Genomic DNA, 458,184 nt, shown 5'->3' with positions numbered 1-458,184 from the left:
AGGCAAAGGCATTCCTTTTACGCTGTCCACCGTCTCTGTGTGCCCGATTGAAGAGGTTGCACCGCAGATCAATCGTCCCATGTGGTTCCAGCTCTATGTGCTGCGGGACAGAGGCTTCATGCGTAATGCCCTGGAGCGGGCCAAAGCGGCGGGCTGCTCTACGCTGGTGTTTACCGTGGACATGCCGACGCCGGGCGCGCGTTATCGCGATGCGCACTCGGGCATGAGCGGTGAAAATGCCGCACTGCGGCGATACTGGCAGGCCATTACCCATCCAAAGTGGGCACTGGATGTAGGGTTACAGGGCAGGCCGCACGATCTGGGGAATATCTCCACCTATCTCGGCAAGCCAACCGGCCTGGAGGACTATATTGGCTGGCTGGCGAAGAACTTTGATCCTTCCATTTCCTGGCAGGATCTGGAATGGATTCGTGATTTCTGGGATGGCCCGATGGTGATCAAGGGCATTCTGGACCCTGAGGATGCCCGTGACGCGGTGCGCTTTGGGGCTGACGGTATCGTGGTTTCTAACCATGGCGGACGCCAGCTGGACGGCGTGCTGTCCTCGGCCCGTGCCTTACCTGCGATTGCGGATGCGGTCAAAGGCGATATCACGATCCTTGCCGACAGCGGCATTCGAAACGGGCTGGATGTGGTGCGTATGATTGCGTTGGGCGCAGACAGCGTCCTGCTGGGGCGCGCCTTTATCTATGCGCTGGCGACACAGGGACAGCGCGGCGTTGAGCATTTACTGACGCTGATTGAAAAAGAGATGAAAGTCGCGATGACTTTAACCGGCGCGAAGCGCATTGCCGATATCACCCAGGCGTCGCTGGTGCAGGCAAATGCGTTCCTGCAGGAAGCCAATCTGCGTCCGGCATAGTCGCCCGCAGCGAAATCAGATGCGTTGTCTATACTTACCTTCTTTACCAACAGGAGGAATGACATGACCATTCATAAGAAAGGTTCGGCGCATTGGGAAGGCGATATTAAAGGCAAAGGCACAGTCAGCACCGAGAGCGGCGTGCTGAACCAACAGCCCTACGGCTTTAACACCCGCTTTGAAGGACAAAAAGGCACTAACCCAGAAGAGCTGATTGGTGCGGCACATGCGGCCTGTTTCTCTATGGCGCTGTCGTTGATGTTGGGTAATGCAGGCCATAAGCCTGAAAGCATCGATACCACTGCAGACGTGTCGCTGGATAAAAAAGGTGAAGGCTTCGCGATCACCAAAATTGCCTTAACCAGCACCGTTTCTCTGCCGGGCATTGATAATGACACTTTTGATGAAATCATCAACAAAGCCAAAGCAGGCTGTCCGGTTTCTCAGGTGCTGAATGCAGAAATCACGCTCGACTACACCCTGAACAACTGACGACGATCCTGCGTCACTTTTCGTGATGCATGCGGTCGTAATGTTATCGGTGATCGTGCCGAATCCAGATGCGCCTGCGGGCGCATCTTCGTGTGACGCATCCAATCTTTGCAGAGGCAGGCGGTTCTGCAAAACACGGGGAAAGGCGGTTCGTCTTGCCAGTAATACGTGACGTACTGTTGTCGAGTGAGGGGACAGCGATAATATGCGCATGAAATCGTGGCTTTCTCGCCACAAGCTTGGCGTGCTGCTAATGGTGGTACTGCTGCTGGAGTTACTCTACTTTCTGCTTACCGCATCCTGGTTTCCCTGGAACGCCACCTGACACGTCAGGCATACATCTCTTCTCCACGCTTAATCCGCACGTCGCTGCGCGCAATACGGTAAGCCTTGCCGGGATCGCCCGCCACAAATTCAAATGTTGGCGAATAGTAGAACGGAAGCCAGCCGCCATAGGCGCTTTCCCATTCCCAGCGTACCGGGCAGGGCCACAGAATGCCTTCATACAAAATGTAATAAACCCAACGCCCAGTTGGACGGCGGGGACGACTACTTTTCATGGGATTCACGACTGTGTTGGTGTAAAACAGCTTATATTTTGAACGCTAAACGGCGTCCTTGCAATGTTGTCTGCCTGTTTTTGTGTCCTTGCGCCTGTTCAGTTATCTGAACGATGCACTTCACCACAAAGCAGCACCACATTTGGGCGGACTTTATGAATGCGGTTTGCCATGACTTCACAGGCGGCTTTCGTTGGATAAATGCGCTCCGACACCGGCAACGCTTCACAGGCATCATGTCCACAGGCGCTCACCAACAATACAAAACCAATCAACATAACCGACTCCTTCTCCCGGTTCGCACATCACGAAACGGATGAGTGTTCCTTTTTTATAAAACCAGTATAGCTAATTGCCGTCGGGGCACGCATCACGCTGGACGGTATCGGATTGCTCTGACGCATTATAAGACCTGCGCGCCTGAACAGCAGTGAAATCTTATTGTTAACAGCACGCGCAGCCACGTCGTCGCGTTAATTTCTGACGCCGCAACCCCATCGATTATTATCTCTGCCGTGATGATGTTCAGGGCCAGAAAATGATCGCGCCTGTTGAGGATTTTATTGCTCAACAGCAATGCCGGTACGTTTTGATATTTCTCACACTTCTGACATGCAAATCTGAAACCGGTTGCAGAAAATCTTTACCCTGTGTATTCGTTAATCATTCATCACAAGGAGAAATTAACAATGCCAAAGATTTTGCTGTGCTGCGCCGCAGGAATGTCCACCAGTATGGTGGTACAGAAAATGGAAAAAGCCGCTAAAGAACAAGGCATAGCGGTAGAGATAAAAGCTGTGGGAATTGAAGAGTTTAATGAGCTTGTTGCCGACTATGACTGCTGCCTGCTGGGGCCGCAAATTAAATATAAGCTGGCGGATTTTGAGCCTGTCGCCCAACAACACAGCAAACCCATCGCAGTGATTAACAGCATGGATTACGGAATGATGAAGGGTGAAAAGATATTAAGTGATGCACTTAAGCTTATTCATCCCTGATGAATGAGAAACTGAAAAATATATCGCAGGTCTGTGTTTGCCTGTGCAGCGTTATTCTCGTTTTCCTGAGCAGGAGTTGAGGGATGAGTCGCTTAAGCGAATCGTTATTCGGCGTTATCGAAAACCGCATCAGTCCGCTGGCGGGGCGCCTCTCCAGCCAGCGCCACGTCATCGCCATCCGCGATGGATTTATTGCCTCAATGCCGTTTTTGATTGTGGGTTCCTTCATGCTGCTGTTTGCGCATCCTCCTTTTTCAGCAGACAGCAGTTGGGCCTTCGCACAGTGGTGGCTTGGCATGGTCAAGGCACATGAAGAACAAATCATGATGCCGTACAACATGACGATGGGCATTATGGCGCTCTATATCGCCAGTGCTATCGCCTACAACCTGGCAAACAGCTATAAGATGAACGGCTTTATGGCGGCCAGCCTGTCGCTGATGGCGTTTCTGGTCGTGGCCGCACCGCAAACGGGCAAAATGCTGCCGGTAGGATCGCTGGGCGGGGAGGGGATTTTTACCGCCATTCTGGTCGCGCTTTTTGCCACGGAGCTGATGCACTTTTTGCAGAAACACAACATCGGCTTTAAATTACCCGAACAGGTGCCGCCAAAAATTCGTCAGTCCTTTGACCTGCTCATTCCCATCATTACCATCTTTATTACCTTATTTCCGCTTAGCCTGTGGGTACAGGCACAGTTTGGCATGCTGCTGCCGCAGGCCATCATGGCGATCTTCTCTCCGATCATCTCCGCCTCGGATTCACTGCCCGCCGTGCTGGTCGCCGTCTTGCTGTGCCACCTGTTGTGGTTCGCAGGCATTCACGGTGCCGTGATTGTCGGCGGGATTTTGCAGGCCTTCTGGCTGACCAATCTCGGCCTGAACCAGCAGGCACTGAATGCGGGTGAGCCTGTCAGCCATGTGTTTATCGAACCCTTTTGGCAGTTTTTTATCGTGATTGGCGGTTCCGGTTCCACCATGGGGCTGGTATTACTTTATTTGCGAAGCCAGTCTGCCCATCTGCGATCCATTGGCAAACTCAGCATCGTGCCCAGTATGTTCAACATCAACGAGCCGGTTATTTTTGGCTCACCTGTCGTGATGAACCCCATTCTGTTTATTCCCTTCGTGCTTGCTCCCCTGGTTAATGCCGTCATTGCCTGGATCGCCACTAAAACCAGTCTGATTAACCACGTCATTTCGCTGGCGCCGTGGACCACGCCCGCCCCAATTGGTGCGGCCTGGTCTACCGGCTGGGACTGGCGCGTCATCGTGCTGATTGCCGTGCTGGTGACGATTGCCACGTTGATTTACTACCCGTTTTTTAAAATGTACGAGCGTCAACTGCTGCAGCAGGAACTGAGCGCAGCACAACCGGTAAAGGAGTAATGCATGGAAATCGATGAAAGCACGGTAATCGAACTGATTATCCAGGCGGGCGAAGCGCGCTCCTGCGCAATGGAAGCCTTGCGTGCGGCTCGCCAGCAGAACTGGGAACGCGCAGACAGCATGCTGACCGCCGCGACGGCGGCGGCAAAGGCGGCGCATCAGATACAGACCCGGCTCATCGGTGCTGATGAGGGCAGCGGAAAAATCCCGGTCAACCTGATTATGGTTCACGCCCAGGATCACCTGATGAACGCGATGCTTTGCCGCGAGCTGGCAGAAGAAATTATTCAACTGCGTCGGGAGCTTGCCGCACGTTAAAAAAGGAGATTTTATGCAACATTCGACACTGACCGCATTTCCGGACGGTTTTCTTTGGGGCGCCTCGACCTCGGCATATCAGGTGGAGGGCGGATGGGATGCAGAGGGTAAAGGGCCGTCGGTTATCGACAAAGCCACGTTCAGCCAGGCAATTACGGATTTTACCGTTTGCAGTGACCACTACCACCGCTTTAAAGAGGATATCGCCCTGCTGGCGGAAATGGGACTAAAAACCTACCGTTTCTCCATCGCCTGGAGCCGTCTTTACCCGGAAGGCGACGGCGCGTTAAACGAGGCGGGCGTGGCCTTTTACCAGCAGTTAATTGATGAGATTTGCCGGCACGGCATTATACCGCTGGTCACGCTTTATCACTTCGATCTCCCCTGGGCCCTGCAGCAGGACGGAGGCTGGTCTTCTCGCCGCACGATAGCGGCATTTGAACGTTTTGCCATTACCTGTTTTGAGCAGTTTGGCAGCCAGGTCAAATACTGGCTGACCATCAACGAACAGAACATGATGATCCTGAAAGGCGACGTGATCGGGACGTTACCGCCTGGCACCGCCGATCCACAGAAAACTCTGTATCAGCAAAATCACCACATGATGCTGGCGCAGGCAAAGGCGATGATTGCCTGCCACGAACGCTTGCCGGACGCTAAAATTGGCCCGGCACCGAATATTTCCTGCGTCTATGCGGCAAGCTCCCGGCCAGAGGATGTGCTGGCGGCGGACAATTTCTCTGCAATTCGTAACTGGCTCTATCTGGATTTAGCCGTTCACGGGCGCTACAACCCCGTGGTATGGGCGTTCTTAAAACAGCGCGGCTGGCTTCCGACGATCGAGGATGAGGATATGGCCATCATCGCCGCCGGTCAGCCCGATTTTATCGCCTTTAACTATTATGCTTCGGCCACCGTCGGGGCAGAGGGCGAACATCATGATCCCGACAGTCGGCCCCATGCCGATCAGCAAATGGCCGGCATCGATCGCTCCGTTTACGTGGGCTGTAATAATCCGCATCTGCAGCAAAATCAGTTTGGCTGGTATATCGATCCAGTAGGCTTTCGCATCACCGCGCGCCAGATTTATGCACGCTATGCCTTGCCGCTCATCGTTACCGAAAATGGCTTAGGGGCGTTTGATACCCTGGCGGCCGACAACAAGGTGCATGATGATTACCGAATCGACTATCTGCGTGAGCATATCGCTCAGCTGCAGTTGGCGATTGCCGATGGCGTCGAGCTGTTCGGTTATTGCCCGTGGTCTGCTATTGATCTGGTGAGTACCCATCAGGGCATCAGCAAACGTTACGGATTTATTTACGTGAACCGCGATGAAAAAGCGTTAAAGGACCTGGCACGCTACCGCAAAAAAAGCTTCTTTTGGTATCAAAAGTTGATTCGCAGTAACGGCGCAACGCTGAACGCGTCGGTAGACTACTGAGACCGCGCGGCAGGGATGCCGCGACTTAGCGCTTATGAGGCCCGTCCGCAACCGAGGCGCGCTCAATCAGATGGCCACTAAAGGGCGGCAAGGCATCCACCTCCTGACCTTCCAGCATGGCGACCAGCTGCGCCAGCGTGTGCTGAATCATTTCTGCGACCGGCACATGCACGGTGGTCAGCGGCGGCAGGAAAAACTCGGCCATACGGATATCATCAAATCCCAGCAGAGAAACATCCTGTGGCAGCCGTTTTCCCGCAGCATGAAGCGCCAGCGCGGCCCCAATTGCCATGTCATCGTTACTCGCCATCAGGGCGCTGAATGTCACGCCCGCGTCCAGCAGCTGCTTTGCCGCCGCCATCCCACTGGCCGGCGTCCACGCGCCCTGCACGATGCAGGCCCTGTCCGCAAGCCCCTGCTCAGCCAGAGCCTGCTCATAACCTGCCAGGCGAGCGGCAGCGGTAGGGGAGCCCGTCATACCACGAATAAAGGCAATGTCGTGATGCCCGCGCGCGATCAGATAACGCGTCGCCTGAAAGGTATTGTGCTGATGTGTAGCCCAGACGCAGTGGGCCGGATGACGCGGCAGCTGGCGATTCACCACCATAATTGGGATATCGTGCTGCTCAATAATGGCATCCAGGGCCTCGGTGTCCAGAAAGCGGGGATAGATAATGATCGCGTCACAGCGCAGGTCGAGCAGAAACTCAATAGCGGCGCGCTCGTCGTCAGCGCAGGTTTTGCCATCAGCCAGAATTAACTGGCGACCGTAGTTATTGGTCAGAGTGGCAGCCTGAAACAGCAGCTCGCTGAAGTAGGGGCCGTTAAAAAGCGAGTGGGTAACAATTAAGCCAATATTTTGGGACTTTTGCGTGGCCAGGCTGCGCGCCAGCAGATTGGGGCGATAACCGGTTTCGGCAATGGCCTGATAGACCTTTTGCTGCGTACTTTTACTGACGTAACGATTTCCCGCCAGCACGCGCGAGACGGTGGCTTTAGAAACTCCGGCCTTGCGGGCCACATCCAGCATGGTAATCATTGGCTTACAGACCATCCATCCCTGCGGTTAAAAAAGGATACTAACTGATTTTTCGCAGCTTATTGACGGGCGGGCAATAAAAAAATGAAGCCTGTCAGGCGAAATACCAGGCGGGCAGGATAGCAATCAGGTTGTTCAGCGTATGCAGAAAGACCGGCAAGGCCAGCGAATTGCTGCGCAGGCGGGCATAGCAAAGCAGCAGAGAGAAGAGCGTCAGCGCGACCACGGTTTCCCAGTGAACATACTGTGTATGCATCAGCGCAAAGAGCAGGGAGGTCAGTAACATGCAGGCGAAACGGCTGTTGGGTGCCCAGAGCAGAAAACCCTGCAACAAAAAGCCGCGAAACAGCACTTCTTCAAATACCGGGGCCAGCAAGACGGCGGTGAGCAACAGGATAAGCATTGAGCTACGTCCCTGCTGGGTTTGCGCGACCAGCCAGCCTTCAGGCTGTAAGTACTGAGTTTGCGCCGCCATTAAAATAAACAGGGCGCCAATAAAAAGTAACGTCTGACCTGAGCGTAAAAAACCCAATGGAATATCCGTACGACGCTGGCAGTAGAACCGATACAGCGGATAGATGACCGCAAACTCGAACAGGCAGAGTACAGGCACCAGCAAACCGTCATTACGCAGAATACCGTAATTCGGAAACAGGGTAATCAGCATGGTAACGAGGTAATAGACAACAAAGCTGCCGACATAAAACAGTGTCAGCGTCACTCTGTCGGAATTGGTGTTCATAGGCGATCCAGCCAGCGATGATAAACGCATAGTAGCAACGCGTTGGATCGCTGTCGAGAGAGCCTGGGATACAATATTTTTTGTGCAACGCCGTCAGGGCGTTATGCCGGTTTGATGTGCATGGATTGAGGGGGCACATCCACTGTCAGACAGGGTGGCAACAGGCAGCCGGGCGCTTGCGCCGCAGCCTGAGAACAAGACGTGCAGCAACAAGGGCAGGATGACTGGCTAGCGGATGCTGACCGCAATCAGGGTCAACAAGAGAGCAATGCTAATAAAAAGGATCAGTTCCACTCGCGCCTCCTCAATAACTCATCGTGTCATGGGTGAGTCCGCAAATACTATCAGAGGCTTCTCGCGGTAATTTTAGCCAGCAAGTGCGATTCATCTGTTAATAACCGCATTTACCAGCATGTAATCCCTGGTATTGTGCGGTAAGTTTGATTTTACCGGTTCATACCTGCTGACAGGCTTGTTACTCTTCGAAGTCAGGTTTTACACGTCCATAAGGAGAAAACACGTGAATCACTATGGAAAAGCGCTGGTGGCCGCCGGTTTTGTACTGCTGACGGGCTGCCAGTCGGCCACACAAGCCGACAAGACCGCCGTGCCGCTCGATGCGCAGGCGGACAGCTGTGGCGCATCTCAGTATCAACACTTTGTGGGCAAGCGGTTGTCTGCCATCGATAATCAGCGTTTCACGCAAAAAGTGCGCGCCATCCCGTGGAATTCAGCGGTAACGATGGACTTTAATTTCACCCGTCTGAACTTTATGGCCGACAAAAGCGGTAATATCAGCCGTGTCTATTGCGGTTAAGTGGCAAATAAACAGCGCATTGTCATAGAGTTGTCATGGCGTCAGGCGAAGATAACGCCTGTACCCTGGGGATAGGCGATAACCGTTCGATCGGTTCAATCAACAGGGTAAGGATTTCCTCGTTACATCAATATGCAATGCTCGTCTTGTTTATTCCCGCTCAGGCGGGAATTTTTTTCTGGTTCAGCCCGAGGAAGAAGCAACGCATGGAATATTTCCAGAGGATTTCAGTCTCATTTTTGCTGCTGGTCAGCCCGGTTGCCCTGGCTTCAAGCCCGGAGGCATGGCAGAAAAGCCAGCAGGTGATGCGGCAGGCGTGCATCAACGCCAGCACCTTAAGCAAGGTAAAAGTACTGGGTCAGGTTGTCGAGTACGATGACAGCGTAGGCTACAGCGCGTTACTGCTTGAAGGGCTCTATCCGCAGAAGCACATGAAAAACCGCCGGGGACGAGAGCTTTGCCTGTTTCAGCGCAGCAGCGGTCGGGCCAGCGTAAGCGAGGCCAACCAGTACCGGCTGGCGAAATAGGTTATCAGCGGCTCACTCATGGGGCCGCGCCTCCATCAGCCGGGCTAACAGGGCACGGTAGCGTTGCAGGCGTTGCTCATCCCCTTCAAATTCCAGCTTGTTGATCACGCGTGCGATAACGGCTTTATTGGTCGTGGGCTGCCCGGCTTCCATAAGCTCCCGCATAATAACGGCCAGCAGATCCGACTCTGGCGGGACATTCCAGTCCGGGCTGTTGAAATAATCGGTGATAGCACGGCTGGCGCTGTTAGATTGCACTCTCATTCTCCATCTCCGCAAACAGACAGCCCGCCCGGTACGCGAGTGCGCAGCAGGCAGAGTCAGGTGAGTAAGTGGCGCCCGACAGGCACGGCAAAGGTTTAATCGGGCGCATTACGTCGATCAGAACGACCCACGTCCCGCACGAATCTGGCGGTTTTTTAAACATAGGTCTGCCGTTGCGTCTTGTCAGTAACAACCTGAAATATTTTTCAATTGTGATGAGTGATTTTCAAATAATGCCGACAGGTTACGACAGGGTTTTAGCACGTAGTTAACTGATTAATAAGTTTATTATTACCGCCGATAACACCCTGGGCGGAGGCAAAAAAATCGTGCTTACCTCGGGAAACGTCGCCCGACACACGCTGGTATGAAGAGGAAATCTGCAGGGTTCGTGGCAGGGTACAGCGGGAGCTGACCTTTCGAAAGGCGGTGACGCTGAAAGATTTCCTGCCATGTCTTTTCGTGGCCAGAGAAGCGTCAGATACGCGTTGCCCGTTAAGTGCAGAACGAACTGGCAGCAAAACAGGGCATTTATCGACGCTCACCATGATGAAAAAAGGGTTACGCCTCGCGTGTCAGAGGAATAAAAACGTTTCGCTCACAACAAATGAAATAAGATAACACCGCACCCGCGCTTTTATTTTAATGTGCTGATAAACAGAATAAAAAATTCCTTTTTTTTTATTCTGGCCGGTGATATTTTTTTCTTCACCCTGCTGAAGAGGCACCGGCATGAAAAATCTGATTGCTGAGCTATTAATTACGCTGGCAGAAAAAGAAGAAGCGGTTAAAGGGCAGGTCGCGCAGATCGAAGCGCTGGAACTCGTGGTCACCGCAATGCTGCGCATGATGCCGCCTGAGCAGCATCAGTCCCTCGTTAACAGCATTGATACGGCCATGATTCATGCCGGAGTGGATCACAAGGATCACAATGCCGCGTTATTAAAAAACGCTGTCACCCAATTACTTCATCGGCCCCACAACTGACATCACGCTGATCACCAGAATAAAATTGCGATCTCTGTATTATTCCAACGCAAAAGTCGTCTGATTCTTTTCTGGCATGCCAGAATAAATACTGTCTTTATCACAACGGAGTGAAAACAATGAAAGGCAATATCCTGATAGTAGTCCTGGCAGGAATAATGATGAGCAGCCACGCTAGCGCGGCAGATAAAACGCCGCAGCAGCAAAAAATGGCGATGTGTAATGAACATGCCAGCAGCCAATCATTAAAAGGCGATGTGCGTAAGCAATTTATGAGCGATTGCCTGAAGAAAGACAGCAAAGTCGCGGACATGTCGCCGCAACAAATAAAAATGAAAACCTGTAATCTCCAGGCCGGAGATAAAAAGCTGACCGGTGACGCACGTAAAACCTTTATGAGTCAGTGCCTCAAAAAAAGCTAAGACTCAGCCGGCCATTTCGGTGGCCGCCTCCTCTCATCGCCTGCCATCAGTCCGCTGCAGCACACTTTTAATTTCTTAATAAACAGATGATTAGCGAAAAAAATCGCCATTGAGGCGTAAGCTTTTCCAATCCTTTGCCACACTTACTGTTTATAAGGGATTGCGCCGCGCGCGTTCGGGCGCGCCGCTTTTACCCGTGACGGTTGGAAAAGGAGCCATGTCGTGAACTATCAATTTGTTATTGCTCTCAAGGATTTACCGCAACGTCAGCCGGTTAAAAAAAAGCTGGGTGAAACAGAGTTGTTACTCATCCGTGAGGCTGACAGCGTCCAGGCTTTCCAGGCGAAATGTCCTCATGCAGGCGCGCCGCTTGAGCAGGGCGCTATCTGCGGCGACAGGCTCATCTGTCCCTGGCATAAAGCGGCGTTTGAACTGAGCAGCGGTAAAATGTGCGAGCCGCTGGCGCTGGCCGACCTGAAACAGTATCCCGTTCGCATCGAAAATGGCCAGATTCTGGTTAACCCTGAAGCAATGTCGCCTGCTGCGCCAGTGGGCAGCGGTGACAGCGCCCCGGTCTTTGTGGTACTGGGCGGGGGCGCGGCCGGGAGTGCGGCACTGTGGCGATTACGCCACGACGGCTTTAAGGGCCGCCTGGTGCTGGTAGAGAGTGAGCCTGAAGCCCCTTACGACCGCACGGCGCTGACGAAATTTGTTCCCTCAGGCAAAATGAATATCGATGATGTGCCGTCGCTGCTTGGCAGTGACATACTCGATCACGTCGAGCGCATTCAAAAGCGCGTTGAGCGAGTGGATAATGAGGCGCACCGTCTGGTGTTTGCCGACGATAGCACGTTGCAGTTCGATAAATTATTAATTGCAACGGGCGCAGAGCCTGTCAAGCCGTCGCTTGCCGGCGCTGATTTAGCGGGCGTACATATTCTGCGCAACAAGCAGCATACAGCGTCCCTGCTGGCGGCCGTCGATCAAAGCCAGCAGATTGTGATTATCGGTAACAGCTTTATTGGCATGGAGCTGGCCTCGTCGCTGCGTAACCGTGACGTTGAGGTGACCGTCATTGCCCGTCACGCGCTGCCGTTTGCGGCGCAGTTCGGTGAGCCTATTGGCCGTTATTTCCATCAACTGCATCAGGCCAACGGCGTGACATTTGTGGAAGGTGAGATTGCGTCGCTGCAGGGCGAAAACCACGTGACGGGCGTGCGGTTAAAAAACGGTCAGCAGATCGCTGCCGATGTGGTGCTGTTCGCCACCGGCGTTAAACCGGCCACCTCGTTTATTCACGATCTGCCGCGGGTTGAAGATGGCAGCCTGCAAACGGATGAGCAGCTACGCGTGGCAGAAAACGTCTGGGTAGCCGGTGATATTGCAACCTATCCTTCCGCCCAGGGGCCGTTGCGCATCGAGCATTTTCGCGTGGCAGAGCAGCAGGGCCAGACCGCAGCACTGAACATGCTGGGGAATATTCATCACTATGACCGCGTGCCGTTTTTCTGGACCGCGCATTATGGTACCCGCTATGAATATATTGGTCATGCCAAAGACTGGGACGACTACCAGCAGGTGGGATCGCTGGAAGAGAAAACGTTTATGGCCTTTTACGGCAAGGAAGGGCGGCTGGCTGCGGTTTTCTCGTGTGGACTCTACACGCTGACCGCCGCGCTGGTCGAAAAGATGCAGGAGTCCATGACGATGGAACAGGCACTGGCATGGTATCAGGCCCACCATTCTGCACAATAATGGGCCCGCAAACCGTCTGGCAAACGGCTTGTTTGCCAGATATGTTGGTTAACTGCGGCTCAGCTTGTCCGACTTCGCCATGCACTGCTGCATGGCTTCGATCACGGCTGAACGAAAGCCTTTTTCTTCCAGTACTTTCACCGCTTCAATGGTGGTGCCGCCGGGCGAGCAGACCATATCTTTCAACTCACCGGGATGTTTACCCGTTTCCAGCACCATCTGTGCGGAGCCTTTCACGGCCTGAGCCGCAAACCGGTAAGCCTGCGCGCGCGGCATGCCGCCCGCCACGGCTGCATCGGCCATGGCTTCAATAAACATAAACACGTAAGCCGGCGCTGAACCACTGACGCCAACCACCGAGTGGATCAGGTATTCATCGACGACTGCCGCCTGACCAAAGCTCTCAAATATCGCGACCACTTCATCGGTCTCGCTCTGTTCAACCAGCACGTTGGGCGTAACGGAAGTCATGCCTTCACCGACCAGGGAAGGGGTGTTTGGCATTGCGCGAATGATCTTACGATCGTGCCCCAGCACGGACGCCAGGTTATCCAGCGTCACGCCCGCGGCAATTGAAACGACCACTGCCTCTTTTTTCAGACTGTTAGCCAGTTCTTTCAGCACTTTGAGGATCACATTGGGTTTGACCGCACCAAACAGAATATCCACGTGCTGTGCCAGCGCTTCCGCACTCTCCGCGGCGTTAATACCGTACTGTTCGGCCATTTGCTGATTGGTGCTCGGTTTGCGGTCGTAAATCCAGATAGCTGACGGTGTTATTTGCCCGCTGTTTATCAGCCCGCCAATGATGGCTTTTGCCATGTTGCCACCGCCAATAAATCCAATTTTCTTTTCCAGCATCACCGTCTCCTTTCCTGTTTTCACCGTTATCAACGCTGTAGCTTACTGCAGACAGGATTAATAACAAGTTAGCGGTAACGCAGGGCGGCCGGGGAATTTTACTTAACCCCGTTTTGCAAAACAGGTTAACATCGTCGCTATTTTCAGAATAAGGAACACCAATGTCTATCTGGGTCGATGCGGACGCCTGCCCAAACGTCATAAAAGACGTGCTGTACCGGGCGGCAGACAGAACGCAAACCATGGTCACCTTTGTTGCGAATCAATTTTTACGCGTACCGCCATCGCCCTGGTTGCGCACGCTACAGGTGCCGGCTGGGTTTGATGTTGCCGATAATGAAATCGTGAAGCGTGTGCAGGCTGGCGATTTGGTGATTACGGCAGATATTCCGCTGGCCGCAGAGGTGATTGAAAAAGGGGCGTCGGCGCTGAATCCGCGCGGGGAACGGTATTCACCTGCCACCATACGCGAGCGGTTGACGATGCGTGATTTTATGGACACGATGCGCGCCAGCGGCGTACAGACGGGCGGTCCCGCCGCCATGAGCCCGCGGGACCGCCAGCAGTTTGCTAATGAACTAGACAGCTGGCTCAGACAACGACAACGTTAAATCAAACAAAACTGTCGTCGTCATCGTAATCATTGCCGCCGAAGTCATTCAGATCGCCGTTGTCGGCATAGGTGTCGCTCCAGCCGTTGCTTTGATCCAGGAAGGACTGATTGTCGGCACCTGTTCCCTGGTCGAGAAACGACTGATCGTTCCCGCCATTAAAGGTATTCAGGCTGTCATCGACCTGAGGCAGTGACTGGGGTTCGTTAATGATGTTAACGATCTCTTCCGGCTGAGAGTGGTGGAACATGCTGGTCAGCATATCGGCCATGACCACACCGCCTGCTACGCCAACGGCGGTTTGCAGGGCGCCGCCCAGAAATCCGCTGCCACGGGGCGCAGGTGCGCTGGCATAGGGCTGCTGCGGCGGCTGTTGCGGTGCACTGTTCCACTGGGGCGATGGCTGAGCCGGTTGGGCTTGCTGACTGCCGCCGCCAAACAGACTGGATAAAAAACCGCCACTACTTTTTGGCTGTTGCTGTTGCTGAGCCTGTTGCTGGGCCAGATGATTTTCCAGCTCCTGAACCCGCTCATTCAGTTTTTTAAGTGCCGCTTCCTGAATCAGAATGGCCTGAGCCATATAGTAGGGCGCGCCCGGTTGCGCCTGCAGGTGTTGTTTGATCAGTTGTTCGGCAGCAGCATCGCGTGCCGCAGTCTGGCTTTCAGCTTGTTTCAAACGGCTAAACAGATTTTCAATCAGTTGTTGTTCTTCGCGTTGCATAATGACTCTCCCGTTGCGACTGTTAACAGTATATGGGGGCGACGTGCAGCAATGTAAATTCGTGGCGGTAAGCAAATGTTGCTGACGTAAACTTTTTTACCCAATGCACAAAATGTGCATCGTTAACATTCTGTATTTATTTGTTTTTTTTGAATGTTGGGTGCAATCATGCGTAAAATACGCTCAATGGGTAGAGGACGAAATAAATTCCCGCTATGATGCGTCCTATTATTGAGCCTAACCTGCAGCTGTGATGGGCTGCGCGGCGGAGGAACTGCCCTGATGTCCTTGTCCATTTTTTTGATCGGTGCGCGCGGATGCGGAAAAACCACTATCGGTGAAGCCCTGTCTCATGCGCTGGGTTATGCGTTTCGCGATACCGATCATCACCTGCAATTCACGATGCAGCGTACCGTCGCGGAAATTGTGGCTGCAGAAGGATGGGAGAGCTTTCGTGCGCGTGAAACCGACTCGCTCAAAGCCGTAACCGCTCCGTCAACCATTATCGCCACCGGTGGCGGAATGGTGCTGGCGGAAGGTAATCGCCGTTATATGCGTGAGCACGGTCAGGTGATCTGGTTAAGTGCACCGCCTGACATCCTGGCCCGACGTCTGGAAAGCCAGCCGGAAAATGCTCAGCGACCCACGTTAACCGGACGCCCTATCGCTGAAGAAATGGGTGAAGTGCTCCGCGCCCGTGCGCACCTGTACCGTTCTGCTGCGCATCACGAGGTGAACGCCATGCAGTCACCTGAACGCGTCGTGGAACAGATCCTGCAGTCGTTATCTCTGGCGCGTGCCAGTTAACCCTCAGATTTATCCCGCTTTCGCCGTCCTTTCCACCGTATTGACTATACTTATCCCATGGCAGGCAATCGCCTGTCGTGTGGAATGTCATTTAGCGAAGAGGGACACATTATGCCGACAAGACCTCCTTACCCCCGAGAAGCGCGCGTTGTCACTGTGGAAAAAGGCCCCGAAGGCAAAAAAGTGACGTCATGGCAACTGCGGGCCGACCATCCCAAGCCAGATTCGTTAATTAGCGAGCACGAATCAGAGCAGGAAGCGCATGATGCAAAAGATCGTTATGAAGATGTAGAAAAAGAGTAAGCCTCTGCTCTGGCAAGGAAGCCATTGATTTCCCCAGTTTCCTGCGGCAGCCATTGCTGCGCGGCGATCACAATCACTCACTATTTCGCGTGACAGATCAGCAAGTTCCCTTCTACACTGCCAGTCACCCTAATGTGCTGTGAGGAAGGTTTATGCTCAATGTAAGTGAGTATTTTGACGGAAAAGTTAAATCCATCGGTTTTGACAGTGCGAGCACCGGCCGTGCCAGCGTCGGTGTTATGGCAGAAGGTGAATACACGTTTGGCACCGCCCAACCGGAAGAGATGACCGTGGTAAGCGGCTCAATGAAAGTGTTGCTGCCGGGTGAGACAGAGTGGAAATGGTTTGAAGCGGGATCGGTGTTTAACGTACCGGGCCACAGCGAGTTTCATCTGCAGGTAGGCGAGCCGAGCGCATATCTTTGCCGCTATCTGAAAGACTAAGAAGAACGGCCGCAGGTAATCTGCGGCCAGTTGCATCAACGCTGAGCTTCGCCGCCTAACGCTTCAACCAGATTGCTGGTCAGGGCCGCCAGTTCACTGGTCATCAGAATAAAGTCTGCATCAAAACGCTGCGCAAAATCTTCCCGATCGATATCATCATTCTGGTCACGCAGCGTATCGCTAAACTTCAGGCGTTTCACCGAGCCGTCGTCGGATAATACGAACTGAATACGCTCCTGCCAGTCCAGTGCCAGCTTGGTCACCAGCTTACCGGCTTCGATATGGTTGGCAATTTCATCGCACACCAGATCCTGTTTCTTGCAGCGAATCACGCCGCCATCTTCCAGGATGGCCTTGAGCTCGGCTTCGTCCATGAGGGCAAAACCGGCCGGTACATCCCCGGAACGCACCCATTCGGTCAGGGTAAGTTCAATCGGACTTTCCAGCGTCAGGGGCACAACCGGCAGCGAACCCAGGCTTTTACGCAGCAGAGCCAGCGTGTCTTCGGCTTTTTTAGCACTGGCGCAGTCCACCATGATCAGGTTGTTCACGGTGTCGATCCACATATAGGTCTGACTAAAACGGCTGAACGCGCGCGGTAAAAGGCTGTGCAGCACCTCATCTTTTAGCGAATCTTTTTCCGTCTTTTTTAGCTTGCGGCTCTGCTCTGCCTCAAGCTTGTCGATTTTGGCCTCCAGCGCCTGCTTCACGACCGGAGAGGGCAGGATTTTTTCTTCTTTGCGCGCGCAAATGACAATCTGACCGTTGTTCACGTGGGTCAGGGCATCGCTGCGATTGCCCATTGGTGCCACCCACCCGGTCTTGCTCATGTCCTGACTGCCGCAGGGTGAGAAGGTGAAAGCCTCCAGCTGTTTTTCCATGTCGTCTGCGGACAACGGAATGTCACGATTCAGACGATAAACCATCATATTTTTAAACCACAACATCGGGATTCCTTACCGTGGCGCGATCGGGCGCACAAATCTGACTAAGTGTGCGCATGATAGCGAAACATCGGAGCGGTTTCATTGCCTTTCAGGCATTCGCCTTTTAGTGTAGAAAACACCCTAACGAATAATGAGGAATAAACCGTGCGCATAGGCATTGATTTGGGCGGCACCAAAACAGAAGTGATTGCGCTGTCCGGCGAGGGAAAAGAGCTGTTTCGCCATCGGATTTCCACGCCCCGTGACGACTACCGGGCAACCGTGCAGGCCATCGTTGATTTAGTCCGCCTCGCCGAAGAGAAAACCGGCCAAACCGGGACGGTAGGCTTGGGTATTCCGGGCACGATTTCGCCCTATACGCAGCGGGTGAAAAACGCGAACTCCACCTGGCTAAACGGTCAGCCGCTGGATAAAGATTTGGCGCAGGCGCTGAATCGTGACATCCGCATAGCCAATGACGCGAATTGTCTGGCCGTGTCCGAAGCGGTGGATGGCGCAGGCGCTGGGCATGCACTGGTGTTTGGGGTCATCATCGGCACCGGTTCGGGCGCAGGGGTAGCGATAAACGGCGCGTCACGCATTGGCGGCAACGGCAATGCGGGCGAATGGGGTCATAATCCTTTACCGTGGATGGATGAAGACGAGTTGCGTTACCGCGCGGAAGTCCCCTGTTATTGTGGCCAGCAGGGCTGCATTGAAACCTTTGTTTCCGGTACCGGCTTTGCTATCGACTATCAGCGGTTAAGCGGTGTGGCGCGCAAAGGCGCTGAGATTGTCAAACTGCTGGAGCAGCAGGATCCGGTTGCTGCCCTGGCAATGAGCCGCTATGAAATCCGTCTGGCAAAATCCCTGGCTCAGGTTGTCAACCTGATCGATCCCGACGTGATTGTGCTGGGTGGCGGCATGAGCAACGTGGACCGCCTGTACCAGACGGTGCCCACGCTGATGAAGAAATGGGTTTTTGGCGGCGAGTGTGAAACGCCGGTGCTGAAAGCGATGCACGGGGATTCAAGCGGGGTGCGCGGTGCGGCCTGGCTGTGGCCGGAATAAACGCCGCCGTGGCCTGCGGCCCTGTGCAACATACTGAAGGATGCACAGGGCTGGCTCAGCGAACCGGCGCGAAGGCAAAGACGAGCTGCTGTGGGGCGCGCGGTGGCGGCAAAGGCATATCCCGCGCGCTGCTGACGCTCTGCCAGGCCTTCAGGCACAGCGACTCATTTCCTTCCGTTCGCATCACGTTATAGCGCCCATCCGGGCGACGCTGTGCCGTCACCAGGCAACGCTGGCCCACATAGTTTTTCGCATTGTGAAAATTGCGCATGACGGACGCATTGACCTCGCGAATATAGCGCTTCACGTCCTGGCACTGCGCCTGAGGCAGGCCTGACGCGCATTGCGCTTCGGAAGCCTCAGGATGGTGACTGCATCCTGCCAGCAGCAGCATCGTGGCCGCCATCATTCCTGTACATCTCAACATAATTAACCTCTTACGTACCCGGCAATTCAAGTTTGCTGTAACCCAGGCCATTCATCTTGCGGACCTTAATTTGCACCGGAATGCGCTCTTTCATCGCCTCGACGTGACTGATCACGCCAATGGTTTTTCCACTGGCATTGAGTGCATCCAGCGCATCCAGTGCGGTATCCAGTGTCTCTGCGTCCAGCGTGCCGAAACCCTCATCAAGAAATAACGACTCGATGCGCGTTTTGTGGCTGACCAGATCGGACAGCGCCAGCGCCAGCGCAAGGCTCACCAGAAAACTTTCTCCACCTGACAGGGTGCGGGTATCGCGTGCGCTGTCCGCCTGCCAGGTATCCACCACGTCCAGTTCCAGCGCATCGATGGCGCGGCGCTGTAAAAGGTAGCGACCATGCAGACGATCCAGCTGGCGGTTAGCCAGCGCCACCAGGTGATCGAGCGTGAGTCCCTGGGCAAAGCGCCGGAATTTATCCCCGGTCGCCGAGCCGATCAGATCGTTAAGCAACGCCCACTGCGCCAGCGTGGTTTCTTCCTGCGCTATCTGTGCCAGCAACGTTTGCTGCTGGGTCCGCAGGCTGGCGTCGCTTTGCAACTGCTGCTGCAGTTGTCCCTGCTGACTGGCGTTCTCCCTCAGGGAATGCCGCAACGCTTCCAGCTGTCTGGTCAGTGCATCGGCGGACTCAGGCATCTCATCGGGTTTAGCCTGCTCATGGGTTGCCCGCCGTTGCTGCAGCTCTGCCAGGCGGGATTGTTGATGGAGCAGATGCTGATCGATCTGCTGCAGCCGCTGGCGAAGCTGTTGCGCTTCATGCTCGTCAAGCAACGCGGCCCGCAGGCTCGCCTCGTCCGGGAATGCCGCCGCAGCCAGCGCGGCGTTGAAGTGCTGCTCAGCGTCCGTCAGGCGAGTGCCCAACCTGTGTAGCTGGCTCTCCAGCAACGTCAGTTGGCCGTGGAGGCGGCTGGCTTCAGCCTGAGACTGCTGCAGCCGTTCACGCTGCTGCGTCAGCTGCGCCTCATGATGCTCGACGCTCTCCTGCATCTGCCGACGGGCCTGAATGACATCCCGATCGCCAAACAACGTCTCACGCTGCTGACGTTTTTCGCGGTATTGCTGGTCCAGTGCGGCGAGCTGCTGTTGCTGCTGATTCAGGCGCTGCTGCTCAAGCTGCAGCTGTTGGCGCAGGGCGTCAGCCTGGCTTTCCGCACGCGCCAACTGAGGCTGCAAGTTAGCAAGCAACCGCTCACTTTCCTGCCACTGCTGCCAGCGCTGTTGCTGTTCAGCCAGCCAGCTGTCGCGCTGTGCGCTGTCAGGCAGCGTCAGACCGAAGCCTGCAAATTGTTGCGCCAGGCCCTCCTGGAGCGGCTGAGCATTCGCCTGAGCCTGTTGGTGATGGCGCTGTAAAGTCAGTAACGCCTGGTGTTCGTTCTCCAGCTGCTGCTGCGTCAACTGCAGCGTTTGCTGGTGTTGCTGCTGTGTCTGCTGCTGCTGCAGATGCTGTTCTTTTGCCGCCTGATACGTTCGCTCGGCGTGTTCCAGCGTCTCTGCCTGCGTCGTTAATGCCTGTTCCTGACGGCTCTGCGCCTGTAGCCAGTGGTCCAGTTCGTCGGTGTCGTTCAGAGTGAAGGTAAGCGCAAGCTCACCACTCAGTGCCTGCCAACGCTGGGTCAATGCATCCAACTGCTGCATTACACTGGCGAGCTCGTCGCGCAGAGACTGCTGCTGGCCCTTCAGGTGTTTTATGTGCTCATTTTTGGCCGTGCCGGTTTCGCTCAGCGCTTCCACCTGTTTTTGCAGCACGGCTTTGCGCTGTTGGTTGGCGCTGACTTCGAGCGTGCGGTAGGTTTCAACTGCGGGATGTTCGCAGGCGCCGCACAACGGGCAGGGTTGCCCGGCCTCCAGCCGCGCCCGGTGTTCCTCCAGATCGGCAATATGGCTTTCAAGCTGGCAAATCTTCTCAACGTCGGTGAGTTGCTGTTTCTCCCGCTTCCATGTTTCCCGTAGCGTCAGTAATTCAGCCTCAGCCTGCTGGCAGGCTTTTTCCAGATCCTGCAACCGTTTTTCATACTGACCGCGCTGCTGATGTAGCGGCTGCCACTGGGCTGCAAGTAACGTCAGCGTCTGACGAGCGTCACGCTGTTGCGTTAACAGCTTTAAGGCCTGACGCAAGGCTTCGGGAGGATGCGCCTTGTGAAGCGATGTTAGTGCTTGCTCAGCGTCAGACAAGATCTGCTGCGTGAGCTGCCCGGCCTGCTTCAATGGCGCAAGCTGTTGTTGCAGCTGTTCGACCTGCTGCTGGCGCTGATGAAGCTGCAACGCCTGTTGCTGAATCTGCTGCGCCGACGCCGCCTGATCGCTTTCATGGCGGGCCAGTTGAGCAAAGCGGTCCTGCCACAGCGGAAGATTTTCGCCCCAAACCGGCATATCCGCCAGCTGTTGCCGACGCGCCTGCTGCTGTGCCAGCGCCTGCTGGAGATCGCTGACCTTATGTTGCTCGGTTTGCATCGCCTGTTCACGCTGCGTACAGCTCGCCTGCTGCTGTGCGGTTTCATGCTGCAGCTGTTGGATTTGTTGCTGCAGAGCCGAGAGCGCCTGATCGAGTGGAATAACCTGTCCGCTCAGCAGCGTTTCCTGCTGGTGCTGTTGCAAACGTACCTGTTCGCGCGCCGCTTCGGTTTCCTGATAACGCTGCTGCAACTGCTGCTGCTCGTGGGCCGTCGCCTGCATCTGCTGGTTTAACTGCTGCTGACGCTGTTGCAGCTCCGCGCGTTCAGTGTGCAGGTTGTCGCGCTGTTGCAGCGCACCGCGCAGTTTTTCTGCCGGTTCACTTCGTGCCAGACGCTGGCGATCGGCCTCTGCCGCCTGACTCGCCGCGTCGGCGGCCTGACGGGCGGCGTTCACCTGTTCAGCGTCCGCGCTCATCTGCTGTGCCAGCTGCAGCCAGTGCTGCTGTTGCTGAGCGGTGTCAAACTGACGGCTGAGTTGCTGCTCGGCCTCAGTCAGGGCTGCCTGCTGTTGCTGCAGCCCGGCGCGTGTCGCCGCATCAAGCAGTGTCATGCCGCCTGCCCGATTGCGCATCAGCTCCAGCGCATTTTTGGCTTCTTTATGGCGCTCAAACGCGGCCATGGAAACGCGCCCGTAAATTTCCGTTCCGGTCAGCTCTTCCAGCAGCTCTGCGCGCTCATTTGCTTTGGCGTTAAGAAATGCGGCGAACTGGCCCTGTGACAGCATCATTGAACGGGTAAAACGTTCAAAATCCAGGCCGCTAAGCGTTTCGGTAAGCTTGAGCTTGTCGCCCACTTTGTCAGCAACGATCTGATTATCTGCGCAGCGAGCCAGCTCGACGCGGGGAGCCTGCAGTTTGCCGTCGGCCGTGCCTCGTGCGCGGTTCTGGCTCCAGAATGCCCGCCAGGCCTCACCTTTGATTTCAAACTCGACTTCGGCCAGGCACTCGGCGCAGTCCCGCGTCATCAACGGGTTGTGGCCCTGAGAAATCGCACCCAGGCGCGGCGTCTGGTGATAGAGCGCCAGGCAGATAGCGTCCAGTAAGGTGGTTTTACCGGCACCTGTCGCGCCGGTAATGGCAAACAGACCATTACTGGCGAAAGGTTCGGTGCGAAAATCGATAAACCATTCTCCTTTCAGCGCATTAAGGTTTTTGAATCGCAGCGTGAGGATCTTCATGGGTTCGCCTCCAGGTCGGCCAGCGTCTGCTTAAACAGGGTGGTGACCTGGGCGATCTGCTTGTCATCAAGCTCGTCATTAAGCGCCAGGCGTCGGGCAAAAACCTCCTCGACCTTAAGTTCGCTCAGGGTTTCGTTATCCGTTTGCGCCAGGCTGTGCTGGCGCTGTTCGCGACTGCGGCGTAACAGCAGCACTTCCACCGGTAAATCTGCCGTCAGCGCTTCAACCTGGCGCTGCAGATCGCTCAAGTACTCCTGGGTGGTGACTTCTATATCAAGCCAGACCGGCTTCTCTCCGCTGGGAGTGGAAAGGTGGGCGAGTTGCTCACTGATTTGCGCCAGGGAGCCTTTAAGCATCTGCATCGGCTGGAAGGTGGGAACCGGCAGGGGCAGGGTTTCCAGGCCGCGCGGGCTGAAAGTCAGCAGACAGACACTTTTTTCGCTGCCCAGCTCGTCAAAGCTCAGCGGAATAGGGGAGCCGCTATAGCGAATATGGTCGCTGTTCGCGACGCGCTGAGCGCGATGAATATGTCCAAGGGCGATGTAATCGGCCGGCGGAAACGCCGAGGCAGGAAACGCATCCAGCGTGCCGATGTAGATATCGCGCACGGAGTCACTTTTGCTGACGCCAAGGGCGGTAAGGTGGCCGGTCGCCACGATCGGCAGGGACATGTTCAGCGCCTGTGCCGCCGCGAAGCTGCGCTGATAATGGGCGCTGATGGCCTCCAGCAGGCTGAGCTGTTTATCCCGTCCAGACTGACCGGCCTGGCTGCGCATAATGTCGCGCGGACGCAAGTAGGGAATTGCGCACAGCAGCGCGCCGGGTTCACCCTGGCGGGTTGTCAGGATCATGACGTCGTCACTCTCCTGCGGCGTGGCAACGACCCGGGTGTTCAGACAGGCCAGCAGTTCGCGCGATTCATTCAGTGTTGCCACCGAGTCATGATTGCCCGCCAGCACCACCAGTTGACAGCCGCTGGGCTGTAACGCCACCACGAAGCGGTTAAACATTTCGCGCGCATAGCTGGGCGGCGTACCGGTATCAAACAGGTCGCCCGCCACAATCAGCGCATCGACCTGATGCTGTTCGATCTGTATTAACAGCCAGTCAAGAAAGGCCTGGTGCTCGGCGGCGCGGCTCTTGTTGTAGAAGAACTGCCCCAGGTGCCAGTCCGCGGTGTGGATAATGCGCATAAAACTCCCTGCCAAATCGATTTGCCCGGCAATTATACTGGCTCAGTCACTCAAGCCAAAAAACATGTCGTCATGTTGTCATAAATGGTTGTTGCAGGCCGGTTTTTATGGCTAACTTTTTCATAAAAGTGTCACAAAACTGACGCATAATGGCGCCGCAAATATCAGTGAAAGCCGTCCTACCTGCAGGAGTAATAATGGCTAAGCGCATTTTAGTTGTGGAAGATGAAGCTCCAATCCGTGAAATGTTATGTTTCGTACTGGAACAAAACGATTATCAGCCGATTGAGGCAGAAGATTATGACAGCGCCGTCAGCAAGCTGATTGAACCCTGGCCTGACCTGATCCTGCTGGACTGGATGTTACCTGGCGGCAGCGGCATACAATTTATTAAACATCTTAAGCGTGAAGCCATGACGCGTGATATACCGGTCATGATGCTCACCGCGCGCGGCGAGGAAGAAGATCGGGTACGCGGACTGGAAGTCGGTGCCGATGACTACATCACCAAACCCTTTTCCCCGAAAGAGCTGATGGCGCGAATTAAAGCCGTTATGCGTCGTATTTCGCCGATGGCGGTAGAAGAAGTGATCGAAATGCAGGGCCTGAGCCTGGATCCCTCTTCGCATCGCGTGATGTCAGAAACCACACCGCTGGAAATGGGGCCGACAGAATACAAGCTGCTGCATTTCTTTATGACCCATCCTGAACGTGTTTACAGTCGTGAGCAGTTACTCAATCATGTCTGGGGCACTAACGTCTATGTTGAAGATCGTACGGTTGACGTTCATATTCGTCGTTTACGTAAGGCGCTGGAACTGACCGGCCACGATCGCATGGTACAAACCGTACGCGGAACAGGTTACCGTTTCTCTGCCCGCTTTTAAACGGAGCTTTAACCGTGCTGGAACGCCTCTCCTGGAAGAGATTACTGTCCGAACTGGTGCTGGCGTGTTTGCCTGCGCTGGTGCTCGGCCTGCTGTTCGGCTATTTGCCGTGGCTGCTGTTACTGAGCGTAGTCGGTATTTTACTGTGGCATTTTTACAACCTGATGCGCCTCTCTCACTGGTTGTGGCTGGATCGTACGATGACGCCACCGTCCGGACAGGCCAGTTGGGAACCGCTGTTCTACGGGTTGTATCAAATGCAACTGCGCAACCGGCGGCGGCGGCGCGAATTAGGTAATCTGATAAAGCGCTTTCGCAGCGGGGCGGAGTCGCTGCCGGACGCCGTGATACTCACCACCGAAGAGGGGACTATTTTCTGGTGCAACGGCCTGGCACAGCAGCATCTGGGGCTGCGCTGGCCAGAAGATAACGGGCAAAATATCCTTAATCTGCTGCGTTATCCTGAATTTTCTCGCTATCTGCGGCAACGTGATTTCGATAAGCCACTCACCCTGGTGCTGAATAACCAGCACCACATGGAATTCCGTGTGATGCCCTACAGCGAAGGCCAGTGGTTGATGGTGGCTCGCGACGTAACCCAGATGCATCAGCTTGAAGGGGCACGGCGAAACTTCTTTGCCAACGTCAGCCATGAACTGCGCACGCCTTTAACCGTGCTTCAGGGCTATCTGGAGATGATGAATGACTCCGTCATGAATCAGCGCTCACGGGACAAAGCGTTGCACACCATGTCGGAGCAAACCCGGCGGATGGACAGCCTGGTCAAACAGCTCCTGACGCTGTCGCGCATTGAGGCGGCTCCGGCCATTAATCTGAAAGAAAAGGTTGATGTACCGGTTATGCTCAAACTCCTGCAGCATGAAGCTGAAACCCTGAGCGGCGGACGTCACGCCATCCATTTTCATACCGATCCTCACCTGAAAGTGTTTGGCAATGATGAACAACTTCGCAGTGCTATCTCCAACCTGGTCTACAACGCGGTGAACCACACGCCCGAGGGGACGCGCATTGATATCAGCTGGCTGCGCAGCAAGCAGGGCGCGGTATTTACCGTCTGTGATAACGGCCCCGGCATTCCACCTGAGCACATCCCGCGCCTGACAGAGCGGTTTTATCGGGTGGATAAAGCGCGTTCACGTGCGACCGGCGGCAGCGGTCTTGGGCTGGCCATCGTGAAGCATGCGCTCAGCCATCACAATGCGCGGCTGGAGATCACCAGCATCCCGCACCAGGAAACCTGTTTTACCTTTACCCTGGCACCCCGGTTGATTGTGACTAACGGGATGCAGGAGAATGCGGTTCATTAACTGCTGACGGACCGAACGATGCGCCTTCTTTTTTTGCTGTTCTTTTCTCTCTTGCCTGCCTTGGTGCAGGCGCAGCCTGTGATGCTTTCAGGCAATCTCAGCAGCGCAGGCTCGGACACGCTCGGCTATCTGATGACCCTGTGGGGCGATGACTTTAGCCGCCAGTCGCCCGGGGTAAATGTGCAGGTTCAGGCATCGGGTTCCTCAACGGCGCCAACCGCGCTGACGGCCGGCTCCGTCCAGTTAGGGGCAATGAGCCGTCCCATGCAGGCGGATGAGCGTCAGGCGTTTGAGGCGCGATACGGTTATCCTCCGTTGGCCGTGCCGGTGGCGATGGACGCGTTGGTGGTGGTGGTGAACCAGCGCAATCCGTTGTCGTCCATCACTCCCCGCCAGCTTGATGCGTTGTTCTCCGTCACCCGTCTGTGTGGCGCACAGCAGGTGCCCGAACGCTGGGGCGATTTGGGTCTGCATCAGGCTGAGTGGCAGCAGCGATCTATCCAGCGCTATGGCCGCAACTCGGCCTCTGGCACTTGGGGATTCTTCAAGCAGCAGGCGCTGTGTCAGGGCGATTTTCGCAACGACGTGGCGGAGTTTCCCGGCTCGGCGGCGGTGGTACAGGCGGTCGCCGGGGATCCGCGCAGCATCGGTTATGCCAGCTTCGGTTTTCACCTGAGTGGGGTAAAACTGCTGCCGGTTATGACAAAAAGCGGGGAAGCCGTTGCGCCCGATCCTGAATCTATCCGCAGCGGTCGCTATCCCTGGGCACGTCCGCTCTATCTGTACGTTAATAAAGTGCCAGGTAAGCCCTTGCCGCCGTTGTTAGCCGCTTTTCTGGAACAGGTTCTGTCTAATGCAGGGCAGCAGCGCGTCATCGAGGCCGGCTATCTGCCGCTGTCTGAAACGCAAATGAACCTGGCGCGCGCCTCCCTCCGCTAAGTTTCGTCGCTCGCCCACAGCCAAACGGGTTATCGCCCTCGTCAATGTTTTTCCGTTCCTGCCGCGCGGCTGGCGGGGCGCAGTGCCGCATCAGGGGCATAAATCCCCGCTGAATGCCTCGGTGCAAACCTCAAAGAGAGCACAGTCAGAATCCGGCCTCGCAACATGAAATTATTTCATCTCCAGTGAATTTTTTTCGGTTGCACATGCGCACATCGCGTGGGAATCTACATCCAGACGTTTAGCCATCTGGAAGGCTAAAATAACATTGTGTAACTATTCCCGCCCGAAATTATCTGGCCGGTGACCAGGAGTGATCATGCAAAGACAAACCGCCCCGTTTCGCGCCGACACCGTTGGCAGCTTTCTCCGTCCCGCCGCGATTAAGCATGCCCGCGAAAAATTTCATGCAGGTGAGATCGGCGCTGATGAACTGCGCGATATTGAAAACGACGCGATTCGGGACGTGGTCGCGAAGCAGCGTGAAAATGGCCTCAAGGTCGTGACCGATGGCGAATTTCGCCGCGGCTGGTGGCATTTTGACTTTTTCTACGGTCTGAAAGGTGTTGAGCATTTTGAAGCCGAGCAGGGCATTCAGTTTAACGGCGTGCAGACGAAAGCGCACGGCGTAAAAATCACCGGCAAACTGGGTTTTGACGGGCATCCGATGCTGGATCATTTTCGTTTCCTGCAGAGCGTAGCAGGCGATGCGGTAGCCAAAATGACGATTCCCAGCCCAAGCGTGCTGCATTTTCGCGGCGGCCGAAAAGTCATTGACGCTGACGTTTACCCCGATCTTGATGTGTACTTTGACGATCTGGCACAGACCTACAAAGAGGCGATCAAAGCCTTTTACGACGCCGGCTGTCGCTACTTACAGCTGGACGATACTGTCTGGGCCTACCTTTGTTCAGACGATCAAAAGCGGGAGATCCGCGAACGTGGCGACGATCCAGACCAGCTGGCCCGCACCTACGCGCGCGTCCTGAATAAGGCGTTAGAAGGGAAACCGGCCGACCTGACCGTGGGCCTGCATGTGTGCCGTGGCAATTTCCGCTCCACCTGGATCTCTGAAGGTGGCTACGAGCCGGTGGCCGAGATCCTGTTCGGCTCCGTGAATGTGGACGCGTTTTTCCTTGAATACGACAATCATCGCTCTGGCGGATTCGAACCACTGCGGTTCATCAAGCCCGGTCATCAGCAGGCGGTGCTTGGCTTAATTACCACGAAGGTGGGTGAACTGGAAGATGCCGAACAGGTGAAAGCGCGCCTGGAGGAAGCGACCCAGTACATCAGCCTCGATCAGATTTGCCTCAGTCCGCAGTGTGGTTTTGCCTCAACGGAAGAGGGCAACAGCCTGAGCGAAGCAGAGCAGTGGCAGAAGATTCGACTGGTCGTGAACGTCGCGAATCAGGTCTGGTGATAGCGGAATGCGTGCAGCGTGGCGCAATAAATGCGCCACTTGTGCATACAAACCCGCCTTTATGCTGATATTTACCATCGCTTGTTTATTTTTAAAGCACATCATCTGATGCTGTTGCAGCGAATATTGATGTGATCCTCTAATATTGATTCAAATTGCGAAATAACCCTCTGGTTTTCCGATCCCGTATTGCCTTTCTTCGCTATAAACGTTTTACTTACCGCCGTTGTCGATTATCCCTCTGTGAACAGAAAAAAAGCAGCTTAAATCACCTGCGCTAAACCCGACGCTGCGCATAATGCGCTGTCATCATCTGGTCGGTCGTTGTACTAACGCAGCGAGGGGGCAACGCAAACTTATCTTTCATCGCAACATCAGTGACAGGCCGTATGACACATCGTTTAACCGTTAAAGACATTCTCGCGCTGGGCTTCATGACGTTTGCCCTGTTTGTTGGTGCGGGTAACATCATCTTTCCTCCCATGGTAGGTATTCAGTCAGGCGAACATGTCTGGATGGCCGCTATTGGTTTTCTGCTTACCGCAGTCGGTCTGCCCGTTATCACCGTGATCGCCCTGGCGCGCGTCGGCGGCGGGATTGATGCCCTGAGCACGCCCATTGGCAAAGTGGCGGGTGTGGTTCTGGCCACGGTCTGCTACCTGGCGGTAGGGCCGCTTTTTGCCACGCCGCGTACCGCTACGGTCTCGTTTGAGGTGGGCATTGCTCCGCTTACCGGCGATGGTGAACTGCCGCTGTTTATCTACAGCCTGATTTACTTTGTGCTGGTGATGGTGATTTCCCTCTATCCGGGGAAATTGCTGGATACGGTCGGCCATTTTCTGGCACCGCTAAAAATTGCAGCCCTGACGCTGCTGGGCGTCGCGGCTCTGCTGTGGCCGGCGGGAGGAACCATTCCTGCCACGGCGGACTATCAGCGCGCCGCATTTTCCAGTGGTTTTGTTAACGGCTATCTCACCATGGATACGCTGGGCGCGATGGTCTTCGGCATTGTCATTGTCAACGCAGCACGTTCGCGCGGGATTGATAATGCAGCGCTGTTAACTCGTTACACGGTTTTAGCCGGGATTATCGCCGGCATGGGTTTGACCCTGGTTTACCTCAGCCTGTTTAAACTGGGCGCAGGCAGTGGTGCATTAGTGGATCAGAATGCCAACGGTGCGGCAATTCTTCATGCTTACGTTCAGCAGACCTTTGGTAACATGGGCAGCTTCTTCCTTGCCGCCCTGATTTTTATTGCCTGTATGGTGACCGCGGTCGGCCTGACCTGTGCCTGCGCAGAGTTTTTCGCACAGTATTTGCCCTTGTCTTACAAAACGCTGGTCTTTGTACTGGGCCTGTTCTCGATGGTGGTATCGAACCTGGGGCTGAGCCATCTGATTCAGATTTCGATTCCGGTGCTGACGGCTATTTATCCGCCTTGTATCGTGCTTGTCGTGCTGAGTTTTACGCTGAACTGGTGGAATAAAAGCAGCCGTATTATCGCGCCGACTATGCTGGTCAGCCTGCTCTTTGGTATCCTTGACGCCATCAAAACCACCGGGTTTACAGCAGCGTTACCCACATTGAGTCAGCATCTGCCGTTAGCCGACCAGGGCCTTGCCTGGTTGCCGCCATCACTGGTGATGTTGCTGATTGTGGCGCTGGTCGATCGGTTAAAAGGGGCTGAACAGGTGTCGGTTCACTCGTAACGGCTAAGATTGATTCTTCTTTAACCACGGGCTTGCCCGTGGTTTTTTCATTTCACAGGTACAGGTTGTTATGCAAGAAACCAACAAGCTCAAACGCGGACTGAGCACGCGCCACATCCGTTTTATGGCGCTGGGATCGGCGATCGGCACCGGGCTGTTCTACGGCTCGGCGGACGCCATCAAAATGGCGGGCCCCAGCGTACTGCTGGCCTATATTATTGGCGGTGCGGTGGCGTACATCATCATGCGCGCGCTGGGTGAGATGTCGGTCAATAACCCTCAGGCCAGCTCTTTTTCCCGCTATGCACAGGATTATCTCGGGCCAATGGCGGGTTACATCACCGGCTGGACCTACTGCTTTGAAATTCTGATCGTGGCCATCGCCGACGTCACCGCGTTCGGGATCTATATGGGCGTCTGGTTTCCGGAGGTGCCGCACTGGATCTGGGTGCTGAGCGTGGTGCTGATCATCGGCGCGGTCAATCTGATGAGCGTGAAGGTATTTGGTGAGGTAGAGTTCTGGTTCTCTTTCTTTAAGGTCGCGACCATCATTGTGATGATTCTGGCCGGGTTTGGCATGATCGTCTGGGGGATTGGCAACGGCGGCCAACCGACCGGTATCCATAACCTGTGGACCAATGGCGGCTTTTTTGCCCATGGTATCGTTGGGATGTTGCTGTCGCTGCAGATGGTGATGTTTGCCTATGGCGGCATTGAAATCATCGGTATTACGGCGGGTGAAGCCAAAGATCCCGCAACCTCAATCCCACGCGCTATCAACTCGGTTCCGATGCGTATCCTGGTGTTTTACGTGGGCACGCTGTTTGTCATCATGTCCATTTACCCGTGGAATCAGGTCGGCACTAACGGCAGCCCGTTTGTTCTGACGTTCCAGCATCTGGGCATTGCCGCCGCCGCGTCCATCCTGAATTTTGTGGTGCTGACCGCCTCGCTGTCGGCGATAAACAGCGATGTGTTTGGTGTTGGACGTATGCTGCACGGTATGGCCCAGCAGGGTCATGCACCTAAAATGTTCATGAAGGTCTCTAAACGCGGTATTCCCTGGGTGACGGTGGTGGTGATGATGTTCGCCATGTTGATTGCGGTGTATCTCAACTACCTGATGCCAGAAAAAGTCTTTCTGGTTATCGCCTCGCTGGCGACTTTTGCCACCGTTTGGGTCTGGATCATGATTCTGCTGTCGCAGATGGCGTTTCGACGTAAGATCGGCAAAGCGGCCGCCCGGACGTTAACCTTTGCCTTGCCCGGCGGAAGCTGGACGGCAGGCGCAGGCGTGGCGTTTTTATGTTTCATCATTGGCCTGATCGGCTATTTCCCGGATACCCGCGTTTCGCTGTATGTCGGGATGGTATGGATTGTGGTGCTGTTGCTGGGCTATAAGCTGGTGCGCAAATAACCCACGCTTGCTGTCCTGGTCCCAATATGTGCGGGGCTGGGGCAGCCAATAATGACCGGCAACACAAAATAAAATCGGCGAAATGACTCGCCGAAACGGGACAGGGCAAGTGAAACAAACAGAGGGATGATTGACAAAATCATGCTAATGCAAAATGCATCCCCGTTAAATAAGTTGCCGTAAAATAAGACAAATGCCAGCGCGCGCATCAGCGTAAACGCCCGGCCTGTCTGGGTTTATTAGCCCGAAGGCGGCAAGATCATGCTGACCGGCACCATCGCGTCGTTATCCAGGTGTTTACCCAACTGCGTCAGGGCAGCTTGCAACGGGCACAGCGTCCCGACTGCGGTGATTTGACATCCGGGTTGCCGCCACTCCTGACGTAAAAGCGGATGGCTGTCGTTCACGGGTTGTAACTGTCGCAGGCCGTCCAGACTTTGTGCCTGGAAATAGAGGCGCAGGAAGCGCTGATGCGTCTTACTGTCGCGCCAGCGTTCCAGTACCAGACTGCTGCCAGGGGGGATATTGCCCCGCGTATAACCCGGCAGTTGCCATTCAAAGCCCATTAAGCGGCGCACCATCGCAATGTTGGTGTCATGTGCCACCAGAAGCAGCCAGCGCACGTCAGGGTCGTTACCTTTAATGGCCTCAAGCATCTGGGACAGCAGCAGGGAACCGTGACGTTGTGCCATGTAGAGCACGTCATTGCTGAGATCATAATTCGTGGTGAGCAGAGGAAGCAGAGCGGTGATCTGCCGGGCAGAGGTGATGTGTCCCCATGCCAGTTTCGCGAAAGGGAGGTTCTCGCTGTAGCCCAAACGCAACGTCTCGACCATGGCGGCCATGGCGCTAAGGCCCTCAACATAGACGCTTCCGCTTTTCGTCTGTTTCAACGCCCACGGACGATCGAAAAAGGGGCAATCGCTGCCGGACCGGCATACCGACTGTTTAAGCAGCGTGATCGCGGGCTGAAGCTGCTGCTGACGCTGCGCTAAATCCCCGGCCGCGTGACGTTTTGCCTCCCGTTCACGTTGGGGATCGGTATGGGCAAAAGGCAGTTTCTCGGTTTGAAAGAGAGGATCGATATCGCCGGCGACGGTATGAATCGCCACGCCACAGCCGGGAAACGCGCCATCCACCAACGCTTCGGCAGTCGCCCGCGTGCGCTGCAGCGGGCTGGCGCGGACATAGATCGCCTTCGCGTCAGGGCAACCTGCGTTAAGTAAACCCAACTGGCGATAGTGCTCCCCTTCCCAGCGGGCCTTATTGACCACCGCGCTGTAGCCATGGCCCGTCAGTTCGCCGTCCGCCGTGCTCCAGACGTACCACGGCTGCTCGCTTGCCGCTTCAATCTCTGTGCGGTTACCCGGCGTCGGCGGACGTACCCCGTGTCGGCTCAGCTCCACGACTTTCTCAAGTTGGTACTCGGGGGCGGCGTGCAGCGGCCCCGCCATGAGCCAAAAAGTGCAGAGCATAAACCAATGTCGGGGCAGACAGGCAGCCATCATCAATCCTCAATTTCGTGCGTGGCGAGCAGCGCTTTAATTTGCGGATAGATTACCGCATTCGCCAGCAAAACAGGATTGCCCTTTTTCAGGCCGTCGTTGCGCAAATAATCGTTAGTCACTCCTCCGGCCTCGCGCATCAATACGATGCCCGGCAGGCCATCCCACGGATGCATATGCGCTTCGTAATAGCCAATCAAGCGACCTGCAGCGGCCCAGGCACTGGTTAACGCGCCGGAGCCGATGCGAATAAACATCCCGCCTTGCCTGAGCAGGGCTTCGATGAGCTGCGTCACGTGCTCGCCGGGAACCCGACTGGAATTACTGATTCCCAGCAGGCCCTCATTAAGCTGTTGGGCTTTATGCACCTCTAGCCGGGTATCGTTGAGCCAGGCACCACTGCCTTTGCGGGCATGAAACAGTTCGTGATGATTGGGATCGCAAATCACGCCCACGACGGGCTCACCGTCGCAAACAATTGCCAGCGATACGCACCAGTTATGCAACCCGTTCACAAAACAGGCGGTGCCATCGATGGGATCGATCACCCATACGATACGGGCACCCTGAGTGTCACCGCCGCTCTCTTCTCCCAGAACGGCATCATCAGGATAGCGCTCTGAAATCAGTGACTTAATTAATTCTTCAACGTTGCGGTCAGCGTCACTGACCACATCCTGAAGGTCCCTCTTATGTTCCACCACCAGTTTTTGACGCTGTTGATACCATGACCAGGCGCGGCTTGCGGCCGCACGGGCGATTTCGCAGGCGTAATGATAGCGCGCGTCAATCTCAGAATGCAGAGCGGATGACATGTTTCCCTCTTATGATTTTAAAACATATCGGATAAAGGAAGCGCCTGAACAGGCGGTCTGACAGTGAGAGCATCGTGAATCATAGTTAAGCAAGGCTTATTAAGCCGCAGACCGGAACCAATGGCAATATGGCTGTGCTACTGACTGCGCGCTTTTTCAGCGTTACAGGTTTGTGGTGCGATGAAATGCGCTCACAAACCTGACGCCGTCAGGGGAAGATTACAACTGTTGATCGGTGGCCAGCTGCATCAGACGCGGATAAAACTGAAAAAAGCAGGCCTCAAACGCGGAGTAATGCGCCGTAAAATCGTGATAGGAGTCGCGCAGGGCGGCCAGCCTGGGGCGACGGCTCGCCATGCCATTCAGTACCCGTTCGAGACGCTCCGGGTCGGCGTAATGTTCGAGCCAGCGTTCACGCCACATTACGGCATTGAGCGCTTTAAATTCGTCGGGTGTGGCAGCCAGCTGCGGAACAATTTCGCTTTCGGCGTTGGCCGAAAATTGTTGTAGCGAGTGCGCCTGATGGAAGCGATCCCAGTGACGCGCCAGAAAATGGTCCCAAACGACATCCAGGGTAATGGGCGCAACGCGGTAGGTTTCTGCCCGAAAAAGCTGGCGTGCCTCACGCACTTCCGGCAAGGCATCGGTCATGACATCAAGCCGGCGATGCATCAGAATGCCGTCGGCCACCGGTTTGGGCCAGTGTTGATGCGGCGCACCGCGCACAAAATCCGCCATCAGATTGCCGAGGAGTGAGCTGCCTGCAAGATGGGCTAAGTGAAGATGAGCAAGAAAATTCATGCGCTATTATAAGCGCAACTCGCTGTGCGCAGCCAGTTGTTCAGAATTGTGCGATTTTCCGCTAAACTGTGCCGCCTGTTTTTCTGAGTAAGAAGTCTTTCATGCGTGTCGCCGATTTTGCTTTTGAATTGCCCGAATCCCTTATCGCCCATTACCCTCAGGCGCAGCGAAGCGGTTGTCGCTTACTGTCGCTGGACGGCCCGAGCGGGGCGCTGGCCCATGGCGTTTTTACCGATGTACTGGACAAGCTTCAGCCTGGCGATCTGCTGGTGTTTAACAACACGCGGGTGATCCCGGCCCGGGTGTTCGGGCGTAAAGCCAGCGGCGGCAAAATTGAAATGCTGGTAGAGCGCATGCTTGATGACAAGCGCGTGCTGGCACACGTTCGGGCGTCCAAAGCGCCGAAGCCCGGCGCAGAATTACTGCTGGGCGACGATGAGAGCGTGAAAGCCACGATGGTCGCGCGTCACGATGCGCTGTTCGAGATTGCCTTTGAAGACGACCGTGCCGTGCTGGACATTCTTAACAGCGTCGGCCATATGCCGCTGCCGCCGTACATTGACCGCCCGGATGAAGAGGCGGATCGCGAGCTTTACCAGACGGTTTACAGCGCGCGCCCTGGCGCCGTGGCGGCACCGACCGCAGGTCTGCACTTTGATGAGCCGCTGCTTCAGGCGCTGAAAGACAAAGGCGTTGAGATGGCTTTTGTCACCTTGCACGTTGGGGCAGGGACGTTTCAGCCGGTACGCGTAGAGACGATTGAAGAGCACCATATGCACGCCGAATATGCGGAAGTGCCGCAGGAGGTGGTGGATGCGGTGCTGGCCTGCAAAGCGCGCGGCAACAAGGTGGTAGCGGTAGGCACCACCTCGGTACGCTCGCTGGAAAGCGCAGCGAAAGCCAGTCAGGATGCGCTGATTGCGCCATTCTTTGATGACACCCAAATCTTTATCTATCCGGGCTATGAGTATCAGGTAATTGATGCGCTGATCACCAATTTCCACTTGCCCGAATCGACGTTGATCATGCTGGTCTCGGCCTTTGCCGGTTATCAGCACACGATGGCTGCTTATCGTGCGGCGGTGGCGGAAGAATACCGTTTCTTCAGCTACGGCGACGCGATGTTTATCAGCAAAAACCCCCAGGCACCGCTGGAAAAAGTGGGCGCCTGATCTGTTTACTTTGAACATCGGACTGTTTCTCCGATGGAGGTCTTGTGAAATTTGAGCTTGATACCACAGACGGTCGCGCGCGTCGCGGTCGTCTGATTTTCGATCGTGGCGTGGTGGAAACCCCGGCCTTTATGCCCGTGGGCACCTATGGCACCGTAAAAGGCATGACGCCGGAAGAAGTCCAGGATACCGGTGCGCAAATTATTTTGGGCAACACCTTCCACCTCTGGCTACGTCCCGGTCAGGAAATCATGAAGCTGCACGGCGATCTGCATGATTTTATGCAGTGGAAAGGCCCTATTCTGACCGATTCCGGCGGCTTCCAGGTCTTCAGCCTGGGCGATATTCGTAAAATCACCGAAGCGGGCGTTCACTTCCGTAATCCGATCAATGGCGATCAAATCTTCCTCGATCCCGAAAAATCGATGGAAATTCAGTACGATCTGGGCTCAGATATCGTCATGATCTTTGATGAGTGCACGCCGTACCCGGCCGACTGGGACTATGCGAAACGCTCAATGGAGATGTCGTTACGTTGGGCGCAACGCAGCCGTGACCGTTTTGATAGCCTGGGCAACAAGAATGCGCTGTTCGGTATTATTCAGGGCTCGGTTTACGAAGATTTACGTGATGTGTCTGTGAAAGGTCTGGTAGAGATTGGCTTTGATGGGTACGCTGTGGGCGGCCTGGCGGTCGGTGAGCCGAAAGAGGACATGCATCGTATTCTGGAACATGTCTGTCCGCAGATCCCTGAGGATAAACCGCGTTACCTAATGGGCGTGGGCAAACCGGAAGATCTGGTGGAAGGCGTTCGCCGTGGCGTGGATATGTTTGACTGCGTCATGCCAACGCGCAATGCGCGTAACGGTCACTTATTTGTGACTGACGGTGTGGTAAAAATCCGCAATGCGAAGCATAAAGACGATGTGTCGCCGCTGGATGCAGAGTGTGATTGTTACACCTGTCGCAATTACAGCCGCGCCTACTTGCATCATCTTGATCGTTGTAACGAAATACTGGGCGCGCGTCTGAACACAATTCATAACCTGCGCTACTACCAGCGTCTAATGGCGGGTTTACGCCAGGCTATCGAAGAGGGTAAATTAGAGCGCTTTGTTAGCGAGTTCTACCAACGGACGGGCAAAGCGGTTCCGCCTTTAACGTCTGATAATTCATCAATGAGGGAAATTTAATGAGCTTTTTCATTTCTGACGCTGTGGCTGCAGCAGGCGCACCGTCTCAGGGAAGTCCGTATTCTCTGGTGATCATGCTGGTCGTCTTCGGCCTGATCTTTTACTTCATGATCCTGCGCCCGCAGCAGAAGCGTGCAAAAGAGCATAAGAAGCTGATGGATTCTATCTCCAAAGGTGATGAAGTTCTGACGAACGGTGGCCTGGTGGGTCGCGTGACCAAAGTGGCAGAAACCGGCTACATTGCGATTGCGCTGAACGACACTACTGAAGTGGTTATTAAACGTGATTTCGTGGCTGCCGTCCTGCCGAAAGGTTCTATGAAGGCGCTGTAATTTTTACTTCCCTAAGGGAACTGCCGTGTTAAATCGTTATCCTTTGTGGAAGTACATAATGCTGGTCGTGGTGCTTGTCATTGGCCTGGTATATGCACTTCCCAACCTTTATGGTGAGGATCCGGCTGTTCAAATCACTGGCGCGCGCGGAAGCGCCGCCAGTGAGCAAACGTTGGATCAAATTCAGAACGTATTAAAACAAGATAATATTCAGGCGAAGTCTGTTGCGCTGGAAAACGGTGCGATTACGGCGCGTTTTGCTAATACGGATGTGCAGTTGCGCGCCCGTGAAGCGATCATGAAAGCGCTGGGCGAAAACTATGTGGTCGCGCTGAACCTGGCACCGGCAACCCCGCGCTGGCTCGCCCTGCTGGCCGCGCAGCCCATGAAACTTGGCCTCGATCTGCGTGGTGGTGTGCACTTCCTGATGGAAGTGGACATGGACACTGCCCTGAGCAAACTGCAAGAGCAGAATGCCGACAGCCTGCGCAGCGACCTGCGCGAAAAGAATATCCCTTATACCAACGTCAACAAGATTGCTAACTACGGCGTGGAAATTCGTTTCCGTGACGCAGCCAGCCGCGATGCTGCGGTTAAGTGGCTATCCTCGCGTCATCAGGATCTCGTCATTAGCAGCAGTGGCGATGATGCACTGCGCGCCACCATGACGGATGCCCGCCTCAGCGAAGCACGTGAATATGCGGTTCAGCAGAATATTACTATCCTGCGTAATCGCGTAAACCAACTGGGTGTTGCAGAACCGCTGGTACAGCGTCAGGGTTCTGACCGCATCGTGGTTGAACTGCCAGGTATTCAGGACACCGCGCGCGCCAAAGAAATTTTAGGTGCGACAGCGACGCTGGAATTCCGTCTGGTGAACACCAGCGTGGATCCGACTGCCGCTGCAAATGGCCGCGTACCGGGCGATTCTGAAGTCAAAGACATGCGCGATGGACGCCCTGTGGTGCTCTACAAGCGCGTGATCCTGACTGGTGACCACATTACCGATTCCACATCCAGCATGGATGAGTACAACCAGCCTCAGGTGAACATTTCACTTGATGGCGCGGGCGGTAATATCATGTCGAACTTCACTAAGGACAACATCGGTAAGCCGATGGCGACCCTGTTCGTGGAGTATAAAGACAGCGGTAAGAAAGATGCCAATGGCCGCGCCATTCTGGTGAAACAGGAAGAGGTGATTAACGTCGCCAACATCCAGTCGCGCCTCGGCAACAGCTTCCGCATCACCGGTATCAGCAACCCCAACGAAGCACGTCAGCTGTCGCTGCTGCTGCGCGCCGGGGCATTGATTGCGCCTATCCAGATTGTGGAAGAGCGGACGATCGGTCCAACAATGGGTCAGCAGAACATTACTCAGGGCCTGGAAGCCTGCCTGTGGGGCCTGGTTGCCTCCATCTTGTTCATGGTGCTGTACTACAAGAAAGTGGGCCTGATTGCGACCAGTGCGTTGCTGGCGAACCTGGTGCTGATTGTCGGGATTATGTCATTGTTACCGGGTGCCACGCTCACCATGCCGGGTATCGCGGGTATTGTGCTCACGCTGGCGGTGGCAGTCGATGCTAACGTCCTGATAAATGAACGTATCAAAGAAGAACTGCGTAACGGGCGTTCCGTACAGCAGGCAATTCATGAGGGCTATAAAGGCGCCTTCTCCAGTATTGTCGATGCGAACGTAACCACCCTGATCAAAGTTGTCATTCTGTATGCAATTGGTACGGGGTCCATTAAGGGCTTTGCGATTACAACGGCTATCGGTATTGCGACCTCCATGTTCACATCGATCGTCGGAACCCGCGCCATTATCAACCTGATGTACGGTGGCAAGCGCGTCAAGAAGCTGTCTATCTGAGGAGTGCGTTGTGGCACAGGAATATAGCATTGAGCAGTTAAACCACGGCCGCAAAGTCGTCGACTTTATGCGCTGGGATACGCTGGCATTCATCATTTCGGGACTGTTGATTATCATCTCGATTGCCATTGTTGGCGTACGTGGTTTTAACTGGGGTCTCGATTTCACCGGTGGTACGGTGATTGAGATCAACCTGGAAAAACCGGCCGATCTCGACGCCATTCGTGGTGCGTTGATGAAGTCCGGGTTCCAGGAGCCGTTGATCCAGAACTTTGGTAGCAGCCGCGACGTGATGGTGCGCATGCCGCCTGTTACGGGGCCTGCGGGCACTGAGCTGGGCAATAAAGTGGTTACGGTGATTAACCAGACCACCCAGCAAAACGCCACGGTAAAACGTATCGAGTTTGTTGGACCCAGCGTGGGCAGCGACCTGGCGCAGGCCGGAGCGTTGGCTTTGCTGTCGGCACTGATTGCGATCCTGATTTATATCGGTATCCGCTTTGAGTGGCGACTGGCACTCGGTACGGTCTTAGCGCTGGCGCATGACGTCATCATCACCTGTGGGCTGCTGTCGCTGTTCCGGGTTGAAATTGACCTCACCATCGTGGCCTCGCTGATGTCGGTTATCGGTTACTCGCTTAACGATAAAATCGTGGTTTCGGACCGTATTCGTGAGAATTTCCGCAAAATTCGTCGCGGCTCTTCCTACGACATTACCAACGTGTCCCTGACCCAGACGTTGAGCCGTACCTTGATCACCTCGCTGACCACGCTGGCGATGATCCTGATCCTGTTCATCTTTGGTGGTGCGCTGCTGAAAGGCTTCTCGCTGACCATGCTGATCGGTGTCACCATTGGTACGATTTCGTCGATCTACGTCTCTTCAGCCCTGGCGTTGAAGCTGGGCATGAAACGCGAACACATGCTGGTACAGAAAGTGGAGAAAGAGGGCGCAGATCAGCCTTCAATCCTGCCGTAATCGTTGCATGATAAAAAAGCCGCCAGTTCAGACAACTGGCGGCTTTTTTTTGTCTTTATGGTGTGGGCGCAGCCGTTTTAGCCAGTACCTGATGAATCCGCACATAGCCAAGCTGGTCCGGCGTAATACCGCCCAGGCGCAACGGCATAATGACCGAACTGCGTGGCGTCAGCGAGGCGGGAACCCGGATGGTTTGCGTCAGGCTGTCGGCCTCAAGCGGTTTACCGGTCGCGGGATCGAGCTGGCCCCAGACGACGGTAGCTTCCAGCCCCGGCAACGGCGTATTATCCCGCGTCTGTAGGGTCAGGTTAGCGCGTGAGCCGTTGGCTTCTGCCTCAACACGCGATAAAGACAAGCGAAGCGTGCCGGCCTGGGTCTGTAATTCAACGGGCGTGTTGGCCTGAGGCAATAACCAGGCACCCTGCTGCGAATGTCCGTTAAGCTGCCCCTGAATCTCCACCGCGCTTGCCTGGCTGGTCAGCCGCTGCATCTGCTGGTTCAACTGGCTGACTTCCTGATGAAGTTGATTAACCTGGGGCTGCCCGGCCGTTGTGCTGCAACCGCTCAATGCCACCAGTGACAGGGCGACGGGGGCCCAAACCATCCTGATCATCATGTTTTTTTATCCTTTATTCAAATGACGTGATACTGCCCTTTCCGCGGGATGCATCAGCATCCGCTTATGGCGTTGAAGCCTGAACTGAAATCGCGCCGATTACCTTAAGTGTGCTCTTAAATTGCCCTTAGCTGAGCGACAAAATGTCGTAACCGCCTGCGTGTCGGTTTGACCTCGCGTGACGCGTGATGACGCAAGCTGAAACGGTTGGACATCGCCACTTTACCCGCGCGGCGGCACAGGTATCCGATGATGCAGTAAACCGGGTACAAACGCGGCTAATTTCTCCGCTTTTTACCTTGAACGCTTTAAGCGTAGCGGGTTTTACGCTGGCGGGCATTTCCCATCTGGTCTGTGAAGCAGGCAGGGGAAAGCACGGGAATCGATTTTGTTGACCTGCAGTTCGCGCTACACTGTATAACCTATTTATCTCGTGTCAGGAAACGTCATGCATTGCCCATTCTGCTCCGCTGTAGACACTAAAGTGATTGATTCTCGTCTGGTTAGTGAGGGTTCGTCAGTGCGGCGCCGTCGTCAATGTCTGGTGTGCCATGAGCGTTTCACTACGTTTGAAGTGGCCGAGCTGGTGATGCCGCGCGTGGTGAAAAGCAACGACGTGCGTGAGCCTTTCAATGAAGACAAGCTGGCCAGCGGCATGATGAAAGCGCTGGAGAAGCGTCCGGTCAGTGCGGATGCCGTTGAGAGCGCGGTAAGCCATATTAAAACCCAATTGCGGGCGACGGGTGAACGTGAAATTCCCAGCAAGCTGATTGGCAACCTGGTGATGGACGAGTTGAAGAAGCTCGATAAGGTAGCCTATATCCGCTTTGCTTCTGTTTACCGCAGCTTTGAGGACGTGCGTGATTTTGGCGAAGAGATTGCCAGGTTACAGGATTAAATCATGACCGACGAACGCTATATGGCGCGCGCGCTGGAGCTGGCGCGCCGCGGCCGTTTTACCACCACACCCAATCCCAATGTAGGCTGCGTCATTGTGCGTGACGGGCAGATTGTTGGGGAAGGCTGGCATCAGCGCGCCGGGGAACCGCATGCGGAAGTGCACGCGTTACGTATGGCGGGGGATCGCGCGCGTGGCGCAACCGCCTATGTGACGCTGGAACCCTGCAGTCACCACGGCCGCACGCCGCCCTGTTGCGATGCATTAATTGCCGCAGGCGTAAAACGCGTGGTGGCGGCCATGCAGGATCCCAATCCGCAGGTAGCGGGACGGGGATTACACCGCCTGCATCAGGCGGGCATTGAGGTCAGCCACGGGCTGATGATGCAGGAAGCGGAAGCCCTGAATCGGGGTTTTCTGAAGCGCATGCGTACCGGCTTTCCCTGGATACAGTTAAAACTGGGTGCCTCGCTGGACGGCCGCACCGCCATGGCCAGTGGGGAAAGCCAGTGGATCACCTCGTCGGCGGCCCGGCGCGACGTGCAGCGGCTGCGCGCCCAGAGTTCCGCCATCCTCAGCAGCAGTGCAACCGTACTGGCGGATAATCCCTCGTTAACGGTGCGCTGGTCAGAGCTGGACAGCGAAAGTCAGCGCCTGGTGGATGAAGCCGAGCTGCGACAGCCAGTAAGAGTGATCGTCGATAGCCAGAATCGCGTAACGCCGCACCACAAACTTATTGAACAATCAGGCGAAACCTGGCTGATGCGCCAGCAGGTTGACGATCGGCACTGGCCAGAAACGGTGACGCAGATTCCTGTTCCACTGCGCGACAGCCAACTGGATTTAGTGGCGCTGATGATGGTGCTGGGCCAGCGGCAGATCAACAGCGTCTGGGTGGAAGCCGGTGCGACGCTCGCAGGCGCGCTCATTCAGGCCGGGCTTGTGGATGAGCTGATTGTGTATGTTGCGCCGAAATTACTGGGCAATGACGCGCGTGGCCTTTGCCAGCTTGCGGGGTTGACGCAGTTGGTCGATGCGCCCGTCTTTGCGTTTCGCGATATCCGTCAGGTCGGCGATGATGTGCGCCTGACGCTGACGCCGCAATAACAGAGGCGGAAAAGCGAGAGCACGCCGCCGAAGAGTATGTTAGAATCCGCCCCCCTGCGCGGGGCCAAACAAACCCCTGAAAGGATATGTATGAAAGTTATCGAAGCTGCTGTTGCAACGCCAGAGGCAAAAATTGCCATCGTCATCGCGCGTTTTAACAACTTTATCAATGACAGCCTGTTAGACGGCGCGGTTGATGCCCTGAAGCGCATTGGCCAGGTCAGCGATGACAATATCACCGTTGTCTGGGTACCAGGCGCTTATGAACTGCCGCTGGCAGCCCGTGCGCTGACCAAAACCAGCAAGTACGACGCCGTGATCGCGCTGGGTACCGTGATTCGTGGTGGCACTGCTCACTTCGAATATGTCGCAGGTGAAGCCAGCTCCGGTATTGCCAGCGTTGCCATGGACAGTGATATTCCGGTGGCATTCGGCGTACTGACGACTGAAAATATCGAGCAGGCCATTGAGCGTGCTGGAACGAAAGCGGGTAATAAAGGTGCCGAAGCGGCCCTGACCGCGCTTGAAATGATCAACGTATTGAAAGCCATTAAAGCCTGATTTTTGTAAGGGGAATTTTGTGAAACCTGCTGCTCGTCGTCGCGCCCGTGAGTGCGCTGTCCAGGCGCTTTACTCCTGGCAGTTGTCTAACAACGACATTGCCGATGTGGAATACCAGTTTCTGGCGGAACAAGACGTCAAAGACGTCGATATTACCTATTTCCGCGAACTGCTGTCCGGTGTGGCGACCAACAGCGCGTACCTTGATGGCTTGATGAAGCCGTATCTGTCGCGTCAGCTCGAAGAGCTGGGACAGGTTGAAAAAGCCATTCTGCGTGTTTCGCTGTATGAATTGAGCAAGCGTTCTGATGTGCCCTATAAAGTGGCCATCAACGAAGGTATTGAGCTGGCGAAAGTGTTTGGTGCCGAAGACAGCCATAAATTTGTCAACGGCGTACTGGATAAAGCCGGTCCACAAATCAGACCCCAACGCAAATAATCAATAAGGCCGGCTTGCCGGCCTTTTTCATTTATGGTTAAGCGGAACGCAATTATGTCATGTGGTGAATTTGAACTCATCGCACGCTACTTCAATCGCAGAACGCGTAGCCGCCGTGATGTCGAACTCGGCATCGGCGACGATTGCGCGTTGCTTAGCGTGCCCGAAAAACAGACGCTGGCGGTCAGCACCGATACGCTGGTTTCCGGCGTCCATTTTCTGTCTTCCATCCATCCTGCGGATTTAGCGTATAAATCTCTGGCGGTAAACCTGAGCGATTTGGCTGCGATGGGAGCCGATCCTGCCTGGCTGACGCTGGCCATGACCTTACCGGACGTTAATGAAACCTGGCTCAGCAGCTTTAGCGAAAGCCTGTTTGACCTGCTGGAATACTACGACATGCAGCTGGTGGGCGGCGATACCACGCGTGGCCCTCTCAGCCTCACGTTGGGGATCTATGGCTTGATTCCCCACGGCAAGGCGCTAAAACGCTCGGGCGCTAAGCCGGGTGACTGGATCTACGTGACCGGTACGCTGGGCGACAGCGCTGCCGGGCTGGCGCTATTACAGCATCACTGCCGTATTGACGATCCGGCGATACACGAAGCCCTGATCAAGCGCCACCTGCGCCCAATGCCGCGCATTTTACAGGGACAGTCGCTGCGTTCCCTGGCGTCATCCGCCATTGATTTATCGGACGGGCTCATCTCCGATCTTGGTCATGTACTGAAAGCCAGCGGCTGTGGTGCACGGCTGAATCTGGATGCGCTGCCGCTCTCTTCTGCACTGCGTGAAAACTTTGATGCCGAACAGGTGCTGCGCTGGGCGCTCAGCGGCGGAGAAGATTACGAGCTGTGCTTTAGCGTGCCGGAAGTCAATCGTGGCGCGCTGGATGTAGCGCTGGGGCATCTTGGCGTGCCTTATACCTGCATTGGCCAGATGGCACCGGAGTCAGAAGGGCTGTCACTGCTGGAAAACGGTAAACCCACGGAATTCCACCATAAAGGATTCGACCATTTTGACCTCGGATAAATCCCTCGCGAAAAGCCGCCTGCGCCTGCGCAATCCCTGGCATTTACTGGCGACCGGCTTCGGCAGCGGCCTGAGCCCGTTTATGCCCGGTACGGTAGGATCGCTGGCCGCCATTCCGTTTTGGTGGCTCATGACTTTGCTCCCCCATGATCTCTACTCGCTGGTGGTCTTGCTGGGCATTAGTGTGGGCGTTTACCTTTGCCACCGTACCGCCAGGGATATGGGCGTGCATGACCACGGCAGCATTGTCTGGGATGAGTTTATCGGGATGTGGATTACCCTGATGGCGATTCCGGTCAACAGCTGGCAATGGGTGGTGAGTGGTTTTGTTCTGTTCCGCGTGCTTGATATCTGGAAACCCTGGCCGATTCGCTGGTTTGATCGTAACGTGCATGGCGGTATGGGCATCATGGTGGATGATATTATTGCCGGTATTATCGCGGCGGCGATGCTGTACGCGACGGGTGTCTTTTTGGCCGCTTAAGCTTGCCAGACCGGGCCTGTACAGCAAAAAAACCGCCTGTTCTCCCTCATTTCGTCGTGCAGCATGATGGCCGTTCCCTTGCGGGAACGGTCTGCCGCTTTGCCTGTCGGGCAGCGCATAGCGCCGCATGCAAAGCGCTTGATAACCCGCTTACTGATAACCCGTTGCCGGGTGCGGTTGATAGGCCTCTTCCAGATGAGCGATCTCGTCTCCGGTCAGTTCCACGTTGACGGCGTCAACCAGCTCGGCGAACTGCCCGGCGCGCGAAGCACCGATAATCGGGGCGGTGACGGCGGGCTTGCTGAGTAACCATGCCAGCGCCACCTGCGCACGCGTCACGCCTTTGTCCGCCGCAACCTGTGCCAGCCGCTCGGCTATCATCGCGTCGTTCTCCTCGGTGGTGGCATAAAGCGAGGGAATGACGTCATCCGACACGGATCGCGCGGTGGTTTCTCCCCAGGGGCGGGTCAGTTTGCCGCGTGCCAGGGGGCTCCAGGGCAATACCGCAATGTTTTCCCGCAGACACAAAGGGTGCATCTCCCGCTCTTCTTCACGTTGAATAAGGTTGTACTGGTCCTGCATGCTGACAAAGCGTGCCCAGCCCTGTTGGTCCTGCAGGGCTAAGGCCTGAGCAAACTGGTGGCTATGCATCGAGGAGGCGCCGATGTAGCGCGCTTTACCCGACTTCACCACTGCGTCAAGGGCTTCCAGCGTTTCTTCCAGCGGGGTGTCATAGTCCCAGCGGTGAATTTGCAAGAGATCGACATACGCCATATCCAGCCGTCGCAGGCTGTCGTCGATAGATTGCAGAATGTTCTGACGAGATAAGCCCTGCGAGAGATTGCTCATGGGAAAGAAAACTTTGGTGGCAACGACCACCTCATCACGTCGGGCAAAATCTTTGAGCGCCCGGCCCACAATCTCTTCGCTACTGCCGTCAGAATAGCTGTTCGCGGTATCAAAAAAATTGATCCCTGCTTCCAGCGCCTGCTGGATGAGCGGACGGCTGCTCTCTTCCGGGAGTGTCCAGGCGTGCTTGCCGCGATCGGGTTCCCCAAAAGTCATACAACCCAGGCAAAGCCGGGAAACCCTTAACTCAGTGCTGGCTAATTGAATGGTTTTCATGAAGACTCCTGCTATGTCTACCCAGGGGATTAAGCATAGCAGGAATGACGCGCTTCACAGTGCGCGGGCAGGGGACCTACTGCGCCAGCCAGCTGCTGATCTGCTGTTGAATTCCGTCAACGTCCAGCTGGTAGTCGTGGCGCATTTCTTCCTGAGTACCAGGTGGAATAAATTCATCAGGCAGGCCGATATTCAGCACGGGCACGCCCAGGCGTTTAGCCATGATAAACTCGTTCACGCCGCTGCCTGCGCCGCCTTTAATCGCGCCTTCTTCCAGGGTAATCAGGGACCCATGACTGGCCGCCAGTTCGGCGATCAGTGACGTATCCAGCGGTTTCACGAAGCGCATGTCCACAAGCGTTGCGTTCAGCGCTTCCGCCACCTGGCTGGCTTCCGGCAACAGCGTACCGAAGTTGAGGATGGCCAGCTTTTCGCCCTGGCGTTTTACCACGCCTTTACCCAGCGGCAGGCTTTGCAGCGGTGTCAGCGCAGCACCGGTACCGGTACCGCGCGGATAACGTACCGCGGTCGGGCCATCCTGATAGTGATAACCGGTATACAGCATCTGGCGACATTCATTCTCGTCGCTTGGCGTCATAATCACCATGTCCGGCACGCAGCGCAGATAGGCAAGATCGAACGCGCCCTGGTGCGTCTGCCCGTCAGCGCCAACGATGCCGCCGCGATCGATGGCAAACAACACCGGCAGTTTCTGAATCGCCACGTCGTGGATGACCTGATCGTAGGCGCGCTGGAGGAAGGTGGAGTAGATGGCCACCACCGGTTTGTAGCCCCCAATCGCCAGGCCAGCCGCGAAGGTCACCGCGTGCTGTTCGGCAATGGCAACGTCAAAATACTGGTTGGGGTATTTGCGAGAGAAGCCGACCATGCCTGAACCTTCGCGCATGGCAGGCGTAATGGCCATCAGCTTCGGATCGTCAGCGGCCATTTCGCACAGCCAGTTGCCGAAAATTTTGGAATAGCTCGGCAGACCTTCGGCGCTTTTTGGCAACTCACCGCTGGCGACGTCAAATTTCGGCACAGCATGCCAGGTAATAGGATCCTGTTCTGCCGGTGCGTAGCCTTTGCCCTTTTTGGTCATAATATGCAGGAACTGTGGCCCTTTCAGGCTGCGCATATTACTCAGCGTATTGACCAGCGTCAGCACATCATGACCGTCCACCGGGCCGATATAGTTAAAACCCAGCTCTTCAAACAGGGTTCCGGGTACGACCATGCCTTTCAGATGCTCTTCGGTACGCTTCACTAATTCTTTAATCGGCGGCAGGCCGGTCAGAACACGCTTGCCTCCTTCACGCAAACGCGCGTAGGTTTTGCCCGAGAGGATCTGCGCCAGCCGGTTGTTCAGCGCCCCGACGTTTTCTGAAATCGACATTTCATTGTCATTCAGAATCACGAGCATATCGGATTTGATATCGCCCGCATGGTTCATGGCTTCAAACGCCATGCCCGCAGTAATGGCGCCATCACCGATAACGCAGGCCGTGCGGCGGCCTTTGCCTTCACGTTCGGCAGCCGCAGCCATGCCCAGTCCGGCACTGATGGAGGTCGAAGAGTGGCCCACGCTCAGCACATCGTATTCACTCTCACCGCGCCAGGGAAACGGATGCACGCCGTTCTTTTGGCGAATAGAGCCAATGCGATCGCGGCGTCCCGTTAAAATTTTGTGCGGATAAGCCTGATGACCGACGTCCCACACCAGATGATCGAACGGCGTGTTATAGACGTAATGCAGCGCCACGGTCAGCTCGACCACGCCCAGGCCCGACGCAAAATGGCCGCTTGAGCGGCTCACGCTATCTAATAAATACTGGCGCAGCTCGTTGCAGAGCGCAGGCAATTTCTCTTTTGGCAGGGCTCGCAGCGCCTGAACCGTCTCTGCCTGTGCCAGTGTCGGGTATTTTGTAATATCAAAACTCATCAGTGACTCATCATGGAAGTTATTTATCGCGTTCAATTACGAAGCTCGCCAGCGCCTTCAAGGCTGCGGTGTTATAGGATTTGGCAGAGAGCATGTGCAAAGCATCGACGGCTTCCTGATATAAATCCAGTGCCTTAGTGCGGGCATCGTCCAGACCCATCAGTGAAGGATAGGTGCTTTTTCCAAGATCTTGATCGGCACCCTGACGTTTTCCGATTACAGCTGTGTCACCCGTCACATCCAGGATGTCGTCCTGCACCTGGAAAGCCAGACCGATAGCGTCTGCATAGCGATCAAGATACGGGAGCGCCTCGCGACCTTTTTCGCCGGCGGCAAACGCGCCAAGCCGAACGGCCGCGCGGATCAACGCACCGGTTTTATGACGATGAATTTGTTCAAGTTGAGCAAGCCCCACCGACTGACCTTCCGCCGCCAGATCCAGTGCCTGACCGCCGCACATCCCCGCGACGCCGCTGGCTTTTGCCAGTTCTGACAGCATGGCCAGCCGATATTCCGCGCTCACGCCCGGCATAGGCTGGTCGGCAAGGATAGAAAATGCCAGCGTTTGCAGCGCATCGCCTGCAAGGATAGCGGTATCTTCACCATATTTAATATGGCAGGTCGGTTGCCCACGACGCAGAGCGTCATCGTCCATGGCAGGAAGATCGTCATGAATCAGCGAATAGGCATGAATACACTCAACGGCGGCAGCGGGCGCATCCAGACTCGCTTTGTCGGCGTGAAGCATTTCGCCGGTGGCGTAGACCAGAAACGGGCGCAGGCGTTTACCGCCTAATAATGCCCCATACTGCATGGCATTCACCAGAGGAGAACTCTGAAAAGGCAGGGCGTCTAATAAGCCCGTCAACGCACGATTCACCTGCCTGTGATAAGCGTCGAGCAGTTCAGGAAAATCCATTAGTTGTTTTCCGGCGTAAAAGAGGAGAGGTCGGCGTCTTTATCATCGCTGAGTAAAATACGAACGCGCTGCTCGGCCTGTTGCAGCGTCTGTTGGCCATTGCGTGCCAGCTGCACGCCGCGCTCAAATTCATTGAGGGCCTCTTCCAACGGCAGTTCACCACTTTCCAGACGACTGACAATCTGTTCCAGCTGCTGCAATGACGTTTCAAAGCTGGCTGGCTGTTCGGCTTTTTTCGGCATAGTTAGGATCGACTCACGGTTGGAACGTTATCATGCAATCGGTCATGGTAGCTGAGAGAGAATGATTAGCAAAATAATCAATGTGCATGCTGTTGCAGAAGCAGTCACCAGGTAAAGGTGATATACTCTCGCGCCTCGGATGCGGATGCGCCTGGCAGCCCGCAATTTTATGATTTTACCAGCTAAGTGCAGCCTGTTTTAGCACTTATTTGCCCAACGAAGCTGTATCGCCATGAAGTTTATCGTCAAGTTATTTCCCGAAATCACCATCAAGAGTCAGTCGGTGCGCCTGCGCTTTATTAAGATTCTTGCCAGCAATATTCGCAACGTGCTTAAAACCGTCAGCGACGAGATCGCGGTCGTCCGTTACTGGGATCATATTGAAGTGCGCTGCAAAGATGAAGCCATGCGCCCGGTTATTCCGGATGAGCTCATGCGCATCCCCGGCATCCACCATGTCCTTGCGGTGGAAGAGCGTGAATATACCGATATTCATCATATTTTTGAGCAGACGCTGGCGCAGTACCGTGATGCTCTTGAAAACAAGACGTTTTGCGTGCGGGTTAAGCGCCGGGGCAAACACAGCTTTAGTTCTCAGGATGTGGAACGCTACGTCGGCGGTGGCCTGAATCAGCACATCGAAAGCGCCACGGTGCAGCTTAAAAAGCCAGAGGTGACGGTCAATCTCGAAGTGGAAGAGAACCGCTTAACCCTGGTGACCGCGCGCTATGAGGGGCTGGGCGGTTTCCCGATTGGCACGCAGGAAGATGTACTGTCGCTGATCTCGGGCGGCTTTGACTCTGGCGTGTCAAGCTACATGCTGATGCGTCGCGGCTGCCGGGTGCATTACTGCTTCTTTAATCTTGGCGGTGCCGCACACGAAATCGGCGTGCGTCAGGTGGCGCATTATATCTGGAACCGTTTCGGTCGTTCGCATCGGGTCCGTTTTGTCGCGATAAACTTTGAACCGGTCGTGGGCGAAATTTTAGAAAAAGTCGACGATGGCCAAATGGGCGTGGTATTGAAGCGCATGATGGTTCGCGCCGCGTCGATGGTCGCTGAACGCTATGGCGTTCAGGCGCTGGTGACCGGTGAAGCGCTGGGACAGGTTTCCAGTCAGACCCTGACCAACCTGCGTTTGATCGACAATGCATCGGATACGCTGATTCTGCGCCCGCTGATCTCCCATGATAAAGAGCACATCATTAAGGTCGCGCGTGAGATCGGCACCGAAGATTTTGCCAGCACCATGCCGGAATATTGCGGTGTGATTTCCAAAAGCCCAACCGTCAAAGCGGTGAAGGGCAAAATCGAGGCTGAAGAAAGCCATTTCGACTTCTCAATTCTGGAACGCATGGTGGCCGAAGCGACCAACGTGGATATCCGCGAAATTGCCGAGCAAACCCAGGACGAAGTGGTCGAGGTTGAAACGGTCGGCTTGCTGAACGAAAACGACAGCGTACTGGATATCCGTTCGGTGGATGAGCAGGAAGACAAACCGCTTGAGTTGGTGGGAACAGAGGTGAAGTCGATGCCTTTCTACAAACTCAGCACCCAGTTTGGCGACCTCGATCAGAATAAAACCTGGCTGTTGTACTGCGATCGCGGCGTGATGAGTAAACTTCAGGCGCTGTATCTGCATGAGCAGGGCTTTAAGAACGTCAAAGTTTACCGCCCTTAAAACGTACGCTGTGCCCGCGCACCCGACCGGGAAGCGGGCACAGTGCTACCTGTACCGCGTTTCAGATGCCGAATCTTAACTGGCCTGGTAATCGTAAATGCCGGGTGCCATCACCAGTTGCGCGGCAACCTCCCGCGCTTTATCGCTGCCGACTAACAGATCAATTAACTTCAGCGCAAAATCCATTGCGGTGCCCGGCCCCTGACTGGTTAACAGATTGACGCGCGGATCCCACACCACGCGACGCTCCATCCATTTATCATCCGGTATGGTGGATTTCAAACCGGGGAAGCCGGTCATATTTCCCACGGGAAACAGGTTATGCGGCACCAGCACCGTGCCAGGCGCGGCGCAGATGGCGGCAACAATACGTCCGGTCAGATGAAACTGCCGCACGGTTTCCACCAGCAGCGGGCTGTCGCGAAACGTCTCGGCGCCTTTCAATCCGCCGGGCAGTACAATGGCATCGTAGGCGTTATCTGCCACCTCGACCAGCGGGACATCGGCCAGCAGGCGGACGCCGCGCGAGCAGAGGATTTCACGGCTGCCATCGCTTTCCACGCTGGCGGTAACCGTTTTTATCCCGCCACGCACCAGCAGATCCAGCGTGGTGACCGCTTCGATTTCTTCACTGCCATGAGCCAGACAGACCAGTACTGAGGCGTTCGCGCCCATAAAAAGACTCCTTGCGTTTAATCATGTCATACAGGCGCGTGTTTTCTGTCAACACGAGGCCGTGGGTGCGTGCCCGGCGCAGCAGGAAACCAGAGATGTATTCAATTTCCGTCAGCCGCTGTGCGCGAATATCCTGCAGCATCGACGACGTATTCGCCGCCGTCGTTTCAATCACATCGAATACCTGATCTTGCAGACTCTGACTGTCAACGGACTGGCCTTCTCGTTCCATCACCCAACTGATTTCATCGCACAGGGTGTGTATTTCACGGCTGTACTGGCGGAGCGCGCCGTTTTGACAATCGTGCTCCACGCTTAGCGGGTTTATCACGCAGTTAACCGCCAGTTTGCGCCAGCAGGCGGCCCGGATGTTGTCATGCCAGGCGACGTCGGGCAGTGCATCATGTAGAACGTCGGCAATCGCGCTCCAGCCTTCGCTTTTACGGTTGCCGGGACCAATATGCGTGACGCCGCTGGCGACATGTTTAATTACCGTTCCGTCCCGCATGGCGGCGTGCGTGGTAATGCCGCGCAACAGCGGCTGTCGCAGGCCCTTTAATTCCCCCAGCGTCCCCATTCCGTTATGCAGCAGCAGCACAGGGCAGTTTTCCGCCATCACGCTCTCCAGATTTTTAACGGCTGTCGACACCTGAGGGGCTTTCAGCGTGACCAGCAGCAGCTGACTCTGGGCCAGAAACAGCGGATCGTTGGCAATAAAGGTCCGGTTCGACATGCGACCCAGAGGATCAATTACGTTGGCTGAACAGTAGGGCTGGGGGACACGCAGCCATCCCTGTACATCATGTCCAGAATGGGCAAGGGCGGTAAGCCAGACCTGGCCTAGCGCGCCGCATCCTAATACGGTTATTTTCATGCTGCCTCCCGCTCGCGGGCGTATTATTTATGCGCTGTGACAATGGGTTAAGTATAGCGCTGCACAGCGTGATTTTATTTAGTGGCCTAAGACGCGTATTATGCATGCCAGTTTAGCCTCAGGAGAAGAAGAGATGCCATCTTTCGATATTGTTTCAGAAGTCGACATGCAGGAAGTTCGCAATGCGGTAGAGAACGCTAACCGTGAACTGTCCACCCGTTTCGATTTTCGTAACGTCACCGCCAGTTACGAACTCAACGAAAAAAATGAAACCATTAAAGTCATCAGTGAATCTGACTTTCAGGTAAAGCAACTGGTCGATATTCTGCGTGAAAAAATGCTCAAGCGCGGCATTGAAGGCGCGGCTCTGGACGTGCCGGAAGAAATTGAGCACAGCGGCAAGAGCTGGAGCCTGGATGCCAAAATGAAAAAAGGCATTGAAGCCGATGTGGCGAAGAAGCTGGTGAAGCTGATCAAAGACAGTAAGCTGAAAGTGCAGACCCAGATTCAGGGTGAATCTCTGCGCGTCACCGGCAAGTCACGCGACGATCTGCAGGGGGCGATGGCGCTGGTGCGCGGGGGCAATCTGGGCCAGCCATTCCAGTTTAAAAACTTCCGCGATTAAGCTCACTTCTCGCGTGCAGCGCGACGATACAGCGTGCTGCGCGCAACGCCGAGCGCCTGCGCCGTTTTGCTGATGTTGCCGTTAAACTGCTGCAACGTCGCTTTTATCAGACGATCGTCATGCTGCTGGCGCGCGGGTGATGCCGCGGCGTTGCCGCTGCGGTACTCCTCAGGTAAATGCGTGATCTCCACGCTATCGCCATCTTCCGCCAGCGCCAGCAAGACTTTCATCAGACTGCGTAGCTGGCGCACGTTGCCCGGCCAGGAATAGCGCGTTAATGTCGCCAGCACTTCGGAAGACAGGCCGATCTGACGCGCGCCGCCGCCCAGCGCGTGCCAGAGTTGCGTGATAAACGCCGGAAGAGAAGACCACTCACGCAGCGGCGGGATCGTGAAAGAAAATTCCTGCAGCCGGTACAGGAGATCCTCGCGGAAGGCGCCTTGTGCGACACGTTGCGCCAGATCCCGATGTGTCGCGCTGATCACGGCCAGGTTAACTGGCCAGCTCTGACTCGATCCCAGCGGCGCGACCTCTTTTTCCTGTAACACGCGTAAGAGCCGGGTTTGCAGCGCCAGTGGCATATCGCCGATCTCATCCAGAAACAGGAGGCCGCCATCGGCCTCACGGATTTTACCGATGTAGCCATTTTTGCTGGCACCGGTAAATGCCCCCGGCTGGTAGCCAAAGAGTTCTGATTCGATCAAGGATTCCGGAATCGCGGCGCAGTTAATCGCCACAAACTTTCCTTCCCGCCAGCGGCTCTGCTGATGTAACGCGCGGCTGACGTACTCTTTTCCGCTGCCGGTTTCCCCGCGAATGCATAATGAAACGCCGGCATTCAGCAGCCGTACCATTTTATCTCCCTCATGTTGCAGTGAGAAAGGCAGCGGACGCGCAGGGTCTGCTGCTACGCTGAAGCAGGTTCGGGTGGGCGCACGCAGACGAAAATAATAAGACTGGGATCCGATCATCACCGGCGTTGGCAGCGTGGTGGCCCGCAGATCGCCGTGAGGAAACAGCTGCTGAAATGTGATGACGCCAAGCTGTTCGGCGTGCAGGCCAAGCTCACGCAGGGCCAGCCGATTTGCGGCAGTCAGAACGTTGTCTGAAAACACCAGCAGCAGCTCATCCGGGCTGTCTAGCCGGTGCGCGTCGCTGTGCAGGCTCATCAGCCATTGTTGGGGATGCAGGCTCTGCTTAACCCACAGATACTCAATGTGCCGTGCCGCCTGTTTGACCCAGGCAAACGTATGGGCATGGGAAAAATGTGCAGGGCCGGAGACATCCAGCACCCCCGCAATCTGCCCGTTGGGCATTTGCAGCGGCATGGCGGCACAGTAAAGCCCCTGATTGCGGGTCAGGAAGTGTTGATTACCCTCGATTTCACAACCGTCGTCTATTGCCAGCGCCGTACCAATGGCGTTGGTGCCACGGCCACATTCGCTCCAGATGTTGCCAGGGGCAAGGGCGAAACGCTGTGCTTTTTGCATCGCCTGCATCTCGCCAAAGGTGTGCAGCACCCGGCCTGCCGCGTCAGACAGAATGACCACCGACTGCATCTGCGTCACCTTCTGAGCCAGCTTGTGCATGACGGGCTGAGCAAACTGCTGAAGGTCGGTATGACTGGCCACCAGCTCTGTCAGCTCGGCCTGACGTACGCGCGGAAAATCATCGGCCGAACGATCCAGCCCGTAGAGCTGGCTGCGTAGCCAGGAATCACTCAGCAGGGGGTTGTTATCGATAGCGGGCAACAGGGCATCGGAAACCTTGTGCTGCATGAATAACCTCGTGCGCTCGGAAAAGTGTAGCGGGATTGTAGCGCTTTGGTTTTAGCGGTGTTGCGATTTGCAACACAAAGCGGGATCAAAACCGGTTAGTCCACACTGTACGTCTGTGAGATTACCGTTCAGGTGATTGATTATTAACTTTTTTATCTGAACTTTCAGCGCGCAAGGGAAGTTGGCACAGGCCCTGCAAACGTCAGGTAACAGCGCGCTATCCGTTAAAAAATCAACATGCCGCTGCCTGTCTACCCTACAGAAGGAGTTTGCGATGCGTTATGCCCATCCCGGCACGCCTGGTGCGTTAGTGACGTTTAAATCTGCCTACGGCAACTATATCGATGGCAAATTTATCGAGCCACTGAGTGGTGAGTACTTCATGAATACCTCACCCGTCAACGGCAGTGACATTGCCCGTTTTCCTCGTTCCGATGCGCGCGATATTGATTTAGCGCTGGATGCCGCGCACCGGGCTGCAGAAGCCTGGGGAAAAACCTCCGTACAAACCCGATCTAATCTGCTACTCCAGGTGGCTGACCGCATTGACGCCAGTCTCGAAACCCTGGCCGTGGCGGAAAGCTGGGACAACGGCAAACCGATTCGGGAAACGCTCAATGCCGATCTGCCGCTGGCGTCCGACCATTTTCGTTACTTCGCAGGGTGCCTGCGCGCGCAGGAGGGCAGCACTGGCGAGATCGACGAAAAAACCGTGGCCTACCATTTTCATGAACCGCTGGGCGTGGTGGGGCAAATTATTCCCTGGAATTTTCCGTTGCTGATGGCCGCATGGAAGCTGGCGCCGGCCCTGGCTGCCGGTAACTGTGTGGTGCTTAAGCCTGCGGAGCAAACGCCGCTGGGCATTACGCTGCTGATGGAGATGATCGGCGACCTGTTTCCTGCAGGCGTGCTAAATGTGGTACAGGGTTTTGGCCGCGAGGCGGGCGAAGCGTTGGCAACCAGTAAACGCATTGCCAAAATCGCCTTTACCGGTTCTACGCCGGTGGGGCGTCATATCATGGCCTGTGCCGCAGAAAATATTATTCCCTGTACCGTGGAGCTGGGCGGGAAATCGCCAAATATTTATTTCGCCGACATCCTGAATGGCGAGCCGGACTTTATTGACAAGGCGGTGGAAGGACTGGTGCTGGGCTTCTTTAATCAGGGCGAGGTGTGTACCTGTCCGTCCCGTGCGCTAATCCATGAGTCCATTTACGCGCCTTTCATGGAGCGGGTGATGGCCAAAGTCGCCACCATTCGTCGCGGCGATCCGCTCGATACCGACACGATGATTGGCGCCCAGGCTTCGCGTCAGCAGTTCGATAAAATTTTGTCCTATATCGAGATTGCCCGCGACGAAGGGGGCGAGATCCTGACTGGCGGAGAGCGGGCCTTGATATCGTCCGAACTGGATAACGGTTTCTATATTCAGCCCACGCTGATTAAAGGCAGCAACAGCATGCGCTGTTTTCAGGAAGAAATTTTTGGCCCGGTTATCGGCGTCACCACCTTTAAAGATGAGGCTGAAGCCTTGCGCATCGCCAATGAAACCCAGTTTGGCTTGGGGGCGGGCGTCTGGACGCGGGACAGCAATGTCGCCTATCGCATGGGGCGGGCCATCAAAGCCGGGCGCGTCTGGACCAACTGTTATCACATCTATCCGGCCCACGCTGCCTTTGGCGGCTATAAGCAGTCCGGCGTGGGTCGCGAAACACACAAAATGGCGCTCAATCAATACCAGCAGACCAAAAACTTATTAGTCTGCTATGACACGGCCCCGCTGGGGTTGTTTTAAACCTACCTCCATGGAGCGTAAATCATGACAATGCAAATGAAAACGATGATGAAGGCAGCGGTTGTTAAAGCGTTCGGCGAACCCTTGGTGATTGAGCAGGTGCCCGTACCTCAGCCTGGGGCGGGGCAGATTCTGGTAAAAATCGCCGCAACCGGCGTGTGCCATACGGATCTGCATGCCGCAGAGGGGGACTGGCCGGTGAAGCCGGTTCCGCCTTTTATACCGGGCCATGAAGGCGTTGGGCACGTGGTGGCGGTGGGGGATAACGTGCACCACCTGAAGCAAGGCGATCGGGTGGGGATCCCCTGGCTCTATTCGGCCTGTGGCCACTGCGAACATTGCCTGGATAACTGGGAAACGCTGTGTCACAGCCAGCAAAATGCCGGCTATTCAGTTAACGGCAGCTTTGCTGAGTACTGCGTGGCGGACGCCAACTATGTCGGCATTATCCCCGAAAACCTCGCATTTAACGAGGTGGCACCGGTGCTCTGTGCGGGCGTGACGGTCTATAAAGGATTGAAAATGACCGACACTAAACCCGGTGACTGGGTGGTGATTTCCGGGATTGGTGGGTTAGGCCACATGGCCATCCAGTATGCCGTCGCGATGGGGCTGAACGTGGCGGCTGTCGATATCGACGATGATAAGCTGGCCTTTGCCCAGCGCCTGGGCGCCAGCGTGGTGGCGAATGCCAGAAACGTCGATCCGGCCAGAGTGTTTCATGAGCACTTTGGCGGCGCGCACGGGGTGCTGGTCACGGCGGTATCACCGAAAGCCTTTGAACAGGCCATCGGCACCTTACGTCGCGGAGGCACCATGGTGTTAAATGGCTTGCCGCCTGGCAAATTCGATCTGTCTATTTTCAATATGGTGCTGGACGGCATTACGGTGCGGGGTTCTATCGTCGGAACGCGTAAGGATTTACAGGAGGCGCTGGATTTTGCCAGCCGTCATAAAGTGAAAGCCAGCGTGGCGGTGGAACCGCTTAGCAATATTAACGCTATCTTTGCCCGGATGCAGGCGGGGAAAATTGAAGGCCGCATTGTGGTGGATATGTCGTTGTGAGCCACTCAATTACCGGGTGAAAAAAAGGTGCCTGAAGCAGGGCACCTTTTTCACATGGTTTGCGGCGACATGACTGACACCAACTGACTCAACCTTTCTCTACAACCGTGTGCAGTGAAGTGCCGCTCGCGACTAGCAGCTGCCGATCAGCGCTTCCAGCTCAGGCCGGCTGGTGACCTTACTGTCTATCTTGATGTAGGCGCTTTTCTCTTCCGGCACAATCAGTACGGATGAAACGCCGGGCTGTGCTTTCAGGCGTTTTTCCAGCGTGGGCACGGCCAGCGCGGCATCGCTCAGCACCAGACGCAGGCTGCTTACATAAGGCGGCTCCTGCATGGTCATGCTAACAAACAGCCAGGCTGCGGCCACAATCGCCCCGACCATAAACACGGTTTGTGCATCGAAATGACCAAACAGCCAGCCGCCCAGGCTGCCTCCAATGGCGACGCCCAGAAACTGGCTGGTGGAATACAGTCCCATAGCAGTGCCTTTATAGCCAGCGGGTGACTCCTTACTCACCAGCGATGGCAGAATCGCTTCCATCAGGTTGAAGGCCAGGAAAAACAGCTGCACGCCGACAACCAGCGTCCAGAAATGCCCCTGGGCGCCCCATAAAACGATTTCGGCGATGACCATCATGCCTACGCAGCCGACAAAGACCCGCTTCATCTTGCGCTTCACTTCGGCGTAGATGATAAAGGGCACCACACCGGCAAACGCAATCAGCATGGTGATCAGATAGACCTTCCAGTGTTCTGACGGCGGCAGGCCAGCCTGTTCAAACTGGTCGGGCAGGGCGATAAAGCTCGACATCAGCAAGATATGTAAAAAGAAGATGCCCAGGTTCAGTTTGATCAATCGGGGATTGGCCAGCACTTTACTGAAGCTGCCGCGCACCATCCCTGATTCACGATTTAGCACGTGATGAGAAGAGGAGGGGACAACCCACAACGTAATCGCTATGCCCAGCGAAGCAAGCATCGCGATCATCCAGAACAGCGCGTTCAGGCCCAGCTTGTGTGTGACGATCGGGCCTAAGACCATTGCGATGGCAAAGGTCACGCCAAAGCTGATACCGATAAACGCCATCGCTTTAGTGCGGTTTTGTTCACGGGTTAAATCGGACAGCAGCGCCATGACCGCAGCAGCAATTGCACCTGAGCCCTGCAGCGCTCGCCCCAGAATAATGCCCCAGATTGAATCGGTGCTGGCCGCAATAACGCTGCCAAGGACGAAGACCAGCAGGCCGCCGACGATCAGCGGCTTGCGTCCGATACGATCGGACAGCAGGCCAAAGGGGATCTGGAAAATGGCCTGAGCCAGACCGTAGATGCCGATTGCCACGCCAATTAAGGTTTCACTCGCTCCCTGGAGCGCCATGCCATAGGTGGTCAACACCGGCAGGACCATAAACATTCCCAGCATGCGCAGGGAAAAGACCGTGCCAAGGCCCCATGTGGCGCGCAGCTCCACCGGAGTCATTTTGTTATCGTTCATTCCAACCTCTGTTGATGTGCTGCATTTATTTTAGGTAGGGAGAGCGGGCGGGTAAAACAATAGTTCTTAAGCAGTCGTAACAAAAAGAAAGGGCGCGAAAATCGCGCCCGTTTCATGCTGTTGCAGTACACATTAGCGCACGTAGGTCAGCAGGTCTTTCGATGCTGGCGTCATAAAGTCAACCGACATCATGACGCTCAGGGCCGTGATCGCCACAATCGAGAAAACGAACAGCTTACGTGCCCAAACACGATCGTTTGAGGTTTTGTAGCCTGACAGCGCCATTCCCAGCCACCACACGCTAACGGCAGATGCGACGACCAGATATTTGTAGCCTGCGTAGCCACCGAGCGTCAGCATCAGCGTGGCGATCATAAACGCCAGGATATAGAGCGTAATATGATTCTTCGCCACCGAGATACCTTTCACCACCGGTAACACCGGGATGTTGGCGGCCTGGTAATCCTTAAAGCGGAAGATAGCAATCGCATAAGAGTGCGGCATCTGCCACAGGCTAAAAATAGCCAGCAGGATTAAGGCACCGGCATCAAACTCGTTGGTCACGGCGCAGTAGCCAATGACCGGCGGCGCAGCGCCGGACAGGCTGCCAATCAGCGTACCGTAAACGGAATGACGCTTCATATACAGGCTGTAAACGCCAACGTATACCACGAAGCCCATCACCGCCAGCCACATGGCCAGCGGATTAGCACCAAAATACAGCAGTGCAAAGCCAGCAATACCCAGCACAGTGGCGTAAACCAGGCTAACTTTCGCGGAGATAAGGCCTTTAACCAGCACCCGATTTCTGGTTCTCTCCATCTTGATATCGATGTCGCGGTCGATCACGTTGTTGAATACACAACCTGAGGCAACCACCAGTGACACGCCAACCAGCGAGGTGAGAAACAGGGCGTAATCAATGCTGCCCTTAGAGGCCAGCAAAAATCCGCCAATCACAGAAATTAAATTCCCGAAAATAATTCCTGGCTTTGTAACTTGCAGGTATTGCTTAAACATTACACAGACTCTTTAGTGGGGCATCATGTTGTAGTTGAGGTTCCACATGATCCAAAGTGAGCCAACGACAACAATCAGGATAATGATTGCTGAGAAGACAATGGCCACCATGTTCCAGCCACCTTCAGACTTGCTGTCCAGGTGCAGGAAGTAAACCAGATGAACCAGCACCTGAACCACTGCACAGACCAGCACAACGCCGAGGATGGTTCCATGAGAAGCGCTACCATCCATTACCATCCAGAACGGGATTCCCGTCAGGATGATAGAAAGGATGAAGCCGATCATGTAAGACTTCACGCTACCGTGTGATGCACCATGTTCGTTAACAGAATGACTCATTACATGGCTCCCATCAGATAAACAACGGTGAACACGCAGATCCAAACCACGTCCAGGAAGTGCCAGAACAGGCTCAGACACATGATACGGGTACGGTTAGTGGCGTTCAGACCGCGTTTAGCGATCTGGAACATCAGCACGGCCATCCAGATTAAACCAGAGGTCACGTGCAGACCGTGCGTACCGACCAGCGTAAAGAAGCCGGACAGGAAGCCGCTGCGGTCAGGACCGAAACCTTCTGCAATCAGATGATGGAATTCATAGATTTCCATCCCGATAAAGCCCGCACCAAACAGGAAGGTCAACGCCAGCCAGCCGATAACGGCGCCTTTGTTTTCCTTGTTCATGGCAATAACGGCCATGCCGTAGGTGATCGAGCTCAATAACAGCAGGGCGGTTTCAACCAGCACGAACGGCAGTTCAAAGATATCTTTGCCTGCCGGACCACCGGCGGTGCTGTTTACCATCACTGCATAGGTCGCAAACAGGGTTGCGAAGATAATGCAGTCACTCATCAGGTAGATCCAGAAGCCAAAGACTTTATTGGCTCCTGCATCGTGATGCCCATGCTCCGCATGGGCGTCGTGGTGGTGTTTTACAGTTTCAGTTGACATTATTTCAGACCTGCTTTGCTGATTTCGTCAAAGTGCTGCTTTTCAATCTTCTCAACTTCGGCAACCGGAACGTAGTAATCCACGTCTTCGTCGAAGCTTTTCACGATCCAGCTGATGATCATACCGACGAAAGAAACACCCGCCAGCCACCAGATATGCCAGATCATCGCAAAACCGAAGATAGTCGCAAACGCGGCAATCACAATTGCAGCACCGCTGTTTTTCGGCATATGAATTTCTTCATATTTAGCCGGTTGCTTGTACGCTTCGCCTTTCTCTTTCATTTCCCAGAAAGCGTCACGCTCATGCACATGCGGGATAACAGCAAAGTTATAGAACGGCGGTGGTGAAGAGGTTGCCCACTCCAGTGTACGCGCGCCCCATGGGTCACCGGTGAGATCGCGGTTCTGGTCGCGGTCACGCACAGAAACGTAGAACATGATGACCTGACAAAGGATACCGCAGGCGATCAGTGCCGCACCGCAAGCCGCGACCACTAACAGCGAGTGGAACTGCGGGTCGATGTCCTGGCTCAGACGACGGGTCATGCCCATAAAGCCCAGTACGTACAGCGGCATAAAGGCAACGAAGAAACCGATAATCCAGAACCAGAAGGCGCGCTTGCCCCAGGTTTCGTTCAGCGTAAAACCGAACGCTTTCGGGAACCAGTAAGTCACACCGGCCATACAACCGAATACCACACCACCGATAATCACGTTATGGAAGTGAGCAATCAGGAACAGACTGTTGTGCAGGACGAAGTCCGCACCTGGTACCGCCAGCAGAACACCGGTCATACCACCGACAGAGAAGGTGACCAGGAAGCCTACGGTCCACAGCATCGCAGAGTGCATCTGAATGCGGCCCTGGTACATGGTGAACAGCCAGTTAAAGATTTTAACCCCGGTAGGAATGGCGATAATCATCGTCATGATACCGAAGAAAGCGTTGACGTTCGCGCCCGCACCCATGGTGAAGAAGTGGTGCAGCCAAACGATGAACGACAACACGGTGATGGCGATGGTTGCCCATACCAGCGAGGTGTAACCGAACAGACGCTTTTTCGAGAAGGTCGCAGTGACTTCAGAGAAGACACCAAAGACCGGCAGAACAAGAATGTACACCTCTGGATGACCCCAAACCCAGATCAGGTTGACGTACATCATCATGTTACCGCCCATATCATTGGTAAAGAAATGGAAGCCGAGGTAACGATCAAGTGTCAACAGTGCCAGCGTAACGGTCAGAACCGGGAACGCAGCGATGATCAGGACGTTGGTGCACAGTGATGCCCAGGTAAATACGGGCATTTTGAACAGGTCCATGCCCGGTGCACGCATCTTCAGAATGGTAACGAAGAAGTTAATACCGGTCAGCGTGGTACCAATACCGGAAAGCTGGAGACTCCAGATCCAGTAATCAACCCCCACGCCAGGACTGTACTCTGCCCCCGACAGCGGTGGATAGGCCAGCCAGCCTGTTTGTGCGAATTCACCGACACCCAGAGACAGGTTAACCAGGATTACACCAATCGCGGTAAACCAGAAGCTCAGGTTGTTCAGGAAAGGGAAGGCAACGTCACGTGCACCAATTTGCAAAGGTACCGCGATGTTCATCAGGCCCACGACGAACGGCATAGCCACGAAGAAGATCATGATCACGCCGTGCGCGGTGAAGATCTGGTCGTAGTGATGCGGCGGCAGTATGCCTGCTTCCCCGGCCGAAGCCAGAACCTGCTGGGTACGCATCATTACCGCATCGGCAAAGCCGCGCAGCAGCATGACGAAGGCCATAATGATGTACATGATACCCAGTTTTTTGTGGTCGATGGAGGTGAACCATTCTGACCACAGATATTTCCACTTACCGAAATAAGTGATGGCGGCGACAAGCGCCAGACCTGCGATGATGATACCGGCGACCGTGACCATGACAATCGGCTCATGGAACGGTATAGCATCCAGTGTTAATTTTCCGAACATCGTATTATTCCTCGGCTCCCGCGGTAGCGGTGTGACTCATGTCCATGCCTTTATGCTCAGGCATGTCCATCTTCCCGTGGCTATGCATGAACTTGTTGATGACCTGCAAGAACAGTTCAGGATTAGCAGAAGAGAAATATTCCACCGGGTGATTTTCGCTTGGTACCGCTACTTTTTCGAAATCATCCATCGTTGTCAGCGTGTTAGGTGCCGCTTTAACTTTGGCAACCCACTGCTGGAACTCCGCGTCGTCTTTGGTGGCAATGGCTTTAAACTTCATACCAGAGAAACCGCGACCACTGAAGTTGGCGGAAATACCGTCGAAAGTTCCTGGCTCGTTGGCAATCAGATGCAGTTTAGTCTGCATGCCTGCCATCGCGTAGATCTGGCTACCGAGCGTAGGAATAAAGAAGGAGTTCATAACGGAGTTAGAGGTGATTTTGAAGTTAACCGGTGTGTTCGCCGGGAAAGCGATCTGGTTAACGGTCGCAATACCTTGTTCTGGATAAATGAACAGCCATTTCCAGTCCAAAGCAATGACATCAATCTCAACCGGTTTCACGTCTGACACCAGCGGTTTGCTCGGCTCCAGGGCGTGGGTTGATTTCCAGGTCAGCACACCAAGGAAAATAATGATCAGGATTGGAATCGTCCAGACCACGGCTTCCACTTTGTTAGAGTGTGACCAGTTAGGGCTGTATTTGGCATTCGTGTTTGAAGCCCGATATTTCCAGGCAAACAAGATGGCCATCAAGACTGCAGGTATCACGACGATCATCATCAGACCAAAAGCGGTCAGGATCAGCGAACGTTGCTCCAGCGCAATCTGTCCTTTGGGATTTAACAATGCATTATCGCAGCCACTCATTAATAAAGTGCCTGCGATTAATGACAAAATCCCCAAACTTTTATTGTATTTACTGAGTCTCATTTAACGACCTCAATGACAAAGGGCTCTATTGTCGTTTAAGTGTGCGCGCATTTTACGGGAAGGTTTATGCAGTGTAAACCAGCTTAAGGATGTGTCAGAACCATGTTGACACCTTTTGCTAAGGGTGTCACAGATGTTGTTCTCGGTGACAAATTATTAACGTGGACAAGCAGTTGGCGGCAATATAACAAAAAGAGATGGATACGGGGTCAAACAAAAGTGGTAAAGGAATAACCCTGACTTTAATCACCCAATTATTTAACAATGTTGCATCATTTATTCGATTATTTTTAACCAAATTAATTGCGCACCGGTTTTAAATTTCAGGGGGCAATCCCCCCGGTGAGTGAAATAAATTTTTGTAAATTGACACGCAAAGACAAATTAGGCGCGCTTAATCGACTGTACGAAATTGCGGCGAAATCACAAGCCGTTATCGGATAACGGCGGAGTCCTCTGCTGTTCGCAGCGCACGATAATCCAGCACCATACCGAATACTACACCACAAAGCGCCAGCGTCATACCGGCCTCAAACAAGGGAACCAGCACGGCCGACAGGCGAGTCAAGCCCGCAGCGTCCAGCGCTAGCGCCAGCAGCCATAAAGCCAGCAATCCACAGCCGCCGGCAAACAGGCGGTTTGTCCAGCGGTAGCCTGATGCAAAGCGGGTACGCGGCAAAAACTGCCCGGTTTTTTGTGTGAAATCCAGCGTACTGCGACAAAATGCTAACAGCGCCAGGCCGGGTAGGCCAGCCAGTACGGTAAAGGCATAAAAGGTTGGCCAGCCCCACCATTCGACTAAAAAACCCGCCACAGGGCCGACGTAAACGCGACCGACCGCTGACAACGCGGACAGCAGCGCGAACTGCGTGGCGGAAAAGGATTTATTACACAACGTCATCAGTAGCGCGACGAAAGCCGCCGTGCCCATCCCGCCGCACAGGTTTTCGATAAACACCGCGCTCGCCATGCTCCACAGGTGTTTGTCGGTGACCGCCAGCAGCCAGTAGCCAAAATTGGATACCGCCTGCAACAGGCCAAAAATCATCAGAGCGCGAAACAGGCTCAGGCGCTGCATCAGCACGCCACCATAGAGCGCCCCGATAATGGTGGCCAGCAGGCCAAGCGTCTTGTTCACCAGGCCAACATCGCCCGGATTGAAGCCCACGCCACGGATTAAAAACGTAGTGGTGAGCGAGGCGGCAAAGGCGTCGCCCAGTTTATAAAGAATGATCAGGGTAATCAGCAGCCAGGCGTTGTTGCGGTTAAAAAAGTCCCGCAGCGGATCAACCACCGCCTGACGTAATGAGCGGGGCGCGGACTGGCGGTTATCCGGCTCGTCAGCCATAAACGTAGCTATAATGCAAGGCACCAGTAACAGCGCCATCAGCCAGTAAGTGGCTCGCCAGCCGAGGTAGCGATCGGCCAGCCATAACGCCAGCCCTCCCGATATCAGCATGGCCAGCCGATAACCGAGAACCGTAATGGCCGCGCCGCTTCCGCGCTCTTCCGGCGGCAATACGTCCGTCTTCCATGCATCAAATACAATATCCTGTGACGCAGAACAGAACGCGATCAATACCGCCAGCGCCGCCATCAGGGTCAAATCCCGGCTGGGCTGCATGAACCCCATCGTGATGATGCTGGCCACTAGCGCCAGTTGGGTGATCAGCAACCATCCTTTACGGCGACCAAGAAAAGGTGGCGTGTAGCGATCCATCATGGGTGACCAGAGAAACTTAAATACGTAGGCCTGGCCAACCAGCGAAAAAAAACCAATGGTTTTCAGATCGATATTATCTACGGTCATCCACGCCTGTAACGTTCCACCCGTTAAGGCCAGTGGCAACCCGGATGCAAATCCCAGCAGGAGTAAAACAGCGGCATTTTTTTGACGGAAGACGCGGAAGTAGTGATTCATACTGACCTTGAGAAGGGCCCGGCATCATGCCGGGCAGGGGACAAAATTAGCGGGCGTTCTGCTTGATAAATTCGTTGACGCTGGTGTCCTGCGCCATATCCGCAATCACGTCGCTCAGCGTTGAGTTAACCGCATTGGTGATTTTCTGGTTAGTTGCGCTGAATGCACCTTCTACGCTGTAGGTCTGACGGTAGTTTTTGATCTGCTTATTGCCGTTTTTCGCGGTAGCAATAATAGAAATGTCCGCCTTGGTCGTAATGCTATAACGCACGTCGCCCTGGGTGACGTCGGCATACAGATTATTCACAATGATTTGCAGATCCACTGCGCCATTAGGTCCTACCATATAGCCGCGTGCGGTCATCTGCTTTTCCAGCACTTCCTGCAGTAAGAAACGCAGATCGCGTGAAGGGGTCAGACTGACCAGTTGGCCATCACGGTTCACTTTTGCCAGCGCCTGATCGCGGCGCTGGTCTGCGCCGTTAATGCTGACGGTGATGCCCATCAGGCTGGGATCGCGCTGCGGCAGCTGAATCTTGGGTTGAATGGTCAGTGTGTTGCTGCTGGAAGCACAGCCGGCCAGAATAAAGGCAGCCAGCAGTGGGAATAACAGTTTTTTCAACATACGCTTTCTCGTTAGTGTCATGGGTTGGTGTGCAAAAACTGCGGCCATCATAGCAAAGCGGTGCAGTGAATAAAGCCCCCTGCAAGAGGTAAAGTGAGCGCTGCGGTTTTTCGCCCCCGCTTTCTGGCATAAACAGCAGACTGATAAGGCGCGCGATACGCCCAGAGGAATGATAATATTCCGCCCGTCACCGCGAAGAGTGGCGGAAAACCAACTAATATTTAAACAGATGGGGCACAGCGCTCGCCATTGAGGGTAAAACCATGATTCGAGAACAGATAGAAGAGAAGCTGCGCCTGGCTTTTGAGCCGGCTCATCTGGAGGTCCACGATGAAAGCTACCGACACAACGTGCCTGCCGGTTCGGAAAGCCATTTCAAAGTGGTTATCGTGAGTGACGTGTTCACCGGCCAGCGTTTTCTCGCCCGCCATCGCGCGATTTATGGTGAGCTTAGTGCAGAACTGGCCGGCAGCGTTCACGCGCTCGCCCTGCACACCTACACTTTAAAAGAGTGGGAGGGTTTGCAGGATACGGTGCTGGCTTCACCCAACTGTCGCGGGGCTGGCACACTCGCCTGAACGCATCCCCTTTTAAACGGCCCTCGGGCCGTTTTTTGCGTTATAGGGTGGCTAAATGCGATCTGTGGCTCAAAAAAACAGCAAACTCCCTGAAAAGTGGTGACTTAGCATCCTCGACTCATCTCAGCGATGCCGCTATAATGCTGCGTCTATTTTTCCGGAATGTCTTCGGGACGCTTCTGGTAACAGGGATCAGGTTCTCTTCACGGAAGCCGTCCCGGTTGTTGGATACGGCGCATTAACCAATGTGTGGTGTCTGAAGTTGACCGAGCACGTGATTTTTTGAGGTAACAAGATGCAAGTTTCTGTAGAAACCACTCAGGGCCTGGGCCGTCGCATTACGATTACTGTCGCTTCTGACAGCATCGAGAGCGCCGTTAAAAAAGAACTGGTGGATGTGGCGAAGAAAGTCCGTATCGATGGTTTCCGTAAAGGCAAAGTGCCAATGAACATCGTGGCACAGCGCTATGGTGCTTCTGTGCGCCAGGACGTGCTGGGCGATCTGATGACGCGTAACTTTGTCGACGCCATCATTAAAGAGAAAATTAATCCGGCTGGCGCACCGAACTACGTGCCAGGCGAATACGCCGAAGGTCAGGACTTTACCTACGCGGTAGAATTCGAAGTGTATCCAGAAGTTGAGCTGAAAGGCCTGGAAAACATCGAAGTCGAGAAGCCACAGGTTCAGGTGACTGACGCGGATGTCGATACCATGCTGGAAACCCTGCGTAAGCAGCAGGCTAACTGGATTGAAACCGATGCAGCAGCCGGCGCAGAAGACCGCGCGACTATTGATTTCACCGGTTCTGTTGACGGTGAAGAATTCGAAGGCGGCAAAGCCTCTGATTTCGTTCTGGCGATGGGCCAGGGCCGCATGATCCCAGGTTTTGAAGAGGGCGTTGTTGGTCATAAAGCAGGCGAAACGTTCACTATCGACGTGAAATTCCCTGATGACTACCATGCGGAAAACCTGAAAGGGAAAGACGCGAAGTTCGAGATCGTGTTGAAGAAAGTTGAAACGCGTGAACTGCCAGAACTGACTGAAGAATTTATCAAGCGTTTCGGCGTAGAAGAGGGTTCAGTTGATGGTCTGCGTGCCGAAGTGCGCAAGAACATGGAACGTGAGCTGAAAGGCGCTATTCGTAACCGCGTGAAAACCCAGGCTATCGACGGTCTGGTTGATGCAAACCCAATTGACGTGCCAGCTGCGCTGATCGACAGCGAAATCGACGTTCTGCGTCGTCAGGCTGCACAGCGCTTTGGTGGTGACGAGAAGCAGGCGCTGGAACTGCCACGTGAGCTGTTCGAAGAGCAGGCAAAACGTCGCGTTGTTGTTGGTCTGCTGCTGGGCGAAGTGATCCGCACCCATGAGCTGAAAGCTGACGAAGACCGCGTGAAAGTGCTGATCGAAGAGATGGCTTCTGCCTACGAAGATCCGCAGGAAGTGATCGAGTTCTACAGCAAGAATAACGAGCTGATGAACAACATGCGCAACGTTGCGCTGGAAGAGCAGGCGGTTGAAGCCGTGCTGGCGAAAGCGAAGGTTTCTGAGAAAGAAACTAACTTCCAGGAACTGATGAATCAGACCGCTCAGGCCTAATCATCTTTTTAACCGGTTGTGCTAAAGCCCGCGCCTGCAAAGTCGCGGGCTTTTTTCTGTATTACGCTTGCTGCCAGTCGGTTTGTCGCTATTTGGCTAATTTTTAGGCAAATTGTTCGCGCATCGCTTTTTCCTGGTTAGCGATTGATGAAAAGGTTGTTATGCTTGAAACAACTGAGCAGTATCCCAAGATACAGGGAGTATGCAAAAACAGTTCGGCTGACTGATTAACCGTCCTGAAGTTGTCGGTAAGAGGCAGAGCGTAGTTTTTGTCGCTCGTCTTACGTAAAATCGGTACAGAATGTTGCCAACGAAATTTATCCAGGAGACGGTAATGTCATACAGTGGCGATCGTGAGTTTATTGCACCGCATAATGCGTTGGTGCCAATGGTGGTCGAGCAAACCTCGCGCGGCGAGCGTTCATACGACATCTATTCCCGTCTGCTTAAAGAACGCGTAATCTTTCTTACCGGTCAGGTGGAAGATCACATGGCTAACCTGATTGTGGCCCAGATGCTGTTTCTGGAAGCAGAGAATCCGGAAAAAGATATTTACCTTTATATCAACTCACCGGGTGGCGTGATTACTGCCGGCATGTCAATTTATGACACCATGAAGTTCATCAAGCCAGACGTCAGCACCATTTGTATGGGCCAGGCCTGTTCAATGGGGGCTTTCCTGTTGACTGCCGGGACGAAGGGCAAGCGTTTCTGCCTGCCAAACTCACGCGTGATGATTCACCAACCGCTGGGTGGCTATCAGGGACAGGCAACTGACATTGAGATTCACGCGCGCGAAATCCTGAAGGTGAAGCAGCGCATGAACGAACTGATGGCCGAGCACACTGGCAAGTCTTTGGAAGAAATTGAGCGTGACACCGAGCGTGACCGTTTCCTCTCCGCCAGCGAAGCGGTAGAGTATGGATTGGTCGATTCCATCCTGACGCATCGCCAATAAGCCCTAACTTCGCCTTGTCTCTGGTCTATAGTTAACAGGACAAGGCGATAATGGGTTGAATGAACATCGGCCGTGTACCCACGGCCAGTGCTGTACTACTGGTACGGCCTGAGAATAAGAAGAGGTTAACTGATGACAGATAAGCGCAAAGACGGTTCAGGAAAGTTGCTGTACTGCTCTTTTTGCGGCAAAAGCCAGCATGAAGTGCGTAAGCTGATTGCCGGGCCGTCAGTGTATATCTGCGATGAGTGCGTTGATCTGTGTAACGACATTATTCGCGAAGAGATAAAAGAGGTTGCCCCGCATCGCGAACGTAGCGCTCTGCCTACGCCGCATGAGATCCGCCATCACCTCGACGATTACGTTATTGGTCAGGAAAGGGCCAAGAAAGTGCTGGCCGTGGCGGTGTACAACCACTACAAACGTTTACGCAACGGTGATACCAGCAACGGTATCGAGCTGGGTAAAAGTAATATCCTGCTGATTGGTCCTACCGGGAGCGGTAAAACGCTGCTGGCAGAAACCCTTGCCCGTTTACTGGATGTGCCTTTCACCATGGCGGACGCCACCACCCTGACCGAAGCCGGTTATGTGGGGGAAGACGTTGAAAACATCATTCAGAAACTGCTGCAAAAATGTGACTACGATGTGCAAAAAGCGCAACGTGGCATTGTCTACATCGACGAAATTGACAAAATTTCACGTAAGTCAGACAACCCATCAATCACTCGTGACGTCTCAGGTGAGGGCGTGCAGCAGGCGTTGTTGAAACTGATTGAAGGTACGGTGGCTGCGGTTCCTCCGCAGGGCGGCCGTAAGCACCCGCAGCAGGAATTTTTGCAGGTTGATACCTCGAAAATTTTGTTTATCTGTGGCGGTGCGTTTGCCGGGCTGGATAAGGTCATCTCACAACGCGTTGAAACCGGTTCAGGTATTGGCTTTGGCGCCACCGTAAAAGGCAAATCGCAGAAAGCAACAGAAGGCGAGCTGCTGTCACAATGTGAGCCGGAAGATTTGATCAAATTTGGTCTGATCCCGGAATTCATTGGCCGTCTACCTGTCGTCGCGACGCTTAATGAGCTGAGTGAAGAGGCGCTGATTCAGATCCTACGCGAGCCAAAAAATGCGCTTACCAAGCAGTACCAGGCGTTGTTTAACCTGGAAGGCGTTGATCTGGAATTCCGTGATGAAGCCCTGACGGCGATTGCGAAAAAGGCGATGTCACGTAAAACCGGCGCGCGCGGTCTGCGTTCTATCGTGGAAGGTGCACTGCTGGAAACGATGTACGATCTGCCTTCTATGGACGACGTCGAGAAAGTCGTGATTGATGAGTCAGTCATTGAGGGGCAGTCTGAACCCATGCTGATTTATGGCAAGCATGAAGCTCAGGCTTCTGGCGAATAAATAAACAAATCGTCCACATTGTGCCATCTATAAAGGGGAAAATCTTTCCCCTTTTGCATTTCTCACCGTTGTGACATTGAATGTCTGACAATCATCCCCATATACTCAGACACCTGTGGGTTTAACCGCATACCTGCCTGTGCGGTACCCATCACCTGGCGGACACGAAACTAAGAGAGAGCTCTATGAATCCTGAGCGTTCTGAACGCATTGAAATCCCCGTCTTGCCTTTGCGCGACGTGGTAGTTTATCCGCACATGGTAATTCCGTTGTTTGTTGGCCGGGAAAAATCAATTCGGTGCCTCGAAGCCGCAATGGATCATGATAAAAAGATCATGCTGGTCGCACAGAAAGAGGCTTCAACGGATGAACCTGGCATAAACGATCTTTTTTCAGTGGGTACCATCGCCTCCGTTTTGCAGATGCTAAAACTGCCAGACGGTACGGTGAAAGTGCTGGTTGAAGGCTTGCAACGTGCCAACATCACGACGCTTGCCGACAACGGCGATCACTTTGTAGCCCAGGCCGAATATCTGGTTTCACCAGAGATCGAAGAGCGTGAGCAGGAAGTGCTGGTGCGCACGGCGATCAATCAGTTTGAAGGTTACATCAAGCTGAATAAAAAGATCCCGCCTGAGGTCTTAACCTCCCTGAACAATATTGATGATGCGGCGCGCCTGGCGGATACGGTTGCGGCGCATATGCCATTGAAACTCGCAGACAAACAGTCCGTGCTGGAGATGTCAGACGTTAACGAGCGTCTGGAATATCTGATGGCGATGATGGAGTCTGAGATCGATCTGCTGCAGGTTGAAAAACGCATACGCAACCGCGTGAAAAAGCAGATGGAAAAGAGCCAGCGTGAGTACTACCTGAATGAGCAGATGAAGGCCATTCAGAAAGAGTTAGGCGAGATGGATGATACGCCTGATGAGTACGAAGCGTTAAAACGCAAAATCGATGCGGCTAAAATGCCGCAGGAAGCGCGTGATAAAGCCGAAGCTGAACTGCAAAAGCTGAAAATGATGTCGCCTATGTCTGCAGAGGCAACCGTGGTGCGCGGCTACATCGACTGGATGGTGCAGGTTCCGTGGAACGCGCGCAGTAAAGTGAAGAAAGACCTGCGCAAAGCCCAGGAAACGCTGGACACGGACCACTATGGTCTGGAACGCGTGAAAGACCGTATCCTTGAGTACCTCGCGGTGCAAAGTCGCGTCAGCAAAATCAAAGGGCCGATTCTTTGCCTGGTCGGACCGCCGGGTGTGGGTAAAACCTCACTGGGACAGTCCATTGCAAAAGCGACTGGCCGTAAATATATTCGTATGGCGTTGGGCGGCGTGCGCGATGAAGCGGAAATCCGTGGTCACCGCCGCACCTATATTGGCTCAATGCCGGGCAAGTTGATCCAGAAAATGGCGAAAGTGGGGGTGAAAAACCCGCTGTTCCTGTTGGATGAAATCGACAAAATGTCCTCGGATATGCGCGGCGATCCGGCATCCGCACTGCTGGAAGTGCTGGATCCGGAACAGAATATCGCGTTTAACGATCACTATCTGGAAGTGGACTACGATCTTTCCGATGTGATGTTCGTGGCAACGTCAAACTCCATGAATATTCCAGCACCGCTGCTGGATCGTATGGAGGTGATTCGCCTGTCGGGGTATACCGAAGACGAAAAGCTCAACATCGCGAAACAGCATTTGCTGCCGAAGCAGATTGAGCGCAATGCCTTGAAAGCCTCTGAGATCAGCGTTGAAGACAGCGCGATTGTCGGCATCATTCGTTATTACACGCGTGAAGCCGGCGTACGTAGCCTGGAACGTGAACTGTCCAAACTGTGCCGTAAAGCCGTGAAGACGCTGCTGATGGATAAAACCAAAAAGCACATCACCATCAATGGTGAGAACCTCAAGGATTTCCTTGGTGTTCAGCGTTTTGACTATGGTCGTGCGGACAGCGAAAACCGTGTAGGCCAGGTGACCGGTCTTGCCTGGACAGAAGTGGGCGGGGATTTGCTGACAATCGAAACCGCCTGTGTACCGGGTAAAGGGAAACTGACCTATACCGGTTCGCTCGGTGAAGTGATGCAGGAGTCGATTCAGGCCGCCCTGACCGTCGTGCGCGCACGTGCAGAGAAACTGGGTATCAACGGTGATTTTTACGAAAAACGTGATATCCACGTGCACGTACCAGAAGGGGCAACACCGAAAGACGGCCCGAGTGCCGGTATTGCGATGTGTACGGCGCTGGTGTCCTGTCTGACGGGTAACCCGGTGCGGTCGAATGTAGCGATGACCGGCGAGATCACGCTGCGTGGTCAGGTGCTGCCGATCGGTGGACTGAAAGAGAAGCTGCTGGCCGCGCACCGTGGCGGCATTAAAGTGGTCCTGATTCCGGACGAGAACAAGCGCGATCTGGAAGAAATTCCACAGAACGTGATTGCCGATCTGGAAATCCATCCGGTCAAGCGCATCGAAGAAGTATTGAACCTTGCGCTGGAAAACGCGCCTTACGGCATGCAGGTCGCGACCGCAAAATAGTGATTAATGGCATAAACCGTTAAAAAGCAGAGCTGGCAACACCAATTGGTGCTTGCCAGCTTTTTTTTGTGCCGCTAATTTAGGTGGCTGCTGAACCATCGTTATAAGAGGATTACCGTTGTTTCAGCATATAAGGCTTGATATAACTTGCTGCGCGTTCGTACCCGACAGGAAGCGTGGGTACGATGTGAAATAATAAAGAGGGGATGAATAGAGTGAATAAGTCACAACTGATCGATAAAATTGCTGCTGATGCTGACATTTCTAAAGCAGCAGCAGGACGTGTATTAGATGCATTTATGGGCTCTGTTTCTGATGCGCTGAAAGGCGGAGATGAAGTGGCGCTGGTGGGATTCGGCACTTTCTCAGTACGTGAGCGCGCAGCGCGCACAGGCCGTAACCCACAAACCGGTAAAGAGATCACTATCCCGGCAGGTAAAGTACCGGGTTTCCGTGCAGGTAAAGCACTGAAAGACGCTGTCAACTAATGATAACGCCACCACTCATTAACACATTTTCTTGAGTGGATTAGAGGACGGTTAACGCGTTCTCATGTAACATACGGGCACATCGATAAGATGTGCCTTTTTTATATCCAGAGAGGCAGTAAAGGTCGCAAGGCTTGTCTCAACAGGATTATTGCTGCCAGCAAGATTTGCAGCTGAGTAATGCGCCGGGAAGAGGGCGTTATTGCGACAGGGCTTTACATTCACACTACAGCGGAGTGTTGTCATACCATGATGGACAATTTACGCGCGGCGTCGAACCATGTCGTGCTCAAGATTATTTTGGGGTTGATCATTCTCTCCTTTGTGCTGACCGGCGTTGGCAACTATCTGATTGGCGGCAACAATGATTATGCGGCCAAAGTGAATGGTCAGGAGATCAGCCGGGCGCAGTTAGATCAGGCATTTAACAGCGAACGTAACCGCCAGCAGCAAATGCTGGGCGATCAGTTCTCGCAGCTTGCAGGTAACGATGGTTACATGCAGCAGATGCGCCAGCAGGCGCTGTCGCAGCTGATCGATCAGGCCTTACTGGACAGCTATATCAAAGATCTGCACATTGCCATCAGTGACGATCAGGTTAAGCAGGCGATTTTCAATCAGGCTGCTTTCCAGACGAACGGTAAGTTTGATAACGCCAAATATAACGCGATGATCGGCAACATGGGCTTTACTGCCGACCAGTATGCGGAAGCGCTGCGCAAGCAGCTGGCGACACAGCAGCTCATCAACGCCATCGCCAACACCGACTTTATGCTGAAAAATGAAACCAGCAAGCTGGTGGATTTGGTGGCACAGAAGCGCGATATTCAGACCGCAACCCTGGACGTGAATGCACTTGCGGCGAAGCAGACCGTGAACGATGACGAGATCAACCAGTATTATCAGCAGCATAAAAACAGCTTTATGTCGCCTGAACAGTTCCGGGTCAGCTATATCAAACTGGATGCTGCAGCCATGCAGGAAAACGCCAGCGATGCGGATATTCAGGCCTGGTACGATCAGCATAAAGCGGATTACACCCAGCCACAGCGCGATCGCTACAGCGTCATTCAGACCAAAACGGAAGCCGATGCCAACGCCATTCTGGCTCAGCTGAAAAGCGGTGCTGATTTTGCCGAACTGGCGAAAACCAAATCCATTGACCCGATCTCTGCCCGCAAAGGGGGCGATATGGGCTGGCTGGAACCTTCTACCACGCCGGATGAGCTGAAAAATGCCGGGCTGAAAGAGAAAGGCCAGCAGTCAGGCGTTATCAAGTCTTCCGTTGGCTTCCTGATCGCGCGCCTCGACGACATCATCCCTGAGCAGGTCAAGCCGCTGGCCGACGTGCGCAGTGAGGTGGCGGATGAGGTCAAGCAGGAAAAAGCAGTGGATGCCTTCTATAAGCTGCAGCAGAAGGTGAGTGAAGCGGCCAGCAATGACAATGAGTCTCTTGCGGGAGCAGAGCAGGCGTCGGGCATGAAAGCCACAGAAACGGGCTGGTTTAGCCGTGACGACGTGCCGAAAGATCTCGATTTTGACGCGGTGAAACAGGCCATTTTCAACGGCGGGCTTCTGGGACAAAATGGCGCGCCAGGCAATAACTCTGACATTATCAGTGTGGATGGCGATCGTGCCTTCGTGTTGCGTATCAGTGAGCACAAACCTGAAGCGGTTGAACCGCTGGAGAAGGTTAAAGCACAGATTATCGACACGTTGAAACATGACAAAGCGACGCAGCAGGCTAAAGCCCAGGCCGATAAACTGTTAGCCGACCTTAAGGCCGGAAAACAGGATGTGCTTAAAACAGCAGGCCTGACCCTGAGCGCCAGTAAGACGGTTGATCGAAATACGCAGGATCCGGTGGCACAGGCTGCCTTTAACCTGCCACAGCCTGAGGATAACAAACCCTCCTGGGGCGTCAGCGAAGATATGCAGGGCAATGTGGTTCTGGTGGCGGTGGATAAGGTCAGCACCGGTACGATGCCACAGGCTCAGATTAATGAAATGGTCAAAGGCGTCACGCAGAACAACGCGCAGCTTGCCTTTGAAGCATTGCTGCAAAATCTGCGTAAAGAGGCCAAAATCAAATACGGTGCCGCTGCCCAGCAGATGCAGTGATCCTCGCAAATTTCAGATAATGACTGAAACAACCCAAGGCCGCTTATGCGGCCTTTTCCATTTCTAACCTTTGCCGTTTGAGGCCATCTCATTGTCGTGACAACCTGAGCCAGCTGTTTAACACAAGGAGAAACACAGCATGGCTAAACCCAACTTACACGCCTTTTATCTTTCCCTCGCCCTGTGTGGCGCGCTTTATCAAATGCCTCTTTCAGCGGCAGAAACCCCAAGTGAAACCCAGGCCGCGCAGGTTTCCATGCCGCAGCAGGAGCAGGTCAGCATAAACGACGCGACGGCAGAGCAATTATCAAAGGCGATGAACGGGGTGGGCCTTAAGAAGGCGCAGTCTATCGTCAGCTATCGTGAAGAGTACGGGCCGTTTACGGCTATCGATCAGCTGAAAGAGGTGCCCGGCTTTGGCAATGCCCTGGTTGAGAGAAACCTGTCGCGTCTGAAATTGTGAAGTGATGCGCAACTCTGATGCTTAACCTGCTGCTGCGGGCGGACTCTGCTAAAGTGAACAGGTCCAACCAGTTAATTTATAGCAGCAGGAGAACAGGAATGCAGACCACGATAAAAGTGCGCGGCTATCATCTGGATGTCTATCAGCACGTTAACAATGCTCGTTATCTGGAGTTTTTAGAAGAAGCGCGCTGGCAATGGCTGGAAGAAGCGGACGCCTTTAACTGGCTGCTTGAGCAGAAACTGGCCTTTGTGGTGGTAAACATCAACATCAATTATCGTCGCCCGGCGGTGCTGGGCGATGTACTGGAGATCAGCAGCGACATCACGCAGCTCAATGGAAAAAGCGGCATCATTTCTCAGCGGGTTCTTTTAGCGGGTGGTGAAACCGTTGTTGCGGATGCGGCACTGACCTTCGTGTGCATCGATCTGCGTTCCCAGAAAGCCGTCCCGCTGGAAGGCGAACTGCGGCAGCGACTGGAAAGACTGATGTCTTAACTGATGTCATAACGCATGTCATCAAGGCGGCGGCTATCTGTCGCCGCCGCGTTTGAGGTTATTGCAAACCGGTTTTTGCCTTCATGGCTGACATAATAGCGGGGCGATCCTGCAGATAAGCATTCAGGCCCTTTGATCGCAGATGACAGGCGGCACATTCGCCACAGCCGTCACCTTTAATGCCGTTATAACAGGTGAGCGTCTCTTCGCGGATCAACCCAAGCTGCTGCCAGTAATCGGCCAGCGCCCAGGTTTCGGCTTTATTAAGCCACATCAGCGGGGTTTCAAAACGAATATCGCGCGCCATGCCAAGGCTGATCGCGTGGTTTAGCGCTTTGACGAACTCGTCGCGACAGTCGGGGTAACCAGAGAAGTCGGTTTCGCACACGCCGGTGATGACGGCTTCCGCCTCAACCTGATACGCGTAAACCGAGGCCAGGGTCAGAAACAGAATATTGCGGCCCGGTACAAAAGTGCTCGGCAGGCCGCTCGCCTTGGGATCATAAGCGGGAACCGGAATGCTGTCTCGCGTCAGGCTGCTGACGGCCAGTTCATTCAGCATGGTCACATCGAGTACCTTGTGCGCTCGGGCGCCCAGCTTCAGGGAAAGGTCCCGGGCCACGTCAATCTCTTCACGATGACGCTGACCATAGTCGAAGGTCACACAGTGCACTTCATCGTAATGCTGTAAGGCCTGAACCAGGCAGGTGGTGGAGTCTTGTCCACCGCTAAATACGACAACGGCGCGTTTCATGGCACGTCCCAATAATAAAAATTGGTGCTTATGGTAATACCTGAACGCGCGCCTGAACAGCTGCGGGGGGCAATAACTGGCCCGATCCGGCTCTTCTAACCCCGTTAGTCAAGGTCTGATCGCGTGCTAGCCCAGTTCGCGCTGCCAGGGCGTAATATCACCAATGTGCTCGGCAACCCACTCAGGTTGATAGTAAGTATCAGGATAACGTTCTCCGCTGTCGCACAGCAGTGTCACCAGCGAGCCCTGCTCACGATTATCGCGTAAGCGTTTTGCCACCTGCATCATGCCCCAGAAGTTGGTGCCGGTAGACGGGCCCGGTTTGCGTCCCAGCAGCGTTTCCAGCTTCAGCATGGCGGCAATGGATGCGCCATCCGGTACGCGAAGCATTTCGTCAATCACATCGGGCAGAAAGGAAGGCTCGACGCGTGGACGACCAATGCCTTCAATCATACTGCCACGATTGCTGGTCAGGGTGGTGTCACGGTTGTGCCAGTAGTCATAAAAAACGGAATGCTGCGGATCAACGACCAGTAATCGCGTATCGCATCCCTGATAGCGAATATAGCGTCCCAGCGTGGCCGAGGTACCGCCAGTGCCGGCACTCATTATCAGAGTGTGAGGAACGGGAAAGGGTTCGTTTGCCATCTGACGGAAGATGCTTTCAGCAATGTTGTTGTTGCCACGCCAGTCGGTGGCCCGTTCCGCGTAGGTAAACTGATCCATAAAATGGCCGTTCAGTTCCCGGGCGAGGCGCTCGGATTCTGCATAGAGCTGACAGGGATCGCTGACAAAGTGACACTGACCGCCGTAGAAGGTGATCTGCTCAATTTTGCGCTTCGCGGTGCTGGCGGGCATGACGGCAATAAAAGGCAAGCCCAGCAGGCGGGCAAAATAGGCTTCTGACACGGCCGTACTGCCCGAAGAGGCCTCAATAACCGGCGTATCTTGTTTGATCCAACCGTTGGCCAGGGCGTACAGAAACAGGGAGCGCGCCAGACGATGTTTCAGGCTTCCGCTGGGATGCGTGCTTTCATCTTTGAGATAGAACCTGATGCCCGGAAAATCCGGCAAACTGAAGCGAATTAAGTGTGTGTCCGCTGAGCGTTGAAAATCAGCGTTAATTTCGTTAATCGCGTGGCGTACCCAGCATGTTGACATGGCGTTCATTTCCGGTCGGATGAAAGTCACTATTTTAAGGCACGTGCAGGAAAAAGAGCTTGCTGGTTTTGCGTTAAAATGGCGGTAATGGAGAAAAAATTTCTACCGGAGGGCCATATGCCAGATAAAATTGACCTTAAACTGTTGGCTATGCTGCAGCAGGACTGCACCACTTCACTCCAGGTACTGGCAGATGCGGTTAATCTCACCACCACGCCCTGTTGGAAGCGCCTGAAAAAGCTGGAAGAAGACGGCATTATTCGCGGGCGGGTCGCTCTGCTGGATAATGAAAAGCTTGGCCTCTCTCTCACGGCCTTTATGTTTGTCAAAACCACCCAGCACAGCAAAACCTGGTATCAGGAATTCGTCTCGGTGGTGCAGAGCATGCCGGAAGTGATGGGCTTTTACCGTATGGCCGGTGAATACGATTATTTACTGCGTATTCAGGTTGCCGACATGAAAAGTTATGATGCCTTTTATAAGCGTTTAGTTAATGGTGTAACAGGCCTGATCGATGTGACCTCCAGCTTCGCGATGGAAGAGATTAAATACACGACAGCCCTGCCTGTTGGCCCCTGAGTATCTGAGATTGAGAGCAGCCTTGTGCGATTATTCAGCCAGTTAAGTTGGTATTTTATCCGTGAGTGGCGGCGTTATCTGGGCGCCGTCACCTTACTGATCGTTATTGCTGTTCTGCAGTTGCTGCCGCCGTGGATTGTCGGGGTGATTGTGGACGGCGTGACCCACCAAAACATGGATGCCCGACACATCCTGATGTGGATTGGCATTATGCTGCTGACCGCCGTGGTGGTTTATCTGCTGCGCTATGTCTGGCGCGTGCTGCTGTTTGGCGCATCCTACCAACTGGCCGTTGAGCTGCGAGAGGATTTTTATCGTCAGCTCAGCCGTCAGCAGCCGGCGTTTTACCTGCGTCACCGAACCGGCGATCTCATTGCCCGCGCTACCAACGACGTCGATCGGGTGGTTTTTGCTGCCGGTGAAGGCGTGCTGACGCTGGTGGATTCTCTGGTCATGGGATGCGTTGTGTTAATTGCCATGAGTACGCAAATCAGCTGGCAACTGACGCTGATATCGCTAATACCGATGCCATTCATGGCGTTGGTCATTCACCGCTATGGCGAGCAGCTGCATAACCGTTTCAAACTGGCGCAGGCGGCCTTTTCCAGCCTGAACGATCAGACGCAAGAGAGCCTTACCAGCATCCGAATGATTAAGGCATTTGGGCTGGAGCAACATCAGTCGGCGCAGTTCGCCGATATTGCCCGTGATACCGGAGAGAAAAACCTGCGCGTTGCGCGAGTGGATGCGCGTTTTGATCCCACCATTTATATTGCGATTGGCTTTGCCAACCTGCTGGCGATTGGCGGCGGAAGCTGGCTGGTGTGGCATGATCAAATGACGCTGGGGCAGCTCACCAGCTTTGTCATGTACCTGGGATTGATGATCTGGCCGATGCTGGCGCTGGCATGGATGTTTAACATTGTTGAGCGTGGCAGTGCGGCCTGGAGCCGAATTCGTGCGCTGCTTTCTGAGGCACCGGTCGTTGAAGACGGTGATAAAGCCTTGCCTGACAGCGCCGGAACGTTACAGGTCTCGATTCGCGAATTCAGCTATCCCGCCAGTTCAGGTGCGATACTGAGCCAGGTTGAATTTCAACTCAAGCCGGGCGATATGCTGGGCCTGTGCGGCCCGACCGGCAGTGGTAAAACGACCTTGCTGAGTTTGATTCAGCGTCACTTCGATATTCAGCAAGGGGATATCCGCTACCATGCCATCCCTCTGCCACAGCTGCGGCTGGACAGCTGGCGCAGCCGTCTCGCCGTCGTCAGCCAGACGCCGTTTCTGTTTTCCGACAGCGTGGCCAATAACATTGCGCTGGGCAGGCCGGATGCCCGTCAGGAGGATATTGAGCAGGCGGCAAAAATGGCCTGCGTCCACGACGACATCTTACGCCTGCCGCAAGGCTACGAAACTGAAGTCGGGGAGCGCGGAGTTATGCTGTCCGGCGGTCAGAAACAGCGTATTTCAATCGCCCGTGCTCTGCTGCTTGATGCGGAGATCCTGGTTCTGGACGATGCGCTGTCGGCCGTGGACGGACGCACAGAGCACGAAATTTTGCATAATCTGCGCCTGTGGGGCAAAGGCCGCACGTTGATCATCAGTGCCCACCGCCTGTCGGCACTCACGGAAGCCAGCGAGATTCTGGTGCTGCATCAGGGCACCGTGACGCAGCGAGGCGACCACGCTGCCCTGGCCAACGCGGCGGGCTGGTATCGGGATATGTATCGCTATCAGCAACTGGAAGCCGCGCTGGACGATGATCAAACGGAAAAAGGAGTGCCGCATGGCTAAGTCACAACCTATGTGGCCAACACTTAAACGCCTGCTGAGCTACGGTAAACCGTGGCGCAAATCGCTGTCGCTGGCCGTGTTGATGCTCTGGATTGCCGCTGCCGCCGAAGTCACCGGCCCGGTTCTGGTGAGTTATTTCATCGATAATCTGGTGGCGAAGCATCAAATGCCCTGGGGCATCGTGGCAGGACTGGTCGTGAGTTTTATTCTGCTGCAGCTGCTGGCTGCCGCCCTGCATTACGGGCAGGCGTTACTGTTTAACCGGGCCGCGATTGGCGTGGTGCAGCGTTTACGCACCGATGCTATGAACGCGGCGCTGCGTCAGCCGCTCGCTGCGTTTGATACCCAGCCGGTGGGTCAGTTGATTTCCCGGGTCACCAACGACACGGAAGTCGTCCGGGATCTGTATGTGACCGTTGTCGCGACGGTCCTGCGCAGCGCCGCGCTGGTGGGCGCAATGATGGTGGCCATGTTCAGTCTGGACTGGCGCATGGCGCTGGTGGCGATGCTGATTTTCCCCATGGTGCTCATCGTCATGCTGATTTATCAGCGCTTCAGTACACCGATAGCGCGTCGCGTTCGCAGCTATCTGGCCGATATCAACAACGGTTTTAATGAAGTAATCAGCGGGATGAGCGTGATTCAGCAGTTCCGCCAGCAGGCACGTTTTGGCGAACGCATGGGGGAAGCCAGCCGCTCTCACTATCTGGCGCGCATGCAAACCCTGCGGCTCGATGGCTTCCTGTTACGGCCGCTTTTAAGCCTGTTTTCGGCGCTGGTGCTGTGCGGGCTGCTGCTGTTATTCAGTTTCTCCATGCCCGGCGTTTTCGAAGTCGGGGTGCTGTACGCGTTTATCACCTATCTGGGACGGCTTAACGAGCCCCTAATCGAACTCACTACGCAGCAGTCGATGTTGCAGCAGGCGGTTGTTGCGGGCGAGCGTATTTTTGAACTGATGGATGCGCCCCAGCAGCACTATGGTGACAGCGATCGGCCCATGGCGTCCGGACGCATTACGCTGGATAACCTGAGCTTTGCCTATCGCGATGATCGTGACGTGCTAAGCAACATCTCGCTGGATGTGCCTTCACGCGGCTTTGTCGCGCTGGTCGGTCATACCGGTAGCGGCAAGAGTACGCTGGCAAACCTGTTAATGGGCTACTATCCGGTGACGCGCGGTGAAGTCCGTCTGGACGATCGTCCGTTGGGGCAATATTCTCATCAGGCGCTAAGACGCAGCATCGCGATGGTACAGCAGGATCCGGTCGTATTGGCCGACACGTTGCTGGCCAACGTGCGGCTGGGTCGGGATATCAGCGAGGAAGCCGTGTGGACGGCGCTGGAGCAGGTACAGCTGGCGCCGCTGGCCCGGGCATTGCCTGCAGGTATTCATACCCGACTGGGCGAACAGGGAAATAACCTGTCGGTAGGGCAAAAGCAATTGCTGGCGCTGGCACGCGTACTGGTCCAACTGCCGCAGATTCTCATCCTTGATGAAGCCACCGCAAATATCGATTCCGGTACAGAGCAGGCCATTCAGCATACGCTGCGCACCCTGCGTCAGCATACGACGCTGGTGGTTATCGCCCACCGTCTTTCCACCATTACCGAAGCAGACAACATACTGGTGCTGCACCGTGGTCATGTTGTCGAGCAGGGCACGCATCAGCAGCTGCTGGCAGAGGAAGGGCGCTACTGGCAAATGTATCAGTTGCAACAGGTTGGCGATGAACTGGAATCGACATCACCGTTAGTCAGCGCGGGGTGATTGCACCTTTTTTGCGCATCTTTTTCTCCATTGTTCCGTCAGGATGCACGCCTTTGAGCGTAACAGCACCAAAGGAGTGCATCCGCTTCGTTTATCACTCCCCCAGTTTTTTCCAGACCGATATCCAGCATTTCCTGAGCCTGATTCCGTCGCGGCCTGATAACGGATTTCGCACAATACTTACATCTGGCACAGCCTTTGCTTAAGTCTCTGCGTGTCCATGAGACTTACTTATTTCAATTCCTTAAGGAGAGGCTATGAAGCTGGTTACCGTCGTAATTAAGCCGTTCAAGCTGGAAGATGTGCGTGAGGCATTGTCCTCCATTGGTATTCAGGGACTGACCGTCTCCGAAGTGAAAGGTTTTGGACGTCAGAAAGGGCACGCCGAACTGTACCGTGGTGCGGAATACAGCGTGAACTTTCTGCCCAAGGTCAAAATTGATATCGCCATTGCAGACGACCAACTGGACGAAGTGGTGGACGTAATCAGTAAATCGGCTTACACCGGAAAAATTGGCGACGGCAAGATTTTCGTTGCTGAACTGCAGCGCGTGATTCGCATACGTACCGGCGAAACCGACGAAGCCGCACTGTAAACAAGACTCAGTAATGTGATGGGATGGAAAAAAAATGAATAAAATGCTGACCAAGTTGGGCCTCACCAGCCTGGCACTGTTACCGTCGCTGGCAATGGCTGCTGCGCCTGCCGTGGCAGACAAAGCCGATAACGCCTTTATGATGATTTGCACTGCGCTGGTGCTGTTTATGTCAATTCCCGGGATTGCGCTGTTTTACGGCGGCTTGATCCGCGGTAAAAACGTGCTCTCTATGCTCACTCAGGTGGCGGTCACCTTCTCGCTGGTATGTGTGCTGTGGGTGATTTATGGCTACTCACTGGCCTTTAGTGAAGGCAATGCATTCTTTGGCAGCTTCAACTGGGTAATGCTGAAAAACATCGCGCTGACAGCGGTAATGGGCAGCTTTTATCAATATATCCATGTGGCTTTCCAGGCGTCCTTTGCCTGTATTACCGTGGGGCTGATCGTCGGTGCTATTGCGGAACGTATTCGTTTCTCTGCCGTGCTGATTTTCGTGGTGGTATGGCTGACGCTGGCTTATCTGCCTATCGCGCATATGGTCTGGGCAGGCGGCTTACTGGCTCAGGACGGCGCGCTGGACTTTGCTGGCGGCACGGTTGTGCACATTAACGCGGCGGTTGCCGGACTGGTCGGTGCTTACCTGGTGGGCAAACGTGCAGGCTTCGGCAAAGAGGCATTTAAACCTCACAACCTGCCAATGGTCTTTACCGGTACCGCGATTCTGTATGTCGGCTGGTTTGGCTTCAACGCAGGCTCGGCGTCGGCAGCTAACGAAATTGCCGGACTGGCTTTCCTGAATACCGTTGTGGCCACTGCCGCTGCTGTGCTGGCATGGACCTTCGGCGAATGGGCGCTGCGTGGTAAACCTTCTCTGTTAGGTGCCTGTTCTGGTTTTATTGCGGGTCTGGTTGCCATTACGCCAGCTTGTGGTTATGTCGGCGTCGGTGGCGCGTTAATTATCGGTTTAGCCGGTGGCCTGGCGGGCATCTGGGGCGTAACAACGCTGAAAAGATGGCTGCGGGTTGACGATCCTTGTGACGTATTCGGCGTTCACGGCGTCTGTGGCATCATCGGCTGTATTCTGACGGGCGTGTTCGCGTCCTCTTCACTGGGCGGCGTAGGCTATGCACCAGGCGTGACTATGGGGCATCAGGTTGCCATTCAGCTGTTGAGTGTCGGGGTGACTATCGTCTGGTCTGCCGTGGTGGCTTTCATTGGCTTTAAACTGGCGGATATGATTGTAGGGCTGCGCGTGCCGGAAGAGCAGGAGCGCGAAGGCCTGGACGTCAATAGCCATGGCGAGAACGCATACAACCATTAATTTATCTGTAACGACAAGAGAAAAGGGGCGATTTCGCCCCTTTTTGCTATTCGCTGCGCTGGCGCATCACACCTTCCTGAACCGTTGATGCCACCAGTTCTCCTTGCAGGTTGTAAAACTCACCGCGCACAAAGCCTCGCGCGCCCGATGCAGAGGTGCTCTCCACGCTGTAGAGCAGCCAGTCGTTAAAATTCAGCTCACGATGAAACCACATAGAATGGTCAATCGTCGCCACCTGCATATCGGGTTCCAGAAAGCCTTTGCCATGGGGCTGCAGGGCCACGGGCAAAAAGTTAAGGTCGGAAGCGTAGCCCAGTAGATACTGATGGATGCGTAAATCGTCGGGCAGCGTGCCGTTAGCCCGAATCCACACCTGACGTTGCGGTTTATCAACGTGGCCTCGTAACGGGTTGTGGATCTGCACCGGGCGGATTTCCAGCGGACGCTCGGCGATAAATTTCTCGCGCAGCTTCTCTGGCAGCATATGGGCCATTTTTTGCGCCATCTGCTGCTCGTTGGGGAGATTATCAGGCCCTTTTACCTGCGGCATAGGTTTCTGATGTTCAAAACCGCTTTCCGGCGACTGGAAAGAGGCCGTCATATAAAAAATAGGCTGACCATTTTGAATGGCGCTGACCCGGCGGGCGCTAAAACTTTTACCGTCACGCAGGCTTTCCACGTCGTAAATAATCGGTTTCTGGCTGTCGCCGGGGCGGAGAAAATAGCTGTGGAATGAGTGAATGACGCGATCTTCCGGCACGGTCTGTTTGGCCGCAAAAAGTGCCTGTCCCACTACCTGACCGCCAAAGACCTGACGAAGGCCAAGATCTTCGCTCTGGCCGCGAAACAGGCCTTCTTCGATTTTTTCCAGATGGATTAAGTTAAGCAGATTTTCGAGTGCCTGACTCATGACGCTTTCCTGATAATAAGTATTTGCCTAAGTGTGAAAGATCCGACCAGTTTCCGTCAATCAGACTTTCGGTCTTTCAACCGACCAGGCAAACTTTTGATTTTGTGCCAACATTAAAGACATACGGCGAGTGAAACGCTGTAATGAAGATTCACTGCTAAAAATCATTTTGATCAAAAGGAGACGACATCAATGAAATTCTGGCATGTGTTAAGTGGCGTAGCGATGGCGATGGCTCTCGCAGGTTGTGCACACAAAGGCAAACCGGTTCCAACCCCGACTTTAGGGTCAGCGGTTGCAGGACAAACGGCAACGATTGCTCAGCCTAACGTCAGTGGATCCGTCTATATTCGCCAGCGCATTGCGCTGCCGCCCAACGCTGCACTGACCGTGACGCTGTCAGATGCATCGGTTGCGGATGCACCGTCGAAAGTGCTGTCCCAGCGCGTTGTGCGCACGGAAGGGAAGCAGGCGCCATTCCATTTTGTGCTGCCTTTCAACCCGGCCGATATTCAGCCCAATGCGCGTATCCTGTTAAGCGCTGCCATTACGGTTGATGGCAAGATGGCCTTTATTACCGAAGAGGTCAAACCGGTGATCAATCAGGGCGGAACAAAAACCGATCTGGTGTTAGTACCGGTTCCTTCTATGGCGATGCCAACGCAGCCTGGCGCAGCCACGAGCGTACCGCCAACGTCACCGACGCAGGTGACGCCATCTGCCGCAGTACCAGCACCGACGACCATGTAAGGCCCCAAGGCAACCTTATCAGGGCGGCTTTGACGCCGCCCTGACGCCTTAAAATCGCCAGCGATAGTGGTCTAAATCAATCTCACCGGCGTCACTCACCTCAATGCCTTCCGCCTCCAGCGCCTCTCGCTGACGAAATAACCGATCGCCCTGCAGCGAAATAGCACCATGGCGATTAATCACCCGGTGCCAGGGAAGCGTACTGCCCTCGGGCAGGCGACTCAGGACGCCACCGACCTGACGCGCTGCTCTGGGCGAGCCCGCCAGCAGGGCGACGTCACCATAGGTCGTGACGCTGCCGGAAGGAATGGCGGCAACGATTTGCCATATTCGCTGTTTGAAGCTGTCAGAGCTGTCCATAAACTTTCCTGCCCGAGAAAAGGCGATAATTTTATCACATTGAGGGTTAATTATCGGCGATCGTACAAGAAACCAACGGTCATCCCGACCAGGCTTGCAATTGCCGGGGGCATCCCCGATAATGCATGCGCTCTCGAAATGAGGGCTAGTCAATGGGGGCCCTGTTGGTTCTCCCGCAATGCTAGCTTGTGAACTCGGTCAGGTCCGGAAGGAAGCAGCCGCAGCAGGTGACGTGTGTGCCGGGATGTAGCTGGCGGGGCCTCCACCATTTCATCTCCTAAACATTTCTCTTCCCAGATAATAAACAGGCGAATCTCGCCTGGGCCCTTCCATTGCCGGCAGGCGAGTTGTGCAAAAACGGGCTGGTGAAATCAGATCAAACGTAATACAAAATAGGTTAGCGTACAAATTTCCAGACTGACACCGGGACTTTGTCGTAGAGCTTGTTCATCGTCAGTTCAGCCAGGCGGTGATCGGCTGCTGAGTAAAATACTGCTAATTCTTCATCGGATAATTCGTACTTATTTTTTTCAATCACGCGTTCCAGCGTGTCAATAGAACGACAGCGCCTCAGTCGCATCAAATAATCAGTTTTAGTTAGGGTTTTGTTCATAAATAAACCGTTCTCACGTCAGTACTATAATGAATGGCTTGGCTGTTGAAGAAAAGCGCACTCTTCAGTAAACACATTAAATAAACGTTTCGCTGAGCGTTGCCAGCGCTGAAGATCCTGAGTATTTACACTGTAGTTGCTAAACAGCATAAAGGTATCATCAAGATATTCATCGATTTGGGTAATCAGTGCTTCGTCTTCAACGTGCTTAATTTTGTAATTCATGGTGAAAGAGGCAATGTGCTCAATCAAATCGTTTAGCTGTAAATTGCTTTCGGCAGTGGGGTCATTAACCCAGCCGTGATGACTGTCAGTTAATGTCGCCATGCTTTCGTCAAACAGACTCTCACACAAGTATTTAAGCTGGGCAATATCATGCCGTTTCGGTGAGTATTCGTCCATCTTTTTCCCCTCCGTAGCGAGCAAAGTTACCGCAATGCGGCGCGATTAGGTGAAGCGGCCAGGAAGTGGTTATCAGGTTTTTAATTAACGGACTGAGTTAAGAATAGTGTAAAATCATTAGTTCTGCTCACCTCCATTACTAAATATTACAATTCATCGCCAGGTGAGGGGCGCTGATTCTCAATCGGCTCAAATACAAGCGCGGCAGGGCAGATACGGAAGCTGACGTGTTCATTTTGCGTAACGATTTCATTTAAATCCAGACACGGATTAAATAAATTCCACTGAAAATCGTAAAGTAACTTAAATCTGTTCGTCTCTGTCATCTCAACAGCAATAACGCGTAAACTGCCTGGCACTAAGATGGCATTGGCTGAATACCAATGTAAATCGCCAACCAGTGAATCTGTTATTTTGAGAATATTCCGCTCTATAATTGTGGCTAATTTTGCGCAATCCGTTTCATCCTGCGCGACATCGCATTCAATTCTTACTGACATAGTCTGCTCATGAATAACAACTTATAAACCCATCATTGATGTTCTTCTGGCGGTTTGCAAGTAGTCCTCCACACATAATAAGGCCTCGTTAAGGGCAAACTTAAGCAAGTGGTTGATTCGTTGCTGCTTCTCTGTTGCCCTTTTTATGGCAAATCGTGCGCTGGTTTATTTTTTGAAACACATTGCCGTGGTGATAACGCGACAACATCGGATATCATCGTTGTTATGTTATAACATTTTTAGGTGCGGTGATGAATCAAAGTGGACTGTTAATGTCACTCGGAGGACGGTTGGTGGTGGCTCTCCTGTTAATCGCTGTTCTGGCAACAGCGATGTGGTGGGGAATGCAGCCGTGATAGCGTTGAGAAATCTGCAGGTGGGTTATCAGGGACAGTCTGTCTCACCCGTTCTGACCAGCCTGTTACCCCAGGGCAGCATGACCGCGCTGGTTGGTGCGAACGGAAGCGGAAAATCCACACTAATTAAAACTATCGCTGGTTTATTGCCGCCAGTGCAGGGGCAATGTGAACTGCATCTCCCGCGCCGGGAAGTTGGCTGGCTGCCTCAGCGAAGTGAGCTGGAAACACGTTTTCCCTTAACCGTGTACGAGCTGGTTTCAATAGGTTGCTGGCCGCGCTGTGGCTGGTTTGGCGGTATCAACCGGCGCTTGCGTAAAGAAATCAGCGAGGCCCTGGAGGCGGTGCAGATGAGCGACTATGCCGATGCTCAACCTGCCACCTTATCCGGCGGACAGCTGCAGCGTGTGTTGTTTGCCCGGCTGATGCTGCAACGCAGTCGCCTGTGGTTGCTTGATGAGCCTTTTAACGGCATTGACAGCAAGACGGTAACGCTACTGATGTCCATCTTGCAGCAGCAGCAGCAGGCTGGCACCACGCTCATGGTGGTACTTCATGATCGCCCGCTGGTTGAGCGTTATTTTAGCGATGTCCTGTCTATGGATGATGGCGCTCACCGCCGCAGTGTGATCGATACCGCGCCCTTACGGAGCGTGGCGCCGTGACAATTATTCAGCCGTTTATTGAATTCAGCTTCATGCGACGCGCGCTGGTGGCCTGTGTCGCGCTTGCATTTAGCGCCACTCCGCTAGGCGTTTTTCTCTCTCTGCGCCGCATGAGTCTGATTGGGGATGCCTTATCCCATGCCGTCCTGCCCGGTGCCGCTATCGGCTATTTACTCTCGGGTTTGTCCCTGGTTGCGATGGGCGTGGGCGGGCTGATTGCCGGCCTGGCAGTGGCGCTGCTGTCGGGTGCCGTGAGTCGTTACACGCCGCTGAAAGAAGATGCCAGTTTTGCTGGCTTTTACCTGGGTTCGCTGGCGCTGGGCGTCACGCTCGTGTCACTTCGCGGATCCAGCGTTGATCTGCTGCACGTTCTGTTTGGCTCACTGCTGGCGGTGGATAATCCTGCGCTGGCGGTGGTCGGTGGTATCGCCGCGTTTACGCTGCTGATGCTGGCCGTCATCTACCGTCCTCTGGTGATTGATGCATTCGATTCCGACTTTCTGCGCGCCCAGGGCAAATGGAGCGCGCCGCTGGTGCACGGTATTTTTCTGACGCTGGTGGTGCTCAATCTGGTCGCAGGCTTTCAAGTACTGGGAACCTTGATGTCGGTGGGGCTGATGATGTTGCCCGCTGCCAGCGCCCGTTTCTGGAGTCGTCACCTCGTCATCATGCTGGGCTCGGCCATGCTGATGGCCGTGCTGTCGGCGTATGCCGGGCTGGTGCTTTCCTGGCACTTTTCACTGCCGGCAGGACCGGCGGTGGTGTTGAGTGCCGCAATGCTGTTCTTTCTCTCCATCTTAACAGGGCCGTGCGGTGGGATTTTGCGCCGCCATTAATCAGAGGTAGCTATGAAGATATTACCCATTAGTCTGGCAGTCGGTGCGTTAGTCATCAGTCCCTTCTCTATGGCAAAAACGGTCGATGCGGTAGCGAGTTTTACCGTACTGGCCGATATTGTGAAGCAAATTGGTGGCGATCACGTCCACGTGAAGAGTCTTGTCGGGCCGAATGGCGACCCGCACACGTTTGAGCCGACACCACAAGACAGCGAAGCGCTGGCCAAAGCGGATGTGGTCTTCGTCAGCGGGCTGGGGCTGGAAGGCTGGATGAACCGCCTGATAAGTGCCTCGGGCTATAAAGGTCAACCCGTAGTGGCGTCAACCGGCATCGAAACGCGGACGATGGAAGAAGATGGCAAAACCATCACCGATCCTCATGCGTGGAACAGCATGTATAACGGCACGATTTATGCCAAAAACGTGATGGATGCGCTGATCAAGGCCGATCCGCATGATGCCGATGATTTCCGTAAGCGCGGCGAAAAGTATATTCAGCAGTTACAGAAGCTGGACAGTTGGGCCAAAACGTCTTTTGCGGCTATCCCGCAGCAAAAACGCAAAGTACTGACCAGCCACGATGCCTTTGGCTATTTTGGGCAACGTTATGGCGTCTCGTTCCTGGCGCCTGTCGGTTTCTCAACGGAAGCGGAAGCCAGCGCCAGCGATGTAGCCAGCCTGATCACACAGCTTAAGCAGCAGCATATTAAAACGTACTTTATGGAAAACCAGACCGATCCTCGTCTGGTGAAGCAAATTGCCAGCGCCACGGGCGCGAAGCCGGGGGGAGAGCTTTATCCTGAAGCGCTGTCAACGGCTTCCGGCCCTGCACCAACCTATGAGGCCGCTTTTAAACATAACGTAGAGGCGATGCTGAACAGCATGCGCTGAGCATAAAAAAAGCCGGAATGGCGGGTGAGCGACATTCCGGCTAAGGTTCACGACACACATCAACGTTTTTTCTTTCTTCCCTGTACGGCTTTAAAGCGCGGATTCGTTTTGCAGATGATATAGATGCGGCCTTTACGACGCACAACCTTACAATCCCGATGACGATTCTTCGCCGAGCGCAGTGAACTTAACACCTGCATTATGTCCTCTCTTATCGGCGACCCAGAAAGCGGCCAAAGCGCTGGTTGAAGCGGGCGGTGCTGCCTTCTTTCGCAAAGTCTTTCTGCTTACCGGTGTAAAACACATGCGAGGCCGACGAGACGTCGAGCGTAACGTAAGGCAGGGTTTCGCCTTCAAACTCAACAGTACGATCGGTTTTGATGGTGGAACCGATTTTGAAATACACGTCAGCAGAGGTGTCGTGGAACACCACGGCGCGATAGGTAGGATGAATATTCGCTTTCATGATTCTCACTAATGTAATGTTATACTATAACAATATTATGCGCCGCAGTTGATTCGATTGCAACCCTCCAAAAAGCAGGGAAAACAGGGGCAGTAACAATACAGCCCGGTGGCGAAGCGTGTGAGACAGGCGGAAAAGAAATCCATAGCTGAGAGGGCGAGGTTCAGTCAGCGTTGAGCGGGCATGGGGCCCATTGGCATGGCAGACAGAGAATGTGAGCAGTCAGGTATGAGAAGGCACGATGAGGACATAAAAAAGGCCGCTGATGCGGCCTTTTTATTTACAGATTAATGCGAGTGGTCGACAGGATGACCCTTTTCGATATCGGCTTTGTTCTTGCCGAAGCGACGACGCACCACCACAAAGAATACCGGTACGAAGAAGATGGCCAGCGCGGTCGCGGTCACCATCCCGCCCATTACGCCTGTTCCGACCGCATTCTGGGCACCTGAGCCTGCGCCGGTACTGATGGCCAGCGGCAGTACACCCAGAATAAAGGCCAGTGAGGTCATCAGGATAGGACGCAGACGCATACGACAGGCTTCAAGCGTGGCTTCCACCAGCCCTTTACCTTCCTTCTCCATCAGGTCCTTCGCGAATTCCACGATCAGGATGGCGTTCTTCGCTGAGAGGCCAATGGTTGTCAGTAACCCCACGACAAAGTAGACGTCATTGCTCAGGCCACGCAAGGTCGTGAAGATCAATGCGCCGACCACGCCCAGCGGTACCACCAGCATGACCGAGAACGGAATGGACCAGCTCTCGTAAAGCGCCGCGAGACACAGGAACACCACGATCAGTGAAATGGCATACAACGCCGGAGCCTGGTTACCTGACAGACGTTCCTGATAGGACATCCCCGTCCAGTCAAAGCCAATGCCCGACGGCAGCTTGCCGGCCAGCTCTTCCATCAGGTTCATCGCATCACCGGAGCTCTTGCCCGGTGCAGCCTGGCCCAGGATTTCCATTGAAGGTAAGCCGTTGTAACGTTCCAGACGCGGTGAACCATACTGCCAGCGTGCTGACGAGAAGGCGGAGAAAGGCACCATTTCGCCATTGCTGTTTCGGACGTACCATTTGTTGATGTCGTCCGGCAGCATACGGGCATCCGCTTTACCCATCACATAGACTTTCTTCACGCGACCACGGTCAATGAAGTCATTGACGTAAGAGCCACCCCATGAGGCACCGAGTGTGGTATTGATATCGCTCAGTGAAACACCCAGAGCCTGCGCTTTCTCCTGATCGATATCCAGTTTGAACTGCGGCGTATCTTCCAGACCGTTAGGACGTACACCGACCAGCGTATCCGGATGTTGCGCAATCATGCCAAACAGCTGGTTACGCGCCTGCGTCAGCTTTTCGTGCCCCAGGTTACCCTGGTCGAGCAGTTCAAAGTCAAAACCGGTTGCGTTACCTAACTCGATAATCGCAGGCAGGTTAAACGCAAAGACCATACCGTCTTTGATTTGCCCCAGTGCTCGCATTGCACGTCCCTGAATAGCAGGCACTTTCATGTCGCTACTGGTACGTTCATCCCAGGGTTTGAGGCTGACGAAGGCAATACCGGTGTTCTGTCCGCGTCCGGCAAAGCCAAAGCCTGCCACGGTAAAGACAGATTTCACCGAGTCTTTTTCTTTCGTCAGGAAGTAATCAGAAACTTGATCCAGCACTTTCTGTGTACGTTCCTGCGTGGCCCCTGCAGGGAGCTGAGCCTGAGCCAGTAACAGGCCCTGATCTTCTTCCGGCAGGAAGGAAGAGGGCAGACGTAAGAACAGAAACGCCATGCCCAGCACAATCAGCAGATAGAGCACCAGATAGCGACCGGTACCGCGTACGATATGGCCCACGCTGTCGACATAGTGATGCGTACTCTTATCAAACAGACGGTTAAACCAGCCAAAGAAACCGGTGGTTTTGCCATGATCGCCTTTTTTCACCGGCTTGAGCATGGTGGCACAGAGGGCGGGCGTCAGAATCAACGCAACCAGCACCGACAGCGCCATAGCAGACACAATGGTGATCGAAAACTGACGATAAATAACACCCGTTGACCCGCCGAAGAAAGCCATAGGGATAAAGACCGCGGACAACACCAGGGCAATACCGACCAGTGCGCCCTGAATCTGTTCCATTGACCGCTTGGTTGCTTCTTTCGGAGGCAGGCCTTCTTCCACCATCACGCGCTCGACGTTCTCGACCACCACGATGGCGTCATCCACCAGCAAGCCGATGGCCAGCACCATCCCAAACATCGTCAGGGTGTTTATCGAGTAGCCAAAGGCACTGATGATCGCAAAGGTTCCCAGCAACACCACCGGTACAGCAATGGTAGGAATCAGGGTGGCGCGGAAGTTTTGCAGGAACAAATACATGACCAGGAACACCAACAGAATCGCTTCCATCAGCGTTTTCACCACTTCGAAAATAGAAATTTTGACGAACGGTGTGGTGTCGTAAGGGTAAACCACCTTCATACCCGCCGGGAAAGTCGGCTGCAGTTTGGCCAGCTCGGCTTTAACGGCTTCGGCGGTGTTCAGGGCGTTAGCGCCGGTCGCCAGTTTGATACCAATACCGGACGCAGGCTTACCGTTATAGCGAGCGATGATCTCGTAGTTTTCCCCGCCCAGCTCAATCTGTGCCACATCGCGCAGACGAACCTGAGAGCCATCGTTATTCACCTTCAGCAGGATGTTGCCAAACTCTTTGGTTGAGGTCAGACGGGTTTGCGCAATAATCGAGGCGTTCAGCTGCTGACCCGGCACCGGCGGTGTCCCACCTAACTGACCGGCAGCCACCTGGGAGTTTTGGGTTTTCAGCGCATTGATAACATCAACCGGCGTCAGCTGGTAGTTATTCAGCTTGCTGGGATCCATCCAGATACGCATCGCGTACTGCGCACCAAAGACCTGAGTATCACCCACGCCAGGCGTACGGCTGATCGGATCTTTGATGTTGGAGGCAACGTAGTCAGAAATATCGTTCTGATTCATGCTGCCGTCATCGCTGATGAAACCCGCTACCATCAGGAAGCTACTGGACGATTTTTTAACCTGAATCCCCTGTTGTTGCACTTCCTGAGGCAGCAGTGGCATCGCCAACTGCAGTTTGTTCTGCACCTGAACCTGAGCGATATCCGCATCGGTGCCTGACTGGAACGATATTGTCAGCGTCAGCGCACCCGAGGAATCACTGCTTGATGACATATACATCAGGCCATCAATGCCGTTCATGTTTTGTTCGATGACCTGAGTCACCGAGTCTTGCAGCGTTTTGGCATCAGCACCAGGGTAGCTGGCCTGAATCTCAATAGCCGGTGGCGCAACATTGGGATATTGCTCGATCGGTAATTTGATAATCGATAACGCGCCCGCCAGCATGATGATGATAGCAAGCACCCACGCGAAGATTGGGCGATCGATAAAGAACTTAGCCATGTATCAACGGCTCCTGTTAGGACGATGTTTTAGCAGATTGGGTTTGAGAAGGATCACCCTTTGCGGCTTGAGCATCGTCTGTGACTTCTTTAGGCGTAACTTGTGCACCCGGTTTAGCGCGCTGCAGACCCGTAAAGATCACGCGCTCGCCCGCTTTCAGACCGTCCGTCACCAGCCATTTATCGCCAATGGCCTGGGCCGCTTTGATCTTACGTGCTTCGACTTTATTGTCCGCGCCCACCACCATCACAGAGGCATCACCGGTTGGTGTACGCGTGACCGCCTGCTGAGGAACGAGCAGTGCGTTGGGATTGGTCCCCTCATCCAGACGCGCGCGGACAAACATGCCCGGCAGCAGGGCTTTATCAGGGTTAGGGAAAATCGCGCGCAGGGTGATCGAACCCGTGGTTTGGTCGACGGTCACATCGGAGAACTCCAGCGTGCCGGGCTGTGCATAATTTTTACCATTTTGCATCAGTAGAGTGACGTTGGCCTTGCCATCGTTTTGCTTCAACTGACCGGACTCCAGCTCTGAACGCAGACGCAGAAAGTCTTCACTCGACTGGGTGACATCGACATACATCGGATCTAACTGCTGCACCGTTGCCAGCGCCGTGGTTTGTCCGCTTTGTACCAGCGCACCTTCTGTTACCGATGACTTACCAATACGGCCGCTGATCGGCGAAGAGACTTTGGTGTACGCCAGGTTAATGCGTGCCGTTTCTACGTTAGCCTTCGCGGACTGAACGGCCGCATTATTTTGTGCGGCGGTAGCGACGGCATTGTCATAGTCCTGCTGACTGATGTATTTGGTGCCAAGCAGGGGCTTATAGCGATTCACAGTAAGCTGGGCAATGCGTGCGTTAGCTTCCGCCTTTGCTAAATCGGCTTTGGCACTGTCGTAGGACGCCTGATAGGTCGCCGGATCGATCTGATACAGCGATTCCCCTGCTTTGATCTCACCGCCTTCAATAAAGTTACGCTTCAGGATGATACCGGAAACCTGCGGGCGAACTTCAGCAATACGAAAAGCCAAAGTGCGGCCGGGTAGTTCGGTCGAAATTTTAAGGGGTTCACTTTTAACCGTAACAACACCCACTTCAGGTGGCTGCTGCTGCTGGGCGGCCTGGTCGGATTTATTTCCGTCACATCCTGTTAACACGAAGCTGCCTGATAGCATCAGGACGGCCGCCAGAGGCGTTAACCCTCTGAATTTAGTCATAAATAAACCTCTAGAGTCCGATATCAAATGATCAATGGATCACAAAGCAGGCACCCATTGCTGCGTAAGAGTGTAGGTCGTGCTATGGTACATACATTCACAAATGTATGTAAACTTACCTCATTGTAAAAAAAGTCCCCTATGGCACGAAAAACCAAAGCGCAAGCTCTTGAAACCCGGCATCAAATTCTTGACGCCGCACTTGCCCTTTTTTCTAAAGAGGGGGTTTCAGCCACTTCCCTGGCGGATGTCGCATCCGCAGCCAGCGTAACACGGGGGGCAATCTACTGGCATTTCAAAAACAAAGCCGACTTGCTAAACGAAATATGGCTTCGCAGTGATGCAGGGCTGGATGATGTGAAACTTGAGTATCAGACAAAATACCCCGGTGATCCACTCTCCATTCTGCGAGCAATGCTGGTGTATATTTTTCAGGCGACAGCCAGAGATCCTCAGCGCCGCGCGCTAATGGAAATTATCTTCCACAAATGCGAGTTTGTGGGTGAAATGGCGGCGGTAAAAAGCATTCAGCAAAGCCTGTTGCTGGAGCGTTATAACGAAATAGAAGACGTACTGCGCCAGTGCATTGATGCCGGGCAGCTCCCGGAAACTTTCCAGACGCGTCAGGCCGCGCTGATTATGCGCGGCTACGTGAACGGCATGATGGAAAGCTGGCTGTTTACACCCGATAAGTTTGATCTGGTTACCGATGCGCCTGTGCTGGTTGATGCGCTGATTGATATGCTGCGCTTCAGCCCAACGCTGGCTAAAAAGGCCTAATCTTTACGCTGCGTGTCGCGTTTTCTTTCATAGTCGCGTTGAACAATGGCCAGAGCAGACAGCACGGTTTCTACCGCGATTTGGTTCTCTTCAAGAAGCTGAATGAGATCGACGGCCAGTTTGACCTCTTCAGGCGCCGTTTCCAGGGACATCTTTCCTCCTGAGCAGTTGTATCATGGGCCAGATAAGCGTGCTATCCGGGAATACCCTCCAGCCCGGATAGCGCATTAAGTGTTAAAGGCGCTGTTTGCCAGCGACATTGCCCATTCCACCGAACGGATAGCCTGTCGACAGCGTGCCATACGACCTTCGAGCACCTCCAGGTCTTTCTTCAACTGCTGCTGCACGACCAGGGTTTCCGCCAGCGCCATTCGCTGTTCACGCTGGTCGATCATCGCCTGCAGTCGTCGTTCATACTCGCGGTATTCCTGATATTTTCGCTGCCGGGAAGAGGGCTGAGCGCGCTCCTGTGGGCTACGTAACTCTTGAGTGCGGGCTTCACGTTGCAGAGCCGCAATCTGATCGACCAGATGGCTGGCCAGCCACTGGCTGCGGGCCACGTCACCATTGGGCTGGCACAAACGCTGATAATTGTGTTCAATCTCTTGCAAATAATCCGCCAGCCGGGTGCCTTTGGTGGTAAAAAGCTGGCTGTCAAAGCGGGGGGTACGGCAGTGTCCATCAGGATGGCTGGCAATATCCTGCCGTAAGTCAAGCATGCAGTTAAGCAGGCGCTGGTGTGCTGAGACGTAACTCATCGCCCGAGACTCAGGTATGCTAAGGTTACGGAACCGGAAAGGCGCTGAGCGATCGTTATGCAACGCATTGTATTATTGACCCTTGGCTGGCTGGCGATTGTGCTTGGCATACTGGGTATTGTATTACCTTTATTACCTACCACGCCATTTATGCTGCTGGCGGCCTGGTGTTTTGCCCGTTCTTCGCCCCGATTCCACGACTGGCTGCTCTGGAGATCGCCTTTTGGCCGTTATATCCGCCACTGGCAGCAGCACCGTGGCATGCCTCCCGGTGCAAAAAGCCGGGCGATGATCGTGATTGTGATAACCTTTGCGGTGTCTCTGTGGCTGGTTCCGCTGTGGTGGGTACGCGTCATGTTACTTATTATGCTGGCTGTGCTGCTGCTGTTTATCGGGCGCATGCCGGTGGTGGCAGAAACAGCGGATGAACGTTTACCGCCGCGATAAAGTTGCAATTAGCCGGCCATTTGCTTAGATTTGGGCCTCTTCGTGTGTAGCTTCCCATTATTCATGCCTCTTCGCTGAGCCTTTAACCCGGTGTTGGCGCTATTGAAGCTGCGCAAAACAGAACAGAATTTTTTTACCAGGCTTAAGATTATGACCGACACTGCGCAGCAGCTTGAACTGATTAAAAACAGTATCAAAAGTATTCCTGATTACCCGAAGCCGGGTATTCTTTTCCGTGACGTCACCAGCCTGTTGGAAGACCCAAAAGCCTATGCCGCGTCAATCTCATTGCTGGTAGAGCGTTATCGCAACAAAGGCATCACCAAAGTCGTGGGCACGGAAGCGCGGGGGTTCCTCTTTGGTGCGCCGGTTGCGCTGGGGTTGGGGCTGGGGTTTGTTCCCGTGCGCAAACCGGGCAAACTGCCACGTGAAACTTACAGCGAAACGTACGAACTGGAATACGGCACTGACCAACTGGAATTGCACAAAGATGCAATCCAGCCTGGCGACGTCGTACTGGTGGTGGACGATCTGCTGGCGACTGGCGGAACGCTTGAGGCCACGATCAAACTGATCCGTCGTGCAGGTGGTGAAGTGAAAGATGCCGCTTTTATCATTAACCTGTTCGATCTGGCAGGTGAAGCTCGCCTCAAGGCGCTGGGCGTTGACAGCTACAGCCTGGTCAATTTTCCCGGCCACTAAGCCTCGCTTCTGGCCTCGCGCAAGCTGGAGGCCATTGCGCTTTGCCTCTTCAAGATAACGAGTGATAGGTGCAAGCGTAGCTGTTAGACTACTGCAATCATATACAGGGGTTGCAGTGCGTCTGCGCTCATATTTCCATCCATATTCGTCGAAACCACATGAGCTATCAGGTACTTGCCCGAAAATGGCGTCCACAGGCGTTTGCTGATGTTGTCGGTCAGGAACATGTTCTGACGGCGCTGGCGAATGGATTGTCTCTGGGACGCATCCATCATGCTTATCTCTTCTCCGGCACGCGGGGCGTAGGGAAAACGACCATTGCCCGTTTGCTGGCAAAAGGCCTTAACTGTGAAACCGGCATCACCGCCACGCCATGTGGTCAGTGCGATAACTGCCGTGAGATTGAGCAGGGCCGCTTTGTCGATCTCATTGAAATTGATGCCGCTTCGCGCACCAAAGTGGAAGATACACGCGATCTGCTTGATAACGTGCAGTACGCCCCCGCGCGCGGCCGTTTCAAAGTTTATCTTATTGACGAAGTGCACATGCTGTCGCGTCACAGCTTTAATGCGCTCCTGAAAACGCTGGAAGAACCGCCTTCGCATGTGAAATTCTTGCTGGCCACGACCGATCCGCAGAAGCTGCCAGTGACGATTCTGTCGCGCTGCCTGCAGTTTCATCTAAAAGCGCTTGAGGTCGATCAGATCCGCCAGCAGTTGGATCATGTCTTAGAGCAGGAACAGATCGCGCGTGAGCCACGCGCCCTGCAACTGCTGGCGCGTGCCGCCGATGGCAGCATGCGTGACGCGTTAAGCCTTACCGATCAGGCTATTGCGATGGGTGAGGGCAGCGTGACCAGCGCCACCGTTGGGGCGATGCTGGGAACACTTGACGATGAGCAACCGCTTGGCCTGCTCGAAGCCGTGGTTGAGGGGAATGGCGAACAGATGATGGCGCTGTTAGCCCAGGCGGCTTCACGCGGCGTTGAGTGGGAAGCCCTGCTGGTTGAGATGCTGCGTCTGCTGCACCGGATTGCCATGGTGCAGCTCCTGCCCACGTCGCTCAATGACGATGAAGAGAGCAATGCGTTACGCCTGCGTGAGCTGGCGCGCGCGGTGCCACCGGCCGATCTCCAGCTGTACTACCAAACCCTGCTCATGGGGCGTAAAGATTTACCGCTTGCGCCCGATCGCCGCATGGGGATTGAAATGACATTGCTGCGCGCCCTGGCGTTCCATCCCAAGGCAGCCATTGCCGAACCGATCGCGCGGCCAACGCTGACGGCCCAGTCAGCTCCGGCGCCGGTTCAGAATGTCGCTGCCCAGCCCGCTGAGAGGGCGCCCGCGGCGCAGCCGCAAATGGCCGCGCCGGAACCGGCTGTCAGTCAGCAGGCCGTGCCGCCGGCTTCGCCCGATCCGTCCCTCTCCAGCTCCACCAGCCAGCTCCTGCAGGCGCGCACGCAGTTGCTGCGCCAGGGAGCAAACAAAGCAAAAAAGAGTGAGCCGGCAGCGCCAGGTGCGCGGCCGGCCAACTCTGCGCTGGAACGACTGGCCTCTGTTACCGAACGCAGCCAGCAGCGAGTCCGAGACAGCGCGCCTGCGGCACCGGTAAAAAAAGAGGCTTACCGCTGGAAAGCACAAACGCCAGTGACAGAGGTCGCTGAGCCGGTCGCGACGCCAAAAGCCTTGCGTTCTGCGCTGGAGCATGAGAAAAATCCTGAGCTGGCCGCGCGACTGGCGGAAGAAGCCCAGCAGCGCGATGCATGGGCGGCCGAGGTCGCAGGCTTACCGCTGCCTAAACTGGTTCAGCAACTGGCCCTGAATGCATGGAAAGAAACCACGGATGACGGCATTTGCCTGCATTTACGTTCCAGCCAGCGCCACCTGAATTCCGCGTCGGCGCAGCAGGCACTGAGCGCCGCATTAAGTCAGGCAGCAGGCCACCAGGTTGAACTGTCGGTTATTGAAGACGATAATTCTTCGGTATTGACGCCACTGGAGTGGCGTCAGGCCATTTATGAAGAGAAGCTGGCGCAGGCGCGTCAGTCAATCTTGAGTGACACCCACATTCAAACCCTTCGTCGCTTTTTTGATGCCGATTTGGATGAGGAAAGCATTCGACCCGTTTGAACACGCTGCAACGGTCTGAATAAACCGCGTTGTAGCCTCAGCAGAGAGAGAAAACTATGTTTGGTAAAGGCGGATTGGGTAACCTGATGAAGCAGGCCCAGCAGATGCAAGACAAAATGGCCCAGGTTCAGGAAGAAATTGCCGCCCTGGAAGTCACGGGTGAATCAGGTGCAGGCATGGTCAAGGTCACGATCAACGGTGCTCACAACTGCCGCCGGGTAGAAGTCGATCCGAGCCTGCTTGAGGACGACAAAGACATGCTGGAAGATCTGATTGCCGCCGCATTCAACGATGCCGCTCGTCGCATTGACGAAGTGCAGAAAGAAAAAATGGCTTCTGTCTCTTCAGGCATGCAGCTGCCACCAGGCTTCAAGATGCCGTTCTGATGCAAACCAGCCCCCTGCTAGAGTCTTTAATGGAGTCGCTGCGCTGTTTGCCGGGCGTTGGGCCTAAATCGGCCCAGCGTATGGCGTTTCAACTGTTACAGCGCGATCGGAGTGGCGGAATGCGTCTGGCGCAGGCCCTGACCCGGGCGATGTCGGAAATCGGCCACTGTGCTGATTGCCGCACCTTCACCGAGCAGGAAATTTGCACCATTTGCGCCAATCCCCGGCGTCAGCAAAATGGTCAAATCTGCGTGGTTGAGAGCCCGGCAGACATCCATGCTATTGAGCAAACCGGGCAATTTGCCGGCCGCTATTTCGTGTTAATGGGGCATCTTTCGCCGCTGGACGGCATTGGTCCAGCCGATATTGGTCTTGATCGACTGGAACAACGGCTGGAGAAAGAAACGCTTCACGAAGTGATCCTGGCGACCAATCCCACGGTTGAAGGCGAAGCTACCGCGAACTACATCGCTGAATTGTGCGGACAGTATGGCGTCGACGCGAGCCGTATTGCGCATGGGGTTCCGATGGGCGGTGAACTGGAAATGGTTGATGGCACCACGCTGTCCCACTCCCTGGCCGGTCGTCAAAAGATTAAATTTTAAACGCTTGCCGGTGTTGTGAAAGACACCGGCTTGAAAACCTCTCATTTATCCCCACATCCTCCTCAACGTTCGTTAAATCTGATTCTGTTGAGGTAGCAATGACCATGAAAGGACAAGAGACTCGTGGCTTTCAGTCAGAGGTAAAACAACTTCTGCACCTGATGATCCATTCTCTCTATTCAAACAAAGAGATTTTCCTGCGTGAGCTGATTTCCAATGCTTCGGATGCGGCAGATAAACTGCGCTTCCGCGCGCTGTCTGATGCCAGCCTGTATGAAGGCGATGGCGACCTGCGCGTGCGTCTCTCTGTGGATAAGGACAACCGTACCATTACGCTGAGCGATAACGGTATCGGCATGCGTCGTGATGAAGTGATTGAAAACCTGGGCACCATTGCTAAATCAGGCACCAAATCCTTCCTGGCGTCTCTGGGCTCAGACCAGGCGAAAGACAGCCAGCTGATCGGTCAGTTTGGCGTGGGCTTCTATTCGGCGTTTATCGTGGCCGACAAGGTCTCTGTGCGCACCCGTGCAGCGGGCGCGGCAGAAGACGAAGCGGTTTTCTGGGAATCCGCGGGTGAAGGGGATTACACCATCGCGGATATCAGCAAAGCCGAACGCGGTACCGAAATCACCCTGCACCTGCGCGAGGGCGAAGAGGAGTTCCTCGACAGCTGGCGCGTACGCAACATCATCAGTAAGTACTCCGATCACATTGCCCTGCCGGTAGAAATCGAAAGCAAAGACGAAGAAAGCGGCACGACCACCTGGGAGAAAATCAACAAGGCCCAGGCGCTGTGGACGCGTAACAAAGCTGACATCAGCGATGAAGAGTACAACGAGTTTTACAAACACATCGCCCACGATTTCAGCGATCCGGCAATCTGGAGCCACAACCGTGTGGAAGGTAAACAGGAGTACACCAGCCTGCTTTACATCCCGGCGCGGGCGCCGTTCGACATGTGGAATCGCGATCATAAACATGGCCTGAAACTGTACGTACAGCGCGTGTTTATCATGGATGATGCCGAGCAGTTCATGCCGAATTACCTGCGCTTCGTGCGTGGCCTGATTGATTCAAACGATCTGCCGCTTAACGTATCGCGTGAAATCCTGCAGGACAGCCGGGTAACCCAGAGCCTGCGTGGCGCGCTGACCAAGCGTGTGCTGCAGATGCTGGAGAAACTGGCAAAAGACGACAGCGAAAAATACCAGACCTTCTGGAAAGAGTTCGGTCTGGTACTCAAAGAAGGCCCGGCGGAAGATCACGCGAATAAAGAAGCGATTGCTAAACTGTTGCGTTTTGCCAGTACCCAAAGCGAAGGCGCGGCGCAAACCGTTTCGCTGGAAGAGTACGTCAGCCGCATGGTAGAAGGTCAGGAGAAAATCTACTACATCACGGCCGACAGCTATGCCGCCGCCAACAGCAGCCCGCATCTGGAGCTGTTCCGTAAGAAAGGCATCGAAGTGCTGCTGTTGTCCGATCGCATTGATGAATGGATGATGAGCTACCTGACCGAATTCGACGGTAAAGTCTTCCAGTCTGTCAGCAAAGCCGATGACGCACTGGATAAGCTGGCCGACGAAGAGACAGAAGAGCAGAAAGAAGCTGAAAAAGCGCTGGAGCCGTTTGTTGAGCGCGTGAAAACGCTGCTGGGCGAGCGCGTAAAAGAAGTGCGTCTGACGCACCGCCTGACCGATACGCCGGCGATTGTGACCACGGATGCGAACGAGATGACCACGCAAATGGCCAAACTGTTTGCTGCGGCAGGTCAGGATGTGCCGGAAGTGAAATACATCTTTCAAATCAACCCCGATCATCAACTGGTGAAACGCGTGGCGGATACCCAGGATGAAACCCGCTTCGGTGAGTGGATAGAGCTGTTACTGGATCAGGCGCTGCTGGCCGAGCGCGGCACGCTGGACGATCCTAACCAGTTTATCCGCCGTATGAATCAGTTACTGACGGCGTAAGCCAATCAAAACCGGTGGCAAGGTCCACCGGTTTTTTTTTGCTTAAGTGCATCGCCTGATTTCAGCAAGCCGTTTTGTTGCGCAAACGCCATGAAATGCATTCAGCCTAAGCCGTCAGTCCGAAAATGCCCTTTCGCTGACCTGACGCACTGCTATCACGCGCTAAAGCCAGTACACTAAACTTTCCTGACCCGCCGCTTCCTTGTGGTGGGCGGGTCATAATGGTATGTTCTTCCGCTTCTCAGATTCATCAATGCGATTCGCAAGGGGATTTACGCAATGCGTATTATTCTGCTCGGAGCTCCGGGCGCAGGTAAGGGGACTCAAGCCCAATTCATCATGGAGAAATACGGCATTCCGCAGATCTCCACTGGCGACATGCTGCGTGCAGCGGTTAAAGCTGGCACCGAACTTGGCAACCAGGCGAAAGCCATTATGGATGCCGGTAAGTTGGTTACTGATGAGCTGGTCATTGCGCTGGTCAAAGAGCGCATCACCCAGGAAGATTGCAAAAACGGTTTCCTGCTTGATGGTTTCCCACGCACCATTCCTCAGGCTGACGCAATGAAAGAAGCCGGTATTAAAGTGGATTACGTGCTGGAGTTCGCCGTACCGGACGAGCTGATTGTTGAGCGTATCGTCGGCCGCCGTGTTCACGCGCCATCAGGCCGCGTCTACCACGTCAAATTCAATCCACCGAAGGTGGAAGGCAAGGATGACGTGACCGGTGAAGAGTTGACCACGCGTAAAGACGATCAGGAAGAAACGGTGCGCAAACGTCTGGTGGAATACCATCAGTTAACGGCACCGCTGATTGCCTACTACAGCAAAGAAGCTGAAGCGGGTAACACTGAGTACCACAAGATCGAAGGTACGCGCAACGTGTCCGACGTGAGCGCAGAGCTGGCTAAGATTCTCGGCTAAGCGGATTGGGGCTGGTCAGGCTGGCCCCTTTTGCCCTCTTCGCGTTGACCTCCTCCTGTGTCTGTTTCTCTCCTCTTCCTGCAAGCCGCTGAACAGAAGGCTGAGGGTCGCCCGGTGCGAACTGCAAGGGCAGAAGATACTGAGATGAGTATGCTGTGGGTTTACTTGCAAGAGTCTTGCAACAGTAAAGTCACGACACAGAATGTGATATGCTTCTCTGCCTGTTTTTCCTCACGGCAGTTACCATGAAATTTCCCGGCAAACGTAAATCCAAACATTACTTCCCCGTTAGCGCCCGCGATCCGCTGTTACAGTCCTCCCAATTTGACAGTGAAGACGGCAGTTGGGTGGTCGGCATCGATCAGACGCTGGTCGATATCGAAGCCAAAGTCGATGACGCCTTTCTTGTTCGCTACGGTCTGAGCGCGGGTCATTCGCTGGTTATCGACGATACCGTTGCGGAAGCGCTGTATGCGGAACTGATGCGTGACGAACTGGTGACCCACCAGTTTGCGGGCGGCACGATTGGTAATACGCTGCATAATTTCTCGGTGCTGGCGGACGATCGTTCCGTACTGCTGGGGGTAATGTGCAACAATATCCAGATTGGTGGTTATGCCTACCGCTATCTGTGTAATACCTCCAGCCGAATGGACCTGAACTATCTGCAGGGCGTTGACGGTGCGATTGGCCGTTGCTTTACGCTGATTGGTGACCAGGGCGACCGCACCTTTGCTATCAGCCCGGGGCAAATGAATCAGCTCAGGGCGGAAAACGTCCCTGAAGACGTTATTGCGGGCGCCTCTGCGCTGGTGCTGACCTCCTATCTGATCCGCTGCGAGGCGGGCGAACCCATGCCTGAGGCAACGTTAAAGGCCATTGAATACGCCAAACGACACAACGTGCCCGTGGTCCTGACGCTGGGCACCAAACACGTCATCGGCGACAACCCGCAGTTCTGGCGCGATTTTCTGCGCGATCACGTTTCAATTGTGGCAATGAACGAAGAAGAAGCCCTGGCGCTGACCGGCGAAGCCGATCCGCTGCTGGCATCGGATATGGCGCTGGAATGGGTAGACCTGGTGTTGTGTACCGCAGGGCCGACCGGATTGTATATGGCGGGTTACACGGAAGAGGCGTTCAAGCGCAAAACCAATCATCCGCTGCTGCCTGGCGCGATTGCGGAGTTTAACCTGTACGAATTTAGCCGGGCGATGCGTAAACAGGACTGCCAGCAGCCGCTACGCATTTTCTCTCACATCGCCCCTTATATGGGCGGCCCGGAAAAGATCATGAATACCAACGGGGCAGGGGACGGCGCACTGGCCGCAGTGCTGCACGATATTACGGCAAACAATTATCATCGCCGCAACGTGCCTAATTCCAGTAAGCACGCACGCGCTTATCTGACCTATTCGTCCCTGGCGCAGGTTTGCAAATATGCAAACCGGGTAAGCTATCAGGTGCTGAACCAGCATTCTCCCCGACTGACGCGCGGCCTGCCCGAGCGGGAAGACAGCCTGGAAGAGTCCTACTGGGATCGTTAAGCCGGAAAGAGAAACTGCCCCTCAGCAACGCTGCCGCTGCTGAAGGGCAGGTCATTAGCTGTTGCCTTCACTGGCGAGCCTGGGCTGCTCCTGCTCAAGGTTTTCCTGCAGTTTCTGAATAATGCTGGCGGCAATCTCGCGTTCGCCCATTACGACATGGTTTGCGCCACGTTCCAGAATGTACTCCACCTCATCATCATAATGGGCATGCACAATGATGTTGATGTCCGCTTTTTTCTGGCGGGCGGCGGTAACGATTTCCCCCACCTCATATCCGTTGGGAATAGTAATGAGCAGCCAGGCTGCACAATCCACACGGGCTAACTCCAGCGTATTTGCGCGGGCAGCGTTGGCCAGCACGGCCCGAATGCCCTGATCGCGAAGTGCTTTGACGCGAGGAATCGAACTCTCGACCACCACCACCGGAATATCGAGCGCCATCAGTTGCTCACACAGCAGGTTACCGACGCGACCATAGCCAACGATGACCGCGTGATGGCAGATATCCACCGGAATCTGTTGTTCTTCTTCCAGCGCTTCTTCGAGCGTCTGCTGTTCCATCGTTTCATTCTTAGACAGATAGCGCCCAAGTAGGGTAAACAGCACCGGGTTGAGCATGATAGAGAGAATGGCGGCAGCCAGCACCAGATTACGGCCCTCTTCATCCAGCAGCCCCAGGGAGATCCCCAGCCCGGCAAGAATAAAGGCAAATTCGCCGATTTGCGCCAGGCTGACCGAAATGGTCATCGCGGTGCGGCGTGAATGACCCAGCAGCGAGACCAGCAGCCACGCCGCGGCAGATTTTCCTATCACGACGATAACCAGCGCTCCCAGCACCGCCAGCGGTTCTTTCACCAGGATCATCGGGTCGAACAGCATCCCGACAGACACAAAGAACAGCACCGCAAAGGCATCACGCAGCGGCAGCGTGTCGCGGGCGGCGCGCTGGCTTAACTCGGACTCGTTCAGCACCATACCGGCAAAGAAGGCCCCGAGAGCAAAAGAGACGTCAAAGAACTCGACGGCGCCAAACGCAATGCCCAGCGCCAGGGCTAATACGGCCAGCGTAAACAGCTCACGTGAACCCGTTGCAGCACTTTTCGCGAGGATCCAGGGCACGGCACGACGACCGACGACCATCATTAACACCATAAAGGCGGCGACTTTACCGATGGTCCAGAGCAGGTCCCATATCACCAGGCTGGCGCTGGCGTTACCCTGTTCCATCATGCCGGCAATCGCGGGCAGCAGGACCAGCGTAAGCACCATGACCAAATCTTCAACAATCAACCAGCCAATAGCAATCTGGCCGCGCTGGCTTTCAATAAGCTGACGCTCTTCTAATGCGCGCAGCAACACCACGGTACTGGCGGTTGAAAGACACAAACCGAACACTAAGCCTGTCATCCAGGACCAGCCCATCGCCCACGACATCAGCATTCCCAGTAAGGTCGCCACAGCGATCTGTGCGATAGCGCCGGGAATAGCTATCCGCTTTACCGACATCAGATCTTTCAGTGAGAAGTGCAGGCCGACGCCGAACATCAGCAGAATAACGCCCAGCTCTGCGAGTTCCGGTGCCAGATTGGTATCCGCCACAAACCCCGGCGTAAAAGGGCCAGCCAGTACGCCCGCGACTAAATAACCCACTAACGGGGAAATGCGTAACCGATTTGCCAGCATTCCAAGGAGAAAAGCCAGGACCAGAGCCCCGACGATAGTCGTAATCAACGGTGTGGTGTGATGCATGCCAGTCTCCATGGGGATAAATGTGTCCGCTTGTAACAAATGAGTCTAATGCATATCGGAAAGGATCGCTGAATAATTTGTGGGATTAACAGAAAAAAATATGCAAATATGAGAAAAATGCAATCGGAAGGCTGTTTTTATCACTTATCCCTGTCATCGTCTGGTTCAGCGCTCCATCAGGAACGGAACGAAATAAGTTTACGCCCGTTAAATGACACAGACGTGACGCCAATAATGCGCGAATGCGCTATAAACTGTCACCAACTGGAACCAGTGTGGGATTTGCTGAGGCCAGTCAGCGTCGCAAGCGTAACAACGGTTTTTTCAGATGGGCGCCGTGGTGCCATCGCCGTGCGGGATATTGGTCAAAAATAGCGTAAAAACAGGCTATTGTGCCGAAGCTTCAGCGCAGCCCCTACAGTATTCATGAAAAAAGTCGGGCTATTGGGTTGAGATGAAAACAGCAGTCATGTCGAAAAAAGCGCTAAGGCCCACTGTGTCGGGTTGATGTTGCAGCGGTTAACAATGTTGTGGGTTTAATGAACAACACCTTCATATCCCTTCAACATAAAGCCTTTAACGGCGCGTCAGAGAGAAGAGAGTGGGTAAATCGGACGGTGGATGTTTCCTGTCAGGTCGCCTGGCCTGCCATAATGGCCAGACGGCGCCGTATTCATCTTGAGTTGCGGTCGTTTCTGTGCGACACAGAAGGACGCCGATGGCCGAGTGGTGAAACGGATAACAATTAAAGGAGAAGGGCTGTGTTGATATTTCGAGGGGCGGGAGCAAGTCTGGCACTGCTCGTGATGTTATCGTCGCTGTTTACCCATGCTGCAGTGCCTGACCGCAGTTACCGCTTCAGCATTCTGCATACCAACGATCAACATGGGCATTTTTGGACGAATGATCAGGGTGAATACGGGCTGGCGGCGCAAAAAACGCTGATGGATACGCAGCGTTACGATATTCAGGCCAAAGGCGGTGGGGCATTAATCTTGTCTGCTGGCGATGTTAACAGCGGCGTGCCTGAGTCGGATGAGCTGGATGCGGAACCCGACATCCGCGGCATGAACCTGATTGGCTACGACGCCATGACGCTGGGCAATCACGAGTTCGATAAACCGCTCGCCGTCCTGCGCAAGCAGGAAAAATGGGCCAAATTTCCGTTTCTGGCCGCCAACGTCTATCAAAAAAGCAGTGGTAAGCGCCTGTTTAAGCCCTGGGCTGTATTTCAGCGCATGGGGTTAAAAATCGCCGTGCTCGGATTGATCACCCCCGATACCGCCCGGCTGACGAACCCTGCGCAATCAGGCGATATCGAATTCCGCGATCCCATTGCCGAGGCCGAAAAAGCCGTCGCCGAACTGCGTGCTACTGAGAAGCCCGACGTTATCGTCGCGTTAACCCATCTTGGCCATTATGACGATGGTCAACACGGCAGTAACGGTGTTGATGACGTGACGCTGGCCCGCAGTCTGCCAAAGGGAACCCTCAATATGATCGTCGGAGGGCATTCTCACGATGCGGTATGTATGGAAAAAGAGAATGTCAGTCGTAAAGACTATCAGCCAGGCCAACCCTGTGAGCCCGATCGGCAGAACGGTGTCTGGATCATGCAGGCGGAAAAATGGGGTAAATACGTAGGGCGCGGCGATTTTACTTACCGCAATGGCGAGGTCACGCTGGAGGCCTATCAGATGATACCGGTCAACCTCAAACACAAAATCAAAAATCTTGATGGCAGTGAATCCTTACTGACCTGGCAGGAAGCCATCCCGGCTAACACCGCAATGATGAAACTGCTGACGCCTTTTCAAAAGCGCGCAGACGCGAAGCTAAGGGTCAACGTGGGAAGCATTAAAGGGGATTTCCCCGGCGAAAAAGAAACCGTGCGGTTTAAACAAAGCGCCATTGGGCAGTTAATACTGCGTGCGCAGATGGCCGCAACGCAGGCTGACTTCGCGGTGATGAGCGGGGGCGGGATCCGTACTTCGCTGACATCCGGCCCGGTTGCCTGGCGCGATCTGTTACAGGTACAGCCCTTCGGTAATCAGGTTGTTTCCGTCACGCTGACCGGCGCGGAAATCAAACGCTATCTGGCAGTTGTGGCAAACATCAAACCTGATTCAGGCGGTTTTGCCCAGTTGGCCAACGTCAGCCTGATCGCCAACGGCAGCAGCGTCAGCCAGGTCAGGATCAACGGACAGCCGCTGGCAGATGAAAAAACCTATCGTATGGCGACAAACAGTTTTAATGCCGCAGGCGGGGATGGCTATCCGCGCATCGACACGCATCCGGGTTATGTGAACAGCGGCAAAGTGGATGCGCAGGTGCTGCGGGACTGGCTAAGCGCCCATTCTCCGCTAAACGCCAGCGATTACCAGCCACGTGAAGCGGTTATTTATCAGGCTGAGCAGGCAGCACCACCAAAGGATGAAGCGAAAGACGCGACGCCGTTGCGGCGCTATCCCAAAATGGTGCTGACGTGGATCCGGCACTGGAATGGAGAGAGTGCAACGCTGCATTAAGCCCAGGCAGGGAGAACGCCTCCCTGCTTTTTTTCAGGCGCGGCAGGATTTGCGGCCGAACCAGTGTGGACGCAGTTTGTCCCACACCAGGTTGTAGACGAAGGTATAGGGCAGAAAGAACAGAAAAAACGCGACTTCAATTAAAAATGCCTGCCACAGTGAAATCTCCAGCATCCAGGCTGCCAGCGGCAGGCCTATCAGGATAAAACCGCCCTCAAAGCCCAATGCATGCAGCGCTCGAAGCAGGGCGCGACGTTTCTGCCCTGGCGGATAAAACCGATCAAACACGCTGTTGTAAATCATATTCCACAGCATCGCCACCGTGGACAGCATGATCGCCAGCGCGCCCATCTGAAACAGGGGTTTATTCATCAACCATGCTGCCAGCGGAGCAATCGTCACGATGGCCAGGCCTTCAAACAGGGTGGCATGGACGACGCGTTCTGTGAGTGAACGGGTTTGCATTTCAATCTCCTTTATTCAGGCTGCGCATTTTCCCACGACAAAATGCTAAGATAAAATGATTATCTATCGATAAAAGCGATGGTTCTCATGCGTTACTCACCCGAATCTCTTGAAGCATTTGTACAAACTGTGGCGAGTGGTTCCTTTTCAGCCGCTGCGCGCGCTTTAAAAAAAAGCCAGTCTACCGTCAGCGTGGCCGTTGTTAATCTGGAAGCCGATCTCGGTTTTGCCCTGTTTGACCGGCGCGGCCGCCAGCCACAGCTCACCGAGCAGGGGCGACGCGTGCTGCCTCAGGTGCAGCAAATCCTTGCCGCCAGTGAGCGACTGGATGCGTTGGCGACGCGCTTGTCAGAGGGAACGGAGCCGCGGCTCAGCGTCGCAGTCTCAGACTTTTGGCAAACGCATTACCATCAGCGACTGCTTAAGCAATTTGATCAGCATTATCCTGATGTCGAGCTGGAAGGCATTGCGGCGGAAGATGATGATGTCGTTGAACTGTTACAAACCGGGCGTGCGCATATTGGCGTGATTCGTGCTCAGCCTACGCTGCCAGCTGACATTGCGGTCGCGCGCCTGCAGGTTGATGCTGAATTAGGGGTTTATCTGCATCGTGATCATCCTCTGGCGCAGGAAACCACGGTCAGCGAAAGTCAGCTCGAACCTCTTCGTCACCTGCGCCTCAATACCTGGACCGATCGTCGTGCACCGACTTTCCAGGGGAGAGTCTGGTCTGCTCAAACCTATTATGTGCTGCTGGAGATGGCGGAACAGGGTTTTGGCTGGGGTATTTTACCCCGTTGGCTGGTGAAACAGTTTGGACATGGTGTTTTAAAGGAGTTGTCCTTGCCAGGATGGCCGCAGCGCATCGCGGTTGACGTCATCTGGTCGCGCCGCAATCCACCCGGTCCTGCCGGGCGCTGGATGATCGATGAACTCTGCGCACTGCGACCGGCTTAGTCGCGTCGGGCAATATCCGCTAAGGGTGCATCCAGCAGCCGTGACAGATCCTGTGGGCGTAATTCGATATCCAGCCCGCGCTTACCACCGGAAATAAACAGGGTCGCAAAGGCGTTTGCCGAGCTGTCGATCACTGTAGGCAGGCGCTTTTTTTGGCCCAGCGGGCTAATACCGCCCACCAGATAACCGGTGATGCGCTGGGCCAGCATGGGATCGGCCATCTCGGCTTTTTTGGCATTGAACGCTTTTGCCACTTTCTTGAGGTCGAGCTGAGTGGCGACGGGCGTAACGGCCACGGCAAGGTGTTTCGCCTCCCCGTTCAACGCCACCAGCAGGGTTTTATACACCTGCCGGGCGTCCAGGTTGAGCTTACGAACCGCTTCGTCGCCAAAACTGGTTTCGTTACTGTCATGCTCATAAGGATGCAGTGTGAAGCTGACCTTTTGTTTTTCCAGTAGTTTTACCGCGGGCGTCATTGTTGCCTCATATTCAGAAAAATCTTATTACGTATTAATGAATAATAAATGTGGCGAAATAATGTGCTTTAGGCGAGAATTGCCACGCGCCAGCAATCCTGTTGCTGGCGACAACTAAAATCATTAACACATTCCTCTTTGAAGAGCCGATATGACTGTCGGCTCTCTTTTTTTGCTGTGAGTTATCCGACGCGCATTATTCCCGGCAGGTTATTCTCGCCATATAAATGCAGCGCGCCCACCGCGACCACGTATCGGCCCGAAGGCAGGCGACGTAAATGATCAGACCACTGGCTGTTACGCTGGCTAATCAGCGTGTCGTTCAGGGTCTGACTGAATGTCGCTGGCAACGCAATCTGGGGATCGTGCGGCGGGCTTTCCAGCCACCAGCTCACCATCGTTTGCAGCATGCGTGCGTTGGTATGCCAGTGGGTCAGCGTATCGGCCAGCAGCGCCATGCCATCGTCGGGCAAGGATTTCAGCAGGGTGATTTGCGCCTGCGCACCTTCCAGTTCAATCACGGGTTTATCCATCGCCCGCGCGGCCTGTAGCAGCTGATAATCAATACCGAAATCAGGTCGTAACCCCAGCCGCTGGGCCTGCTGGGCCTGTAGCATCAGCGCAATCTGCCAGGCCGGTAACGTATCAAACCGGCTCAGGGACAGACCGGTTTCGTTGCACAGTGTTTCAAGCTGCGCCAGCGCCTCATCATCCATTCTGGCGATCAGTGGCGGACGCTCTTCCGTGTTGTCAAATGGCGATCCTCCCTGGGTAATATCCGCTTCAACCACCAACGCATCGGCTTTTTGCAACTGCTGCAGCAGCCGGACCGGCAGGGGCTGCATGTCACGGGTACCCATATGAATGCTACCTACCAGATGAAACCGGCATTCGCCCGACTGAATATCCACGGCGGGCCAACGATAGCTGGCTGGAAAAAGCGGATTAATCCAGTTACGTAAACGTTGCAAAAGGCGCGCTGTCATTCCCTGTCCTTCACTGTTTGAAAGCCACCATGCTAGCGGGATCCCGTTGCGAAAGACAGAGCAGGGCAGTTATTGCTAAACGCGTGGCTTATAGCGCAACAGGCGGTTAGCATTGCTCACCACGGTTATTGACGACAGCGCCATGGCGGCACCAGCAAAAACCGGGCTAAGCAACAGGCCGGTAAAAGGAAAGAGTACGCCTGCTGCCAGCGGAATACCGATAACGTTGTAAATAAACGCGCCAAACAGATTCTGCCGGATATTGCCCAGGGTGGCGGAGGCAATCTTTAAGGCATCCACCACGCCATGCAGATCGGCCCGCATGAGCGTAATCGCTGCGGTTTCTACCGCCACATCGCTGCCGCCGCCCATCGCAATACCGACATCAGCCTGCGCCAGTGCCGGAGCATCGTTGATACCATCGCCCACCATGGCAACCTGCCTTCCTTGCTGCTGGAGTTGGCTTATCGCATCGGCTTTACCTTCGGGCAGTACGCCTGCAATCACCTCGTCAATGCCCACTTCATGCGCAATAGCCCGGGCCGTATTTTCGTGATCCCCGGTCAGCATAACCAGTCGGTAACCCGCTGCATGCAACCGCTGCAGTGCTGCTTTCGCTTCGGGGCGCAGCGTATCCCGCAAGCCGATCAGACCGGTAAGCTGTCCATCCTGTGCCAGCAACACCGGGGTTGCCCCTTGCCGGGTGAGCCTGTAAATTTCAGCCCGCGCCGCCTGGCAATCCACGCCGTGATCCTGCAACAGACTGACATTACCCAGTAACAGCTGCTTGCCATTGAGTATGCCGCTTACCCCTTTGCCGCGTATTGTACGAAATTGCGCAATCGCGGGCGTTGCTGTGGTACCCGCTTCCGCCAGGATCGCCTTCGCCAGGGGGTGACCCGATGTCTGTTCCAGCGCCGCCGCCGCAGACAGGACCGAATCGCGCGTGCTGCCGTTCCAGCTCATCACCTCGGTCACCTGCGGTGTGCCCCTTGTCAGCGTGCCGGTTTTATCAAACACCAGCGTATCGATACGGCTGGCGCGCTGCAGTGCATCGGCATCGCGTACCAGCACGCCGTATTCGGCGGCGCGGCCGGTTCCGGCGATAATCGACATGGGCGTGGCCAGGCCCAGCGCGCAGGGGCAGGCAATAATCAGCACAGTGGTAGCTACCACCAGCGCGTAGGCAATCTGTGGCACCGGACCGGCGATATACCAGACTGCGGCGCTTATCAGGGCGATAAGCACCACCACCGGCACAAACACGGCAGAAATACGATCGGCCAGGCGGCCCACATCTGGCTTACTGCTCTGGGCTTTACGGACTAACTGAATAATGCGCGCCAGCGTCGTATTGCCACCGGTCGCGCGGGCAATGAAGCGTACTGTTCCGTCCTGTACCAGGGTGCCGGCAAACAGACGATCGCCCTGCGTTTTGCTCTGCGGCACTGCCTCACCGGTCAGCATGGCCTCATCGCACCAGGCTTCGCCGTCCTGGACTTCGCCATCGACCGGCACGCGATCGCCCGCGACCAGCCGCAGGAGCATGCCAGGCTGTACCGCGCTAACAGGCATTGAGGTTTCACCCTGTTCCGTTACGACTCTTGCCTGTTCCGGCGTCAGATCGAGCAGGTGTTCCAGGGCTCGCGAGGAACGCTGGCGCGCGCGTTGTTCAAGCGCATGGCCCAGATTGATCAGGCCGAGAATCATTACGCTGGCTTCGAAGTAGAGATGACGCGCCTGCAGCGGGAAGAACGCCGGCCAAACCACCACACTAAAGGAGTAGATCCAGGCGGCGGCGGTACCCAGCGCGACCAAGGTATCCATTGTCGCACTGCGGTTGAGCAGGCTGCGCCAGGCACTGCGGTAGAAGTGACCGCCCGTGGCGACCATCACCAACAGCGTAACCGTGCCCAACATCAGCCAGGTGGTATGATTTTCCTCGGTGAGCATCATGTTGTTGCCCAGCATGCCCCAGATCATTAACGGCACGCCAAACAGCAGTGCAAGTCCCGCCTGCCAGCTAAAACGTTGCATGGCGCGTCGGGCGCTGCGCTGCTGCTTTTCACGGCGTTGCTGTTCATCTTCGACCACTTCCGCTCCATAGCCGGCCGCATCCACGGCGGCGACCAGCAGATGGGGTGCCACATTGCCCATCACCAGCGCGCTGCGTTCGGCCAGATTCACGCGGGCCTGTTGCACACCACTTACCTGCTCAAGGGCTTTCTCAACCCGACTGACGCAGCTGGCGCAGCTCATCCCGTCGATTAACAGCACCTGAGCGGGCTGATTTTCAGTTGCCGGAAGAGGAGAAGACTCCGTTGTCAGCGCCTCCGGCGGCGGCTCTGCTGCTGTCAACGGCTCAGACTTTGGGCGGGAACCCGCAGCTTTTAAGGTTGCATGATAGCCCGCCTGTTCAACGGTCGCGATTAGCGCTGCCGCCTCGGCGTGGCCTGACACGCTGGCTTCCTGTTGAGTAACCTCAGCCTGCTCGACATCGTCGCGCTGTTCGAGCGCATCTTTGACGCGTTTAACGCAGTGGCCGCAGGACAATCCGTCCAGCGCCAGAACAATCGTGTTTGACATGGTTGACTCCTTTGTCAGTGTTGCGTGGTTATGCATTCAAAAGTGACTGTGGTTAAGGATAAACCTTCCATCAAGGGGAAGGTCAAACGTTGAACGGTCAGATGGCAGGAATTCTTTAAACGGCGGCAACACCGCGTCCGTATAAAGGCGTAAGCGGGCAGGTGATAATGGAAAAATGAGCGGGGCTTTAGTCGGTATGGGTTAAGTACAGGCACCGCGTTTCACGAAAAATCGTGCGCGACTTTTAGAGGAAGTAAGGATGCAGCCTGCCACGTAAATCTGACACCGCCGGGTGCCAGGTGATATCGCCGCAGATTAACCTGCTGTCCGCTTACATCAATCTGAGGTTTTGATATTCAGCAGAAGGACGAGCGCAAACGTCCATAACTGAAAGATTGCGCTGACGACAGGCTGTATTGCTTATGCTTTCGGTCTGGTGAAGAGAACCAGCATGCCGAGAATGATGTCGCCAATCACCCAAATGCCACCAATAGCCATCACACCTAAACCTGCACCAATGGCAGCGCCGGCTCTTTCTGCATCGGAAGTCGCGTTATTGACCACTTCGCCACTTCCACCTAATCCCGCAATAAGGCAATAGATCATGAAAATGTTAAACAGGATAAAAGCCCACTTGATCACTTTGCCAAAAAAAGAACGGCGCGGCTTTCTAATCTGCTTATCACAAGAGGGACAGCGTAATGCTGAATCACTCACTTCCTTATGACATTCCGGACAGCTCACTAAAGCCATAATCATATCCTTTATTTATATAGTTTCATTTATTGTTGGTAACAAACTTGCGGGATTTTATAGGATTTTTACGCATTGACAAGATTTATATTGCTGTTTTTTATGATTTTAGTTTTTGGGCGGCGTGATAATGAAAAATCAGCCTGATGACAGGGGGTTCTCCCGGCAACATTAGCAATACAAATGGATTGCTGAATGAAAGCGCGGCATTTGGGGCCGGGTTATGTCAACGTCAGGCCTCACATCGTCAAGATGATGTACGCTATAGTTCTCAGGAAAGGTCAGTTTTACGTCCCTGCAATCCCGGCGAAGCAAGGATACTGGGGCAGGCACTAAACAGGTAAAATGCGGATTAAGCCCGGAGCTTACGATTGGTGTTTTGCGCATCCCATTATCAAGAGGAAGGTCAGGGAACCCATTATGAACATTAGTGCAGTGGCAAAAAAGACCGGACTGACCAGGAAGGCTATCCGTTTTTATGAGGAAAAGGGCGTAGTCACGCCCCCGCTGCGCGGCGATAACGGCTACCGGCATTACAACTCACACCATCTTGATGAGCTGAATTTATTACGCCAGGCACGGCAGGTGGGTTTTACCCTTGATGAGTGTCGCGAGCTGGTCGGGCTGTTTAACGACCCTGAACGCCACAGCGCGGACGTTAAGGCGCGTACGCTGCAAAAAGCTGACGAAATTGCTGCGCATATTGAAGAACTGCACGCCATGCGCGCACGCCTGCTGGCGCTGGCGGCGGCCTGCCCGGGTAATGACAGCGCGGACTGCCCAATCATTAATAACCTGGCAGGCTGCTGCAGTCAGGTTGGCGGCAAGCGTGACTGAATACGTAAAGTAATACCTTCCACTGCCACCACTTCAACCAACGTACCGGCAGGAAGATCCTGGCCTGCCTGAACGCGCCAGCTGCTGTCGCCAACGCGGACGTGACCAATACCGTTTTGCAACGCACTGTCCAGGGTCAGCTGCAGGCCGATCATCTGGTTGCCGCGCTGATTAAGTGAATTTGGCTGCTGGTTGCGCTCGCGATAGCGCATTACGCGATGCCAGATAAATACGCTCGCCAGCGTCAATGCGGCAAACAAGCAGCCCTGGGCGGTCCAACTGAGCGGCAAAGCCCACTCTGTGACACCGACCAGCATGGCTGCGAGCCCGCTCCAGAGCAGGTAGCCATTCGTGCCGAGCATCTCAGCCGCCAGTAGCAGCCCGCCCAGCGTCAGCCAGAACCAGTGCGGATGGGCGACAATCTCACTCACCATCAGCGTTTCGACTCGCTGCGGGTTTCTTTTAACAGCTCACCAATTCCGCCGATCGCACCCAACAGGCTGCTGGCTTCCAGCGGCATCATCACCACTTTACTGTTACTGGACTCACCAATTTTTTGCAGCGCATCCGTGTATTTCTGCGCCACAAAGTAATTTACGGCCTGAATATCGCCGGCGGCTATCGCTTCCGACACCATTTTCGTGGCGCGGGCTTCCGCTTCCGCCTGACGCTCACGGGCTTCGGCCTGCAGGAAAGCCGACGTTCGTTCCCCTTCCGCTTTCAAAATCTGCGCCTGTTTTTCCCCTTCGGCCCGCAGAATTTCCGCCTGGCGCACACCTTCTGCCGCCAGAATATCGGCTCGTTTAGTACGCTCCGCTTTCATCTGGGCGTTCATGGCGCCAATCAGCTCCTGTGGCGGGCGAACGTCACGAATTTCAATACGGGTGATTTTTACGCCCCATGGATTAGTGGCTTCGTCAACGATATGCAGTAAGCGGGTATTAATGCTGTCACGCTGAGACAACATCTCATCCAGTTCCATGCTGCCCAAGACGGTGCGCATATTGGTCATAGTGAGATTAAGGATTGCCAGCTCCAGATTGCTGACTTCATAGGCGGCTCGCGCCGGATCTATCGCCTGGACAAAACAGACCGCATCAATCGTGACGTTGGCGTTATCTTTGGAGATGATCTCCTGAGAGGGAATATCCAGCACCCGTTCCATCATATTGATCTTATGACCGATACGATCCATAAAGGGAACAACCAGGCTCAGACCGGGCTGAAGCGTGCGGGTGTAGCGGCCAAAGCGTTCGACCGTCCATTGATAGCCTTGCGGAACGATTTTCACACCGGACCACACGGTGACCAGGGCGACCAGGATGAGAACAGGAATCACGGTGAGCATATAACCTCCAGGTTGTCAGATGAACGGGCCAAATCGTTCGGCCCGTTTTCTGCTTACATCAGTAAAGCAGGGAATAGAGCTGACGGCGATAGCGTGCGGCAAGCGCATCGCCGGTGCCTAATGCCGCCAGGATTTCCTGCAACATTTTACGTGCCTGGCCGTCTGCGGCGTTAAGATCGCGTTTAATGACGTTAAACAGCAGTTCCAGCGCTTCTTCATTACGCCCGACCTGATGCATCTGCAGTGACAGTTTGGTCGCCAGTTCAGCGTTATCCGGGTCGCTTTCCAGCTGTGATTGCAACTGCTGAATTTCAGGCGTATCGGCCGCCTGTTTCAGCAAATCGATCTGGGCGATCAGGCTTTGATAACGGGTGTCCTGATCCTGCAACGGCACGGCGTTGAGTACCGTTTCTGCTTCATCGCTACGGTTCAGGGTAATCAGCACTTCCGCCAGCAGAAAACCAATTTCGCTGTCTTTATTACTGAGCTGCCATGCCTCTTTGAGCAGCGGTAATGCGTCCAGCGGTTTGCCTTCCTGCATCAGCGCCATCGCCTGCTGGGCTTTTAACTCCTCCTCACGCGGCAGCACTTTTTCCAGCAGGGCGCGCACGGCGTCCTCCGGCTGTGGCCCCTGGAAACCGTCAACAGGCTGGCCGTTCTGGAACAGGTAGACAGTCGGAATGGAGCGTAACCCAAATTGCGATGCCACCCTTTGCTCTTTGTCACAATCCAGTTTGGCAAGAATAAACTGGCCTGCGTATTCCTGAGCCAGTCGCTCCAGCAGCGGCGTCAGTTCCTGGCAATGTTGGCTGCGATCCGACCAAAAGTAGAACAGCACCGGTATCTGCATTGACTGCTCAAGGGTCTGTTGCAGGTTGGATTCGTTAATGTCGATAATCGAAGCGTGTGGTGACATGACTAAGTCTCTTTGCAGAAAATGTTTAAACAATATGGGGCCGACTGGCCCTGCTTCAAGCTGTATTCGCGCAATACCTTTACTGACTGCGAATGATGCGATCCAGTATCCAGCCTGGCAGCAGGCGTTTCAACAGGCCCATCGCGTGTGCGACCAGCGTCACCGGATAACGCAAACGCGGATGTTTGCTTTCGAGCGCATGGCGCAGCTTGGGTAAAATGGCCTCAGGCGGCAGCGTGAACCGCGCGGCCAGACCGGGATTCAGCACCGGATTATCCTGCTCGCCCTGCGTCACATTATCGGTGAACCGGGTCTGGATTGGCCCCGGTTCAATGAGGCTGACGCGCACGCCGCTTGCGTGCAGCTCCATGCGTAACGCATCGCTCCAGGCTTCCAGCGCGTATTTACTGGCGGCATAAACGCCCCGACCCGGCGTGGAAATCAGGCCTAACACCGAACTGGTATTCACGATACGGGCATTGCCAAAAGCCTTCAACGCCGGAAGCAGCCGCATAGTGAGTTGGTGGGTGCCAAACACATTGCTGGAGAATTGCTGTTCAAATTGCTGACGCGTGAGGGTGTTTAACGGACCATAGGTGCCGAAGCCAGCGTTATTAAACAGGGCAAACAGCCGGTTACCGGTCAGCGCCAACACCTCATCGGCAGCGCGGTCAACGCTCTCTGCGTCGTCCAGATCCAGCATCAGCCCCGTAAAGCCAAGACTTTGCATGCGCGCCACGTCGTCGGCTTTTCGACAGGCTGCAATAACGTGATAGCCGCGAGCCAGCAGGTCATTGGCTGCAACCAGGCCAATACCGCTCGAACAGCCCGTGATCAAAATGGTTTTTTGCATGTGTTACCTTTTTTGCACAACTACTGCTTAACTAATGGGGCCAGTTCTTTCGCCATCAGTTCAGCGATAAAGGGTTGGGCGTCAGGATTGGGATGAATACCATCCTGCTGCATCCATTCGGGTTTTAAATAAACCTGCTCCATAAAAAAGGGCAGTAAGGGAATATCGTGCTGTTTCGCCAACTGCGGATAAATCGCGCGGAACGCATCCGTATAACGGCGGCCGTAGTTGGCGGGTAAACGTACCTGCATCAGGATCGGTTTAGCCCTGGCGGTTTTTACCTGCTCGATGATGGTGCTTAACGTTTGCTCAATATCCTTTGGCGGAAAGCCACGTAAGCCGTCGTTACCGCCCAATTCGATTAACACCCACTGCGGTTGGTGCTGTTTTAATAGGGCAGGTAAGCGCGCCAGTCCTTGTGCGGCGGTATCGCCGCTAATACTGGCATTAATTACTCTGGGCTGCTGCTGCCAGTTTTTATCGAGCAGGCTGGGCCAGGCTTTACTTGCCGACATTTGATAGCCTGCACTCAGGCTGTCGCCCAGCACCAGCAATGTATCGGCCGCAGCAAGACGGGACACCAACAGACAGCACAATAACAGGAAAGGATAATGCCAGCGGAAAACATTCTTGAAGTTCATCATCTTACTAAGTCCGTGGGTCAGGGAGAGCATCAGTTAACCATCCTTACCGGAGTTGAGTTAGTTGTCAAACCAGCTGAAACAATCGCCCTGATTGGCGAGTCAGGATCGGGCAAATCCACGCTGTTGGGGATTCTGGCCGGTCTGGATGATGGCAGCCAGGGCGAGGTGCATTTGCTGGGCCAGCCGTTGCATCAGATGAATGAAGAGCAGCGGGCGGCCTTACGTGCGCAGCATGTAGGATTCGTGTTCCAGTCTTTTATGCTGGTGCCAACGTTAAATGCGCTGGAAAATGTCCAGTTGCCTGCACTGCTGCGCGGTGAGAGCGACCGTCAGAGCCGCGACCAGGCACGGGAGCTGCTCACGCAGTTAGGCCTGGGTGAGCGTTTGCTGCATCTGCCCGCGCAGTTATCCGGTGGTGAGCAGCAACGCGTCGCGCTTGCCCGGGCCTTCAGCGGTCGTCCGGGCCTGCTGTTTGCCGATGAGCCCACGGGGAATCTGGATCGTAAAACGGGCGAACGTATTGTCGATCTGCTGTTTTCCCTCAACCGCGATTATGCCACAACCTTAATTCTGGTTACCCATGACGAGCAGCTGGCGGCGCGCTGTAACCGACGCTTGCGTCTGCGTGACGGCAAGCTGTGGGAGGAGCAATGATCTGGCGCTGGTTCTGGCGTGAGTGGCGTTCGCCCTCACTGTTAATCGTCTGGCTGGCACTCACTCTGGCGGTGGCCTGCGTGCTGGCGCTGGGATCAATCAGCGACCGGATGGAAAAAGGCCTGAGTCAGCAGAGTCGCGACTTTATGGCGGGCGATCGTACCCTGCGCACCAGCACGGCGGCACCGCCCGACTGGCTGGCGAAAGCGCAGCAAGCGGGATTATCGGTTAGCCGTCAGCTGAGCTTTATGACCATGACCTTTGCGGGCCAGACGCCGCAGCTGGCGTCGGTCAAAGCCGTCGATAACCACTACCCGATGTTTGGCGAGCTGCAAACCCGCCCGCCGGGCCTGAAACCTCAGCCCGGCACGGCACTGGCCGCTCCGCGCTTAATGGCGTTGCTTAACCTCCACGTGGGCGATGAACTCGATGTGGGAGATACCACGCTGCGTATTGCCGGAGAGGTGATACAGGAGCCGGATGGCGGTTTCAATCCGTTCGAAATGGCGCCGCGTTTACTGATTAATCTGGCCGATGCCGATAAGACCGGCGCGATCCAGCCCGGCAGTCGCATCACCTGGCGCTACAAGTTTGCCGGCAACCCTCAGCAGTTGGAAAACTATGACCGCTGGATAACGCCGCAAATAAAAACCGGTCAACGCTGGATAAGTATTGCGAACACCGAAGATGCACTGGGCCGTTCAATGCAGCGCGCGCAGCAGTTTTTGCTGTTATCGGCGTTATTAACGCTGATGCTGGCGATCGCTGCCGTGGCCGTGGCAATGCGCCATTATTGCCGAAGTCGTTACGACCTGGTGGCGGTGCTGAAAACGCTGGGTGCTGCGCGCGGCGCGCTGCAAAAGCTGATTATTGGACAGTGGCTGGCGGTATTGCTGCTGGCGGCTGTAGCGGGCGGGGCAGTAGGGCTGAGCATCGAAGCCCTGTTGATGAGAATGCTTAAACCCGTTCTGCCCGCATCCCTGCCTGATGCGAGCCTGTGGCCGTGGGTATGGGCCACGGGGGCGCTGTTTGTCATTTCCCTGCTGGTGGGATTGCGTCCTTATCGCCTGCTGCTGGCGACGCAGCCTTTGCGCGTATTACGGCGCGATGCCGTCGCCACCGTCTGGCCGCTGAAAATCTACCTGCCGGCGATGGCTGTCGTGGTGGTGGGGCTGCTGGCGGCGCTGGTGGGCGGCAGTAAAATGCTGTGGGCGCTGCTGGCGGGCGTGGTGGTGCTGGCGGGACTACTGGCACTGCTTGGCTGGGGCACGTTACTGCTTCTGCGCCGTCTGACAGTGCGAAATCTGGCGCTACGTCTGGCGATTAACCGGCTACTGCGACAGCCCGCGACGACGCTGAGCCAGCTTGCCGCGTTCTCACTGTCGTTTATGTTGCTGGCCTTGCTGCTGGTGATGCGGGGCGATCTGCTGGATCGCTGGCAGCAGCAGTTACCCGCCGACAGCCCGAACTTTTTCCTGCTCAACATGACGGCCGATCAGGTGCCGCAGGTGCGTGATTTCCTGCAGACGCATCAGATTAAACCAGAAACCTTTTATCCTATCGCACGGATGCGGCTGAGTGAGTTGAACGGTCACGCCGCCGATCCTGAACGGGATAATGCCCTTAACCGTGAGCTCAACCTGACTTCGCTGGCGGCCCTCCCTGCACATAATCCGCTGGTGGCGGGCAACTGGCCACCTGCCGCAGGGGAAGTGTCCATGGAGGCCGAGCTGGCGGAGCGGCTAGGGGTGAAACTGGGAGACAGCTTAACCTTTGAGGGGGATACGCAACAGCTCAGTGCCAAAATTACCAGTCTGCGCAAGGTTGACTGGGAAAGCCTGAAGCCAAACTTCTTCTTTATCTTTCCACCTGGTGCGCTCGACAGCCAGCCGCTGACCTGGCTCACCAGCTTCCGGCTGGACAATAACCCCACACGACTGGCGCAACTAAACCGCGCATTCCCGACACTGAGCCTGCTGGATATTGGCAGCATCATGCGTCAGATCGGACAGGTACTGACCCAGGTCAGCCAGGCCCTGGAGATTATGGTCGTGCTGGTGACCGCCTGTGGCATATTGCTGCTGATGGCCCAGATTCAGGTGGGCATGCGTCAGCGCCGTCAGGAACTGGTGGTGTACCGCACGTTGGGTGCAGGCAAGCGACTGCTGCGGACGACCTTGTGGTGCGAGTTTGCGCTGATTGGCGTGGTGTCCGGCGTTGCGGCTGCAGTAGGGGCTGAAGCGGCGCTCTGGGCGCTACAGCGTAAAATCTTTGATTTCCCGTGGCAGCCCGACTGGGCCTTGTGGCTGGCGTTACCCTTATGTGGCGCGTTGTTGTTGTCATTGTGCGGAGGCTGGCTGGGCGTGCGTTTGCTCAAGGGCAAAGCGCTGTTCAGGACGTTCGACGGCGCATAAAAAACGCCGTGCGCGGCAAGGCTGCGTACGGCGTCAGTCCGTCTTAAAGCTTGTCTGTGGCCCAGCGAATACCGCTGGCATATTCAGCCGGCAGCAGGGGCAGCAGCGCATGCAGTGCAGCTTTGAGTCGGGGCTGATTGCTGTCGGTCAGGTTCAGATGGCCGACCTTGCGACCCTGGCGAACCGCTTTGTCATACCAGTGCAGATGGACAAGCGGCTGCTGTAGCCAGTCTGGATTCACATCGGTGCCAATCAGGTTGATCATGACTGAGGGCGCAATGACGATCGGCTGGGGCAGCGCCAGCCCCAAAATCGCGCGCAGATGGAGTTCAAACTGGCTAATCGAGGCACCGTTCTGCGTCCAGTGTCCGCTGTTATGCACTCGTGGCGCCAGCTCATTGATTAACAGACCCTGTGGCGTCACAAAACATTCCATCGCCATCACGCCAACGTAGTCAAGCGCGTCAAGGATCGCGCCCAGCATCTTTTCGGCCTGTTGCTGCTGTTCCACATCTGCCTGGGGAAACGCGACGCTGGTTCGCAGAATGCCTTCTTCATGCAGATTATGTGTCAGAGGATAAAACACGGTGCTGCCGTCGTGGCCGCGCGCGCCCACCAGCGACACTTCACCGGAGAAATTAATGCCTTGTTCGACGATGCACTCACCGTAGCAGTCGTCGGGCAACGTGTCCGTTTCGCTGGCCCGTAAACGCCACTGACCGCGACCGTCGTAACCTCCGGTGCGGCGTTTAACAATCGCCAGTTCACCCAGTCGAGAGAAAACCGCAGGCCACTCGCTGTTATCCGCCAGCAACTGCCAAGGCGCAGTCGCCAGATTAAGCTGGTCCAGCAGTTGCTTTTGCGTCAGGCGATCGGCCAGACGGGGAAAAATATCTCGGTTCACAAAGGCCGGATGGCGCGCCAGCTCGCGCGTCAGCGCGGTTTCGGGCCAACGCTCGATTTCGGCGGTAATCACGCTTTCGGCGATAGGCAGGGCGGCGGGATCGGCATCCAGCCCCACAGGATGAACGGCAATGCCCATCGGCTCGCCCGCCTGACGCAACATGCGGCCAAGCTGACCGTTACCCAGTACGCAAACCGGCTTCATGCGTCCTCCCGCGGATCCGGATTATCCAGCACCTCATCGGTCTGCGCCTGACGCCAGGCGGCCAGACGAGATGACAGCGCGCTGTCGTGAATCGCCAGAATCTGCGCGGCCAGCAATGCCGCATTGGCGGCACCGGCTTTACCGATTGCCAGCGTGCCTACCGGAATACCGCGCGGCATTTGCACAATAGAGTAGAGGCTGTCGACGCCGCTCAGCGCCGCGCTCTGCACCGGCACGCCCAGCACCGGCAGCAGGGTTTTTGCCGCCAGCATGCCAGGCAGGTGCGCCGCGCCACCGGCACCGGCAATGATGACCTGAAAGCCGTTATCTGCAGCCGTTTCGGCAAAGCTAAACAGCTTGTCCGGGGTACGGTGCGCTGAGACCACTTCCACATGGAAGGGCACGTCCAGGCTGGTGAGGATTTCCGCAGCGAACTGCATGGTGGACCAGTCACTTTTGGAACCCATAACAACAGCGATGCGGGCCGGGGCGGCATTCGACGACATGCGGTCAACTCCTGTGAATGAAAACACACCTGACCAGGCGGACAGGTTTTGAAGGGCAAAGAGAATAGCATGAGAAGGGCGCAAGGAAAACGGTTGCGTCGGGATTACAGGTCGTGATGGCAGGGTTTTATCGCCATTCTGTTGTCTGACATTGACGCGCGAGAAACGCTGAACTTTATTTAACGGAGTTGCAAGGTGACTGACATGATGAGCCGCGCTGCACCCGGTTGGTAAGGGATGCCATTAACTGACAGAAAGAGGAACAGGATGATTTCACGCTGGCAGCTGATTTTCAGACAAGCAGGCAGAAAACTGTGGTTCAGGGCAGCCTTATTTGCCCTTGCTGCGGTTATCAGCGCCCTGGCCTCCATTGTCTTTAAATCTGCAATTCCCCCCTCGGTTTCGGTAAAAGTCGGTGCTGACGCAGTGGACAATATCCTGAATATTCTGGCGTCCAGCATGCTGGCGGTCACCACGTTTTCCCTGAGTACGATGGTAACGGCGTTTGGTTCAGCAACTACCCATGTTACGCCGCGCGCCACGAAACTGGTCGTTGAAGACAGTACAACACAAAATGTTCTCGCGACCTTTATTGGCTCTTTCCTGTTTAGTCTGGTCGGCATCATCGCACTGAATATGGGGGCTTATGGTGAACAGGGGCGAGTGATCCTGTTTGCGGTCACGCTGGTGGTCATTGCATTAATTCTGGTGACGCTTCTGCGCTGGATTCACCATCTCACTTCGCTTGGCAGCGTAGATGAAACCACCTCACGTGTGGAACGCGTGGCGCTTGATGTTTTTAGCGCGCGTGCTCAATCTCCTTGTTTCGGCGCCAGGCCCTGGCGGGAAAGCGATCGTCAACCTGCGGGCACGTTTGCTGTTTATTCGGACGCTATTGGCTATGTTCAGCATATTGATATGGACAGGCTGCATAAGGCGATGACAGACAGTCCTGTGCATATCTACCTGGTCGCGCAACCCGGATTTTTTGTTCATCCCGCCCGCCCGGTCATGTATGCCACCCACGCCCTGTCTGCGGAGCAACGCAAACTGATGTTGTCTGCCCTGACAATAGCCGCGTCTCGCACTTTTGCCCAGGATCCACGTTTTTGCCTGTGTGTGATGGCAGAAATCGCCTCGCGTGCGCTGTCGCCTGCGACTAATGACCCGGGCACCGCCATTGATGTGATCGGGCGAGCCGTCAGAATACTCTCCTGCTTTGCACGCGAATGTGCGACGCCAACGGTAATCTATCCCGCCATTCACGTCGCGCCCTTGTCAACAGACGCACTATTCGATGATTTTTTCTCACCTGTCGCGCGAGACGGCGCGGCGATAAAAGAAGTGCAGTTACGGTTACTTAAGGCGCTGGGTATGTTGTCTGTCGCCTGGCCGGATGCGTACCAGGCTGCCGCGTTGCGTCATGCGCATGAAGCCATGGCATACCTGGCGCGGGAAGCGATCATCCAGACGGACAGAGCGCGAATTGAGCGCACATGGCGTGAACAATTTGGCGCAGACTATCCCCATCCCTTCCTGGATGAGAACCTAACCAATTCGCCCTGTCAGAAGTCGAAATCGATCAGCTGAATGCCGCTGGCATCGAGTTGAATCATGGAACCCTGACTGTGCCAGGCACCCAATACCGCGCGCTGTGCAGGAGCGCCATTCAGCGACAGATCGTGTATCGCGGGACGGTGCGTGTGCCCATGAATCAGCAGTGGGGCCTTATACTTAAGCATGGCATCAATCACGGCCTGTTGATTCACATCCATAATCTCCAGCGACTTATGCTGATTGGCCTGTTTACTGTTGGCGCGCATACGTTCTGCAATGCGTTTGCGAATAAAAAGTGGCAACGCCAGGAACAGACGTTGAATCCAGGGATTGTGGACTTTAGCGCGGAACTGCAGGTAACCCACATCGTCGGTACACAGCGTATCGCCGTGCATAATCAACACGCGATGGCCGTAAAGCGTCAGCACGCGCGTTTCAGGCAACAGCGTCATGCCGCTGGCGCGGGCGAAACCTTGACCGATTAAGAAATCGCGATTGCCATGAATAAAGTACACCGGAACAGGCACGGCTCGCAGGGCATCAGCAACCTGTTGATGCAGGGGATTGGGATCGTCATCGCCGATCCAGGCTTCAAACAGATCGCCAAGAATATAGAGCGCGTCGCAGTCAGGGGCTTCGCGCTGTAAAAAATGCAGAAAACCGGCGGTGATCGCCGGTTCTTCCTGACACAGATGAAGATCTGCGATAAACAGCGTGCGCGGCATTACTCGCTGACGGTCACTTTCTGGATCACGACGTCGTCTTTCGGCACGTCCTGATGCATACCGCTGCGGCCGGTTGAAACGGCTTTGATTTTCTCAACCACATCCATACCTTCAACCACTTCTGCAAACACACAGTAGCCCCAGCCCTGCAGGCTTTCGTCACGGAAGTTCAGGAAGTCGTTGTCAGCCACGTTAATGAAAAACTGTGCGGTCGCAGAGTGCGGGGCAGAAGTCCGCGCCATCGCCAGCGTGCCTTTGGTGTTTTTCAGACCGTTGTTGGCTTCGTTACGGATCTCTTCTTTGGTGGCTTTCTGCTTCATGCCAGGCTCAAAACCGCCGCCCTGAATCATAAAGCCGTTAATCACACGGTGAAAAATGGTGTTGTCGTAGAAACCTTCACGGCAATAATCCAGGAAGTTCTTTACGGTTGCGGGCGCTTTGTCATCGAAGGTCTTGATCACGATATCGCCATGGTTAGTCTGGAAAGTTACCATTTTTTTCGTCCTGTAAAGGTTGTCGTCAGTAGCATAGGGTGCGCGGTTAGGGTGCACACGCCTTTTTCTCGAACGTTCTTATATCATAATTTCCGATAATACGTCAGCCAGGCTGCGCAGTTGGCTTGCTTTGCATCGCGTCACAGATAAAAATACGGCACAATACCAGGATACTTAAAACGGTGCGTTACGCACGCTTACTACGGAAACCCCAATGCTGAAGATTTATAACACCCTGAGTCGACAAAAAGAGGAATTCACCCCTATTCATGCTGGCAAAATCGGCATGTATGTCTGCGGCATCACGGTGTATGACCTCTGTCACATTGGGCACGGGCGCACGTTTGTGGCGTTTGATGTGGTATCGCGCTATCTGCGTTACGTCGGTTTTGACGTGAATTACGTGCGCAACATTACCGATATCGATGACAAAATTATCAAACGTGCCAACGAGAACGGCGAGAGCATCGAAACCCTGACCAACCGCATGATTGCCGAGATGCACAGCGACTTCGATGCGCTGGGCATTTTACCGCCGGATTTGGAGCCACGCGCCACGCGTCATATTCCAGAAATTATTGAGCTGGTGGAAAAGCTGATTGCGCGCGGCCATGCCTACGTGGCGGATAACGGTGATGTGATGTTTGATGTCCTGAGCGACGTCGACTACGGCGCACTGTCGCGTCAGGATCTGGAACAGCTCCAGGCGGGCGCCCGCGTTGAAGTGGCGGATGTGAAGCGTAATCCCATGGATTTCGTGCTGTGGAAGATGTCTAAAACGGACGAACCCTCATGGCCATCCCCGTGGGGCCAGGGGCGCCCGGGCTGGCATATTGAGTGTTCAGCCATGAACTGCAAACAGCTTGGCGCGCATTTCGACATCCACGGCGGCGGATCTGACCTGATGTTCCCACATCACGAAAACGAAATCGCCCAGTCGACCTGCGCCCATGATGGTCCCTATGTGAACTACTGGATGCATTCCGGCATGGTGATGATCGATCGTGAGAAGATGTCGAAGTCGCTGAATAACTTTTTTACCGTGCGTGACGTACTGCAGCATTATGATGCCGAAACCGTGCGCTATTTCCTGATGTCCGGCCACTATCGTAGCCAGCTTAACTATGGCGAAGATAACTTGAACCAGGCACGTGCGGCGCTGGAACGCCTTTATACCGCGCTGCGCCATACCGATCGCAACGCGGTGGCCCACGGCGGTGAAGCCTTCGAGGCCCGTTTCCGCGAGGCGATGGACGATGATTTCAATACGCCAGAAGCCTATTCTGTGCTGTTCGACATGGCGCGTGACGTGAACCGTCTCAAAGGCGAAGACATGACGGCAGCCAATGCGCTGGCCGCAAAGTTACGTGAAATTGCCAACGTGCTGGGCATTCTGCAGCAGGAACCAGAAGTGTTTCTGCAAAGCAGCGCGCAGGGCAACGATGAAGAAGTGGCAGAAATCGAACGCTGGGTGAAAGCCCGTGCCGACGCACGCGCGGCAAAAGACTGGGCGCAGGCTGATGTCGCCCGCGACAAGCTGAACGCGCTTGGCGTGATTGTCGAAGATGGCCCTCAGGGTTCCAGCTGGCGACGTAAATAACGGGCAACACAGGAGAGGGCGAGCCATCGCCCTTTTTTGTTTATGACGATAAAACAGATTCACCTTCGCGGCTTCCGCTCGGTACGCGATCTGACCCTGCCGCTTCAGCAACTGAACGTGGTAAGCGGGCCTAATGGCTGTGGTAAATCCAACCTGTATAAGGCCGTGCGCCTGCTGCACGAGGCGGCCAATGGTCGCCTGGCGTTAGCGCTGGCAGAAGAGGGCGGTATTCAAAAAGTCATGTGGGCAGGGGGATTACGCCGTGGCGATCGTCGTCAAGATGCTAAACGTCTTATCCTTGCTGTTGTAATGAACGATATGGATTACCAGCTTGAATTGGGGTTTCCAGAACCGCTTGCGACCAGCCTGTTTAACCTCGATCCGCTGGTCAAAGAAGAACGTATCTGGCTGAGTGGTCAGCAGCGGCGTCCCTCTTCCTGCATCATGCAGCGCACGAACCAGACCGCCTTTTTGCATAATGTAGAAGGGGAGCGCGTAAGCTATCCCGCCGTACTGCACCCGGAAGAGTCTCTGTTTGGTCAGCTCGGCGAGCCACACCGCTATCCTGAGCTTTCTCAGATGCGTGAACGTCTGCGCCAGTGGCGCTTTTATCACGAGTTTGCCGTCTGGCCCGGATCACCGATTCGTGCGCCGCAGATTGGCGTGCGCGCGCCCATTCTGGCGCACGATGGCGCTAACCTCGCGGCGGCATGGGCAACCATTGTTGAGCGGGGTCATCATGAGCTGCTCTACAAGGTGACAGCGAAAGCATTTCCAGATACCGAATTTCAGGTGGATGTCCAGAACGGCCGTTTTCAGATGGTGATGCGGCGACAGGGCATTATGCGCCCGCTGGAAAGCGCCGAGTTCTCTGACGGGACGCTGCGCTTTCTGTGCCTCGTGGTCGCACTGCTCAGCCCCCGCCCGCCTGCCTTTATGGCGCTCAACGAACCTGAGAACAGCCTGCATGAGGATTTGCTCCCCGCGCTGGCGGCGCTGATTGCTGAAGCCAGCCAGTTTAGTCAGCTGTGGATCACCAGTCACTCACCGAAGCTGGCCGCACTCATCGCGCAGCATGCAGAAGTCAATCACATTGAGCTGGAGCAGATTAGCGGGGAAACGCGGATAGTCGGGGAAGAAAGGATTTAAAGAGCCCCTGGCACGGGGCTCCTGACGATCAGGCAACGACAGTGATGCGCTGTCCGGCAAACTCCACCGTTTGCCCCTGAACGATTTTGCAGCGCTTACGGGTTTCAACTTCCCCATCCACCCGCACTTCACCTTCACTAATCACGACTTTGGCCTGCGCGCCGCTTTCCACCCAACCTTCCAGTTTCAGCAGGTCGCAGAGATCAACGTGTGGGAATTTACCTAAAGAAAACGTCGCCATTATGCCTGCTCTCCATCGTGAAACTCTTCACATGCCTGTAAGGTATTTTCAATTAAGGTTGCGACCGTCATCGGCCCAACGCCGCCAGGAACGGGCGTAATATAAGCGGCACGCTCAGCGGCCGTATCAAAATCCACATCACCGACGACTTTGCCGCTTTCCAGACGGTTAATCCCGACGTCGATGACAATAGCGCCCGGCTTAATCCAGTCACCTGGAATAAAGTTCGGTTTGCCTACCGCGACGATCAGCAGATCGGCGTGCTCAACGTGATGGCGCAGATCGCGGGTAAAGCGGTGCGTTACGGTCGTGGTGCAGCCCGCTAACAGCAGCTCCATACTCATTGGGCGACCCACAATATTCGAGGCGCCCACCACGACGGCATTCAGGCCGTAGGCATCAATGTTGTAGCGCTCCAGCAGCGTGACGATGCCGCGTGGTGTACAAGGGCGCAGCTTAGGTGCGCGCTGGCACAGGCGACCGACGTTATAGGGATGGAAGCCGTCTACGTCTTTATCGGGCGTAATGCGCTCCAGAATTTTGACGTTATCAATGCCTGCCGGCAGCGGCAGCTGCACAAGAATGCCGTCAATCTCGTTGTCGCTGTTAAGTTTATCGATCAGCTGCAGCAACTCGGCTTCGCTGGTGGTGGCGGGCAGATCGTAAGAGCGGGAGATAAAGCCCACTTCTTCACAGGCACGACGCTTACTGCCGACGTAGATCTGCGATGCAGGGTTTTCACCCACCAGAACGACTGCCAGACCCGGAGCACGTTTACCGGCTGCCAGACGTTGCTTCACTTTTTCTGCAACCTCAAGCCGTACCTGCTGCGCAATCGTTTTACCGTCAATAATTTTTGCTGCCATCAGAGCGTAAATCCACTGTGTTGAGTTTAAGTCGGGGATGGCGCCTATTTTGTCAGAAGCACGTCCGGCTGTCAGGTAGAGATTCTTGCAGCAGGATGGTTTACGACATTTCGCCGTGACGAAAGTGTGGGTTAACGCTTATGATGCCAGACAGAGAACTTACTGGATGACGTGATGATTTGGTTAATGCTTGCCACTCTGGCTGTTGTATTTTTTGTAGGATTTCAGTTGCTGACTGCCGGTTCACGCCATGCCGCACAGGCACTCAGCAAGCGTCTGCAACTGCCGCCGGTCCATATTGAATCGATGCTGTCGCAGATGGGTAAAGAGGCGGCGAAAGAGTTTACAGATTACATCGCGGGTGATAACGAAGCGCACTTAAACAACGGCGCGGCGGTTTTGCTGATTTGGCAGGTGCTGATTGTGGATGGCAGCGATGAAAATACCTGGCGCTGGCACAGCGTGCTAACCCGGGCAGGTTTCTCTGCCACGCTTACCCGACAGCAACTGTTGCTGGCACTGGGCTTTTTGCGCCAGTTAGAGCCCGACAGCCAAGAGCTGAATGCGCTTCGCGAGCAATACAACGCGCGCGTCACGCAGCAGGGTGTTGAGCTGGAAGGGGAAACGGCAGAGGTAAGCAATCTGGTCTCGCTCAGCGCCTGGCGCGACCGTCATTAGCGCAAATTGGTTATTACCTGGGCACTCGCCGCGCCTCAGCGGCAAAAACGTTGACGTAACAGCGTTCAACCGTATAATTCGACCCAACCTCTCCGCGCCCTTAGCTCAGCTGGATAGAGCACCGGCCTTCTAAGCCGTAGGTCACAGGTTCGAATCCTGTAGGGCGCGCCACTATATTTCAATGACTTAAGCAAGTTTTAAGCCTACCTGATTCCCTCCTTGTGTCGTATTTGTGTCGTTGTCACCCAAAAGTGAGTCAATTTTGCGCGCATGTTCGGTCAGGTGGTTGGGTGCTAGGTGTGCATACCTGCGTACCATTTCGATGCTTTCCCATCCGCCCATTTCCTGCAATGCCGAAAGTGGAACACCTGCCTGAATCAGCCAGCTTGCCCAGGTATGCCGTAAGTCGTGAAAACGGAAATCCTCAATGCCTGCCCGCTTGAGTCCTATCCGCCACGCCGTGTTATCATCACAGCGCATTTTCCTGACTGATGGCGTCTTGGTGCCGTCTGGTCTGGTTGCCTCTTTGGTATGAACGAACACCCATCGTGAATGCTTCCCAATCTGCTCCTTCAACACCCGGCATGCGGTATCATTCAGCGCCACGCCAATAGCCTTGCCCGCTTTGGCGTTCTCCGGATTTATCCATGCCACCTTCCTTTGCATATCAACCTGAGTCCACTCCAGATCCAGAATGTTTGAACGGCGTAAACCGGTGGACAGCGCAAACACAACCACTGGTCTGATGCTGTCTGGCATGCAGTCGATGAGCCTGTTTGCTTCCTCTCTGGTCAGCCAGCGAATCCTTTTGCTTACAGGCTTCTTGGTCTTGATAACCGGCGCTGTCTTTATCCATCCCCATTCGTTAGCCGCGGCACGAAGAAGTGAGCGCATAAAAGAAAGGTAATGGCTTTTGGTCCCTGCGCTGACAGGACGCTCTTTGTGTTCAGGCTCGGGTTTGCTGTCCCTTATGGCCGCATCGCGCTGAATCTCCCATTTCCGGCGGTGGTTGCGGTTGATCATCCTTCCGACAATCTTCTGCACCTCCTCGCCGGTAATAGAGGAAATATCTCGTCCTGAGAAATGTCCAAGAAAGAACTCAATCTTTACCTTGTCATCATCTAAGCTTCGCTTGTGCTCTTTCTCGTCCAGCCAGCGCATGCAGGCCTCTTCGAAAGACCTCACAGGCAGGTCGCCTAACTCCTCAACCCGCCACGCTTCAGCCTTCAACCGGTCGTGCAGCTCCTGCGCTTGCTTTTTGTCCGCTGTGTTAAGCGATCGCCTAACTCTTTTGCCATTCGGGGTAAAGAAATGACAGTGCCATACCCCGCCTCTGAGGGTGATTGACATGATGGACCTCCGTTTGTGCCATCACCCATGCTCGCCGGGCGATTCTGTGATGGATTGCGAACATAATCAATACAGGCGGACCGAAGCACCAGGTACTTTCCGCTATCCCCACCTGTTCTGCGCGCCGGCAACTCACCGCGGCGAATCAGGTTGCTTACCGTCCTTGTTGAAACTTTCAGGTAAAGCGCGGCCTCGGCAAGCGTCAATGGCTCGTCGTTTTCCATATCTACTCCTCAGGTGGCTTGCTGCGTTTGAATGCGTAAATGAGAGCGATGAGAAGGGCGAGAGTGAGAATATCGCCCGGGTCGGCGGTGATGGTGATGTTCACAACTACTTCACTTCTTTGTGTCCGTTTGACCAACCCTCGTCATAATCGGTTTCCCCATCGCTAATCAGTCGCGCGTGTTCTACTACATCGCTCCAGTTCATATTGTTGGCGGCCCAATCCTCAATCTCGTATGGGTCGGCATCAAAGAACGGAAATGTATCTTCAAGCAGGCTCTTGGTTATATCTCCACCGTATTCATGGGCATAATGAGAGGCCCTGTTATGAGCAATGATGGCAACAGGTACGGCCCAAACACTATTGTCAGGCATGGTTACGAATAAGTTTTTTGACATAACAACTCCTCACGCAGAGCACGATAAAGGTTAATGGGGTGGGGTTATTTATTCAGGTGAGAAATGATGCGCTTGCCAATCCAGGCCATTACCGGAACTGCCATTGAGTTACCGATCGCCTTTATCCGTTTTGATGGTGTTGAATTAGCTATGGCTGTATGTCCAACTGGAAAACCCTGGAGAATCTCATATTCTTCTGGAGCAAGACCACGGACTCTTCCGCATCGGGTTACTACCAGGTCGCGGGCGTCTTTGTAGTCTCGGGCCGTGAGAGTGCTTGATACCGTGTCTTTTACGTAGGAGTCTGTTCTCTTGAAACGGTAGAGAGTGCCTCCATCAAGCGGGATGGGCAATCCGCCGCGCCTTTCAACAAACGATTCAATCTCCCCGCGCACGCTTTTGAGCTCAGGTAACACGACGGCGGGATTGATATCGGTTCTGGCTGTAGCGATGAGAATAAGGCGCCTGCGCTGCTGCTGGAGCCCGAAGTGCTGAGCGTCGTAAATTCTCCACGCGATGGTTCTTTTTGGTCCAGACAAATAACCAGCGTTCGACCATTTTTTCCTTGGTGGTTCCAGCTCACAGTTTTCGCCGGCAAGGAGGCCAAGAAGCGCGCCGAAGGCGTTATCTTTGGACGAGAGGACGCCTGGCACGTTTTCCCAGACGATAATTGATGGTTGCTTTCCTTCGCTGATTCGCTGCTCATCGATTGCATCTGCTAATTCTCCGTAGGAAATTGTTAACTGGCCTCGATCATCTTTAAGGCCCTTACGTGCTCCAGCTACAGAAAATGCCTGGCACGGCGTACCGCCAACAAGGATGTCTGGCGCCTCCACATCACCAGACCTCACCATTTCTGCGAGCTTTGTCATATCGCCAAGATTGGAAACGTGCGGCCAGTGATGAGCGAGAACGGCAGAGGGGAAGTCAGGCCCTTTTTTATAGTTGTGCTCTGGGTCAAACTGAGAGAACCATGCAGGAGTAAGTCCGAGCGGCCCCCAGGCTACACTGGCGGCTTCTATTCCGCTGCAAACAGATCCGTATTTCACTGGCATATCTCCCTGTCTACCTGCCGCACGAAATAGCTAAGCCACAGCTTTGCTGTGAAGGTATTTGGGCAGGGCGGTGATTGATTTGGTGTGTTTATCGAGGATGGCGGTGGTTATGGCGTCGTGGTCTGCTTTGGGCTTGCCGTCAGTGGCTTTGATGATTTCCTGTCTGCACTTTCGGGCTACGGCGCGTATGGCGTTTTCTACTTCAGCATTCACGCTACCCTCCGGTGCTGCTTAGCGCGCTCAACCTTCTCATAGTCCTGACAGCACTCTGGCGAACAAAAGAATCCTGTCGATACCTTCTCTTCGCAGTAATGGCAAGTACCGGTGAATTGCATGGTTGGGTGAGGGCGGTTGGCTAACGCTAGGTCAATCATGTGCTGCGTGTGTTCGGCAGCTTCGTCGAGAATATCTGCGCACATATCACACCTCCGCCGCTTCAGCTTTGAATGCCAACTCACACTGATCGCCTACTGACTTAATCAGCGCATCCATTTCCGAAAGGCTGCTGATATCAGACTGGCGGACTTCAAGCTGAATCAGGGTCGTCACAAGCTGGCTGATTCGGGTGAAATACCCGACATTTTGCATGTATTCACTTCCAACATTCTTGCCTTCTTTGGCAACTTCTTCTCCTGAAGGATGTAATTATACTGGTCTGCTGTGACCAGATATTTGTCACCAATCTCGATACGCATAGTGGTTACTCCTGAATTTGGGCGTAAAAAAACCGCCTAATTGGGCTGACCTGCTCCCCGTTGATTAATACACCACGATGTTAGTAATGTCTTCATAAGCCACATGAGGACATCCCCATGAAGAAGCGTTTTTCCGACGAACAGATCATCAGTATCCTCCGCGAGGCTGAAGCCGGGGTTTCTGCCCGTGAGCTCTGCCGTAAGCACGCCATTTCCGACGCCACCTTTTACACCTGGCGTAAGAAGTATGGCGGTATGGAGGTGCCCGAGGTTAAGCGGCTGAAGTCGCTTGAGGAAGAGAACGCCAGGCTCAAGAAGCTGCTTGCCGAAGCCATGCTGGATAAGGAGGCGCTTCAGGTGGCTCTGGGGCGAAAGTACTGACGACAGACCAGAAGCGGCAAGCCGTGATGTTGATGTGTGATGTGACCGGTCTGTCGCAACGTCGTGCCTGCAGGCTTACAGGTTTGTCCCTGTCGACCTGCCGTTATGATGCTCAGCGTCCGGCTGCTGATGCTCATTTATCAGGGCGTATTACTGAGCTGGCGCTTGAACGCAGACGTTTTGGTTACCGGCGTATCTGGCAGTTGCTGCGTAGGGAGGGCCTTCACGTCAATCACATGCTGTAATCTTAAAACGATCCCGATCCGTGATATTTGAGGTGACAGCCATGAAAACCTTCGTTGGGCTTGATGTTTCTCAAAAGAAAACAAGCATCTGCGTTATAGACCATAACGGCAATAAAATTCGTATGGCTAACGTCGATACGCATCCCGGTGTTATCGCCAATTATCTCTTTTCTGAAGGATTTGATAACTCGAAAGTGGGTCTGGAAACAGGGCCACTTTGCGTCTGGCTTTACCATTCACTCAAGAGCTTTGGCCTGGACATTGATTGTATCCATGCCCGCCATGTTCATGCAGCATTGTCGATGCAGTTGAATAAAACTGATCAAAATGACGCTTTTGGTATTGCCCGGCTGGTCCTTTCCGGATGGTACAAACCAGTACATGTCAAAAGCCTTGAATGCCATCAGCAAAGACTCATTCTGACCAGCCGGGAAAAACTGGTTCAGCTCAGGGTTGCCGTAACTAATCAGATCCGAGGGCTCCTGAAAACATTCGGTGTTGTTCTTCCCCCCGGGAAAAACAGTGTGTTTGAGCGTTCTGTACTTGAGTCATCACCTTCGCTGGAAACCGTTAAACCCGCAGTGATTATGTTGCTAAATACGTGGGAACATCTTTCTGACCAGATAAAAAAATTTAACTCCATGCTGGAAAAGCTTGCCCGAAAAGATCCAGTTTGTCAGATATTACGATCTATTCCGGGTGTGGGTGTTCTGACAGCATTAAGCTTTAAAACATCAATTGATGATCCTTCGCGTTTCAGACGAGTAAGTGATGTCGGCGCTTTCCTCGGATTAACGCCCAAAAAGTACCAATCCGGTGAGGTAGACAGGAATGGGGGAATTTCAAAACAGGGCAACAGAATGACGCGCACACTTCTCTACGAAGCAGCATCCTGTCTGTTGACGCGTTATGGCACTGATACAAGCCTGGCCATATGGGCAAATGGACTCCGGCACAGAATGGGCTACAAGAAAGTTATTGTTGCCCTTGCGAGAAAACTGACAACACTGATGCTAAGTATGTGGAAATCAGAGACTACTTATAATGAACGGCTTAACGCTATAAATTAAGAAGTGGGAAGTCACAATCAAATCAGACTGAGACCGTCTTAAACTTCAATTCCGGGACTCGCTTTGCAGGGTGAAAGCCTTGCGGGAATCACATAGGAATGAAGACGACGTCTTGCAACATGTTGTAGCATTGAAAAAATGACTACGAAGACGACAAAGACTCCATCTGATCCTGATATTGACTGATTAGACGACAAGCGGGTATACCGTATTTACCACCTTAATGGACTGAGCGTAAAACGCAGACGATGCCGTAAAGGGCTGGCGACCGAACGGTTTCCGCTTCTTCGCCCGGATGCGCCGAACCTTACATGGTCGATGGATTTCGTTATGGACGCACTGGCCAACGGTCGCAGGATCAAGTGCCTGACCTGTGTGGATGATTTCACGAAGGAGTGTCTGACGATCACCGCTGCTTTCGGTATTTCCGGCGTTCAGGTCACGCGTATTCTGGACAGCATCGCGCTGTTTGGCGGCTATCCGGCTACGATAAGAACTGACCAGGGGCGGAGTTTACCTGTAGAGCACTTGACCAGTGGGCCTTTGAGCATTGTGTGGAGCTGCGACTTATTCAGCCCGGTAAACCGACACAGAACGGATTTATTGAGAGTTTTAACGAACGCTTTCGCGATGAATGCCTGAATGAACACTGGTTTAGCGACATCAGCCATGCCAGGAAAACCATCAGTGAATGGCGTCAGGATTATAACGAATGTCGCCCGCACTCCACGCTTAATTATCAGACGCCGTCTGAATTTGCAGCGGGCTGGAGAAAGGGTAATTCTGAGAGTGAAGGATCTGACATTACTAACTGAGCCTTGTATCTGATACAGGGGGCAGGTCACCAGCATATAGCATGCGCTGGCGGCCCATAGCATCAGCAAGGGCATTAACGAGGAATGTGACCTCGTTGCTTTGTTCACTCACTGATGAGCTCCTTAGAAGAAGATTGCGCCGGTCTGTTTGTGCTTGATGTAGCCATCAAGGCCATAACGTGCCGCATCCCAGCAGTGGTTATGCTTATCCTCAATGACCGGAAGCACTTCACCAGTGACACGGTCTATTTTGTAGGAATAAAGACGAGCCTCTTTGGCTGTTTCTTTGCAGCGAGAATGGATAACTATTTTCTTGAAGCCACGCAGGCAAGTAATGCCGTCCTCAACACTTCCCTGCCACTTTTGCGGCGCTGAGATGTTGAAGCCCTGATTTTTGATATGGCTAATCGTTTCTGGTCGAGAGTTATCAGCCTTAATGGGCCATTTGCGAGACTGAGGGACACCGGGATATTTTGCATCATCCGTAACCTTCCACTCTTCAAGCTGCTTTGGCTTGGCCTCATCTTTGCCAGCGTAAAACTTCCACATGTCATCAAGCTCTACGCCAGTTCCGTAGGCCTCATGCTCTATGTAGAGACAATTATCGAGGATGAACATGCGCAGCAGCGTGCTTGGGTCTTTAGCAAAGCCGAAGTCAGCGCCGAACAGCAGCCTTTCAGCCTTTTGCCACAAGTCTGATGCGAAGTCCTGCACCACATAGCGGTTGGCAAGCACCTGCTTGTCGGAGTTCTCAAGGTAAGCGCCCTCCCAGATCCACGCGTAATCGGCGTAATCGAGGTTAGCTAAATCTTCAAGGCGCTCTTCTTCAAGAACATCAGGGAACCATGGGTTATCGCCATAATTCATCTCAACAATCATTGAGCTTTTTGGCGGGTTCTTCCTGAACATCTTGTCGGTTGCGCTGCCGTCCTTCTCCGGGTTCCATGTAACCCAGATTTCAGAGCCTTTTTCGCGCACCGTTGGGCGAAGTTTCTTCCAGGCGGTAGATGATACGGATTCGGCCTCATCAACCCAGGCAACTAAAATGCGCGCTTTGGATTTTATGCTGTCGAGATTATGGCGCAGACCACAGAATACGTAACTTACTCGGCGATTTTTGGTTCGGATATACTTCTCGCCGATTTCGAAATAGTCATCCAGCCATGGCACGGAGCGTATCGCCTGCTTAACCTCCTCCATTGAGGATTCTTCGAGCGAGTTCATGTACTCTCGCCCGCAGAGGATGACACCACTCCTTCCGCTCTCGGCAGCTTCGTATGCTTTAACTGCACTCATCAGGGCAAAAGTTCTGGTCTTTGCAGAACCGCGACCACCATGTGCGCCGCGATAGCGGATGTCGGGTGTTGCAAATACAGGAACTAGCTTGGCGGGGATAGGGAGATCAACCTGATTTTCCATTAGTTGGCTCTACTCCTACCAATCTTATTGTCGTTGGCTTGTTCGTCATGCTGCCATCGGAAGACTTGTGGTCGATTTCCTGACTGACTTTGTCGCCGTACTTCTTTGGGTTCATCCGTGCTAATGCCCACTTGCGAGTGTCGATGCGCAGTCGTGCTTTACCTACTGCTGCGGCCTCTTCTGCAACGCTGTCGGCTATGTCGAACATCTCTTCGAAAATTGCATCTGCGCGAATCTCAGTGGCTTTCGCGTACTGGTCGCGAAACTCATCGTGTTTAGCCAGCCATCTAAACACGGTCGCCTTATCAGGCATTCCCGGACGCTCACAAACCTTGCGAAGGCTTTCACCATCGGCAAGCAGTGAACAGATGTCAGCAGCCACCTCTGGTAAATAATCAGAAGGACGGCCATTTTTAATTTTGGTCGCCATATTAAACCTTTAATGTTTTTTCTAAAAAAGCCGATAAGTCATCAAGAATTTTTATAAAAAGGATATATACATAATGGGCCTATTTTTTGCTCCGACCCTCGTTGAATTGGCAATTAAGTCAATTTATGACCTTTATAAAAACAGCTCTGGCGGCTCAATAGTTACCCCGGAAGAGAAGGCAGAAACAGTTGATGCGGCGAATTCAATCGTTGACATTCAGGCGAAAGCTCAACAGGAACTCGCTATAGCAAGAAGAATTCTTATTGCTGAATCAGTAGAGATAACTGAAATTTATGAGGCTTCTGGTCAAGGTAACGCGGGCATACGTAAAGACGATACTGCCTTACAGGTTGGCGCTCATGGGGAAGGACGTAAAATGACGCAAAGAACCATTAAGTTTGCTGGTTTTAATCATAAAATAGAGGATGTTATCGCTCTTCTCGATGAGAGTTATAGCCAAGCCAGCAACTCTGAGGATGCCTCAGTAGTAGTCAGTCCGGATGAATCGGAACATACTCCATCTTAAGCACGTCATCAGGAGCTAGATATACCCATCGCCATCTTCTTTTTCTACACCAATGAAGCCGTTGACGATTTAAGGCTGTGACCTGTTCATCAGGCCTTCATGCGTTTCACCGGATTTAGTGGTTACTGTGATGCGGTAGATGTCGGACATTGAGAGCCTCTTTATCCGCATGTGTGGATCTTGCCATTACGATGAGACTGCACATGGTGATGGCAATACTATGTTAACTTTGGCAAAACCAAGGAGGTGGTATGTTTTCCTTTCTCAACACGTTCAAGCGGCTCATAAGCAAGCAGCAGACGGCGCTGACCGCTGAGCCAGAGTATTCAAATGAACAGCTTTTGCAGTGGGCCACCGGTTGCATGTTAGAAGGTTTGCCAGATGAATTTTATGAGGCGAGAATTTCTTGCTTCCGTAACATCGATAGTGAAGGACGCATAGCAATTGCAGCTATACATGACTTCAAGTTAACCAGCGAAAGTGAATATATGTCTTTCACTCCACCAGATGACCTTTACGCCACACACTGCATAGAGAAAATTCTTAACGAAGAAAACTGGCGTGAAGCCACTATAATCTTTACCACACAAACGACACGATTCATGTGGCAATAAAAAACCGCCCGGAGGCGGCTTATTTCTACATTCTTGTGAACCAATGAGGGCATTTATTATCACGCCGAAGATTTTCTAGCATGTAAAAGCAGAAATCATGAATGGCATCCTCTGCTGACATTTTCTCAGGAATTCTTTCGCTAGCATAAATGGCGTCCTGCACAATGCTGTAGATTCCTGTCGCGCTATAAATATGCGCTTTCTTGCCTTCGGGATCACTCCTCATTACATTGCCGTTGTTGCTCAACACCATTGTCTGAACACCCCATAAAAACAATTCTTGTTTAGTCATGATATTCCCTCAATGAAGTGAAATGTCATACTAACCCAGCTTCGCAACGCTTCACAGCGTGGCTAACCGTTATCCCTTGTCGGAGAGATTTATTTAATGCACTTCATAGCATTTTTAACTTCAGTGATTATTTGCTGCTGGAGTCGGCTTAATTCATTACGGTGCCTGCTTTCCTGGCGTGACCAGAACCATATTCCTATCCAAGTCATAATTAGCGCGCCGATGCAAACGCCGGAAAGGATGTTGTAAATCGAGTAACCACTCATTTAGCGTCCTGCTGACAGTTAGCTTTCCATGTCTTGTTGTGGGTCAGGATGGCCTGCTTTGTAGCATCATCCAGGGCCAGCACGTCAGCCCTTTTCAGAATAATTGGCTTCACCCAGTTACAGGCCGTATCAACTACTTCAGTCCTTGCGGGTCCATTCACGGAGCAGCTCGTCGTCAACAGCGCTGCCAGGCATGCGGGATACAGTTTCCTGTACATCGGCTGCTCCTTTGATGGTTTCATTTTGGCGCTGTGTGGCCGCCTTCATGGATTCGATATTGGTTTGAGTTTCCCGCTCGGTAGCTGCCTGCTCTGCTTTGGACTTTCCTTTGGAATGACCAACGCCGAATGCTGTCATAATGGCAGCTACGATGACGCCAATGATGCCGAGGATGTATTCAATGCTCATGGTTTAGCTCCGGGATCAATTCCTGCATCCAGCTTCTGCTCATTTAGGTTTTTGTCTGATGCAATCTTTTTCGCACCTATGTAACCGGCAGTAGCAAAGCCAAAGAACAGACCGAAGGTGACATCTGAAAGCGTGCCTTTGTATGCCTGCCAACCAACTACTCCACAGCAAACGATAAACGCCACGGCAGCCTGTGTTCGGCTGAGAGATATAGTGCCTGATGAACCGCGAAGCATACTGAATACGTCCATCAGATGAGGCCCTTGTAGATGTCATATGTGCCAGTGCGCATTACCTCTGCATGCCGGTTAGCGCGCTTTGGTGTTTGTCTGGCCCACAGGCTGTTAAGCATTCCACTGGCTGCGCCTGCGAAATTATCCGCAGCGACCATTGCCAGAGTATTTTTGAAGCCAGCAAGCCCATCTGTGCCGAGCTGGTAAGCCATGCTGATAAGCACATCCCTTCTCGCTGGATTGCACTTATTGAGCGCTGCCAGAATTGCCGGCTTAGCATTCATTTGCTGAATTCGGTTATCTACAAGCTCCTGCAGCCAGACGTCTGAAACCTGCTTTGAGAGGAAGAAGGTGTAATTGCTTAATGCCGCACCTTTTGGCCCAATCAGAAATCCTGTGCCTACTGTGGGGTAACCTTCAGTGTCAATGTAGGGTTTAGGGCGAAAACCTTCTTCAAAGTTAAGGATGGCGATGATCTGACTCATTTGGCTTCATCCTCTTTAACGACCTGGTTAACTTTGTCGGCGGTTTTGTTGGCTGTTTGGTCCGGTATCTGGCTTAGCTGCTTCTGCATCTGCTCAACCTGTTTTGCAAGCTGGCTTACTTTCTTATCCCGGCGTTCTGCAACTTTCTGATAGTCGGCCCTGATGCCGTCAATTCTCTCGTTAGCCTGATTGCTGACGTAGACAAAGATGATTGTCATGATGATACAGATGACGCTCATCAGAAGCAGAAGCGAGCCAATGATGACATTGCGCTTATGCCCCGCTTTATTTGTTGTTTGCATCGCTGTCGTCCTCCAGTGTGGCGATCAGCCTGTTTACTTCACTTCTGAATCTTTCGTTACCCGTAGAATTTGTCGCCTCAGACATAGCCAGAAGGATGCCGAGCGCGTTCTTGATAAGGCGGAGGTCAGTTTCAAGAGTGGATATGCGGCGGAGGTTACGATCATGCCGGTCGCGCAGTTCATCATTCTCTTCCCTGAGTAGCGCATTGCTCTCCTTGAGTAGCTGAACCTGCTCTTTGTAACCAGTTATAATGTCTCCGCTTGCGCGGTTATTGGTGACGATTGAGGTAATGCCAGCTATCAGCGGCTTCCAGAAAAGTGCTACTGCACCGCCACCAAGCAGCAATGCGCCAATGCTGGTAAATAAACTTTCATTCATGCCTGACCTCGCAAGCCAGGGTGTTGCGTGCTGTTCATAGCCGTCTCCGGCAACGCCAGAGGTTTCCGGCCTGAGCTGTAAAAGAATGCCCGCTTGCCACGAAGGGAAATCCGTGAGGTCGCGTTGATTGGCAAGGGGCGAAAACGAAAAAACCAGCTCTGTGGCTGGTCTTTGTAATTAGATGCTCTGACGCGAACGCGATTAATTGCCTGGCATATCTGCCCAGAGCTGATTTTTGCACAAACAAAAACGCCCTCGCAGTTGGTGACACCGCTGGGCGATTTGACTATCACAACTGATTTCTGCCTGGAAACAACCAGACGGAACTTCAATTGTTAGAAAGCATATCCCCAAGTTCGGGAAAAGTAAATAGCCCACGATAAAATAATGAGCTATTTCATATTGCACAACATAAACCCGCAAAAGCGCGTTAGGAGTTCTTGCGGGATTCTGTGACAAAGGTGACTATCTGTGAAGATAAACTCTCACGAACTCTGGAAGTTGTCTGGTCTCTAATTTTTGAAATAGCTTCTTTTTGTTGTGCACTTAAACCAGACCACTGATCTTTATCAGGGCCTATTGAGTCATGGTATTCAGAGATCTCAGCACTACATTTATCAAAAGATTCATTAGAGATGGCCCCAGCCGATTTGGTGGATCTGATTTGACTGTCTGCATAATGGGTTACGCAGTCGCTGAGATTTTTTGCAGCACTCTGTGTATCAGAGTGCGCCGCGGAGCACACCACCAATCCCATCACAGCTAAAGCTAATTTCATGCCCATATTCCCATAAGTAACAGAGCGCAAATCGTAGCATGGAGTGGGTGAGAGGTGGTTAAAATGTTTATTTTCTCTAAAGCATTACAGGAGTTTGCCGATATCATATGCCAAACATATCAGGGAGAAGCAAAGATGGAAAACACAAACCCTCTAGCAGCAATGACATTCATAATTTGGTTCTTCATGTTCATCCCATGCTTGCGCATGGCTCAGAAGGCCGGATTCGGATGGAAAATGGCACTACTGCTGTCTTTTCCCGGATTGCACTTTTTTACTCTTTATCTCTTCGCTTACAAGAAGTGGCCCAGCCTTCCCAATACTTGAGAACTGACAGAAAAAAGCCCACCTGAGTGGGCACGCACATTCTCCGCCCCAACGGGGGATTCATTTTTATCATATAAAGGGAATTACTATGGTTAATACCTTGTCAGAAATTCAGAACCGCACTATACCAATTGATGATATATCTACATCAAGAGGTGGAATATCTCTTTCAATCAGGCTATTTTCACCTGGAAATACCGGGATGATCGTAGACCTATGCCATCGTAACAGAGCCATTACAGCTAATGATATGGCTGGTGTTGCGTCTTTAGGAAATCAATATGCCGTAAGCAGCATTGTGATCATCACTAATGCAAGATTTAACTTTTCGCCTGATCTAGTTTTTCCTAAAGCCTGGGTTTGCTGGCTCCCTACCACCACGTATTTGATCGAGGATGGTACTAGGTTTGCCTTAGGGTACGATTATTTTGATCCGAACTATGGTGAATCTAGACCGTTCTATGAACTGGCACGTCGTTGCGGGTATCAGGATGGAGGGGATTTCTATTCATATGAATAAATGTACTTTCATCATGACCAAAAGCCCGCGAATGTGGGCTAACTTTTACCCTGACCTGCCCCCAGGATTAGATACAACCGTCAGTTAGTAATGTCGGTTTGTTTACCTCCACATTTTCCATTTCGCCACCGTGCTGCAAACTCTGATGGCGTCAGATAATTCAGTGCCGAATGTGGACGACACTCGTTATAATCCTGCCTCCAGTCGTTAATGGTTTTCCTGGCGTGAACGATATCGCTGAACCAGTGTTCGTTCAGACACTCATCGCGAAAGCGTCCGTTAAAACTCTCAATAAATCCGTTCTGCGTTGGCTTACCTGGCTGGATAAGCCGTAGTTCCACACCATGCTCAAAGGCCCATTGATCGAGCGCGCGGCAGGTAAATTCCGGGCCCCGATCGGTTCTTATTGTCGCCGGATAGCCCCGAAACAACGCGATGCTGTCCAGAATACGCGTGACCTGAACGCCGGAAATACCGAAAGCAGCGGTGATCGTCAGACACTCCTTCGTGAAATCATCCACACAGGTCAGGCACTTGATCCTGCGACCGTTGGCCAGTGCGTCCATAACGAAATCCATCGACCATGTAAGGTTCGGCGCATCCGGGCGAAGAAGCGGAAACCGTTCGGTCGCCAGCCCTTTACGGCATCGTCTGCGTTTTACGCTCAGTCCATTAAGGTGGTAAATACGGTATACCCGCTTGTCGTCTAATCAGTCAATATCAGGATCAGATGGAGTCTTTGTCGTCTTCGTAGTCATTTTTTCAATGCTACAACATGTTGCAAGACGTCGTCTTCATTCCTATGTGATTCCCGCAAGGCTTTCACCCTGCAAAGCGAGTCCCGGAATTGAAGTTTAAGACGGTCTCAGTCTGATTTGATTGTGACTTCCCACTTCTTAATTTATAGCGTTAAGCCGTTCATTATAAGTAGTCTCTGATTTCCACATACTTAGCATCAGTGTTGTCAGTTTTCTCGCAAGGGCAACAATAACTTTCTTGTAGCCCATTCTGTGCCGGAGTCCATTTGCCCATATGGCCAGGCTTGTATCAGTGCCATAACGCGTCAACAGACAGGATGCTGCTTCGTAGAGAAGTGTGCGCGTCATTCTGTTGCCCTGTTTTGAAATTCCCCCATTCCTGTCTACCTCACCGGATTGGTACTTTTTGGGCGTTAATCCGAGGAAAGCGCCGACATCACTTACTCGTCTGAAACGCGAAGGATCATCAATTGATGTTTTAAAGCTTAATGCTGTCAGAACACCCACACCCGGAATAGATCGTAATATCTGACAAACTGGATCTTTTCGGGCAAGCTTTTCCAGCATGGAGTTAAATTTTTTTATCTGGTCAGAAAGATGTTCCCACGTATTTAGCAACATAATCACTGCGGGTTTAACGGTTTCCAGCGAAGGTGATGACTCAAGTACAGAACGCTCAAACACACTGTTTTTCCCGGGGGGAAGAACAACACCGAATGTTTTCAGGAGCCCTCGGATCTGATTAGTTACGGCAACCCTGAGCTGAACCAGTTTTTCCCGGCTGGTCAGAATGAGTCTTTGCTGATGGCATTCAAGGCTTTTGACATGTACTGGTTTGTACCATCCGGAAAGGACCAGCCGGGCAATACCAAAAGCGTCATTTTGATCAGTTTTATTCAACTGCATCGACAATGCTGCATGAACATGGCGGGCATGGATACAATCAATGTCCAGGCCAAAGCTCTTGAGTGAATGGTAAAGCCAGACGCAAAGTGGCCCTGTTTCCAGACCCACTTTCGAGTTATCAAATCCTTCAGAAAAGAGATAATTGGCGATAACACCGGGATGCGTATCGACGTTAGCCATACGAATTTTATTGCCGTTATGGTCTATAACGCAGATGCTTGTTTTCTTTTGAGAAACATCAAGCCCAACGAAGGTTTTCATGGCTGTCACCTCAAATATCACGGATCGGGATCGTTTTAAGATTACAGCATGTGGTTGACGTGAAGGCCCTCGCGACGCAATAACTGCCAGATCCGCCGGTAACCGAAGCGACGGCGTTCAGGCGCCAGCTCTGTGATGCGTAAAGACAGCTGTGCGTCAGCAGCCGGACGCTGAGCTGAATAACGGCAGGTTGAAAGAGACAGACCTGCCAGCCTGCTGGCACGACGTTGCGACAGACCGGCGACCTCACACATGACTTCCACGGCTTCCCGCTTCTGGTCTGTCGTCAGAACCTTCGACCCAGAGCCACCTGAAGCGCCTCCTTATCCAGCATGGCTTCGGCGAGCAGCTTCTTAAGCCGCGCGTTCTCCTCTTCAAGTGACTTAAGCCGCTTTACCTCAGGGACTTCCATGCCGCCAAACTTCTTGCGCCAGGTGTAGAAAGTAGCGTCAGAAATAGCATGCTTCCGGCAGAGTTCCCGGGCAGAAACCCCGGCTTAAGCCTCGCGGAGAATACTGATGATCTGTTCGTCGGAAAAACGCTTCTTCATGGGGATGTCCTCATGTGGCTTATGAAGACATTACTAACATCGCGGTGTGTTAATCAACGGGGGGCTGGTCAATATAAAAAAAGAGTAGAAACTGGATTATTAATGCTCCAGTTTTTACTCTTTGGCTTGAAGATTTTACGGGACATATAGTTTTTATTTTTTAATAAAACTGTTAGCAGAAAAAGCGGAAGCGCTTTCTTTTGTCATCTTTTCTGCTTCAGAGTTTATTCGTCGTTCAAATATTTCTTTATCGATAATAAAATCTTTTTCATCGATGACCAGTGTGTAATTGGGTATATGCTCAGATCTGTACTGAATGTATGTCGTTACATGCAACTTAAAGGGTAAGTTAGAGGACAACGTGCTTGCTTTCATTGCCTTGTCCCCGGAAAGGCCTTGCTGCTCGTTAACTCTGTTTGCGATGTTAGTTAAAGCATTATGAATATCGTCTGAGAAATTTTTTGGATCCAGGTTTGTGAGGTTGATTTCTTTCGGGGCGTTATCGGATGCAGGTGCTAAGGTAATATCCATCCCACGCCTTTCGCTATAAACTTCGCCGAGATTTACGCTACCGGCTGCGGTCGTAATGATATGTTTTTCTTCAAGAATGAGTCCTTTATTAACCATCGCGGCACAAAATACAGCACCACCCAGAATCAAAGACGATACGAGTAATGCAGCGCCATACTGTTTTGGAACCATGAGACTAAGTCCTTTTTATTAATATTACTTACCTGATTATTTTACACCGAGATGACAAGCGCTAACCTCAAAAAAGCACACTTTATTTTGCTTTATTAATGCGTTAGGACATTCGTAAAATGTGACTGGTGTTACTGGATGCCGGGGTAGTGAGACTGAAAAAAGGAGTGCGCCCCTGTTTTGATGTTTTTTTGCACCAGGGCAGTTGAAGAAAACGTCACAGATGCAGGTTTTTTACTCAAAATAAATGCTTTACTCAACAAACAGCCCCACATCATTCTTATCCTAAACCTCTGCATAAAGCACAGAATGTTTATACCTCGTTTAGTTCGTATTCTTTATCTTATGCAATATCAGTAAGCGTTAATGCTTCCCTTTTCGTGGTGAATTCACCCATGTATAAGCAAAATTGAAAAGTTCATTGCATTAACTCTATACGTTATGTCTGAAATGAATCGGGTTAACGGGTATTCCAAAGATAGCTTTCGCATGGACATAACGACTGAGTCAGCATCGACAAGGTTAAGTTTAAACCAGCCCATTAACGTAAAAAACAGGCAGGGCAGGCCAGTAAATGGTGAATACAAAAAATTGCCAAAGCGTCTTTCCAGTTACGCGGGCAACAGGTCCGGAACGCTTTTTACTTCGAAAGTTCGCCAGTAAAAGTACCACTCACGCTAACGCGACTCTGCCCTTTTTACCTGCTTCCCAGCAAATCTCACTCGTATTGTGCGTGCTTGTCTTTATCTGCTGGTTACTACCGGGACTGTCAGGACATGAACCGTGGAAACCGGATGAAGCCTATACGTTCGGGCTGATCCGTCATATTGCCCAGACTGGCGACTGGGTCGTACCTACATTGGCAGGCGAACCCTTCATGGAGAAGCCGCCACTGTATTTTGTTGTGGCCTCTTTTTTTCTCCGCCTCTTCAGTCCGTTGTTAGGCGAGCCTGATGCCGCGCGTATGGCAACCGGCTTTTTTATCGTGATTGCCTGCTATGCCATTGCGCTCTCGGCCAGAGAGTTGTTCGGTAAAGGTGCTGGGCGCTGGGCCGTACTTATCCTGTTTGCCTGCATCGGCTTTCCTGTCAGAGCACACCAAATGATTACCGATACCGCGTTGTTTGCGGGCGGCGCTATAGGTATTTATGGTTTCATTTTGGGGATTCGCCGCCATGTGTTAGGTGGCGCGATACTGGGCATTGGCGCAGCGGTGATGTTTCTCTCTAAAGGGCTTCTCGGCCCCGGCATATTGGGACTGACAGCGCTGACGTTACCCTTAATGAACACAGCGTTTCGTAGCAGACGCTATATCGTGTTTTGTGCTATCGCGTTTCTGGTGTTTTGCCCGCTGGTTGTGCCGTGGCTGTATGCGCTCTGGATGCGTTCTGAAAAGCTGTTTTCAACCTGGCTACTGGTCAATAATTTTGGCCGTTTTGACGGTACCGCTAAGCTCGGGCCTAAAGCGAAACACTTTTTTTACTTTAAACTGCTTCCCTGGTATGCCTTTCCTGCATTGCCGATGGCTGCGTGGTGGCTCTGGCGCAGTTGGAAAACCGGCATCAGCGCATCCGCAATGGTGTTGGTAACGTTTTTTTTAGCCGGTTTTGTCACGTTGTCGAGTGCATCTGACGCGCGGGAGCTTTACGCCATGCCGCTGCTTCTGCCGTTGGTCATACTGGCAGCAGGTGCCTGTCAGCAGAAAACCCTCTGGACGATAAAGTTGCGGCCATGGGCACTCGGCTTATTCTGCCTGCTTCCAACGGTGATGTGGGGAGCGGGCATCATCCTGATGACCGGCTGGCCTGCGCCACTGTGGAATAAATGGGTGGCACAGGGGGCGCCCGGATTTACGCCTCAGATCTCATCAGTGATGTTTGCAGCAGCATTACTGGCTACTTTATTGCTGAGCGGGCTGGTGTTTTTGAATCGCACCTGCCGGGAAAGTCCCTTATCAATTTTTACCAGTTGCATCACGCTGTGCTGGGTGTTGGCCATGACGCTGGGCATGCCTTATCTGGATTACACCAAGCGTTATTCTGATGTTTTTCTCCCGCTGCGGGCATGGTTGCCAAAGGATGAATGTGTCGCGAGTCGGCATCTTGGCGAACCACAACGGGCTTTACTGGAATATTACGATGGGCTGATAACGCTGCGAGAAGGGAAGCACAGAGGCGCCTACCGCTGTAACTGGCTGCTCGTGCAACATGATAAAAGGCATCCTGAGGAATTTGTCGACGGGACGTTGGTCTGGCAAGGGGAGCGGCCTGCGGATAACGAAGAGAATTACCAACTTTATCGACTGAACAGATAAGCCAGTATTTTTCATGCTTAACTCGCCTGAGGTCATTTTGCAGGCGAGTGAGGATTCGTTACATCGGCTATTTCAGTGAAAACTGCACTCAGGGAAGCGACAGATGAACTTCATTTTCTTTTGGTGCCCAGTCTCTGTCAGAGAACTCATCTACAGAATAGGAGACATTGCGCAGCCCTTGGGTGCCAAGAAAGTTTTTTACGCCTTCCTGAAGATTACCGTCACGAAACAGTTCAGCAATAACAAACAGGGCATCGGAAAGCGAAAGCGTTCTGATTTGCGCGGGTAGCCAGTTTGTACGCGTGAAGATCAGATGATAAAGCGCTTCATCTCCCGATAAGGGAAAATAGCGCGTCCCAAATTGTTTGCGATGCTTGTCCAGAATGATTTCAAGGATGAAAATCTGTGCTGTACGTTGCCTGATTTGATTCACAAAAACATTTTCGGAATTGCCCATATCCAGCGTCGTGGCATCGTTGTTCTGCTTAACGCGTGTCTCGATAGCATTCCAGAGGTTGTCATACTGATTCATAGCTCGCCTTGTCTGAAATTGTCGTTTTCATAACAACGTTAGCAGAAGGAACTCGTGCGGCAAAGGTCGCGAGTATAATCAGGCGCTTTTGGCCGCAAAAAAACAGTATTGGTTTTACTGCTTCAGTGCCGCTGCGTAGTGCCCTGCAAACACGGGCTGTGCAGTATGACGTTTTTATGAAGCGGAGAAAGAAAATAGCAGAAGTTATGTTTGATGCAGTGAAAAAAAAATGGCCACAAAGGGCCATGTCGAGAAATTCAGACGCGATTAATGCAACACACCGGCAGTGGTTAAACAAAGTGTGCAAAACGCAACGCTGAATGCAGAGAAACCCACCAGACCAAGAACGACGAAACCGAAATTTCTCATATCGACCTCCACCGTGTCCGGGTGACACAGCCAAATCATAGGGCTGGCGGGTAAAAAAGTACATACTGTTAATAAAGACATAGAAAATACTGCTGTGACATTCATTAAATGGCTATTGTCGTTGTTAACGCTATTTGATCTCCGGCATCTGCCAGTAATGGTTTAGCGCCGCCGGAAAGTCTTTTAGCAAGGCGCTGACCTTTTACAGTTAAAGCTTGTGACGCTAAGGCCCTCAATGCAGCCACACAGCTCGCGCATGCTCTGCGGGGTTGCTTGACAGGAGCTATGCCTCATACAAATAGACGAGGCGTAATTCATTTATGATTTCCTGAAAATATACTATTTTTCATATTTAAGGCATTTGATGGGGGCACTCACTAATCTGAAGTTAATTGAACTTTTTCAATAATCGGGTTAAATTAATGATTGGCTTAGATTTTATGAGAATATGCTATTTTTAAATCTCTTAATTATCAATAGAAAGAATTATTAATAACAGAGACGGACTTACATGCGCCGCTTAGTTTAATAAACATGCGCATCTGATTGAGCAGTTACCCAATTAACTTTAGGTTTACAGGATTATGGAGATCTATTTGTATTTTTAGACCAGCGGTCGACTCGACCAGTATTGTATTTTCTTCATGCTCGAATACGCTGACAAAAGGATTTTAGTTTTCAGAATACAAAATCCATATTGGATTTTTATCTTTATCAAGATAAGCAATGAAACCCTCGGAGCCGTAGCTTCCTTCTCCTACATAACAATAACATTCATTGAGTAACCTGACTTCTTTTATTACATCAATGGATGTGACTTCTTCATTATTGTTACGATAAAAATCTATAAAATCAAAATCCGCACCCACTTCAATTTTTGGTGTGGGAAAGGATGTAATTTTACAGGATGTAGCTCTTCCATCGAAAAAAAACAGCATCCTTTATTGGCAATAACTCTTCTTTCTATAATTTTGATATGATGCTTTGCATTATTTTATCCACATTTCTTGGGCCGTGTGTTTAATCCTTTGTCGGGAACAACACCACCTGCTTTAATATTACGGCGATCTTTAAATCGCTGCTGAAATTTCTGCCACCATGTTTTCCCTGTTGATGATTCAGGGTGAGGGGCTAAAGGATTGACTTTATTGACCTTTACTTATCCAATCCTGATTCATAAGCTGCATCCAAGCTTCTGTTGTCATAAGTGACTAGTTGCCCGTCAACATCTACTACATTCAATGGAGACCTGTTCCAGTCCCACTGACCATTTTTCATAATTTCAGCATAATCATTCGCCGAAATTGTCCTCTGAGAAAAATTGATATCCTTGGGATTAACCCATTCCCCACTCAACCCCAGCGGATCCACCCCAGCTCAGCGGGTTTGGTGCATACTGATACAGGTTCCAGCCGCCTTTCAGCCCTATCGGGTCATCGGGACGATCCCGGTGCGGCCATACTTTTCAGGTCACTTAACATACTGATGTACATTGACTTTATAACGCCAGCTCTGCCGATTACTGCCCGGTTTTGCCATATACCCCGACGCGCACTTTTGGCCCGCACGCTACTGCCTAGCCGTGACTATCTCTGTCTGCACCAAGAAGTGGCCCGCTATGTGCAGCAGAAGCGGGATGCCAGGCAGACCCGGCAACAGATCGAGACGTTGCTGACTCGGGTCAGCGGCTGACGGTAAAAAGCCGGAAGGATCGTTAAGATCGCCTCCGGCTATTATTATTCGTAGACTTTTGCAGCCATTAAAATATCTGCAAAAACTTTCCAGTTCGTATCCTTTGGCAACGGCTGGTTAGTGTTTTCATAATACCCATCCATATCCTCAATCCATGAAGCTATAGCTTCAAGATAAGAGCTGAGATCTTTATTTTCCCATTCATCAGGGTTGTCTTTAAGATCTTTCGCCAGAGCTTCTATAAGTTTAACAAGCCCATCTTTACTGCTAACCGGTAATAAATCATCTAACATTTTAGCCACCTATAACTCTCTTAATACCATCACCCATTTTAAGAATGATACTTTTTCCATCTGTTTTTGTAGTCATTTTCCACATTTGGCCAGCAATTTCTTTCTCCGTAGCCCACTGCACCGGTATTTCTTTCAGCCCTGACAGTTTGAATGCAGCCAGTCTCCTGTGGTCCAGAGTCCATAATTTTCCGCTTGAGTCTTGCCAAATTTTAATTGCGGGTAAATCAGTGGGCTTGAGAGTACCGTTTTTAAGAGCAGCTGCGTTATTGAGAACGGTATGCTCGCCCGTTTGATTCTTAATTGAACTTTGCATGAAATGGATATCGTCAGGATTCTTTGTAAAGCTCCCACACTTATTCAACCCCAACGGGTCGATCCAACTCAGCGGGTTCGGCGCATACTGATACAGGTTCCAGCCGCCTTCCAGCCCTATCGGGTCCTGAACCGTGAACCGTCCCACCTGTGGATCGTAGTAACGGAACAGATTGTAGTGTAGACCGGTTTGGCTGTCCGCATACTGGCCCGCATAGCGCAGGGGCTGATGGGGCAGGGCAGACTGTTTTGCCAGCCGGGTAAAGCCCTCCGTCTGTCGGCGCACCTCGCCAAAGCTGCCGTACTGGCCGCTCCAGCGGATATCGCCCCGTTCATCGGTCACCTCCAGCGGCGCACCGTTGAGATCGGTATTGAACTACAACACATCGCCCCGGACGCCATATGGTCGATGCGCGCCAGCGGGCTCCAGGCCTCGTTCGGAGCGTGCACCAGGGCCGTGTCCACATTACGCGGGTAGAATAACTTGCCCCTTCCAGACCTATCGGGTCATCGGGACGATTCCGGTGCGGTCGTACTTTTCAGTCTACTTAACCTGCTGATGTAGCGTGACTTTCTGACGACAGACTTGCCTGCTGTGGTCCATTTTTTTCCCAATGCCCCGATGCGCACTTTTGGCCCGCAAGCTACTGCCTCGCCGGGTTGTGACTCACCCACCGCACCGTTGCTCAACCACCAGGGATGGCGACACCCGCGCTCACCGGCGGTGGCGTAAGACATAACGTATAATACCGTTCCGTTATGTTGAACGGACGCCTGACCGACAACGGCTCGCCTGCCGCCGGACCGGTGGCCGTTTACCCTCGCACGCGCCGGTGGCCGGGGGCAGTCAGTGCGCAGGGATGTACCGCTGTCTGCCCTGCACCTTATTCACGGCCTTACAGCCTGCGCCGGCTAACGTTGTACACTGTCCGGCGACACGGCCGGGCTTTCCTTCTGCGCCGCCGCTCTGCCGGATGCGTCTTTTCATGCACCCGCTGCAGCGGCGCTATCCGGTAACGGTGAAGATCGCTTCCGGCTTATTTTAATCATAGTTAATTTGGATTAGGCTCTTAACTTATAAATATCTTTAGCTTCTTCATCCATATCCAGACTTCCAAGAGCACCCAGATCTAAGCTATAGACCAGTTCACTATTGTCTTTCACATTTATAAAATAACCAAGGTCACCATCCTGACCTATTAATAAATAATCTGGCTCAACATCTTGTATAGTGTATGTTTCGTTTCGTTCTACAAGGTCTTTATAATTATAAAGGTATACAGTATCTCCCTGAGGGGTATGGATCTCATAAGTGTCCGTATCTTTTATTTCCTCAGATGAGAACTGTTTGTATTTATTTGGAAGTTTAATATTGAGAGTGCTCTCAGCAACCTTAAGACCATCTAAAATTTCATCTTTATTCATAACAATTCACCTATTTTTTCCAAGCGGCAGCATATTAAATATCAAAAAATGGATTGCTCATATTACCTTCTCTAAGTCCGTCAAAATATTTAAATGCATCACTGAGAGATTTACGGGCCTGGTTAGTGGGCACGCCAGCATCTAACATTTCTTTATAGCTAATATTAAATTCTTGCCTCAGGGTTGTATCCCAGCCACCCGTCGTAGCTCTTCGGGCGCGCTGCGCAGCACTGATAGCAGCATGCGGGCTACCAGATGATGATTTTAATAAAGTTGCAGGCGCAGAATTTCTTTGATAACCACTAATCCTTTTCTTGGCCCAGGCATCTTGAACAGGATGATGACTTTGTACAAAACCATCAGCTTTACTATTTGTATGCCCTGCTGAGCGATTGATTCCCGGAGATAATTTTCCGTGAGGATCGACATCGCCAGTTTTGTAGCCATTAGGAGCGCTACACTTATTCAACCCAGCGGATTCACCCAACTCAGCGGGTTCGGTGCATACTGATACAGGTTCCAGCCGCCTTCCAGCCCTATCGGATCCTGAACCGTAAACCGTCCCACCTGGGGATCGTAGTAACGGAACAGATTGTAGTGTAGACCGGTTTCGCTGTCCGCATACTGGCCCGCATAGCGCAGGGGCTGATGGGGCAGGGCAGACTGTTTTGCCAGCCGGGTAAAGCCCTCCGTCTGTCGGCGCACCTCGCCAAAGCTGCCGTACTGGCCGCTCCAGCGGATATCGCCGCGTTCATCGGTTACCTCTAGCGGTGCCCCGTTGAGATCGGTATTGAACCACAACACATCGCCCCGGTCGCCGTCTGCCATATGGTCGATGCGCGCCAGCGGGCTCCAGGCCTCGTTGGGAGCGTGCACATAGGGTCTGGCACTGGCCCTTATCCTGCTGTTCCTGTAACAGGCGATAGCCTTGCCAGAGGAAACTGATTTCTTTAATATTTTTGTTATTAGTTTAACTCAGCAATGGTGTGTCAATTTTGACCGATGATTGTATTTTAATAACAAAATGTTCGTTTGAAAAAGTAAGCCAGCAACCTTGCTGGCTTACTTTTTTAGTCCCATCTTTCATCTATATATGGTGTGATGCTTTCAATTGTTAAGAACTTTGATTTGCAATAAAAATCGAGCTCGTTATTTTTTATTTTTATTTCTGAATAATTTTCAAAGGAATTTATTTCCGGGGAGCAAGAGAAGCCGATTCTAGAACCAGTGGCATTTAAATGGATAACATCTCCAAAGTTAATGACCAGGCTAAGTGCATTGAATCCATCCTTCTTCCATTTTTCAGGATGCTTTTTCGGTATTTCCTTACAAAAGAAATGAATTTTTAAGTCTGAAAAACGCTCCAATGAAAAACTTGAAATCTCGATATTTTGAATGTTTAATTCATTATCAAACATGAATTGAATTTTTTCTTTACCTATCGCATTTTTAAACCACATAGAAATACCTTATGGGAAATTATAGTGACCATGAGTACCAGGAACTGAACCGGTATTCAAGTTGTCAAGAGGCCTAAGATTAAAATGAGGTTCAGCTCCATGACCAGAAGTAGCCTTGGTATGTCCTAAACTATGTTCTTGTAGAAAGACGGACTGACCTCTTTTGTCAACAAATTCGTATTGCCTAGTTTTTATTGGCTGCCCAGTACTATCTAATATTTTTTTACCACTCCCATCTAGTAAGTCGGGTCTTGTGATAGAGCTAGGATGTTGATTCATTGGTATTCCAGCATCCCTTTTAGCTTGCCTAAACGCATCTCTGCGACTGATACCTTCATAAGATGTCTTTTTGTTTGGAGCACCGCAATTACTCAACCCCAGCGGATCCACCCAACTCAGCGGGTTCGGTGCATACTGATAAAGGTTCCAGCCGCCTTCCAGCCCTATCGGGTCCTGAACCGTAAACCGTCCCACCTGGGGATCGTAATAACGGAACAGATTGTAGTGTAGACCGGTTTCGCTGTCCGCATACTGGCCCGCATAGCGCAGCGGCTAATGGGGCAGGGCAGACTGTTTTGCCAGCCGGGTAAAGCCCTCCGTCTGTCGGCGCACCTCGCCAAAGCTGCCGTACTGGCCGCTCCAGCGGATGTCGCCGCGTTCATCGGTTACCTCCAGCGGCGCACCGTTGAGATCGGTATTGAACCACAACACATCGCCCCGGTCGCCGTCTGCCATATGGTCAATGCGCGCCAGCGGGCTCCAGGCCTCGTTGGGATAGTACGCGTAGGTCTGGCACTGGCCGTTATCATGCTGCTCCTGCAACAGGCGATAGCCCTGCCACAGAAAACGGACTTCTTTACGATCGTGCTGGGTGCTGACCACTTTGCGGGTGCGCCTGCCCAGCGCATCATAATGATAGTGCGCGGTAAACCCGCCGTCCGGGCCATTGCCTTTAGCGGTGATGAGCCGGTTTCGGCGTCATAGGTAAAATGCTGCTCATGCAGGCCGCTGCGTCGACTGACCAGGTTGCCCCAGCCATCATATTTCATAAACAGGTTTTGCCAGTGATGCAGTCGATTGTCGGTAACCGGCAACGCGTGCAGTGCATCGTCGTTGGCGGCCAGGTTGTCCGCATTATCATAAGCAAAATGCGACGTGCTGTGGCCCTGTCTGGCTTCGTAGTGCTTCAGCAGGCGGCCTTCATCATCGTAACCATAGATAATGTCGCCGCGTAGCGTATCGCTGACGGATTCCAGCTCACTGCGTGCCGAATAGCGGAAAGCGCGTTCCAGAATGGCTTTTTCCGGCAGCACCACCTCGCTATGCAATTCACTGCGCTGCATCGTGCGCCTGCCAAGGCTGTCGTACTGGCGCGCCTGCTCTCTTGCGCCCTGACTGCGGCGAATTTCGCGGTGCAGGCGGTCGCGGGTAAATTCACTGACCAGTTGCTGATTGAAGCGGATGGCGCTGACGTGGCCAGAGCCATAGTGCAACCAGGCAAGTTGCTGTTCACCCGGCAGGGTCAGATGGGTGAGGTTGCCCAGTTCATCCCATTCGTAATCCAGTTTCCCGTTTATACCGGCTTCTGTTAACAGCTGACCTGCGGCGTCATAGGTAAAGGCGATTTCATCGTCTTCGATACCAAGCGCCATTCCGTCGCTGGTCGGCGTGCGAACCAGGCTGGCAAGTTGACCGCTACGATGACGCCGGTAGTGGTATTCTGCATGCTGCGTTGTGCGCTGGGTAATCAAACCGCTGTCGTCGTAGCTAAAGCGCTGCCAGCGTCGGGCTATGCCACCGTCATTAGCGGGCTGGCCATTTTCCTGCAAACCGCTGAGAAAACCCTGTACGTTCCATTCCATATTGCGTGAGGTCTTATCGGGCCGGATCTCACTCAATGGACGGCCGAGCGGATCGCAGGTAAAGCGATAGTCACCGCCGTTGCCGTTTTCCAGCCGCAGCAGATTACCACGGGCATCGTAATGCCAGCGACGCGTGCGACCAATGCGGTCCGTCAGGCTCACCGGTAATCCGAGTGCGTTATAGGTCCAGCGGACTTCGGTTTCCAGCGGATCGCGCCACGCACTGAGCTGCCCCTGGGTGTTCCAGTGCAGGGTTTCCCGGCTGCCGTCTGGATGGATAATGGCGCAGAGTTGTCCCTTGTCATTCCACTCGCGCTGGGTGACATGACCTTCAGCATCCACGCTGCGAACAAGCTGGCCAAATCGGTCGTAGCTGAACGTCGTGACGCTGCCAGAGCAGTCGGTGCGCTGCGTCAGCAGCCCTTGTTGGTTCCATTCCAGCTTCACCACGCCGCCCGTTGCATCGGTGATGCTGTCTGGCAGCAGTTCTGTGTCATCAGGGTAGTGATAGGTGGTGACGTTATTGAGCGCATCGGTTTCAGTCAGCAGGCGAACATTAAGATCGTAAGCCGCCTGAGTCGCGCTCAGATCGGGATAGTCCGTACGGATCACGCGGTCGGTCATGCGGAACCAGTGATAAGTGGTTCGACGTCCGACCGGATCGATTTCCTGCGTCATGCGACCATAGCGGTCCCAGTTGCTACAGCGCATGGCACCGCCGGGCATAATCACATCGCACAACTCGCCTGCGCGGTAAACCAGCATGGTCTGGCGGCCGTCGAAGTCGGTGAAGCGGGCGACATGATCGTCATCGTCAATGAGCCAGTGAGCTTCAACGCCGTCATCACGTCGCGCGCGTCGGATACCGTTGTCAAAATCGTACTCAAAATCCAGCTGCTCGCCGCCGCTGTGACGGAAGGCCACCACTCTTGGAAGGCCATCGATTTCCTGCCAGCGATACTCACTGAGCAGGCCATTCATATCTTCATGGGCGACCATCAGGCCATCGCGCCACTGGAAGCGTCGGCGCACGCTACCGCCCCGGCCCGTTACCCTAACGAGTTGGCCGATAGCATCATAAGCGTAACTGACCAGACAACTATCGTCATCCAGCCAGGCACCTGCAAGCCTGTTATTCGCATAGCGGCAGGTGACGCGCTGACCGGCGCTGTCTGTCAGCGCGGCCAATGTGTGATCGGGGTTCCAGTCGAACTGAATCTCGTTGCCGCAGGGCTCGGTCAGGCAGAGGGGAAGAGAAGGGGCATCATCGCGCAAGGGCATAAAATGCCAGCGCTCACCGCTGATGTCATACAATGACCAACTGTCGTCCCGATGATGTTCCAGCCAGCGTTTCTCCGCTTCGCAGTAGGTACGCTGGCCTTTGGGCACCAGAGGAAAAGAGACGTAATCGCCGGAGGGCGCACGCCAGACCAGCCCATCCTGGTAGCGTTCCAGACGGGTTTCCCAGAACAGGTTCCAGCCACGGCCTAATACGCTGTCGCCGGGATTACCGCTGCGCCAGTAGCGCTGCCAGCGTAGCGGCAGCCGGGAGGGCAGCACAAAATCCAGTTCATCATCGCCGCTAAGAAACTTCTGGCCGCTTACGATATCAACGGGACGGGCAAGAATACCTGCAGCCGCCACACCGGTCATCAAGGCACCAGCACGGCAGGCCACCCGGGCGATTTTATTGATGCCGGGAATCTTGCTCAGTAATTTACCCAGCGCGCCGACCTTGCCAGCCGCACCGCCCACGCCACCGGCCAGCCCGGCAAACAGCAGGGTAAGATCGGAGGCTTTATAAACCCATTCGGGCACTTCAGGTTGGACAGGCAGCGTTTGTTCAGGCTCGCCGCCGATATAGACGTTGTCAGAACCGGTCATCACTTTGGCATCGCAGGTGGTGCGATCGTCGAGGCGTGACGCAGGCAGGCCATTGATGTACACCCGAGAGGAGCCTTCCGCCATCTGCTGCGGACCATCGTCCTTGCAGGCCACTATGCTGTTGGTGGCCATGGCGGCGGGTTTACTGTTAATAAAGACATTGGGTGAACCGGTGGTAATCTTGCCCTTTGGGGTCATGCTGGCCGCCCCAGCATCCGCTATTCCGTCTCGCGCGGCGGTGGCCAGTTCGCCAGTAAGGTAACCCACGCCGATACTGAGTCCAACCAGCAATACGCCCACGCCAAGGCAGGAGGCGCCTATCCCGGCAATCATCAATGCACCCGCAGCAATACCGCCCGCCGCAGCGATCAGTCCACCGACAATAGTGCCTGCAATCATGCCCGCCAGGGCATGAGAGTGACCGATATCATCGCCGAGGCGTGCAGCTTCAAACATGATAATTGCCCTTGTCGTTAAGCATTAAAGCGAAAACTTTTAAGCAGTGCCTGAAACTGTTCGCTGTCCGCGTCACCAATGGCGGACGTAGAGGTCATGGTAAAGACCAGTACTTTGTGACCATCGGGCGTGAAGACCGACTGCTGTTGCCAGATGCGTTTGCCGTCACGCAGAAAACTGGCGTGTACGCATTCACCCTGTAGCAGCGCGTCACCCAATACCGCAGCGCTGCGTTCGGTTTGTTTCCATCCCTTTATGTGTTTTTGCATTAGCGTGAGCTGACGGTCGATGTACGCAGGCAGCGTTTCACCCTCGTTAAGCGTATCGCGTGAAATAGTAAAAGCGGGAGCAGAGGCACCAGAGGCGGTGAAAGCGTTAACCGTGCGGTCCTGATAATCATCAGGCAGTGTGATTTGGCCTTCCGTAAACAGACAAGCGATGTTTGAGCCTGACATCGTGCAGATTCCCTATCCTTAAGATGTGCTCAAGTTTGTCATGAAAAGCGGCGAATCTCCAGCAAAGGCATGCGCAGAGAGAGGGCGTATATATAATGTCAGAATAATCCTGATCGCGATGCAAAAAATGGCCTCATGGTGAGGCCAGAATGTGTTACCTGTGTGGACCGCCGCCAGGGCCACCGCCCCCGCCAGGGCCCATATGTCCCGGGCCGTCGCCTCCGGGGCCCCAGAATGGCCAGACGCATCCCGACAGGGCAGAAACACTTGCTAACGCGATAACGAACAGAATCACTTTTTTCATACAGGCTCCTGATTAACAGGAATGACTATATCAAGCTCTGCTTGTACAAATGTGTAGCGGATGAAAAAGACCCGGCAGGATAGCGTAAAAGTTCCGTTAATCGGGGCGTTCAGCAGCGAAAAGCGGTCGCAGCCCCACGTTCTGGCCTTGTCGCGTGCGTTTAATCCTGAGAACACCCTTCCGAATATTCCCGCTTCCCCGATAAACGAACCACGACAGTTATTCGTGCAGGCAACATCGTTATCTCTGATAGCTGAAAATGAACATCTGCAGATTACAGCGGCGCTGTTTTTGAGCGGACACGCCGGCCCCTTGCATCAGAACTGTGCAATACAACGCGGTTTTAGTCTCAGATCGGGTGCAGGCTGGCGTGGCGCTTACCCTGATCTCTGGCCTGTTAATTGCAGTGAAGAGGGGGTGAAGTCACCTTAAAACAATGCGAAAGGAGTGGAACGAATGTCGGCAAGCCGTTTATATGTTGCGCGTATAGGGTTGTCTGTAATTATCGCGGGGTTATCGTGCTCAACGGCGGCCTTTGGCGCAAATGTCCCAGCTGGGGTGGCGCTGGCACCCGTGCAGGAGATCGTGCGGGGCAACGGTGACGAGCCTGCAACCCTGGACGTTGACAAAGCTGAAACCAACGATGCCTTTTCTGTTATTAACGACCTGTTTGAAGGGCTGGTGCGGACTGATCCAGAGGGCAAAGTCATACCGGGACTCGCTGCTTCGTGGGAAACGGCCGACAACAAAGTCTGGACCTTTCATCTTCGTCCTGACCTGACATGGTCAGACGGATCGCCGCTGACAGCTGAAGATGTTGTCTTCAGCTGGCGTCGTCTGACCGATCCCAAAACGGCATCGCCTTATGCATCCTTTGCTAACTATGCGCATATCCTTAACGCTGATGCGGTGACGGGGGGGAAAAGCCCGCCTGACAGTCTGGGCGTAAAAGCCCTGGATGCGCACACCGTGCAGGTCACTCTGGATCAGCCTGTGTCCTATTTTTTGCAGTTTGTTGCCCATCCTTCCCTGTTTCCGGTCAGCGAAAATAATGTTAAAAAATTTGGCGAAGACTGGACCCGACCGGGCAACATGGTCAGCAGCGGTGCCTATAAACTGGACCAGTGGGTGGTAAATGAAAAAATTACGCTAACCCGCAACGACCGTTACTGGGATAACGCGCATACCCTCATCAACCGCGTAACCTTTTTACCGATCCACGATGTTTCTGCCGAGCTTAACCGCTACCTGGCCGGCGGTATTACGATTACGGAGAGCATTCCCGCCATTGATTTTACCCGGATGAAAAAAGAGCGGCCCAAAGAAGTGCACAGCACCTCTATTTATAGCGTGTTCTATTTCCAGATAAATACGCATAAACCGCCCTTTACCGATGTCCGCGTGCGTCAGGCGCTGGACCTGGCGCTGGATAAAGGCATCATCGCCGATAAGGTTATCGGCATGGGACAGAAACCAGCTTATACCGTTGTGCCATTATCAATGGGGGACGTCAAACTGTCTCCGCCTGACTGGGCGGGCTGGACGCAGGCACAGCGTATCAAAAAAGCTCAGGCGTTACTCAGCGAAGCCGGTTTTTCAGCCAGCCACCCTCTGAGTTTTACTCTGCTCTACAACACCAATCAGGATAACCAACGTATCGCGATTGCCGCTGCTTCCATGTGGGGTAAAACGTTAGGTGCGAAGGTCACGCTGCAAAATCAGGAATGGAAAACCATGCTGGATACCATGCATCAGAGGCAATATGATCTGGTGCGCTACACCTGGATTGGTGACTACAGTGAGCCCTCTACTTTTTTAAATACCTTTCGCAGTGGCGACAGCCAGAATAGCTCAGGTTATGCCAGCACAGCGTTTGATGCGGCAGTAAAAGCCGCGGGAATGGATACCGATCCAAACGCCGTAACCCAGGATTACCAGAAAGCCAGCGACATTATTGCAAAAGATGCGCCGGTTATTCCGGTTTTCTATGGTGCGCTCAACAAGATGGTCAGTCCAAAGGTCGGCGGCTATGCCCCATCGCATCTGGGTTTCTACTACACCAAGGACCTTTATCTTGTTAAATAAAATGCGCGCCGGTACGTTTCTGACGTAACCGATTTGCTGAGTGCTCTTTACTCGCTGGGGCCAGCTTTGGGCCCAGCGAGCCTGGTGACATCCCCCGCCTTTTCTGTCAGCGCTGTAAAACCTCCCTTCACAGGCAGTCAACGCTGTTCTCTGACACAGCAAATCCGAAAGATTGAAACTCGCTTGCAAAAGGTAACGACTGGAAATGTTCTTCTGTTTTAAAACGGCACAAGGAAATGGGATGTTAAGCGCAGAGGGGAATCCGTTACCCGATTTGCCTTGAATTAGCCGCACTCACAAAACATCTGTTACATGGCGCCTTGCCCGGTAATATCCATACGTCATTATTGAAGGTATAAAAATGGAAAACCCATTTTTTAAGAAACAGATCGTTGAATCATCCGGCGCTGAGTGCGGTGAAACCCTGTCCCCGTTGGCACTGTTGCTTCGCCGGAATCTGGTTTCTCTCGTTGTTGGGACAATAACCGTCATTTATTTCGTTCAAAGCCATCCGCTTCACGTGCGCCCGTCAGCCACCAGGCAGGCCGCGCAGCCACAACCTTTAACCTTCAATGCGCCTGCAGGTGGCACGGTTAACCAGGGGCAGAACAGCCAGGGCCAGCCTGCGCTGACCGCCGCTTCACTTGAACTTGCCTCTGCCCAGACCCGGTTAGCCGCTGAAAAAATTCGACTTGTCAGTGCGCAGTTGAAGCTTGAGCAGAGCAGTCTGCTGCAGGACATCGATCACACCCAGCAGCTTGCTCTGCAACAGGTCAGCGACAGCCGCTTCCAGCAGGCCATGCTGAATGGTCAACTTGAGCAACTGGCGGACCAGATTAAAATTGAATCGGCGCAAATAGGTATGGCTCAGAAGCTGGTCAACACCTGGCGACCGCTGTTAGCAAAAGGATACATCTCCACGCTTCAGTTTGAGCAGGAGCAATCGACGGTATGGGGCTATGAAAGCCAGTACCGTGCGCTGTTGCAGCAACAGTATGGTGCCCGCCAGCAGTTGAACGTTTTGAGCGACCAACAGCTTCAAATACCGCTAGCCACATCTGTAAAGCTTAACGTCCTGCGTCGTCAGCTGGCGCAGGTGGATGAGAACCTGTCACAAAATGAAACTACCCTGCAGCAGGCGCTCTATATGCCTTCTGAGGGTTCAGTGAAGTCTGTTATCGCGAAGGCTGACAACAGGGTAGCAGGGGAGCAATCGAGTCAGGCTGGTGAAGCCAGCAGTCAGCAAACCGTGACCACCAGACTGATACCCGACAAGCCAGTAGCCGGCATGCACAGAGACGACCCTGGCGGCGCGCATTTTCAGACCATCAATGCTCAGCAAGGTAATACCTTCAACAGTGGGCATCATTCGGTATCCGCGCATAATGTATAACCCGTCAGGCTGCTGGCTGAAGCGTAAGAGGTGAGCGGTATTTACAACATCAACCGCAGCAGGATACAGTCATTTCTCCTCTTCTTTTCGGCGACGCGCAAAATGCCAGATTACTGTTTCTATCAAAAAGGTCAGCACACCGTCGTGCTGGAAAGACATGATGCGGACGGCGGTTCTCAGTTAGAAGATAAGGGCTATATAAAGCAATTTGAAGAGGTGAGTGCAACGGACAAGCATCGGGCACTTAACCGTTTTGCTGATATTCGCCGAAGCAATCAAAAAGATCATCACGACTTCTTCTCAGGCGCGATCGCCATGCCACTGATGGGCATGCTTACCGCCATCGCTGTTTTTCTGTTACGAAAAAAATAGCCCGCTTGCGGATATCCACAGGCGGCGGGCCACAATGCCTGGCTGAAAAAGGCCAGGCTCAAACCCGACAGCAGTAGGCACCCCCTGTTAATAATCTGCTTTGTGCTCATGACGGCTTCATAAAACGTATTTGAATGTCTTTTTGGCCTCTTCTGCATTAAAGCCAGCCCGCTGTGCTGATTTTCCATCGCTCCTGCTGCCTGATAACAGTCACAATCATGCTTTATGCTGTGGTTCGGCAGTCACAAAGAGCGTTCCTGAAGCACGTCATCATATCGCCTGGTTATGCCGGCTTAGAGAATAAACGTCTCAGGAAAGTCATCTCGAGCGCGCGCGGGAGCCTGAATCATGTCAGAAGTGCTGGAGCAGGAAGGGTGGATAGAAAATGCCATCGGTGAAAAATTTAACGCCAAAGGTGAGGTACTGCCATTCAGAGGTAACACGCTGATTTGTCATCTCGAACAGGACAGTGAAATCGTCCGTGTGACTGGCGAAATGGTTGATGCAATGAAAGCCGCAGGGCTGGGGCGTTGTTACGCGTTTCTGCCGCGGTCAAGCTACCATATGACGGTGTTTAACGGGGCGAATGACCGGGCACGGCACTATCCGGCCTGGCCACAAGACCTGAATCTTGATGCGTCGATGGAAGAGTGCGACCGGCTGTTCGCGGCGAAGCTGGCAAATTTCAGGCTCATGCCCTCGTTACCTTTGCAGATGCGCATTGGGGCCATTGCCTTAAAACGTGGTGTCTCGCTGTCGCTGGCACCGTTGGACAGGGCGGAAGACCGCAAAATACGCTCGCTCAGAGATGCGCTCAGCCGCACGCTTAACTGCAAACGAAATAATCATGATGTCTACGAATTTCACGTCAGTATCTCTTATCTCATCAATAAACCGAACGATGAGGAGTTGCGCCTGCTGCAGATATTAAGAGCCGGCTATCTGGAAAAGCTGATTCAGGTTGCGCCGGTGATGACGCTAGGTGCACCTGAATTTTGTACCTTCAGGGATATGTCTCGGTATACGCCGTTGTTAAGGCTGGAATAGCCAAAAGTTCTGTTGCTTATTAAGGGGCACGCCTAAGTGCCTCGTATTAACACGGAAACTAGAAAATGATAAATAATAATTTTTAACAGGAGTAATTAAAAAGAATGTTTAAAAATAATGCCGCGAACCGCTCTGGCAAGACGGTCCGCGGGATGCGTTAATTTGAAACTTTATCCGCTTGTATGGTCGCACTACCTGTATTATCAACGCAGTTGTCATCGGTCACAAATGCCATAAACGTGGCGGTTGTAGGGACGTTGACGGTAACAGGTGCACTACCAACAGTGGTCCCCCAGCGAGCATTGCCTAAACCGCCCTGTAAATAGACTGAACTAATTTGGCAGCCGTCGCTTAGCGAACCATTTGCACAACTCATGCTATTCGAAAGCAGAGACACAGTATAGGTGCCGGGTTGCAACTGAAACTGTAAAGCAGTACCCGCCTGTACCCTGACGTTACTTAATGGTGGATAGATGCAATGATCTTTTGCATTGATTGTGAATGAAGCAGCCTGACTACCAAAAGTAAATAGTGATAATAATAATAGGGTGTTAATTTGGGTTTTCATTCAGAGTATCCTTGTTTCATATTCAGATAAATTTATGGAATCAGTGCTGTTTTCCATTCTCGGGAATGACTGTTGCTGAACTTTCTTTAAGGTAAACATTTCTGCTACTCCCCACCGGTCGTCAGGGGGTAAGCGTTACTGTAAGGATGTCTGACTGAAAATGTGAGTCACCATTGCTTACTCATCTTTCACCAGGATGAATACCTGATGTGACTTAACGTTGTTGCGATTGATGCACAAGAGTGAGGCGGTAGCACAGCGAAAACAGGAATAACGAAACGGGTAAAAGGGATGTCGTTCAACATCCAGGCCCCTTGAAATTTCTGTAACAGTTAAACAGGCTCAATAGCCTGTGTACCAAACCGCCTTGATTTAACATCAACCTTATTGGCAATGAAAATGCGTCCCAACCTGCAAATAGCGGGTAAAGGCTTCATGCAAAGCCTCTGCGCAGGATGCGTGGTTGAAGGCTACGTGATGCTCGAAGCCGTTACGGCAAATCCACGCCAGCAAGCGTTCCAACTGCGGCACTTGAATGACCGCACGACAGCCGACGGTATCAAGCGGATCGTTCACGGCGACGCCCTCAGCCACATAGGCTTTGATTTCCCCCCTCAGATCGTCGGAGCTCAGTCGGAAGAAGGTGATGTTGCCCGTTTTACTTCTGCCATGAACGGCACCACAGGTATTTTCGTTGCCGACGCGCTGACCAATAATATTGGCGGTGCCCATTGTGGCGTCCTCCAGAGAGGCTGTGGCAAAGTTGCCACAGTGAAACAGCACACATTTATCTGGATCGTCGCCGTAGTTATTATTCCAGTCGGCAATGGAGGCCGGACTCAGGCTGCAACTGGCAAGGGCATACATGGATAATGCGCCCATCACATCGACTTCACAGGCGCTGGGCAGTAACTGACCGGACATCACGCTCATCACAGAGCACGCGTTAATACCGAGCGTTTCCTGCAATGAGGTCCAGCACTGAATGGCGGTGGCATCAATGTCTTCAGCTATGACCCATTCAGCGATGACCACGAACAACTTTGCCATAAGGGTGATTTTATCTGAAGCCATCGTGCTGACATGCGCATTATCCAGCAGCAGGCGGCGCTTCTCATCGACACGAATATCTCTTTCGCTTAACCGTTTCATTCTGCTGAACACCTCTGATAAATCCAGGGTTTCCACGGCGATGCCCAGCCTTTCAAGTAATTTTTCACTGTAGCGAACGGTATTAAAACCAGCAGGACGCGCACCAATTGCGCCCACTCGCGCGCCGCGCATGCTGCTGACCACCCGGCAAACCTGCTTAAACCGGCTTATATCCCGGGCAAAAGATTCACCCGCTAAGTCACTCACGTGCTGGGTGGTTAAGGTGAAGGGAATGTCATATTGACGCAGGTTATTACACAGGGAGATTTTGCCGCAAAAACTGTCGCGCCGACTGGCGAGATGCATCTTGTCCAGGCGGTCTGGCTGGGCCTGAATTAACACAGGAACATTAAGTCCGGAAAGACGTAATGCTTCTGAAACGGCTTTTTCATCGCCAAAATTGGGGAGCAATACCACCACGCCATGAATATCGTCACGACGAGCGCGTAACCATGCTGCACATATTTTGGCTTCTGCACGTGTTTCAACGCCACCGTAGCGGGTCTGGGTTTCATCGAGCATTACCGGATTGATATTGTGCTGAATAAACACCTCAATAATCTGCTCGCGCGCCTCATTGACTACGTATCCGGGGAAGAACCCCCTGTTAGCGATGATAACGGCCATGGTTAATTGATGCGGTATTCTTGACATGATTTTTCTCCGGGATGCATAGTTTTATTACGAGTGTTTTAATGTCTTAAAATTTCATCATTGTTAATGATGTTATTTATTTTGTTCTGGTTTTTACAGGTGGTGTGATCTGTGCAAACCACTTAAGTGGACGCTTTTCTTATCGGGTGAGTTTGATTTTATTAATTCATTCTCATATTATTCGTGATGCCTGTTTTTGTCTATTTTTGTTTTTTTTAAATGGAGTGTATGCCGAAAATAAGGCGTGGTTTTTGGCAGTTGCTAGCATCTTTAATAGGTTTTTGGTTGTTGATGGTTAGAAGTGTGAAGAGATGTTTTATCGAGATGCGTTAATTAATCAACTTAAATATTGATGTATTTTTGAAGGTGTGGTTTGTTTTTTATTGAACTAAGTTCACAAAAGAAACTTAATGCAGTTTGTTTCTGTTTACTGTTTTTATATGGTTGGCGTCCTTTATTAATGCGGGAGGATGCTGGAATGGAATTACATAAACCATTAAAAGTGAGTTTTCGCGAAAAATTTTGTTACGGGCTTGGGGATACCTCAGCGAATATCTTCATGGGCATGACCATGATGTTTTTGTCGATATATTACACCGATGTATTCAAGCTCAGCCCTGCAGTAATGGGAACCTTATTCCTGATTACGCGCTTAATTGATGCGATAAGCGATCCATTAATCGGCGTGGTGGCCGATCGCACGCGTTCCCGACATGGTCGTTACCGCCCTTGGCTATTATGGTTCGCGGTGCCTTATGGGCTTAGCTGCGCAGCCGTTTTCCTTTCCCCCGAGTTGGGTGAAACCGGCCGGATCATTTATGCCTACACCACCTATATCATGCTGGTTATGGCGTTCAGCCTGGTGGCGGTGCCTTATGTCTCTCTGCTGGGCGCCATTTCAGCAGACAGTGACGAGAGGATACAGATAAACACGATTCGCTTTCCGTTAGCCAAGGTCTCTTACTTAATTTGTTCTTTACTGGTCCCGATGTTAATTGCGCTTTTTGATAATGAGGTGATGGGTTATCGGGTTGTGATGTGCGGTATTGGCCTGCTCTCAACGCTATTGGTTTTAATTTGCTATTACAATACTCAGGAACGCGTTTCAGCAGGGGATGTACAGACGCTCAGCGTCGGCAACCAGATACGGCTGATGTTGAAAAACGATCAGGCTTTAATCATTTTTGCTGCACAGCTGGTGGTGATGATTATGAATACGCTTAAGTTTGGTGCGGCGGCGTATTTTGTAAAATATGTGCTTAACTTGCCTGTTTCATTTCTGAGTGTTTTGCTTACCGCGGGTTCAATTGCCGGCATTATTGCCCCCTTGATTACCGGATATGTCCTTAAAACCGGACGGGTAAAACGGATTCCATTACTGATCTGGAGTCAGATCGCGGGGGGACTTATTACGTTAATCATTGGTTTTACCTCTGCCGAAGCCGTCTGGGTACATGCGGGGCTGTTTGTCACGGCGACACTGGTTGTTGAACTTATCGCCGTAATTATTTGGGCAACCGTCGCGGATGTGGCTGACTACGGCTTTTATAAATATGGCGTCCGAATAAACGGCATGATTGGCGGCGGCATGTTGTTTGCCACAAAAGCCGGAATGGCGATCGGTGGGGCAATTATTGGTTATGTCTTAGCATGGTACGGATATAACCCCGATTTCATGACCACGGCTTCAGAAAATCAACTTTCTGCGTTTAACCTCCTTTATGTCTGGCTCCCCGCATCCTGCATGTTTATCACCGCCGGAATATTTTCACGTTACAAACTGGATGAAAAAATCTGCCAGTCATTTATCAATGAAAAAGCGTTCTGATATCAGGAGTGGTAGATGAAAAAATTAACGGTTCGTGACAGAAGTTTTTATCAGGAGGATCGCCCCTTTTTCTATACGGCCTGTACTGCCTGGGAGCTGTTTCACAAACTGACGCTGACAGAGGCAGAAGCGTATTTAACAAATCGGGCAAAAAAAGGCTTTAATGTGATTCAGGCCGTTGCCCTGTGTGAGCTTGACGGTTTACAGACGCCGACTTACGAAGGCGGACATCTGCCCTTTAAGGATTTAACGTCTTTAATCCCCAATGAAGCCTATTTTGATCATCTGAGGCGAGTCACCGACATCGCCAACTCGCGAGATCTCTATATCGCCCTGGTGCCGATGTGGGGGTCACACTGGAGTGTGAACAACAGTTGGGGAGCGGCCAAAACGCCCTTATTTAACGCAGAAAACGTTCAGGCATTCTGTCGGTATCTCAGTGACAAGCTGCAAGGCACGGGCATCATATGGATGATCGGCGGTGATCGTGCAGTGCAAACCCCGGAACAACGCCAGCTGATGGAGAATATGGCCCAAGGGTTGCGACAGGGTGGCAGTGGCGATGCGCTGTTGACCGTGCACTCGCAGGGCGGGCGAAGCACGCTGGACATGTTGGGCGATCGGCCCTGGCATGATTTTATCGTCTGGCAATCGGGACACATGGGTGAGGCTTATCCGTCGTGGCGCGCCATTGAAATGGATTATCAGCGTCAGAGCAAGCCGGTTCTCGATGCTGAACCCTGCTATGAAGCCCATCCGGTCATGTGTCAGCATCAGTTCCGACGTGCACAGGAGGCCAGCCGCTTTACCGATCGTGAGGTGCGCCGCAGCAGCTACTGGTCAGTCTTTGCGGGGGGCGCGGGCATTACCTATGGTTGCTACAGTCTCTGGCAGATGCGCCGACCGGAAGATGACGCCATGGCGATACCTGAAAGCGCAGCGAGTACTTATCAGGGCGATACTATTCCGTACTGGTTTGATGCGCTTGACTATCCCGGCGCCTTTGCCATTGGCATCCTGCGACGGTTTATTGAATCCCTGCCTGACTGGCATCTACGGGTTCCCGATCGGTCTTTGCTTATCAATCCTAATCCCAGCGATCAACGCCACTGTGGTTTGATGCGCGATCACCAGCAGCGCTGGATAGCGGTATATATTCCGCAACAGCAAAATATCACCTTGGATATCAGCGCCTTTGCCGCAACGGGATTCGAAACAGGATGGTTTGATCCCCGCTATGGCATCATGAACTGGCTGAGCAATGATATGTCGGAGACCTTCTTCCTTAACATCGACCCACCCGCCAGCGGAAATGACTGGATACTCGTGTTGAGAGCAAATTCCTGATAAGGCGAACTGTGTTACTGTCCGCTCAGAAGCGCAGAGCGGGCAGGGGGCGTGAATGGATTACAAGAAGCAGATATTGAATATTCTGCACAGCGAATGCGAGTCACGGGCAGAGATGACGCGCCGCCTGGGTGTGACGAAGGCCTACGTGACAAAATTGACGTCGCAGCTGCTGGAAGAGCGGGTCATTGAGGAGCGGGACGTAAAGGACAGTGCGTTTGGCCGACCTCAACAGTTGCTGGCTGCAACGCCGGGCCAGTTTTTCAGCGTCAATATTACGCTTCGCAAAGGCCAGCTCCAGGCGATGCTAAACGACTTCAATACGCAAGTGCCCGCGCTGGCGCACCACAGGATCTCGTTGCCTGCCCTGCTAACGCCACAACGCCTGGTTGCCTTTATCGCCACCAGCGTTGCGGCGTTATGCCTGTCAGGCAATGTCCATCAGCAGCAGGTCAACGTAATAAGCGTGGCGTTGCAGGGCGGCATCGAGCATTTCACCGGCGTCGTACGTTATTGCCCGTTGTTCAGTGAGACGAACGTGGCGCTTAAAAAACGCATTGAAGACGCGATGTGTATCAGCACACAGATTTTTAATATTGCGTTCTGCACCACCTTTCAGTTGGCTCAGCGTTTACCTTACTCATCGTGGGTGGCGTTTATGCCTGGGTTTGGCAGCCTGGGCTATGGGCAATGTATTCACGGCGAGCCGGTACTGGGTGAGAACGGATTTTATCCGGAGATAGTGCATTTACCTTATGAGGGCGGTATTGAGCAGGCGTTTGCTGTCGATCCGGATAACCAGCCCGCAACGGTACTGGCCACCGCCAGAGCGCTCTGTTTTGCTATCTGCTGCACCGCACCGATTCACAATATCAGACACGTGATTGTCACCGGTGAGCTGTTTGAAGACTATGGCAACGAGGTGCTGCCACTGGCGCAGGCGATACTCGCAGCCAATGCAGACACTCATATCAGCGGCATCCGCATCACGCATGAAAAAACGGGGTACCACTTCGGCGTTAAAGGGCTGGTGCAGTTGAGTGCCAGTACCATCACTGAACATATACTGGCATAGCTCTGGGCCAATCCGGGTTTGATATCAGAGCAGGGCAACGAGATGCGCTTTAACTCAGACGATGAAGCGTCAATTTGGTCGCCGCGTCTTATCCCCCGAGCTCTCGTCATGCCAAATACGCCAGCCGCTTTCGGGGGCGTAAAGACGATTCAACAAGGGTACTGGCGATGGCGGCACCGATATCGGCACACACCGTGAGTCCCTGAACAAATGGCTGGTCATGCATCAAATAGGGCAGTGCGCCAAAGGCGATGCGTCCCAGGGCAGATTCAGGAGACAGTAAGGTATAATCGTCACCCAGTTCGGGAATCTCATCTCCACTGCTCTGGATCTGCTGGCGTAATCGGGGAAAGGGCAGGTCTTTGGTCTTAAGCGCTTTCTGTCCACGCGCATCAATAAACACGTCAAACGCCAGATTTTTCACCTTCGTCTCAATCAGCGTTTTGGCTGCTGACGGTGCAGCGTGTAATCCTCACCGAGTGCAAGAATGCTGATAATCCCGGCCTTGTGTAAGGCCAGCAGCCGACGAATCGATTACGAGGGGATTGCCGCGTAGTTATCAATAAACACTTTGGCGAGGCCGTCTGAAAAGCGCTTAGCGTCGCTTTCGTCAAGATAAAGAACGATGTCCTCGATCACTTCATGCAACCGCAGAATCGTATAGCGCCACGGCACGGTGCGCCTGTCACGTTTGTTGCGTTCGACTTCATTCAGATTGGCGTTGGCCCAGTGGAAAGGGTTCTGCTTGTGCCGATTGGCAAACCAGGCTTCCGGAAAACTGTCGGCATCAAGTGCGTTGAGCTCAATCGATGTGCTCCATTCAGCCGCCTCTTTCAGCTCTTTCACCATGAGCTTGAACACCCGATCGAGTAATCCGTCGGCACCCGCAGCAATCACATCGTCCACGGCGCTTTTAGTCACCACGTTCAGTGGCTCATAGGGAATCGGGCAGTAGAAATCGGCTTCTGGCAGAATGCCCGATCGTGACATTAATACGATCTTCAGCGCTTCGTGGCCGTTGTCCAGTGTGAAGGCGATCGCGTCGTCGTCGCTTTCCTGAAAGTCACCATGCTGGATCGCCACGGCCATTGCGGCGTCAATGCCGCTGAGCGAGGTGCCCATAATACCCACGTGACATGCCGGTATTTTTGCCGACATCAAGCCTGACCGGGTACTGGAAAAATAAGTACGGGTTGCCGCAGGGCAGGCAACGCGTCGTAACCAGTTTTTCTACCCGGCCGATATGATCAAGTTTGCTCGACTACTGCGCAACTGCGCGGGGGACCAGAGCGCTAACAGGTCACGACAGCGTAAGAGAGGCGGTTATGGTTGGGTTTCGCGCTGGAGTGAAACGCCATGTCGGCCTGAACAGGTTTATTCAGGCCGATGTTTGTCATGGCATCAACAGGTAAAGACTGGAAGCCTGATGTTAAACAGTCAATATCAAGCGACGTAACAGGCTGATGTTGCGGATTATGCGAAGAGCTAGAACGCGTATTTCACCCCCAGCGTGCCCTGGGTATCGCTAAAGCCATTATCGCCCAGTTGCTGAGCAACGTTGCCCCACAGCTGCAGGCGAGCGTTGATCTGACCTTCGACGCCAAGTTTCAGTTCACCTACGTTGCGCGCGCCACTAATCGTATTGCTGATTCCATTCATCATGACACTGTCGTTATGGGTGTTATGAATCCAGTTGGCTTCCACAAATGGCTGGAAAGTGCGATCTTTGCCCTCATCATTGATGTGATTTCCCTGCTGATAAAACTTCATGCCCAAACGCGTCTGAAGATTTCCGTTGGTGTTGTTAACAACCTGTGTGCCGTTATTTTCGATGTGATCGTCAGCCTGCACGTCCATCCAGGTGAGCTGAAACTTAGGCTGTAGCCAGTAACGCGTGCGGCCATCGCGGCTCTCTCCTGTCTGAAAGGTGTAGCCGGTTTCAAGGGACGCGGTGATCCCATCAGCATGGTATTTTTCCGTCGCCAGATTTTGCCCGGTAACCTGATTATCAAACCAGTTGTACAGCATCCATGCATCGACATAGGCCCCGGTTTTCTCTTTCTGGTTAGCGTACCAGGTGCCATACAGGCCCACGCTGTAACCGTTAATGTCTCCACGTGAGGTATAGCCATTCGCTTTAGAATGCGTGCGACTCTGGTTATTGGCGTAACCGGTCATCAGGCCAAGATGCCAGCGATCCAGTCCATTGCGGCTCCCCTGTGCGATATCGCCGCCGAGCTGCATCACGTAACGATTACTTTGGGTATGAAGCTTGCCGGAAGCATCTCTGAAGCGGTTATGCCCACCGATATGGCGCACCCACAGGCTCGTGACTTTTTGTTCACCCGTTAACCTGTCGATGTAGTGTGTTTCACCCAGGCGGTCGTGGAGGCGGGTATGGAAAAGCGTGTTGGCCGCCCGGGCATTTGCCAGATAGCTGCCAAATTCGGGACGGTACGCTTTTTCGCTGGCAAGAAACCAGTTGCTGTCTTTTTTAACCACATCGTAATCATAGGCCCCGGCGACGATTCGGCCTGATTTCGCGAAGGTGCCGGCGGAATCACCTTTAACCGTGACAATCTCAATGCCCTTATCGGTTAGTGCTCCCTGTCCACCCAGATTATTGATACTGACCCAGGTATGGCCGGTCGTATCGCCATTGACGATCAGTCGGTCAGCAGTGCCATTGTCACCTTCAAGAACGCTATTCAGGACCAGGCTGCCGTTATCCCCTGAGTAATCACCCTCAATGGTTAAGCTGTTGCCACTGTCTCGGTCATTGCTTAGATCGAGAGAGCCTGCGTTATTTACCTTACCCGCAATCGTGACATCCCGGACCGCAGAAGAAATGTTAACTCTTCCCCCTGATGCGATAGCGATTTGATCTGCATTGAGATCGCCGGAAAGGGTTAACGTCGCATTGCGGGTGTGCGCTGCATTGCCGACATTAATGATATTCCAGTTCAGAATGGCGACATCGCCTGCCTCCCCATATGTGAATGAAGAGCCGGTCAGTGATTGATTAATATTTAGAGTGTTAATATTTTCCTCAGTGTCGTCGTCAACGTCTCCATTGATGACGGTCAGGGCGCTAAGGTCTGAACCCTGATTGAGATTCAGGGTGTTGTTCCCATTTCCCAACAGAATCTGTCCGGAAACTTTGGCACCGTTATTCAGGTTTACCGTTGCATCAGAATGAGTAGACCTGATTGCAATACCTGATGCGGCTGAAATATCCGCACCCTGGTTCAGGTTGATGGTAGTTTTCCCGTCATTACCTCTAAAATCTGTATTGATACCGGCGACGCTGCCGCCAATAACCTCACCCGATATATTCACAGTCGTCGAGCCCGTTTCGCGGTTTAAGATATCAATGCCCGACAAAGCCCCCACAATTTTGCCCTGAATCTGGGTGAAGGCGATATTGCCGCCGCCCATGGTCGAGACGCTGACACCGGAGCCATTTTCACCCACGATTTCACCGCGGGTGGTAACGGAAGTATTGCCGTGACCGTGATTGTTCGCGTAGATACCATGCTCACCGCCGGTTATTTTGCCGCCAGATTGCACAATGGACAGATTGTTTGCGCTCTCAGCATTGTCGACGTAAATGCCTGAATTGTTGGTGCCTGAGACGTTACCCGCGGTCAGGATGATGGTATCACCGATTCCGTGATTGGAGGCATAGATACCGTAATGGCCCCCGGTGATGCTGCCATCTGACTGCATCACCAGGATGTCTTGTGCCGAAGCATGATTATCGACAAAAACGCCCGCGTATTCACCTGAGACAGCACTGGTTGTGATGATGGACGTGTTTCCGGTACCTTGGTTAGATGCCTGAATACCGTTAAATCTGCCGGTTATTTTTCCGCCAGACTGCATGATGGAGAGGTTTTTTGCCGTGCTGCCATTCAGGGCATTAATACCGTTATTCGATTCTCCCTTCACCTCGCCGGATACCGCGATAAACGTATCGGCCGTTCCCATATACTGCGTTTGAATGCCATTCTGTTCCCCCGATATTGTGCCTGCTTCCTGAATAAGGGTGATTGCGCCTGCCTCGTAGGACGTAATGATTTTAATACCATCGGCTCTTTTCGCCACCACAGTGCCGGAAATGTTAAGCGTGGTGTCGCCCGTACCGGTATTTTCAATATGTATCCCTGAACCATCGGCTACGATAATGCCGCCTTCCTGTTGCGTAATGGTCAGGGATGAACCGGTGACGGATAAGCCATATCCGTCACTGGTATTAATGTAAGACGTCCCGTCCAGCACGACGTCGAGGACATCGCCTGTCAGGCTTTGTGTGTCATGATCGGCGCCACTACAGGTGTATTTGTTCCCTTCTCGGCTACAGACCGCCTCTGCGGGGGCATTCATTAATCCAAACGTACTCATCACCGTAGCAATAACTAACTTACGCGTTGTTCTGCTCATTGTTATTTATCCATCCATTTATTTAATTGATTTTTTCTTGGCGTAACTGGGTTGTTAAATGATTAGAAAATCGCTTTTCACCAAACAGGGGTGTTAATTTTAAGCGCCCCGTTAAAATAATTATTTTTAATGTGGTGTTTTAAATAACGCATCAGTTAGCTTGTGAACTAACATTAAGGATTAAAGGTTTATTCTTAATAGTAATGATTATTAAACAAATGTGACATCATTTTTATAGCTTGATGGTGTGGCTGACAGAATGTTTTAATCTGCTATAAATTGGGTTGATTAAATGTATAGAAATATCTCTTAATCCTGAGCGGAGCGTGAAGGTTATTTTGCAGAGATGCTGACCATTTAAAAATAGTTAATATCGAACTGTACTGTGTTCCTGATAGGCCGAGACTATTACACATAATTTATTGATCGATACGTTCTGTTTATTTGTAAGAGAAGCTCACGTTTGATTATAAGGCGATAGAGAAGAGACAGCAGGTATCTTCTGTTGGTGTCGACAGAAATGAAGGAACTAAGTTTGTGGTGTTTTACGGATTTTAATCTGCTGCTTAATTATTCAGATTCTCAGTAAATGCAATGATAATATTTTCGTCGGGGTAATTTTTGTTAAGAACGTGAAGATAGACTCCATTAATGAGAGGTGGATCACGAATATCTGGGATGACAGACGCGTCATTTGTTGTGGTCGATGAAATATTTTTCAGTCTGGGCAAGAAAAATCTTAAATCTGCTCCCTTAACATTGAGCGTAAAATGTTAATATAATAATTAAATTAAGAACAGTACTGAAACACCACCAGGCGAGCCTTTTGCTGGCAGGCAGATGAATAACGGCGGGTGTCCTGTGGATAATAATCGTGCTTAACGGCTGTCATTTGCCAGTACCGTACAGTCATTTTAGGCGTCTGGTGAAAAGTTAAATCAGGCTTACGTAAACGCGAAGTCAAAAAAACCGGCTCAGAGCCGGATTTTTATTTAAGCCTGTGGCTGGCCTACAGGGCCTTTACCTAACGGGCCGCCTGGAACAGATTGCCCGCTTGGCGCATGTGGACGACCATCATTGCCTACAGCACCGCTGTCCTGCTGGCAACCCGACATCATTAAAAGGCTGGAAACAATCAATAAACCGCTCAGAATGCTTTTCATATTTTTCCCTCGTGATAAATACAACGTAAAACAGCTCGCCTGATAAGCCTGGTCGGTATTTCCGCTAAGTCAATGTTGATGAAATAAAGTTTTATAAATCATAGAGTTTGTAGATTCCCATTGGGGCTGAGTAATTTAACGACGGCAAACCGCTGTGCTTACCTTTGGTTAATGCGCCGGGCTTGATGCTCAGCACGCTAACCCAGGAGGCCAATATGACAGACAAACCTGTAGAAGGTGATCATCCTGATTATCGACCCGAGAAAAAAAACCATCACAGGGCAACACTGACGGCGCAAAAGATGATGAGACTCACGCGCCTGAGTCGGGTGATAAACATCCGGACTAAGCTTATTGGCCCACCCGTCTGCTTACAGGTTGGGCCTGCATTTCTAATCTGTAGAAAGTGCAGCATTCCTCTGCGCATCTGGCTATGCTAGCGACAGATCATTTAGTGAGATATCAGGAGAGAAGGTGAGGACGGCCGCCTGTTTTGACGCACTCTATGCCCAGCGCAATAGTGATACGCTGCAATCATGGCAGCGTGAAACCGTGGGGGCGCAACAGCAAACTGAAAAGTTTTTCTATCCTGCCGGACTGAAAGCCCTGACCAGTGGCATTCAGCCTGTCCTGAATCCGCAAATTCTGTCACTCCTTGCCGATCTTCGTGGCTTAACTCAGGGGGATCCGCTGGCAGATGTGATGCAGCCAAATCATTTCCATCTGACCTTCCTGCCTGTTACCCCAGCGCGCTACGACAGCCTGCAGCAGCTTCCCGCTTTATCACAGCTGACTGGCGCGTTTCGCCAAAGCGTCACTGACTTCTCGCTCAGGGTTGAGGTATTACGGCTGGTGGCGCTTCCCGATCAACTGTTACTGGCAGGTATTCCTGAAGGCCACGCCGTAGAGCAAAGAGCAGCATGCTGGAATGCACTGATGTCGTTAGAAGCGTGGCGTGACTTACTTCTGCAAAGACACGGTGGAAAAACAACGCCACCGGAATACTGGCATACCACGTTGCTACGTTATCGTTCAACAAGCCTGCCCGACATGCTCAAATCGTATTTTATCGACAATATGCACCGAAAATATGGGGCCATTTCGGGCGACATCAGGCTGGTATTTGCGGTTTATAACTGGGCTGATCCAGAAACGATAAAAGTTTAACCCGGAAGGAACCCATGATGAACAGGAATTCCCGAGCGTCGCCAAACGGCGCGAGAATGTAGCCGTTATTAATCGTAGTCACCGTTCTCGTAATGGGGCGAATAGCGGTCATCGAGCATTTCCTGGATAGCCATTAAACCCAGGAAAACAATCAAATTAAGAAAAAACAGTAATAATAAAATGGTGCTGGTCATTGCCTGTTTCCTGTCGTCACTTTTCCTTGAGGGTGAACGCGCCAAACACGGCACACAGGGAAAGTGACTGTTAAATAATGATGTGAAAGGACAGGGCGCGCATTGGGTACAACAAGAACGTGTAAAAAACGGCATTTCGTTGTTGTCACCGTCAGGTAATAACCTGATGCGCTTTGCTGTGCAGTATTGTATTGCCTGAATAAGCAGCAAGAAGCATCGGTAACCAGAAAAGTAAATTACGATATTTCATCGCGTGTGCGGAGAGTATGGTTAACAAGAGGGCGGTTACATAGCGGCTATTTATTCTTAAACGATGCATCATATCGCCAGCGCGCCACCGTGACGGCCAGGTCCTCTGGCGACGCTTCATGCAAAACTGCGGCGATGATGGCTCAGGCAAATTACCCGCCGGTTTTGGAAGGTTCCACAGGTCAGTGGTCACCATCTGGCTTTTTACACATTATCGTCAAAAAAAACGTGTTGAAATATCAGGTCATAAAACGATAAATGCGCCTTCCCTTATTCAGTGAGATCTGCATCACACTTAAAGGGGGGACAGTAAAATCGTCCATATCCTGACCTTATTTGCCCTCATCGCCCGCTATCGCTGCTTTATATGCTGCAAGGACACGACATGCAGTATGAGCGGAGCTTAATGATGTCTCATGTAAATACTTTCACTATGCACCACGAACATAAACAAAAAGTTCGTCGTATGAACCTGTTCATCTCAATTTCAGCCGCGCTAGCCGGGCTGTTGTTTGGACTGGATATTGGCGTGATTTCGGGTGCGCTACCTTTTCTGACGCATCATTTTAGCCTGAGCAGCCATGAGCAGGAGTGGGTGGTCAGCATCATGATGCTGGGTGCCGCGCTTGGAGCACTGTGTAATGGCTGGGTATCACACCGTCTGGGTCGCAAATACAGCCTGATGGCGGGCGCCGTGTTATTTGCTATCGGATCGCTCGGTTCCGCGGGTGCAACCAGCGTTGAAATGTTGTTGATGTTTCGTCTGCTGCTGGGCCTGGCCGTTGGTGTGGCCTCCTATACTGCGCCGCTTTATTTATCTGAAATGGCCACTGAAAACGTACGAGGCAAAATGATAAGCCTGTATCAGCTGATGATTACCCTGGGCATCGTAATGGCCTTTATATCGGATACTGCTTTTAGCTACAGCGGTAACTGGCGGGCCATGCTGGGGATTCTGGCCATTCCCGCCGTCATACTTTTTATTATGGTCATTTTTCTGCCGAACAGCCCACGCTGGCTGGCGGCTAAGGGAATGCATATTGAGGCAGAGGAAGTGCTGCGTATGCTGCGCGATACGTCGGAAAAAGCTCGCCAGGAACTCAATGAGATTCGGGAAAGTCTGCGCATGAAGCAGGGCGGTTTTTCGCTTTTCAAAAGCAATAAAAATGTCAGGCGTGCGGTCTTTATGGGCATGTTATTGCAGGGCATGCAGCAATTTACCGGGATGAATATCATCATGTATTACGCCCCGCAGATTTTTAAAATGGCGGGCTTTAAAAGCACTCAGGAGCAGATGATCGCCACCGTTATCGTTGGCCTGACCTTTATGTTTGCCACTTTTATTGCCGTTTTTACCGTAGACAAAGCGGGCAGAAAACCCATCCTGAAAATTGGCTTCTCGGTGATGGCATTTGCTACTCTGATATTAGGTTACTGCCTGATGAAAGCAGGGCATGGCCATATCAGCAGCGGGCTGTCCTGGGTTTCTGTCGGCATGACCATGTTATGCATTGGTGGATACGCGATGAGTGCAGCGCCCGTCGTCTGGATTCTGTGTTCTGAAATCCAGCCGCTAAAATGCCGCGACTTTGGTATTACCTGTTCCACCACCACTAACTGGGTGGCGAACATGATTATCGGTGCGACTTTCCTGTCACTCCTCGGCAGCATCGGCGCAGCCGGAACCTTCTGGCTCTATACCGGGTTTAACCTGGTGTTTATTGTTATTACTGTTTACCTGGTGCCGGAAACCAAGAATGTGACGCTGGAACGGATTGAGAGGAATTTGATGTCGGGTGAGAAGTTGCGGGATTTGGGGCGATAATTACTTTCATTACTGCATCCAACTATGCATCTCAATAATAAATTCATGACAGGTAATGGCCGCAAGTATTAGTCTACTGCCTGTCAAAACGCTGCACAGCACGAGCATTTATATTATTTCCAGAAAGTTGTCAGAAATGCATTGTTGAGTGGTAAGTCATTTCGTTCACACAGAATTTTCATCTGGTACAGGCGTAGATGATACAACGTACCAAATTCTTAACCTATCGCGAAAATCAAATAATAATGTCCAGTATGCACAAGGTTTCTTTTCTCATCTAAAAAAACGATGAAGCGCGTCTCGTGTCATTGTTCGGACTTAATATAGTCATTGAATCACGTGTAATGTTGCTATTGTTAATGAACACGCTTCCTCTACGTATAACTAATTATGTAAGTTTTATTTAGACTAATAAACTATAAATAAAATAAATAATTCAATAATTATCTGTTAAATTTTAATTATGCGATATTTTATCCTGTTTTTTGTGTTTATATTGGTTTTTTGTAATGATTTGTATTTTTTGGGGGGAGGGGCCATAAACTAATATCTCGTTATTATGCGTTCCATTAAGTTTGGTGACAATTACATTGGCTACAGAATTATTATTCTCCCCGTTCAGAAGTATGTTGTCATTCTTCTGCAACCAAGCTTCTTGATAAAGCGTTTGAGTAACGAATGCGAATTACGCATTGTAAAAATAAAGTTTAAGGGATTGTTGTAATGAAATTGAATAAAGCGGTTAAATCATTCGGACTGTGTGCAATGATGGTTGCATTTGGCGCTACTGCAGCTGACCAGGGCCATGGCGAAATCAACTTCAAAGGTTCAATTGTTGATGCACCTTGTTCAATCACTGCTGAGTCTGCAAACCAGACTGTTGATTTAGGTGAAGTGACCAATGCTGCGCTAAAAAACGGCGGCAAATCGGCACCTAAAGCTTTCACAGTAAAACTGGAACAGTGCGATACCGCAACCTCTAACAGCGTAACTGCAACCTTTACCGGTGCAGCTTCTGCTGGCAACAAAGATCTGCTGGGTATTACTGGTACTGCAAGTGGTGCATCCATTGCTATCACCAACGGTGCAGGCCAAATCATTAAATTGGGCGAAGCATCACCTGCTCAAAATATTCAGGATGGCACTAACTCACTGGCATTCTCTGCATACCTGCAAGGAGATGGGGCTTCAGCGACTATCGTTCCAGGTGATTTCACCTCTGTAGCGAACTTTACTCTGGCTTATAAATAAGGGAATAAGTGAGGGTTGATGATTTACATTAACCTTCGCATGCATGAGCAGAGTTATCTGCTCATGCCGTTCTTTGAAAGGATTTCTTTTCATGAAAATAAAGCCGCAGACTATTTTCTGGATGCTGCCTTTCATACTGACATTTTGTGCACCTGAATATGGATTTTGTTATTCCTTGGATCACGGGCATGGCGTTGTCGGTATGCAAGGCAGCATCCTGGATGCACCTTGTGCAATTGAAGTTAATGACAGAGATCAACTTATCGATATTCCAGCATTAACGACAGGAGAACTTATTCATGACGGGGCTGGCTTTACCAGGGATTTTTCTATTCATCTTATCAACTGTTCACTTTCTAATACTAACACGCCAGGTGGGGACAAAACGCATTTTATCGTCACCTTCGACGGAATACCTGACGGGAAATTATTCGGAGTAAGTGGTGCGAGCGGCATTGGAATTGAAATCCAGGACAAAGTGGGAAATATTGCTGTTCCCGGTCAGCCCATGCCAGCAGGACAGTTAGCGAAAGGTAGGCAAACTCTCAATTACCAAATGAGAATTGTCAGTGATATGCATCATATGCATTCTGGTAAATTTCGTGCCGTGGTGCGTTTTAAAGTTGACTATTACTGAGCTTTTTCTTGATGCTTAATATTATGAAAAAAAAGAATTATAAAAATCGCTCGTTAAAATTATCAATTTGCCCGATCGCACTGGCCGTCTTGTCCGCATTATTTATGCCTGGTTATGTAATCGCAGCTGATGATGATATTGAATTTAACATAGACGTCCTGGATGTGAAGGAACGTGGTGAGGTTGATATTGTTCGTTTTTCCCGTGTGGGTTATTTGATGCCGGGGAAATATGTTTTCAATGTCGTTGTAAATAAGTCTGAATATCCAGACGAAAAAATTGACTATATATTCCCTAAAGACAATCCGGATGACTCTTTAGCCTGTTTATCTCCCGAGTTGGTCAGCCGGTTCGGTTTTAAAGAATATGAATTAAAAAAAGCAAATTGGTGGAATGACGGTCAATGCCTTGATGTGAATTCTTTTGCAGGGATGACAGTCAGACCTGATCTCGGTTCTGGTGTATTACAAATAAATATCCCTCAGGCTTTGATGGAATACACGTCTGAAAATTGGGATCCGCCTTCTCGCTGGGATGATGGCATACCGGGTTTCATTTTTGATTACTACCTAAACGCCAGACATACCCAGTCAAGAGCCAATGCCGATGCGCAGACTTTAAGTGGTAATGGGGTAGCGGGACTTAATATGGGTCCATGGCGCATGCGCGCAACCTGGCAGGGTGATTACGATCGTGAGTCTGGAGCAAATGGCACTACAAAAAAAAACATAAAGTGGGATAGGTTCTATATTTTTCGCGCAATAAAATCGCTTAAATCCGAACTCATGCTGGGTGAGGCTTATTTGCCATCAACGCTGTTTGACTCGTTTCGTTTTACCGGTGCCAGCCTAACGTCTGATGATGCACAACTGGCTCCAAACTTACGTGGTTATGCACCTGAAGTGGTCGGCGTGGCAAAGACTAATGCCAAGATAACTGTGAGCCAGCAGGGAAGCGTAATTTATGAAACCACGGTAGCGTCAGGGCCTTTCCGCATTCAGGATCTGAACAACGCGGTGATGGGAAAACTGGATGTCACCATCCAGGAGCAGGACGGTACTAAACGAACTTTCCAGGTTGATACAGCAACAATACCTTATCTGACACGCCCCGGCAGCCTGCGTTACAAGTTGGCATTAGGTAAGCCGTCAGATTATGAGCACAATACGCAAGATATCAATTTTGCCACCGGCGAAGTCTCGTGGGGTATTTCAAACGGTTGGTCTGTTTATGGCGGTGGGCTATTTGCCAGCGACTACACGAGTATGGCGGTGGGTATGGGACGAGATTTGCTGGCTTTCGGGGCAGTTTCGCTGGATGCTACCACTGCGAGGGCGAAATTAAACGAAAGCGTTACCCGTAAAGGTAATTCTTATCGTTTAAATTATTCCAAACGCTTTGATGATTACGATAGCCAGATTACCTTTGCGGGTTATCGCTTTTCTGATCGCAATTATATGACGATGTCACAGTTTTTAAGTGCTAAAACGTCGAGTTACAGTAATCCCGGTAACGGTAAAGAGTTATATACTATCACGCTGGCAAAACAGCTGAGAAAACTTAATGCAGGAATCTACCTGAGTTATAACCACCAGACATACTGGGAGCGATCGGCGAGTGATACTTGGAATCTCTCACTTTCTAGCAGCTTCGACATTGGCCGGTTTAAAAATGTCAGTATGAGCCTTACCGGATACAGAACGCAATACGATAACACGCAAGACGATGGTGTTTATCTGAGCTTGTCACTGCCGTTTGGCGAAGGGACATTGTCTTACAGCGGTCAAACCTCCGGTGGGACACAAAGCCAAAGCATAGGGTGGCGTGACAATCTCGGTGAGAGAGGCAGTTACGATATTGATGTCGGTACATCATCGGATGGGGAACATTCAATTAGCGGTTATTACGATTATACCGGTAGCCTGGCAGAGATTACGGCTTCAGCCGGATTAGAAAATAATGGATATCGTTCTTTGGGCCTGTCGCTTGAAGGTGGGATGACGGCAACAGCTCAGGGTGCAGCACTGCACCGCTCATCTGGAGCAGACGGAACCCGCCTGATGGTTGATACCGCTGGGATTGCGGGAGTTGCCGTATCCGGTGGCGGTGACAATGTGAAAACAAACTATTTTGGTAAAGCCGTTGTTACTGACGTAAACAGTTATTATCGCAGCAACATAAATATTGACCTTGATGAACTTCCAGATGATGTTGAATCGACGCGTTCAGTAGTTGAAGATACGTTAACCAAAGGCGCAATTGGCTACCGAAAATTTGGTATTTTAGCCGGGCAAAAAGGAATGGCCGTTGTAAAACTTAAGGATGGATCAGTACCGCCTTTTGGTGCCATGGTCAGAAATGAGGACAAAATCCAGACGGGTATTATCGCCGATGATGGAAAAGTCTGGCTATCTGGAATGAAAACCGGTGGAAAAATGGATGTCAGCTGGAACGGCAGGGAACAGTGTACCTTTACCTTGCCAGAGAGACTTGTTGAACATGCCGGGAATTTATTACTCCCATGTATTGAAAAGTAAATTTAAAAATTGGTGGTCAACATCGTTAAGCCTTAACGGATTTTAGAATTTTTGTCCTGAGGTTACCACTCATTTTATTATCTTTAGGAATTAATTGAGGTTGATATGTTTAAAATATCCAAAACGTCTTTCCTGAGTTTAATAACTCTGGTAGTAACAACGGCTATTCCTGTGGCCAATGCGGCAGTAGGACTTGATCGCACTCGTCTGATAATCAATGGTGATCAAAAATCAGAAACAGTAACAGTTACCAATCATAATAAAGAAGCACCTTATCTTGCTCAGTCATGGGTTGAAGATGAATCAGGTAAGAAACTTGAAAATGAATTTATTGCATTACCGCCTTTACAACGTATTGAACCTAAATCCAAAGGTCAGATAAAAGTACAGGCGATGGGGGCAAGCACCAATGCACAGGATAGAGAGTCGTTATATTATTTTAACGTGCGCGAAATTCCGCCCAAAAGTAAAAAACCTAACACCCTGCAAATCGCATTACAGACACGTATAAAAATGTTTTATCGCCCGGCAAGCCTTAAGTTAGCCAGTGGCGATGTCCCCCAGGCAGCGCTTACATTAACACGTGAAGGTGACCGTTATCGTATTAATAATCCAACTGGTTATTATGTCACCGTGGTTGGTATGGGGTCGACCACTCAGGCCAGCAATAATGAATTTAAGTCAGTGATGGTCGCGCCAAAAAGCAGCGAGATTGCTGAAGCTAGCGCCGCGAAACTAGGGACAAAGCCGGTACTGACGTATATCAATGACTGGGGTGGCCGTCCTAAATTAATTTTTAGCTGCTCAGGCAATACATGTAAGGTCACTGATAAACAAGTAGGATAAATATTTTGCATAACGTTCTCCTGAAACACTTCACTAGTAAAACGATATTGCCTTACTATGTTGTTTGTCTGACCGGCATTTCAGTTGTGGGCAATGCCACACCCTCAATGCACGATAACTGGCAGGTGGAGGGAGAACATGGCCAGATTATGGTGGTAGGATTACTGAGCGAAGGTGCTTGTCATCTAGAACTTGGTTCAGCTTTACAGCAAATCGATCTGGGAACACTCAGTAAAACAGAGCTTAGCCAGCCGGGGGATGAAACCTCTCCTGTATCATTTAGCATCAGGCTGACAGACTGTTATCGTTCTTATAAAGATCAATCTATTATGCCGGGTAGTAATGAACTTTTTTCCTATATTGAACCTTTAGTGACCCTGTCATTCTCGGGCGTGTCAGATCATGATTTCCCGTCATTACTGAAAGTGAATGGTGTGAGTGGCATTGCGTTAAGAATTAGTGATAAAGACAGACAAACTGTTGCATTAAATCAGTCCGGCAGAAAATATTTTATCTCCCAGAAAAGTGAGGAATTTAATTACTTTGTTTCTGTAGTAAGATCTTCTGCTTCTGTACATTACGGTGATTTCTGGGCAGTGACTAATTTCAGGGTGAACTATGAATAAAAAAAACATGCTTACTATCGTCGCATTTTTGGGGATGATTCAGTGCAGCATGATGTTTTTCTCATCCACGTTGGCCAGAGCTGAGACAGGAAAATTTGACGAGATTGATAATATTAGCGTTGAAGGGCTTCTCGTTATCTCCACCTGCGATGTCTTAACCGGAGATGAAAATTACATCGTCGATTTTTCTGATGTCAACGTTAATGATATTTATTCAAAAAAACAGAATTTAACAAAAGATTTTACTGTAATCGCAAAAAACTGTGAGCCTGGAGCTAATTTACGCATTGCATTCACTGGTACAGAGAATGACAATCTTCCAGGTTTTATAAAAGTTAATGGTGAGGCGAAAGGTATAGCTATTGGATTTAGTATTAATGGAGTCCCCGTTAAAATAAATAATCATTCTAAATATTCAGGTGAAATTAATGGTGATGAAGTCTTGTTTAAGAATGAGGCTTATATCCAGGGTGAACCTAACGCAATAAAAGAAAAGAACATTGTAGCAGGGGGTTTTACAGCCACGGCGAATTTCACATTGAGTTATGAATAATGAAAAGAATATTTGGATATTTATTTACAATTCTAATGATGATGATCTGTGTTTTTTTTATTAGTTTTCACAGCATACCCAATGAATCTTTTCGTGCAAATGTTTACTTTGACGGTAATATTGTTGAAGATCCAGGTGCTTGCTCATTTGACGTCGAAGGTTTAAAGCCAGGCGCTGGCGATGGGTTGGCGGGCATTGTTGATGATGACGAAGCAATTTATAATTACAATTTTGGCGAAGTTATATTTCGTTCTTATAACGGAAGATACGTATTAGATAAAAAATATCGCAAAACTTTTAACATAGAATTTATGTGCACAGGTGAGCTCGCACTTGAAAGCCATATGTTAGTTCACATTGTACCGACATTTGGTACTGTATCTGGGCAGAAGAACAGTGTGATGCAGCTTCGTTCATACCCAAATTTGACATTAATAAAATCAGTGGGTTTACAGTTGCTGGTCAATGGTAACCCTATAACGACACAGCGTGGACACTGGCTCCGGACCAATCAGAAAACAGGAATGGCATTTCAGCTAATTCAGTTAGATTCATCAGGTGAAGACCTTACGGACGATGCAACTTTGTTTACAATTGTTAGTGTCATTGTAGAACCTAATTAGCGGTTAAATATGAAAAAAAAATCACTTATTAAAATAATTTTTCTTATTATATCTTTACAGTTTAGCTCAACTTCTTATGCTACCTCGACGTATCAAGATAGCGTAAATGATGGTTGTGAATATAATGAAGGCGATGATGGCGATATCTCTGGTTCATGCGGTTTTTCCTCTGTCGTTTTATTAAAAACCAAACTTGAAGTGGGGCCATGGTGTATACTCAATAATAATGATTTTTTGAACGCGGTTTTCGATTCAGTTGATCCCAATAAAATCTCGTCTTTGCGTTACGTTAAAGAGCTCAATTATGATTTCGCATGTTCAGACAGCACGTTAGGTTATAATGTTTTCTTTAATCTAGATGGGGTGAGTGCAAATGGGTTTAATGATAATAAGACGATTGCGACAACAGTTGATGGATTGGGTATGCAAATTCTGATGGACGGTACACCAATGTCTCTCCGCCAGAGTAAGGCAATTAATATGGCTTCTCCGCCTAAGTTAGAAGTTCTTTTAGTTAAGCTGGACAATAAAATCCTTGAAGGCGACAAGTTTTCAGGAACGGCCAATATGACGGTGTTATATGATTAAGTATTTTAATGCAAAAATTGTGCTGACAATATTGCTGTATTTGTCAGGCACATTGTTTACGTCTTCTCAAGCCAGTGTTAAAGGTATTCCATTACCCAAAAGCTGCCCTAAGGGTTCGATTAATATGACGGATGGCATACTGGGATTCGGTGACTGTCATCCTACAAGCGAAGGCCTTGAATCAGGTTTTTTAATTGGCGAAGGATGGACCATGCCAACAGGCACAAATCACGTCACTGAATTAGACGGCTATAAGGTTTATCCACAATATAGTGGCAATTACAGCGCGGTTCTTTTTTTTTGCCAAAGCACTACGGCAGTTAAATGTAAAATTTCTACGGCAAATTTTCAGATGCCCACGCGTAAGGTAAACGAGCTTAATACCACTAAAACAATATCCAAATCAAAGCCCAATTTTGGTGGCGCATCCAGCGCATTAGAGAAACAGCCTGCCGCCTCTTTTTGTGTGGCACTTCAGAATACCAATGGAACTGATTCAGGTTACTATGTCGATCCTAGTGAGCCATACTCATGCATGGATGGTAGCCCGTTACCCGTTGAACCCGCGACCTGTTATATTAATCGTGGAAATGATATTCATGTACATTTTGGTGACATAAAACGAACAGATTTAACCGAAAGCCCAAAGTCTCCTCAGGCGATTTATAAAGAGATTAACATTCCAATAACTTGCACACGAGATGCAGGCATATCGATGAAGATGGCTATTCTTTATACGGCTATTGTTGGTTCTCAGTACACCATTGCAACAACATCCAATGGCGTGCACATAGTCCCATATTATGATGATCACTTTGTTCAAGCCAACGATGATAAACAAGGTAAAAGCGTAGTATACGAATACGGTATTCATGAGAAAAATGTAAAGTTCTATATATTTAGAGATCCCGATGTTAAAGTCAAAAAAGTCCCTCTCGGTGCATTCACTGCCAGTTCAGTTTTGGTTTTGACGGAAGACTGATATAATTATTTTTTGGTGATTAACAAGGGTAATTTATCATTTTATATAGTGTAATCGTGATAGATGAAGATGGTCTGACAATGCCTGCGCTATTTCTTCAGCGTCGGCGTATGCCTCTAATATACAAATATTTTTGTCCTCTTCAAAAGAGTTTAACAGACAAGGCGTGAGCACAGACTTCGTTTAAAGAAGCAGTAAGGAGGGTGTTTTAGCTATTTTTATATGAATTTATCGAAATTAAAAGATACCACTTAGTCATTCTTGATTTCATAGCAGACATAACAAATTTCGTTTTCCGGGTATGCGCTTTGCACATTGTTATTGTAATGTAATTTAAAGAAAAAATTTGGTTAATAGAATATTAACCTATTAAAATTTTTCGAGGTTTGTTATGTAATTTATAATTTGTTGTTATCTCTGTCCCTGTTAATGATGATCATTTCTCGTATATCAATATCAAGGTGTTGAGAAGTAAGGCTGTTACGTGTCAAAAAAGCATTATGTTTTATATTTATTATCTTAGAAGTATTGATTTGAAGTTATTTTAGCAATTTCCAAGCCAGTGCTGTAATGATTCAAATTGGCGAGCAATTACAAAAAATTATCGGGTTAATATGCCTGTAGCCAAATTTCTCTGTCGTTGATATTATGATGAATACATATACCCATAAAGTTAGTGCTCAGAAAAAAAACAGAGGCATTCTTGCAGCTCTTTCTTTCTGGTTATGCGGAGGCCTGCTTTATGTCTTACCCAATAGTGGTGGCAGCGGCCTGTCTCTACCACAAAATCTCTTAACATGGGCGGTCATTTCGCTCATTTTGACGATCTCCATTCTTTCAAAAGATTTTACTATTAAGGCGTTCTCCCGATTTTCGAGCGGCGAACAGGCGATCATTATTGGTGTGTTAGCCTGGAGTTTTCCGCTTTTCCTGACAAGGGATCTTGACTGGTTTCAAAATGCATTTCCCCGTGTTACCGCCTTGATATTATTGACACTTTTATATTTTATATTGAGTCGTGCCATGGGGGGGCGATTAAAAAACCGTTATTGTCTGTTAAATATCATCATTATTGCCTGCGTTTTACAAGGAGGTTATGCGATTGTGCAGCTTATAAAATCACCAGCAGATCGTCCTTATGGCAGTTTTCAACAGGTAAATGTCCTTTCCTCTTTTCTTGCAACAGGTTTGAACTGCCTGCTATTTATTTTCTTAAGAAAAAAAACACACCATCGAGCGCTACTGCTGTACTGGTATGCTTTAGGGATTCTACTGTTAACCAGTGTAATCGTCGTGCTTCAGTCACGTGCTGCCTTTATTGGATTTGGCTGCGGAGTCATAATACTACTGATTTCAGGTTTAATAACTAAACGTAACAGGTTTTTGCCTGCGTTTTTTTTACTGCTCTCGGGGATAGGGATTGGCCTCTTTGTTTTATATATTTTCCCAATGTTTTTCCCGGATGCTGCTGTACCTGTGATCATTAAAGCAGAATCTACAAGCTCACGTCTTTACATGACACAGTTGACAATCGAACTGATTATGCAGTCGCCAATTGTTGGGCATGGATACGGGGGGTTTGAAGCGGTATTTGGTCAACTGGCTGCAACTAACCTCCCCGGTCTGGAAGCTGCTACTTTAACGCATCCACATAATGAAATTTTATATGCATGGGTAGAAGGTGGACTTATTTCGCTGGTCGGTTTGTTGCTAATGATCGCGGGAGTGCTAATGAAGTTGTGGGAGCGGGGAGCGCTGAAGAGGTACGGTATCGCACTATTACTACCTCTTGCCGCGCATATGAATCTGGAATATCCACTTTATCAGTCAGTTACACACGGCCTGATGCTGGTGCTATTACTGGTCATTGCAGGTTCAATACCCTCGCAGTGTAAAACAAAGGAAGCGCAGAACGGATATGGAAAAAAAAATTCTTTCCAGATTATAAGATGTTTTCTATTTTTAATATCAATTTTTATGATTTATTTTTCACTGACCGGTTTAATTACTCAGCAGCGATTGACCCAAATCGAAAAAAAAGGCTTGCAGGAGTTCACCGTCGAGCCTGAAAAAAAAATTAATGATTTACCTAATTATTACAGTCAACGAACGCGTATTGACTTTGATTACCATGTTGCCATGTTGTTGACTTTTAATAAAACACGAAATCCGGCTCTGTTGTCTGATTTCCAACAATGGGGATGGCGTTTTCTGAAAACCCATAATGATCCTAATATTTATGACAGTATGATGAAAATTTCTCAGTTTCAACAGACTACACAGTACCACTATCTTTGCGCAGAGGCGCATGGACGTTGGCCTAAGGACAAAAGATTTATTTGTTAAATCCCAGAATGAAACGAGTAAACAGATTTACTATAAGCAGAACATTATAATAAGAGTAATTGGGACATTAAATTTTCTCAGGGTGCGTTTTTATGATTTCAAATCAACTTAATTACGGGTAGCGGTATTAATATGCTTAGAAAAGTTGAGGGGTTTAGGCTACAACCACTTGTTGATCTTAATAGTGGAGAGGTCATTGCACATGAAATTTTATCAAGTGTGATCAATAAAGATCCCGAACAGTGGTTTTCTTCATTATCTAAAGAAACGGTTTTTTCACTATTTCTGTGGCAAGCCGAATATGCATTAACCCTTTCTGGTATATACTGGCTTAATCTACCCGTCAATGTTTTCAGCGACATCAATAAAGTTAATGAAATCCTAAAGATTAAGCATGAAAACCGTTTGGTGCTGGAAATTCAGGATCCGGATATGTTACTGAATTGTTCGTGTAAAGATATCTACGCTTTTGAAAACGGGATTTATCTACTGAGGAAGGCAGAGTGGATGATTTGGCTGGATGATATTACTTCATCTCTTATTAATCTGGTAGAAAAAATGTCATTGAATGTTGACGGCATTAAAATCGATCGTCAGGAAATCAGGTATCCGAAAGGAATCAATACCCTTATATCACGGGCTTTTTCTATCTCACCGCATGTGTTGGTTGAAGGGATAGAAACCGTAGGCGATAAACAACAAATGATGCTGACTAAGGCTACTTATGGCCAAGGTTTTTTATGGCCAGAAAAAAAAGTGCATATGGCTGTCCCACCCCGATTTAGATAATCATAAAATATTTTCACCAATTATTTCAGGCGAAGTCTTATCATTTTTATTGTGCAGGACGATTTTCGTTTACGGCGTGAGTGTGTCCTGAGCTTTGAACTGTGCTGTTGATAAAGCATACAGGCTGATGCCTTACAATAAATAGTTCTTCCATAAAACATCACAAAAACTTACCATTGCGAAGAACTTTTTTAGGATAAAGACGATATGAAAAAAGCAGTGGCAGTCATTTTATTAGCTTTCGCGTTAACAGGCTGTGGCGAGCCAAAGATCGATGGCTCATCGGAAGAAGCCTTTCAAACCTCTATGCAAAAAGTCCGTGAGTCTCTTGCCGAAGATAAACGTGCCGCCTTTAACGATGCCATTCAAGTCGTTGCGTTCAGCCAGGTCAGTATGAAAGAGCTGATGCAGGCGGGCAGCGGTGATGAAGGTGGACGCGCACTGATCGATAAAAAGATTAAAGGCGCGCTGGCCGGCAAGACTGGTGAAGAAGTCATTGATTACGCGCACAAGATTAAGCAAGAGCGTGCGGCTAACCAGTAGCATCACTTCTGAATCCTGGCCCAGCCGGGTCAGGATGTTGCAGGTAATGGTTGCCTGTTGGATGAAGCCCATTTTATGGGCTTTTTTTATGCACCGCGTTAAGGCTGTAACTGACCGACAAACGCCTGTTTTCAGGCCATTACACTCTAAAAGCACGCCTGGTCTTTTACGGACGGAGAAGGCGCTTTGTGATAAACCAGCGTTGCGTGATCCCACCATGGATTAACATTCACCCTGTGATCAACCAGCATAAAGCCCGCGTCTGCAATCTCAACGGTCAGTTCTTCAAGCGGCTTAAGGGTACGCCAGGGATGCCCGTTAACCATTAAAACCCTGCTGCGGGCATCGTAGCGGTCAAGGTCCGCTTTCTGTTTAGGCGCACCACACATACTGCTAATGATGAGCGTTCCATCGGCAGCCAGCACCTGAGACAATGCCCTGAGGCATGCTGTTCGCTGGGGACCGATCAGGCAGTGAAAGCAACTGCCGTCAAAGACGACATCAAACATTGCATCCGGATAATGTGCCAGGTCACAGACATCACCCTGATCAAAACAGCCGCTTAAGCCTGACTGTTCGAATCGCGATCTGGCCCAGTCCACGGCGACCCCTGAAATATCCATCCCAAAAACGCGAAAGCCTTTTTCGGCAAAACAATGTGAGGCCATGGCACCGTTGCCGCAGCCCAACTCAAGGAACGTTCCGCCAGGTGGGATGAACTGCGCAGCACCCAGCCAGCTAATGGTGGCGTTAAGTTGCTGATGCGCCCGTTGATAACCGCTGCCGGTCCAGGCTTCATGGCCTTCCCTCTGAAGGCGACGATAAATAGCGTCATAGCTTTCCACGTCAGGCTCACCTTTTATTCAAAGAGCGTCATGACAGATTATGTGATTTTTAGCGGCTTTTACCACAGGGCATCAGCAGGTAACAAACCGGGCGTATCAGGCATCAGCGCAATAAAAAGATGATGACCTGAAGCACGGCAAGCAGTAAGAATTTAACATTTTGACCACTCCTGGCGCTGCTACCGTGATTCTGCTTTACCTGCAAAGAAGGACTTGCGTATTGTGAGGCCCTGTTTCCTTATCGCCTTTTCACTATGACGAATCTGAATGTGACGATGTGCCGCAGCGCCTCTATTCTGTGCGCAGTTTTGAGCGTATTGATGAGTTTTACGGCTCTGGCTGGCGATCGAAGGACGTTAACACAGCCTGTCTCGCCGCCCGTTTGCCAGCGGATTTATGCGAGCCATCAAACTAATGCCGCCCCGATCATTCAGCAGGCGCTGAACAACTGCCCATCTGGCAGGATGGTACTGCTAGTGCCATCGCCCACGGTAAAGACGTTGATGAGCGGCCCCCTGTCTCTGCCCTCCGGCGTCAGCCTGGGGATAGATAAGGGTGCGGTGCTGAGCGCCATCCCCGATCCACGCTTATACGATAACGGCCGCGGGAGTTGTGGGAAGCTGGATAACCAGGGCAATGGTTGCCGGGCGTTTATCACGCTTAATCACGTCCACGGCAGCGGGATTTACGGACAAGGCGTGATTGACGGGCAGGGCGCTGCCAGCATGGCAGGTGAGGCGCAAACCTGGTGGCAACTGGCAGCCAGCGCCAAAAATGATGAGGCGAAGCAAAATGCCCCGCGACTGATCCAGATTGATCATGCCACTGATATTACGCTGTACCAGATCACCCTGAAGAATGCGCCAAATTTTCATGTAGTCATCAATGAAAGTCAGGGCATTACGTTGTGGGGCATCACCATCGACACGCCCGCCACGGCGCGAAACACCGATGGCGTGGACCCGATGGGTTCTTCCGATGTCACGTTAATTAACAGTCGCATCAGCACCGGCGATGACAATGTGGCGATTAAAGCGGGCAATGCACCTGCCTCCCATATCTCCATCCTGAATAACCAGTTTGGCTTTGGGCACGGTATGTCAATTGGCAGTGAAATCAACCGTGGCGTCAGTGATGTGTTGGTGGACGGGCTGACGCTAACCGGCACGACGAACGGTTTACGAATTAAAAGTGACCGTTCGCGGGGCGGGCTGGTGAGCGCTGTTCGCTATCAAAACGTCTGCATGGTCAATGTTGAAAATCCGATACTACTGGATACACATTACGATCCGCGTATTAAAGGTTCCTCGATTCCTGTCTATCGTGATATTACGTTTGATCACGTCAACGCGGGTAACGGAAAAATTACCCTGCAGGGTTACAGTGATGCTTTTCCGCTGGAGATCACCTTGCAAAAGGTGTTTATCGGTGAACAGGCGGTAATAAAGCAGGAGAATGCCCTTATCCACGGTATATTTACTCGTACCACCCGTGGGGAATGTCCGTAAAGCGGCGGGATGGATGCAGGCTGCCAACAGTCATAGCAGCCTGTGCCTCTAGCACTCAGCCTCTCGGCTTTACGGTTTTTGTGGTTTTAGCATTTTTTTCAGCCGCTACATTCTCAGAAGCAGCGTGAGCATCAGTGGGGGGTTCGCCGTACAAATGGTTGGCTTTATCATTCGGCCAGGCTTCTGGCGCAGAACAGCTATAGGTAAAGTTACCTAAAGCAAGTTTATATCCCAGCGTGTTTTTATCGTCTAAGGCCGCTCCCCAGATAACATCAAGTTCATCATCGTGGGTCGCAATAAAGGTTTTAGACAGTTGATCGAACTTTACCGGAATGAACCTGGCATAGGTATCTGAAACGGTAAAAGGCAGGCTGGACATAAACAGATCCATCTCGTTACTCTGCTTGTTTTTTATACCCAGAATCATCATCTCGTCAGAGGTTTTAACCAGTTGTAGCCTGATTGTCTTACCGCAAAGTTGATGTCCGCTGGCAGGCAAATTACCCAGCAAGGGCACACCCTGAGCAAGGGCGCTGTTTGAGACCAAAGTTGTTAATATAATGGGAAGTAAAGCAGTCATCGCGCGTTTCATAGGGCCCTGTATCAAATATAAAATCATCAGATTGCAGAGCCTGCATGTTTTAACGCTTCGCCATCTTGATCTGTTACATGAAAAGCGCAACAGATTGTCATCTGCGGGATTGACCGGTTACGCCATGTGTTTTATCGCACCGGGGTGAGTAGGCGCGATAAAATATGCCGGACAGACAGCATTGATGAGACCATGTCGATTAAACCGCATGGCGGCTTAAGGTGGAGCGCTATAGCATCTGCTTAATCTGCTGCTCCAGCGTGATTTGATCCCTGGCGAATAGCCGTATACCTTCGGCCAGTTTCTCTACTGCCATGGCATCCTGATGATGCTGCCAGAGAAACTCAGATTGTGTCATCGGGCTAGGGCGAGTTTCAGTGACACAACGGGGATGTAACTGGCGGATAAGTGGCTGGTGGTTGGCCGCCAGTTCGTCCAGCAATGAGGGAGACAGGGTAAGTCGGTCGCATCCTGCCAGGGCCTGGACTTGTTCAATACGGCGAAAGCTCGCTCCCATCACTATGGTTGGGTAGCCGTGCGTTTTATAATACTGGTAGATCTGCTGTACGGATTCAACACCAGGATCGTTCGCAGGCAGATAATCCGGCTGGGGCTGATGCTTCTGATACCAGTCGTAAATACGTCCAACAAAAGGAGAAATTAAGTACACGCCAGCTTCTGCGCAGGCTCGCGCTTGGGCAAAAGAAAAAAGTAGCGTCAGGTTGCAATTAATCCCGTTCTGTTCCAGTTCCTCTGCTGCACGGATCCCCTCCCATGTGGCGGCCAGCTTGATCAGTATGCGACCGGGCTCAATACCGTTTTTGCCATACAGTTGAATCAGCTTACGCGCTTTTGATACGCACATACCTCGGTCCCAGGCAAATCGAGCATCGACTTCAGTGGAAATGCGTCCCGGTACGTAGCGAAGCACTTCTGTACCGATATCCACTGCAACCTGATCGCAGGCATTAATCAATTGAGTTTCGGCACTCCCACCCTGGCGGCGCGCCTTGCCAATCGCATCCGCTATTAATGGCTGATACTGAGGCAGTTGTGCCGCTTTCAATATCAAAGAGGGGTTAGTCGTGGCATCATGCGGTGCGAATTTTTTTATAGACTCTATATCACCGGTGTCAGCTACGACGACGGTAAGGGCTTTCAAAGCATCCAACTGATTCATAATGTGTTCCTTGTCGTGTTTCAGTCCTGTACATGCTGATGTTCGTAATAGTCTATTCGTTCTACTTTTACTGCGGAGCTACCGCCTTCATATTCCGCGGCCAACCAGGCTTGAATAATTTTTTTGCCTAGTTCGGCACCAATCACCCGCGCGCCCAGAGCGATAATCTGGGCATTGTTACTCTTTCTCGCCCGCTCGGCGGAAAAGGTATCGTGACACTGTGCGGCGCGCACGCCGGGGACTTTGTTAGCTACGATGCTCATACCAATACCCGTGCCACAAATTAAAATGCCGCGTTCGAATTGACCCTGACGGATCGCTATAGCCACAGCATGGGCGACATCAGGATAAAGTGTGCAGTCATCATGTTTATCGCTACTGAAATCCACTACCTTTATTCCCCGCTCATTCAAGTCATTCACGAGTGCATCTCGAAATTCATAAGCGGCATCATCCGCGCCAATAGCAATTGTTTTCATGAGGTAATTCCTTTAATCATTAAGTATTCTAACTTCTGAATTAATAAAAATGATGTTATCGCCAGCTGCTATTACTGTCGGTGTCGGGCCACGTAAATGTACGGTGCCAGGAAGTTCTGCTGAATCTGCATTGTCAAAACTCAGAGTAATATGCCCTAATTGTTTAAAGTTTTGCGTGGCGACGTCTCCTACAGCAGTAACAACATACGCTGTGTCGTTAATTTCAATTGTTTGCCCTGGTGCCAGTTCTTTTTGACAGGGCGTTGATTCATGAATCGCACAATAATGGGCAAGTTCGGTTGGTGCGGTATTCGAAAACAGGATGAGCTTGTTTTCCTGCAAAGATTCTGCGACAAAATCACCCACTGCCGTAATGTGCAATGAACAAAAAGGCTGCATACTATTTCGTCCCCTCGTTTTCATTTATGGGCAAGGGGGCATCTTCACTGGCTGGAATCTGAGGCAAATCTGTTTCGGGATAGCGTTTTTTTAACCGCTTATCAAAAAAGGCCACCAGAACTGGCGCGGTAATCATGGTAATGATACTCGCCGTTGCCAGTTGAGCGGTAGCAGCGTCGACATAAACAAGCAGAGAGGGATCGGCTTGTGCAACCATTGCTGGCGTGAGTGCCGAGCTTGCTGCGGTCGTGCCCAGCGCGGCACCAAGTGCCGTTTTATTCTTCAAAAACAGGTTGTAAAGAAAATAGAAGATAAAGGCGGTCAGCGCGGAAATCATACCCAGCAGGATCCCCGACAGACCAGCAGTAAATACGGTGTTCAGGCTGGAGTTGGCACCAATAGCAAAGGACATAATGATGATTACCAGAGGCTGCGCTGAGGCGCACAACTGTTTGAATCGCGCATCGATATTGCCCCAGAGCATGCCGATGATGAGCGGAATTAGCATTGAAAGCAGGGCGGCAAACGGGATATTGGCCAATCCGCTGACGCCCAGCACCATCATCGTAACGAAAGGCCCGTCTTTAATACAAAACACCGAAATAGCCCCGGCATCGCTGGAATCACCGTAGTTACTGCACAGCGCGATATACAATGAACTATTGGAGCTGGTTAAACAGGCGATCAGCGCCAGAGTTGAGATGCCCAGAAATCCAGATGGCCCGAACAACGTGCCAGCAAACCATACAGCCAGCGCGCCAGCCAGACATTTTAAGAACAGCAGTACACTCCCTTTGTAAAGTGGTAAGCCGGCCTGACGAATATTTATTGATGTTCCGCAAATTAACAAAAATATGCCCATCATCGCGCTGGAACCCACTTTAAATAATGCAGTGGTAGGTCCGCCGATATTTAATGCCTGAGGTGCAATTGTGTTAAGTAGAATGGCTAAAATTAACGGTATGATAATTAAGCCTCCGGGGGCTTTGTTCATTTTGTCCAGAATATTAATATTCATAAATGACTCGCAGTATTGAGTGGCGTTAAATGAATTAACAACGTAATACCATCCGGACGACAATTACGTAGTTTCGATTTTTATTAATGAGATTCTTTATAGATGCGGTCAACGATAGTGTTGATAATATCCTCCGGCCCGGTGAGGCCGCCCTTACCCACACAGATTAGACCGGCGTAATCACCGCCAATAATTTTAACCATATCAGTTTGTGGAATAACGTAATCGATCATTTCGATACCGGTAGCGCCGAGTTCTTTCAGGACGCTGACCATCGTATCGCCGCCGGTCATGTAAATTCCTTTAATTGCCTCTGGCGCCCGATTTAGCACTTCCCGGACAATGCTGCCGAGTCCATGATTAATATTCTGTGCCGCCTGGCCATGATCCAGACCAAAGCGCAGCTCTTCTTGTTGCAGATCCAGTAATCGACCGGTTAAGGCCGATTCAAAAACAAACAGGGCATTGTGTTGTTCTGCCATGCAGTTGCAGGCGAATTCCACTACACGGTTAACTTCAATGTCGGCGGAATTGTTTCGGTCCACTAACAGTTCTGCATCAACAGGAATATGACAAACCTGCGCATGATTATCGATCAAATGCTGAAGCTGCTTTTTCGTTACGGGCGTTGCACTACCGGCGACAATCAGTACCGATCCGCGGGGTTGTTCAACGACCACAGGGGAAGCGATACTGGCGGGGGCTTCTCGCATTAAAGCGCGATGCAGCGCAAGCCTTTCAGTAAATGGGCCAGGATCGACAGCCAGCACATTCCAGTTAAGCGCAACCACCGCATCGGCAATCGCATCAACATCCTCCAGCGTAATAGCGTCAACGACGATAACCCTTACGCCACGTTGTTGTTGTTCACGTAAGTCCTGCTTAAGTTGATTCGTCCCCTTCATCACGGACGTCAGGGCAACATGGCCGACCTGATGATGCGTTTGTGATGCCAGCAGACCCGGAACCCAGGATTCAGTAACCGGCGTGCGCACATCGTGGGCAACGTCAGTACGCGACAGCGCTACGGAGTCAATGACGGAATACCCGCCCACCAGGATACGACGCGACTGCGGCATCGCGGGTACGACTACCGCTACTGTTTCATCAGGCAACTGCTCCAGCATGGCATCAATTTCAAAGCCGATGCCGCCACGCAACGTAGTGTCAATACGTTTGGTGAAGTAGTGAGCTCCACGGGCCTGCAGTAGTTTGACTGCAGTACTGACCTGCCACTGCGCTTCGGCTTTGGGCAGAGGTCGGCTGTCGCTGCTGACCACCATGGCCGGATAGTCGACTTCGTTGCGGGCAAAAGAGTCGGTATCGAAAAAAGCCGCAGTTTTTAATCCGCTGCGTGCCAACAGTACCCCTACTGTGGTTGCGCCGGTGAGATCGTCCGCGACAATTCCCAGCTTGCCGCCTTCGCCTTGCGGCCAGACTATTTCGATACAGGCTGGTGTCACGCCAGAGACATAAATGTCTTCATGGATAAATTCGGCCAGCGGCCCACTTTTGCCTGTGGGATGTAAATTGATAGTTGGAATGCCTCGTTTAGGATAAAGCCCGCAACGTAAAGTTCCACCGCAGTCAATAACCATTAGGCCAATTTCGTCTTCAGGCGGCTCACCGTTTTTAAAGACATCCACGGCTGGCCAACCCGTGAGTTCGCTCAGTCTTTCCACCAGAGGGGGGCACATGCCACCCGTGATGTAAGCAATTTTTTTTGCAGGGCCTGGCGTGATTTTTAACGGCCCGCCCCAGCCTTTGCTGCCTTTTCCGATTAACAGATATTTTTCCATTTCTCTGTCCTCACCATTCGTCTGTCGCCAGCGTTTATTGGTTTTTCATTTTCCAGTAGCGCGCTGCAACTAACGTGGACTCCAGCATGCTGACGGTGCCGGCTTTACCGGTGCCTGCTATGTCAAATGCTGTACCGTGGTCCACGGAGCTGCGCATAAACGGCAGACCAAACGTGATGGTAATGGACCGTTCAAAGTCGAGGGTTTTACAGGCGATGTGCCCCTGATCGTGATACAGGGAAAGAATGGCGTCGTAACGGCCTTGTTTACCCAAATGAAATACCGAATCTGCCGGTACAGGCCCTATAGCATTAATGCCAAGTGCCTGGGCTGCCTCTACTGCCGGGATTAAGTTGTCCGCTTCTTCGTGACCAAACAGGCCATTATCGGACGCATGGGGATTGAGGGCGGCGACCGCAATGCGTGGGTTCTGAATACTGAGTGCCGTAAATTCATGGTGGATCTGTTGGACGCAGGCCAGAACCCGTTCCTTATTCGCGTAATCACAGGCCTCTTTCAACGGCATATGGCGGCTGACAAAAAAGACGCGCAGATTATGAACGTGGAACATGGTTAACCCGTAATCTGACCGGGTTTCAACCTGATAAATTTCGGTGTGCCCCGGCAGTTTACATCCTGCCAGCTTGATCGCCTCCTTATGAATCGGCGCTGTAGAGACCACATCAATCTTGCCCGCCATCCCCAGCTCAATGGATTTCATGACATAGTCCAGCGACATCTGGCCAGCCAGTAACTGCACCTTGCCCCACTCAATGCTGTCGCAATCATAATCACCGGTTTCAAGCACATCCAGCGTTCCCCATTGAAACAGGGCCTCCTCCGGGCTGGAGATGGGATGAAGGGTGAAGTCGCATCCCATTATTTTCATCGCTCGGGTTACAATCGGTACGGAACCAATTAAAAACGGTTTGCACTCTTCGTAGACACCTTTTTCCATCATGGTGGCGACAGTAATTTCTGGACCTATCCCTGCAGGGTCGCCAAGCGTAATGGCTACAACGGGTTTTTTCTCTTGCGGCATTTATCACCTCTCATAATGGAATATGGTTATGTTCATATGATCATGTATAAATCATATGAACAGGAATCTACTCGATGAGAAAACAATTATTGGTGATTTACATCACATTTAGACGGGTTTGAGTTAATTTGATCAAATTTTGTGATCTAGCATATGATCAGTTAATGAGAAAAAGAACAGTATTGCAAAAAGCTAAATTTCACTCGCAAACTGATGGAGAACACAGATGAACCCTGTTTGGTTAGGAACCAGTTGGAAAATGAACAAGTCGTTATCGCAAGCTATATCGTGGTGTGAAACGCTTGCGGCGCAGCTCCCGTTGGTCACACATCCTGCGATACAGTCGTTTGTTATTCCGCCCTATACCACGCTGCAGGCGGTGAGTGATTTTATGCATCAGCATCGGTTGCCTTGTCTGACCGGCGCGCAGAACATGCATGAAGCAGAAGATGGCGCATGGACGGGTGAGATTTCTGCAGCGATGTTGACTGAGGCGGGGGCTTCCCTGGTTGAACTGGGGCATTCTGAACGCCGCGCTGCGTTTAATGAAACGGATGGGGCCATTAATCTAAAGGTCCAGCGCGCCATACAACATGGACTGCGGCCGCTTATTTGTATTGGCGATTCTGCAGATGAAAAGCGCTGGCAGGTTTCACGCGAAACGGTTGTACGCCAGATGAAAATTGCGCTGCACAATCTGACACCAGAGCAGGCGCTGCAAACGTTGATAGCCTATGAGCCAGTATGGGCGATAGGTGAGCATGGCACACCGGCAAGTCCGCAGCAGGCAGGCGAAATTCATGAGTTATTGCGACTGACATTGTGTGAGTCTTTTGGCCATGAGGTCGGGCAACGTATTCCCCTGTTATACGGTGGCAGTGTTAATCTGGACAACGCGGTGGCGTTATTGCAGCAGCCAGAAATAGAGGGGCTTTTCATTGGTCGGGCGGCCTGGGAGGCGAGTGGATATTGCGGCATTGTTAAGCGCGTTGCAGAGGAATTTATCGTGAACTCAAAGTAATATTACAGTCCAATAAGAAATGGATATAGCCCGTGATGACTGAACAAGACTCAGACTATGCAATGCTGACCGAAATAGCGATTGCCTATTACGATCAGGAACTGACACAGGAAGAGATCGCCCGGAAGTTTGGCATCTCCAGAGTAAAAGTGGGCCGCTTACTTAAAAAAGCCCGCCTGGAAGGAATTGTTGAAATAAATGTAAAGTACCATCCTGTATTCAGTTCTCAAATAGAACAGCAGCTTATCTCACATTTTGCTGTAAAACGCGCGTTGGTTGCTCTGGATCATCATGACGAAGATGAGCAGCGGCAGCAGGTTGCGGCGCTGGTGAGTAACTACCTGGCAGGTGTGCTGAAAAATGACATGACAGTGACTGTTGGGCAAGGCCGGAATGTCGCTGCCGTGGCGAATCATGTGGGTATCTTTCCTGAACGCCATTGCCGTTTTATTTGTGGCATAGGCGGCACCAAGCGTGACAATCAACTTATCGACGCTGACCATATCAGCCGAAACCTGGCGCGAAAATTCAACGGCTTCAGTGAAACCCTTTATGCGCCAGCCTATGTGGAAAACCCTGCGTTGCGAACGGCTTTTATGCAGAACCGCTTGATTAAGGCCACACTGGAGCAGGCAAGCAAAGCGGATGTGGCCTTAATTGGTTTGGGTGACATGAATGAAAACAGTTTTATGGTGCAACTGGGCTGGTTTTCTCCGCAGGAAATTGCCAGTGCGCGCCAGCAGCAAGGTGTAGTGGGCGATCTGGCGGGTTACAGTTTCTTTAATATCCAGGGAAAACCGGTTGATACGGTAATGAATGATCGGGTAATTGGTCTGAGTCTCGAACAGTTGCGTGCTATTCCCTGTGTCATCGCTATCGCCTCAGAGAGTACCAAAGCAACCGCAATCCTGGGGGCATTACGTACCGGTGTTATTGATGTGCTGGCGACCAGCGCATCCAATGCCCGATCGGTAATTAACATGCTAAAAACGGTATAGTTGACTGCCAGCTTGCAGGTAGAGGAATTTCCTTTCCCTGCCTTGAGATACAGACAGCGCTGCTTTAACGGAAAGCGTCATCGGTTTCAGCATGGAGAGTTTTAGGACAACATTTGAGGGGCGCAATGCCAACAATTAATGATGTTGCCCGGCTGGCCGGTGTGTCCACCGCCACGGTATCCAGGGTTATCAACCAGACGGCCTGGGTCGAACCTGCTACGCGTGAACGTGTGGAAAAAGCAATGCGTGAACTTAACTACCGTCGCAATGCCGCAGCGCTTGCCCTGGCCCGACGCAGTGGCAATATGCTGGGGCTATTAACTGGAAATTTGGCAGATCCTTTTTTTGCGCATCTTGCTAAAGGTGTTGAGGCCGTTGCGCGCAAGCATGATTACAAATTATTGGTTTGCAGCGGCGGCCACGATGCTCAAAAAGAAAAAACCGGTCTGGACTTTTTAATCAATCAGGGTTGTGAGGCGATGGTGGTGCATGCCAGTCAGCTAAGCGACGCAGAATTGATTCGTTACAGCGCGCATTTTCCCGCACTCATTGTGCTTAATCGCTATATTGCTGAGTTTTCACATCGCTGTGTCTGGTTTGAAAATTATCAGGCTGCATTGACTGCGACTCAATATCTTCTCGACAAGGGGCATCGCATTATCGCATGCGTGACCAGTGATATTCCTATTGCGGATCGCCAGGAAAGGCTAAATGGTTATATTGACGCCATGAACAGGCAAGGCATCACCCCTGAAAAAGAGTGGATTATTAGCGCGCCTTTTACAGAAAGAGGTGGGGAGCAGGCTGGGTATCAATTACTGAACAGCCAGGTCCCTTTCTCTGCAGTATTTACTTTTAACGATGTGATGGCTGCCGGTATTTTACGTATATTGCATCAGGAAGGTATATCGCTGCCGCGCCAGATGTCGGTGATGGGTTTTGACGATGTAGCGCTTGCCCGATACCTATATCCCGCGCTGACAACAATGCATTATCCAGTTGAATCGATGGCGCGTCGTGCGGCGTTGCTGGCTATTCGTTACTGCCAGCAGCTTACGGTCAAACCTGCTAATAATGCTTTTTCCGCCAGGCTGGTGTGCCGCCAGTCTGTTTGTGAAGTACCCGTGAATCAAGCGTAAATATGTGATTCGTGTCGAAATTATACCTCTCATGTAAGCGCTTACATAGAGCCCTCGCTGCTGTCCCGGTGACGTCGACTTTACCGCTTTAATCTTAAGTCTCCTTTGTTAACCGGAGCATTAATATGAACGTCACTCAACCCAGGAAAACGCTTACCTTTGGACTGGCTCTCATTCCGATAATATCAATGCTCGCATTACTCATTATCGGTTATGGCGTCATGGAATTAAGGATCGAACCTTTACTTCTTTTTTCAGCTGCAATTGCTGCTGCTATAGCCCGATGGCAAGGCTATGGATGGGAAGAGATTATTAATTCTGTGGTTGATAAGCTGGCTAAGGCGATGCCGGTTATTCTGATTTTGATATGTGTAGGTGGATTAATTGGTACCTGGATGTTTAGCGGGACAATTCCCTATATGGTCTATTGGGGCCTGAAACTTATCAGCCCGCAATATATCCTTATTGCCGCATTTTTTCTGACAAGCCTGGTGTCAGTTTGCACCGGGACCTCATGGGGCTCTGCCGGAACAGTGGGCGTAGCGCTTATGGGGGTTGCGGCTGGTCTGGATGTGTCATTAGGCGCTGCCGCTGGCGCTGTGGTTTCAGGCGCGTATTTTGGCGATAAAATCTCACCCTTATCTGATTCAACTAATTTTGCTGCCATTGTGGCGGAAACGACCTTATTTGAGCATATTCAACATCTGCTGTGGACGACTGTTCCAGCTTTTGTTCTGGCGGCCGTTGTTTATCTCATCGCTGGGCACAGTGGCGTCACCGGTGATATTGCGACTCCGCAGCGCGTGGCAGAGATCATTAATACATTGGAACGTTATTATCATTTCAACCTGTTGTTAGTCATCCCTCCAATAGTGGTTTTATGGGGAGCCATCCGCAAGATGCCAGTGATTCCATTGATGCTGAGTGCCTGTTTGCTGGCCGTGCTACTTGGTCTGATATTTCAGGGGGTCAGTATTAAACAGGGACTGGATGCCTTCATTGACGGTTTTGCGATGAACATGTTTTCAACTGAACATCATGCCATCGCGGTTGACGTTCCTCGATTACTTGAGCGCGGCGGTATGTTGTCAATGATGCCGACTATCCTTCTGGTTTTTTGTGCCTTCTCTTTTGCGGGGACGCTGACTTTAACGGGAGCGTTAACCGTCATCATCACGCGCTTGCTGACTGTGATTCACACCGTTGGCCATTTGATTGCTGCCACCATTGCGACCACCATTTTGGTTACCGGCGCCACAAGTGACGGCAAGCTGGCACTCCTGGTACCCGCTGAACTGTTCAAAGATGCTTACCGTAAAATGTCACTGGATACGAAAAACCTGTCCAGAACCATTGAGGATGCTGGCACCGTCATTGAGCCGCTACTGCCCTGGACATCGGCCGGTGTTTACATGGCGACGACGTTAGGCGTCAGCACGCTTGATCTCCTGCCGTGGGCTGTTCAGTGTTACTCCGCTCTCTTTTTCGCGCTGTTCTATGGCGTTACCGGAATAGGCATTGCCAGGCTGCCAGCGCCAGCTACGCGTCGTCCTGCTGCAGAAAAGGGAGAGTAGCTATGCCATTTGACCAGATAATTAACCGACGAAATACGGATTCAGTAAAGTGGGATTTTGATGCGAAACATCTTGGGCAAGGCGCTGAACAGTTACTGCCTATGTGGGTTTCTGATATGGATTTTGCCGCGCCGCCGCAGGTTATTGATGCGCTGATGCAACGTTGCCAGCATGGCGTGTTTGGTTACAGCGACCGGGGTCAGACTTACTTTGACGCGATGCTCACCTGGTATGCTACCCGACACCATCTCTACCTGAAACAGGAATGGATATGCACGACGGAAGGCGTGATACCGGGTTTATCTCTACTGGTGCAGCTGCTCAGCAATGAAAAGGACGGAGTCGTGGTTCAGGGCCCCTATTATGGTTCGTTCGAAAAAATTATCAGCCTGAATCATCGTCAATTGTTGAATAGCCCGTTAACAGAGACGAGCGAATCAGAATATCTCATGGATTTCGAGAACCTTGAGTCGCTGTTTAAAAAATATCGGCCACCTTTAATGATTCTGTGTAATCCGCACAACCCCACAGGACGCTGCTGGCGCAAAGCAGAGTTATGCCAGTTACTGACGCTGTGTGAAGCTTACAACGTCATCGTATTATCAGATGAAATCTGGGCAGATCTGGTGTTACCGGGACACCAATTTACGTCCGTTTTACATCTGGACCCGAGCTGGCATAACAGCGTTATCTCTGCCACCTCTTCAAGTAAAACGTTTGGCCTTTCATCGTTACGGGTCTCAAACTTTGTTATTCCCGATGCGCAGATACGTGACAGGTTTGCTGAACGTCTTAATGCCCACGGTCTTGATGTTTTTAATGTCCTGTCATTATCCGCTTCAACGGTGGCCTGGCAGTCAGGTGCAGGCTGGCTCGATCAATTGCTTGATTATATTACAGTAAATCGTCAATGGTTTACCGAACAGGTTGCAGAGCATGTGCCCTGGGCACGCGTTATACCTGCAGAAGCAACCTATCTTCTATGGATTGACTGCAATAAAGCCGGACTGAACGATCAGCAACTCAAAGCAGTCATCATGCATACCGCAGACATTACCCCCTCCATGGGTTATCAATTTGGGCCGCAAGGTAAAGGATTCATTCGGCTAAATCTGGCCTGTCCGCGAGATTATCTGCGGCTGGCCCTGGAAGGATTAAAGAGAATTCGGCTTTGACTGACTGACGGGCCAGCGATCATCGTAATCCGCTGGCCTCTACGTTGCAGGCCTCACTCTGACCGCTTTAAAAATTATTCCGGCGTTTCTTCACGACAACAGGCGGCTGGCGTAAAATCGGCCAACCTGAGTGGGTTGTCTTGCAGAGTGGACCTTATGCTTATCAGCACAGAAACAGAACGGACGCATATCGCTGATAGCCGTCTTGCCTGTACCCTTGCCGCCGTGGCGGGCGCCTTAAATACCGCCGCGTTTGAGATTGTAGGATTCTTTTCCGCCAATATGACCGGTAACGTCTCTTCGCTGTCCGATTTTCTGGCCAAGGCAAAGTTTCACAACGGTCTGTTTTTCCTGTTTATCGTCTGCATGTTTATTGTGGGCGCGCTTTTTTCCACATTAATTATTAATGCCGGGCGTCGACGCAAAATTCGCACTATTTATGCGGTGAATATCTTTATAGAAGGTATTGCGCTGGTGGCGCTGGGCGTGATTGAAGCCCGCTATCCCATTGCTGCATCCGGTGTGGTGCTGATCCTGAGCCTGAGCTTTTTAATGGGGCTGCAGAATGCGGTGGTCACGCGTATTTCTAACGCGCGCGTCAGAACGACCCACGTGTCCGGCACGTCCACAGACATTGGCATCGAACTGGCCATGCTGTTTGATGTCCTCCGGCGAAAAGAATCGCCCAAAGATGCGCCGCTCTATCTGGAGCGCCTGCGACTGCATACCTACACGATTCTTGCTTTTCTGGTGGGCGGCGTGGCCGGTATCTGGCTGTGGCATTTGCTGAACTACTATTTTCTGGTGCTTATCGGGCTGGGGCTGATGGGCATGGCGCTGGTCGCCATGCTAAAAACTCAGCCTGCTGGTGTTGCCCGTTAAGTGTGGCGCTTTTCAGGGGCCAGCACCTTGAGCGCATCATTAATCAGGCAAAACTGCGCAGGCGTTTGCCCAATAATTTCGCCGTCGGCGTTAATGTAGTGCGGGCGGCGCGTATGCAGCGTGAGTGCCGTGGTGCTGAAGGTGCGAACGTTACGCCAGCGGCCGTGGGTGCCGCGCCGCAAATAAGGAAACAGCGCCAACAACTGCCAGCTTCTTTTCAGCTCCAGGCTGTAGACGTCCAGCAGCCCATCGTCCGGGGCCGCACTTTGCTCTACGGTCATGCCACCGCCGTAAAAACGTCCGTTACCGACCGAAACCTGTACGGTTTTGATCGCAATAGCCTCTCCCTCATGATGTAACGTCGCACTAAAGGGGCGACTTTGTCGCAAGATGCGCAGTGCTGCAAAGGCATAACCCAGCACGCCCCAGCGTTTTTTGGCCTGAGCCGTAAGGTTACGCGCCAGCTCCGCCGAAAAACCGATGCTGGATACGTTCAGGAACAAATGACCATTTACCTCACCCAAATCCACAAAGCGTACGTGTCCCTGGCAAATGATGCTGACAGCCTGCTCCAGCTGAGGCGGAATTCCGAGCGTACGGGCAAAATCGTTGGCGGTGCCAAGCGGCAAAATGCCTAAGGGTAAGCCGGTCTGCATCAGGCCCGCCGCTGCCGCATTTAACGTGCCGTCGCCCCCGCCGACAATCACCAGATCCACCTGGCTGGCATACGCGGTAATGAGCTCAGCGTAAGGACGGCTGTCGTCGTAGGCGGGTTCTAGCAGAATCAAACCGGATTGCAGCAGCAGCTGCGTGGCGCGCGCGGCATCAATGCGACCTTTACGTGAGTGCTGGTTGATTAAAAGTAATGCCGTCTTTACCCTTTGCTGCATGCTTCGTCCATTTTTAATGAAATGTTAGTGATGAAGTAACCAGAAAGTACACATGCGGGAGTATCTCTCACAACCTTGCTTGCGCTACTTTACGTAAGCCCTGGACGAGGGATGGCCCTGACAAACTGCGCCAGGATTGTCTACACTGCCAGAAAATGGCACGACTCACGGGAGCACAAATGACAGAACAGCAATTTCGAACCCTTCTGGCAGAAAAAGGGTTTGCAGAGCCGGTGATTGTGGAGCGGGGCGCAAACAGCGAGCTGGATCATCATGAACATCCCTTTGAGGCGATGGCTCTGATCCTGAGTGGCGATATTACTTTGTACACCGAAAATCAGGCGACCACCTATCGCGAAGGCGATATTTTTCATCTTCATGCAGGGCAGCCACACCGCGAAACGTTTGGCGACAGAGGCGTTCGCTATCTGTCGGGCAGGAAAAGTTAATCCGGTGATGTGCCAGTGATGAACACCTTTGACGCGCTGTTTCAGCGCTTAGCCCAATCGCCTTTTCGTCAGCGTTTCCGTCTGGGGCGGTCGGAATATGACTACTGTCTGACGAAGGGAGAGGCCGATGTGGCAGCCCATGCGGCCACCTTTATTCAGCAGCGGCTGGCTGCCAGCGCTCCGCCTAATGACGGTAAACAAACGCCGATGCGCGGCCATCCGGTTTTCATCGCGCAGCACGCCACCGCGACCTGCTGTCGTGGCTGTCTGGCGAAATGGCATGGGATTGCTCAGCATCAGGTGCTGGATGATAAAGATCAGGCTTATGTGGTCGCGGTGATTATGCACTGGATCCATCAGGCGATGACGCAACCCGCGCCTGCGCCCCGTGAGCGCAAGGGCCGCACCGCGACTCAGACCTCTGCACCAGACAGCGGGCAACTTGACCTGTGGTAGAAAAGATTATCCGGCTGATGGACTTTTAACCAGTCAGGTTCGCCATATTTCATTTCAGGTCTATTCTTAAATCGTTCTTTGGTCTCCTGTGCCAGGATAATCACGCAAGACGACAAATTTCACACAAGAGGGAATTACGATGAAGAAAGCAATTATTGCACTGTCTGCTGTTTTACTGGCCTCGCCAGTTTTCGCTGCTACCACAACGGATGAAACTGTCGCTGAAGCGCATAAAGGCGCAGATACCGCTAAAGAAAAACTGCATCAGACCGAGCATAAAGGCGAAGAGCTGAAGCTGAAGTCTGAGCATGCCGCAGAAGGCAAGAGCAACTCGACCTCCAGCAAAATTTCTGAAAGCACGCAGAAAGGCTGGCACAAAACTAAAGAAGGCGCCGAGAAGGGCTGGGATAAAACCAAGCAGGGTGCTGAAGATCTGAAAAATAAAGCGACTAACTAAGCCGCTTTAGTGTGAAAAAACCCACCGCTGGTGGGTTTTTTTTGGCTTATTTTCGAGAAGGCTCGGCCGGAACCGTTTTCGCCTCTAAGGCCTCTGCCTTTGCGGCCTCTGCTTCTGCCGCATCCTGTTGTGCGGTATCAGACTGTTTTTTTCCTTCTTCAATAAACTCTTCATCGATCTCTTCGATGTTTTCACGGTTATCGCGCCCGGACAGCAGATTCCAGCAGGCAATGAACAGCGCGGCGATCACCGGGCCAATCACGAAGCCGTTAATGCCATAGATTTCCATCCCACCCAACGTCGTAATCAGAATCAGGTAGTCAGGCATTTTGGTGTCTTTGCCCACCAGTAGCGGGCGCAGAATGTTATCAACCAGGCCGACAACCACGACAAAGAAGCCAACGAGGAACAACCCTTTCCACAGCGCACCGGTGGCAAAGAAGAAAATGGTCGCCGGAACCCAGATAATAGCGGAACCCACTGCAGGAACCAGTGACAGGAAGCCCATCAATGCGCCCCAAAGCAGGCTGCCATCGATGCCGGTAAACCAGAAAGCCAGCCCGCCCAGAATCCCCTGCACGACGCCAACGACGACCGTGCCTTTCACCGTTGCGCGTGACACCGCGGCAAACTTCATAAACAGATGGTGTTTAACGTAGGTAGACAGCGGAAGCGCTTCCAGAATGAGATGCACCAGATAGGAACCATCTTTCAGCAGGAAGAACAGCAGGTAAAGCATGATGCCAAAGCCAACGGTAAAACTGAACGTACCTTTACCGATGATAAAGGCGCTGCCTGCCAGATACTGACCGCCTTTAAGGGCAAATGCCGACAGCTTCTGCTGGATCTGCGTGGCATTGTCCAGATTATTTTCAGCCAGATAGTGTTTGGCCCAGTTCGGTAGGTGTTGTAACAAATCGGCGAAGACCACCGGAAACTGGGCGGAGTTGGTTTGCAGCTTGTGATAAACCGTGTTCACCTCCACCACCATGGATGAGGCGATGATCGCTAACGGGGTGAAAACGATCAGGCAGATGCAAACCAGCGTCAGCAGTGAGGCAAGACCGTTACGATCGCCCAGTTTGCCGCGCAGATACCTTTTGAGCGGATGGAAGATGACGGCCAGCACCGCAGCCCACAAAATGGCCGAAAAGTAGGGCGCTAATACTTCAAAAAAGGCAATGGTGGCCATTGCTAAAATCAGAAGGAAAAACCCGACAGTAAGTCCTTTAAAGCGCATTGGATAACCTCATGTAAACATCCCTTAATAAGCACGCACGCCGATGCGGCCATTCGCAACCCGAGAGTGTATGAATGTGGCAACGGTAATCAACGATCAATTCTGTTTTTTAATCAATGTCAGACGGCATTCGTGCGCTAACGCCCTCACAACGTCGTAAAGAGGGGGCAGGGCGTAGTCTTAACATCGCCATTGGGCAAGACCTGTTATCTGTTAATAACGCCGGTCAATCCTACATTAGCGTAGCGGGTTCAGCCGTTTTTGCTGCCCGTTCGCGGTGGTTTATTCAGCGCGCAACGCGCTTTCGGGGTAAACCGCTGGCATAACAGCTGAAATAAAAATGTCATGGGGCAATGCTAGCGTGACAACCGGCAAGGTCAGAGATTATCCGACATCAAAGGAATAATAATGAAAATGAAATTCACCCTGATTGCGGCGGTACTGCTGGTAGCGCAGCAGGCACAGGCAATCTCGTTGTCCGAAGCCGGCATGCTGGCAAACAACACCTCGCAGGGATCGTCCAGCCCGGCGTTTAACGCACTTGAATTACAGGCGCTGGGGGCAGAGCGGGCGGCGATACAACATGGCGCGCCTGCGCTCAGCCGTGACCAGCTCAAGCAGGCGAAGCAGAGTGATAAACTCGCTGACTACCCGTGGCTGAAAGCCAGTGGTTATGATTTCCAGAGCAAAGCGTTGCAAAAGGCAGGTATTGCCTTGTTATCAGGGTTCAGCACGCTGCCGAAAGCGGTACTGGACGCCAATCGTGCCACGGTGACATCAATTAACCTCAATGCCACTCAGGGCGAGCGCCATCAGGCGCTGGCGGACGCAGAGGGGATCAGCTATCTCTATTTTCTCGCCGATGCCCTTGGGCCGCGTTTAGGTAAAGCCTTCCTGGCCGCCTATGACAAAGGCGAAATCAATAAGGCGGCAGCCCTGATCAAAGCCAGTGAAGTCAGTACCGGTGAAGCAAAAAAACATTTTAACTATCCGCGTCCTTTCCTGCACAAAGGGAATACGATTCATCTGGTGCCGGATGATACGGTGATCAAAGACAATCATCCCTACACGGCCGATGGCGGTTCGTTCCCCAGCGGGCACACCAACACGGGCTATACCGATGCGCTGCTGCTGGCCGAGATGGTGCCGGAGCGGTTTGAAGCCTTACTGCAACGCGGCGCACGTTACGGCTATTCTCGGCTGATTCTGGGCGTGCACTATCCGCTCGACGTGATGGGCTCGCGTATGGTGGCGCAATACAACGTTGCCCATTATCTGAACGATGCCGCTTATCGGACGTTATTCAACGATGCCCGTCAACAACTGCGGAGCGCGCTGGAAAAAGAGTGTGGAACAACCCTGACGGCGTGTGCCAAACCTGCCGGTAGCGACGATCCTTACGGCAATGGCAGCATGAAGCCGTTTTATCGCTTTACGATGAGCTATAACCTGCCCAAAGTCGCCGGGAACACGGCCAAACTGCAGGTACCGGACGGGGCCGAGGTGCTGCTGGAAACGGCCTTACCACAGCTGTCTGCACAACAGCGCCGCGAACTGATGGTGAAAAGTGCCTTATCCGCTGGTTATCCACTGGGTGGACCTGGCGCCGATCAGGCATTCTGGCAGCGGCTGGATCTGGACGCCGCTTACGCACAGGCCAAATCCCACAGATAAAAAACAGGGGCGGGAATCTCCCGCTCCTGTTTTTACAGCGTGGCCTGGGTTGGCATCATGCCAGGCACCAGAATAACCTTGCGGCACGCTTCTTCACGCTTTTCAAAAATCTCATAACCGCGAGCGGCATCTTCCAGCGGCATATGATGCGTCACGATTTCTTCCGGTGTTAAATGCCCTTTTTCAATCAGATTCAACAGATCGGGCAGGTAAGCATGCACATGCGTCTGGCCCATTTTAAAGGTCAGGCCCTTGTCAAACGCATCGCCAAACAGGAAGCCATGAATAAATCCCGCATACACGCCAGGCACGCTGACAATGCCGCCACGGCGAACCGCAGCGATACATTGACGTAACGCCTTGCCACTGCTGCCTTCCAGCTTCAGGTTGGTTAGCACTGTTTCGGTCATGCTGCCTTTGGCTTCAAAACCCACCGCGTCAATCACGGCGTCCACACCGCGGTGTCCCGCGCTGTGCTCAATAATCCAGGCCGCGGGATCGTCGTTGTTATCAAAGTTGATGGGAATGACGCCGTAGCGCTCTCTGGCAAAATTCAGCCGGTAGTCGTTGTGATCGATCATGAAGATCTGCTCTGCACCTTCCAGTCGGGCACAGGCGGCACTGAGCAGGCCCACAGGACCTGCGCCAAAAATAGCGACGCTCGAACCCTGCTTAATCTCCGCATTTTTCACCGCCTGCCAGGCCGTAGGTAAAATGTCGGACAGGAACAGAACTTTTTCGTCCGAAAGGGTGTTCGGCACTTTAAAAGGGCCAGCGTTGGCCTTAGGCACGCGCACGTATTCTGCCTGACCACCTGGCACTCCGCCATAGAGTTTGCTGTAGCCAAACAGGGCCGCCGGCGGCGTAATGCTTTTACGGTTTAGCGCCGCGCCTTTGCCGCTGTTGGTGTTTTCGCACGCGGCATACTGATGCAGATGACAAAAAAAGCAGTCACCGCAGGCGATAACAAACGGGATCACCACGCGGTCGCCTTTTGCCACAGCCGTTACCGCACGGCCGGCTTCCACCACTTCACCCATAAACTCGTGGCCGAAAATATCGCCATGATCGGTGCCGGGAATTTTCCCTCGATAAAGATGCAGGTCAGAGCCACAGATCGCCGTGGCCGTGACGCGCAGGATAATATCATCGGCGGCTTCCAGTCCGGGATCGGCAACGTTATCAACGCTGACTTTATGAGGGCCGTGATAGGTTAACGCTTTCATAGAGTCGACTCCTGTAAATCACTGGACGGCAACCGCCGATCGGGCGGCGACTGCATCAACAGCGCGGTTGAGCGCACTGTCCTGTCCAAAACGTTAAGGGTGTTTAAAGTGTAGTGAGGAAAAAATGGGTAAGCAGAGCGGTATCCGTAAACCCATGCCGGACGGGTTAGGCCGTAACGCCGTCATCACACGTTTTCCCCTGTTTTTTCCGGAAAGACGCACGATCTGACGCTTAACTTGAATGTTTGCCGTCAGATGGTGTAAAAAATGGGGCGCAATCGATTTCGTCCTGACGGGGCGGGCTGAATCTGGCAGGTTGCACTCATGCGTTGATGGCGAAAAACGCCCACCCTTTACCCGCTGCAAGCCTTAATTCAGGCTGATGCATACTCTGGAAGAGCTGATGAAAACCTCGCAAACCCGCACGCTGGAAACACCTCACGTCAATGATGAAACAGGCTGGCGAAAAACGGATACCGTCTGGATGCTGGGGTTATATGGCACCGCCATCGGTGCGGGCGTGTTGTTTCTGCCGATCAATGCGGGAATGGGGGGACTGTTACCCTTGATCGTTATGGCGGTGCTGGCGTTTCCCTTGACCTTCTTTGCCCATCGGGCCTTAACGCGTTTTGTCCTCTCAGGCAGCAATCCGGCAGGGGATATCACCGACGTGGTTGAAGAGCATTTTGGCGCAGGAGCGGGAAAACTGATTACGCTGCTCTATTTTTTTGCCATTTACCCTATTTTGCTGATGTACAGCGTAGCCATTACTAATACGGTTGAAAGCCTGATGGTGAACCAGCTGGGCCTGGTGCCGCCGCCGCGTGTGCTGCTGTCGTTGATATTGATTATTGGCATGATGACGGTGGTGCGCTTTGGCAAAAGCATGATTGTTAAGGCAATGAGCGTCCTGGTTTATCCCTTTGTCGCCGTGTTGATGCTGATGGCGTGTTGTCTGATTCCTTACTGGCACGGGGCCGCACTGGAAACCCTCAATGTGGGCAGCGGGCGCAACCTGTGGATGACGCTGTGGCTTGCCCTGCCGGTCATGGTATTCTCGTTTAATCACTCGCCGATCATCTCCTCGTTCGCCCTGGCGAAACGGCAGGAGTACGGCGAGCAGGCCGAGCGAAAATGCTCCCGGATTCTGGCCTGCGCGCACCTTTTGATGGTGCTTACCGTGATGTTCTTTGTCTTCAGCTGCGTACTCAGCCTCTCGCCACAAGACTTACAGTCCGCTAAAGCGCAAAACATTTCGATCTTGTCCTACCTTGCCAACCATTTTAATGCGCCGCTTATCGCCTGGGTTGGGCCGTTGATAGCCGTGGTGGCGATCACCAAGTCATTCCTCGGCCACTATCTGGGCGCACGTGAAGGGTTCAACGGCATGGTGAATAAAGCGCTCCGTAGCCGGGGCAAAGCGATGGCCCCTGACAGGCTGAATCGTCTGACGGCCGTGTTCATGCTGCTGACAACCTGGCTGGTGGCAACGCTCGATCCCAATATCCTCAATATGATTGAAACGCTGGGCGGCCCGATCATTGCCGTGATTCTGTTTTTGATGCCGATGTACGCTATCCAGCGGGTGCCCGCCATGCGTCAATACAGTGGAAAACTCAGTAATCTGTTCGTGCTGCTCGCCGGTCTGATCGCCATTTCGGCCATTTTTTATTCGCTGCTTAAGGCGTAAACCTCGTCGATATCGAGGCGCCGCCCGGTCCTTATGCCGGGATGGCGCTCACCTGAGACAGCGTTCAGACGTATTCATTAAACAAAGGTTTATATTTGTTACGAATTAGCATGGTAAAGTTAACGAGAATAATTCTTATTTCTCAACAGGGTTAATAAACATGAAATTCGGTATTTTTGCAGCCACGTTGCTGGCCTCAACGGTCTGCTCGGCCGCCACCTATCCTCTGACCGTTACGGATGTGGATGGACAGACGATTACGCTGCAGAAAGAACCTCAGCACGTCATTCTCCAGGACGGGCGAGACATCATGACGCTGGCGCTGCTGGATCGGGATAACCCTTTTAAACGGGTGGTGGCATGGAATAACCTGCCAAAGAAACAGGATACGCAAACCTGGGCGCTGCTGAAGAAAACCTGGCCGCAGGCTGAGAAGATAGTGGATATGGGCTTCAACGATCAGGGGCAGGTGAACCTCGAAAGCGTATTGGCAAAGAAACCGGATATCATGATTGCGCAGTTGCGTGCCAAACCTGCGCTGATGCAGTCGGGAGTGCTGACCACGCTCAGAAGCCTGAATATCCCGGTCGTGTTTGTTGACTATGAACTGCATCCTAAAGAAAACACCGTACCGGGTATTACGCTGCTGGGTAAAGTGCTGAACCGCGAAGCCGAGGCGAAGGCCTACACCGATTTTTATCAGCAGCACTGGCAGAATCTGCAGAAGGGCATTGACCAGGTTAAAACTAAACCCACCGTCTTTATCGAACCGATAGCCGGCAACAGTGACAGTTGCTGTTTTACTCACAGCCACAGCGGCTGGGGTGGACTGGTGGAAGCGGTCGGCGGCAAAAATATCGGATCGACTTTGCTGCCGGGTAACGCAGGTTTCGTTTCCCTTGAGAAAATCATTGCCATGAAGCCGGACGTATACATCATGACGGGGTCAAAACGTTCCAACAGTAATGTGCTGCCGTTTGGTTACGGAGCGGACAGGAAAGCGGTGGCGGCAACCTTTACGACGTTGTTGAAGCGTACAGGATTAGCGCAGATTGAGCCGGTAAAACAGGGGCGCACCTACGGGATCTATCACCACTTCTACAACCATCCTTACAACATTATCGGGATGGAGATTCTGGCAAAAGACTTGTATCCAAAGCAGTTTAGCCAGCTCGATCCGGTGGCGGATTACCATCAAATCATCCGCAGGTTTACAAAATTACCGGATGCGCCAGTGCTGCTGAGTTACCCCTGATGGTCATCCGCTCAGGCGCACAGCGCGCCTGAACGGATAGCACCGAACACCCGTTTTCAGGTTTGCGATGTGCGGCGGTGTGTTTCTTATGAGATCAAACCGGCATGTAAAATATATCCGGGCCGTTTTTCATCCAACTGTCATTAACCAGAGTTTAGTATTTCATCCCGACACTTGGGATGTGGTCTTGTCTGCTTTGCTTCTCCCTTTTTCTCTTAAGGGACATTTCCCAGTTTACTGGCTTTGACGATAACTTCCCGATCTCAGGATCGGGGTTTTATTTTTATGCCTCGCCAGGTTTGAGTTTCCAAACGATTTTCCGCACGGTATCGGTGTTTCACGCCTGATGAAGCGTGCCTGACGAGAGAGCGAAGCCGTCCGCGCCTGTTTAGCACGCTGACTTTTAAGAGTTTTGGTCATTCTTATTTCTTCCGGTTGCGACAATAGTAATGGCAACGGCGCTGAGTCGCCGTTACCACTGGAGGCAGTACCATGAAAAAAATAAAATCAGGTTTGATTATCGCCCTTTTAGCATACAGCACGATGTACAGCAGCCCTGGGCTGGCACAGGGGCCAGGCGGCCCAGAGGGGCCGTGGCATCATCCTGGGCGCGGTCCCGACGGCGATGGCCCGCCAGGCCTGGATCGTGATGGACCTCCTGGCCACCGGCCTGGTCCGCCACCACCGGATGTGCGGCGCGATTATCATCACGATCGCTTTGCCTGGCGCGGTCATGAATTTCGCCGGGGTGGCCCTGTACCGCGAGAGTACTGTGGTGAAGATTACCGGGTTGATGACTGGCGTGAGCGTGGTCTGAGAGAACCGCCGCCGGGGCAGCACTGGGCCGATATCGACGGTAACTATGTTTTGATTGCCGCCGCCACCGGCATTATTACCTCGCTGATCCTGAATAACGCGTTTCAATAGCGACACAGGGATGGCCGATGCCATCCCTTTTTTATGCACCGAACGCCCGTTACCAGGCTATTCTGACAGTTAATCCTGAACGTTTACCGGCTAAGGAGTTCTGATGACCACGGTTAAGATGGTTGCTGTTGATATGGATGGCACCTTTCTGGATGACAAAAAGCAGTACAACCGCGCGCGTTTCCTCGCCTGTTACCACCAGCTCACTCAGCGACATATCAAATTTGTCGTGGCCAGCGGCAATCAATACCATCAACTCCGCTCATTTTTCCCTGAGATCGCCAGTGAGATTGCGTTTGTCGCTGAAAATGGCGCGTTAATTATCGATCGTGATGAAGAACTGTTCTGCGGTGCTTTTAGCCGTAATGACATCGATGCGGTACTCGATACGCTTGACAATGGCCACTATCCTGATCTGCGCTATCTGCTTTGCGGACGTGAGAGCGCCTACTACTTCGAAGGGATGGATGAGACGTGGCTGGTCAAGATGCGGCATTATTGCCACCGGCTCAGGCCCATTCGTTCTCTTGATGAGGTTGCCGACGACAGGATACTGAAGTTTGCCCTTAATCTGTCAGACGCGTATGTCGAGCCTTTAATGGCGGATATTCAGCGCCTGCACGCAGGTTCGGCAGCGGCGACGTCAAGCGGGCACGGTTCGGTAGACTTAATCGTTCCTGGTCAGCATAAAGCTAACGGCCTGAACCTGCTGGCGCAGCGCTGGGGCATTTCTCACGATCGGGTACTGGCCTTTGGCGATGGGGGCAACGATCTCGAGATGCTGCAGCAGTCGGGTTTCAGTTTCGCGATGAGCAATGCCCCGCAGCGGGTTAAAGACGCCGCGCGCTTCCTGGCACCCGCGAATAATAATGAAGGTGTGCTACAGGTGATTGAGCACATGCTTGCAGGTGAAACGCCCTTCAGCGGGGCGGAACAGGGGGAATGTGCGGGCTAAAACACCGCCCGCACGACGCTTACGCGCTGACCGGCCAGGCGCGTGTTATCATGTCGCGCATCTCATCTTTGCTGTAGTTGACGAGGCTGTTTTTACTGTTGGCCCGGGCCAGGATCCAGTCTATATCCGACGGGCTTAACGTTGGCCCCTCCTGCCAGAACGTCATAATGGCTGAGCGTTGTAGCCAGGCTTTGAGATAGCGCGCGGGTGAATCGGTCTCCTCGTCAAAAAGCTGCGCATGCATGTCATCCATGAGCTGACGCTGGCGCGCATGCTGGCTGTCTGCAAGATGATCCAGAAACGTGAACAGCAGCCTGCCGCACACTTCACCATGATGAAAGGGTTTAATCGCGCCCAGCTCTCCGGCGATGCCGTGAATGACGCCCAGCCCCGCGCTGCTCAGGCTGACACCGCCCAGCCAGGACGCCATCATCATCGCCTCTCGGGCGCGATCGCCGGTTTCGTCTTGCTGGTTTTGCCGAGGCCAGCCCTGAATAAACTGACGCAGTCCGGTAAGGGCTAACTGGCGCGTAAAGAGGTTGCCCTTGCTGGAAAGATAGGCTTCAAATAAATGGGTAAACGCGTCGATTCCACAGGTGGCCAGCACCTTATCGGGGGCGCCCTTAAGCAAGTCGGGATCGAGAATCGCGACCTGTGGCACGAACACCGGATGGCGCAACGATGCTTTTATCTGGATATCCCGCTGGTCAGTCACGACGGCGTTCTGCGTGACCTCACTGCCGGTGCCCGCCGTGGTGGGAATCGCGATGAGCGGCAGGGTCACGGCGCTGACTGCCGTGTCTCCAACTTTTTCCAGGTAGCGGGCGGTGGGAAGCGGGTGCTGAATCATGGCGCTGAAGGCCTTGGCGGCATCCAGAACGCTGCCGCCTCCTACGGCGATAACCCGATCGACATGGCCGCGCCAGCGTGCCACCCAGCCATCAATATCGGCAGGCGAGGCTTCGTTGCTCACAATTTCATAACCCACAATGTGATCGTTCAGCGTGGTTTTAATTCGGGCATAGGCCTCGCCCTGTAGGAAGGAACGACCGCAAAAGAGCAGGGTAGCCTGGGGTTGGGCGGCCAACAGGGGAATCAGTTTGTTAAGGCTGCCCTGGCCCAAAAGGGTTTGTTGATTGCTGTACAGCTCACTCAGATTGTCACTCACCAGCGCATCCTTTTATTGCTTCGCTAAAATCTGAGTGTAACGAAAAGCGCGCGATCGGCCCCGGGAAACTTTCTTATAGCGAGGGGAGCAAAAGTTGATCGTCTTCGCAAAACGCAAATTCAACGACGTGGAGTGATGCTTTAACACGGATGTTACCCTTAACATGTTATCGGTAACAGGGGTTGTCAAAATGTTATGACCATGACAGCGCCCCAATTTTGCGCGTTCTCCGGGACGACGATAACAAAGCGGCACTGAAATTATTCAGAGCATCAGGTGGAGAAAAATTATGCCATTACTCTATGTGGCGATTGGCGTGGCATTACTGTTACTGCTGATGATTCGCTTTAAACTCAACGGCTTTATCGCACTGATTTTGGTCGCCCTGGCGGTAGGGATCATGCAGGGGATGCCGGTCAACAAAGTCATTCTTTCGATTAAAAACGGCGTCGGCGGGACGCTGGGCGGACTGGCGCTGATCATGGGATTTGGTGCCATGCTCGGTAAATTACTGGCCGACTGTGGTGGTGCACAACGTATCGCCACCACGTTGATCGATAAATTTGGCACAAGGCACATCCAGTGGGCGCTGGTGCTGACCGGTTTTATCGTCGGTTTTGCCTTGTTCTATGAAGTGGGCTTTGTGCTGATGCTGCCGCTGGTGTTTAGCGTTGCGGCTTCTGCTCGGGTACCGCTGTTGTTTGTTGGCGTGCCTATGGCGGCGGCCCTGTCTGTCACCCATGGGTTTTTACCGCCTCATCCAGGCCCCACGGCAATAGCGACGTTGTTTAACGCCGATATGGGGAAAACCCTGCTTTTTGGTACCTTACTGGGCATTCCGACCGTTATCCTGGCGGGACCGGTTTACGCGCGTTTCCTTAAAGGCATTGATAAGCCTATCCCTGAAGGGCTCTACAACCCTAAAACCTTTAGTGAAGCCGAAATGCCAGGCTTTGGCGTCAGCGTCTGGACATCGCTCGTTCCGGTCATCCTGATGGCACTGCGTGCGGTAGCCGAGATGGTGCTGCCCAAGGGGCACGCGCTGTTGCCGTATGCCGAGTTCTTTGGCGATCCTGTTATGGCGACGCTCATTGCCGTGCTGATTGCGATCTTCACTTTTGGTCTGAACCGCGGGCGCAGCATGGAACAGGTGATGGACACGTTAAGCGATTCCATCAAAATTATTGCCATGATGCTGCTGATTATCGGCGGCGGCGGGGCCTTTAAGCAGGTTCTGGTGGACAGCGGCGTGGATAAATACATTGCCAACATGATGCATGCCACCAATTTGTCGCCGTTGTTTATGGCCTGGTCTATTGCTGCTGTGCTGCGTATCGCGCTTGGCTCGGCAACCGTGGCGGCGATTACCGCCGGAGGCATTGTCGCGCCGTTGATTGTAACCAGCGGTGCCAGTCCTGAGTTAATGGTGATAGCCGTGGGGTCGGGCAGTGTGATTTTTTCACACGTTAACGATCCAGGATTCTGGCTGTTTAAAGAGTATTTCAACCTGACGATAGGCGAAACCATCCGTTCCTGGTCAGCACTGGAGACGATTATTTCGGTGTGTGGTTTAGTGGGATGCTTGCTACTTTCTTACGTGGTGTAAGGGCGCCTGCTCGTGACAAAAGGGCCGCGCAAACATGGCGGCCCCTGCTGTTAATCTGACGCTTCAAAGCCCGCTTTTACCATTTGTTCTCGCAGTGCGCGGGCGATCTCCCGGTTGCCTCCGGTAACCGGATAAATCACGTTATTCACCACATCATCAAGGTAATGCTCCGCAAATTCCTGTCGGGTAAGTTGCGTGCCGCCTTCATCATTAATAGCGAAAAAACCTTTGATTTGTTTACCGCTGTCTTTTGCCTTGAGGCTGTAGCGGCCCATGCTGGTATTAATGCTACTCATAAGGTCTCTCTCCCTGCTTTGCATTTTTCGTGTCAAAACCGTCGAGCTGTCCTGTCCGCCTAAATTTTAGCCAGGGAAGATTCTCAAAACGAAGCGACACGGGCGACAAAAAGGCTGCTATGCGATGCTTCTCACATAAAATGACAATTAAAGCTGAATGTTGCTTTCATAGTTGAGAACGCAACCAGCAAAAAGCACATCGCTGAATTTCGCCTATACTGTTAAGGGAATGTTTTTTAATGGTAAGGGAGATGAAATGAAAATAATTTTGTGGATTATCGCCATTATTTTTGTCGTGGGACTGTTGACCCTGACAGGGGTATTCAAACTGATTTTCTGATTCGACGGGCATCTCAACGGGTGCCCGCAGCCCAACCAGTGAGCGTTGCTCTTGACACCGCAAGCCGGTAAGGTCTTCATCCTGCTACCTGCTACCTGCTACCTGCTACCTGCTACCTGCTACCTGCTACCTGCTACCTGCTACCTGCTACCTGCTACCTGCTACCTGCTACCTGCTACCTGCTACCTGCTACCTGCTACCTGCTACCTGCTACCTGCTACCTGCTACCTGCTACCTGCTACCTGCTACCTGCTACCTGCTACCTGCTACCTGGATAAGCGAGCGCATTTGGACTGGCATTGCCCTAACTCTTAATCATTCTTTATGTGGTTTACCTGAGCGGGTCTGACGGCAAAAGACTCTGTTTGTCGCTACTTGCCCCGTACGGCGCCTGTATGAGATGCGACGTGATGTTGCATAAGCGTTGAGTTTGATTGTGAGAACAACAGAACTTAGTGGAAATGTTGAAAGTTCTTGCTGTTTGGCCTTGGTTCATCTTTTTTGCGCTAAAATTGCTCGTGCTTTTTTACGTCAATGATAATTACATGCTGAATATGCTGAGCATTTTTTAAATTTCGGGGCAGGCGGGTTTTCCCGTTGCTGATTTTCAGCATGGATACTGCGTTCAATCAACAAGAGACAGGTAATACCGAAGTGAACAGGTACCTTTTAACAACGTTATCAGCTCCATTACTGGCGCTGTTTTTTTCTTTTTCCCTCCAGGCCGCTATGCTCTCACAAGAGATTAAATCAGGCTGGAATACGTTTACCGGCAACGTACAGCAAACCTGGCAACAGCCTGATGCAATTGATGTTTATGTGCCCGCCATCACGTGGCATAACCGCTGGACGTATGATGAAGAGCATATTCACAGATATAACGAACGCCCCTGGGGCGCCGGTGGTGGCGTTTCGCGTTACGACGAGAAAGGGAACTGGCACGGCCTTTACCTGATGGCGTTCAAAGATTCTTTCAACAAGTGGGAACCGTTTGGCGGTTACGGCTGGGAGGCCACCTGGCGACCTTTGCAGGATCAAAATTTTCACTATGGTCTGGGCTATACCGCAGGGGTAACGGCACGGCATAACTGGGGATACGTTCCCGTTCCGGCCATATTACCGTTGGCGTCAATAGGTTATGGCTCGTTTAACTTTCAAATGACTTATATTCCAGGCACTTACAACAACGGTAACGTATATTTTGCCTGGCTTCGCTGGCAGTTTTAAGCTTTGGAGCCAGTGAAAAAGTAACCAAAGGGTAAATAATAGCGATATTTATCACTTTTTCATCAAATCAGGCTGGACAAAACCCTCAGCAATTGCTGTACTAGATGGCGACACAGTTTAGTGTCCATTTTTCATGTAAAGGTAATATAGATGTCTAAGATTAAAGGTAACGTTAAGTGGTTTAATGAATCTAAAGGATTCGGTTTCATTACTCCTGAAGATGGCAGCAAAGATGTATTCGTACACTTCTCTGCGATCCAGAGCAATGGCTTCAAAACTCTGGCTGAAGGTCAGCGTGTAGAGTTTGAAATCACTGACGGCGCAAAAGGCCCATCTGCTGCTAACGTTATCAGTCTGTAAGTTAACAGTCAGAATTCTAAAAACCCGCCTTATGGCGGGTTTTTTTATGCCGGTACCCGCCACATTTCTGGCTAAAGGATGAAACGGCTTTAAGGCGCAATTGCAGTGCTGTCTTGTCCCCGAATCATTTCCTGCACATCACGCCCTCAGGCACTCCCGCGCTTTTCGATATCACGCGGGCACACTGCGCCAGACAGACCACTGCAACACGATAACCGGCTGTAAACTGCGGCGCGAGTCACAGATAATCCTTGTAACATAATCATAACAACTCGCCGGGCGAGCATTTTAGCGCGTCTCAGGTTATAACTGACTCTCCGCATAACAGATAAAGAGGTGCCAGGATGGATATTCGTCCGGCTCATGCGAAGGACAGCTTCGTACTGAGCGCGTTGTTAAGTGAACTCGGTTATGGCGGGACAGAGCATTTTATTGAACAACGTCTGGCCCAGCTTATGACGGATCCCAATGAAAAGCTGCTGATCGCAGAACAGGGTAATCATGTTCTGGGATTTCTTTCCCTGCATTTTATTCCTCAGTTGGCGCTGGCAGGGGATTTTGCCCGTATCAGCTATTTCTGCATCGCGGACGGTGAGCGCAGCAAAGGTGTGGGCCAAAAACTGCTCCAGCATGCAGAAGCCCTGGCGGCGCAGCACGGCTGCGACCGCATGGAAGTTCACTGTCATGCTTCACGTCTTAAAGCTAATCAGTTTTATGGCCGTGAAGGCTATGTTGAATCACCACGCTACCATGTGAAAGCCCTACAGCCTTTGTAAAAGCATAGAAAGGACACCAAAGGGCCTGTATCACGGCAGCACTGCTCTCAGGGAGAACCCACGATGAAAGTCGCATTAGGGCAATTTGCGGTTCAGCGTGACTGGCAGGAAAACGCCCTAACCTGCCAGGACATGATGGACGAGGCCAGCCGTGCCGGGGCCGACCTGCTGGTTCTGCCAGAAGCAGTGCTGGCCACGGATATCACTAATCCCGATTTGATACTGGAAGCCGCTCAGCCGCCTGACGGGCCGTTTCTGTCGCAACTGCTTAGCGCCAGCAAGGGCCATGGGCTGACGACCGTGCTGGGAATGCATATGCCGGGCAGTGAGCGCAAAGTGTTTAACGTGCTGGTGGTCATTCGCGATGGCAAGATCGTGGCAGAATACCGCAAGCTGCATCTGTACGATGCGTTCGCGATGCAGGAATCAAAGCGGGTTGAAGCCGGACAAGCGATTCCGCCGCTGGTGGAGGTGGCGGGCATGAAAGTCGGGCTAATGACCTGCTACGATGTGCGTTTTCCCGAGCTGTCGCGGCGTCTTGCGCTGGAAGGGGCCGAGGTGTTGGTCTTACCCTCCGCATGGGTCAAGGGGCCGCTAAAAGAGATGCATTGGGATTTGCTGACCCGCACGCGCGCGCTGGAAAATACCTGTTATGTGGTGGCTGTAGGCGAGTGCGGTATGCGTAATATTGGCAATAGCATGGTGGTCGATCCCCTTGGCGTAGCGATAAGCCGGGCGGCCGAGTCCCGGGCACTTATTTTTGCCGAGCTCGATCCACAAAGAATCGCAACCGCACGCGCAATGCTGCCGGTGCTGGATAACCGCCGTTTTAGCCGGCCCGAACTGGATGGAACGCGCTAACCGGAGGGCAGGGATCATGGCTACCCGACTGGGCCTGAAACCTGACGGCGCCGCTGCGCGATCGTAATCTGTTACAGATTACGCTTGAGGTTAGCGCTAAACTGCGCCTAAATAAGCGTTACCGTTATTCGCCAGATTATAAAGGTTATATATGGAAGGTATCAGTATTGCCAAGCTGCTGATCATCGGTGCGCTTATCGTACTGCTTTTCGGCACCAACAAGTTACGTTCTCTGGGTGGCGATCTGGGCTCCGCAATCAAAGGCTTTAAAAAGGCCATGAAAGACGAAGACACCAGTGCAGCGCGCACCCCGGCAGAAGAAACCCCTGCGGAACGCGTTTCTCATAAAGACTAACGCGGCGTCAGTTTTAGAAAAGTGTTAATTTTTATTTCTGACAGCCATAAAAAAACCAGATTGCGGGCAATCTGGTTTTTTGTTTTTTAAGGCAGCCAGCAGGTGAACGGTTATTTCACTTCCAGGCCTTTTGCCTGCATGTCGGCATGATAAGACGAACGGACAAAAGGACCGCAGGCAGCATGGGTAAAGCCCATCGCCAGTGCCTCTTCTTTCATTTCATCAAATTCCGCCGGGCTGACATAGCGCTGAACAGGCAAATGGTGACGGCTGGGCTGCAGATACTGACCCAGGGTTAACATTGTCACGCCATGACGACGCAGGTCACGCATGACCTCGACGATTTCAGCGTTAGTCTCTCCCAGGCCGACCATTAAACCGGATTTTGTCGGTACCTCAGGATGGGCTTCTTTAAAGCGTTCCAGCAGCTTCAGCGACCATTCATAGTTTGCGCCCGGCCGCACCTGACGATATACGCGTGGCACGTTCTCAAGGTTGTGGTTAAACACATCCGGCGGTGTGGCAGTCAGAATTTCAAGCGCACGATCCATGCGGCCACGGAAGTCTGGCACCAGCGTTTCAATTTTGATGCTGGGGCTTTTTTCGCGGATAGCCGTAATACAGTCGGCAAAGTGCTGAGCGCCACCGTCACGTAAATCGTCGCGATCCACCGAGGTAATAACCACATAACGCAGTGCCATGTCGGCGATGGTCTGGGCGAGTTTACCCGGTTCGTTTGCATCGGGTGCGTTAGGACGACCGTGGGCCACGTCGCAGAACGGGCAACGGCGGGTACAGATCGCGCCCAGGATCATAAAGGTCGCCGTGCCGTGATTAAAACATTCAGCCAGGTTAGGGCAGGAGGCTTCCTCACAAACGGAGTGGAGCCCGTTTTTACGCATTGCGGCTTTAATGCCCTGAATACGACTGGAGTCCGCCGGCAGTTTGATCTTCATCCACTCCGGCTTGCGTAGAATCTCTTGCCGGTCGACGGCCACGGTTTTCACCGGGATCAGCGCCATTTTGTCTGCGTCACGGTACTTGACGCCGCGTTCCATCTGAATTGGTTTACTCATAAATCAGCAGGTTCCGGTCGGATTGCGATTTGAAAGCTGTCTCACTTAATCAGAGAAGGCGGCTTTCAACTTTATTTGAAAAAAGTGCAAAAATTATATCATCTCAATGGCCAGGAAGCAGCCAAAGACACCACCGATAAGTTACATATTTGTAAATACGCATTCACCGTTAACTCAGCGTGGGTTTTCATCCTGATGCCATTCAACCTGCTGATAACCTAACTGGCGGGCAAAGGTTTCAGCCAGCAACGGCTGAACATCGGCTAATGTGACGGCAGGCCGAAAGTGTTGCAGCTGCGTCATGTGCATTCCGGCATAGCCGCACGGGTTAATCCGTAAAAATGGCGACAGGTCCATCGCCACATTTAATGCCAGCCCGTGAAACGAGCAGCCTTTACGAATGCGCAGCCCCAGCGAGCAAATTTTTTCATCCCCAACATAGACGCCTGGCGCATCGGGTCGGGCCCGCGCCGCCACGCCGAAGTGGTCCAGTACGGCAATGACCGTTTCTTCTAAAGCGGTCACCAGCTGACGCACGCCGGTTTTACGGCGTTTCACATCAATCAGAACATACATGATCTGTTGTCCTGGCCCGTGATAGGTCACCTGCCCCCCACGATCGCTTTGTACCACAGGAATATCGCCGGGCATCAGCAGGTGCTCGGCTTTTCCCGCCTGGCCCTGGGTAAAGACCGGATAATGTTCCACCAGCCAGACTTCATCCCGGCTTTCGCTATTGCGCTGATCGGTATAGTGGTGCATGGCGTCTGAGGTCGATTGCCAGTCACATAACCCAAACTGGCGAATAAGAAGCGTGTCTGCAGACAAAACGAGTATCCGTTAAAGAGGGGAGACGCTGAGTATAACGCTGGCGGCGATGAAGTTAAACGCCTTCGGGATGAGAGGATGAGTACAGAGCGGCTGGGTCACCAGGGCAGAAAATACGGGTCAGCGCGTTATCTGCGCAGCCTGACCCGCTGACCGGTGTTGACAGCGTTACAGCACCATCCGCACGATTTCAATTTTGCCCAGCTCTTCGTACAGGGTTTCGACCTGCTCGATGTGGGTAGCATTGATCGTGACGTTTACCGAGTGATAGTTACCTTTGCTGCTGGGTTTCACTTCTGGGCTGTAATCGCCGGGTGCATGGCGTTGCACGACCTCAAGCACCAAATCAACCAGCTCCGGCTGTGCCAGCCCCATTACTTTGTAGGTAAATGGGGTAGGGAATTCGAGCAGTTCATTCAGTTTGGTTTTCATAATCACTCCGGTACATAAAAAAACAGGCTCCCGCCGAAGCGGGAGCATCATATTAACCTGTAATGGGGGCAGAGTGGCGGTTTTTCAACCGCCAGGCACCTTTAACCAAACCAGTGGTGGAACATCAGTTTGATATAGTCAACGATACGACTAAAGAAACCGCCTTCAGAGACTTCATTTAACACCACCAGAGGACGCTGATCGATAGTTTTGCCATCGAGCTGGAAATTGATACTGCCAACCACCTGGTTTTTCTTCAGTGGCGCATGCAGCTCGGTATTGGTGAGGACATAGCTGGCTTTCAGATCTTTCATCCGGCCGCGTGGAATGGTCAGATAAGCATCTTTTTCAACGCCCAGTTGGACGCGATCGCTGTTACCAAACCACACGGGCTCAGAGGCAAACTCTTTCCCGGCTTTGAGCGGTGCAACGGTCTCAAAGAAGCGGAAACCCCAGGTCAGCAGCTTTTTACTTTCCGTTTCGCGGCCTTTAAAGGTATGACCGCCCATCACGGCAGAGATCAAACGCATCTGTCCTTCTGTCGCAGAGGCCACCAGGTTATAACCTGCTGACGCAGTGTGACCGGTTTTGATGCCGTCAACGGTCAGGCTGGTATCCCATAACAGACCATTACGGTTCATCTGACGAATATTGTTAAAGGTGAACTCTTTCTCTTTGTAAACCGCGTACTCTTCAGGAACATCACGGATCAGCGCCTGGCCAATCAGCGCCATGTCGCGTGCTGAGCTGTATTGACCTTCCGCATCCAGGCCATGAACGGTCTGGAAATGGGTGTTTTGCAGACCCAGCGCTTTCACGTAGTTGTTCATCAGGCCAACAAAGGCATCCTGGCTGCCGGCGACATAATCGGCCATCGCCACACAGGCATCATTACCGGACTGCAGAACGATACCGCGCGTTAACTGGGAAACCGGAACGCGATCGCCAGGCTTCAGGAACATCAACGATGAACCTTTGAATACCGGATTACCGGTCGCCCACGCATCCTGCCCCACGGTAACGATATCGTCCTGGTGGATTTTTCCTGCTTTAACTGCCTGACCGATGACGTAGCTGGTCATCATCTTCGTCAGGCTCGCCGGGTCGCGGCGTGCGTCCGCGTTTTTCTCTGCCAGCACTTTGCCTGAGTTGTAGTCGATGAGGACATAAGCTTCGGCATCAATGTCCGGTACGCCGGGAATCATGGTCTTGAGATTAACATCATCAGCGATGGCAGCATGGCTGAGGGAGAAAGCGATCAGTGATCCCACTGTCAGGCGTTTTAACAAACGAGAAGGTTTCAGCGTGTTCATGTGTGGGACGACAACATCCATGGGTTTAAGGTTTAAAAAAGTCACTCATCATAACAAATGCCTGATTTTCAGACATCCGGCTTAGTGAATGAGTTGTTAGCAGAGGTTACCTGTCACGGTAACCATTGTCGATTAACGACCTGCGGTGGTGACGAAGGCCGCACTCTGGCCTTCGCGGCTCAGCCGTTGCTGTAAGGCCACGGCTTCAGCACGGGTTTTATAACCACCGAGCTGCACGCGGTACACATTGCCTGCGTTTTCCACCGCGCCAGGCACGCCAAAGCGCTGGCGTAAACTGTTAACTAACTGACGGGCACGCGCTGCATCATTAATGGCACTCACCTGAACGACATAGCCTGAAAGGGATGAGCCACTCTGGCTGGCGGCGGGCTGGCGGGTTGATGCGGCGGCACTGGCCGCAACCGGCGCAGCGGCAACGGGCGCGGCTGCGACAGGCGTGCTGGCGGCGGGCTCACTGCTTTCCAGCACGCCGCTGGGTAACGGCTGTGGGGCGCCCAGGAAGCCGCTACTTTGTACCGGTGCGCCCAGCGCGTTATTGCTTTGCAGCGTCGTATTACTGACGGGTGAAACATCCTGAGCCTCGGGCTCAGCCGCCGGGGCGGTCTGCGGCTGGCTGCTACCGTTCATGATGGGTTGACTGCCATCGCTCATGCCTTGTGGGCTGCTCATGACCGGACCGTTCAGGTCGGGACGTGCGGGCAGGGCATAGCTCTGTTTCGCGACCACGGTGCCGATGGTGCCGGGGCCGGAAAGCGTGCCATCCGGTGCGACACTGATGTAGTCAACCCGTACGCGGGAATTGTTGGAGATATTCAGGCGGTCACCTGCCGCACGGGACAAATCGATAATGCGTCCCGGCGTATACGGGCCGCGATCGTTAACCCGCACCACAATCTGGCGGCCGTTTGCCAGGTTTGTCACGCGAACGTAGCTGGGCAGGGGCAGCGTGGGATGAGCAGCGGTGAGGGCATCGGGATCAAAAGTCTCGCCCGTCGCAGTACGATTACCCTGGGCTTCCTCACCGTACCAGGCGGCCAGCCCGACTTCACTGTAGTTGGCCGGATTTTTGATGATACGGTAGTTTTTACCGTTAACGCTGTAGTCCTGATTGGTCGACGGATTGACCGGCTCATAACGAGGCTCAACGCCAGGAATCTCGACCACCGGGCCGTTATAGGCAGGCTGGGGCGGCGCACTTTGTTGTTGCGGTTCCTGGGTAGAACATGCAGCTAAAACCATTGAAGCCAATACAACGCCAAGCCAGTCCTTACGCATCTGCGACCTCTTAAACACTTTTAGATAACATTTTTCGGTGTGTGTGGATCGACATTACGATGCCAAATCCCGCCATAAGCACAATAAGCGCCGAGCCGCCGTAACTGACCAGCGGCAACGGAACGCCAACCACCGGTAAGATACCACTAACCATGCCAATGTTAACGAAAACATAGACGAATAAAATCAACATTAAACCCCCGGCCATGACGCGGCCAAAGGTAGTTTGCGCACGGGCAGCCACAATCAGTCCGCGCATAATTAACAGGAGATACAGCGTCAGAAGCAGCAGCACGCCGACCAGGCCCAGCTCTTCAGCCAGTACGGCAAAAATAAAGTCCGTATGACGCTCTGGTAAGAACTCCAGCTGTGATTGCGTACCGTGCAGCCAGCCTTTACCGCGTAAGCCGCCGGAACCAATCGCGATCTTGGACTGAATGATGTGATAGCCTGCGCCCAATGGGTCACTCTCCGGATCAAGCAACATCATCACGCGGTCTCGCTGATAGTCATGCATCAGGAAGAACCACAATATGGGGATAAAGGCCGCAACCAACAGGACGGCGATACCAATCAGCTTCCAGCTCATGCCGGAGAGGAACAGCACAAATAATCCCGAGGCCGCGACCAGAATCGAGGTTCCGAGGTCAGGCTGTGCGGCCACTAACAGCGTAGGAAGGAAAATCAGCACCAGAGCGATGGCGGTGTTTTTCAGGGTCGGTGGGCACACGTCGCGGTTGATGAAACGCGCGACCATTAAAGGAACGGCGATTTTAGCGATCTCAGAGGGCTGGAAGCGGATAAAACCCAGGTCCAGCCAACGCTGCGCTCCTTTACTGATTTGACCAAAGGCATCCACGGCGACGAGCAGGATGACACTGACAATATACAGGTAAGGCGCCCAGCCTTCGTATACCCGGGGCGGGACCTGGGCCAGCACCAGCATAATGATCAGCCCCATGGCGATCTGGCCGAGCTTACGCTCCATCATGCCGGGATCCTGACCGCTGGCGCTCCAGATAACAATGGCGCTAAAGCTCAGCAGCGCGAGGATAATCAGCATAAATAGCGGATCAATATGCATGCGCATCCATATTGATCGCTTCTGCGGGCTGTCATTCATCGACATGATTATTCACCTTCGTAGCCTGGCGGTGTGGGGGCCGCATCCGGCAGGACAGTATTATTGTCACCTAACATGATGTGATCCAGTATCTGACGCATTACCGTGCCCACGGCGGGTCCGGCTCCGCCGTTTTCCAGAATCATGGTCACGGCGACACGCGGTTTATCGTAGGGGGCAAACGCGGTCATCAGCTTGTGGTCACGCAGGCGTTCTGCAATTTTGTGTGCGTTATAGGTTTCGTTCTCTTTCAGACCGAAAACCTGAGCCGTACCCGATTTCGCGGCAATTTTGTATGGCGCATCGGCAAAGCTCTTGTGAGCCGTACCATTGGGGCGATTGGCCACGCCATACATCCCGTCTTTGGCAATTTCCCAGTAGCCCGAGTGGATATCGCCTATTGGCTGGGAAGGGGGTTGACGGTAAGGCACCAGGGTGCGGCCTTCGCGCGTGGCGCGCAGCATATGCGGCACTTTGATAACCCCGTCGTTGATGAGAATCATCATCGCTTTGTTCATCTGCAATGGTGTTGCCGTCCAGTAGCCCTGACCGATACCAACAGGAATGGTGTCCCCCTGATACCAGGGCTTTTTAAAGCGGCGCATTTTCCAGTCACGCGTCGGCATGTTACCCGCGCTCTCCTGGGGTAAATCAATGCCCGTACGTTCACCGTAGCCGAATTTGGTCATCCACTCCGACAGGCGATCGATGCCCATGTCATAGGCGACCTGATAAAAGAAGGTGTCCGCAGACTCTTCCAGCGACCTGGTGACGTTCAGACGACCGTGGCCCCATTTTTTCCAGTCGCGATAGCGTTTTTCAGAGCCGGGCAGTTGCCACCAGCCGGGGTCGAACAGGCTGGTATTTCGGTTGATCACGCCTGCGCTGAGGGCGGAAACCGCGACATAGGGTTTGACCGTTGAGGCTGGCGGATAGGCGGCCTGGATAGCGCGGTTATACAGTGGACGATTTTCATCGCTCAGTAATCCGCGATAGTCTTTGCTGGAAATTCCGTCAACAAACAGGTTCGGATCGTAACTGGGCGTGGACACCATGGCCAGAATTTCTCCGGTACGGGGATCGCTTACCACCACTGCGGCACGACTGCCGGCCAACAACGTTTCGATGTACTGCTGCAGTTTCAGATCAATGGTCAGGTAGATATCGCGCCCGGCCTGCGGGGATTGCTCGTGCAACTGACGAATAACCCGGCCACGGTTGTTTACCTCAACCTCTTCATAACCGGTTTTACCGTGAAGCAGGTCCTCGTAATAGGCTTCGATACCGAGTTTACCGATATCGTGTGTAGCTGCATAGTTGGGCCATTTACCTTCTTTGTCCAGACGCGCCACATCCCGATCGTTGATTTTCGATACGTAGCCCACAACGTGGGTCAGGGTTTGTCCAAAGGGATAGTAGCGGCGCTGGTAGCCTTTGACTTCCACGCCGGGAAAGCGGTACTGGTTCACGGCAAAGCGTGCAACCTGCACCTCATTAAGGCCGGTTTTTACCGGGATAGAGGTAAAGCGACGTGAGCGCTTACGCTCTTTTTCAAACGCCTCAATATCGTCATCGGTAAGTTCGAGCACCGGGCGTAAGTTTTGCAGCGTTTGTTTTAAATCGTCGACCTTTTCCGGCACCAGTTCTGCCTGATAAATCGTACGGTTCAGGGCCAGCGGCGTGCCGGTACGGTCATAAATAATGCCGCGGCTGGGCGCGACCGGCACCAGCTTAATGCGGTTTTCATTTGACCGGGTACTGTAGTCGTCGAAACGTAAAATCTGCAGGTGATAGAGATTAACCACCAGCACGGAGGAGAGCAGTAAGATGCCGACAAAAGCGATAAAAGCCCTGCGGACAAAGACTTTTTGTTCGGCGCTGTAATCGCGAAAGGCGTTGCTTTGTAATTTCATCCGCTACTTGTAATGTCTGGAGTGAGCTTATCGGTTATTCACGATGATAAGGATGATTTGTCGTAATGCTCCATGCACGATAGAGGCTCTCTGCAACCAGCACGCGCACCAGCGGATGAGGCAACGTTAACGTTGAGAGAGACCAGCTTTGTTCCGCCGCCGCTTTACAGGCCGGGGCTAATCCTTCAGGCCCGCCAATCAACAGGCTGACGTCACGGCCATCCTGCTTCCAGCGTTCCAGCTGCTGCGCCAGCTGTGGGGTTTCCCAGGGTTGTCCGGGGATATCCAGTGTCACAATGCGGTTGCCTTTACCTGTCGCTGCCAGCATCGCTTCGCCTTCCTTTTCCAGAATGCGTTTGATGTCGGCATTTTTCCCCCGTTTCCCCGCAGGGACTTCCGTTAACTCAAACGGCATGTCTTTGGGAAACCGACGCAGGTATTCCATAAAACCGGTCTGAACCCAGTCAGGCATTTTGGTGCCGACGGCAACAAGCTGCAATTTCACCGCTTAACCCCAGAGCTTTTCCAGTTCATACAACTGACGGCTCTCTTCCTGCATGACGTGCACGATCACTTCGCCCAAATCCACAACGACCCAGTCAGCGGCGGCTTTACCTTCCACGCCCAGCGGCATCAGGCCGGCGGCACGGGATTCCTGCTCGACGTGTTCTGCGATAGAGGTCACGTGGCGCGTTGAGGTACCGGTACAAATGATCATGAAATCAGTGATGCTCGATTTGCCCTGAACGTCGAGAGTCACGATGTTCTGGCCTTTCAAATCATCAATCTTATCAACAACGAACTCTTGGAGTGCTTTACCTTGCAAAAGGTTCCCCTTCAAAACTGGTGATAGCGGGCTGGCTGAAACCCGGAAGACAGCCAAAAAATTTAGCGGCGCAGTATATCACGCCCATATCAGTCGCGATATAAGCCGGCGCGGTCGATGTAGGTTATCACAGAGGCGGGCAATAAATCGTCGCAGGCGAGGTGCTGATGGCGGCGCTGTCTGATCTCGGTGGCCGATATCGCATAAAGCGGGGTTTCCGCCAGCCAGATCGCCCCGGCAGGACGTTGGTGAAGCTGCTGAGGGTCTTGTGTTACATGGCTGTCCAGCCAGCGCTGCATTGCTGGAGATGCCATCTCCGTCGGATAGCCCGGTCGCTTGCAAACCAAAAGATGGCACAGGCCAAGCAGCTCCTGCCAGCGATGCCATTTTTCCAGCGACAGCAGAGAGTCCTGACCAATAATAAAACCCAGAGGTTGTTCACCCCGTTCGGCACGCAGCGCTTCTAAGGTATCGACCGTCCACGAGGGCGTATCACGTTGTAATTCCCGCGTGTCGATGTCAAAAAGCGGCAAATCGCGAATAGCGCACTCGAGCATGTCAACCCGCTGCTGCGGACTGGCCTCTGGTTGGGGCCGGTGCGGCGGCACATTATTGGGTAGCAGTGTAATCCTCGACAGGCCAATCTGCCCGGCCAGCGTTTCCACCGGGCGCAGATGACCAAAATGCACAGGATCGAAGGTACCGCCAAACAGCGCGTGTAAATCAGACATGGGCGAGGCCTGCAGGGAAAGCCCGATTGGCAATTAACATCGACAGCGTCTGCAACTGCGGCCAGACCGACTGACCGTAATCCTGCTTTAGAGTAAGTTCAATTTGCATCAACAGATGAATGGCCTGCTGAAGCCTGGAGGCGTCCAGGCGCTGAAGTGCTTCCGTAAACAGGTTGCGACGGTTTTGCCAGATACGCTGCTGATCCATTAGCGTGCGCAGCGGCTGTTGCGACTGATGCCGTTGCAGATGCAGCAGGGTCATCAAATCGCGCTGCAGGGTGCGCAGCAATATCGCCACTTCGCTCTCTTCTCTTTCTAACTGCTGCAGGATGTGCAAGGCGCGGCGACTTTTGCCGCCGAGTAGCGCATCCACCCAGTGATAGGGCGTGAAGTGAGCGGCATCGCTGACGGCGGCTTCGACGCGCGGCAGGGTCAGTTTGCCATCGGGCCATTGCAGTGACAGCCGTTCAAGCGCCTGGGCCAGAGCCAGCAGATTACCTTCATAGCAGTAACACAACAGCTGGACGGCCGCATCATCGATATCGAGCTTAAGGATTTTTGCCCGGCTGATAACCCAGCGGGGGAGCTGAGCCTGTTCGGGTGTCTGGCAGGGGACCAGCACGGCATGAGCGGAAAGCGCTTTGAACCAGGCACTGTTTTCCTGGGCTTTACTGAGCTTCGCCATTCGGCAAATCAGCAAAATATCGGCGTGAAGCAGCGGGGCCAGCTTGATCAACTGCTCGGCAATCGCCGCGTTAGGGCCATTTTCCGGGAACTGCAACGTTAACGTTTGACGCTGGGCAAACAGGCTCAGCGACTGGCAGCTCATAAACAGGCTGTCCCAGTCGGTCTGCGCATCCAGTGTAAAACTCAGATGTTCTTCAAAGCCCTGTGCCAGGGCACTGGCCCGAATCGCATCTGCACTTTCCTGCAACAGCAAGGGTTCATTACCGGTTAATAAATAACAGGCGCGCAGCCCCTCACGGAGCTGCGCGCTGAGTTGTTCCGGATAAATCCTGATCATTTCGACATGGATGCCGCAGAGGAAGAGACCCCGGCAGCAGGCTGAACCGCTTTTGAAACCGTCGATGTAGAGGGCATCTGCTGGTTTTCCAACTGCGCGGCGTGCACGGTAAGCAGCTTACGAACCAGCTGTTCGCCAGCGCGCTGACGCATCTCCTGCACAATCATGTCCTGCTCAGCATCTTTCGCCAGCGCCGCGTTCGGGTTATCAAAGAACGAGCGGTAGACGGTTGCGCTGATCGGATAGATCCCTTTATTTGGGATCAGCACCTGAGCAGAAACCGACATCGTCAACTGGTACTCCGCTGTGGTACCGCTGATAAATACGGATGCGGTACTGCGGCTTTGTACTTCTCCACCAAGACGCATCGTCGGGACGGTCAGGCTGTTTTTCTGCGTTGCCTCAACAATATTGACGTTGTTAATCCGCAGCTGCTGGCGCACGGTACGCGTCAGCGGGCCATAAGGGTCACCACTGTCTAAAATCAGCGTTCTCAGTTCGGTTGGCACCTGAGTGGTGCCGCGTGGATGAAAACCACAGCCGGCGGTGATCACCACCGCCAGCATGACAAACAACCTGATAATCGGATGTCGCACAGTTCCTCCTGAACTTAACCCACAACCAGGTTAAGCAGTTTGCCCGGTACATAAATGACTTTACGAATGCTAACACCATCAAGGTATTTCGCCACTAATGGTTCCTCAGCCGCACGAGCCTGAACCTGTTCCTGGGTAGCATCGGCTGCCACGGTAATTTTACCACGGACTTTACCGTTAACCTGCACGACTACCAATAAGGCATCCTCAACCATCGCGGCGTCATCGGCGACCGGCCATTCTGCGTTGTCGATGGTGCCCTGGCCGCCCAGCGTTTGCCACAGTACGAAGCAGGCATGAGGAGTGAACGGATACAGTAAACGCGTCACGGCGAGTAATGCTTCCTGCATCAGTGCACGATCCTGTTCGCTGTCCTGGGGGGCACGCGTTAGCTTGTTCATCAGTTCCATGACGGCGGCAATCGCGGTGTTAAAGGTCTGACGGCGGCCGATATCGTCGGATACTTTGGCAATCGTTTTATGCAAATCGCGACGTAAGCTTTTCTGATCATCGTTCAGGCTGGCAACGTCCAGAGCGACAGTCGCGCCTTTCTGTGAATGATCATAGGCCAGTTTCCAGACGCGCTTGAGGAAGCGGTTCGCGCCTTCAACACCGGATTCCTGCCACTCCAGCGTCATGTCGGCCGGTGAGGCAAACATCATAAACAGACGTACGGTATCGGCGCCGTAGCGCTCAACCATCAACTGTGGATCAATGCCGTTGTTTTTCGACTTCGACATTTTGCTCATGCCTGCGTAGATCACTTCACGGCCCTGCGTGTCCACGGCTTTGGTAATACGGCCTTTCTCATCGCGCTCAACGGTGACGTCCACCGGGGAAACCCAGTTACGTTCGCCGTTAACGCCCAGATAGTAGAATGCATCCGCCAATACCATGCCCTGACACAGCAGACGTTTGGCAGGCTCATTCGAGTTAACCAGACCGGCATCGCGCAGCAGTTTGTGGAAGAAACGGAAATACATCAGGTGCATGATGGCGTGTTCAATACCGCCCACATACTGATCCACCGGCAGCCAGTAGTTCGCTGCAGCCGGGTCCAGCATGCCGTCTTTATAGTCCGCACAGGTGTAGCGCGCGTAATACCATGAAGACTCCATGAAGGTGTCAAAAGTATCGGTTTCGCGCAGGGCCGGCTGACCGTTTACGGTGGTCTTTGCCCACTCGGGATCGGCCTTAATCGGGCTGGTAATGCCGTCCATGACCACATCCTCAGGCAGGATAACCGGAAGCTGATCTTCTGGCGTGGGCATCACGGTGCCATCTTCCAGCGTCACCATTGGAATGGGCGCGCCCCAGTAGCGCTGACGAGAAACGCCCCAGTCGCGTAAGCGATAATTGACTTTACGTACGCCAACGCCTTTCGCTGCCAGCGCATCCGCAATGGCGTTGAAACCGGCGCTGTGATCCAGACCGCTGCACTCGGCGGAGTTAAACAGCGTGCCTTTATCAGTCATCGCAGCAGTGCTTACGTCCGGCTCGCTCCCGTCCAGGTTCAGGATCACTGGCTTGATCGGCAGATCATATTTTATGGCAAATTCCCAGTCACGCTGGTCATGTGCAGGCACCGCCATCACGGCTCCCGTGCCGTATTCCATCAGAACAAAGTTCGCGACCCAGACAGGAACAGCCTCACCTGTTAACGGGTGAACCGCAGACAGGCCAGTGGCCATGCCTTTCTTTTCCATGGTTGCCATATCGGCTTCGGCAACTTTGGTATTGCGGCACTCGGTAATAAAGTCAGCGAGTGCAGGATTGCTGGCAGCCGCCTGCAGCGCCAGCGGATGGCCGGCGGCCACGGCGACATAGGTTGCGCCGTAGAAGGTATCTGGACGCGTGGTATAAACCGTGACTTTCTCAAGGCTGTCCGCGACGTCAAAGGTGATTTCCACCCCTTCAGAGCGGCCGATCCAGTTACGCTGCATGGTTTTAACCTGTTCAGGCCACTCTTCCAGCGTATCCAGATCGTTTAACAACTCTTCGGCGTAATCGGTGATTTTGATAAACCACTGTGGGATCTCTTTACGCTCAACTTTGGTGTCACAGCGCCAGCAGCAGCCGTCAATAACCTGCTCGTTGGCCAGTACCGTCTGGTCGTTCGGACACCAGTTCACTGCCGAGGTTTTTTTGTAAACCAGGCCTTTCTCATAGAGTTTGGTAAAGAACCACTGTTCCCAGCGGTAATACTCTGGCTGACAGGTCGCCAGTTCGCGGCTCCAGTCATAGCCAAAGCCCAGCAGTTTAAGCTGGTTTTTCATATACGCGATGTTGTCATAAGTCCAGGGGCGGGGGCGGTGTTGTTTTTTACCGCCGCGCCTTCCGCAGGCAGACCGAACGCATCCCATCCGATAGGCTGCAGCACGTTTTTGCCGAGCATGCGCTGATAGCGCGCGATGACGTCGCCGATGGTGTAGTTACGAACGTGGCCCATATGAAGGCGGCCAGAAGGATAGGGCAACATGGACAGGCAATAATATTTCTCTTTGCCTTCCTGCTCAGTCACTTTAAACGTTTCGTTTTCATCCCACTGCTGCTGAACGCGGGATTCAATCTCTTCCGGGCGGTATTGCTCTTGCATGGCTGCCTGTGGTCCTTAATAAATGACACTTTGCTGACTTTACGATCCGCATAGCATACCCATAAGGCCGCGCATCAACAACACTTCCCACTTTTGCAGAGGCGATTTATCGTCAAAGCGTCAGTGCTTTCACTCTTTTACCATTCCTTACCATGGGAACCGGGCAAATGTGACAAAGTAGCTAAACTTAGTACAGGTACCGAGCGCAAAAAGGAGAATAAAATGAATAAAGTGGCACAGGAGTATCATGAGTCGTTGGCGGTATTAACCGAACGTCTTCGCCACGGCGATCGCGATCTGGATACGCTGGTAGAAGGCAGACGCCGTCATTTACGTGCGCACTCCGATCTGACGCCGGACGAAATCGATCGGGCGCTGGCATCGGTGCGCCGCGATTTGGCGGAGTTTGGTCGTAATTATGCCGAAGCAGAAGAACCGGTGGCGGACTCGGTCTTTATGCGCGTGATCCGGGAAAGTATCTGGAAAGAACTGGCGGACATCACTGATAAAAGCCAGCTGGAATGGCGGGAAGTCTTTCAGGATTTGCAACACCACGGTGTCTACCAAAGTGGTGAGGTGGTGGGCCTGGGCAACCTGGTCTGCGAAAAATGCCACTTTACCCGCGCGATTTATACGCCGGAAACCCTGTCTCGCTGTCCGGAATGTCACCACGATCAGTTTTATCGTCAGCCTTTTGAGCCTTGAAAGAAGCAGGCGGGCAGGGTGCCCGCCTGTTTTTTAGTGCAGAATTTTTGCCAGGAAATCCTTCGCCCGCTCTGACTGCGGATTATTAAAGAAGTCGTCTTTATTCGTGTCTTCGATAATTTTACCTTCATCCATAAAGATGACCCGGTTGGCTACCTTACGGGCAAAGCCCATTTCATGCGTAACAACCATCATGGTCATGCCTTCCTGCGCCAGTTCCACCATCACGTCCAGAACTTCGTTGATCATTTCAGGATCCAGCGCCGATGTGGGTTCATCGAACAACATGGCAATGGGATCCATGCACAGCGCACGCGCGATGGCGACACGCTGCTGCTGACCGCCAGAGAGCTGACCGGGAAACTTTTCCGCATGGGCAGACAGACCGACGCGAGTCAGAAGCTTGAGGCCTTTATCACGGGCGGCGGTTTTATCACGCTTCAGCACTTTGACCTGCGCCAGTACCAGATTGTCGATAATGCTCAGGTGAGGAAACAGTTCGAAATGCTGAAACACCATGCCGACTTTGCTGCGCAGCGTAGCCAGATTGGTTTTTTTATTGTTTACCTCTGTGCCGTTTACCGTAATGCTGCCCTGCTGAATCGGCTCCAGACCATTGACGGTTTTAATCAGGGTTGATTTGCCGGAACCTGACGGTCCACATACCACCACCACTTCACCGGTCTGAACCTCGGTAGAGCAGTCGGTCAGCACCTGAAATTGACCATACCACTTGGAAACGTTTTTCAGGTTAATCATTTAAACCGTCCTTTTTCTTTTTAGATAGCTGACCAACAGCGACGCGCTCAGGCTGATCACAAAGTAGATCAGACCAGCAAACAAAATCATTTCTACCTGGGTGCCATCACGCTCGCCAATGGTGGAAGCGGTACGGAAGAAGTCAGCCAGACTCAATACATAAACCAGCGAGGTATCCTGAAACAGGACGATGCCCTGCGTCAGTAACAGTGGCACCATGGCGCGAAACGCCTGAGGCAGAATAACCAGCCTCATCGACTGCCACTGCGTCATCCCCAGCGCCAGCGCAGCGCTGGACTGCCCACGCGCGATACTGATAATCCCGGCACGAATGATTTCAGAATAGTAGGCGGCTTCAAACAGGGAAAAGGCCACCATTGCTGAGATCAGGCGGATGTCGGTCTTGGGCGATATCCCCAGTACCTGCTGTAAAAAGCTGGGAACGACCAGATAAAACCACAGCAGCACCATCACCAGCGGCACTGAGCGGAACAGGTTGACATACAGTTTGGCAAACCAACTGACAGGTTTAAAAGTGGACAGGCGCATCACCGCCAGCAGGGTGCCCCACAGGATGCCAAACACAACGGCCGTGAGTGTGATCTTAAAGGTGATCATCAGGCCATTGAACAGATAAGGCAGGCTGGGAGGAATCGAACTCCAGTCAAATGCGTACATTATTTGCCTCCCACGTTGCCAGGCAGACGCACTTTGCGTTCGACCAGGCCCATCAGCACCATAATCACCAGGTTAATTCCCACGTAAGCCAGGGTAATCGCCGTAAAGGATTCGTAGGCGTGCGCGGAATAGTCCAGCAGTTTGCCGGCCTGAGCCGCCATATCCACCAGGCCGATCGTTGAGGCGATAGCCGAGTTTTTCACCAGGTTAAGCATTTCTGACGTCATTGGCGGCACGATCACCCGGTAAGCATTGGGCAACAGCACATAGCGATAGGTTTGGGGCAACGTCAGCCCCATGGCCAGCCCGGCATTCTTTTGTCCACGCGGTAAAGACTGAATGGCTGCACGCACCTGCTCGCATACACGGGCAGCGGTGAACAGTCCCAGACAGACAACAGAGGAGATAAAGAATTGCAGATTGGGATCCAGCTCCGACTTAAACCACATTCCCAGGTCCTGTCCTACCAACTCTGGCGCAACCAGATACCAGAAGAAGAACTGAACAATCAGGGGAATATTACGAAACAGTTCGACATAGCAGGTTCCTATCGTTGATAACAGGCGATTAGGCACAGTACGCAGAATGCCGAAAAATGAACCCACACAGAAAGCAATAATCCAGGCACAACAGGAGACGGCAATCGTCACCTGAAAACCGGACCATAGCCAGCCGAGATAGGTGGTATTACCGAACGGGGCCTGTTCGAGAAATATGCCCCAGTTCCAATCGATACCCATAACGAGCTCCGGTAAAAAAGGGTAGCAGAGCTACCCTGAAGATTGATGAGCGGCTAATTTCGCCTGATTCGGGGGAACGACCCGTTCAGGCTGTCTGTCCACGCCGCGGTTTCAGCAATCGAGAGGGCGACGAAGCCGCCCTTGTTATCGTTGTTAATTCAGTGCCTTGTCATTCGGCGTTTTGAACAGCGTTTTCATGTCGTCAGACAGTTCAAAGTTCATGTTCAGGTTTTTTGGCGGAATAGGCTGTTTAAACCAGGTGTCGAACCATTTCTCTGCCTGACCGGAGGTCTGAGCTTTGGCAATAGTGTCATCGACCAGGGCTTTGAACTGCGGATCCTCTTTACGCAGCATACAGCCATAGGCTTCTTTAGACTGTGGTGTCCCGATGATGACCCAGTCGTCCGGTTTTTTCGCTTTGGCGCGTTCGCCTGCCAGCAGGGCATCATCCATCATAAAGGCCACGGCGCGACCGGTTTCCAGCGTGCGGAATGAATCACCATGGTCTTTGGCGCTGATGATGCGCATATCCATCTTTTTCTCGTCATTCAGTTTGTGCAGCAGCACTTCTGACGTGGTACCCGAGGTCACGACAACGGTTTTACCTTTCAAATCGTCAAAGTCTTTGATTGGGCTGCCTTTCTTAACCAGCAAACGGGTGCCGATAACAAAAATGGTATCGGAGAACGCCGCCTGTTTCTGGCGCTCAAGGTTGTTAGTGGTCGAGCCACACTCGTAATCGTATGTGCCGTTTTGCAGCAGGGGAATACGGTTTTGCGAGGTGATCGGGATCATTTTGATTTGCAGATTGGGCTTATTTAACTTGGCTTTAATGGCTTCGGCGATAGCGTTTGAATACGCCTGAGAATAGCCAACCACTTTTTGCTGGTTATCGTAATAAGAAAAGGGAACTGATGATTCACGGTGCCCGATGACAATGACGCCATTGTCATTGATTTTTTTCAGGGTACCGCTCAGATCTTCCGCCTGGGCCGCTCCCGCTGCTGCGCCTAACAGCAGAAGAGATAATGCCACTTTGCGTAATTGCATGTTCCAACTCCTTAATGTGGAAAGTGCACAGGATCTACCCTGTACTGATTGTGTGATGTTGTGTGTATTTTGCACTGCTTTTTTTGTTATCCCTTCGCGCAACTGCGCTAAGAATATTCACTAACATAGCGGATTGTTAACTCAATGAAACAAAAAAGTTTCTTTTTTGCGATGTCATTCGCACCAAAAAAAGGCAAATAATCGCCATTGCACGTAAAAGGTGCGCATCTGGAATCTTTTTGGTGCGTCTTGTCCGTTAACGGGCCCGAATGTCGATGAATGCAGAAACATTTTGCAATCATCGTGCCAAAACAAAATGACAATGGGGTGAAATAGCCATTTTTACTGCAGAGGTAGAGGTAGAGGTAGAGGTAGAGGTAGAGGTAGAGGTAGAGGTAGAGGTAGAGGTAGAGGTAGAGGTAGAGGTAGAGGTAGAGGTAGAGGTAGAGGTAGAGGTAGAGGTAGAAGCAGAGGCAGAGGGAGAGGCAGAGGCAGACAGAAGAAGAGGCGGCGAAACAGCGCTTCGCCGCAGAGTTTTAGCGGTTACGCCTGATAAAGGCAATAGCGCCGCTCAGTAGCGCGGCTAACCACACCGGCCAGATGCCGGCTTTAGAATAGGGTGTTTCACCCCGGGTAGGCGTCACATTATCCACTAATACATCCCGGGTGAACTGGGGTAGCACTTTCTCCACATCGCCATCGGCATTCACCACGGCCGTTACGCCGTTATTCGTGCCGCGCAGCAGTGGCCTGCCCAGTTCCAGCGCTCGCATACGCGCCATCTGGAAATGCTGCCAGGGGCCAATCGAGTGACCAAACCAAGCGTCGTTAGAAACGGTTAACAGGAAGTTGGTGTCCGGGCGGAAGTTGGCGCGCACCTGTTCACCCAACACAATCTCATAGCAAATGGCCGTGGTCAGATGATAATTGGCCACATTAAGCTGAGGTTGCAGATAAGCACCGCGGCTAAAGGCGGACATCGGTAAATCAAAGAAAGGGGCCAGTGGACGCAGCAGATCGGCCATAGGCACAAATTCACCGAACGGCACGAGATGATTTTTCTGGTAGCGGTTGGTGCTGAAGTAGTTATAGGGCTTCGGTCCGCCCAGCACGATCACGGTATTGTAATCATGATAACGATTCTGCTCTAAACGTGAATCCACGATGCCGGTGACCAGCGAGCTTCCGCGCGCGCGCAGTTCATTATCCAGCGAACGCAGGAAAGGCTGCTGATTGCTTTCCAGATCGGTAATCGCCGATTCAGGCCAGATAATGATGGGGGCTTTGCCCATCAGCGGCTGACTCAAATCGCTGTAGATGCGCAGGGTATTAAGCAGCTGCTGCGGATCCCACTTCATTGACTGGGGAATATCACCCTGTACCAGCGCTACGTTGACCGCCTGCTTCGGCAGCGCCTGATACCAGTGCAGATAGCGCAACGGCCAGCACACGGCCAGTAACGCCAACGCGCCCAGCAGGCTTTTAAGATGGCGTTGCTGAACGGCGTAAACCAGCAAGCCTGCAACGATCATCAGCAGGAAGGTGATGCTTTCCACTCCGGCCAGAGGCGCAATACCTTTTAATGGGCCGTCAATCTGGCTGTAGCCAAACTGCAACCATGGAAAGCCGGTTAATATCCAGCCGCGCAGAAATTCCGTGATCTGCCACAGTGCCGGGGCGGCCAGTGCCAGTCGCCACAGGGTGGTTCGCGGCCAAATACGGTTGAGCAGTCCGGCAAACAGCGCCGGATAAACGGCCAGATAGGCGGCGAGCAAAACGACCAGGAATACGTTAACCGGGCCTGGCATTCCGCCAAAGGTCGCGATACTGACATAGACCCAGTTAATCCCGCTGCCAAACAGGCCAAACCCCCAGGTGAAACCAATGGCGCTGGCCTGCGGGCTGGTGCGGTTTAACGTAAGGATTTGCAACCCACACAGCGAGACAAGGGCGGCAGGCCAGAAATCATAAGGGGAAAAGGCCAGCGTGCCGCAAGCGCCGCTGAGTAAAGCCAGCAGCAGACGGACCCGCTGCTGCTGGTAAAAGGAGGCTAATGCCATAGATTTATTCGTCATCCAGTTGAGGTTGCGCCGAATTTTCCGGAATTTTTACGTGAACCTGGATGATACGACGGCTGTCAGCCATGGCAACTTTGAACTGGTAACCATCAATGTCGATGCTTTCGCCGCGCGCCGGCAGGTGACCAAAGCCCTGCATCACCAGTCCACCGATGGTATCCACTTCGTCATCGCTGAACTGGGTGCCAAATACCTCGTTGAAATCTTCAATCGGGGTAAGTGCGCGAACGGTATAAGTCTGACGGTTGAGCTGGCGGATATCACGATCTTCTTCATCGTCATATTCGTCTTCAATTTCGCCCACGATCAGTTCCAGAATATCTTCAATCGTGACCAGTCCGGACACGCCACCAAACTCATCGATCACAATCGCCATATGATAGCGTTGGGAGCGAAACTCTTTCAGCATGCGGTCAACGCGCTTGCTCTCAGGAACCACGACAGCCGGACGCAGAACCTTTTCCACACTGAAAGGCTCAGATTCGCTGCTCATAAACGGCAGCAGATCTTTTGCCATCAGGATCCCTTCAACGTGGTCTTTGTCTTCGCTGATGACCGGAAAGCGGGAGTGTGCTGAATCGATAATCACGCTGAGGCACTCTTCCAGGTTCTGATTACGTCTCAGCGTAATCATCTGGGAGCGGGGGATCATGATGTCACGCACGCGCTGTTCTGCAATATCCAGCACGCCCTCGAGCATGTCCCGGGTATCCTGATCAATCAGATCTTTTTGATTGGAGTCACGGATCAGGCCCAGTAGCTCGTCACGGTTTTTAGGTTCACCGTGGAACAGTTGGTTGATGAGAAGGGAAAAAAATCCCTTTTTACTACTGGGTGCATCGCTGTTTTGAGAATGGTCGTCGCTCATGGCGGTTTTTAAAGATCTCTCTGGTAAGGAAATTACGCTGCCGGCCTGTTTACCAGCAGCAGGGTGGCCTGAATCGGATACTCAGGTGTTTTCTTTCTCCGAAATGTACGGATCAGGATAACCAAGAGCAAGCATTATCTCTGTCTCAATACCTTCCATCTCTTCGGCTTCACTGTCTTCAATGTGATCATAACCCAACAGATGCAGCGTGCCATGGATCACCATGTGCGCCCAGTGAGCTTCTGGGGTTTTTCCCTGCTCCAGCGCTTCCTGCTCAACGACCTGACGACAAATGATCAGATCGCCTAACAGCGGTAATTCAATGCCGGGCGGGGCTTCAAAGGGAAATGACAGCACATTGGTCGGTTTATCTTTGCCCCGATAGGTCAGATTAAGTTCATGACTTTCAGATTCATCCACCAGACGAATGGTCACTTCACTTTCTGGCTGGAAGGGCGTTACCGCCGCTTCCAGCCAGCGTTGAAACTGGCTTTCAGTCGGTAAATTATCAGTCTGCTCGCAGGCCAGCTGCAGATCGAGGATCACGTCGCTCATGAATTCTCCTGGGCGCTGTGCTGAGCCGCAAGGGCATCACGTTTACGCTCTTCCGCTTGCTGATCGCGGCGTTTTTGATCGGCTTCTTCCCAGGCTTCATAAGCGGTCACAATACGTGCCACTACGGGATGACGCACAACGTCTTCGCTGTGGAAGAAGTTGAAGCTGATCTCTTCCACTTCAGACAGCACCTCAATGGCATGACGTAACCCGGATTTCGTGTGGCGCGGCAGGTCAATCTGCGTCACGTCACCGGTGATGACCGCTTTAGAGTTAAAGCCAATACGGGTCAGAAACATCTTCATCTGCTCGATAGTGGTGTTCTGACTTTCATCAAGAATAATGAAGGCGTCATTGAGCGTACGGCCGCGCATGTAGGCCAGCGGGGCCACTTCAATGACATTGCGCTCCATGAGTTTCTCGACTTTTTCGAATCCCAACATCTCAAACAGGGCGTCATAAAGTGGGCGCAGATACGGGTCCACTTTCTGACTCAGGTCGCCCGGCAGAAAGCCCAGTTTTTCCCCCGCTTCGACCGCGGGACGCGTCAGCAGAATACGTCGAATCTCCTGACGCTCCAGCGCATCGACCGCTGCGGCCACGGCCAGATAGGTTTTACCCGTACCGGCCGGACCCACGCCAAAGGTGATGTCATGGTCGAGAACATTTGCAATGTACTGTGCCTGATTCGGCGTACGTGGCTTAATGACGCCACGTTTGGTCTTAATGTTGACCGCCTTGCCATAGTCCGGCACGCTTTCCGCCGTTTGTTCCAGCACCCGGCTTTCTTTAATCGCCAGGTGAATCTGTTCTGGCTCAATATCCGGGATTTCCCCGCGCACTGGGGCAGTATCGACATAGAGCGTTTTCAGGATATCAACCGCGGCATTCACACACAGCACCCGACCTACCAGCTTAAACTGGTTATCACGGCGATTAATCTCAATGCCCAGACGACGTTCCAGCTGTTTCACATTATCGTCAAACGGACCACACAGGCTCATCAGACGGCGGTTATCAGCCGGTTCAAGGGCGATTTCACGGGTTTCAATATTCAAACGAATCCTTTGGGTCACTCAGGGCCAGTTGAAAGAGTTTGCTGCTGCATCAGACGCGTTAAGCGGATGCATCGTAACGAAATTATTTATGCGGTAGCGCCGGGGCGCAAGCTTGTGAAGTGATATTTGGGCGGCACTGGCATAAACCAAGTGCAAAACAGCAGAATGTGCGGCGGCAAATGCCGGGCCGCCGCACAAAACAAAGCATCAGGGCTGGAATACGCCAACGCCGATGTCGTTTTCCTTGCGGGTACGGGCGATAACGGACGCCGGGCTTTCTGCCACACGCAGGCCCAGTTCCTCTTCTGTACGAACCAGCTTGCCGCGCAGTGAGTTGGTATAAACGTCCACGATTTCCACGTCGGCAAATTTACCAATCATCTCCACGGGCCCTTCAAAGTTGACCACACGGTTGTTTTCAGTGCGGCCAGTCAGCTCCATCACGTTTTTACGTGAGATGCCCTCGACCAGGATGCGCTGCACGCTGCCCATCATACGACGGCTGATGGCCATCGCCTGCTGATTGATACGTTCCTGCAGAATATAGAGACGCTGTTTCTTCTCGTCTTCGCTGACGTCGTCAGGCAGGTCTGCCGCCGGTGTACCGGGACGCGCGGAGTAGATAAAGCTGTAGCTCATATCGAAGTTGATATCGCCAATCAGCTTCATGGTCTGTTCAAAGTCCTGCTGGGTTTCCCCAGGGAAGCCAATGATAAAGTCAGAGCTGATTTCAATATCCGGACGCGCCGCACGCAGTTTGCGAATGATGGCCTTGTATTCCAGCGCGGTATGCGCACGCTTCATCAGCGTCAGGATACGGTCGGCACCGCTCTGTACGGGCAGATGCAGGAAGCTCACCAACTCTGGCGTATCGCGGTAGACCTCAATGATGTCATCAGTGAATTCAATCGGGTGGCTGGTGGTGAAACGAATGCGGTCAATGCCGTCGATGGCCGCGACCAGACGCAACAGCTCAGCAAACGTGCAAACGTCACCGTCGAAGGTCGCGCCGCGATAGGCGTTGACGTTCTGACCCAGCAGGTTGACCTCACGAACCCCCTGTGCAGCCAGTTGGGCGATCTCCAGCAGAATATCATCTGAGGGACGGCTGACTTCCTCGCCGCGGGTATAAGGCACCACGCAGAACGTACAGTATTTGTTGCAGCCTTCCATGATGGAGACAAACGCGGTTGGGCCTTCGGCACGAGGTTCAGGCAGTCGGTCAAACTTTTCGATTTCCGGGAAGCTGATATCCACAACCGGACTTTTGCTGCCGCGCACGGTGTTGATCATTTCGGGCAGACGGTGCAGGGTTTGCGGACCAAAGACGATGTCCACGCATGGCGCACGCTGGCGAATATGATCGCCTTCCTGTGACGCGACGCAGCCGCCAACACCGATAATCAAATCCGGGTTGCGCTCTTTAAGTTTTTTCCAGCGCCCCAACTGGTGGAAGACCTTCTCCTGCGCTTTCTCGCGGATAGAGCAGGTGTTGAGCAGCAGAATATCCGCCTCTTCGGCTTCCTCTGTCAGGGTATAGCCGTGCGTGCTGTTCAGTAGGTCAGACATCTTAGATGAATCGTACTCATTCATCTGACATCCCCAGGTTTTGATATGCAGTTTTTTTGTCATCGAGCTAGCCATTAAATCAGTGCAGTGAAGTGCTGGGGGCGTATTGTAATGCTTTGCTGCGGATGTGACCAGCCTGAGGGCTTTTCTGATCGTGCCTCATTTTTCCGGTACACTTTGCAGGAATACCACCGCACTGAAAAGTGGCGGTCAAAGAGAGGGATAAAAGTGATGCAGGATAACCGGTTTGATGTGGTGATAGTGGGCGGTGGCATGGTCGGCGCCGCGCTGGCATGTGGTCTGACGCAGCACCAGTTTCGTGTGGCGGTTGTTGAGCGGGCAACGCCACCGCCTTTTGACCCACACAGCCTGCCCGATGTGCGTATTTCCGCGGTCGGATCCTCTTCCGTGGCACTCCTGAAACAGCTCAACGTCTGGCAACGTGTTGAGGCGATGCGCTGTGCGCCTTATCGCAAACTTGAAACCTGGGAGTGGCAAACGGCGCAGGTCAATTTCGACGCCGAATCGCTGGGGCTGCCGGAACTCGGTTACATGGTTGAAAATAATGTGTTGCAACGTGCCCTATGGGAGGAGATGGAACAGCGCGGCATCACCCTGCTGTGCCCGGCGACGATGGACGATCTCCAGCCCTGCAATGGCGGCTGGACGCTGTCGTTAAGCAACGGCACTGCCGTCACCGCAACACTCGTCGTGGGTGCAGACGGCGCGAATTCACAGGTACGCCAGATGGCGGGGATTGGCATTCATGGCTGGCACTATGCGCAATCCTGTTTGTTGATCAGCGTTACCTGTGAACATCCCGCTGGCGATGCCACCTGGCAGCATTTTACGCCGCAGGGGCCACGTGCGTTTCTGCCGCTGTTTGGCAACCATGCCTCTCTGGTGTGGTACGACTCCGCAGCACGCATTCGTCAGCTGCAGGCCATGCCGATGCCGCAGCTGGAAAAAGAGATTGCCCGGCATTTCCCGGCACGGCTGGGGCGTTTTCATGCTCATGCGGCAGGGGGATTCCCATTGGTCCGCCGTCATGCCTCGCGCTATGTTATGCCAGGGCTGGCGCTGGTGGGGGATGCCGCGCACACCATTAATCCTCTGGCGGGGCAGGGTGTCAATCTGGGCTATCGGGACATCGACGCACTGATGGACGTATTAATTGAGGCGCGCGATAAAGCAGAAGACTGGTCATCGGAACGCATACTGCTGCGCTATCAACGCCAGCGCCGTAACGATAACCTGCTGATGCAGAGTGGCATGGATCTGTTCTATTTTACCTTTAGCAACCGGGTTGGGCCGCTAAAGCTGATACGTAATCTGGGGTTGATTGCCGCCGAACGTTCGGGCGTGCTGAAGCGTCAGGTACTGCGCTATGCATTAGGATTATAAGCCTCAGCCACGCGTTGCACTGACGTGATGCGTGGCCTGTCGCCGGAAGGCAAAAACAACAAAGCCCGCAGAAGCGGGCTTTGTTGCTTAATTTGGCTGGGGTGCAGGGATTCGAACCCCGGAATGCTGGTATCAGAAACCAGTGCCTTACCGCTTGGCGACACCCCAATGGTGTCAAATCAAATTGTCTAAAAATGGCTGGGGTGCAGGGATTCGAACCCCGGAATGCTGGTATCAGAAACCAGTGCCTTACCGCTTGGCGACACCCCAAGAAAATGGTGGCTACGACGGGAATCGAACCTGTGACCCCAGCATTATGAGTGCTGTGCTCTAACCAGCTGAGCTACGTAGCCAAATTGTATTGCCTTTCGATGATGGCTGGGATACCTGGATTCGAACCAGGGAATGCCGGTATCAAAAACCGGTGCCTTACCGCTTGGCGATATCCCATTCGTCCACTCGCAGCCGCGAGATACATCGAAATTGGCTGGGGTACCTGGATTCGAACCAGGGAATGCCGGTATCAAAAACCGGTGCCTTACCGCTTGGCGATACCCCATCCATGCTGCCGAATCATGAAATGGTGCGGGAGGCGAGACTTGAACTCGCACACCTTGCGGCGCCAGAACCTAAATCTGGTGCGTCTACCAATTTCGCCACTCCCGCAGAAAAAAGATGGTGGCTACGACGGGAATCGAACCTGTGACCCCAGCATTATGAGTGCTGTGCTCTAACCAGCTGAGCTACGTAGCCATCTTTTTTTCGCGCAACCTTCATCGGCGTTGCGGGGCGCATTATGCGGAGTTGACTACACAGCGTCAACAAGTTTTTTGCCGTTTTTTGCCTTCAAACGCCTGTTTGTCTGGCTTATAACCAGGGTGATGCTTTATTCGGCAATTTTTCAGTGAATACAACGGCAATAACAAAAAAGATGGGCCGTATACGGCCCATATTGTCACTCAGTATAGCACTTATTTGTAGGCAGACTGGTGAACGCCTACGGCACGTCCTGACGGGTCATCCATGTTTTTGAAGGCTTCGTCCCACTCGATGGCTTTTGCCGATGAACAGGCAACAGACGGCCCGCCGGGTACGCACTCGGCAGCACTCGGCAGTGGGAAGAGTTCTTCAAAGATTTCACGGTACAGGTACGCTTCTTTCGAACCCGGCGTGTTATACGGGAAACGGAAGTGCGCCGTCGCCAGTTGCTGATCGCTGATTTGTTTGGCCGCGACCTCTTTCAGTGTGTCAATCCAGCTGTAGCCCACGCCGTCAGAGAACTGCTCTTTCTGGCGCCAGGCCACGCTTTCAGGCAGGTAAGAGGAGAAGCATTCACGCAGAATGTGTTTTTCCATTTTACCGTTGCTGCCGCACATCTTGTCTTTTGGGTTGATACGCATGGCGACATCCAGGAATTTCTTATCCAGGAACGGCACGCGCGCTTCAACGCCCCAGGCAGACATCGCTTTGTTGGCGCGTGCGCAGTCAAACATGTGCAGGGCCAGCAGTTTGCGAACGTTTTCCTCATGAAATTCTTTCGCGTTCGGTGCCTTATGGAAATACAGATAACCACCAAAGACTTCGTCAGCCCCTTCGCCCGACAGCACCATTTTGATGCCCATGGCTTTAATCTTACGCGACATCAGGTACATCGGCGTAGAGGCGCGAATCGTGGTCACATCATAGGTTTCAATGTGGTAGATCACGTCACGAATCGCATCCAGGCCTTCCTGCACCGTGAAGTGAATTTCGTGGTGCACCGTACCCAGATGCTCTGCCACCAGTTTGGCCGCTTTCAGATCCGGTGATCCTTCCAGACCGACCGCGAACGAGTGCAGCTGTGGCCACCAGGCGTCACTTTTATCCTGATCTTCCACGCGTTTGGCCGCGAAACGTTTGGTTATTGCTGAAATAATTGACGAGTCCAGACCACCAGACAGCAGCACGCCATAGGGAACATCGGACATCAGGTGGCTTTTTACTGACTCTTCCAGCGCATGTTTCAGTTCTGTAGCGTCGGTCACGTTGTTCTCAACGTTCTGGTATTCCATCCAGTCACGCTGCCAGTAACGACGAATTTCACCGTCGGTGCTGGAAAGGTAGCTTCCCGGCGGGAATTCTTTGATTGAACGGCATACCGGCACCAGCGCTTTCATTTCTGAAGCAACAAACAGGTTACCGTGCTCATCGTTGCCCATATACAGCGGGATGATACCGATATGGTCACGGCCAATCAGGTAGGTGCCTTTAACGCTGTCATAGAGGATGAAGGCAAACATGCCTTCCAGTTCGTCAAGAAAATCGACACCTTTCTCCTGGTACAGCGCCAGAATGACTTCGCAGTCAGAACCGGTCTGAAACGCGTAGCGATCGCTTAATTTTGCGCGCAGGGCCTGATGGTTGTAGATCTCACCATTGACGGCCAGTACGTGGGTGTGGTCAGCGTTATACAGCGGCTGTGCACCGTTGTTCACGTCGACAATTGAGAGGCGCTCATGAGCAAGAATGGCGTGGTCATCGGCGTAAACGCCTGACCAGTCCGGCCCACGGTGACGCATCAGACGTGAGCTTTCCAATGCTTTTTTACGTAACTCAACGGGATCGCTTTTCAGATCCAGCACACCAAAAATAGAACACATATCTGACTCCTGAACTCACCTGCGGCGATGTAATTTTACGTTTGTCCGGCAGCCTGTTGCTGCGTGATGTATAAGAAAATGCGTTATTTACGGTCCCCAATGCAAGAGGAATCGTATTTTGCTGATGAAAATGTTGTTGTGTGGCGAGATATATTGAATTTTATCTAACAGAATTGGGTTTTTATTGTTGAATCGGCAATGAAATGAAAATACAGCACGCTTTTTGAACGAGGATAACGAGCACAGAGAGCCATAAAGGTGAGACGCACCACAGAATCTGGCAGTGCGTCATAAGAAAAATGAATCAAAAGAGGTCGATATCGGCAACAGACGGGAAAATCCAGTCAGGACGGAAAGGCATCGCATCAATGTCGGTAAGCGTGGATACGCCAGAAAGCACCAGAATCGTTTCCAGACCGGCCTGAAAACCGGCGAGGATATCAGTACGAAGATTATCGCCTACGATAACCGTTTCCTCTGAATGGGCCTGCATCTTGTTCAGCGCGGCGCGCATGATGTAGGGGCTGGGCTTGCCAACGTAAAATGGCCTGCGACCTGAAATCTTTTCAATACCGGCACAGAGTGCGCCACAGGCGGGCACAAAGCCCCGGGCATGCGTATCAGGATTGGTGGCAATGAACCGCGCGCCGTTTGCCACAAAGAATGCGGCCTTGTGCATCATGTCCCAGTTGAATGAGCGGGTTTCCCCGACGATAACGAAATCCGGGTTAACGTCAGTGATGGTAAAACCGGCTTTATACAATTCGTGTACCAGCGCACCTTCGCCAATGACATAGGCTTTTTTGCCTTCCTGGCGGCGTAAAAAGTCCGCGGTGGCCATGGCTGAGGTGTAAAACACCGAATCCGGTATGTCGATTCCCGCCGAGGAAAAACGGTTTGCCAAATCACGCGCCGTTTGTGAAGGATAATTGGTCAGCACCACCAATGGCATGTCTTTCGCCAGGATGCGCTGCAAAAATTCTTTCGCGCCGGGCACTGCGGTATTGTCGTGCATCAGCACGCCATCGATATCACAAATTACATTTTTAATCGTCATAAAGGGGTTCCGATACGCGCCGCGCTGAATAAGGCCGCGCTTAGTCTTCCAAAAGATGTTGCAGCAGAATGCCGTTTAACATCGCCCGTTTTGCCAGGGCAAAGGCCCCAATCGCGGAGCGGTGATCAAGTTGTGAACGCACCACCGGCAGATGTTTACGGAAGGCCGCCAGCGCCTGGGTATTAATGCAACTTTCTATGGCCGGGAGCAACACGCGTTCAGCTTCCGTAATTTCGCCGGCCAACACAATTTTTTGCGGATTAAACAGGTTAATGGCGATAGCAATGGCTTTACCCAGATAGCGACCCACGTATTCGACAACTTCACTTGCCAGCGCATCGCCCTGGTTCGCCGCCTGACAGATGTGTGGCATCTGGCAGGCATCCTGAGTCAATATGCTGGGGTAGCCTTTATTCAACAGCTCTCTGACGCGCTGTTCAATGGCGCCATTCGCCGCGATGGTTTCAAGGCAGCCAAAGTTACCGCAATGGCAGCGTTCCCCGAGCGGATCGACCTGAATATGGCCGATTTCACCCACATTGCCATTACTGCCCAGGAATATTTGTCCGTTGGCAATAATCCCCGCGCCCGTTCCCCGATGCAGGCGCACTAATATCGAATCGGCACAATCACGGGTTGCGCCAAAATAGTGCTCTGCCAGCGCCAGACTGCGAATGTCATGCCCCACAAAGCTGGTCACCTTAAAGCGTTTTTTCAGATTGGCCACCAGAGGCCACTGGTCCACCGTAATGTGCGGCATATAACGGATAACGCCATTATGCGGATCGACCAGGCCAGGCAGGATCACCGAAATGGCTATCAGCTCACGAATTTTCGCTTCGCTTTGCTGAATAAAATGCGCAACGGCATCGAACAGCGCCTGCTCCAGCGTGTCCTGCGTGGTTTGCGGCAGGGGATAATCCTGTTGAGCCAGCGATTTACCGCTTAAATCGAACAGCGTTAAGGTCGCATCGTTGCGGCCGAGGCGCACGCCGATAGTGTGAAAATGACGGGTTTCAGTGACGATGGAGATGGCGCGGCGACCGCCGGTGGACGCCTGCTGGTCCACCTCTTTGATCAGGCCGCGCTCAATAAGCTGGCGGGTAATTTTGGTCACACTGGCGGGCGCGAGTTGGCTCAGATCCGCAATCTGAATGCGCGAAATCGGTCCCTGTTGGTCGATTAACCGGTAGACGGCTGCGCTGTTCAGTTGTTTGACAAGATCGACATTTCCAATTTGTGTCTGGCCGCCAGTAGTCATTCAGTGCTTACTCGCTCAGGACGTTATCTCCATTGACTAACGTCTTAATAATTTTAAAGTCGCGTGTAAATACGGTCAGATTGGCCAGTTTTCCTGCCTGGATAGTGCCTGACTGTTTTTCTACGCCCATTGCCCGTGCCGGATACAGTGATGCCATGCGCAGCGCTTCATCCAGTGGAATGCCTGCATGTTCAACGCTGTTTTGCACGGCTTTGATCATCGTCAGTGCTGAACCGCTCAGCGTGCCATGTTCATCAACACAGAGTCCATCACGATAATATATTGTTTTACCAGCAAAAATAAACTTATCGATTGTGGCACCTGCGGGCGCAGTGGCATCGGTAACCAGGACCAGCTTGTCACCCTTAATGCGTTTGGCATTACGAACGTTAGCGTAATGAACATGTAAACCATCCGCAATGATGCCGCAGTATACATCAGGCGCATCAAACAGCGCACCGATCAGGCCCGGCTCACGCCCAGCAAAGGCCGGCATGGCATTATAAAGGTGCGTCGCAAAGGTGATGCCGGCGGCAAAACCCGCTTTGGCTTCTTCGAAGGTGGCATTGGAGTGACCCGCAGACACCACAATACCGGCGTCCCTGAGTTGGCGAATCACGGCGCTGCCGACCCTTTCTGGCGCCAGTGTGACCTTGCTAATCACATCCGCATTCTCACACAGGAAATCGACCATCTTCGGATCAGGCTGGCGAATAAGGGCAGGGTTATGGGTGCCTTTTTTGGCGACATTCAGCCACGGACCTTCCAGATGTAATCCCAGCAGAAAGTGAGGATACTTCTGTAAAAAGGCGCGCATGGTTTCGACGGCGCGTACCATGAGTTCGTCACTGCTGGTAATCAGCGTTGGCAGAAAACTGGTGCAGCCGGATTTAACATTGGCGCGGTGCATGATTTCCAGCGTTTCCACGCTGATGGCATTGATATCGTCATTAAACTGCACGCCTCCACAGCCGTTAAGCTGCAAGTCAATAAAGCCGGGTGCGATAATTGCGCCCCCAACATCCTGCTGTTCTGTTTCTGGCGGCAAGGCTGCCAGAGAGCAAACCCGCTCAATTTTGCCGTCAGCGATGACGACAGCATGATTATCAAAAATGTCATCGCCGCTGTAGATACGGCCGTTTACTAATGCGTACATCTTGTTCTCCCGGCTTGCCTGCCGTTAATGCGTCTAACCGCAGGTGACGAAATGATTGTATTAAACGCCCTGCATATTTTCCGCTTCCATTTCACGGAAGTATTTTACCGTTTTTACTTTTAGCTCCATGGTGGCAGGTTCATCACAGACCACCACGGATTTAGGATGAAGCTGCAGACAGCTAATCGTCCACATATGGTTCACGTTACCTTCAACAGCAGCCTGCAACGCCTGGGCTTTTACGTGCCCGGTAACCAGGATCATGACTTCTTCGGCATCCAGAAGCGTACCCACACCAACGGTCAGCGCATACTTAGGCACCTGGTCAACATCACCGTTAAAAAAGCGTGAATTCGCCACGCGCGTGTCGTGGGTCAGCGTTTTAATGCGGGTGCGTGAAGATAATGAGGATGCCGGTTCGTTAAAGGCGATATGACCATCATTACCGACGCCGCCCATAAACAAATGGATTTTACCGAGGGCGCGAATTTTATCTTCATAACGGCGACATTCTGCGTCAATATCTGGCGCATTACCATTCAGCAAATTAATGTTTTCAGGTTGAATATCAACGTGGTCAAAGAAATTACGGTACATAAAGCTGTGATAGCTTTCCGGATGATCTTTCGGCAAGCCCACGTATTCGTCCATGTTAAAAGTCACGACATGTTTAAAGCTGACCTGGCCCGCTTTGTGCATGTCAATCAGATGCTTATAGGCTTCCAGCGGAGTCCCGCCCGTGGGCAGTCCCAGGATGAAAGGCTTGTCAGCACGAGGATTGAACGCATTGATGCGATTGACGATATGGCGCGCCGCCCATTTGCCGACCTGAGTGGGGGTGGATAAAGGAATCAGTCTCATAGTGCACCTCGAATGTGAGTTAACGGTCAGACGTGCAGCTAATACGTCGGTCAGGCCTGAAGTGACAGGCGCAAAAGGTGTAAGAAAGCGCACATCTTGATATTTCGCATCATAAAATAAGTTAGCCTTTATAGCCAGCGTGAGTGACATCAAAAATCGATTTATGGTGATAATTGTCACAGATAGTAGCTATTAATTTGTGAAGCGAATTAAATTGTTATTACACTCCACAGCATTGAGTGTAATGCCGTAAGAGGCTTGCTGCTGACATAACAACATTAAGCGGCAGCATAGCTACAGAGTCAGTTCATAGGGGGAAGGGTCAATGTTAAGTTATTTACAACGCGTGGGACGGGCGCTGATGGTGCCGGTCGCCACTTTGCCTGCTGCAGCAATACTGATGGGGATCGGCTACTGGATCGATCCGGACAGCTGGGGGGCGGGCAATGCCTTTGCCGCCCTGCTGATTAAATCCGGCGGCGCGATCATTGAAAACATGTCGGTGCTGTTCGCGATTGGCGTGGCGTACGGTATGTCAAAAGACAAAGACGGCGCGGCGGCGTTGACCGGCTTTGTGGGTTTCCTGGTCGTGACGACGCTGTGTTCGCCCGCCGCCGTGGCGATGATTCAGAAAATACCGGTAGCTGAGGTTCCTGCGGCCTTTGGGAAGATCAGCAATCAGTTTGTCGGTATTCTGGTTGGGGTTCTGTCAGCCGAAGTCTACAACCGCTTTAGCCATGTTGAACTGCCCAAAGCGTTCTCTTTCTTCAGCGGCCGTCGTCTGGTCCCGATCCTGGTCTCGTTCCTGATGATTTTGGTCGCGTTCATCCTGATGTATATCTGGCCAGTTATCTTTAATGGCCTGGTGAGCTTTGGTGAGCATATCCAGAAGCTGGGATCGGTAGGGGCTGGCGTCTATGCCTTCTTCAACCGACTGCTTATTCCGGTGGGCTTACATCATGCGCTGAACTCCGTGTTCTGGTTCGACGTCGCGGGCATCAACGATATTCCTAAATTCCTCGGCGGTGCGCAGTCGCTGGCGAATGGCACCGCTATTCCGGGCATCACGGGCCGTTATCAGGCGGGCTTTTTCCCTATCATGATGTTTGGTTTACCCGGCGCAGCGCTGGCGATTTACCATTGCGCTCGTCCTGAAAATCGGGCGAAGGTCGGCGGGATCATGTTGGCGGCGGCTTTTGCAGCCTTCTTTACCGGCATTACCGAACCGCTGGAATTTTCCTTTATGTTCGTGGCCCCGGTACTGTATGTCATCCATGCTGTGTTGACCGGTCTGTCTGTGTTTATTGCTGCCAGCATGCATTGGATTGCCGGCTTTGGTTTCAGCGCGGGGCTGGTGGACATGGTGCTCTCATCCCGCAATCCCCTGGCGACGCACTGGTACATGTTGATTCCGCAAGGGCTGGTGTTCTTCGTTATCTACTATGTTGTGTTCCGTTTCACTATCAAAAAATTCAACCTGATGACGCCGGGCCGTGAGCTGGCGGTTGCTGGCGATGAAACCGATGGTTATGAAGTGAATGTGGATACGACCGACAACGGTGAGAGCGCGACCGAATCTCTGGCGCGTCGTTACATTGGCGCGGTGGGCGGTTCAGACAACTTAACCGCGATCGATGCCTGCATTACGCGTCTGCGTCTGAATGTGAAGGATGCCGGGCAGGTTAATGAAGGCGTGGCGAAACGCCTGGGTGCCTCAGGTGTGATTCGCCTCAACAAGCAGAGCGTTCAGATTATCGTCGGCACACAGGCTGAAAGTATCGCCATGGCCATGAAAAAAGTGTTGGTGAAAGGCCCGGTTGCAGCCGCAACCGCCAGCACCGCCAGCGCACCCGCTGTGGCCAGCGACGTGAAACCTCAGGCTGTGTTAAACAGTGAAAAACGCGTTATCGCGACCTTAGTGGCGCCCGTAAGCGGTGAAATTGTGCCGCTGGATGCCGTACCGGATGAGGCTTTTGCCAGTAAAGCGGTCGGCGACGGTGTGGCAATCAAGCCCAGCGACACGCGCGTGGTGGCCCCCATTGCGGGCACCGTGGTGAAAATCTTTAACACTAACCATGCGTTCTGCCTGGAAAGTGAAAACGGGGTGGAGATCGTGGTGCACATGGGGCTGGATACCGTGGCGCTGGGCGGTCAGGGCTTTACCCGTTTAGTGGAAGAGGGCGCTCAGGTTACGGCAGGTCAGCCGGTGCTGGAGATGGATCTTGACTATCTCAACGCCCATGCCCGCTCGATGATAAGTCCGGTGGTGGTCAGCAATATAGAAGACTTCGCAGGATTAACGCTGTTGACGCAGGGCCAGGTGATCGCGGGTGAAACCCCGCTGTATGAAATTAAAGGCTAATTCGCTGTATCAACAACAAAAGGCAGGAAGCGATTCCTGCTTTTTTATTTTAAACGCCCAACAAACGGTTGTTTCTCTGCAACGCTTTGTGGATCATACCCGGATATTACGTGGTATAAACCACCCTTTCTACGCGTTGAGGATTTTGAGATGAGTGAGGCTGAAGCCCGCCCAACTAACTTTATTCGTCAGATTATTGACGAGGATTTGGCGAGCGGGAAGCACAGCAGTGTGCATACCCGTTTCCCGCCAGAGCCAAATGGTTATCTGCACATCGGTCATGCTAAATCAATCTGCCTGAATTTTGGTATTGCACAAGACTATCAGGGCGAGTGCAATCTGCGTTTTGACGATACCAATCCGGTTAAAGAGGATATGGAATTCGTTGAATCCATCAAGCGTGATGTGCAGTGGTTGGGTTTTTCGTGGAGTGGCGACGTTCGTTATTCATCTGACTATTTTGATCAGCTTTACCAGTATGCGGTTGAACTGATCGGAAAGGGACTGGCCTATGTTGATGAACTGACCCCTGAAGAAATTCGTGAATACCGGGGAACGTTAACCGCGCCGGGTAAAAACAGCCCATACCGCGATCGCAGCGTGGAAGAGAACCTTGCCCTGTTTGAAAAAATGCGCAACGGTGAATTTGCAGAAGGTAAAGCCTGTCTGCGTGCAAAAATTGATATGGCTTCCAGCTTTATCGTTATGCGCGACCCGGTGCTGTACCGCATTAAGTTTGCTGAGCATCATCAAACCGGCAACAAATGGTGCATCTACCCGATGTACGATTTTACCCACTGCATTTCCGATGCGCTGGAAGGCATTACGCATTCACTCTGTACACTGGAGTTCCAGGATAACCGCCGTCTGTATGACTGGGTGCTGGACAACATCACGATTCCGGTTCATCCACGTCAGTACGAATTTTCGCGCCTGAATCTTGAGTATGCGGTGATGTCAAAACGCAAACTCACGCAGCTGGTCAGCGAGAAGCATGTGGAAGGCTGGGACGATCCCCGTATGTTAACCGTGTCCGGCCTGCGTCGTCGTGGTTATACCGCGGCCTCAATCCGTGAGTTTTGCCGGCGTATTGGTATCACCAAGCAGGACAACATTGTTGAAATGGCCTCGCTGGAGTCTTGTATCCGCGACGATCTCAACGAAAATGCGCCACGCGCGATGGCGGTGTTGGATCCGGTGAAGCTGGTGCTGGAAAACCTGCCCGCAGGCCATAACGAAGTGCTTAGCATGCCGAACCATCCTAACAAACCAGAGATGGGGACGCGCGACGTGCCGTTCAGCCGCGAAATCTGGATCGATCGGGCCGATTTCCGTGAAGAAGCTAACAAGCAGTATAAACGCCTGGTGCTGGGTAAAGAGGTGCGACTGCGTAATGCGTACGTGATCCGGGCCGAGCGCATCGCGAAAGATGAAGAAGGCAATATCACCTGCATCTACTGCACCTGTGATGTGGATACGCTGAGCAAAGATCCTGCTGACGGCCGTAAAGTCAAAGGCGTGATTCACTGGGTGTCTGCTGAACATGCGCTGCCCGCTGAGTTCCGTCTTTACGATCGCCTGTTTAGCGTACCCAATCCTGGCGCGGCAGACGATTTTCTGACCACGATTAATCCTGACTCGCTGGAAGTCAAACAGGGCTTTGTTGAACCCGGCCTGCGTGATGCGGTGGCCAGCGCGCCCTACCAGTTTGAGCGCGAAGGCTACTTCTGTGCCGACAGCGTTTATTCAACCCCTTCACAGTTAGTGTTTAACCGCACGGTAGGTTTACGCGATACCTGGGCGAAAATCGGCGAATAATGTCTCTGTGATGTTGACCGCAGGGTAATCGAAAGGGCGACTTATCGCCCTTTTTTATTGCGGCGATTTTTTTTAGTACCGACGTTTCTCCTGAGCAGAATCCGCGTATTAATTTTATTTTTGTGGAACCGCTCTCAGTTTAATTTTTTTAATAAATTTCCCAGTGTTAATTCTTTTTTTTCAGGTAGGCTAACCCTCTGAAGTATCAGTCTGTGGGTTTAAAAGGAAAAAATGACACTTTTTGCACAGGAAGCCAAACATAGCGTTGTCGTGTTACATCAGCTTATTGAACATATTTTTAATCATGGTCGGGATGGTGGAGACAGTTTTCATCTGCTGCTCTCGCACTTTCATCCCGATTTTAAGATGGTCACGCCGCAGGGAAAACAGCTGAACCTGGATCAGGTTGAAGATCTTTTTCGACGACTGCAGGGGGCAAGGGAAGGGATGCGCATTGCGACCAGTGAGCACGTGATTCTTTCTGAGCATGCGAACGAAGTGACGATTCAGTACCGTGAACTGCAGATGATGAATGGTGAAAATAAAAGCCGTATTTCGCTGGCGATTCTGGACTGCACCACCTCTGTTCCGCGCTGGCGCTACCTGCAGGAAACGCTCGTGACCTGAGCGACAGCAATAAAAAAGCCGATGTAAACATCGGCTTTTTTACTTTATACCCCAAAGCGCTTATTTGTCGTGCAGCGTTTCGTCTTCACGGCAGTCGCCCAGTGCACAGTGACCGTAAAGGTACAGGCTGTGGTTGGTGAGCTTAATACCATGACGGGTTGCGATTTCACGTTGACGCGTCTCAATGGATTCGTCACTAAATTCAATCACTTTACCGCAATCCAGACAGATCAGGTGGTCGTGATGGTGCTGCTGCGTCAGCTCAAACACCGATTTACCGCCTTCAAAGTTGTGGCGGGTCACGATGCCTGCATCATCGAACTGGTTAAGCACACGGTAGACCGTGGCCAGTCCAATCTCTTCGCCCATGTCGATCAGGCGTTTATACAGATCTTCCGCGCTGACGTGATGGCATGCAGGTTCCTGAAGCACTTCCAGAATTTTGAGTCTGGGCAATGTGACTTTCAGGCCAGCCTTCTTTAATGCGGTATTGTTGTCAGTCATGCGGATATTGTCCTGTTACTTTAGTCACTCTTGTGGCACGTAGCCTGTATGTCGATCGACCGCCATTCTCATTTGCGTCTCATTATAGAACTGATGCGCTGAAATGAAAACCGATGTCCTTGCGATGCGCCAGCGGCGATGTTGGCTGCGCATGGCATGGAAAGCGGACGAGTCGCATTTCGCGTTTTGTCATCTCAGTTCCAGGGAAATAAGCAGATGATCGATGCGGGTATTCTACAGATTAAATGGGGAAAGTTACAAAAATGTAGCTATTAATTTTATAGGAAAAGTCATTCGCCCAGTGTGAACCTGCGTCCACACTGAGCTCAGCGCGATCAGGCTTCAATGATTTCTTTGAGCTGCAGCTCATCAAAAATTTGCTTAACCCAATTATCAACGCGTTCGTTGGTCAGCTCTGGCTGGCGATCTTCATCAATAGCCAGACCCAGGAAGTGGTTGTCATCAGCCAACCCTTTTGACGCTTCGAAATGGTAACCCTCGGTCGGCCAGTGGCCCACGATGATGGCGCCGTGAGGTTCAATGATGTCGCGAATGGTTCCCATGGCATCACAGAAGTACTCTGCGTAGTCTTCCTGATCACCACAGCCAAACAGCGCAACCAGCTTGCCGTTAAAGTCGATCTCTTCCAGCGTCGGGAAGAAGTCATCCCAGTCGCACTGGGCTTCACCGTAATACCAGGTGGGGATGCCCAGCAGCAGAATGTCAAAGGCTTCTAAGTCTTCTTTAGTGCTTTTCGCGATGTCGTGAACTTCTGCAACGTCTTTACCCAGTTGTTTCTGGATCATTTTTGCAATGTTTTCGGTGTTACCGGTATCGCTGCCAAAGAAGATGCCTACGATTGCCATGGGTAAAATAACCTCTTAAATCCTGATGATAGAATGAATGTCGGAGCCTGTTCAGCAAATGATAGCAGACCGCGCAAAAGGGCGGAATGTGTAAAGCCGCGACATTTGTTTCTGTGTGCGGTTTACCCGCGTGAGTCCAGTTTGAGTTGTGCCAGCAGCATTTGTTCAATTAATTCGCTGCGGCTGAGATTGCGCTGCTCAGCCAGCATATTCAGCGCTTCAACGGCTTCACTGTTCATTTTGAGTTCAACACGACGAAGTCCGCGCCCTTTGTCACGTTTCAGTTGATTGCGTTTGTTGATACGCAGTTGTTCATCACGCGTAAGCGGACTGGTTTTTGGGCGACCAGGTCGACGCTCGTTAGCGAATAGATCGAGCGTCGTACGGTCAGTGTGTTCTTTTGCCATGACTTAGTACAACTGAGTGGGCGCGAACGAGACGTTTCCGCTGCGCAGATTAAAGTATTGACTCTTCCCGCGGGCAACAGCGCCCACGGCAAAAATTTAGCGCGCCATCATACTCCAGGCTAACCGCGGACGCCAATCTTAAACTTTTACAGCCAGTTAAGATGTTTTAAAGCGCAAAAAAGCGTCGAATACTGCGTAAAACGGCATCAGGTTTTTCAGCATGTACCCAGTGACCAGCACCACCGATTACATGTGCATGCGCGGCCGGGAACTGCCTGAGTAACGCGTCACGATACTGATTATCCAGATAAGGTGAGTCGCCACCGCGAATAAACAGCGCGGGATGTGGCCAGGCAGGCACCTCCTGCCAGCCGGAGATCAGCGCGTAGTTGTCCCACAACACCGGGACATTAAAGCGCCATTCGCCCTGACTGAATGATTTCAGTATGAACTGAATGACGCCGTCCTCATCAATGTGGTTGCGCATGATCTCTGCGGCTTCAGTGCGCAAGGTGACGCCAGCGGCCGTGACGGCCCGGATAGCGGCGAAAATCTCGTCATGCCGACGTGTCTGATAGTCAACGGGCGCGATGTCGATCATCACCATCTGTTCGATACGTTCTGGTGCCAGCGCGCTCATTGTCATAGCGATCTTACCGCCCATGGAATGACCAATGACCGCGATCCGTTCAATCCCCTGAGCATCCAGCGTATCCAGCATGTCCTGAGCCATCACCCTGTAATTCATCTCGTCTGCGCGCGGCGATAGCCCGTGGTTGCGCACATCAACCTGAATAAGCGGTCGATCGTCTTTAAGCCCTCGGGCCAGAATGCCAAGGTTATCAAGACTGCCAAACAGACCATGAATCAGCAGGACAGGCGTGGAATCAGAAGAAGATTGTTCAGTTTGCAGGCGCGCATTCAAAATCATAGCAAAGTTCTTAAGTGTGAGACCTGAGCTTAGGTTATCATGGTTTTACCTTTTCAGGCGCGCTGCTTCCGGCGGCATTAGGACATATTCTGACTTTTGCCCATAAACCGTTTGAATGCTATCAGCCTGTCTGAATTTAACTTTATAATCTTCATGTTAGAACCTGCCTCCTTTTGAAATGCCTGTCAGCACTTCGGGGTATTCAGAAAATTGCGGGTTCTGTCGTGAGTAAAAAAACCGTACGGAATAAGATGAAAACGATCGAAGTTGACGAAGAGCTCTACCGTTATATTGCCAGCCACACGCAACACATTGGCGAAAGTGCATCCGATATTCTGCGCCGTATGCTGAAGTTTACTGCCGGTCAGTCAGCGGCGGTCAATGACACGCAGGCCGTCTCTGCACCGGCCCCGTCTAAAGCGGCACCGTCGGCAGGTAATGAATCGCGTCCTCAGGATCGTGTTCGCGCAGTGCGTGAGCTACTGCTGTCGGATGAATATGCGGAGCAGAAGCGGGCGGTTAACCGCTTTATGCTAATCTTGTCAACGCTCTATCGTCTGGATACCGCAGCGTTTGCCGAGGCGACCATGTCGCTGCAGGGCCGCACGCGCATCTATTTCGCGGGCGATGAACATACGTTGCTGCAAAGCGGTACCCATACCAAGCCGAAGCACGTTCCCGGCACGCCGTACTGGGTTATTACCAATACCAATACCGGTCGCAAACGCAGCATGGTTGAACACATTATGCTGTCGATGCAGTTCCCGTCGGAACTGGCAGAGAAAGTTTGCGGCACCATTTAAACTGAAGCGTCAGGGAGAAGCGCCAATGGCCAATCACCCCCGTGCCGGGCAGCCTGCCCAGCAGAGCGATTTGATTAACGTTGCACAATTAACTTCACAATATTATGTCCTGCAGCCCGATGTGGCTAACCCGGAACATGCGGTGAAATTTGGCACATCAGGCCATCGCGGTAGCGCAGGACGCCACAGCTTTAACGAAAAGCACATCCTGGCGATAGCTCAGGCGATTGCCGAAGAGCGTAAAAAGAACGGAATTACCGGTCCGTGCTACGTGGGTAAAGATACGCATGCGCTTTCTGAACCTGCGCTGTTGTCCGTGCTGGAAGTGCTGGCCGCAAACGGCGTAGACGTGATTGTTCAACAGGATAATGGCTATACGCCAACGCCGGCGATTTCAAACGCCATTCTTGAGCACAATAAATCGGGCGATCAGCTGGCGGATGGCATCGTTATTACGCCTTCGCACAACCCACCTGAAGATGGCGGGATTAAATACAATCCGCCGAACGGTGGCCCTGCAGATACCAACGTCACCAAAGTGGTTGAAGATCGCGCGAATCAGCTGTTGAAAGAGGGCCTGAAAGGCGTGAAGCGTCTGCCACTGGACCAGGCCTGGGCCAGCGGTCACGTGGTTGAGAAAGATTTGATCCAGCCTTATGTTGAAGGCCTTTCACAGATCATCGATTTCCCGGCGATTCAAAAAGCGGGCCTGAAGATCGGTGTTGATCCGCTTGGCGGTTCCGGCATCGCTTACTGGCAGCGCATTGCTGAGCACTACAAGCTCGATCTGACCCTGGTGAATGACGCCGTTGATCAGACGTTCCGCTTTATGCATCTGGATAAAGACGGCGTGGTGCGCATGGACTGCTCGTCCGAATCTGCCATGGCGGGCCTGCTGGCCTACAAGGACAAATTTGACCTGGCGTTTGGCAACGATCCCGATTACGACCGCCACGGTATCGTCACGCCTGCCGGCCTGATGAACCCGAACCACTATCTGGCCGTTGCGATCAACTATCTGTTCCAGCATCGTCCACAGTGGGGCAAAGACGTTGCCGTGGGGAAAACCCTGGTGTCCAGTGCCATGATCGACCGCGTCGTTAACGACATCGGCCGCAAGCTGGTGGAAGTGCCGGTTGGCTTTAAGTGGTTCGTGGATGGCCTGTTCGACGGCAGCTTTGGCTTCGGTGGGGAAGAGAGTGCGGGCGCTTCATTCCTGCGCTTTGACGGTACGCCCTGGTCCACCGATAAAGACGGGATCATCATGTGTCTGCTGGCAGCCGAGATTACCGCGGTCACCGGCAAGAACCCGCAGGAGCACTATGATGAGCTGGCCGCGCGTTTCGGTGCACCCAGCTACAATCGCCTGCAGGCGTCAGCCAGTTCAGCACAGAAAGCGGCGCTGTCTAAGCTGTCACCTGAAATGGTGAGTGCTGACACCCTGGCGGGCGATCCGATCACCGCGCGTCTGACCGCTGCGCCGGGCAATGGCGCGTCTATCGGCGGCCTGAAAGTGATGACGGAAAACGGCTGGTTTGCTGCCCGTCCTTCCGGCACCGAAGATGCATACAAAATCTATTGTGAAAGTTTCTTAGGCGCAGAACACCGCGCGCAAATTGAAAAAGAAGCGGTAGAGATTGTCAGCGAAGTGCTGAAAAACGCCTGATTTGCCTGTTAAATGAAAAAGCGCCCAGGTGGCGCTTTTTTTATGGCATAAACCGGTAGCCGATGCCGGTTTCCGTGAGCAGATGTACCGGTTGGGTGGGATTCGCCTCCAGCTTTTGCCGCAGGTGCCCCATATAGATCCGCAGATAGTGGCTGTGCTCAACGGCGTTTGGTCCCCACACCTGACTCAACAGCTGCCGCTGGGTCAGCACTTTGCCCGCGTTGTTCAGCAGCGTCGTCAGCAAACGAAACTCTATCGGCGTAAGGTGTACTTCCTCGCCAGCGCGCAGCACTCTGCGTGCCGCAATATCCACGGTAACGTCGGCGAAGCTGACCTTGGGATCGCTATGTTGTCCGGCATGACGGCGCAAGGCGACACGAACGCGTGCCAGCAGTTCACCAATACCGAAGGGTTTCGTCAGGTAATCGTCGGCCCCTGCATCCAGCGCGTCAATTTTATCCTGTTCGTCGATTCGGGCCGACAGCACAATCACGGGCAGCGCGCTCCACTGACGCAGCTCGCCAATAAAGGTTTTGCCATCGCCATCGGGCAGGCCGAGATCGAGAATGACCAGATCGGGTTTTCGCGTCGCCGCCTCAATCAACCCACGTTGTAGCGTTTCGGCATCGAAAACCTTCAGGCCTTCGCTTTCCAACGCGATGCGCACGAAGCGGCGAATTTCTTTCTCATCTTCAATGATTAAAACCGTGGTCACGCCTGTCCTGCCATTGCCTGAAAAGGGAAAACACACTGTATCAACTTTTCAGCCTTTCGTCCGTGTTGCCATCGAATCGCGCCAAAGATCATCGTCAAAACCATTATTTAACCAAAATGTAACTAATTTTCAGATTGTCATTAACAGTACAAAAAAGAGTCAAATTTAGTGGTCAGATGAGTAGTAAAATTACACAATCAGGCGTAATATTAGATGCAGATCACATTTAACCAACTTTTCGTCAGGAGGAATCCATGTACCGGACTTATTCTCGTCAAAAAATCATTTTGCGCCGTACGCTGGTTATCCTGTTGGGCCTGCTGGCTCTGCCGGTCATGCTGTTTCGCAAGGATCGTGCCCGCTTTTACAGCTATCTGCATCGTATGTGGTGCAAAACCAGCGCCAAGCCGGTCTGGCTGGCACAGTCTGAAGCCGCTGCCGGTGTCTTTTGGTAATCAAACCGCATTAAACCGCCTCAGCGACTGAATTTCTGGCCCGCTCCCTGGATTTTATGACGGGGAACGGGTTTTTTTTGATCATTACCGTCATCTGCAAAGCCCCACAGGCTGATTTCCCCACCATTTTGCGCTACACTTAAACCTCTACAAGTTTTCGGAGGTTGTACAAGTATGAGTGAGAAAATTCCGGTTGGAATCAGCGCTTGTCTGCTTGGTGAGAGCGTCAGATTCGATGGCGGCCATAAGCGACTGGCTTTCGCTACTGAGCAACTCACCCCTTTTGTACGTTTTGAACCTGTCTGCCCCGAAATGGCGATTGGCCTTCCTACGCCTCGCCCGGCCTTACGCCTCGTTAAAATGGGCAATGATGACGCTCTGCACCTGTGCTTCAGCAAAGAGGGCGGAGAGGACATCACTGATAAAATGCGCGACTGGTCCGAAAACCGCGTTAAATCTCTTCATCATCTTTGTGGCTACATCCTGTGCGCAAAATCACCCAGCTGCGGCATGGAACGGGTCAGAATTTATGAACCCGCCACCAACAATAACCGCAAAGCAGGCACCGGCATTTTTACCGCCTTTTTGCAGCGCGAAATGCCCTGGCTACCGCTTGAAGAAGATGGTCGCCTTAACGATCCCACCCTGCGCGAAAATTTTATTGGCCGGATTTGTGCCCTGCATGAGTTTAATCAGATGTTGAAACAGGGCCTGACTCGCCACAACCTGATTGCTTTTCACAGTCGTTACAAGCTGCTGCTGTTGGCGCATTCCCAGAAGAAATACCGTGAGCTCGGGCCGTTTATTGCCTCAATGAACCAGTGGGAATCGCTGGAGGCTTTTGCCTTTGAATACCGCAGCCGCCTGATGGATTTGATGTCACAGCCAGCGTCCCGCACGAATCACACTAACGTTTTGATGCACGTTCAGGGTTATTTCCGTAGTCAGTTAAGTTCTCCTCAGCGCAAAGAACTGACGTCGCTGATTGACTGCTACCGGCAGGGAACGCAACCGCTGTTAGCACCCATTACGATTCTTAAGCACTATATGGCGGAATATCCGCACCCCTGGCTGACGCAGCAGCGTTACTTTGATCCTTACCCCGAAGCTCTGCGTCTGCGATACGGACAATGATTCAGGAGTACTATGACCACGCATTTAGTCTGGCTGCGAAACGACCTGCGTATTAACGATAATCTGGCGCTGCACGCGGCCTGCACCCAACCTGATGCCAGGGTGATTGCGCTGTTTATCGCAACGCCCGGGCAGTGGCAGCAACATGAGATGGCGGCCCGCCAGGTCGCGTTTATTCATCAGAGTCTGGATATGCTGCAGTCCTCCCTCGCGGAGCGGGGCATTCCGCTTCATTTTCATCAGTGTGATGATTTCGCGGCCAGCGTCGATTTTCTGGTCGGCTTCTGCCAGAAGCAGCAGGTCGACAAGCTTTTCTACAATTACCAGTATGAAGTGAATGAGCGTGAACGGGATGCCAGTGCAGAAAAACGCCTGCATGAGGCGAACGTCGTCTGCCAGGGCTTTGATGACAGTCTGCTGCTGCCACCGGGCAGTATTCAAACCGGTGATGGTGAGATGTATAAAGTGTTTACGCCGTTCAGCAAGGCCTTCTTACGGCGGCTACAACAGGGTTTACCCGAGTGTGTGCCAGCCCCCAAAGCCCGTGAAGGTGCGCCGCTTAAGGCGCCAAAAAGCCTTCCGCCTTTCGATTATCCACAAGCAGATATCGACACGGCGCTGTTTCCGCCTGGTGAACAGGCGGCCGTTAAGCGGTTACGTGAGTTTGCCAAACAGGCGGTGCTCGATTATGCAAAGCAGCGCGATTTGCCCGCGCTGGACAGCACCAGTCGTTTATCGGTCTATCTCTCTACCGGCGTGCTCTCGCCGCGGCAATGTCTGCATCGAATCCTGCATGAACAACCCAAAGCGCTGGATAGCAGCCCGGCTGCCGTGTGGATCAACGAACTGATATGGCGTGAATTTTACCGTCACCTCATCGTGGCGCATCCGCGCTTGTGCAAACATCAGCCTTTTGTTCACTGGACACGCAACGTGGCGTGGCAACGTAACAGCGCGCACTTCGACGCCTGGAAGGCGGGGAAAACCGGTTATCCCATTGTGGATGCCGCCATGCGTCAGATGCAGACCATTGGCTGGATGCACAACCGACTTCGCATGATTACCGCCAGCTTTCTGGTGAAAGACCTGCTTATCGACTGGCGAGAAGGCGAGCGGTACTTCATGCAGCAGTTGATCGATGGCGACCTGGCTGCCAACAATGGCGGCTGGCAATGGGCGGCGTCAACCGGCACCGATGCGGCGCCTTATTTCCGCATCTTCAACCCGACCAACCAGGGCGAGCGCTTCGATAAAGAGGGGGAGTTTATTCGCCGCTATCTGCCAGAGTTGAAAGAGGTGCCCGACAGCGATATCCATCAGCCTCACCAATGGGCGCAGAAAAATAACAAGAAACTCGATTATCCGGCGCCAATCGTGGAACATAAGGACGCACGTAAAAAGACACTCGACGCCTTTGAGCGCGCGAAAAACGCGGCCTGAGGCGGCAAGGAGCAGAAATGAATCACTACGAGTTAGAAAAAATCGTCAACCAGCAGCTCAATACCGCTGCCTTTAGCGACTATGCGCCAAACGGCCTTCAGGTTGAAGGCCGCACCAGGGTAAAAACGGTGATTACGGGCGTGACCGCCTGCCAGGCATTACTGGATGAAGCGGTGGCCCGCCGGGCCGATGCCGTGCTGGTCCATCACGGTTATTTCTGGAAAAGCGAGCCTGCGGTCATTAAAGGGATGAAGCGCCAACGACTGCGCACCCTGTTGGCTAACGATATCAACCTCTATGGCTGGCACCTGCCGCTCGATGCGCACCCGCAGTTAGGGAATAACGCGCAACTGGCCAGGCTGCTGGGGATCGATGTGGCAGGTGAGATCATGCCGCTGGTGCCATGGGGCGAGTTCGCACAGCCCATGACCGGTGTGCAGCTGGCACAGCGTATTACCGAGGTATTAGGGCGTCAACCGCTGCACTGCGGTGATAATGCACCTGCTGCCATTCGTCGGGTAGCCTGGTGCAGCGGCGGTGGGCAAGGATTTATCGACGCTGCGGCTGGCTTTGGGGTAGACGCTTTTATTACTGGCGAAGTGTCAGAGCAGACTATTCACAGCGCACGTGAGCAGGGGCTGCACTTTTTTGCCGCGGGCCATCATGCCACCGAACGCTGCGGCATTCAGGCGCTGGGCGAGTGGCTGGCAGCAGAGCATGGCCTTGACGTGACCTTTATTGATATCCCCAATCCTGCCTGATCTTCCGGGTTCTGTATCACGCGGCAGAACCCAAATCTATTGACACATCTCTGTCACTTTCGGATAACTACCTTCCTAAGGCCGCAACATCAGTGCCTGCTTTTGGACGCCAGCATACTGCCTGAGCGCAACCATTTTTTTGACCGGGAGGTACGCGTTGCAAGAAACACGATGCTACATGCTGGGCGAACGCGCGGTGGTGCTGGAGCTGGCTCCGCCGGTTTCCCTCACCAGCCAGCAGCGAATTTGGCATTTGAGCGAGCGCTTACAGTCACATGGCGCGATACGGGACGTGATTCCCGGCATGAATAACCTCACGTTGTTGCTGGAGGAGGCGCCCTCCGACGCGCAGCAGGCCACAGCGCAGCTTCAGCAGTGGTGGCTGGAAAGCGAAGCGCAGACCACCGGGTCTCGTCTGGTAAACGTGCCGGTTATCTACGGCGGTGAAGCTGGCCCCGATCTGCTTCAGGTAGCGGATCATGCTGGCCTGTCAGCAAAGCAGGTGGTCGAGTTACACAGCAGTCGCGAGTACGACGTCTTTTTTATTGGTTTTCAACCGGGATTCCCCTATCTGGCCGGGCTTGATCCCCGCCTGCACATGCCGCGCCGCGCGGAACCCCGCGTAGCCGTACCGGCGGGTTCAGTAGGGATAGGCGGGAGCCAGACGGGCGTGTATCCGCTGGCTTCTCCGGGCGGCTGGCAGTTGATTGGTCAAACCCCGGTTGCGCTTTTCACTCCGCAACAGCAGCCACCGACGTTGCTGCAACCCGGCGACAAAGTCCGGTTTGTGCCGCAAAAGGAAGGTATATGTTAACAATTCTTCGGGCGGGGCTGGCTACCAGTATTCAGGATCTGGGCCGCAACCGCTGGCGTCAGTTCGGTATCGGCGTCAGTGGCGTTCTGGATCAGCCTGCCATGATCACAGCAAATTTACTGGTCGGTAATCCGCCGGGCAGCGCCGTTCTGGAAATAGTGCTGGGCCAGTTTAAAGCCGAGTTCAGCCGCGATGGCTGGTTCGCCCTGACGGGCGCCGGCTGTCAGGCCGAACTGGACGGGAAACCCGTCTGGACGGGCTGGCGACTGCCGGTTAAAAAAGGCCAGGTGCTGTTGTTAAAGAAACCGCTCCACGGTATGCGCAGTTATCTGGCAATACAGGGAGGATTCGATGTCCCAGAGGTACTGGGCTCATGCAGCACAGATATCAAAGCCGGGTTTGGCGGCTTCCAGGGGCGCACGTTGCAGGATGGCGATCGTATTCCTCTGGGCAAACCAGGGCAGCCCTTTACGCAGAAGAAAGGGGTGAAGCAGTTGCTGTGGGGCAATCGCATTCGGGCGCTGCCGGGGCCGGAATATCATGAGTTCAGTGAAGAGGCGCAGCAAAGACTGTGGCGAGCGGCCTGGACGCTGAATCCGCAAAGCAACCGCATGGGCTACCGTTTGCAGGGGCCAACCTTGCAGCGTGATACCTCCCGCGAGCTACTATCTCATGGACTGGTACCCGGCGTTATTCAGGTGCCGGGAAACGGACAACCCATTGTATTGCTGGCGGATGCACAAACCACCGGGGGCTATCCGCGCATCGCCTGCGTGATAGAGAGCGATCTCTATCATCTTGCGCAGGTCCGTCTGGGAGAGCCCCTCCATTTCGTTCTCTGCACGGCTCAGGAAGCGCAGACGGCAAAGCGGCAGCAACAGCACGCACTGGATCAAATGGCATGGGGACTGGCTAATGAAAATTGATTTAAACGCCGATTTGGGCGAGGGCGGCAGTAGCGATCGTGCGCTATTGCAACTGGTAAGCTCCGCCAATATCGCCTGCGGGTTTCACGCGGGCGATGCAGAAATGATGCTGCAGTCCGTTCGCTGGGCCAAAGCGTTCGGTGTGGCGATTGGTGCGCATCCCAGCTTCCCTGATCGGGAGAATTTTGGTCGCAGCGCCATGCAACTGCCGCCAGAAACCCTTTACGCACAAATCATCTATCAGGTCGGCGCATTGAAAAGCCTGGCGGAGAGCGAAGGGCAATCGTTAGTTCATGTGAAACCGCATGGGATGTTGTATAACCAGGCTGCCGCCGACGCAGGCCTGGCGGATACCATTGCGCGTGCTGTTAAGGCCGTCGATGCCGGACTGATCGTCGTGGGGCTGGCGAACAGCGAATCGATTCGTGCGGCAACGCACCATGGCCTGAAAACCCGCGAGGAAGTTTTTGCCGATCGCGGTTATCTCAGCAGCGGTGCACTGGTCCCTCGCGGTCAACCCGGCGCACTAATTGAAGAGGACGCTCAGGCAATCGATCAGACGTTGATGATGGTCCAGCAGGGGCGGGTAAAAAGCGTAAGTGGTGAGTGGGTAGCGGTTAACGCGCAGACCGTCTGCGTGCATGGTGACGGCGCGCACGCGCTGCAGTTCGCTCAACGATTGCGTGCCAGCTTCGCGAATAACAATATTGCTGTAACCAGTCAATAAAACAGCACCGCCGGGCTGATAAGCTCAGGCTTTTTTGGTCTATCACAAGGGGAAAATATGGACAGCGTAGTGAATCTCTGGCCACTACTGGGCATTGCGGCCATCGTAGTAGGCTTCGTTTTACGCTTTAATCCAGTACTGGTGGTGATCGTCGCGGGCTTCGTCACCGGGATTGCCGCCATGATGCCGCTGGGCGATATTCTGCAAAAACTGGGCGAGGGCTTCCTGAATACCCGCAATCTGCCGCTTATTTTGCTGTTGCCGCTGGCGGTCATTGGGCTGCTGGAGCGCCATGGTCTGAAACAGCGCGCCCAGACGTGGATCGCCCAGATTAAAACGGCGACGGCAGGGCGACTGCTCATCGTCTACCTGTTTGTACGCGAGATCACTGCGGCGCTGGGGCTGACCAGCCTGGGTGGTCACCCGCAAATGGTACGGCCGCTGCTGGCACCGATGGCCGAAGGGGCCAGCGAAAGCCGTTACGGTGAACTGGCGCCTGAGATTCGCCATCGCCTGCGAGCCATGTCCGCTGCGACGGATAACGTCGGCCTGTTCTTCGGCGAAGATATCTTTGTCGCCTTTGGCGCCATCATCTTTATGCACAACTTTATGCAGGAGTCCGCCGGTATTCAGACCGAGCCGCTGCATATCGCGCTGTGGGGCATTCCGACGGCCGTTGCGGCTTTTCTGATTCACTCCGCACGCCTGATAAGGCTGGACCGTCAGCTCGCGCGTGAGCTGAGCGCCATCAACAGCCAGGCCATCAACGCCAGAGGAGATCGCTAATGTTCCAGCAACAATATTTGATGTGGCTGGCTGGCGTGATTCTGCTTGTCGTGGCTTTCTTATCCTGGCGTGACAGCGGGAACCCACGTCGCTTTACCACCGGCCTGTTTTGGGGCTTATACGGTCTGATTTTTTTGGTGGGGGACTGGACAACGCAGCTGATGTCACAGCTGATGGGATCAACACAGAGCGGCACGCGCACCCTGCATATTACCGTGGGTGTGGCAGTTGTGCTGATGGGCTTAATTGCCGGCTGTGGTGGCGTAAAGCTGGGTCGCTACCATCAACGCAGCGAAGAGGAAAAAGAGGCCAGCGCACAACGCCTTAAAAATAAACTCTTTCTGCCTGCGTTAGCGATTCCTGTGGTAACGGTGATCGGCGTTCTGGCCTTTAATAATATTCCCGGTTTGCAGAACGGGGTATTTGGACCCGGCAATCATGCCACTCTGGTCACGCTGTTTTCCATGACGGTGGGCTGCCTGCTGGGCTGGCTAATCGCCATGAAACTGACGCATGAGAAGCCGGTTCAGTCGATGCAGGAAACCCGGCGTCTGCTGGATTGTGTGGGCTGGGCCTTCCTGCTACCGCAAATTCTGGCCACGCTGGGGCTGTTGTTCACCGCTGCGGGCGTAGGCGGCGCCATCTCGCATCTGACCGAACATTATCTGGCGGTCGATAACCGCTTTATTGCGGTGACCGTTTACGCTGTTGGCATGGCGCTGTTGACTATGGTCATGGGCAACGCCTTTGCCGCTTTCCCGATTATTACTGCCGGTGTGGGGATTCCCATTCTGGTGCTACAACATGGTGGTAATCCGGCTGTCATGGCGGCCATCGGCATGTTTTCCGGCTACTGCGGCACGTTAATGACACCCATGGCCGCGAACTTTAATATCGTGCCCGCCGCGCTGCTGGAGTTGCCGGACCGTAACGCGGTCATCAAAGCTCAGGTCCCAACCGGTGTGCTACTGTTAATTGTTAACGTTTTTTTACTCTATTTTCTGATGTTTCTGTGAGGCAGCATGAAAACGGTATTGATGACGGCGTTTGAGCCCTTTGGTGGCGAATCCATTAATCCCTCCTGGCAGGCGGTCAGCGCGCTTGAAGGCCAGCAGATTGGCGGGGCACGTATCGTGACGCGCCAACTGCCGGTGGTCTTTAGCGAGGTGCTGGACGTGCTGTATCAGGCGCTGGAAGAGAGTAAGCCGGATGCCATTATTGCCGTAGGGCAAGCGGGCGGGCGCAGTGATATCACCGTCGAGCGCATCGGCATTAACGTCGATGACGCCCGCATTCCCGATAACGCGGGCCATCAACCCGTGGACGAGCCGATTGCGCAGGATGGCCCGGCCGCCTACTTTTCACGCCTGCCGATCAAAGCCATTGTGGCCGCCGTGCGCAAAGCCGGTATTCCGGCATCGGTGTCGCAAACCGCCGGCACTTTTACCTGTAACCGGGTGATGTATGGTCTGCTGCACTGGCTGCATCAACATGACAGCGCGGCGCGTGGCGGATTTATTCATATTCCCTACCTGCCTGAACAGGCGGTGCATCACCCAGGTGCACCCAGTATGCCCGCCGCAACCGTGATCGAGGCACTGAAAATCGCGGTGCAGGCCACGCTGGAAACCGCCGACGATCTCAAGGAAGCGGGTGGCGCAACCCATTAAGAGGACGAGTGATGCCAGAAGGACCGGAGATTCGCCGTGTGGCGGATCAGCTCGAAATGGCCATTGTCGGGCAGCCTTTGGCCGACGTCTGGTTTGCTTTCCCTGCATTAAAAACTTACGAGCCCACATTAGTGGGAGAAAAGGTAGAGTCGATCGAAACGCGCGGCAAAGCGTTGCTGACACATTTCAGCAATGGTCTGACGCTCTATTCGCATAATCAACTTTACGGCGTCTGGCGCATCGTGTCGCCAGACGTGCAGCCCGAGACGAAACGGCAGCTGCGTGTGCGCCTGGCAACGGCAGATCAGGCCATACTGCTGTACAGCGCGTCGGATATTGAACTGCTGAATGCGGAAACCCTGGCCAGTCATCCGTTCCTGAATCGCATTGGGCCTGATGTGTTAAGCCACGCGCTGACGCCGGAGGAGGTAAAGCAGCGCCTGCTCTCAGCGCGCTTCCGCCGTCGCCAGTTCAGCGGTTTATTACTGGACCAGGCGTTTCTGGCCGGATTAGGCAACTATCTGCGCGTGGAGATCCTCTGGCTGGCACAGCTGCTTCCACACCATAACGCGCAGTCGCTAAGCGAGTCACAGCTTGATGCCTTCAGTGACGCGCTGCTGTCCGTACCGCGTCATGCCTACCGCATGCGTGGCACAATGAAAAAGTATCACAGCGAAGCCGCCTTTCGTTTTGAAGTCTTTCATCGTCAGGGCAAGACCTGTCGGCGCTGCGGCACGGTGATTGAGAAGGGCGTGTTATCCTCCAGGCCATTTTACTGGTGTCCGGGCTGCCAGGTATAAAAGACAGGCGGGCCTGACAGGCAGGCTCCGTTAATCATTCCGTTTTCTGTTGCAGGGCGATCATCATGACGCCTGAAATTCTGACCGAAAGGCTGATTTTAAAACCGCTCACCCTGCAGGACGCGGGTGCGATTCAGGTGGTGTTTCCTCAATGGGAAATTGTCCGCTATCTGATCGATTCGGTGCCCTGGCCCTATCCGGACGGCGCCGCCAGAGACTTTGTTGCGAACGGCATTACCTGCTGTAGAGGCGGGAAAAGGCTGGTTCTGGACGATACGGCGCAGGGACGCGGCGACGATGCTGATTGGGGTCATCAGCCTGAAGGACACGCCGGACAACCATCGCGGCTTCTGGCTGGTACCGGAATGGCAGGGGCAGGGTTACATGACGGAGGCCAGTAATGCCGTTACCGATTACGGGTTCAATGTGCTGAATAAACCGGTATTAGAACGCCCAAAGCCGCAGCAAACGTGCGTTCGGTCGCGATCTCGGTCAAAAGCGGCATGCGCCTCGTCCGGACCGAAACGCAACGCTATGTCTCAGGCGAACATGACGCCGAACTCTGGGAGGTGACGCGGGATGAGTGGCGCAAATTCAGAGCGGCTCAGGCTGGCGAAACAGCCGCGAAAAAGTAACATGTTGCCGTGATCCGATAGCATCTTTAGCGATAAGGTCAAACCTGTCCGATCTCAACGGAACCTGCATCCTTCGGGCACAAAAAAACGGCTATGCCTTGTCAGCATAGCCGTTGTGTCGTCAAGGGCCCGGTGCGCTATTCGCCCAGGCGACAGTCTTATTTGTCCAGCTGTGACGTAAAGTCGCGCTCGGTATAACCGGTATACAGCTGACGCGGACGGGCGATTTTCATGCCTTCGTCGTGCATCTCTTTCCAGTGGGCGATCCAGCCAACGGTTCGTGCCATGGCAAAAATCACAGTAAACATGGAAGACGGAATGCCCATGGCTTTCAGGATAATACCGGAGTAGAAGTCCACGTTTGGATAGAGTTTACGCTCGATGAAGTACGGGTCGTTCAGCGCAATGTGTTCCAGCTCAAGCGCCACTTCCAGCAGGTCATCTTTCATGCCCAGCTCGTTCAGCACTTCATGACAGGTCTCACGCATAACGGTCGCGCGTGGGTCATAGTTTTTGTAAACACGGTGACCGAAGCCCATCAGGCGGAAGGAGTCATTCTTGTCTTTAGCACGGCGCACGAATTCAGGAATGTGTTCAACGGTGCTGATCTCTTCCAGCATGCGCAGACAGGCTTCGTTAGCCCCGCCGTGCGCCGGTCCCCACAGGGACGCGATACCGGCCGCGATACAGGCAAACGGGTTAGCGCCGGATGAACCTGCCGTGCGGACGGTCGAGGTTGAGGCGTTCTGCTCGTGATCGGCATGCAGAATCAGAATGCGATCCATGGCGCGTTCAAGCACAGGGTTAACCTTGTATTCTTCACAAGGCGTTGCAAACATCATGTGCAGGAAGTTACCGGCATAGGAAAGGTCGTTACGTGGATAAACGAACGGCTGACCGATGGAATATTTGTAACACATTGCTGCCATGGTAGGCATTTTAGACAGCAGGCGGAAAGCGGCGATTTCACGATGGCGCTCAATGTTCACATCCAGCGAATCGTGGTAAAACGCAGCCAGTGCGCCGGTCACGCCACACATTACCGCCATTGGGTGTGAATCGCGACGAAAACCGTGGAACAGACGGGTAATCTGCTCATGAATCATGGTGTGGCGGGTAACGGTGACTTTGAACTCTTCAAACTGTTTCTGAGTCGGGGCTTCGCCATTCAGCAGGATATAGCACACTTCCAGGTAGTTAGAGTGGGTAGCTAACTGATCGATGGGAAAACCACGGTGAAGCAGGATACCTTCATCGCCATCAATAAAGGTGATTTTTGACTCGCAGGACGCGGTAGACGTGAAACCAGGATCGAAGGTAAACAGGCCGTTAGAACCCAGTTCGCGGACATCGACGACATCCTGGCCCAGCGTGCCTTGCAGCACTTTCAGTTCAACAGGCTTTTCGTCGGGTAGGGTTAGCGTCACTTTTTTATCTGTCATTTTCGTCTCCATAGCGCCTTGGGCAGGTAAGGATCTTTCGACACCTGAAACGCGCGCATGTTGCATTTAGGCAGTACTTCACGATGTCACTCTGCATTATAAGCAGTGAAGGGTACAGAGTGAGAGGCGCGTTCCACAGGAAAAGTAAAGCCGTGACATGTGCATATCGCGGTTGTTAAAGATCCGGTCAGGACATAACTTCTTTGTAACCAATAACCTGATGGTTTTAAAAGCTGTTAGTGGCAATGTTACATAACTTGAGCTTAGGAGAAAGTGTATCCCCATAACTTTTGTGCATCATAGAATTTTATCGGGATAGTTTGTAACTGAATTGTTGAACTATTGTCAAATCAGATAATTAAATTTGTATGAATTGTGAAAAACGTGAGAATGATCACTGTTCCACCCAAAATTCTCCAAAGAGTTTGTAGGGGAATTGTAATCAGAATGTGATCGTCCTATACTTCCGGCCAGGTCTCCGGAATACCCTGACACCAGGAGCCACCCAGCGTTTGTAACATGTCATTTAACACTGGATGTTGCTATTTTGGTGACGGATAAAGTCTGAACACGTTTAGGATTCAGGTCTTATGTCCGGAGGAAGCAAAATAAAAAAGAGCTGTGTGGGCAAAACCGTGAAAAAACAAAGACCTGTCAACTTGGATCTCTCGACGATCCGGTTTCCCGTTACTGCAATATCGTCCATTCTTCACCGCGTCTCCGGCGTCATCACCCTGGTTGCTCTCGGCATCCTGTTATGGCTTCTCGGTCTTTCCCTCTCTTCTCCTGAAGGTTTCCAGCACGCTGCCTCTGTCATGAATGGCTTCTTTGCGAAGTTCATCATGTGGGGCATTTTGACTGCGCTGGCCTATCATGCAGTGGGCGGGATACGTCATATGTTAATGGATTTTGGTTATCTGGCCGAAACGCTCGAAGCAGGTAAGCGTTCTGCGCAGGTGACGTTTGGTATTACTGTCGTGCTTTCAATTTTAGCAGGAGTCCTCGTATGGTAAGCAATGCATCCGCGTTGGGTCGCAATGGCATTCAGGACTGGCTGCTGCTGCGCGCGACGGCAATCCTCATCACGCTTTACATCATCTATCTCCTCGGTTTCGTGGTGATGACAGACACGCTGACGTATGACATCTGGCGTGGCTTCTTCGCTTCTGCATTTACAAAAGTGTTCACGCTCCTGACGCTGTTTTCCATTCTGATTCACGGCTGGATCGGTATGTGGCAGGTCTTAACGGACTACGTTAAACCGCTGGCAACGCGTCTGCTGTTGCAGTTGGTCATCGTAGTGGCGCTGTTGTCCTATGCAATTTATGGATTTGTTGTGGTGTGGGGTGTGTAAATGAGTTTACCAGTAAGAGAATTTGATGCCGTGGTGATCGGCGCAGGCGGCGCGGGTATGCGCGCGGCGTTGCAAATCTCCCAGTCGGGCCAGACCTGTGCCCTGTTGTCCAAAGTCTTTCCGACCCGTTCCCATACGGTCTCCGCGCAGGGCGGAATCACCGTTGCGCTGGGTAACACCCATGACGATAACTGGGAATGGCATATGTATGACACCGTCAAAGGTTCCGACTACATCGGTGACCAGGACGCGATAGAATACATGTGTCACGTCGGTCCGGAAGCGATTCTGGAACTGGAGCACATGGGTTTGCCCTTCTCCCGTCTTGATGACGGCCGCGTTTATCAGCGTCCGTTTGGTGGTCAGTCGAAAAACTTCGGCGGTGAGCAGGCGGCGCGTACTGCCGCAGCGGCCGACCGTACCGGCCACGCACTGCTGCATACGCTGTATCAGCAGAACCTGAAAAATGAAACCACTATCTTCTCCGAATGGTATGCACTGGATCTGGTCAAAAATGACGACGGTGCCATCGTAGGCTGTACGGCAATCTGCATGGAAACCGGCGAAACCGTGTATTTCAAAGCCAAGGCGACCATTCTGGCGACGGGCGGTGCTGGACGTATTTATCAGTCCACGACGAACGCCCACATCAATACCGGCGACGGTGTTGGCATGGCGCTGCGCGCGGGCGTGCCGGTGCAGGATATGGAAATGTGGCAGTTCCACCCAACCGGTATCGCCGGTGCTGGCGTACTGGTCACCGAAGGCTGTCGTGGTGAAGGCGGTTATCTGCTGAACAAACACGGTGAGCGTTTCATGGAGCGCTATGCGCCTAACGCCAAAGACCTTGCCGGTCGTGACGTGGTGGCCCGTTCCATGATGGTGGAAATCCGTGAAGGTCGTGGTTGCGACGGTCCATGGGGCCCGCACATCAAGCTGAAACTCGATCACCTGGGTGCGGAAGTGCTGGAATCGCGTTTGCCGGGCATCCTTGAGCTGTCCCGTACCTTTGCTCACGTTGACCCGATTAAAGAGCCAATTCCGGTTATCCCAACCTGTCACTACATGATGGGCGGCGTGCCAACAAAAGTCACCGGTCAGGCGCTGCGTGTGAATGAGCAGGGCGAAGACGAAGTGATTCCAGGCCTGTTTGCAGTGGGTGAAATCGCCTGCGTATCGGTACACGGGGCGAACCGTCTGGGTGGCAACTCGCTGCTGGACCTGGTGGTCTTCGGTCGTGCGGCTGGCGTGCATCTGCTTGAATGTCTGGAAGAGCAGGGTGAGCTGCGTGAAGCCAGCCAGGAAAACATTGATGCGGCGATGGCGCGTTTCAACCGCTGGGAAAATAACACCACGGGTGAAGATCCGGTTGAAATTCGCAAGGCGTTGCAACGCTGCATGCAGAACAACTTCTCGGTATTCCGTGAAGGCGATGCGATGCGTGAGGGGCTTGCTGAACTGAAAGAGATCCGTGAGCGTCTGAAGTCCGCGCGCCTGGATGACCGCTCACCTGACTTCAATACACAGCGTATTGAGTGCCTTGAGCTGGATAACCTGATGGAAACCGCTTATGCCACCGCAGTAGCGGCCAACTTCCGCACTGAGAGCCGTGGCGCACACAGCCGCTTCGACTATCCGGAACGTGATGATGCCAACTGGCTGTGCCATAGCCTCTATGTTCCGCAAACGGAAAGCATGACGCGCCGTGAGGTGAACATGCAACCGAAACTGCGTGCGGCCTTCCCGCCGAAAGCGCGTACCTACTAATTGCGGAGATCATCATGAGACTTGAATTTTCGATCTATCGTTACAACCCGGACGTCGATGACAAACCGCGCATGCAGGACTATACCCTGGAAGCGGAAGACGGCCGTGACATGATGCTGCTGGATGCGCTGATCCGTCTGAAAGAGAAGGATCCTACCCTGGCGTTTCGTCGCTCATGCCGTGAAGGCGTGTGCGGTTCAGACGGCCTGAACATGAACGGGAAAAACGGCCTGGCCTGTATCACGCCGGTCTCGGCGTTGGGCAACGGCAAGCAGAAAATCGTTATCCGTCCTCTACCGGGCCTGCCGGTCGTGCGCGACCTGGTGGTGGACATGGGCCAGTTTTATGCCCAGTATGAGAAAATTAAGCCTTTCTTATTGAATAACGGTGAAAACCCGCCAGCGCGTGAGCATCTGCAGTCGCCGGGCGAGCGTGAGCATCTGGACGGATTGTATGAGTGTATTCTCTGCGCCTGTTGCTCAACCTCTTGCCCGTCGTTCTGGTGGAACCCGGACAAGTTTATTGGTCCTGCAGGCCTGCTGGCCGCTTACCGCTTCCTGATTGACAGCCGTGATACGGAAACGGATGCGCGTCTGGATAATCTGAGCGATGCATTCAGCGTTTTCCGCTGTCACAGCATCATGAACTGTGTAAGTGTTTGTCCTAAAGGGCTAAACCCGACGCGCGCTATCGGCCACATTAAGTCGATGCTGCTGCAACGCAGCGCGTAGTGGTACCACCGGGAACCCTGGGTTCCCGGTATTTTACGGAAGCCTCTGTAAACGCGGTCCCGACCACGTTTACAAAGGTTCCCTTACGGGCCGGGCGCGCGCTGCGCACAGTGCTCGTATCGCTGAACTCACTACGGCAAACCGCGAAAGCGGCAACAAATGAAACCTCAAAAAAGCATAACATTGCTTAAGGGATCACAATGCAGAACAGCGCGATGAAGCCCTGGCTGGACTCCTCCTGGCTGGCCGGCGCGAATCAGTCTTACATAGAGCAACTCTATGAGGATTTCCTGACCGATCCTGACTCTGTGGATGCAGTGTGGCGCTCGATGTTCCAACAGTTACCAGGCACGGGAGTGAAACCTGAGCAGTTCCACTCCGCAACTCGCGAATATTTCCGTCGCCTGGCGAAAGACGCATCTCGTTACACCTCCTCAGTTACCGATCCGGCAACCAACTCCAAACAAGTGAAAGTGCTGCAGCTGATCAACGCGTTTCGTTTCCGCGGACATCAGGAAGCAAATCTCGATCCGCTTGGCCTGTGGAAACAGGACCGCGTTGCCGATCTCGACCCGGCTTTTCACGATCTGACCGACGCCGATTTTCAGGAAAGCTTTAACGTAGGTTCGTTTGCCATTGGCAAAGAAACCATGAAGCTGGCCGATCTGTTCGAGGCGCTGAAGCAGACCTACTGTGGCTCGATTGGTGCAGAGTACATGCACATCAACAACACCGAAGAGAAACGCTGGATTCAGCAGCGTATCGAATCCGGTGCGAGCCAGACGTCATTCAGTGGCGAAGAGAAAAAAGGTTTCCTGAAAGAGCTGACCGCGGCAGAAGGGCTGGAAAAATATCTGGGCGCTAAATTCCCGGGTGCAAAACGCTTCTCGCTGGAAGGCGGTGATGCGCTGGTGCCGATGCTGCGCGAGATGATTCGCCATGCGGGCAAAAGCGGCACACGTGAAGTGGTGCTGGGGATGGCGCACCGTGGCCGTCTTAACGTACTGATTAACGTTCTGGGTAAAAAGCCACAGGATCTGTTCGACGAATTCTCCGGCAAACACAAAGAGCATCTGGGCACCGGTGATGTGAAGTATCACATGGGCTTCTCTTCGGATATCGAAACCGAAGGGGGGCTGGTGCATCTGGCGCTGGCGTTTAACCCGTCTCATCTGGAAATTGTCAGCCCGGTGGTCATGGGATCGGTCCGTGCACGTCTCGATCGTCTGGCCGAACCGGTCAGCAATAAAGTGTTGCCTATCACCATTCACGGTGATGCGGCGGTGATTGGTCAGGGCGTGGTTCAGGAAACCCTGAACATGTCTCAGGCGCGCGGCTATGAAGTGGGTGGTACGGTACGTATCGTCATTAACAACCAGGTGGGTTTTACCACTTCCAACCCGAAAGATGCGCGTTCAACGCCGTACTGTACTGACATCGGTAAAATGGTGCTGGCACCGATTTTCCACGTCAACGCGGATGACCCGGAAGCGGTGGCCTTTGTGACCCGCCTGGCACTGGACTATCGCAACACCTTCAAACGCGATGTGTTTATCGATCTGGTGTGCTATCGCCGTCATGGTCACAACGAGGCGGATGAGCCAAGTGCTACCCAGCCGTTGATGTACCAGAAAATCAAAAAGCATCCGACGCCGCGTAAAATTTACGCCGATCGTCTGGAAGGCGAAGGTGTCGCGTCGCAGGAAGATGCTACCGAGATGGTGAACCTGTACCGCGATGCGCTCGATGCGGGCGACTGCGTGGTACCGGAATGGCGTCCGATGAGCCTGCACTCCTTCACGTGGTCGCCTTATCTGAACCACGAATGGGACGAGCCTTACCCGGCACAGGTTGACATGAAGCGCCTCAAGGAACTGGCATTACGTATCAGCCAGGTTCCTGAGCAGATTGAAGTGCAGTCGCGCGTGGCCAAGATCTATAACGATCGCAAGCTGATGGCCGAAGGCGAGAAAGCCTTCGACTGGGGCGGCGCAGAAACTCTGGCCTATGCGACACTGGTTGATGAAGGCATTCCGGTACGTTTGTCAGGTGAAGACTCTGGCCGTGGCACCTTCTTCCACCGTCATGCCGTTATTCACAATCAGGCCAACGGTTCAACCTACACGCCACTGCACCATATTCATAACAGCCAGGGTGAGTTCAAAGTCTGGGACTCCGTTCTGTCTGAAGAAGCCGTACTGGCCTTCGAATACGGTTATGCCACCGCAGAGCCACGCGTCCTGACCATCTGGGAAGCGCAGTTTGGTGACTTTGCTAACGGTGCACAGGTGGTGATTGACCAGTTCATTAGTTCTGGCGAGCAAAAATGGGGCCGTATGTGTGGCCTGGTCATGCTGTTGCCGCACGGTTATGAAGGTCAGGGGCCTGAGCACTCCTCAGCCCGTCTGGAACGTTATCTGCAACTCTGCGCTGAGCAGAACATGCAGGTCTGCGTTCCGTCCACACCGGCTCAGGTTTATCACATGCTGCGCCGTCAGGCGCTGCGCGGGATGCGCCGTCCGCTGGTAGTGATGTCACCGAAGTCGCTGTTGCGCCATCCGCTGGCGATTTCATCGCTGGATGAGCTGGCAAACGGCAGCTTCCAGCCAGCGATTGGCGAAATCGATGACCTGGATCCGCAAGGTATCAAGCGCGTCGTACTGTGCTCCGGTAAGGTTTACTACGATCTGCTGGAACAGCGCCGTAAGGACGAGAAAACCGACGTCTCCATCGTGCGTATCGAACAGCTTTACCCGTTCCCGCATCAGGCGGTACAGGAAGCATTAAAAGCGTATTCCCACGTACAGGATTTTGTCTGGTGCCAGGAAGAGCCACTGAACCAGGGTGCCTGGTACTGTAGCCAGCACCATTTCCGTGATGTGGTGCCGTTTGGTGCAACACTGCGCTATGCAGGTCGCCCGGCATCGGCTTCACCGGCCGTGGGTTATATGTCCGTACACCAACAACAGCAGCAAGACCTGGTTAATGACGCACTGAACGTCAATTAATTAAAAGGAAAGATAATGAGTAGCGTAGATATTCTCGTTCCCGACCTGCCTGAATCGGTTGCCGATGCCACAGTAGCAACCTGGCACAAGAAACCAGGCGATGCAGTCAGTCGCGATGAAGTCATCGTCGAAATTGAAACCGACAAAGTCGTTCTGGAAGTGCCAGCGTCTGCGGACGGCGTACTGGAAGCCGTGCTGGAAGAGGAAGGGGCAACCGTCACCTCTCGCCAGATTCTCGGTCGCCTGAAAGAAGGCAACAGTGCGGGCAAAGAAAGCAGCGCAAAAGTGGAAAACAACGAATCCACCCCCGCTCAGCGTCAAACCGCGTCGCTGGAAGAAGAGAGCAACGATGCACTGAGTCCGGCGATTCGTCGTCTGATTGCTGAGCACAACCTTGATGCCTCACAGATCAAAGGCACGGGTGTAGGTGGTCGCTTAACGCGTGAAGATGTTGAAAAACATCTGGCGAACAAACCGCAGGCTGACAAAGCCGCCGCGCCTGCATCTGACGCACAGACTGCCCAGCAGCCAGTGGCTAACCGCAGCGAAAAACGCGTGCCGATGACGCGCCTGCGTAAGCGTGTTGCGGAGCGTCTGCTGGAAGCCAAGAACAGCACCGCCATGTTGACGACCTTCAACGAAATCAACATGAAGCCGATTATGGATCTGCGTAAGCAGTACGGCGATGCGTTCGAGAAGCGTCACGGTGTGCGTCTGGGCTTTATGTCCTTCTACATCAAGGCCGTGGTTGAAGCGCTGAAGCGTTATCCAGAAGTCAACGCCTCTATCGATGGCGAAGACGTGGTTTACCACAACTACTTTGATGTCAGCATCGCCGTTTCTACCCCACGCGGACTGGTTACCCCTGTCCTGCGTGACGTGGATGCGCTGAGCATGGCTGACATCGAGAAGAAGATTAAAGAACTGGCAGTGAAAGGCCGTGACGGCAAGCTGACGGTTGACGATCTGACGGGCGGTAACTTTACCATCACCAACGGTGGTGTGTTCGGTTCGCTGATGTCTACGCCAATCATCAACCCGCCACAGAGCGCGATTCTGGGCATGCACGCCATTAAAGATCGTCCTATGGCGGTCAATGGTCAGGTTGTGATCCTGCCAATGATGTACCTGGCTCTCTCCTACGATCACCGTTTAATCGATGGTCGTGAATCTGTCGGCTATCTGGTCGCGGTGAAAGAGATGCTGGAAGATCCGGCGCGTCTGCTGCTGGATGTCTGATTCATCACTGGGCACGCGTTGCGTGCCCAATCTCAATACTCTTTTCAGATCTGAATGGATAGAACATCATGAACTTACACGAATACCAGGCTAAACAGCTGTTTGCACGGTATGGCATGCCAGCACCGACCGGCTACGCCTGTACTACACCACGTGAAGCAGAAGAAGCGGCATCGAAAATCGGTGCAGGCCCGTGGGTAGTTAAATGTCAGGTTCATGCCGGTGGCCGCGGTAAAGCGGGCGGTGTGAAAGTGGTTAACAGCAAAGAAGACATCCGTGCTTTCGCTGAAAACTGGCTGGGCAAACGTCTGGTGACCTACCAAACTGACGCCAATGGTCAGCCGGTAAACCAGATTCTGGTAGAAGCGGCAACCGATATCGATCAGGAGCTGTACCTGGGTGCCGTGGTTGACCGTGCAACCCGTCGCGTCATCTTTATGGCATCGACCGAAGGCGGCGTGGAAATCGAGAAAGTGGCAGAAGAAACGCCACACCTGATCCACAAAATGGCGCTTGATCCGCTGGCCGGTCCACAGCCTTATCAGGGCCGTGAGTTAGCCTTTAAACTGGGCCTGACCGGTAAGCAAGTCAGCCAGTTCACTAAAATTTTCATGGGTCTGGCCACCATGTTCCTGGAGCGCGATCTGGCGATGGTTGAGATCAACCCGCTGGTGATCACCAAGCAGGGCGACCTGATCTGTCTGGATGGCAAACTGGGTGCCGATGGCAATGCCCTGTTCCGTCAGCCAGAGCTGCGTGAAATGCGCGATCCAAGCCAGGAAGATCCTCGTGAAGCGCACGCGACACAGTGGGAACTGAACTATGTTGCGCTGGAAGGCAACATCGGTTGTATGGTTAACGGCGCAGGCCTCGCGATGGGTACGATGGACATCGTTAAGCACCACGGTGGCCAGCCAGCGAACTTCCTGGATGTGGGCGGCGGCGCGACCAAAGAGCGCGTAACCGAAGCCTTTAAAATCATCCTGTCTGACGACGCGGTGAAAGCGGTATTCGTTAACATCTTCGGCGGCATCGTGCGTTGCGACCTGATCGCAGACGGCATTATCGGTGCAGTAGCAGAGGTGGGTGTTAACGTGCCGGTCGTGGTACGTCTCGAAGGGAACAACGCTGAACTGGGCGCTAAGAAACTGGCGGACAGTGGTCTGAACATCATTGCAGCAACCAGTCTGACAGACGCGGCACAGCGTGTTGTTGCTGCTGCGGAGGGTAAATAATGTCCATTTTGATCGACAAAAACACCAAAGTCATTTGCCAGGGATTCACTGGCGGACAGGGAACTTTCCACTCTGAGCAGGCGCTGGCATACGGCACGCAGCTGGTTGGCGGCGTAACACCGGGCAAAGGCGGCACCACCCATCTGGGCCTGCCGGTGTTCAACACCGTGCGTGAAGCCGTTGAAGCCACAGGCGCGACCGCAACCGTCATCTACGTGCCAGCGCCGTTCTGCAAAGACGGTATCCTGGAAGCTATCGATGCCGGTATCAAGCTGATCATCACCATCACCGAAGGCATCCCAACGCTGGATATGCTGACCGTGAAGATGAAGCTGGATGAAGCAGGCGTGCGCATGATCGGGCCAAACTGCCCGGGTGTGATCACTCCTGGCGAATGTAAGATCGGCATCATGCCGGGCCACATTCACCAGCCTGGCCGTGTCGGTATCGTGTCGCGTTCCGGTACCCTGACCTATGAAGCCGTTAAGCAAACCACCGATATCGGTTACGGTCAGTCTACCTGTGTTGGCATCGGCGGTGACCCGATCCCAGGCTCTAACTTCATCGACATCCTGAAAATGTTCCAGGACGATCCACAGACTGAAGCGATTGTCATGATCGGTGAAATCGGTGGTAGCGCGGAAGAAGAAGCGGCTGCGTTCATCAAAGATCACGTGACCAAGCCGGTTGTTGGCTACATCGCAGGTGTGACGGCGCCAAAAGGCAAACGTATGGGCCACGCTGGCGCCATCATTGCCGGTGGTAAAGGAACGGCAGACGAGAAGTTTGCTGCGCTGGAAGCCGCAGGTGTGAAAACCGTGCGCAGCCTGGCCGACATCGGCGATGCCGTGAAAGCGGTTCTGCCAGCCAAATAAGCGGTCTGAGCGGAATGCATTAAGCCACCTTCGGGTGGCTTTTTTTATCGCTTAAACCTGAGTACGCCCTTTTGCCGCATGACTGATTGGCGTTATGCTGTAAATAACATAAAATAATCTTAAGTATTTCCGGGGTATTTGCTATGCTTTGTCTGACCTGTTTTTTAAGGCGCTAAAAGAATGGACGTTATTAAATACGCTATAAAGTTAAATATTTTTATAAAATCAAAATGTCCGGTGACACATTTTTAACAAAGCTTCCGTTTAAACATATTTACCACTTTATTTCCTTATTCCAAATCAATTTCCCGCCATATATAACAAACTTTACTGCTAGCAAAGGGCGCGCTTAAGCGCTTAAATTGCGCTGCATCAATCCAGCCTTTTAAAAAAATAATCAAACGTTTGTTCAAATACGGGAAAGCATCAATTTTTAATTTATGTCCCGTTAAACGTCTGAACCACGCGGCTGCATTGGTGTTTCACAGGTTACCGTTAACGGTTACGCCCTCATCCCAGGCCGCACACAGAACTGTCCTGTCGATGACAAAACTGGAATCAATAATCAGTCGTTCCTGACGCTTATTCTGTCTGTACGGATACAGAGTTAAGGTGAGGAGCAAGGAGTCATTATGCTAGATATTGTCGAGCTGTCGCGTTTACAGTTTGCCTTAACAGCCATGTACCATTTCCTTTTCGTGCCATTAACGCTCGGTATGGCGTTTTTGCTGGCGATAATGGAAACGGTCTACGTGCTGAGCGGCAAACAAGTTTATAAGGATATGACAAAATTCTGGGGCAAGTTATTTGGTATTAACTTTGCGCTGGGCGTGGCGACCGGACTGACCATGGAGTTTCAGTTCGGCACCAACTGGTCTTACTATTCTCATTATGTCGGCGATATTTTTGGCGCGCCGTTAGCTATTGAAGGATTAATGGCTTTCTTTCTTGAGTCCACCTTTGTTGGCCTGTTCTTTTTCGGTTGGGATCGCCTGGGCAAAGTCCAGCATCTGGCCGTGACCTGGCTGGTGGCGCTGGGATCCAATATGTCGGCGTTGTGGATTCTGGTGGCAAACGGCTGGATGCAAAACCCCATTGCCTCTGAGTTTAATTTTGAAACCATGCGCATGGAGATGCTGAGCTTCTCTGAGCTGGTCTTAAATCCGGTCGCCCAGGTGAAATTTGTTCACACCGTCGCGGCAGGGTACACCACCGGTGCCATGTTTATTTTGGGCATCAGCGCCTGGTATTTACTGAAAGGCCGCGATATGGCGTTCGCGAAACGCTCTTTTGCTATTGCCGCCAGCTTCGGTATGGCAGCCGTATTGTCAGTCATCGTGTTGGGCGACGAGTCCGGTTATGAAATGGGCGATGTGCAGAAAACCAAGCTGGCGGCCATTGAAGCAGAATGGGAAACCCAGCCTGCACCGGCTGCCTTTACGCTGTTCGGTCTACCCGATCAGGCATCACAGCAAAATAAATACGCCATTCAAATCCCCTATCTACTGGGGTTAATTGCCACCCGATCAACAGATACGCCGGTGACGGGTTTGAAAGAACTGCTGGCCCAGCATGAGGTGCGCATCCGTAATGGCATGAAAGCCTATGCACTGTTAAATGAACTGCGCAGCGGGAATACCGATCCAGCCGTACGTGATGCCTTTAATCACAGCAAAAAAGATCTGGGTTATGGTCTGTTGTTGAAGCGCTATACGCCAGACGTCTCAGATGCCAGCGAGGCGCAAATCAGGCAGGCAACACAGGATTCCATTCCACGCGTGGCGCCGCTGTATTTTGCCTTCCGCATCATGGTGCTCTGCGGCGTGCTGTTACTCGGCATTATCACATTGTCGTTCTGGAGCGTTATTCGTAATCGTATCGGCAAACATCGCTGGTTACTCAAGGCCGCGCTGTATGGCATTCCGCTGCCGTGGATTGCGGTTGAAGCAGGCTGGTTTGTGGCGGAGTACGGCCGTCAACCCTGGGCGATAGGTGAAGTGCTGCCTACGGCCGTGGCGAACTCGTCGCTCACCGTTGGAGACATCCTGTTCTCCATGGGGCTGATCTGCGGTCTCTATACCCTGTTCCTGATCGCTGAGATGTTCCTGATGTTTAAATTTGCCCGGTTGGGTCCCAGCAGCCTGAAAACAGGGCGTTATCACCATGAGCAGATGGGGAAAAACGTTCAGCCGGTACGTGGATAAGGAGAACCGCCATGTTTGATTATGAAGTTCTACGCTTTGTCTGGTGGCTGCTGATCGGCATTTTGCTGGTGGGCTTTGCCGTCACGGATGGCTTTGACATGGGCGTTGGCATGCTGACGCGTGTTTTAGGGCGAACCGATACCGAGCGGCGAGTGATGATTAATACCATTGCGCCGCACTGGGACGGTAACCAGGTGTGGTTGATTACCGCAGGCGGTGCGCTGTTTGCCGCCTGGCCGATGGTTTATGCCGCCGCGTTTTCAGGATTTTATGTGGCAATGATTCTGGTGCTGGCGTCGCTGTTCTTTCGTCCAGTGGGCTTTGATTACCGCTCTAAGATTGAAGACAAGCGCTGGCGCGGCGCCTGGGACTGGGGCATTTTTATCGGCAGCTTCGTGCCTCCTTTGGTGATTGGCGTGGCCTTTGGCAACCTGCTCCAGGGCGTGCCGTTTTATGCTGATGAGTATATGCGCCTGTATTACACCGGTAACTTCTTCCAGTTGCTCAACCCGTTTGGACTGCTGGCAGGGGTGGTCAGCGTTGCCATGATACTGGCGCAGGGCGCAACCTACCTGCAGATGCGTACGAACGGCGAACTTTACCAGCGCGCACGCGCCACGACCCAGATTTCCACGCTGGTGATGATGGTGTGCTTCGCACTGGCGGGCGTGTGGGTGAAGTTCGGCATTGACGGTTATGTGGTGACCAGTACGCTTGATCACTATGCGGCATCGAATCCGCTGGGTAAAACCGTGGTGCGCGAAGCCGGTGCCTGGATGGTGAATTTCCAGCAGCATCCCGTGCTGTGGGTGTTCCCACTGCTGGGCGTTGTGCTGCCTCTGCTGACGGTGTTGTGCTCACGTATGCACAAAAGCGCATGGGCGTTTGTGTTCTCTTCACTGACGCTTGCCTGCGTCATTATGACGGCCGGTATTGCCATGTTTCCGTTTATTATGCCTTCCAGCACGGTACCGGGCACCAGTCTGACCATGTGGGATGCAACCTCCAGTCTGCTGACGCTGAAAACCATGACCTTTGCCGCGATGATTTTTGTGCCCATCATCCTGCTTTACACCAGCTGGTGTTACTGGAAGATGTTTGGCCGTATCACCAAAGAGCATGTTGAGAGCAACAGCAACTCATTGTACTGATAAGGAGTCAACACATGTGGTATTTTGCCTGGATTCTTGGCACCTTGCTGGCCTGCGCCTTTGGTATCATCACGGCGCTGGCCATAGAGCACATCGAAGACAGCGCCGCCTCGGATCGACAATCCTGATGAGCGGATGGCTACAGACGACCTGTCGTCTGATGGATAAGGGCCCGTTGCGGGCCCTTTCACTGGTGCTGGCGCTCTGGCTGGCGGGATGTCTCCTGTGGAATCCCGCACGTTATGCCAGCGGTGCAGGCGGCATTGTGCTGTGGCAGGGCGTGTTGCTCATCTGGGCGGTATGCACCGGCGTGATTTACGGTGTTGGGTTTCGTCCGCGACGGTTTCGCTGGCGTGCTCTGTTTACCCCTTTACCCGCATTAGTGATACTCTTGTGGGGCGTAAGCCGGTTTTATCTCTGACAGCCCGTCAGCATTTTGCGCTGAAGCGTGAGTTTACTTCAGCGTCTGGTCAAGAAACCTCCACTAAAGCCTTCCGGTTGTAACCAACTGATAATTATTTTCTCCTGGCCCTGGCAGCCCATTCCCAACCCCAATTGTCTTGCGTATAGTAGCAACGTTTAAAACGAGGCCGGGATGTAGAGTGAGTACAACGCTGTTTCGCTGGCCGGTTCGGGTCTACTATGAAGATACCGATGCCGGTGGTGTGGTTTATCACGCCAGCTATATCGCTTTTTATGAACGAGCACGTACCGAGATGTTGCGTCAGCATCATTTCAATCAGCAGACGCTGTTAGAACAGCAGATTGCTTTTGTGGTGCGGCGCATGACGGTGGACTATCTTTCGGCGGCGCGTCTTGACGATCTTCTGGAAATTCAGAGTGAAGTGACATCAATGACCCGGGCGACGATGACATTTACCCAGCGTATCGTGAATGCAGAAGGCAAAGTGCTCAATGAGGCAGAAGTCCTGATTGCCTGCATCAACCCACACCTAATGAAGCCGATTGCGCTTCCCAAGTCTATTGTCGCGGAGTTCAAGCAGTGACTGACATGAACGTTCTTGATTTGTTCCTGAAGGCGAGCCTTCTGGTCAAACTTATCATGTTGATTTTGATCGGCTTTTCGATTGCTTCATGGGCAATCATTATCCAGCGCACGCGTATTCTGAATGCGGCGGGAAGGGAAGCTGATGCCTTTGAAGACAAGTTCTGGTCCGGCGTTGAGCTTTCTCGCCTGTATCAGGAAAGTCAGGCGCGTCGCGAAGAGCTGGCAGGCTCGGAGCAAATCTTTTACGCTGGCTTCAAAGAGTTTGCCCGTTTACATCGCGCGAATAATCATGCGCCTGAAGCGGCTGTTGAAGGCGCGAGCAGGGCCATGCGCATTTCCATGAATCGCGAACTCGAAGCGCTGGAAACCCACATTCCTTTCCTGGGCACAGTTGGATCAATCAGTCCTTATATCGGTCTGTTTGGTACGGTCTGGGGGATTATGCATGCCTTTATTGCTCTGGGAGCCGTAAAGCAGGCCACGCTACAGATGGTTGCGCCGGGTATCGCAGAAGCGTTGATCGCGACCGCTATCGGTTTATTCGCGGCAATTCCTGCGGTAATGGCTTATAACCGTCTGAACCAGCGCGTCAATAAACTGGAACAGGGCTATGACAACTTTATGGAAGAGTTCACGGCTATCCTGCATCGTCAGGCTTTTTCCAGCGACAGCGCTAAGTAAACAGAGGTAAATGATGGCCCGAGTGCGTGGTCGCGGTCGCCGCGAACTAAAGTCGGAAATCAACATTGTTCCACTGCTGGACGTCTTGCTGGTGCTGTTGCTGATTTTTATGGCGACGGCCCCGATCATTACCCAGAGCGTGGAAGTGGATTTGCCGGATGCGACGGATTCGAAGACGGTTTCCAGTGATGATAACCCACCCGTGATTGTTGAAGTGTCCGGCGTGGGACAATACAGCATGGTCGTCGATCACGATCGTTTGCCGCAGTTGCCGCCAGAACAGGTGATTAGCGAAGCGCAACGTCGTCTGGAAGCCAATCCGAAAACCGTCTTTTTGATCGGTGGTGCCAAAGAGGTACCTTATGATGAAATCATCAAGGCGCTGAACCTGCTGCATCAGGCAGGGGTTAAATCTGTCGGTTTGATGACGCAGCCGATTTAAAGTCGAACCGTTTTTGGGAACCGAGTGTGTCGAAGGCAACCGAGCAAAACGAAAAATTAAAGCGCGCGATAATCATTTCGGTGATTCTGCATATCGTGCTGATTGCGCTGCTGATATGGAGCTCATTTAATGAGCACATTGAAGCCAGTGGCGGCGGCGGCGGGAGCGATATTGAGGCAGTTATGGTCGATCCCGGTGCGGTGGTTGAGCAATATAATCGTCAGCAGAATCAGCAAAGCGACAGTCAGCGTGCCGAACAACAGCGTCAGAAACAGGCACAACAGCAGGCCGAAGAGCTCCAGCAGAAGCAGGCGGCTGAACAACAGCGGCTGAAGGAGCTGGAAAAAGAACGCCTGCAGGCCCAGGAAGACGCGAAGCAGCAGGCGAAAGCCCAGGCTGAACAGCAGAAAGCAGCCGAAGCGGCGGCGAAACAGGCTGAATCTCAGCAGAAAGCGGCCGAGGCGGCCGCCGCGAAAGCCAAAGCGGATGCGAAAGCAGAAGCTGATGCCCAGGCCAAAGCCGCCGCCGACGCAAAGATGAAGGCGCAGGAAGAGGCGAAGAAGGCCGCAGCAGAGGCGAAGAAGCAGGCTGAGCAAGAGGCGAAAGCCGTAGCCGCAGAAGCGAAGAAGCAGGCTGAACAACAGGCGAAAGCTGAGGCTGCCGAAGCCGCGAAACAGGCCAAGGCTGAAGCCGCGAAGCAGGCTAAAGCGGAAGCCGCGAAAGAAGCGAAAGCGGCTGAAGCCAAAGCCGCAGCGGAAGCGAAAGCCGCGGCCGCGCAGGAAGCTAAAGAGAAAGCGGCTGCTGAAGCCAAAGAGAAAGCCGCGAAAGAAAAAGCCGAAGCCGCAGCAAAAGCCAAGGCCGATGCTGCCGCGAAAGCCAAAGCAGACGCGAAGGCAAAAGCCGAAGCAAAAGCGAAAGCGGCGGCTGAGGCAGCGAACGACAGCGACGTCGACGATCTGCTGGGCGGCTTAGCGTCCGGTAAGAATGCACCGAAAAGCGGTGCCTCTGGTGGTGCTGCAGGGCAGGGGAATCAGAAGAAAGCGGGGGCCTCTGGCGCAGATGTCAACGCGTACCTTGGCCAGATTACCAGTGCTATCCAGAGCCGTTTTTACGATGCGGACCTGTATAGCGGCAAAAGCTGTGACTTACGTATTAAACTTGCTCCTGACGGTATGCTGATTGATGTGAAATCAGAAGGGGGCGATCCGGCGCTCTGTCAGGCTGCCATCGCGGCAGCGAAGCAGGCACGTATTCCGAAACCGCCTTCACAAGCGGTGTACGAAGTGTTTAAAAACGCGCCGATGCGTTTCAGACCGCAATAATGCAGTAACCGGCGGCAGGTTGATCTATGGTTAGCTTGCCGTACTCTAGTTGTACTCGTGGTTTTCAGGAACAGTGCCAATTATCGCGGACTCAGGTTCAGATAAGGGAGATAAAATGAAGCAAGCTCTTCGCGTAACGTTAGGCTTTTTTATCCTGTTGTGGGCAGCAGTGCTGCACGCAGAGGTTCGCATTGAAATCACCCAGGGCGTCAACAGCGCGCGTCCCATTGGTGTGGTTCCGTTCAAGTGGGCAGGCCCTGGCGCGGCACCGGAAGATATCGGTGGCATAGTCGCGGCTGACCTGCGTAACAGCGGTAAGTTTAATCCGCTCGATCGTTCTCGCCTGCCACAGCAGCCGACCAGCGCGCAGGAAGTACAGCCTGCGGCATGGAGCGCACTGGGCATTGATGCTGTCGTTGTAGGACAGATTCAGCCTAACGCCGACGGCAGCTATCAGGTATCTTACCAGCTGGTCGATACGGCAGGTGCTCCGGGTACCGTGCTGGCACAGAACTCTTATAAAATCACGAAACAGTGGCTGCGTTACGCGGCGCATACCGTGAGTGATGAAGCGTTCCAGAAACTGACGGGCATCAAAGGGGCATTCCGTACCCGTATCGCCTATGTGGTGCAGACCAACGGCGGTCAGTTCCCTTACGAACTGCGCGTGGCGGACTACGACGGCTATAACCAGTTCGTCGTGCATCGTTCACCACAGCCGCTGATGTCGCCGGCCTGGTCGCCAGACGGCAGCAAAGTCGCCTATGTGACCTTTGAAAGCGGCAAGTCGGCGCTGGTTATTCAGACGCTCTCGAACGGTGCGGTGCGTCAGGTGGCTTCATTCCCACGTCATAACGGTGCACCGGCGTTCTCGCCTGACGGCACCAAACTGGCGTTCGCCTTATCGAAAACCGGTAGCCTGAATCTGTACGTAATGGACCTGGGTTCTGGTCAGATTCGTCAGATCACCGACGGCCGTTATAACAGTACTGAACCGACCTGGTTCCCGGACAGCCAGACGCTGGCTTACACCTCTGACCAGGCTGGCGCACCACAAATTTATAAGATTGGTATCAATGGTGGTTCAGCACAGCGTATTACCTGGGAAGGGGCTCAGAACCAGGATGCTGATGTGGCCAGCGATGGTAAATCAATGGTGATGATTAGCACCAGTGGCGGTGCTCAACACGTCGCCAAACAGGATCTGGTAACGGGAGCCGTTCAAACGTTAACGGACACGTTCCTGGATGAAACACCGAGCCTGGCACCAAACGGCACTATGGTGATCTACAGCTCTACTCAGGGCATGGGTTCCGTGTTGCAGTTGGTCTCGACTGACGGTCGTTTCAAAGCGCGTCTTCCGGCAACTGATGGACAGGTCAAATTTCCTGCCTGGTCGCCGTACCTGTAATGTTTGAGCTTTCTGACATTACAAAAAAATAAACAATAATGGGAATTTTCAAATGCAACTGAACAAAGTACTGAAGGGTTTAATGCTGGCTCTGCCAATCATGGCAGTTGCGGCGTGTAGCTCACACAAAAATAACAACAATGACCAGTCTGGCGCAGGTGCTGATGGCGCTTACGGTGCTAACTCTGGCATGAACGGCAACGGTAACATGTCTTCTGATGAGCAGGCGCGTCTGCAGATGCAACAGCTGCAACAGAACAACATCGTTTACTTCGGTCTGGACAAATATGACGTTCAGTCTGACTACGCTCAGATGCTGGATCAGCACGCTAACTTCCTGCGTAGCAACCCATCATATAAAGTGACCATCGAAGGTCATGCGGATGAGCGCGGTACGCCAGAATATAACATCGCCCTGGGCGAGCGTCGTGCTAACGCCGTTAAGATGTATCTGCAAGGTAAAGGCGTGTCAGCCGACCAGATGTCTATCGTATCTTACGGTAAAGAGAAACCAGCCGTACTGGGCCACGACGAAGCGGCATATGCCAAAAACCGTCGTGCCGTACTGGTCTACTAAGAGAATCACATGGTTAGTAACTTCAGACATCACCTGTTGAGTCTGTCGTTACTGATTGGCGTAGCGGCCCCCTGGGCCGCTCATGCCCAAGCGTCAATCAGTAGCGTTGGCTCCGGCTCGGTCGAAGACCGCGTCACCAGTCTCGAAAGAATCTCAAACGCCCAGGCACAGCTGATGCAGCAACTGCAGCAGCAGATGAGTGATAACCAACGAGATATCGACTCATTGCGTGGGGAAATCCAGCAAAATACCTATCAGCTTAACCAGGTTGTTGAGCGCCAGAAGCAGATCTATCAGCAGATCGACAGTCTGAGCAGCAATAACAGCAACGCCAGCCAGTCAGCGGCAGGTGCCGGTGATAACGCCGGTGCGAGCGCGGCACCAGCCTCTGGCACGGATTCCGGTGCAGCAGCAGCCGGCGTCAGTGCGCCGGTACAGAGTGGCGATGCCAACAGCGATTACAACGCTGCTGTCGCGCTCATTCTGGAGAAAAAACAGTATGACCAGGCCATCACTGCGCTACAGGCGTGGGTGAAGCGTTATCCGGACTCAACGTACCAGCCCAATGCCAATTACTGGCTGGGGCAACTGTTTTATAACAAAGGTAAAAAAGACGACGCCGCGTATTATTACGCCACAGTGGTGAAGCAGTATCCAAAATCTCCCAAGGCGGCTGAAGCGTTGTTAAAGGTTGGCGTGATCATGCAGGAGAAAAACGACACGGCGAAAGCCAAGGCCGTTTATCAGCAGGTGATCAAACTTTATCCTGATACCGAATCTGCTAAGCAGGCGCAAAAACGGTTGTCTGGTATGTAATTTGTGCAGGTTTGACCGGATATCGAGTGATTTCTGGTCTTGCCGCATGAAAGGTAGGCAATTGAACCTTTTAACAGAAAATAAGGGTTGCGCTACCTCGGTAAATCAGTAATATATGCCGCCGTTGCCGGGACACATTGAAGATGTGTCTGGCAAGCCTGAAGATGGGTCGTTAGCTCAGTTGGTAGAGCAGTTGACTTTTAATCAATTGGTCGCAGGTTCGAATCCTGCACGACCCACCATCTCCCGCAGGACGTTGTTCCCCAAGAGAACCTTCAGTATTGCTTCACAACCTTAAGATGGGTCGTTAGCTCAGTTGGTAGAGCAGTTGACTTTTAATCAATTGGTCGCAGGTTCGAATCCTGCACGACCCACCATCTTAACCTCAGGCATTATTGGTGAATGTGTTTGAGCGGTTGTCAGCCCCGAGCGGGTCGTTAGCTCAGTTGGTAGAGCAGTTGACTTTTAATCAATTGGTCGCAGGTTCGAATCCTGCACGACCCACCAATTCAGAAAAGAGCGCCCTCAGGGCGCTCTTTTCGTTTGTCGCGCCGCGTAGTTAAACGTGCGGGATGAGAACCTGCAGCAGGTTCGACTGAATCGCGAAGCGATTCAGGCTGATGCGCCAGCATCACCCGGAGGGCGAGGCCCGCCGGGCCGAGGCAATCCTGCACGACCCACCAATTCAGAAAAGCGCGCCCTCCGGGCGCTCTTTTCGTTTGTCACGCCGCGTAGTTAAACGTGCGGGATGAGAACCTGCAGCAGGTTCGACTGAATCGCGGAGCGATTCAGGCTGATGCGCCAGCATCACCCGGCGGGCGAGGCCTACAGGGCCGAGGCAATCCTGCACGACCCACCAATGTTGAAAGGCGCCCTAAAGGCGCCTTTTTGCTATGCGTAAAACGTGCGGGATGAGAACCTGCAGCAGGTCAGCATCACCCGGCGGGCGAGGCCCGCCGGGCCGAGGCAATCCTGCACGACCCACCAATTCAGAAAAGCGCGCCCACCGGGTATATCGTCAGGCGTGCAGTGCGGTTAAACGCGCGACAGGCGCCAACCACAGGCCGACTGAATCATCCGCCTCCGCCAGCCATCTGCCATAAAAAAAGCGCCCTATGGGCGCTTGTGTGGCGTGAGACGTCAGCAGGATTAGCGTGCGGCAGTCTGACCCGGTTCGAGATTGAACTGTTTCAGTAGCGTTTCGAGCCGCAGCGCCTGATCTTCCAGGGCATTGGCGGACAGGGCAGAGGCGGAGACCAGCGAGGCGTTTTGCTGCGTGGTGCTGTCCAGCTCCGATACCGCCCGGGCGATCTGCTCAATACCGCGGCTTTGCTCGTCAGAAGCTGAAGAGATCTCACCGACAATATGATTGACGCGGGAAATGGCATTCACCACCTGTCCCATTCTCTCGCCCGCACGCGCAACGCGGTTATTGCCTTCGGCAATCTGACCCACGGAAGCACTGATGAGCTGCTCAATGTCTTTCGCCGCCTGAGCGCTGCGCTGAGACAGATTACGCACTTCGCTGGCGACCACCGCAAATCCGCGCCCCTGTTCGCCCGCCCGCGCCGCTTCAACTGCCGCATTCAGTGCCAGGATATTGGTCTGAAACGCGATGCTGTTAATGACGGCAGTAATCTCGGCAATTTTCTTCGAACTGGCAGAGATGTCGCCCATGGTTTGCACCACTTCACTCACCGCAGCACCGCCTTGCTCAGCCTGCAAAGAGGCTTCCGCCGCTATCTGGCTGGCATGGCGGGCGTTGTCGGCGTTATGCTTAACGGTAACAGTCAACTGCTCCATACTGGCAGCAGTCTGCACGACAGCCGCTGCCTGTTGCTCAGTCCGTGAGGAAAGGTTGTGGTTGTCGCTATTGATACTGCTCGCTGCCTGGGAGACGGTGAAGACGCTGTCGCGGACTTCCTGAATCATCGTCCGCAGGCGGTGATTCATTGCGCCCATTGCACCGGCCAGCTTGCCAAGCTCATCTCGGCCACCCGGTTTGATATCGGCACTTAAATCACCGCTGGCGATGCGCTCGGCCAGCAGCAGGTTGTTTCGGACAGGATAGGTTATCTGACGGCTGATCAGCCAGGCGATAAGAATACCCAGCAGAACGGCAATGCTCACCGTCAGCAGCGTCAGATTAATTGAACCGTGGGTCAGGTTGCTGTTTTCCTCTTTCATCTGCTGCAGAAGCATTTTAATGATGGCACTGCTTTTATCACCGTCCGTTTTAACGGCGCTTTCCGCAACGCTAAGTTCGCGGAAGCCTGACGCGTAACGCTCACTGAGTTGTTTCACGTCAAGCGTTGCGTTCCACAGTGCATTCAACTGTGTCTGTGCCTCCGGGGGCAACTGCGGCAATAAGGCGGAGAGGCTGGACTGAATCGTCCTGGCTTGCTGTTCAAGCTGCACCTGAAGCGTAGCGGCATTAACCGGGTCGTAGCGCAGTAACTGAAGCTGATCGCGTAGCTGGCTGATGGCGAGAAGCTGCTGGAACAGTACGCTGGCATCAGTCATCTGCGTTTTAATTAACGCTTCGTACAGGGTTGACTGGCTTTGCATGTTGCGCTGATCGAGCTGTTTACCCGTGGCGGCCAACGTCTGGACAGCCTGGGTCATGGTGGTGATGCTGCTTTGAAAGTGACTGAGTTGACTGGCGATAGCCTGAAGTTCAGCCTGCTGTTCAGGCTGCCATGTGAACTGCTGAGCATCCTGAGTGAGCTGTGAGGCGTGGGCAATGTAATCTGCCATCACTTTGCCGGCTTTTTCATCCCCATACAGCAGTTTGAGCCGGTTGACTTTGGCCTGAAAGACATCAATGTTGATATCGTAAATCAGGGTGCTTTGATCATAAACATCACGAATATTTTTAAAGCGTAATACGCTGATACTGCCCGAGCCCACCACTAATAATAAAACGAGTCCAAAACCTAAACTGAGTTTGTGCGCAATTTTTGTATTTTCTAACCGCAACCCCATGACTTCTGCCTCCTGCCCGTGTCAACGATGTTAAGCCAAATTGGTTATCGGTTGCACAGGGCAGGAGTTTAGTCAGAACGCGGTTATTTTTTGATAATGCAAGAATGATGCGCGCGCCGCGTAAGGCTTACAGGCTTTTCCAGATATGCATCACGGCATAGCTGCGCCACGGGCGCCACTGCTGCGAACGAACTTCTGCGGCCCCAGGCGTCAGGCCTCCCAGCTTATTGCGTACGGCAATATCCTCTTTGGGAAAAGCATCAGGCCAGCGCAGTGCGCGCATGGCGATGTAATGCGCGGTCCAGGGGCCAATGCCCGGCAGCGCAACCAGCCGCGTCATGATTTCATCAGGCGTGAGCGTAGCGTTAAAACGCAGGCTGCCTTCAAGACAGGCACCCGCAAACGCCAGAATCGCTCTGGCTCGCGCGCTGACAATCCCAAGGCTGGCAATCTCATCGACCGTTGCCTGTGCGATGCGCTGTGGCTGGACAGTATAGCGGGACAGGTCCGGGAATGGCGTCGAGCAGGGGGCACCAAACGCCTGGGCAAAACGGCTGCTGAGGGTGGTCGCCGCTTTCACGGTGACCTGCTGACCCAGAATGGCACGGACGCCCATTTCAACGCTGTCAAACGCGCCAGGCACGCGCAGACCGGGAGCGTCATGAAGGCTTTGTGCCAGCAGAGGGTCCTGCTGCAGGTGAGCCGCAATTCGCTGCGGCTGCGCGTTCAGGTCGAACAGATCGCGCAGCCGGCGCAGGAGTGCAGGTAATACCGGCGTCAGGGACAGCGTGAACTCAACGCAGAGCGCATGCCTGGCCGGGAGCGGTGAAACGCTGACCCAGCCGCGATACTGACCCAGCGCCACGGTTCTGCGGTAGGTCTGGCCCTCAACGGCTTCAATCTCTTTCATCAACCGCAACTGCAGAAAATCCAGCATTGCCTGCCAGTCGTAGGGCGGGCGATAGCTGAGCTGCAGTTGCATGGTATCGCCTGGCTGCTGTGTAGGTTGCGGCGCGGTTTTTCGCAAGGCGCCGGGTGTCATGCGATAGCGGGCCTGAAAAACGTCATTAAAGCGCCGTAAACTGCCGAAGCCGCTGGCGTAAGCAACATCGGTCACCGGGAGCGTGGTTTCGGTCAGTAGCTGCTTGGCCAGCAACATGCGCCGTGTCTGTTTCAGCTCCAGCGGGGTGACGCCTAACTCCTGCTGCACAATCCGCCGCAGCTGACGGGCACTCATGCCAAACTCGGTGGCGATGTCGTCCAGCCCGGCGTGCTCTTCCAGCAACCCCTCTTCAATGCGCTGCACCAGACGGTCGGCCACTCTGTGGGCATTGTCGACGGGCGCATTACCGGGTGCCAGTTCAGGACGACAGCGCAGGCAGGGGCGAAAACGTGCTTTTTCCGCGGCTTCAGCACTATTAAAGAACACGCAGTTTTTTTGCATCGGCGGCTTAACCGGACATATCGGACGACAATAAATGCCGGTTGAGGTCACACCAACAAAAAACACGCCGTCAAAACGCGTATCACGCGACGTTAACGCCTGGTAAGCCGTATCTGGATCAAACATGGTTGCTCTCCGGCAAATAGCGACAGCGTAGCGCTGGCGGATGAGATTGACTGGCTGTTTTCGGACAGCACATCAGTTTATTGTAATGACCGAAAACAGCCAGTTTGACGCTTAAAAAGTGCGATAATGCCCGACAGAATGATGATGGGAGGAACAGCATGTATTACTGCAAACCTGTGACAACCCCGGTCGGTGAGCTCACGCTTATCGCCAGCGATCGCGGTCTGGCGGCCATTTTATGGCAGGACGAAGTGCGCAGACATCCCCGCTTATCGCCGGTAGAACGCGACGATAACCATCCGGTGCTGCGCGAAACTGAAACCCAGCTGCACGAGTATTTCGCGGGGACGCGCCAGCGTTTTACCTTACCGCTGGATTTCGCCGGAACCGACTTTCAGATAAAAGTGTGGCAGGCGCTTCTCGCCATTCCCTTTGGCGAAACGCGCAGTTATCGGCAGATTGCCGAGGCGATTGGTCATCCTGCCGCGGTGCGCGCGGTGGGCGCGGCGAATGGCCGAAATCCGCTGTCGATTGTGGCGCCCTGTCATCGGGTGATTGGGACGAACGGCAAACTGACCGGCTTTGCGGGCGGGCTGGCGGTCAAAGCATTCTTACTCCAGCTGGAAGCGCCCCAGCAGGGGCTTGGCGGCCTCTCTTCATCGTAGCGAACAAATAAAACACGACACTCTGCCGCTTTTCCGCTATCGTGTTTAGCATATAAAACACGATGGCGATATTTACGTCCTGTTAAGCCATAACTGACGATTTTCGTTAATTTTACAGAACGAGAGCGGTGTCATGAGCACAATCTTTGATCCAGAAAATGCTGTATATCCTTTTCCGCCGAAGCCTGCCCGGATGAACGACGAGCAAAAAACCTTTTATCGGGAAAAAATTAAAGCGCTGCTTAAGGCTCGCAACGCCGTGATGGTGGCGCATTACTACACCGATCCTGAGATTCAGGCCCTGGCGGAAGAAACCGGTGGCTGCGTCTCGGACTCGCTCGAAATGGCGCGCTTCGGCAGCCAGCATGCGGCCGGTACGCTGCTGGTGGCCGGCGTCCGGTTTATGGGGGAAACGGCCAAAATCCTCAGCCCGGAAAAAACCGTCCTGATGCCCACGCTTGAAGCCGAATGCTCGCTGGATCTGGGCTGTCCGATTGAGGAATTTAGCGCCTTTTGCGATGCCCATCCCGATCGTACAGTCGTGGTTTACGCGAATACCTCGGCGGCAGTGAAAGCGCGCGCCGACTGGGTGGTCACCTCCAGCATCGCGGTGGAATTAATCGAGCATCTGGATAGCCTGGGTGAAAAGATTATCTGGGCACCCGATCGGCATCTGGGGCGCTACGTCACTCAAAAAAGCGGGGCCGATGTGTTGTGCTGGCAGGGCGCCTGTATCGTCCATGATGAGTTCAAAACCCAGGCACTGCAGCGGATGAAGGCGCTTTATCCGGATGCGGCGGTGCTGGTTCATCCCGAATCGCCCCAGGCGATTGTGGATCTGGCCGATGCGGTAGGCTCGACCAGCCAGCTGATTCAGGCTGCCAAAAGCCTGCCGCATCCGCAGATGATCGTGGCGACCGATCGCGGCATCTTTTACAAGATGCAGCAGGCGGTGCCCGACAAAATATTGCTGGCAGCGCCGACGGCAGGCGAAGGTGCGACCTGCCGAAGCTGTGCGCACTGCCCCTGGATGGCCATGAACGGACTGCAAGCCATTGCCGAGGCGCTGGAGTCAGGTGGACAGGCCCATGAAATTCACGTGGACGCGGCGCTGCGTGAAGCCGCACTGGTACCGCTGAACCGTATGCTATCCTTTGCTGCAAATCTCAAACATAACGTGAAAGGAAACGCGTAACGCGCGTCTTTGACAGGTGGCTGATATGGATTTTTTTAGCACACAAAATATTCTCGTGCACATCCCCCTGGGGGCCACGGGCTACGATCTCTCATGGATTGAAGCCATTGGGACACTGGCGGGCCTGCTGTGTATCTGGCTGGCCAGTCTGGAAAAGATCGTCAACTATGCGTTTGGTCTGCTAAACGTCACGTTGTTTGCGGTGATCTTTTTTCAAATTCAGCTTTATGCCAGCCTGCTGTTACAGCTGTTCTTTTTCGCGGCAAACGTTTATGGCTGGTACGCCTGGAGTCGGCAAACCTCTGATCAACAGGCCGAGTTAACCATACGCTGGTTACCACGCACAAAAGCCATTGGCTGGGCGGCTGGCTGCGTGATCGCGATTGCGTTAATGACGGTGTATATCGATCCGGTCTTTGCCTTTCTCACCCAAATGGCGGTAAGCCTGATGAATGCGGCGGGCTTTGCCGTGGCGATGCCGACGCTGCAGCCGGATGCGTTTCCCTTCTGGGACGCCTGCCTGATGATACTGTCGATAGTGGCCATGGTGCTGATGACGCGTAAGTACGTCGAGAACTGGCTGCTTTGGGTGATTATCAACGTCATCAGCGTGATGATATTTGCCCGTCAGGGGGTTTACGCAATGGCGCTGGAGTACGCTATTTTGACGTTGATTGCGCTCAATGGCTCAAGGATGTGGATAATCAGCGCACGAAAACAGGGTTCTCGTGCGCTGTCTGCTCAGTGAGGATGTGCGTGCTCACCGTGCTCGTGATGGTGGTGAGCACCCTCAATCACCGGCGTGTTAAGCGCGCAGTCCGGACCCACACAGGGCTGAAACTCCATCTGCACCGTCGCGTGTTCAATTTGATAATGGTCGTGCAGATAGGTGTGAATGCGGCGCAGCAAACCATCATGATCGCGTGGCGGGATCACCTGAACGTGCAGCGTTAAAATCGGCTTCTCGCCCACCTGCCAGACATGCACATGATGAACATCGCGCACCTCTGCAATATTACGCTTCAGATCGCGTCTGAGCTTATTCACATCCAGCGAATCAGGCGCGCCTTCCAGTAGTTCATGAAAACTCTCCCGCAGCAGCGCCCAGGCGTTACGCAGTATCAGCAGTGACACCAGAATCGACAAAACAGGGTCAGCAGGCGTCCAGTTCGTCAACAGAATGATGATCGCCGCGACGATGGCGCCTACCGACCCCAGCAGGTCGCCCATCACATGCAAGGCGGCCGCCCGCACGTTGAGGTTCTTCTCTTCACTGCCGTGGTGCAGCAGCCAGAATGAAAGAATATTCGCCAGCAGCCCACCAATAGCAATGCCCAGCATCAGGCCGCCGGTGATGGGCTGCGGATGGGAAAAGCGTTCAATGGCTTCCCAGACAATCAGAAAGGTAATCAGGATCAGGGCAATAGCGTTAACGAAGGCGGCCAGCGTGGTAAGCCGCAGCAGACCAAAGGTATGACGATCGTTGGGTTTACGTTTGGCAAACTGTACGGCCAGTAATGCCATCAGCAGCGCGGCTGCGTCGGTCAGCATATGACCGGCATCCGCCAGCAGGGCCAGTGAGCCTGAAATCCAGCCGCCAATCACTTCCGCGACCATAAAGAGCGCCGTCACGACAAAGGCCGCCATCAGGCGCTTGCGGTTCGTGTCCTGACCGCTATGAGAGTGGGTGTGTGCCATAAGTATCCAGTTTGAGTAATAACCTGTCGGTCAATGATATCAGCAATTGCCATTCTGCTGAGCTGTCCTGCTGGTGCTTCACCTTATCAGACAGCGCCTGACAGAGCCTTGCCCCTTCTTCAATGCCCATCAACAGCCAGCTTCCTTTCATACGGTGTGCTGACTCGGCCAGCTGCGTCGCGTCACCGGCCTGGTGCGCGGCATACAGCTGTGCCCGATCGTTCTCCAGGGTATCACGTAATGTTTTACCCAGTCGGTTAAGATATTTCTCGTTTTGCTGTGCCAGCTGCCACAGATTGTCCTCTACTGACGCCAGCGGATCGTCGTGGAAGTCTGCCAGCACGTCGCCGATATCCTGTAGCTGAACCGGTTTGATCAGCACGCGCTCGTTCGCAGCCAGCTGCACGTTAAGTAACTGCGCGTCGGCGGAACACAGTACCCGTCGCTGCCTGCCACCACGCTGTCGTTGCCGACGGCGTAGCAGGCGCAGCAGCAGGGTGCCATCAGGACGCGGCATCATCTGATCGATAAACAGCAGGTCGTAAGGGCAGCGCGCATCGGCCAGCAGCAGATCGCGGCCGTGCTCAAAACAGTCAGCCTGAACAGCAAAGCGGGCAAGCTGCTGCTCCATGACGATCAGGTTGGTGGGATGATCGTCAACCACCGCCACGCGCAGCCCCGGAAAGCCCGGCAGGGCAGTCGGGTCGCTGTCAGGAACGGGGTCGCAGGGGAGCAGTGGCAGCACGATCGTGACATCCGTACCTTTGCCGGGTACGGAATGGAGTGCAATATCGCCGCCCATCCGCTGCACCATCTCCCGACAGATAAACAACCCCAGTCCGCTGCCCTGTACCGATAGCGCTTTACCCGAAGGGGCCTGGTACCAGGGATCGAACAGTTTACGCTGCTCCTCTGCCGGGATGCCGCTGCCGTTGTCGCTCACGGTTAACTGCAACTTGTCCGTGGCCGACAGCGTCAGGCGAATCAGGCCCTGTCGGGTAAATTTAAACGCGTTGGTGATGAGATTATTCACAACCTGCTGCAGGCGATCGGCATCCATCATGATCGCGTCAGGCAGCGGGGTCAGGGCTTCAACCTGCAGCCGCGGACCCTCCGGGCGCATCAACGGATGGTAGAAATGGCGCTGCTGCGCCAGCCAGGGGGCCAGCGCCAGCGGACGGGGCGACAGGGCAAAACTGTTATTTTCAATTCGCGCATGATCCTGCAGATCGTTAAGCAGCGTCATCAGGGACTGTGCGCTACGGTGCAGCAGTTGCAGGTTGTCACTGGAACGCTGCTGTTTTTCCAGCTCCAGCAACCCCAGTATCGCCTGCATGGGCGTGCGCAGTTCGTGACTGACCGTCGCTAAAAACTGGCTTTTCATCGCGTTGGCGCGCTCGGCCTGCTCACGCTGTTGACGGTCACGTCGCTGTTGCCAGTAACGTCGGGCAAGCAGCACCAGCAAAATCACGATGGCGACGCCGCCGGTCAACAATACGGCCACCGGCAAGACGCGCATCGCCGCAACACTGCCAGGTTGCGGTGGCATCGACCAGCGATCGCGCATCTGGTTTTGCGTATCGGCGGGGATCTGCTGCAGTGCGCGATCCAGAAGGGATCGCAGCTCGGGCCGATCGGGCGCGATGCCCACCGCGAGGGGCCACGCAATATCGCTGGCGGCAAAAGCCAGATGAATTTGCGAATCGTTCCGGCTGGCAATCCGCCAGCGCGCGGACAACACGTTATCCACTAAGGCGTCAATCTGCCCGGTTGCCAGCGCATCGTACAGGCTGTTTCGGTCGCTGTAGCGTTGAACCTGCGCGTTGTCAGGAATAAGGCGTTGCGCCAGGTCATCCTGCAGAATACCGATGCGCTTGCCTGCCAGATCGCGCCAGTGCGACCAGTCAGCTGGCTGGCGGATATAAATGCCCCACAGCGCGCGCCAGACCGGCAGGCTGGTACTTTGCGTTTCGCCGTTAAGCGGCTGCATCAGCTGTAACATCACCTGGTGCTGAGCGATCAGACTGGCGGCCTGCTGAGGGTTACTGACCCAGCGCGGGGTAAAACGTAATCCTGTGCTTTGGGCCACCGCGTTGAGCAGATCAATACCGTAGCCCCGTGCGGTGCCGTTGCTGTCACGGTAACTCCAGGGATAGTTATCCGCTTCAGCCGCGTAGGCCACCACCGGGTGGGCCGTTATCCACTCGCGCTCGCTGGCGCTAAGCATCAGCGTCTGCGTGTCCTGATAGCGGGGAAGGCTGCTGCTCCAGCGTGCCTGCAGGGTACTCATCAGCTCGGCGGGTAGCTGGCGAAGACTCTCGTTCAGCCACGCGATAAGCGCCGGATCGCGAGCCACGGCGCGCAGGCTGAGCTGGCCGGCATCGATGCCGGAAGCGATTTGGTAGATTTGTCCCTGTTGCAACTGACTCAACAGAAAACCCGCGCTGGTTTCATCCGCCACAACGTAATCGTTCTGCTGATTCAACAACGTATAGAGTGCCTGAAGATCGCTGCCGTAGGTTCGCCACTGATGACGGGCCGCCAGGGCCGGGGGAAGCTGAGCCAGCGTGAGATGACTGATAGCCAACTGAGCATTATGACTATTGAACATCACGGCACGCTGGTTCTGCTGATTGCGATAAATACGCAACGGACTACTAAACCAGCTGTCGCTGGCGACCGTATTGGCTGGCAGGGGCGGGGCAATCATCCCCAAAGCAAAATCAATCCGGCCGTCCGTTAGTGCGGCTGATAAGTCAGCCTGAGTGGCATACAGACTGAGCGCGAACTGCGCCCCGGTTAACTGGTGCAACGCGGACAGGTAATCGGCGTCAATACCGTAGAGATCGTTACCCACCCGCATTGTCCAGGGGGCGTTGTTTTCCGCCAGCAGGCCAACCTGCAAGACTTTCCCCTGCATCAACCCGGCGCCTTTGACCGGCATCATCATGGGCAGGTTGATGCTGCTGACCGGGCGCACATCGGCCTGCGCTAACGTGGTAAATACCAGCAGGAACAGGAGCAGCCAGCGTCTCACTGCTGTGCTTTCCATAAATCAGCCAGCTCAACGACGGAGCGGGTGCCGGTTTTTTCCAGGATGTTTTTTTTGTGGGTGCTGACGGTTTTGTTACTGATATGCAGCCGCTCGGCAATTTGCAGATTGGATAAGCCACTGGCCAGCAAAGCCAGTATCTGGCGCTCTTTACTGGTCAACGGCAGTTCCGGCTCGTCAGGACAGTCGGGGAAGGCGGCGTGCCCACCGAGTACCGCCAGAATCGCACTGAGTAACTGCTCCATGCGTTGGCTCTTCACCACATAGCCGGCCGCGCCCAGGGCCTGAGCCCGCCTGACGTAGTGACGGGTTTGCTGGGCAGAATAAATCAGCACCGGGCAGTCGGGTAAATGGATTTTCAGGCGACGCAGAATCTCCAGCCCATCACCATCGGGCAAGCCGATGTCCAGCACGACGATATCGGGCGGAAGCGAGAGAAAAGCGCGGGCGGACTGTTCGCTGCAGGCAGAATAAAGTTTAAGAGGGATGGGGGATTTAGCCAACGCAGCTTCGAGTGCTACTTCAACCAGTGGATGATCGTCTATCAGAAGCAGTGAGGCCATGAACATTTCCCTGTCAGGTTAACAGGCTCAGCATAGCGGAAGTTGCGGCGGGATAAAATAAAGGAGAGCGAGGCTCTCCTTATTAGCTCAACAGTCAGTGATTACTGCGTGGTGCCGTCAGTTTTGGTATTAACGTGACCGCCACCTTTTTTAGTGTGCACTTTTTTGTTCATGTCAGGGCATTTGCCATCTTTACACTGCGTGTTCTTATCAATTTCATCGGCAGTCATGTTTTTGCTGCTGGAGGTGCTGTCCCGGGTTGGAGAAGACATCTCAGTGCCGGTGTTATTAATTTTGCTGTTATCCACTTTGTTCGGTGGCAGATTCTCATTCGCGCCGCCGGCGACGGCACCTGCTGCTGCGGCCTGGTTAGAGTTTCCGTTGGCAGCCATTGCTGCGCCGCTGCCCAGAGTCATTGCTGCCGTCAGAAAAATTATTGCAAACTTATTCATCATTATGCTCCCGTTAATAAATGATATTTGCTGTCTCTAACCGCTGCCAGATAAGGTTCAGAGAAAAAGCGCCCTGAGCGAAATAAAATTTCGCTGGTTAGCTTAAAGACAGGTGTTAATAAAAGTAAGCCACCGTTCCTCAGTGATTACCTTTAAAAGTCTAGACGCATAACCCATTTATGCAAATTTCACGCATACATTATGCGCTCATCAGGAATTTACACCCTGTGCGCTTCGGGCTACATTGGCTGGGTTGTGTCCGGCGGGCGCCGGGCCAGAAATTATATGGAATGAGTATGAATTACCAGAACGATGACTTACGCATCAAAGAGATTAAAGAGCTCCTGCCCCCCGTAGCCTTACTGGAAAAATTTCCTGCCACCGAACGTGCAGCGCAGACCGTGTCTCAGGCTCGCCAGGCCATTCACCAGATTCTGACCGGCCAGGACGATCGCCTGCTGGTGGTCATTGGGCCTTGCTCAATTCACGATACGGAAGCCGCACAAGAGTACGCGGCGCGCCTGTTAACCCTGCGTGAGCAGCTTAAAGGCGAGCTTGAAGTGGTCATGCGCGTTTATTTTGAAAAACCGCGTACTACCGTTGGCTGGAAAGGGCTGATCAACGACCCTTACATGGATGGCTCCTTCCAGCTAAACGACGGCCTGCGCCTGGCGCGTAAGCTGCTGCTGGAGATCAACGATTCCGGCCTGCCTGCCGCTGGCGAATTCCTGGATATGATTACGCCGCAGTACGTGGCGGATTTAATGAGCTGGGGGGCCATCGGTGCCCGTACCACCGAGTCACAGGTTCACCGCGAGCTGGCTTCCGGCCTTTCCTGCCCGGTAGGGTTTAAAAACGGTACGGACGGCACTATTAAAGTGGCGATTGATGCCATCAACGCAGCTGGTTCACCGCACTGTTTCCTGTCGGTGACCAAATACGGTCACTCTGCGATTGTGGAAACCCGCGGTAACGGCGACTGCCATATCATCCTGCGCGGCGGTAAAGAGCCGAACTACAGCGCCAGTCATGTCAGCGCGGTGAAAGCCGGTCTGGAAAAAGCCGGCTTGCCTCAGCAGGTAATGATCGACTTCAGCCATGCTAACAGCAGCAAGCAGTTTCAGAAGCAGATGCAGGTGGCGGACGATGTGGCACAGCAGATGATCAACGGCGAGCGCGGTATTATCGGCGTGATGATTGAAAGCCATCTGGTTGAAGGGAATCAGAGCCTGGAAAGCGGCGAGCCGCTGGTTTACGGCAAGAGCGTTACGGATGCCTGTATTGGCTGGGGCGATACCGAAAAGGTGCTGCATCAGCTGGCCGAGGCGGTTAAACAGCGTCGCCGGTAAGCAGGGCGAAATAAAAAAGGGCCAGACATTGTCTGGCCCTTTTTGCACGGAAGCAAAATTACTTTGCTTTACCCTGATTGGCAACGGCCGCGGCTTTCGCTGCGATCTCGTCAGCATCACCCAGGTAATAATGTTTGATCGGTTTGAAGTTTTCATCGAACTCGTACACCAGCGGAACGCCGGTTGGGATATTCAGTTCAAGAATCTCTTCTTCGCTCATGTTGTCCAGGTATTTCACCAGCGCACGCAGTGAGTTGCCGTGTGCGGCGATAATCACTTTCTCACCACTTTTAATGCGTGGCAGGATGGATTCGTTCCAGTAAGGAATCACGCGTTCGATGGTCAGCGCCAGGCTTTCGGTGGTGGGCAGCTGCTCAGGCTTCAGTGAAGCATAACGCGGGTCGTGTCCGGGAAAACGCTCATCGCTGCGGTCCAGCTCTGGCGGGGTCACCGCGAAGCCACGACGCCACTGTTTAACCTGCTCGTCGCCGTATTTTGCGGCGGTTTCAGCTTTGTCCAGGCCCTGCAGCGCGCCATAGTGACGTTCGTTCAGACGCCAGGATTTCTCAACGGGCAGCCAGGCCTGATCCAGCTCATCCAGCACATTCCACAGGGTGTGAATGGCGCGTTTCAGCACAGAGGTGTAGGCGAAATCAAACACGAAACCTTCTTTCTTCAGCAGCTGTCCGGCTGCTTTAGCTTCGGTACGGCCCTTGTCAGAAAGGTCTACATCATACCATCCGGTGAAGCGGTTTTCGTTGTTCCACTGGCTTTCGCCGTGTCGCACCAGAACCAGCTTAGTTACAGCCATAGCTTAACTCCTTAATACTTGATGTTTCTGAGATAATGGAAACCTGCTGTCGCCAGCCCGTTGGCTGACCAATTGCGTTCTACCATAGCGGAAAACGGCGCACTGCGTAAGTCTGTCTGTGACGCACTGCGCGTTTTTCACTCGGTGGCTCAGCGTGGTGTAAAGCGATAGCGCGTGACGGATTCCCAACGATCTCCCGGCTGCAGCCAGCAATCATCCTGTGGCCACTCGGGATGATTAGGCGAATCCGGTAAAAATTCACTCTCCAGCGCGATCCCCTGAAAAGCAGTATAGCTTTCCTGCTCCCGGGCGCGCGTGCCGGCCAGATAGTTACCGCTGTAGAACTGTAGCGCGGGCGCTGACGTGGTCACGCTCAACTGCAGCTTGCCGTCCTCTGACCAGAGTTCAGCGGCAGGCTGGCTGCTATCGCCTGCACTGTTCAGCAGGAAGGCATGGTCATAGCCTTTAACTGCCTTCTGATCGTCATCGGCAAGAAAATCCTGCTCAATGCGTTTGGCCTGACGGAAATCGAAGCTGGTGCCGTCCACGGCCTTGAGCGGGCCGTTGGGAATCCCCTCGCTATCCACGGGCAGGTAACGATCGGCGTGCAGTTGTAACCGATGCTGGCGCGCATCACCATGATGCGCGTCAAGATTAAAGTAAGCATGGTTGGTGAGACCGACCGGGCAGGGCTGGTCGCACTGCGCCTGATAGTGAATGGACAGGCAGTTATCGTCATCCAGCGCATAGCGTAAATCAGCAATGAGGTTGCCCGGGTAGCCCTGATCGCCATCGGGCGAATCAAGACGATAATGCACTTCCGTTTCTGACTGACTGACAATTTGCCAGCGGCGTTTATCAAACCCTTCTGGGCCGCCGTGTAACTGATGTTCGCCCTGATTGGCGTTCAACTGGCGGCTGATTTTATTCAGTTTTGCGCCGGCAATACGGTTTGCATAACGGCCGACCGTGGCACCCAGATAGGCATCCTGATGCAGATAGTCAGAAGGGGTTGCACAGCCCAGCAGGGCTTCACGCACGTGACCGTCCTGCAGGGGGACCCGCGCCGACAGCCAGGTTGCGCCCCAGTCCATAAAGGTGGCAATCATGCCATTGGCATTACGCAATACGGTGATGCGCCACGGCTGACCGTCCGGCGCATGCGAGTTCACATCGTTTAGCATTGGCCCGCTCCTTCTGATGCTTTGCACACGTAGAAGGTCTCCTTGATGCCCGTTTTGGCTTCATACTGGCTGGCGACGGCGGCCTGAACCCGATCCACCTGATCAAGCGGCATCAGGGCGACAATACAGCCACCGAAGCCACCGCCGGTCATGCGAACACCGCCACGATCGCCGATCTCGGCTTTAACAATCTCGACCAGGGTATCCACCGGCGGCACGGTAATTTCGAAGTCATCACGCATTGAGGCGTGAGATTCCGCCATCAGTTCGCCCATGCGGGCTAAATCGCCGCGAGACAGCGCCTCGGCGGCCTCCAGCGTACGGGCGTTTTCAGTGATGACGTGACGTACGCGTTTGGCAACCTGCGGATCTAACTGAGACTCAGCCGCGTTGAACTCGGCCAGGCCGACATCACGCAGCGCCTTTTTGTTAAAGAAGCGTGCGCCGGTTTCACACTGCTCACGGCGGACGTTGTATTCGCTTCCTACCAGGCTACGACGGAAGTTGGAATTGATGATGACCACGGCAATATCGTCCGGCATCGAAACCGGTGTCGTGCCCAGCGTCCGGCAGTCCAGCAGCATGGCATGATCTTTCTGGCCCAGCGCGGAAATCAGCTGATCCATAATGCCGCAGTTACAGCCCACGAACTGATTTTCGGCTTCCTGACCGTTGACCGCGATGGCGGCGCCGTCCAGTGCCAGGTTAAACAGCTGCTGGAAAACCGTTCCGACCGCCACTTCCAGCGAGGCGGAAGAGCTAAGGCCCGCGCCCTGCGGCACGTTGCCGCTAATCACCATATCGACGCCGCCAAAATCCGGTGCGCGTTGCTGAAGGTGCTTAACGACGCCGCGCACATAGTTCGCCCACATGGGTTCTTTTACGCTGGTAATCGGGGCATCCAGTGAAAAGATGTCCTGTGCCCGATCGTAATCCACGGCAACCACGCGTACCTGCCGATCGTCGCGTTTTGCACAGGCGATAACCGTTTGATAATCAATCGCGCAAGGCAGCACGAAACCGTCGTTGTAATCGGTGTGCTCGCCAATCAAATTGACGCGGCCTGGGGCCTGAATCGCGTGGGTTGGCGCATAGCCAAAGGTGTCAGTAAACACCTGCTGCGTGATGGTTTTTAAGCTCATTGTTGTGCCTCACGGAAATGAATATCGCTCACGGAACGCAGGCGTTCGGCTGCCTGTTCTGCGGTTAAATCGCGTTGGGTTTCGGCCAGCATTTCGTAGCCGACCATAAATTTGCGCACCGTTGCGGAACGCAGCAGCGGCGGATAAAAGTGGGCGTGCAATTGCCAGTGTTCATTGTCGTCACCGTTGAACGGCGCACCGTGCCAGCCCATGGAGTAGGGGAAAGAGCACTGAAACAGGTTGTCGTAACGGCTGGTCAGGCGCTTGATGGCACAAGCCAGATCGTCACGCTGCGCATCGGTCAAATCGGTCAGGCGCTTAACATGGGTTTTTGGCAGCAGCAGGGTTTCAAACGGCCACGCCGCCCACCACGGCACCACGGCCAGCCAGTGTTCGGTTTCAACAACGGTGCGGCTGCCATCCTGCTGTTCACGCGCAAGGTAATCCACCAGCATCGGCGAACCCTGTTTGGCAAAATAGCGGCGCTGCAGATCGTCTTCGCGCTGGGCTTCGTTGGGCAGAAAGCTGTTGGCCCACACTTGTCCATGGGGATGAGGATTAGAACAGCCCATGGCGGCGCCTTTGTTCTCAAAGACCTGCACCCAGGGATAGTGCTGACCCAGTTCAGCCGTCTGTTCTTGCCAGGTGCGGACGACTTCCTGTAACGCGCTCAGTGACATTTCGGGCAGGGTTTTACTGTGATCGGGCGAAAAGCAGATGACGCGACTGGTACCGCGCGCGCTTTCGCAACGCATCAACATGTCGTCGCTTTCTGGCGCGTCGGGCGTATCCGTCATTAACGCGGCAAAATCATTCGTAAAAACGTAGGTGCCTTGATAATCAGGATTCACATCGCCGGTGATGCGCGTGTTGCCTGCGCACAGGAAACAGTCAGGATCGTGTGACGGCAGCGTGTTTACTGCGGGCGTTTCCTGAGCCCCCTGCCAGGGACGTTTGGCACGATGAGGAGAAACCAAAATCCACTGATCGGTCAGGGGATTGTAACGGCGATGAGGATGATCGGCCGGGTTAAATTTTTCCATGTTGCATCCTGGTAAGCATCAAAATTAAAAAGTCATCAAGAAAAAATAGCACATTGGGTGAGTCAAAAACGTGATCCAGTCTGGATAAGTGGTATCGTTTACACAAGCTGAATATTCTTATTTAAAGGCGAATTTGCAGGACGCATCGCTAAAAAACAGGTTTAAATGGTAGCGTTTACATTTAGTGATAAACAACGCCGCTGTCACGGCGCCAGGGCACTCAAATTCTGTCCTGTTGGTAGCGATAGCCGCCGTCAGGCTGGGCCACAAAATGCAGACGGTGGGTAATACACTGGGGCGCGTCCTCAGCATGATGTGAAACGAACAGCAGTTGAGTACGGCCTTCACCAATCAAAATATCGATGAAACGTCTTACCAACTGGCGGTTGAGTGGATCAAGCCCCTGCAAGGGTTCATCCAGTATCAACAGCGTAGGATGCTTAACCAGCGCCCGGGCGATCAACACCAGCCGTTGCTGGCCCCAGGATAAACCGTGAAAGGGCATATCCCCCATTCTGCTATCCATGCCCAGCAGCGCCAGCCACTGACGCGCCAGCGCCATTTGGCGATCGGAGACGGCCTGATAAAGACCAATCGAGTCAAAAAAGCCGGAGAGGATCACGGTCCGGACGTTGACGCTTACGCGGTAATCAAGATGCAGGCTGCTGCTGACATAGCCAATATGCTGTTTGATATCCCAGATCGTTTCGCCGCTGCCACGGCGTCGGCCAAACAGGGTTAAATCGTTGCTGTAGCCCTGGGGATGGTCACCCGTGACCAGGCTAAGTAATGTGGATTTGCCCGCGCCGTTTGGCCCAAGAATATGCCAGTGCTCCCCGGTATTAACCTGCCAGTCGAGGCCGTCGATAATACGCTGGTCGTTATAGGATACGATGCCGTTACGCAGAAGCACTCGCGGCGCGTCATCTGCCAGCGGCGGTAGCGCGTCCGGGACGTCCGCCTCCGGCAGCGCCATGCCTGCCAGTTGCTCACTGCGCGCCAGCTGCGCCACCAGCGCCTGCGCCAGAATCTCCTCACGGGGGCCGACATGCGTCAGGCTGCATTCAGCCAGCACGCCAACCCGGTCAACGTAGTCCGGAATATCATCGAAGCGGTTCAGCACCAGCACCAGGGTAAAATCCGCCTGCGGCAACGGGTACAGTGTGGCGGTCAGATTCGCGCGCGATTCGACATCCAGGCCGTCGAAAGGCTCATCCAGAATCAGCAGGTCGGGCTGCTTCATCAGCGCCTGGCACAGTAATGTTTTGCGCGTTTCACCGGTAGAGAGATATTTAAAACGGCGGTTAAGCAGGCCGGTAATACCAAACTGCGTGGCCAGCTGCTCGCAGCGCACGCTGTCTTTAACCTCATCCTGAATGATTTCAGCCGTCGTGCGGCCGGTGTCATCCTCACCTTCACTCAGCAGGTCGGTGTTATTTCGTTGCCACTCATCGGCGACCAGCTTCTGCAACTGCTCCAGTGACAGGCGGCTGGGACGTTGAAAATCACAGGTTACCTGACCTGACAGCGGTGCCAGTTCCCCCGAGAGGGCGCGCGCCAGTGAGGATTTACCACTGCCGTTGGCACCGACAAACGCCCAGCGCTCACCGGGCTGAAGGTGTACATCGGTCAGCGACAACACTCGCGCATCATTAAGATGAAATATGCCTTGCGAAATATGCAATGAAGCCATGATTCGTTCCATTTTTTGCAGCGTTAACCGTTGTTTTAGCCACTGCTTCGAACGAAGTCAAACCCGAATAATAAATCAACGCAAAGCGGCGACGATGGCGTGGCTGCCGCTAAAGCTGGCGATCACCGCGTGACCCGGTTGCCACTGCCGACGCGCAATTTCCGCGTTTTCCAGCGTGGCACACAGCGTTTCACCGCCCGGCAGGTGCATCAGGACTTCACTGACCTGCTCACCAGTTTCGATAGCGCTTATCGTGGCGGCAAGCTGATTATCTGCCCCGGTTGCATGGGTATGAAGGCTGATCCACGGAGCTTTAATCAAGACCAGCACCTCTTTGCCAGCCTTGAGATGCAGGCGTTCTGCGCTGCGCGCGGTCAGGGCGACGTTGAGCCGGGTTACGCCATCCGAGAGCAGAATGGTCAGGTGCTGTTGGATAGGCTGCGCATCGTTATTCACCACGGTGCCGAACAGTTGATTACGCGCGCTGGTTTGCAATGAAGAGCGGGCGATGGCGGCCAGCAGGCTGTCCAATGGCAGCGTGTCCTGTTGCAGAGCATCGAAGGCGTGCTGTTGAATCTTTTCCATCAGGCCAAACAGCTGTACCAGACGCTCGCCATAGCGGGTTAACTGCGCGCCACCGCCGCCTTTGCCACCGGTGGCCCGCGTCACCATCTCCTGTTCAGCCAGCTGGTTCATCTCGTTGATGGCATCCCAGGCGCTTTTGTAACTGATGCCCGCCAGCTTCGCGCCCTGGCTAATCGAACCGGTTTGCTGCACGCGCTTTAACAGTTCGATGCGGCGTGGATCGGCAAACAGCTTTTGCTGCAGGCGGATGTGAAGGGTGAGTTCGGCTTGCATGGTGGCTCCTGCAAAGAATGAATCGCATAATCAGGCAGATGATAACGAGCTTTCAGCCTCAAAGTAAAAGCACGAAAAGGTCTGCGCAAAGTTTTACTAAGCCGTTACAATCTCTTTTTTTACACGCAAAGTGGGACTCTTCATGCTGGAACTCATCAAAAGCCTCGCCGTGGCAGTGATCATGGTACCTGTGGTAATGGCGGTTATGTTGGGCCTGATCTACGGCCTGGGTGAAGTGTTTAACCTCATCTCTAAAACGGGTCGCCGCGACAACAACAACGCTCGCTCACAGAACTAATCCCCACACTACGTCCGCCTCAGTGCGGACGTTGTCCTCGTCCTGAACACCTCTTTTTGCTTTTTTGCTAATTAGACGCTGCTGTCAGATAATGCGTTGTATTATTCAATATATAACGATCACTGGAGAAAAATCATGCGTTTACCTTTTCGTCGTCTGAGCATTGCGCTGGTAATGAGCGTTTCACTGGCAGGCCAGGCGCTGGCGGCCGATAAGGTCACCGTGTTTGCGGCGGCGTCACTCACTAACGCGCTGGAAGAGATTGCAGCGCAGTACAAAAAAACGCACGGCACTGACGTTGTTTCATCCTTTGCGTCGTCCTCGGTACTGGCGCGTCAGATTGAGCAGGGCGCACCTGCCGATCTGTTTATCTCAGCCGATCAACAGTGGATGGACGATGCTGTTGCGAAAAAAAGTATGATCGACAGCACCCGCTATACGTTGTTGGGCAATGACCTGGTGCTGATTGCACCGCGCAGCGACAGCGCCAAACCGGTGACGATAAACGATCAAACCAACTGGAAAAGCCTGTTGAAGGGCGAACGTCTGGCCGTGGGCGATCCCGATCATGTACCGGCGGGCATCTATGCTAAAGAAGCGCTGCAAAAGCTGGGAGCCTGGTCTTCTGTGTCCCCGGCGCTGGCGCGTGCCAGTAATGTGCGCGCCGCCCTGGCGCTGGTGGAACGTAATGAAGCGCCTTATGGCATTGTGTACGGCTCAGATGCTGTAGCCAGTAAAAAAGTTCAGGTAGTGGGCACCTTTCCGGAAGACAGCCACAAGCCGGTCGAATATCCTGTTGCCATCGTTAACGATCGCGACAACGCTGCCGTTAAGGCTTTCTATAACTACCTGAAAGGGCCTGAAGCGGCCGCAGTGTTCAAACAATACGGATTCTCGCCTAAAAAATGATACTCAGTGATGTTGAATGGCAGGCGGTCCTGCTCAGCCTGCAGGTGTCAGGCATTGCCGTACTGTGCAGTCTGCCCTTCGGTATCCTGATGGCATGGGTGCTGGTACGTTGCCGTTTACCCGGTAAAGCTATCCTTGACAGTGTGATCCACTTGCCTCTGGTACTGCCGCCGGTGGTGGTGGGTTACCTGTTGCTGATTGGCCTGGGTCGGCGCGGCGTGATCGGTGAAAAACTGTATGAATGGTTTGGCTTCAGCTTCGCCTTTAGCTGGCGCGGCGCGGCGCTGGCCTCTGCGGTTATCGCCTTTCCCCTGATGGTGCGGGCCATTCGTCTGGCGCTGGAGGCGGTGGATAGCCGACTGGAGCAGGCTGCGCGGACTTTAGGTGCCGGACGCTGGCGGGTCTTTTTCACCATTACGCTGCCGTTAACGCTGCCCGGTATTATTGTCGGCACCGTACTGGCCTTTGCCCGCTCCCTTGGCGAGTTCGGTGCCACTATTACCTTCGTTTCCAACATTCCCGGCGAAACCCGCACCATTCCTCTGGCGATGTATACGTTGATTGAAACGCCCGGGGCGGAAGGGGCCGCCGCACGTTTGTGCGTTATCGCGATCGTGCTGGCGCTGGCTTCCTTACTGGCGTCTGAGTGGCTGGCGCAGTGGGGACGGAAACGGATGGGGGCTTCATGCTGACGTTGAACATGGCTCAACGCCTGGGCGAGCATCAGCTTGAGGTTGATGTGACAATCCCCGCCAGCGGTATTACCGCGATATTCGGCGTGTCGGGCGCGGGCAAAACCTCACTGATTAACGCGATTGGCGGCTTAACTCAACCTCAGCGCGGACGCATTCAGCTGAATGAGCGAATACTGTTTGATGCCGATCAGCAGATCGCCTTGCCGCCGGAAAAGCGCCGCATCGGCTATGTGTTCCAGGACGCACGGCTGTTTCCTCACTACCGGGTTCGGGGGAATTTACGGTACGGTCTTTCGGCCAGCATGAAGGGCCAGTTTGATTCGCTGGTGGCGTTACTGGGCCTTGAGTCGCTGCTGGATCGCTTTCCGCTGTCGCTGTCGGGCGGAGAAAAGCAACGTGTTGCTATTGGCCGCGCCTTGCTCAGTGCACCCGATATTCTGTTGATGGATGAGCCGCTGGCGTCGCTGGATCTGCCGCGCAAGCGTGAGCTGATGCCTTATCTGCAGAAGCTGGCGAAGCAGGTTGATATTCCCGTGTTGTACGTCTCCCATAGCCTGGAGGAGATTCTGCAACTGGCGGATAACGTGCTGGTGCTGGATCAGGGTAAGGTTAAAGCCTTTGGCCCGCTGGAGCGCGTCTGGAGCAGCAGTGCGATGCGGCCGTGGCTACCCGCCAGCGATCTGACCAGCGTGCTGCGTGTGCAGGTGCTGGAGCACCATCCGGACTATCCTATGTCGGCGCTGTCTCTGGGCGATCAACATATTTGGGTCAGTCGGGTGCATTTGCCCGTCAAATCGGCATTGCGCATCCGGATTGCCTCAGCGGACGTCTCCCTGACGCTGCAACCGGCTCAGCACAGCTCTATCCGCAATATCCTGCCTGCGCAGGTCGTCGAACTCATTGAGGTGGGCGATCAGGTTGAGGTCAGGTTGCGCATTGGCGCAAGCGAACTGTGGGCGCGCATTTCGCCCTGGGCGCGCGACGAACTTAACATCCGCCCGTCACAATGGCTGTATGCCCAGATTAAAAGCGTGTCGGTGACGGCCTGAACCCGGCAGGCGTGCCTTGCCGGGTTGGGCAGGATTACAGGACGTACTGGTAAAGCGTGTCGGCGATACTGGTTTCCAGGTTGGTGCCAGTGACCATTTTTGCCCGGGATTTAATCACGTCATCCGCATTCCCCATTGCCACGCCCAGCCCCACCGTTTCCAGCATGCTCAGGTCGTTATAGTTGTCACCAAAGGCAATGACGTCCTGCAGGCTCAGCCCCACGGATTCTACCCACTGCGCCAGGCGCTTGCCTTTGCTGTTGCCGCCGCGGGCGACATCGACCTGATCGTGCCATGACCATTCACAGGCCAGCCCGAGTTCGGTTTCCGCGCGCTGCGCAAACTGCTGCAGTTCGGTGGTGTTCTCATGAGACAGGGCAAACTTCCAGATCGACCCGGCCTCTCTGGCCGCCTGCGCCAGGCTGTCCACCTGCTTAAACACAGGGCGCTGGTGCGGCGGAAGCGACTCACTCCACTTCAGTGTGCGAATCACATGGCCGGTTGGCGTTTGATACAGCATCGCATCGTCAACATACAGCAGGCCGTGAATCTGATGTTCATCCAGCATCTCAATGACGCGCACCGCGCTGCCGACGTCCAGCGGATCAGCGGCCAGCACTTTTTTGGCCGGATAGTCATACAAATAGGTACCGTTACAGCAGATTGCAGGCGTATCCAGGGCTAACGTCTGGTAGAAAGGATGGATAGCGCAGTGATGACGGCCGGTCACGATAATCACCTTGACGCCAGCCTGACGCGCTTGAGTAATCGCTTCCACGGATTGGGGCAGAATGGTTTTCGTTGGGGTTAACAGCGTGCCGTCAAGGTCGAGGGCGATTACACGATAGCTCATTAATCCTCTCATCGGGATGGGTTAGCAGAACAGTAAGTCTACACCTGACCGTGGTACAGAAACAAAAATCAGGGCACAAATCATTCCAGCGAGACAGAAAAAAACGCGCTACAGTGACCCTCAGAACAACATGAGTCAGCGAAAAAGGAGAATACATGAAGCAGGTTGTCTACACCGCCAGTCCCGAGAGTCAACAAATCCATGTCTGGCAGTTGAAAGAAGATGGCACCTTGACGCTCCTGCAGGTTACGGACGTCGCCGGTCAGGTTCAGCCTATGGTGGTGAGTCCAAAAAAAGATTTCTTGTATGTAGGCGTGCGCCCCGACTTCCGTGTACTGGCGTTTCGCATCGCCTCAGACGGCACCTTGACCGAAGCCGGACAGGCGCCTCTGCCGGGCAGCCCGACCCATATTTCCACCGATCATGCCGGCCGTTTCCTGTTTTGCGGCTCTTACAACGATGCGTGCGTCAGTATCAGCCCGATAGGGGATGACGGCGTGCCACAGGCACCAAGTCAGGTCATTAGCGGCCTGGCGGGATGCCACTCCGCCAATATCGACAATGCCGATCGGACGCTGTACGTGCCTGCCCTGAAGCAGGATCGCATCTGCCTGTTTACCCTCGGCGCAGACGGTCAGTTAACCCCGCATTCGCAGGAGCAGGTTACCACGGCGGAAGGCGCCGGGCCTCGCCACATGGCGTTTCACGCCAACGGGCAGTACGCCTATAGCGTCAATGAGTTGAACAGCACGGTCGAGGTCTGGGCGCTGAACAATGCGCAGGGCAAGGTCGAGTCAGTACAGACGCTGGATATGATGCCGCCTGATTTTACCGGTACCCGCTGGGCTGCCGATATTCATCTGACGCCAGACGGACGTTTCCTGTACGCCTGCGATCGCACCAGTAGCACCTTAACGGTCTTTAGCGTCAGCGAAGACGGTGCCGTGCTGACAGTCGAAGGGTTTCAGCCGACCGAAACGCAGCCGCGCGGATTCAATATCGATCACGCGGGCCAGTTCCTGGTGGCGGCGGGGCAGAAGTCACACCACATCGAAGTCTACACTATCACTCAGCCACAGGGCTTACTGAAGCCGGTGGGCCGTTACGCCGTTGGACAGGGTCCGATGTGGGTAGTGGTACATCAGCTGGCAGGATAACCTGCAAATTGCCGCTTCCGGAATCCTTCGACAGGCCAGAAGCGGCATTTTTATGCGGCGATCAGACGTAATGAACGGTCAGCGATGCGCTGGCTAGCACGTGAAAATGCACGTTAAACCCGACCATGGCGCCGCTGGCACCCTCATCGACGTCGATGTTGTCCACATCCAGCGCATGAACGCTGAAAATATAACGGTGGGTTTCACCGGCAGGCGGTGCTGCGCCGCCGTATCCGGCCTGACCGAAATCCGTGCGTGTTTGTAGCGCCCCGGCGGGCAGTGCGGCTTTACCCGAACCGGCACCCTGCGGCAGCGATGTGGTCTCGGCTGGAATGTTCGCCACCACCCAGTGCCACCAGCCCGAACCGGTAGGCGCATCCGGATCGAAGCAGGTGATGACAAAACTTTTGGTGCCTTCTGGCGCATCTTCCCAGGCAAGGTGAGGGGACAGATTATCGCCCTGATAGCCCATTCCGTTAAAAACATGTTTCTCCGGCATCTTCTCGCCGTCGTGTAAATCCTGGCTGTAAACTCGCATTACATCTCCTTGCGTTAATGGTCACTGCCTTTTCATCTTAACCAAAAGCCGGTTGACGTCCAGCCGTTGCAACATTAAGAAAGAAAGTGAGCGGGCTGCTCCAGTGCCGCGCCAATCGCATTGACCAGCTTATCCAGCGCCTCAGGGGAGATGATATAAGGCGGCATCAGATAAATCAGGCGGCCAAAAGGGCGAATCCAGACGCCCTGGCTGACAAAGAACTGTTGCAGCGCCGCCATATTGACCGGTTGATGCGTTTCCACGACGCCAATGGCTCCCAGCACGCGCACGTCAGCCACCGCGGGCGCGTGACGCAGGGGCAGCAGCGCGCTACGTAGCTGACGCTCGATTGCCGCAACCTGATGACGCCAGTCACCTTCCTGCACCATCGCCAGGCTTTCTGTCGCCACCGCGCACGCCAGCGGATTTCCCATAAAGGTGGGACCGTGCATAAAGCAGCCTGCCGGACTGAGGCTGATGGTATCGGCCACGTCACGGGTGGTGAGGGTAGCAGCGAGGCTCATCGTGCCGCCGGTCAGGGCTTTGCCTACGCACATAATGTCCGGTGAAATCGCCGCATGTTCGCAGGCGAACAGCGTACCCGTGCGGCCAAAGCCGGTTGCGATCTCATCGGCGATCAGCAGAATGCCGTAGCGATCACAGGCTTCACGTACACACTGCAAATAGTGCGGATGATAGAAACGCATTCCCCCGGCACCCTGAACGATGGGTTCCAGAATCACCGCGGCCAGCTGACGCCGATGCTGCTGGATCAGCCGGATAAAATCCTCTGCATCACGCGCATCCCACTCGTCATCAAAACCGCACTGCGGCGCCGCGGCGAAATGGTGTTCCGGCAGGTAGCCGCGCCACAGGCTGTGCATGGAATTATCCGGATCGCATACCGACATCGCGGCAAAGGTATCGCCGTGGTAACCGCGTTTAAGCGTCAAAAATTGCTGACGCGTCTCGCCGCGCCCAAGCCAGTATTGCAGCGCCATTTTCATCGCGACTTCAACGGCGACCGAGCCGGAATCGGCCAGAAACACACATTCCAGCGCGTCTGGCGTCATCGAGACCAGCTGACGACACAATGCCACCGCAGCAGGATGGGTAATGCCGCCAAACATTACGTGGGACATCTGCGCCATCTGCTGTTGCAGGGCGCGATTCAGGCGCGGATGGTTATAGCCATGTATCGCCGCCCACCAGGACGACATTCCATCCACCAGGGTACGACCATCTGCCAGCTGCAGATGATAATCCTGTGCCGCAACAACCGGATAGCAGGGCAGCGGCTGCTGCATTGAGGTGTAAGGATGCCAGATATGCTGGCGATCGAATTCAGCGTCCTGAGAAGTAAACATCGGAGTTGTAAACCAAAATAAAAAGATTTAGTTTACAAGTATAACCACGTTAACTGTCGGGATGACACCTTTTTTGGAGTAAGTAATGTCACAACGTTGGACTCTGGCTCAGGCCCAGGCGCTGTTTGAACGGCCATTTCTTGAACTGATGTTTGAAGCGCAACAGGTGCACCGTCAGCACTTCGATCCACGTCAGGTGCAGGTCAGCACACTGCTGTCGATTAAAACCGGTGCCTGCCCGGAAGACTGCAAATATTGCCCGCAAAGCGCCCGCTACAAGACGGGCCTGGAATCTGAGCGACTGATGGAAGTGGATGAGGTACTGCGTTCCGCGCAAAAAGCTAAAGCCGCGGGCTCCAGCCGCTTCTGCATGGGGGCGGCATGGAAAAACCCCAGCGATCGCGATATGCCTTACTTGGAAAAAATGGTCGAAGGCGTCAAAGCGATGGGCATGGAAACCTGTATGACGCTTGGCACGTTGAGCGACAGTCAGGCGCAGCGTTTAGGCAGTGCCGGACTGGATTTCTACAATCATAATCTGGACACCTCGCCGGAGTTTTACGGCAATATCATCACCACGCGCAGCTATCAGGAACGACTGGATACGCTGGGGAAAGTGCGTGACGCCGGCATCAAGGTCTGTTCGGGTGGGATTGTGGGCCTGGGTGAAACCGTAAACGACCGTGCCGGACTGTTGGTACAGCTGGCTAACCTGCCGACGCCGCCTGAAAGCGTACCCATCAACATGCTGGTTAAGGTGAAAGGCACGCCGCTGGCAGACAATGATGACGTTGAACCGTTCGACTTTATCCGCACCATCGCCGTGGCGCGCATCATGATGCCCACCTCGCATGTTCGCCTGTCCGCAGGCCGTGAGCAGATGAACGAGCAAACCCAGGCGATGTGCTTTATGGCCGGGGCAAACTCCATTTTTTACGGTTGCAAGCTGCTGACGACGCCGAACCCGGAAGAAGACAAAGATATGTTGCTGTTCCGTAAGCTGGGGCTGAATCCTGAGCATACGCAGACCGCAAACGGCGACAATGCCCAGCAGCAGCAGTTAAGTGAGCAACTGCTTCATGCCGATACAGAAACATTTTATAACGCGGCGCCGTAATGAGCTGGCAGCAACGCATCCAGCAGGCGCTGATACAGCGCCGTGCTGAAGATGGCTGGCGCGAACGGCGCGTGATTGAAGAGAATCAGACGCGCCTGATCCGCCATGCCGGTCAGACCTTTCGTCATTTTTCCAGTAACGATTATCTTGGGCTGAGCCAGCATCCCGCCGTCATGGCGGGCTGGCAACAAGGCGTGGACGAGGCCGGTGCCGGTGCGGGTGCATCGGGCCATGTAACCGGTTTTCATCGTTTGCATGCCGAGCTGGAAGCACAGCTGGCAGACTGGCTGGGCTATTCGCGCGCGCTGCTGTTTATTTCCGGTTTTGCGGCGAATCAGGCGGTGATTCACCTGCTGGCAGAGAAAAATGACCGCATTCTGGCCGACAAACTGACGCATGCTTCGCTGCTGGAGGCCGCCAGCCACAGCCCTGCTCAACTGCGTCGCTTTACCCATAACGATCCTCTTAGTCTGGCTAAGCGGCTGGATGCACCCTGCGAAGGGCAAACGCTGGTGGTGACCGAAGGGGTTTTCAGTATGGACGGCGACAGCGCGCCCCTTCAGGCGATCGCCGACCGGGTGAAACATGCCGGTGCCTGTTTGCTGGTCGATGATGCGCACGGCATAGGGTTGACGGGCGAGCAGGGACGTGGCAGCTGTTGGGCACAGGGCATGAAACCCGACCTGCTGGTGGTGACCTTTGGCAAAGCCTTTGGCGTCAGCGGGGCCGCACTGTTGTGTGATGAGGCGACCGCCGATTACTTTGTGCAATTTTCCCGTCATCTGATTTACTCCACCGCTATGCCGCCAGCCCAGGCCAGTGCGCTGTTAGCGTCGCTGAAACAGGTGCAGGCGGGTGATGACCGCCGCCAACGCCTCGCGCGTAATATCGCCCATTTCCGGCACGGCGCGGCCTCGTTGCCCTGGCAACTTATGGCGTCGTCCAGTGCCATTCAGCCATTAATCGTCGGGGATAACGGCCAGGCGCTGGCGCTGTCTGCACACCTGGCCAGGGCGGGCTGCTGGGTCAGTGCGATCCGGCCGCCAACCGTGCCGCCGGGCACGGCCCGTCTGCGTATCACGCTTACCGCCGTCCATGAGCCAGAGGATATTGATGCTCTGCTGGAGGCGCTGTATGACGCTGCAGGTTGATAAAGGCGCGGTTGCAAGGGCATTTGGCCGCGCCGCATCTCAGTATGATCACTACGCTGAACTCCAGCGGCTGAGCGGGGACGCGCTGCTGGCGCAGGTGCCAGCGCACAGCGGTTTGCAACTGCTGGATGCCGGATGCGGAACCGGCTGGTACAGCCGGATATGGCGCGATCGGGGTAAAGAGGTCACGGCGCTGGATCTCTCCCCGCAGATGCTGCAACAGGCCCGGCAAAACGGGGCCGCGCATCACTATCTGGCCGGCGATATTGATGCTCTGCCACTGGCAGACCAGTCTGTTGACCTCGTATGGAGCAATCTGGTGGTGCAGTGGAGCGAGAATCTTCAGGCGGCGCTGATGCAGTTTAACCGGGTACTCAGGCCCGGCGGCTGTCTGCTGTTTTCCACCCTGAGCGCGGGCTCCCTGCACGAAGTGCATCAGGCCTGGTCACAGGTGGATGGCCGTCTCCATGCGAACCGCTTTTTGCCTGCGCAGGAGATTGCCGCCGCCTGTGAAACACAGCGTCTGCGCTGCCATGCGCAAACCCTTACCCTGCATTTTCCCGATGCGCTGAGTGCAATGCGCTCCCTGAAGGGCATCGGGGCAACGCATCTGCATACCGGACGGTCTGACTGCGTGTTAACGCGCCAGCGTCTTGCTCAGCTCGAAGCCCACTGGCCGCGCGATGAGCAGGGTTTCCGCCTCAGTTACCATCTCATGTTTGGAGTGACACAATGTTAAATCGCTGGTTTGTTACCGGCACCGACACCGAAGTCGGTAAAACGGTTGCCAGTGCGGCGCTGCTGCAGGCTGCCACCGCCGCAGGCTACCGCAGCGCGGGCTATAAACCTGTGGCCTCAGGCTGCGAGCTCACCGCTGCAGGCGTGCGCAACAGCGATGCGCTGACCTTACAGCGTTACAGCAACGTCCCGCTGCGCTACGAACAGGTCAATCCACTGGCGTTTATGGAGCCGACTTCACCTCATATCGCCAGCGCGGATGAGGGCAGACCGATTGAGTTTGCCACGCTGTCGGCGGGGCTGCGGGAACTTGAGCCGCTGGCAGAATGGATTTTGGTAGAAGGTGCGGGCGGCTGGTACACGCCGCTTTCTGAGACGCAAACTTATGCAGACTGGGTTGAGGAGGAGCAGCTGCCGGTCATTTTGGTGGTGGGCGTCAAGCTGGGATGTATTAATCATGCCATGCTGACTGCCGATGCGATTCGCGCACGCGGCCTGCACCTGGCGGGCTGGATCGCCAATACGGTACAGCCACCCGGCCAGCGCTATCAGGCCTACCTGGCCGCCTTAACGCAGCGGCTTCCTGCACCTTGCCTGGGCGTGATCCCCTGGCTAACCCAGGAAGACCAGCAGGCACACTGTGGACATTATCTGACGCTGCCGGATCGATCAGGCCACCGTTAACCACTTCTCCAGGGTCGCGTCATCCAGCTGGGCGACGTTGCCCTGTGCCACATTGCGCCCGCGATGCAGCAGGAGAAAGTTGTCAGCCACGCGGCGAATCAGCGAAACGCGCTGTTCAAGCAGCAGAATCGTCAGGCCGAAGTCACGATTAAGGCGACGAATCAGATTCCCCATCTCTTCTTCCAGCCAGGGCGCCATGCCGTCGGCGGGCTCATCCAGAATTAACAGGCGAGGCTGCAGCACCAGCGCACGGGCCAGCGCCAGCTGCTGCTGCTGATAGACCGGCAGGTCGCCGCTGCGCTGCTGACGCAGCGAATAGAGCGCGGGTAACAGATCAAAGATCATTTCCGGGATCGCCCGATAACCGTCATTCGCCTGTGCGCCTGCCAGTAAGGCAATGAGTAAATTATCCTCAACGCTCATCTGAGTAAAAATGTGCCGCCCCTGCGGAACAAACCCGATCCCCTGTCGGGCCCGCAGCTCAGCAGGCTGCGAGAGCAGGTCTTCCGGCGGCGAGCCATCCTGCTGCCAGCTGATCGTCCCGCTGTTAATCGGTAGCTTGCCCATAATGCAGTTCACCAGCGTGGTTTTTCCCATACCGGGGCGTCCCAGTATGCCGGTGCAGGTGCCGGGAGGCAGATCAAGATCCACATTCCAGAGAATATGATTTTTACCGTAAAACTGATTCACCGACCGTAAACTTAGCATCTGACGCGCTCCTTCCAGATAATTAACCTGAATGCTTTCGCCGTTGATTTCTGGTAAATCGCTCTAATGAGATAGCGGCGCATTTCACGCGGCTACTGCCTGTAACACTCCGATGAAAGAGCATGCAATTACCAGGCCAGAGTCTCACCGGCGAAGCTAGTCGGGGCTAACCAGTGAAAATCACCCTGTTTAAAGATAAATAAAAGTTAACAATTCCACGTCAGGACGCTTACGCGGTACGGCGTTGGTGCAGGTTAGTGAAACCGGGAAGTGCACCTGCTCGTTAATGGGGCAATGTAAAAAAGGAAAGTGAGACGCACTTGTCGCCGATCAAGGCACGGATTGCGCTGATAGCTAAATCACGACCCGTTAGCGTCAGAAAATAAGCGAAAAAAAATATTTTTTTATCCCCCGCAGGGGAGTGAAAAAAATTATACACAGCCGATGTGCAAAGGGCTGACATTAGTTATCCACTATTCCTGTGGATAACCTTGTGCATTAGGTAATGAAAACAGGTTGGAAGCGAGGAAATACGGGGCCTGGTAACCCGATGATGAGAATCTGGGCTTTTTAAAGTAACTACATTAATTCAGTGACTTAGCAAAAAACAAGCCTGCCGGATTGGGGCCGATTCATCAAACTGCAATTTTATGACACATGCTTGACAAATGTTAAATCAATATTGGGCTTGGGGATAACCTTGCGCAACAGAATCCGGTTACCACGCGCGATAATGCTAAAGAGTCAAGCGTAAAGTGGTTGCCGCTACTGTGCATCAATACTGTTATTATATCCAGTATTTTTTTCTGGCAAAATCGCCATAGCAGAGTAAAATAATGGGCTGCCCGCCGTCTTTCATCTGCAGGAACCGCATTCATGAGTAAAGATTTCAAACTGAACTCCGCTTTCAAGCCTTCCGGCGATCAGCCAGAGGCGATCCGTCGTCTTGAAGCCGGACTGGAAGATGGCCTGGCGCACCAGACGCTTTTAGGTGTTACCGGCTCGGGTAAAACCTTTACCGTGGCTAACGTGATCGCCGATCTTAACCGGCCCACCATGGTGCTGGCACCGAACAAAACGCTGGCGGCCCAGCTGTATGGTGAGATGAAGGAGTTTTTCCCGGACAACGCGGTGGAGTTTTTTGTCTCCTATTACGATTACTACCAGCCTGAAGCCTATGTCCCAAGCTCTGACACCTTTATCGAAAAAGACGCCTCGGTTAACGAACACATCGAGCAGATGCGTCTTTCCGCCACTAAAGCATTACTGGAGCGGCGTGATGTTATCGTCGTTGCCTCAGTGTCGGCCATTTACGGTCTGGGCGATCCCGATCTTTATCTGAAAATGATGCTGCACCTGACGCGCGGTATGATCATCGACCAGCGCAGTATCCTGCGTCGCTTGTCAGAGCTGCAGTACACGCGCAACGACCAGGCGTTTCAGCGCGGCACCTTCCGGGTGCGTGGCGAGGTCATCGATATTTTTCCGGCAGAGTCCGATGATATGGCACTGCGGGTGGAGTTATTTGACGAAGAGGTCGAGCGCCTGTCCCTGTTTGATCCGCTCACCGGGCAGGTTGAATCGGTTGTACCGCGTTTTACCATCTATCCGAAAACGCACTACGTTACGCCGCGTGAGCGCATTCTGCAGGCGATGGAAGACATCAAGGTTGAGCTGGCTGACCGGCGTAAAACCCTGCTGGAAAATAACAAACTGCTGGAAGAGCAGCGCATCACTCAGCGCACCCAGTTTGATCTGGAGATGATGGGCGAGCTGGGCTACTGCTCCGGCATCGAAAACTACTCGCGTTACCTGTCGGGCCGTGGGCCGGGAGAGGCGCCGCCTACGCTGTTTGACTATCTCCCCGCAGATGGCCTGCTGGTGGTGGATGAGTCCCACGTCACGATTCCCCAAATTGGCGGCATGTACCGTGGCGACCGTGCACGTAAAGAGACGTTGGTAGAGTATGGTTTCCGACTGCCTTCGGCGCTCGATAACCGTCCGATGAAGTTCGAAGAGTTTGAAGCGCTGGCCCCCCAGACGATCTATGTGTCGGCAACGCCGGGCAAATATGAGCTGGAAAAATCCGGCGACGAGGTCATCGATCAGGTGGTGCGTCCAACCGGCCTGCTGGATCCGATTCTTGAGGTTCGCCCCGTGGCGACGCAGGTTGATGATCTCCTGTCTGAGATCCGCCAGCGCGTGACGATCAACGAGCGCGTCCTGGTGACCGTCCTGACTAAACGCATGGCGGAAGATCTGACAGAGTACCTGGAAGAGCACGGTGAAAAGGTGCGCTATCTGCACTCGGATATCGACACGGTGGAAAGGATGGAAATCATTCGTGACCTGCGTCTGGGCAAATTTGACGTACTGGTTGGGATCAACCTGTTGCGAGAGGGGCTGGACATGCCTGAGGTTTCGCTGGTGGCGATTCTGGATGCGGACAAAGAAGGCTTCCTGCGTTCGGAGCGTTCGCTGATTCAGACCATTGGCCGTGCGGCACGTAACATTAACGGTAAAGCGATTCTGTATGGCGACAAGATCACGCCTTCAATGGCCAGAGCGATTGAAGAAACGGAACGCCGCCGTGAGAAGCAGCAGCGGCATAACGAAGAAAACGGCATTGTCCCTCAGGGCCTGAACAAGAAAATCACCGATATTCTGGAACTGGGCAATAACGTGGTGAAAACGCGTGGTAAAGCCAAACCCGCTAAGCGCAATGCCGCTGAGGCAGACGCCGATTACCTGGCGTTGTCCCCCCAGGCGTTGCAGAAAAAGATCCACGAGCTGGAAGGGCAGATGCAGCAACATGCGCAAAACCTGGAGTTCGAACAGGCGGCTGGCCTGCGCGATCAGCTGCAGGAATTGCGCACATTGTTTATTGCGGTGTCCTGATTCAGTTAAAACCCTGAACGGCGTGCTCCAGCGCGGCGCGCAGCAGTTGGCGGTCGTGGCGGTACTTGATATCGGCGGCCTCCAGGGGTTCACGAATAATCAGGCGGTTTTCCACCCGACTGACGTCCGTGGACGGGCCAACGACGATCGCGTCGATCACCCGCTTGCCAATATAGTGCTCCATCATCGCCAGTTTGTCGGCCACGGTAAGCGAAGCCGCCGCAGGACTCAACTCGCGGCCCAGGTTGCCGATAAACACCATGTTAGCGGGCGTCCGGCGTAATGCCTGCGCCATCTCTTTCATGAGCAGAATGGGCATCAGGCTGGTGTAAAAGCTGCCCGGTCCAATCAGAATCAGATCGGCTTCTGCCACGGCATCGAGCGCCTCGCGGGTGGGCTGCACGGCGGGATGCAGCATCAGTTCCTGCGGTGGAAGCTGCATGGCGTCGATAGCGGTTTCCCCATACACCGCGTTGCCCTCGCTATCGGTTGCAACTAAATCAACCGGATGCTCTGACATGGGGATTAAAAAGGCGTCAACTTTCAACAGGTTTCTGATGATGTTGACCACTTCCAGCGGCCGTACGCTAAGGTGATCCAGCGCTTTCAGTATCAGGTTACCCAGATTGTGTCCGGCCAGTTCACCGTTGCCGGTAAAGCGATACTCGAACATGGCGGACGCCACGCTCGGCTCCGTGATTAGCTGGTTAATACAGTTACGCAGGTCGCCCCAGGCGATGCCACCTTCTGCGCGACGAATGCGGCCCGTGGAGCCACCGTTGTCTGTCGTGGTCACAATGCCTGTAAGGCGTGAACCCAGAGGGGACAGGGCCGACATCACGCGTCCTAATCCGTGTCCGCCACCTAAGGCCACCACGCGATCCAGGTCCGCCAGTGTTCGATTCATACTTCTCCTTTTCACGTCTGCGCCGGCCAGAGGGCCGGTTGAGGCAGACGGGGGGGTAATTTACGTCAATGCTTACCGGGTATTTTAACTTATCCTGTGAGCGAAATACGGTGAAAATTAACGTTATGAAGCACACAGAGTAAAAGCTGTGGATGGCGCATCACCACTAATCGCGCTACCATCTGTATACCGCGTTGACCAGCCGGTTAACGTACACTCAAGCCTGAATGCCTACGTCGGTGGATAGGGGATTCAGGCCGTAGCCTACGCGCTGCCAGGGTGCAGGAAGAAATGACTGCATCTCCCGAATTGGAAAGGTGTTCTGGTGTCACAATTTACTGATGCATTTGCGCGCAAATTTTACTATTTGCGCCTGTCGGTCACGGATGTCTGCAACTTCCGTTGTACCTATTGCCTGCCCGATGGCTATCAGCCAAACGGTATCCGCAATAAAAGTTTTCTCTCGCTGGATGAAATTCGTCGGGTCACCCGCGCCTTCGCGGCGGCGGGCACGGAGAAAGTGCGCCTGACCGGCGGTGAACCTTCATTACGTCGCGACTTTACCGACATCATTGCGGCGGTCGGAGAAAACGCGGCTATCCGCCACATCGCCGTCACCACCAATGGTTACCGGTTGGCGCGTGACGTTAAGCAGTGGCGCGATGCCGGACTCACCGCCCTGAACGTTAGCGTGGACAGCCTTGATGCACGCCAGTTTCACGCCATTACCGGCCAGGATAAATTCCATCAGGTGATGGCCGGGATTGATGCCGCCTTTGAGGCCGGCTTCAGCCAGGTCAAAGTGAACAGCGTGCTGATGCGCGACGTTAACAGCCATCATCTCACGACCTTTCTTGACTGGATCCGCACGCGCCCCATTCAACTGCGTTTTATTGAACTGATGGAAACCGGTGAGGGCGGTGCGCTGTTTCGCGAGCAGCACGTGTCGGGCGAGGTGATCCGCGATCGGCTTCTCGCGCAGGGCTGGCAGCGCCGTATCAGCGGCCGTAGCGATGGTCCGGCGCAGGTGTTTTATCACCCTGATTACGTGGGTGAAATCGGGCTAATCATGCCGTATTCCAAAGATTTTTGCGCCAGCTGTAACCGCCTGCGGGTTTCCGCTCAGGGTAACCTGCACCTGTGTCTGTTTGGCGATGGCGGCATTCCGCTGCGTGATTTACTGGCGTCCGACGATCAGCAAGATGAATTGCAGGCGCGCATTGCCAGCAGCCTGGGCCAGAAAAAACAGACGCATTTCCTGTTGCAGGGGAATACCGGTATCACACAGAATCTTTCTTACATTGGCGGTTAATTGCAGGAGCAAATATGGGTAAACCAGCCAGCGCGTTTCAACCGTTACAGCTTGCCACGCTGACGGTCTCAGACAGCCGTGATGCCAGTAATGATACCTCCGGGGATTATCTGCGTGAGGCCGCGGCCGAAGCCGGACACAGCGTCATCGACCACGCCATCGTGCCCGACAATCTTTACCGCATTCGTGCCATTGTCTCACGCTGGATTGCCAGCGAGGATGTGCAGGTGGTCATCGTCAACGGTGGAACAGGCTTTAACCTGAAAAACAGCACCCCTGAGGCGCTCCTGCCGCTGTTTGATCGGGAAATCGAAGGCTTTGGTGAGCTGTTTCGCATGATTTCCTATGAAGACATTGGCGGTTCGACGTTACAGTCCCGCGCGGTCGCCGGTCTGGCAAACCAGACAGTGATTTTCGCGGTTCCCGGCTCGACATCGGCCTGTACCAGCGCCTGGGAGCGCATTATCGCTGACCAGTTGGATGCGCGTACGCGTCCCTGCAATTTTGTCACGCATTTAAAGAAGCTTTAAGCATGTCACAACTTACCCATATCAACGCCGCCGGCGAAGCCCACATGGTGGATGTTTCCGCTAAAAACGACACCGTACGCGAAGCGCAGGCTGAAGTGCTGGTGCTGATGAAGCCAGAAACCTTACAGATGATCATTGAGGGCAGTCACCACAAAGGTGACGTGTTTGCCACGGCGCGCATCGCCGGTATCCAGGCGGCAAAACGCACCTGGGAGCTTATTCCGCTCTGCCATCCACTGATGCTGAGCAAAGTGGAACTCACCCTGGTGGCCGAACCCGAGTGGAACCGGGTACGCATTACGTCGCTGTGTCGGCTGACAGGAAAAACCGGGGTGGAGATGGAAGCCCTGACGGCGGCTTCTGTGGCCGCGCTAACGATCTATGACATGTGCAAAGCTGTCCAGAAAGATATTGTCATCGATAACCTGCGCCTGCTGCACAAGAGCGGCGGAAAAAGTGGTGACTTCCAGGCGGTGACCCATGATTAAGGTGCTGTTTTTTGCGCAGGTTCGTGAGCTGGTGGGCACCGATGCCCTGACGCTGGCTGCCGATTATCCCGACGTGGCTGCGCTGCGCGCTGCGCTGTCTTTGCAGGGCGAACGCTGGGCGTTGGCACTCGACAGCGAACGGTTGCTGGCGGCAGTCAATCAGACGCTGCGACCCATGACGTACCCGTTACAGGACGGCGACGAAGTGGCCTTTTTCCCGCCTGTTACTGGAGGATAAATGGACACGCACATTCGGGTCGGTCCGGCGCCCTTCGAGATGGCGCAGGAATACCAGTGGTTGGCGAGCTGCAACGAAGACGGCGCGGTCGTCACGTTTACGGGCAAAGTGCGCAATCACAATCTGGGGGATGATGTGGCGGCCCTGACGCTGGAACATTATCCCGGCATGACCGAGAAGGCGCTGCAGGAAATTATTGACGAGGCGCGCCAGCGCTGGCCGCTTCAGCGCGTCTCTGTCATTCACCGCATTGGTGAACTGTTTCCCGGCGATGAGATTGTCTTTGTCGGCGTCACCAGTGCACACCGCAGCAGCGCCTTTGCCGCTGCGGAATTCATCATGGATTACCTGAAAACCCGCGCCCCGTTCTGGAAACGGGAAACCACCGATCAGGGCGATCGCTGGGTCGATGCACGCAGCAGCGATCACGAGGCTGCGCAGCGCTGGGATTAGGGGTGAGCGTTGCGCTGCGGGGGCAAACCGGTTCTTTCCCTACGTGTGCTCGCCGCCGCCCTCGTCGCGTTGCAACGGCATCACGTCACCGTCCAGCGCGTTGATATCACAGATCCCTTTTCCGCCAGTTGCGCGAAAAGCGATAACCTGAGTTCAGATAATCACATCTGCCCTGCGAAGCGGGGCAGTGCTAAGCTACTCTTTTTTCCTCAGAGGACAGGTATGTCATTCACTTCTTTACCCAAACGCCTGACGCTGCTTGCCGTGCTGATCCTGGCGGGCTGTACCAGTAAAAAAACGCCGGAAGCGCCTGTAAAGCAGCCTGAGGATGTCAAAGCGCAGATCCAACGCCTGCTGCCTGCCAACGTCAGTAACAAATCAGGCTGGGCAGATGATATCTATACCTCATTCCGCACCCAGGGGCTTGAGGCCAGCGGCAGCAACCTGTGCGCGGTCATTGCCGTAGCGGGACAGGAGTCGGGTTTTGACGCCAGCGGTAACGTACCCGGTATGGCAAAAATCGCCTGGGACGAGATCGACCGCCGCGCGGCGAAGGTTCACGTGCCGGCGTTTTTAGTGCGCACAGCGCTGCTCATCAAATCCAGCAACGGCGAAAGCTATGCCGCGCGGCTGGATAAAGCCAAAAGTGAAAAAGACCTGAGCGAGATTTTCGACGACTTTATCGAGATGGTGCCCATGGGGCAGACATTGTTTGGCAACCTTAACCCTGTGCATACCGGCGGGCCGATGCAGGTGAGTATCGCGTTTGCCGAAGCCCATGCCAAAGGCTACCCATGGCCGGTTGACGGCTCCATCCGCCGTGAGGTCTTCACCCGCCATGGCGGCGTCTATTTTGGCACGATGCACCTGCTCGGCTATCCCACCGATTACAGCAAGCCACTTTACCGCTTTGCGGACTATAATGCGGGCTGGTACGCCAGCCGCAATGCCGCTTTCCAGGCGGCTGTCTCTCGTGCGACAGGCATGAAACTGGCGCTGGATGGCGATCTCATTCAGTACGGCTCAGACAAGGCGGGATCGACGGAGCTGGCGGTGCGCACCCTGGCGAAACGCCTGGATATGAGCAACAGCGAAATTCGCGACGATCTTGAGCAGGGCGAAAAGGCGGAATTCAGCAACAGCGACGTGTGGAAGCAGGTTTTTGCGCTGGCAGATAAAATGGCCGGACGGCGCCTGCCCCGTGAAATGTTGCCGGGCATTAAGCTTGAAAGTCCTAAAATCACCCGCAATTTAACGACGGCGTGGTTTGCGCAACGCGTCGACAGCCGTTATCAGCAGTGCATGTCACGTCAATAAGCACGGCGTTGTGGCGCAGTTGAACAGAGCTGTGCCACACTTAACCAGGTTCCCCTTTCAGGGGAATAACCCATTTGTTCAACAAGAGGTGCATCATGGACCGATATCCACAGAATGATTCAATAGTTCAGCCTGCATCTCGCGGGTTGCAGGCTTACATGGCACAGGTTTATGGCTGGATGACCTGTGGTTTATTACTCACCGCCTTTGTCTCCTGGTTTGCCGCCCGCACGCCAGCGGTGATGGAGCTGGTGTTTGCCAACCGCATGACCTTCTTCGGCCTGATTATTGTGCAACTGGCGCTGGTGTTCTTCCTCTCTGGCATGGTCCATCGCCTGAGCGGTGCCGTAGCGACCGGGTTGTTTATGCTCTACTCGGCCCTGACCGGGTTAACCATGGCCAGCATTTTCCTGGTTTACACCTATTCCTCCATTGCCAGTACGTTCTTTGTCACGGCGGGGATGTTTGGTGCCATGAGCTTCTATGGCTACACCACCAGGCGTGATCTGAGCCGCCTGGGCAGCCTGCTGTTTATGGCGCTGATCGGTATTCTGCTGGCATCGCTGGTGAACTTCTGGCTGAAAAGCCCGGCGTTGATGTGGGCGATTACCTACATTGGCGTGGTGGTGTTTGTCGGCCTGACGGCCTATGACACGCAGAAACTGAAAAACATTGGCGAGCAAATTGATGCGCGCGACACGGAAAACCTGCGTCGCTACTCGATCATGGGTGCGCTGACGCTCTACCTTGACTTCATCAACCTGTTCCTGATGCTGCTGCGTATTTTCGGCAATCGCCGCTAAAACACGGGCTGCTCTGGTTTGCCAGAGCAGCCGCTTCCCGGTTACGACTTCTGCAGTTTCTGTTCGTTTTTATGCCGCATATGCTTAGCGCGACTCTCCAGCCCCAGGTACAGCACCAACGCCAGCAGCAGGGGCAAAATAAAATAGAGCACCCGGTAGGCCAGCAGGGCGGCAATAATGGTACCGTGAGAGAGATCTTCGCCGCTCAACAGCGCTAAAAACACCGCCTCAAGCACGCCAATCCCCGCCGGAATATGAATAATCACGCCAGCGATACTGCTGATCAATAAAACCCCCAGCACCATTGGATAGCCCACATCCCGGCCCAGTAGCAGCCAGATAATGGTGCCCATCACCATCCAGTTGGCACAGGAAACGGCAAACTGAAACAGCGCCATGCGTAAAGAAGGCAGCTGTAACGTCTGGCCTTTGACCGTCCAGCGGCGACGTTTAGAAAACGCACAGGCCCAGAGATAAATCGCTACTAACACCAGTAACGCAGCCCCGATAAGCCGTAGCGTGGTTTCGCCGATAAACCAGCCACGGGGGATGGAAACCATTCCTGCACTGAAGATCACGCCCGCCAGTAAGATATAACCCAGCCAGTTGGTGGCAATGCTGAGTGAGAAAATGCGCGTAATGGTCCCGCTGTCCAGGCCAAGGCGTGAGTACAGCCGATAGCGCATGGCCACGCCGCCAACCCAGGTACTGAGGGTCAGGTTAAAGGCGTAGCAGATAAACGACACCAGCATCACCTGACGTTTGGCCAGTTTATGACCGCAGTAGGCGCGACCGATCAGGTCGTAACAGCCATACACGAGGTAGCTGACGATCACCAGGCCTGCGGCGGTCAGCACCACGAAGCGGTTATAGTTGACGATAACTTTATAGACGTCATCCCAGTTCACCTTGCGTGCATAGATGACCAGCAGCACAATGACGGCCACGAAGAACAGGCCAGTGAGTATTTTTTTTGCCAGTTTCCAGCGCGGATGCGTGTTTGCCATCAGGATTTCGCTCCTTCATTGTTGGCTTCGACGCGATCTTGCGTCTCCATTTCAGGCTGCACGGGCGGGTCAACCTGGGCCAGTTTTGGCGTGTGTGCCGGCAGCCAGCCGGCGATTGCAGGAAAGTGGCGCAGGAAGTGGAACACCACGATGCTTTTAGACAACTGCCACCAGTTACGCGGCGGCAGTTTATCCTCCTGAACGCGCTGGCAATCTTCTGCCAGTAAGTGCTCAAGATTGTCGCGTAATGTCTCATTAAAGTGGCGATCGTGAATGATCAGGTTCGCTTCGAGGTTTAGCGACAAACTTAAAGGATCGAGGTTGCTGGAGCCGACCGTCGCCCACTGCTGATCTTTCACCGCCACTTTACCGTGCAGCGGACGACGGCAGTATTCGTAGACCTCCACGCCAGCATCTACCAGATAGTTATAGAGCAGCTCTGCGCCGACTTTCACAATCGGCATATCGGGCTCGCCCTGCACAATCAAACGCACCCGAACACCACGCTGTGCCGCATTACGCATTTCCCGCAACAGTCGGTAGCCGGGGAAAAAATAGGCATTCGCAATAATCACGTCCTGTTTGGCACTGCGCAGCATATCCAGATAATGCTGTTCAATATCGTCCCGGTGTTGATCATTATCGCGATACACGAAGAGCACCTGCGCGTCGCCGGGCAGGGCGTTCTTGGCCGGACGATGTGAGCGCTGACCCCACCAGCGGCGGGTGGTGGCCTGACTGCCGATTGCCTCTTGCAGATAGCGGGTAATATCCGCCACTACCGGTCCTTTTACCTCAACGGTGTAATCCTGTTTGGCTTCAGGGCCATAGTCGGTGTAGTGCTCGGCGGAGAAATTAATCCCACCGACAAAGGCGATAACCCCGTCAACCACCACGGTTTTGCGATGCAGGCGGCGAAAGACGTTGGTGCGCATGCCCATCACCAGCGGACGCGGATCGTAGTAAATAAAACGGACGCCCGCCTGGGTAAGGCTGTTCACAAAGTCGTCTGACAGCTCGGACGATCCGTAACCATCCACCATCATTTCAACTTTGACGCCGCGCTGTGCTGCGGCCAGCAACTCGCGGTGTAAAGCGTTACCGACATCGTCTTCAAACAGGATAAAGGTTTCCAACAGCACACTGCGCTCGGCACGCTGAAGGGCGCCAAAAACCCGGGGGAAAAACGTATCCCCGTTTTCCAGCAGGCGCAGTTTATTGCCGTTTTGCCAGTCAAAATTCATAGATGGATCTCCACCGCCAGCGGCGCGTGATCGGAAAGGTGTGACCAGGGCTTACGCGGCAGCGCCCAGGGATGACTCACCGTGGCGTTGCGAACATAAATGCGATCCAGTCTCAGAAGAGGAAAGCGGGCCGGGAAGGTGCGTGCTGGTCGACCATGTTTGATGCTGAAAACCTCTTTTAGCCCGGCTCCTTTTTGCAGGATTTTATTGGCGCGTCCCTGCCAGTCGTTAAAATCGCCAGCCACCACCACGGGCGCATCCGGCGGCAGAGCCAGCACCATCTCGTTCAGCATCGCTATCTGGGCGCGACGGTGGGCCGCTTTCAGACCAAGGTGAACGCAGATAACGTGCAGCGTACCGTAGGGCGCGGGGAGCGTAATCTGGCAGTGCAGCATCCCCCGGTTTTCGCTACCGGCCACCGAGACATCGCGGTTCTGATATTCGGCAATGGGAAAGCGCGACAGCACGGCATTGCCGTGGTGTCCTTCCGGATAGACTGCGTTACGCCCATAGGCAAAATCATTCCACATGGTGTCAGCCAGAAACTCGTAATGTGAGGTATTGGGCCAGTTTTCATGTTGCAGAGGATGGATGTCATGTGTTCCCATCACCTCCTGCAACAAGACGATATCTGCCGAGGTTGCGCGTACGGCTTCGCGCAATTCTGGCAAGATGAAGCGCCGGTTAAAGGGGGCAAAACCTTTATGGGTATTGATCGTCAGGACTTTAAATGAAAATCCTTGCTGGATTTGTGGCATACTCGCGACGCGCTCCTTTTCATCTTCATCAACCACAAAGTGTAGTCTTTGTCACAAATGGAGGGTGAAGAAGAGGAATAAATAGGGCGTTATCTGATATTTGCTTTACATTGATGAAACCGTCCCTGGCCGGATACGGTTGCATTCAGGCAACCCGCCAGGTCTGCAGGAGAAAAAATGAAATTGTCTAATCGCTTTCAAATTATTACCGGTCAAACCTGGGCCCACATCGCTATGCACCTGCTGGTGATTGCCGCGCTGGTATGGGGCTGGAGACACAAAGCACTGGTCGAAGTGTGCAGTACCCTGGTGGTGACGTATGCAGGGGTGTTTATCGCCATGCTGATCACGCAGCGTAGTGCCCGTTTGCGTACCCTCGGTGATTACCTCGAAGAGGCGACGACCACCTACTACTTCGGCGCTGCGATGATGACGCTGTTCCTGATCTCTCGCATTTTCCACAACAATCTGCTGCTGGCCAGCCTGGGCATGGTTATGCTACTGGGCCCGGCACTGGTTTCTCTGTTGGCCAAAGAGCCTGCACGACGCATTGAGAAAAAACGCAGTTAACGGCGCTGCCCGACAACCCAAGCCACCGCAAGGTGGCTTTGTTGTTTAGACCGTTTGTAAGCAATTGTGAGCTATCTCGCACAGGAACGTTAAAGCTGTTACACTCCGCCGCTTATGCATCGTAGTTTGCACCCTTTTCACGCGTCAGCGTCAGCTGGCGTCACTATCCCTCTGAAAACTACACCGTGAAACACGGTCAGAGTGGACCGGAGTAATACTCGTCATGTCTTTTGACTCTCTCGGCCTGAGTGCCGATATTTTGCGTGCGGTTGCTGAGCAAGGCTATAGCGAACCGACACCTATTCAGCGCCAGGCGATTCCTGTGGTGCTGTCCGGCCGCGATCTGCTGGCAAGTGCGCAGACCGGCACCGGCAAAACTGCCGGATTCACGCTGCCTTTACTACAGAAGTTGTCGGCAAATACCGGCGCAGTACGTGGATGTCGTCCGGTGCGTGCGCTGATCCTCACGCCTACCCGTGAACTGGCGGCTCAGGTCGGTGAAAACGTCAGCGATTACAGCAAATATCTCCCGCTGCGTTCTTTGGTGGTATTTGGTGGCGTCAGCATTAACCCACAGATGATGAAGCTGCGCGGCGGCGTCGATATTCTGGTCGCTACGCCAGGCCGTTTACTGGATCTGGCTCATCAGAACGCGGTTGACCTCTCTCAGGTGGAAGTGCTGGTTCTGGATGAGGCCGATCGTATGCTCGATATGGGCTTTATCCACGATATTCGCCGTGTGCTGGCAAAACTGCCTGCCAAACGTCAGAACCTGCTGTTCTCGGCGACGTTCTCTGACGAGATTAAAACCCTGGCAGAAAAACTGCTGCATAACCCGGAGCAGGTGGAAGTGGCACGCCGCAACACCGCTTCGGAGCAGGTTTCTCAACAGGTGCATTTTGTTGATAAGAAACGCAAACGGGAACTGCTGTCGCAGCTGATCGGTGAAGGTAACTGGCAGCAGGTGCTGGTGTTTACCCGAACCAAGCATGGGGCTAACCACCTTGCAGAACAGTTGGGTAAAGACGGTATTACCGCTGCGGCGATTCATGGCAACAAGAGTCAGGGTGCACGTACGCGCGCACTGGCTGATTTTAAATCCGGCGCAATTCGCGTGCTGGTGGCCACCGATATCGCGGCCCGTGGCCTGGATATTGAAGAACTCCCACATGTCGTGAACTATGAGCTGCCAAACGTAGCGGAAGACTATGTGCATCGTATTGGTCGTACCGGCCGTGCGGCGGCAACCGGGGCCGCACTGTCACTGGTGTGCGTGGATGAACACAAACTGCTGCGCGATATTGAACGTCTGCTCAAGCGTGAAATTCCGCGTCTGGCCGTACCGGGCTATGAGCCGGATCCCAGCATCAAAGCGGAACCTATCGTGAATGGCCGTCAGTCACAGCAGCCACGCGGCCGTGGTCGCAGCCCGGGCGGACAGAGTGCAGGCGCTGCGCGTCCACAAGGGGACAAGCGTTCACAGCCCCGTCGTCAGGGACCGGCAGCGGGCCCGTCTGACAAGCCAGCTGCGCGTCCACGTCGCCCAGCGCCTAAGCGTAGCGGAAACGCCTGACAATGCGGGTTTTACTGGCACCGATGGAAGGCGTACTGGATTCTCTGGTGCGCCAGCTGTTAACGGAGGTCAACGACTACGATCTGTGCATTACAGAATTTTTGCGCGTCGTGGATCAACTCTTGCCGGTAAAATCCTTTTATCGACTCTGTCCTGAACTGCACCATGCCAGTCGTACGCCCTCGGGCACGCTGGTCCGGCTACAACTGCTGGGGCAGCATCCGGACTGGCTGGCGGAAAATGCCGCACGAGCGGTTACTCTGGGCTCCTGGGGCGTTGATCTCAACTGTGGTTGTCCGTCAAAGCTGGTCAACGGCAGCGGCGGTGGTGCCACGCTGTTAAAAGATCCCGATTTAATCTATCGCGCGGCAAAAGCCATGCGGGCAGCGGTACCGGCTTCGTTGCCCGTCACGGTGAAGGTGCGGCTGGGATGGGATTCCAGCGCGCGCAGTATGGAAATTGCGGATGCAGTACAGCAGGCCGGCGCCAGCGAGCTGGTGGTGCATGGTCGAACCAAAGAAGACGGTTATCGTGCCGAGGCGATCAACTGGCAAGCCATCGGCGACATCCGTCAGCGCCTGCGTATTCCGGTTATCGCGAACGGCGAGATCTGGGACTGGCAAACGGCCCAGGACTGTCTGCGGACCACCGGCTGTGATGCCGTGATGATTGGCCGAGGCGCGCTTAACGTGCCTAACCTGAGTCGGGTCATCAAATACAATGACGCGCCCATGTCCTGGCCGGAGGTGGTGGCGCTGTTACAGAAATATACCCGGCTGGAAAAACAGGGCGATACCGGCATGTACCATGTCGCACGTATCAAACAGTGGCTCGGGTATTTACGTAAAGCCTACGTTGAAGCCGGTGAGCTGTTCGGTGAGATTCGCGCGTTAAAATCGTCTCAGGATATCGCCACGGCCATTGACCGTTATGCCGGTTGCAAGAGCAGTCCAGCTCTGACGCCTTCAGTGTGGTAAAAATCGGTTAGCGCAGCGTCCTGCCGCGCTTGCCATTAATACTTTTCAGGCACGATCATCGTGTCCGGCACGTCATTACGGCGGTAATCCTGCGACCGTTCACGCGGTGGCAAAATAATTTCATCATGCGTAGCGTCTTCATAAGGCACCTGCTGCAAGAGGTGGCTGATGCAGTTCAGTCGCGCACGCTTTTTATCCACGCCCTGAACGACCCACCAGGGGGCCTCCGGGATATGGGTCCGGCTCAGCATCTCTTCTTTCGCTTCGGTATAATCTTCCCAGCGGCGGCGACTTTCCAGGTCCATCGGGCTGAGTTTCCACTGCTTCAGTGGATCGTGAATACGGCTCAGAAAGCGCAGTTCCTGCTCCTCGTCCGTAATGGAAAACCAGTATTTGATGATTTGAATACCGCTGCGAGTCAGCATTTTTTCAAATTCCGGCACGCTGCGATAGAACTCCTCGACGTCAGCCTCACTGCAAAAGCCCATCACCCGTTCCACGCCCGCCCGGTTGTACCAGCTCCGGTCGAACAGCACCATTTCCCCGGCGGCGGGCAGGTGCGCAATGTAACGCTGGAAGTACCACTGGGTTTTTTCGCGATCGTTAGGCGCTGGCAGGGCGGCAACCCGGCAGGTGCGCGGGTTAAGGCGCTGCGTGATGCGTTTGATAACACCGCCTTTACCGGCGGCGTCGCGGCCTTCGAACAGAATGACCAGCCGGTGGCCGGTGCGCATCACCCAGTCCTGAAGCTTAACCAGTTCGCCCTGCAGGTGCAGCAGTTCGCGAAAATAGCGACGACGCCAGGCCTTCTCATCATTCCCGTCAGGCGTGGTCTCGCCAAAACGCAGGTCGTCAAGTTCCATCTCCAGCTCTTCATCGTAGCTGTCGTAGAACTCCTGTAACAGACGCTGATTAAACGTGTCCCGGTTAAAGCTGTTATCGTGTGTTGCCATGACGAATCACCTGGTCAGATGTGGATAAACAGCCCGTAGAGCAGGGCAGAAAGTAAGACTGAAACCGGCAGCGTCAGTATCCAGGCCACTGCCAGATTCCGCAGCGTGGACATTTGCAGGCCTGATCGGTTCGCCGCCATGGTGCCTGCCACGCCGGAGGAGAGAACGTGCGTGGTGGACACGGGCAAACCGAATGCGTCGGCCGCGCCGATGGTCACCATCGCCACCAGTTCGGCGCTGGCACCCTGCGCATAGGTCAGATGGGTTTTACCGATGCGTTCCCCTACGGTGACCACAATGCGACGCCAGCCCACCATGGTGCCCAGCCCCAGTGCAATCGCCACGACCACCTTCACCCAGACAGGAATAAAGCGCGTAGCGCTGTCCAGTTCGGTTTTCACGGCGGTTAAATTGCGTTCAGTATCGTCCGGCAGGGCAACGTGGGCGCTTTGCAAATGTTTGATGGACTCCGACGCGAGGTACATTTGATTGCGCGTGTTGCTCACGGATTGCGCCGGGATATTGTCCATCGAGCCGTAGCGGCGGATCTGTTCGCCCACGTCGTGCAGCGTCATCGCCAGGGCCGGCAACACGTTGGCATTCATTTGTTCGCTGCTGACAAATGCGGTTAACACGTCCCGTGGGGCCGGTGCGGGCGTGGTGGCAGGCTGAATGTGCAGGAGCTGGCGCGCCGTGACGTCGGTCAGGGCGGCCACGCGGGGGATCTGATCGGGCGGCAGGGAACGGTTCAGGGCATAGGCGATCGGCATGGTGCCAACCAGGATCAGCATGATGAGCCCCATGCCTTTTTGTCCGTCATTCGATCCATGGGCAAAAGAGACGCCGGTACAGGTCAGAATCAGCAGTCCACGGATCCAGACGGGCGGCGGCTCGTTGCTCTGCGGGGCCTGATAAAGCTGACGGTTACGAATAAACAGCTTCATCGTCCACAGCAGCAGGGCGGCGCAGACAAATCCCACCACCGGCGACAGCAGGAGTGCGTATCCGACTTTCAGCGCCTGCTCCCAGTCCACACCGCTCAGCCCGCTGCGGCCGTGCAGCATGGCATTGGCAACGCCCACGCCGATGATTGAGCCAATCAAGGTATGCGAGGAGGAGGAGGGCAGGCCAAGATACCAGGTGCCCAGATTCCAGATAATGGCCGAGAAGAGCAGGGCATAAATCATGGCAAAACCGTTGCCGCTGCTGGCCTGCAAAATCAGTTCGACGGGCAGCAACGAAATAATCCCAAACGCCACCACACCGCTGGAGAGCATCACGCCCAGGAAATTACAGACTCCTGACCAGACCACGGCAATACCGGGAGTCAGAGAGTGGGTATAGATGACTGTCGCGACCGCATTTGCGGTATCGTGAAAACCGTTTACGAACTCAAAGCCCAGCGCAATCAGCAGCGCGAGGCCTAATAAAAAGAAGGGTAAGTAACTGGTGACCGGCGTGTTGGTTTTTTCTACATCATGAAACAAGTTAAATCCGGCAAAGGCCAGACCGGCGATCAGCAGAAGAAAGAAAATCGCTTTTGTGAAGCGGCTCCCTTTGCCATTGAAATCGGGTCGTCCATGAGTCGGGCCTGAAGAGGGTAAACTGTTTTCGCTCATGCAAAACCTCATAGCGGATGCAGATGCGGATTTACATCTGTTTCACGCTGTGTGATACCCGCTTTTTGTGACAAAAAAATGATCTGCGCCGTGAGAGGTCATTTTGCTGTAACAAAACTTCAGCAGGCTGAACTTCTTTATTAATAATGCTGACAGGATAGCCATGGCGACAGACGTTGTTCTTACCCCACAAAAACGTGATTTTGATGATGATGTGGCAGGACTCATTCATGGTTATCTCTTTTCTCCCGATGCCCTTCCTGTTCGCCTGAATGCCCGTGAAGCAGTTAAACTCGGTGAGCATCTTCCTGATGACGGCTTTCTCTGGCTGCATATCAATCTGAATCATGCCCGCGCGCAGCACTGGGTGCAGAGTCATTTTCAGGTGGATGATGACTTCTTCGACGAAATTCACTCGGCCTCGCCGCGAACCCGGCTGGCGGAGCAAAATAGCGCGTTGCTGGCGGTACTCAACGACGTCACGCTTAGTCAGGAGAACCGCAGTACGCAAAATGCAACGCTGTGGATATGGTGCCGGCGTAACCTGGTGGTCAGCGCACGTTATCGCCCGTCAGTGATGATTGAAATGATGCAGCAGAGGTTAGCCCGGCATAGCTTTCCCAGCGCAGAGGCTTTGTTGCTTTATTTGCTTGGTGAGCAAGAGTCCCAACTGGAACAGGTCGTGCGGCGCATCAGTCAGGTGGTCGATAACATTGAAGAGCGCCTCTTAAGTCCCGCCATTAAAGCTAATCGCAGCGAGCTGGGGCACTACCGGCGCATGCTGTTGCGGATTCAGCGCCTTCTGGCACCTGAACCGGCGGCGCTGTTTCGCTTGCTCAACCGACCTCCGGCCTGGCTCAACCACGACACGCTCCGCGAGCTGCGGGCGTTTACCGAAGAGTTCAGCGTGGTGCTCAACGATCTCGCCAGTCTGATGGAGCGCATCCGGCTGCTGCAGGAAGAGATTGCAGCACGTCTGATGGAACAGAGTAACCGCACGCTCTACCTGTTAACCGTGATAACCGTTCTGGCACTGCCAATTAATATTGTGGCGGGATTTTTTGGCATGAATGTAGGCGGTATTCCGCTGGCGGCGAATCCACACGGGTTTTTACTGCTGGTGCTGATCGTGCTCGCGTTCACCCTGCTGGCGGGCTGGCTGGCCTTGCGACGGCCCAGCGTGTAGAGGCAGCGGCCGGTGACAGAGCCTGTGCAGGGCATAAAAAAAGCCAGCCCGGTTAACCGGCGCTGGCTTTTTACCCCGTTAAGGGTCAGACCTTACAGATTACCGTTGCTTGCTGGCGCAGGCTGTGACGGCTGCACAGGCTGTGAAGGCTGAACCTGCGGCTGCTGTTCTGCCGGTTGCGACGGCTGAGACTCCGGCTGTACAGCGACCGGATTCGTTGGCTGTGACATCACCGGCGTCATCGGCTCTTCTTTTGGCTCCGCATCTTCGCCTTCGGTTACCTGAACAGGCGCGGGCACCACGTTGTTTTCTGGCGCGTTAACCTGAACCGGCATACCGGAGCGGTTCTGAATCGCTTTATCAACCTGAGACTGGTTCACGCTGCCGTCTACCAGGACTTTGCCAACGGCCTGGGTCAGCGTAATGGGCACCAGCTCACGAGAGTTAAACTGTTCTTCCGTGGTCGAGAGCGGATTGTGCACTTCCATCCAGCGTGAACCGTCTGGCTCAACCGAGGCTTTCACCGGCTGGTTGATAAACTGCACGCGCGTGCCAACCGGCACATGATCGAACAGCCATTTGATGTCGTCGGCACGTAAGCGCACGCAACCGTGACTGACCCGCAGGCCAATACCGAAGTTAGCGTTGGTGCCGTGAATAGCATACAGACGACCGATATAGAGCGCATACAACCCCATCGGGTTATCCGGACCGGCCGGGAACACGGCAGGCAGGTTTTCACCACGTGACGCGTATTCTGCATGCATCGCTTTCGTTGGCGTCCACGTCGGGCCATCTTTTTTACGCTGAACGGTGGTGGTCCAGTTCAGCGGCGTGTCTTTACCCAGTTCACCGATACCGATAGGCAGTACAACCACCGTTTTGGTGCCTTTCGGATAGTAGTAAAGACGCATTTCAGCACTGTTGATCACAATGCCTTCACGCGGCGCGTCAGGCAACAGTAACTGCTGTGGGATAATCAGTTTGCTGCCAGCTTTCGGCAGATAAACGTCAACGCCCGGGTTGGCTTCCAGCATATTGCTGAGGCCCATTTGGAACTGAGCTGCAAAAGCTTCCAGAGGTAATTTGCTGTCCTCGGGAATGGTAATTTCAATATTTTGCCCGGTCAGACGGCTGTTTGCCGGCGGTAACGGGTAAACAACAGCAAGGGCTGACTGACTGAATGCCGCCAAAGCCAATGCAAGTGAAGCGAACGCGCGAATGCTTTTTTTCATATTTTACAAGTCTTTATCGCCATGTTTCAGGCTTGTCAATGTATCGAACCCATGCTGGTCACTATGACCTGCTGCGCATTATATGTTCATTAAACTGATGTTGTGAATCAGGATTTTAACCGCTTTAAAATACTTTACCTGACTCGCCTGCGTTATCTGCCTTTGTTCTTTACCAATTTGGGCGAAAAACAGCCCATCATGGCTGCCAAAGCGTGACGTCCCCGTTTAGCTTGCGGTTCAGGAAAAACGCGGCGCTGATCAACGCAAGATGCGTCAACGCCTGAGGCGTATTTCCCAGGGCCTGCCCATGACTGTCAAACTCTTCCGCATACAAACCCAACGGATTAGCGTAGCTCAGTAATTTCTCGAACTCAAAATGTGCTTCGCGAATGCGTCCGGCACGCGCCAGACATTCCACATACCAGAACGAGCAGGCACCAAAAGAGCCCTCTGCGCCGGTTAGCCCATCAGCTGGCGTTTCGTGAATGTTATAACGACGTACCATGCCGTCGCTCACCAGGTTCACCTGGATGGCATCCAGCGTTGCGATCCAGTCCGGATCGGTGGCGCCCACAAAACGCACCAGCGGCATCAGCAGCATGGAAGCATCAAGGTGTTCACCGTGGCGGGTCGAAACAAAATGTCCGCGTTCACTGTTCCAGAAATTCTTCCAGATATCATCGCGGATCTCGCGACGGGTTTTGTCCCAGCGATCGTAAGGCATCGGCAGTGAACGCTTCATTGCCAGCCGCAGGCCCCGATCCAGAGCGACCCAGCACATTAAACGTGAGTGAAGGAAGTGCTCCGGCTCGCCGCGCATTTCCCAGATGCCGGCATCGGGCTGATGCCAGTTATCGCAAAGCCAGTCCAGCATGTCTGACACATGATTCCAGCCCCGCTGAGAAATGGCCTCGCCGTATTTGTTGGACAGGTAAATGGCATCCATCAGTTCGCCATAAATATCTAACTGTTTTTGCCGCCAGGCATCGTTACCAATGCGCACCGGGCTGGAGTTGGCATAGCCGGACAGGTTAAGCAGCGACATCTCCTGAAGATCCGTACTGCTGTCCAGGCGGTACATCACCTGCAGCCGCATTTCATCATGGTGGCTGTTCTCCACACAGCGGCCAACCCATTCTGTAAAGTGCCTGGCTTCGTCCACGTAACCCAGCCGCATCAGGGCGTACATGCTGAATGAGGCATCGCGTATCCAGGAGGCGCGGTAATCCCAGTTGCGTTCGCCGCCCAGTTCCTCGGGCAGGCCAAAGGTGGCAGCCGCGGCGATGGAGCCGTGTTGCCAGGAGGTCAGCAGCTTAAGAACCAGCGCAGAGCGTTGAACCATCTCCTGCCAGCGACCGTGATAGGTGCTGCGGCTGCTCCATTCCCGCCAGTAGCTCAGCGTTTCTTCAAAGCAGTTAGCGGTGGCCAGCTTTTCGATATGGGCATCCTGTACGCTGCCAAATTCGAATTCGGCATGTTCACCGGCGTTAAGCTCAAAACTGGCGGTGGCGTGATTGCCTTCCAGCGTCATCACCACCGTTGCCGCCAGGCGCAGCGAGGGCTGATCGGTGGCGTGAAAATCGATGCAGCCACGTTGTACCTCAGCGCGCGTGTCCGCCCGGGCGTAATCATGGCGCGGGGAGCACACCATATTAAAGCGGGCCCGGCCCCGAACCATCTTTACCCGTCGGATGATACGCGGCAGTTTATCCTGCCGGTCGCAGATCGGCATGTAGTCGGTGATCTCGGCAACGCCTTCTTCGGCCAGCCAGCGGGTCTGCAGAATATTGGTATCAGGCAGGTAAATTTGCTGGCGTCGGGCATTTTGCCAGTCGGGTGCCAGAGAAAACAGGCCGGCCTCGTCGCTGTCCAGCAGGGCGGAAAACACCGATGGGCTGTCCAGTTCCGGCCAGCAGAGATAATCGATAGTGCCATCGTTTGCGACCAGGGCGCAGGTGCGTAAATCGCCTATTACGCCATGGTCGTCAATCTTACGTTTAACCTTGCTCATCGGTTTCTCCCTGTCGTGTCAGCCTTAACTATAGCCAGGTACATTCATCGCGCTGCGTTCTGACACAGATCGTTAATTCGGGCGCCGGGCTGTCCACAAAAAGCACAATCTTCATTGCGGTATATACTTTTCATACACTTCCAGAGGAGACCGTTATGACTACACCACAACGAAAAGTTGCAATCGTCACCGCGTCGGATTCAGGCATTGGCAGTCGTTGTGCTGAAATGCTGGCAGAGCAGGGGTTTGATATTGGCATCACCTGGCGGTCTGACGAGGAAGGCGCACAGCGCACGGCAAAACGGGTCGCAGAGATTGGGCAGCGAGCGGAGACGATCCAGCTCGACCTGGCCGATCCGCCCGCAGGGGGCAAGGTGCTGCAGCAGCTTATAGACAAGCTGGGCCGCATTGATGTTCTGGTCAACAATGCCGGAGCGAATTTCAAAGCGGACTTTATGGACGTGACCTGGGAAGACTGGCGTAAAACATTTAGCGTAGATGTGGATGGCGTGTTTATCTGCGGCCAGGTTGCGGCACGCAACATGATCAAACAGGGGCAGGGCGGACGTATCATCAACATCACCTCCGTGCATGAGCACACTCCGCTGCCGGGTTCCGTTGCCTACACCGCTGCTAAACATGCGGCAGGCGGGCTGACTAAATCGATGGCCTTGAGTTTGCTGCCCCATAATATTTTGGTAAATGCCGTGGCACCAGGCGCGATCGCCACGCCAATGAACAAAATGACCGATGACGATGCGCACAAGGTCAAAATGCCTGAGATTCCTGCAGGTCGTCCAGGAGATACGCACGAAATTGCCAGCATGGTGGCCTGGCTGAGTTCTGAATGGGCCACCTATACCACCGGCCAGTCATTTATCATTGATGGCGGCTTTATGCTGGCAAATCCCCAGTTCAAGGGTTACTGATCGTCGGCCCGGCGATTATTCCAGTGGCGAATGGCCCAGCGAACCCCAAAGGCAACGAGCACGGCGGCAGCCAGCCACAGCAGATGTTTAAAGTGCTGATCAATCTTGTGCAGCCAGGGGGCAATGATTCCGCCGGCAAAATAGCCGAGTGTCACAAACAGCAGTGACCAAATTGCCGCCCCAATGATGTTAAGCGCCAGAAACTTCAGCGGATTGAGGCGGCTTGCCCCAATGATAATGGGACCGATCAGGCGAAAGCCGTACATAAAGCGCGCGCCGATCACGAACAGGCTCGGACGCCGCTTAATCAGGCGGTTAGCTTTGACAATTTTGTCCTGATGTTTTTTAAACCGCCGCAGGATACCTGTACCAAAGCGCCTGCCAATCCAGAAGAGCAGCTGGTCGCCCAGAATGCCGCCTGCCATCGCCGCCAGTACTACACCCGTGTAATGCAGTAACCCTTCATGCGCGGCTACGCCGCCCAGCAACAGAAATGTTTCCCCTTCGGCAATACAGCCGATAAACAGCGCAAGATAGCCGTACTGCGTAATTAATGCGTTGATATCCAAATGCAAGATGCACTTCCTGTGTAAAGAAATTTCTTTCAGTTTATACCTGATTCGATAAGCCATACGTCTAAGCGTTAATCAGCGATCTTTTTCGCTGTTTTTTTGCGCAAGCCTCACAGAAGTTGCCTTGCCGTTTATACTGTAAGCAATGCTGCCCTTACGTGGATGCTGCATCAAAACGGGGTAGCCCAACGGCATCAGAGGAGTAAGCGTATGAACCATGTCTGGGGTTTGTTAGCGCATCCTAATCAGGAAATGCGCAATATCAAGCAAGAGAACGAAACGGTTTCGCACCATTACACTCATCACGTTCTGCTGATGGCAGCCATTCCGGTTATTTCCGCCATAATCGGCACCACGAACTCAGGCTGGAATCTGGGTGAAGGGCAGTATGTACAATTGAATTTCCCGACAGCACTGGGCCTGGGTATTCTGTTTTATCTGTTGATTCTGGGCGGCGTGGCGGTGATGGGACGCGTTATTCACTGGATGGCGCGTGACTACCCGCAGCGCCCTGGTGTTGAACGTTGTACGGTATTTGCGGGCTATGTGGCTACGCCGCTGTTTTTAAGCGGACTGGTGGCACTTTATCCGCTGGTATGGCTGTGCGTATTAGCGGGTGCGCTGGCGCTGCTGTATACCGGCTATCTGCTGTACGTGGGCATCCCGCTGTTTCTGAACATTGATCGGGATGAAAGCCTGCGTTTTTCAAGCTCCACTCTGGCCATCGGCGTGCTGGTATTTGAAGTATTGCTGGCCTTAACCGTAGTTCTGTGGGGCTATGGCCCGCACCTGTTTTAACCTGCCGTTGCCGCCTGCCGGGCGGCAACATCTTTTTAACGCTCAGAAACAATCTCACAAGGATAATTTTACCGCTTCAGCGTATGATGCTGCGGCCAGCCCACGCTCTGCCTGCTCAGTCGTCGGCGGCCTGTGTTTACACAGCGCACAATCTTAACCGGGTCTTTTTTTCACGATGCCTGCAAAAATTCGCTTTTCACTGTTAACGCTGGCGCTGCTCGTTTCCGGGCAGGTTGTTTCCCTTCCAGCACAGGCGACCACGACGCTGTCGCAAATGGCGCCCATTGCTCAGCCGCAAATTGCCTCAGGCAGCGCCCTGATCGTCGATCTGACGAGCGGGAAAACGTTATTTTCCAGTCACCCTGACCGGGTGCGGCCGATTGCCTCGATCACCAAGCTGATGACGGCAATGGTGGTACTGGATGCGCATCAGCCGATGAACGAGATGGTCGCGGTTGATATCAGTCAGACGCCAGAGATGCGCGGCGTGTTTTCACGCGTGAAGCTTAACAGCCAGATAAGCCGCCGGAGCATGCTGATGCTGGCGCTGATGTCATCTGAAAATCGCGCGGCGGCCAGCCTGGCCCATGCGTATCCCGGCGGATATAACGCCTTTATTAAGGCGATGAATGCTAAGGCGCGTGCGCTGGGCATGAACCATACCCATTACGTTGAACCTACCGGTCTCTCCATTCATAACGTCTCCAGCGCTGAAGATCTGGTGAAGCTGTTAAAAGCCACGCGCGAATATCCCCTGTTGGGCGAGCTGAGCACGACCAAAGAAGAAACCGCCGTATTTACCCATCCCAGCTACGCGCTGCCGTTCCGCAACACCAATCATTTGGTGTATAAGAATGGCTGGCACATTCAGTTGACCAAAACGGGCTATACCGATGAAGCGGGACATTGCCTGGTCATGCGCACCATGATTAAAAACCGCCCGGTGGCACTGGTGGTGCTGGATGCATTTGGTAAATATACCCATTTTGCCGATGCTAACCGTCTGCGCGACTGGCTGGAAACGGGCAAAGCGGCCCCGGTTCCAGCGGCCGCGCTGGCCTATAAAAAACAGAAAGCAGGTCAGGTTGCCAGCAATGCTGCCAGCGGTTCTGAAGTAGAGTAATATCCGGCCGGGCCGCCGCGGGCGGCCCGGCCAATATTGATCGGTATTCCTATAGTTTCACGCCAGGCGAAAACCTAAACTACCCGCAAATGGCGAGGGTGATTCGCCTGATTACTGTGCCGGAATCTCATTCATATGCTCACGTTACGTTCCTTTATTGTTCTGATTTTTTTAGCATTGTTCACCGCTGTTCCTACCCTGAGCGTCGCCGCAGACGATCCGGCTCAGGCCACCACTACTCAGCAGCCTGACGACAAGCCGAAAGTGAACGCCTCGGTCGAGCTGCCCAAGATGCAGAAAATCCTCGACAAAATTAAAAGTCAGGTTTCCGTTGAAAGCGATGAAAACAAGCTGAGTCGGCTGAATGAAATGGCGCTGGAGCTGTCAGGCAATACGGATACGCTGGCCCAGGCATTGCAGCCTGATCGTCAGCAGCTTGAGGCCCAGCTGGCCGTGCTTGGCCCAGCCCCCAAACCGGAAAGCGGCGTCAAAGAGACGGCAGACGTCACGCGTAAACGTAGCGCGCTGGAAAGTCAGAAAAGTAAGCTCGACGATCAGATTAAGCAGGCGGAGGGCATTAAAAACAGCGCCCTGATGCTGTCATCGCAAATCGTCAATCTGCGCCGCGATCAGTTGAAAAACAAACTGGCGCTTAACTCTGGCAGCATTTTAGGGCCACGTTTCTGGTCGCCGGTATTCAGCAGCCAGGATCTTGACGATGAGAAGATTGGCGATTTCTTAAACGAGCTGAAAGATACCGCTGCGCTGTCCTGGGAGCCAGGCTGGCGTCTCGGTACGCTAGGCTGGTTACTGGCCGCCGTGCTGGTGATGACGTTGGGACGCCGCTATGGCGAAGAATTTTTAGCCTGGGTCAGCATAAATAAACTGCCGGAAGGACGCCTGCGCCGCAGCTTTTTGGCGACGGCCGTGGCCCTGACCAGCCTGGTGGCGGTGGTGTTGACCTTTGCCTTTATTTCCCAGGCCTTTACCCGCCGCGATGAAGTTTCCAGCGATGTGCAGGACTTTATTTATCGTCTGGTCGAATTAAGCGTTTATTGTGGATTGATTGCCGGGCTCGGGCGAGCATTTTTGTCCACGCGTCGGCCAAGCTGGCGTTTACCCACCATCTCGAACGAGGTGGCGCTGGCCCTGAAGCCTTTCCCACCTATCACCGCCTTGCTGGTGTTTATTTTCCAGACGGTAGAGTCCTTTAACTACACCGCCGGGACCAGCCTGAATACCAGTATCTTTGCTAACGGCCTGACAGCATTGCTGATCGGCAGCACGGCGCTGGCAATCAGCATGCGCACCAAGCGCGTTCGTCGACGTCTGGCGCAGGAAGGCACGCCGCCGGAAGCGCGCTCGACGCTGGTCGGGCTGATTCAGATGGCCTTGACGCTGACGTCGCTGACGATTCTGGCTTCGCTGGTGATTGGTTACGTCACTCTGGCGCGTTTTTTAAGCTACGAGCTGGTGTGGTGTGGGATTTTGTTTGGTTCGTTTTACATACTCAGCCATCTGGTGAATGACGGCTGTGAGAGTTTGTTCTCGGTCAACAACACGACGGGTAAACGTATCCAGGGGTCACTGAACATCGACGAACGTCACCTGCAGCAGGTGGCGACCATTTTGGCCGCGATTGGCAAGACGTTCCTGGTGTTATTCGTGGCGCTGGCGCTGCTCAACGGTACCTTTGCCTCGTCGACGCCCATTGAGTTGTTGCAGAAAGCCATCGAATTCTGGGGTGGCAAAGGGCTGGAGTCGCTGAATATCGTTCCGGCGCACCTGGTTAACGCGTTGTTGTGCCTGATTGTCGGCATTTACGTGCTGCGTTCGGTTCGACGTTGGCTGGACAACGATTTCCTGCCTAAAACCACCATGGACAGCGGGATGCGTGTTTCGCTCGTGACGCTGTTTAGTAACGTGGGCTATGTGCTGATTATCCTGCTCACCTTATCGATAATGGGTCTGCAGTGGAACAAGCTGGCCTGGATCGTCAGTGCGTTATCCGTCGGTATTGGTTTTGGCTTACAAGAGATCGTGAAGAACTTTATTTCTGGTCTGATCCTGCTGACGGAACGGCCGGTTAAAGTGGGCGATTTGGTGACGATTAGCGGCGTAGAAGGAGACATTCGTCGTATTAATGTCCGCGCCACGGAAATTCAGTTGGGTGACAAATCCACCGTGATCGTGCCTAACTCTCAGTTCATCTCTCAGAACGTACGTAATGCGACAATGGGCAATGCGCAGGGCGTGGTGACCATTAGCCTGACGTTCCCGCTGGATATCGATCCGGTACAGGTGCGGGAGATTTTGCTGAAGGTCTATGAGGAAAACGAGCGTATTCTGGAGAACCCGGAACCCTCGGTATCCTTTAAAGATCTTACCGCTCAGGGCATCGTGCTGAGCGTGACCGGCAACGTTGCCAGTCAGCGCCAGATCGCGGGTGCGAAGAGCGATCTGCTGTTCGATATTCTGACCCGCTTGCGTAAAGAGGGCATTGTGCTGTCCACGCCGCAGACCATGATTATTGAGCGCCGTCAGCTGGTTTCTTCTGATGCGGTAACCGAAGAACCTCCTCGCTAACTACATGGGCGGTCATTTTCGCTGACCGCCCATTTTACTCTGTTCAGGTGCGATGTGCCCGGTCAGGGCTGTTTTACCGCCCAGCCTTTTAGCTTGCTGGTTTTACCGATGCCCGGATTAAAGCTGTTGGTGGGGTCGAGCTTGCGGTAAAACGCGGTGAGCTGTGGCTGGGCCTGATACAGATGCCCGACATTATGCTCTGCCGGATATTCCGCCCCGCGAGTATGCAAAATCGCCAGCATCTTTTCTTTCAGCGCATGAACATCCACCCCTTTTTTCACAATGTAATCCTGATGGAAGACATGGCAGAAGAAGTGCCCGTAATAAAGGCGATGGCTTATCGACTGAGTAATCTCATCAGGCAGACTCTCAAACCACGCTTTATCATTGCGACGCAACGCAATATCCAGCGCCAGAATTTCTTCTACCTGATCCGCATGCACGGCGTGATAGCGCACCGCCGCGCCCGCGGCCGCAAAGCGATGTAGAAAGGCATGCGCACCTTCTTTTCCTTCGCATTCAAAAAACTCGCCGCCACCCTCACGAAAAAACTCACGCAGATAGTCACGCGCTTCCGCAATGCCATCACCCGACATTTTCAGCATTAAATGGTGTTGGTATTTATCACGATACTGTTTCATGCGCCTGGGCAGATGGGCGGGGAAAAGGCGACTGACGCGCTGCAGCAGCCGGTCGCTCAGATGCGGTTTGATAAACGACAGTTTGTTTAACCAGCCATCGACCCGGCCCTTAAGACTGAAAAACAGCGGCATCTTGTCGGTGCCAAGCTTGTCGATCATCAGGAAGGTGTCTTTGCCATAGACTTCGGCGATGTCGTAGATATCCCGATGCATATATTCCGCGGCCACGGGCAGATTGTTGAAATTTGCCAGCATATGGCAGCGCAGGTCAGCCAGTACCGAGGCATCATTGGTGCCGATATAAAACACCTGCTGTTGCGGTTCGCGCGCAAACGTATCCAGGCGCACCGCAAATACCGCCAGTTTGCCTGCGCAGCCCGACGCTTCAAACAGGCGGCGGGCATCGGCGTTAAAACGGGCGGGCGTATCCGCATCAACATCACGCACCCGTTCGGCGTAGTCGTGATCGGAGGCATGACGGCCGTCATGCAGCACATCCCCGGGCTGCCAGCGATCATCATCCAGCCGTCCCAAAATCTCTTCCGGCGAGGTGCCAAGCTCAATACCAAGGTGGTTGACTAACTTCAGCCGCCCTTGAGCGTCAATCTGGGCAAACAATGCCATCTCACTGTAGGCCGGGCCACGTTTAATCAGTGAACCGCCGGAGTTGTTGCAGATGCCACCCAGCACCGACGCGCCAATGCAGGATGATCCAATAACGGAATGCGGCTCGCGGCCCAGCGGCGCGAGGATTTTTTCCAGCTGATACAGCGTACTCCCCGGAAAAGCCAGCACCTGTTTGCCGTTGTCGATCAGCTGTAGCTTATCCAGTCTCAGGGTACTGACAATGACCAGCGGGCGATCGTAGTCGTTACCCTGCGGCGTTGAGCCTTCAGTGAGGCCGGTGTTCGCCGCCTGCATCAGAATAATGGCATCGGCAGTCACCAGCGTTTGCAGGACGCGCCACAGTTCCAGCAGCGTCGCAGGAAAGACGACCGCCAGCGCGTCTCCCTCACCGGAACGGAAGCCTTTACGATAGCGGGCGGTATGGGCGGCCTTTGTCAGTACGTTACCAGCGCCGACCTGGCGGCGGAGATCGGCGATCAGGGCAGAAGGTGTCATCATGGGCAATTCCCTTGTCTTATGCATGCGTCATTACTGTAGCACGTGAGTTGCGTCGGACGCAGTGTGATAGCCGCAGGTGGCATGCTATGCTCTGAAGATGGCATCCTGCATTTAGTCGATATTGCGCAGTTACTTAAGAGAACCCAACCTGATGAAATGGATTTGCTCTGTTAGCCTCGCTGTTTCCCTTGCTCTGCAACCTGCATTTGCCGGGGATCCAACCGTTCACCATCCCATGACCGAACAGGCGCGAGATGCCTACGTGAACAACCTGCTGAAAAAAATGACGCTGGACGAGAAAATCGGCCAGTTACGTTTAATCAGCGTGGGCCCGGATACGCCAAAAGAAGCCGTACGTGAGATGATCCACAAAGGTCAGGTTGGCGCCATTTTTAATACCGTGACGCGTCAGGATATTCGCGCGATGCAGGACCAGGTGATGCAGCTAAGCCGCCTGAAAATTCCGCTGTTTTTTGCCTATGACGTGGTACACGGGCAGCGAACGATTTTCCCGATTCCCCTGGCGCTGGCATCCAGCTGGGATCTCGACGCCGTCAATGAAGTGGGGCGCATTTCTGCCTATGAAGCGGCGGACGATGGGTTAAATATGACCTGGGCACCGATGGTCGACGTCAGCCGCGAACCGCGCTGGGGCCGCGTGTCTGAAGGGTTCGGCGAGGACACCTATTTAACCTCTGCCATGGGACGCACCATGGTGCAGGCGATGCAGGGCAAAAGCCCCGCAGACCGCTACAACATTATGACCAGCGTGAAACACTTTGCGCTCTATGGCGCGGTGGAAGGCGGACGCGATTACAACACCGTGGACATGAGTCCACAGCGCATGTTCCAGGACTACCTGCCGCCCTATAAAGCCTCGCTGGATGCCGGCAGCGGCGGCGTAATGGTCGCGCTGAATTCCATTAATGGCGTGCCCGCGACGGCCGACAGCTGGCTGCTGAAAGATCTGCTGCGTCATGAATGGAAATTCAAAGGAATAACCATCAGCGACCACGGGGCGATTAAAGAGCTGATCAAGCACGGTGTGGCGAGCGATCCCCAGGATGCCGTACGTATTGCCATTAAGTCTGGCGTAGATATGAGTATGAGCGATGAATACTACAGCCAGTATTTACCCGACCTGGTGAAGCGCGGCATCGTCAGCAAAGCCGAAATCGATGATGCGGCCCGGCACGTGCTCAATGTGAAATACGATATGGGGTTGTTTAACGATCCCTACAGTCATCTTGGTCCGAAAGAGAGCGATCCGCAGGATACTAACGCAGAAAGCCGCTTACATCGCCCGGAAGCCCGCGATGTGGCCCGCAAGAGTATGGTGCTGCTGAAAAACCGCCTTGATACCTTACCGCTGAAGAAATCTGGCACCATTGCCTTGATTGGACCGCTTGCCGACAGCCAGCGTGACGTCATGGGCAGCTGGTCGGCGGCGGGCGTCGCCAAACAGTCGGTTTCCCTGCTGCAGGGCATGAAAAATGCCACCGAAGGCAAAGCCACGCTGCTGTACGCTAAAGGCGCGAATGTGTCAGACAACAAAGGCATTCAGGACTTCCTCAACATGTATGAACCGGCCGTGGTGGTCGATCCGCGTTCGCCGCAGGCAATGATTGATGAGGCGGTCGAGAAAGCGAAGCAGGCCGATGTCATCGTGGCGGCGGTAGGGGAAGCGCAGGGCATGGCGCACGAGGCGTCCAGCCGCAGTAATCTGATGATCCCGCCTTCGCAACAGAAGCTGTTAGCCGCGCTGAAAGCGACAGGCAAGCCGCTGGTGATTGTGCTGATGAATGGCCGCCCATTGACGCTGGTTGATGAAGACAGAATGGCCGATGCCATGCTGGAAACCTGGTTCAGCGGAACAGAAGGGGGCAATGCTATCGCGGATGTGCTGTTTGGCGATTACAACCCATCGGGTAAACTGCCGATGTCTTTCCCCCGTTCTGTGGGTCAGATTCCCATTTATTACAACCATTTACCGACCGGCCGCCCGTACAATTTTGCCAAGCCTAATAAGTACACATCCCACTACTACGATGCGGAAAACGGCCCGCTTTACCCGTTTGGCTATGGCCTGAGCTACACCACGTTCACCGTGTCGCCAGTCACGCTTTCATCAGAAACGATGGCGCACAACGGCAGTATCGAAGCCAGCGTAACCGTAACGAACAGCGGCAAAGTGGACGGTGCCACGGTAGTACAGCTCTATCTTAACGATCCGGTTGCCAGCATCAGCCGTCCGGTAAAAGAGTTGCACGGCTTTAAGCGCATCATGCTCAAAGCCGGTGAATCTCAGCAGGTGACCTTTAAGATTGATGTTGATGCGCTGAAGTTCTGGAACCAGCAGATGAAGCACGTTGCCGAGCCAGGTAAATTTAACGTTATGATTGGTCTGGACTCTGTCCGCACGCAAAACGCTCAGTTCACCTATCAGTAAACTTCAGCCGGAACTGCTTGCAGGTTCCTGCCGGTGTTACCGCTTCCCCGTCCGGGGAGGCGGTTTTATCCTGCCTTCTGCCTTCTTCATTTCACTTTGAGAGTTTTACCCTTGCCTGTCGTGGCAGCAGACGTGATCCTGCTCTATCCTCGGGGAAAATGAATTCCTCAAGCACTGTCGAGGCGCTATGACGTATCAATCACTGATTGCTGAAGTCCACAATCAGCAGCGCACCCTGACGGCAATTGTCGAACAGGATGCGCGAACTGCTTATTTCTATATCTGGCCAACCGATCTGTTTCGCAGCCAGTTTGCGGTGCGTGGCTGCTGGTTACGAAACCTGCTCCCTGCGCCGGTTCAGGAAGATCACCAGGCGATGGAACAGGGCATTGCCCCCCTGCTGAGTGCAGAATACTGCCGTAATCTGGAAGCTGAACCGCCGCTGGATCCCGCAGGTCTGCAAATTCTCTGGGAACCCGGCGATGCGGGAGCGGCACTGTGGTACTACGGACAACTTCTTGCCGTCATTCCTGGCTGGAGCCTTTACCAGGATAAACAGGTCAGTTTCTCCGCCGGTTGTATCAAAAAAAACCGTCTGACCGCGCCGCTCGGTTCAGCCTCGACCAATCATTACTATGCCCTCGCCGAACAGCAGCGCCAGTTCTGGCGTGAATGGCATGACGGCAGCCAATGGGACAAGGTGCAACAGGACTTGCTGGCCTGTTATCAGGCGCAGTTTGGCGAGTCGGTCAAATACTACGCGATCGATCAGGGCAACTGGCCGCCCATGGCGCTCTCTCAGCACTACCATAACGGCATCTGGTACTTTCTGACCCTGGGCATGAGCATTCGGCCCATGCCGCAGGTTGATTTTCTGTTCGATGAGCTGGCCCCGCAGTACCGCCGGGCAGAGCTGGCGATGGCGGTCGATGGTGAAGTCATGACAGAAAGCAATGCGGTCCAGATGGCCAGCGCGCTGGCTGAATTTGTCCATTTGCCGTGGGCGCGGCTGACCTGGCTGGGGGAAGGCCATACGCTGGCCTCAGAGGTGGCACCGGTGGGATTCGAAAGCTACCTGTTAGCCAACGAGCTGGCCCCGGAACAGGCCCAGTTCCCGTTGCCAAGACAGGATGGCGACAGACCCACGCTGCTGTGGGCCACGCCGGTAACCGAAGCGGAACGGCAATTTGCCCAGAGCGAAGCCCAGGGTGGGCAACAGCTGCGTGAACGGCTCACCGCTGGGGGAAATACGCACATATTTCGACCGCGTGAACAGGTTGTGAACACAGAATAAACACCGGAGAAAGGGCGGTTTTGCCGCCTGGTGGAAAAAGTTACTGACCTGGCGTAACTAAATACCTTTATTGTTAAAAGACTTGTTAAATTTGTGATCTGGTCTACTCAAGTTCCCCCTTGCCGTGCCGTTAATCCCGATCAGGCAATAGCGCCACAAAAGGTCTAGAGGAACAATGATGTTAAAGACCACGCAATCCCGCTTCACAGCAACGCTTATCGGTTTTTTTGTTGCGCTAGTATTGGTCACTATTTGGGTGATCAACCAGTTTGTCGCGCCTCAGTTGGTAGACAATGAAAGCCGCCTGATTCGCTATCAGGTGGATTCGCTGGCAACCGGCATCGTGGAGCAAATGAACCGTGTGCAGGCACAGCAACGTGCCATTACCGAGGCCGCCTCGGTCATCGACAGCGCCGCAATCGACACTTTGTTACCTGCACTGGTTAACCAGTATCAGGACAGTAACGTTTTCGGTGGCGGTATCTGGCCTTTACCCCATCGTCGCGAAGCTGATAAAGAGAAAGACAGCAGCTTTTTTGCTCGTGACGCCAGCAACAAGCTTCAGGTCAACACCTACTGGAACTCTGAAGCTGCGGACAAATACTGGGAGCAGCCCTGGTATAAAGACGGCATGGCCGCGCCGAAAGGGCAGTGCGCCTGGGCTAAAGCTTATCAGGATGCCGCCAGCCCACAGCCACGTACCAACTGTGCCATGGCAATCTACCGCGACGGGACAGTCTGGGGCGTTTCCACCATCGACGTTACGCTGGGTTTCTTCAACCAACTGGCTAAAAAGATGGGCGAGGCGATTCATGGAGACGTCCTGATCGTTGAGTCCGACGGCAAGGTCGTGGGTAATGCGGCGCTGGTTAACGGCACGCCGAAACTCGAAAACCTGAGCGATCTGCAAAATCCTATGGCTGCGCCGCTGAAAGCGATGCTTGCCAGTGCGGGAACAAAGTCCGCAGAGTCAACCTATAGCAGCAACGATGGTGAACAAACGCTGTTTCTGCAGGCTATTCCGGGCAGCCCGTGGTATCTGGCCAGTAGCGTACCGTCCAGCCTGCTGAAAGCCCAGTCCCACAATATGCTGACGCGCCTGGGTTTGGTGCAGATCCCTCTGGCCATTATTCTGTTGCTGGTCATGCTGGGTTTCATGCGCGCCATGATGAAGCGTTTGAGCATGCTCAACCAAAATATCGAAGCGCTGTCGACAGGGGGCGCGGATCTTACGCAGCGTCTGCCAGCCAGTAACAGCCCGGAATTTAACGCCGTTGCCCAGAGCTTTAACCACTTTATCAGCTATCTGCAGGGGTTAATGCAGCAGGTTGGCAGCAGCGCCCTGGCCATCTCTGCGGCGTCGCGTGAAATTGCCAGCGGCAATACCAACCTCTCCTCACGCACGGAAGAGCAGGCCAGCTCGATTGTTGAAACGGCGGCTTCTATGGAGCAACTGACCGGCACCGTGCGCCAGAACGCTGACAACGCAACGCATGCGAACCAGCTGGCAGGTGAGGCTTCTAAAGTGGCGTCGCGCGGAACGGAAGTGGTTCGTCAGGTGGTGAGCACGATGGGCGAAATTCATCACTCTTCGCGTAAAGTCGTCGATATCATCAGCGTGATCGACAGCATTGCCTTCCAGACCAACATCCTGGCACTCAACGCCGCCGTTGAAGCCGCGCGTGCGGGCGAGCAGGGGCGTGGTTTTGCCGTGGTCGCCTCGGAGGTGCGTAATCTGGCGCAGCGTTCGGCCAACTCCGCACGTGAAATCAAAAAACTGATTGAAGAGTCGGTCGCGAATATCGATGCAGGCAGTCAGCTGGTTGAACAGGCAGGACAAACCATGGACGAGCTGGTTCAGGGCGTGAGCAGCGTCACTACGCTAATGAGCGAGATCATGGCCGCCAGTCGTGAGCAGAGCATGGGCATCGAACAGGTTAACGTTGCCATTACCCAGCTTGACGGCACCACCCAGCAGAACGCCGTCTTAGTGGAAGAGGTCTCCTCTGCCGCGCAGGCGATGGAAGCCCAGAGTCTGCAACTGGAACAGGTTGTACAAAGCTTTAAACTGTAATTCACAGTCAGGCCAGCGCCCGCTGGCCTGACGTTTTCGACGATCGCCATTGCCGTCTGACAGATTTGTGCATAAACAGCACAATTTTATCCCCTCAATCTCCCCAATCTTGTGCCAGAATAATGAGGAATACACTCAAGGAATCCTCATGTCTGCTATTGAAGTTATCCTCGTCGACCATCTTGATCGTCCCACCGGCAAAATGGAAAAGTTGGAAGTACATGAAAAAGGATTACTGCACCGCGCTGTCACGGTGTACGTTTTTAACACCCGGCAGGAGCTGCTGCTCCAGCGTCGCGCCAGTGACAAATATCACTGTGGCGGATTATGGAGCAATACCTGCTGCGGTCATCCTTATCCTCATGAATCGACTAAAGAGGCGGCCGAACGCCGTCTGCGCGAAGAAATGGGCATGATCCTGTCGCTGACGCCTGTTTTCGAACTGAGCTATAACCTGCCGCTCAGTAATGGCCTGACAGAGCACGAGTACGGCCATGTCTTTTTTGCCGTGAGCGACGCGCTGCCCGTGCTTAACCCGCAGGAGGCGGATGCATTTGATTACCGCTCGATGCAGGACATTGCCCTGCAAATGCAGCAGCAGCCCCAGCAGTTTACGCCCTGGTTCATTCATACCTTTCCCCGTATTCCTGCCTGTCTCGACAGTTTCACTTTCCCGGCTTAATCACCAAACCCTGGCCAATGTGGTCAGGGTTAGCCGCATCTGATTTCAGGACAAAACAGATCGCGGAATGCGATTGCCAGGCTACGCTTTTATTGCAACCTCTAAAACGGTGGGCGTGCCAGTCAGGTTATCCCTACGGCCAACCGTACTTCCAGATAAATACATTAATAAGGAAAGCATCATGGCAAACATTCGCGGTTTGGCCGGCATCAGCCTTTTACTGCTGAGTCTGGGAATGGCGCACGCGGCCGATCCGGTGCGTGTGGGTTCCAAGATAGATACTGAAGGCTCACTGCTGGGCAATGTCATCCTGCTGGTGCTGGAAAAGCACGGCGTCAAGACCGTTAACAAAATCCAGCTGGGGGTAACTCAGGTGGTGCGGGGCGCCATCACCGCGGGCGAACTGGACATCTACCCGGAATACACCGGCAACGGAGCCTTCTTTTTTAATGACGAAAAAGACAGTGCCTGGAAGCATGCCCGCGAAGGCTATGAAAAAGTGAAAAAACTGGATGCCGAAAAAAATCACCTCGTGTGGCTGACACCCGCGCCAGCGAACAACACCTGGACCATCGCGGTCCGTAACGACGTCGCGGAGAAAAATCACCTTAACTCCCTTGACGATCTCAGCGCCTATCTGAAAAAAGGGGGCACGTTCAAGCTGGCTGCCTCGGCGGAATTTATCGAACGCAGTGATGCGCTTCCCGCATTCGAAAAAGCCTATGGCTTTACGTTAAAACAGGATCAGCTGTTATCGTTGGCCGGGGGCGATACCGCCGTGACTATCGGCGCAGCCGCGCAGCAAACGTCAGGCGTCAACGCCGCCATGGCTTACGGTACGGATGGCCCGGTTGCCGCGTTGGGCCTGAAAACGCTCAGCGATCCAAAGGGCGTTCAGCCCATTTATGCGCCTGCGCCAGTAGTGCGTGAAGCGGTTCTCCAGGCTTATCCGCAAATGGCTGCATGGCTTAAACCTGTTTTCAGTGCGCTGGATGAAAAGACATTGCAGCAGCTCAACGCCAAAATTGCCGTTGAAGGACAGGACGCCAGCAGCGTGGCGAAAGCGTGGTTAGAACAGAAAAAGCTGCTGTAACCGATGTGGCTATCGCGGGAGGCGATATCCCGGCCTCGACAGCAGCCAGTGGCGCTGGTACTGATGGTGTTACTGAGCCTGACGTCAGGTTGCCTGCCGTTTGTCAGCTTTGCGGCCAATCGTCTGGTTGCCGGCCAGCCGGTGATGCTCTGGCAAATGGCGCACGGCATGGCACTTCTGCCCCCGCTGGCGTTGCTGTGGTTACTGCTGTGGGCCAGACCAACGGGATTTCGCTGCGCGTTGCAGTTAATGAGCGCCGGACTGGCGCTGGCGGTCATGATCTGGCTCAGCGGCGACCAGGCCAGGGTGCTGGCCGGGCAGGGCAGCCGGCTGGCGCGAACCAGCTTTGCGAGCGGCATGTGGTGCGCCAGCGCGCTGACACTCCTGTTGATCACCGATACCGCGCGTGCGCTCACCCATCGCAGGCTGTGGCAACTGGTGCTGAATCTGCTGGTATGGATCCTCCCCCTCTGGCTGCTGTTCAGCGGCCAGCTGGACGACCTGTCGTTACTGAAAGAATATGCCAACCGCCAGTCGGTCTTTGATGCGGCTTTATTGCGTCATCTGACGCTACTGGCCGCCACCGTCCTGCCTGCTTTACTGATTGCTTTTCCGCTGGGCATCGTGCTTTACCGGCGATCCGGCTGGCAAAGCAGCGTTTTCAGCGTGCTGAATGTGGTTCAGACGGTGCCCTCCGTGGCGCTGTTTGGCTTACTCATTGCTCCACTGGCGGGGCTGGCAAAACGCTTTCCCTGGGCAGGTGCATGGGGCATCAGCGGCATTGGCATGGCGCCCGCGCTGATCGCGCTGGTGTTATATGCCCTGTTGCCGCTGGTGCGCAGCGTGGTAACCGGACTGCAGCAGGTGCCGCCAGACGTGCGCGAAACTGCGCGCGGCATGGGGCTGAGCGGCAGGCAGCAGTTTTTCGCCGTGGAGGTGCCGTTGGCCTTGCCAGTGTGGTTGTCGGGCATACGGGTTGTGGTGGTGCAGACACTGGGCATGGCCGTGGTGGCGGCGCTGATCGGCGCAGGCGGATTCGGCGCGATTATTTTCCAGGGGCTGCTGAGCAACGCGCTGGACTTAGTGCTGCTAGGCGTGATCCCGGTGATTGCGATGGCGGTGACGTTGGATGCGTTATTCCGCTTGTTGATTTCCCTGCTGGAGAGAAAAGATGATTCAGTTTGATGGCGTCACCCGGTATTTTGCCGGTAAAGCTGCGGTTAAAAACCTGTCGCTGACCATCGCAAAAGGAACCTTTACCGTGCTGCTGGGCACCTCGGGCTCAGGTAAATCGACCACGCTTAAAATGATTAACCGTCTGGTGGAGTACGATGAAGGGGAAATCCGCTTTGCAGGGGAATCCATTCGCCAGATGGATGCCCAGGCGCTGCGCCGCCGTACCGGCTATGCCATTCAGTCGATTGGTCTGTTTCCGCACTGGACAATTGAAAAGAATATAGCCACCGTCCCAGCCTTGCTGGGCTGGTCAAAGGCGCGCAGGCGCGAACGTATTGACGCGTTGATCGCACTGCTGAATTTGGAGCCGGCGTTACTTCGCCGCTACCCGCATCAGCTCTCCGGGGGACAACAGCAGCGCGTTGGCGTTGCGCGGGCGCTGGCGGCGGATCCTGACGTACTGCTGATGGATGAACCCTTTGGCGCACTGGACCCGGTCACGCGCACTGCGCTTCAGCAGGAGATGTTACGCATTCACCGTGCCTCAGGGTGCACCATCGTGCTGGTCACGCACGATATTGATGAAGCCCTGACGCTGGCCGACAATATTGTACTCATGGACAACGGTGAGATCGTTCAGCAGGGTAAACCGCGTGAATTGCTGACCCGGCCAGGCAACGACTTTGTGCGTGATTTTCTGGGGCGCAGCGAGACAGGGCTGCGTCTGCTGGCGCTTGGCCAGGCAGGACGCGCAGTGCGTCGTGGGGAATGGCTGGATGCCGAGCCGCTGGCGGCGACGCTGAGCCTGCGCGAAGCGTTGTCACAGTTTATCAGCCGCGGCACGGATAAACTGCCCGTCGTAGATGCGCATCAGCAACCGCTGGGCGTGCTTTACTTCAGCGATCTTCTTCATCACGCAGAGGCTCAACAATGCGACGGTTAGCCGATCCTCTGCTGTGGCTGGTCCTGTTTTATCTCAGCCTGCTGGCGGCCATGCCCTTCAGCGGCCCCGTGTTTGCCGCCTGGTTTCCCGACCTGGCCCGCCCGCTTTATCAGCAGGACAGTTTCTGGCAGCTCACCCTGGCACATCTTTTTCTGGTGGTAACCGCCAGCCTGATGGCGATTGTTATCGGCGTCGGCAGCGGCGTGCTGGTCACCCGGCCTGCGGGACAGGCTTTTCGACCGCTGTTGGAAACCATCGCCGCCGCTGGTCAGACGATCCCGCCGGTGGCGGTGCTGGCGATAGCCGTGCCTGTCATGGGATTCGGTGCGTGGCCTGCCGTGGTGGCCTTGCTGCTTTATGGGCTGCTGCCGATTTTACAGGGCACACTGGCGGGGCTGGACAGTGTCCCGGCCAGCAGTCGTGAGATTGCCGTGGGTGTCGGCATGAGTGGCTGGCAGCGTTTGTGGCAGGTTGAGCTTGCGCTGGCGGCACCGGTGATCGTTGCCGGGATACGTAACTCCGTCATCATCAATATCGGCACGGCGGCCATCGCCTCTACGGTTGGGGCAAAGAGCCTGGGATCGCCCATCATCATCGGCCTTAGCGGCTTTAATACCGCCTATGTCATACAAGGCGCGTTGCTGGTCGGGCTGTTAGCGATCGTCAGCGATCGCCTGTTTGAACGGCTGCAGCGCCGTCTTAGCGTGAATGAACGATAAGTGAATAGCCGACCAGCATAAGTCCACTGGTGCCGCCGATAGCCATAATGGCAAACAGCGTGGCAAAAAATGTTTTTTTCCAGTTCATAACTAACCTGAGGGTGTTTACGTCAAGGCGGGGATAATAGCGCGCGCAAGGCAGCCGTCATAGTGCCGAGCGTGCGTTTTTATTTCAGTGTGCGTCGTGCAAACGTACAGAGAATCCCTGTTCCTGCCAGTGTGTCAGCTGTTCCTGCTGACGGCGCGTCAGTCTTTTACCGGTAAAAACAAACATATTCAGCCCTGGAAATAATTCGGGCCGGGGAACATCAAGCGGTTCGGCGAGCACGTCGATGCGCCAGCCGTGCTGCGACAGTCGCCAACCTTCCAGCCAGATGCGCGTGCGATCTTCAATGCCCCAGCCAATAATCAGCGCTTCTTTACCCGCTTTTTTGCGACTGCTTGCCAGACAAAACGCCACGTAGTCAATCAGAATGCCATCCAGCAGGCTGCACATTGTCCGTGCTGTATTCTGATCCAGGCTGAGTTTCTGCCTTATGGGCATAAAAACGTGATCGATCAAGGCATCAACCGCATGTTCGCGACCAATTAAAGCGATTTTATTGCGTAGCTTAGCCGGTCTTACATGGCGCAGTATGCTGATGAGTTCGTCCTGCATGGCGGTCCAGCCATCGTTGGAATCAACATCTCCACCTTCCAGTAGTGCTTTGACCTTGCCTACTGGGACTCCACTTTCAATCCAGCGCATGATTTCCTGAATACGCTGAACATCTTCTTCATCGAACTGTCGATGACCGCCTTCGGTACGTTGTGGTTTCAATAATCCATAACGTCGTTGCCAGGCGCGTAAGGTAACCGGATTTATGCCACAGCGTTCGGCGACATCGCCGATACTGTATAAGGTCATATTTACCTCTTTAACTGACCTGAGTTAAAACACCATAGCGAAGCCTGTTAAGTTGTACAACCAATTTTTAGATGTACAACTTGACGGCTGCGCTTAATTGTTGTTCTATCTCAATTATGAGATTTATTTTTCATAAGTGAGATGAAACATGTCTTTTGATCATACGGAGCAACGCTTAGCAGCTCGCCTTGCAGAATTACGGTTGAAGCAGGGTTGGTCACTTGATGAACTCTCAACCGCCACCGGCATTAGCCGGCCCACATTATCGCGTATTGAGCGTGCTGAAACCAGCCCAACGGCTGCCCTGCTTAATCGTTTGTGTGTGGCTTACGGTCTGACCATGTCGCGCCTGCTGAGCGAAGTGGAAGCGGAAAGCGATCTCCTGATCCCTCGCGAACGCCAGCCGATCTGGAACGACGAAGCCAGTGGATTTAGCCGCCGTAATGTCTCACCGCCCGCCCATAATTTCCGCTGTGAGCTGATCGAAGGCACACTGCGGCCTGGCGCGCGCGTCGAATACGACGCGCCACCGCTGCAGGGCATGGAACACCATATCTGGATGCAGCAGGGACAGCTGACGATAACTATGGGCGCGCAGAGCTGGACCTTAGCACCCGGAGACAGCCTGCGTTTTCATCTTAGCGGCGCGTCCTCTTTTCAGGCACATCTTACTGAAGGTGCCCGCTATTTACTGGTGGCCTGCAAATCATGATGACGTATCAACAACTCAGCGCCGCTGAGGCACAACAGGTTTTGCCCGAACTGGCCCAGGTCTTACAGGCCTGTGTGGCTGAGGGTGCCAGCATCGGTTTTATCGATCTTGAAAACATTAGCATGATGACCCTTTTTTGGCACAATCAGCTTGCCGCGCTGGAAAAAGGCCAGAGTGAACTGCTGGTTGCTCGCCAGCATGGCCGGGTGGTGGGCACCGTGATGCTCAATGACAGCGCCATGCCCAATGGAAGCCATCGGGCCGAAGTCAGTAAGCTGCTCGTGCATCCGCAGGCGCGGCGGCAGGGGATAGCGCGCAGGTTAATGCAGCAGGCAGAACAGCGGGCGCATCAGAAGGGAAAACGCCTGCTGGTGCTGGACACCCGAACCGGGGACGTGGCCAGCGAACTTTATCGCGCGCTGCACTGGCAGGTTGCGGGTGAGATTCCCGCCTATGCGCAGTCTGTTGAGGGAAAACTGGACGCGACCACGGTGATGTTTAAGGTGCTGGATTCGCACGGTGGCTGAAGTACAGGCCTTCGGGCCGCCGCCTTATCCCTGCGCAACACGCGACAACGCGCCACGGCGGTGGTGGCCTGCTGTTGACCCGAGAGCACGAGCAGGCCTTTTCTGAAGCCAGCACGAAAAAACAGACCTGAAAGCTGACGTCACTGCGATACTGTGTAAAAATACAGGCCATCGAGTAAAGCGGTAATCTTAACATGGCCCTGACAGCAGCATTAAAAAGCCAGATCGCACAGTGGTATAAAGCGCTGCAGCAACAGGTGCCAGACTTTATTCCTCGTCCTGCTCAGCGGCAGATGATCGCGGAGGTCGCGAAATGTCTGTCGGGTGATGACGGGCGCCACCTGGCTGTAGAAGCGCCGACTGGCGTGGGCAAAACCCTTTCGTATCTTATTCCTGGCATCGCCGTTAGCCGCGCGGAAGAGAAGCGGCTGGTGATCAGCACGGCCAACGTCGCCTTGCAGGATCAGATCTTCAGCAAAGATTTGCCGTTGCTTAAAAAAATCATTCCTGATCTCACCTTTACTGCGGCCTTTGGGCGCGGGCGCTATGTGTGTCCGCGCAATCTGGCTGCGCTGGTCGCAGACGATAATCAGCAGGCCGACCTGCTGTTTTATCTGGATGACGAAGCGGTCAGCAGCACCAAAGAAGAGCAGATCCAGTGCGGACGGCTGCAAAAGTCACTGGATCGCTACCAGTGGGACGGCCTGCGCGATCACAGCGAGGAGAACGTCAGCGACAGCCTGTGGCAGCGTCTGTCTACTGACAAAGCCAGTTGCCTTGGCGTGCATTGCCGCTGGTACCGCGAATGTCCGTTTTTCGTTGCCCGGCGGGAAATCGAGCAGGTCGATGTGGTGGTGGCCAATCACGCGCTGGTGATGGCGGCCATGGAAAACGAATCGGTGCTGCCCCCGGCCAAAAATCTGATGCTGGTGCTGGATGAAGGGCATCACCTGCCTGAAGTGGCGCGGGATGCGCTGGAGATGAGCGCCGATATCACGCCCGGCTGGACCAGCCTGCAGCTCGATCTGTTTGTGAAGCTGGTGGAGGCGATCATGAGCCAGATGCGGCCCAAATCCCCCCCGCCGCTGGCCAATCCCGATCGTCTCAAGGCCCACTGCGATGAACTGCGCGAACGCCTTGCCACCATAAGTGAGGCGTTAAGCCCATTGCTTCCGCCGCACAATCAGCCCGGCGAGTATCGCTTCGTGTTGGGGACCTTACCCGACGAGCTGCTGGCGCTGTGCGCCCGGCTGTTCAAGCTGAGCGACGCGCTACGTGGACTCAGCGAAGGGTTGATTAACGCCTTGAGTGAACAAACCGGCAGCGTCGATCTCGTGCGTCTGCACCGCAATTTATTGCAGCTCAACCGCCACTTTGGCTGGTTTGAATCAGTCAGCAAGCTGTGGCGACTGGCTGCGATGGAAAAAGCCTCTGGTGCGCCCGTTTCAAAATGGATAACCCGTGAACTGCGCGACGGTCAGGCACACCTGTTCTTCCACTGCGCGGGAATTCGCGTCTGCGATCAGCTGGAAAAAATGCTGTGGCGCAAGATTCCTCACGTTGTCGTGACCTCCGCGACCTTGCGCTCATTGAACAGCTTTAGCCGCCTGCAGGAAATGTCGGGGTTGAATGAAAAGGCGGGCGACCGTTTTGTGGCACTGGCGTCGCCGTTCAGCCACGTCGATCAGGGCAAGCTGGTGATCCCGCAGATGCGCTACGAACCGTTGATGGCGAATGAGGCTGAGCATATCGCGGAGATGGCGGCCTTTTTCCGCCAGCAAATGCAGACAGAAAAGCATAAAGGCGTGCTGGTGTTGTTTGCCAGCGGGCGCGCCATGCAACAGTTTGTCGAGGCGCTGCCGGAATTACGACTGATGATGCTGGTACAGGGCGATCAGCCCCGCAGTCGCCTGATCGCCCTGCACCGCAAACGGGTAGAGCAGGGCGATACCAGTATTCTCATCGGCCTGCAGTCGTTTGCGGAAGGGCTGGATTTAAAAGGTGAGCTGCTCAGTCAGGTACATATCCATAAAATTGCTTTTCCGCCCATAGACAGTCCGGTAATTTTAACCGAGGGCGAATGGCTGAAGAGCCTCAGGCGTTATCCGTTTGAGGTACAGAGCTTACCCAGCGCCTCTTTTACGCTGATTCAGCAGGTCGGGCGTTTGATCCGTAGCCATCAGTGTTTTGGCGAGATTGTTATTTACGATCGCCGCCTGTTGAGTAAAGCTTACGGCAGTCGGCTCTTGGCGGCGCTGCCCGTGTTTTCAATTGAGCAGCCGGTCACGCCTGAACCCGAGGCCAGAAACACCAAACCCAATCCCGGCACGCGCAAATCGCGTGCGAAGCGGCGTTAAGTCGTTGCCACTGAGCGGAAATGCGTGATGGAACTGAATAAAATTATCAAAGAAGTCGGGCGTGGTAAGAACCATGCGCGCGACATCGATTTCGACACTGCCCTGGCACTCTACGGCGCAATGCTGGACGGCGAGGTGCCGGATCTTGAAATGGGCAGCATTTTAATCGCCCTGCGAATCAAAGGTGAAGGCGAAGCAGAAATGCGCGGCTTTTATCAGGCGATGCAGTCGCGTGTGATGCGCCTGCAGGCGCCGAGCGGTCGTCCAATGCCTGTGGTCATTCCCAGCTATAACGGGGCGCGGCGTCAGGGAAATTTAACTCCATTACTGGCGCAGGTGCTTAACAGGCTCGGTCTGCCCGTGCTGGTTCACGGCGTCAGTGAGGATGCCACGCGCGTGACCAGCGAAGCGGTCTTTGCCGCGCTGGGGATCGTGCCGGTCACTACTGCCGAACAGGCACAGGCAAAGCTCGACAGGGGTGAGCTGGTCTTTATCACCATCGATCATCTCTGCCCACCCATGGCAAAACAGCTGTCCCTACGCTGGCGCATGGGCGTGCGTAACAGCGCCCACACGCTGGCGAAGCTGGCCACGCCGTTTGGTGAGCGCGAGGCCCTGCGCCTGTCAAGCGTATCCCACCCGGAGTATGTTCCACGGGTGGCGACCTTTTTTGGCGCTATCGATGCCCCCGCGATTCTGCTGAACGGGACCGAAGGTGAGGTTTATGCCAATCCGCAGCGCTGCCCGGCCATCAGCTATGTGGGCGGTGCAGCGCAGCAGGCAGAGGTCTGGGTAGAGAGACAGCCCGAGGTTGCGGTGCCGCTGCCCGCCGACAAGTCGGCCGCTGAAACGGCGCGTTGGACGGAAGAGGTGCTGAATCACCAGCGCCCCCTGCCAGAGGCGCTGCGACTGCAAATTGCCTGCTGCCTGCGCGCAAGCGGTCAGTGCGCCTCGCAGGAAGTCGGCCTTGAGAGACTGGCGGCGGCCGGTTTTTAACGGCGAGCCTGTGGCAGGGCGTGCTCAACCAGGTTTTGCCAGAAGCGGATACCGGTGGGGATAAGCGCATCATTGAAATCGTAATGAGCATTATGTAAGGGGGCGGATGGGGTTGCGCCATCTGCACCGAGCCAGAAATAGGCGCCCGGGCAGGCTTCCAGCATGCAGGCGAAATCTTCAGAGGCCATGGAGGGATTCACCTGCCACCGCACCTGCTCTTCCCCCAGCGTGCTGACGGCAACGTCGTGAACCTGCCGGGCCGGGCCTGCATGGTTGGTTGTCACCGGGTAGCCAGGTAGCCAGCGAATCGCGCCGCAGACGCCAAAGGGTTTCGGCAGCGTAGTGACAAAATCATCAATAAGCGCATGAACCCGTTTGCGCACATCGTCTTGCAGACAGCGCACGGTGCCACGCAGAACGATCTGTTCGGGAATCACGTTAATTGCCTCACCACCCTGAATCTGCGTGACGCTCACCACGGCCGAGGAAAGGGGAGAGAGGCGACGTGAGGGGATCGTTTGCAGTGCCAGAATCAGTTCAGCCGCCACCACCATTGGGTCGGCACCGCTTTCCGGCATGGCTGCGTGGCAGCTTTTACCGCTCAGCGTAATTTCAAACGCATCCAGAGAGGCCATCATCGCACCGGCGTTTACCGCCAGCGATCCCAGCGGCAGGCCGGGCCAGTTGTGCATCGCATAGACAGCATCCATAGGGAAACGGGTAAATAATCCCTCTTCCACCATTTTCCGGGCGCCGCCGAGGTTTTCTTCCGCAGGCTGAAAAATAAAATGCACCGTGCCGCTGAACTGACGCGTGGCGGCAAGCTGTCTGGCGGCCGCCAGTAAAATCGCCGTGTGGCCATCATGGCCGCAGGCGTGCATCACACCAGGTTTACTGGAGCGCCAGGCGGTTTCGCCTTTTTCATTGATGGGCAGCGCGTCCATGTCGGCACGCAGGCCGATGACCGGTCCGCTTCCATTTTTCAGGGTGCCAACCACGCCCGTCCCGGCAAGACCACGAAATACCTGTAGGCCCGCCTGCTCAAGTTCATGCGCAACCTTATCGCTGGTCCGATGTTCCTGATAGCCGAGTTCGGGGTCGCGATGAAACTGGTGGCGCCAGCGCAGCGCATCATCAAGCAGGTCAGAGGAAAGAGTCATGCAATGTCGCGCTCCATATCATTCAGGAAGCTTCACTTTAGAGGCCGGGCAAGAGCGCGTCTATCGCCAGACGCGATAAAATAGCGAATGGTCTAAATCAAAATGGAATAAGTAATAAACAAGCGTGCAACCGTATCGCCTGTTATGCCGACTCACGCTTAATTAAATGGAAGCCGATATCAATAATGCTTTCTGCGCAGGGACGCTGTTCAATCCGATCGGCCAGCAGCGTAGCGGCACGTTGACCGATTGCGACCCGATCGACGCTGACCGTGGTGAGGGCTGGGCGGTTGCTGGCAGCAAAATCCAGATCGCCAAAGCCCATCACCGCAATATCTTCAGGCACGCGCAGGCCACGACGTTCTGCCTCCATAATCGCACCCTGTGCCAGCGTGTCTGAACTGCAGACGATGACGTCATACTCACCCTGATCGAAGAGCTGCGTTAAACCGGCGCGTCCGGATGCCAGAGAGGCGGGGAGCGCCGCGTCTGCCTGCGGAATTGCGTCAATTCCCTGCTGGCTGAAGACGTCACATAATCCCTGTTTACGCTGTCCGGCGCGTTTGTCTGTCGTCCACACGAGGCCGGGCCGACGGAAGCCTTGTTCAAGCAGGTATTCTGCCGTGGCCTGACCAACGCGTTGATGTGAGAATCCCACCAGCATATCGAGCGGCGTTGGCGTCAGATCCCAGATTTCAACGACCGGTATCGCGGCATTCAAAATCACCTTTTTAAGGGCGGCCGAATGATGGATCCCGGTCAGAACAATCCCGTCCGGACGTCGTGACAGCAGCGTTGCCACCAGTTCGGCTTCAGTATCGGCGCGATAGCCCGCCACGCTCAGCAGGATATGATAACCCCGCAAGCCCAGCTCATCACTCAACGACTGAATGGTATCTACGAACATGTTGTTGTTGATTTGCGGCACCACGACAGCAATGAGCTTACTGCGCCTTGACGCCAGGCTCCCCGCCAGCGCATTAGGAATGTATCCCGTCACCCGTACCGCCTCCATGACTCTTTCAGCCGTTTTAGGCCGCACTAACTGCGGGGCATTCAGCGCCCGGCTGACGGTCATCGGTGACAGTCCGGCGTGACGGGCGACATCTTCAAGCGTGGGCGCATGGGTCGGTTTCGAACTTTTCACGGCAATCCATTTCACGGTGACGGCGGTATTCGCACAGGCATTATTCTTCATGTTCCTGAGCATTTCCAGCCGGTGCGTTACCTGTTAAGCAATATGCGCTGACATGACTAAAAACATTCGCGATAGATGTTAACGCAATCATTATGTTGTTTAACGCGAATAAAAAGTCATAAATGCGACCTTGCTGGCAGCATGGCCTCATTTATGCAGGGTAAATGTGATCTGTTGTTCAAAATAACGACAGCGAGGTTTTCTGATTCATGTCGGGGTGTAAAGATAAAAATGTTAGCGCAATCATTTTTAAACCACAGGAGATAACTATGTCCGTAAGCGCAAATTCTCATGCCGTGAGCTATGCCAAAACGGTGAACGCAAAAACGGCGGCCGACGTCGGTGATCGTATTGAATGGGTCAAACTCTCCCTGTCGATTTTACCCCTGGCCACGCCCGTCAGTGATGCCAAGGTGCTGACAGGGCGCCAAAAGCCGTTAACTGAAGTGGCCATTATTATTGCTGAAATTCGTAGCCGCGAGGGTTTTGAAGGGGTGGGATTCAGCTATTCCAAACGCGCTGGCGGGCAGGGCATTTACGCGCATGCTAAGGAGATTGCCGATAATCTGTTGGGGGAAGATCCAAACGATATTGATAAAATTTACACCAAACTGCTGTGGGCGGGCGCATCGGTAGGACGAAGCGGCATGGCGGTGCAGGCTATCTCTCCCATTGATATTGCGCTGTGGGATATGAAAGCGAAACGCGCCGGGCTGCCGTTGGCAAAACTGTTAGGTTCCCATCGTGATTCCGTACAGTGCTACAACACCTCGGGTGGCTTCCTGCATACACCGCTGGAGCAGGTATTAAAGAACGTGGTGATTTCACGTGAAAACGGCATTGGCGGGATCAAGTTGAAAGTGGGGCAGCCAAACTGTGCCGAAGACATTCGTCGCTTAACGGCAGTGCGTGAAGCGCTGGGCGACGATTTCCCGTTGATGGTTGATGCCAACCAACAGTGGGATCGTGAGACCGCTATCCGTATGGGCCGGAAAATGGAGCCGTTCAATCTGATCTGGATTGAAGAACCGCTGGATGCTTACGATGTGGAAGGCCATGCACAACTGGCCGCCGCGCTGGACACGCCCATTGCGACCGGTGAGATGCTCACCAGCTTCCGTGAGCATGAGCAGCTGATTTTAGGCAACGCCAGTGATTTCGTTCAGCCGGATGCGCCGCGCGTGGGCGGCATTTCCCCTTTCCTGAAAATCATGGATCTGGCAGCGAAGCACGGTCGTAAACTCGCCCCCCATTTCGCCATGGAGGTTCACCTGCATCTGGCGGCGGCTTATCCGCTTGAGCCCTGGCTGGAGCATTTCGAATGGCTGAACCCGTTATTTAATGAGCAACTGGAATTACGTGACGGAAGGATGTTTGTTTCAGATCGTCACGGACTTGGTTTTACGCTCAGCGAACAGGCACGAAGCTGGACTCAATTAACCTGCGAGTTCGGCAAACGTCCCTAATCTTTTTGGCGGGAATCTCTCCCGCCACCTCTCCTTTTAAATCTCTCTCAACCCGATATCCAGGAGTGGGTGATTAATACAATAATAAAACGTACCAAGGTACGTTATTCTATTTTGCTATTTCTGTTTCTTGCCACCGTATTTAATTATGCCGATCGTGCGACGTTATCTGTCGTCGCGCCTTTTATGAGTCAGGAGTTGGGCTTTGATCCTGAAGCGATGGGGCTGGCCTTTTCGGCCTTTGGTATCGCCTATGTCATTATGCAATTACCCGGTGGCTGGTTACTGGACCGCTACGGTGCCCGCATGGTATACGGCTGTGCGCTGATTGGCTGGTCGCTGGTGACCATGCTGCAGGGCACGATTTATCTCTACGCCAGTCCGCTTATCGTTCTGGTGATTTTACGTTTATTGATGGGGGCCATTGAAGCGCCAGCGTTTCCGGCAAACAGTCGGTTAAGTGTGCAGTGGTTTCCAAACAAAGAGCGGGGATTGGTGACGTCGATTTATCAGTCAGCACAATATATCTCGCTCGGAATTATTACGCCTTTGATGACAATTATTCTTCATAATTTAAGCTGGCACTATGTTTTTTATTATATCGGCGCGATTGGCGTTATTTTAGGGATCGTCTGGCTGTTTAAAGTCAGAGATCCCTTACAGCATCCCAAAGTAAATCAGGAGGAAATCGAGTATATTCGTGACGGCGGTGGAGAACCCACATTGGGCAGTAAAAAGGCGCAAGAGAAAATTACACTGGCGCAGTTTAAAAGCGTGTGTATTAACCGCATGATGACTGGTGTCTACATTGGCCAGTTCTGCGTTACTTCTATTACCTGGTTCTTCCTGACCTGGTTCCCTACCTATCTCTATCAGGCCAAGGGCATGTCGATTCTGAAAGTGGGATTTATTGCCAGTATACCGGCCATCGCGGGTTTTGTGGGCGGCCTGTTGGGCGGCGTGTTTTCTGATGCGTTACTCAAACGCGGTTACAGCCTGACGGTTGCGCGTAAACTGCCCGTCATCTGTGGGATGCTGCTCTCCTGTGTCATTGTCATCGCCAATTACACCTCCTCGGAAATTGTGGTGGTTGCGGCCATGAGCGTGGCCTTTTTCGCCAAAGGTTTTGGCAATCTGGGCTGGTGCGTGCTGAGCGATACATCGCCGAAAGAGGTGTTGGGCATTGCCGGTGGCGTTTTCAACATGTGCGGCAATATGGCCAGTATCGTTACCCCACTGGTGATCGGGATCATTCTGGCGAATACGCAATCATTTGATTATGCGATTTTATATGTGGGATCGATGGGGCTACTCGGCCTGATTTCCTATCTCTTTATTGTCGGGCCCTTGGAACGGATTACGCTGACGTCCACGAAGCCTGAATAAGCCTGTTGCGAGCATCTCGCGCCGCTGTTCCGGAACCGCACTCCCCGGAACAGCGTTTTTGAACACATGACGCAACTCAACAAAATCGGCGCTGCGGGTTATTGCATCGGTAAGTTCAGACCGTGTTTTGTCGCACACTGCTGTGCCTGTTCGTATCCCGCATCGGCATGACGCATCACGCCGGTAGCTGGATCGTTCCACAGCACGCGGCCCAGACGGGCATCAGCCGCTTCAGTGCCGTCGCACACAATCACCACGCCAGAATGCTGGGAAAAGCCCATGCCCACGCCACCACCATGATGCAGGCTCACCCAGGTCGCGCCGCCCGCCGTATTCAGCAGGGCGTTGAGCAGCGGCCAGTCGGATACCGCATCCGACCCATCTTTCATCGCTTCGGTTTCACGGTTTGGCGAGGCAACAGAGCCGCAGTCGAGGTGATCGCGACCGATCACAATCGGTGCTTTTAGCTCGCCGTTGCGTACCATTTCATTGAACGCGAGGGCCGCGAGATGGCGCTCACCCAATCCCAGCCAGCAGATACGCGCCGGTAAGCCCTGGAAGGCAATGCGTTCCTGCGCCATATCCAGCCAGCGATGCAGCGTTTTATGTTGCGGGAAAAGTTCTTTGAGTTTGGCATCCGTTTTATAGATATCTTCAGGGTCGCCAGACAGGGCAACCCAGCGGAACGGACCTTTACCTTCGCAAAACAGGGGACGGATATAGGCTGGCACAAAACCGGGAAAATCAAAGGCATTACTGACGCCTTCATCCAGTGCGACCTGGCGAATGTTGTTGCCATAATCGACGGTAGGAATGCCCATATGACAGAAGTCGAGCATCGCCTGAACGTGGACGGCCATAGAGGCACGGGCAGCTTTCTCCACGGCTTTAGGATGTGTCTTGCGTGCCTGCTCCCAGCGTGAGACGTCCCAGTCAATGGGCAGATAGCCGTTAAGAGGATCGTGCGCCGAAGTCTGGTCGGTGACGATGTCAGGCTTGGGTCCACCCGCTTTGGCGCGCTTAACCAGCTCGGGCAGGATTTCCGCCGCGTTGCCCAGCAGGCCGACAGAAATGGCTTTCTTCGCTTTGGTCGCCTCATCAATTAGAGCCAGTGCCTCATCCAGCGAGGTGGCTTTGTAATCGACATAACGCGTGCGTAAACGAAAATCGATGCGGGATTCCTGACACTCAATCGCCAGTACGCAGGCGCCTGCCAGCACGCCTGCCAGGGGTTGCGCACCCCCCATCCCCCCTAAACCGGCGGTCAGGATCCAGCGTCCGCTGAGATCGTTGTTATAGTGCTGGCGTCCGGCCTCCACAAACGTCTCGTAGGTGCCCTGAACAATTCCCTGGGCGCCAATGTAAATCCATGAGCCGGCCGTCATCTGGCCATACATCATGAGCCCGGCTTTATCCAGTTCGTGGAAGTGATCCCAGTTAGCCCAGTGAGGAACCAGATTGGAGTTGGCCAGCAGGACGCGGGGGGCATCCGCATGGGTACGAAACACGCCCACGGGTTTGCCCGACTGGATCAGCAGGGTTTCGTCCGGCTGCAGGAGCTGCAGCGATCGTAAAATTTGCTCAAAACATTCCCAGTTGCGCGCGGCTTTACCAATACCGCCGTACACCACCAAATCTTCCGGACGTTCTGCCACGTCGGGGTCCAGGTTGTTCTGAATCATGCGGTAAGCCGCTTCAATTAACCAGTTGGCGCAGTGCAGTTCATTTCCACGCGGCGCACGGATCTCGCGTGCTACCGCTTTAGACAGGGTTTCGCTCATGACGGATTCCTTATTTAATTGAACAGGTGCCCATGCTGGGGAGTAATGCGGTGAGTGCCTCTGGCCAGTCGCAGCGGCTTGCCCACTGACGCATCGCTTCAATGTCGGGTGCCAGCAGGCGGTCTTCTTCCAGGAAGGCGACGCGTTCGCGGATCTGACCAATGGCCTGCTCTATCGGTGCCGAACTTTGCAAGGGACGATGAAACTCAATGCCCTGGGCGGCGGCCATCGCTTCAATGCCCACCACCGCGGCGCTGTTAAAGCACATATCCCCCAGGCGGCGGGCGGCATAGGTGGCCATGGAAACGTGATCTTCCTGGTTAGCCGAGGTCGGTAAGCTGTCTACACTGCCGGGATGGGCCAGCGATTTATTTTCTGATGCCAGCGCCGCCGCAGTGACCTGGGCAATCATAAAGCCGGAGTTCACGCCGCCTTCGTGAACCAGGAAAGGTGGCAGTCCGGACAGGCCGGTATCCAGCAGCAGGGCCAGTCGACGTTCCGAGATAGCGCCCACTTCAGCCACGGCCAGCGCAATAATGTCGGCTGCAAAGGCTACCGGTTCAGCATGGAAGTTGCCGCCGGAGATCACATCGCCGGTTTCGCTGAAAACCAGTGGATTATCAGAGGCGGCGTTGGCTTCAATTTGCAGGACGCGCGCGGCATGAGAGAGGTTATCCAGGCAGGCGCCCATCACCTGGGGTACGCAGCGGATAGAATAGGGATCCTGTACCCGGCCACAGTGGGTATGTGAACCGAGGATTTCGCTTCCTTCAATCAGGCTGGTAATCGCGGCGGCCACGGCAATCTGCCCGTGCTGACCGCGCGCCTGATGGATACGTGCATCGAAGGGTTTTAACGAACCTTTGATCGCTTCTAACGACAGGGCGCCCGCCAGTAAACCTGCGGCAAACAGGTTTTCGGCTTCAAACAGGCCACGCAGCGCCAGCGCCGTGGAAACCTGGGTGCCGTTAAGCAATGCCAGACCTTCTTTCGGGCCCAGAACAAAGGGCGTCAACCCGACTTTAGCCAGGCCTTCTGTCGCCGCAATAAGTTCCCCTTTGAACCTGACCTGACCTTCACCAAGCAGCATCAGCGACATATGCGCCAGCGGCGCCAGATCGCCCGAGGCACCCACCGATCCTTTTTCCGGAATGCACGGCATGATGCCGGCATTAAACAGGGCCAGCAGGGCATCGATCAGTTCGATGCGTACACCCGAATGGCCCCGTGAAAGGCTGATCACTTTGCTGGCGACGACCAGCCGTGTGACGTTATCAGGCAGTAAATTCCCTAACCCGACGCTGTGGGACAGCACCAGATTACGTTGCAGATCCGCCAGACGGCTGGCGGGGATCTGAGTTTGGGCCAGTTTGCCAAAACCGGTGTTAATGCCGTAAACCACGCTGCCGGAGGCGACAATCGCGTCAACGGTGCGTTGTGCTTCGGCGACGGCCTGGCGGGCGCCATCGTCGAGGCTAAGGGTGACGTTGCCCTGATAAATTGCGCGCAACGTCGCGAGATCAACATTACCTGGCACCAGGTGTAATACCTGAGTCGAACCTGACATAACCTGCTCCTGTCTATACAAGGGTGGGGTTGCCGCAGGGCATCTTTATTGACCCTGATCAACTGAATAACGCGAGTGAACCATAAGTGTCTATTCTTGTCTATACAAGTTGCAATCGGCATGCCAAACCGATCACAAAAATGATCGGGCGTCAGGACAGGGGAGAGCGAGTATCGACCGGTATTGCTGCACCTTTATCAGGCAGCAGATGCACGGTTAACGTGCTGAAACCGCGTCTGAATGTATATACATCCAACCCTGCAGGCAGTAAACTCTGTGCATTATCTGCGAAAGGAAAACGTTATGGCCGAGCATACGGCAATTGCACAACTGGCGGCGGCCATGAGCGATGAACCTGCGCCTATTTATCAACGGGTCAAGCAGGCTATCATCAGCCAGATTCGTGAAGGACACTGGAAAGCAAATCAGCGCGTGCCCTCCGAAAGCGAGCTGGTCAATGAACTCGGCGTGAGCCGGATGACCATCAATCGTGCATTACGCGAGCTGACCAGCGAAGGGTTTCTGGTGCGTATGCAGGGCGTGGGGACATTTGTTGCCGAAATGAAAGGCTACACGGCCATGCTCGAAGTGCATAACATCGCCGATGAAATTGCCCAGCGTGGTCACCAGCACAGCTGCAAAATTCTGATGATGGGTCAGAACAAAGCCGATCCCGAGCAGGCTTCGGTTCTGGGGCTGACCACCGGGCAAACGCTGTTTCATTCGCTGATTGTGCATTATGAAAACGAGTTGCCGGTGCAGCTTGAAGACCGACTGGTGAATCCGCAGCTGGCTCCGGACTATCTGACTCAGGATTACCATACGCTCACGCCTTACACCTATCTGATGCGGGCGGCGCCGCTAACGGCAGGCGAGCACATCGTTGAAGCGGTGATGCCGGATGCGCGTCAGCGTAAACATCTGGCGATCGATGAGCATGAGCCCTGTCTGCTTATCCGCCGCCAGACGTGGAGCGACAATAAAATCGTGACCTATGCGCGATTACTCTATCCGGGCTCGCGCTATAAGCTGCTGGGCCGCTTCAAAGGACACGGGTAAGACGCACGAACAGCAGTCTTGCCTCCGGACTGGCTGGCGAGAGCAGGGTGGAGTGATCTACCCACCATGTCCCCTGCTGCGCCTCTAACCGTGCGTCATCCGCTATGCACCACTCTCCGGCTAACACCCACGCCACGCCGTGCTCGCTGCAGACTGCTTGCATAACGACGTCGGCCTGCGCCCGCCATTCGCCACGGCGCGTCATGACGTTAAAATCCTGACTGGCCTCTTTGCCTTCCAGACTGGCTTCAGGCGCCCATTCGCCCGGGAAAGCCCAGGGCATTTCGGGCAGCAAGCGGTGCTCGCCTGCCGGACCGCGCAGCAGCACCGTGCTGCCGTTCAGCAGCGTAATCGTGCGATCTATGCCGTTATACGTCGAAAACGGTCCGTTGCAGGCAAGGGTGGCGATACTGGCTCGCCAGGCGAAATCGGCGGCGTCAGGTGGAAAGCTGACAATCTCGCGTGTTTCGCCTCCGCCGTTGCGCCAGCGGCTGACGGGTAAGTTTTCCAGAGAAAATAACCTTCTCATTGCAGCGCCGCCATTGCCTGGGCGAAGCGCGCCGCGCAGGCGTGTTCTTCGGCATGATGCCCGTCGTTAATGACCCGATTGCCCGCCACATACACGTCGCGAATCTGATCGCGCTGGCCCGCAAACAGCCAACGGTTAAGCAGTGCGTGTTCATTCACGCTGCCCAGCCAGGCCTGATCGCGCAGTACCAGCCAGTCGGCGCGCTGCCCCACGGCCAGTGAACCACTCCTGATCCCACAGGCCTGAGCGCCGCCTGCAGCTGCCTGCTGCCACAGCAGGTCGCCGACGGAAGGCTGGTGAGCCAGGGCGATACGGTTACGGCGGCGGTCGCGCAGACGCTGAGCATATTCCAGCCAGCGTAGCTCTTCCTGAACGCTCAATGAGACATGGCTGTCAGAGCCGATGCCCCAGCGACCGCCCTGAGCGATATAGTCCACCGCCGGAAAAATGCCGTCGCCAAGATTGGCTTCGGTAGTCGGACACAACCCGGCAACCGCACCGCTGGTGGCAAGGCGCGTCACCTCGCTGTCATCAAGATGTGTGGCATGGATCAGGCACCAGCGCGCGTCAACGTCAAAGCGGTTCATCAGCCAGCTCACCGGGCGCTCGCCGCTCCAGGCCAGGCTGTCGTTCACCTCTTTTTCCTGCTCGGCAACGTGGATGTGCACCGGTAAGGCCCGATCGCTGGCGACTAACACTTCGTGCATTTGCACTTCGCTCACCGCACGCAGTGAGTGAAAGCACAGGCCCACGTTGTGCAATGGCTTGTCTTTCACCCACGCCTGTAGTCGAGCCTGCTGTTGCAGATAGCGATCAGTTTGCTGAATAAAGCGTTTCTGCCCCGCCGCAGGCGGCTGCGCGCCAAAACCGCTATAGCTGTAAAGCACCGGAAGCAGGGTCTGACCAATGCCTGCCGTCTCGGCGGCGGCAATAAGCTGCTGCAGCATGGCATCATCCGCATAGGGCAGGCCGTTAACGTCGTGATGAAGGTAGTGAAATTCTGCTACCTGGCAGTAGCCACCTTTTAACATATCGATGTACAGCAACGCGGCAATATCGCCCACCTGCTGGGGCGTCAGGCGCTGAACCATACGATACATTAAGTCGCGCCAGGTCCAGAAGCTGTCCTGCGGATCGCCCGCCACTTCGGCCAGACCGGCCATGGCGCGCTGAAAAGCATGAGAGTGCAGATTCGCGATGGCGGGAATGACCTCGCCGCCTAAGCGAGTTGCGTGGCTGTCATCACTGTTGGGCGTGATATCATCAATCAATCCTGCCGCATCAACGCTAATGCGTACCTGTTTGTGCCAGCCATCAGCCAGCAGTGCGCGGGGCGCAAAAAAAGTTGCCATAGTTGATCCTCAAGGGATGTGGTTGTATATACATATACATACTTTAAAGTGAGCTGTAAACGGCGAGAGCAACGAGAGGCAGGAATGGCAGAAGAACTCCAGGTAGACAGTGTGTGGACCGGTGCTGATGTGGTGACCATGCGCGGTGGTCGCTACGCGATGATTGAGCAGGGGGCGCTGGCGGTGAAGGGCGACAAGCTGGTGTGGGTAGGCGCCGCCGCGGATATGCCTGCCTTTAGCGCACAAAAACATCATCAGTTACCGGGCGGGATCATTACGCCAGGGCTGGTCGATTGTCATACGCATCTGGTTTTTGGTGGGGATCGCAGTCAGGAATTTGAACAGCGTCTCAACGGGGTCAGTTATGCCGACATCGCGGCACAGGGCGGGGGAATTCTCTCTACCGTGCGGGCCACGCGCGCGGCCAGTGAAGAGGAACTGGTGGCATCGGCCCGCTGGCGACTGAATCGTTTGCTGGCTGAAGGGGTGACGGCTGTCGAGATCAAATCCGGTTACGGGCTGGACGAAGAGAGCGAATTACGTATGCTGCGCGCCATCCGCCAACTGAGTAAAGAGGTGGCTGCGGATGTGCAGGCAACCTGCCTTGCTGCGCATGCTTTTCCGCCAGAATTTAAACAGGATCCCGAGGGCTGGATAGCGATTATCTGCGAACGCCTGCTGCCTCAGGTTAAAGCCGAAGGGCTGGCTGATGCGGTCGATGCTTTCTGTGAACATCTGGCCTTTTCTCCTCAGCAGGTGGCCCGGGTGTTTGAGCGGGCAAAGGCGCTGGGTCTGCCGGTAAAACTTCATGCAGAGCAGTTGTCTGCGCTGGGTGGCGCGGCGCTGGCAGCACGCCATGACGCGCTCTCAGCCGATCACCTGGAATATGCCACTGAGCAAGATGTCCAGGCGATGGCCGGGCACGGCACGGTCGCGGTACTGCTGCCCGGCGCATTTTACCTGTTACGGGAAACGCAGCGCCCACCTGTGGCGCTGTTTCGCCGCTATGGCGTGCACATGGCGCTGGCGAGTGATGCCAACCCTGGTACCTCTCCGGCCCTGTCACTGCGGTTAATGCTCAATATGGGCTGCACGCTGTTTGGCATGACGCCGGAAGAGGCGCTGGCCGGCGTCACCCTGTGGGGCGCGAAGGCGCTAGGGCTGGAAGCCAGCCACGGCTCGCTTGAGGCTGGCAAAGTTGCCAGTTTTGTCCACTGGCCGCTGGCTCGCCCGGCGGAACTGGTTTACTGGCTGGGCGGTGAACTGCCCTGTACGGTCATCTATCGCGGAGAAGCACAATGACACCTTTTGATTTTACCCAAGGTAATATTCCCCTACTGGTCAGTATCCCTCATGCCGGTACGCTGTTGACGCCGGAAGTGGAGGACGGACTCAGCGAGGCCGCCCGCAACTTACCTGATACCGACTGGCACCTACCACAACTTTATGATTTTCTGCGTGATATGGGGGCGAGCATTATCATCGGTCGCTACTCACGATTTGTTATCGATCTGAATCGCCCGTCGGATAATCAACCGCTCTATGCCACGGCCACGACCGGCCTGTTCCCCGAAACCCTGTTTGACGGCACGCCGACTTTTAACGAGGGCAAAACGCCCACGGATGCGCAGCGCCAGGGCTACATTAACGCTATCTGGCAGCCTTACCATCAGCAGATTCAGCAGACGCTGGCGCAAATGAAAGCGGAGTTTGGTTACGCCTTACTGTTTGATGCGCACTCTATTGCCAGTGAAATTCCTCGTCTGTTTGAGGGGCGGTTGCCGGATCTCAACATTGGGACCAACGATGGGGCGAGCTGCAGCAGCGCCGTGATTAACGGACTCACCTCGGTGTGCCGCGCGCAGGATCGCTATAGCTGGGTGGTGAATGGCCGTTTCAAAGGCGGCTATATCACGCGTGCTTACGGGCAGCCGCAGCAGCAGGTTCAGGCTGTGCAGCTGGAGCTGTCGCAAATTAATTATATGGATGAAACGCCGCCGTTTACCTGGCATGAAGCGCGGGCTGCGCAGTTGAAGAAGGTGTTAAAGCCGCTGCTGCATAGCTTTCTCGAACAGGGAAAAACGGGCTGAGGCGTAACCCAGTTACCGCGGACCGGGTGGCTGTTTTGGCCGGCGCAGAATAACGGACCTGATGGGCTTCGGCCACGTAGTGCCCGTTGGCACAATTGCACACAGCCGGGCGCCACGCTGGGTTCCGGCTGCCTCCTTCTACCGCACACCGCACGACTTTCTCCCACGACTCTCAGCCTCTTTTCGCCTGTTCAGGCCAGGCATTTACTGGGCGATAGCCCGCTATTGAAGATAAGCAGCAGCATCCGGACCCAGGATGCATTGAGCCTGGGAACCGGTGCGGCATTAAAATTGCTGAAAACCGTGAGTAACGTCTATCACATTCTCGCCATTGAATACCTGCTGGCGGCCCAGGCGCTGGCGTTCCACGGTGAGGCGCAACTGGCAAGTGGAACCCTTCGCGCCTGGCGACGTCTGCGTCAGATTGTACCCTGCTGGCAAGAGGATCGCTGGCTGGCGCCGGAGATTGCCCACGCGGCGCAGGTCCTTCGAATCCAGATGCCGGAGGTACTCTGAGATTTATCCCCGCCGCGCATCCGGACGCACCAGGTCAAACCGCTGCGCCTCAGTGATCCCGTAATAGGCACTGGGGCCGCCCGCGCGCAGAATCGGTTCGGCTTTTGCCGTCTGATAAATCCCGTTTTCCAGCAGCCTTTCGTCAATGTGGATAGCGACGGCTTCGCCTAACACCAGCCAGCTGTTGATGGCTTTTCCCTGCGCATCCTGCAACTGAATCAGCTGCGTGAGTTTACATTCAAAATTCACCGGACTTTCCTGCACCAGACTGGCGTTAACCTGAGAGGCGGCCAGGGGCGTTAAACCGGCAAGGGCAAACTCGTCCTGATCGGCGGGCGCAGAAATCGAACTTTCATTCATGGCCTCAGCCAGCGGACGGGTCGCCAGATTCCAGACAAATTCTTTAGTTTCAGCAATATTCTGCACACTGTCTTTCCAGCCGCTACTGGCAAAACCAATGATCGGCGGCAGGTAATTGAAACAGTTAAAAAAGCTGTAAGGGGCAAGATTACGTATGCCTTTGGCGCTGGTGGAGCTTATCCAGCCGATGGGGCGCGGGCCAATAATCGCATTGAGTGGATCGTGCGGCAGGCCGTGTCCGGCGCGTGGCTGGTATGAATAACGTTTGTTCATGGTTGTCTCCCTGTAAAAGCTGATTCAAGCGTAGTGGGTAAATGGCTGTTGCTGGGGCAAACCTGTAAAAAAGGTCTTGATCGGGTAGCGGATTATTCCTGAATAATAACAGCCGTTACTTTCTGTGCTAAAGGATTATTTTTCATTTATTTCAATTACTTAATTGTTATTTTCCGATTTTTCTGCTGAAAGCAGATGGTGCAAAAGTAAACAAAAAGTAAACGAGTGCATTTTATACATTTTGTGCTAACAAAGTTTCGTATTTGTTTAACGAATCAGGCGCACTATACAACCTCATCAATTGTTCTCGTGGTCGATATGAAAAAAATTCTTGTTACAGGATCTTCTGGATTCGTTGGTGGTGCAGTTGTGGCAGAATTGCTGATGCGCCAGGATGTTGAGTTGCTGCTGCTTGTCAGAGCCAGCGATGCTAACCAGGGACTGGAGAGGGTTAAAGAAAATTTAACCAAGTTTTCATGTTCGGCACAGGCTATTCAACGCCTGACCGCAGATCATATTCTGGTCGGCGACCTCCTGGCACCAGAACGTTTTCTGGATGATGCGCGTATCGATCAGGTTAGCCACGTTATCAACTGCGCAGCGATTGCGTCATTTGGTGAAAATAACGATATCTGGCGCGTCAATGTCGAAGGCACCTTTAAGCTGGCTGCCAGAATGGCTGGGCTGCCAGAATTCGTAAAATTTGTTCACGTGGGCACGGCAATGTCTTCCGCGCCGGATCACGGTGAAGTCGTCAAAGAGGACCTGGTGCTGTCGTCACGTGAAGATCACATTGTCGATTACACCTATTCCAAATCTTATATCGAAAACAAGATCAAGCAGGAGTTACCGCACCTGCCGCTGGTCATTGCCCGTCCGTCCATCGTTGTTGGCCACTCTCAGGAAGGTTGTACGCCGTCAGGCAGTATTTTCTGGGTATTTAAAATGGTGATGAAGCTGGAGAAATTCCTCTGCTCGCTTGATGACCGTGTCGATGTTATCCCGGTGGACTATTGTGCTAAATCCCTGGTATTCCTGATGGACCACGGCTGCACCAAAGAGATGGTCTACCATATTTCTGCCGGTGAGCGCAGCAGCAACACCTTCTCTGAAATCGATTCGGCCTTTGCCACCGCAGAAAAAAGTACACCGCTGGCACCTAACTATCTGCAAGTTGATTTCAGCGAAATCGTTAAAGAGCGTAAGAACTTTAAAAAGATTTACGGGCCTTGCAACGAACGCCTGATGCTGCGCGCGATGCGTCTGTACGGCGAGTTTGCCCGTCTGAATGTCGTGTTCTCAAATGATAAGTTGCTGCGTCTGGGAATGAGTTCGCCTCCGGGCTTTACCAGCTATATCGATCGTTGTGTAGAAACGACGAAAGGGATGCCCATTCAGGATTTAATGCGCGTCGATTTTAAATAATCCCGCATTCGTGAGTCGCGCCGCCAGCATGATGACCGGCGGCGCGCATTTTGCTTTCCGCTCATGCTTTTCCCTTCGTCTGCCTTTTACTCGCTTAGCAAAACCCCCATAACAGCGATTCGCCTGCATAACGTCACCTGGGCTGCCCGCCATAAAGTCGGCTTTCAGCCGAGAATGCTGTTTATTTTCTGCCAGTCACAGCGTATTGTACGCGCGCCTGAAAACATGAGAGAAAGTATGAAAAAGTCTGCCAGCCCGTCGCTCTTCCACGCCCGAAATCGCCATCAGGGTGAATATGATTTTGCTGCCCTCACGGCGGCGCATCCACCGCTGGCAGCAAAGGTCCGGCCCAATGGTTATGGCGTCATGTCGGTTGATTTTGCCGATCCCGAGGCCGTGATGTTGCTTAATCAGGCGCTGCTTAAACTTTTCTACGGACTCGACTGGCAGCTGGCGCCGGGATCGCTGTGTCCGCCCGTGCCGGGGCGCGCCGACTACCTGCATTATCTGGCGGATCTCCTGGCGCTGGATAATCAGGGCAGGGTTCCCTCGGCCGACGTGCTGGATATTGGCTGCGGGGCAAACTGCATTTATCCCCTGATTGGGGCCGCAGAATACGGCTGGCGTTTCACCGGAACCGAAATCAACGACGCTGCCCTGAAAGCCGCAGGTAAAATTGTCGCCGCCAACCCCGGTATGGCGCGTCTGATCCGCTTACGTCGGCAAAAAAATCCTCAGGCGGTGCTGAACGGCGTTGTGAGTAAAAATGCGTTTTTCCATGCGGTCATCTGCAATCCGCCCTTTCATGCGTCGGCTGCAGAAGCGGCGGCGGGTTCACAGCGTAAATCTCGGAATCTGGGCTTGCAGCCGTCGGCGCCGCTCAACTTTGGCGGTCAGCATAATGAGCTCTGGTGCGAAGGCGGTGAAAAAGCGTTTGTGGGGAAAATGATTGCGGAAAGCGTCGGCCTGGCAAGCCAGGTGGTGTGGTTTACCTCACTGGTATCGCGAAAAGAGCATTTGCCTGCGCTGGAAAAACAGTTACAGGCACTGGATACCGCGGTGGTCAGGGTCGTCAATATGGCGCAGGGGCAGAAGCAGAGCCGTTTTCTGGCGTGGAGCTTTATGTCCGCCGCCCAACGCGCACAGCGTCTGTCACGATGAGACAGCAGCCCGTTATGGGCTGCTGTGTTAATCATTCAGGAAACGTGCTGTAAAAATTCGCGCAGACGTTCACTTGGCGGATGGCTGATCAGCGTGTCAGGATCGCCGTCCTCAGCAATGCGACCTTTATCGATAAAGATCAGCCGCGATGCGACTTTCTGTGCAAAGCCGACTTCATGGGTGACGATGACCATCGTCATGCCTTCTTCAGCCAGATCCTGCATCACCTTCAAGACTTCATGACGGAGCTCTGGGTCCAGCGCAGAGGTCGGCTCATCGAAAAGCATCATCTTGGGCTTAACCGCCAGCGCGCGGGCAATCGCGACACGCTGCTGCTGGCCGCCGGACAGCTCAGAGGGAAAGTGACCGGCGCGTTCGGCCAGGCCCACTTTAGCCAGCAGGCTTTGCGCCAGCTGACGAGCCTCTTCTTTGCTGGCACCCCGTACCCGAATCGGACCAAAAGCCACGTTGTCCAGGGCGCTCATCTGCGGGAAAAGATGAAACTGCTGGAACACCATGCCCGCTTCCTGACGAATCAGGCGATCGTCGACTTTCGGATCGTTAACTTTTAATCCATCGACAATCAGCTCACCGCTGGTGATCTCTTCCAGCTTGTTAATACAGCGCAGCAGTGTGGATTTACCGGAGCCGGATGGGCCAATAATCACCACCACTTCTCCCTGCTTAATTTTCAGGTCGATATTGTGTAGCACCTGGGTTTTGCCAAAATGCTTTGAGACGTCTTTAAATTCAATCACAGGATTTTCACCCTTTTCTCAATGCGGCGCAGCACAAAGCTCAACACCAACGTAATCACAAGATAGATAATCGCTACCGCACTCCAGATTTCCAGCGCGCGAAAGTTACCGGCAATAATTTCCTGGCCCTGACGCGTCAGTTCGGCCACACCAATCACGATAAACAGAGAGGTATCTTTAATACTGACGATCCACTGGTTACCAAGCGGAGGGAGCATACGGCGCAGCGCTAACGGCATAATCACATAGCGCAGGGTTTCACGGCTCGACAGGCCCAGCGCCAGGCCGGCTTCGCGAAAACCTTTATTAATTGACAGCACGGCGCCGCGTGTGATTTCCGCAATATAAGCGCCCGAGTTAATCATGATGGTCACCACGGCAGCGGTGAAAGGATCAATACGTAAATCCGGGAAAGCCATTGGCAGGGCGAAATAGATGAACATGACCTGCACAACGATAGGCGTGCCACGAATGATTTCAATAAAAACCAGGGCAATATGATTGCTTATCCAGCCGCCGTAAGCGCGCGCAAAACCCGCGACCAGCCCGATGATCAAACCGCCCACCAGGCCGATAATGGAAATAATTAAGGTCATTTTTGCGCCTTCGAGCAGCGCGGGCATGGCTGGCCAAATGACGCTCCAGTCAAACTCCATGGTGAAACTCCAGTTGTTGCGATGGAAAAAAGCAGGGAAATTTTCCCTGCTGAAAAAGGTAATCCGTTTAAGTTTTTATTTAGGCTCGGTGCCGAACCATTTTTTGTAGAGCTGGTTATAGGTACCGTTCTCTTTAAGCGTTTTCAGCGCGCCATTTACTTTTTCACGCAGGTCGTCACTGCCTTTCGGGAAGGCAATACCGTACTGTTGTGCTTCAATGGAATCACCGACTGCCTTAAAGCGGCCTTTGCCCGCAGTATTAATAAAGTAGAGGATGTTTGGCGTATCGTGCAGCACGGCGTCAGCACGGTTGGTGCCCAGTTCCATATAGGCGTTGTCGATGTTAGGGAACTGACGCAGATCTTTGGTTTTAATGTGGCTCTTGGCGTAATCCACCGAGCCGGTTCCGCTCTTCACCGCGACCACTTTGCCGTTCAGGTCATTGATGCTTTTGATGTCGTTTTCGTTATTACGCACCATCACCAGCAGACCACTTTTGTAGTAGCCATCAGAAAATTCGATCGCTTTTTTACGTTCATCCGTAATGGTGATACCGGCTAAGGCCAGGTCAACGTTGCGCGTTTGCAGTGCAGGGATGATGCCACTGAAATCCATTGGCTTCAGGGTGTAATCCAGTTTTAATTCTTTGGCGATGGCGTCCCACAAATCCACATCAAAGCCAACGTATTTATCACCCTGTTTAAATTCAAACGGGACAAAGGCGGTATCAGTGGCGACAATCAGTTTCTTTTCGGCTGCGGTAGCGGAGAGAGAGAAGGCCAGCGCCAGGGCGGCCACAGAGACGTTAAACAGCGATTTCATTATTTTTCCTTTTTACGACCAGGCTCAAAGCCAGGTTTGCGAGCTATCGTTTGCGGGCTATCATATGAAAAAATTATGCCAACTTTGCAAAAACCGCAGAACTTACCGCCTGTGACACAATCGCTGACACGATTCTGCAGAGGTCAAGCGGTGCGCACTGTTTTGGTGCTCTGTGTTGGTGCAACGTGCTGCGGTGGTGCAGAGGTAGTGTGCATCAGACGGGAAAAACAGGAAGGGCAGGAAGTAAGAACTGTTAACAAAGTCATAAAATTATAATGACACAGACGTAAAAAAGGCAGGTTTCCCCGCCTGTTGACACGTCAGTGTCTGACATTATTCGATATTGGATTCGATAAACCACAGGAATTTATCAAGGTCGCGCGAGGCGGCAGTGAAAATATCAGCAGTATCTTCGTCTTTAACTTCCGAAATCGCTTTACGTGTATCGTTAGCGACAACGGCGTAACGATCGGCCAGCGCTTTCAGATGATCCTGTACGCTGTGAATATTTAACGGATAGCTTTTCAACGGCGTTTTGTCGTTAACGACTTGGGTGGTACCCAGTGCCACACCGCCTAACTGCACAACACGCTCAGCGATAGTATCCTGGTGGTCGGTAATCGCGGTGCGGAAACCATCCAGCATCTCGTGTACGCCGATGAAGTTGGCACCACGCATGTTCCAGTGGGCTTGTTTGGTGATCAACGACAGATCAATGAACTCCACTACCAGGCGGTTGAGCACCTCAATGGTGGCTCTCTTTTCGTCATCTGCCACATCATTACGGGTGTAAAGTAGATCAGAAGATTTTGTTTTAACCAGTTTAGCGGTACTCATTGTTTCGGTCCTCTCATTCAATGGTTGTCCTAATCAAGTACCAACTCAGTATAGCAGCGATTCCGGAGTTTGCAGGATTGGCCTTATCAATGGCTGAAATAGCATCTGCCTTAGCTCTGACGATGTGAATACCGAAATGGTTAATAACATGTTAAATTTAACAGTGCTTTAAAGGTTTTATAAATCAGGTGGTTAAGCTGTATTTCTGATGAGATGTTCTGTATGTTTCAAAATATTAATTTTCAATGACATTTTCGATGAAATAATTATCAAGATGATTTTTATTGTTATTTAGCCCGTTTTTCAACAGGCTAAAGCGGATTATTTTTTTGCGTTGTCGGTCAATTCAACTTCATTTAACTGACTTTTTCTTGGTCGCATCGTCAGGGTGGCGCCTGCGGAAGCCAGGATGATGGCCAGCAACGCCAGACATTGCTTTCCCGACAGGCTTTCATGCAGATAGATCATCCCCGACAGGGCTGCCACTGCAGGCTCAAGGCTCATCAATGTGCCAAAGATGCGCGCCGGCAAGCGCGTTAATGCCACCATCTCCAGCGAGTAGGGGAGTGCTGTAGAAAGCAACGCCACCAGAATCGCGACGGGAACCACGCTCCACTGCCAGATACCACTGGCGGCAAACGTCAGACCCACCGGAACAAAAACCAGCGAGGCAATAAGCGATCCGATGGCCACGGTCGCAGCACCATGTTCTGCCCCTGCGCGCTGGCCCGATAAGATATATATCGCCCAACAGGCGCCAGCACCCAGCGCGAACAGCGCGCCGACCGGATCCACCGAGGCAATGCCGGTGCTAAACGGCAGCAGGAACCACAGCCCTGCCACGGCAAGCATGACCCAGACAAAATCCAGTGCGCGGCGCGAACCGAGCAGCGCCAGCGTCAGCGGACCGACAAACTCCAGGCCCACCGCAATGCCTAAGGGCACGGTACGGATGGAGAGGTAGAACAAGAAGTTCATCGCGCCCAGTGACAAACCATAAATCAGCAGCGGCGTACGTTGTTCCCGGCTAAAACGCAGTCGCCAGGGTTTGAAAATAATGCACAGGATCAGGGTGCCAAATCCCAGACGCAGCGCAGTGATGCCGGTTGCGCCCACGGTAGGAAACAGGGTTTTCGCCAGCGAGGCACCGCCCTGAAGTGACAGCATTGAGACAAGCAGAATAATAACGGGAATAAAAACGGGTGTAATGGATTTTAACGAGGTGGCTGACATCCTGTAGGCACTTCCCAAACATGAGCTAAAGGTGACCAGTGTAATGGAAGTGGCGGTCAAAAAGAGGACGTAAAGCGATTTTAATTTTGTCTGTTTGCCTGGATTTTAAGCAGATTTGCGACTGCAAAAGTAAATTAATGTCAGGATTTTTTAGGAATTAACTTAAAGCATGAAAATTTATTAAGCAGATTTGTTGCAGTTATATGACGTATTTTATAAGAAAAAAGAATGACATACGAAACTTCATTAACTTCCTGTTACACCAAACTCTGTGTTAGACAACAAAATCCGGGCAGAGTTTCTCGCTATTTTTTGTTATATTTTTAGCGTTGTCAGGAGAGAAGTACTTTCACATTTGAGGTGGTTATGAAAAAAATTGCATGTCTTTCAGCATTAGCCTGTGTGTTAGCAGTCGCGACAGGTTCCGCCATGGCACAAAGCACTGTAACCGGCGGCTACGCACAGAGCGACTACCAGGGCGTTGCTAACAAAGCAAACGGCTTCAACCTGAAATATCGTTATGAAGACGGTTCTAACCCACTGGGTTGGATCGGCTCATTTACCTACACCGAGAAAGACCGTACCGAAGATGGAATTTACAATAAAGGCCAGTACTACGGCATCACCGGTGGTCCAGCATTCCGTCTGAATGACTGGGCAAGCATCTATGGTGTAGTCGGTGTTGGCTACGGTAAATACCAGCAGAACGACACTGCTTCACGCGGCAAAACTGATACCAGCGATTACGGTTTCTCTTACGGCGCAGGTATGCAGTTCAACCCAATGGAAAACGTTGCACTGGACGTGGGCTATGAGCAGAGCCGCATCCGTAGCGTTGACGTTGGCACCTGGATCGCTGGCGTAGGTTACAGCTTCTAAGTGATCTTAGTCGAGTTAAAAAAAACGGCCCTGTTAAGGGCCGTTTTTATTGGTAACAAAAAACAGCCCGCCAGAGAGCGTCAGTCTGGCCTTCACGTCTCTCCAATATCGTCCAGTACCCTGAAGTCTTACCGGATATGGCGCCGCACTCTTTCTCCCTCTGAGCTTACCGGCTTGCTCGTGCTGAAAACCACGGTTGCACAATGAGAAAAGCGGTCCGCCAGACGATGCCGGAGACAGCCACAGGGTTATGGGTTGCAAAATAGACGTGGGAGTGCCACTGACAGGGTGATGCAAAAGTGAGAAGCGCTGGACGCCGAAAGATGCACCTTCAGGCTCGCAGCCCGAAGGCGGTATCAACGATTAGCCGCGCCAGATCAGTTTCTGGCAGTGGCGTTCTTCGGGTTCGTGACCCAGGAGTTTGTTGATCAACATCAGGCGCAGCGTAAAAGGGGAACGCGTCAGCAGGCACCACCAGGCTTTCATACCTGATGTAGATTTTTCTGCCTGAAAGCATTTGCCGCAGTCGATGCAGCTTTTCAGGGTGCTCATAACATCACCTCCCAATTAATTTAACGCAACGGTAAGCAGACTGGCCTAATCGTGCTTTAATGCACCACTCTGTTTACATTATCAACAAATATAGCATTGGCTATATCGTTTAGCCAAGGCTAACGACGAAAAATTTGAGCTTATTTGCGCCTGGTTTACAATGAGCGCAGCTAAATCCATACGGCAGGGCTGGTGTGGAAAAAAATAAAGAGGAAGCTGAATGAGTCGTCGTGCCAAAAGCGTGGTTTCTGCCCCGCAAGGACCACTAAAAGATATTGAAGAGCATGTCGAAGGGTTTCGGCAGGTGCGCGAGGCGCATCGCCGTGAGCTGATTGATGATTATGTTGAGCTAATCTCTGATTTGATTGGTGAATTTGGTGAAGCTCGCCAGGTCGATATGGCGGCGCGCCTGGGGGTTTCGCAACCCACCGTCGCAAAAATGTTAAAGCGATTAGGTACTGCCGGGCTGGTAGAGCAGGTCCCTTATCGTGGTGTCTTTCTGACACGTGAAGGCGAAAAGCTGGCCGAAGAGAGCCGCGCCCGCCATCATATCGTTGAAACCTTTCTGTTAGCGCTTGGCATCAGTCCTGAGACGGCAAGGCGCGATTCAGAAGGCATTGAACATCACGTGAGTGATGAAACCCTGGCTGTATTCCAGAAATTTTACGAAAACAATTAACCCTCAGGTAAGGCGCCGGACATCATGCCCATTGTGCTTCGCTCATTTTTGCATGACCATATATTGCACTTGTTAGTCGTTATTGGGGTTGTTCTGCTGTTTCTTGCTGACTATCGCTGGCCGGATCTTCCCGCCGCGGTGGACTGGCATACCATCATTACCCTGAGTGGATTACTTATCCTCACAAAAGGGTTAGAAACCAGCGGGTATTTTGATGTTCTCGGGGCCAGGTTAATTGCGCGCTTCAAACACGAACGCACGCTGGCACTGTTTATGGTGCTGGCGGCGGCGCTGCTGTCGACCTTCTTAACTAACGATGTGGCGCTGTTTATTTTGGTGCCGCTTACGTTGACGTTGCGCAAATTTTCGCATTTACCTATCTCGCGCCTGATTATCTTTGAAGCGCTGGCGGTCAATGCCGGTTCGCTACTCACCCCGGTGGGCAATCCACAAAATATTTTGCTGTGGAGCCATGGCTCTTTGAGCGTGGGCGGTTTTATCTTGCAAATGACGCCGCTGGCCGCCTGGCTGCTGCTGAGCCTGATGGTGGTGACCTGGTTCAGCTTTGCCAAACGCACGATTGACAAGCACGAAACCAGCGAAGAGCACAGCTGGCAGAAACCCCTTTTTGCCGTCAGTGTCGTGCTGTATCTGCTTTTTATTGCCGCGCTGGAATGGCATGTGACCGGTTGGGCCCTGCTGCTGATTATGGTGTGTTTCCTGATTATGGCGCGTCAGGTCTTGCTCAATATCGACTGGAGCCTGCTGGTGGTCTTCATCGTGATGTTCCTGGATGTCTTCTTGCTGACGCGTTTACCGGTCGTTCAGGCGCATTTCGATGCCATTATGCATCTGGGTAAAGGCGAGCTTTATCTTCTGGCCATCGGTCTGTCCCAGGTCATCAGTAATGTGCCGGCAACCATCCTGCTCCTGCAAAAAGTGCAGCCGACAGAAGTGCTTGCCTGGGCGGTAAACATTGGTGGCTTTGGTTTGCTTCCCGGTTCGCTCGCTAACCTTATTGCGCTGCGAATGGCCAAAGATCGCGCCATCTGGTGGCGTTTCCATCTCTTCTCCGTGCCCTTACTCGCCTGGTCAATGCTCACGGGTTGGCTGTTGCTGAAACTGGTCGCCTGACTCAGACACATCCTGCCGCGGTGCAGGATGTGCTGCCTTTCTCAAGTTACGTAAAGTTGTACTGGATTTTGTTAGTTTTCGATCTAATGTTTAGTGGACTTTCTACGCCCAGGACAGAGGGCCTTAGCCAGCGACGGACACTATGAGCGAGAACAACAACCGCGATTCACATCAGGAAGACGCAGAAAACGCGCCAGATAAAAACAGCCAGCCCCATGACAATCAGGATCATGACGACGAAAAGCCACGCAAACGTCCCGGCAAAAAGCCGTTAATCATCCTGGCCGTTGTCGTGGTGGTCATGCTGATTGTGGCCTTTTTCTTCTGGTTTACGACCCGTAACGAAGAAACCACTGACGACGCCTTTACCGAAGGCAATGCGGTCACCATCGCCGCAAAAGCATCCGGCTATGTTGTTAAACTGCTGGTTACCGATAACCAACGCGTCAGGAAGGGCGATCTCTTGGTTGAAATCGACCCGAGTGACAATGAGGCCCAGCGTGCTCAGGCTAAAGCCCAGTTGGGTCTGGCCACGGCACAGCTGCATCAGGCGCAGGCGCAGTTAGCGCTCTCTCGTGTTCAGTATCCGGCCCAGCGCGATCAGGCGCTGGCCGATCAGGCGAAAGCCGAAGCCAACTATATGAACGCCCAGGCGGACTACCGCCGCCAGCGGGGCGTCGATCCGCGCGCCACCAGCCAGCGAAACATCGACTCGGCTTCAGCACAGCTCCGTTCTGCGCAGGCACAGCTGCAAAGTGCAAAAGCCCAGGTGGAAGTGGCCTCGCAGGTTGCCCTGCAAATCCGTCAGCAGGAAACCAATGTTGAAGCGCGTCAGGAGCAGGTAGAGCAGGCTAAAGCGCAGCTCAACGTGGCTGAGCTGAACCTCTCTTACACTCAGGTTCGTGCGCCTTACGATGGCTTTGTGACAAAACGCAATGTCCAGATGGGCACGCTGGTACAGGCGGGAAGTGCTCTGTTCTCGCTGGTTTCTCCGGACATCTGGATCACCGCAAACTTTAAAGAGTCTCAGCTTGAGCGCATGAATCCCGGCGACAAAGTGGCAATCAGCGTAGATGCCTGGCCAGACATGAAGCTGGAAGGGCATGTCGACAGTATTCAGATGGGAACAGGATCGCGTTTCTCCACTTTCCCGTCTGAGAATGCCACGGGTAACTACGTGAAAATTGTCCAGCGTGTTCCGGTGAAAATCGTGATAGATAAAGGGCTGGATCCAAACCGACCGCTGCCACTGGGATTATCGGTTGAACCGAAGGTAACCGTGGAATGAGCGAATCGCAGAGCTGGAAACCCGCCAGTAACCCCTGGCTAGTGGCCATTACGGTCACGCTGGCGGTATTTATGGAAATCCTGGATACCACCATCGTTAACGTGGCCCTGCCGCACATCGCGGGTTCACTCTCTTCCAGTTATGATGAATCAACCTGGGTATTGACGTCGTATCTGGTCGCGAACGGTATCGTGCTGCCCATCTCTGCCTTTTTCAGCCGTCTGTTTGGCCGCAAACAGTTTTTTTTAATCTGCATTGTGATGTTTACCATCTGCTCCTTCCTGTGCGGTATTGCCACGGAACTCTGGCAAATTATTCTGTTTCGCGTCCTGCAGGGTTTTTTTGGCGGCGGGCTGCAGCCGGTACAACAGTCGGTGCTGCTCGACTACTTCAAACCCGAAGATCGGGGCAAAGCGTTTGGCCTTTCTTCCATCGCGATTATCGTTGCGCCGGTTATTGGCCCGACGCTGGGTGGCTGGATCACCGATAATTACAGCTGGCGCTGGGTATTCTTTATTAATATCCCGGTGGGCGTGCTGACCATCATGGCCATTTTACCCTTGCTGGAAGATCCGCCGTGGGAGCGTAAATGGGCCAAGGGCAAACTCAAGATCGATTATATCGGCATCAGCCTGATTACGCTCGGCCTGGGATGTTTGCAGGTCATGCTGGATCGTGGCGAAGATGAAGACTGGTTCGCCTCGCACTTTATCGTCCTGTTTGCTGTGCTGGCGCTGGTTGGGATCGTGGGTGCCATTTACTGGCTGATGTATGCCCGTAAACCGGTCGTTGACATTCTGGTCATGAAAGATCGCAATTTCTGGGTCGCCGGTTTATTAATGGCCGGCATGGCGATGATACTTTACGGCAGCTCGGTGGTTCTGCCCCAGCTGGCGCAGCAGGATCTCGGCTACACGGCGACCTGGTCGGGACTGGTGCTGTCTCCCGGCGCGGTGTTGATTGTCTTGACCATTCCGCTGGTCTTGAAACTGATGCCGGTGGTGCAGACCCGCTACATTATTGCCTTTGGTTTTAGCTGCCTGGCGCTGGCCTTCTTCTATTCGGCGTCCTTAACGCCTAATGTCGATTTTACTACGCTGGTTATGATGCGCAGTGCGCAGTCAATTGGCCTGGGCTTCCTGTTCGTACCGTTAACTACCATTGCCTTTATTACGATTCCCCAGCGCCTGAATGCGGACGCCTCAGCCCTGTTCACCATGTTCCGTAACGTAGCGGGTTCGATTGGTATCTCGTTGTCCACCGCGGCGATTACTGAACGGGAGCAGGCGCGTTCGGCCCATATGGTGCACAACATGACGCCGCTGAACGAACAGTTCAACATCACCGTTCAGCACTGGGCTCAGGCAATTCGCGACTTCACTTCTGCGGTGGGCGATCCTGTTACGTTGGCAACGGGTCAGCTTTACAAAGAGATGATTGTCCAGTCCCGCATTCTGGCTTATATCGACGTCTTTTCAGGCTTGAGTATCGTTGCCCTGATTTTGATCCCATTTTGTTGGCTGCTGTCGCCTGTCAAGAGCGAAGGCAGTGCAGGAGCACACTGACATGAAAGTTATGACTACGCATCGCCTGAATCCACTCAACCTGATGCTGTTATTCGCCCTGGCGGGCTGCAGCGTTGGCCCGGACTACCAGGCGCCAAAGCCCCAACTTCCGGGCAGCTATCACGCCCTGGATTCACAGGAAACCTCAAGGCCGCAAACGTCAGCGGTGGATTCGCGCTGGTGGCGCAATTTCGGGGATCCTCAGCTCGATAGCCTGATTGCGCGCGCCATCGAAGGTAACCTCTCATTACAACAGGCAGTATTGCGCATTGCCGGGGCGCGTGAGCAGTTATCTCAGGCGCAGGGCGGGTTGTTTCCCAGCCTTAACGGTTCAGCCAAAGTCACCCGCCAGCAGCTTGGCCTGGAAGGGCTACTGAAAGCCAACGGTGCCGACCAGCTCGACAGTAATGTCGCCAGCCAGCTGAACGGCCTGACACAGCCGGTCACGCTGTATCAGGGCAGTTTCGATGCCAGTTGGGAACTGGATCTGTGGGGCAAGGTGCGCCGCCAGATCGAGTCAGCAAATGCCCAACAGCAGGCGGCGATTGAGCAGCGCAACGACGCGCTGGTGTCGCTTGAGGCGGAAGTGGTGCGCGCGTGGTTACAGCTGCGAGGCGCGCAGGCAACGGTAAAAACGTTACAACAACAGATTGCGGTGGCGGATCAGACCTGGCAACTGACAGAAAGCCAACAGCGCAACGGCTTAGCGCCAGTCACGAATGTTGAAAATGCCCGCGCGCAGTTAAGCAGTCTGCAGGCGCAGCTGCCGCAGTATCAGGCACAAACGCGTCAGGCGATGAACGGGCTGGCCGTGCTGTTGGGCAAAACGCCGGGCGCGCTGGATGCCGAGTTAAGCGAGCCGAAAGCACTGCCTGCACTGCCTGCGTTTGTTTCTGTGGGCATTCCTTCCACGCTGGCGCGACGTCGTCCGGATATTCGTCAGGCAGAAGCCACACTGCATGCACAGACCGCCGAGATTGGCGTGTCTGTTGCGCAGCTGTTCCCCAGCCTGTCGCTGACCGGTCAGTTGGGCGTGCGTAACACTGACGTCAGCTATCTTGATAACTGGAGCAGTCATTTCTACAGCGTGGGACCGTCGTTATCTATTCCCATCTTCCAGGGCGGAAGGCTGGTTTCCAGCGTCAGGCTGGCGCGGGCGCAACAGGCCAGCGCGGCCCTGAACTACCGTCAGACGGTGCTCACTGCCCTGCAGGATGTGGAAAATGCCCTGGTCAGTTACCGTGCCGATCAGCAACGGGTAACGGCGCTGGATGAAACGACTGGCGCGCTGCAGCGTACCTTCGATCTGGCCAGTGACAGTTATCGTCAGGGATTATCCACTTTCCTCGAGGTGCTGGATGCACAGCGTCAGCTGGCGCAGGCGCAGGAACAGGCGACCCAGGCACGTATGCAAAGCGGGCTGGATCTCGTCGCCCTGTATAAAGCCTTAGGGGGCGGCTGGGAGACCTACCAGAACGTGCAGTTGCCGCAGTACGATGTATTTGGTCCCGCCACGCAGGTGAACTAACCGTTGAGGCCGCACCCTTGTTAAAAGGGCGCGGCCTGACAAGCCGCTCTACTGATACCCATGATTTATTATTTATGCGTTTTATCGTCAAATAAAAATCATCAAACGCCTCATGTCACGCTGTCGAACTCGCCGCCCAACAACGCGCCGCTATTTATCTTTTACGCCCGACGTTAAGGAAAGGAATCACGTCCTCGCCGACGTCGCACTCACCGGGTCTGTTAACGCGCGGCGTATTTTTTTACGTCAGAGAAACGCGGGAATGCGCGATACAAACGCCGGAATGATAAAAAAGCATCCCGATATTGTCCCGGGTAACCGGACAACTTTGCCGTTATATGCAGGTTAATTTTGTGAGTGGATAGCGGCCGTGGTGAGAAAAACAGACGGGAAGGCAGCGAATTTAATGCAAATTTTTTAAAGACGATAAAATAATCGACCGGAGCGTTATAAAGTTTTGGCGTGGATTCATGCAGCATGCGTAATCAATGAAATCGTTTACATTGTGCAAGGATAGCAGGTGTTTAGTGTTAATTAGTGGTTAATAATCTCTCCACATAAGGATTCTGAATACTTCACGGCCATTTAAAAAACACTCGGAATTATCTGGAGTAATAAATTAATTTATTTTTTTATTTGAATTAGGTAGTCTTGTCGCTACAGTTTAATTAAACCCCCTTAATCAAGGATATTGTGATGAGTGACGCATTTAAAGTTCTAAACAACATTCGCACATTACGTGCCCAGGCTCGTGAACTGCCACTGAGCGATCTGGAAGAGATTCTTGAGAAATTGACCGTCGTTGTGACTGAACGCCGTGAAGAAGCTCACGCTGAAGAGCAGCAGAATCGTGAAAAAGAAGAGAAGTTATCTAAATATCGCGAAATGTTGCTGGCTGACGGCATCGATCCTAATGAATTATTAGGTGCCCTGGAGCAGGGTAAAAAACGCACTAAGCGTGCGCCGCGTCCGGCTAAATATTCTTACACCGACGAAAACGGCGAGAAAAAATCATGGACCGGCCAGGGCCGCACCCCAGCAGCGATTAAAAAAGCGCTGGATGAAGGTAAAAGCCTGGACAGTTTCCTGATCGATTAATCGACACAATCCTTGTAAGCGGTAGCCGGGTGCATTTATGTCCCCGGCTTTTTTTATTTAAAAAAACCTGCATGCCGTTTTCCCTGTTTACTATCTCCACCCGTTAATTAATCCCGTCGTGCGTGACGGCAGCGGCTTTGGCATGCGCGGCAACCCGATGAGACCTGCGCGCCAGCAGCAGGAAACCGTGCAGGACGATAATTAAAAGTTGCGCGTTTTCAAGGCACACTCAGGCAATCCTTGCCGGAGACTGGCGTGCGCTACGTCACATCTGGCATAATAGCCGCCGTTTTTCCATCCACTCTCTTCACTAAGGTCAACGCCGTGTTAGTTAGCAGCAATATCACCATGCAGTTTGGCAGCAAGCCACTGTTCGAAAATATCTCCGTAAAATTTGGCGGCGGTAATCGTTACGGTTTAATCGGTGCGAACGGCAGCGGAAAATCCACCTTCATGAAGATTTTGGGTGGCGATTTGGTGCCATCAGGCGGCAACGTCTCTTACGATCCTAATGAACGTATTGGTAAATTACGTCAGGATCAGTTCGCCTTCGAAGAATATAGCGTGTTAGACACGGTCATCATGGGGCACCATGAATTATGGGAAGTGAAGCAGGAACGTGACCGTATTTATTCCTTACCTGAAATGACAGAAGAGGAAGGCTACAAAGTGGCCGACCTTGAAGTGCTGTATGGTGAAATGGATGGCTACAGCGCTGAACCGCGCGCCGGTGAATTATTACTGGGCGTCGGTATTCCGGTAGAGCAGCATTATGGCCCAATGAGCGAAATTGCCCCGGGTTTTAAATTACGTGTTCTTCTGGCTCAGGCATTGTTTTCCAACCCGGATATTTTGCTGCTGGACGAACCGACCAACAACCTGGATATCGATACTATTCGCTGGCTGGAGCAGGTACTCAACGAACGCGACAGCACCATGATTATCATTTCGCACGACCGTCACTTCCTCAATATGGTCTGTACCCACATGGCTGATTTGGACTACGGCGAACTGCGTGTTTATTCTGGTAATTATGATGAATATATGACCGCTGCCACCCAGGCGCGTGAGCGACTGTTATCGGATAACGCCAAGAAAAAAGCACAAATTGCCGATCTGCAATCCTTTGTCAGCCGTTTTAGTGCTAATGCCTCTAAATCACGTCAGGCGACATCGCGTGCGAAACAGATGGACAAAATAAAGCTGGAAGAGGTAAAAGCCTCCAGTCGTCAGAACCCGTATATTCGATTCGAACAGGATAAAAAACTGTTCCGTAATGCGCTGGAAGTCGAAGCGTTGACGAAAGGGTTTGATAACGGTCCGCTGTTTAAAAATTTAAATCTGTTGCTGGAAGTGGGCGAAAAACTGGCGATCCTCGGCGCTAACGGTATTGGTAAATCCACGCTGTTAAAAACGCTGGTGGGAGAACTGACGCCGGAAAGCGGCAGCGTTAAATGGTCTGAAAACGCGAAGATTGGTTATTATGCCCAGGATCATGCTGACGATTTTGCTAACGACCTGACGGTATTCGACTGGATGAGCCAGTGGAAACAGCAGGGCGATGATGAACAGGCCGTGCGTGGCATTCTTGGTCGCCTCCTGTTTTCACAGGACGATATTAAAAAACCGGCTAAGGTGCTGTCGGGTGGGGAAAAAGGTCGGATGCTGTTTGGCAAGCTGATGATGGAAAAGCCCAACATCCTGATTATGGATGAGCCGACAAACCACCTTGATATGGAATCCATTGAGTCATTAAACATGGCGCTGGAAATGTATGAAGGTACGCTGATTTTTGTCTCTCATGACCGTGAGTTCGTTAGTTCACTGGCGACGCGAGTGATGGAAATCAAAGCCGATCGCATTGTGGACTTCACCGGTAATTACGAAGATTACCTGCGTAGCCAGGGCATCGTCTAAAAACAACGGGGTAGCGATGGCTACCCCGTTATCGTTTGGGTCTGTGCGTCAGGGTGGATTGTCTGCGACGATCCGGCTTAAAATCCTTTCTTTACCTGACCACACATGAATCCTGTCAATTAACGCCTCAATCATGATGACCGCAGACTTCACAATGGGGATCCTGCGCGACCTTCAGGGTACGGAACTCCGCGCTCAGCGCATCGTACATCAGCAAACGCGAGCGCGCCGGTGAGCCGAAGTGCGTCAGCAGCTTGAGAGTTTCCATCGCCTGCATGGCGCCGACGACGCCCACCAGCGGCGCCATTACGCCGGCCTCCACACAGCTCAGAACCTGGGCGGCAAACAGCCGGCTGATGCAGCGATAACAAGGCGTATCGGGTTGCCAGTCAAATACGCTGAGCTGGCCCTCCATACGAATCGCCGCGCCTGAGACCAGCGGCACTTTCAACTGGTAGCATAACCGGTTAATTTGCTCGCGCACCGCCACATTGTCCGTGCAGTCCACCACCACCTGCTGCCGGGCAATCAGGGCGTTGAGCGCCTCATCGTCCAGTTGACCCTGCACAGCCTGTAACCGGCAGTGAGGATTAATGGCGGCCAGCGTTTCGCGCGCGGATTCCACCTTGGCGCGGCCAATATCGGCATCGTAATGCAAAATCTGTCGCTGCAGATTAGAAAGTGAGACCGTATCAAAGTCCACCAGCGTAAGATTGCCGACGCCCGCTGCCGCCAGATAGGGCGAGGCCGCACAGCCTAAACCGCCCAGCCCGACAACCAGCACATGACTGGCTTTCAATGTTTCCTGACCGTCAAAGTCAAAACCACGCAATACAATCTGTCGGTTGTAGCGCAGCATCTCTTCGTGGCTCAGTTCGGGCAGCATTTACCCCTCCAGCAGCGTATTAAAGGGTTCGACATCCACCCACTCACCTGCTTTAACAGGGCCGCGATCGCGTTCCAGCACAATGAAGCAGTTGGCCTGAGAAAAAGAGCTGTAGACATGGGAGCCCTGTGCGCCGGTGCTGACAACCTCGGGTTCACCCTGGCTGTTTTGCCGCAGAACGCCACGCTGGAAATCCAGCCGGCCAGGCGATTTTTTCAACGCGGTTGCCGTGCGTACGCGCTGGCGGGGCGGCAGCGCGGCAGCCGTTTGTCCCGTCAGGGTGGACAGCAGCGGCTGCACCAGTTGATAGAAGGTCACTACGGCAGAAACCGGATTTCCGGGTAAGCCGCAGAACCAGCTGTTCGCCAGACGACCAAAAGCAAAAGGTTTACCGGGTTTCATCGCCAGCTTCCAGAAGCGAATCACGCCGAGTTCTTCCAGCATCGTTTTGGTGAAATCGGCTTCGCCCACCGAAACGCCGCCGGTACTGATGACTACATCAGCCTGGCGATCGGCTTCGGTAAAGGCCGCACGCAGTGCAGCAGGATCGTCTTTGATAATGCCCAGATCGATAACCTCGCATCCCAGCTTGTGCAGCATCAGCGAAATCGCAAAACGGTTGGTATCATAGATTTGCCCCGCCGCTAACGGCTGGCCCACAGGCTGAAGTTCGTCGCCGGTGGAAAAAATCGCGACGCGCAGTTTACGCAGCACCCGCACGGTCGCGATCCCCAGCGAGGCCAGCAAGGGCAGTTCGGCAGCACCCAGACGCACGCCCGCCGCCAGCACCTGATGGCCGGCCCGAATATCGTCGCCCGTCAGCCGGATATTTTGTCCGGCGTTGACCGGGGCGGTGATAATCACCTTCTCATCCTGCAGACGGGTTTCCTCCTGCATAACGACCGCGTCACAACCGGCAGGTACAGGTGCGCCCGTCATTATTCTGATCACGCTACCCGCCGGCCATTCACCGCTAAACGGGGCCCCGGCAAAGGCTTTACCCGCAACCGGCAGAGGCTGGTTACTCACAATATCAGCCAGCCTGACGGCGTAACCATCCATCGCCGAGTTGTTGAAAGGGGGAACATCGATCGGTGAAGTGACCGCGCAGGCAGTAATGCGCCCGGCCGCCTCTGGCAGGCTCAGCTCAAGCGAGTCTGTGATGGGCGTTAGCGACGCCAGCATCTTTTGTTGCGCGTCCTCAAGGGAAATCAGTCCGGCAGTAAAGCTTTCCATTCTATTCTCAGCCTGTCTGTTGCAAGGGCTGTCTATTATGGTGACTTTTCCCTTCAGAGTCACATCGGCATAAGCCACAACGAAAGGTTATTAGCACATTGTCAGTTTCCGCTTTACAACCCATAGCGGGCTTTCTATATTCAAAAATGGTCTAAACCGACTTAAAACCATTCAAAATCAGTGTTTTTCCTTCTGATGCAACCACAGGGTAACGCAGTATGGCTAAAGCAGCGATTGCCATTCATGGCGGTGCGGGGGCAATTACCCGCGCCGCCATGAGCGCGGAAAAAGAGCAGGCATACCGACAGGCGCTTTACGACATTGTGACGCACGGGCAGAGCATGCTGGCTCAGGGGGCTTCTGCGCTGGATACGGTGACTGAGGCGGTGCGCAGGCTTGAGGAGTGCCCGTTATTCAATGCAGGTAAAGGCGCGGTGTTTACGCGGCAGGGCACCCATGAACTGGATGCCTGCATCATGGATGGCCGGACATTACAGGCTGGCGCAGTGGCGGGCGTATCGCGTATACGCAATCCGGTGCTGGCGGCCCGCGCGCTGTTGGAAAACAGCCCGCACGTGTTGTTAGCGGGCGAGGGCGCTGAAGCGTTTGCCCTGGCACAAGGCCTTGAGCAGGTTGAACCTGAATTCTTTTCTACGCCTGAACGTTGGGAGCAACTGCAGCGCGCGCTCGGCAGCGATACCGCGCTGTTAGACCATGATGGTGCGGCCCAGGGCGGCGATCCCCTTGATCCGGACCGTAAGTTCGGCACGGTGGGCGCGGTTGCGCTGGACAACGCCGGCAATCTCGCCGCCGCCACCTCTACCGGCGGAATGACCAATAAACAGGTTGGCCGCATTGGCGACTCGCCTCTACCCGGTGCAGGTTGCTATGCCAGCAACGACAGCGTTGCGGTGTCCTGTACCGGCACCGGAGAAGTGTTTATCCGCACGCTGGCCGCTTACGATGTGGCGGCGCAGATGCGCTACGGTGGACGTACCTTACAACAGGCCAGCGTGAATGTTATTCACGATAGCGTGCTGGAGTTAGGCGGCAGCGGCGGGCTGATTGCGGTTGATCGTGAGGGCAACGTCGCACTGCCTTTCAACAGCGAAGGCATGTACCGGGCTTATGCCCGCACAGATGAGGCCGCAGAGGTGGCAATTTACCGTGAAAGCTAATCGTGAGGCCCTCCACAGCAGCCTGTCTGGCACAACAGTATTGACCGACGAGCAGGTGCTGGCCGTACGCGATCTTAACGTGCGTTTTGAAAACGATGGCGTCGTCACCCAGGCTGTGCGCCATCTTTCCCTTGACGTCTACCGGGGTAAAACCCTGGCCCTGGTGGGCGAGTCTGGTTCGGGCAAGTCAGTGACCTCGCTGGCGTTGATGCGCCTGATTGAGCAGGCCGGCGGAGACGTCAGCGGCGAGATCCTGTTGCGCGGTCGTAACGGCGAGGTACGGGATCTGATGCGCATGCCGCGCGGTCAGATGCGGCAGGTGCGCGGGGCCGATGTAGCGATGATCTTCCAGGAACCCATGACGTCGCTCAATCCGGTGTTCTCTGTTGGTGAGCAGATTGCCGAATCCATTCGTCTTCATCAAGGCCAATCCCACGCCGGGGCGCTGGCAGAAGCGCGTCGAATGCTCGACAGGGTACGTATTCCCGATGCGCAAAAGATCCTGCGCCGCTTCCCCCACCAGCTCTCGGGCGGTATGCGTCAGCGCGTAATGATTGCCATGGCGCTGTCATGTCAACCTGCGCTGTTGATTGCAGATGAACCCACCACCGCGCTTGACGTGACGATTCAGGCGCAGATTCTGCAACTGATTCGCGAGCTGCAAAAAGAAATGCAGATGGGGGTGATATTTATCACTCACGATATGGGCGTGGTGGCTGAAATGGCTGATCGGGTACAGGTGATGTACCGTGGCGAAGTGGTGGAAAATGCCGAAACGGCTCAGCTGTTCAGTGCGCCACGTCAGGCTTACACGCGCGCCTTACTGGCCGCCGTACCGGCGCTGGGTGCCATGCAGGGCCAGCCGCTGCCCGCCAGGTTCCCGCTAATTGACCGCGATGACGAACCGGCAATACCACAGAATACCGTACGCCACGATCGGCCACCGATTTTACAGGTACGCAATCTGGTCACACGGTTTGATATCCGCTCAGGGTTATTTAACCGGGTGAAAAGTCGGGTACACGCGGTCGAGAATGTCAGTTTTGATCTCTACGCAGGTGAAACGCTGGCGCTGGTGGGGGAGTCCGGATGCGGAAAATCCACCACCGGGCGTTCGCTGCTAAAGCTGGTCGCCAGCCAGGGCGGCAGCATCACCTTTAACGGTCAGCGCATAAACGATCTCTCCGGTCCTGCCCTGGCCCATCTGCGGCGCGATATTCAGTTTATTTTTCAGGATCCCTATGCGTCGCTGGATCCTCGCCTGACCGTCGGCTTCTCTGTTATGGAGCCACTGCTGATCCACAAGGTGATGCCGCGCCATGAAGCAGAGCAGCGCGTCGCGTGGTTGCTGGAAAAGGTCGGGTTATTGCCGGAGCATGCAAGGCGCTATCCCCATGAGTTCTCCGGCGGCCAGCGGCAGCGCATTTGCATTGCGCGGGCGCTGGCGCTGAACCCGAAAGTGGTGATTGCCGATGAGTCGGTTTCGGCGCTGGATGTGTCCATTCAGGCACAGATTATTAACCTGATGCTGGATTTACAGCGCGAGTTTGGCATCGCATTTTTGTTTATTTCCCATGACATGGCGGTCGTTGAGCGCATCAGCCATCGTGTTGCGGTGATGTATCTTGGACAAATCGTCGAGATGGGGCCGCGTCAGGCGGTGTTTGAACGCCCGCAGCATCCTTACACCAAAAAGCTTATGGCCGCCGTGCCGATTGCCGATCCGTCGCAGCGGCAGCGCGAGCGCAGTTTGTTGGTCGATGAGATCCCCAGCCCAATTCGTTCACTGGGCGACGAACCCGAAACGGTTTCGCTGATGGAAGTCGCGCCCGGCCATTTCGTGGCACGTCACGCCAGCGCGCGACCTGAATAACTCAGCCGTCGCTACGGCGACAAATCAGACAGGGATAACAAGGAGAAGACAATGCAGATAACGATGCGAAAAGGCTTACTGGCAGCGGGCGTACTCAGCAGTGCAATGGCGTTACCTGCCTGGGCCGCACAGGATGCGGTCATTGCCGTGGCCTCTAATTTCACTACCCTCGATCCCTACGACGCTAACGATACGCTGTCGCAGGCGGTCGCAAAGTCGTTCTATCAGGGGCTGTTCGGCTTTGATAAAGACATGAAGCGCATCAACGTGCTGGCCGACAGCTACCAGGTGAGCGAGGATGGTCTGACCTATACGATTAAACTGCACGCCGGCGTGAAGTTTCAGGATGGCACCGACTTTAATGCCGAGGCGGTAAAAGCCAACCTCGACCGCGCCAGTAATCCCGATAATCATCTGAAACGCTATAACCTGTTCAAATATATCGCCAGCACGGAAGCCGTCGATCCTGTGACGGTGAAAATCACGCTCAAACAGCCTTTCTCGGCCTTTATCAACATCCTGGCGCACCCGGCCGCCGCGATGATCTCGCCCGCTGCGTTGAAAAAATATGGTAAGGAGATCGGGTTCCATCCGGTGGGAACCGGGCCGTTTGAATTCGTTACCTGGAACCAGACCGACTTCGTTAAGGTAAAAAAATGGGATGGCTACTGGAAGAAGGGCTATCCAAAACTCGACAGTATTACGTGGCGTCCGGTGGTGGATAACAACACCCGTGCGGCCATGCTGCAAACGGGCGAGGCGAACTTTGCTTTCCCGGTGCCCTACGAACAGGCCAAACTGCTGGAGAAAAACAGCAAGCTTGACGTGGTGGTCTCGCCTTCGATCATGCAGCGCTATATCAGCCTGAACGTGACACAAAAGCCTTTCGATAATCCAAAGGTGCGTGAGGCGCTGGAATACGCGATTAATCGTCAGGCCCTGGTCAAAGTCGCGTTTGCCGGTTATGCCACACCGGCTACGGGTATTGTGCCGCCATCGATTGAGTACGCTCAAACCTATCCGCCCATTCCCTATGATCCTGCCAAAGCAAAAGCGTTGCTGAAAGAAGCCGGCTATCCAAACGGGTTTGAAACCACGCTCTGGTCCTCTCACAACCACAGTACGGCACAGAAAGTTCTGCAGTTTGTGCAGCAGCAGCTGGCACAGGTGGGCGTTAAGGTGAAGGTTACCGCCATGGATGCGGGACAGCGCGCGGCGGAAGTGGAAGGCAAAGGTCAGAAAGAGAGCGGCGTACGCATGTTTTATACCGGCTGGTCTGCGTCCACCGGGGAAGCTGACTGGGCATTAACGCCGCTGTTTGCCACGACCGCCTGGCCGCCAGCGATCTTTAATACTGCCTTCTACAGCAATCCGAAAGTCGATAAGGATCTGGCCTATGCATTGAAAACCACCGACAGCAAGCAAAAAGCCGAACTCTACAAAGATGCGCAGGATACTATCTGGAACGATCATCCCTGGATTCCACTGGTGGTGGAGCAGTTGGTTTCAGCCCACAGCAAAAACCTGAGCGGCTTTTATATGATGCCGGATACCTCATTCAGTTTTGACGATGCCGAGCTGAAGTAACCCGGCGGACCCGTTCAGGTTGACGCGAGGGGGCACGGCCCACAGCGAAACCTGATCGGGCCGTGTAATGCCCGCTTTTACAGTGTGAGCTGAAGCGGGCGGGCAGGCCAGCCGCGACGGCTGGCGGCTGTGTAGGATCTGACATGTTTAACTATTTTCTGAAACGACTGCTGGGCCTGATTCCCACGCTGTTTATCGTGGCGGTGCTGGTGTTTATGTTTGTGCACTTACTGCCAGGGGATCCCGCACGCCTGATTGCCGGCCAGGAAGCCGATGCCTCCGTCGTCGCGCTGGTACGCCAGGAGTTGGGGCTGGATCAACCGCTGCCATTGCAGTTCTGGCACTTTGTCGTCAACGCCCTACAGGGGGATTTTGGCCAGTCGCTGGTGTCGAGGCGGCCGGTTTCACAGGAAATCGCCACCCGCTTTATGCCAACTTTATGGCTGACCTTAGTCAGTATGGTATGGGCGGTGATCCTGGGAATGGCGGTTGGCATTGTTTCTGCGGTGTGGCGCAATCGCTGGCCGGACCGCCTGGGCATGACGCTGGCGGTTTCGGGCATTTCCTTTCCGGCGTTTGCCCTTGGCATGCTGCTGATGCAGGTGTTTTCTGTCCAGTTGGGTTGGCTCCCCACGGTGGGAGCCGATAGCTGGCAGCACTACATTTTGCCTTCCGTTACCCTGGGGGCGGCCGTCGCCGCCGTCATGGCGCGTTTTACCCGGGCCTCTTTTGTTGAGGTGATGCAGGAAGATTACATGCGCACCGCGCGCGCGAAAGGCGTGCGTGAATCCGGCGTGGTGATTAAACACGGATTACGGAATGCCATGATTCCGGTAGTGACCATGATGGGCCTGCAGTTTGGTTTCCTGCTGGGCGGGTCGATTGTGGTGGAGGTGGTGTTCAACTGGCCAGGACTGGGGCGCCTGCTGGTGGATTCAGTGCAGATGCGTGACTATCCGGTCATTCAGGCGGAGGTGCTGCTGTTTTCGCTGGAGTTTATCCTGATTAACCTGTTTGTCGATATGTTATATGCCGTCATTAACCCGGCGATTCGCTTTAAGGACACCTGATGAAAAACTGGCGACGGGAAGCGGCATTAAAAAGTATGCCGCTGTTAAACGGCAACCGGGTGAGAACACCGTGGCGTGAGTTCTGGCGGCGCTTTCGCCATCAGCCCGTGGCGTTGCTGGCCGGTCTCTTCGTGCTGATGCTGATTGTGTTGGCATTCACGGCACCGGCCATTGCGCCGTTCGACGCTGAAAATTATTTTGACTATGACCGCCTGAACGACGGGCCGTCCCTGATGCACTGGTTTGGCGTGGACTCACTGGGCCGCGATATTTTCAGCCGCGTACTCGTGGGCACCCGAATTTCGCTGATTGCCGGTTTTGTCTCCGTGGCAATTGGCGCGTGTATCGGCACCCTGGCGGGCCTGCTGGCGGGCTACTACGAAGGCTGGTGGGACAGGATAACCATGCGCGTTTGTGACGTCCTGTTTGCCTTTCCCGGTATTCTGCTCGCCATTGCCGTGGTGGCCATTATGGGCACCGGTATCAGCAACGTGATTATCGCTGTGGCGATCTTCAGCATTCCGGCGTTTGCCCGTCTGGTGCGCGGCAATACGCTGGTGCTGAAACATCAAACCTATATTGAGTCTGCACGCAGCATCGGGGCATCCGACTGGACGATTATCCTGCGCCACCTGTTGCCAGGGACGGTATCGTCTATTGTGGTGTACTTTACTATGCGCATCGGTACCTCGATTATCACGGCGGCAAGCCTGTCATTTTTGGGACTGGGCGCGCAGCCGCCCACGCCGGAGTGGGGTGCCATGCTCAACGAAGCGCGGGCGGATATGGTCATTGCGCCGCATGTGGCGATTTTTCCGGCGCTGGCCATTTTTTTTACGGTTTTAGCCTTTAATTTGCTTGGCGACGGGCTACGTGACGCACTTGATCCTAAACTTAAGACATGAAACCTTTTGATTATGACCAGGACTTCAGCACCATCGATTTTCGCAAGCAGCCTGAGCGTTATCAGGTGGGGCGCGGAGAGCAGGGCGTGCTCATGGTTCAGCCTTATAAGGGCGAGATCTTACCGCACTGGCGTTTTCGTACCGTTGAGGTTGCCAAAGCTTCAGCAGAAGAAATCATGGCGTTGTTCGAAGCCTATCGTCAGCAGGATGATTTTGTCGGCATGGACATGGCACGCAAATTTATCCAGATGGGTTATACCCGCGCGCGTCGCTACAGCAACCACAAGGGCGGACGGAAATACGATGCCCAGGGCAAGGAATTGCCCTGGGGCAGGGATGAAGAAAAGGCCGCTGCTGCGGCCATTTTCAAAGCATATTGGGACAAGTTACGTGCTGATGATGACTACCTGGCGCGCAAAAAAGCGCACCAGCAGAAGTACGGTTAAGCGCGGCTGGCCCACAAATCGTATTCGTCTGCGTGTTCCACCTTCACGCGCAGGACATCACCCGGCTTAACGTTGCTCTCGCCGTTCAGGTAAACGGCGCCGTCGATTTCCGGCGCATCAGCCATGCTACGACCAATCGCACCTTCTTCATCGACCTCATCAATGATGACCATAATCTCGCGTCCCACTTTTTCCTGCAGGCGTTCAGCAGAGATCTGCTGCTGTAACTGCATAAAGCGGTCGTAACGCTCTTGCTTAACGGCTTCATCAACCGGATCGGGCAACTGGTTCGCCGTCGCCCCTTCGACCGGGCTGTACTGGAAACAGCCTACGCGATCCAGACGGGCTTCTTTAATGAAGTCCAGCAGCATCTGGAAGTCCTCTTCGGTTTCACCGGGGAAGCCAACGATAAAGGTCGAGCGCAGGGTTAACTCAGGGCAGATTTCACGCCAGCGCTTAATGCGCTCCAGCGTCCGTTCTACTGCGCCAGGACGTTTCATCAGTTTAAGAATGCGTGGGCTGGCATGCTGTAACGGGATATCCAGATACGGCAGAATTTTGCCTTCAGCCATCAGCGGAATAACGTCATCAACGTGGGGATACGGATAGACGTAATGCAGGCGGACCCACACGCCGAGTTTGGCTAGCTGCTCACACAGGCTGACCATGCTGGTTTTTACCGGCGCACCGTTCCAGAAGCCCGTCCGGTGCTTGACGTCCACGCCGTAGGCCGAGGTATCCTGCGAAATCACCAGCAACTCTTTCACGCCGGCTTCAACCAGACGTTTCGCTTCATCCAGTACTTCACCAATGGCACGGCTGTCGAGATCGCCACGCATTGAAGGAATAATGCAGAAGGTGCAGCGATGGTTACAGCCTTCAGAAATCTTCAGGTAGGCGTAATGGCGCGGCGTCAGCTTCACGCCCTGTTCCGGCACCAGGCTCAGGAACGGGTTGTGCTGCGGCTTAGGCACGTAGCGATGCACATGCGACAGCACCTGTTCGTAGCTGTGTGGGCCCGTAATCTCCAGCACCTTCGGATGCACCTCACGAATCTGATCGACTTTGGCGCCCAGACAGCCGGTCACGATGACCTTGCCGTTTTCGTTCAGGGCTTCACCGATCGCTTCCAGAGATTCCTGGACGGCGCTGTCGATAAATCCGCAGGTGTTAACAATAACGATTTCAGCATCGTCATAGCGTGGTACCACCTCATAACCCTCGGTGCGCAGTTCCGTCAGGATGCGCTCTGAGTCAACAAGGTTTTTTGGACAGCCGAGCGAGACAAATCCGACGCGCGGCGGCAGTGTATTGGTAGTGGACATAAGGTGGTTTCCGGTTCAGCACAGCAATGGCGCGCGATTTTACCTGTGTTGTGATGAAAATTGTAGCGTTATCTGTAAGGGATTAATTAAGCGTAAAGTAACGCAAAAACCCGTAAAGGTCTGCCCCCATCGCCACGGGGTGAACGGCAGAACACGAGGGCAACCGAAAGTCAGTAACTCACCGTTGTATAAAAGAATTTCTAATAAACACCGAATAATCAGGTGGGAAAATATTTCACTTCTTTGACGTTGCGACAGCGATTTTGGTCACATTCAACGTTGATATTTGCTTGTTTTCATTAATAATGAATCGCTTAACCAGTACTGAAGGCGTCGTTTCTTCAGATCATGATGTGGACAATGTGAGAGCAAAATAATGAAAGAGATCATCAACGGGTTTCTGAGTTTTCAGCAGACAGTCTTTCCCGAAAGAAAGGCGCTTTTTAAAAGTCTGGCATCCAATCAGAATCCAAAAGCGCTGTTTATCTCTTGCTCAGACAGCCGTCTGGTGCCGGAACTCGTTACTCAGCAGGAACCCGGACAGCTGTTCGTCATCCGTAATGCGGGCAACATTGTGCCCTCTTTTGGTCCGGAACCGGGCGGCGTGTCAGCGACAATTGAGTATGCCGTAATGGCGCTAGGGGTTTCTGACATCATTATCTGTGGTCACTCAAACTGTGGTGCGATGAACGCCATCGCCTCCTGTGCCTGCATGGATTCGATGCCAGCCGTCGAGCACTGGCTGCGTTATGCCGATGCGGCAAAAGCGGTGGTTGAGCAGCGTGAATACGATTCGCCTGAGAAGAAGCTCAACGAAATGGTGCAGGAAAACGTGATTGCCCAGTTGAACAACATGAAAACCCACCCGTCAGTCTCGGTCGGGTTACGTCAGGGCAAGCTGCGCCTGCACGGCTGGGTGTACGATATTGAAAGTGGTACGATTCTGGCGCTGACCCCAGGCGGTAAAGAGTTTATTTCCCTGGCGGAAAATCCCGATACCTTTTTCGAATAACCGCTTCCGCCCGCTATCTTACTGCGGGCGGTCTCTTCTCTCCACGATCACTTTTCGGGCGGTCTCTTTTTATCTCTTCACGATCCCTTTTCGGTCGGTTTTCCCAGCGCATGCTATTGCCCATCCTGCTGCCAACGCCTTGTTCAATCTTTTGTAAATCCTTTACTGCATTCCAGACGGTCTGACTACGCTTAACAGCACTGCACGCTGTCAGGAGAAGACTATGGTTCGTATTCCGACCCCGTTGTTATTGAGTGGCGCATTACTCTTTTCCAGCCCGCTGTGGGCGAGTGACCTCAAGGTTGAGGTGCTTCAGGATAAGCTGGATCATCCCTGGTCTGTGGCGTTTTTGCCCGACAATCAGACGTTGCTGATTACTGAACGATCCGGCCAACTGCGCAGCTGGCGGCCTGACAGCGGCTTGTCCGAACCGATTCAGGGCGTGCCAAAGGTCTGGGCGCAGCGTCAAAGCGGACTGCTGGACGTGGTGTTGGCCCCTGATTTTGCCCAGAGCCGCCGCGTCTGGCTCAGCTATACCGAAGCGGACAGCAACGGCAAGGCCGGCGCCGTGGTGGGCTACGGCAAACTCAGCCCTGATAACCGCCAGTTAACCGATTTTCATGAAGTGATTCAGCAAACGCCGCGCCTCTCAAGCGGTAACAACATCGGGACCCGGCTGGCCTTTGATCGCCAGGGCTTTTTATGGATTGCCTTTGGCGACAACTTTGTCAGCAGTGCCGCACAGGACCTCGATAAACTTCAGGGTAAACTGCTGCGCCTGAACGCGGACGGCAGTGTGCCAAACGATAACCCCTTCGTCAATAAACCCGGCGCGCGCCCCGAAATCTGGGCCTATGGTTTACGCAATCCTCAGGGGCTGGCACTGAATCCCTGGACTCAGATGATGTGGGAAAGTGAGCATGGTCCCCGCGGCGGCGATGAGGTAAATATTATTCAGAAGGGCAAAAATTACGGCTGGCCGCTGGCAACCTACGGCATTGATTACAATGGCAGTAAGGTGCCGGAATCTAAAGGCACGCATGTGACAGGCACGGAACAGCCGGCGTTTTACTGGAAAGTCTCGCCAGCGATCAGCGGTATGGCGTTTTATAACAGCGCACGTTTTCCACAGTGGAAAAATTCGTTGTTTATTGGTGCGCTGAAAGAGAAGAACCTGATTCGGTTGCATATCAACGGCGAGAAGGTCGTCGAAGAACAACGGTTGCTGGACGGGCGCAATGAGCGCATCCGCGATGTTCGACAGGGGCCCGATGGCTATCTCTATTTACTGACGGATGAGGCTAACGGTAAATTGCTCAGGGTTGGATTGACGCAGGACGCCAGCGCGTCCCGCGGTTAAATCAGCGAGCCCAGCGGCAGATCTGCCAGCCACGCTTTTCGGCTTCCTGTAACAGCGGTTCCGCCGGATTAATTACGTGTGCATAGTCGGCCTGCGCCAGCATGGGCAGGTCGTTCATGGAATCACTGTAAGCCCAGGTGTGCGCGTAGGTTTCGCCAGGGCGCGCGGCTTTCCATTCTTCTACCCGCTTCACTTTGCCATGCTGAAACGTCAGGGTGCCGTAGGTGTTGCCGCTGTAACGCTCGTCCACCACTTCGACACCAATGGCCAGGGCACCGCAGGCGCCGAGCTGGCTGGCGATAGGATTCACCAGATGTTCGCCGCTGGCGGAGATCACGATAATTCTGTCACCGCGCGCCTGATGCCAGTCAAGCCGCGCCCGGGCTTCCGGGTAAACGCGCGGCATGATATCACGGTGGATAAAGCGTCGAATCCATCCTTCCACTGTCATCGTCGCCATGCCAGTCAGCGGGGAAAGGGTTTTATGCATGTACTCATCAATCGACAGCGTCCCGGCGTAATATTGACGCATTAATTCCTGTTCTTCATCAATCAGGTCACTGGAGGCAAAGCCTTGTGAGACCAGCCAGCGTAGCCACAGGCCGGTGCTGTCCTCACTAATCAGCGTTTCGTCCAGATCAAACAGGGCTAGATCCATAGGGGTTCTCCTCAATTGAATAAAGTCAGGGTAACCCAGTTTTGTGACGGCCTTAACTTTCTGATTAAAAAATCAGAATTTAGCGCATTTTTTTGTGCGACATTCGTGCGGGAAAATGGCACGCGCGCGGCCCTTTTACCAGGGTTAATCTACTAAAATCTATAAAACTTTACGATTAAGCGGTTTTTTTCATTGACGCCAGCGGGTAGCGTTTTCACAGAAGGTTTTAAGCCTTTGACTCTCGTTTTACTAAGGACAATCCGGCCAAGCCCATGACAAATACTTGCTTTTCATCTCACCTGCGGCGTATTGCTGCAACCTCTTTGCTACTCGTTGCGCCGATGGCTGTTTTCGCGGAACAGGCACCGGCCGCCCCTCAAATTGACGCCAAAGCCTGGATTTTAATTGACTACGCCAGCGGCAAAGTGCTGACCGAATCCAATGCCGATCAGCGACTCGATCCCGCCAGCCTGACAAAAATGATGACCAGCTATGTGGTTGGCCAGGCGATCAAATCCGGCAAAATTAAACCTGACGATAGGGTAACGGTGGGGCAGGATGCCTGGGCTACCGGCAATCCTAAACTGCGGGGCTCTTCGCTGATGTTTCTGAAGCCTGGCGATCGTATCCCGGTGCATGAGCTGAACAAAGGGATTGTGATCCAGTCCGGGAACGATGCCTGCATCGCGCTGGCAGACTATGTTGCCGGCAGTCAGGATTCTTTTATCGGTCTGATGAATAACTATGTGAAAGCGCTTGGCCTGAAAAACACCCACTTTATGACGGTGCATGGTCTGGATGCCGACGGACAGTACAGCACCGCGCGGGACATGGCGCTGATTGGTCAGGCGCTGATTCGGGATGTGCCGGAAGAGTACGCCCTGAACAAGGAAAAAGAGTTTACCTTTAACAATATTCGTCAGATGAATCGCAACCGTCTGCTCTGGAGCAGCAATCTGAAGGTAGATGGGATTAAAACCGGCCACACCTCAGGCGCAGGGAATAATCTGGTCGCTTCAGCCACCGAAGGCGATATGCGACTGATCTCGGTTGTGCTGGGCACTGCCAGCGACGCCATTCGCTTCCGGGAAAGTGAAAAATTACTGACGTGGGGCTTCCGCTTCTTTGAAACCGTGACTCCAATTAAGGCGGGTGCGCCTTTTGCTCAGCAGCGCGTCTGGTTTGGCGAACAGAATCAGGTCAACCTGGGGGTGAAAAACGATGCGGCGCTGACCATTCCCAAAGGGCAGATGAAAAACCTCAAAGCCAGCTACAGCCTGACATCGCCGCAGCTTGAGGCCCCGTTAAAGAAAAATCAGGTCGTGGGCACCATTGATTTTCAGCTGGACGGTAAAACGATCGAACAGCGTCCGCTGGTGGTGCTGCAGGATGTGCCGGAAGGCGGCTTCTTCAGCCGCATCATAGACTTCGTCATGATGAAATTTAATGGCTGGTTCGGAAAGTGGTTCAGCTAAAAACAGGGGACGCCGCGGCGTCCCTTTTTTTTAACCTTGTGTCCAGCCTTTACGAATCGGTAACGCGAACAGCGCCCGATAGAGCGGATTAATGATATTCAGCAGGCGTTCGCCATACAGTTGCCAGGCAAGGTGTGACGCCAGGCAACCCAGCATTCCCACCAGAAAACCGCCCAGCATATCCATTGGCCAGTGAACCCCAAGGTAAACACGGGACCAGGCGATTGCTGTCGCGACCACCATGAGAATGATGCCCGACCAGAGCCGATGCCAGAACAGGAAAGCCAGCGCAAAGGTGAAAATCGTGGTGCCGTGATCGCTGGGATAGGAATCATCGGCCGCGTGCGCAAGAAACTGATGACCAAAATTGATCGCGAAAGGGCGCGGATGCGGTAACAGCTGCCCAACGCACCAGGAGATGGCGAGCGCGTACAGCAGCGCAATGCCGGTTTTTAATACCAGCACACGTTGTGAGTCAACCCGATCGCGCGGTCCCCACAGCCACAGTGCCACAATCAGCAGCGGAACGATGGCGATTAAGTCTCTGGCGATGAAGATGGCAAGCTGTAATAACCAGTGAGGCGAGTCCGGTGTTGCGTTAATTGCCATAAACAGGGTGCGGTTCAATTCTTCCATTACGGGGTCGGTTCCTCTTACTGATGTTCAGATTCTCTCAATCCGGAAAAAAGGGTTTTAGCCAACGGGCGAAACCGGATTGAGTCTGTCGCATCTGCTAGCACATACTGCTAACAAAATAAGCTGCCTATCCTGCGTGCAGACGGTCAGAGAGTCCATCACAAGGTTCTTAATCTGCGTTAAGGTTGCAAAACGGTTTAAGTTTAATGATGTTTTAGTGTCCAGGCGGGGCGGGCAGGAGAAAGGCATAAAAAAACCCGCTGGGAAAAAGACCAGCGGGCTCCACAATTTGGGGATTTCAAAGAAAAGCAGTGGCACTTATTCAGACTGTGGTCGGGAAAAAAAGTTCTGGACGTCAGTAAAAAAATTTTATAAGGGCAGTAACGGCCAGATAATAACGATTAATGTTCCCGCCAGCGTCAGTAAAACGTTCGCGATAGCATAGGTTCCGGCGTAGCCGAGTGCCGGGATATTACTGCGAGCCGTATCGCTGATTATCTCCATGGCTGGCGCGCAGGTGCGTGCACCCATAATGGCGCCAAACAGCAGCGCGCGGTTCATGCGCAGAACATAGGCGCCAAACAGGTAGCAAATCACCACCGGCAAAAGGCTGACCAGCAGGCCGCACAGGAGCATCAGTGCGCCGTTACCCGATATTCCGTGGTCGATACCGCTGCCGGCGCTCAGCCCGACGCCCGCCATGAACACCATCAGCCCGAACTCTTTCACCATCGTCAGCGCCCCCTGCGGAATATAGCCAAATGTAGGATGGTTAGCGCGCAGGAAGCCCAGCATAATACCGGCAAACAACAACCCTGCGGCGTTACCGATGCCAAAGCTAAAGTTGCTGAACTGGAACGTAATTAACCCGACCATCAGACCGATGATAAAAAAAGCACAGAATGCCAGCAGGTCGGTCATCTGACTGTGAATCGCGACAAAGCCGATGCGATCCGCTACGCTCTTCACCCGTCGCGCCTCGCCGCTGACCTGCAACACATCACCTTTGTTCAGCATGATGTTGTCGTCGATGGGCATCTCGATCTGGCTGCGAATCACGCGGTTGAGAAAGCAGCCGTGATCGGTGAGGTTAAGTTTGCTTAGCCGTTTGTTGACGGCATTGTGGTTTTTCACCACGATCTCTTCCGTCACAATCCGCATATCCAGCAGATCGCGGTCAAAAACTTCTTTGCCGTTACGGAAGCTGGCATCCAGGCGCGCGTGGGCATCCGGATAGCCCACCAGGGAAATATCATCCCCCAGTTGCAGCACTGCATCACCATCCGGGCTGGCAAGGATGCCATTGCGGCGGATGCGTTCAATATAGCAGCCCGTCTGCCGGTAAATACCGAGTTCGCGCAAGTTTTTGCCGCCGCTCCACGCCACCAGTTCCGGGCCGACGCGGTACGCGCGAATCACCGGCAAAAACACTTTGCGCTGGCTGTCAGCGTCAAGACCGCGTTCGCGCGCAATCTGCTGGGCGCAGGTGGGTAAGTCCTGATGTTGTAAACGGGGCAGATAGCGTGCGCCGAAAATCAGGCTGACTAACCCGACAAGATAGGTTACGGCATAACCCAGGCTGAGTTGATCCTGCATGATGCCCAGCTGTCTGGGATCGCCGATGCTCTGGCGCAGCGTATCACCCGCGCCCACCAGAACCGGCGTGGACGTCATGGAGCCGGCCAGTACGCCTGCGGTCAGGCCGATGTCCCAGCCAAAGAGCTTGCCGAATCCCAGGGCCAGCAGCAGAGCGCTCACCACCATCACAATGGCGAGCATGAAATAATTTTTGCCATCCCGAAAGAAAATAGAAAAAAAGTTGGGGCCTGCTTCAATGCCGACGCAGAAAATAAACAACATGAAACCCAGGCTCAGGGCATCCGTATTCATCGAGAAGTGTTGCTGACCTAATAATAATGAAACCACTAATACGCCAATGGAATTTCCGAGTTGTATCGAGCCGAAACGTAATTTTCCCAGGCAAAGTCCCAGTGCCAGTACGAAAAATAATAACAGAATGTCATTACCTCTTAACAATTCTGCGATGTTAACATTCAACATTTTAACTTCTTGTTTACTTGTAACCTATTGAAGAGAGACCTGTTTTTCGCTATCTTGAGCAGGCCGTAAGATTACCTCCAGCTATCACTGATGTCTGAAAAGGTAACGCGGACAATATTCTAATCAGAAAAATCATTCTCAGCCATTGGCGACTTTCATTCGTTCTCAAAACGACTGTTTCTTTTTATTTCCACCAGGCTCGGCAAGGTCAAAGGCGAAGTTTTGGCATGTTTTTAATGAGTGGGGAGTTATGCCGCAGCGTTATTATTTCTGGGCAACCTGCGTATCAGGTGGCGTGTTTTATTGTGTCGTGTTTATGCTTACCCAGGATTTCCGGCTGTCAGGCACGCAGAGGCTACACAGCCAGCCTGAATTGCTACTTTTTTTACTGCCGGGCGCCGTCATGGCGCTCATGCAGCGGGAGGCGCCGCTAAAAAGCACGCTGGTGATGGCGTTTACCGGAACGGTGCTGGCTGCGCTGCTGCTTCATAGCGTGTTTGCCGGGAGTGCCAGCTGGAATTATATTGCTGTCTGGAGCCTGAGCGGTATGTTCTGGGCGGGATGCGGGGCACTGCTGGTACGGTTGCTGCAACTGATCGCGGCGTCAAGGCGTTAGGCGACTGTGTTGCGCTGCCCCCTGCTTGTTGCGTTAACGCCCCCGGGCTGGCTTAACCGATCATCAAGGCGCGGCTGGCATTACGCCAGCGCGCACTTTTCAGGACATCCGTTCTGACACATCCGTTGCTCAGGCAACAAATCCCAGATTCTCTTTTGTCCAGGCGGCGAATTCGGTGTAGCCACCAATATGCTGCTCATCCAGGAAGATCTGCGGTACGGTGCTGACAGGTTTACCTGCACTGGCTTCCAGATCGGCTTTGGTGATGCCTTCCGCCTGAATATCAACATACTGGTAATTGAAATCGTCACGCCCGGCCTGCAGCTTATCCGCCAGTTCTTTCGCCCGAACACAGTAAGGGCAGCCGGGACGACCAAAAATAACAGCAATCATTGAGAACTCCTTGCGAGGTCAGTGTGTGATGACGATCACACGACAAAGTCTGGAAAGCCGATAATGATGCCCGCTCGTCGTGCTTAAAGAAAGCAGGATTTACCTGTTAGTCTGATGCCCACATCCTATGACGTCGCAAAGCCGGGCCCGGTGCTCTGCAATGGCACTCTCCGAAACCGCTGATGGGCAATTTGTGGGATGTTATCCATAATTGAGACTCAGTCAGCCCTGAGGCGGGAGGAAACCATGCGGAATGTCGCAAAATTGCCCAAGACCATACTGGCAATGGAGGCGCTGGGCGGCGTACTTATCGCGAGCGCGCTGCTGGTCGTTAATCAGTGGTTACCCGCGCTGCCGGCCGGTGACGGGAGCACGCGCCTGGCGACCGCGCTGTTTATTATTGGCATTCTGCTAATGTTACCCGCCGCCTGGCTGTTGATGTGGCGCTGTGCCAAAGCACTTGCGCCGCAGTTGTTCAACCTTTCTGAAAAAAAAGATAATTAGCTGGAGATTTTATGACACCGACTATCGATTTATTATGCAGCCACCGTTCCATCCGTTCTTTTACGGATCAAAAGGTGAGTGCTGAACAGCGTGAGGCGATTATTGCTGCGGCGCAATCGGCGTCCACATCCAGCTTTTTGCAGTGCTCATCCATTGTGCGCATCACCGATCCGGCGTTACGTGACCAACTGGTTACCCTGACGGGCGGTCAGACATGGGTAGCCGAGGCGGCGGAGTTTTGGGTATTTTGCGCTGACTTTAATCGTCATCTGCAAATCTGCCCTGATGCCCAGTTAGGCCGGGCAGAACAGCTGCTGCTGGGCTGTGTGGATACGGCGCTGATGGCGCAAAATGCCATGGTGGCAGCGGAATCCCTGGGGCTGGGCGGCGTCTTTATTGGCGGCATTCGTAATAATATCGCTCAGGTTACCGAACTGCTGGGCCTGCCAAAATTTGTGCTGCCGCTGTTTGGTTTCTGTCTTGGCTATCCTGAATCCATACCGGATGTTAAACCGCGCATCCCGCAGTCGATGCTGGTGCACGAAAATCGTTATCAACCAGTGGACCCTGCGGTGCTGGCTGATTACGATAGCCGCACGGCGATCTACTATGAACAACGCGACAGCAACCAGCGTAGCGAAACCTGGAGCCAGTTGATTCAGCGCCTTATCATCAAAGAGACGCGCCCGTTTATGCTGGATTACCTGCATCAGCAGGGCTGGGCAACACGCTAATTTAACGCAAGGATTTTGATTGATGAAAATGGCCATTCTGTCGCGCGATGGAACGCTCTATTCCTGTCGCCGTTTACGTGACGTCGCCGAACAGCGCGGTCATTTTGTTCAAATCATCGATCCGCTCTCGTGTTACATGAACATTAACCCCGCCTCGCCCGGAATTCACTACCGTGGCGAGCCGCTGGGGCATTTCGATGCCGTTATTCCGCGCATTGGCACCGGGATTACCTTCTACGGCACGGCGGTGCTGCGCCAGTTCGAAATGTGCGGCAGTTACCCTTTAAATGAATCCGCCGCCGTGACCCGCGCGCGTGACAAATTGCGTTCCCTGCAACTGCTGGCGCGGGACGGGATTGATATGCCGGTAACGGGGTTTGCTTCATCTCCTGATGACACGCAGGACCTGATCGCCATGGTAGGCGGCGCGCCGCTGGTGGTGAAACTGGTCGAAGGTACGCAGGGGATCGGCGTGGTGTTGGCAGAAACGCGTCAGGCGGCAGAAAGCGTTATCGATGCCTTTCGTGGGCTGAATGCACACATTTTAGTGCAGGAGTTTATTCAGGAAGCGCGCGGACGCGATGTGCGCTGTCTGGTCATTGGCGATCGGGTCGTGGCGGCCATTGAGCGCCAGGCGAAAGAGGGCGATTTTCGCTCGAATTTACATCGCGGCGGCAAAGCCTGCACGGTTGACATTAGCGAACAGGAGCGCGAGATGGCAGTCAAAGCCGCCGCGGTTCTGGGGCTGGACGTCGCGGGGGTGGATATTCTGCGCTCTGCGCGCGGCCCGCTGGTGATGGAGGTGAATGCGTCACCAGGCCTGGAAGGGATTGAAACCACAAGCGGACTTGACATCGCAGGCATGATGATTGACCACATTGAACGGCATGCTACCCCCGGGCTCCGTCCTAAAACCACGGGTTGACCCGCGCTTTTCAGTGGTTTTCGTGGAATCTCACCACGTTTTTCCGTAAGCTAGGTCGCTTATTTATCACCCCATGGGATTTTACAATGGATTCTCTTGTCGTTCCGGATATCGACCTGCTGCGTCGTTGGCTGGATCAGCAAAATATCACTTGGTTTGAATGCGATGCTTGTCAGGCACTTCATTTGCCGCACATGCAAAACTTCGACGGGGTGTTTGACGCTAAAATCGACCTGGTCGATAACGTCATTCTGTTTTCGGCACTGGCCGAAGTAAAACCGACTGCGCTTATTCCGCTGGTGGGTGACTTATCGCAAATTAACGCCAGTTCGCTCACGGTGAAGGCGTTTATCGATATACAGGATGACAACCTGCCTAAGCTTATTGTTTGTCAGTCAATGATGACCACCGCCGGGTTAACCTTCGGGCAGTTTGCACATTTTATGAAGCAGAGCGAAGAAGAAATTTCCATGGTCATTATGGAAGCCTTTGCCAATAATTTGCTGATGATAGGTGAAGACGAAGAGCACGTCTCAAGCAGCAGCATCCATTCTGTTCTGCACTAAGAACAGGATCTGATTAAGCCGTCACCCGTGACGGCTTTTTTTATTCCCGGCGAATCTCTACTTGCTGATCCGCGCTATTTCCCGCCCCGCCGATGCAGCCGCAACGATCCCTGTCTCCGGCACGCGTAATTCTTAATGTTATCAATTGTGAACGACATAGATTAATTTATAACCGTAATGTTTTATTCTGCATTAAGCCCTTTATTGCCAGATTTATGACGTTCTTTATGCCATAAAAGCCGAACCTCATAGCTTAAACATGCCTAAAATATTGAGTTCAGGCGTTTTTTACGCTGAGGTCTGGTGAACCCTTAACGGGGGGGCTATGCTTGCGGGGCGGCGACAAGCCTTAGATTGCCGCGCAGGTATAGGTTTTTACTATTAAACGTCCACTGAATAATGATTCATTGTGTCACTGAATTTTAATCAGAAAACGCAAAACTGAATCTCTGATGTGCAGCGTTGTTATAACCCGCTCAGGAGGATTAAAAGCATGTTCAACCAACGTCAAAAATGGTTGTCAGGTGTGGTTGCTGGGGTGCTGATGGCTGCTTCAGCCAGTACCATGGCGGAAGATAAGACGCTGCACGTTTATAACTGGTCGGATTATATTTCGCCAGATACTGTGCCTAATTTCGAAAAGCAGACCGGCATTAAAGTCGTCTACGACGTGTTTGATTCCAACGAAGTGCTGGAAGGCAAACTAATGGCCGGCAGTACAGGTTACGATGTCGTGGTGCCTTCTTCCAGTTTCCTGGCGCGTCAGCTTCAGTCCGGCGTGTTTCAGCCGCTGGATAAAAGTAAACTGCCAAACTATAAAAATCTGGATCCCGCGTTAATGGCGAAAGTGGCGCAGCACGATCCGGGCAACAAATATGCGATTCCTTATTTGTGGGGCACCACCGGCATTGGCTATAACGTCGAAAAAGTGAAAGCTGCGCTGGGCGCGGATGCGCCGGTAAACAGTTGGGATCTGGTTTTGAAGCCGGAAAACCTGGAAAAACTGAAAAGCTGTGGCGTGTCTTTCCTGGATGCACCTGAAGAGATCTTCGCAACCGTCCTGAATTATTTGGGCAAAGATCCTAACAGCAGCGATGCGAAAGATTATTCTGGCGCCGCGACGGATCTGCTACTCAAGCTGCGTCCGAATATTCGTTACTTCCACTCTTCGCAATATATTAACGATCTGGCGAACGGCAATATCTGTGTGGCTATTGGCTGGTCAGGCGATATTCTGCAGGCGAAAAACCGTGCGGAGAAAGCAAAGAATGGCGTCAACATTGGTTACAGCGTACCGAAAGAGGGCGCACTGGCCTTCTTCGACATGATGGCGATTCCAAAAGACGCGAAAGATGTGGATGCCGCTTACACCTGGCTGAACTACATCATGGATCCAAAAGTGATTGCTGACATCTCCAATAAAATGAATTACGCCAACGGCAATAAAGCGTCACTGCCGCTGATTAATGCTGATATCCGTAATAACCCGGGTATTTACCCGACGCCGGATGCCATGGCCAAACTGTTTGTGCTGAAGGTTCAGGATCCAAAACTGGATCGTGTGCGTACGCGTGCATGGACTAAGGTTAAAAGCGGTAAGTAATTCGACAGCATATGTTTTGAGACAGCAACAGAGGCGCAGTGCAGGCCTCTGTTGTGCTATTTTTAGCGGCACTGTTTGCCGCGTTGTTCCGCCTGGCTCCGGAGAACTACATTCGTGAACGATGCCATCCCTCGCCCGCAAAATAAAACCGCAAAAGCGTTAACGCCGCTGCTGGAAATTCGCAACCTGACCAAATCGTTTGACGGCCAGCATGCCGTGGATGATGTCAGCCTGACCATTTACAAAGGGGAGATTTTCGCTCTGCTCGGCGCGTCCGGCTGTGGCAAATCGACTCTGTTACGCATGCTGGCGGGTTTTGAACAGCCCACCAGCGGCCAGATTGTGCTGGATGGGCACGATCTCTCCCATGTCGCGCCCTATCAGCGGCCGATCAATATGATGTTTCAGAGCTATGCGCTGTTCCCCCATATGACGGTGGAGCAGAACATCGCCTTTGGCCTAAAGCAGGACAAACTGGCAAAGGGCGAAATCGCCAGCCGTGTTGAAGAAATGCTGTCACTGGTGCACATGCAGGAATTTGCCAAACGTAAGCCGCACCAGCTTTCAGGCGGACAACGGCAGCGCGTGGCGCTGGCGCGCAGCCTGGCAAAGCGGCCTAAACTGCTGCTGCTGGATGAACCCATGGGGGCGCTGGACAAAAAGCTACGCGACCGTATGCAACTGGAAGTGGTCGATATTCTGGAGCGGGTCGGGGCGACCTGCGTGATGGTGACCCACGATCAGGAAGAGGCCATGACGATGGCGGGGCGAATTGCCATCATGAACCGGGGCAAATTCGTGCAAATTGGTGAGCCGGAAGAGATTTACGAGCATCCTACCAGCCGCTACAGCGCCGAGTTTATCGGTTCGGTTAACGTGTTTGAAGGGCTGTTGCGTGAACGTCAGGAAGACGGCCTGGTGATTGACAGTCCGGGCCTCAAGCATCCTCTGAAAGTGGATTCCGATGTGTCGGTCGTCGACAACGTGCCGGTTCACGTTGCCCTGCGCCCGGAAAAGGTGATGCTATGTGAAGCGATCCCTGCCGATGGCTGTAACGTCGCGGACGGTGAGGTGGTACACATCGCGTATCTGGGCGATCTCTCCATTTACCATGTTCGCCTGCACAGCGGTCAGATGCTCAGTGCCCAGCTACAAAATGAACATCGCTACCGCAAAGGTATGCCGACCTGGGGCGACCAGGTGCGCCTGTGCTGGGACAGCGACAGCTGCGTGGTTTTGACAGTTTAAGGAGGCGCGATGAGCCAGATTTTTCAACGCACGAAAGCCCCGGCTAAGCTGCTCGGTACACCGTTGCAGCGCTGGGCAACGCGCATAAAAATGCAGCACGGGCGCAAGCTCGTCATTGCATTGCCTTACCTGTGGCTGATTCTGTTTTTTCTGCTGCCGTTCCTGATTGTTTTAAAAATCAGCTTTGCGGATATTGCCCGTGCCATTCCGCCTTATACCGAGTTGGTCAGCTGGGCTGACGATCAGCTGAGTCTGGTGCTGAATCTGGGCAACTATGTCACGCTCAGTGACGATCCACTCTACATTGATGCCTATCTGCAGTCGTTAAAAGTGGCCGCTATCTCCACTGTCATCTGTCTGCTGATTGGTTATCCGCTGGCCTGGGCCGTGGCGCACAGTAAGCCCTCAATGCGGTCTGTCCTGCTGCTGCTGGTCATATTGCCGTCATGGACGTCGTTCCTGGTGCGGGTTTACGCCTGGATGGGGCTGCTGAACAATAACGGTATTCTTAATCGTTTTCTGATGTGGACAGGCGTGATCGATCATCCACTGGTGATCCTCTACACCAATACGGCGGTCTATATTGGGATTGTGTACTGCTATCTGCCGTTTATGGTCTTGCCTATCTACACCGCGCTGACGCGTATCGATTACTCGCTGGTGGAAGCCTCGCTGGACCTGGGCGCGCGCCCGCTGAAAACCTTCTTCAGCGTGATCGTGCCGCTGACCAAAGGCGGCATCATTGCCGGTTCCATGCTGGTGTTTATCCCGGCGGTCGGCGAGTACGTGATTCCCGAACTGCTGGGCGGTCCGGACAGCATCATGATTGGCCGTATTCTCTGGCAGGAGTTTTTCAACAACCGCGACTGGCCGGTGGCCTCCGCGCTGGCGGTGATCATTTTGCTGATTTTGATTCTGCCGATTATCTGGTTCCATAAACATCAAAACCGAGAAATGGGAGAGAAGGGATGAATAATCTGCCAACGATCCGCTCTCCCTGGCGCACGGCGATTTTGGCCTGCTGCTTTATGTTTCTGTACGCGCCCATGCTGCTGCTGGTGGTTTACTCCTTTAACAGTTCCCAACTGGTTACGGTATGGGAAGGGTTTTCATTTCACTGGTATCGGGTGTTGTTTCAGGACGATGCCATGATCGATGCGGTGCTGCTGAGCCTCACCATTGCCGCGCTTTCCGCCACCATGGCGGTGGTGCTGGGTACCATGGCGGCGGTGATCATCGTGCGGTTTGGGCGTTTTCGCGGCCATAACGGCTTTGCCTTTATGCTCACTGCACCGCTGGTCATGCCCGATGTGATTACCGGCCTGTCGCTGCTGTTGCTGTTTGTCGGGCTTGGCAATGCGCTGGGCTGGCCGACAGAACGCGGGACGCTCACCATCTGGCTGGCGCACGTGACCTTCTGTACCGCTTACGTGGCGGTGGTGATCAATTCGCGTTTGCGCGAGTTGGATCGGTCAATTGAGGAAGCCGCAATGGATCTTGGTGCGACGCCGCTGAAGGTCTTCTTTGTGATCACGGTGCCGATGATTGCGCCAGCCATCGTGACCGGCTGGCTGCTGGCCTTTACCCTGTCACTGGATGACCTGGTGATTGCCAGCTTTGTGACCGGGCCGGGTGCGACCACCTTACCGATGGCGATTTTTGCCACGGTACGACGTGGCGTTAATCCGGAGATCAACGCGCTGGCCTCCCTGATCCTGTTCGTAGTGGGCATTGTGGGCTTTATCGCCTGGCGCGTCATGGCACATGAAGAAAAACAGCGTTTAAGCGATATTCAGAAAGCGAAACGTGGCTGAAATCCCCGACTTTTGCCATTCTATAAAAGGGCTGGTTAATCCAGCCTTTTTATCGTCATGGTGGAGTGAAAGACATGTCGGAAATGCTTAAACACGGCGCTGTTTTACCGGCTGCCCCGGTCCCCGTTACGGTGGCGGGCGTGGCGATTATCGCGACGCGCTGCCTGAGCGTGTTGATGCTGGCGAATGAACTGGGTTATACCGAGCTGGCCAACTTTGTCCATCGCAGTGCGCAGTCATGGGATTCCACGCTGATCTTCATCGCCAGCCAGGTCATTTTCTTATTTGAATTGCGCTGTGCCTTTACGCTGATGCGCGGAAGCAACCGGGGACGCTGGGGATTCGTGGCGGCGCAAATTGTGGTGCTGTTATATATGTTGATGGCCTCCACTGGCGGGATCTATCCGGAAATCTACAGTATTGCAGGTGAAAATAATCTGCAGATTATTCACCGCACGCTGCTGCAAAAACTGCCCGATCTGATGGTGTTATTACTGCTTTTTCTGCCCGCCAGCAGCCGCGCATTTTTCCGCAAGCGGTGATACAATCGCGCTCCGCCAACCTTCCCGACAGTTAATACAGGCTTTACCATGCACTGCGCGCTCTATGACGCTCACCGTTGCCGCTCTTGCCAGTGGCTTGAAAAACCCTATCACCAGCAGCTTGATGATAAAGGGGCCCGGCTGAACCAACTGCTGGCCGCGTTTTCGGTTAAACAGTGGCTGCCGCCGGTAACCTCAGCGCAGCAAGGGTTCCGCAATAAAGCAAAGATGGTGGTAAGCGGCAGCGTTGAGCGTCCGGTTTTCGGCATGGTGCAGCGCAACGGCGAGGCGACAGATCTTTGCGCATGTCCGCTCTATCCCGACAGCTTTTCCCCGGTACTGGCGACCTTAAAACCCTTCATCGCGCGTGCCGGTTTAACGCCGTATAACATTGAACGTCAGCGCGGTGAACTGAAGTATTTGCTGCTTACCGAAAGTACCCAGGGCGGCATGATGCTGCGTTTTGTCCTGCGGTCGCACACCAAACTGACACAGCTGCGTAACGCCCTGCCGTGGCTACAGCAGCAACTCCCACAGCTAAAGGTCATTTCAGCCAACATACAGCCGGTGCATATGGCTATCCTGGAGGGGGACGAGGAGGTCGCCTTGACATCGACTCAGGCGCTGGCGGACGAGTTTAACGGCGTGCCGTTGTGGATTCGGCCACAAAGCTTTTTCCAGACTAATCCTCAGGTCGCCAGTGCGCTGTACGCCACGGCGCGCGACTGGGTACGTCAACTGCCGGTGACCAGCATGTGGGATCTGTTTTGCGGCGTGGGCGGATTTGGCCTGCATTGTGCCTCACCCACGTTAGCGCTTACCGGTATTGAGATCAGTCCCGAAGCCATCCAGTGCGCGCAGCGCTCTGCGCAGATGCTGGGTCTGAACAACGTCCGTTTTGCCGCGCTGGATTCCACCGCGTTTGCCACCGAGCGGGATAGGGTGCCACAGCTGGTGCTGGTGAATCCGCCGCGTCGCGGGATTGGGGAAGCGCTGTGTGAGTATCTCAGCGCGATGGCGCCTGACTATGTGCTCTATTCAAGCTGCAATCCGCAGACCATGGCACAGGATATTGCCCGGCTGAAGGATTACGAGGTGACCCAGGTACAGCTGTTCGATATGTTTCCGCACACGGCGCATTTTGAAGTGCTGACGCTACTGACGCGTCAACGGTCAGGCGGGCCAGCCTGATTCTCTGCTGAACGGAGAAGAGTGCAGAACCGATCAGCAGAAATGCCGCTGGCCCATGAGCGTTATTCAGGGAACCATTTCTGATTGATTTTCTGCCAGCTGCCGTTGGCTTTCAGGGCCGCCAGCGCCTGATTAAATTTATCCCGCAGTGGGGCGTTACCTTTGCGCACCGCAATCCCCAGGCCGGTACCAAAGTACGCCGGGTCCGTAACGTGTTCACCGACGCTGGCCAGATCGTTGTTGGTTTTTAACCACTGATTGACAACTGCGCTGTCGCCAAATACGCCGTCAAGACGTCCGCTTTTCATGTCCAGAATCGCATTCTGATAGCTGTCATACGCGACGACGTTGATTTCCGGATGCTTGTCCTGCAGATATTTCTGGTGCGTTGTACCGTTCTCAACGCCGATACGTTTGCCCTTCAGCGCATCGATAGCACTAAATTTCCCTTTGGGGGCAATCACAATGGCGGAGTTCGCGTAATAGGGCTGAGTGAAGTCAACCTGCTTACTGCGTTCAGCGGTGATATCCATACCGGCAATCACGGCGTCATAGCGGCGGAACTTAAGTGAGGGGATCAGGCTGTCAAAGGCCGTGTTGGTAAACGAGCATTCCGCTTTCATCTGTTCGCACAGCGCTTTCGCCAGATCGATATCGAAACCGACAATCTGATTATCGCTGTTCAGCGATTCGAAAGGTGGGTAGGTGGCAGAGGTTGCGAAGCGAATTTTTTCAGCAGCCTGAGCGCTTACGGCCAGGCTTACCAGTGCAGCGGCAATCATCCATTTTTTCATTACAGGCTCCCGTTAGCCATCAATAACACAGCAAGTGAATGCGCCACACGATGCCAGTAAATGAATTTTTATGCAATAAATATGATTATAAAATTAATCAGGCAGGTTGCCCTGCCTGCGGGTTAATTTCGTCGTTCGAACGCCAGGGCGCGTTTCTCGATCAGGCGCATCATGATGGTGAGCAACCCGTTGACACAGAGGTAAATCAGCCCGGCAGCCGCGTAGACCGTGACGTCATAGGTCCGGCCATACAGCAGTTGACCATGGCCCATGACCTCCATCAGCGTAATGGTAAACGCCAGGGATGTGCCCTTAAACACCAGCACCACTTCGTTGGAGTAAGAAGACAGGGCGCGCTTAAACGCATAAGGCAGCAAAATACGCAGGGTTTGCCGGGGCGTCATGCCCAGGGCTTCACAGGACTGCCACTGACCAGCGGGAATGGCACGAACGGCGCCGTAAAACAGCTGGGTCGTGTAGGCCGCGCTGTTAAGCGACAGGGCCAGCATGGCGCAGAGCCAGGGCTGTGACAACAGATGCCATAACCAGGGCAGCGTTTGCAGGCTGGGAAACTGGCCCGGCCCGTAGTAGATCAGGAAGATCTGCACCAGCAGCGGCGTGCCGGTAAACAGGGTAATAAAGCCTTTTACCAGCGGAGAAAACAGTGGGGTTTTCAAAGCCAGGACGATGGTAAAGAGCAGCGACAGCAGCAGCGCGGCGACGAGCGAGGCTGCGGTCAGGCTCAGGCTGGTGTTAAGTCCTTTAAGCAGTTCGGGTAGATAGCTCAGCATCAGCTGTTCCCCCGCTCAAAACGCGTGGTGCGCAGTTCAATTCGGCGCAGTACGGCCTGACTGAAAAGCGTGATCGCCAGATAAATGGCCGCCGCCACTAAAAACCAGGTGAAAGGCTCCTGGGTGCGGGTCGCGATACTTTTCGTCTGCAACATAAGATCGTTAACGCTAATCAGCGACACCAGCGCCGTATCCTTTAGCAAAACCAGCCACTGGTTTCCCAGGCCTGGCAAGGCATGGCGCCACATTTGCGGCATAATCAGACGGAAAAAAATCGCTGACTTTTTCATGCCGAGCGCCTGGCCGGATTCCCACTGTCCAATCGGCACGGCTTTCAGCGCGCCGCGCAGGGTTTGCGAAGCATAAGCGGCATAAAGCATGGCCAGGGCAACCACACCACAGAGGAACGGGCTAACGTCAAAGTTTTCAATTTGCATCTGAACCGGCAGCCTAAACAGGCCGAAGTTCAGCGTAAAGCCGTCGGATAAGGTCAGCAGCAGCTGTGATGCGCCGAAGTAGATAAACAGCACGACCAGGATTTCCGGCAGGCCGCGAATCAGCGTGACGAGCGTGGTTCCGATCCACGCCAGCGGCTTCAGTCGCAGTGACTCCCAGCCGGCAAAGATCATTGCCAGCACCAGGCCAGCGATGAGGGCACAAACAGCAAGGCCGACGGTCATGCCGGCGGCGCTTGCAAGCGGGATTATTTCATTCATCAGAAATTACTGCTGGAACCATTTGCTGTAGATGGTTTTGTAGGTGCCATCGGCTTTGATTTTGTCCAGTGCCGTGTTGAACTTGCTTTGCAGCTCGGTATTTCCCTGACGCACCGCAATGCCCAGACCGGTACCGAAATACGCTTTATCCGTTACTTTCTCACCCACAGGGGCCAGGTTAGCATTCTGCTTCAGCCACTCATTCACGACGGCGCTGTCACCAAAGACGGCATCAATGCGGCCATTTTTCAGATCCAGTACGGCATTCTGGTAACTGTCGTAAGGCACTACGGTAATATCCGCGTGCTTGTCCGTCAGGTACTTTTGATGCGTGGTGCCATTCTGCACGCCGACGCGCTTGCCTTTCAGCGCCTCAACGCTCGCTACTTTGCCTTTCTGCGCAACAAAGATCGCCGAGTTGTCATAGTAAGGTTTGCTGAACAGAACCTGCTTTTCACGCTCAGGGGTGATGTCCATGCCTGCCATCACCGCATCAAAGCGGCGGAATTTCAGACTGGGGATCAGGCTGTCAAAGGCCTGGTTGGTGAATGTACAGGTCGCATCCATCTCTTTACACAGCGCATTAGCCAGATCGACATCAAAGCCCTGAATTTTGTTATCCGCATCAACAAATTCAAAAGGAGGATAGGACGCCTCAGTAGCAATGCGAATGGTTTCGGCAGCGGAAGCGCTCAGACTTAATCCGGCAAGCAGTGCAGCAAGTACGACTTTTTTCATTTTTAGCATCCTGACTTAGTGCGAAAGATAATGTGCAAACGCCTCGGTTTGCGGCTGTGTAAAGCGGCTGGCATCGCCCTGTTCCACAATATGACCGTTTTCCATGTACACCACACGGCTGGCCGTTTTGCGCGCCACTTCCACTTCATGGGTTACGATCACCTGGGTAATCCGGGTCTGGGCCAGCTCGCGAATGATACTGACAATCTGTGCGGTGATTTCAGGGTCGAGCGCGGCGGTCGGTTCATCAAATAACAGGATCTGCGGCTCCATCATCAGCGCGCGGGCAATCGCAACACGTTGCTGCTGTCCGCCAGAAAGGTGCAGGGGAAAGCGGTCGCTGTAGCGGGTGAGTCGCAGACGATCGAGCAGCTTGTCGGCTCTGGCCCGGGCATCGGCTTTGCTTAAGCCCAGTACACGGCAGGGGGCTTCCATCAGGTTTTGCAGTACCGTCAGATGGGGCCAGAGATTGTACTGCTGAAAAACCATGCCTACGTTTTGGCGCAGCTCGCGTATTGCTGCCGCCGAAGGCGTTTTGCTGAAGTCGAAATCGTGACCTGCAATGTGCAACTGACCAGAGCGCGGGTGCTCAAGCAGATTCAGCACACGCAACAGCGAGCTTTTCCCTGCACCGCTTGGGCCAAGCAGCACCAGGGTTTCGCCTTGCGGACATTCCAGGTTAATGTCAAACAGCGCCTGATGAGCACCGTAGAAACAGTTAATCGCGTTTAGTTGAATACTCATGCGCCAATTTTGAATAGCTATTAGTTTTGCGGATTTTAACGTCACCAAAATAGTTATGCAATTAAGGTGGCTTAAAATTTACGAATAAGCGGTAAACACCCAAAAGATTAGCACAAGATGTTGTGAGGCGAACGGCGGGCGTTTCTGGAAAGGCAGGCGGAATGCCGTCTGAACGCGTGCGGCCGTTAAGCCCGCGCATTCAGACGTGGAGGTAAAGGCTATTTATTTTTTCGCCTTTTCAAGCATCTGGCTCAGAGAACCGCCTGCCGGATGAGGCACGTCTGCAACGTAGCGGACATCGTCCACCACCCAGCAACTGCCCTGATGAATCATCAACACTTCATCCTGCCACTGCTTATCGCCACGGCTCATGTTTACCCGCAGCGGAATATTGCGGGCATCCCGGTTCGGAATGGTCGATGCATCAGCAACATCAGCCTGAGTTGGCCCCTGTGCCAGGCTGGAGAACAGATCGCCGCTGTGCCACTGTGTTGCGTTTTGGCTTTGGCTTGCTTCCTGAAGGGCGTGATAGAGGCCTTCGCTCAGGTAAGGACGATAGTTTGCCAGCGTGGTGGTATCAGGCAGACCGGCGGTGGGATGTTCGATGCGCATATCGTAGAACTTTTGTGCCACGGTGTCCGGGCCGCCCTCAACGCAAGGAGCGAGTCGTGGGCCGTTATCCTTGATTACCGGCTCTACTGTCGTACAGGCACTCAGCAGTAGCGCGGCCGGGAGCAAAAGCGCAAAACCTTTGTTTCTCATCTCGATTTCCTTATTGTTCTCTGGCAAGGTGCCTTTTTAACATAGAGTATAGTTCTGCTTTTAGGTGAAAGAGCCTTTGGCCGGTTTACGTAACAGGAAAAAACGATGAAATTTTCGACGACGCCAACCCTGGAAGGACACAGTATTACGGATTACTGTGGCGTGGTCACCGGGGAAGCCATTCTCAGTGCCAACATCTTCCGCGATTTTTTCGCCGGCATTCGCGATATTGTCGGTGGCCGTTCGGGCGCTTATGAAAAGGAGCTGCGCAAAGCGCGAGAAATTGCCTTTAAAGAGCTGGAAGAGCAGGCCAGCGCGCTGGGTGCCAATGCGGTCGTGGGCATTGATATCGATTACGAAACCGTGGGTAAAGACAGCAGCATGCTAATGGTGAGCGTGACCGGCACGGCGGTTGTGATTCGTTGAAACGTATTCTGCTGCTGTTGGCGCTCTGGGTGCTGGTGGGCTGCCAGTCGGGCATAGAATCACGACCGGGCTATTGGGTCGATCTGCGTCATCCCGCTCAGGGCGCGCGACCGCGCGTAAAAGTGGTGGTGATTCACTATACCGCAGAAGACTTTTCCTCTTCCCTGGCCACGTTGACCGATCGTGACGTCAGCGTCCATTATCTTATTCCTCGCCAGCCGCCGCAGCGCAGGGGGCAGGGCATTATCTGGCAACTGGTGCCGGAGCAGGATCTGGCCTGGCATGCCGGGCCGAGCTTCTGGCGCGGCGCAACCCGTATCAACGATACGTCAGTCGGCATTGAGCTGGTGAACAACGGCTATCGCCGTACCCTGACCGGCCTGGAATGGCAGCCTTTTCCTTCCGAACAAATCCGTGTGCTCGGCGCGCTCATCAAAGATATCGCCCGCCGGTATGGTATCGCGCCGGAAAATATCGTGGGCCATAGCGATATCGCTCCTCAGCGTAAGCAGGACCCCGGCCCGCGGTTTCCGTGGCGGCAGCTGGCTGAGCAGGGCATTGGCGCCTGGCCCGATCCGCAGCGCGTCGCTTTTTACTTAGCCGGGCAGCATCGGGATGCCGCCGTACCGGTTGCCACAGTGCTTGATCGCCTGCAGCGCTACGGCTATGAGGTCACGGAAGGGATGAGCGCGAACCAGCAACAGAATGTGATTGCGGCGTTTCAGATGCATTTCCGTCCAGCGAATTATCAGGGTTTAGCGGATGCTGAAACCCTGGCGATTGCAGAGGCACTGCTGGAAAAATACGGGGAAGCGCAATAACCGGTGGTTACCGCGCTTAAAATCTAGCGACTCGCGTAAGGTGACGCGGCAAGGGAAGATGGCGTAACGGGCGCGCCGGGACGATGCTGTGCCAAAAACGCCCGCCAGTGTGACAGCACCTTTTCCAGCGCCGGGCGCTCAGCATCCAGATGGGTGACGATTCGGGTCACGGGACCCACGCTCATCAGCACATCATGGGATCTCATCCACTGACCCAGCGCGTCAACCTGGTCTGCCGGGACGCGCACAAACAGCATATTCGTCTGCTGCTCCATGACCTCAATGCCGATCTTCTGCAGCGCCTCTCCTAGCCAGGCCGCATTCTCGTGATCGGTCTGTAACCGTGCGACGTTGTGTTGCAACGCATACAGCCCCGCCGCTGCCAGCACCCCCGCCTGACGCATTCCGCCGCCAGTCATCTTGCGCCAGCGACGCGCGCGTTCAATATAATCTGTATCGCCGCAGAGCAGTGAACCCACGGGCGCGCCCAGTCCTTTTGACAAGCAGATGGTTAAGGTATCGCAATAACGGGCAAGGTTTTCCAGCGTGGTTTGCTGCGCCACGACGGCATTAAAAATACGTGCGCCGTCAATATGCAGCGCCAGCTTATGCTCACGGGTAAAATGCCACGCCTGCGCCAGATAGCCCGCGGGCAGGACTTTACCATGATGGGTATTCTCCAGGCTCAGGAGCCGGGTCGGGGCGAAATGAATATCGTCAGGTTTGATGAAGTCGGCCACCACATCCAGCGGCAGGCTGCCGTCGGCCGCAGCCAGAATTGGCTGAGGTTGGATGCTCCCCAGTACCGCCGCGCCGCCCGCTTCGTACTTATAATTATGCGCCTGCTGGCCCACAATGTACTCTTCACCACGCTGACAGTGGCTCAGCAACGCCACCAGATTGGCCTGGGTGCCAGTGGGCAGAAACAGCGCAGCGGCTTTACCACTCAGCCTCGCCGCTTCGGCTTCCAGTGCGTTAACGGTAGGATCGTCCCGATAAACATCATCCCCGGTTTCAGCGGCCATCATCGCCTCTAACATGGCGCGACTGGGACGGGTGACCGTATCACTGCGTAGATCAATCACATTGTGCTCCTGGGCGGCAAAATGCCAGGCGGGCGGAGAACCCGCCTGTAACATTCGTCTGTTTTACCGCAGCCAGTTGGTTTTTGCCAGTTCAAGCACTTCATCACCGCGGCCGTTAATAACGGCGCGCAGCATGTAGAGGCTAAAGCCTTTGGCCTGTTCCAGCTTAATTTCCGGCGGCATCGCCAGTTCTTCTTTTGCGGTAATCACATCGACCAGGACCGGTCCATCATGGGCAAAGGCCTGTTCCAGCGCGCCATTCAGCTCTGAGGCTTTCTCAACGCGAATGCCTTTCACACCGCAGGCCTGAGCAATGGCGGCAAAATCAGGATTGTGCAGGTCGGTGCCGTCGGTGAGATAACCGCCGGCCTTCATCTCCATGGCAACAAAGCCCAGCGAGCTGTTGTTGAAAATCACCAGTTTTACCGGCAGCTTTAACTGGGCGACGGTCAGGAAATCGCCCATCAGCATACTGAATCCGCCGTCGCCGCATAGCGCAATGACCTGACGGTCACGGTTGAGTGATTGCGCGCCCATGGCCTGCGGCATCGCGTTCGCCATTGAACCGTGGTTAAAGGAGCCAAGGAGCCGACGCTGGCCGTTCATTTTCAGGTAGCGAGCCGCCCAGACGGTTGGCGTGCCCACGTCGCAGGTAAAGATCGCATCTTTATCGGCAAGTTGACTGATTTGTTGGGCCACATATTGCGGATGAATCGGCTGGTTGTCATTGGCGGTTGCCAGCGAATCCAGATCTTTACGCGCCTCGGCATAATGCTTCAGTGCGCTGTCCAGGTGACGCTGCTCGGTTTTAACCTGCAGCTTTGGCAGCAGCGCGCGCAGCGTGGTTTTGACATCGCCGATATAAGCCTGATCTACATGGCAGTGCGATCCCAGGCTGCCCGGATTAATGTCGAGTTGAATAATTTTCGCTTTTTCCGGGTAGAAGGCGCGGTAGGGGAATTGGGTGCCCAGCAGGACCAGGGTGTCGGCATTCATCATGGCATGATAGCCCGAGGAAAAACCGATCAGCCCGGTCATGCCCACATCGTATGGGTTATCGTATTCAATGTGCTCTTTGCCGCGCAGGGCATGGACCACCGGCGCTTTCAGCGTCGCCGCCAGCTCTACGACTTCCCGGTGCGCGCCTGCGCAACCGCTGCCGCACATCAGCGTAATATTTTTCGCGTCGTTCAGGGTTTGCGCCAGGGTGGTCAGCTCATCGGCGGACGGCAGCACCAGCGGCAACTGCGGTGGATACCAGTCAGCGCGGGCCGATTCCGGTGCGGCCTGCAGCGCGACATCGCCCGGCAGGACAACCACCGATACGCCACGATTCAGGATGGCTTTACGCATCGCAATGCCCAGCACCTGCGGCAACTGCTCGGGGTTCGATACCAGTTCACAGTAGTGGCTGCATTCGCGGAACAGCTCCTGAGGATGGGTTTCCTGAAAGTAACCACTGCCGATTTCGCTGGAAGGAATATGGGCCGCAATCGCCAGGACTGGCACGCGGTTGCGATGGCAGTCAAAAAGGCCGTTAATCAAGTGCAGGTTACCAGGTCCGCATGAACCCGCACATACTGCCAGTTCCCCACTGACATGCGCTTCTGCACCAGCAGAAAAGGCGGCCACTTCTTCATGGCGGGTGGGCATCCACTCAATGGTGCCCATTCGGTTCAGGCTATCGCTCAGGCCGTTTAATGAGTCACCCGTGACGCCCCAAATACGTTTTACACCGGCGTTTTCCAGCGTTTTGGCCACCAGCGCCGCTACGGTTTGTTTCATCTTCTTCTCCTTGGTCATCCGTCGCCATCCACCGGATAGCAGAATCAAACAGCTCACAAGAAGCGTAGACGACGCTGATTCAACTCAACCGTAAAAAATTGCATCAAAAGTTGAGTTCAGCCATCAGGCAGAGAACAGCGCGATTAAGACTGGCGCAAGCAGGCTCATGACAAAACCGTGCACAATCGCAGCCGGAACGATTTCTGAACCGCCCGCCCGTTGCAATACCGGTAAGGTAAAATCCATCGAGGTGGCGCCGCATAAGCCCAGCGCTGTGCTGCGGTGGCGGGCAATCAGCGCGGGCACCAGCATGATGGCGATAAGCTCTCGCAACAGATCGTTAAAGAATGCCGCGCTGCCGATCACCGGACCAAAGGCTTCCGTCATCAGAATCCCCGAAAGCGAGTACCAGCCGAAGCCGCTGGCTAAGGCCAGGCCGGTTTTCAGCGGCAGTCCCAGTATCAGCGCCGCGATCATTCCGCCCAGCAGCGCGCTCAACAGCACCGCGCCCGCCACCATCATGCCACGGCGGTTTAACACAATCTGCCGCAGCGTCATCCCACTGCCGCGCAGCTGAATCCCCACCAGCAGAAGCAAAAAGAGTAATGCATATTCACTGGCGGCTGACGCATGATGCAGCCAGGGCCACTGGGTCAGGCCCAGCACAAAGCCGGCGATCACGACGCCGCATAACGTCAGCGATTCCAGCGCCATATGCAAACGTGAGGGCAGCTTTTGTTGTTTGTGACTGTGCTGCCAGGGCAGGCGATGTTCCAGCCAGCGTAGCGCCAGCAGGTTACACAGTAGAATGCAGGCCGTTGCCACGGCGGCGGTATAAAACACCGTCACCAGATTGCTGCTGAGATTATCAAGAAAAGCCAGGCTGATGCCCATAAAAAACAGGATGACGTAGACCATCCAACCCAGCAGCCGGTTTACGGCCTTCAGGAACGCAACGTGCCGAAGCGGTAACAGCCAGCCTGCCAGCAGAGGCAGAAGAATAATTAAGAGTCCGGAATACATAATGAAAGGTTCGTCCATGTCGAAAGTCACGACACGCTAGCGAAAAAGCGTAGGGGAGTAAACCTTTGTCATAAAGTCTCTTGACCCACAGATGAAGCCGCTCCATGCTTCGGAAAGCAAAGAGGATAAAAACGCTATGATTCTGGAACATATCGATATCCGGGGATTTCGCGGCATCAATCAACTCTCTTTACCGCTGACGCGCATCAACCTGTTGATTGGTGAAAACGCCTGGGGCAAATCCAGCCTTCTCGACGCGCTCAGCCTGCTGCTCTCTCCCCGCACGCGTGACTATGCGTTCTCCCTTGATGATTTTCATTTCACGCCGGGTGAGGTTAAGGATCGGGTGCATCGGTTGTCGGTTGTTTTCCACTTTGCGGATGACGAAGCGGACACCAGCGAGCTGCTGCAGCCATTCTGGCAACCCGACGAGCAGGGAAAGCGCCGCCTGAGCTATAGCGTGCAGGCCAGACGGCGTGACGATCAGATTACCTCGACACGCCGCTTTATCGACGGGAATGGGCAGGTATTACCGGAAGCGGGAAGCGCGGCGGCGATAGATTACCTGCTGCGCATGAACCCGGTATTACGGCTGCGCGATGCCCGCTTCAGCCGCCGCCTTCGACCGGTTGAGAGCGGCATTGATGCCCGCCTTTCTACCTTAAACCAACTGGCGAAAGAGCTGGATACCCTCACGCGAGATCTGGAGCAGCATCCGCAGCAGATGAGTAATGCCATGCTGCGGCAAGGATTGCAGACAATGCAGCAGCTCGTAGAACACTATTTCCTGATCCAGCATCCTGAGCGAGGCAGCGAGCCGCACCGCGTTGAGCCGCAGTCACGTGAAGGTGCCCGGGGCTGGCATTCGCTGGATCAGCTCAGTCATCTGATTGCCACCACCGACGTTCGCAGCCGTCAGCTTATTTTGTTGCGCATGTTTACCCTGCTGGTGCAGGCACGGGGAAGCGAACCTCTGGCGCCGGGCGCACGGCCGTTGCTGCTGATTGAAGATCCGGAGACTCGCCTGCATCCCATTATGCTGTCCGTAGCGTGGAATCTGCTGACGCTGCTGCCGCTGCAGAAGATCGCGACAACCAATTCCGGAGAGCTGCTTTCTCAGGTTGCGATCGAGCATGTTTGCCGGCTGGTTCGCGAGCCCGCGCGCGTGGCCGCATGGCGCGTCGGTCCGGAAGGGCTGAGTGCTGAAGAGAGCCGGCGAATCGGCTTCCACATTAAAGTTAACCGGCCTTCGGCGCTGTTTGCCCGCTGCTGGCTGCTGGTTGAAGGCGAAACCGAAGTCTGGATCATTAACGAGATGGCGCGACAATGCGGCTTTCACTTTGCCGCGGAAGGCATAAAAGTGATTGAGTTCGCCCAGTCAGGATTAAAACCGCTGTTAAAATTTGCCCGGCGTATGGGCATTGCCTGGCATGTGCTGACTGACGGCGATATGGCAGGGAAAAAATACGCGGCCACGGCGCGCAGTCAGCTCCTGCCGCCTGACGTTGAGAAGCATCACTTAACGGCGCTACCGGCGGCGGATATGGAGCACTTCCTTTATCAGCATGGCTTTAGCGATATTTATCAACAAGCAGCGCACCTGCCGTTAAACGTGCCGATGAAACCCAGGCGTATTATTACCAAAGCGATTCATCGTGCATCTAAACCTGAACTGGCCATTATGGTCGCGATGGCGGCAGCTGAACGCGGCACCGAGGCCATACCGCAACGCCTGCGGGAAATGTTTGTTCGCGTTATCAGACTGGCGCAGGGTAAAGCGGGTTAGCGATTCGCAAGTAAAAATGCCAGCACGGCAGGCTGGCATTTTCAACGGAGCGGTCCAACGTTGGGGGGATCTCAGGCGACAGCCTGTTGCGCTTCAACGGGTACTATCAGACTGGCATGGTTGCCCTTAGGGCCCTGGTGAACGTCAAAATGGACCTGCTGGCCCGCCTTTAGCGTTCTGTAACCATCCATCTGTATCGTTGAGTAGTGCGCGAAGATATCTTCTCCGCCCCCGATTGGACAGATAAAGCCGAAACCTTTGGCGTTATTGAACCATTTAACGGTACCTGTCTCCATGCTTTTACTTCCCTCGCAAGACATTTTATAAGTAGGTGAGGTCACTGAAGCCGTGAGTCGGGTTTGATTAAAACTCAATCAGCTTGTGAAGGTAGAATGTAGAGAAACTGGCATGGTCGTCAAGCAAACCACCGGGCGAGGCGGGGAGAAAATCATCAAAATTTGAGGTGGTTAACGCTATTTGAAATTTTGTGATACAGGTCGCGTGTGGCATTTTTAGCGGAATGATTCATTAGCGACTGTACACTTGACACACGTGTTAAACTCTACAGAGGAACCGGGTTTATGACGATGTACAGAATCACAACGGAACACTATGGCAAACACAAATGACTGGCTAAATTTTGAACAATTAGCTGACGATAAAGTACGCGAAGGGTTAAAGCCGCCTTCCATGTATAAAGTCATTTTGAATAATGACGATTATACACCTATGGAATTTGTTATTGACGTTCTGCAAAAGTTCTTTTCTTATGATATTGAACGTGCAACGCAACTGATGCTGAAAGTTCACTACCACGGTAAAGCAATCTGTGGTGTATTTACCGCAGAGGTCGCTGAGACCAAAGCGGCGCAGGTGAATAATTACGCGCGGGACAATCATCATCCGTTGCTGTGTACGCTTGAAAAAGCCTGAGCCTCTCTCCATACAGGAAGCAGGTCAGAGCGATTAACTGGAGGAGGTGCCTAATGCTCAATCAAGAACTGGAACTCAGTTTAAACATGGCTTTCGCCAGAGCGCGTGAGCACCGTCATGAGTTTATGACCGTCGAGCATTTGTTACTGGCGTTGCTCAGTAACCCGTCGGCCAGAGAGGCACTGGAAGCCTGTACGGTGGACATTGTGGCTCTAAGGCAGGAACTCGAAGCCTTCATTGAACAGACCACGCCTGTGCTGCCAGCCAGCGAAGAAGAGCGTGACACACAACCTACGCTCAGTTTCCAGCGTGTATTGCAGCGTGCGGTTTTCCATGTTCAGTCATCCGGACGCAGCGAAGTCAATGGCGCTAACGTGCTGGTCGCCATCTTCAGCGAGCAAGAGTCGCAGGCAGCGTATCTGCTGCGCAAACACGAAGTCAGCCGCCTTGATGTGGTGAACTTCATCTCTCACGGTACGCGCAAAGACGAACCGGGCCAGGCACCTGGTGCTGAAAATCCGGTTAACGAAGAGCAAGCAGGCGGGGAGGAACGTATGGAAAACTTCACCACCAATCTTAATCAGCTTGCTCGCGTCGGCGGAATTGACCCGCTGATTGGTCGCGACAAAGAGCTGGAACGGACTATTCAGGTCCTGTGTCGTCGTCGCAAAAATAATCCCCTGCTGGTGGGCGAATCCGGCGTCGGTAAAACCGCCATTGCGGAAGGCTTAGCCTGGCGTATTGTGCAGGGTGACGTGCCTGAAGTCATGAAAGACTGCACGATTTACTCTCTCGATATCGGCTCGTTGCTGGCGGGCACCAAATACCGGGGTGACTTTGAGAAACGTTTCAAAGCGCTGTTAAAACAGCTTGAGCAGGATAACAGCAGCATCCTGTTTATTGACGAGATTCATACCATTATCGGTGCGGGTGCGGCATCGGGTGGACAGGTCGATGCGGCAAACCTGATCAAACCCCTGCTCTCCAGCGGTAAGATCCGCGTGATGGGCTCTACCACCTATCAGGAATTCAGCAACATTTTTGAAAAAGATCGTGCCCTGGCGCGTCGCTTCCAGAAAATCGATATCACCGAGCCCTCGGTGGAAGAAACGGTGCAGATTCTTAACGGCCTGAAAACCAAATACGAAGCGCACCATGATGTTCGCTATACAGCCAAAGCCGTGCGTGCGGCCGTCGAGCTGGCGGTGAAATACATTAACGATCGCCATCTGCCGGATAAAGCCATCGACGTGATCGATGAGGCCGGTGCACGCGCGCGTCTGATGCCCGCGAGCAAACGTAAGAAAACTGTTAACGTGGCTGACATCGAAACCGTGGTGGCGCGTATTGCCCGTATTCCAGAGCAGAGCGTCTCAGCAACCGATCGCGATACGCTCAAGAACCTGGGCGACCGTCTGAAAATGCTGGTGTTTGGTCAGGATAACGCCATTGAAGCGCTGACCGAAGCCATTAAGATGAGCCGTGCAGGGCTGGGGCAGGACCGCAAGCCGGTGGGATCGTTCCTGTTTGCGGGTCCAACGGGCGTCGGTAAAACCGAAGTCACCGTTCAGCTGGCGAAAGCGCTGGGAATTGAGCTGCTGCGCTTCGACATGTCTGAGTACATGGAGCGCCATACCGTCAGTCGTTTGATCGGTGCGCCTCCGGGCTATGTGGGTTTCGATCAGGGCGGCCTGCTGACCGATGCGGTAATCAAGCATCCTCACGCCGTTGTGCTGCTGGACGAGATTGAGAAAGCGCACCCGGATGTGTTCAACCTGCTGCTGCAGGTGATGGACAACGGTATGCTGACCGATAACAACGGCCGCAAGGCCGACTTCCGTAACGTGGTGCTGGTGATGACCACCAACGCCGGCGTGCGTGAAACCGAGCGTAAATCCATTGGCCTGATCCATCAGGACAACAGTACGGATGCCATGGAAGAGATTAAGAAAATCTTTACCCCTGAATTCCGTAACCGCCTGGACAACATTATCTGGTTCAGCCACCTGTCAACGGACGTTATTCATCAGGTCGTCGACAAGTTTATTGTTGAACTGCAGGCGCAGCTGGATGCGAAAGGTGTTTCACTGGAGGTCAGTGACGAAGCGCGTGACTGGCTGGCAGAGAAGGGCTATGACAAAGCGATGGGCGCTCGTCCGATGGCGCGTACCGTTCAGGAGAGCCTGAAGAAACCGCTGGCGAACGAACTGCTGTTTGGTTCGCTGGTTGATGGTGGATCGGTCTCTGTAGCGCTGGATAAAGAGAAGGGGCAACTGACCTATCACTTCCTGAGTGCGCAAAAACGTAAAACGGAAGGCACAGTGCACTAGGCGCGGTATGACAGAAAGAGAAAAGGCCGGATAATATCCGGCCTTTTTTTGTTTGCCCGCACACGAGGCGCAGGCAACGGCATCAACGCAACTCAGCGACTACGGAAGACAATGCGGCCTTTGCTCAGGTCGTACGGGGTCAGCTCGACAGTCACTTTGTCGCCCGTCAGGATGCGGATGTAGTTTTTACGCATTTTACCGGAGATATGAGCGGTAACCACGTGTCCGTTCTCAAGTTCTACGCGGAACATGGTGTTAGGTAACGTATCCAGTACGGTACCTTGCATTTCAATATTGTCTTCTTTGGCCATCGAATCCTCTGGGTGTACTACCTTTCAGTTGAACCGGCAAGATAATGCCCAATTCAACAAGTTATGTAAAGAACCGTCGGCAATAAAGCCAACGCATCGCCGTGCTTCGCGTTATAACGCGAGCATGTCGGTTAAATTCGGGTGTTTATGTGACGTCTGCGGGGGATTAGCGGGCTAAGAATCTGAATCAACCGGTAACACGCGCACGATTGAAACAGTTCCGAGAGTGCGATGAGATTCCCAGCCTGGCAATTCCGGCTTGAATATCAAGCGCGGACGACATACCAAACGCCGCTATTATATCACTTAACCGGGTTTATGTGTGCAAAACATCTGCGCGCGGATTAAAAAAGGGTTTGATTCCGCCAACAGCCGCTGTCAACGGGCTGCGAGGACAGGTTTTTTACCGCATCCAGGTAAGCTTCGCGGGGAATATCAACCGCGCCGAGTGAAGCCGTGTGGGGATTCAGTATCTGGCAATCCACCAGGCGTCCTTTGTGCTTAATAAAATGCTGACAGAAAACCCAAAGTGCGGTTTTCGAGGCGTTGGTCTGCAGGCTGAACATGGATTCGCCACAAAATATCTGGCCCAGCGCCAGACCATACATGCCGCCCACCAGGTCTTGCTCGCGCCAGACTTCAATGGAATGGGCATGACCAAGCTCATAAAGCTTCAGCCACGCGCGTTTGACTTCAAAAGTAATCCAT

The 458,184-nt window shown here is 53.7% G+C and carries 432 protein-coding genes, 11 tRNA genes, 3 other RNA genes, 12 pseudogenes, 1 riboswitch and 1 other annotated feature (2 of these 460 only partly in view); of the genes and pseudogenes, 250 read left to right on the top strand and 208 right to left on the bottom strand.

Annotated elements, in window-relative coordinates:
* Positions 1-883, top strand: partial view of an FMN-dependent L-lactate dehydrogenase LldD gene (gene lldD, locus GKC68_RS17325; RefSeq protein WP_047714425.1) — the 3' portion only. It extends 290 nt beyond the left edge of the window; 883 of the gene's 1,173 nt are visible here — the last part of the coding sequence; the start codon falls outside the window, past its left edge; it ends in the stop codon at positions 881-883.
* 63 nt (positions 884-946) lie between these two features.
* Entirely contained in the window at positions 947-1,375 is a 429-nt protein-coding gene (locus tag GKC68_RS17320; RefSeq protein ID WP_014606475.1) for an OsmC family protein, read from the top strand.
* Between the two features lie 329 nt (positions 1,376-1,704).
* On the opposite strand, the gene GKC68_RS17315 is transcribed toward GKC68_RS17320, so the two are convergent.
* Both GKC68_RS17315 and GKC68_RS17310 read right to left on the bottom strand, forming a co-directional pair.
* Positions 1,705-1,935, bottom strand: coding sequence for a hypothetical protein (locus GKC68_RS17315; protein WP_028724043.1), 231 nt, complete (start codon positions 1,933-1,935; stop codon positions 1,705-1,707).
* A gap of 98 nt (positions 1,936-2,033) precedes the next feature.
* On the bottom strand, positions 2,034-2,213 hold the full coding sequence (locus GKC68_RS17310; protein ID WP_013024819.1) for a hypothetical protein: 180 nt from the start codon (positions 2,211-2,213) through the stop codon (positions 2,034-2,036).
* Between the two features lie 411 nt (positions 2,214-2,624).
* On the opposite strand from GKC68_RS17310, the gene GKC68_RS17305 reads away from it, so the two are divergent.
* The 4 genes from GKC68_RS17305 to GKC68_RS17290 all read left to right on the top strand — a co-directional run bounded on the left by GKC68_RS17305 (position 2,625) and on the right by GKC68_RS17290 (position 6,083).
* Positions 2,625-2,933: a PTS sugar transporter subunit IIB gene (locus GKC68_RS17305; RefSeq protein ID WP_028724042.1), complete on the top strand. Its 309-nt coding sequence runs from the start codon at positions 2,625-2,627 to the stop codon at positions 2,931-2,933.
* An 83-nt stretch (positions 2,934-3,016) separates the two neighbouring features.
* On the top strand, positions 3,017-4,321 hold the full coding sequence (locus GKC68_RS17300) for a PTS sugar transporter subunit IIC (protein WP_028724041.1): 1,305 nt from the start codon (positions 3,017-3,019) through the stop codon (positions 4,319-4,321).
* Between the two features lie 3 nt (positions 4,322-4,324).
* Positions 4,325-4,639 carry a PTS lactose/cellobiose transporter subunit IIA gene (locus GKC68_RS17295; RefSeq protein WP_047714426.1) on the top strand — a complete coding sequence of 105 codons (315 nt, stop codon included), beginning with the start codon at positions 4,325-4,327 and terminating at the stop codon, positions 4,637-4,639.
* A 13-nt stretch (positions 4,640-4,652) separates the two neighbouring features.
* Positions 4,653-6,083, top strand: a complete 1,431-nt coding sequence (locus tag GKC68_RS17290) for a glycoside hydrolase family 1 protein (protein WP_342656363.1) — start codon at positions 4,653-4,655, stop codon at positions 6,081-6,083.
* Positions 6,084-6,108: 25 nt separating this feature from the next.
* Here GKC68_RS17290 and GKC68_RS17285 read toward each other — a convergent pair whose 3' ends face one another.
* Together GKC68_RS17285 and GKC68_RS17280 are read right to left on the bottom strand one after the other, a co-directional pair.
* Positions 6,109-7,122, bottom strand: coding sequence for a LacI family DNA-binding transcriptional regulator (locus GKC68_RS17285; protein WP_028724038.1), 1,014 nt, complete (start codon positions 7,120-7,122; stop codon positions 6,109-6,111).
* A gap of 94 nt (positions 7,123-7,216) precedes the next feature.
* Positions 7,217-7,864, bottom strand: coding sequence for a type II CAAX endopeptidase family protein (locus tag GKC68_RS17280; protein ID WP_014606469.1), 648 nt, complete (start codon positions 7,862-7,864; stop codon positions 7,217-7,219).
* Positions 7,865-8,384: 520 nt separating this feature from the next.
* Between GKC68_RS17280 and GKC68_RS17275 the strand changes: the two genes are divergently transcribed.
* Positions 8,385-8,681 carry an I78 family peptidase inhibitor gene (locus tag GKC68_RS17275; protein WP_342656362.1) on the top strand — a complete coding sequence of 99 codons (297 nt, stop codon included), beginning with the start codon at positions 8,385-8,387 and terminating at the stop codon, positions 8,679-8,681.
* 206 nt (positions 8,682-8,887) lie between these two features.
* A complete protein-coding gene (locus GKC68_RS17270) occupies positions 8,888-9,208 on the top strand; it encodes a hypothetical protein (RefSeq protein ID WP_028724036.1) in 321 nt (106 codons plus the stop codon).
* A 12-nt stretch (positions 9,209-9,220) separates the two neighbouring features.
* Here GKC68_RS17270 and GKC68_RS17265 read toward each other — a convergent pair whose 3' ends face one another.
* A complete protein-coding gene (locus GKC68_RS17265; protein WP_014606466.1) occupies positions 9,221-9,472 on the bottom strand; it encodes a biofilm development regulator YmgB/AriR family protein in 252 nt (83 codons plus the stop codon).
* Positions 9,473-10,204: 732 nt separating this feature from the next.
* Between GKC68_RS17265 and iraP the strand changes: the two genes are divergently transcribed.
* The 3 genes from iraP (at position 10,205) to GKC68_RS17250 (ending at position 12,636) form a co-directional block, all read left to right on the top strand.
* Positions 10,205-10,459 (top strand): anti-adapter protein IraP, encoded by a 255-nt coding sequence (gene iraP / locus GKC68_RS17260; protein WP_028724035.1) that lies wholly within the window; start codon positions 10,205-10,207, stop codon positions 10,457-10,459.
* A gap of 119 nt (positions 10,460-10,578) precedes the next feature.
* A complete protein-coding gene (locus tag GKC68_RS17255; RefSeq protein WP_028724034.1) occupies positions 10,579-10,881 on the top strand; it encodes a PsiF family protein in 303 nt (100 codons plus the stop codon).
* A 222-nt stretch (positions 10,882-11,103) separates the two neighbouring features.
* Positions 11,104-12,636 carry an FAD-dependent oxidoreductase gene (locus GKC68_RS17250; protein ID WP_342656361.1) on the top strand — a complete coding sequence of 511 codons (1,533 nt, stop codon included), beginning with the start codon at positions 11,104-11,106 and terminating at the stop codon, positions 12,634-12,636.
* Between the two features lie 48 nt (positions 12,637-12,684).
* On the opposite strand, the gene proC is transcribed toward GKC68_RS17250, so the two are convergent.
* Positions 12,685-13,497, bottom strand: coding sequence for a pyrroline-5-carboxylate reductase (gene proC / locus GKC68_RS17245; protein ID WP_047714432.1), 813 nt, complete (start codon positions 13,495-13,497; stop codon positions 12,685-12,687).
* 161 nt (positions 13,498-13,658) lie between these two features.
* Between proC and GKC68_RS17240 the strand changes: the two genes are divergently transcribed.
* A complete protein-coding gene (locus GKC68_RS17240; RefSeq protein ID WP_014593046.1) occupies positions 13,659-14,108 on the top strand; it encodes a YaiI/YqxD family protein in 450 nt (149 codons plus the stop codon).
* Between the two features lies 1 nt (position 14,109).
* On the opposite strand, the gene GKC68_RS17235 is transcribed toward GKC68_RS17240, so the two are convergent.
* Positions 14,110-14,829 carry a DUF2076 domain-containing protein gene (locus tag GKC68_RS17235; protein ID WP_064365640.1) on the bottom strand — a complete coding sequence of 240 codons (720 nt, stop codon included), beginning with the start codon at positions 14,827-14,829 and terminating at the stop codon, positions 14,110-14,112.
* A 282-nt stretch (positions 14,830-15,111) separates the two neighbouring features.
* On the opposite strand from GKC68_RS17235, the gene aroL reads away from it, so the two are divergent.
* From aroL to ppnP, 3 genes are all read left to right on the top strand, one after another.
* Positions 15,112-15,636 (top strand): shikimate kinase AroL, encoded by a 525-nt coding sequence (aroL, locus tag GKC68_RS17230; protein ID WP_028724030.1) that lies wholly within the window; start codon positions 15,112-15,114, stop codon positions 15,634-15,636.
* A gap of 111 nt (positions 15,637-15,747) precedes the next feature.
* Positions 15,748-15,939: a YaiA family protein gene (locus tag GKC68_RS17225; RefSeq protein WP_014606461.1), complete on the top strand. Its 192-nt coding sequence runs from the start codon at positions 15,748-15,750 to the stop codon at positions 15,937-15,939.
* Between the two features lie 152 nt (positions 15,940-16,091).
* Positions 16,092-16,382, top strand: coding sequence for a pyrimidine/purine nucleoside phosphorylase (ppnP, locus tag GKC68_RS17220; RefSeq protein WP_013024838.1), 291 nt, complete (start codon positions 16,092-16,094; stop codon positions 16,380-16,382).
* A gap of 35 nt (positions 16,383-16,417) precedes the next feature.
* On the opposite strand, the gene rdgC is transcribed toward ppnP, so the two are convergent.
* Positions 16,418-17,329, bottom strand: a complete 912-nt coding sequence (rdgC, locus tag GKC68_RS17215; RefSeq protein ID WP_013024839.1) for a recombination-associated protein RdgC — start codon at positions 17,327-17,329, stop codon at positions 16,418-16,420.
* A 144-nt stretch (positions 17,330-17,473) separates the two neighbouring features.
* Here rdgC and mak point away from each other — a divergent pair, with 144 nt between their 5' ends.
* Positions 17,474-18,379 (top strand): fructokinase, encoded by a 906-nt coding sequence (mak, locus tag GKC68_RS17210; RefSeq protein WP_028724028.1) that lies wholly within the window; start codon positions 17,474-17,476, stop codon positions 18,377-18,379.
* Positions 18,380-18,434: 55 nt separating this feature from the next.
* Here mak and GKC68_RS17205 read toward each other — a convergent pair whose 3' ends face one another.
* Genes GKC68_RS17205 through sbcD form a run of 3 tightly spaced genes read right to left on the bottom strand, consistent with a single transcriptional unit; the run spans position 18,435 to position 23,684 of the window.
* Positions 18,435-18,806 (bottom strand): cell envelope integrity TolA C-terminal domain-containing protein, encoded by a 372-nt coding sequence (locus GKC68_RS17205; RefSeq protein ID WP_058705599.1) that lies wholly within the window; start codon positions 18,804-18,806, stop codon positions 18,435-18,437.
* 10 nt (positions 18,807-18,816) lie between these two features.
* Entirely contained in the window at positions 18,817-22,491 is a 3,675-nt protein-coding gene (locus tag GKC68_RS17200; RefSeq protein ID WP_342656360.1) for an AAA family ATPase, read from the bottom strand.
* On the bottom strand, positions 22,488-23,684 hold the full coding sequence (sbcD, locus tag GKC68_RS17195) for an exonuclease subunit SbcD (RefSeq protein ID WP_342656359.1): 1,197 nt from the start codon (positions 23,682-23,684) through the stop codon (positions 22,488-22,490). The genes GKC68_RS17200 and sbcD overlap by 4 nt, the downstream gene beginning before the upstream one ends.
* A 197-nt stretch (positions 23,685-23,881) precedes the next feature.
* Here sbcD and phoB point away from each other — a divergent pair, with 197 nt between their 5' ends.
* From phoB to proY, 6 genes are all read left to right on the top strand, one after another.
* Positions 23,882-24,571: a phosphate response regulator transcription factor PhoB gene (phoB, locus tag GKC68_RS17190; protein WP_028724024.1), complete on the top strand. Its 690-nt coding sequence runs from the start codon at positions 23,882-23,884 to the stop codon at positions 24,569-24,571.
* A gap of 14 nt (positions 24,572-24,585) precedes the next feature.
* Positions 24,586-25,899, top strand: a complete 1,314-nt coding sequence (gene phoR / locus GKC68_RS17185; RefSeq protein WP_013024845.1) for a phosphate regulon sensor histidine kinase PhoR — start codon at positions 24,586-24,588, stop codon at positions 25,897-25,899.
* A gap of 18 nt (positions 25,900-25,917) precedes the next feature.
* The gene (locus tag GKC68_RS17180; RefSeq protein ID WP_028724023.1) at positions 25,918-26,838 is read left to right on the top strand and encodes a PstS family phosphate ABC transporter substrate-binding protein; all 921 of its coding nucleotides are present in this window, start codon (positions 25,918-25,920) and stop codon (positions 26,836-26,838) included.
* Positions 26,839-27,157: 319 nt separating this feature from the next.
* Positions 27,158-28,261: a cobalamin-independent methionine synthase II family protein gene (locus GKC68_RS17175; RefSeq protein WP_028724022.1), complete on the top strand. Its 1,104-nt coding sequence runs from the start codon at positions 27,158-27,160 to the stop codon at positions 28,259-28,261.
* A 389-nt stretch (positions 28,262-28,650) separates the two neighbouring features.
* Entirely contained in the window at positions 28,651-29,970 is a 1,320-nt protein-coding gene (gene brnQ / locus GKC68_RS17170; RefSeq protein WP_342656358.1) for a branched-chain amino acid transport system II carrier protein, read from the top strand.
* Between the two features lie 70 nt (positions 29,971-30,040).
* Positions 30,041-31,387: a proline-specific permease ProY gene (proY, locus tag GKC68_RS17165; RefSeq protein WP_013024849.1), complete on the top strand. Its 1,347-nt coding sequence runs from the start codon at positions 30,041-30,043 to the stop codon at positions 31,385-31,387.
* A gap of 239 nt (positions 31,388-31,626) precedes the next feature.
* Here proY and GKC68_RS17160 read toward each other — a convergent pair whose 3' ends face one another.
* The 3 genes from GKC68_RS17160 to GKC68_RS17150 form a co-directional block, all read right to left on the bottom strand.
* The gene (locus tag GKC68_RS17160) at positions 31,627-32,895 is read right to left on the bottom strand and encodes a histidine-type phosphatase (RefSeq protein WP_110957234.1); all 1,269 of its coding nucleotides are present in this window, start codon (positions 32,893-32,895) and stop codon (positions 31,627-31,629) included.
* The gene (locus GKC68_RS17155) at positions 32,895-33,707 is read right to left on the bottom strand and encodes an inositol monophosphatase family protein (protein ID WP_028724017.1); all 813 of its coding nucleotides are present in this window, start codon (positions 33,705-33,707) and stop codon (positions 32,895-32,897) included. The genes GKC68_RS17160 and GKC68_RS17155 overlap by 1 nt, the downstream gene beginning before the upstream one ends.
* A gap of 219 nt (positions 33,708-33,926) precedes the next feature.
* Complete coding sequence (locus GKC68_RS17150) at positions 33,927-34,508, bottom strand: ACP phosphodiesterase (protein ID WP_047714439.1); 582 nt, start codon at positions 34,506-34,508, stop codon at positions 33,927-33,929.
* A gap of 101 nt (positions 34,509-34,609) precedes the next feature.
* On the opposite strand from GKC68_RS17150, the gene queA reads away from it, so the two are divergent.
* From queA to secF, 5 genes are read left to right on the top strand one after another with little or no spacing between them, the layout of a single operon-like run.
* Complete coding sequence (gene queA / locus GKC68_RS17145; RefSeq protein WP_028724015.1) at positions 34,610-35,680, top strand: tRNA preQ1(34) S-adenosylmethionine ribosyltransferase-isomerase QueA; 1,071 nt, start codon at positions 34,610-34,612, stop codon at positions 35,678-35,680.
* 44 nt (positions 35,681-35,724) lie between these two features.
* Positions 35,725-36,873, top strand: a complete 1,149-nt coding sequence (tgt, locus tag GKC68_RS17140; protein WP_028724014.1) for a tRNA guanosine(34) transglycosylase Tgt — start codon at positions 35,725-35,727, stop codon at positions 36,871-36,873.
* Positions 36,873-37,205, top strand: a complete 333-nt coding sequence (gene yajC / locus GKC68_RS17135; RefSeq protein ID WP_006117993.1) for a preprotein translocase subunit YajC — start codon at positions 36,873-36,875, stop codon at positions 37,203-37,205. Before tgt ends, yajC begins: the two co-directional genes overlap by 1 nt.
* 25 nt (positions 37,206-37,230) lie before the next feature.
* Complete coding sequence (secD, locus tag GKC68_RS17130) at positions 37,231-39,078, top strand: protein translocase subunit SecD (protein WP_028724013.1); 1,848 nt, start codon at positions 37,231-37,233, stop codon at positions 39,076-39,078.
* Positions 39,079-39,088: 10 nt separating this feature from the next.
* The gene (secF, locus tag GKC68_RS17125) at positions 39,089-40,057 is read left to right on the top strand and encodes a protein translocase subunit SecF (RefSeq protein WP_028724012.1); all 969 of its coding nucleotides are present in this window, start codon (positions 39,089-39,091) and stop codon (positions 40,055-40,057) included.
* A 55-nt stretch (positions 40,058-40,112) separates the two neighbouring features.
* On the opposite strand, the gene GKC68_RS17120 is transcribed toward secF, so the two are convergent.
* Positions 40,113-40,670 (bottom strand): DUF3251 domain-containing protein, encoded by a 558-nt coding sequence (locus GKC68_RS17120; protein WP_342656906.1) that lies wholly within the window; start codon positions 40,668-40,670, stop codon positions 40,113-40,115.
* 451 nt (positions 40,671-41,121) lie between these two features.
* Here GKC68_RS17120 and nrdR point away from each other — a divergent pair, with 451 nt between their 5' ends.
* The 6 genes from nrdR (at position 41,122) to pgpA (ending at position 45,194) form a co-directional block, all read left to right on the top strand.
* Positions 41,122-41,571: a transcriptional regulator NrdR gene (nrdR, locus tag GKC68_RS17115; RefSeq protein WP_006117986.1), complete on the top strand. Its 450-nt coding sequence runs from the start codon at positions 41,122-41,124 to the stop codon at positions 41,569-41,571.
* Between the two features lie 3 nt (positions 41,572-41,574).
* Positions 41,575-42,678: a bifunctional diaminohydroxyphosphoribosylaminopyrimidine deaminase/5-amino-6-(5-phosphoribosylamino)uracil reductase RibD gene (ribD, locus tag GKC68_RS17110; RefSeq protein ID WP_288427509.1), complete on the top strand. Its 1,104-nt coding sequence runs from the start codon at positions 41,575-41,577 to the stop codon at positions 42,676-42,678.
* Positions 42,679-42,768: 90 nt separating this feature from the next.
* Positions 42,769-43,239 (top strand): 6,7-dimethyl-8-ribityllumazine synthase, encoded by a 471-nt coding sequence (gene ribE, locus GKC68_RS17105; protein ID WP_028724009.1) that lies wholly within the window; start codon positions 42,769-42,771, stop codon positions 43,237-43,239.
* Between the two features lie 19 nt (positions 43,240-43,258).
* Entirely contained in the window at positions 43,259-43,678 is a 420-nt protein-coding gene (gene nusB / locus GKC68_RS17100) for a transcription antitermination factor NusB (protein WP_013024861.1), read from the top strand.
* Between the two features lie 54 nt (positions 43,679-43,732).
* Positions 43,733-44,710 (top strand): thiamine-phosphate kinase, encoded by a 978-nt coding sequence (gene thiL / locus GKC68_RS17095; protein WP_028724008.1) that lies wholly within the window; start codon positions 43,733-43,735, stop codon positions 44,708-44,710.
* Positions 44,697-45,194 carry a phosphatidylglycerophosphatase A gene (gene pgpA, locus GKC68_RS17090; RefSeq protein ID WP_028724007.1) on the top strand — a complete coding sequence of 166 codons (498 nt, stop codon included), beginning with the start codon at positions 44,697-44,699 and terminating at the stop codon, positions 45,192-45,194. Before thiL ends, pgpA begins: the two co-directional genes overlap by 14 nt.
* Positions 45,195-45,344: 150 nt before the next feature.
* Here pgpA and GKC68_RS17085 read toward each other — a convergent pair whose 3' ends face one another.
* The 4 genes from GKC68_RS17085 to xseB all read right to left on the bottom strand — a co-directional run bounded on the left by GKC68_RS17085 (position 45,345) and on the right by xseB (position 49,422).
* A complete protein-coding gene (locus GKC68_RS17085; protein WP_047714442.1) occupies positions 45,345-46,319 on the bottom strand; it encodes an aldo/keto reductase in 975 nt (324 codons plus the stop codon).
* Positions 46,320-46,395: 76 nt separating this feature from the next.
* Positions 46,396-48,261 (bottom strand): 1-deoxy-D-xylulose-5-phosphate synthase, encoded by a 1,866-nt coding sequence (dxs, locus tag GKC68_RS17080; protein WP_047714443.1) that lies wholly within the window; start codon positions 48,259-48,261, stop codon positions 46,396-46,398.
* A gap of 19 nt (positions 48,262-48,280) precedes the next feature.
* Positions 48,281-49,180 carry a (2E,6E)-farnesyl diphosphate synthase gene (gene ispA / locus GKC68_RS17075; protein ID WP_028724004.1) on the bottom strand — a complete coding sequence of 300 codons (900 nt, stop codon included), beginning with the start codon at positions 49,178-49,180 and terminating at the stop codon, positions 48,281-48,283.
* Positions 49,180-49,422, bottom strand: a complete 243-nt coding sequence (xseB, locus tag GKC68_RS17070) for an exodeoxyribonuclease VII small subunit (protein WP_013024868.1) — start codon at positions 49,420-49,422, stop codon at positions 49,180-49,182. The genes ispA and xseB overlap by 1 nt, the downstream gene beginning before the upstream one ends.
* A 232-nt stretch (positions 49,423-49,654) precedes the next feature.
* Here xseB and thiI point away from each other — a divergent pair, with 232 nt between their 5' ends.
* On the top strand, positions 49,655-51,103 hold the full coding sequence (gene thiI, locus GKC68_RS17065; RefSeq protein ID WP_058705591.1) for a tRNA uracil 4-sulfurtransferase ThiI: 1,449 nt from the start codon (positions 49,655-49,657) through the stop codon (positions 51,101-51,103).
* A 75-nt stretch (positions 51,104-51,178) separates the two neighbouring features.
* Here thiI and yajL read toward each other — a convergent pair whose 3' ends face one another.
* Together yajL and panE are read right to left on the bottom strand one after the other, a co-directional pair.
* Positions 51,179-51,778 (bottom strand): protein deglycase YajL, encoded by a 600-nt coding sequence (yajL, locus tag GKC68_RS17060; protein WP_013024870.1) that lies wholly within the window; start codon positions 51,776-51,778, stop codon positions 51,179-51,181.
* Positions 51,732-52,652 carry a 2-dehydropantoate 2-reductase gene (gene panE, locus GKC68_RS17055; RefSeq protein WP_264239086.1) on the bottom strand — a complete coding sequence of 307 codons (921 nt, stop codon included), beginning with the start codon at positions 52,650-52,652 and terminating at the stop codon, positions 51,732-51,734. Before panE ends, yajL begins: the two co-directional genes overlap by 47 nt.
* Before the next feature lie 133 nt (positions 52,653-52,785).
* On the opposite strand from panE, the gene GKC68_RS17050 reads away from it, so the two are divergent.
* Positions 52,786-53,277 (top strand): YajQ family cyclic di-GMP-binding protein, encoded by a 492-nt coding sequence (locus tag GKC68_RS17050; RefSeq protein WP_028724001.1) that lies wholly within the window; start codon positions 52,786-52,788, stop codon positions 53,275-53,277.
* Between the two features lie 2 nt (positions 53,278-53,279).
* On the opposite strand, the gene GKC68_RS17045 is transcribed toward GKC68_RS17050, so the two are convergent.
* Positions 53,280-55,055: a sigma-54-dependent Fis family transcriptional regulator gene (locus tag GKC68_RS17045; protein ID WP_342656357.1), complete on the bottom strand. Its 1,776-nt coding sequence runs from the start codon at positions 55,053-55,055 to the stop codon at positions 53,280-53,282.
* 274 nt (positions 55,056-55,329) lie between these two features.
* Between GKC68_RS17045 and GKC68_RS17040 the strand changes: the two genes are divergently transcribed.
* Both GKC68_RS17040 and adhP read left to right on the top strand, forming a co-directional pair.
* Positions 55,330-56,850: an aldehyde dehydrogenase family protein gene (locus GKC68_RS17040; RefSeq protein WP_028723999.1), complete on the top strand. Its 1,521-nt coding sequence runs from the start codon at positions 55,330-55,332 to the stop codon at positions 56,848-56,850.
* Positions 56,851-56,886: 36 nt separating this feature from the next.
* A complete protein-coding gene (gene adhP / locus GKC68_RS17035) occupies positions 56,887-57,915 on the top strand; it encodes an alcohol dehydrogenase AdhP (RefSeq protein ID WP_028723998.1) in 1,029 nt (342 codons plus the stop codon).
* A 132-nt stretch (positions 57,916-58,047) separates the two neighbouring features.
* Here adhP and GKC68_RS17030 read toward each other — a convergent pair whose 3' ends face one another.
* The 8 genes from GKC68_RS17030 to GKC68_RS16995 all read right to left on the bottom strand — a co-directional run bounded on the left by GKC68_RS17030 (position 58,048) and on the right by GKC68_RS16995 (position 66,847).
* Positions 58,048-59,412, bottom strand: a complete 1,365-nt coding sequence (locus tag GKC68_RS17030; protein WP_013024876.1) for an MFS transporter — start codon at positions 59,410-59,412, stop codon at positions 58,048-58,050.
* Between the two features lie 132 nt (positions 59,413-59,544).
* Positions 59,545-60,432 carry a heme o synthase gene (cyoE, locus tag GKC68_RS17025; protein WP_013024877.1) on the bottom strand — a complete coding sequence of 296 codons (888 nt, stop codon included), beginning with the start codon at positions 60,430-60,432 and terminating at the stop codon, positions 59,545-59,547.
* A 12-nt stretch (positions 60,433-60,444) separates the two neighbouring features.
* Positions 60,445-60,774: a cytochrome o ubiquinol oxidase subunit IV gene (locus tag GKC68_RS17020; protein WP_013024878.1), complete on the bottom strand. Its 330-nt coding sequence runs from the start codon at positions 60,772-60,774 to the stop codon at positions 60,445-60,447.
* Positions 60,774-61,388 carry a cytochrome o ubiquinol oxidase subunit III gene (locus tag GKC68_RS17015; protein ID WP_028723997.1) on the bottom strand — a complete coding sequence of 205 codons (615 nt, stop codon included), beginning with the start codon at positions 61,386-61,388 and terminating at the stop codon, positions 60,774-60,776. The genes GKC68_RS17020 and GKC68_RS17015 overlap by 1 nt, the downstream gene beginning before the upstream one ends.
* Positions 61,388-63,370, bottom strand: a complete 1,983-nt coding sequence (gene cyoB / locus GKC68_RS17010) for a cytochrome o ubiquinol oxidase subunit I (RefSeq protein WP_028723996.1) — start codon at positions 63,368-63,370, stop codon at positions 61,388-61,390. The genes GKC68_RS17015 and cyoB overlap by 1 nt, the downstream gene beginning before the upstream one ends.
* 4 nt (positions 63,371-63,374) lie before the next feature.
* Positions 63,375-64,301 (bottom strand): cytochrome o ubiquinol oxidase subunit II, encoded by a 927-nt coding sequence (gene cyoA / locus GKC68_RS17005; protein ID WP_028723995.1) that lies wholly within the window; start codon positions 64,299-64,301, stop codon positions 63,375-63,377.
* A gap of 433 nt (positions 64,302-64,734) precedes the next feature.
* The gene (gene ampG / locus GKC68_RS17000; protein WP_028723994.1) at positions 64,735-66,222 is read right to left on the bottom strand and encodes a muropeptide MFS transporter AmpG; all 1,488 of its coding nucleotides are present in this window, start codon (positions 66,220-66,222) and stop codon (positions 64,735-64,737) included.
* Between the two features lie 46 nt (positions 66,223-66,268).
* Positions 66,269-66,847 carry a lipoprotein gene (locus GKC68_RS16995; protein ID WP_028723993.1) on the bottom strand — a complete coding sequence of 193 codons (579 nt, stop codon included), beginning with the start codon at positions 66,845-66,847 and terminating at the stop codon, positions 66,269-66,271.
* Positions 66,848-67,110: 263 nt separating this feature from the next.
* Between GKC68_RS16995 and bolA the strand changes: the two genes are divergently transcribed.
* From bolA to GKC68_RS16950, 9 genes are all read left to right on the top strand, one after another.
* Positions 67,111-67,425, top strand: a complete 315-nt coding sequence (gene bolA, locus GKC68_RS16990; RefSeq protein ID WP_006117961.1) for a transcriptional regulator BolA — start codon at positions 67,111-67,113, stop codon at positions 67,423-67,425.
* Positions 67,426-67,720: 295 nt separating this feature from the next.
* Positions 67,721-69,025 (top strand): trigger factor, encoded by a 1,305-nt coding sequence (tig, locus tag GKC68_RS16985; RefSeq protein WP_047714448.1) that lies wholly within the window; start codon positions 67,721-67,723, stop codon positions 69,023-69,025.
* Positions 69,026-69,359: 334 nt separating this feature from the next.
* Complete coding sequence (gene clpP / locus GKC68_RS16980; protein ID WP_028723991.1) at positions 69,360-69,983, top strand: ATP-dependent Clp endopeptidase proteolytic subunit ClpP; 624 nt, start codon at positions 69,360-69,362, stop codon at positions 69,981-69,983.
* A 132-nt stretch (positions 69,984-70,115) separates the two neighbouring features.
* Entirely contained in the window at positions 70,116-71,387 is a 1,272-nt protein-coding gene (gene clpX / locus GKC68_RS16975) for an ATP-dependent protease ATP-binding subunit ClpX (RefSeq protein ID WP_013024887.1), read from the top strand.
* A 185-nt stretch (positions 71,388-71,572) separates the two neighbouring features.
* The gene (lon, locus tag GKC68_RS16970; protein WP_028723990.1) at positions 71,573-73,927 is read left to right on the top strand and encodes an endopeptidase La; all 2,355 of its coding nucleotides are present in this window, start codon (positions 71,573-71,575) and stop codon (positions 73,925-73,927) included.
* Positions 73,928-74,142: 215 nt separating this feature from the next.
* Complete coding sequence (gene hupB / locus GKC68_RS16965) at positions 74,143-74,415, top strand: nucleoid-associated protein HU-beta (RefSeq protein WP_014606441.1); 273 nt, start codon at positions 74,143-74,145, stop codon at positions 74,413-74,415.
* 249 nt (positions 74,416-74,664) lie between these two features.
* A complete protein-coding gene (gene ppiD, locus GKC68_RS16960; protein ID WP_342656356.1) occupies positions 74,665-76,536 on the top strand; it encodes a peptidylprolyl isomerase in 1,872 nt (623 codons plus the stop codon).
* 139 nt (positions 76,537-76,675) lie between these two features.
* Positions 76,676-76,999: a helix-hairpin-helix domain-containing protein gene (locus tag GKC68_RS16955; protein ID WP_028723988.1), complete on the top strand. Its 324-nt coding sequence runs from the start codon at positions 76,676-76,678 to the stop codon at positions 76,997-76,999.
* A gap of 98 nt (positions 77,000-77,097) precedes the next feature.
* Positions 77,098-77,496 (top strand): YbgC/FadM family acyl-CoA thioesterase, encoded by a 399-nt coding sequence (locus GKC68_RS16950; RefSeq protein WP_014606439.1) that lies wholly within the window; start codon positions 77,098-77,100, stop codon positions 77,494-77,496.
* Between the two features lie 58 nt (positions 77,497-77,554).
* Here the strand turns inward: GKC68_RS16950 and queC are convergent, their stop codons facing one another.
* Together queC and GKC68_RS16940 are read right to left on the bottom strand one after the other, a co-directional pair.
* Entirely contained in the window at positions 77,555-78,250 is a 696-nt protein-coding gene (gene queC, locus GKC68_RS16945; RefSeq protein WP_028723987.1) for a 7-cyano-7-deazaguanine synthase QueC, read from the bottom strand.
* A 126-nt stretch (positions 78,251-78,376) separates the two neighbouring features.
* Positions 78,377-79,411 (bottom strand): PLP-dependent cysteine synthase family protein, encoded by a 1,035-nt coding sequence (locus tag GKC68_RS16940; protein ID WP_028723986.1) that lies wholly within the window; start codon positions 79,409-79,411, stop codon positions 78,377-78,379.
* A 117-nt stretch (positions 79,412-79,528) separates the two neighbouring features.
* On the opposite strand from GKC68_RS16940, the gene GKC68_RS16935 reads away from it, so the two are divergent.
* From GKC68_RS16935 to amtB, 5 genes are all read left to right on the top strand, one after another.
* The gene (locus GKC68_RS16935; RefSeq protein WP_028723985.1) at positions 79,529-79,990 is read left to right on the top strand and encodes an Lrp/AsnC family transcriptional regulator; all 462 of its coding nucleotides are present in this window, start codon (positions 79,529-79,531) and stop codon (positions 79,988-79,990) included.
* Positions 79,991-80,014: 24 nt separating this feature from the next.
* The gene (locus tag GKC68_RS16930; protein WP_028723984.1) at positions 80,015-81,784 is read left to right on the top strand and encodes a SmdA family multidrug ABC transporter permease/ATP-binding protein; all 1,770 of its coding nucleotides are present in this window, start codon (positions 80,015-80,017) and stop codon (positions 81,782-81,784) included.
* The gene (locus GKC68_RS16925; RefSeq protein ID WP_058705583.1) at positions 81,777-83,552 is read left to right on the top strand and encodes a SmdB family multidrug efflux ABC transporter permease/ATP-binding protein; all 1,776 of its coding nucleotides are present in this window, start codon (positions 81,777-81,779) and stop codon (positions 83,550-83,552) included. Before GKC68_RS16930 ends, GKC68_RS16925 begins: the two co-directional genes overlap by 8 nt.
* A gap of 257 nt (positions 83,553-83,809) precedes the next feature.
* A complete protein-coding gene (gene glnK / locus GKC68_RS16920) occupies positions 83,810-84,148 on the top strand; it encodes a P-II family nitrogen regulator (RefSeq protein ID WP_013024898.1) in 339 nt (112 codons plus the stop codon).
* 34 nt (positions 84,149-84,182) lie between these two features.
* Positions 84,183-85,472, top strand: a complete 1,290-nt coding sequence (gene amtB, locus GKC68_RS16915; RefSeq protein ID WP_028723982.1) for an ammonium transporter AmtB — start codon at positions 84,183-84,185, stop codon at positions 85,470-85,472.
* A gap of 46 nt (positions 85,473-85,518) precedes the next feature.
* On the opposite strand, the gene tesB is transcribed toward amtB, so the two are convergent.
* Positions 85,519-86,382 (bottom strand): acyl-CoA thioesterase II, encoded by an 864-nt coding sequence (tesB, locus tag GKC68_RS16910; protein WP_064365625.1) that lies wholly within the window; start codon positions 86,380-86,382, stop codon positions 85,519-85,521.
* Positions 86,383-86,574: 192 nt separating this feature from the next.
* Between tesB and GKC68_RS16905 the strand changes: the two genes are divergently transcribed.
* Positions 86,575-87,132 (top strand): YbaY family lipoprotein, encoded by a 558-nt coding sequence (locus GKC68_RS16905; RefSeq protein ID WP_013024901.1) that lies wholly within the window; start codon positions 86,575-86,577, stop codon positions 87,130-87,132.
* A 48-nt stretch (positions 87,133-87,180) separates the two neighbouring features.
* On the opposite strand, the gene GKC68_RS16900 is transcribed toward GKC68_RS16905, so the two are convergent.
* Positions 87,181-87,492 (bottom strand): MGMT family protein, encoded by a 312-nt coding sequence (locus GKC68_RS16900; RefSeq protein ID WP_047714452.1) that lies wholly within the window; start codon positions 87,490-87,492, stop codon positions 87,181-87,183.
* A gap of 162 nt (positions 87,493-87,654) precedes the next feature.
* Here GKC68_RS16900 and ffs point away from each other — a divergent pair.
* Positions 87,655-87,751: signal recognition particle sRNA small type (ffs, locus tag GKC68_RS16895), an RNA gene on the top strand.
* A 138-nt stretch (positions 87,752-87,889) separates the two neighbouring features.
* On the opposite strand, the gene GKC68_RS16890 is transcribed toward ffs, so the two are convergent.
* The 3 genes from GKC68_RS16890 to GKC68_RS16880 form a co-directional block, all read right to left on the bottom strand.
* On the bottom strand, positions 87,890-88,105 hold the full coding sequence (locus GKC68_RS16890; RefSeq protein WP_028723979.1) for an HHA domain-containing protein: 216 nt from the start codon (positions 88,103-88,105) through the stop codon (positions 87,890-87,892).
* 24 nt (positions 88,106-88,129) lie between these two features.
* Complete coding sequence (gene tomB / locus GKC68_RS16885; protein ID WP_028723978.1) at positions 88,130-88,507, bottom strand: Hha toxicity modulator TomB; 378 nt, start codon at positions 88,505-88,507, stop codon at positions 88,130-88,132.
* Between the two features lie 146 nt (positions 88,508-88,653).
* On the bottom strand, positions 88,654-89,007 hold the full coding sequence (locus GKC68_RS16880) for a hypothetical protein (RefSeq protein ID WP_028723977.1): 354 nt from the start codon (positions 89,005-89,007) through the stop codon (positions 88,654-88,656).
* 352 nt (positions 89,008-89,359) lie between these two features.
* On the opposite strand from GKC68_RS16880, the gene GKC68_RS16875 reads away from it, so the two are divergent.
* The 3 genes from GKC68_RS16875 to GKC68_RS16865 are packed head-to-tail and all read left to right on the top strand — an operon-like array spanning position 89,360 to position 91,755.
* Positions 89,360-90,028, top strand: coding sequence for an ABC transporter ATP-binding protein (locus tag GKC68_RS16875; protein ID WP_028723976.1), 669 nt, complete (start codon positions 89,360-89,362; stop codon positions 90,026-90,028).
* Complete coding sequence (locus tag GKC68_RS16870) at positions 90,025-90,864, top strand: metal ABC transporter permease (protein WP_047714453.1); 840 nt, start codon at positions 90,025-90,027, stop codon at positions 90,862-90,864. The genes GKC68_RS16875 and GKC68_RS16870 overlap by 4 nt, the downstream gene beginning before the upstream one ends.
* 12 nt (positions 90,865-90,876) lie before the next feature.
* On the top strand, positions 90,877-91,755 hold the full coding sequence (locus GKC68_RS16865) for a metal ABC transporter substrate-binding protein (RefSeq protein WP_342656355.1): 879 nt from the start codon (positions 90,877-90,879) through the stop codon (positions 91,753-91,755).
* 59 nt (positions 91,756-91,814) lie between these two features.
* Here GKC68_RS16865 and ykgO read toward each other — a convergent pair whose 3' ends face one another.
* The 4 genes from ykgO to GKC68_RS16845 form a co-directional block, all read right to left on the bottom strand.
* Positions 91,815-91,955, bottom strand: coding sequence for a type B 50S ribosomal protein L36 (gene ykgO / locus GKC68_RS16860; protein WP_014606428.1), 141 nt, complete (start codon positions 91,953-91,955; stop codon positions 91,815-91,817).
* Between the two features lie 11 nt (positions 91,956-91,966).
* Positions 91,967-92,221 carry a type B 50S ribosomal protein L31 gene (locus GKC68_RS16855; protein WP_014606427.1) on the bottom strand — a complete coding sequence of 85 codons (255 nt, stop codon included), beginning with the start codon at positions 92,219-92,221 and terminating at the stop codon, positions 91,967-91,969.
* A 287-nt stretch (positions 92,222-92,508) separates the two neighbouring features.
* A complete protein-coding gene (locus GKC68_RS16850) occupies positions 92,509-95,658 on the bottom strand; it encodes an efflux RND transporter permease subunit (protein ID WP_342656354.1) in 3,150 nt (1,049 codons plus the stop codon).
* A gap of 16 nt (positions 95,659-95,674) precedes the next feature.
* Positions 95,675-96,880: an efflux RND transporter periplasmic adaptor subunit gene (locus GKC68_RS16845; RefSeq protein WP_110983938.1), complete on the bottom strand. Its 1,206-nt coding sequence runs from the start codon at positions 96,878-96,880 to the stop codon at positions 95,675-95,677.
* A 141-nt stretch (positions 96,881-97,021) separates the two neighbouring features.
* On the opposite strand from GKC68_RS16845, the gene acrR reads away from it, so the two are divergent.
* On the top strand, positions 97,022-97,660 hold the full coding sequence (gene acrR / locus GKC68_RS16840) for a multidrug efflux transporter transcriptional repressor AcrR (RefSeq protein ID WP_014593091.1): 639 nt from the start codon (positions 97,022-97,024) through the stop codon (positions 97,658-97,660).
* Here the strand turns inward: acrR and rsmS are convergent.
* Entirely contained in the window at positions 97,657-97,812 is a 156-nt protein-coding gene (gene rsmS, locus GKC68_RS16835) for a pleiotropic regulatory protein RsmS (RefSeq protein WP_110145963.1), read from the bottom strand. The two genes, acrR and rsmS, sit on opposite strands and share 4 nt — an antisense overlap.
* A 75-nt stretch (positions 97,813-97,887) precedes the next feature.
* On the bottom strand, positions 97,888-98,418 hold the full coding sequence (locus tag GKC68_RS16830) for a primosomal replication protein (protein WP_028723972.1): 531 nt from the start codon (positions 98,416-98,418) through the stop codon (positions 97,888-97,890).
* A 57-nt stretch (positions 98,419-98,475) separates the two neighbouring features.
* Between GKC68_RS16830 and GKC68_RS16825 the strand changes: the two genes are divergently transcribed.
* From GKC68_RS16825 to GKC68_RS16790, 8 genes are all read left to right on the top strand, one after another.
* A complete protein-coding gene (locus GKC68_RS16825) occupies positions 98,476-98,865 on the top strand; it encodes a DUF454 family protein (RefSeq protein WP_028723971.1) in 390 nt (129 codons plus the stop codon).
* A 150-nt stretch (positions 98,866-99,015) separates the two neighbouring features.
* Positions 99,016-99,567, top strand: coding sequence for an adenine phosphoribosyltransferase (gene apt / locus GKC68_RS16820; protein WP_028723970.1), 552 nt, complete (start codon positions 99,016-99,018; stop codon positions 99,565-99,567).
* 158 nt (positions 99,568-99,725) lie between these two features.
* Entirely contained in the window at positions 99,726-101,696 is a 1,971-nt protein-coding gene (gene dnaX / locus GKC68_RS16815; RefSeq protein ID WP_028723969.1) for a DNA polymerase III subunit gamma/tau, read from the top strand.
* Positions 101,038-101,099 (top strand) — a sequence feature (DnaX frameshifting element). It overlaps the preceding gene by 62 nt.
* 56 nt (positions 101,697-101,752) lie before the next feature.
* The gene (locus tag GKC68_RS16810) at positions 101,753-102,082 is read left to right on the top strand and encodes a YbaB/EbfC family nucleoid-associated protein (protein WP_013024920.1); all 330 of its coding nucleotides are present in this window, start codon (positions 101,753-101,755) and stop codon (positions 102,080-102,082) included.
* Complete coding sequence (gene recR, locus GKC68_RS16805; protein ID WP_014606423.1) at positions 102,082-102,687, top strand: recombination mediator RecR; 606 nt, start codon at positions 102,082-102,084, stop codon at positions 102,685-102,687. The genes GKC68_RS16810 and recR overlap by 1 nt, the downstream gene beginning before the upstream one ends.
* 104 nt (positions 102,688-102,791) lie before the next feature.
* A complete protein-coding gene (gene htpG, locus GKC68_RS16800) occupies positions 102,792-104,660 on the top strand; it encodes a molecular chaperone HtpG (protein WP_342656353.1) in 1,869 nt (622 codons plus the stop codon).
* Between the two features lie 279 nt (positions 104,661-104,939).
* Entirely contained in the window at positions 104,940-105,584 is a 645-nt protein-coding gene (gene adk, locus GKC68_RS16795) for an adenylate kinase (RefSeq protein ID WP_342656352.1), read from the top strand.
* Between the two features lie 245 nt (positions 105,585-105,829).
* A complete protein-coding gene (locus GKC68_RS16790; protein ID WP_047714472.1) occupies positions 105,830-107,131 on the top strand; it encodes an inosine/guanosine kinase in 1,302 nt (433 codons plus the stop codon).
* A gap of 54 nt (positions 107,132-107,185) precedes the next feature.
* Here GKC68_RS16790 and ybaL read toward each other — a convergent pair whose 3' ends face one another.
* Complete coding sequence (gene ybaL, locus GKC68_RS16785; RefSeq protein ID WP_058705579.1) at positions 107,186-108,880, bottom strand: YbaL family putative K(+) efflux transporter; 1,695 nt, start codon at positions 108,878-108,880, stop codon at positions 107,186-107,188.
* Between the two features lie 761 nt (positions 108,881-109,641).
* Between ybaL and ushA the strand changes: the two genes are divergently transcribed.
* A complete protein-coding gene (ushA, locus tag GKC68_RS16780; protein WP_028723964.1) occupies positions 109,642-111,408 on the top strand; it encodes a bifunctional UDP-sugar hydrolase/5'-nucleotidase UshA in 1,767 nt (588 codons plus the stop codon).
* 33 nt (positions 111,409-111,441) lie between these two features.
* Here ushA and GKC68_RS16775 read toward each other — a convergent pair whose 3' ends face one another.
* A complete protein-coding gene (locus GKC68_RS16775) occupies positions 111,442-111,873 on the bottom strand; it encodes a multidrug/biocide efflux PACE transporter (RefSeq protein ID WP_028723963.1) in 432 nt (143 codons plus the stop codon).
* Between the two features lie 87 nt (positions 111,874-111,960).
* On the opposite strand from GKC68_RS16775, the gene GKC68_RS16770 reads away from it, so the two are divergent.
* Positions 111,961-112,830, top strand: coding sequence for a LysR family transcriptional regulator (locus GKC68_RS16770; RefSeq protein WP_342656351.1), 870 nt, complete (start codon positions 111,961-111,963; stop codon positions 112,828-112,830).
* Here the strand turns inward: GKC68_RS16770 and ybaK are convergent.
* The 4 genes from ybaK to GKC68_RS16750 form a co-directional block, all read right to left on the bottom strand.
* The gene (ybaK, locus tag GKC68_RS16765; protein ID WP_028723961.1) at positions 112,827-113,306 is read right to left on the bottom strand and encodes a Cys-tRNA(Pro)/Cys-tRNA(Cys) deacylase YbaK; all 480 of its coding nucleotides are present in this window, start codon (positions 113,304-113,306) and stop codon (positions 112,827-112,829) included. The genes GKC68_RS16770 and ybaK overlap by 4 nt on opposite strands.
* A gap of 182 nt (positions 113,307-113,488) precedes the next feature.
* Entirely contained in the window at positions 113,489-114,292 is an 804-nt protein-coding gene (locus GKC68_RS16760) for a TraB/GumN family protein (RefSeq protein WP_342656350.1), read from the bottom strand.
* Between the two features lie 75 nt (positions 114,293-114,367).
* Positions 114,368-116,878 (bottom strand): copper-exporting P-type ATPase CopA, encoded by a 2,511-nt coding sequence (gene copA, locus GKC68_RS16755; RefSeq protein ID WP_342656349.1) that lies wholly within the window; start codon positions 116,876-116,878, stop codon positions 114,368-114,370.
* A 420-nt stretch (positions 116,879-117,298) separates the two neighbouring features.
* Positions 117,299-117,631, bottom strand: coding sequence for a hypothetical protein (locus GKC68_RS16750; protein ID WP_028723958.1), 333 nt, complete (start codon positions 117,629-117,631; stop codon positions 117,299-117,301).
* Positions 117,632-118,051: 420 nt separating this feature from the next.
* Between GKC68_RS16750 and cueR the strand changes: the two genes are divergently transcribed.
* Positions 118,052-118,468: a Cu(I)-responsive transcriptional regulator gene (cueR, locus tag GKC68_RS16745; protein ID WP_058705577.1), complete on the top strand. Its 417-nt coding sequence runs from the start codon at positions 118,052-118,054 to the stop codon at positions 118,466-118,468.
* Here cueR and GKC68_RS16740 read toward each other — a convergent pair.
* The 5 genes from GKC68_RS16740 to tesA form a co-directional block, all read right to left on the bottom strand.
* Positions 118,444-118,902, bottom strand: coding sequence for an NfeD family protein (locus tag GKC68_RS16740; RefSeq protein WP_028723956.1), 459 nt, complete (start codon positions 118,900-118,902; stop codon positions 118,444-118,446). The two genes, cueR and GKC68_RS16740, sit on opposite strands and share 25 nt — an antisense overlap.
* Positions 118,902-119,816: an SPFH domain-containing protein gene (locus GKC68_RS16735; protein WP_028723955.1), complete on the bottom strand. Its 915-nt coding sequence runs from the start codon at positions 119,814-119,816 to the stop codon at positions 118,902-118,904. The genes GKC68_RS16740 and GKC68_RS16735 overlap by 1 nt, the downstream gene beginning before the upstream one ends.
* 58 nt (positions 119,817-119,874) lie before the next feature.
* Entirely contained in the window at positions 119,875-120,732 is an 858-nt protein-coding gene (locus GKC68_RS16730) for a co-chaperone YbbN (protein WP_047714462.1), read from the bottom strand.
* 79 nt (positions 120,733-120,811) lie between these two features.
* Positions 120,812-121,585, bottom strand: a complete 774-nt coding sequence (locus GKC68_RS16725; protein ID WP_028723953.1) for an SDR family oxidoreductase — start codon at positions 121,583-121,585, stop codon at positions 120,812-120,814.
* Positions 121,586-121,605: 20 nt separating this feature from the next.
* Entirely contained in the window at positions 121,606-122,229 is a 624-nt protein-coding gene (tesA, locus tag GKC68_RS16720) for a multifunctional acyl-CoA thioesterase I/protease I/lysophospholipase L1 (RefSeq protein WP_022622644.1), read from the bottom strand.
* Here tesA and ybbA point away from each other — a divergent pair.
* Together ybbA and ybbP are read left to right on the top strand one after the other, a co-directional pair.
* Complete coding sequence (ybbA, locus tag GKC68_RS16715; RefSeq protein ID WP_058705576.1) at positions 122,197-122,883, top strand: putative ABC transporter ATP-binding protein YbbA; 687 nt, start codon at positions 122,197-122,199, stop codon at positions 122,881-122,883. The genes tesA and ybbA overlap by 33 nt on opposite strands.
* Positions 122,880-125,297, top strand: coding sequence for a putative ABC transporter permease subunit YbbP (gene ybbP, locus GKC68_RS16710; RefSeq protein WP_028723950.1), 2,418 nt, complete (start codon positions 122,880-122,882; stop codon positions 125,295-125,297). Before ybbA ends, ybbP begins: the two co-directional genes overlap by 4 nt.
* Positions 125,298-125,340: 43 nt before the next feature.
* Here the strand turns inward: ybbP and purK are convergent, their stop codons facing one another.
* Both purK and purE read right to left on the bottom strand, forming a co-directional pair.
* Positions 125,341-126,405, bottom strand: a complete 1,065-nt coding sequence (gene purK / locus GKC68_RS16705; RefSeq protein WP_089528530.1) for a 5-(carboxyamino)imidazole ribonucleotide synthase — start codon at positions 126,403-126,405, stop codon at positions 125,341-125,343.
* A complete protein-coding gene (gene purE / locus GKC68_RS16700; RefSeq protein ID WP_028723948.1) occupies positions 126,402-126,911 on the bottom strand; it encodes a 5-(carboxyamino)imidazole ribonucleotide mutase in 510 nt (169 codons plus the stop codon). Before purE ends, purK begins: the two co-directional genes overlap by 4 nt.
* 267 nt (positions 126,912-127,178) lie before the next feature.
* Here purE and GKC68_RS16695 point away from each other — a divergent pair, with 267 nt between their 5' ends.
* A complete protein-coding gene (locus tag GKC68_RS16695) occupies positions 127,179-128,501 on the top strand; it encodes a DUF2254 domain-containing protein (RefSeq protein ID WP_342656348.1) in 1,323 nt (440 codons plus the stop codon).
* Here GKC68_RS16695 and lpxH read toward each other — a convergent pair.
* A complete protein-coding gene (gene lpxH / locus GKC68_RS16690; protein ID WP_028723946.1) occupies positions 128,477-129,193 on the bottom strand; it encodes a UDP-2,3-diacylglucosamine diphosphatase in 717 nt (238 codons plus the stop codon). The genes GKC68_RS16695 and lpxH overlap by 25 nt on opposite strands.
* Complete coding sequence (gene ppiB / locus GKC68_RS16685) at positions 129,193-129,687, bottom strand: peptidylprolyl isomerase B (RefSeq protein ID WP_014593110.1); 495 nt, start codon at positions 129,685-129,687, stop codon at positions 129,193-129,195. The genes lpxH and ppiB overlap by 1 nt, the downstream gene beginning before the upstream one ends.
* Before the next feature lie 214 nt (positions 129,688-129,901).
* Here ppiB and cysS point away from each other — a divergent pair, with 214 nt between their 5' ends.
* Both cysS and GKC68_RS16675 read left to right on the top strand, forming a co-directional pair.
* On the top strand, positions 129,902-131,287 hold the full coding sequence (gene cysS, locus GKC68_RS16680; RefSeq protein ID WP_342656347.1) for a cysteine--tRNA ligase: 1,386 nt from the start codon (positions 129,902-129,904) through the stop codon (positions 131,285-131,287).
* Between the two features lie 42 nt (positions 131,288-131,329).
* Entirely contained in the window at positions 131,330-132,436 is a 1,107-nt protein-coding gene (locus tag GKC68_RS16675; protein ID WP_247101414.1) for an AAA family ATPase, read from the top strand.
* A gap of 28 nt (positions 132,437-132,464) precedes the next feature.
* Here the strand turns inward: GKC68_RS16675 and ybcJ are convergent, their stop codons facing one another.
* A complete protein-coding gene (gene ybcJ / locus GKC68_RS16670; RefSeq protein WP_013024949.1) occupies positions 132,465-132,677 on the bottom strand; it encodes a ribosome-associated protein YbcJ in 213 nt (70 codons plus the stop codon).
* Positions 132,677-133,543, bottom strand: coding sequence for a bifunctional methylenetetrahydrofolate dehydrogenase/methenyltetrahydrofolate cyclohydrolase FolD (gene folD / locus GKC68_RS16665; protein ID WP_028723943.1), 867 nt, complete (start codon positions 133,541-133,543; stop codon positions 132,677-132,679). The genes ybcJ and folD overlap by 1 nt, the downstream gene beginning before the upstream one ends.
* Positions 133,544-133,717: 174 nt before the next feature.
* Here folD and GKC68_RS16660 point away from each other — a divergent pair, with 174 nt between their 5' ends.
* Positions 133,718-134,221 (top strand): DUF1198 family protein, encoded by a 504-nt coding sequence (locus tag GKC68_RS16660; protein ID WP_028723942.1) that lies wholly within the window; start codon positions 133,718-133,720, stop codon positions 134,219-134,221.
* A gap of 94 nt (positions 134,222-134,315) precedes the next feature.
* A tRNA-Arg gene (locus GKC68_RS16655) sits at positions 134,316-134,392 on the top strand.
* A gap of 15 nt (positions 134,393-134,407) precedes the next feature.
* Here GKC68_RS16655 and GKC68_RS16650 read toward each other — a convergent pair.
* The 5 genes from GKC68_RS16650 to GKC68_RS16630 all read right to left on the bottom strand — a co-directional run bounded on the left by GKC68_RS16650 (position 134,408) and on the right by GKC68_RS16630 (position 137,835).
* Positions 134,408-135,571 (bottom strand): site-specific integrase, encoded by a 1,164-nt coding sequence (locus GKC68_RS16650; RefSeq protein ID WP_342656346.1) that lies wholly within the window; start codon positions 135,569-135,571, stop codon positions 134,408-134,410.
* A 330-nt stretch (positions 135,572-135,901) separates the two neighbouring features.
* Positions 135,902-136,192 carry a hypothetical protein gene (locus GKC68_RS16645; protein ID WP_058707238.1) on the bottom strand — a complete coding sequence of 97 codons (291 nt, stop codon included), beginning with the start codon at positions 136,190-136,192 and terminating at the stop codon, positions 135,902-135,904.
* A gap of 44 nt (positions 136,193-136,236) precedes the next feature.
* A complete protein-coding gene (locus GKC68_RS16640; protein ID WP_058707237.1) occupies positions 136,237-137,247 on the bottom strand; it encodes a DNA cytosine methyltransferase in 1,011 nt (336 codons plus the stop codon).
* A gap of 30 nt (positions 137,248-137,277) precedes the next feature.
* Positions 137,278-137,460, bottom strand: a complete 183-nt coding sequence (locus tag GKC68_RS16635) for a hypothetical protein (RefSeq protein WP_241492484.1) — start codon at positions 137,458-137,460, stop codon at positions 137,278-137,280.
* Between the two features lie 207 nt (positions 137,461-137,667).
* Positions 137,668-137,835 carry a DUF5405 family protein gene (locus tag GKC68_RS16630; RefSeq protein WP_241492482.1) on the bottom strand — a complete coding sequence of 56 codons (168 nt, stop codon included), beginning with the start codon at positions 137,833-137,835 and terminating at the stop codon, positions 137,668-137,670.
* 224 nt (positions 137,836-138,059) lie between these two features.
* Here GKC68_RS16630 and GKC68_RS16625 point away from each other — a divergent pair.
* The 3 genes and pseudogenes from GKC68_RS16625 to GKC68_RS16615 all read left to right on the top strand — a co-directional run.
* Positions 138,060-138,559: pseudogene (locus GKC68_RS16625) on the top strand (IS3-like element ISRaq1 family transposase); the annotation flags it as partial.
* A 50-nt stretch (positions 138,560-138,609) separates the two neighbouring features.
* Positions 138,610-139,638: an IS110 family transposase gene (locus tag GKC68_RS16620; protein ID WP_110145283.1), complete on the top strand. Its 1,029-nt coding sequence runs from the start codon at positions 138,610-138,612 to the stop codon at positions 139,636-139,638.
* Positions 139,639-139,824: 186 nt separating this feature from the next.
* Positions 139,825-140,453: pseudogene (locus tag GKC68_RS16615) on the top strand (IS3 family transposase); the annotation flags it as partial.
* Between the two features lie 123 nt (positions 140,454-140,576).
* Here GKC68_RS16615 and GKC68_RS16610 read toward each other — a convergent pair.
* Both GKC68_RS16610 and GKC68_RS16605 read right to left on the bottom strand, forming a co-directional pair.
* The gene (locus GKC68_RS16610) at positions 140,577-141,872 is read right to left on the bottom strand and encodes a phage terminase large subunit (protein WP_342656345.1); all 1,296 of its coding nucleotides are present in this window, start codon (positions 141,870-141,872) and stop codon (positions 140,577-140,579) included.
* The gene (locus tag GKC68_RS16605; RefSeq protein ID WP_342656344.1) at positions 141,856-142,302 is read right to left on the bottom strand and encodes a ubiquitin carboxyl-hydrolase; all 447 of its coding nucleotides are present in this window, start codon (positions 142,300-142,302) and stop codon (positions 141,856-141,858) included. Before GKC68_RS16605 ends, GKC68_RS16610 begins: the two co-directional genes overlap by 17 nt.
* A 73-nt stretch (positions 142,303-142,375) precedes the next feature.
* On the opposite strand from GKC68_RS16605, the gene GKC68_RS16600 reads away from it, so the two are divergent.
* Positions 142,376-142,828 carry a hypothetical protein gene (locus GKC68_RS16600; RefSeq protein ID WP_028715196.1) on the top strand — a complete coding sequence of 151 codons (453 nt, stop codon included), beginning with the start codon at positions 142,376-142,378 and terminating at the stop codon, positions 142,826-142,828.
* Here GKC68_RS16600 and GKC68_RS16595 read toward each other — a convergent pair.
* Positions 142,794-142,978, bottom strand: a pseudogene (locus tag GKC68_RS16595) (hypothetical protein). The gene GKC68_RS16600 and the pseudogene GKC68_RS16595 sit on opposite strands and share 35 nt — an antisense overlap.
* A 101-nt stretch (positions 142,979-143,079) precedes the next feature.
* Between GKC68_RS16595 and GKC68_RS16590 the strand changes: the two are divergent.
* Entirely contained in the window at positions 143,080-143,442 is a 363-nt protein-coding gene (locus GKC68_RS16590; protein ID WP_058706842.1) for a hypothetical protein, read from the top strand.
* Positions 143,443-143,467: 25 nt separating this feature from the next.
* Here the strand turns inward: GKC68_RS16590 and GKC68_RS16585 are convergent, their stop codons facing one another.
* From GKC68_RS16585 to GKC68_RS16555, 7 genes are all read right to left on the bottom strand, one after another.
* On the bottom strand, positions 143,468-143,734 hold the full coding sequence (locus GKC68_RS16585) for a hypothetical protein (protein ID WP_028715198.1): 267 nt from the start codon (positions 143,732-143,734) through the stop codon (positions 143,468-143,470).
* Between the two features lie 404 nt (positions 143,735-144,138).
* Positions 144,139-144,408: a hypothetical protein gene (locus GKC68_RS16580; RefSeq protein ID WP_072208379.1), complete on the bottom strand. Its 270-nt coding sequence runs from the start codon at positions 144,406-144,408 to the stop codon at positions 144,139-144,141.
* Positions 144,405-144,659 (bottom strand): hypothetical protein, encoded by a 255-nt coding sequence (locus tag GKC68_RS16575; protein ID WP_058706843.1) that lies wholly within the window; start codon positions 144,657-144,659, stop codon positions 144,405-144,407. The genes GKC68_RS16580 and GKC68_RS16575 overlap by 4 nt, the downstream gene beginning before the upstream one ends.
* Entirely contained in the window at positions 144,659-145,126 is a 468-nt protein-coding gene (locus GKC68_RS16570; RefSeq protein ID WP_058706844.1) for a glycoside hydrolase family protein, read from the bottom strand. Before GKC68_RS16570 ends, GKC68_RS16575 begins: the two co-directional genes overlap by 1 nt.
* A complete protein-coding gene (locus tag GKC68_RS16565; protein ID WP_058706845.1) occupies positions 145,123-145,428 on the bottom strand; it encodes a hypothetical protein in 306 nt (101 codons plus the stop codon). Before GKC68_RS16565 ends, GKC68_RS16570 begins: the two co-directional genes overlap by 4 nt.
* A complete protein-coding gene (locus tag GKC68_RS16560; RefSeq protein WP_058706846.1) occupies positions 145,412-145,807 on the bottom strand; it encodes a hypothetical protein in 396 nt (131 codons plus the stop codon). Before GKC68_RS16560 ends, GKC68_RS16565 begins: the two co-directional genes overlap by 17 nt.
* 430 nt (positions 145,808-146,237) lie before the next feature.
* Positions 146,238-146,585 carry a hypothetical protein gene (locus tag GKC68_RS16555; protein WP_152997009.1) on the bottom strand — a complete coding sequence of 116 codons (348 nt, stop codon included), beginning with the start codon at positions 146,583-146,585 and terminating at the stop codon, positions 146,238-146,240.
* 415 nt (positions 146,586-147,000) lie between these two features.
* Here GKC68_RS16555 and GKC68_RS16550 point away from each other — a divergent pair, with 415 nt between their 5' ends.
* On the top strand, positions 147,001-147,432 hold the full coding sequence (locus tag GKC68_RS16550) for a hypothetical protein (protein ID WP_152997010.1): 432 nt from the start codon (positions 147,001-147,003) through the stop codon (positions 147,430-147,432).
* A gap of 80 nt (positions 147,433-147,512) precedes the next feature.
* Here GKC68_RS16550 and GKC68_RS16545 read toward each other — a convergent pair.
* The 4 genes and pseudogenes from GKC68_RS16545 to GKC68_RS16530 all read right to left on the bottom strand — a co-directional run.
* Positions 147,513-148,142, bottom strand: a pseudogene (locus GKC68_RS16545) (IS3 family transposase); the annotation flags it as partial.
* Positions 148,143-148,328: 186 nt separating this feature from the next.
* Positions 148,329-149,357 carry an IS110 family transposase gene (locus GKC68_RS16540; protein ID WP_110145283.1) on the bottom strand — a complete coding sequence of 343 codons (1,029 nt, stop codon included), beginning with the start codon at positions 149,355-149,357 and terminating at the stop codon, positions 148,329-148,331.
* A gap of 50 nt (positions 149,358-149,407) precedes the next feature.
* Positions 149,408-149,907: pseudogene (locus tag GKC68_RS16535) on the bottom strand (transposase); the annotation flags it as partial.
* Between the two features lie 153 nt (positions 149,908-150,060).
* Positions 150,061-150,609, bottom strand: a complete 549-nt coding sequence (locus GKC68_RS16530; protein ID WP_110957539.1) for a hypothetical protein — start codon at positions 150,607-150,609, stop codon at positions 150,061-150,063.
* A gap of 574 nt (positions 150,610-151,183) precedes the next feature.
* Here GKC68_RS16530 and GKC68_RS16525 point away from each other — a divergent pair.
* Positions 151,184-152,923, top strand: a complete 1,740-nt coding sequence (locus GKC68_RS16525) for a glycosyltransferase family 39 protein (RefSeq protein WP_058707262.1) — start codon at positions 151,184-151,186, stop codon at positions 152,921-152,923.
* A gap of 88 nt (positions 152,924-153,011) precedes the next feature.
* Here GKC68_RS16525 and GKC68_RS16520 read toward each other — a convergent pair whose 3' ends face one another.
* The 9 genes and pseudogenes from GKC68_RS16520 to GKC68_RS16480 form a co-directional block, all read right to left on the bottom strand.
* Entirely contained in the window at positions 153,012-153,455 is a 444-nt protein-coding gene (locus GKC68_RS16520) for a hypothetical protein (protein ID WP_013024960.1), read from the bottom strand.
* Between the two features lie 2,105 nt (positions 153,456-155,560).
* Complete coding sequence (locus GKC68_RS16515; RefSeq protein WP_028723926.1) at positions 155,561-155,809, bottom strand: hypothetical protein; 249 nt, start codon at positions 155,807-155,809, stop codon at positions 155,561-155,563.
* 1 nt (position 155,810) lies between these two features.
* Positions 155,811-156,571: pseudogene (locus GKC68_RS16510) on the bottom strand (RHS repeat-associated core domain-containing protein); the annotation flags it as partial.
* A 612-nt stretch (positions 156,572-157,183) separates the two neighbouring features.
* The gene (locus GKC68_RS16505) at positions 157,184-157,546 is read right to left on the bottom strand and encodes an SMI1/KNR4 family protein (protein ID WP_110957541.1); all 363 of its coding nucleotides are present in this window, start codon (positions 157,544-157,546) and stop codon (positions 157,184-157,186) included.
* A gap of 34 nt (positions 157,547-157,580) precedes the next feature.
* Positions 157,581-158,498, bottom strand: a pseudogene (locus tag GKC68_RS16500) (RHS repeat-associated core domain-containing protein); the annotation flags it as partial.
* Positions 158,499-158,616: 118 nt separating this feature from the next.
* On the bottom strand, positions 158,617-159,006 hold the full coding sequence (locus tag GKC68_RS16495) for an Imm50 family immunity protein (RefSeq protein WP_013024965.1): 390 nt from the start codon (positions 159,004-159,006) through the stop codon (positions 158,617-158,619).
* Between the two features lie 9 nt (positions 159,007-159,015).
* A pseudogene (locus GKC68_RS16490) lies at positions 159,016-163,208 on the bottom strand (HNH/endonuclease VII fold putative polymorphic toxin).
* 17 nt (positions 163,209-163,225) lie between these two features.
* Positions 163,226-163,663, bottom strand: a complete 438-nt coding sequence (locus GKC68_RS16485; RefSeq protein ID WP_247101711.1) for a DUF1795 domain-containing protein — start codon at positions 163,661-163,663, stop codon at positions 163,226-163,228.
* A gap of 154 nt (positions 163,664-163,817) precedes the next feature.
* Positions 163,818-163,967, bottom strand: coding sequence for a hypothetical protein (locus tag GKC68_RS16480; RefSeq protein WP_019105962.1), 150 nt, complete (start codon positions 163,965-163,967; stop codon positions 163,818-163,820).
* 456 nt (positions 163,968-164,423) lie between these two features.
* Between GKC68_RS16480 and GKC68_RS16475 the strand changes: the two genes are divergently transcribed.
* The 4 genes from GKC68_RS16475 (at position 164,424) to GKC68_RS16460 (ending at position 168,864) form a co-directional block, all read left to right on the top strand.
* Positions 164,424-166,052 carry an ABC transporter substrate-binding protein gene (locus GKC68_RS16475; RefSeq protein WP_110145925.1) on the top strand — a complete coding sequence of 543 codons (1,629 nt, stop codon included), beginning with the start codon at positions 164,424-164,426 and terminating at the stop codon, positions 166,050-166,052.
* A 361-nt stretch (positions 166,053-166,413) separates the two neighbouring features.
* Positions 166,414-167,445 (top strand): hypothetical protein, encoded by a 1,032-nt coding sequence (locus GKC68_RS16470; RefSeq protein WP_028723920.1) that lies wholly within the window; start codon positions 166,414-166,416, stop codon positions 167,443-167,445.
* Positions 167,446-167,547: 102 nt separating this feature from the next.
* Entirely contained in the window at positions 167,548-167,817 is a 270-nt protein-coding gene (locus GKC68_RS16465; RefSeq protein ID WP_028723919.1) for a hypothetical protein, read from the top strand.
* 348 nt (positions 167,818-168,165) lie between these two features.
* Positions 168,166-168,864 (top strand): DUF1868 domain-containing protein, encoded by a 699-nt coding sequence (locus tag GKC68_RS16460; protein WP_028723918.1) that lies wholly within the window; start codon positions 168,166-168,168, stop codon positions 168,862-168,864.
* Between the two features lie 157 nt (positions 168,865-169,021).
* On the opposite strand, the gene GKC68_RS16455 is transcribed toward GKC68_RS16460, so the two are convergent.
* Both GKC68_RS16455 and GKC68_RS16450 read right to left on the bottom strand, forming a co-directional pair.
* Positions 169,022-169,432 carry a hypothetical protein gene (locus GKC68_RS16455; RefSeq protein WP_071994878.1) on the bottom strand — a complete coding sequence of 137 codons (411 nt, stop codon included), beginning with the start codon at positions 169,430-169,432 and terminating at the stop codon, positions 169,022-169,024.
* Positions 169,433-169,816: 384 nt separating this feature from the next.
* On the bottom strand, positions 169,817-171,238 hold the full coding sequence (locus GKC68_RS16450; RefSeq protein WP_342656343.1) for an L-fucose/L-arabinose isomerase family protein: 1,422 nt from the start codon (positions 171,236-171,238) through the stop codon (positions 169,817-169,819).
* Between the two features lie 478 nt (positions 171,239-171,716).
* Between GKC68_RS16450 and GKC68_RS16445 the strand changes: the two genes are divergently transcribed.
* Genes GKC68_RS16445 through GKC68_RS16435 form a run of 3 tightly spaced genes read left to right on the top strand, consistent with a single transcriptional unit; the run spans position 171,717 to position 175,488 of the window.
* Positions 171,717-173,066, top strand: coding sequence for a glycoside-pentoside-hexuronide (GPH):cation symporter (locus GKC68_RS16445; RefSeq protein WP_342656342.1), 1,350 nt, complete (start codon positions 171,717-171,719; stop codon positions 173,064-173,066).
* Positions 173,067-173,081: 15 nt separating this feature from the next.
* Positions 173,082-174,413: a DUF4038 domain-containing protein gene (locus GKC68_RS16440; RefSeq protein ID WP_342656341.1), complete on the top strand. Its 1,332-nt coding sequence runs from the start codon at positions 173,082-173,084 to the stop codon at positions 174,411-174,413.
* A 55-nt stretch (positions 174,414-174,468) separates the two neighbouring features.
* Complete coding sequence (locus tag GKC68_RS16435; protein WP_342656340.1) at positions 174,469-175,488, top strand: NagC family transcriptional regulator; 1,020 nt, start codon at positions 174,469-174,471, stop codon at positions 175,486-175,488.
* Between the two features lie 106 nt (positions 175,489-175,594).
* Here the strand turns inward: GKC68_RS16435 and GKC68_RS16430 are convergent.
* The 3 genes and pseudogenes from GKC68_RS16430 to GKC68_RS16420 form a co-directional block, all read right to left on the bottom strand.
* A pseudogene (locus GKC68_RS16430) lies at positions 175,595-176,685 on the bottom strand (FAD-NAD(P)-binding protein); the annotation flags it as partial.
* A 288-nt stretch (positions 176,686-176,973) separates the two neighbouring features.
* On the bottom strand, positions 176,974-179,931 hold the full coding sequence (locus tag GKC68_RS16425) for an autotransporter outer membrane beta-barrel domain-containing protein (protein ID WP_342656339.1): 2,958 nt from the start codon (positions 179,929-179,931) through the stop codon (positions 176,974-176,976).
* Positions 179,932-180,923: 992 nt separating this feature from the next.
* The gene (locus GKC68_RS16420; protein WP_015700785.1) at positions 180,924-181,094 is read right to left on the bottom strand and encodes a hypothetical protein; all 171 of its coding nucleotides are present in this window, start codon (positions 181,092-181,094) and stop codon (positions 180,924-180,926) included.
* Between the two features lie 474 nt (positions 181,095-181,568).
* Here GKC68_RS16420 and GKC68_RS16415 point away from each other — a divergent pair, with 474 nt between their 5' ends.
* Entirely contained in the window at positions 181,569-182,261 is a 693-nt protein-coding gene (locus GKC68_RS16415) for a hypothetical protein (RefSeq protein WP_264253571.1), read from the top strand.
* Positions 182,262-182,329: 68 nt separating this feature from the next.
* Here the strand turns inward: GKC68_RS16415 and GKC68_RS16410 are convergent, their stop codons facing one another.
* The gene (locus GKC68_RS16410; protein WP_258379110.1) at positions 182,330-182,455 is read right to left on the bottom strand and encodes a hypothetical protein; all 126 of its coding nucleotides are present in this window, start codon (positions 182,453-182,455) and stop codon (positions 182,330-182,332) included.
* Between the two features lie 655 nt (positions 182,456-183,110).
* Between GKC68_RS16410 and GKC68_RS16405 the strand changes: the two genes are divergently transcribed.
* From GKC68_RS16405 to GKC68_RS16345, 13 genes are all read left to right on the top strand, one after another.
* On the top strand, positions 183,111-184,529 hold the full coding sequence (locus GKC68_RS16405) for a sugar porter family MFS transporter (RefSeq protein ID WP_028723915.1): 1,419 nt from the start codon (positions 183,111-183,113) through the stop codon (positions 184,527-184,529).
* Positions 184,530-185,252: 723 nt separating this feature from the next.
* Positions 185,253-185,780 (top strand): fimbrial protein, encoded by a 528-nt coding sequence (locus GKC68_RS16400; protein WP_058707250.1) that lies wholly within the window; start codon positions 185,253-185,255, stop codon positions 185,778-185,780.
* A 91-nt stretch (positions 185,781-185,871) separates the two neighbouring features.
* A complete protein-coding gene (locus tag GKC68_RS16395; protein WP_181426973.1) occupies positions 185,872-186,417 on the top strand; it encodes a fimbrial protein in 546 nt (181 codons plus the stop codon).
* 11 nt (positions 186,418-186,428) lie between these two features.
* The gene (locus tag GKC68_RS16390) at positions 186,429-188,954 is read left to right on the top strand and encodes an outer membrane usher protein (protein WP_342656338.1); all 2,526 of its coding nucleotides are present in this window, start codon (positions 186,429-186,431) and stop codon (positions 188,952-188,954) included.
* 105 nt (positions 188,955-189,059) lie between these two features.
* Positions 189,060-189,800: a fimbria/pilus periplasmic chaperone gene (locus GKC68_RS16385; protein ID WP_110957582.1), complete on the top strand. Its 741-nt coding sequence runs from the start codon at positions 189,060-189,062 to the stop codon at positions 189,798-189,800.
* A 5-nt stretch (positions 189,801-189,805) separates the two neighbouring features.
* The gene (locus GKC68_RS16380; RefSeq protein WP_241494077.1) at positions 189,806-190,426 is read left to right on the top strand and encodes a fimbrial protein; all 621 of its coding nucleotides are present in this window, start codon (positions 189,806-189,808) and stop codon (positions 190,424-190,426) included.
* The gene (locus GKC68_RS16375) at positions 190,419-190,979 is read left to right on the top strand and encodes a fimbrial protein (RefSeq protein ID WP_058706243.1); all 561 of its coding nucleotides are present in this window, start codon (positions 190,419-190,421) and stop codon (positions 190,977-190,979) included. The genes GKC68_RS16380 and GKC68_RS16375 overlap by 8 nt, the downstream gene beginning before the upstream one ends.
* Positions 190,979-191,602, top strand: a complete 624-nt coding sequence (locus GKC68_RS16370; protein WP_342656337.1) for a hypothetical protein — start codon at positions 190,979-190,981, stop codon at positions 191,600-191,602. The genes GKC68_RS16375 and GKC68_RS16370 overlap by 1 nt, the downstream gene beginning before the upstream one ends.
* Before the next feature lie 9 nt (positions 191,603-191,611).
* Positions 191,612-192,190: a hypothetical protein gene (locus tag GKC68_RS16365; RefSeq protein WP_058706245.1), complete on the top strand. Its 579-nt coding sequence runs from the start codon at positions 191,612-191,614 to the stop codon at positions 192,188-192,190.
* Positions 192,183-193,172: a hypothetical protein gene (locus GKC68_RS16360; protein ID WP_058706246.1), complete on the top strand. Its 990-nt coding sequence runs from the start codon at positions 192,183-192,185 to the stop codon at positions 193,170-193,172. Before GKC68_RS16365 ends, GKC68_RS16360 begins: the two co-directional genes overlap by 8 nt.
* A gap of 648 nt (positions 193,173-193,820) precedes the next feature.
* Positions 193,821-195,518, top strand: coding sequence for a Wzy polymerase domain-containing protein (locus GKC68_RS16355; protein ID WP_342656336.1), 1,698 nt, complete (start codon positions 193,821-193,823; stop codon positions 195,516-195,518).
* 132 nt (positions 195,519-195,650) lie between these two features.
* Positions 195,651-196,307 carry an EAL domain-containing protein gene (locus tag GKC68_RS16350; protein ID WP_058707166.1) on the top strand — a complete coding sequence of 219 codons (657 nt, stop codon included), beginning with the start codon at positions 195,651-195,653 and terminating at the stop codon, positions 196,305-196,307.
* Between the two features lie 207 nt (positions 196,308-196,514).
* The gene (locus GKC68_RS16345; RefSeq protein WP_028723902.1) at positions 196,515-196,850 is read left to right on the top strand and encodes a DUF6694 family lipoprotein; all 336 of its coding nucleotides are present in this window, start codon (positions 196,515-196,517) and stop codon (positions 196,848-196,850) included.
* A gap of 146 nt (positions 196,851-196,996) precedes the next feature.
* Here the strand turns inward: GKC68_RS16345 and GKC68_RS16340 are convergent, their stop codons facing one another.
* On the bottom strand, positions 196,997-197,695 hold the full coding sequence (locus tag GKC68_RS16340) for a class I SAM-dependent methyltransferase (RefSeq protein WP_264228743.1): 699 nt from the start codon (positions 197,693-197,695) through the stop codon (positions 196,997-196,999).
* A gap of 275 nt (positions 197,696-197,970) precedes the next feature.
* Here GKC68_RS16340 and GKC68_RS16335 point away from each other — a divergent pair, with 275 nt between their 5' ends.
* Positions 197,971-199,203, top strand: coding sequence for a glycosyl hydrolase family 28 protein (locus GKC68_RS16335; protein WP_342656905.1), 1,233 nt, complete (start codon positions 197,971-197,973; stop codon positions 199,201-199,203).
* A 55-nt stretch (positions 199,204-199,258) separates the two neighbouring features.
* Here GKC68_RS16335 and GKC68_RS16330 read toward each other — a convergent pair whose 3' ends face one another.
* From GKC68_RS16330 to pdxA, 7 genes are all read right to left on the bottom strand, one after another.
* Positions 199,259-199,795 (bottom strand): hypothetical protein, encoded by a 537-nt coding sequence (locus GKC68_RS16330; RefSeq protein ID WP_264228744.1) that lies wholly within the window; start codon positions 199,793-199,795, stop codon positions 199,259-199,261.
* A gap of 229 nt (positions 199,796-200,024) precedes the next feature.
* Entirely contained in the window at positions 200,025-200,975 is a 951-nt protein-coding gene (gene tal / locus GKC68_RS16325) for a transaldolase (protein WP_342656335.1), read from the bottom strand.
* A gap of 20 nt (positions 200,976-200,995) precedes the next feature.
* The gene (rpiB, locus tag GKC68_RS16320) at positions 200,996-201,454 is read right to left on the bottom strand and encodes a ribose 5-phosphate isomerase B (RefSeq protein WP_028723898.1); all 459 of its coding nucleotides are present in this window, start codon (positions 201,452-201,454) and stop codon (positions 200,996-200,998) included.
* 12 nt (positions 201,455-201,466) lie between these two features.
* Positions 201,467-201,853: a PTS glucitol/sorbitol transporter subunit IIA gene (locus GKC68_RS16315; RefSeq protein WP_028723897.1), complete on the bottom strand. Its 387-nt coding sequence runs from the start codon at positions 201,851-201,853 to the stop codon at positions 201,467-201,469.
* Position 201,854: 1 nt separating this feature from the next.
* Positions 201,855-202,871: a 2-keto-3-deoxygluconate permease gene (locus GKC68_RS16310; RefSeq protein WP_342656334.1), complete on the bottom strand. Its 1,017-nt coding sequence runs from the start codon at positions 202,869-202,871 to the stop codon at positions 201,855-201,857.
* Between the two features lie 83 nt (positions 202,872-202,954).
* The gene (locus tag GKC68_RS16305; protein WP_342656333.1) at positions 202,955-204,670 is read right to left on the bottom strand and encodes a four-carbon acid sugar kinase family protein; all 1,716 of its coding nucleotides are present in this window, start codon (positions 204,668-204,670) and stop codon (positions 202,955-202,957) included.
* Between the two features lie 34 nt (positions 204,671-204,704).
* Positions 204,705-205,712, bottom strand: a complete 1,008-nt coding sequence (pdxA, locus tag GKC68_RS16300) for a 4-hydroxythreonine-4-phosphate dehydrogenase PdxA (RefSeq protein ID WP_058707173.1) — start codon at positions 205,710-205,712, stop codon at positions 204,705-204,707.
* Between the two features lie 226 nt (positions 205,713-205,938).
* On the opposite strand from pdxA, the gene GKC68_RS16295 reads away from it, so the two are divergent.
* The 6 genes from GKC68_RS16295 (at position 205,939) to GKC68_RS16270 (ending at position 212,501) form a co-directional block, all read left to right on the top strand.
* Complete coding sequence (locus tag GKC68_RS16295) at positions 205,939-206,733, top strand: triose-phosphate isomerase (RefSeq protein ID WP_028723893.1); 795 nt, start codon at positions 205,939-205,941, stop codon at positions 206,731-206,733.
* A gap of 35 nt (positions 206,734-206,768) precedes the next feature.
* Complete coding sequence (locus GKC68_RS16290) at positions 206,769-207,731, top strand: sugar-binding transcriptional regulator (protein ID WP_028723892.1); 963 nt, start codon at positions 206,769-206,771, stop codon at positions 207,729-207,731.
* Between the two features lie 125 nt (positions 207,732-207,856).
* On the top strand, positions 207,857-208,870 hold the full coding sequence (locus GKC68_RS16285; protein WP_206114385.1) for a substrate-binding domain-containing protein: 1,014 nt from the start codon (positions 207,857-207,859) through the stop codon (positions 208,868-208,870).
* Positions 208,871-208,995: 125 nt separating this feature from the next.
* Complete coding sequence (nhaC, locus tag GKC68_RS16280; RefSeq protein ID WP_342656332.1) at positions 208,996-210,444, top strand: Na+/H+ antiporter NhaC; 1,449 nt, start codon at positions 208,996-208,998, stop codon at positions 210,442-210,444.
* A 2-nt stretch (positions 210,445-210,446) separates the two neighbouring features.
* Positions 210,447-211,619: a MalY/PatB family protein gene (locus GKC68_RS16275; RefSeq protein WP_342656331.1), complete on the top strand. Its 1,173-nt coding sequence runs from the start codon at positions 210,447-210,449 to the stop codon at positions 211,617-211,619.
* 156 nt (positions 211,620-211,775) lie between these two features.
* Positions 211,776-212,501, top strand: a complete 726-nt coding sequence (locus tag GKC68_RS16270; RefSeq protein ID WP_028723888.1) for a YoaK family protein — start codon at positions 211,776-211,778, stop codon at positions 212,499-212,501.
* On the opposite strand, the gene GKC68_RS16265 is transcribed toward GKC68_RS16270, so the two are convergent.
* Complete coding sequence (locus GKC68_RS16265) at positions 212,498-213,391, bottom strand: lipid kinase (protein ID WP_047714582.1); 894 nt, start codon at positions 213,389-213,391, stop codon at positions 212,498-212,500. The genes GKC68_RS16270 and GKC68_RS16265 overlap by 4 nt on opposite strands.
* A 179-nt stretch (positions 213,392-213,570) precedes the next feature.
* Here GKC68_RS16265 and GKC68_RS16260 point away from each other — a divergent pair, with 179 nt between their 5' ends.
* The 3 genes from GKC68_RS16260 to GKC68_RS16250 all read left to right on the top strand — a co-directional run bounded on the left by GKC68_RS16260 (position 213,571) and on the right by GKC68_RS16250 (position 214,753).
* Positions 213,571-213,840, top strand: coding sequence for a cupin domain-containing protein (locus tag GKC68_RS16260; protein WP_014606329.1), 270 nt, complete (start codon positions 213,571-213,573; stop codon positions 213,838-213,840).
* Between the two features lie 18 nt (positions 213,841-213,858).
* Entirely contained in the window at positions 213,859-214,296 is a 438-nt protein-coding gene (locus GKC68_RS16255) for a DUF4186 domain-containing protein (RefSeq protein ID WP_089527710.1), read from the top strand.
* A gap of 139 nt (positions 214,297-214,435) precedes the next feature.
* On the top strand, positions 214,436-214,753 hold the full coding sequence (locus GKC68_RS16250; RefSeq protein WP_028723885.1) for a hypothetical protein: 318 nt from the start codon (positions 214,436-214,438) through the stop codon (positions 214,751-214,753).
* 46 nt (positions 214,754-214,799) lie between these two features.
* On the opposite strand, the gene GKC68_RS16245 is transcribed toward GKC68_RS16250, so the two are convergent.
* Positions 214,800-215,993, bottom strand: coding sequence for an AI-2E family transporter (locus GKC68_RS16245; protein WP_047714584.1), 1,194 nt, complete (start codon positions 215,991-215,993; stop codon positions 214,800-214,802).
* 116 nt (positions 215,994-216,109) lie between these two features.
* Between GKC68_RS16245 and GKC68_RS16240 the strand changes: the two genes are divergently transcribed.
* Positions 216,110-216,319 (top strand): hypothetical protein, encoded by a 210-nt coding sequence (locus GKC68_RS16240; protein WP_342656330.1) that lies wholly within the window; start codon positions 216,110-216,112, stop codon positions 216,317-216,319.
* An 82-nt stretch (positions 216,320-216,401) separates the two neighbouring features.
* On the top strand, positions 216,402-217,667 hold the full coding sequence (locus tag GKC68_RS16235; RefSeq protein ID WP_247101746.1) for a phosphatase PAP2 family protein: 1,266 nt from the start codon (positions 216,402-216,404) through the stop codon (positions 217,665-217,667).
* Positions 217,668-217,699: 32 nt separating this feature from the next.
* Here GKC68_RS16235 and GKC68_RS16230 read toward each other — a convergent pair whose 3' ends face one another.
* Complete coding sequence (locus GKC68_RS16230) at positions 217,700-218,893, bottom strand: zinc-dependent alcohol dehydrogenase (protein WP_047714586.1); 1,194 nt, start codon at positions 218,891-218,893, stop codon at positions 217,700-217,702.
* Between the two features lie 403 nt (positions 218,894-219,296).
* Between GKC68_RS16230 and GKC68_RS16225 the strand changes: the two genes are divergently transcribed.
* The 4 genes from GKC68_RS16225 (at position 219,297) to GKC68_RS16210 (ending at position 223,720) form a co-directional block, all read left to right on the top strand.
* Complete coding sequence (locus tag GKC68_RS16225) at positions 219,297-220,583, top strand: HAAAP family serine/threonine permease (RefSeq protein ID WP_089527706.1); 1,287 nt, start codon at positions 219,297-219,299, stop codon at positions 220,581-220,583.
* 160 nt (positions 220,584-220,743) lie between these two features.
* Complete coding sequence (locus tag GKC68_RS16220) at positions 220,744-221,838, top strand: ABC transporter substrate-binding protein (RefSeq protein WP_221611152.1); 1,095 nt, start codon at positions 220,744-220,746, stop codon at positions 221,836-221,838.
* Between the two features lie 492 nt (positions 221,839-222,330).
* The gene (locus GKC68_RS16215; RefSeq protein WP_028723879.1) at positions 222,331-222,765 is read left to right on the top strand and encodes an RcnB family protein; all 435 of its coding nucleotides are present in this window, start codon (positions 222,331-222,333) and stop codon (positions 222,763-222,765) included.
* Between the two features lie 103 nt (positions 222,766-222,868).
* Positions 222,869-223,720 (top strand): Cof-type HAD-IIB family hydrolase, encoded by an 852-nt coding sequence (locus tag GKC68_RS16210; RefSeq protein WP_221611151.1) that lies wholly within the window; start codon positions 222,869-222,871, stop codon positions 223,718-223,720.
* A 19-nt stretch (positions 223,721-223,739) separates the two neighbouring features.
* On the opposite strand, the gene GKC68_RS16205 is transcribed toward GKC68_RS16210, so the two are convergent.
* A complete protein-coding gene (locus GKC68_RS16205) occupies positions 223,740-224,891 on the bottom strand; it encodes an iron-containing alcohol dehydrogenase (RefSeq protein ID WP_342656904.1) in 1,152 nt (383 codons plus the stop codon).
* Positions 224,892-225,177: 286 nt separating this feature from the next.
* Here GKC68_RS16205 and gntT point away from each other — a divergent pair, with 286 nt between their 5' ends.
* Positions 225,178-226,494, top strand: coding sequence for a gluconate transporter (gene gntT, locus GKC68_RS16200; RefSeq protein WP_014593160.1), 1,317 nt, complete (start codon positions 225,178-225,180; stop codon positions 226,492-226,494).
* A gap of 50 nt (positions 226,495-226,544) precedes the next feature.
* On the opposite strand, the gene GKC68_RS16195 is transcribed toward gntT, so the two are convergent.
* Positions 226,545-226,790 carry a hypothetical protein gene (locus GKC68_RS16195; RefSeq protein ID WP_028723876.1) on the bottom strand — a complete coding sequence of 82 codons (246 nt, stop codon included), beginning with the start codon at positions 226,788-226,790 and terminating at the stop codon, positions 226,545-226,547.
* Positions 226,791-227,784: 994 nt separating this feature from the next.
* Between GKC68_RS16195 and pagP the strand changes: the two genes are divergently transcribed.
* The 5 genes from pagP to tatE all read left to right on the top strand — a co-directional run bounded on the left by pagP (position 227,785) and on the right by tatE (position 230,709).
* A complete protein-coding gene (pagP, locus tag GKC68_RS16190; protein ID WP_047714608.1) occupies positions 227,785-228,357 on the top strand; it encodes a lipid IV(A) palmitoyltransferase PagP in 573 nt (190 codons plus the stop codon).
* Between the two features lie 150 nt (positions 228,358-228,507).
* A complete protein-coding gene (cspE, locus tag GKC68_RS16185) occupies positions 228,508-228,717 on the top strand; it encodes a transcription antiterminator/RNA stability regulator CspE (RefSeq protein ID WP_006118399.1) in 210 nt (69 codons plus the stop codon).
* Between the two features lie 344 nt (positions 228,718-229,061).
* A complete protein-coding gene (locus tag GKC68_RS16180; protein WP_342656329.1) occupies positions 229,062-229,493 on the top strand; it encodes a GNAT family N-acetyltransferase in 432 nt (143 codons plus the stop codon).
* 63 nt (positions 229,494-229,556) lie between these two features.
* Positions 229,557-230,354, top strand: coding sequence for a deaminated glutathione amidase (locus GKC68_RS16175; protein ID WP_064367392.1), 798 nt, complete (start codon positions 229,557-229,559; stop codon positions 230,352-230,354).
* 151 nt (positions 230,355-230,505) lie between these two features.
* Positions 230,506-230,709 (top strand): twin-arginine translocase subunit TatE, encoded by a 204-nt coding sequence (gene tatE / locus GKC68_RS16170; RefSeq protein WP_028723873.1) that lies wholly within the window; start codon positions 230,506-230,508, stop codon positions 230,707-230,709.
* Between the two features lie 110 nt (positions 230,710-230,819).
* On the opposite strand, the gene lipA is transcribed toward tatE, so the two are convergent.
* From lipA to leuS, 13 genes and pseudogenes are all read right to left on the bottom strand, one after another.
* On the bottom strand, positions 230,820-231,785 hold the full coding sequence (gene lipA / locus GKC68_RS16165) for a lipoyl synthase (protein ID WP_013025007.1): 966 nt from the start codon (positions 231,783-231,785) through the stop codon (positions 230,820-230,822).
* Positions 231,786-231,959: 174 nt separating this feature from the next.
* Positions 231,960-232,613, bottom strand: a complete 654-nt coding sequence (lipB, locus tag GKC68_RS16160; RefSeq protein ID WP_089527703.1) for a lipoyl(octanoyl) transferase LipB — start codon at positions 232,611-232,613, stop codon at positions 231,960-231,962.
* Between the two features lie 168 nt (positions 232,614-232,781).
* A complete protein-coding gene (ybeD, locus tag GKC68_RS16155) occupies positions 232,782-233,045 on the bottom strand; it encodes a DUF493 family protein YbeD (protein WP_006118404.1) in 264 nt (87 codons plus the stop codon).
* A gap of 101 nt (positions 233,046-233,146) precedes the next feature.
* Entirely contained in the window at positions 233,147-234,358 is a 1,212-nt protein-coding gene (gene dacA, locus GKC68_RS16150) for a D-alanyl-D-alanine carboxypeptidase DacA (protein WP_019106261.1), read from the bottom strand.
* Between the two features lie 132 nt (positions 234,359-234,490).
* On the bottom strand, positions 234,491-235,654 hold the full coding sequence (gene rlpA / locus GKC68_RS16145) for an endolytic peptidoglycan transglycosylase RlpA (protein WP_110956583.1): 1,164 nt from the start codon (positions 235,652-235,654) through the stop codon (positions 234,491-234,493).
* Positions 235,655-235,664: 10 nt separating this feature from the next.
* Positions 235,665-236,777, bottom strand: a complete 1,113-nt coding sequence (gene mrdB, locus GKC68_RS16140) for a peptidoglycan glycosyltransferase MrdB (protein WP_028723870.1) — start codon at positions 236,775-236,777, stop codon at positions 235,665-235,667.
* An 8-nt stretch (positions 236,778-236,785) separates the two neighbouring features.
* Complete coding sequence (gene mrdA, locus GKC68_RS16135; RefSeq protein ID WP_013025013.1) at positions 236,786-238,690, bottom strand: peptidoglycan DD-transpeptidase MrdA; 1,905 nt, start codon at positions 238,688-238,690, stop codon at positions 236,786-236,788.
* 34 nt (positions 238,691-238,724) lie between these two features.
* Positions 238,725-239,195 (bottom strand): 23S rRNA (pseudouridine(1915)-N(3))-methyltransferase RlmH, encoded by a 471-nt coding sequence (gene rlmH / locus GKC68_RS16130; protein WP_013025014.1) that lies wholly within the window; start codon positions 239,193-239,195, stop codon positions 238,725-238,727.
* Between the two features lie 3 nt (positions 239,196-239,198).
* Entirely contained in the window at positions 239,199-239,516 is a 318-nt protein-coding gene (gene rsfS, locus GKC68_RS16125) for a ribosome silencing factor (protein WP_014606314.1), read from the bottom strand.
* Positions 239,517-239,605: 89 nt separating this feature from the next.
* The gene (gene nadD, locus GKC68_RS16120; RefSeq protein WP_058705984.1) at positions 239,606-240,247 is read right to left on the bottom strand and encodes a nicotinate-nucleotide adenylyltransferase; all 642 of its coding nucleotides are present in this window, start codon (positions 240,245-240,247) and stop codon (positions 239,606-239,608) included.
* Positions 240,240-241,271, bottom strand: a complete 1,032-nt coding sequence (gene holA, locus GKC68_RS16115) for a DNA polymerase III subunit delta (RefSeq protein WP_342656328.1) — start codon at positions 241,269-241,271, stop codon at positions 240,240-240,242. The genes nadD and holA overlap by 8 nt, the downstream gene beginning before the upstream one ends.
* On the bottom strand, positions 241,268-241,867 hold the full coding sequence (lptE, locus tag GKC68_RS16110; protein WP_047714596.1) for an LPS assembly lipoprotein LptE: 600 nt from the start codon (positions 241,865-241,867) through the stop codon (positions 241,268-241,270). Before lptE ends, holA begins: the two co-directional genes overlap by 4 nt.
* A gap of 14 nt (positions 241,868-241,881) precedes the next feature.
* Positions 241,882-244,463 (bottom strand): annotated as a pseudogene (leuS, locus tag GKC68_RS16105) (leucine--tRNA ligase).
* Positions 244,464-244,685: 222 nt separating this feature from the next.
* Here leuS and GKC68_RS16100 point away from each other — a divergent pair.
* Entirely contained in the window at positions 244,686-245,168 is a 483-nt protein-coding gene (locus GKC68_RS16100) for a zinc ribbon-containing protein (RefSeq protein WP_028723864.1), read from the top strand.
* 33 nt (positions 245,169-245,201) lie between these two features.
* Here GKC68_RS16100 and GKC68_RS16095 read toward each other — a convergent pair whose 3' ends face one another.
* From GKC68_RS16095 to miaB, 9 genes are all read right to left on the bottom strand, one after another.
* The gene (locus GKC68_RS16095) at positions 245,202-245,927 is read right to left on the bottom strand and encodes an amino acid ABC transporter ATP-binding protein (RefSeq protein WP_014593170.1); all 726 of its coding nucleotides are present in this window, start codon (positions 245,925-245,927) and stop codon (positions 245,202-245,204) included.
* Positions 245,928-246,605, bottom strand: coding sequence for a glutamate/aspartate ABC transporter permease GltK (gene gltK, locus GKC68_RS16090; protein ID WP_342656327.1), 678 nt, complete (start codon positions 246,603-246,605; stop codon positions 245,928-245,930).
* The gene (locus GKC68_RS16085) at positions 246,605-247,345 is read right to left on the bottom strand and encodes an amino acid ABC transporter permease (RefSeq protein ID WP_028723863.1); all 741 of its coding nucleotides are present in this window, start codon (positions 247,343-247,345) and stop codon (positions 246,605-246,607) included. The genes gltK and GKC68_RS16085 overlap by 1 nt, the downstream gene beginning before the upstream one ends.
* 153 nt (positions 247,346-247,498) lie before the next feature.
* Complete coding sequence (locus GKC68_RS16080) at positions 247,499-248,395, bottom strand: amino acid ABC transporter substrate-binding protein (protein WP_028723862.1); 897 nt, start codon at positions 248,393-248,395, stop codon at positions 247,499-247,501.
* A gap of 536 nt (positions 248,396-248,931) precedes the next feature.
* Complete coding sequence (gene lnt / locus GKC68_RS16075) at positions 248,932-250,455, bottom strand: apolipoprotein N-acyltransferase (RefSeq protein ID WP_028723861.1); 1,524 nt, start codon at positions 250,453-250,455, stop codon at positions 248,932-248,934.
* Positions 250,456-250,459: 4 nt separating this feature from the next.
* On the bottom strand, positions 250,460-251,341 hold the full coding sequence (corC, locus tag GKC68_RS16070; RefSeq protein WP_028723860.1) for a CNNM family magnesium/cobalt transport protein CorC: 882 nt from the start codon (positions 251,339-251,341) through the stop codon (positions 250,460-250,462).
* 81 nt (positions 251,342-251,422) lie between these two features.
* Entirely contained in the window at positions 251,423-251,896 is a 474-nt protein-coding gene (ybeY, locus tag GKC68_RS16065) for an rRNA maturation RNase YbeY (protein ID WP_342656326.1), read from the bottom strand.
* A complete protein-coding gene (locus GKC68_RS16060) occupies positions 251,893-252,954 on the bottom strand; it encodes a PhoH family protein (protein WP_014606308.1) in 1,062 nt (353 codons plus the stop codon). The genes ybeY and GKC68_RS16060 overlap by 4 nt, the downstream gene beginning before the upstream one ends.
* A gap of 207 nt (positions 252,955-253,161) precedes the next feature.
* On the bottom strand, positions 253,162-254,586 hold the full coding sequence (gene miaB / locus GKC68_RS16055; RefSeq protein ID WP_014606307.1) for a tRNA (N6-isopentenyl adenosine(37)-C2)-methylthiotransferase MiaB: 1,425 nt from the start codon (positions 254,584-254,586) through the stop codon (positions 253,162-253,164).
* A 168-nt stretch (positions 254,587-254,754) separates the two neighbouring features.
* Between miaB and ubiF the strand changes: the two genes are divergently transcribed.
* Positions 254,755-255,927 carry a 3-demethoxyubiquinol 3-hydroxylase gene (gene ubiF, locus GKC68_RS16050; protein WP_342656903.1) on the top strand — a complete coding sequence of 391 codons (1,173 nt, stop codon included), beginning with the start codon at positions 254,755-254,757 and terminating at the stop codon, positions 255,925-255,927.
* A 93-nt stretch (positions 255,928-256,020) separates the two neighbouring features.
* Here ubiF and GKC68_RS16045 read toward each other — a convergent pair.
* From GKC68_RS16045 to nagB, 12 genes are all read right to left on the bottom strand, one after another.
* Positions 256,021-256,095: transfer RNA gene (locus GKC68_RS16045), tRNA-Gln, on the bottom strand.
* 27 nt (positions 256,096-256,122) lie between these two features.
* A tRNA-Gln gene (locus GKC68_RS16040) sits at positions 256,123-256,197 on the bottom strand.
* Between the two features lie 6 nt (positions 256,198-256,203).
* A tRNA-Met gene (locus GKC68_RS16035) sits at positions 256,204-256,280 on the bottom strand.
* A 22-nt stretch (positions 256,281-256,302) separates the two neighbouring features.
* Positions 256,303-256,377: transfer RNA gene (locus GKC68_RS16030), tRNA-Gln, on the bottom strand.
* 34 nt (positions 256,378-256,411) lie between these two features.
* Positions 256,412-256,486 (bottom strand) — tRNA-Gln (locus GKC68_RS16025).
* A 22-nt stretch (positions 256,487-256,508) separates the two neighbouring features.
* Positions 256,509-256,593, bottom strand: a tRNA-Leu gene (locus GKC68_RS16020).
* A 10-nt stretch (positions 256,594-256,603) separates the two neighbouring features.
* Positions 256,604-256,680, bottom strand: a tRNA-Met gene (locus GKC68_RS16015).
* Positions 256,681-256,898: 218 nt separating this feature from the next.
* Complete coding sequence (gene asnB / locus GKC68_RS16010; RefSeq protein ID WP_221611149.1) at positions 256,899-258,566, bottom strand: asparagine synthase B; 1,668 nt, start codon at positions 258,564-258,566, stop codon at positions 256,899-256,901.
* Positions 258,567-258,870: 304 nt separating this feature from the next.
* Positions 258,871-259,623, bottom strand: a complete 753-nt coding sequence (locus GKC68_RS16005; protein WP_013025033.1) for an HAD-IIA family hydrolase — start codon at positions 259,621-259,623, stop codon at positions 258,871-258,873.
* Between the two features lie 40 nt (positions 259,624-259,663).
* Entirely contained in the window at positions 259,664-260,884 is a 1,221-nt protein-coding gene (locus tag GKC68_RS16000; RefSeq protein ID WP_013025034.1) for an N-acetylglucosamine repressor, read from the bottom strand.
* A gap of 7 nt (positions 260,885-260,891) precedes the next feature.
* Complete coding sequence (gene nagA / locus GKC68_RS15995) at positions 260,892-262,040, bottom strand: N-acetylglucosamine-6-phosphate deacetylase (RefSeq protein WP_047715430.1); 1,149 nt, start codon at positions 262,038-262,040, stop codon at positions 260,892-260,894.
* Between the two features lie 60 nt (positions 262,041-262,100).
* Positions 262,101-262,901: a glucosamine-6-phosphate deaminase gene (nagB, locus tag GKC68_RS15990; protein ID WP_028723856.1), complete on the bottom strand. Its 801-nt coding sequence runs from the start codon at positions 262,899-262,901 to the stop codon at positions 262,101-262,103.
* A gap of 325 nt (positions 262,902-263,226) precedes the next feature.
* Between nagB and nagE the strand changes: the two genes are divergently transcribed.
* The 3 genes from nagE to GKC68_RS15975 all read left to right on the top strand — a co-directional run bounded on the left by nagE (position 263,227) and on the right by GKC68_RS15975 (position 267,708).
* Positions 263,227-265,263: an N-acetylglucosamine-specific PTS transporter subunit IIBC gene (gene nagE / locus GKC68_RS15985; protein ID WP_342656325.1), complete on the top strand. Its 2,037-nt coding sequence runs from the start codon at positions 263,227-263,229 to the stop codon at positions 265,261-265,263.
* A gap of 150 nt (positions 265,264-265,413) precedes the next feature.
* Positions 265,414-267,081, top strand: coding sequence for a glutamine--tRNA ligase (gene glnS, locus GKC68_RS15980; protein ID WP_014606305.1), 1,668 nt, complete (start codon positions 265,414-265,416; stop codon positions 267,079-267,081).
* 231 nt (positions 267,082-267,312) lie between these two features.
* A complete protein-coding gene (locus GKC68_RS15975; RefSeq protein ID WP_013025039.1) occupies positions 267,313-267,708 on the top strand; it encodes a hypothetical protein in 396 nt (131 codons plus the stop codon).
* A gap of 60 nt (positions 267,709-267,768) precedes the next feature.
* On the opposite strand, the gene fur is transcribed toward GKC68_RS15975, so the two are convergent.
* From fur to ybfF, 4 genes are all read right to left on the bottom strand, one after another.
* Positions 267,769-268,212, bottom strand: a complete 444-nt coding sequence (gene fur / locus GKC68_RS15970) for a ferric iron uptake transcriptional regulator (RefSeq protein WP_013025040.1) — start codon at positions 268,210-268,212, stop codon at positions 267,769-267,771.
* A 335-nt stretch (positions 268,213-268,547) separates the two neighbouring features.
* On the bottom strand, positions 268,548-269,078 hold the full coding sequence (fldA, locus tag GKC68_RS15965) for a flavodoxin FldA (protein ID WP_110956574.1): 531 nt from the start codon (positions 269,076-269,078) through the stop codon (positions 268,548-268,550).
* A 122-nt stretch (positions 269,079-269,200) separates the two neighbouring features.
* Positions 269,201-269,485, bottom strand: coding sequence for a LexA regulated protein (gene ybfE, locus GKC68_RS15960; RefSeq protein WP_013025041.1), 285 nt, complete (start codon positions 269,483-269,485; stop codon positions 269,201-269,203).
* Positions 269,486-269,651: 166 nt separating this feature from the next.
* A complete protein-coding gene (ybfF, locus tag GKC68_RS15955) occupies positions 269,652-270,416 on the bottom strand; it encodes an esterase (RefSeq protein ID WP_014606303.1) in 765 nt (254 codons plus the stop codon).
* Positions 270,417-270,667: 251 nt separating this feature from the next.
* On the opposite strand from ybfF, the gene seqA reads away from it, so the two are divergent.
* Complete coding sequence (gene seqA, locus GKC68_RS15950; protein WP_028723853.1) at positions 270,668-271,219, top strand: replication initiation negative regulator SeqA; 552 nt, start codon at positions 270,668-270,670, stop codon at positions 271,217-271,219.
* Positions 271,220-271,244: 25 nt separating this feature from the next.
* A complete protein-coding gene (gene pgm, locus GKC68_RS15945) occupies positions 271,245-272,885 on the top strand; it encodes a phosphoglucomutase (alpha-D-glucose-1,6-bisphosphate-dependent) (protein ID WP_013025044.1) in 1,641 nt (546 codons plus the stop codon).
* Between the two features lie 40 nt (positions 272,886-272,925).
* Here the strand turns inward: pgm and kdpE are convergent, their stop codons facing one another.
* Entirely contained in the window at positions 272,926-273,600 is a 675-nt protein-coding gene (gene kdpE / locus GKC68_RS15940) for a two-component system response regulator KdpE (RefSeq protein ID WP_047715434.1), read from the bottom strand.
* 254 nt (positions 273,601-273,854) lie between these two features.
* On the opposite strand from kdpE, the gene GKC68_RS15935 reads away from it, so the two are divergent.
* The 12 genes and pseudogenes from GKC68_RS15935 (at position 273,855) to GKC68_RS15880 (ending at position 283,748) form a co-directional block, all read left to right on the top strand.
* A complete protein-coding gene (locus tag GKC68_RS15935) occupies positions 273,855-274,055 on the top strand; it encodes a DUF2517 family protein (RefSeq protein WP_047715435.1) in 201 nt (66 codons plus the stop codon).
* Between the two features lie 174 nt (positions 274,056-274,229).
* Complete coding sequence (locus GKC68_RS15930) at positions 274,230-275,189, top strand: 2-thiouracil desulfurase family protein (RefSeq protein WP_342656324.1); 960 nt, start codon at positions 274,230-274,232, stop codon at positions 275,187-275,189.
* A gap of 12 nt (positions 275,190-275,201) precedes the next feature.
* The gene (phrB, locus tag GKC68_RS15925; RefSeq protein WP_047715436.1) at positions 275,202-276,629 is read left to right on the top strand and encodes a deoxyribodipyrimidine photo-lyase; all 1,428 of its coding nucleotides are present in this window, start codon (positions 275,202-275,204) and stop codon (positions 276,627-276,629) included.
* Positions 276,630-276,646: 17 nt separating this feature from the next.
* Complete coding sequence (locus GKC68_RS15920; RefSeq protein WP_342656323.1) at positions 276,647-277,390, top strand: type 2 GTP cyclohydrolase I; 744 nt, start codon at positions 276,647-276,649, stop codon at positions 277,388-277,390.
* Between the two features lie 157 nt (positions 277,391-277,547).
* A complete protein-coding gene (pxpB, locus tag GKC68_RS15915) occupies positions 277,548-278,204 on the top strand; it encodes a 5-oxoprolinase subunit PxpB (RefSeq protein WP_342656322.1) in 657 nt (218 codons plus the stop codon).
* The gene (pxpC, locus tag GKC68_RS15910; protein WP_342656321.1) at positions 278,198-279,130 is read left to right on the top strand and encodes a 5-oxoprolinase subunit PxpC; all 933 of its coding nucleotides are present in this window, start codon (positions 278,198-278,200) and stop codon (positions 279,128-279,130) included. The genes pxpB and pxpC overlap by 7 nt, the downstream gene beginning before the upstream one ends.
* Positions 279,120-279,857, top strand: coding sequence for a 5-oxoprolinase subunit PxpA (pxpA, locus tag GKC68_RS15905; RefSeq protein WP_028723844.1), 738 nt, complete (start codon positions 279,120-279,122; stop codon positions 279,855-279,857). The genes pxpC and pxpA overlap by 11 nt, the downstream gene beginning before the upstream one ends.
* A gap of 57 nt (positions 279,858-279,914) precedes the next feature.
* Positions 279,915-280,643 carry a DUF969 domain-containing protein gene (locus GKC68_RS15900; protein WP_064367375.1) on the top strand — a complete coding sequence of 243 codons (729 nt, stop codon included), beginning with the start codon at positions 279,915-279,917 and terminating at the stop codon, positions 280,641-280,643.
* Positions 280,643-281,659 (top strand): DUF979 domain-containing protein, encoded by a 1,017-nt coding sequence (locus tag GKC68_RS15895; protein ID WP_089527694.1) that lies wholly within the window; start codon positions 280,643-280,645, stop codon positions 281,657-281,659. The genes GKC68_RS15900 and GKC68_RS15895 overlap by 1 nt, the downstream gene beginning before the upstream one ends.
* Positions 281,660-281,665: 6 nt before the next feature.
* Entirely contained in the window at positions 281,666-282,313 is a 648-nt protein-coding gene (gene pcp, locus GKC68_RS15890) for a pyroglutamyl-peptidase I (protein WP_342656320.1), read from the top strand.
* An 11-nt stretch (positions 282,314-282,324) separates the two neighbouring features.
* A complete protein-coding gene (gene nei, locus GKC68_RS15885; protein WP_014593192.1) occupies positions 282,325-283,113 on the top strand; it encodes an endonuclease VIII in 789 nt (262 codons plus the stop codon).
* A gap of 65 nt (positions 283,114-283,178) precedes the next feature.
* A pseudogene (locus GKC68_RS15880) lies at positions 283,179-283,748 on the top strand (GNAT family N-acetyltransferase).
* 158 nt (positions 283,749-283,906) lie between these two features.
* On the opposite strand, the gene GKC68_RS15875 reads toward GKC68_RS15880, so the two are convergent.
* The gene (locus GKC68_RS15875; protein ID WP_028723839.1) at positions 283,907-285,190 is read right to left on the bottom strand and encodes a citrate synthase; all 1,284 of its coding nucleotides are present in this window, start codon (positions 285,188-285,190) and stop codon (positions 283,907-283,909) included.
* A gap of 590 nt (positions 285,191-285,780) precedes the next feature.
* On the opposite strand from GKC68_RS15875, the gene sdhC reads away from it, so the two are divergent.
* From sdhC to GKC68_RS15755, 24 genes are all read left to right on the top strand, one after another.
* Positions 285,781-286,203, top strand: coding sequence for a succinate dehydrogenase cytochrome b556 subunit (gene sdhC, locus GKC68_RS15870; protein WP_013025059.1), 423 nt, complete (start codon positions 285,781-285,783; stop codon positions 286,201-286,203).
* Positions 286,197-286,544 carry a succinate dehydrogenase membrane anchor subunit gene (sdhD, locus tag GKC68_RS15865; protein WP_013025060.1) on the top strand — a complete coding sequence of 116 codons (348 nt, stop codon included), beginning with the start codon at positions 286,197-286,199 and terminating at the stop codon, positions 286,542-286,544. Before sdhC ends, sdhD begins: the two co-directional genes overlap by 7 nt.
* Positions 286,545-288,311: a succinate dehydrogenase flavoprotein subunit gene (gene sdhA, locus GKC68_RS15860; protein WP_342656319.1), complete on the top strand. Its 1,767-nt coding sequence runs from the start codon at positions 286,545-286,547 to the stop codon at positions 288,309-288,311.
* A gap of 14 nt (positions 288,312-288,325) precedes the next feature.
* Entirely contained in the window at positions 288,326-289,042 is a 717-nt protein-coding gene (locus GKC68_RS15855; RefSeq protein ID WP_013025062.1) for a succinate dehydrogenase iron-sulfur subunit, read from the top strand.
* A 200-nt stretch (positions 289,043-289,242) separates the two neighbouring features.
* Positions 289,243-292,050 carry a 2-oxoglutarate dehydrogenase E1 component gene (gene sucA / locus GKC68_RS15850; RefSeq protein WP_342656318.1) on the top strand — a complete coding sequence of 936 codons (2,808 nt, stop codon included), beginning with the start codon at positions 289,243-289,245 and terminating at the stop codon, positions 292,048-292,050.
* 15 nt (positions 292,051-292,065) lie between these two features.
* On the top strand, positions 292,066-293,289 hold the full coding sequence (gene odhB / locus GKC68_RS15845) for a 2-oxoglutarate dehydrogenase complex dihydrolipoyllysine-residue succinyltransferase (RefSeq protein ID WP_047715443.1): 1,224 nt from the start codon (positions 292,066-292,068) through the stop codon (positions 293,287-293,289).
* 68 nt (positions 293,290-293,357) lie between these two features.
* Positions 293,358-294,524 carry an ADP-forming succinate--CoA ligase subunit beta gene (gene sucC / locus GKC68_RS15840; protein WP_013025065.1) on the top strand — a complete coding sequence of 389 codons (1,167 nt, stop codon included), beginning with the start codon at positions 293,358-293,360 and terminating at the stop codon, positions 294,522-294,524.
* Positions 294,524-295,399, top strand: coding sequence for a succinate--CoA ligase subunit alpha (gene sucD / locus GKC68_RS15835; protein ID WP_006118459.1), 876 nt, complete (start codon positions 294,524-294,526; stop codon positions 295,397-295,399). The genes sucC and sucD overlap by 1 nt, the downstream gene beginning before the upstream one ends.
* 632 nt (positions 295,400-296,031) lie before the next feature.
* A complete protein-coding gene (gene cydA / locus GKC68_RS15830) occupies positions 296,032-297,603 on the top strand; it encodes a cytochrome ubiquinol oxidase subunit I (protein WP_264215144.1) in 1,572 nt (523 codons plus the stop codon).
* Positions 297,604-297,614: 11 nt separating this feature from the next.
* The gene (cydB, locus tag GKC68_RS15825; RefSeq protein WP_342656317.1) at positions 297,615-298,754 is read left to right on the top strand and encodes a cytochrome d ubiquinol oxidase subunit II; all 1,140 of its coding nucleotides are present in this window, start codon (positions 297,615-297,617) and stop codon (positions 298,752-298,754) included.
* Positions 298,755-298,768: 14 nt separating this feature from the next.
* On the top strand, positions 298,769-298,882 hold the full coding sequence (gene cydX, locus GKC68_RS15820; protein ID WP_013025070.1) for a cytochrome bd-I oxidase subunit CydX: 114 nt from the start codon (positions 298,769-298,771) through the stop codon (positions 298,880-298,882).
* A complete protein-coding gene (gene ybgE, locus GKC68_RS15815; protein ID WP_028723833.1) occupies positions 298,882-299,175 on the top strand; it encodes a cyd operon protein YbgE in 294 nt (97 codons plus the stop codon). The genes cydX and ybgE overlap by 1 nt, the downstream gene beginning before the upstream one ends.
* Before the next feature lie 181 nt (positions 299,176-299,356).
* Complete coding sequence (ybgC, locus tag GKC68_RS15810) at positions 299,357-299,761, top strand: tol-pal system-associated acyl-CoA thioesterase (protein ID WP_013025071.1); 405 nt, start codon at positions 299,357-299,359, stop codon at positions 299,759-299,761.
* Entirely contained in the window at positions 299,758-300,444 is a 687-nt protein-coding gene (gene tolQ, locus GKC68_RS15805; protein ID WP_028723832.1) for a Tol-Pal system protein TolQ, read from the top strand. Before ybgC ends, tolQ begins: the two co-directional genes overlap by 4 nt.
* Positions 300,445-300,457: 13 nt before the next feature.
* Positions 300,458-300,886 carry a colicin uptake protein TolR gene (gene tolR / locus GKC68_RS15800; protein ID WP_006118466.1) on the top strand — a complete coding sequence of 143 codons (429 nt, stop codon included), beginning with the start codon at positions 300,458-300,460 and terminating at the stop codon, positions 300,884-300,886.
* Between the two features lie 26 nt (positions 300,887-300,912).
* The gene (tolA, locus tag GKC68_RS15795; protein WP_342656316.1) at positions 300,913-302,208 is read left to right on the top strand and encodes a cell envelope integrity protein TolA; all 1,296 of its coding nucleotides are present in this window, start codon (positions 300,913-300,915) and stop codon (positions 302,206-302,208) included.
* Positions 302,209-302,323: 115 nt separating this feature from the next.
* On the top strand, positions 302,324-303,619 hold the full coding sequence (gene tolB / locus GKC68_RS15790) for a Tol-Pal system beta propeller repeat protein TolB (RefSeq protein WP_028723830.1): 1,296 nt from the start codon (positions 302,324-302,326) through the stop codon (positions 303,617-303,619).
* 52 nt (positions 303,620-303,671) lie between these two features.
* Positions 303,672-304,196, top strand: coding sequence for a peptidoglycan-associated lipoprotein Pal (pal, locus tag GKC68_RS15785; protein ID WP_014593199.1), 525 nt, complete (start codon positions 303,672-303,674; stop codon positions 304,194-304,196).
* 9 nt (positions 304,197-304,205) lie between these two features.
* A complete protein-coding gene (cpoB, locus tag GKC68_RS15780) occupies positions 304,206-305,012 on the top strand; it encodes a cell division protein CpoB (RefSeq protein WP_221611141.1) in 807 nt (268 codons plus the stop codon).
* Positions 305,013-305,178: 166 nt separating this feature from the next.
* A tRNA-Lys gene (locus GKC68_RS15775) sits at positions 305,179-305,254 on the top strand.
* A gap of 59 nt (positions 305,255-305,313) precedes the next feature.
* Positions 305,314-305,389: transfer RNA gene (locus GKC68_RS15770), tRNA-Lys, on the top strand.
* 54 nt (positions 305,390-305,443) lie between these two features.
* Positions 305,444-305,519: transfer RNA gene (locus GKC68_RS15765), tRNA-Lys, on the top strand.
* 44 nt (positions 305,520-305,563) lie between these two features.
* Positions 305,564-305,695: non-coding RNA, RtT sRNA (locus GKC68_RS15760), on the top strand.
* A 44-nt stretch (positions 305,696-305,739) separates the two neighbouring features.
* A non-coding RNA gene (locus GKC68_RS15755) (RtT sRNA) lies at positions 305,740-305,871 on the top strand.
* Positions 305,872-306,161: 290 nt separating this feature from the next.
* On the opposite strand, the gene GKC68_RS15750 is transcribed toward GKC68_RS15755, so the two are convergent.
* Both GKC68_RS15750 and GKC68_RS15745 read right to left on the bottom strand, forming a co-directional pair.
* On the bottom strand, positions 306,162-307,997 hold the full coding sequence (locus GKC68_RS15750) for a methyl-accepting chemotaxis protein (protein WP_058706106.1): 1,836 nt from the start codon (positions 307,995-307,997) through the stop codon (positions 306,162-306,164).
* Between the two features lie 127 nt (positions 307,998-308,124).
* On the bottom strand, positions 308,125-309,567 hold the full coding sequence (locus GKC68_RS15745) for an AlkA N-terminal domain-containing protein (RefSeq protein ID WP_264252861.1): 1,443 nt from the start codon (positions 309,565-309,567) through the stop codon (positions 308,125-308,127).
* 158 nt (positions 309,568-309,725) lie between these two features.
* On the opposite strand from GKC68_RS15745, the gene GKC68_RS15740 reads away from it, so the two are divergent.
* The 3 genes from GKC68_RS15740 to pnuC all read left to right on the top strand — a co-directional run bounded on the left by GKC68_RS15740 (position 309,726) and on the right by pnuC (position 312,175).
* Complete coding sequence (locus tag GKC68_RS15740) at positions 309,726-310,232, top strand: methylated-DNA--[protein]-cysteine S-methyltransferase (RefSeq protein WP_064367367.1); 507 nt, start codon at positions 309,726-309,728, stop codon at positions 310,230-310,232.
* A gap of 133 nt (positions 310,233-310,365) precedes the next feature.
* Positions 310,366-311,427, top strand: a complete 1,062-nt coding sequence (gene nadA, locus GKC68_RS15735) for a quinolinate synthase NadA (protein ID WP_264252859.1) — start codon at positions 310,366-310,368, stop codon at positions 311,425-311,427.
* A gap of 25 nt (positions 311,428-311,452) precedes the next feature.
* On the top strand, positions 311,453-312,175 hold the full coding sequence (gene pnuC / locus GKC68_RS15730; RefSeq protein WP_058706110.1) for a nicotinamide riboside transporter PnuC: 723 nt from the start codon (positions 311,453-311,455) through the stop codon (positions 312,173-312,175).
* Here pnuC and zitB read toward each other — a convergent pair.
* From zitB to GKC68_RS15710, 4 genes are all read right to left on the bottom strand, one after another.
* Positions 312,169-313,125, bottom strand: a complete 957-nt coding sequence (zitB, locus tag GKC68_RS15725; RefSeq protein WP_264252858.1) for a CDF family zinc transporter ZitB — start codon at positions 313,123-313,125, stop codon at positions 312,169-312,171. The genes pnuC and zitB overlap by 7 nt on opposite strands.
* Entirely contained in the window at positions 313,103-316,177 is a 3,075-nt protein-coding gene (locus GKC68_RS15720) for a transporter substrate-binding domain-containing protein (protein ID WP_342656315.1), read from the bottom strand. Before GKC68_RS15720 ends, zitB begins: the two co-directional genes overlap by 23 nt.
* Positions 316,159-316,740: a response regulator transcription factor gene (locus GKC68_RS15715; protein WP_028723821.1), complete on the bottom strand. Its 582-nt coding sequence runs from the start codon at positions 316,738-316,740 to the stop codon at positions 316,159-316,161. The genes GKC68_RS15720 and GKC68_RS15715 overlap by 19 nt, the downstream gene beginning before the upstream one ends.
* A 101-nt stretch (positions 316,741-316,841) precedes the next feature.
* Complete coding sequence (locus tag GKC68_RS15710) at positions 316,842-317,195, bottom strand: YbgS-like family protein (RefSeq protein ID WP_047715456.1); 354 nt, start codon at positions 317,193-317,195, stop codon at positions 316,842-316,844.
* A 293-nt stretch (positions 317,196-317,488) separates the two neighbouring features.
* Here GKC68_RS15710 and aroG point away from each other — a divergent pair, with 293 nt between their 5' ends.
* A complete protein-coding gene (aroG, locus tag GKC68_RS15705; RefSeq protein WP_089527684.1) occupies positions 317,489-318,541 on the top strand; it encodes a 3-deoxy-7-phosphoheptulonate synthase AroG in 1,053 nt (350 codons plus the stop codon).
* 58 nt (positions 318,542-318,599) lie between these two features.
* Here the strand turns inward: aroG and gpmA are convergent, their stop codons facing one another.
* From gpmA to modE, 6 genes are all read right to left on the bottom strand, one after another.
* Positions 318,600-319,352: a 2,3-diphosphoglycerate-dependent phosphoglycerate mutase gene (gene gpmA, locus GKC68_RS15700; protein WP_028723818.1), complete on the bottom strand. Its 753-nt coding sequence runs from the start codon at positions 319,350-319,352 to the stop codon at positions 318,600-318,602.
* Between the two features lie 149 nt (positions 319,353-319,501).
* On the bottom strand, positions 319,502-320,536 hold the full coding sequence (gene galM, locus GKC68_RS15695; protein WP_110983636.1) for a galactose-1-epimerase: 1,035 nt from the start codon (positions 320,534-320,536) through the stop codon (positions 319,502-319,504).
* A complete protein-coding gene (gene galK / locus GKC68_RS15690; RefSeq protein WP_028723816.1) occupies positions 320,530-321,678 on the bottom strand; it encodes a galactokinase in 1,149 nt (382 codons plus the stop codon). The genes galM and galK overlap by 7 nt, the downstream gene beginning before the upstream one ends.
* Complete coding sequence (galT, locus tag GKC68_RS15685; protein WP_064367363.1) at positions 321,675-322,721, bottom strand: galactose-1-phosphate uridylyltransferase; 1,047 nt, start codon at positions 322,719-322,721, stop codon at positions 321,675-321,677. Before galT ends, galK begins: the two co-directional genes overlap by 4 nt.
* Positions 322,722-322,941: 220 nt before the next feature.
* Positions 322,942-324,414, bottom strand: coding sequence for a molybdate ABC transporter ATP-binding protein ModF (gene modF, locus GKC68_RS15680; protein WP_110983638.1), 1,473 nt, complete (start codon positions 324,412-324,414; stop codon positions 322,942-322,944).
* Positions 324,415-324,489: 75 nt separating this feature from the next.
* The gene (gene modE / locus GKC68_RS15675; protein WP_110983639.1) at positions 324,490-325,272 is read right to left on the bottom strand and encodes a molybdenum-dependent transcriptional regulator; all 783 of its coding nucleotides are present in this window, start codon (positions 325,270-325,272) and stop codon (positions 324,490-324,492) included.
* Between the two features lie 142 nt (positions 325,273-325,414).
* Between modE and GKC68_RS15670 the strand changes: the two genes are divergently transcribed.
* From GKC68_RS15670 to modC, 4 genes are all read left to right on the top strand, one after another.
* Positions 325,415-325,570 (top strand): AcrZ family multidrug efflux pump-associated protein, encoded by a 156-nt coding sequence (locus GKC68_RS15670; RefSeq protein ID WP_028723812.1) that lies wholly within the window; start codon positions 325,415-325,417, stop codon positions 325,568-325,570.
* Positions 325,571-325,705: 135 nt separating this feature from the next.
* On the top strand, positions 325,706-326,479 hold the full coding sequence (modA, locus tag GKC68_RS15665) for a molybdate ABC transporter substrate-binding protein (RefSeq protein ID WP_047715461.1): 774 nt from the start codon (positions 325,706-325,708) through the stop codon (positions 326,477-326,479).
* Positions 326,476-327,171: a molybdate ABC transporter permease subunit gene (modB, locus tag GKC68_RS15660; RefSeq protein ID WP_342656314.1), complete on the top strand. Its 696-nt coding sequence runs from the start codon at positions 326,476-326,478 to the stop codon at positions 327,169-327,171. Before modA ends, modB begins: the two co-directional genes overlap by 4 nt.
* Positions 327,165-328,223, top strand: coding sequence for a molybdenum ABC transporter ATP-binding protein ModC (gene modC, locus GKC68_RS15655; protein ID WP_089527679.1), 1,059 nt, complete (start codon positions 327,165-327,167; stop codon positions 328,221-328,223). The genes modB and modC overlap by 7 nt, the downstream gene beginning before the upstream one ends.
* Positions 328,224-328,257: 34 nt before the next feature.
* Here the strand turns inward: modC and GKC68_RS15650 are convergent, their stop codons facing one another.
* On the bottom strand, positions 328,258-329,076 hold the full coding sequence (locus GKC68_RS15650) for a pyridoxal phosphatase (protein ID WP_014606276.1): 819 nt from the start codon (positions 329,074-329,076) through the stop codon (positions 328,258-328,260).
* Positions 329,077-329,231: 155 nt separating this feature from the next.
* On the opposite strand from GKC68_RS15650, the gene pgl reads away from it, so the two are divergent.
* Positions 329,232-330,233, top strand: a complete 1,002-nt coding sequence (pgl, locus tag GKC68_RS15645; protein ID WP_047715463.1) for a 6-phosphogluconolactonase — start codon at positions 329,232-329,234, stop codon at positions 330,231-330,233.
* A gap of 61 nt (positions 330,234-330,294) precedes the next feature.
* On the opposite strand, the gene GKC68_RS15640 is transcribed toward pgl, so the two are convergent.
* Positions 330,295-330,771, bottom strand: a complete 477-nt coding sequence (locus tag GKC68_RS15640) for a kinase inhibitor (protein ID WP_058706117.1) — start codon at positions 330,769-330,771, stop codon at positions 330,295-330,297.
* 74 nt (positions 330,772-330,845) lie between these two features.
* Positions 330,846-332,138, bottom strand: a complete 1,293-nt coding sequence (gene bioA / locus GKC68_RS15635; RefSeq protein ID WP_028723806.1) for an adenosylmethionine--8-amino-7-oxononanoate transaminase — start codon at positions 332,136-332,138, stop codon at positions 330,846-330,848.
* An 85-nt stretch (positions 332,139-332,223) separates the two neighbouring features.
* On the opposite strand from bioA, the gene bioB reads away from it, so the two are divergent.
* From bioB to bioD, 4 genes are read left to right on the top strand one after another with little or no spacing between them, the layout of a single operon-like run.
* Positions 332,224-333,255, top strand: a complete 1,032-nt coding sequence (gene bioB / locus GKC68_RS15630) for a biotin synthase BioB (RefSeq protein ID WP_028723805.1) — start codon at positions 332,224-332,226, stop codon at positions 333,253-333,255.
* Positions 333,255-334,406: an 8-amino-7-oxononanoate synthase gene (gene bioF / locus GKC68_RS15625; RefSeq protein ID WP_342656313.1), complete on the top strand. Its 1,152-nt coding sequence runs from the start codon at positions 333,255-333,257 to the stop codon at positions 334,404-334,406. Before bioB ends, bioF begins: the two co-directional genes overlap by 1 nt.
* Positions 334,390-335,145 carry a malonyl-ACP O-methyltransferase BioC gene (bioC, locus tag GKC68_RS15620; RefSeq protein ID WP_047715466.1) on the top strand — a complete coding sequence of 252 codons (756 nt, stop codon included), beginning with the start codon at positions 334,390-334,392 and terminating at the stop codon, positions 335,143-335,145. Before bioF ends, bioC begins: the two co-directional genes overlap by 17 nt.
* A complete protein-coding gene (bioD, locus tag GKC68_RS15615) occupies positions 335,139-335,828 on the top strand; it encodes a dethiobiotin synthase (RefSeq protein WP_028723802.1) in 690 nt (229 codons plus the stop codon). Before bioC ends, bioD begins: the two co-directional genes overlap by 7 nt.
* Here bioD and GKC68_RS15610 read toward each other — a convergent pair.
* Positions 335,814-336,536 carry an ATP-binding cassette domain-containing protein gene (locus GKC68_RS15610; protein ID WP_264238514.1) on the bottom strand — a complete coding sequence of 241 codons (723 nt, stop codon included), beginning with the start codon at positions 336,534-336,536 and terminating at the stop codon, positions 335,814-335,816. The two genes, bioD and GKC68_RS15610, sit on opposite strands and share 15 nt — an antisense overlap.
* 876 nt (positions 336,537-337,412) lie before the next feature.
* Here GKC68_RS15610 and uvrB point away from each other — a divergent pair.
* Positions 337,413-339,434 (top strand): excinuclease ABC subunit UvrB, encoded by a 2,022-nt coding sequence (uvrB, locus tag GKC68_RS15605; protein WP_013025107.1) that lies wholly within the window; start codon positions 337,413-337,415, stop codon positions 339,432-339,434.
* Position 339,435: 1 nt separating this feature from the next.
* Here uvrB and yvcK read toward each other — a convergent pair whose 3' ends face one another.
* The gene (gene yvcK / locus GKC68_RS15600) at positions 339,436-340,341 is read right to left on the bottom strand and encodes a uridine diphosphate-N-acetylglucosamine-binding protein YvcK (protein WP_028723801.1); all 906 of its coding nucleotides are present in this window, start codon (positions 340,339-340,341) and stop codon (positions 339,436-339,438) included.
* A gap of 202 nt (positions 340,342-340,543) precedes the next feature.
* Positions 340,544-340,677, top strand: a riboswitch (molybdenum cofactor riboswitch).
* On the opposite strand from yvcK, the gene moaA reads away from it, so the two are divergent.
* The 7 genes from moaA (at position 340,664) to GKC68_RS15565 (ending at position 345,482) form a co-directional block, all read left to right on the top strand.
* On the top strand, positions 340,664-341,653 hold the full coding sequence (gene moaA / locus GKC68_RS15595; protein ID WP_173647323.1) for a GTP 3',8-cyclase MoaA: 990 nt from the start codon (positions 340,664-340,666) through the stop codon (positions 341,651-341,653). (Overlaps the previous riboswitch by 14 nt.)
* 14 nt (positions 341,654-341,667) lie before the next feature.
* Positions 341,668-342,183 (top strand): molybdenum cofactor biosynthesis protein B, encoded by a 516-nt coding sequence (moaB, locus tag GKC68_RS15590; RefSeq protein WP_028723799.1) that lies wholly within the window; start codon positions 341,668-341,670, stop codon positions 342,181-342,183.
* Positions 342,184-342,185: 2 nt separating this feature from the next.
* On the top strand, positions 342,186-342,671 hold the full coding sequence (gene moaC / locus GKC68_RS15585; protein ID WP_028723798.1) for a cyclic pyranopterin monophosphate synthase MoaC: 486 nt from the start codon (positions 342,186-342,188) through the stop codon (positions 342,669-342,671).
* Positions 342,664-342,909 carry a molybdopterin synthase sulfur carrier subunit gene (moaD, locus tag GKC68_RS15580; protein WP_028723797.1) on the top strand — a complete coding sequence of 82 codons (246 nt, stop codon included), beginning with the start codon at positions 342,664-342,666 and terminating at the stop codon, positions 342,907-342,909. The genes moaC and moaD overlap by 8 nt, the downstream gene beginning before the upstream one ends.
* Positions 342,910-343,362 (top strand): molybdopterin synthase catalytic subunit MoaE, encoded by a 453-nt coding sequence (moaE, locus tag GKC68_RS15575; RefSeq protein WP_028723796.1) that lies wholly within the window; start codon positions 342,910-342,912, stop codon positions 343,360-343,362.
* Positions 343,363-343,584: 222 nt separating this feature from the next.
* Complete coding sequence (locus tag GKC68_RS15570; protein WP_342656312.1) at positions 343,585-344,679, top strand: DUF1615 domain-containing protein; 1,095 nt, start codon at positions 343,585-343,587, stop codon at positions 344,677-344,679.
* Positions 344,680-344,774: 95 nt separating this feature from the next.
* Positions 344,775-345,482, top strand: a complete 708-nt coding sequence (locus GKC68_RS15565) for a Bax inhibitor-1/YccA family protein (protein ID WP_028723794.1) — start codon at positions 344,775-344,777, stop codon at positions 345,480-345,482.
* Between the two features lie 41 nt (positions 345,483-345,523).
* On the opposite strand, the gene GKC68_RS15560 is transcribed toward GKC68_RS15565, so the two are convergent.
* Genes GKC68_RS15560 through GKC68_RS15550 form a run of 3 tightly spaced genes read right to left on the bottom strand, consistent with a single transcriptional unit; the run spans position 345,524 to position 348,491 of the window.
* Complete coding sequence (locus GKC68_RS15560) at positions 345,524-346,489, bottom strand: lysylphosphatidylglycerol synthase domain-containing protein (protein WP_028723793.1); 966 nt, start codon at positions 346,487-346,489, stop codon at positions 345,524-345,526.
* Complete coding sequence (gene clsB, locus GKC68_RS15555) at positions 346,489-347,733, bottom strand: cardiolipin synthase ClsB (RefSeq protein ID WP_058706123.1); 1,245 nt, start codon at positions 347,731-347,733, stop codon at positions 346,489-346,491. Before clsB ends, GKC68_RS15560 begins: the two co-directional genes overlap by 1 nt.
* Positions 347,730-348,491 carry an endonuclease/exonuclease/phosphatase family protein gene (locus GKC68_RS15550; protein WP_342656311.1) on the bottom strand — a complete coding sequence of 254 codons (762 nt, stop codon included), beginning with the start codon at positions 348,489-348,491 and terminating at the stop codon, positions 347,730-347,732. The genes clsB and GKC68_RS15550 overlap by 4 nt, the downstream gene beginning before the upstream one ends.
* A gap of 177 nt (positions 348,492-348,668) precedes the next feature.
* Here GKC68_RS15550 and GKC68_RS15545 point away from each other — a divergent pair, with 177 nt between their 5' ends.
* From GKC68_RS15545 to dusC, 3 genes are all read left to right on the top strand, one after another.
* The gene (locus tag GKC68_RS15545) at positions 348,669-349,061 is read left to right on the top strand and encodes a YbhQ family protein (RefSeq protein ID WP_028723791.1); all 393 of its coding nucleotides are present in this window, start codon (positions 348,669-348,671) and stop codon (positions 349,059-349,061) included.
* Positions 349,062-349,284: 223 nt separating this feature from the next.
* Positions 349,285-350,634, top strand: a complete 1,350-nt coding sequence (rhlE, locus tag GKC68_RS15540; RefSeq protein ID WP_342656310.1) for an ATP-dependent RNA helicase RhlE — start codon at positions 349,285-349,287, stop codon at positions 350,632-350,634.
* A 2-nt stretch (positions 350,635-350,636) separates the two neighbouring features.
* Positions 350,637-351,611, top strand: a complete 975-nt coding sequence (gene dusC / locus GKC68_RS15535) for a tRNA dihydrouridine(16) synthase DusC (protein WP_342656309.1) — start codon at positions 350,637-350,639, stop codon at positions 351,609-351,611.
* Between the two features lie 35 nt (positions 351,612-351,646).
* Here dusC and ppk2 read toward each other — a convergent pair whose 3' ends face one another.
* Complete coding sequence (gene ppk2, locus GKC68_RS15530; RefSeq protein WP_028723788.1) at positions 351,647-352,564, bottom strand: polyphosphate kinase 2; 918 nt, start codon at positions 352,562-352,564, stop codon at positions 351,647-351,649.
* Between the two features lie 14 nt (positions 352,565-352,578).
* The gene (locus GKC68_RS15525) at positions 352,579-354,183 is read right to left on the bottom strand and encodes an inorganic phosphate transporter (protein ID WP_089527671.1); all 1,605 of its coding nucleotides are present in this window, start codon (positions 354,181-354,183) and stop codon (positions 352,579-352,581) included.
* Between the two features lie 163 nt (positions 354,184-354,346).
* Here GKC68_RS15525 and GKC68_RS15520 point away from each other — a divergent pair, with 163 nt between their 5' ends.
* Positions 354,347-355,369 (top strand): transporter, encoded by a 1,023-nt coding sequence (locus GKC68_RS15520; protein ID WP_028723786.1) that lies wholly within the window; start codon positions 354,347-354,349, stop codon positions 355,367-355,369.
* A 92-nt stretch (positions 355,370-355,461) separates the two neighbouring features.
* Here GKC68_RS15520 and GKC68_RS15515 read toward each other — a convergent pair whose 3' ends face one another.
* A complete protein-coding gene (locus GKC68_RS15515) occupies positions 355,462-356,604 on the bottom strand; it encodes a L,D-transpeptidase family protein (protein WP_028723785.1) in 1,143 nt (380 codons plus the stop codon).
* A gap of 196 nt (positions 356,605-356,800) precedes the next feature.
* Positions 356,801-358,615 (bottom strand): glycoside hydrolase family 15 protein, encoded by a 1,815-nt coding sequence (locus GKC68_RS15510; RefSeq protein WP_264252849.1) that lies wholly within the window; start codon positions 358,613-358,615, stop codon positions 356,801-356,803.
* A gap of 155 nt (positions 358,616-358,770) precedes the next feature.
* Between GKC68_RS15510 and GKC68_RS15505 the strand changes: the two genes are divergently transcribed.
* On the top strand, positions 358,771-359,544 hold the full coding sequence (locus tag GKC68_RS15505) for an SDR family oxidoreductase (RefSeq protein WP_022623669.1): 774 nt from the start codon (positions 358,771-358,773) through the stop codon (positions 359,542-359,544).
* On the opposite strand, the gene GKC68_RS15500 is transcribed toward GKC68_RS15505, so the two are convergent.
* Positions 359,538-360,119: a DedA family protein gene (locus GKC68_RS15500; RefSeq protein WP_058706127.1), complete on the bottom strand. Its 582-nt coding sequence runs from the start codon at positions 360,117-360,119 to the stop codon at positions 359,538-359,540. The genes GKC68_RS15505 and GKC68_RS15500 overlap by 7 nt on opposite strands.
* A gap of 207 nt (positions 360,120-360,326) precedes the next feature.
* Here GKC68_RS15500 and GKC68_RS15495 point away from each other — a divergent pair, with 207 nt between their 5' ends.
* From GKC68_RS15495 to GKC68_RS15485, 3 genes are all read left to right on the top strand, one after another.
* The gene (locus GKC68_RS15495; protein ID WP_058706128.1) at positions 360,327-360,914 is read left to right on the top strand and encodes a Yip1 family protein; all 588 of its coding nucleotides are present in this window, start codon (positions 360,327-360,329) and stop codon (positions 360,912-360,914) included.
* 175 nt (positions 360,915-361,089) lie between these two features.
* Positions 361,090-362,037, top strand: coding sequence for a D-alanyl-D-alanine endopeptidase (gene pbpG / locus GKC68_RS15490; RefSeq protein ID WP_058706129.1), 948 nt, complete (start codon positions 361,090-361,092; stop codon positions 362,035-362,037).
* Positions 362,038-362,172: 135 nt separating this feature from the next.
* Positions 362,173-364,623, top strand: coding sequence for a DUF3772 domain-containing protein (locus tag GKC68_RS15485; RefSeq protein WP_028723779.1), 2,451 nt, complete (start codon positions 362,173-362,175; stop codon positions 364,621-364,623).
* Positions 364,624-364,685: 62 nt separating this feature from the next.
* Here the strand turns inward: GKC68_RS15485 and dld are convergent, their stop codons facing one another.
* Positions 364,686-366,389, bottom strand: coding sequence for a D-lactate dehydrogenase (gene dld, locus GKC68_RS15480; protein WP_264238519.1), 1,704 nt, complete (start codon positions 366,387-366,389; stop codon positions 364,686-364,688).
* A 151-nt stretch (positions 366,390-366,540) separates the two neighbouring features.
* Between dld and bglX the strand changes: the two genes are divergently transcribed.
* The 8 genes from bglX to GKC68_RS15440 all read left to right on the top strand — a co-directional run bounded on the left by bglX (position 366,541) and on the right by GKC68_RS15440 (position 376,819).
* Positions 366,541-368,838 (top strand): beta-glucosidase BglX, encoded by a 2,298-nt coding sequence (bglX, locus tag GKC68_RS15475; protein WP_089527665.1) that lies wholly within the window; start codon positions 366,541-366,543, stop codon positions 368,836-368,838.
* A gap of 187 nt (positions 368,839-369,025) precedes the next feature.
* Positions 369,026-370,132 carry a suppressor of fused domain protein gene (locus tag GKC68_RS15470; RefSeq protein WP_064367356.1) on the top strand — a complete coding sequence of 369 codons (1,107 nt, stop codon included), beginning with the start codon at positions 369,026-369,028 and terminating at the stop codon, positions 370,130-370,132.
* 178 nt (positions 370,133-370,310) lie between these two features.
* The gene (locus GKC68_RS15465) at positions 370,311-372,206 is read left to right on the top strand and encodes a methyl-accepting chemotaxis protein (RefSeq protein WP_058706132.1); all 1,896 of its coding nucleotides are present in this window, start codon (positions 370,311-370,313) and stop codon (positions 372,204-372,206) included.
* A gap of 148 nt (positions 372,207-372,354) precedes the next feature.
* Positions 372,355-372,888 (top strand): isopentenyl-diphosphate Delta-isomerase, encoded by a 534-nt coding sequence (gene idi, locus GKC68_RS15460; RefSeq protein WP_028723774.1) that lies wholly within the window; start codon positions 372,355-372,357, stop codon positions 372,886-372,888.
* Between the two features lie 181 nt (positions 372,889-373,069).
* Entirely contained in the window at positions 373,070-373,981 is a 912-nt protein-coding gene (locus GKC68_RS15455; protein ID WP_264238520.1) for an ABC transporter substrate-binding protein, read from the top strand.
* 3 nt (positions 373,982-373,984) lie between these two features.
* Entirely contained in the window at positions 373,985-375,166 is a 1,182-nt protein-coding gene (locus GKC68_RS15450) for an ABC transporter permease (protein ID WP_264228191.1), read from the top strand.
* On the top strand, positions 375,153-376,100 hold the full coding sequence (locus tag GKC68_RS15445) for an ABC transporter ATP-binding protein (protein ID WP_028723772.1): 948 nt from the start codon (positions 375,153-375,155) through the stop codon (positions 376,098-376,100). The genes GKC68_RS15450 and GKC68_RS15445 overlap by 14 nt, the downstream gene beginning before the upstream one ends.
* Positions 376,088-376,819, top strand: coding sequence for an ABC transporter permease (locus GKC68_RS15440; protein WP_047715484.1), 732 nt, complete (start codon positions 376,088-376,090; stop codon positions 376,817-376,819). Before GKC68_RS15445 ends, GKC68_RS15440 begins: the two co-directional genes overlap by 13 nt.
* Here the strand turns inward: GKC68_RS15440 and GKC68_RS15435 are convergent.
* On the bottom strand, positions 376,800-376,907 hold the full coding sequence (locus tag GKC68_RS15435; protein WP_013025142.1) for a hypothetical protein: 108 nt from the start codon (positions 376,905-376,907) through the stop codon (positions 376,800-376,802). The two genes, GKC68_RS15440 and GKC68_RS15435, sit on opposite strands and share 20 nt — an antisense overlap.
* A gap of 84 nt (positions 376,908-376,991) precedes the next feature.
* Positions 376,992-377,726 (bottom strand): MerR family transcriptional regulator, encoded by a 735-nt coding sequence (locus GKC68_RS15430; RefSeq protein ID WP_047715485.1) that lies wholly within the window; start codon positions 377,724-377,726, stop codon positions 376,992-376,994.
* Positions 377,727-377,874: 148 nt separating this feature from the next.
* On the opposite strand from GKC68_RS15430, the gene GKC68_RS15425 reads away from it, so the two are divergent.
* The 4 genes from GKC68_RS15425 (at position 377,875) to ybiB (ending at position 382,318) form a co-directional block, all read left to right on the top strand.
* The gene (locus GKC68_RS15425) at positions 377,875-378,438 is read left to right on the top strand and encodes an XRE family transcriptional regulator (protein ID WP_264238521.1); all 564 of its coding nucleotides are present in this window, start codon (positions 377,875-377,877) and stop codon (positions 378,436-378,438) included.
* Positions 378,435-378,965 (top strand): GNAT family N-acetyltransferase, encoded by a 531-nt coding sequence (locus GKC68_RS15420; protein WP_264238522.1) that lies wholly within the window; start codon positions 378,435-378,437, stop codon positions 378,963-378,965. Before GKC68_RS15425 ends, GKC68_RS15420 begins: the two co-directional genes overlap by 4 nt.
* Before the next feature lie 194 nt (positions 378,966-379,159).
* On the top strand, positions 379,160-381,322 hold the full coding sequence (gene dinG / locus GKC68_RS15415) for an ATP-dependent DNA helicase DinG (RefSeq protein WP_264238523.1): 2,163 nt from the start codon (positions 379,160-379,162) through the stop codon (positions 381,320-381,322).
* Positions 381,323-381,349: 27 nt separating this feature from the next.
* Complete coding sequence (gene ybiB, locus GKC68_RS15410) at positions 381,350-382,318, top strand: DNA-binding protein YbiB (RefSeq protein ID WP_264238524.1); 969 nt, start codon at positions 381,350-381,352, stop codon at positions 382,316-382,318.
* On the opposite strand, the gene GKC68_RS15405 is transcribed toward ybiB, so the two are convergent.
* Both GKC68_RS15405 and GKC68_RS15400 read right to left on the bottom strand, forming a co-directional pair.
* A complete protein-coding gene (locus GKC68_RS15405) occupies positions 382,315-383,478 on the bottom strand; it encodes a M20 aminoacylase family protein (RefSeq protein ID WP_264252834.1) in 1,164 nt (387 codons plus the stop codon). The two genes, ybiB and GKC68_RS15405, sit on opposite strands and share 4 nt — an antisense overlap.
* Before the next feature lie 142 nt (positions 383,479-383,620).
* Positions 383,621-384,625 (bottom strand): LacI family DNA-binding transcriptional regulator, encoded by a 1,005-nt coding sequence (locus tag GKC68_RS15400; protein WP_033778062.1) that lies wholly within the window; start codon positions 384,623-384,625, stop codon positions 383,621-383,623.
* Positions 384,626-384,945: 320 nt separating this feature from the next.
* Here GKC68_RS15400 and GKC68_RS15395 point away from each other — a divergent pair, with 320 nt between their 5' ends.
* Together GKC68_RS15395 and GKC68_RS15390 are read left to right on the top strand one after the other, a co-directional pair.
* Positions 384,946-386,142: an L-talarate/galactarate dehydratase gene (locus GKC68_RS15395; protein ID WP_014593256.1), complete on the top strand. Its 1,197-nt coding sequence runs from the start codon at positions 384,946-384,948 to the stop codon at positions 386,140-386,142.
* A gap of 72 nt (positions 386,143-386,214) precedes the next feature.
* The gene (locus tag GKC68_RS15390; RefSeq protein ID WP_342656902.1) at positions 386,215-387,528 is read left to right on the top strand and encodes an MFS transporter; all 1,314 of its coding nucleotides are present in this window, start codon (positions 386,215-386,217) and stop codon (positions 387,526-387,528) included.
* 98 nt (positions 387,529-387,626) lie between these two features.
* Here the strand turns inward: GKC68_RS15390 and hutU are convergent, their stop codons facing one another.
* Both hutU and hutH read right to left on the bottom strand, forming a co-directional pair.
* Positions 387,627-389,309 carry a urocanate hydratase gene (gene hutU / locus GKC68_RS15385; RefSeq protein ID WP_028723763.1) on the bottom strand — a complete coding sequence of 561 codons (1,683 nt, stop codon included), beginning with the start codon at positions 389,307-389,309 and terminating at the stop codon, positions 387,627-387,629.
* Positions 389,310-389,319: 10 nt separating this feature from the next.
* The gene (gene hutH / locus GKC68_RS15380) at positions 389,320-390,876 is read right to left on the bottom strand and encodes a histidine ammonia-lyase (RefSeq protein ID WP_342656308.1); all 1,557 of its coding nucleotides are present in this window, start codon (positions 390,874-390,876) and stop codon (positions 389,320-389,322) included.
* Between the two features lie 303 nt (positions 390,877-391,179).
* Between hutH and hutC the strand changes: the two genes are divergently transcribed.
* Entirely contained in the window at positions 391,180-391,935 is a 756-nt protein-coding gene (hutC, locus tag GKC68_RS15375; RefSeq protein ID WP_014606249.1) for a histidine utilization repressor, read from the top strand.
* Here the strand turns inward: hutC and GKC68_RS15370 are convergent.
* Positions 391,919-392,464: a HutD family protein gene (locus GKC68_RS15370; RefSeq protein WP_028723761.1), complete on the bottom strand. Its 546-nt coding sequence runs from the start codon at positions 392,462-392,464 to the stop codon at positions 391,919-391,921. The two genes, hutC and GKC68_RS15370, sit on opposite strands and share 17 nt — an antisense overlap.
* Positions 392,461-393,816 carry a formimidoylglutamate deiminase gene (locus GKC68_RS15365; RefSeq protein WP_028723760.1) on the bottom strand — a complete coding sequence of 452 codons (1,356 nt, stop codon included), beginning with the start codon at positions 393,814-393,816 and terminating at the stop codon, positions 392,461-392,463. The genes GKC68_RS15370 and GKC68_RS15365 overlap by 4 nt, the downstream gene beginning before the upstream one ends.
* Positions 393,817-393,900: 84 nt before the next feature.
* Between GKC68_RS15365 and hutI the strand changes: the two genes are divergently transcribed.
* From hutI to GKC68_RS15350, 3 genes and pseudogenes are all read left to right on the top strand, one after another.
* Positions 393,901-395,118: an imidazolonepropionase gene (gene hutI / locus GKC68_RS15360; RefSeq protein ID WP_342656307.1), complete on the top strand. Its 1,218-nt coding sequence runs from the start codon at positions 393,901-393,903 to the stop codon at positions 395,116-395,118.
* Entirely contained in the window at positions 395,115-395,906 is a 792-nt protein-coding gene (gene hutG / locus GKC68_RS15355) for an N-formylglutamate deformylase (protein ID WP_028723758.1), read from the top strand. Before hutI ends, hutG begins: the two co-directional genes overlap by 4 nt.
* A gap of 252 nt (positions 395,907-396,158) precedes the next feature.
* A pseudogene (locus GKC68_RS15350) lies at positions 396,159-396,422 on the top strand (aromatic amino acid lyase); the annotation flags it as partial.
* A gap of 3 nt (positions 396,423-396,425) precedes the next feature.
* Here the strand turns inward: GKC68_RS15350 and GKC68_RS15345 are convergent.
* Positions 396,426-397,055 carry a flavin reductase family protein gene (locus tag GKC68_RS15345; RefSeq protein ID WP_028723756.1) on the bottom strand — a complete coding sequence of 210 codons (630 nt, stop codon included), beginning with the start codon at positions 397,053-397,055 and terminating at the stop codon, positions 396,426-396,428.
* Positions 397,056-397,373: 318 nt separating this feature from the next.
* Here GKC68_RS15345 and GKC68_RS15340 point away from each other — a divergent pair, with 318 nt between their 5' ends.
* Together GKC68_RS15340 and rlmF are read left to right on the top strand one after the other, a co-directional pair.
* Positions 397,374-398,480, top strand: coding sequence for an SDR family oxidoreductase (locus GKC68_RS15340; RefSeq protein ID WP_028723755.1), 1,107 nt, complete (start codon positions 397,374-397,376; stop codon positions 398,478-398,480).
* Positions 398,481-398,717: 237 nt separating this feature from the next.
* Positions 398,718-399,641 carry a 23S rRNA (adenine(1618)-N(6))-methyltransferase RlmF gene (gene rlmF, locus GKC68_RS15335; protein ID WP_028723754.1) on the top strand — a complete coding sequence of 308 codons (924 nt, stop codon included), beginning with the start codon at positions 398,718-398,720 and terminating at the stop codon, positions 399,639-399,641.
* Positions 399,642-399,676: 35 nt separating this feature from the next.
* Here rlmF and glnQ read toward each other — a convergent pair whose 3' ends face one another.
* The 5 genes from glnQ to rhtA all read right to left on the bottom strand — a co-directional run bounded on the left by glnQ (position 399,677) and on the right by rhtA (position 403,947).
* Positions 399,677-400,399: a glutamine ABC transporter ATP-binding protein GlnQ gene (glnQ, locus tag GKC68_RS15330; RefSeq protein WP_014606242.1), complete on the bottom strand. Its 723-nt coding sequence runs from the start codon at positions 400,397-400,399 to the stop codon at positions 399,677-399,679.
* Positions 400,396-401,055 carry a glutamine ABC transporter permease GlnP gene (gene glnP, locus GKC68_RS15325; RefSeq protein WP_014593272.1) on the bottom strand — a complete coding sequence of 220 codons (660 nt, stop codon included), beginning with the start codon at positions 401,053-401,055 and terminating at the stop codon, positions 400,396-400,398. Before glnP ends, glnQ begins: the two co-directional genes overlap by 4 nt.
* A 75-nt stretch (positions 401,056-401,130) precedes the next feature.
* Positions 401,131-401,877: a glutamine ABC transporter substrate-binding protein GlnH gene (gene glnH / locus GKC68_RS15320; protein WP_028723753.1), complete on the bottom strand. Its 747-nt coding sequence runs from the start codon at positions 401,875-401,877 to the stop codon at positions 401,131-401,133.
* 333 nt (positions 401,878-402,210) lie between these two features.
* The gene (dps, locus tag GKC68_RS15315; RefSeq protein ID WP_028723752.1) at positions 402,211-402,714 is read right to left on the bottom strand and encodes a DNA starvation/stationary phase protection protein Dps; all 504 of its coding nucleotides are present in this window, start codon (positions 402,712-402,714) and stop codon (positions 402,211-402,213) included.
* Between the two features lie 321 nt (positions 402,715-403,035).
* Positions 403,036-403,947, bottom strand: a complete 912-nt coding sequence (gene rhtA, locus GKC68_RS15310) for a threonine/homoserine exporter RhtA (protein ID WP_342656306.1) — start codon at positions 403,945-403,947, stop codon at positions 403,036-403,038.
* A 366-nt stretch (positions 403,948-404,313) separates the two neighbouring features.
* Here rhtA and ompX point away from each other — a divergent pair, with 366 nt between their 5' ends.
* Positions 404,314-404,826 (top strand): outer membrane protein OmpX, encoded by a 513-nt coding sequence (gene ompX / locus GKC68_RS15305; RefSeq protein WP_014606239.1) that lies wholly within the window; start codon positions 404,314-404,316, stop codon positions 404,824-404,826.
* A 363-nt stretch (positions 404,827-405,189) separates the two neighbouring features.
* Here ompX and GKC68_RS15300 read toward each other — a convergent pair whose 3' ends face one another.
* Positions 405,190-405,378 carry a hypothetical protein gene (locus GKC68_RS15300; RefSeq protein WP_028723750.1) on the bottom strand — a complete coding sequence of 63 codons (189 nt, stop codon included), beginning with the start codon at positions 405,376-405,378 and terminating at the stop codon, positions 405,190-405,192.
* Positions 405,379-405,598: 220 nt separating this feature from the next.
* On the opposite strand from GKC68_RS15300, the gene mntR reads away from it, so the two are divergent.
* From mntR to GKC68_RS15270, 6 genes are all read left to right on the top strand, one after another.
* Positions 405,599-406,057 (top strand): manganese-binding transcriptional regulator MntR, encoded by a 459-nt coding sequence (gene mntR / locus GKC68_RS15295; RefSeq protein WP_013025174.1) that lies wholly within the window; start codon positions 405,599-405,601, stop codon positions 406,055-406,057.
* Positions 406,058-406,081: 24 nt separating this feature from the next.
* Complete coding sequence (locus GKC68_RS15290; RefSeq protein WP_028723749.1) at positions 406,082-407,191, top strand: SLC13 family permease; 1,110 nt, start codon at positions 406,082-406,084, stop codon at positions 407,189-407,191.
* Positions 407,192-407,333: 142 nt separating this feature from the next.
* A complete protein-coding gene (locus GKC68_RS15285) occupies positions 407,334-408,479 on the top strand; it encodes an HlyD family secretion protein (protein WP_028723748.1) in 1,146 nt (381 codons plus the stop codon).
* Positions 408,476-410,044: a DHA2 family efflux MFS transporter permease subunit gene (locus tag GKC68_RS15280; protein ID WP_014606236.1), complete on the top strand. Its 1,569-nt coding sequence runs from the start codon at positions 408,476-408,478 to the stop codon at positions 410,042-410,044. Before GKC68_RS15285 ends, GKC68_RS15280 begins: the two co-directional genes overlap by 4 nt.
* Position 410,045: 1 nt before the next feature.
* Positions 410,046-411,572, top strand: a complete 1,527-nt coding sequence (locus GKC68_RS15275) for an efflux transporter outer membrane subunit (RefSeq protein ID WP_110956808.1) — start codon at positions 410,046-410,048, stop codon at positions 411,570-411,572.
* Between the two features lie 696 nt (positions 411,573-412,268).
* Positions 412,269-412,670, top strand: a complete 402-nt coding sequence (locus tag GKC68_RS15270) for an H-NS family nucleoid-associated regulatory protein (RefSeq protein ID WP_014606234.1) — start codon at positions 412,269-412,271, stop codon at positions 412,668-412,670.
* A gap of 103 nt (positions 412,671-412,773) precedes the next feature.
* On the opposite strand, the gene GKC68_RS15265 is transcribed toward GKC68_RS15270, so the two are convergent.
* Positions 412,774-412,899 (bottom strand): hypothetical protein, encoded by a 126-nt coding sequence (locus GKC68_RS15265; protein WP_263775278.1) that lies wholly within the window; start codon positions 412,897-412,899, stop codon positions 412,774-412,776.
* A 95-nt stretch (positions 412,900-412,994) separates the two neighbouring features.
* Between GKC68_RS15265 and GKC68_RS15260 the strand changes: the two genes are divergently transcribed.
* The gene (locus tag GKC68_RS15260) at positions 412,995-414,587 is read left to right on the top strand and encodes an ABC-F family ATPase (protein WP_014606233.1); all 1,593 of its coding nucleotides are present in this window, start codon (positions 412,995-412,997) and stop codon (positions 414,585-414,587) included.
* A 127-nt stretch (positions 414,588-414,714) separates the two neighbouring features.
* On the opposite strand, the gene moeB is transcribed toward GKC68_RS15260, so the two are convergent.
* Positions 414,715-415,473 carry a molybdopterin-synthase adenylyltransferase MoeB gene (gene moeB / locus GKC68_RS15255; protein ID WP_342656305.1) on the bottom strand — a complete coding sequence of 253 codons (759 nt, stop codon included), beginning with the start codon at positions 415,471-415,473 and terminating at the stop codon, positions 414,715-414,717.
* Positions 415,474-416,709: a molybdopterin molybdotransferase MoeA gene (moeA, locus tag GKC68_RS15250; protein WP_047715502.1), complete on the bottom strand. Its 1,236-nt coding sequence runs from the start codon at positions 416,707-416,709 to the stop codon at positions 415,474-415,476.
* A 218-nt stretch (positions 416,710-416,927) separates the two neighbouring features.
* Between moeA and GKC68_RS15245 the strand changes: the two genes are divergently transcribed.
* The 6 genes from GKC68_RS15245 to GKC68_RS15220 all read left to right on the top strand — a co-directional run bounded on the left by GKC68_RS15245 (position 416,928) and on the right by GKC68_RS15220 (position 423,768).
* The gene (locus GKC68_RS15245; RefSeq protein WP_028723744.1) at positions 416,928-417,887 is read left to right on the top strand and encodes an isoaspartyl peptidase/L-asparaginase; all 960 of its coding nucleotides are present in this window, start codon (positions 416,928-416,930) and stop codon (positions 417,885-417,887) included.
* Entirely contained in the window at positions 417,838-419,760 is a 1,923-nt protein-coding gene (locus GKC68_RS15240; protein ID WP_342656304.1) for a dipeptide ABC transporter ATP-binding protein, read from the top strand. Before GKC68_RS15245 ends, GKC68_RS15240 begins: the two co-directional genes overlap by 50 nt.
* A 51-nt stretch (positions 419,761-419,811) precedes the next feature.
* Entirely contained in the window at positions 419,812-421,347 is a 1,536-nt protein-coding gene (gene gsiB / locus GKC68_RS15235; protein WP_028723742.1) for a glutathione ABC transporter substrate-binding protein GsiB, read from the top strand.
* 143 nt (positions 421,348-421,490) lie between these two features.
* On the top strand, positions 421,491-422,417 hold the full coding sequence (gene gsiC, locus GKC68_RS15230) for a glutathione ABC transporter permease GsiC (protein ID WP_028723741.1): 927 nt from the start codon (positions 421,491-421,493) through the stop codon (positions 422,415-422,417).
* Entirely contained in the window at positions 422,417-423,322 is a 906-nt protein-coding gene (gsiD, locus tag GKC68_RS15225; protein WP_028723740.1) for a glutathione ABC transporter permease GsiD, read from the top strand. Before gsiC ends, gsiD begins: the two co-directional genes overlap by 1 nt.
* A complete protein-coding gene (locus tag GKC68_RS15220) occupies positions 423,319-423,768 on the top strand; it encodes a DUF4385 domain-containing protein (RefSeq protein ID WP_014593286.1) in 450 nt (149 codons plus the stop codon). Before gsiD ends, GKC68_RS15220 begins: the two co-directional genes overlap by 4 nt.
* On the opposite strand, the gene rimO is transcribed toward GKC68_RS15220, so the two are convergent.
* Positions 423,765-425,093: a 30S ribosomal protein S12 methylthiotransferase RimO gene (gene rimO / locus GKC68_RS15215; RefSeq protein ID WP_013025189.1), complete on the bottom strand. Its 1,329-nt coding sequence runs from the start codon at positions 425,091-425,093 to the stop codon at positions 423,765-423,767. The genes GKC68_RS15220 and rimO overlap by 4 nt on opposite strands.
* Positions 425,094-425,469: 376 nt before the next feature.
* Between rimO and GKC68_RS15210 the strand changes: the two genes are divergently transcribed.
* Both GKC68_RS15210 and GKC68_RS15205 read left to right on the top strand, forming a co-directional pair.
* Complete coding sequence (locus GKC68_RS15210) at positions 425,470-426,105, top strand: carbonic anhydrase (RefSeq protein WP_028723739.1); 636 nt, start codon at positions 425,470-425,472, stop codon at positions 426,103-426,105.
* A gap of 223 nt (positions 426,106-426,328) precedes the next feature.
* Complete coding sequence (locus GKC68_RS15205; protein ID WP_047715508.1) at positions 426,329-427,465, top strand: PQQ-dependent sugar dehydrogenase; 1,137 nt, start codon at positions 426,329-426,331, stop codon at positions 427,463-427,465.
* A 1-nt stretch (position 427,466) separates the two neighbouring features.
* On the opposite strand, the gene GKC68_RS15200 is transcribed toward GKC68_RS15205, so the two are convergent.
* Positions 427,467-428,123, bottom strand: a complete 657-nt coding sequence (locus tag GKC68_RS15200; RefSeq protein WP_110956805.1) for an HAD family hydrolase — start codon at positions 428,121-428,123, stop codon at positions 427,467-427,469.
* 272 nt (positions 428,124-428,395) lie between these two features.
* On the opposite strand from GKC68_RS15200, the gene GKC68_RS15195 reads away from it, so the two are divergent.
* Entirely contained in the window at positions 428,396-429,598 is a 1,203-nt protein-coding gene (locus GKC68_RS15195) for a serine hydrolase (RefSeq protein ID WP_058706155.1), read from the top strand.
* Between the two features lie 30 nt (positions 429,599-429,628).
* On the opposite strand, the gene ybjG is transcribed toward GKC68_RS15195, so the two are convergent.
* Complete coding sequence (gene ybjG, locus GKC68_RS15190; RefSeq protein ID WP_110956804.1) at positions 429,629-430,234, bottom strand: undecaprenyl-diphosphate phosphatase; 606 nt, start codon at positions 430,232-430,234, stop codon at positions 429,629-429,631.
* Between the two features lie 369 nt (positions 430,235-430,603).
* A complete protein-coding gene (locus tag GKC68_RS15185; RefSeq protein WP_028723735.1) occupies positions 430,604-432,292 on the bottom strand; it encodes an aspartate:alanine antiporter in 1,689 nt (562 codons plus the stop codon).
* A 253-nt stretch (positions 432,293-432,545) separates the two neighbouring features.
* Between GKC68_RS15185 and ybjM the strand changes: the two genes are divergently transcribed.
* Positions 432,546-432,911, top strand: a complete 366-nt coding sequence (gene ybjM / locus GKC68_RS15180) for an inner membrane protein YbjM (RefSeq protein WP_047715510.1) — start codon at positions 432,546-432,548, stop codon at positions 432,909-432,911.
* A 129-nt stretch (positions 432,912-433,040) separates the two neighbouring features.
* Here ybjM and GKC68_RS15175 read toward each other — a convergent pair whose 3' ends face one another.
* Positions 433,041-433,304 carry a GrxA family glutaredoxin gene (locus tag GKC68_RS15175; RefSeq protein WP_013025197.1) on the bottom strand — a complete coding sequence of 88 codons (264 nt, stop codon included), beginning with the start codon at positions 433,302-433,304 and terminating at the stop codon, positions 433,041-433,043.
* A gap of 246 nt (positions 433,305-433,550) precedes the next feature.
* Between GKC68_RS15175 and GKC68_RS15170 the strand changes: the two genes are divergently transcribed.
* The 10 genes from GKC68_RS15170 (at position 433,551) to rlmC (ending at position 442,431) form a co-directional block, all read left to right on the top strand.
* Positions 433,551-433,808 (top strand): DUF1418 family protein, encoded by a 258-nt coding sequence (locus tag GKC68_RS15170; protein WP_028723733.1) that lies wholly within the window; start codon positions 433,551-433,553, stop codon positions 433,806-433,808.
* An 11-nt stretch (positions 433,809-433,819) separates the two neighbouring features.
* Positions 433,820-434,542: an oxygen-insensitive NADPH nitroreductase gene (nfsA, locus tag GKC68_RS15165; RefSeq protein ID WP_014593291.1), complete on the top strand. Its 723-nt coding sequence runs from the start codon at positions 433,820-433,822 to the stop codon at positions 434,540-434,542.
* A 22-nt stretch (positions 434,543-434,564) separates the two neighbouring features.
* Positions 434,565-435,467, top strand: coding sequence for a 30S ribosomal protein S6--L-glutamate ligase (gene rimK / locus GKC68_RS15160; protein ID WP_014593292.1), 903 nt, complete (start codon positions 434,565-434,567; stop codon positions 435,465-435,467).
* A gap of 86 nt (positions 435,468-435,553) precedes the next feature.
* Positions 435,554-436,033 carry a YbjN domain-containing protein gene (locus GKC68_RS15155; RefSeq protein WP_014593293.1) on the top strand — a complete coding sequence of 160 codons (480 nt, stop codon included), beginning with the start codon at positions 435,554-435,556 and terminating at the stop codon, positions 436,031-436,033.
* Positions 436,034-436,526: 493 nt separating this feature from the next.
* Entirely contained in the window at positions 436,527-437,636 is a 1,110-nt protein-coding gene (potF, locus tag GKC68_RS15150; protein ID WP_014593294.1) for a spermidine/putrescine ABC transporter substrate-binding protein PotF, read from the top strand.
* A gap of 114 nt (positions 437,637-437,750) precedes the next feature.
* Positions 437,751-438,884: a putrescine ABC transporter ATP-binding subunit PotG gene (gene potG, locus GKC68_RS15145; protein WP_028723732.1), complete on the top strand. Its 1,134-nt coding sequence runs from the start codon at positions 437,751-437,753 to the stop codon at positions 438,882-438,884.
* A 9-nt stretch (positions 438,885-438,893) separates the two neighbouring features.
* The gene (gene potH, locus GKC68_RS15140; RefSeq protein ID WP_028723731.1) at positions 438,894-439,856 is read left to right on the top strand and encodes a putrescine ABC transporter permease PotH; all 963 of its coding nucleotides are present in this window, start codon (positions 438,894-438,896) and stop codon (positions 439,854-439,856) included.
* Positions 439,853-440,698, top strand: coding sequence for a putrescine ABC transporter permease PotI (potI, locus tag GKC68_RS15135; RefSeq protein WP_028723730.1), 846 nt, complete (start codon positions 439,853-439,855; stop codon positions 440,696-440,698). The genes potH and potI overlap by 4 nt, the downstream gene beginning before the upstream one ends.
* Before the next feature lie 74 nt (positions 440,699-440,772).
* A complete protein-coding gene (locus GKC68_RS15130; protein WP_014593297.1) occupies positions 440,773-441,240 on the top strand; it encodes a YbjO family protein in 468 nt (155 codons plus the stop codon).
* A 48-nt stretch (positions 441,241-441,288) separates the two neighbouring features.
* A complete protein-coding gene (rlmC, locus tag GKC68_RS15125) occupies positions 441,289-442,431 on the top strand; it encodes a 23S rRNA (uracil(747)-C(5))-methyltransferase RlmC (RefSeq protein WP_047715513.1) in 1,143 nt (380 codons plus the stop codon).
* A 62-nt stretch (positions 442,432-442,493) separates the two neighbouring features.
* Here the strand turns inward: rlmC and artJ (GKC68_RS15120) are convergent, their stop codons facing one another.
* The 6 genes from artJ (GKC68_RS15120) to GKC68_RS15095 form a co-directional block, all read right to left on the bottom strand.
* Positions 442,494-443,225 carry an arginine ABC transporter substrate-binding protein gene (gene artJ, locus GKC68_RS15120; RefSeq protein ID WP_028723727.1) on the bottom strand — a complete coding sequence of 244 codons (732 nt, stop codon included), beginning with the start codon at positions 443,223-443,225 and terminating at the stop codon, positions 442,494-442,496.
* A gap of 122 nt (positions 443,226-443,347) precedes the next feature.
* Positions 443,348-444,016 carry an arginine ABC transporter permease ArtM gene (gene artM, locus GKC68_RS15115; protein ID WP_342656303.1) on the bottom strand — a complete coding sequence of 223 codons (669 nt, stop codon included), beginning with the start codon at positions 444,014-444,016 and terminating at the stop codon, positions 443,348-443,350.
* Positions 444,016-444,732, bottom strand: coding sequence for an arginine ABC transporter permease ArtQ (gene artQ, locus GKC68_RS15110; RefSeq protein ID WP_028723725.1), 717 nt, complete (start codon positions 444,730-444,732; stop codon positions 444,016-444,018). Before artQ ends, artM begins: the two co-directional genes overlap by 1 nt.
* 6 nt (positions 444,733-444,738) lie before the next feature.
* Positions 444,739-445,470, bottom strand: a complete 732-nt coding sequence (gene artJ / locus GKC68_RS15105) for an arginine ABC transporter substrate-binding protein (RefSeq protein WP_028723724.1) — start codon at positions 445,468-445,470, stop codon at positions 444,739-444,741.
* A gap of 15 nt (positions 445,471-445,485) precedes the next feature.
* Positions 445,486-446,214: an arginine ABC transporter ATP-binding protein ArtP gene (gene artP, locus GKC68_RS15100; RefSeq protein ID WP_110956801.1), complete on the bottom strand. Its 729-nt coding sequence runs from the start codon at positions 446,212-446,214 to the stop codon at positions 445,486-445,488.
* 222 nt (positions 446,215-446,436) lie between these two features.
* Positions 446,437-446,976: a lipoprotein gene (locus tag GKC68_RS15095; protein ID WP_047715515.1), complete on the bottom strand. Its 540-nt coding sequence runs from the start codon at positions 446,974-446,976 to the stop codon at positions 446,437-446,439.
* A gap of 105 nt (positions 446,977-447,081) precedes the next feature.
* Here GKC68_RS15095 and GKC68_RS15090 point away from each other — a divergent pair, with 105 nt between their 5' ends.
* A complete protein-coding gene (locus GKC68_RS15090) occupies positions 447,082-447,402 on the top strand; it encodes a heavy metal-binding domain-containing protein (protein WP_342656302.1) in 321 nt (106 codons plus the stop codon).
* Positions 447,399-448,223 carry an N-acetylmuramoyl-L-alanine amidase gene (locus tag GKC68_RS15085; protein WP_028723721.1) on the top strand — a complete coding sequence of 275 codons (825 nt, stop codon included), beginning with the start codon at positions 447,399-447,401 and terminating at the stop codon, positions 448,221-448,223. The genes GKC68_RS15090 and GKC68_RS15085 overlap by 4 nt, the downstream gene beginning before the upstream one ends.
* Positions 448,224-448,246: 23 nt before the next feature.
* Here the strand turns inward: GKC68_RS15085 and ltaE are convergent, their stop codons facing one another.
* The 3 genes from ltaE to GKC68_RS15070 all read right to left on the bottom strand — a co-directional run bounded on the left by ltaE (position 448,247) and on the right by GKC68_RS15070 (position 452,116).
* Positions 448,247-449,308, bottom strand: coding sequence for a low-specificity L-threonine aldolase (gene ltaE, locus GKC68_RS15080; RefSeq protein WP_230624369.1), 1,062 nt, complete (start codon positions 449,306-449,308; stop codon positions 448,247-448,249).
* Positions 449,309-449,371: 63 nt separating this feature from the next.
* Positions 449,372-451,093 (bottom strand): ubiquinone-dependent pyruvate dehydrogenase, encoded by a 1,722-nt coding sequence (gene poxB / locus GKC68_RS15075; RefSeq protein ID WP_028723719.1) that lies wholly within the window; start codon positions 451,091-451,093, stop codon positions 449,372-449,374.
* A 123-nt stretch (positions 451,094-451,216) separates the two neighbouring features.
* On the bottom strand, positions 451,217-452,116 hold the full coding sequence (locus GKC68_RS15070; RefSeq protein ID WP_024470921.1) for a lysine exporter LysO family protein: 900 nt from the start codon (positions 452,114-452,116) through the stop codon (positions 451,217-451,219).
* 136 nt (positions 452,117-452,252) lie between these two features.
* Here GKC68_RS15070 and GKC68_RS15065 point away from each other — a divergent pair, with 136 nt between their 5' ends.
* A complete protein-coding gene (locus tag GKC68_RS15065; RefSeq protein WP_047715516.1) occupies positions 452,253-453,902 on the top strand; it encodes an ATP-dependent endonuclease in 1,650 nt (549 codons plus the stop codon).
* A 71-nt stretch (positions 453,903-453,973) separates the two neighbouring features.
* Here the strand turns inward: GKC68_RS15065 and cspD are convergent, their stop codons facing one another.
* Positions 453,974-454,198 (bottom strand): cold shock-like protein CspD, encoded by a 225-nt coding sequence (cspD, locus tag GKC68_RS15060; protein ID WP_006118603.1) that lies wholly within the window; start codon positions 454,196-454,198, stop codon positions 453,974-453,976.
* Between the two features lie 316 nt (positions 454,199-454,514).
* Between cspD and clpS the strand changes: the two genes are divergently transcribed.
* Together clpS and clpA are read left to right on the top strand one after the other, a co-directional pair.
* Positions 454,515-454,835, top strand: coding sequence for an ATP-dependent Clp protease adapter ClpS (gene clpS / locus GKC68_RS15055; RefSeq protein ID WP_013025221.1), 321 nt, complete (start codon positions 454,515-454,517; stop codon positions 454,833-454,835).
* Between the two features lie 53 nt (positions 454,836-454,888).
* Positions 454,889-457,165, top strand: a complete 2,277-nt coding sequence (gene clpA / locus GKC68_RS15050; protein ID WP_006118605.1) for an ATP-dependent Clp protease ATP-binding subunit ClpA — start codon at positions 454,889-454,891, stop codon at positions 457,163-457,165.
* 92 nt (positions 457,166-457,257) lie between these two features.
* On the opposite strand, the gene infA is transcribed toward clpA, so the two are convergent.
* Both infA and aat read right to left on the bottom strand, forming a co-directional pair.
* Positions 457,258-457,476 carry a translation initiation factor IF-1 gene (infA, locus tag GKC68_RS15045; protein ID WP_002211347.1) on the bottom strand — a complete coding sequence of 73 codons (219 nt, stop codon included), beginning with the start codon at positions 457,474-457,476 and terminating at the stop codon, positions 457,258-457,260.
* Positions 457,477-457,820: 344 nt separating this feature from the next.
* Positions 457,821-458,184: the 3' portion of a leucyl/phenylalanyl-tRNA--protein transferase gene (gene aat, locus GKC68_RS15040; protein WP_013025223.1), read on the bottom strand. 329 nt of this gene lie beyond the right edge of the window; only the last 364 of its 693 coding nucleotides appear in the window; its start codon lies off the right edge, out of view; it ends in the stop codon at positions 457,821-457,823.

The sequence above is a fragment of the Pantoea sp. RSPAM1 genome (genome assembly GCF_038816185.1).
Taxonomy (GTDB): Bacteria; Pseudomonadota; Gammaproteobacteria; order Enterobacterales; family Enterobacteriaceae; genus Pantoea; species Pantoea ananatis.
The sequence above is the reverse complement of the archived record's forward strand: the minus strand, read 5'-3'. Positions and strand labels throughout refer to the sequence as shown.

What these genes read in the sequence shown, in the direction of transcription:
- GKC68_RS17320 (WP_014606475.1), top strand. Translation starts at nt 947, where the DNA reads ATGACCATTCATAAGAAAGGTTCGGCGCATTGGGAAGGCGATATTAAA.
- GKC68_RS17315 (WP_028724043.1), bottom strand. Translation starts at nt 1,935, where the DNA reads ATGAAAAGTAGTCGTCCCCGCCGTCCAACTGGGCGTTGGGTTTATTAC.
- GKC68_RS17310 (WP_013024819.1), bottom strand. Translation starts at nt 2,213, where the DNA reads ATGTTGATTGGTTTTGTATTGTTGGTGAGCGCCTGTGGACATGATGCC.
- GKC68_RS17305 (WP_028724042.1), top strand. Translation starts at nt 2,625, where the DNA reads ATGCCAAAGATTTTGCTGTGCTGCGCCGCAGGAATGTCCACCAGTATG.
- GKC68_RS17300 (WP_028724041.1), top strand. Translation starts at nt 3,017, where the DNA reads ATGAGTCGCTTAAGCGAATCGTTATTCGGCGTTATCGAAAACCGCATC.
- GKC68_RS17295 (WP_047714426.1), top strand. Translation starts at nt 4,325, where the DNA reads ATGGAAATCGATGAAAGCACGGTAATCGAACTGATTATCCAGGCGGGC.
- GKC68_RS17290 (WP_342656363.1), top strand. Translation starts at nt 4,653, where the DNA reads ATGCAACATTCGACACTGACCGCATTTCCGGACGGTTTTCTTTGGGGC.
- GKC68_RS17285 (WP_028724038.1), bottom strand. Translation starts at nt 7,122, where the DNA reads ATGATTACCATGCTGGATGTGGCCCGCAAGGCCGGAGTTTCTAAAGCC.
- GKC68_RS17280 (WP_014606469.1), bottom strand. Translation starts at nt 7,864, where the DNA reads ATGAACACCAATTCCGACAGAGTGACGCTGACACTGTTTTATGTCGGC.
- GKC68_RS17270 (WP_028724036.1), top strand. Translation starts at nt 8,888, where the DNA reads ATGGAATATTTCCAGAGGATTTCAGTCTCATTTTTGCTGCTGGTCAGC.
- GKC68_RS17265 (WP_014606466.1), bottom strand. Translation starts at nt 9,472, where the DNA reads ATGAGAGTGCAATCTAACAGCGCCAGCCGTGCTATCACCGATTATTTC.
- iraP (WP_028724035.1), top strand. Translation starts at nt 10,205, where the DNA reads ATGAAAAATCTGATTGCTGAGCTATTAATTACGCTGGCAGAAAAAGAA.
- GKC68_RS17255 (WP_028724034.1), top strand. Translation starts at nt 10,579, where the DNA reads ATGAAAGGCAATATCCTGATAGTAGTCCTGGCAGGAATAATGATGAGC.
- proC (WP_047714432.1), bottom strand. Translation starts at nt 13,497, where the DNA reads ATGCTGGAAAAGAAAATTGGATTTATTGGCGGTGGCAACATGGCAAAA.
- GKC68_RS17240 (WP_014593046.1), top strand. Translation starts at nt 13,659, where the DNA reads ATGTCTATCTGGGTCGATGCGGACGCCTGCCCAAACGTCATAAAAGAC.
- GKC68_RS17235 (WP_064365640.1), bottom strand. Translation starts at nt 14,829, where the DNA reads ATGCAACGCGAAGAACAACAACTGATTGAAAATCTGTTTAGCCGTTTG.
- aroL (WP_028724030.1), top strand. Translation starts at nt 15,112, where the DNA reads ATGTCCTTGTCCATTTTTTTGATCGGTGCGCGCGGATGCGGAAAAACC.
- GKC68_RS17225 (WP_014606461.1), top strand. Translation starts at nt 15,748, where the DNA reads ATGCCGACAAGACCTCCTTACCCCCGAGAAGCGCGCGTTGTCACTGTG.
- ppnP (WP_013024838.1), top strand. Translation starts at nt 16,092, where the DNA reads ATGCTCAATGTAAGTGAGTATTTTGACGGAAAAGTTAAATCCATCGGT.
- rdgC (WP_013024839.1), bottom strand. Translation starts at nt 17,329, where the DNA reads ATGTTGTGGTTTAAAAATATGATGGTTTATCGTCTGAATCGTGACATT.
- GKC68_RS17205 (WP_058705599.1), bottom strand. Translation starts at nt 18,806, where the DNA reads ATGTTGAGATGTACAGGAATGATGGCGGCCACGATGCTGCTGCTGGCA.
- GKC68_RS17200 (WP_342656360.1), bottom strand. Translation starts at nt 22,491, where the DNA reads ATGAAGATCCTCACGCTGCGATTCAAAAACCTTAATGCGCTGAAAGGA.
- sbcD (WP_342656359.1), bottom strand. Translation starts at nt 23,684, where the DNA reads ATGCGCATTATCCACACCGCGGACTGGCACCTGGGGCAGTTCTTCTAC.
- phoB (WP_028724024.1), top strand. Translation starts at nt 23,882, where the DNA reads ATGGCTAAGCGCATTTTAGTTGTGGAAGATGAAGCTCCAATCCGTGAA.
- GKC68_RS17180 (WP_028724023.1), top strand. Translation starts at nt 25,918, where the DNA reads ATGCGCCTTCTTTTTTTGCTGTTCTTTTCTCTCTTGCCTGCCTTGGTG.
- GKC68_RS17175 (WP_028724022.1), top strand. Translation starts at nt 27,158, where the DNA reads ATGCAAAGACAAACCGCCCCGTTTCGCGCCGACACCGTTGGCAGCTTT.
- brnQ (WP_342656358.1), top strand. Translation starts at nt 28,651, where the DNA reads ATGACACATCGTTTAACCGTTAAAGACATTCTCGCGCTGGGCTTCATG.
- proY (WP_013024849.1), top strand. Translation starts at nt 30,041, where the DNA reads ATGCAAGAAACCAACAAGCTCAAACGCGGACTGAGCACGCGCCACATC.
- GKC68_RS17160 (WP_110957234.1), bottom strand. Translation starts at nt 32,895, where the DNA reads ATGATGGCTGCCTGTCTGCCCCGACATTGGTTTATGCTCTGCACTTTT.
- GKC68_RS17155 (WP_028724017.1), bottom strand. Translation starts at nt 33,707, where the DNA reads ATGTCATCCGCTCTGCATTCTGAGATTGACGCGCGCTATCATTACGCC.
- GKC68_RS17150 (WP_047714439.1), bottom strand. Translation starts at nt 34,508, where the DNA reads ATGAATTTTCTTGCTCATCTTCACTTAGCCCATCTTGCAGGCAGCTCA.
- queA (WP_028724015.1), top strand. Translation starts at nt 34,610, where the DNA reads ATGCGTGTCGCCGATTTTGCTTTTGAATTGCCCGAATCCCTTATCGCC.
- yajC (WP_006117993.1), top strand. Translation starts at nt 36,873, where the DNA reads ATGAGCTTTTTCATTTCTGACGCTGTGGCTGCAGCAGGCGCACCGTCT.
- GKC68_RS17120 (WP_342656906.1), bottom strand. Translation starts at nt 40,670, where the DNA reads ATGATCAGGATGGTTTGGGCCCCCGTCGCCCTGTCACTGGTGGCATTG.
- nrdR (WP_006117986.1), top strand. Translation starts at nt 41,122, where the DNA reads ATGCATTGCCCATTCTGCTCCGCTGTAGACACTAAAGTGATTGATTCT.
- ribD (WP_288427509.1), top strand. Translation starts at nt 41,575, where the DNA reads ATGACCGACGAACGCTATATGGCGCGCGCGCTGGAGCTGGCGCGCCGC.
- ribE (WP_028724009.1), top strand. Translation starts at nt 42,769, where the DNA reads ATGAAAGTTATCGAAGCTGCTGTTGCAACGCCAGAGGCAAAAATTGCC.
- thiL (WP_028724008.1), top strand. Translation starts at nt 43,733, where the DNA reads ATGTCATGTGGTGAATTTGAACTCATCGCACGCTACTTCAATCGCAGA.
- GKC68_RS17085 (WP_047714442.1), bottom strand. Translation starts at nt 46,319, where the DNA reads ATGAAAACCATTCAATTAGCCAGCACTGAGTTAAGGGTTTCCCGGCTT.
- dxs (WP_047714443.1), bottom strand. Translation starts at nt 48,261, where the DNA reads ATGAGTTTTGATATTACAAAATACCCGACACTGGCACAGGCAGAGACG.
- ispA (WP_028724004.1), bottom strand. Translation starts at nt 49,180, where the DNA reads ATGGATTTTCCTGAACTGCTCGACGCTTATCACAGGCAGGTGAATCGT.
- xseB (WP_013024868.1), bottom strand. Translation starts at nt 49,422, where the DNA reads ATGCCGAAAAAAGCCGAACAGCCAGCCAGCTTTGAAACGTCATTGCAG.
- thiI (WP_058705591.1), top strand. Translation starts at nt 49,655, where the DNA reads ATGAAGTTTATCGTCAAGTTATTTCCCGAAATCACCATCAAGAGTCAG.
- yajL (WP_013024870.1), bottom strand. Translation starts at nt 51,778, where the DNA reads ATGGGCGCGAACGCCTCAGTACTGGTCTGTCTGGCTCATGGCAGTGAA.
- panE (WP_264239086.1), bottom strand. Translation starts at nt 52,652, where the DNA reads ATGAAAATAACCGTATTAGGATGCGGCGCGCTAGGCCAGGTCTGGCTT.
- GKC68_RS17050 (WP_028724001.1), top strand. Translation starts at nt 52,786, where the DNA reads ATGCCATCTTTCGATATTGTTTCAGAAGTCGACATGCAGGAAGTTCGC.
- GKC68_RS17045 (WP_342656357.1), bottom strand. Translation starts at nt 55,055, where the DNA reads ATGCAGCACAAGGTTTCCGATGCCCTGTTGCCCGCTATCGATAACAAC.
- GKC68_RS17040 (WP_028723999.1), top strand. Translation starts at nt 55,330, where the DNA reads ATGCGTTATGCCCATCCCGGCACGCCTGGTGCGTTAGTGACGTTTAAA.
- adhP (WP_028723998.1), top strand. Translation starts at nt 56,887, where the DNA reads ATGAAAACGATGATGAAGGCAGCGGTTGTTAAAGCGTTCGGCGAACCC.
- GKC68_RS17030 (WP_013024876.1), bottom strand. Translation starts at nt 59,412, where the DNA reads ATGAACGATAACAAAATGACTCCGGTGGAGCTGCGCGCCACATGGGGC.
- cyoE (WP_013024877.1), bottom strand. Translation starts at nt 60,432, where the DNA reads ATGTTTAAGCAATACCTGCAAGTTACAAAGCCAGGAATTATTTTCGGG.
- GKC68_RS17020 (WP_013024878.1), bottom strand. Translation starts at nt 60,774, where the DNA reads ATGAGTCATTCTGTTAACGAACATGGTGCATCACACGGTAGCGTGAAG.
- GKC68_RS17015 (WP_028723997.1), bottom strand. Translation starts at nt 61,388, where the DNA reads ATGTCAACTGAAACTGTAAAACACCACCACGACGCCCATGCGGAGCAT.
- cyoB (WP_028723996.1), bottom strand. Translation starts at nt 63,370, where the DNA reads ATGTTCGGAAAATTAACACTGGATGCTATACCGTTCCATGAGCCGATT.
- cyoA (WP_028723995.1), bottom strand. Translation starts at nt 64,301, where the DNA reads ATGAGACTCAGTAAATACAATAAAAGTTTGGGGATTTTGTCATTAATC.
- ampG (WP_028723994.1), bottom strand. Translation starts at nt 66,222, where the DNA reads ATGAATCACTACTTCCGCGTCTTCCGTCAAAAAAATGCCGCTGTTTTA.
- GKC68_RS16995 (WP_028723993.1), bottom strand. Translation starts at nt 66,847, where the DNA reads ATGTTGAAAAAACTGTTATTCCCACTGCTGGCTGCCTTTATTCTGGCC.
- bolA (WP_006117961.1), top strand. Translation starts at nt 67,111, where the DNA reads ATGATTCGAGAACAGATAGAAGAGAAGCTGCGCCTGGCTTTTGAGCCG.
- tig (WP_047714448.1), top strand. Translation starts at nt 67,721, where the DNA reads ATGCAAGTTTCTGTAGAAACCACTCAGGGCCTGGGCCGTCGCATTACG.
- clpP (WP_028723991.1), top strand. Translation starts at nt 69,360, where the DNA reads ATGTCATACAGTGGCGATCGTGAGTTTATTGCACCGCATAATGCGTTG.
- clpX (WP_013024887.1), top strand. Translation starts at nt 70,116, where the DNA reads ATGACAGATAAGCGCAAAGACGGTTCAGGAAAGTTGCTGTACTGCTCT.
- lon (WP_028723990.1), top strand. Translation starts at nt 71,573, where the DNA reads ATGAATCCTGAGCGTTCTGAACGCATTGAAATCCCCGTCTTGCCTTTG.
- ppiD (WP_342656356.1), top strand. Translation starts at nt 74,665, where the DNA reads ATGATGGACAATTTACGCGCGGCGTCGAACCATGTCGTGCTCAAGATT.
- GKC68_RS16955 (WP_028723988.1), top strand. Translation starts at nt 76,676, where the DNA reads ATGGCTAAACCCAACTTACACGCCTTTTATCTTTCCCTCGCCCTGTGT.
- GKC68_RS16950 (WP_014606439.1), top strand. Translation starts at nt 77,098, where the DNA reads ATGCAGACCACGATAAAAGTGCGCGGCTATCATCTGGATGTCTATCAG.
- queC (WP_028723987.1), bottom strand. Translation starts at nt 78,250, where the DNA reads ATGAAACGCGCCGTTGTCGTATTTAGCGGTGGACAAGACTCCACCACC.
- GKC68_RS16940 (WP_028723986.1), bottom strand. Translation starts at nt 79,411, where the DNA reads ATGTCAACATGCTGGGTACGCCACGCGATTAACGAAATTAACGCTGAT.
- GKC68_RS16935 (WP_028723985.1), top strand. Translation starts at nt 79,529, where the DNA reads ATGCCAGATAAAATTGACCTTAAACTGTTGGCTATGCTGCAGCAGGAC.
- GKC68_RS16925 (WP_058705583.1), top strand. Translation starts at nt 81,777, where the DNA reads ATGGCTAAGTCACAACCTATGTGGCCAACACTTAAACGCCTGCTGAGC.
- glnK (WP_013024898.1), top strand. Translation starts at nt 83,810, where the DNA reads ATGAAGCTGGTTACCGTCGTAATTAAGCCGTTCAAGCTGGAAGATGTG.
- amtB (WP_028723982.1), top strand. Translation starts at nt 84,183, where the DNA reads ATGAATAAAATGCTGACCAAGTTGGGCCTCACCAGCCTGGCACTGTTA.
- tesB (WP_064365625.1), bottom strand. Translation starts at nt 86,382, where the DNA reads ATGAGTCAGGCACTCGAAAATCTGCTTAACTTAATCCATCTGGAAAAA.
- GKC68_RS16905 (WP_013024901.1), top strand. Translation starts at nt 86,575, where the DNA reads ATGAAATTCTGGCATGTGTTAAGTGGCGTAGCGATGGCGATGGCTCTC.
- GKC68_RS16900 (WP_047714452.1), bottom strand. Translation starts at nt 87,492, where the DNA reads ATGGACAGCTCTGACAGCTTCAAACAGCGAATATGGCAAATCGTTGCC.
- GKC68_RS16890 (WP_028723979.1), bottom strand. Translation starts at nt 88,105, where the DNA reads ATGAACAAAACCCTAACTAAAACTGATTATTTGATGCGACTGAGGCGC.
- tomB (WP_028723978.1), bottom strand. Translation starts at nt 88,507, where the DNA reads ATGGACGAATACTCACCGAAACGGCATGATATTGCCCAGCTTAAATAC.
- GKC68_RS16880 (WP_028723977.1), bottom strand. Translation starts at nt 89,007, where the DNA reads ATGTCAGTAAGAATTGAATGCGATGTCGCGCAGGATGAAACGGATTGC.
- GKC68_RS16865 (WP_342656355.1), top strand. Translation starts at nt 90,877, where the DNA reads ATGAAGATATTACCCATTAGTCTGGCAGTCGGTGCGTTAGTCATCAGT.
- ykgO (WP_014606428.1), bottom strand. Translation starts at nt 91,955, where the DNA reads ATGCAGGTGTTAAGTTCACTGCGCTCGGCGAAGAATCGTCATCGGGAT.
- GKC68_RS16855 (WP_014606427.1), bottom strand. Translation starts at nt 92,221, where the DNA reads ATGAAAGCGAATATTCATCCTACCTATCGCGCCGTGGTGTTCCACGAC.
- GKC68_RS16850 (WP_342656354.1), bottom strand. Translation starts at nt 95,658, where the DNA reads ATGGCTAAGTTCTTTATCGATCGCCCAATCTTCGCGTGGGTGCTTGCT.
- GKC68_RS16845 (WP_110983938.1), bottom strand. Translation starts at nt 96,880, where the DNA reads ATGACTAAATTCAGAGGGTTAACGCCTCTGGCGGCCGTCCTGATGCTA.
- acrR (WP_014593091.1), top strand. Translation starts at nt 97,022, where the DNA reads ATGGCACGAAAAACCAAAGCGCAAGCTCTTGAAACCCGGCATCAAATT.
- rsmS (WP_110145963.1), bottom strand. Translation starts at nt 97,812, where the DNA reads ATGTCCCTGGAAACGGCGCCTGAAGAGGTCAAACTGGCCGTCGATCTC.
- GKC68_RS16830 (WP_028723972.1), bottom strand. Translation starts at nt 98,418, where the DNA reads ATGAGTTACGTCTCAGCACACCAGCGCCTGCTTAACTGCATGCTTGAC.
- GKC68_RS16825 (WP_028723971.1), top strand. Translation starts at nt 98,476, where the DNA reads ATGCAACGCATTGTATTATTGACCCTTGGCTGGCTGGCGATTGTGCTT.
- apt (WP_028723970.1), top strand. Translation starts at nt 99,016, where the DNA reads ATGACCGACACTGCGCAGCAGCTTGAACTGATTAAAAACAGTATCAAA.
- dnaX (WP_028723969.1), top strand. Translation starts at nt 99,726, where the DNA reads ATGAGCTATCAGGTACTTGCCCGAAAATGGCGTCCACAGGCGTTTGCT.
- GKC68_RS16810 (WP_013024920.1), top strand. Translation starts at nt 101,753, where the DNA reads ATGTTTGGTAAAGGCGGATTGGGTAACCTGATGAAGCAGGCCCAGCAG.
- recR (WP_014606423.1), top strand. Translation starts at nt 102,082, where the DNA reads ATGCAAACCAGCCCCCTGCTAGAGTCTTTAATGGAGTCGCTGCGCTGT.
- htpG (WP_342656353.1), top strand. Translation starts at nt 102,792, where the DNA reads ATGAAAGGACAAGAGACTCGTGGCTTTCAGTCAGAGGTAAAACAACTT.
- adk (WP_342656352.1), top strand. Translation starts at nt 104,940, where the DNA reads ATGCGTATTATTCTGCTCGGAGCTCCGGGCGCAGGTAAGGGGACTCAA.
- GKC68_RS16790 (WP_047714472.1), top strand. Translation starts at nt 105,830, where the DNA reads ATGAAATTTCCCGGCAAACGTAAATCCAAACATTACTTCCCCGTTAGC.
- ybaL (WP_058705579.1), bottom strand. Translation starts at nt 108,880, where the DNA reads ATGCATCACACCACACCGTTGATTACGACTATCGTCGGGGCTCTGGTC.
- GKC68_RS16775 (WP_028723963.1), bottom strand. Translation starts at nt 111,873, where the DNA reads ATGCAAACCCGTTCACTCACAGAACGCGTCGTCCATGCCACCCTGTTT.
- GKC68_RS16770 (WP_342656351.1), top strand. Translation starts at nt 111,961, where the DNA reads ATGCGTTACTCACCCGAATCTCTTGAAGCATTTGTACAAACTGTGGCG.
- ybaK (WP_028723961.1), bottom strand. Translation starts at nt 113,306, where the DNA reads ATGACGCCCGCGGTAAAACTACTGGAAAAACAAAAGGTCAGCTTCACA.
- GKC68_RS16760 (WP_342656350.1), bottom strand. Translation starts at nt 114,292, where the DNA reads ATGACAGCGCGCCTTTTGCAACGTTTACGTAACTGGATTAATCCGCTT.
- copA (WP_342656349.1), bottom strand. Translation starts at nt 116,878, where the DNA reads ATGTCAAACACGATTGTTCTGGCGCTGGACGGATTGTCCTGCGGCCAC.
- GKC68_RS16750 (WP_028723958.1), bottom strand. Translation starts at nt 117,631, where the DNA reads ATGGCTTTAGTGAGCTGTCCGGAATGTCATAAGGAAGTGAGTGATTCA.
- cueR (WP_058705577.1), top strand. Translation starts at nt 118,052, where the DNA reads ATGAACATTAGTGCAGTGGCAAAAAAGACCGGACTGACCAGGAAGGCT.
- GKC68_RS16740 (WP_028723956.1), bottom strand. Translation starts at nt 118,902, where the DNA reads ATGGTGAGTGAGATTGTCGCCCATCCGCACTGGTTCTGGCTGACGCTG.
- GKC68_RS16735 (WP_028723955.1), bottom strand. Translation starts at nt 119,816, where the DNA reads ATGCTCACCGTGATTCCTGTTCTCATCCTGGTCGCCCTGGTCACCGTG.
- GKC68_RS16730 (WP_047714462.1), bottom strand. Translation starts at nt 120,732, where the DNA reads ATGTCACCACACGCTTCGATTATCGACATTAACGAATCCAACCTGCAA.
- GKC68_RS16725 (WP_028723953.1), bottom strand. Translation starts at nt 121,585, where the DNA reads ATGCAAAAAACCATTTTGATCACGGGCTGTTCGAGCGGTATTGGCCTG.
- ybbA (WP_058705576.1), top strand. Translation starts at nt 122,197, where the DNA reads ATGCCAGCGGAAAACATTCTTGAAGTTCATCATCTTACTAAGTCCGTG.
- tesA (WP_022622644.1), bottom strand. Translation starts at nt 122,229, where the DNA reads ATGATGAACTTCAAGAATGTTTTCCGCTGGCATTATCCTTTCCTGTTA.
- ybbP (WP_028723950.1), top strand. Translation starts at nt 122,880, where the DNA reads ATGATCTGGCGCTGGTTCTGGCGTGAGTGGCGTTCGCCCTCACTGTTA.
- purK (WP_089528530.1), bottom strand. Translation starts at nt 126,405, where the DNA reads ATGAAGCCGGTTTGCGTACTGGGTAACGGTCAGCTTGGCCGCATGTTG.
- purE (WP_028723948.1), bottom strand. Translation starts at nt 126,911, where the DNA reads ATGTCGTCGAATGCCGCCCCGGCCCGCATCGCTGTTGTTATGGGTTCC.
- GKC68_RS16695 (WP_342656348.1), top strand. Translation starts at nt 127,179, where the DNA reads ATGATTTCACGCTGGCAGCTGATTTTCAGACAAGCAGGCAGAAAACTG.
- lpxH (WP_028723946.1), bottom strand. Translation starts at nt 129,193, where the DNA reads ATGCCGCGCACGCTGTTTATCGCAGATCTTCATCTGTGTCAGGAAGAA.
- ppiB (WP_014593110.1), bottom strand. Translation starts at nt 129,687, where the DNA reads ATGGTAACTTTCCAGACTAACCATGGCGATATCGTGATCAAGACCTTC.
- cysS (WP_342656347.1), top strand. Translation starts at nt 129,902, where the DNA reads ATGCTGAAGATTTATAACACCCTGAGTCGACAAAAAGAGGAATTCACC.
- GKC68_RS16675 (WP_247101414.1), top strand. Translation starts at nt 131,330, where the DNA reads ATGACGATAAAACAGATTCACCTTCGCGGCTTCCGCTCGGTACGCGAT.
- ybcJ (WP_013024949.1), bottom strand. Translation starts at nt 132,677, where the DNA reads ATGGCGACGTTTTCTTTAGGTAAATTCCCACACGTTGATCTCTGCGAC.
- folD (WP_028723943.1), bottom strand. Translation starts at nt 133,543, where the DNA reads ATGGCAGCAAAAATTATTGACGGTAAAACGATTGCGCAGCAGGTACGG.
- GKC68_RS16660 (WP_028723942.1), top strand. Translation starts at nt 133,718, where the DNA reads ATGATTTGGTTAATGCTTGCCACTCTGGCTGTTGTATTTTTTGTAGGA.
- GKC68_RS16650 (WP_342656346.1), bottom strand. Translation starts at nt 135,571, where the DNA reads ATGTCAATCACCCTCAGAGGCGGGGTATGGCACTGTCATTTCTTTACC.
- GKC68_RS16645 (WP_058707238.1), bottom strand. Translation starts at nt 136,192, where the DNA reads ATGTCAAAAAACTTATTCGTAACCATGCCTGACAATAGTGTTTGGGCC.
- GKC68_RS16640 (WP_058707237.1), bottom strand. Translation starts at nt 137,247, where the DNA reads ATGCCAGTGAAATACGGATCTGTTTGCAGCGGAATAGAAGCCGCCAGT.
- GKC68_RS16630 (WP_241492482.1), bottom strand. Translation starts at nt 137,835, where the DNA reads ATGCAAAATGTCGGGTATTTCACCCGAATCAGCCAGCTTGTGACGACC.
- GKC68_RS16620 (WP_110145283.1), top strand. Translation starts at nt 138,610, where the DNA reads ATGAAAACCTTCGTTGGGCTTGATGTTTCTCAAAAGAAAACAAGCATC.
- GKC68_RS16610 (WP_342656345.1), bottom strand. Translation starts at nt 141,872, where the DNA reads ATGGAAAATCAGGTTGATCTCCCTATCCCCGCCAAGCTAGTTCCTGTA.
- GKC68_RS16605 (WP_342656344.1), bottom strand. Translation starts at nt 142,302, where the DNA reads ATGGCGACCAAAATTAAAAATGGCCGTCCTTCTGATTATTTACCAGAG.
- GKC68_RS16600 (WP_028715196.1), top strand. Translation starts at nt 142,376, where the DNA reads ATGGGCCTATTTTTTGCTCCGACCCTCGTTGAATTGGCAATTAAGTCA.
- GKC68_RS16590 (WP_058706842.1), top strand. Translation starts at nt 143,080, where the DNA reads ATGTTTTCCTTTCTCAACACGTTCAAGCGGCTCATAAGCAAGCAGCAG.
- GKC68_RS16585 (WP_028715198.1), bottom strand. Translation starts at nt 143,734, where the DNA reads ATGACTAAACAAGAATTGTTTTTATGGGGTGTTCAGACAATGGTGTTG.
- GKC68_RS16580 (WP_072208379.1), bottom strand. Translation starts at nt 144,408, where the DNA reads ATGAGCATTGAATACATCCTCGGCATCATTGGCGTCATCGTAGCTGCC.
- GKC68_RS16575 (WP_058706843.1), bottom strand. Translation starts at nt 144,659, where the DNA reads ATGGACGTATTCAGTATGCTTCGCGGTTCATCAGGCACTATATCTCTC.
- GKC68_RS16570 (WP_058706844.1), bottom strand. Translation starts at nt 145,126, where the DNA reads ATGAGTCAGATCATCGCCATCCTTAACTTTGAAGAAGGTTTTCGCCCT.
- GKC68_RS16565 (WP_058706845.1), bottom strand. Translation starts at nt 145,428, where the DNA reads ATGCAAACAACAAATAAAGCGGGGCATAAGCGCAATGTCATCATTGGC.
- GKC68_RS16560 (WP_058706846.1), bottom strand. Translation starts at nt 145,807, where the DNA reads ATGAATGAAAGTTTATTTACCAGCATTGGCGCATTGCTGCTTGGTGGC.
- GKC68_RS16555 (WP_152997009.1), bottom strand. Translation starts at nt 146,585, where the DNA reads ATGAAATTAGCTTTAGCTGTGATGGGATTGGTGGTGTGCTCCGCGGCG.
- GKC68_RS16550 (WP_152997010.1), top strand. Translation starts at nt 147,001, where the DNA reads ATGGTTAATACCTTGTCAGAAATTCAGAACCGCACTATACCAATTGAT.
- GKC68_RS16540 (WP_110145283.1), bottom strand. Translation starts at nt 149,357, where the DNA reads ATGAAAACCTTCGTTGGGCTTGATGTTTCTCAAAAGAAAACAAGCATC.
- GKC68_RS16530 (WP_110957539.1), bottom strand. Translation starts at nt 150,609, where the DNA reads ATGGTTCCAAAACAGTATGGCGCTGCATTACTCGTATCGTCTTTGATT.
- GKC68_RS16525 (WP_058707262.1), top strand. Translation starts at nt 151,184, where the DNA reads ATGGTGAATACAAAAAATTGCCAAAGCGTCTTTCCAGTTACGCGGGCA.
- GKC68_RS16520 (WP_013024960.1), bottom strand. Translation starts at nt 153,455, where the DNA reads ATGAATCAGTATGACAACCTCTGGAATGCTATCGAGACACGCGTTAAG.
- GKC68_RS16515 (WP_028723926.1), bottom strand. Translation starts at nt 155,809, where the DNA reads ATGTTAGATGATTTATTACCGGTTAGCAGTAAAGATGGGCTTGTTAAA.
- GKC68_RS16505 (WP_110957541.1), bottom strand. Translation starts at nt 157,546, where the DNA reads ATGAATAAAGATGAAATTTTAGATGGTCTTAAGGTTGCTGAGAGCACT.
- GKC68_RS16495 (WP_013024965.1), bottom strand. Translation starts at nt 159,006, where the DNA reads ATGTGGTTTAAAAATGCGATAGGTAAAGAAAAAATTCAATTCATGTTT.
- GKC68_RS16485 (WP_247101711.1), bottom strand. Translation starts at nt 163,663, where the DNA reads ATGTCAGGCTCAAACATCGCTTGTCTGTTTACGGAAGGCCAAATCACA.
- GKC68_RS16480 (WP_019105962.1), bottom strand. Translation starts at nt 163,967, where the DNA reads ATGAAAAAAGTGATTCTGTTCGTTATCGCGTTAGCAAGTGTTTCTGCC.
- GKC68_RS16475 (WP_110145925.1), top strand. Translation starts at nt 164,424, where the DNA reads ATGTCGGCAAGCCGTTTATATGTTGCGCGTATAGGGTTGTCTGTAATT.
- GKC68_RS16470 (WP_028723920.1), top strand. Translation starts at nt 166,414, where the DNA reads ATGGAAAACCCATTTTTTAAGAAACAGATCGTTGAATCATCCGGCGCT.
- GKC68_RS16465 (WP_028723919.1), top strand. Translation starts at nt 167,548, where the DNA reads ATGCCAGATTACTGTTTCTATCAAAAAGGTCAGCACACCGTCGTGCTG.
- GKC68_RS16460 (WP_028723918.1), top strand. Translation starts at nt 168,166, where the DNA reads ATGTCAGAAGTGCTGGAGCAGGAAGGGTGGATAGAAAATGCCATCGGT.
- GKC68_RS16455 (WP_071994878.1), bottom strand. Translation starts at nt 169,432, where the DNA reads ATGAAAACCCAAATTAACACCCTATTATTATTATCACTATTTACTTTT.
- GKC68_RS16450 (WP_342656343.1), bottom strand. Translation starts at nt 171,238, where the DNA reads ATGTCAAGAATACCGCATCAATTAACCATGGCCGTTATCATCGCTAAC.
- GKC68_RS16445 (WP_342656342.1), top strand. Translation starts at nt 171,717, where the DNA reads ATGGAATTACATAAACCATTAAAAGTGAGTTTTCGCGAAAAATTTTGT.
- GKC68_RS16440 (WP_342656341.1), top strand. Translation starts at nt 173,082, where the DNA reads ATGAAAAAATTAACGGTTCGTGACAGAAGTTTTTATCAGGAGGATCGC.
- GKC68_RS16435 (WP_342656340.1), top strand. Translation starts at nt 174,469, where the DNA reads ATGGATTACAAGAAGCAGATATTGAATATTCTGCACAGCGAATGCGAG.
- GKC68_RS16425 (WP_342656339.1), bottom strand. Translation starts at nt 179,931, where the DNA reads ATGAGCAGAACAACGCGTAAGTTAGTTATTGCTACGGTGATGAGTACG.
- GKC68_RS16420 (WP_015700785.1), bottom strand. Translation starts at nt 181,094, where the DNA reads ATGAAAAGCATTCTGAGCGGTTTATTGATTGTTTCCAGCCTTTTAATG.
- GKC68_RS16410 (WP_258379110.1), bottom strand. Translation starts at nt 182,455, where the DNA reads ATGACCAGCACCATTTTATTATTACTGTTTTTTCTTAATTTGATTGTT.
- GKC68_RS16405 (WP_028723915.1), top strand. Translation starts at nt 183,111, where the DNA reads ATGATGTCTCATGTAAATACTTTCACTATGCACCACGAACATAAACAA.
- GKC68_RS16400 (WP_058707250.1), top strand. Translation starts at nt 185,253, where the DNA reads ATGAAATTGAATAAAGCGGTTAAATCATTCGGACTGTGTGCAATGATG.
- GKC68_RS16395 (WP_181426973.1), top strand. Translation starts at nt 185,872, where the DNA reads ATGAAAATAAAGCCGCAGACTATTTTCTGGATGCTGCCTTTCATACTG.
- GKC68_RS16390 (WP_342656338.1), top strand. Translation starts at nt 186,429, where the DNA reads ATGCTTAATATTATGAAAAAAAAGAATTATAAAAATCGCTCGTTAAAA.
- GKC68_RS16385 (WP_110957582.1), top strand. Translation starts at nt 189,060, where the DNA reads ATGTTTAAAATATCCAAAACGTCTTTCCTGAGTTTAATAACTCTGGTA.
- GKC68_RS16375 (WP_058706243.1), top strand. Translation starts at nt 190,419, where the DNA reads ATGAATAAAAAAAACATGCTTACTATCGTCGCATTTTTGGGGATGATT.
- GKC68_RS16370 (WP_342656337.1), top strand. Translation starts at nt 190,979, where the DNA reads ATGAAAAGAATATTTGGATATTTATTTACAATTCTAATGATGATGATC.
- GKC68_RS16365 (WP_058706245.1), top strand. Translation starts at nt 191,612, where the DNA reads ATGAAAAAAAAATCACTTATTAAAATAATTTTTCTTATTATATCTTTA.
- GKC68_RS16360 (WP_058706246.1), top strand. Translation starts at nt 192,183, where the DNA reads ATGATTAAGTATTTTAATGCAAAAATTGTGCTGACAATATTGCTGTAT.
- GKC68_RS16355 (WP_342656336.1), top strand. Translation starts at nt 193,821, where the DNA reads ATGATGAATACATATACCCATAAAGTTAGTGCTCAGAAAAAAAACAGA.
- GKC68_RS16350 (WP_058707166.1), top strand. Translation starts at nt 195,651, where the DNA reads ATGCTTAGAAAAGTTGAGGGGTTTAGGCTACAACCACTTGTTGATCTT.
- GKC68_RS16345 (WP_028723902.1), top strand. Translation starts at nt 196,515, where the DNA reads ATGAAAAAAGCAGTGGCAGTCATTTTATTAGCTTTCGCGTTAACAGGC.
- GKC68_RS16335 (WP_342656905.1), top strand. Translation starts at nt 197,971, where the DNA reads ATGTGCCGCAGCGCCTCTATTCTGTGCGCAGTTTTGAGCGTATTGATG.
- GKC68_RS16330 (WP_264228744.1), bottom strand. Translation starts at nt 199,795, where the DNA reads ATGAAACGCGCGATGACTGCTTTACTTCCCATTATATTAACAACTTTG.
- tal (WP_342656335.1), bottom strand. Translation starts at nt 200,975, where the DNA reads ATGAATCAGTTGGATGCTTTGAAAGCCCTTACCGTCGTCGTAGCTGAC.
- rpiB (WP_028723898.1), bottom strand. Translation starts at nt 201,454, where the DNA reads ATGAAAACAATTGCTATTGGCGCGGATGATGCCGCTTATGAATTTCGA.
- GKC68_RS16315 (WP_028723897.1), bottom strand. Translation starts at nt 201,853, where the DNA reads ATGCAGCCTTTTTGTTCATTGCACATTACGGCAGTGGGTGATTTTGTC.
- GKC68_RS16310 (WP_342656334.1), bottom strand. Translation starts at nt 202,871, where the DNA reads ATGAATATTAATATTCTGGACAAAATGAACAAAGCCCCCGGAGGCTTA.
- GKC68_RS16305 (WP_342656333.1), bottom strand. Translation starts at nt 204,670, where the DNA reads ATGGAAAAATATCTGTTAATCGGAAAAGGCAGCAAAGGCTGGGGCGGG.
- pdxA (WP_058707173.1), bottom strand. Translation starts at nt 205,712, where the DNA reads ATGCCGCAAGAGAAAAAACCCGTTGTAGCCATTACGCTTGGCGACCCT.
- GKC68_RS16295 (WP_028723893.1), top strand. Translation starts at nt 205,939, where the DNA reads ATGAACCCTGTTTGGTTAGGAACCAGTTGGAAAATGAACAAGTCGTTA.
- GKC68_RS16290 (WP_028723892.1), top strand. Translation starts at nt 206,769, where the DNA reads ATGACTGAACAAGACTCAGACTATGCAATGCTGACCGAAATAGCGATT.
- GKC68_RS16285 (WP_206114385.1), top strand. Translation starts at nt 207,857, where the DNA reads ATGCCAACAATTAATGATGTTGCCCGGCTGGCCGGTGTGTCCACCGCC.
- nhaC (WP_342656332.1), top strand. Translation starts at nt 208,996, where the DNA reads ATGAACGTCACTCAACCCAGGAAAACGCTTACCTTTGGACTGGCTCTC.
- GKC68_RS16275 (WP_342656331.1), top strand. Translation starts at nt 210,447, where the DNA reads ATGCCATTTGACCAGATAATTAACCGACGAAATACGGATTCAGTAAAG.
- GKC68_RS16270 (WP_028723888.1), top strand. Translation starts at nt 211,776, where the DNA reads ATGCTTATCAGCACAGAAACAGAACGGACGCATATCGCTGATAGCCGT.
- GKC68_RS16265 (WP_047714582.1), bottom strand. Translation starts at nt 213,391, where the DNA reads ATGCAGCAAAGGGTAAAGACGGCATTACTTTTAATCAACCAGCACTCA.
- GKC68_RS16260 (WP_014606329.1), top strand. Translation starts at nt 213,571, where the DNA reads ATGACAGAACAGCAATTTCGAACCCTTCTGGCAGAAAAAGGGTTTGCA.
- GKC68_RS16255 (WP_089527710.1), top strand. Translation starts at nt 213,859, where the DNA reads ATGAACACCTTTGACGCGCTGTTTCAGCGCTTAGCCCAATCGCCTTTT.
- GKC68_RS16250 (WP_028723885.1), top strand. Translation starts at nt 214,436, where the DNA reads ATGAAGAAAGCAATTATTGCACTGTCTGCTGTTTTACTGGCCTCGCCA.
- GKC68_RS16245 (WP_047714584.1), bottom strand. Translation starts at nt 215,993, where the DNA reads ATGCGCTTTAAAGGACTTACTGTCGGGTTTTTCCTTCTGATTTTAGCA.
- GKC68_RS16240 (WP_342656330.1), top strand. Translation starts at nt 216,110, where the DNA reads ATGTCAGACGGCATTCGTGCGCTAACGCCCTCACAACGTCGTAAAGAG.
- GKC68_RS16235 (WP_247101746.1), top strand. Translation starts at nt 216,402, where the DNA reads ATGAAAATGAAATTCACCCTGATTGCGGCGGTACTGCTGGTAGCGCAG.
- GKC68_RS16230 (WP_047714586.1), bottom strand. Translation starts at nt 218,893, where the DNA reads ATGAAAGCGTTAACCTATCACGGCCCTCATAAAGTCAGCGTTGATAAC.
- GKC68_RS16225 (WP_089527706.1), top strand. Translation starts at nt 219,297, where the DNA reads ATGAAAACCTCGCAAACCCGCACGCTGGAAACACCTCACGTCAATGAT.
- GKC68_RS16220 (WP_221611152.1), top strand. Translation starts at nt 220,744, where the DNA reads ATGAAATTCGGTATTTTTGCAGCCACGTTGCTGGCCTCAACGGTCTGC.
- GKC68_RS16215 (WP_028723879.1), top strand. Translation starts at nt 222,331, where the DNA reads ATGAAAAAAATAAAATCAGGTTTGATTATCGCCCTTTTAGCATACAGC.
- GKC68_RS16210 (WP_221611151.1), top strand. Translation starts at nt 222,869, where the DNA reads ATGACCACGGTTAAGATGGTTGCTGTTGATATGGATGGCACCTTTCTG.
- gntT (WP_014593160.1), top strand. Translation starts at nt 225,178, where the DNA reads ATGCCATTACTCTATGTGGCGATTGGCGTGGCATTACTGTTACTGCTG.
- GKC68_RS16195 (WP_028723876.1), bottom strand. Translation starts at nt 226,790, where the DNA reads ATGAGTAGCATTAATACCAGCATGGGCCGCTACAGCCTCAAGGCAAAA.
- cspE (WP_006118399.1), top strand. Translation starts at nt 228,508, where the DNA reads ATGTCTAAGATTAAAGGTAACGTTAAGTGGTTTAATGAATCTAAAGGA.
- GKC68_RS16180 (WP_342656329.1), top strand. Translation starts at nt 229,062, where the DNA reads ATGGATATTCGTCCGGCTCATGCGAAGGACAGCTTCGTACTGAGCGCG.
- GKC68_RS16175 (WP_064367392.1), top strand. Translation starts at nt 229,557, where the DNA reads ATGAAAGTCGCATTAGGGCAATTTGCGGTTCAGCGTGACTGGCAGGAA.
- tatE (WP_028723873.1), top strand. Translation starts at nt 230,506, where the DNA reads ATGGAAGGTATCAGTATTGCCAAGCTGCTGATCATCGGTGCGCTTATC.
- lipA (WP_013025007.1), bottom strand. Translation starts at nt 231,785, where the DNA reads ATGAGTAAACCAATTCAGATGGAACGCGGCGTCAAGTACCGTGACGCA.
- ybeD (WP_006118404.1), bottom strand. Translation starts at nt 233,045, where the DNA reads ATGAAAACCAAACTGAATGAACTGCTCGAATTCCCTACCCCATTTACC.
- dacA (WP_019106261.1), bottom strand. Translation starts at nt 234,358, where the DNA reads ATGAACACGCTGAAACCTTCTCGTTTGTTAAAACGCCTGACAGTGGGA.
- rlpA (WP_110956583.1), bottom strand. Translation starts at nt 235,654, where the DNA reads ATGCGTAAGGACTGGCTTGGCGTTGTATTGGCTTCAATGGTTTTAGCT.
- mrdB (WP_028723870.1), bottom strand. Translation starts at nt 236,777, where the DNA reads ATGAATGACAGCCCGCAGAAGCGATCAATATGGATGCGCATGCATATT.
- mrdA (WP_013025013.1), bottom strand. Translation starts at nt 238,690, where the DNA reads ATGAAATTACAAAGCAACGCCTTTCGCGATTACAGCGCCGAACAAAAA.
- nadD (WP_058705984.1), bottom strand. Translation starts at nt 240,247, where the DNA reads ATGTCTGATTTACACGCGCTGTTTGGCGGTACCTTCGATCCTGTGCAT.
- holA (WP_342656328.1), bottom strand. Translation starts at nt 241,271, where the DNA reads ATGATCAGGATTTATCCGGAACAACTCAGCGCGCAGCTCCGTGAGGGG.
- GKC68_RS16100 (WP_028723864.1), top strand. Translation starts at nt 244,686, where the DNA reads ATGAATAAAGTGGCACAGGAGTATCATGAGTCGTTGGCGGTATTAACC.
- GKC68_RS16095 (WP_014593170.1), bottom strand. Translation starts at nt 245,927, where the DNA reads ATGATTAACCTGAAAAACGTTTCCAAGTGGTATGGTCAATTTCAGGTG.
- gltK (WP_342656327.1), bottom strand. Translation starts at nt 246,605, where the DNA reads ATGTACGCATTTGACTGGAGTTCGATTCCTCCCAGCCTGCCTTATCTG.
- GKC68_RS16085 (WP_028723863.1), bottom strand. Translation starts at nt 247,345, where the DNA reads ATGGGTATCGATTGGAACTGGGGCATATTTCTCGAACAGGCCCCGTTC.
- GKC68_RS16080 (WP_028723862.1), bottom strand. Translation starts at nt 248,395, where the DNA reads ATGCAATTACGCAAAGTGGCATTATCTCTTCTGCTGTTAGGCGCAGCA.
- lnt (WP_028723861.1), bottom strand. Translation starts at nt 250,455, where the DNA reads ATGGCATTAGCCTCCTTTTACCAGCAGCAGCGGGTCCGTCTGCTGCTG.
- corC (WP_028723860.1), bottom strand. Translation starts at nt 251,341, where the DNA reads ATGAGCGACGACCATTCTCAAAACAGCGATGCACCCAGTAGTAAAAAG.
- ybeY (WP_342656326.1), bottom strand. Translation starts at nt 251,896, where the DNA reads ATGAGCGACGTGATCCTCGATCTGCAGCTGGCCTGCGAGCAGACTGAT.
- miaB (WP_014606307.1), bottom strand. Translation starts at nt 254,586, where the DNA reads ATGACAAAAAAACTGCATATCAAAACCTGGGGATGTCAGATGAATGAG.
- ubiF (WP_342656903.1), top strand. Translation starts at nt 254,755, where the DNA reads ATGCAGGATAACCGGTTTGATGTGGTGATAGTGGGCGGTGGCATGGTC.
- asnB (WP_221611149.1), bottom strand. Translation starts at nt 258,566, where the DNA reads ATGTGTTCTATTTTTGGTGTGCTGGATCTGAAAAGCGATCCCGTTGAG.
- GKC68_RS16005 (WP_013025033.1), bottom strand. Translation starts at nt 259,623, where the DNA reads ATGACGATTAAAAATGTAATTTGTGATATCGATGGCGTGCTGATGCAC.
- GKC68_RS16000 (WP_013025034.1), bottom strand. Translation starts at nt 260,884, where the DNA reads ATGACTACTGGCGGCCAGACACAAATTGGAAATGTCGATCTTGTCAAA.
- nagA (WP_047715430.1), bottom strand. Translation starts at nt 262,040, where the DNA reads ATGTACGCATTAGTAAACGGCCGTATCTACAGCGGCGATGACATTTTT.
- nagB (WP_028723856.1), bottom strand. Translation starts at nt 262,901, where the DNA reads ATGAGACTGATTCCTTTATCCACCCCCACTCAGGTCGGCAAATGGGCG.
- nagE (WP_342656325.1), top strand. Translation starts at nt 263,227, where the DNA reads ATGTTAAGTTATTTACAACGCGTGGGACGGGCGCTGATGGTGCCGGTC.
- glnS (WP_014606305.1), top strand. Translation starts at nt 265,414, where the DNA reads ATGAGTGAGGCTGAAGCCCGCCCAACTAACTTTATTCGTCAGATTATT.
- GKC68_RS15975 (WP_013025039.1), top strand. Translation starts at nt 267,313, where the DNA reads ATGACACTTTTTGCACAGGAAGCCAAACATAGCGTTGTCGTGTTACAT.
- fur (WP_013025040.1), bottom strand. Translation starts at nt 268,212, where the DNA reads ATGACTGACAACAATACCGCATTAAAGAAGGCTGGCCTGAAAGTCACA.
- fldA (WP_110956574.1), bottom strand. Translation starts at nt 269,078, where the DNA reads ATGGCAATCGTAGGCATCTTCTTTGGCAGCGATACCGGTAACACCGAA.
- ybfE (WP_013025041.1), bottom strand. Translation starts at nt 269,485, where the DNA reads ATGGCAAAAGAACACACTGACCGTACGACGCTCGATCTATTCGCTAAC.
- ybfF (WP_014606303.1), bottom strand. Translation starts at nt 270,416, where the DNA reads ATGATTTTGAATGCGCGCCTGCAAACTGAACAATCTTCTTCTGATTCC.
- seqA (WP_028723853.1), top strand. Translation starts at nt 270,668, where the DNA reads ATGAAAACGATCGAAGTTGACGAAGAGCTCTACCGTTATATTGCCAGC.
- pgm (WP_013025044.1), top strand. Translation starts at nt 271,245, where the DNA reads ATGGCCAATCACCCCCGTGCCGGGCAGCCTGCCCAGCAGAGCGATTTG.
- GKC68_RS15935 (WP_047715435.1), top strand. Translation starts at nt 273,855, where the DNA reads ATGTACCGGACTTATTCTCGTCAAAAAATCATTTTGCGCCGTACGCTG.
- GKC68_RS15930 (WP_342656324.1), top strand. Translation starts at nt 274,230, where the DNA reads ATGAGTGAGAAAATTCCGGTTGGAATCAGCGCTTGTCTGCTTGGTGAG.
- phrB (WP_047715436.1), top strand. Translation starts at nt 275,202, where the DNA reads ATGACCACGCATTTAGTCTGGCTGCGAAACGACCTGCGTATTAACGAT.
- GKC68_RS15920 (WP_342656323.1), top strand. Translation starts at nt 276,647, where the DNA reads ATGAATCACTACGAGTTAGAAAAAATCGTCAACCAGCAGCTCAATACC.
- pxpC (WP_342656321.1), top strand. Translation starts at nt 278,198, where the DNA reads ATGTTAACAATTCTTCGGGCGGGGCTGGCTACCAGTATTCAGGATCTG.
- pxpA (WP_028723844.1), top strand. Translation starts at nt 279,120, where the DNA reads ATGAAAATTGATTTAAACGCCGATTTGGGCGAGGGCGGCAGTAGCGAT.
- GKC68_RS15900 (WP_064367375.1), top strand. Translation starts at nt 279,915, where the DNA reads ATGGACAGCGTAGTGAATCTCTGGCCACTACTGGGCATTGCGGCCATC.
- GKC68_RS15895 (WP_089527694.1), top strand. Translation starts at nt 280,643, where the DNA reads ATGTTCCAGCAACAATATTTGATGTGGCTGGCTGGCGTGATTCTGCTT.
- pcp (WP_342656320.1), top strand. Translation starts at nt 281,666, where the DNA reads ATGAAAACGGTATTGATGACGGCGTTTGAGCCCTTTGGTGGCGAATCC.
- nei (WP_014593192.1), top strand. Translation starts at nt 282,325, where the DNA reads ATGCCAGAAGGACCGGAGATTCGCCGTGTGGCGGATCAGCTCGAAATG.
- GKC68_RS15875 (WP_028723839.1), bottom strand. Translation starts at nt 285,190, where the DNA reads ATGACAGATAAAAAAGTGACGCTAACCCTACCCGACGAAAAGCCTGTT.
- sdhC (WP_013025059.1), top strand. Translation starts at nt 285,781, where the DNA reads ATGTCCGGAGGAAGCAAAATAAAAAAGAGCTGTGTGGGCAAAACCGTG.
- sdhD (WP_013025060.1), top strand. Translation starts at nt 286,197, where the DNA reads ATGGTAAGCAATGCATCCGCGTTGGGTCGCAATGGCATTCAGGACTGG.
- sdhA (WP_342656319.1), top strand. Translation starts at nt 286,545, where the DNA reads ATGAGTTTACCAGTAAGAGAATTTGATGCCGTGGTGATCGGCGCAGGC.
- GKC68_RS15855 (WP_013025062.1), top strand. Translation starts at nt 288,326, where the DNA reads ATGAGACTTGAATTTTCGATCTATCGTTACAACCCGGACGTCGATGAC.
- sucA (WP_342656318.1), top strand. Translation starts at nt 289,243, where the DNA reads ATGCAGAACAGCGCGATGAAGCCCTGGCTGGACTCCTCCTGGCTGGCC.
- odhB (WP_047715443.1), top strand. Translation starts at nt 292,066, where the DNA reads ATGAGTAGCGTAGATATTCTCGTTCCCGACCTGCCTGAATCGGTTGCC.
- sucC (WP_013025065.1), top strand. Translation starts at nt 293,358, where the DNA reads ATGAACTTACACGAATACCAGGCTAAACAGCTGTTTGCACGGTATGGC.
- sucD (WP_006118459.1), top strand. Translation starts at nt 294,524, where the DNA reads ATGTCCATTTTGATCGACAAAAACACCAAAGTCATTTGCCAGGGATTC.
- cydA (WP_264215144.1), top strand. Translation starts at nt 296,032, where the DNA reads ATGCTAGATATTGTCGAGCTGTCGCGTTTACAGTTTGCCTTAACAGCC.
- cydB (WP_342656317.1), top strand. Translation starts at nt 297,615, where the DNA reads ATGTTTGATTATGAAGTTCTACGCTTTGTCTGGTGGCTGCTGATCGGC.
- cydX (WP_013025070.1), top strand. Translation starts at nt 298,769, where the DNA reads ATGTGGTATTTTGCCTGGATTCTTGGCACCTTGCTGGCCTGCGCCTTT.
- ybgE (WP_028723833.1), top strand. Translation starts at nt 298,882, where the DNA reads ATGAGCGGATGGCTACAGACGACCTGTCGTCTGATGGATAAGGGCCCG.
- tolR (WP_006118466.1), top strand. Translation starts at nt 300,458, where the DNA reads ATGGCCCGAGTGCGTGGTCGCGGTCGCCGCGAACTAAAGTCGGAAATC.
- tolB (WP_028723830.1), top strand. Translation starts at nt 302,324, where the DNA reads ATGAAGCAAGCTCTTCGCGTAACGTTAGGCTTTTTTATCCTGTTGTGG.
- pal (WP_014593199.1), top strand. Translation starts at nt 303,672, where the DNA reads ATGCAACTGAACAAAGTACTGAAGGGTTTAATGCTGGCTCTGCCAATC.
- cpoB (WP_221611141.1), top strand. Translation starts at nt 304,206, where the DNA reads ATGGTTAGTAACTTCAGACATCACCTGTTGAGTCTGTCGTTACTGATT.
- GKC68_RS15750 (WP_058706106.1), bottom strand. Translation starts at nt 307,997, where the DNA reads ATGGGGTTGCGGTTAGAAAATACAAAAATTGCGCACAAACTCAGTTTA.
- GKC68_RS15745 (WP_264252861.1), bottom strand. Translation starts at nt 309,567, where the DNA reads ATGTTTGATCCAGATACGGCTTACCAGGCGTTAACGTCGCGTGATACG.
- GKC68_RS15740 (WP_064367367.1), top strand. Translation starts at nt 309,726, where the DNA reads ATGTATTACTGCAAACCTGTGACAACCCCGGTCGGTGAGCTCACGCTT.
- nadA (WP_264252859.1), top strand. Translation starts at nt 310,366, where the DNA reads ATGAGCACAATCTTTGATCCAGAAAATGCTGTATATCCTTTTCCGCCG.
- pnuC (WP_058706110.1), top strand. Translation starts at nt 311,453, where the DNA reads ATGGATTTTTTTAGCACACAAAATATTCTCGTGCACATCCCCCTGGGG.
- zitB (WP_264252858.1), bottom strand. Translation starts at nt 313,125, where the DNA reads ATGGCACACACCCACTCTCATAGCGGTCAGGACACGAACCGCAAGCGC.
- GKC68_RS15720 (WP_342656315.1), bottom strand. Translation starts at nt 316,177, where the DNA reads ATGGAAAGCACAGCAGTGAGACGCTGGCTGCTCCTGTTCCTGCTGGTA.
- GKC68_RS15715 (WP_028723821.1), bottom strand. Translation starts at nt 316,740, where the DNA reads ATGGCCTCACTGCTTCTGATAGACGATCATCCACTGGTTGAAGTAGCA.
- GKC68_RS15710 (WP_047715456.1), bottom strand. Translation starts at nt 317,195, where the DNA reads ATGATGAATAAGTTTGCAATAATTTTTCTGACGGCAGCAATGACTCTG.
- aroG (WP_089527684.1), top strand. Translation starts at nt 317,489, where the DNA reads ATGAATTACCAGAACGATGACTTACGCATCAAAGAGATTAAAGAGCTC.
- gpmA (WP_028723818.1), bottom strand. Translation starts at nt 319,352, where the DNA reads ATGGCTGTAACTAAGCTGGTTCTGGTGCGACACGGCGAAAGCCAGTGG.
- galM (WP_110983636.1), bottom strand. Translation starts at nt 320,536, where the DNA reads ATGCTAAACGATGTGAACTCGCATGCGCCGGACGGTCAGCCGTGGCGC.
- galK (WP_028723816.1), bottom strand. Translation starts at nt 321,678, where the DNA reads ATGAGCTTAAAAACCATCACGCAGCAGGTGTTTACTGACACCTTTGGC.
- galT (WP_064367363.1), bottom strand. Translation starts at nt 322,721, where the DNA reads ATGGAAAAATTTAACCCGGCCGATCATCCTCATCGCCGTTACAATCCC.
- modF (WP_110983638.1), bottom strand. Translation starts at nt 324,414, where the DNA reads ATGGCTTCATTGCATATTTCGCAAGGCATATTTCATCTTAATGATGCG.
- modE (WP_110983639.1), bottom strand. Translation starts at nt 325,272, where the DNA reads ATGCAAGCCGAACTCACCCTTCACATCCGCCTGCAGCAAAAGCTGTTT.
- GKC68_RS15670 (WP_028723812.1), top strand. Translation starts at nt 325,415, where the DNA reads ATGCTGGAACTCATCAAAAGCCTCGCCGTGGCAGTGATCATGGTACCT.
- modA (WP_047715461.1), top strand. Translation starts at nt 325,706, where the DNA reads ATGCGTTTACCTTTTCGTCGTCTGAGCATTGCGCTGGTAATGAGCGTT.
- modB (WP_342656314.1), top strand. Translation starts at nt 326,476, where the DNA reads ATGATACTCAGTGATGTTGAATGGCAGGCGGTCCTGCTCAGCCTGCAG.
- modC (WP_089527679.1), top strand. Translation starts at nt 327,165, where the DNA reads ATGCTGACGTTGAACATGGCTCAACGCCTGGGCGAGCATCAGCTTGAG.
- GKC68_RS15650 (WP_014606276.1), bottom strand. Translation starts at nt 329,076, where the DNA reads ATGAGCTATCGTGTAATCGCCCTCGACCTTGACGGCACGCTGTTAACC.
- pgl (WP_047715463.1), top strand. Translation starts at nt 329,232, where the DNA reads ATGAAGCAGGTTGTCTACACCGCCAGTCCCGAGAGTCAACAAATCCAT.
- GKC68_RS15640 (WP_058706117.1), bottom strand. Translation starts at nt 330,771, where the DNA reads ATGCGAGTTTACAGCCAGGATTTACACGACGGCGAGAAGATGCCGGAG.
- bioA (WP_028723806.1), bottom strand. Translation starts at nt 332,138, where the DNA reads ATGTTTACTTCTCAGGACGCTGAATTCGATCGCCAGCATATCTGGCAT.
- bioB (WP_028723805.1), top strand. Translation starts at nt 332,224, where the DNA reads ATGTCACAACGTTGGACTCTGGCTCAGGCCCAGGCGCTGTTTGAACGG.
- bioF (WP_342656313.1), top strand. Translation starts at nt 333,255, where the DNA reads ATGAGCTGGCAGCAACGCATCCAGCAGGCGCTGATACAGCGCCGTGCT.
- bioC (WP_047715466.1), top strand. Translation starts at nt 334,390, where the DNA reads ATGACGCTGCAGGTTGATAAAGGCGCGGTTGCAAGGGCATTTGGCCGC.
- bioD (WP_028723802.1), top strand. Translation starts at nt 335,139, where the DNA reads ATGTTAAATCGCTGGTTTGTTACCGGCACCGACACCGAAGTCGGTAAA.
- GKC68_RS15610 (WP_264238514.1), bottom strand. Translation starts at nt 336,536, where the DNA reads ATGCTAAGTTTACGGTCGGTGAATCAGTTTTACGGTAAAAATCATATT.
- uvrB (WP_013025107.1), top strand. Translation starts at nt 337,413, where the DNA reads ATGAGTAAAGATTTCAAACTGAACTCCGCTTTCAAGCCTTCCGGCGAT.
- yvcK (WP_028723801.1), bottom strand. Translation starts at nt 340,341, where the DNA reads ATGAATCGAACACTGGCGGACCTGGATCGCGTGGTGGCCTTAGGTGGC.
- moaB (WP_028723799.1), top strand. Translation starts at nt 341,668, where the DNA reads ATGGGTAAACCAGCCAGCGCGTTTCAACCGTTACAGCTTGCCACGCTG.
- moaC (WP_028723798.1), top strand. Translation starts at nt 342,186, where the DNA reads ATGTCACAACTTACCCATATCAACGCCGCCGGCGAAGCCCACATGGTG.
- moaD (WP_028723797.1), top strand. Translation starts at nt 342,664, where the DNA reads ATGATTAAGGTGCTGTTTTTTGCGCAGGTTCGTGAGCTGGTGGGCACC.
- moaE (WP_028723796.1), top strand. Translation starts at nt 342,910, where the DNA reads ATGGACACGCACATTCGGGTCGGTCCGGCGCCCTTCGAGATGGCGCAG.
- GKC68_RS15570 (WP_342656312.1), top strand. Translation starts at nt 343,585, where the DNA reads ATGTCATTCACTTCTTTACCCAAACGCCTGACGCTGCTTGCCGTGCTG.
- GKC68_RS15565 (WP_028723794.1), top strand. Translation starts at nt 344,775, where the DNA reads ATGGACCGATATCCACAGAATGATTCAATAGTTCAGCCTGCATCTCGC.
- GKC68_RS15560 (WP_028723793.1), bottom strand. Translation starts at nt 346,489, where the DNA reads ATGGCAAACACGCATCCGCGCTGGAAACTGGCAAAAAAAATACTCACT.
- clsB (WP_058706123.1), bottom strand. Translation starts at nt 347,733, where the DNA reads ATGAATTTTGACTGGCAAAACGGCAATAAACTGCGCCTGCTGGAAAAC.
- GKC68_RS15550 (WP_342656311.1), bottom strand. Translation starts at nt 348,491, where the DNA reads ATGCCACAAATCCAGCAAGGATTTTCATTTAAAGTCCTGACGATCAAT.
- GKC68_RS15545 (WP_028723791.1), top strand. Translation starts at nt 348,669, where the DNA reads ATGAAATTGTCTAATCGCTTTCAAATTATTACCGGTCAAACCTGGGCC.
- rhlE (WP_342656310.1), top strand. Translation starts at nt 349,285, where the DNA reads ATGTCTTTTGACTCTCTCGGCCTGAGTGCCGATATTTTGCGTGCGGTT.
- dusC (WP_342656309.1), top strand. Translation starts at nt 350,637, where the DNA reads ATGCGGGTTTTACTGGCACCGATGGAAGGCGTACTGGATTCTCTGGTG.
- ppk2 (WP_028723788.1), bottom strand. Translation starts at nt 352,564, where the DNA reads ATGGCAACACACGATAACAGCTTTAACCGGGACACGTTTAATCAGCGT.
- GKC68_RS15525 (WP_089527671.1), bottom strand. Translation starts at nt 354,183, where the DNA reads ATGAGCGAAAACAGTTTACCCTCTTCAGGCCCGACTCATGGACGACCC.
- GKC68_RS15520 (WP_028723786.1), top strand. Translation starts at nt 354,347, where the DNA reads ATGGCGACAGACGTTGTTCTTACCCCACAAAAACGTGATTTTGATGAT.
- GKC68_RS15515 (WP_028723785.1), bottom strand. Translation starts at nt 356,604, where the DNA reads ATGAAAAAAAGCATTCGCGCGTTCGCTTCACTTGCATTGGCTTTGGCG.
- GKC68_RS15510 (WP_264252849.1), bottom strand. Translation starts at nt 358,615, where the DNA reads ATGAGCAAGGTTAAACGTAAGATTGACGACCATGGCGTAATAGGCGAT.
- GKC68_RS15505 (WP_022623669.1), top strand. Translation starts at nt 358,771, where the DNA reads ATGACTACACCACAACGAAAAGTTGCAATCGTCACCGCGTCGGATTCA.
- GKC68_RS15495 (WP_058706128.1), top strand. Translation starts at nt 360,327, where the DNA reads ATGAACCATGTCTGGGGTTTGTTAGCGCATCCTAATCAGGAAATGCGC.
- pbpG (WP_058706129.1), top strand. Translation starts at nt 361,090, where the DNA reads ATGCCTGCAAAAATTCGCTTTTCACTGTTAACGCTGGCGCTGCTCGTT.
- GKC68_RS15485 (WP_028723779.1), top strand. Translation starts at nt 362,173, where the DNA reads ATGCTCACGTTACGTTCCTTTATTGTTCTGATTTTTTTAGCATTGTTC.
- dld (WP_264238519.1), bottom strand. Translation starts at nt 366,389, where the DNA reads ATGATGACACCTTCTGCCCTGATCGCCGATCTCCGCCGCCAGGTCGGC.
- bglX (WP_089527665.1), top strand. Translation starts at nt 366,541, where the DNA reads ATGAAATGGATTTGCTCTGTTAGCCTCGCTGTTTCCCTTGCTCTGCAA.
- GKC68_RS15470 (WP_064367356.1), top strand. Translation starts at nt 369,026, where the DNA reads ATGACGTATCAATCACTGATTGCTGAAGTCCACAATCAGCAGCGCACC.
- GKC68_RS15465 (WP_058706132.1), top strand. Translation starts at nt 370,311, where the DNA reads ATGTTAAAGACCACGCAATCCCGCTTCACAGCAACGCTTATCGGTTTT.
- idi (WP_028723774.1), top strand. Translation starts at nt 372,355, where the DNA reads ATGTCTGCTATTGAAGTTATCCTCGTCGACCATCTTGATCGTCCCACC.
- GKC68_RS15455 (WP_264238520.1), top strand. Translation starts at nt 373,070, where the DNA reads ATGGCAAACATTCGCGGTTTGGCCGGCATCAGCCTTTTACTGCTGAGT.
- GKC68_RS15450 (WP_264228191.1), top strand. Translation starts at nt 373,985, where the DNA reads ATGTGGCTATCGCGGGAGGCGATATCCCGGCCTCGACAGCAGCCAGTG.
- GKC68_RS15445 (WP_028723772.1), top strand. Translation starts at nt 375,153, where the DNA reads ATGATTCAGTTTGATGGCGTCACCCGGTATTTTGCCGGTAAAGCTGCG.
- GKC68_RS15440 (WP_047715484.1), top strand. Translation starts at nt 376,088, where the DNA reads ATGCGACGGTTAGCCGATCCTCTGCTGTGGCTGGTCCTGTTTTATCTC.
- GKC68_RS15435 (WP_013025142.1), bottom strand. Translation starts at nt 376,907, where the DNA reads ATGAACTGGAAAAAAACATTTTTTGCCACGCTGTTTGCCATTATGGCT.
- GKC68_RS15430 (WP_047715485.1), bottom strand. Translation starts at nt 377,726, where the DNA reads ATGACCTTATACAGTATCGGCGATGTCGCCGAACGCTGTGGCATAAAT.
- GKC68_RS15425 (WP_264238521.1), top strand. Translation starts at nt 377,875, where the DNA reads ATGTCTTTTGATCATACGGAGCAACGCTTAGCAGCTCGCCTTGCAGAA.
- GKC68_RS15420 (WP_264238522.1), top strand. Translation starts at nt 378,435, where the DNA reads ATGATGACGTATCAACAACTCAGCGCCGCTGAGGCACAACAGGTTTTG.
- dinG (WP_264238523.1), top strand. Translation starts at nt 379,160, where the DNA reads ATGGCCCTGACAGCAGCATTAAAAAGCCAGATCGCACAGTGGTATAAA.
- ybiB (WP_264238524.1), top strand. Translation starts at nt 381,350, where the DNA reads ATGGAACTGAATAAAATTATCAAAGAAGTCGGGCGTGGTAAGAACCAT.
- GKC68_RS15405 (WP_264252834.1), bottom strand. Translation starts at nt 383,478, where the DNA reads ATGACTCTTTCCTCTGACCTGCTTGATGATGCGCTGCGCTGGCGCCAC.
- GKC68_RS15395 (WP_014593256.1), top strand. Translation starts at nt 384,946, where the DNA reads ATGTCCGTAAGCGCAAATTCTCATGCCGTGAGCTATGCCAAAACGGTG.
- hutU (WP_028723763.1), bottom strand. Translation starts at nt 389,309, where the DNA reads ATGAGCGAAACCCTGTCTAAAGCGGTAGCACGCGAGATCCGTGCGCCG.
- hutH (WP_342656308.1), bottom strand. Translation starts at nt 390,876, where the DNA reads ATGTCAGGTTCGACTCAGGTATTACACCTGGTGCCAGGTAATGTTGAT.
- hutC (WP_014606249.1), top strand. Translation starts at nt 391,180, where the DNA reads ATGGCCGAGCATACGGCAATTGCACAACTGGCGGCGGCCATGAGCGAT.
- GKC68_RS15370 (WP_028723761.1), bottom strand. Translation starts at nt 392,464, where the DNA reads ATGAGAAGGTTATTTTCTCTGGAAAACTTACCCGTCAGCCGCTGGCGC.
- GKC68_RS15365 (WP_028723760.1), bottom strand. Translation starts at nt 393,816, where the DNA reads ATGGCAACTTTTTTTGCGCCCCGCGCACTGCTGGCTGATGGCTGGCAC.
- hutI (WP_342656307.1), top strand. Translation starts at nt 393,901, where the DNA reads ATGGCAGAAGAACTCCAGGTAGACAGTGTGTGGACCGGTGCTGATGTG.
- hutG (WP_028723758.1), top strand. Translation starts at nt 395,115, where the DNA reads ATGACACCTTTTGATTTTACCCAAGGTAATATTCCCCTACTGGTCAGT.
- GKC68_RS15345 (WP_028723756.1), bottom strand. Translation starts at nt 397,055, where the DNA reads ATGAACAAACGTTATTCATACCAGCCACGCGCCGGACACGGCCTGCCG.
- GKC68_RS15340 (WP_028723755.1), top strand. Translation starts at nt 397,374, where the DNA reads ATGAAAAAAATTCTTGTTACAGGATCTTCTGGATTCGTTGGTGGTGCA.
- rlmF (WP_028723754.1), top strand. Translation starts at nt 398,718, where the DNA reads ATGAAAAAGTCTGCCAGCCCGTCGCTCTTCCACGCCCGAAATCGCCAT.
- glnP (WP_014593272.1), bottom strand. Translation starts at nt 401,055, where the DNA reads ATGGAGTTTGACTGGAGCGTCATTTGGCCAGCCATGCCCGCGCTGCTC.
- glnH (WP_028723753.1), bottom strand. Translation starts at nt 401,877, where the DNA reads ATGAAATCGCTGTTTAACGTCTCTGTGGCCGCCCTGGCGCTGGCCTTC.
- dps (WP_028723752.1), bottom strand. Translation starts at nt 402,714, where the DNA reads ATGAGTACCGCTAAACTGGTTAAAACAAAATCTTCTGATCTACTTTAC.
- rhtA (WP_342656306.1), bottom strand. Translation starts at nt 403,947, where the DNA reads ATGTCAGCCACCTCGTTAAAATCCATTACACCCGTTTTTATTCCCGTT.
- ompX (WP_014606239.1), top strand. Translation starts at nt 404,314, where the DNA reads ATGAAAAAAATTGCATGTCTTTCAGCATTAGCCTGTGTGTTAGCAGTC.
- GKC68_RS15300 (WP_028723750.1), bottom strand. Translation starts at nt 405,378, where the DNA reads ATGAGCACCCTGAAAAGCTGCATCGACTGCGGCAAATGCTTTCAGGCA.
- mntR (WP_013025174.1), top strand. Translation starts at nt 405,599, where the DNA reads ATGAGTCGTCGTGCCAAAAGCGTGGTTTCTGCCCCGCAAGGACCACTA.
- GKC68_RS15290 (WP_028723749.1), top strand. Translation starts at nt 406,082, where the DNA reads ATGCCCATTGTGCTTCGCTCATTTTTGCATGACCATATATTGCACTTG.
- GKC68_RS15285 (WP_028723748.1), top strand. Translation starts at nt 407,334, where the DNA reads ATGAGCGAGAACAACAACCGCGATTCACATCAGGAAGACGCAGAAAAC.
- GKC68_RS15280 (WP_014606236.1), top strand. Translation starts at nt 408,476, where the DNA reads ATGAGCGAATCGCAGAGCTGGAAACCCGCCAGTAACCCCTGGCTAGTG.
- GKC68_RS15275 (WP_110956808.1), top strand. Translation starts at nt 410,046, where the DNA reads ATGAAAGTTATGACTACGCATCGCCTGAATCCACTCAACCTGATGCTG.
- GKC68_RS15270 (WP_014606234.1), top strand. Translation starts at nt 412,269, where the DNA reads ATGAGTGACGCATTTAAAGTTCTAAACAACATTCGCACATTACGTGCC.
- moeB (WP_342656305.1), bottom strand. Translation starts at nt 415,473, where the DNA reads ATGCTGCCCGAACTGAGCCACGAAGAGATGCTGCGCTACAACCGACAG.
- moeA (WP_047715502.1), bottom strand. Translation starts at nt 416,709, where the DNA reads ATGGAAAGCTTTACTGCCGGACTGATTTCCCTTGAGGACGCGCAACAA.
- GKC68_RS15245 (WP_028723744.1), top strand. Translation starts at nt 416,928, where the DNA reads ATGGCTAAAGCAGCGATTGCCATTCATGGCGGTGCGGGGGCAATTACC.
- GKC68_RS15240 (WP_342656304.1), top strand. Translation starts at nt 417,838, where the DNA reads ATGCCCGCACAGATGAGGCCGCAGAGGTGGCAATTTACCGTGAAAGCT.
- gsiB (WP_028723742.1), top strand. Translation starts at nt 419,812, where the DNA reads ATGCAGATAACGATGCGAAAAGGCTTACTGGCAGCGGGCGTACTCAGC.
- gsiC (WP_028723741.1), top strand. Translation starts at nt 421,491, where the DNA reads ATGTTTAACTATTTTCTGAAACGACTGCTGGGCCTGATTCCCACGCTG.
- gsiD (WP_028723740.1), top strand. Translation starts at nt 422,417, where the DNA reads ATGAAAAACTGGCGACGGGAAGCGGCATTAAAAAGTATGCCGCTGTTA.
- GKC68_RS15220 (WP_014593286.1), top strand. Translation starts at nt 423,319, where the DNA reads ATGAAACCTTTTGATTATGACCAGGACTTCAGCACCATCGATTTTCGC.
- rimO (WP_013025189.1), bottom strand. Translation starts at nt 425,093, where the DNA reads ATGTCCACTACCAATACACTGCCGCCGCGCGTCGGATTTGTCTCGCTC.
- GKC68_RS15210 (WP_028723739.1), top strand. Translation starts at nt 425,470, where the DNA reads ATGAAAGAGATCATCAACGGGTTTCTGAGTTTTCAGCAGACAGTCTTT.
- GKC68_RS15205 (WP_047715508.1), top strand. Translation starts at nt 426,329, where the DNA reads ATGGTTCGTATTCCGACCCCGTTGTTATTGAGTGGCGCATTACTCTTT.
- GKC68_RS15200 (WP_110956805.1), bottom strand. Translation starts at nt 428,123, where the DNA reads ATGGATCTAGCCCTGTTTGATCTGGACGAAACGCTGATTAGTGAGGAC.
- GKC68_RS15195 (WP_058706155.1), top strand. Translation starts at nt 428,396, where the DNA reads ATGACAAATACTTGCTTTTCATCTCACCTGCGGCGTATTGCTGCAACC.
- ybjG (WP_110956804.1), bottom strand. Translation starts at nt 430,234, where the DNA reads ATGGAAGAATTGAACCGCACCCTGTTTATGGCAATTAACGCAACACCG.
- ybjM (WP_047715510.1), top strand. Translation starts at nt 432,546, where the DNA reads ATGCCGCAGCGTTATTATTTCTGGGCAACCTGCGTATCAGGTGGCGTG.
- GKC68_RS15175 (WP_013025197.1), bottom strand. Translation starts at nt 433,304, where the DNA reads ATGATTGCTGTTATTTTTGGTCGTCCCGGCTGCCCTTACTGTGTTCGG.
- GKC68_RS15170 (WP_028723733.1), top strand. Translation starts at nt 433,551, where the DNA reads ATGCGGAATGTCGCAAAATTGCCCAAGACCATACTGGCAATGGAGGCG.
- nfsA (WP_014593291.1), top strand. Translation starts at nt 433,820, where the DNA reads ATGACACCGACTATCGATTTATTATGCAGCCACCGTTCCATCCGTTCT.
- rimK (WP_014593292.1), top strand. Translation starts at nt 434,565, where the DNA reads ATGAAAATGGCCATTCTGTCGCGCGATGGAACGCTCTATTCCTGTCGC.
- GKC68_RS15155 (WP_014593293.1), top strand. Translation starts at nt 435,554, where the DNA reads ATGGATTCTCTTGTCGTTCCGGATATCGACCTGCTGCGTCGTTGGCTG.
- potF (WP_014593294.1), top strand. Translation starts at nt 436,527, where the DNA reads ATGTTCAACCAACGTCAAAAATGGTTGTCAGGTGTGGTTGCTGGGGTG.
- potH (WP_028723731.1), top strand. Translation starts at nt 438,894, where the DNA reads ATGAGCCAGATTTTTCAACGCACGAAAGCCCCGGCTAAGCTGCTCGGT.
- potI (WP_028723730.1), top strand. Translation starts at nt 439,853, where the DNA reads ATGAATAATCTGCCAACGATCCGCTCTCCCTGGCGCACGGCGATTTTG.
- GKC68_RS15130 (WP_014593297.1), top strand. Translation starts at nt 440,773, where the DNA reads ATGTCGGAAATGCTTAAACACGGCGCTGTTTTACCGGCTGCCCCGGTC.
- rlmC (WP_047715513.1), top strand. Translation starts at nt 441,289, where the DNA reads ATGCACTGCGCGCTCTATGACGCTCACCGTTGCCGCTCTTGCCAGTGG.
- artJ (WP_028723727.1), bottom strand. Translation starts at nt 443,225, where the DNA reads ATGAAAAAATGGATGATTGCCGCTGCACTGGTAAGCCTGGCCGTAAGC.
- artM (WP_342656303.1), bottom strand. Translation starts at nt 444,016, where the DNA reads ATGCTGAGCTATCTACCCGAACTGCTTAAAGGACTTAACACCAGCCTG.
- artQ (WP_028723725.1), bottom strand. Translation starts at nt 444,732, where the DNA reads ATGAATGAAATAATCCCGCTTGCAAGCGCCGCCGGCATGACCGTCGGC.
- artJ (WP_028723724.1), bottom strand. Translation starts at nt 445,470, where the DNA reads ATGAAAAAAGTCGTACTTGCTGCACTGCTTGCCGGATTAAGTCTGAGC.
- artP (WP_110956801.1), bottom strand. Translation starts at nt 446,214, where the DNA reads ATGAGTATTCAACTAAACGCGATTAACTGTTTCTACGGTGCTCATCAG.
- GKC68_RS15095 (WP_047715515.1), bottom strand. Translation starts at nt 446,976, where the DNA reads ATGAGAAACAAAGGTTTTGCGCTTTTGCTCCCGGCCGCGCTACTGCTG.
- GKC68_RS15090 (WP_342656302.1), top strand. Translation starts at nt 447,082, where the DNA reads ATGAAATTTTCGACGACGCCAACCCTGGAAGGACACAGTATTACGGAT.
- poxB (WP_028723719.1), bottom strand. Translation starts at nt 451,093, where the DNA reads ATGAAACAAACCGTAGCGGCGCTGGTGGCCAAAACGCTGGAAAACGCC.
- GKC68_RS15070 (WP_024470921.1), bottom strand. Translation starts at nt 452,116, where the DNA reads ATGTATTCCGGACTCTTAATTATTCTTCTGCCTCTGCTGGCAGGCTGG.
- GKC68_RS15065 (WP_047715516.1), top strand. Translation starts at nt 452,253, where the DNA reads ATGATTCTGGAACATATCGATATCCGGGGATTTCGCGGCATCAATCAA.
- cspD (WP_006118603.1), bottom strand. Translation starts at nt 454,198, where the DNA reads ATGGAGACAGGTACCGTTAAATGGTTCAATAACGCCAAAGGTTTCGGC.
- clpS (WP_013025221.1), top strand. Translation starts at nt 454,515, where the DNA reads ATGGCAAACACAAATGACTGGCTAAATTTTGAACAATTAGCTGACGAT.
- clpA (WP_006118605.1), top strand. Translation starts at nt 454,889, where the DNA reads ATGCTCAATCAAGAACTGGAACTCAGTTTAAACATGGCTTTCGCCAGA.
- infA (WP_002211347.1), bottom strand. Translation starts at nt 457,476, where the DNA reads ATGGCCAAAGAAGACAATATTGAAATGCAAGGTACCGTACTGGATACG.